Below are 461,373 nucleotides of genomic sequence, written 5' to 3'. Positions count from 1 at the left end.
TGCCGTTGACGCGACCGCACTGGTCCACGCTATGATCTTGCGAATTCAGGCGGTTATGTTGCCAGTACGCACTCTTGTTTTGTCTGGCCATTAACACGTTCGCGTGCAGCTAAGAATTTAGAAGAGCGCAACAGCTCACAGATAAAACGGCGAGCTGATGACAGTCAGGAAACGCACCTATCGATGGAGTGTATACCGTTCAACTTCAGAGGATATGAACCGGTGGCTATGCCGTCGGGAGTTGTGTTGATTGCCGGTATAAAATTCACGTCTTCATACCGATGATATATTCGGGAATAATGGGACAAGGCAGGGCCGCCCTTAAGAGAGTTCGAGCAGAATCGTCCTACGCCTCTTCCGCAGCATGCCTCCGCACACTTTTAACGCAACGCAATGATCCTGATAAAAATTTCATTGATGATCGGCTTATACTGCAACACCAGTATCGCGCGCACCTTTGGCTTCAGCTCGCCAATCTGTCCAACATCTTCGGATGCCTTTAGTTCGACCCGGTAGCCAACGAACGGCGGATAAACAATCCGTTATTGGAGACCGGAATCCTTCAAACTTGCGCGAATTCTATCCAACTGACTAATGATCACTGCTAGGCCGAAGCAAATAGATCCAAGCCCAAATGATAATGTACCAAGCATCAGTCGTTGTAATGACGACGCATCAACAATGAATAACAACCCAATTAGGATCTGAACCAAACCAATAATAAAAACCACGAACTTCATTATTTTTCATCCGCGTTTGCTGGCCCGATATTGAACAGCACAAGTATCGAGGCCATCCACCGCCAACATAGTCGTTTGCATCACTTAACAGCAGCGCAATCGAATTTGATGGCATCAATCTCCCCTGAAGCGATATTATATTCACTTACCTGGAGAAATGAACATATATAGATATTTTCTTCATTCTGGAGAAAAACGTAGTTACCTGTTGATGACTTGATTTCATATCCTTTCTCGACGAGATCCAAAATGGTTGGCTTTCGTTCAGCATTGGCTAAGGAAGTTAGCGCAAGGATGACGATAACGGTATTGAACAAGATTTTCATTTCATTCCCATATATAATACTCAAGGATCAAACGGACGTTAAATAGACCGATAGAGTACCTAAAACCTGTTTTGATCTCGCACAACAAAAAAAGACGTGAAAGTCGAGCTATGAACACGGTATCTAGGCGTGGTTTGTTGGGTCTCAGATCAGCATTCCTATAGCTATTTGTCGGACAAAGGCGTCAGATTCTAACGTCCAGAATGGGGCCGGAAGGAGAATGTCCGCTCATCTCGCAAGAGTCATGGAAGCGGATATCATGCTTTAGTGGAATTGAGCTACTGCTGCTGGCGAGACGGTCATTGCGAAACGGCAACAACAACCTTGCCCTTGGCCCGCCCGGTCTCGACATAACCCAAGGCTTCTGGCGTCTGCGCAAAGGGATACACCTTGTCCACGATCGGACGGATGGGGCCAGCGTCGCTCAGCTTGGAGATCTCCCTCAGTCTGCCCTTCGGCGCGCATCTCTGCGCCGGCGTGTGGATCCCGGCGTGTCCTGATAGCCCTGCCACTGCTAAGAAATTTGGGTCGCTTCGGTAATGATCAGGCCAGCCAAGGCGCGCTGGGCATAATAGTCGGCGGTCAGGGTACCGGGCACGAAGCCCGCGCCTGCACGGTTACGTGTGAGCGGCGCAATGACGACCCAGTTTGAAAGGGGATGTTGCCGAGGGCGGCGGGTTCGAAAAGATGGCTGCGGGTCATGATGTACCTGTGATGTTACTTCTGCAGTGGGGGCTTAATGGGAATGCTTAGGCGGGAGTGCGATAGCGTTCGGCCGGAACCGCGTTGACAAGGTTTCCGAGCATCGCTTTGCGGGCTCCATCGAAAGCGTCCCACTGTCCGCCGTCGTGCAGCGGCGGGATGGTGACCGGCTCGCGACTGTCGAAGCCGACGAGGGCGGCATCCACCAGATCGCTCACTTCCATGACATTGCTCATGGCATTCACGTCTGCGCCGACATGATCCCATATCTCGGTGCGGGTCGTGGCGGGAAGTACGGCCTGGATGTACACGCCCTTAGGCCCGAGTTCGTGTGCCAGCCCCTGCGACAGGAAGAGTACGAAAGCCTTCGTCGCACCGTAGACGGTCATGCCGAACTCTGGCGCTAGACCGACGACCGAACCGATATTGATGATCGCGCCCTCTCCTGCCTTGGCAAGACGGGGAGCAATAGCGCTGGAAAGTCGGACGAGTGCGGTCGCATTGAGCGCAACGAGCTTGGTCATGTCATCGACACTCTGGTCGACGAAGCTTCCTCCGATTGCCGTTCCGGCATTGTTGACTAGGACGCCGATGCGCGCATCGTCGCGCAGCATCGTCTCGACCTTGGCAAGATCAGTTGCCTGGGTGAGATTGGCCTGGAGGATATCTATCGTGACTCCCGTTTCCTGGCGCAGGCGGCCCGCAAGCGCTTCCATGCGCACCGCGTCGCGGGCGACCAGTGCGAGATCATGGCCGCGGCGCGCGAACCGTTCGGCATAGGTGGCGCCGATGCCCGTGGAGGCGCCGGTAATGAGGACTGCGGAAACTTGGCTCATCGGATTGCTCTTTTCTGTCATTGATCCTATATTCATGACAGTCATCATGAATATATCTAAATATGATGGTCATCATGTAAATGTCAACGGGTGTTGCGGAGAATTTTGAAAATGAAGGTCAGCCGAGAACAGATGGCAGAGAACCGTCGCCGGATCCTGGACGTCGCCAGCCGGTTGTTTAAGGACAAGGGGTTCGATGCGGTGAGCGTTGCAGAGGTCATGAAGACAGCGGGCCTGACCCATGGCGGCTTCTATGGACACTTCACATCGAAGGACGACCTGGTTGCGCAGAGTCTGGCGCACGCGCTTGCAGCAGACAGCGTCGGCAATGGCGAGTTCAGCGATTTCGTCCGGTCTTATCTAGCGCCTCGCCATCGGGATAATCCCGGCAATGGATGCCCGACGGCGGGCTTGGCCGCTGCCATTCGTCACCAGACGCCCGCAGCGAAAGGCGCCATGACCGAAGGTCTGCGGACACAGATTGCTCGTATCGAGCAAGCACTTCCGGACGACGGCGCGGTCGACAAGCGCCGGGCAGCGATCGGAAGCTGGGCGGCAATGATCGGAGCCGTCATCCTCGCGAGAGCGGTCGATGACCCCGAATTGTCTGATGAGGTTCTTGAGCAGACGCGCGATTGGATCGACACTCAGGTCGAATAAGAGCAGGAGAGGCGAATTTCGAGTGCCTAATCTACGTCTGCTTGGAGGATACGCTCGAACTTCACGTGACGGCAGAAATGAAGGCGCAAAGCCCTCCGACAGCTTCCGACCCACTGCGGTCGTTCGAAAACAGGGGGCGAAGACAACCAAAGCGGACCAAGTAGGTCTCTGTCATCTTGAATCATTTCTGCCACTTGTTTCAGGCAGACGGCCCCAAAACTCGAGATGATTTCGGCAAGGTAGAATCTGATTCCGAAAATCTGCATAGTCATGTCCGTCAGAATAATGAGAAGATCATCATGCCGGCGAACACTATAAGCAGCACGATGTAAAACGGACGAAATAGATAGAAACGCTGCCAATTCGTGAGGCCGAGAGCATTGATGTAAACGCGCTCATCAAGCTTCAGATTGTCCGCGCCGCTATCGACGGAAAAATCACCGCCGTTACTCTTATAAAATCGGTACTCCTTGATCTGCGCGACAATTTGGTGAGCCGCCAGAAGAATGACCGCCACAAACGCGGCTGAAAAAATCAAGAATTCCAATAATAGCATAACTCGAAAACGCCTCTTTAATTCGCAGGGCAGGGATAAATAGCAGCCAGCGCCTCAATCACCAATGTAGATGCTCTCCTTTTAAGACGCTCCGGCGTGACGCTTCGAAGATGCGTGTATACACGATCTGTCAGCTCATGGGGGAGAACCGATCCGGCCCCACACCAGTCCGTCCCGCTGGTAGCATCAGCCACCCCAGCTATATAAGCACTACCACGAGCGCCCGACGTTATACGACCAGCCTCACTCTGCAGAGCGCCATCATCGAACTTTCCTTCGAGCGCTTTGACCAACTCAGTCCCGTTGATGATCCAGTCGCGGGCCTGATCGTTGTCAGATTCTGCCGACGCAACATTGATGGCCAAACCTATCGACAGTATAGCCGCCGGAAAAGTTGTCCGCAATTGGTACGCTGCTGTCATCTTCCGCTCCGTTGATCTGGCGGCACCGGCGCTGCTCGAACGCAGGCGGTTATCGACGTGAATGACCCAATGCACGCTGGAACGGGCAACATCAGATCGTGTATCGCTCATAGGCTTCGAGCAGAAACTGCTTGCCTTTCTCGGTCAAGCGCGACGCGTCAACGAATGCGGAAAACGAGTCGGCCTGATCCCGCATATTGTCGAAATGGGCGATCATCTCCTTGCTCCCGAACACAACGTGGAAACGCTCGCCAGCGGGCAGCCAAACAAAAAGCGGGCTTGGTGAGAACTCCAGAATGACGTCCTCATGGAAAACTTGAAAAAGATTGTCCCATGCGCAAACCGGATCGCTGCTGGTGGTTTTCTCCGGCTGCTTGCCGAACTCGGCATGATAAATAAAGACGGATCCTCCAAGGTTTCCAGCAATCCTTGCCAGGGCAAGGAACGCGGCCCTATCGAGAACATCAGGGAATACCCGAGATTCGAGCCCGCGTGCCAGAAGGAATGCAGGGCGCAGAAGGCGCATTTCATCGAGCGCATCATCAAACAGCGTATCCACTATATTGCACCATACATCTTTGACAGCGTTTATCGCAATACTCCCGCAGACCCTCTCAAAACTCCGGGCGCCTGACAATCCCATTTCGATCTTCACGTGATCTATGGATCTGCTTCAATCATTCTCGAAGCATTCAGCGCGATTAGCGCAGCTGTTACTTGACCGCACCATTGAGATAGAGGTCTTCACCTCGCTGCAGCGGCGTGAAAATGAAGTCGTCTTTTCTGAGAAAGCGGTTGAACCAACTTAAAAGATCATCTTTGGTCGACGAGTTGCGATATCCGATCAGCTTGACGACCAGGGGAGCACTAAAGGCTATGTCAAAGGCAGTAGCGAACTGGGTGGTGCCTGAAAGCTGAACCGAAAACATGCCACCACCGTCGTGACGGATGGAAATTTCCGCACGAGCGAAAAACTCATCGCTGTAGGTGGTGATAAGACCTGGGGCTTCCCACCAATCTTCACTCGTCAAAGCGTTTCGAGTTCCTTCTCCCTGGAAGTCGGCCCGGATTTCCTGGAGGCTGCGATAGTCACGGTTCTCGAAACGCTTCAAAGGTATTTTGAGCCACTGTGTATCCAGACCCGGGTTCAACCACTGGGAGACGTCATCCTCGGGGTCATTGTTGGGATCGAAGAAGAATTTCGGAGATTTCATTTCTAAATCCAATACGACGTAGTCATCCAGCTGCTGACCAGGCCAAGATCCACTTGAGGCCCGCAAGGTAATGCGTGGCTCTTCGACTGGAAGGTCGAGCGGATAGCTCTGATAAACAAGCTTAAAATGTCCCATGCGGTTCCCCGGTCTGAAAACTCAATGTGGATTCCTTAAGATAGCGGCTGATGGTTATACTTTACTATGTCACATCTTTCTGCAACAGATCGCTCGCAATTACTGCTTCTGCCGGAAGCAGTCGATGATTATGTGGGACCTGACAACTTGGTCCGCTTCATCGAGGACATCGTTGACGACCTCGATCTCAAGGCTGCCGGATTCGTGCGGGTTGTCAGCTTGAAGTGCTTAGGCCCCTCTCCACCCCATAATTGTCGTTAGCAGCAAGAAAAAGCGGAACGACCGCTTTGGAAAGCTTGAGAATGCTAAGCTAATGTCCGGAATGAAGCGCTTAACGGTCCAACAGCTTCCGACCTCCATTTCGGTCATCCCGTCGCCAATGGTCGATACCTCATACTTGCCGTTCGCGGTGTGGTCAGTTTGCACCGATTTTGGCAAGCCCGGTTTGAAGTTGGCAGATAATCTCACCGAGTTGACCTGAAGTTAGGAGACCCGGGCCGAGCGGGCCAGACTTGTTCTCGCCAACAGGCGGAAGCTGCAAAAGTGCATCCTGCACTTCCGCCGTAACCTGTCCGAGTTGCCAAGCAATCTCTTTGTCGGCGGCTTCGGCCTGATCTGAGGCGGCTAGGCTGGCCGCTTTCACGGCGTATGCAGCGGCCCCCAAGGCGTATGCGCCCATGTGGCAGATTGCCGATGCTTGACCATCCAGAATGGGCCCCATCTGCGCGGCGGCTGCAGTCCGAGCATTTCAGCCTGAAACAGGGCAGAGCCGTGTGCGTCTTGCGTCGCCAGGATCGTGTGGTTGAATTCGATTCTCATCAGTGCTCTCCCATCCCGAAGCTTACCCGCTGTGCCCCGACCCGCCTGAGCGTCGAGGCCACCACTAGCACGGCAATCACTGCCGTGCCCGCCACGATGTAGGCGGCTGAATCCCAGCCGAACCGATCCAGTGCGCCGCCGATGGCTGTCGGACCAAGAATCTGTCCGAGATTGCTGCCTTGAATGATCAGACCCAGAACGACCGGAACCAACGTTGCCGCTGGCGCCACGAGTGGCGCGGAGGACAGCAGGATCGCCGGGATCACACCGCCGACAGTCGAGAACAACAGGCACAGGCCGAAGGCCGCACCGTCCGGCAGAACAGGGAGAAAGATCCCGAAGCTGGCCAGTCCCATGACGAGGCATGCCGCGATCAGGAGCGCCGGGCGGCTAAAGCCCCTGGAGAGGAGCAGGCCCGCCGTCAGATTGCCGATGACGTTCACGGCCGAGGCCAGTGCACTGAGCAGTCCGGCCGTCTGGTGCGTCACCTGTAACCGCTCCATCAGCAGCACCGGCAGGAAGCTGAAGACCGCGAAGAACATCATGCTGTAGAGCGCAATGGTGATCGCCAGCCCCACAGCGCTACGGTCGCGTGCCACGGTCATGCTGTCGCGGCGCAAGCCGTTCCAGGACATGATCTGGCCTTGCCCGCCAGCGGAAATGACAAGTGGAACAGCGATGCAGATGGCCAGCGCCAGCGCCCCGCTTGCCCACCACATCCTCTGCCAGCCCTCGAAGAACGGCCCCACCAGCATCGCCACCGCCATGCCGACTGGCATGAAGCAGCTCCAGAGGGCGAAGGCCAGATCACTATCAGCTGGTCGCGTAACCTCCTGGAGCAATGAGGGCGCCGCGACCGTCACCAACAGGAAACCCGCCCCTTCGATAATGCGGCCACAAAACAGGCTGGGCAGTCCCGGTATCGCCGCGCCAAGCGCCGCGCCGACTGTCGTGGCCAGGAGCCCGATGATGAGGATGCGTCTCGCACCGAAACGCGCAACAAACGCCCCGGTCGGAATGCCGCCGACAAGGCCGATGAGCGCAAATATTCCAGTCAGCCAGCCGATCGCCGTCAGCCCGATTCCGAAATCATTCTGCAACAGGGGCGCTGCAATCGCCGCCTTGCCAACCTGCAAGGCGGCTGCAATTCCGCTGCCAACGATGACGAACACGGCGGTCCAGTGCGTGGACACTGCTTTCGTTGTTGATGGCGTGTCCATCACGAGCCCCTTGCCGCGCGCCCGGCCACGAGGGTGGCCGCGATCCCGGCGACATGCCGTCCCTGGAAGCGCGCGCCCTCCAGCTCGTTTTCACTGACCTCGCGATGCCCTCCCAATCCATCATCGGCCAGCGTCGATGCACCATAGGGCGAGCAGCCGGTGATTTCGTCCATCCGCATCTGGCCCTTGAAGCTGTAAGGCAGGCCGACAATGATCATGCCGAGGTGGAACAGAACGGTCTGGGTGGACAAGATCGTTGTTTCCTGCCCGCCATGCTGGCTGCCGGTTGAGGTGAAGACGCTGCCGACTTTTCCGACCAGCTTGTCCTCGAACCAGAGGCCACCGGTCTGGTCGAGAAAGTTCTTCATCTGCGATGCCATATTGCCGAAACGGGTCGGCGTTCCGATGATGATGGCATCGTAATCCGCAAGCTCGGCCACCGTTGCGACGGGCGCGGACTGGTCGACCTTGTATCCGGACTTCGCAGCAACCGCTTCGGGAACAAGCTCAGGCACCCGCCTGATCGCCACCGTCACACCCGCCTCACGCGCGCCATCAGCCACGGCCGAAGCCATCGTCTCGACGTGACCATAAGAGGAATAGTAAAGCACCAGCACCTTCGTCATCTCGTCGACCTCGCGCGTTGATTTCATGAGCGGAAGGTTGCATCAAATGGATGAGCGAAATAAGTGATATAAAAATGATATAGTTGATCATGAGGAAAGATCATGCTGGATGCCCTTACGCTTGATCAGATCCGGACTTTCGTAACCATTGCCGACAGCGGCAGCTTCCGCGCTGCAGCCCAGAAGCTTTCGCGCGTCCAGTCGGGCGTCAGCGCCACCATCGCCAACCTTGAGGCCGCGCTTGGCGTGGAACTGTTCGACCGTTCCGGCTACAAGCCGGCCTTGACACCGCAGGGGCAGGTATTGCTCGGCAACGCACGCGACATCATTCTGCGCGTGGACGTATTGCGCGCCCAGGCGCGCGGTTTTGCGCATGGCGTCGAGACGGAACTCGCGATTTCTGTCGATACGCTCTTTCCCATGCACGAGGTCGCACGCGCGATCTCACGAATGCGACACGATTACCCTGCCGTTGCCGTCCGTGTATGGTCGGAGGCTATGGGCGGTCCGCTCGATGCGCTCAGGAAGAGCCGTTGTGCGCTTGCGGTAATGGTGGGTGAAGATTTCCGCGACCCCCGTATCAAATTCGAGCCGCTGATATCCATCAGCCAGGTCGCGGTCGTCGCTTCAAGCCATCCGCTGGCCCACCGCCATGCGGGCCGACCACTGGAGCTGATGGATGTTGCCGATCATCTCCAGATCGTTCTGACCGACCCGTCCGACATATCAGCAGGCCGGGATTTCGGGGTGGTTTCGTCACAGACCTGCCGCGTCAACACGCAGGATACCAAACATCACCTCATCCTGGAGGGCGCGGGCTGGGGGCGGCTCCCCCATTGGCTCGTTGAGAGGGACCTGGAACAGGGAACGCTCGTGCGACTCAATGTCAACGCCATCGGTCGCAATGGCGAGATCACGTCTGGTGCCTATCTTGCCCGCCGCCGGGACGAGGCATTGGGACCTGCAGCGCAGAAACTTGCCGATCTACTGATCAGCCATGAAACGGGTGTCGTCTTCTAGTCGAGCCAGGCGATCGCGACGTTACTTCCCCTTGAGTTATTACTGGTTCGCGGACGTTTACCGTCAGGCATCGCCCCGCCTCAAGGGCTGCCTGAGAGTTCCGAACGGTCAGCGAGTTCCAGTCCCAACCACTTTATTCCAGTTGAGCCGTTGGCCGAAGAACAGTGCGTCCAACAGAACAATCCAACGGCGGATACGTACCTCTGGATCACATAGCTGAACTCATCCGTCTGATGCGCTGCTTCGCTGATGCCGTGACTCAGGAAAACCGAGCCGTATCAGCCCTTCAAAGTGTCCATTTCATGCAACTGGCCGTGCCGCACGTTTACATGTTCGAAGAACCTGAACCGTTCCTGAGGATCAGGACATCTCCGCCGAACCGATGATCCTCGTTCCTGTGCGATGACCAAGCGCGGCTTCGAGCAGAGCCTCCGCGATCCTTGTAGCGGGATTGATCTGCCAAGCCTTGGGGAGGACGGGGCCGAAAAGTTTTAGCAAGCGTAGCCACATGCTCGCCGGCACGCCGTTCGGCCCGGTCGCCGCCAATCAGCCCCGGTCGCACGAGGGTCAGTGACGGAAAGTCCAGCATAGCCAGATCCGCTTCCAGTTCGCCCTTCACCCGCGAATAGAAGAAGGGCGAATTGCGGTTGGCGCCCATGGCGGAGACGACAGCCAAGCGCGGCGTACCATGCGCCTGGCAAGCCGGGCGACGGCAAGGGGGTAGTCGTGATCGACTTCGCGAAACGCTTCACGTGAACCTGCCTTCGCGATCGTCGTCCCGAGTGTGTACACGGCCGCGTCGGCCTGCCACCAGTCGGCATCCTTTGGTAGGTCGTCGTCAGCAATTGGCGCGCTTCTATCGAAGCGGCAAATGGCGCTTAGCGAAAGTCATAAGCGGACCGACTGTTCACAGGCGTCCGCCAAACTTGTCCCAAAGGCCGGATTAAAGCGCAAAGCGGACGCAACATCTTCTCCGCAATCAGGGCAGTGAGTAACAGGGATGACTTCTATTGCTCATAAACATATGATATTGAGAGCGATAGAAACGGATGTTATCGCTCATGCCCTGGAACTGGACACAGCCTGATTGGCCGCATTTTCGCTATGACGCGTCCGCGCTCGCGGCACTGGAACAGCGATTTCTGCTCTCCTCCGGCGAAGTCATTGGCGCTGTGCGTCACATCGAACCCGACGACCGCGACCGGTTGCGCATCGAACTCTTAAGTGACGAAGCGATCAAGACGAGCGCGATCGAAGGCGAAACATTGGACCGCTTGAGCGTTCAGTCATCACTGCGGCGGCAACTCGGCCTGGACACGGACCGGCGTTCGGTGCAACCACGTGAACACGGGATCGCAGAAATGACGGTCGACGTTTATGGCACCTATGCCCTGCCGCTTGATGACGCCACTTTGTTTCGGTGGCATACCATGTTGATGGCAGGCAGCCGACATTTGGAGAGTATTGGTGCTTATCGCAGCCATTCCGACGCTATGCAGATCGTCTCTGGCCAGTTGGACCGTCCGACGATTCATTTCGAGGCGCCGCCATCAGCGCAGGTACCAGACGAAATGCACCAGTTCATATCGTGGTTCAACGCAAGCGCTCTTAATGGCAGTACACCACTCCCCGCGCTTACTCGCGCCGGCCTTAGCCATTTGTGGTTCGAAAGCATCCATCCGTTCGAGGACGGCAATGGGCGGCTTGGTCGCGCACTGGCCGAGAAAGCGCTCGCCCAATCGCTTGGGCAGCCGAGCCTGATTATGCTCAGTTTTACCATCGAACAGCAACGGAAGGCCTATTACGATCAGCTGGAAATCCATCAGCGAACCCTCGACGTCACTAAATGGTTGGTGTGGTTTTCCCAAACTGTGCTGACGGCTCAACAAACGACGCTGGATCGCGTCGCCTTCTACATCGCCAAGGCGCATTTCTACGACCGGTTCAGGGGAACGTTCAATCCCCGTCAGGAGAAAGTCATTGCGCGTCTGTTCGAGGCAGGACCGGAGGGTTTTATCGGTGGCCTCAGTGCCGACAACTATCTGGCCATAACAAAGACCTCACGCGCAACCGCCACCCGCGATTTGCAGGATCTGGTCGACAAGGGCGCATTGACGCGCAGTGGTCAGCTTCGATTCACTCGATATGAGTTGAACTGGCGAGCACATTAATCAAGGCAAACTATTGGAAACGTATGACTATTATTGCTATATGAAACTGAATTATCCTTTTGCTTTCGTTACCATGACGTTAACCATACGGGTTTTTAACATCTGATAAGTATCGCTTATCGAAGGTTATTTGACCAATGCATTGACCAACCTGCGGAAAAGCGCTACAACAGCCCTGAAGAAACGATATTTGCTGCCACCTGATTAACAGCCGGAGGATCTGGCCATGACTGTAACCGTGAAAGTTGCCGAAGCCAAAACGCATCTTTCAGACTTGCTGGCGCGGGTTGAAGCGGGCGAAGAGGTGATCATTTCGCGTGGCAACACACCCATTGCGCGCCTCGTTGCGCTAGATGAACGGCGTCAGCGCCTGGCCGCAATTGAAGCCGTACGGGCTTTCCGGGCCCAGGCGCAACCTGTCACTCAGGATGAAATCCGCTCATGGATTGAAGAAGGGCGCCGCTACTGATGGCTTTTATTGTCGACGCCTCAGTAGCCGGTGCCTGGCTGCTGCCTGATGAAGATCATCCATTCGCCACCGAGATGATGAACCAGTTGGCCGATGAAGACGCGGTTGCGCCGGAACTTCTGCAGCATGAAATCCGCAGCATTCTGCTGAGCGCTGAAAAGCGCGGTCGTATCGCTGAGGACATGGTGTACACAGCCCTGACGCGTTTTCGCGCCCTGCCGCTGCGTCTTGTAACGCGCAGTGAGGATTCAGAAGTTATTCGGGTCGCGCGACGCCACCAGCTTAGTGCTTACGATGCCGCTTATCTGGCGCTCGCCCTGACAGAAAGCCTGCCGCTGGCTACGCTGGATCGCAAACTGGCTGCCGCCGCCCGAGCGGAAAAGGCCATTGTTCTAGGCCCACTCGCCCATGATCACTGAGAGTGATCAATCCAGAACACTATTGCGCGCTGAAGCACTCGACACGATTGCCGCCGTTTTGCCGATGAACCGGCGCGACATGCTGGCTGGCATTTTGACGGATGAGGATGTCGAGACGCTCCGCCATCTGGTCCATGAAGGCATGGGGGAAAACACGCTGCGCGCACTGACCTCGGATCTTGCCTATCTCGAAGCCTGGTCAATGGCTGCCACCGGCAATCCCCTTCCCTTCCCGGCGCCGGAAGCCCTGTTGCTGAAATTCGTCGCGCATCACTTATGGCGGCCGCAGCAACGTGAGATCGAACCTGATCACGGCATGCCAACCGACGTGGAAGGGGAATTGCGCCAACAAGGCTTTCTGCGCGTGTCGGGACCGCATGCGCCGGCAACGGTCCGCCGTCGTCTCGCCAACTGGTCGACGCTCACCCGCTGGCGGGGTCTGGAGGGATCGTTTTCATCACCGTCCGTCAAATCGGCCATCCGGCTTGCGGTGCGCGCCCTGAACCGGCCGCGCAGCCGCAAGAGTGCCCATGCGATTACCGGCGATATTCTGGGCAAGCTGCTGGCAACCTGTTCCGGCGACGATCTAACCGCATTGCGGGATCGGGCCATCCTGATGGTAGCCTTTGCTTCGGGCGGGCGCAGGCGCAGCGAAGTCGCCGGCTTGCGAGTAGAACAGCTTGTCAAACAGGTACCTGTCACCGATGAAGACGGCCTTCCCCTCCCCTCGCTCGGCATCCATCTTGGTCGCACCAAAACCAGTGGTGTCGATCACGATGAAATCGTCTATCTGACCGGCCGACCCGTCGAAGCCCTCACCCGCTGGCTGGAAGCAGCCAGGATCGACAAGGGCAGCGTGTTTCGAAAAGTCGATCGCTGGGGCAATGTGTCCACGCGAGCGCTCGAACCAAGCGCCGTCAACCGGATCGTCAAACAGCGGGTGCAAATGGCAGGGCTTGAACCGAGGGAGTTTTCAGCGCACGGGTTACGCTCCGGCTATCTCACCGAAGCCGCCAATCGTGGCATTCCGCTCCCGGAAGCGATGGAACAATCGCGTCATCGCTCCGTACAGCAGGCGTCCGACTATTATAACAACGCCAAGCGGCGCAGCGGGCGCGCGTCGCGGCTATTGAGTTGATCACCTCCTGCCTCGCTTCGTCTTTTCTGCTGACAGCTGATAAGAGACTGATCAACGGGTAACGAGATTTTCAACTATTGGCGGGCAGTCACTGGCTGAAGATCAAATCGCTCCCGCTCGCGCCCTTCCAACCCAGTCGAGGCGTGCCGCATTTTTCATTGAATGTCTGAGTGTACTTTGTAACGACACAGTCTGCCGCAGAAATTTGATTTCTTTGTCCCGAGCTTACACAACCAGCCCCAACTACCATTATTAAAACAAGTATCACAGTTTTGATAGACTTTATTACCATTTATATAACTCTTACTCTGTTTTTCCGAATTCGTACATTGAAGCGCCATCTCGGCATTTGAACGCCTTGAATAGGCTCACATTCTTTAGTGTTGACGATTTATACAACATATGTGAGCTTTTACTCACATTGTCTACTCGCATTAGGAAATCGAGAATATGGCCAAGCTCAACGCTACAAATCCCAGAAAAGCTGCCTCGCAAGAGAGGTCGAGAATGACCGTCGAGGCGATACTGGATGCCACTGCTCGCGTTTTGGTGCGCGATGGATATGCGCGGGCCAGCACAAATCGCGTCGCTGCAGTAGCGGGAGTGAGCATTGGATCGCTCTACCAGTATTTTCCCAATAAGGAGTCGCTTGTGGCTGCGCTCGTCGCAAGGCACAATCGTGAAATTCTGGCTCTGCTGGAAAATGCCATGCAGGAATGCGCGTCAGACGACCTGAATAGTGGCATGCGGGAGCTCATTCGCGCGATGATTGCTGCGCACCGGGTTAATCCTGAGCTCCACCGCATCTTGAAAGAAGAAGTTCCCCGTATTGGAAAACTTGCCGAGGTGGAAGCCATCCGAAAGGACACGCTCCATCTGGTTCGGCATTATCTGGAGAAATGCAAGGACGACGTTCAGCTCAATGACCTCGATACGGCTGCGTTTATATGCGTAACGACAGTGGAGACGTTGACCCATGCCATCGTTCTCAATGACTGCGGCCACTCCCTCTCGGACGAGGCCGATATTGTCGAGCACATCACCCGGATGATTGCTGGATATCTGGGCACTGCACCAATACCTATCCGTGCTATTTTGAAAGAAGCCGCCTGATCTCAAAGGTTCAAGATGTGCTCCAACCGCCGCAACGACTATTTCTGGAGCCGGTGCCCTCATAAAATGGGGCGTGGGCACGCTTTATCTTGATCGAACCAATACCTATTCCGGTGGCACAACTATCTCACAAGGAACAGTCGTGGCCAACCGCGCCACGGACGAGAGCATCGACACGTTTGGTAATGACGCAATCACTCTCAATGGCGGAACCTTGCACGCGGCGGTTGACGGCGCGACCATAAACAGTACCGCGCAACCCTGCCGCCTGGCTGATGCATGTGGCGAAGTACCTCGCGCTAGACCGGCAGCGTCGCACCACGCTGATCGACGGCGAGCATCGCGAACCGGCAATCGACCTCACGGAACTGGTACAGGCCGATCCCAATATCGAAGCCAGGCTTGATGAAGTCATTGACGATGACCTGTTGCCCCGTTGCCCGCCGAGCAGCGCCCGGCTCTTGGGCGGTTTATCGATACCGGAAGTGGCGCACGCCTTTTTCGTATCTGAAGCCACCGTCGTTCAACGCATCGACAGCTGTCTTCGAAACCCCTCAGGGCCGTGAACGACGGCAGCGGCATTCCACCGTGCTGGAAGTGGTTTGTCTAATTTTCAACGAGGGTTATATGGCAAGCGAATGCGCACACTGGCTGGTGCGGATCTTTGCCATGAAGCGCTGCGCCTCGGGCGCCCGCTTGCGGCATTGATGCCAAACAAGCCCGATGTCCACGGTCTTGCCGTCCCTATGGAATGGTAGGCATCGCGCTTTGCCCCCCGCTCCGACAAGGCAGGAAACCCGATCCTCCTGCTGGTCAGGATCGCAGCCGCCGCACTGGTCGCAGATCCGGAGCGGCCCAGACGGCCTGAACCGCGCCATGGCCGTCACCCCGGCGCCTATCAACTTCAGGCGATGATCGCATCTTGCCAGCGCGCGCGCCTCCCGCCGAGACCGAATGGATCGCCTTTGCCGCTTGTTATCAGGCGCTGGCGCTCGTTGCGCGATCCCCATTGTTGAACTGACCGGCGATGCGCGCGAACGGGCCCTGCTTCTGGCCCACGCTATCGCAACCAGTTCATAACGCTTGGGACGTCCTGGTTGTTCTTGCGTCAGGCATTTCCGGAGCTGTTGTCTCGATCGAACAGCGACAAACTACAACAGACCTTCGATACATTAAACGAGCGGATTGGTTTTAGTTTTAGTAGTACACCGTAACGTTGAGGTTCGAACGCTTTCACGGTACCCACAGTTTCGATTTCAAAACATGCCCCCTCTTCCAAGCTGATTAGATTTTCCCGCCAACCCGAGACGCCCCTTTCCACATCACCTGCAGAGGATAATTCGCAGGCACCAGGCGGGAATGGCCATGTCGGTTACGATGATGTCCCGGTTGCGGTGTGCAGAACGGAGTTCGTTAGCGTATTCGTCAACTCAAAGCATGTTGAGATCTGTTTGCTTTCATCAACGACAAGAGCATTTGCGCGATGGAGAACTCCCCTACTCGTGCTTTGTGGGTTAGAGAACGCAAATAACCGCCGGCTGATCCGATTTCTCTTATGCGCTGTAGAATGCCGGCAATTGTCGCTGACAGTCCTTCAACGCCCATGACCTGACAGGCTTCATGATAGGCTGATCGCGTGATGCCGAGGAAAGCTGAAACAGTTCTCGTTGCTTCAATTAAATCACGCCAAGACGTAATGCCGGTTGGTTTGTAATCCTTGATGTCAGGACATGCTCTGAGCACCGTATCGAGGGAGATCTGTTTCGTGGGGTCGGGTTTGCTGGTTTTAATCGTGGTCTCGGTGAATGATGAAGAAGACGCCTTCAAATCATTCATTTTTATATTTTGAGATTCAAAATGGGATTCAGGCAGGGATTCAATATGATGCCGCTCATTTTGGTTGTGATTGGTGCTCATTTCCTCAATATTGTTCATCTGAATCAACGCTTTATCAATTTCTGCCCGTAATGCGGTCAGCTTGTCTAGAATGTCTTGAAGTTCTGTCGTTGAAGCACGGCGGGGGATGGCGTCAACGATCACGCGAAAGCGCAAATGAACATTCTGCCAGAAGCTGGATGGAGAATCAGCCAGTGCTGCGTTGATCATTTGGGTGAGGTCTCGTCGTTGCAAGGTGATCTGTTCACGCTTACGTTTGAGGAGCGCTGCGTCGGCCTGTATTCGCTTGGCGGCTTGCGAGATTTCCTCTGCACGATAGAGAAGCGGCGCTAGTGAAAAGCCAAAAGCTTCTTCTACCTGTCCGGCCTCGTTTTTATACGCATAGCGCTTGCCATTGGGACTATCGCGTCGCGCAATCAGGCCGCTCTCGATGAGAGTAGCAATATGACGACGAACAGTCGATTCCGGCATCCCATGCGCTCGCAAGGAGAGCTGACGATTGGAAGGAAAAACAACAAGTCCGTTTTTGACGGTGATTTCATTCTCGGGAAGAAACGACAGCAACGAGCTTATCACCGCCAGACAGCGATCGTTGATCCCGAACACTGACTTGGCAATGCAAAGCTCTTTATAGATCGCCCAACGGTTGACCGTCTTGCCATCTAATTTGGTTGGTGACGAAGGCTTCAATTGGCCAAACGCCATCCTTCGCCCACGAAATGTGGACGTTATTGACTCCAGAATTTGCATTTCCTCTTACCTTTTTTTCAGGCAAAAGAAATTCAGCCGCCATAATGACGTTATGACTCTTGACACTGATTCATGGAAATGCGATTCTCTGAGTGCTTAAATCTGAGGAAGGCTTCCATGCGGCAACGTTTTGGGGGCCTTTTTCTTTTGCGTTTTAGTCTCCTGGGTTATGTATCGGTTAGATCGAGTGCTGAAGGCTTACGCTTCCCAGGCTATTTGGGTGCTTCGCTGGCCTTATATTCAGCATAGAGCTCTTCAAGTCGCGACTGGATAAAGTCGGCAAATTGCGGAGCCGCCTTGTCATTGAAGGTGAACTGTACATTTTTGCCAGCTCGTTTGATGGAGACAGGCTGAATACCGTCACCGAGAACAGGTGATAGAACAGCATTCTTTTGACGCTTATCCTTCGACGCTGACAATTTGAGCGCATCGAATACGAATTGAAATCGATCGTCTGAAGGCAACGTGGAAAAGCCAGCGCTACCTATGGCGTCCGTTGCGACAGCTTCGCCGACAGTTGTCAAAAGGCCAACGAACTCCTCCCAGCGCGTACGCCCGATGGATGGTGCACGGCCAATCTTGCGGATGATCTCTTCGGGAATCGACTTAATGATCGTTATCATCTTGGACAGGATGGCTTTATCAATGCCGGTGGACTGATAAAGCGTTTCTCGCGAATAGCCCTGCCCCTCCAAAATATAGGCAAAGAAAGCCTTTTCGATGAAGGAGAGGTTTGAACGCGTATTGTTTTCCTGGCCCTGATGAATAACCAGTTCTTCATCGGTGAGTTGTTTGACAACCGCTCTGACCTTGATGCCGAGCGCTTTAATCGCTGCGACGCGCCGATGGCCATAAGCGATCTGAAACCGATCCGCATTCTGTGGGTGAGGGCGCACCAGAATTGGCACCAGCTGCCCGCTGTCGCGGATCTGCTCAATGAGCTTTGTTTGGTCCTCATCGTCAAATCCCAGACGATCGGAGACGAACGAACTGTCAATCAGATCGGGATCAAGTTCGACGATGGTTTGACCAGTTGAAAGCTGACGTTCGATTTCATCGGCGCGGGCGGACCGTTCGTTGATCTTTTCAAGAGACTGCGAAATTGCGCCAAGCGCCGCTGGACGATTTGCACGGTCTCGATCCAAACCTGCAAGCGGCCTCGCCTGCTCGAAGGACGCATGTGTGGAGCGATCGTCAGTTTTCTGCGATGGCTCGGTCTGTTCAGAAAAGTCGAAAATATTCTTGCGGGCCATGGTTAGTTACGCCCCCAGGTCTGGCGAATTAGGTCTTCAATCTCAGCGTTGACAGATGTCAACGATTCCAGCGCGCGATCATAAGTACCGCGGGAGAATGCAGAACGATCAACTTCATAAAGGGTCTGTTTTGTCAGGCCCGCGTCGGAAATAGCGGTCGATTTCAGCATCGGGGTTTCAAGAACACGGTTGCCAAATATCGAGCGCATGAAGCCTGCCATCTGATTTTGTGGCGCGTCGTTAGGCTCATAGCGGGTGATCAGATAACGCATCCAGTCATATTGCGTATTCCCACCAGCGCGCTCAACAACAGCGAGGAGGTCGGACGTCATATGCAGAAACTGGTTCATCGACATAACATCAAGCATCTGTGGGTGGACGGTGATTAAAACCGATGTGGCCGCGCACAAGGCGGACAGGGTCAGGAAGCCCATCTGCGGCGGGCAATCAATCACAACGACATCGTAAAGATCTTCGACTACCGCAAGGCAACTGCCGATGCGTGAGAAGAACATGGCTTCATTCTTCTGCTCAGCCAGAACCTTGGGCGTTTCGTGCTCAAATTCCATGAGCTCGAGATTGCCCGGAATGACATGCAATCCCGGCGTATAGGTCGATCGGACAATATCCGTAATCTCACGTCGTTCCGCATCATAGCGAATGGCGCCATACAGCGTATCATTGACGCGCACGTCAAGCTCAGGCTGATGGCCGAACATCGCCGAAAGTGAGGCTTGCGGATCGAGATCAATGGCCAGAACCCGATATCCGCGCAAAGCCAGATACTGGGCGAGGTGGGCCGACGTAGTGGTTTTTGCAGAGCCACCCTTAAAGTTCATGACCGAAATGATCTGCAACTTCTCGCCGTTGCGACGATGACGGATATATTTGCCGTGCGTCTTGGGAGAGTTGTCATCCAGCAATTGCCGAATGGCGTGGATGTCCTGAATGGAATACATCCGCCGACCATTGCTCTGGGGCGCTGGTCCGTGGCCTTCCGATACGATCTGCCGGAGGTAGCCTTCCGCCACGCCTATAAAAGATGCAGCTTCCGCGGGCGTGAATGAGCGAATCGATTTCTGCGCTGTTGGCGGAAAAATGCGCATTTGATGCGCCTGAAGTCGCTTCGACAGCTCTTCAGCGTCGGCTTCAATCAAAGACTGAAGGCTGCTATGAGGTTGCGGAGATGCTGTCGGGTTTTGGTGCATGGCTCGTCCTTATCAGCGCATATTCAGTAAAACGTAACAAATATGCGCTGACAAAGATGCCCCGATTCTGTCTTCACCGCAATTTGTTTTTAGTTAATGAATAGTTAACATCAAGCAAAGCAATTATCGGGACTAAACGATTTTACTGACGAGCAATCTGGTGGTAATTTAATCTTCCGTCATGTGTTGTTTACGTTGACAGCTGTCAATGTTGCCGGAAATGCGCTGACAACTGGGTCTGACGCAGATTGGTGAAGAATAAATCTGTCTAGAGCCGAGCCGGCATTTCTGAAAAACTCACGAGATTGCCAGGATTTCAATTTCATTGTTGCCCAAAATGACGATATCGCCAAGTGATTTACCGCTGACGGATCGTGCCAGCGGCGAAACGAACGATATCGTGCCAGACTTCGGATTAGCTTCGTCCTCGCCGACTATCTGATAAGTTTGGCGCGCCCCGCCATCCCTGCTGATAGATATAACGCAGCCGAAACCAACATTCGATGGATATTGTGGTGTTGGTACGAGCTGCGCTGAATGAAGGTGGGCTGCATAGTATCGGAGATCACGCAATGGATGAGCGGTCTGCCGGCGGCGTTCTGAGATGTCTTCGATCGAATTTGCGACTTCATACGCATCTCGCGCCTTCTGAAGCTCCTCCTGCAGCAGTAGCAAGCCCTTCTCTGTCACAAGATTGGGGTGAGGCGAGATTTCACGATCTGGCAATATCGTTTCCGAAGCTGCTTCTGCGCTCTCTTCTTTGGCGAAGGCGACACTCATAGGAAAACTCCTGCCAGTTGTTGAAGGCGATGATAACCGATTCTTACTTAGCCCACAGCATGAAGACTTGGACCTACGATCAGGGTCGAATGCCCATGCCGGACGATTCCGGTGCGTTATTCATGTCGTAATAGGGCTCTCACATATGGATGGAATGCGGTGAAAGTGCTGTTATGGGTGGCAAAGAGTTGTTTGCGCTGACGCGTTGACAGCTGTCAATTTCAGTTTCGATTGAATATGGCGGGCGTGGGCAATAACGAAACGAGCGCAGTCGTACGCACGAGTAAAACGTTTGCAGTTTCAAACAATTTTTTAGTTATACTAACGTGTCTCCAAGCATGAATAATTTGTCTCGCCGTCATCTCAAGGCCGACCGTGAGGTTGCCGACTTTACTGTTGGGCCGTTTGCTGCGGTCATATAATTGAATTGACGGGGCGCATCGACTGATATTGCGGATCGTAGGAGTATTGCTGGACTGGGCGAGAATATCGAATAACTACACGGGTTGAGGTTGCCCTCAGTCTCACAGGTTGTACACGGCATTCCAACCCAGCGCGCAAAACGAGACGCGCATGAATGAGTGTTTATAAAGGTACTGGGGGCGATGGATTGCGATGAAATCAAGCTATTGAAATTATGGTGAAAAATTTCGCAAACAAAAGCTAAGTGGATCTTAAATTTAGCTCGAGCGATTGTCTGTTTTTAATTTTTTTTGGAGGAGTGTTCCAGTTCGAACTTTGCCGCGTGAGCCAGGGCGTAACGCAGCATTCGATACGCAACTCTATAACTGATTGACACCAAAAAATCTACAGCTGTGTTTGCGCAAAGACCCAAAGAATCTCTTTTCGACCGGCTAAAAGGCATCAGACGTGCTGGGCCCCTCATGTGCGAACGGCTCCAGCGAAAACCTTATAGCGATCATTTCCGGACTGTTTCAGTGCGGAATGTTGGGATGCTCGGGTGGAAGATGATCCCCGATAATGTGGGAAACCGCATTCGATAGGTGTCGTAGTGCGATACCAACAATGGCGTAATGTTCAGCCCATAATCGTCGATTAGCCTAGGCGACCTTGTATATTGGTGATGTTCCTCTGACGGCGCGCATAACCTACCCCTTTAACAAACAGAACGGAGTTTCCGATCCCAGCATTTCCGTTTCAGGAATGCTGGTCTCGAGTGCTCAAGCCCGGGTGATTGGCTTTGCTTTCGCCGGCTGGTTTGTGGGGGATGTGCGTTGATTGCGTATTTGGTCGGATTAATTGGAGAGCGAGTTGAACAGGCGCCTGTGGTTCGGACAGGACTGGCCTCTTGGAAGAATAGCCCGGCGTCGGTCATAAATCTCGACATAACCAAGGCGGTCTTGTTAGTCGCAGCCGGTCTCGCCCTCACAGCGCCGGCAGACGCCCAGACTGCTTGCACGTCGTCGCCATGCACGGGCGCTACGGTTGTTGACGCGAACTCAGCCGACTATTTCTCCAACATATCCGGTTCCACCTGGCTGTTTCGGGATACAAGCCTGCTCAACGCGACAGCAACCAGTGCTATTAGCGGTGGTACGCAAGCATTCTATAATTCGAGTGCGCTGAACGCCACCGCGATGAACTCCATTATTGGCGGATCGCAATATTTCAACGACCTCAGCAGTCTCGATGCGTCACAATCATTCGCCATTGCCGGCGGCGGGCAGAGCTTCTACGACACCAGCACGCTAAATGCATCGGCGACAAATGCGATTAGTGGCGGCTTTCAGTATTTCAACGCCAGCAGCAGGCTGGACGTAACAACGGCAGGCGGCCTCAGTGGCGGGCAGCAGGTTTTTTATGACACCAGCGCGTTGAACGCCGCGACAGCGAACGCCATCGTTGGCGGTTCGCAGTTTTTCAATGGCAGCAGTCATCTAAATGCGACCGCATCAAGCGCAGTCAACGGTGGAACGCAGAGTTTTTACATTAATAGCCTCATGGCGTTGACAGCTGCCAACGCGCTGAGCGGTGGTGAGCAATATTTCAATGACAACAGCGTGTTGGATGCTGGCGTGGGCGAAGCGGTCGGTGGCGGCGCGCAACATTTCTACAATCTCAGTGTCTTGAATGCGTCGGCGGCCAATGCTGTCAACGGTGGCGCTCGGGAGTTTCACGATAGCAGCGTTTTCAACGTTTCCGCCACCAGCGGTCTGAGCGGTGGCGCTCAGACCCTCTATGGCAATAGCACGCTTAATGTTCTGGCCACCAATGCTGTGACGTCAGGTGTTGGCGTCAATTTCGACAATCTGCCGGGTGGCGTTGGGGGAACCATCAAACTCAATGGGTTTAGTACAACCGTCGGCGCTATCAACAGTATTGGCGCAGGCGCTGGTCTCGTTGAAAATGGCGCGGCGACAAGCAGTGTCTTGACCATTGACGGTTCGTCTGTCGGCCCGTCACAATTTTCCGGCGTGATTCAAGATGGCGGCAGCGGTCGGCTGGCTCTGCAACTCAACAGCGGCGTGCTGACGCTTGGTGGTATCAACAGTTTTTCAGGCGGCACGACGATAGCGGGGGGCGTGTTGCAGGTGTTGCGCGATGATAATCTCGGCGATCCGACCGGTGGCCTGATTTTCAACGGCGGCGCATTGGCGACGACGGCGAGTTTCCAGACGAGCCGGTCGATCACGCTTACGCAGGCCGGAATTTTCGATGTGCTGGATAATACCGACCTCACCGTGAACGGTGTCATATCGGGACAGGATGATCTCGTGAAGGTGGGGGCAGGGACGCTTCAACTCACAAATAGCGGTAATAGCTATCGCAACACGGTCATTGAGGCGGGTCGTCTCGTCGGCAATTCGGAAACGATTGCGGGCAATATCGCAAATGCGGGTGTCGTCGTTTTCGCGCAGGCAGCTGATGGCAATTTTGCCGGAAATATAGCGGGCGCAAGCGGGGTTGCCGGAACGATGATCAAGGAAGGATCTGGCAGCCTTATCTTGAGTGGCGCGTCAGATCTCAACTGGATCGTACAGGAAGGCGACCTGACTTCCAGCGCGGAACGTTTCTCCGGCGATGTCTCTATTGCTGCCGCGGCCGCATTTACATTCGATCAGGTGACCAGCGCGCAGTTTACCGGTCTGTTGACGGGTGAGGGGACTTTCATCAAGGCTGGACCTGGAACGCTCGCCTATAACGGCGAAAGCCCCGGATTTGCGGGCATGACCAAAGTGTCCGCAGGCGGCTTGATTGTCGGATCGGATGATAGTCACAGCAATGCGGTTTTGGGTGGCTCCTTCATTATAGGAGACGGTGCCTTGGTTGGTGGGCATGGCTCCATCGGTTCGGGCAGTGGGTCGCTGGTCGACATTTTGACTGGCGCAACTTTGTCGTCTGGCAATTCGATTGGTACGTTGACAATCAACGGAGACCTGACGCTTCAAAGTGGATCGACTTTCGCCGTTGATATTGCAGGCGCTGGCATGAGCGATCTGACGCATGTGACCGGCGCAACCACGATTTTGGGCGGAAATGTCAGCGTGACCGCCCTTGATCCTGCCACCAGGTATCAAAGCGGACAGACCTATACGATCCTCACCTCGGATGGCGGAATAAACGGCGCTTTTGAGGATACAGTATCGAAGTCGGCCTTTATCAATGCAAACGAGACCTATGATCTCAACAACGTTAATCTGACAATTGCTGTCAAAAATGTCGGTCAGACGGATGGGGGAGGTGTCGACCCGACCTCGGGCACACCGCCACCGGCGCTCTTCGCAACTGTTTCGGAAACGAGGAACCAGATCGCGACGGCAAAGGCGCTGGATACGCTGCAGCAGTCGGGGCCATCTCTCGAACTTTACAACAGATTGTTGATGCTCAGCGCAGACGAGGCGCGATCTGCTTTTAACCTTCTGTCCGGCGAAGCCTATGCTTCAACGAAAGCAGCACTCATCGAAGGAAGCGCCGTTATTCGCGACGCCATGAACAGTCGTTTGCGATCAACCGAGAGCTTCGTGCTGTCGCCCTCCGCAACTCTACTTTCCTATGGTCCCGAGAGTGGCTCGACTGCCGCCAGGCCGGACGCGTTTGCGGCGATAACATCCACGGCTCGCGAGCAAAATTATAACTCCTGGATTCAGGGCTATGGTAACTGGGCTTCAATCGACGGCAACGGAAACACTGCGGGGCTTGACTACAATACCGGCGGCTTCGTTGCGGGAGTAGACGGTACAGTATTCGATAATTGGCGTCTTGGATTGCTGGCGGGCTATAGCCGGACAACATTCGATGTGGATGGGCGCGCATCCTCGGGGCAAAGCGATAATTATACATTGGGCGCCTATGCCGGTTCGTCCTGGAAACTGAACAATGGCAATGCAATCGCCTTCCGCACCGGGCTTGCCTATACTTGGCACGAAATCGAGCTCGACCGATCTGACATTTTTCCGGGCTTTTCCGATAGTCTGAACAGCGATTATCACGCCAGCACGTTTCAGGCTTTTGGCGAACTTGCCTATCAATGGGGCAGGGAAGACACGCCTTTGGAAGCGTTTGCCAATCTTGCTTATGTGCATCACCGCACGGATGGCTTCAATGAAGCGGGAAGAACGGCGGCGCGGCTCTCTGTCGATAGCGATACGATGGACACAGCTTTCACGACCATCGGCTTGCGGGCGTCACGACATTTCATGCTGGGCAATGTATCGGCCAATGCGCACGGGTCTATTGGCTGGCGTCACGCCTATGGCGATATCGACACAGGTTCGACGAACAGTTTCATCGGGTCATCCGCCTTCACGGTTTACGGAGCGCCCATCGCGAAGGACGCCGCGCTCATCGAGGCTGGCCTGAACTTCAATCTTTCCCGCAGCGCCAAGCTTGGGGTCAATTATACCGGCCAGATTGGTTCTCACGCCTATCAACAGGGTGTAAACGCCGTGCTTAGGGTGAGGTTTTGACCGGGGCGGAAATCGCGGCGGCAATTGCTTTGCGCAGCTCATCGACATCGATGGGCTTATGCAGCATGAGTGCCCCGCTGGCATTGACCTCCCTCAATCGCGCGGGAGAGGTATCTCCGGTGACGATAATCGCCGGCAAAGGTCGGCCGACCACCGAGCGCAGTGTTTGAATGGCGTCGAGCCCGGTAACGCCACCGCCCAGCCGATAGTCGGCAATGATCAAATCGACCGGCGCGTCCCCACTCTCCAGGGCTGCCGCATAGGATGCCTGGGCCTCGGTGACTGAGCGCCCCGGATAAATCCGGTGTCCATCAAGGTGAAGCAGTTGCTCCATGGCGTCGATAACATCTTTCTCGTCATCAATGACGATGACGCCGAGCGCGGTTTCCACTTCGAGCGGCAGATGCCCTGGCGGGTTTGCGTGGTCTTCGTCGCGGGTTTGGGGAACCGTGAGCGAGAACATTGAGCCTCGGCCCGGAATGGACACGAGTTTCAACGGATGTCCCAGCAGCATGGCTGTGCGCCGGACTATGGCGAGCCCTAGTCCCAGACCTTGCGACCGGTCGCGCGCCGGATTTTGCAGTTGGACAAACTCCTCGAAAATCTTCGCCTGTTGATCGGTTGGAATACCGGGGCCGGTATCGAAGACCTGAATTTCGATCGCATCGCCGCGTCTGCGACAGCCAAGGAGGATGCGACCTTGCTTGGTGTATCGAAAAGCATTCGATAGAAAGTTGTTCAGGATGCGTTTGAGCATCATCGGATCGCTGTCGACATAAAGATCGCTCTCGACAACATGCCACTGAAGTCCGCGTTGCTCAGCTTCCAGCGCAAATTCGTCATGCAGGTCGTGAAATAGTACCGACAGAGAAACCGGTTCGTTCACCACCGTTACAATGCCCGCGTCGAGACGCGAAATATCGAGCAGCTCGTTTAAAAGTCCGCTCAGATCGTGGACGACGGATTTTGCCTTTCCGGCGAGATCGCGTGCATCGCTGGATGCAACATTGCCGCGCTGCCCCAAGACTCCGAGCGTAGATATCAGCAGGCTCAATGCGTGGATCGGTTGGCGAAGATCGTGGCTTGCCGCCGCCAGAAAACGTGTCTTGGCCCTGTCGGCGCGCTGCGCCCGGTCCGTCTCCTCCTGCAAATGCTCGACCAGATTTTCGTTTTCCAGTCGCAGGCGAATGGTCTCGTGCAGCATGCGATAGGTGATCCGGCAATAATAGAAATTGATGGCGACAAGCGAAGCGAGCAGAAACAGGAAGGCGCCAGAAATTTCGCTTTCGCTGGTGATGCAACGCACCGCTATCGGTATGACCGTCGCGATGATTGACCCGACCAGCGCTGGTGGAAAGGCCGAGAGCGAAGGCACCGTGCCACAGACAAGTCCGGTCAGGACGATGACGGTGAAGGACAGAACGATTGGCGCTTCCGGCAGAAATCCCGCCCATCCCAGCCCGCCCCACAACAGACCAGATATCCAGGAAAAGCTCGCGGCAAGCCACGCCCAGCGCCGAATGGACTGCGCGTCTCTTTGGCGGCTAAAGAATTGGCGTGATGCGAAAACACGGATTGCGGTCAGCAAATAAAGCGCGCCAAGCCATCCGGCGATCCAACTCGTCGGCACAGCATTTTTCAGAACATAGATCGCACCGAGAGAAATAACAACGTTCGAGATAATGACGCCATAGGAATTTCGGTACAAAAGCTCCGTGAGAGCCTGACGTATCCTGTCTTCCTGCATCCGTCCTCCCAATATGTTGCATTGTCGTCTGTTGCGCAGTGATATACTTAAATTATTGATCGATCAGTAACTTGCCGCCAATAAGTTGTGATTTGAACGATTTGCGCCAATGGGCGCCAATGCAAGGTGAATGATAGTCGGATGACCCGTCCTCTTACCGCCATTCTTGCCGACGACCACGCTATCGTGCGTCAGGGGCTGAAGCTTCTGGTTTCCGTGATGGACGGCATCTCCGTCATCGCGGAAGCCAATGATGGAACGTCCGTTATGGAGCATGTGCGCAGTGCAGGGGCCGATCTGCTCATTCTAGACCTTGGCATGCCAGGGGTCGCCGGAATTCAATTCATCTCGGAAATAAAAGCTGTTGCGCCTAGACTGAAAATATTGATCTTGACCGCGAATGTTGAGCCCAGAACAATTCGCGCCGCGATGGAAGCCGGGGCCAGCGCCTATCTGACAAAGGACGGCGATCCGGAAGAAATCGGCGCCGCCATCGAAGCTGTCAGAAATGGCAAGACCTATCTGGCCCAGTCCATCCGTTTTGCGATCACGGGGGCGATGGGCAGCAGCAGCTCTGAGCCCGCGCCGGATATTCTGTCGCCGATCCCGCTGACGCGCCGCGAACGTCAAATTCTGGCGCTGGTCGCGCAGGGTCTGACAGCGCGGGATGTAGCGACGCGACTGGGGATCAGTCCGCTGACCGCACGCAAGCATCGCGAAAACCTGATGCGGAAGCTTAATCTCCATAGTTCTGCCGAGCTGACGGCCTATGCCGTTCGCCTCGGATTGCCGACCACGTAACGGGCACATCGCCGGAGATTTGCTGGGGTCAGCTAGCTTCCGAGCGCCACAGCAATCCCCACGATCATTGGTCCCATGAGGGGCAGGAGAACATTGGAAATCGCATAGGTGACCGTGTATCCGATGACCGGCGTCGAATTCCCGGTCTGGGACACAAGTGCGCTGATCGTTGGCGTACTGCAATGCTGACCGGCGATCGCGCCAAGAAGAATTGGCGTCTCGATTTTCATCAGTTTCGCGCCGACAAAAAGTGACACGAGAGCCGGAACGAAGGAAACGATCAGGCCAAGGATCGGCAGGATCAGTCCGTATTGGAGGACAAGATCGATCGCCTCAGGTCCGGCGCCTAACCCGATGGCGGCGATGAATGTCGCCAGTCCGAAATCTTTCGCAAATTCAGCGGCAGGAACCGGAAACCCGCCGCGCGCCGGATTTCGCATGTTGAGCCAACCGAAGACAAGCCCGGCGATCAAGGCGCCGCCGCCTGACCCTAACGTCAGCTCCCAGCCGCGAATATTGAGAGAGAAGTTGCCCAGCAGAAGACCGGCGACGATCCCCAGTCCGAGAAAGACAAAATCTGTGCTGGCGACTCTGGGCAATGGCTTGCCCAATGCATGCATCGCGCGCGTGACCACCTCTTCCTGTCCATAAAGCGTCAGAACATCTCCTTCATGGAGAACCGTACCGGGCAGAGCCGGGATATTCTGCCCTAACCGGCGGATATTCGATATGAACACGCCACGCCGCAGCTCTGGTGACGCCGAATGGCGCAACTGGCGAATTTGACGCCCAAATGCGTCAGCCCGGATGAGAACCACTTCACGGGTAACGAGCGCCAGACTGGTGCCGTCCGGCACGGGAACTTCGTCTCCAAATGAATCCTGAATGGCGATAACCGCGTTACGGCGTCCGTGTACAATGACAATGTCATCCGGCTTCAAAAGGAACGCAGGGTCTGTTTGAACAATTTTCTTATGTCGGCGCACACGTTCAATCGTGACAGTCCAGTTCCAGCCTTTCTCCAAATCGCCAACCGTCAGTCCGCCGAGGGAGCCAGCCCTGAAAGCACGGGCGACGAACATAGGTAACCCCTCGACCTGATCGTCGTCCTCATCCTCCGAACCCAGTTTTCTGGCGAGCGCCTGCGCTTCGGTTTTGAGATCGACCTTCAAAAGTATCGGCGCAAGCTGGGTCGTGAACACCACGATCGCCAAAAGCCCGAACAGATAGGTGAGGCTGTAAGCGGTGGCGACATTGGCCTGCAATTGTTCAATCTCTTCTGGCGAGATGGGCAGACGGGAAATCGTTTGTGACGCTGTGCCGATGACCGCGGATTCCGTCGCGGACCCTGCGAAAAGGCCGGTTGCCGTTCCGATATCGAGCTTGAACAGAATGATCGCAATCGAAACCAGCAAAGTGACGCATACAACTTCGATGATGGAAAAAATTCCATACCGCCACCCACCTCGAATATTGGCGAAAAACTGAGGTCCCGCCGTAAATCCGAGAGCGTAGATGAAAAGAGTGAAGGCGCTGTCCTTCAGGTCCGGCGAAATGCGGACGCCAAGTTGCCCGATTGCTAGCGCCGCCAGCAATGTCCCGCAAACCCCGCCCAATCGAACCGGGCCAATGCGCAAGCGGCCGATGAGGTAGCCTATTGCAAGGGAAGCAAATAGCGCCACCACAGGGTCAGTGAGAAAATACAACGCGGACCCCCAGGCTTGCAAACTTATATTTTATTGCTGACGCATAACTAATATAATAATTCAGTTTTTCTGTCTGTCCAGATTCTTGAAAGTGCTTTTATAGCAATTTTTTAGATGATTACTTGGAATTGGCCGCCTTGCGTTTCCTGATACCGCCGTCCGGCGTTGTCGGAAACAGGACGCATATCCGTAAAGGTTAATTCAGCGGTAGCTCGTTCTGAATTGGAACAACCAATTATTATTTATCTATTGAATTGATATTCGGTCGGATTTAGTTTCATATTCCGTTAATGAAAGAATGATTATTATTTAATTGAATAATATTACATTTAGTTAAATTAGCTACGCGTAAGATATCGGTAAAAATTATATTGTGGCGGTCTGTTCGAGCGGCTGATCAATAACAGGTTTCGGGATAGAATATGGAAAAGCGACCGCTGACACTGACGATTAATGGTGTCACAGTCGGACCCGTTGACGTTCCGCTCGGAATGCCGATGATCGACTTTCTGCACGAATATCTCGACCTGACGGGCACGCATTTTGGCTGCGGTCAGGGCATCTGCCATGCCTGTACAGTTATCGAGGTCAAGCCTGATGGCGCCAAGACCGAAAGCCGCACATGCATCTATGATGCACATTTTTTTGCCGGCAAATCGATCCTCACCATTGAGGGCCACGCGCAGCGCGACAGTGACGGTAGTATTCTCAGCCTGACACCGGTGCAGCAGGCTTTCATCGATCATTTTTCCTTTCAGTGCGGCTATTGCACGCCGGGGTTCGTTGCAGGCGCGACCGTTTTTATCGAACAGCTGAAACGACAGCCGGTAAAGCGTGCTGAGCCTGAACGGCGAAGGCATACCTAATGTCGCGCCCGCCATGAAAGGCAACGGCATAGTTGCGCTGGATAAACCGAACGCGCTGATCAGCGCCGTTTTGAACGGTATTGCCACTCAGGCATTCACCAACCAGCAGCGCATGTACGCCATGCCGGCCTTCGCCGACGCGATGGACGAGAGCGAGATTGCCGCGCTGGTTAGCTGGATGCGGGCGCAGTGGGGCGGGCGCGGGGGCCATCCTGTTACTGCCGGGCTGGTCAAAGCGTTCCAGCGCTCTGTCCGATAATTCGTAGAACTGATTTGACCGCATCTTGGACGACATCCCTGCACGGTCAATTAAGGAGATAGATACATGGCTGCCGGACTGTCACGCCGTGATTTCATCAAATTGGGTACGTTCGCGGGCATATCCGTTCTCTTCGCGCGTCTTCCGGCTGCTCAAGCGCTGGAGGTGCAATCGGGGCCGTCGACTGCGGACTGGCTGGACGCTGACGGCAAGGCGCGCCATCGCTGGGACGCCATACGAAAAGTGACCGGCGGGAAAACCTTTGCCCGCGATTATCGCGCCCGGGATATTCCCGGCTGGACGAGGGATCAGGGGCACGCTTTCTTCATAAAGGCGACAAAAGCAGACCGCACCTTTGAGGGCTAGACCTGTCGTTGCTGGGAAAAGAACTCCAGCATGACCGTCTGGTGATGCATGAGGATCTGGAGCGGGACGGCATCCGCATTCCGCAAGTGTCTGATCTTGCTGAAGAGTTTTTCGGCAAGAATTTCCTCGTTCCGAAGGGCGAAACACCGCTTTTGCTTGGCCATTCGGTGGCGCTGCTTGTTTACGACGATTTCGAGCGGTTTGAACTGGCGAAGCGTATGCTGCGCTTTGAAGCGAATGTCGTCCGCTATGGCGCTGAGACCGGCTTCAAGTCGCCGAAAAATTACGGCGCAGCGCGTTATGTGCGCATTGGCGGAGGAACCCCGACATCGCCTTCGGTCTATTCATCCTTTCAGGATGCGACGATCTACGGCAATTTTGATGGCAACGACGTGGTCTGGCCGGATGAAAGCAAAACGGGCCTGTTCGTTCCGCGCTCCGTGCAGACCAGGCACCGGGGCGGAGGCGCGCGCGATCCTGAACAGGTGGCGCGCGAGACTTACGAGCCCATGCGCCGGGGAATGAATGCGGCGCATCAACTTGGCGCAGAGATTGACGCGGCGCGGAAGAACCCAGACAAGATCGTGCTTGACCGCAAGGCGTTTTCCCAGTCGATCGATCCTTCGGCGCTGGAAGCGGACAATGGCAATGCATGGTACGATGCGCAAACGCGGACGCTGCATATCATCGCTGCCGTGCAATCGCCTTACGATGCGGCGCGCTTCGCAGCCATGATCGTCAAGGGCAACAAGACCTTTCCGGTCGATGAGATCAAGCTCCAGATCGGCACAACGGTCGGCTATGGCTCGAAAGACCATTCGATTTTCCCGCTTTACTGCGTGATGGCGGCGTTTTACGGCGGTGGCAAAGCCGTGCGTCTTGCCAATGATCGCTATGAGCAGTTCCAGATGGGCCTCAAGCGCCATTCGTTCCATATGGATGTCTCGCTTGTCGCCGACCGCAAGACGGGCCAGTTCGAAATCATGAAAGGGCACTATGTCGCCAATGGAGGCGGACGGGCCAACTATTCCTTCTCCGTCGCGCAAGTCGCCGCAACGGCGGCGCAATCGATCTATTATCTGCCGAAATCGGACTTCAGTTCGGTCGCGCTGGCGAGCCAGGCCGTGGAGGCAGGTTCCATGCGCGGCTATGGCGCGCTTCAGGTCATGTCGGTGACTGAACTTATGGTTGATGAACTGGCAAATGAACTTGCCATCGACGCCATTGAGCTTCGTCGCCGCAACGCCACCAAGGCGGGCTACCTGAACACGCAAGGCGCTCAGCCGCTTGGCGATCCGCGCAATATCGAAATGCTCGACAAGGCGGCCAGCAATCCGCTTTGGACCAATCGCAAACAGGCCAAGAAGGATTATGACGCGGCGCATCCGGGCCGCCTTTACGGCATCGGCTTTGCGCAGGTGCAGAAGGATTACGGCACGGGGGCTGACACCTCCGCGCTTGCGCTGGAATTCGACGCGCAGGGGCGGCTGACCATGCGGCATTGCGTGCTGGAAATTGGCACCGGAGCGACAACGGCGCAACAGGTTCTGGCGCGCGACATCATCGGCAAAGTGCCGGATGACGTGGAATTCGGCGTGACGGATTTTCCGCAGCTTCCGATAACCAGCACCGTTTCGCCCTATACCATGACGCAGGCGCAGCAGGACGAGGCCGAGAAGAACCCTTACTGGGTCCCTGCCACTTTGCCAGCGATGAGTGCCTCCAACAGCGCGTATTTTCTAAGCTTCGGCACCCGGCAGGCCGCGCAGTTCCTGCTGGAACACACCATTTGGCCTGCGGCGCGGACCATCTGGAGCGAAGGGCCAGCCGACGGACAAATATCGGCTGGTGACGTCACTTTCGCCGATATCCGTATAGTCCCGGGCGGTGTGGGCGGCGGCAGTATGGAAACGCTTTCCTTTGGGCGCATCGCCCGCAAGGCGCACGAACTGGGCTTGATCACAGGGGTGGCGCTTCATTGTTTCAGTCGCTGGGAATGGGCGACCGCTCAGTTCACCGTTCCCGGCGCAGGCATGCGCGAGCTTGCCATCGACGCTTTGGCGGTGGGCTATGGTGATGGCGCTCTCGCCGAGGCGAAACGGCGGATGACCACGGGTGGTTATGAATATATCAAACGCAGCAAGGTCAATTTCCCGCCGGTGCAGCGCGTCAATGCGGGCGTGACGACCCATGCGCCAGCGTCCTGCATTGTGGAACTCAACGTCAACACCTTTACGGGTGCGGTTGAGATCATGCAGCATCACAGCATTCTCGATCCCGGCAAGATCATCGTGCCCGAACTGGTATCGGGCCAGCAGCAGGGTGGCCTCGCCATGGGCATCGGCCACGCGCTTATGGAGGAACTGCCACTTTACGATGATGGTCCGGGCGACGGAACATGGAATTTCAATCGCTATACATTGCCGAGATCGAAAGACGTCGCCGTATGGAAACAGAGCGCGGACTATCTGACGCCGCTTTCTGATACTTCGCCGCCAAAGGGCATTGCCGAGGTCGTGACGATCCCGATCATTCCGGCCATTGGAAACGCCATAGCGCATGCCACGGGCAAGCGGTTCTATGAACTTCCGATCGCACCTGAAAAGATCAAGCGAGCACTTGGTTAGAGCAACTTAGACAAGTCGATAAAAAACGGCCGAGCGGTTCTCACAAACCTTCAGTGGAGCAAGTCGAGGAATTGTTGCACCGGGGAAGTGCAATCAACTTTGCGAAGCCTTCGGGCGAGTTTTGCGGTGGGTAGAAGTTGCTTGTTAAAGACAGATGGTGTGTCGGTTTAGACCCAAGAAACTGGGAAAATACTATCTGCCATTCAATTTTATCGAATGTATTCGCCCTAGCGGGTTACTTATAATCTCCCACTTTCTGTAGTCTTGACAGTTTTCCATTTCCGGCTCTACCTTGAATTCACGCTCAAGCTTAATGCTGAAGCGAGGGGAGGAATTCATGACTAAAGGTTCAATTATTAATGGGCTGGGTCTAGGTTCAATTTCGCGACGCCAGTTTCTAACGACCAGCGCGGCTGGAGCAGGCGCTCTGCTTTTGCCGTCCTTACCGTCTTTTGCAGCGGACAAACCCAAAATCGGGCTTGTCATGAAGTCGCTTGCAAACGAGTTTTTCAAGCAAATGCAGGCCGGTGCTGAAGATTATGCGGCCAAGAATACGGACAAGTTTACCTTTGCCGCTGTTGGCATGAAAGACGAACGAGATTTCGCCGCCCAGGTTGATGCGGTTGAAAACTTCATCACGCAGCAGTTCAATGTGATCGTTCTGGCGCCGGCCGATTCCAAGGCTATGGTCACACCGGTGAAGAAGGCGCTGGAAGCTGGCATCAAGGTCATCAATATCGACGTGGCGCTTGATGAAGAGGCGAAGAAGCAGGCCGGTGTCGATCTGGCATTTTTCGGACCCGACAATCGCGAAGGCGCAAAGCTGTCCGGCATGGCACTTGCCAAGGAACTCGGCAAGGGCGGTAAGGTGGTTATCCTCGAAGGTAATCCCGAGGCCGACAATGCCAAGGAGCGCAAGAAGGGTTTCGATGATGCTGTGGCCGAAGGCGGCTTGACACTGTTGGATTCCAAGACCGCACATTGGGAGACAGAAGAAGCCAACACACTCATGACGAATTTCCTTACACAATATCAGGATATTCAGGGCGTTATGGCAGCCAATGACTCAATGGCGCTGGGCGTTGTGAAGGCGCTTGATGCAGCAGGCAAGTCAGGCCAGATCAAAGTCGTTGGTTTCGACAATATTCCCGCCGTACAGCCACTGATCAAGGACGGCAAGATGCTGGCCACGATCGACCAGTTCGGCGCGCAGATGGCGGCAATGGGCATCGATTATGGCCTTAAGGAACTGGCGGGAGAAAAATTCTCAGGCTGGGTCAAGACGGATATCAAGCTGATTACCGCCAAGGACCTTTAGGAACTCGCAAGATAGCGAGGCCGCATCGGATGCACTCCGTTGCGGCCTTCCGTCACTCCAACAGGCAGGAATAGTATGCAGTCAGCCGACGCGATCTTGAAGCTTGAAAACGTCGGCAAAGTCTTTCCGGGCGTAACTGCTCTGGAGGGTATCAATCTACAACTGTTGCGCGGCGAAACGCATATTATTCTGGGTGAAAACGGAGCTGGCAAGTCAACGCTCATCAAACTGCTTGCCGGTATCTATCAGCCGGACGCTGGCGAGATTGTTCTGAATGATCAGCCCTATCGGCCCAAGACGCCGCATGATGCGCAAATTCAGGGCATTCGTATTGTTCATCAGGAACTCAATTTACTTCCACACCTTTCCATAGCGGAAAACCTGATGTTGGAAAGGCTCCCGCGACGTTGCGGCATCTTGGATCGGGCTTCGCTCAACAGGCGTGCCGCTGAATTGCTGGACGAGGTTGGGCTGGCGTTAGATCCTCGCACACTTGTCTCCGAATTGGGCGTCGCGCAAATGCAATTGGTCGAAATTGCAAAGGCGCTTGGCTATGATAGCAAGCTTCTGGTCCTGGATGAGCCGACGGCGACACTGACACCGCCTGAAATTGAACGGCTCTTTGCCATTATCGGGAGAATGAAGGTCAGGGGTGTAACTATCATTTATATCTCGCACCGCCTGCATGAAGTCTTTGAAATTGGTGACCGGGTCACCGTTTTGCGCAACGGTCGTCTGGTTGAAACGCGCGCCTTTGAGGGGCTGAGCGTGCCCCATCTGGTCCGCATGATGATTGGGCGGGATATTGCAGACGAATATAGCTTCGACTCCACCATCGTGCCAGGTTCGGTTGCCCTCGAGGTCGAAGGCGTTACACGATCGACAACAGACCCTGCGGTCTCCTTTTCGGTGCGCGAGGGCGAAATTCTGGGTGTGGCAGGTCTGGTAGGATCGGGCCGCACGGAGATCATGCGCGCGATCTTCGGTGCTGATCCGAAAGGCGGGGGACAAATCCGTGTGGACGGCAAACCGGTAAATATTCGCGATCCCAAAGATGCTGTCAGAAATGGACTGGGTTTCCTGACCGAAGATCGTAAGGGGCAGGGGCTGATGCTGGATATGCCCATAGACATAAATGCGACGATCACCGATTTGAAGAAAATCTCCCATGGCGGATTGCTGGACAAAGGCGAAGAAGAGAAATCCGTTATGGAACTGGTCGAGCAATTGCGGATCAAAACGGCTTCTATCGGCACATCGGTGCGCAATTTGTCTGGTGGTAACCAGCAAAAGGTGGTGCTTGCAAAATGGCTGTTTCGCGGTTCCTCAACATTGATCCTGGATGAACCGACGCGGGGCGTCGATGTCGGTGCCAGACGCGAAATCTATCAATTACTCTGGAGGCTGGCCGCAAATCAAAAAGCAATCATTATCGTCTCTTCGGATTTGCCTGAACTCATTGGCATGTGTCACCGCATTATCGTGTTCTCCAATGGCAAGCTGGTAGGAGAACTGCCTCGGTCGCAATTTGATCAGGAGCGTATTCTCTCGCTTGCCTATCAGGAGCATGTTCAATGACAGCTAAGCCGTCTGTGCCCCAGAGATCCGCAGCAGCGGACCGACAGAAGTTGAAACGCTTCTTGCTGCGTGATGCTGGCGTTTTTCTGGCTCTCTTACTGATCACGCTGGTGTTTTCTTTCACTGCGCCTTATTTCGCCACGCCCGGCAACGCTTTGAAGATTTTCGTCCAGATCGCCATCAATACGGTTCTCGCGGCGGGGATGACTTTCGTCATCCTGACCGGCGGCATTGATCTCTCTGTTGGCTCGGTGCTCGCGCTTTGCACGGTCATAGGTGCGCTCATCATGACATCAGGTCTGGAACCCGGATTATCGATACCGCTTGCCGTGCTGGCTTGCATCGCAGTTGGTGGGTTTTGTGGCTACATCAACGGTAAGGTGTCGACCTTCTGGAAGATTCCGTCCTTCATTGTGACGCTCGGTATGTTGAATATAGCCGCTGGTGCAGCGCGCGTGGTGTCCAACAACTCCACCATTACGGGACTGCCGCAAGGCTTCGTCGATTTCGGTAATCTGATCATCGGCGGCTTTCTGCCCTCAATCTTTCTGGTGGCAGTGGCGGTCATTTTTGCAGGCTGGTTCATACTGCGGTTTACTGTTTTCGGTCGCATGATCTACGCCGTTGGGGCCAATGATGAGGCGGTCCGTCTGTCGGGGCATAATCCCGACACGTATAAGATTGCTGCGTTTGTCATCTCGGGTGTCACCGCAGGTATCGCCGCGATCGTCTATTTGCTGCGCTTGAATATTGGCAGCCCGATCGCCGGTATCGGCTATGAACTGAACGCGATTGCGGCAGTCATTATCGGCGGGACCAGTCTCTTTGGGGGAAAAGGCTCGATCGTCGGCACACTGGCGGGCGCCTGTATTCTGCAAGTTCTGGCGACCGGCCTGCAATTGCTCGGCATCGGCGATAATTACAAGCCAATCATCATCGGCGCGGTGATCATACTTGCTGTGATTGTCGATACCTATCGCGAAAGATTGCTGCGGCGCATCCACTGATGCGCCGCCGTGAAAGAAAGACCTGGCGTCACCTTATTGGTGGACGCCGCCTTCATTTAAGGAAACTTCGCTCCTGGTCCGGCTTTCCCATAAGCCGATACCAAAAAGCACGGCGGTTGTAAGCCATCCCAGCGTGAGAAGATCGGCGCTCTGTGCGAACGGCGCAATGAGAGCCAACAAAACGACCCCTCCGATATGGGACAGGGGGAGGCGACCGTAAACGACATATTTGTAGATCGCGCTGCCAATCAGGTAGATAGCAGGACCGACTGCGATGACGACAATTTGCGCCACGCTGGCATGACCTGCGGGATGTTCCATGGCAAGATCGTTGCCCACAGCGCTCACGATGATGCCGAAAATCAATATGGCGTGGATGTAGTGGAAATAGGCACCGATCTTTCCCGGATCACGGGCCTGCGTAATGCGGGCGGTCGCATCCTTGCTCGACGTCCCGAAATAGAGCCACCACATGGCGATGGTGCCGAGAAAGGTCGCAAGCATGGCGGACAGTTCGGCAATGTTCCAGTTTTCCGCGCCTGCAAGGGTGGCGCCCGTTGCTAGAAGACTTTCGCCCAGCGCCACGATGACAAAGAGCTGGCAACGCTCGGCGAGGTGCCCACCTTCGATCGTCCAATCGCTGACGTGTGAGCGGCCCATTCCCAGCAAGGCAAAGCCGATCATTGGCGAAACATATTCGCAAAGCGCTGCCACGATCCAAAGCGCCAGCCGGGCTTCCCCTTCCGCAACGGCTCCACCGATCCAGAAGCAGGCTGAAAGGGTAAGCCAACCCAGCATGCGCCGGTAATTGGCTGCCAGCGGATGACCCCGCCCCAATTGCCAGACGATAAAGCTGGTTCGTCCAAGCTGCATCGCGACATAGCACCCGGCGAATATCAGGCCGCCTGCGCCAAAAGCGTCCGGGATTGAGGCGGCCATGACCAGCGCCAGCGCCATGCAGCCGAACAGAACAAGGCGAATTTTCAGCTGTTCGGGGTTAAACCAGTTGGTGACCCAGCACGTATATTGCCAGCCGAGCCAGACCGCGAACCAAAGCACCAGCGTTTCAAGCGCGCTCCACGCGGTCAGATGATGAAGCAGCGCGTGGCTGAGTTGAGTGACCGCGAAGACGTAAACGAGATCGAAGAAAAGCTCTTCATAGGTGACATGCGCATGATGACCGTCTCGCAGGCGCAAAAGAGGATGAACTGATTGGCTCATGGATTATTCCTTGGTGTGTCGAGCATCAGATAGTAGGCGCCAAAAACTTGGCTGGTCCGGGGGGACGATGAAAGGATTGTCTGCTGACCTCCGTAATGAAGTATTGGCCCCGCTTACACTGATCGGCATAAGCTGCGCCGTGAAAATCACCCTCTGGGCGCGTACGGGCTGCGGTGCGCCACATCAAATCTGGCTGAAAAGGAGAGATACGCGAGGCGAGCAGTCCCATTCCTGGTTACCATCAATATAGACGTGACCGTTTTCCTATCTTTCGAAACGGCACCGGGACTCTCGATCTTATCGTAAGCTTATGCAGGCTGGGAATACTTAAGACAGTGCTTATCTGGTAATGATACGGTTACATGGCCGCCAAACAGATGTTTTGGCAGGCCCACTTCATTGCAGTGTCTGTCAGAACGTACGAGCGAAACCCTTCAGCGGTTGGAAAAGCAGAGACAGTTGGGAAAAGGCGTCGCCGCTTAGTTAAGCGTGGGCTTTTGATTATGGCGGACCTTCAGTCCCGTCGCTTCTACGGCTTTGATAAATGACGCCCGGGCAGTATTTGGCAGCCCCTCCATATCCGCGAGGCAGCCTGCAATGCGTCCTGATATTCCTCGCCCTGGGCGCCTTCCGGCCAATAGTTTAAAAGGCATTCCGACGCCATCGGCGTATTCGTCACGACCTGAGACTTCCCGAAGCCGTAGAGCTGAATATCAACGGGTTCTCCCCAAGCCATCGCGGTCTCCCAGTAAAAGATGCCCTGCCTTGAGGTGGTAAGGTAGGGCTGACGTCAGCTTGGCAAGTGTCGTTCGAACGGCAGCTGGCGCCAATACAAGTTCGGGCTCCCTAACCTGGCGCGTACATTTTTGTTCCTTGTGTCGCTGCGCTTGCAAGCTTTGGGATCGAAACACCCTTTCGCAAGAACGGAATTGCGGCGCGAACGAGAAGGGGCGGACAACGCCTGCACCTGGAATCCGGTTGGTTTATTTCAGACAATTGATATCGCGTCATGATCGACTAATATCAATTAATCTTTTTGGAATGGGCGGATAAGATGGAAAGTCATCAAGATCAAACTGGCGATGAGCGGCTCGTTGGTTCGACCGGCGGTATACGTCGATTCACGTTGTCCGTCACAGCAGCAGCCCGGCCGCAATTTAGCGATACGGAACTCGACATCCGCGATTGGCTGGCTGCGATTGTCGACGGTTCTGATGACGCCATCATCAGCAAGAACTTGGAAGGAATCATCAAGAGCTGGAACAGGGGCGCACAGCGCCTTTTCGGCTATCAGGCGGAAGAAGTCATTGGCAAACCGGTGACAATTCTCATTCCAGACGACCGGTTGGGTGAAGAGCCGGCTATTCTGGCCGCGATACGCAATGGCAACCGGGTCGACCATTTTGAAACAATCCGGAAGCGAAAAGACGGAACGCTGATCGATATTTCGTTGACGATTTCACCCATTCGCAATGCGAATGGCGTGATTGTTGGGGCGTCGAAGATCGCGCGCGACATTACAGATCGTCGGCAGGCGCAAAAGCAGCAGCTGCTCCTGATGGGCGAGATGCAGCATCGTGTAAAAAACCTTTTCGCACTGGCGAACGGAATCGTTTCGCTAAGCGCAAGATCGACCACGCAGGTTGACGAACTCCGCGAGACCGTCCAGGCGCGCCTAGCCGCGCTTGCGCGGGCGCATGAACTGACAATGCCGGCATGGGAAGAGGCCGACATGACGGTTTCTTCGGTGCCGCTTCAGACTCTGTTACGCACCATTCTAGAACCCTATGATGAGCAGAGTATTCGCATTTCCGGGGCTGATCCTGCAATCTCGGGCAAGTCGCTGACAAATCTGTCGCTGCTTTTGCATGAACTGGCGACGAACGCCGCCAAGCATGGCGCACTGGCGGTAACAGGGGGCCAGCTTATGGTCAGCGTAGAAGAAACACAGGAAGCTGTCGTCGTTCATTGGCTGGAAACGGGCAATGAACATCATAACGATCAACCAAGCGAAGGATTCTGGAACGCGACTTGAAAAGGCGCTGGTCTCAGCCCTTGCGGCCCAACTTGATCGGGCGTGGACGGACAACACGCTCGAAATATCAATCGCCTTGCCTAACACACCTGTTGAATAGCCTGCCCTCCGGCTGACTGGAGAAGGCATGTACCATTCGCGGCTGGACGTGTTCAGCCGCTGATACTCGGCTGATTGTTCGATTTCATTGATAGCGACGGTCGGGTCTCAGAAAATTTGAACATGCAGGAACAAAGGCAATCGCTTGCGGTTGGGTTGGCTGTCATTTGCCAATGACCAAAGGAGCACGTGATATGCCAGGTCGATACCAAAACGAAGATCGCGACGACTATTATAACGAACCCTACCGGGACCGTGATTATGAAAGCCGTGGCGGAAACTACCGCGACTATGACGAACGCTATCCGGGTGATTATCGTTCGCGCGGCTATAGCGATGACGAGGAACGCTTCGCATATAATTCGCCGCAAAGAGAATCTTTTGCGCGCGATAGCCGCTATGGGCGTCACGGCGCACGCAATGAGCCGATGAAGTCCTCAAGCGGCACAGGAATGCATCGCGGAAAGGGACCGAAGGGTTACACCCGCACGGACGAGCGCATCAAGGAAGATGTCTCTGACGCCTTGATGGAAGATGCAGATCTTGATGCCTCCGACATTGAGGTCAGCGTCAAGAAGGGCGAAGTCATCTTGCAGGGACAAGTCGCAACCCGACAGGATAAACGCCGCGCTGAGGATTGCGCCGAAGCATGTGCGGGCGTGGCGGATGTTCAAAACAACATCAAGGTCCGCTCGGCCACGGCGCCATCCGCCAAGGGTACAGCATAATCGAAACCGGAAGACTCGCGGCTGCGGGAATGCAGCTGGAGAAGAGCTCTTGCAGCTCAATGCGCCACTGCGCGCAAAATTCATACAATCAGGAGGATAAAATGCCACGTAATATGCCAGAACGTGACGATCAGGGCCGCCTTGTCAGTGACGATGACCGCAGCAGAGGCGGCGGTCGTCGCCACTATGCCGAAAGCCGCCGTGATGACGATTATCGCAGGTCCAGTCATTACGACGATGACGACAGGGGACGCAGCCACGGCGGCTGGTTTGGCGATCCGCAAGGACACGCTGAAGCCGCCCGCCGTGGCTGGGACGAACGCCGCGACGACAGGGATTATGACGATCGTCGCCGCTATTCCAGCCGCAATGATGATTACGACGACCGTCGTTCCAGTCGCTATGACGACGATGATCGTGGTCGTGGCTGGTACGGTGACTCTCGCGGGCATGCAGAAACCGCCCGCCGGGGCTGGGACGAACGGCGCGATGACCGTGATGACGGCCGACGCAGCTATTCCAGTCGCGATGATGACCGCCGTTACGCAAGCCGTGACGATGACCAGCGTTCCACTGGTCGGGGCCATGGCGGGTGGTTCAGCGATCCAGAAGGTCATTCCGAAGCGTCGCGGCGCGGGATGATCGCCGCGATTACGAATATGATGATCGTCGCAGGCGTTAATGTTCAAAAGTTGGTAGGGGCGACCATCTGGTCGCCCTTATCCGTCCGTGCAGCTTGTAAAAGTCCGAATAGTTGACGTAATAGTAAGTTGAAGAATTTTTGAATTCTATCTACGGGTGCAAAGAAAGCGGCGCGGAAAAATAATGAATAACCGCATCCTTTTGTACGGATGAGCTTTTCTTGACTCACATATTAAGTGATCAGGGAATGATATCTTTATTAGAATGAATATGGTTTGCTGGTTATGTCGAAGCCGGGAGCCAGACATGCCATTTTTTAATGAAGCGAGCCGCATCTATAATCAAATTGAAGTCGACTTCCTGAGAAGTTGTTATACTCACGCGGCTATAATGCTAGAAGAAAGTGATCGGGGATATTCGGGGCGCGATTTGGCGTCGTTGACACTGTTGCTTTATGACAGCGGCCTTCGCGATCATAATTATATTACCGAACTGGCCGCCCGGCTCGCCAACAAGAAATTCATGGATCGCCGTCAGAAATCGATGGCGGCAAATTCAAATCTTCAGGGAACAAACTCAAGCGCAGGCGGTTAGGATCATCGATCTAGAATTGGTGTCAGTCCCGCTCGAACAATGCTTGCCAGGCTGTCACCAGCCCTGCCTTTCGCCCCCGCGCCGAGGCAGGGCATCTTTTTTGGGAGGTTGCCATGGCTTGGGGTGAACCTGTTGACGTTGAATTGTTCGGAACGGGCAAACACTGCACGGTCACGAACACGGCGATGGCTGCGGAATATCTTCTTGAAGAATGGCCGCATGAGGCCCGCGGTGCGGAATTCTGGCGGGCCATCGAGAACTGTCTTGCCGACCTTGAGAACAAGCCCAACACAGCCAGAGAGTGCTTCATTGCCGCTATCAAGGCTGCGGATGAGTCTGCACGTCCTCCAGCACTGCCAGCTTGAACATCCGAGGGTACGGCTCATCGGATGAATGGCGCGAAGCAACACTAGGAGTGTTCGAACGCTAAGCGCCTGCCCCGGCGATGTTGGGAGACGCCGCCGGGGCACATAACACTGACGGTTCACCGGGAACATCTGGGCCAACGTGGGGTTGGGTTGCCGAGGTAAATCAAAAATGGACAAGGACGGACACAAAACGAGCGAAGGCTCCCGCATACGCGGTGCTATCCAGAAGGGGCAAACCGGTGACAAGGCGCCTGGATTTGATCCGGCTGCAGCACCTTTCGAAACGGATTCCGAAGCGGGCGGCATTTCTTCTCCGGGGGGCGATCATGAACAATCACCAGACCTTAAGAAGCACGACAGCAATGCTTCCAGTCACGCTTCGGCCCTGCGTCAGTGGGAGAAGGATAGAAAGCGAACTGTGCAGCCAATCTTCGTAACGTTGGTGATCCTGCTGGTGATTATAGTGGCGCTTATACTGATTTGGGGCCGCTGATCGGCAAGGCTACACCTCCAACCTCAACGCCAGGCGTCTATCAGCTCCTCTGTGGAAACCAGTTCCAGTTGTTCACTGAAGCGCTGGTGGCAAAGCGACATGATCGCGTCATGCGTTTGGTCGGAAACGCTGCAGATCGCATCATGAACCATAATGACGCGATATCCACGATCCACGGCACCCAGCAGAGTAGCGAGTACGCAAAGGTCCGTTTCCGCACCCGTGATAACGAGTGTATGAATACGCTTGTTGACCAGATAGGTTTGGAGATGGCCTTCTGTCCATGGCGAATAGACTGTCTTGTCGAGTACGGCAGCGGGGGGCACAAAATCCTTCAACGGGTCCACAAGCTGAATTAGCGCAGGATCGATATGGGTCAGCGTGAGCGCTTCCCATTTTCGGTAGTAATCGACCCAGATACCTACCGCATTCTCGGGGCGCTTTGGCGGGATAAAGCGCGTGAATATGGTGTTGTCACGCTGGACGGTGCAGATATCGAAGATCCGTGGCAAAATCTGTTCAACCCACGGAACGAACCATGGCGAGTTTGGTCCAAACAGATTCTGTATGTCGATACAAAGATGCACGGAGCCGGGCTGGAGCTTACCCCGCAAAAGACCCGTTTCTACAGGCATGAGATGCGATGCAATGAGGGCGGCGGGACGACAAGATCGCTTTTCATCGAAATCCCCATCTGCGTTTCGAAAAGACAAACCTCAGGATTTTGGATCGGCTGAGGCCGGTGTCGACGGCGTTGTCACGGCAACCGGATCGCTGGCCGGAAAACTGTCCTTCAATCCTTTTTCAAGGAGCTGATTTTCATCGTCTCGTTGCCGTGGCATGGTTGCCCGTCCCAATTCTATCTCGACCGTCTTTATCGCCTGCGACAGACAGTTTGCCGCTTGCTCGAGTTGTTCATTTCGTTCCGACGAACTGCTGGACGTAAGTTGAACCGTAATTTTCTCTTCCGCTTCCCCTACAAATTCCACGACTACTGGCGTTTCGTCGCTGCGAACGTTGATCGTCAGAATATTCATGTCATGCTCCTCGAATTGGTTAGTCCTAACCATCCACGCTCCGGGTTGTTCCCCGCCTGCCGAAAAATGTACGGTAACGTACCAATTGCAGTTGCGTCGGAACCATTAGCTTCGAGAGGCCTTATCTCACCGGGTGGGCAGGAGGAGATACCATGTCATCCAATCCCGATTTCGAAGATGAGTTGCTGAAACTTTTACCCGCGCTCCATCAGTTTGCGCGAACAATGTGCCGCCAATCCACCGATGTGGATGATCTGGTTCAGGAGACAGTGGTGAAGGCGCTCAAGAACCAGGATAAATATGTGCCGTTTGGGCCGCTGAAGTCATGGCTCTTCACCATTATGAAGAACACTTTCTGCAGCAAAATCAAGCGCGCGCGGCGCGAGGATGTCATGCAGGAGTGGGACGGGCCCACGATCGGTCCGTCGCAGGACTGGGCCATGGAACTGCAGGATGTCGGACGCGCCTATGACAGGTTATCGCCACTTCACCGGAACGTCATCGAACTGGTGATTTTTAATGGATTGAGCTATGAGCACGCCGCCACAAAAGCGGGTTGCACCATCGGCACCATCAAAAGCAGGCTTAACAGGGCGCGCAATCAGCTCGAAGGCGATTTGAGCTCTGACGACAAACAGTGAGCAAGCCGCCGGTTTGCTCACTGTTTCTAATGCCGCCTTTCCAAAAGGAGAAGTGTTTCCGCCGAGTTGGAAGGGAGGTTATTCGGAACTAACCGTTCTTCTGGTGGTTGTACTTCATGACGAGCCAGAAGAGGTGCATGTATGTCATTTCCCAGCCAAGACGCCATGGCGAATAAACTTTTGGCTTTGCTCCCGCCTGACGATTATGCTGCGATCATCCGTGAAACCGTGCATGTCGATCTTCCGCGGGGTGTCATTATCGCGGAAAAAGGCCGGTCAATCACAAAAGTCTATTTTATGACATCCGGCATCGGCTCCATTGTGGTGACGACCGCTGAAGGTCACCGGGCCGAGGCGGGGCTGTTTGGATTTGACGGTTATGTGCCGACCTCGGCAATTGCCGGTGTTGAAACAAGCTCTTACGATGTCTTCATACAGGTCGCAGGCGAAGCGTACGAAATACCCTATGATCGATTTCGTCATTGGATGGCCAGTAGCTGCAATTTCTCCAATATCATGATCCGGTCAATAGAAGCCTTTTCGGTTCAACTGGCCCACACTGCGGCTTCCAACGCCATTCACGATGTTCCTCAACGTCTCGCGCGCTGGTTATTGATGTGTGACGATCGGATATCTGGCAGCGAAATCGCCCTGACCCATGAATTCATGTCTATCATGCTTGCGGTCCGGCGACCAAGCGTGACCACTTCGCTCCATATATTGGAGGGGCTAGGGCTGATCAAATCCGTGCGCGGAGCGGTACTCATTCGCAGCCGCCGAGGATTGGAGCAATATGCGTTGGATGCTTACGGCTGGCCGGAAAAAGAGTATTCACGTCTGATGGGCAGTTTTGACCGCGCCCGTTCCGATCCGGTCTAACCGCTCAGACCAAAAAGACGACGATATTCCTCTTCCGGTTTGCCATAGGCTTCACCGGCAAAATCCTCCAGACCCTTTCGATCACGAACCGTAATACGGCCTCTTTCGGATATGATCAGCTTTTTCCCTTCCAGCACGTGCAGGCCGGTCGTGATGCTGGGACGTCTGACGCCGAGCATCAACGCGATGAAATCGTGGGTGAGCACGATTTCATCCCCGTCGGTCCGGTCGTGAGACATCAAAAGCCAGCGAGCCAGACGTTCGTGAATATGCAGATTAACATTCGCCCAGACTGTGTAGGATAATTGCGAGGCGAAGGTCTGAATGTAACGAGCCAGCAAATTGGCGAACAAGCTGTTGCGGTTGATTTCCGCACGCGCCGAACCGATTTCGATCCGATGGCCAGAACCGCTGACCTGCATGACGACCTCATGGATACTGGTCGTTGCGCCAACGGCCGCCGATGTGGGCGAAAATCCCTCGCGACCGAACATGCCCGCTTCCACCATTGGACCTTTATCGGACACGGTGATGACCGATCCGATGCCTTCGCAGAGAAAGTAAATATAATCGATAGGTTGGTCAGCTTTAACGAGTACCTGTCCACGTTCCAGGGTAACAGGCTCCAATAAAGTTTGAATTTGATTGTAGATGTCTGGCGGAAGGCTTTTTAACAGGCGGTTTTTCACTGTATTGCTGTCGTACATCTTGTTTTTCTTCGGGCAGAGTACGAGCGCCTCGCCGTCACGCTCCCAATCCTCTTTGACGGTTTTAAGTCTATAACACTTTGATCCAGCAAATGATTTTTGGTACGCTAGCGGACAATTCTGGCAAAGCCAGCCAATCAGGAGCCACTTTCGGGCAAGCCGCTTTGTTGAGATGTACTTCAAAAACGAGCAGCTTTGCAGAAATGGGAATTAGAAGGGGAGACCGATAGTGGCAACGGGTGGACTGAAGAACGGAGGCCACGGGAAAGCTATATGGTCTGTACGTTAGCAGACCCTTTGATACGCGGCTGAGAAGTAGGCGCATAATGGTTTTTTAATGGAGGCAGACATGCCATTATTCCACGAAGCAAGCCGCATTTACAGCCAGGTCGAGGTCGACTTCATGCGCAGTTGTTATACATTGGCGGCGATCCTCCTCGAAGAGAGTGAACATGAATATTCGGGCCGGGATTTGGCGTCATCCATCCTGCTTTTCTATGATAGCGGGCTGCGGGACCAGAACTATATTGTAGAGCTTTCCGCCCGGCTCTCGCACAAGAAGTACGCAGATCGTCATCAGCTGAACACTGGGGTAGCAAATTTCAATGCACGCCAAGGGGTCATTGCGGATGACACCTAACTGTGCTTGTTTTCAAAGGAACCGCTTTCGGCTTGAAAACACCGGTGTTCTAAACCTTTATGAACAATGCTGATGCTTTGCGCATGTTTCTGAACCGCAGCGCTGTCGAGATCGCTCCAGAGTTGATTGGCTGGACGTTTCGTGTCGGCGAAATCGGCGGCGTGATTGTCGAAACAGAAGCTTATTGTAAAACTGACCCGGCCTCTCACAGTTTCTCTGGTCCGACGCGTCGAAACGCCTCCATGTTTGGAAGTCCGGGCAGCGCCTATGTTTATCGGATATATGGCCTGCATTGGTGCATGAACATTGTCTGCGCCGATGCATCTGCCGTGCTCCTGCGGGCAATCGAGCCGCGACAGGGCATACCGCTCATGCAGGAACGGCGAGGTATGACGGACGTTAAGCAGCTTTGTTCGGGGCCGGCGAAGCTTGCTCAGGCTTTGGCAATTTCCGGCGAGTTGGATGGGGCTGCACTCGATGCCGCCCCGTTTTTGCTTTCGGCGCCTGAACAGCCATGCACTGTGGATTGCGGTCCGCGCATCGGTATCAGTCGAGCAGTTGAGGAACCCTGGCGCTTCTGGTTGCGAGGGTCCGGTTTTGTCAGCGGGCCAAAATCGCGTTTGAATGCCCCGAAAGTCTCGCCGTAACGGTCCCGGAAACTTAGCAAAGTTGTCTTGGCGCGCCTGATTTAAAAGACAAGCGCAGGCGGCAGTTTGGAACAAACCCCAATTCGCAAGGTTAGGACGCAAGCTCCTGTCACTCCAAGTGGCTCACAACCGTTGAAAAAGGGGAAGCGAACCATGCCCACGAGCAAAAGGCCGAGCGCCGAAGACAAGCCGATTACAATCCACGACCAGAAGCTTTTTCCCGGCAACAGTGGCGATCTTCACCAGATTGCGACTGACGATGTTCCGGTCATGACGACATCTCAGGGCGGGCCGGTATCAGACGATCTGAACACGCTTAAAATCGGCGAATCCGGCCCAACGCTGATCGAGGATTTCCATTTTCGGGAAAAGATTTTTCATTTTGACCATGAACGCATACCGGAACGTGTCGTCCATGCGAGAGGTTATGGCGCGCACGGTTATTTTGAGACCACCCGGTCGATCTCCGAATATACGCGCGCAGATATATTCCAGCGCGTTGGCGAGAAAACACCGGTCTTCGTCCGCTTTTCAACGGTTGCGGGTTCAAAAGGCTCATTCGATCTCGCCCGTGACGTGCGCGGTTTTGCGGTCAAGTTTTACACCAAGGAAGGCAATTGGGATCTCGTCGGCAACAATATACCAGTCTTCTTCATTCAGGATGCGATACGCTTCCCCGACATCATTCATGCCGTGAAGGAAGAGCCGGATCGCGCCTTTCCGCAGGCGCAGTCCGCTCACGATAATTTCTGGGATTTCATCAGCCTGACGCCGGAATCCATGCACATGATTATGTGGATTATGTCGGACCGCGCAATCCCACGCTCGTTTCGCTTCATGGAAGGGTTCGGTGTCCATACGTTCCGCTTCGTGAACGAGGACAATCAATCGACATTCGTCAAATTTCTCTGGAAACCGAAGCTCGGACTGCAATCGGTCGTCTGGAACGAGGCTGTGAAGATCAACGGGGCCGATCCGGATTTTCACCGGCGCGATCTCTGGACTGCCATTCAAACCGGTAACTTCCCGGAATGGGAATTGTGCGTGCAACTCTTCGATCAGGAATTTGCGGACAGCTTCGATTTCGACGTGCTGGATCCGACCAAGCTGATACCCGAAGAAATTCTCCAGCCGATTTCGGTCGGTCGGCTGGTCCTCGACCGCATGCCGGAGAACTTTTTCGCGGAGACCGAGCAGGTTGCCTTCATGACGCAGAATGTGCCGCCCGGCATCGATTTCTCAAACGATCCCTTGCTTCAGGGGCGCAATTTTTCCTATCTGGACACGCAGTTGAAGCGCCTCGGTGGACCGAATTTCACCCAGCTTCCCATCAACGCGCCCAAATGTCCGTTTGCGCATTTTCAGCAGGACGGGCATATGGCGATGCGCAATCCGGACAGCCGGGCCAATTATCAGCCCAATTCCTGGGGGAAGGGGCCGCGCCCCGATCCAGTCAACGGCTTCCGGTCTTTTGAAGCGCAGGAAAGCGGTGAAAAAGTCCGTTTGCGCCCGGAGAGTTTTAACGATCATTATAGCCAGGCTCGCCAATTCTATCTGAGCCAGACATCGGTTGAGCAAAGACATATTGCGATGGCGTTGACCTTCGAACTGTCGAAAGTAGAAACGCCCATTATCCGCGAACGGATGGTCTCGCATTTGATGAATATCGAAGAGGGGCTGGCAAACGAAGTCGCGGAGAGGCTTGGCATCCGCACAATGCCAAAGCCTGCCGATGCTCTCGCACCCGTTCGCCGGGATCTGCCTCTGTCGCCAGCGCTCAGCATTATTGAAAATGGTCCCTCAAGCTTCAAGGGCCGCAAGATCGGCGTTCTCGTGGCGAATGGGACGGATATGGAACTGGTTGAAGCGATCCGTGAGGCGGCTGTGACAGAAGGAGCGGTGATAGAACTTGTCTCTCCAACAGTTGGCGGTTTTGAGACCTCCGCTGGCGAATGGATCGTGTCCCATCATATGATTGATGGTGGCCCCTCTGTTATGTTTGACGCCGTTGCCCTTGTCCTGGCAGAAGAGGCGGCCAATAGATTAACCGGAGAAGCTGCAGCGCGTGATTTCGTGGCTGATGCTTTTGCGCATTGCAAGTTCATCGGGTTCAATTCCGGAGCTCTCCCGCTCCTTGCAAAGGCGGGCATAGCGCCGGATGCCGATAAGGGCCTGCTTTCCATCGACAGTGCGACTTCGATCCCGGTTTTTGTAGAAGCTTGCCGCAAGCTCAGGTTCTGGCCGCGCGAGGAGGCCGTAAAACTGTAACCAAGTGGCCTCCCCCGTTTGTCCGCTAATGCAGTGAGAGAGACATGAACAATCAACCCAAATCAGTTCGCACCGCAGACGATGATCACTATAGCAAGCCTGGACCAGACGAGGAAACCGGAGGCGTCACCGGCGCCCTGGGAGAAGGGCTATCGGCATCCTATGCGCCTGAACCCGCTTTAAGCAAGCCTGTGGTCTATTTGAAGAAAGGCTGCCCTTTCTGTTTCAAACTGCGGCTCGCATTTCTGGAAGCCGGAATGCTTGATTGTATTGAGCTTATCGAGTTTGCCGAAGGAACAACTGAGCAGGCTCAGATCAGGGAAAAATTGTCCCCGGTGCTGGAGGATTTGAGCTTCCCCGCTGCAGAGGTCGAGCGGGGCAAGTACATGAAAGGCTCCGATGCACTGATCAAGTATTTTCTCGGTCAGAAGGGCATCAAGGCCGAGGCACTCCCGACGCTACAGGCTTATATTGACGGGCCATTCGCTCAGCTTGTTGAGCGCGTTAAAAACGATTAGCGAGATGGGGTCGAGGATGAGCCCGAATTCCTTGCACAAACTGAAGGGTGCTGGCTATCTCGTTTCCACGCTAAGCGTTTTGCTGTTGGCAGTCGTTAGTTGGGACGGCGCGCAGAAAAGTATTTTGCTGACGATATGTTTGATATCCGGCGCGGCAACATCCATTATCGGCATGTTCTGCCGCTGGCTTACCTATCAGATTGAGAAGAACCAACAGAATGGCGATTGAATAGTCGCGCGACGAATTATCACTCTGTCTTCGCGTTCTAATTGCTTTTAGCAAGACATCTCCAGCCGATTACCTTCGCCGAAGCCACTTTCCTTGCAGAACTCCATTTCAGTAGCGTCGCGATCAGCACTTAAGGGCAGCAGCCAACTCGCGTCAATTATCTCGTAAATAGATGTATATTATAAGTTACTAATTTTCTCTATGTTAACTTTAATTCAGATTACCCTAAACAAGTCATCACGAAATTGTATAAGTATATTGCGTGGGTTTGTTGCATTGGTCACGTGTTCTAGGCGCACTCTGACCAGCACGACGGAGTGTCAACGGATTCGGAGGGAAGAATGCTAAGATATCTGACCATGGTGGGGGCTATCGCGGTTGGTGCAACAATTGCGCCGCCACTCGCTTTCGAAGCAAAAGCTCAAACGACTGTCGAGTGCCGCTCAAGAGACTATAAATACGATGAATGCTACGCCGGGCCGCTGTCCAGGCCACAACTTATCCATCAAACGTCAAGTTCTGCTTGCATACTGAACCGCACGTGGGGATACAATCCAAAGAGCCGCTATATATGGGTAGCGCAAGGGTGTTCCGGCGTATTTGCAGATGTCGGTGGCTATCACCATGGCCGGGGCGATGGGTTCGATCCGGGTGCGCGCCAGTATGATCATCATGGTCATGATATTGGCGGTGTTGTCGCAGGTGCAGTTCTCGGTGCAATCGTCGAGGGAATGGTTGCCGATAACAAGCACAAACACAGCCATGCAACAAGCAACTACCGTGACTCCGGTGACTATAATGGCTGCCACGGCATTGGGTGCGCTGTCGACAGGCCGGATAGCTCTGAGCGTATCGATAACACACCGCAGTTCGATAGAAACGGCGAACCCAACTACGATACGCATGGCAATTATATCGGCTGTCACGGTGTCGGATGTTTGGTGGACAGCCCTGATTAGCAGATTGCATAGATGAGGGCGCGCGAACGCGCCGCCATTATCTTTAAAACGCAAAGCAAATGGCAATGTTGTTATGCGTCGTCAAAATAAGATTTCGTATTTACTTCGAATCTGCCATAGAAAAGAAGCTCTTAATGGGCAGGGGCGCGGCGGCTGTTAATATTGGCCGTCGGGTGGATTAATCTCTGGCCGGATGCGTCGCTGCCACGAAATGACGTGGTCGCCCTTTTCTAAAAGTCAGGATGATATTGCAGATCGCGAACTACAGGAAGTCAGCTAACAAAGACCTCTAAAAATGCAGTCGTCGTCGTGTTTCCAAGTTTAAATGTTGCTCTGGTGCCGTGTTCTTTCGAGACGGGCTTGATCCAGCATAGCCTCGCGCGCGGCCATCTGTTCCCCCATATGAGGAGTATCGAATGCCACGATTGAAGTTAAAGTACCTCATACTTGCAGCTGTGCCTTTGGTAATCACTGGCTGTGTCACCGCAGATGAAGTCTTCCAAGACAAATGTTCGTCCTTCGGCTTTCGCCCGGGCACCGATGCCTTCGCGAACTGCATGATGCAACAAAGTGCGCTTCATGAACAAGATGAGCAGCGCGCTCAGGATCGCATTCAGGCACAGGAAGAGCGTGATCGTGAACGCAAGCGGGAGCGCCGCCGCCGTGAAGAAAGCCAGATAGATACACGGCCTCAGTTCGATAGGGACGGCAATCCGAACTTCGATACACAAGGCAATTATACCGGTTGCCATGGCGTGGGATGCGAAGTCGATAATCCGGATACCGACAACTAAACGGACGGCTGGATCAACAATCGAAAGTTTTCGTGCCGTTCTCGCGAGGGGGATACTGAATTCTTTTTAGTGTCCCCCGTTATATGCGCGTTCACTGAAAATGTACGAAAAAAATGCTCATTTGAAATGCATAAGCGATTAAATTTATTGTAGGGACAAAGACTTGGTGTTAGTCGATTTTTAAAAGGAGCGGCTATCAACCCTCCAAATTGCATAGCGCGGGTTCCCCCCTTTATTGCCCTCGCTATCGCGGTTTAAAGAAAAGGCCCTGAACTATGTTAACTGCTGCCCTGGAGTGGTCCGTTCCGATATTGCTTTTCCTTTGCGGGATCGCACTTATCGTCGCGGCAAAGTTGAACGCGACGACCAGAAAATGGGGCGTCGGTTTGTGTCTTTTGGGCGTCGGTTATTCGTTGATGCTTATTCGTACTGAAAGCTTTTCCGCTATTAAACCGCTTGGTGAAGATCTCCTGATACTATCGGGGATTGCGATTTGCTGCCATGCGTTTGCGAGCAAGTTTAAGCTTCGAGTACTATCTGTTTTTGATGCGCTGATCGTTTTTCTCGCTTTAGCAGCGGCTGCTTTTTCATTGTTCTATTTTCAAAGCATTAGACTGGAAAGTCTATCTGTTCTAACCGGATGCGCTGTTCTTTTGATTTCATATTTATCGCGCGTAAAATTTGGAATGAGAACCGTTAGTGAATGGATATTAATATCCGTTTTTTCTTTTGCACTTGTTTGTTTGTTGATGCAAGCGGCTGCATATATATTTGTTCAAGACGTCGATCCCAAAGTTGGTCTATGGAGTAATTCCATATGGGGCGTCTTTCTGCAATATACAGGTCTTTTCGGCGGTCTTATACTCGCGCTGTCAGTGCTTCTGACAATAAATTTGGATATCATTGCGGCCTATCGAGATAGGATAAGCCGAGTTCCCGATGCGCTTACCGTATCGAAATCGCGTGCGTTGGACCAGTCGTCTGTTACGGTCGAAGCCTCTGTGCTGCACAGCGGAGCGGAAATGCTGCATTCTTCCAGCACGTCTGTCGATTTTTCGAAGACGTCCACTATTTCGATGAATGGCGTAAAACAGCGGGAAGTGGAACCGACTGAATTTCGGGATATGGATGAAGCTATACGCGCATGTCTTGCCAAATTGACAAGCGCAGCCGAATTCTCCAGATCGCCGCGTGCGCGGAAATTTCTTATCTATATTGTCGAAGAAACCCTTTCAGGACGGGCGGACAGAATAAAAGAATATACAATCGCCCTGGATGTATTTGACCGGAAAAGCGGGCACGATCTCGCAGGCGATTCACTCGTCAGAACAAGTGCCAAGAGGCTCCGACAATCACTGGACGTCTACAATAACGGGAAGGGAAAGCTGGAACCCATCCATATCGCGATCCCCAAGGGAAGCTATATACCAAAGTTTTTCCGTAACATTCCGTCCGATATCAACCCCGTCTGACGTTTCGCGGTGGATGTGACGGTTACGTAACCTCCCCAAAACCTGTTGCTCATATAAGAACTATTCAAAGTAGCGTATTCTGATCGAGTGTTGGTCAATACGAGCGTGTAATGCGTTTAAGGGGTGCGCATGGTTGATCGGATATACTGGCTGTCCGCGGCTGGTTTGAGAAGCGAATCTTTAATAATCGGCGAACTGCGGATGGATTTCAGACGTGCCGCCTGGCGACTAAAATTGCAGAGCGCCATTTTTGGTCGCGAATATCCCTCTGCTCGAACACAGCCCTTTCTCGATAGAAAAGAAGTTCTACCTTCGCGTGAGTGGGTAATCGAAGTCCACAGATCCTCGTTGGTTGTCCGCACTCTCCAACGCAGGCACTGTGACAGACCGCTGTCAGTTCGCCCCCAGTTAACTGGCAGCGGTCGCCCTTTTGTTGCGCAAAACGAACGGTTTAGTACGGTTTTGAGCTCGGCGGTCGGATGAAGTGGCTCGACAGTATTCCCGAAGAATGGGGTAAGTTGCACAAGACCGATAAGAGTGCGGTCACCCTTACCCGGACGGGGCCAAATCAAATCCAGATTGTGGCCCCAGATCCCTTCGCGCTTATTCTGCTCACGCCGCAGATAAAACGGGAGACGAGAATAGGCTCCGACCGAAGCACCACTGCGAATGTCCCGGTTGGATCGCTGGAGCTGATTCCGGATCAGGCTGATCTCTTCGCGCGCTGGCGCACGCCAAAGGAAAACATCCTGTCCTGTTTCGGAAGCGATCGGTTGCGCAATCTGGCCGGTGTAGAATTTGAGACGGATGAGTTTGAGTTAAGGCCGTTGAGCCCTGGGCGGATAGATAAGACCGCATTGGCGCTTGCGCGGCTCATGCGGGAGGAGATTTTACGCGGAAACGACAGCTCCAATTTGCTGTATCTGGATTCCCTGAATGTCGCGTTATGGCTGCATCTCCTGCGAAATCATTCTTCCATTAGGAAAACTACATATAACAGTCTCGCAGGTGGTTTCTCGGCAAGGGCCTGGCGCACGGTGGACGATTATATGCGCTCGCATCTCGCAGATACCATTCCTATCGAAACCCTTGCGAGTTTGGCGCGCTTATCCGTCAGCCATTTTTCCCGCGCCTTTCGTCAAACTACCGGCAAAAGCCCGCATCAGTATCTCATTGATCTGCGTGTCGAGCGCGCAGAACTTCTCATTCGCGCCGACGATCTGCCGCTTGCCGAAATCTGGCGGATTTGCGGGTTTGGAAGCCAAAGCCATATGACTTCCCTGATAAGGGAACGCTTGCATACGACGCCCACAAAGATACGGCGTGGCGAAATATAACTGCGCAGGCAGGTTGTCTCTTAACCTGCCGCGTTCCAAAGAGCCGCCATTGTTCGAAAACGACTGTCATATCTGAATTCAATCAGAAAGGAATAACAGCATCTGATTTAGTAGCGATAACTCAGATATGCATGCTCATATAGCGAGTATCAGCAGCACCCTTTCTGGAAGGATTGCTGATAAATTCGGTAATTTTCAAAGGAGGCCCTTTCCATGACCGATCATTCCATCAAAGGCAAGACCGTCATTATTGCTGGCGGTGCGAAAAATCTGGGTGGGCTTATCGCGCGTGATCTCGCCTCTCATGGCGCCAAGGCAATCGCGATCCACTATAACAGCGCAGCAAGCAAAGCGGATGCCGATGCCACCGTTGCCGCTGTCAAGGCGGCAGGTGCGGAAGCCGTTGCATTCCAGGCCAATCTGATCACGGCTGGCGCGACGGAGAAGCTTTTCGCTGACGCGATTGCAGCCCTTGGCAAGCCGGATATTGCCATCAATACCGTAGGCAAGGTGTTGAAGAAGCCAATGACCGAGATCTCCGAGGCGGAATATGACGAGATGTCCGCAGTCAATGCGAAAGCCGCGTTCTTCTTCATCAAGGAAGCAGGCAAGCAACTGAACGATAACGGCAAAATCTGCACGCTGGTTACTTCGCTGCTCGGCGCTTATACGCCGTTTTATTCGAGCTATGCCGGTACGAAGGCTCCCGTCGAACATTTCACGCGCGCCGCTTCCAAAGAGTTCGGTGAGCGCGGGATTTCAGTGACCGCTATCGGACCCGGTCCCATGGATACGCCGTTCTTCTACCCCGCTGAAGGTGCGGACGCGGTGGCCTATCACAAGACAGCCGCAGCACTTTCGAGCTTCTCGAAGACAGGCCTCACGGATATTGGCGATATTGTTCCGTGGATCCGCTTGCTGGTCTCGGAAGGCTGGTGGATGACGGGTCAGACAATTCTCGTCAATGGCGGTTATACAACCAAGTAGACCAGTAAAGGTGGATCGAGTACGCTCGGTCCGCCAGTGCCTGTTCAGATTTTAGGCGATAGAGGAGCGAGACGATGCAGCGATTGATGATGTTCGGTTTGGTTGTGTTTGCTGTGCTCCAGTCTTCTCTTGCTTATGCCGATTTGAAGGCGGCGGATCGCCGGCTGAATGACCTTTATGGTCAGGTCATCAATGCCTTGCCGGATGGAAGTCAAGCGCAGCTCAAGGAAAGCCAGCGCAACTGGATCAAGTACCGCGACAGTGAATGCCGCTATCAGCAAGTAAACTACGCGATCATGGTGTCTGAAGCGGATTGCAAGGAAGTTCTGACGCGTCAAAGAATAGGTCTCTTGAGCCAACAGCTGGGTTGGCTGAAAAAAATCGGACAGCAGGACGATTCCGATGCAGCCATGGATTGCAGACAGGAGATTGGTGCGAAAGCGGCCAATATTCTCGTCAACCAATGCAAGGAAATTTCGCCCGCCACCAACCCGCCATGCAATTCGGGAAATTCATGCGACTTGATCAGGGATGAAATCAAGCGCGGTTGCGGCATGGTAAGCGGCAAGAAGCCATCCTATTGTCAGTAGCTCGATCCTCTGCAGGTAGGCAGGAATTCACTCAGCCAGAATGGCAGCCCTAAGCCAACGAATGGGATATCAACCGTCGTTGGGAAAGGTGCGCCCTAATAGCAGGTCGTTATAGATAAGGTAGTCACTTGTTCTCACCAATCATGTATGATTAACACATTGTTTTGATTGATTTTAATTAAACCGTGGGTTGTTGAATGCGCCCTTAAGTGTTAGTCGATCAGCAGACAGGACGGCGTAAGCAATCCACGTTTTTGCGTGGCATACTCGGCCTTCTGACATCAGTTAAGTCTGTATTCAACTAAATGATTGTAAAGGCCGCCGTATGATCAATTCCGCTTTGGAATGGTCCGTTCCACTATTGATCCTTGTTTGCGGTTTTGGCCTGATTGTTGCTGCCCGGTTCGGTTTTCCAACAATTCTATGGGGTCGCGGATTATGCCTGCTTGGAGCTGGCTATGGCCTGATGCTCTTTCGCACGGCCACATTCTCGGCGGTTAAACCTTTGGGAGAGGACTTGCTTATTCTGGCAGGTGTGGCCGTATGCTGCCGCGCGCTGGTTTACCATTTCAAAATGCCAAAGAAGCCGGTTTTGGAAATCGCTCTTGTCATGGTCTTCCTTGGCGCAGCTGCACTATCGCTGGCGCTTTTTCAAAGCGTCAGGCTTGAGACGCTGTCGATACTCAGTGGCAGCGCATCGCTGATATTGGCGTCTCTCTGGCAGGTGAGAGCAAAGAAGAAATCCTCTTCCGACAATGTAATTTTTGTGACCTTTATTGTCATCTTCGCGTTTCTTCTGGTTCAGAGTGTCGTCTATCTGTTTTTGAGCGACGTCGCGCCTGAGGTCGGCTTTTGGAGCCGTTCGTTCTGGGGCGTCATGCTGCAATATACGGGACTTTTCGGCGGCGTTATCTTAACGTTTTCTATTGTCCTTGCGGTGAGTATCGATCTGATCAACGGCTATCGCGATATGGCTCACACGGACTCGCTCACACGTGTTCCAAACCGCAGAGGTCTGCAGGCGTTCCTGCGCTCGTTTCAGCTGGCCAATGGGTCGGTTGAGCCAACGACAATCATTCTTGCGGATATTGATCACTTCAAAACGGTGAATGATCGGTTTGGCCATCATGCCGGCGATATGGTTTTGACTGATTTTGCTCAATTGTTACAGGAACGGGCTGGCCCGGGAAGCTGCGTGGCGCGCTTGGGGGGTGAGGAATTTGTTGCACTTCTGCCCGGAACTTCTGCGGCGGTTGCAACCACTCTGGCCGAGGATTTGCGCCAGACATTTGCAGCCAGACGATGGCGCCATATATCTGCCGATCTGCAGCTGACCGTGAGCTTTGGCGTAACAGTGCTGGAACAGGGCGAGCCGTTTAAATCGGCAATCGCCCGCGCCGACAGCTATCTCTATCGTGCCAAGCAACACGGACGAAATCGCGTTGAAAGGGATCGAGCGGCGTAGTTCGGCGTTGCTTCCGCCTTGCCCGTCGAACAATGGCCAATTTGCCCGTTCCTGTTTCAAGAGATAAATTAGCGACGCGGGTTGCGCCGTGCCCCGTGACAGCGCGAGCAAGGCATGCCATAGGAAGGCCAAGTTATCACAAGGCCTCCCACACTCATGATCCGTATCGACAATATCAGCAAGTCGAATAGCCATCGCATTCTGTTTATCGAAACCTCCGCCGCATTGAACCGTGGTGAAAAGATCGGTCTTGTCGGACCAAATGGCGCTGGCAAGACAACGCTTTTCCGCATGATCACCGGTGAAGAACTGCCGGATGAAGGTCAGGTCACGGTCGAAAAAGGCGTGACGATTGGTTATTTTAACCAGAATGTCGGCGAAATGGGCGGACGTTCGGCTGTCGCTGAAGTCATGGACGGCGCCGGGCCGGTCAGCATCGTTGCGGGGGAACTGCGCGAACTGGAAGCGGCCATGTGCGATCCCGATCGGCTCGATGAGATGGATGCGATCATCGAGCGCTATGGCGAGGTTCAGGCCCGCTATGAGGAACTCGATGGCTACGGGTTGGATGGCCGTGCGCGTGAAGTTCTGGCTGGGTTGAGTTTCAGTCAGGAAATGATGGACGGCGATGTCGGCAAATTGTCCGGCGGCTGGAAAATGCGCGTGGCGCTTGCCCGTATTTTGCTGATGCGGCCCGATGTTATGCTGCTCGACGAACCAAGCAACCATCTTGATCTTGAAAGCCTGATCTGGCTCGAAGCTTTTCTCAAGAACTACGATGGCGCGCTGTTGATGACATCGCATGATCGCGAATTCATGAACCGCATCGTCACCAAGATTATTGAAATCGATGGCGGCTCGCTTAATTCCTATTCGGGTGATTATGCCTTTTATGAAGGCCAGCGTGCGCTGAACGAAAAGCAGCAACAGGCCCAGTTCGAGCGTCAGCAAGCAATGCTGGCCAAAGAAATCAAGTTCATTGAACGTTTCAAGGCGCGCGCCTCTCATGCATCGCAGGTGCAGAGCCGTGTGAAGAAGCTTGAAAAAATTGATCGCGTGGAGCCACCGCGTCGGCGCCAGACGGTTGCTTTCGAATTCGCGCCCGCTCCGCGTTCGGGAGAAGACGTGGTCAGTCTCAAGGGCGTTAACAAAACGTACGGCAGTCGCACGATCTATGATGGGCTGGATTTCATGGTTCGCCGCCGTGAGCGTTGGTGCATCATGGGCGTCAATGGCGCCGGTAAATCGACGCTGCTGAAGCTTGTCGCAGGTGCAGCGGAACCAGATCAGGGCATTGTGAATCTCGGCGCCAGCGTAAAACTTGGCTATTTTGCGCAGCACGCGATGGATATTCTGGACGGCGACAGCACTATTCTCGAATGGCTGGAGCAGCGTTTTCCAAAGGCAGGGCAGGCTCCGTTGCGCGCGCTAGCTGGCTGCTTCGGCTTCTCCGGGGATGATATTGAGAAGAAATGCCGGGTGCTGTCCGGTGGTGAAAAAGCGCGGCTGGTCATGGCCGCGATGCTGTTCGATCCGCCGAACTTCCTCGTACTCGATGAGCCGACGAACCATCTGGATCTCGACACCAAGGAAATGCTTATCAAAGCGCTTTCATCTTATGAAGGCACGATGCTTTTCGTATCGCATGATCGTCGTTTTCTGGCGGCGCTTTCCAATCGCGTGCTGGAACTCACACCGGATGGCATTCAGCAATATGGTGGCGGCTATACCGAATATGTCGAAAGCACAGGACAGGAAGCACCGGGCCTGCATGTGGGATAATGCGTAAAAACAAATAGATAGAGTGGTTCCCCGATTCCGTTTGAACCGGAACCGCTCTAGGTCGCGACTTTCCGAAGCGACTTCTCGATTTCTCCGCCGCAATAGGCATCGCCATAATCATTGAAGCTTTTGGTATCCAGCGCAGCCAGCGACGGTATCTCCTGCATCCGCTTGGAAAGACCCCATATCATCGGTGAGGAATCTTTGATTATGGACTCAATTATAGCGAACCTGTCGGCCATCGTAGACCAAACGATAGAAGTCACTATGTCGGCGATGCCGGGCTTTTCAGTTCCAAGCATAAATCCTGTATCGACTTTAAGCCCGTTTCGCTTGCCAGTATCTTGAAAAATGCGGAGCCATTGGCGTAGTCGGGGAACGAATTCGGTCCATTTTTCACGCGTCCACATTTCACGTCCGCCGTCGAGCGTCAGTTCATCGATGACGTCGTTCGCATCGTTTACAATCTTGGCTGTCAGTGCTCGTTTTTCGATTGTTGTTGGCAGGAGTTCCAGCCTTTCTCCGAGGTACATGGCGATCGCGGGCATTTGTGACACCGCAAAATTGCGCGGACGATCAATCAGCACCGGTGGGCCCATAAATGCGATCGGCTGCTCCTCGACATCAAGGCGCATGACTTCTTCAATCTCGCCGAAATCATGTTCATCCCAGGAACATTCAGCATAAGCCAGAATTCCTCGAATGAACTGGCCGCGGAATGGTACTGGCCAGTAGTAAAGATCGAAATCGCTCAATTGCCACTCTCCTCCTCGCACGCATCAAGGATAACCGGCCAGACCAGCTGAGGTTCCATGTGTTGGAGCTAAGCGGCGATTACTGTCCTCGGCGGGTCAAGGAGACAGAGTTTTTTGGTCTGGTCAGGAGACTCCAGCGGAGATTTGGTTCAGCAGCGCAAACAGGATGGCGGAGAGGATCGCGGCGGCGGGGACAGTCACTACCCAGGCGGCAGCAATGGTCAGTGCATGCGAACGGCGAACCAGCTTGCGACGGCGACGCTCTTCTACGGGAACAGAATTCAGTGGTAGAGCCTGGCGTGCTTTCTTCAACCGCCGTTCTGTGTCCCATTCGCGGAAAAAGCCGACCCCAAAGATCGCACCGATGGCAATGTGGGTCGAGCTGACGGGCAACCCCAGCCAGCTGGCGAGAATGACCGTGATTGCGGCTGAGAGTGAGACGCAATAGGCCCTCATCGGGTTCAGCTTTGTGATCTGATTGCCAACCATGCGAATGAGTTTGGGACCAAATAGACACAAGCCGAAGGAAATGCCGCAGGCTCCAATCAGCATGACCCAGAGTGGTATTACAACGCCGTCAGTTAGCGTACCGGTCAGCGATGTCTGGACAATTGCCGCGAGTGGCCCGACAGCATTGGCGACATCATTCGCGCCGTGGGCAAAGCTGAGCAAAGCAGCCGAAACGACCAACGGAATGCTGAACAGGACTTTAAGCGACTTGTTACGGTTTTCGAGGCCCCGGGACTGGCGGCGAATGACCGGGATCAAGGCAATCCAGCTTCCGATGCCAAATGCCAATCCGATAATCAAGGCTACCCCGATCGACACGTCGATCAGCTGCTTCAGTCCTTTCATGATCAGATAGGTTGCAAAGGTCCCCGCCATGAGCCCCACAAGGATGGGCACCCAGACGCGAGCCGCAGCAATTTTATCCGCGCGATAGACGATACGGGCCTTGATCAGCCAAAGAAAACCAGCCGCTATGATAGCGCCCAACACGGGCGAAATAACCCAGCTTGCCGCGATGGCCGCCATCTGGGACCAATTGACTGCGCCGAGGCCTGCCGCGACGACACCCGCTCCGACGACCCCGCCGACAACCGCATGAGTAGTCGAGACAGGCGCGCCGATCCATGTCGCGAGGTTAACCCAGAGGGCAGAGGCAAGCAAAGCCGCCATCATTGCCCAGATGAACATCATGGGCGTGGCGAGCGTATCTGGCGCGATGATGCCCGTCGCCACGGTGGACACGACGTCAGCCCCCGCGATGAGCGCACCCGCACTTTCAAACACGGCGGCAATCGCAATCGCGCCGCCCATGCTCAACGCATTGGCACCGACGGCAGGGCCCATATTGTTGGCCACATCATTAGCGCCGATGTTCAAGGCCATATAGGCGCCAAAAACGGCCGCGGCGACGACAATCAGCGTCTGGCTGGTCTGACCGAGCAGCATGGCCGCGCCAAGCCCTGCAAGGATGATAAATACCAGCGCCACGCCCGGCGCTACGAGCGGACGTGAAACGTAACTCGCTGCCGTTTCGAGGTTGGCGAAACGGCCCAAATCTCGATCCAAGGTCTCTAAGTGCCGAGCTTCGAGATCTTCGTTTGCCATGATTTACTCTTGATTACTAACGCGATGTAGCGGCCGAAATAGCCGCTTGTGAATGGTCCATTGAAGGAATTTTGAGCGTTTTTAACTGTCACAATTGAAAAAAGTCAATGACTCGACGCGGCGAAGATGCCTTCGGTCTGTCATTTCATAAGAACCGTCGACAACTTACAGGCCCTTGAAACGGCACCCAGTCGCCGTGGCGAATAAATTACGGCGCGCAGAACGCCGTGATTATCGATTTGCCGGCTAATCTCCCGACGGCAAAGGTGCACCTCATTCTGCGGAGGAGGCGCGGCAGTTCTGTCAGGCCCCAGCTGCGACATGGGATTTCATGCCGCCTGACCTTGCAGCGATCGCCATGCAGGGCAGGATTTCAAATCCGCAATAGCACGAAAATACCGTCTTGACTCTCAATCTGACATGTTACATGTCTAATTAGGAAATGGGAGGAAATCATGCGAAATTATCTTCTGGGCGCCAGCGCGCTCTGTCTTGTCGCCTTGTCCAGTCCGGCTTCTGCTGCCTGTTCCGACGCGGATCGCGTCGAGATCACCTGGTCTACGATTGCAGGCTTTTACACCGACGCCATGGCGCAGCTCGTCAATGACTTTCAGGAAAAGGAATGCGCCAAGGTCAATGTCATCAACATTGACAATTCCCAGCTCTATAACAAACAGGTTATCGAGATGGTGGGGCAGACCGGCGCTTATGATGTCGTGACGCTCAACAACGCGGAATATGCGGAGTTTGCAGAAAACGGCTTCATTCTGCCGATGACGGATTTTCTGAAAGACAAGCAAAGCATCATCGACGATATTCACCCCACTCTCGCCAATATGACGATCCGTTATAAGGACGATCTGTGGGGATTGCCTTATTATACCTATTCCTCGGGCTTCTTCTATCGCGCCGACCTTTGGGAAGATCCAGCGGAGCAGGCCGCCTTTAAAGCCAAATATGGCTACGAGCTGGCGAAGCCTGCCGACTGGAAGCAGCATCGCGACATGGCCGAGTTTTTCACGCGCAAAGCGGGCGAAAAACTGAAAGGTGAAGTTCTGAAAAAAGACTTCTACGGTGTCGGTCTGATGGCCGGTCGTTTTCCCGACATTCAGGACGAGTTATCGGCGCCTTTGTGGGACATGAAGTCCGACTGGCTGAACAGTGAGGGCAAGGTTCCTGTCGATGACGTCGAGAAGGTCCTGTCCGATTATATCGAACTTCTGAAATTCGCGCCTCCCGCGGCTTTGACCGTCACCTATGACGGTGTCATGAACCAGATGCGCGACGGCCAGATTGCGATGACGCATGACTTCTTCCTCGACCAATGGCCAAATGCGGTCAAAACCGAGGAAAGCGTGCCCGGAGCGAAAATGGCCGTCGCGGAGGCACCGGGTAAAATGTCTTATGTCGGCGGCTTCCTTCTGGCGGTTTCGTCGAGTTCGGCAAATCCAGATATGGCAATGAAGTTCATTGCCCATATCGGAGGACCGGAAGCGCAGGCGAAGTTTGCATCCTATGGCGGTGCGACCACCCTCATGTCGATCCTGACCGATCCGAAATTCCAGACGCCGGAAGCGCGCAAGACCAATGGCGAATATGCAACGCTGGCCAAGGTCTTCGAGAGCATGAACGGTTTCGCGTCCAATCTCGTCTCCTCGCCATTTGGCGCCAAGATCTACAACACGATGCAAATTCCGTTGCAGTCAGCGGCGGCCGGTCAGTTGACCGCGCGGCAGGCGGCTGAAAGCCTTGCGACTGAAGTCGAGAAGATTTGCGGTGGTCCTTGCCCCATCGGCAAGTAAATATGGTCGGGGTCGGGACATGTTCCGACCGACCGATCAGTTGGCATATTTCGCGGAAGCGTTGAGCGCCCCGTCGGAAATGTCTGATATACATCGGAGCGGCTTTTGCCTTGAGGGCACCCGCAGGCCGCTCCGGTACCCCTACTCAGAAACAGTCCGGGTCCTGTCATGAACAGTTATCATGCTCCACCTGCAAAGGTGGCGTCCGACCGCGCATTCTCGGTCCTGCTTATCGTTCCCGCGATGCTGGTCATCGTTATCTTCGCGCTGTTGCCGCTTTATTATGCGGTGGACGTATCTTTCCGTTTTGCCGACCTCTCACGCGGCAAGCTGGGAGACTATGTCGGACTCGACAATTTCCGCACGATATTTGCCGACCAGGCCTTCTGGGCTGCGGTTTGGATCACGCTGAAATTCACCATCGTATCGGTCGGCCTGCAAATGTCGCTCGGCATAGCGATTGCGTTTCTCATCCACGGGGCGAGCTATGGCAAGGGCCTCATCCGGTCGATCATGATCCTGCCTCTGGCGACTTCGGCTGCCGTGACGGGGCTGTTCTGGCGCTACCTTTATGATACGCAGTTCGGCGTCGTAAACTGGGTGCTGGGCGCGTTCGGTCTGCCGGAGCCCAATTGGCTCGGCGATTTCAATATCGCGCTCTGGTCCGTCATTATTTTTGACGTCTGGCAGTGGACGCCCTTTGTGGCCCTGATCGTGCTGGCCGGGCTTCAGGCGCTGCCCAAGGAACCTTTCGAGGCTGCCGAACTGGACGGCGCATCCACATGGCGCGTCCTGCGCACGCTGACCTTTCCATTGCTCAAGCCGGTTCTGTTCCTGATTCTCGTGCTGCGGACCATTGATTGCGTTCGTCTCTATGATGCGGTCGCGGTGCTGACGCAGGGTGGTCCTGGCACCTCGACGGAAACCATGACCTTCTATCTCTATCGCACAGGCCTCAAGCTTTTCCGCATGGACTATGCTTCGACCATGGCTGTCTTTTTTCTTTACGTGATGCTGGTGGCGTCAATCTTCGCGCTCAAGCCTTTGCTCAAGCAGTTCACCGATCGTGCAGGGGAGGCATGAGATGTTGCAACACAAGACATCACCACTGAAAGAAATTCTGCGCTATGCGGCGATCCTTGTCGTACTTCTGTTCTTTTTCTTTCCGATTTTCTGGATGCTGCTGACGAGCTTCAAGCCGGAATCGGCGATCATGGTGTCGCCACCCCAGTTTTTCTTCACGCCGACACTGGAAAACTACCAGCATGCGCTCTTTGACAAGGGGTTCCTTTTCTATGTGCGCAATACGCTCATCATTTCGGTGATCTCGACTGCAATCGTGATCGTTGTCGGCTCGCTCGCGGCTTATAGTTTCGCCCGTTATAATGTTGGCGATGGTCATGTGCTGTTCTTCATCCTGTCCACCAAGATGATGCCAGCCATTGCGGTGATCCTGCCTTATTTTCTGATCTTCCGCGATATCGGGCGCACCGGATTTGGCAAGTTCATGCATTTGGGGCTCGACCAGCATGGCGCATTGATCGTGTCCTATGTGATGTTCAATCTGCCGTTCGCCATCTGGCTTCTGGTCAGCTTCTTTCAGGACATTCCGCGTGAACTGGAACAGTCGGCGCGTATGGACGGTCTCAGTCGCATGAAAGTACTGCGCAAGGTGACCTTACCGCTGGCTGCACCTGGCATTGCCGTGACCACGGTTTTCACCTTGATCTTCTGCTGGAACGAGTTCCTCTTCGCCTACATTCTCACCCGCAAATTTGCCTCGACGGTGACGGTCGGCGTTGAAAGCTTCTTCACCCTGCAAGGCATTCTCTGGGGTCCCGTCGCCGCAGCGGCAACGATCTCGGTCGCGCCGATGCTTCTCTTCGTCCTTTTGATGCAGCGCTATATGGTCCGCGGACTGACCTTCGGCGCGGTGAGGGGGTAACGATGTCTTTCTCACAAATCTGGGATGCGGGCTTCAAATCTGTGATGATCTATATCGGCGTTGTCTTCTTCTGGCTCTGCTTTCTTGAAGCGCATTTTCCTGACCGGGGGTTTTCGGTCACGATCATGAATATCGTCGCCGCCATACTCGCCATTGGCTTCTTCATTTTCGCCCGTCAAAGCTGCCGCAAGGAGCGCGCGCAGGCCGAAGCTGAAATCGCCGCCCTCATGAAAGAGGTGGACTGACCATGTATAGTTTTGTCAACGTCCATAAACGTTACGGCTTGCGAACGGTTGCGCTGCGCAAGATCAATCTGGATATTCAAAAGCGTAGCTTCTTCGTTCTCTACGGTCCAGCAGGTGCCGGAAAGTCAACGATGCTCAACCTTTTGGGCGGCATCACCAGGCCGACATCGGGCGATATTCAGCGCGACGGCGTTTCCCTGTTGCCGCTGCCGCCCGAACGGCGCGATGCTGCGATGGCGTTTGAAAATTACGCGCTTTATTCGCATCTGAGCGTCGGCGAAAACCTCGCCTTTCCGCTCAAGGCGCGCAAGATGTCGCGTGCGGAAGTCGAAGACAGGGTCAAGCGGGTCTCGGGGATGCTCGGCATCGGCCATCTGCTCGATCGCCGTCCGGGCTTCCTGTCTGGCGGGCAGCGTCAGCGCGTGGCTTTGGGACGCGCTATCATCCGCCCGGCCGACATTTATCTTCTGGACGAACCCATCGGCCACCTTGACGCAAAGCTGCGTCACCAGATGCGGGCTGAACTCAAGGCGCTTGCGCAAGACCTCAATGCGACCGTGGTGTTCACCACCACCTCCAGTCGTGAGGCATTGGCGCTCGGCGACCGCATCGCGGTGCTCAATCTGGGCAAGCTGGAACAGGTTGGAACCCCTGCGGAGCTTTACCACAGGCCCGAAAACGCTTTTGTTGCCTCCTTCATTGGCGATCCCCCGATGAGTTTCGTTTCCGTGCGTGTGACAGGCGAAGGCAAGAGCGTCGGACTGACAAGCCTGGCCGGTGAAAAGATTGTCTCCGATGAACATTTCAGCTGCTTCAGCAAGCTGGATGATCTCAAGGCCGGCTTCCGGGCGGAAGCGGTTTCGCTTGGTGAAGCGGGTAAGCCCGGCACGATTGCAGGGCAGGTCAGCGTCGTCGAGCATCTTGGTTATGCGAATATTGCCGTCGTCAATGTGGGTGGGGATCAGGTGTCGATATCGCTGCCGACAACGACCTCTGTGCGCGCTGGTGACAGGGTCGGCGTTGCAATCGATCCCGGCAAGTTTCAGTTGTTCCAGGGCGAAAAGGCTCTGGATGGAAGGGCCTGACAGATGGCATCGATAAGAGCGGAAAACCTCGTCAAGCGATACGGCACCGTGGAAGCCGTGCACCCGCTGAATTTTGAGATTAATGACGGTGAATTCGTTGCTATTCTGGGGCCTTCCGGCTGCGGCAAGTCCTCGACCATGCGCATGATCGCTGGCCTTGAAACTGTCTCGGATGGCGCCATTTATTTCGACGGTAAAAAGGTCAACGATGTGCGCGCTCGCGATCGCAACGTCGCCATGAGCTTTGAGAATTACGCACTCTATGCGCCGATTACCGTTTTCGAAAACATCGCCTTTCCCCTGCGCGCATCCGGCATGAGCGATGCGGAGGTAAAAAAGCGTGTGCGCGACATCGCATCCAAGATGGAGCTGGAGTCTTTGCTCTCGTTGCGTCCGGGCGGTCTGTCGTCGGGGCAGGCGCAGCGTGTTTCACTGGCGCGCGCCTTGGTCAGAAAGCCGTCGGTCTTTTTGCTGGACGAGCCTATCAGCCATCTCGATACGCGTCAGCGTTATCGCATGCGGCGGTTCATCAAGGCGATCCATCAGGAATTCGCCCATACGATGATCTATGTGACCCATGATCAGGAAGAGGCTCTTGCGCTCGCCGACCGCATCATGGTGATGAGCAACGGCAATATCCAGCAATTCGACGTCCCATCGGAGATTTATCAACGCCCGAAAAATGCCTTTGTGGCGGGATTTGTCGGCGAGCCGCCGATCAATTTTCTCCCCTATAAGGCAGCCTCTAACCGTGCACTGGATGTGGAGGGCAATCATATCGATCTGCCGGACCATCTGCTGCCGCGTCTGCAAGAGGTCGGGCCGCAGGGACAGATCGCCGTGCGACCGCATTTCCTGAAACTCGGCGCGCATGGTCCGATCCAGTTGAAAGCCAAAGCCTTCATTACCGAGGAATTGCAGGATCACAGCATTGTCTTTGCCGATGTCGGCGCGACCCGCATATCCATCGTTACAGCGCCGGATATTCGTGTGGAACGCGGTGAGGCGATCACGATTTCCATCGATCCGTCGCAACTGCTTCTGTTTCATGCGGCAAAGGAAGACCAGTTCAAATGACGCGCAAGGCTTATGATTATATCGTCGTCGGTGGCGGCACGTCCGGTTCCTATATCGCGGCTAAAATGGCCGAGCAGGGCGCAAGTGTTCTGGTTCTCGAAGCAGGCGGATCGGATCGCAATCCGCTGATCCAGATGCCGGCAGGTTATGTGAAGCTGCTGAATGCTGCGCGCTATATGTGGTTTTTCCAGTCGGTACGACAGGAACAGCTCAATGGACGCACACCGGTCATTCCATCCGGCCGCGTCATTGGCGGCGGGTCTTCGGTCAACGCGATGGTTTATATCCGTGGCCAATCCACCGATTACGACCGCTGGGTGGAGGCGACCGGTGACGAGAGCTGGCGTTACGAGCGCCTCTTGCCCCTTTTCCGCGCCATTGAAGGCAATAACCGTTTCAACGACGATCTGCATGGCAGCGAAGGACCGATGAAAGTGTCGGATCCGCTGCATGTCAATGAGTTGTCGCGAGCATATGTACAGGCAGCGCAGGCCACGGGCCTGCCCTTCAAGGCTGACTTCAATCGCGGTCAGCAGACCGGAGCGGGCTTTTTTCAGCTCAACACGCATAATGGTCGACGCTGCTCGGCAGCCGATGCTTTCCTCTATCCGGCGACGAAAACGGGGCTTATCGATATATCAAGCGGCAGCCTCGTTCATCGCGTGCGCATCGAAAACGGACGTGCAAAGAGCGTAATATTCTCGCGTGGCAATGCCGTAACCGAGATCGAGGCGCAAAAGGAAGTGGTGCTTTGCGCCGGGGCCATCGCCACGCCGAAAATCCTGATGCTGTCGGGCATCGGTCCGCAGCAGCATCTGAAGGCGCACGGCATCGATGTTGTGCTGGATCGCGCAGGCGTCGGCGAAAACCTTCAGGATCACACCGAGGTGCCGGTGCTTGCCTTCTGCAACGGCAAATACGGCTATTTCGGGCAGGATAAAGGCTGGAACCAGATCCGCAATGGCCTGCAATATCTTCTGTTCAAAAGCGGTCCGGTCACATCGAACGGGGTGGAAGCCGGTTCGTTCTTCGACCCGGATGATTTCTCCAACGACGCGAAGATACAGCAGTTCTGTATTCCGTCGGTTTATCTCGACCGGGGCACAACCGATCTGAAGCCGAGCTATGGCGTCACCATCAATTCCTGTGTGTTGCGTCCGGCGTCCAGGGGAACGGTACGGCTGAATTCTGGAAGGGCTGACGAACAGCCCCTGGTGAACCCGAATTATCTGTCCGATTCGGAAGATCTGCGCCTGTCTATCGCGGGCTTGCGTCAGGCGCGCAGAGTGCTGAATTCGGCGCCGCTCAAGCATATGGTCGACCGCGAAATCTTTCCGGGCACCGGCAAGGATACGGATGAAGAGCTGGCCAAACATGTAAGGGCATTCGTCAAAACCGTTTATCATCCGGTCGGTACAGCGCGAATGGGGCGCGAGGACGATCCGAATGCGGTTGTCACCAGCGATCTCAAAGTGATGGGTGTCGAGGGCTTGCGAATCGGCGATACTTCCGCAATGCCGAACATCATCAGTGGCAATACCAACTCGACGACACTTGTGATTGCGGCAAAGGCAGTTGAAGCCATGGCCGGTACTGTGACCGGTGCCATGGGTAGCAAGCGGGCAGGATGATATGAGATCCAAGAAAACGATTGCAAAAATCGTCCGACCGAAACCGGTATCCGAGATCGTGCTGGAACGACTGCGCGCCGATATCGTCAACAACGAATTTGCGCTGGGCGAGAAGATTTCGGAAGGCCAGTTGTCGGAACTTTATCAGGTCACGAAGGCACCAATCCGTTCGGCCTATATCCGCCTTGAAGCAGAAGGGCTGATTGAAATCCGGGCGCAGTCTGGAACTTTTGTTTTCAAGCCGACGCCGCAGGAGCTTCAGGCTCTGTCCGAGCTGCGCACCGCGCTGGAACTTGAGGCAATTTCGCTTGCCATGCAGCGCAGCCTGCGCGTCTTGCAGCGCAGCGTCGGCGAGATTTACGACGAGATGGTCGATTGCGCCCGGCGCGGGGCAATTGATGAATATCAAAAGCTCGATACGCGGTTGCATCTTCTGTTCGTGGAAAGTGCATGTTCGCCTTTCCTGGAGGAAACATTCACCAGCAAGGTCAATAGTCGCTTTGCCGCGCTCCGTACACGTTTCAGCCAGCAACCGCAGCATGTCGAACATTCGCTCAGCGAGCATAAGGGATTGCGCGATGCAATCGCAGCCAATGATGTGGAAGCGGTGCGCAAACTCCTGCGCCAGCACATCGGCTATTCCGAAGTCTATTACGCCGGTCTGATGGACGAGTGACGGCATGACAAATCCCGACCACAGTGCAGAAATTTCTAACATGTTACATGTTTCAGGCGAGCCATTGATGTGGGCTGTTGTTTGCGATGCGCCGGACGAGAAGATGGAGGGTGTCAGCCTGCGCCGGATTCCGCGTCCACAACCTTCTAAAGGGCAGATCCGCGTCCGCGTTGAGGCGGCATCGCTCAATCCCGTGGACTGGAAACTTGCGACCGGCTTTGCGCCATGGTGGCAAGGAACCGGCGCGCATGTGGTTGGCCTTGATGGCGCAGGCGTGATCGACAGTCTGGGACCGGACGTGACGGGCTGGAACGTGGGGGATCGCGTCCTATGGCACAGCGACCTTAACCGGCAGGGCGTTTTGGCCGAATTTGCACTGGCTGACAGCCACGTCCTGTCCCGATTGCCAGACGACATAGCGGCGACGTCTGCGGCGGCGCTGCCCTGTGCCGGCCTGACGGCCTATCAGGCATTGGTGCGCAAGGCGCACGTGGAAGCAGGGCAGACCGTACTTGTTCAGGGCGCGAGCGGCGCCGTGGGCGGCTTTGCCATGCAGATCGCCAAATCCACAGGCGCGACCGTCATCGCACTGGCGCGCAAGGATCAGGAACCGCGCGTAAGATCGCTTGGTGCGGATCATGTTCTGGACCGCCATGCAAAAGATCTGAAGCAACACGTGCACGCGCTCACCAATGGTTACGGAGCCGATATCATGCTGGAGGTCGCCAATCCCGGCGATGCGCGGCAGTCACTAGATCTGATCCGTTATAACGGGCATCTGCTCTGCATCGATCCCATGCCGGTTTTGCGTGAGGTTCCGCCCTATACCTATGCCGCTTCCATCCATGAAGTGGCGCTGGGCGGCGCCTATGCCGCCGGGCATGTTCCCACCCAGCGAGACTTCGCCGTGATGGGCGACGCCATGCTGGCGCTTTTGCAGCAAAAGAAAATTGACCCGATGATCGAACAGGTCATTTCGCTGGACGAGGCGGTCGATGCGCTCAAGAGCATGCGCGAGCGTAACGTACTTGGGAAAATCGTGGTGCGGATCGGAGGGGCTTCATGAGCAACCTGTCTTCCGTCCGTGGCATTCGTTTTCCGGGCCGCTATATCCAGGGCCCCAATGTCTTCGCGCAACTGGGGCAGCACAGTCGCGAACTTGGCGTCAAACCTTTAGCGCTTCTGGACGGTTTTCTTTTCGCGGAGCTGGAACCGCGCCTGCGTTCCGCCTTCGGCGAGGCCATGCAGCCGGTGGCTGTCAGACATGGCGGCGAGTGTTCGGAAGCGGAAGTGGAGCATGTCCAGAAACTGGCCGCCACATCGTCCTCAGACCTGATCGTCGGGATCGGCGGTGGCAAGGTGCTCGATACGGCCAAGGCTGTCGCTCACCGGCTCGGCCTTCCGGTTGTCGTCGTGCCGACAATTGCCGCGTCCGACGCGCCGTGCAGTGCGCTTGCCGTGGTTTATCGCGATGATGGTACGGTTGCCTATGATCTGTTCCTGCCGCGCAATCCTGATCTCGTCCTTGTCGATACGCTGCTGATCGCGCGCGCTCCCTCCCGTTTTCTGGCGGCGGGGATCGGCGATGCACTTGCCACCTTCTATGAGGCCGAGGCCTGCCGCCGAAGTGGTGCGGCGAACTGTATGGGTCTGCCCGGCACCAATCTGGCTTTTGCCATTGCCTCCAGATGCCGGGATGAAATCTTTGCCTTCGGTGAAGAAGCACTTGCGCAATGCGACCGCAACGAGACGGGCCCGGCGCTGGAACGCATCGTTGAAGCCAACATTCTTTTGTCGGGCATTGGCTTTGAATCCGGCGGCGTTGCAGCCGCCCACGCCATTCACCATGGCCTTTGCGAACTGGATGACGTGCACCATCATCTGCATGGCGAAAAGGTCGCGATCGGCGTGCTGGCGGGACTGCTCATTGCTGGCGAAACAGAAGAATTCGAGCGCGTACGCAGCTTTTGTCAATCGGTGCGCCTTCCCACCCGCCTGTCCGATATCGGCATAACTGAGGTGACGGAACAAAAACTTAGCGTCGTCGCAAGGCGCGCCACCCGCGAAGGCGAGATTATTCACAACGAGCCGATGCCCGTTACAGCCAACATGGTGGTTTCGGCGCTCAGGGCACTGGCTTCGTGATTTCAAGGACAAATGAGGAGGTTAATCAAAATGGATGTAAGCACATTCGCAAAGCCGGTATTTGACGGCAAAGTTGTGATCGTTTCCGGCGGCACCAGCGGCATCGGTCTTGCCATGGCGCGCGGTTTTGCCGAAGCCGGTGCGACCGTCATCGCGACGGGCAGTTCAGAACAGCGTATCGCAGAGGCCGCACAGTTTGCGACTGACCGGCTGTCGTTCCAGCGTCTGGATGTGCGCGATGCGCCAGCCGCTGATGCATTTTTTGCCAAACTGGAATGTCTGGATGTTCTGGTGAATTGTCAGGGCATTTCCCGCCCGGACAAGGAATGGGATGAAGATACATTCCTGAATGTGATCGATATCAACCTGTCGAGCGCCATGCGCCTTGCCCGCAGCGCTTATCCTCTCTTGAAGGCGAGCGGCGGCAATATCATCAATGTGGCCTCGATGCTGAGCTATCTTGCCGATGAAACCGTGCCCGCCTACACCGCGAGCAAGGCGGGTATCGTCGGTCTGACCCGCGCCATGGCGCATAAATATGGTCGTGACGGCGTGCGCGTCAACGCAGTCGCGCCGGGCTATCACAAGACCGACATGACGAAAGACCTCTGGCAGGTCGAGGGCAGTGCGGACAAGATCGCCCAGCGCTCGGCGCTGAAGCGGTGGGGCACGGTGGATGATCTGGTCGGGCCGACGCTTTTCCTTGCGTCACCTGCGGCAGCTTTCGTTACCGGCGCCGTATTGCCGGTTGATGGTGGCTATCACAGCGGCTGACGCATTTTCCAGATTGTGGCTCCGCAGGCAGAAGGTGCGGAGCCATTAATACAATTAATGACATGTTACATTTCTGTTTGCATAGGCATATTCGGCAACGGACAGCGAGCATTTGATGAAAAGACGATATTACGCCGGTTGGGATTTCAGACGCGCCCGCAACATCGAGGAACTGCGTTTGATCGCGCGCCGCCGAACCCCGAATTTCTGCTTCGAATATGTCGAAGGCGGAGCGGATGACGAGGTGACGTTGCGCCGCAACCGGGAAGTCTTCGAACAGATCGGCTTTCTGCCGCGCACGCTGGTCGATGTGACCAGTCGAAACCAGTCGGTCGAGCTCTTCGGCCAGCGTGTCGCGAGCCCGTTTGCGATCGGGCCAACCGGCTTTAATGGAATGCTCACGCATCAGGGCGACCTGAAGCTTGCGCGCGCCGCTGCGAAGTCTGGCATTCCGTTCACGCTCAGCAATGTCTCAAATACCTCGATGGAAGATATCGCCGAGCATGCAGGCGGCACCTTGTGGATGCAGGTCTATATGTACCGGACACGCGAATTCGTCCGCAAAGTCGCTGAACGCGCCAAGGCCGCCGGGTTTCAAGGCCTTGTGGTCACGACGGATATTCCGGTCTATGGCAATCGCGAATGGGACCTTCGCAATTTTCGCCGCCCCATGAAGCTCAATCTGCGCAACCTTATCGACACGGCTCTGCATCCGCGCTGGTTGCTGGATGTGCCGATCCCGCATGGTTTGCCGCGTTTCAAGAACCTTGGCGATCTTCTGCCGCCGGGACAGGACTCTGCCAAGGGCGCATCGGCGGTTTTGGGTCGCGAGCTTGATCCATCTCTCAACTGGAGCGACATTCGTTGGCTGCGCGATCTGTGGCCGGGAAAACTCATCGTGAAAGGCGTCTCGACGGGAGCGGATGCAAGGCTGGCACTCGATTGCGGCGCCGATGGGATCGTGATTTCCAACCACGGCGGACGTCAGCTTGACGGTGCGGTATCGGCTCTGGAAGTGCTTCCGGAAATTGCCGCCGAGCTGAAAGGCAAGCTTGCTATCATGCTGGACGGCGGCTTCCGGCGCGGCACCGATATTCTCAAGGCCAAGGCTCTGGGAGCTGATCTTGTGCTAATCGGCCGCGCGGGGATTTATGGTCTGGCCGCAGGCGGTGAGGCTGGCGCGCAGCATGCCATCGGCATCCTGGCGTCGGAGGTGGACCGCGGGCTGGGACTTCTTGGATGCCCCGATATTGCGACCCTCAACAAGGATGCGCTGAGGTTTCGTCCGCTGCACGATTATTCTGTGCCGCAAGAGACGAGACACTGCGTTTAGCCTGTTTGAAGAATTCAAGCGCTGAAGGCGCAAAGATACGGAAAGGGAGTGAGACATATGGAGAAGGATGCCAAATTGAGCACGGCAAAAACGGTTATTGTGACGGGCGCTGGTGGAAATCTGGGCGCGAAGGCTGTCGCAGCACTGGCCGCAGCGCCCTGGTGCGAGAAAGTCATTGGTTTCTATTCGCCCAATCGCACGCCACCGAAACCGGAGAACGACAAGATCGAAATCGTGGTGGCCGATCTGACGGATGCGAACGGAAGTTGGCGTCAACACCTTGAGGGTGTGGATGCAGTTGTTCATTTTGCCGCAAAAAACCCCGTGCCGGACTCCACATGGTCCGAAGCGGCTGCGTCATTCGACATGACCGTCAATCTCGGACTCGCTTGTCTTGAGCATGGCGTCGCCCGTTATGTCTTCTGCTCGTCCAATCACGCGATGGGCGGATACAAGGATGGCGAATTGGCCGCCACCATGGCTCCGGGTGCCCTCCGCGAGGAACTGGCGCCAGCGCCGGGCACCCGCTGGAACGATGGCACGAAGGATATCGACTCGACGGCGTATGGTTCCTCCAAGATCATGGGTGAGCGTTTCGTCGCCGGTCTTGCCGCTGGTTCCAAGGGACGTCTGAGCGCTGTGTCGTTGCGCGTCGGTTGGGCGTTGCCCGGCGACAACGACCCTGCCGATATCAGCACCTCCGGCTCGCCCAGCGGGCAGAGCGCGACTAGCGCCGCCGACGCAGAGGAAGCGCGCACATTACGATGGTTCCGCAATATGTGGTTATCCAACGGCGATTTCGAACAGCTTGTCTTTACCAGCGTCACCGCATCGAGCGACACTTGGCCCGATCCAGGCATTGTGGTTAACGGTGTATCGGCGAATGCCGGTTCAGACTGGAGCCTCGACAATGGCAAACGCTTCCTCGGCTATCATCCGCAGGACGATCTTTACGCCCGCATCGCCCAATGAATGGAGGAGACCCCAATCATGACCGAACAGAATATCAATCCGGACGAAATCACCCTGATCATTGGCAGCTATACGGATTCGCTACCCCATGTGCAGGCGCGCGGGCAGGGGATCAGCGTTCTTCGGCTTTCGAGCGAAAGCGGTCGGATCACACCGGTTTCGCAATTCGCGGGGCTTCGCAACCCGACTTATCTGACGCTATCTGCCGATAAGAAGACGCTTTATGCCGTCGAGGAACTTTCTGCCAAGGATGGCGCGGCGGCGGCAGCGCTCAGCTTCGATAAAGCCTCGGGCGATATGCGCATGCTCGGTCGCGTCGATGCGATGGGCGACTGGCCTTGCCACGTTGCGCTGGACAAAGCCGAAAACAGGCTTTTCGTTTCCAACTATCTGAGCGGAAATTTCATAACCTGCGAACTCGACGCCGCTGGTGTTCCGACCGGGGTGGTTGTCAATGTTCAGCGCAGTGGGACGGGTCCCAACGAGAGCGGGCAGGAAGGACCGCATGTTCACTGCGCAGCGGTCACTCCCGATGGCAACCACGTTCTGATCTGTGATGCAGGAACGGATGAGATTGCGCGTTATTCACTTGCTGAAGGCTTGATTACAACAACTCCCGATCGCGTGGTGAAAACCAGAGGCGGATATCTGCCCCGGCATATGGCGCTTTCGACCGATGGGTCGAAGCTCTTCGTTGTGCATGAACTGGGATGCTCGGTTAGCGCATATGCCCTTGGCGACGATGAAATCCGGCTGATCCAGGAAATCTCCACCTTGCCCGCGGTCTTTACCGGTGAATCGGCTTGCGCGGCGATCCGCGTCCATCCGAACGGACGGTTCGTCTACGCATCCAATCGCGGCCACGATACTATCGTCGCTTTCAAAGTTCATGCTGAAAGTGGAGAAATGGAGGCTGTTGGCTGGTACACGACCCGGGGTGAAACCCCGCGCGATTTCGCTATCGACCCGAGTGGGCGCTATCTGGTTGCGGCCAATCAGGAAGGTCATTCGCTCGCGGTCTACGAGATTGATCAGACAAGCGGGGCGCTTTCGCCACTTGGCGAAACTTATGAGATCGGCAGCCCGGTCTCCGTTGTGTTTGCGTGAGAGTCAGCCGTTAAACTCATTAAAATGACGGGCGATGTCGCTGACACAATCCGCCATCGCTCTGAGGATTGCTTCCGCCGGGGTTTCCTCGAACCGATATCGCGGCATGCTGACACTGATGCAGCCCAGAACCTGCCCGTTGCGATCCACGATAACGCGACCGTAACAGCAGATATCGTCCTCGTTTTCTTGCAGATCGAGCGAATAACCGCGCTCACGGGTTGCCTCGATTTCACGGGTGAAATCGTCGCGACCGGTAATCGTTTGGCGCGTTCTTTGGGGAAGGGGCAGCGTATTGAGTGTTGCCTGAATTTCAGCCTGATCAAGCGCCGCAAGCCAGGCTTTCCCGACCGCGCTGGAGTGAAGCGGCACCCTTGTGCCCACCCGGGACATCATCCTGACGGTCCGGTTGCTTTCCAGCTTGTCGATATAGGTCATTTCATTGCCGTTGCGGATCGCCAGATGGATTGTCTCATCGATGGCGTCGCGCAGCCGCACCAGCGGCAATTCCGCCGCTTGTCTCAAATCCGAACGCTCCCAGCTGCGTGCGGCAAGGCTGATAAGCCGCGGGCCCAGCGACAACAAGCCCGATCCCCGAACTTCCGTCAGCATACCTTCGGCCTTGAGCGCCGCAACGATGCGATAAACCGTAGGGCGAGGCAAATCGACCGCCGTGGCAAGCCTGGCAGTCGTCAGCGGTTGTTCCTGATCGCTGACAGCCTGCAAGACCTGCATGAAACGGGAGAACGCGGCGGTGCCGGGTACTTTTTCCTGCATTGTCAGGATCTATTCTCCCTGTTTCAGCGGTCCTTCGGCCTTTGGTTAGGCTATTAGGTAGCCGCCATCGACGGGCATGACAATACCGGTGACAAAAGCTGCCGCAGGGCTGCAAAGAAACGCGACAGCGCCAGCAATATCCTCTGGCTTGCCCCAGCGCTTCATCGGGGTGCGGTCGAGGATGGGCCCGGAACGCGTGGGGTCGTCCTGTAAAGCCTGTGTCAACGGCGTGGCGATCCAGCCGGGTGCAACAGCATTCACCCGGATGCCGTCGGAAGCATAGGCGATAGCCAGCGATTTGGTGAGCTGAGCCACGCCGCCCTTGCTGGCGCTATAGGCGGGGACAAGCCCGCCGCCGAAGAAGGACAGCATGGAAGCGGTGTTGACGATGGCGCCTTTGCCTTCCGCGAGTTTGCTGCGCGCTGCCGTGCAGACGCGCATCGTGCCGGTAAGATTGATGGCGAGCACTTTTTCAAACACGTCGAGTTCATGTTCCTCATGCCGCCGGATGACGCCTGCGCAATTGACCACCATGTCGAGCCGGTCGAGACCGTCAATCAGCGCCTGAACGCCATTTGCATCGCAAACATCCAGTTCATGATAGCTGATATCGAGACCTGCTTCCGGCTTTGACTGGTCGCTACCGAGGCCAACGGCGACGACACGCGCGCCAAGCCTGGCAAGGCCGGTCGCAATTCCGGCTCCAATGCCGGTTGTGGCTCCGGTGACGAGCGCCAGTTTCCCTGAAAACAGATCGGGGGCATAGGTCATGGTGAAAACTCTTTGAGGGGTTGGGAGAATGGGAGCGTGCAACTGGTGCTGCAAAAAGGCAGGATTCAAACCTGCCTTTTTGACTTATTTTGTATCCGGCAACCGATTGCGATCAGCGGATAAACTGATCGACATAGTCGGCGCCGAGGCCGATTTCTTCATAATGTTTCCGGCACATGTCTATCTTCGTGAAGACATCTTCATAGCCGTTATTGTTGCCCCAGGGGTCGACGTAATACATGCAACCATTAACCTGGAAATAGGTGATCATTTCTTCCACACCTTCATCGACAACCAGCGTGTGGATTTCGCCTGGTGGTTCGAAAGCATAGGACCCCTCGGTGGCGATCCAGTCGTGCTCCAGATAGCGCCAGCTGCCTTTAAGCACCAGCGCGTGGACAGGGCCAGGATGACGATGGCGGCTGAGCACGCCAGACTTGCGAACCTTCAACAGGTTCATCCAGTAACCGGCTGACCGGTTGAGGCACAATGGCCGGAACCAGACATTTTCGGACTGTGGAACCCAGATACGTTCGTCGGTTGGAATGGCGTTGGGCACCACCAAATCAGGCAGCATTTCTACTGGCTGCGGCTTTTGATAGGGCATCCGACGCAATGTTTCGGGGTCGATATCCCCGGGCGGTTGCGCGACCACGGCTCCTCCTGTGTTCACATTATGGACAAAAAGTCTATAATATGAACGTAGCATTTGCGAAACTGACATGTCAATTTAAAACTGACATGTCACATTCTGTTTTTCAATCATTGTTTTGCGGAAGTGACGGCGTTCGGCCTTTCCAATTTCTTTGGAACAGCTCGTTTCCAGCGATCTTATAATGACCTGGAGCGGCGCTTTTCGCTCGACCGCTTGTTTCTGGCATGATATTCGAAAATTGAATTATATTCAATTATTGGAGGAAATATGGCCCCCGAGCTGAATGGCGCGCTGCGTCTCCACTTCGTCATCGGTGATCCCGTCGCACAGGTAAAATCGCCGCAAGGTGTAACCGAGATGCTTCAATCCCGGGGGCATAACGCCATCTGCATACCGGGCCACGTGAAGCCCGAAGATCTGGCCAGTTTCTGGCAATGCGCCCGCGCGCTTCAGAATCTGGATGGTATTATTGTCACCGTTCCCCACAAGATCGCAGCCACGCGCATGGCGGATCGTCTTTCCGAAACGGCGGCGTTTCTGGGCTCTGTCAACACGTTGCGACGGACCCCAACAGGCTGGGAAGGCGCGATGTTTGACGGAATCGGCCATGTTGCGGCGCTACGTAAGGCTGGCTGCCAGCTGGAAGGCAAAAAGGTTTTGCTGGCGGGCGCTGGCGGTGCAGGTGGGGCAATCGCCTATGCGCTCGTTCAGTCGGGTATCGCGGAACTGGCGGTCCATGAAATGGATGCGGCACGCCGCGATAGCCTGATCGAACAGCTTTCTTCTCTGGGTCTGGCGAAAATTGGCGTGGGCACATCAGACCCGTCCGGATTTGATGTTATTGTCAATGCGACGCCTGCGGGCATGAAGGAAGGCGATGCTCTTCCCTTTGACGGCGACAAGCTGGCATCCGACATGTTTGTGGGAGAAGTGATCACCAAACCGGCCATTTCCCCGCTTGTGGCGCGTGCGCGCGAAATCGGCTGCGGCACAATCACCGGCGCTGATATGTTCGTCGAAGTACGCGATCTGATGGTCGATTTTCTTTGCGCGGTGTGAACGACATGAACAGGCATTTCGTACTCGCATTCCTCACCGTTCCCGATCTCGCTCCTGCGGAAGCAATCCGCATCGCAGCGGAAACTGGCTATGACAGCGTTGGTCTGCGCTTGCTTCCAGCCGCCGCCAGCGGTGAGGGACCCTATCCCATTTTAACCGACCCGGCAGTTCTGAGAGAGGCCCGGTCAGCTTTGTCCGATACCGGCATTCGCATTGGGGATGTCGAGATCGTGCGTTTGAAAGCGCAGACAAAGGTCGAGGAATTTCTGCCGTTTCTGGAATGTGCGGCAGTGCTCGGCGCTGCAAATATTCTGGTTGCTGGTGATGATCCAGATCCAGCGCGGCTCACCCAGACTTTTGCGCGTTTCGCCGAGCTTGCGGGCCGCTATGGTTTGACCGCTGATCTCGAATTCATGCCGTGGACTGGCGTGCGGGACGCACAAGCGGCTTTGGCCATCGTGGAAAAGGCCGGCCAAGCCAATGGTGGTGTGCTTGCCGACGCTCTGCATTGGGACCGCACTGGCGGCAAGGTCGATGATCTCACATCTATTCCGACCGAGCGTATTCATTATTTTCAAATATGCGATGCGCCAAAAGAATTCATCGACACCGATAGCGAACTGATCCGGGTTGCCCGCGGCGGGCGGCTGTTTCCGGGACAGGGCGGTATTGATCTGCGCGCATTTCTGGCGGCTTTGCCTGCGAATGTGCCGATCAGTGTGGAAATCGCCTCCGAAGAATTTAACGCGCGGCTGGCGCCGCGTGAAAGAGCGGCTCAGGCGCTGGCCGCGACACTGGGCTTGATGAATTCCCTCCAAAATTAAAATCAAATTATTTTCTGGAATGATATTCAAATTTCTGTATAACGATCCTCACGCTGGGGAGTGAGGATCGTGAGTCCTCGGCGCACGAGGACAAAAATGTCGCATCATGACGGTGGAACCGCGCTGCAAATGCAACGTGGAACGTATGCGATCGAGTGGAGGAACAGATGAACAGCATAGATGCCGTCGGGTCCGATGGCGCAAAACTGACACTTGCAACCCGCAAGGGTGTGCACGGAAAAGCCATTGATCAAACGAAGCAGGACAATATTGCGTTAGAAGCCATTGGCGCTTCGCAAAACTGGTCTTCGTTGAGGGTCATCATTCTGGCGATCTGCTTTTTGTTGAACGCCATCGACGGCATGGATGTTGTTATCCTTTCCTATATCGCGCCTGCGCTTTCGGCAGACTGGGCGCTGTCACCGGAGCGGCTTGGTGTCGTGTTCTCCGCAAGTCTTGCGGGCATGGTGATCGGCTGCTTCTTCGTTGCGCCGCTTGCAGACAGATGGGGTCGCCGGCCACTGACGATTACGGCCCTCGCGGCAATCACAATCGCCATGATCCTGAGCGGCTTTGTAACCACAGTCATGGAACTGGTTGTCCTGCGCTTCTTCATCGGCGTTTGGATCGGCGCGATCCTTGCTTCGATGGCCGCGCTTGCTGCGGAATTTGCACCGGTAAGGGAGCGTTCCTTCGCCGTGGCCGTCATGACCGCTGGCTATCCGCTTGGAGCGGTTTTTACCGGCCTCGCCATGGCACCGCTGCTCCCTGTCTACGGCTGGCATATGATGCTGATCGGCGCGGGCATTACCTCGTTGGTGGTGCTGCCGTTCGTCTGGTTTTTCCTACCGGAATCGCTCGATTTTCTGGTCCGCAAACGGCCTGAAAATGCTCTGCAACGCGTCAATCATGTGCTGGCGAGGCTCGGTATGGAGTCGGTCGAGCAATTGCCGCAAAAGTCCGCTCAGCAGAAAGCTGCTGGTTTCGCTACCATTTTCGCCGAAAATCGTCTGGTGCCAACGATTTGGCTCTGGGTCGGAATTTTCATGGGCTTCCTGTCGCTTTATTTCGTTATCTCATGGGTGACGAAGCTTGCCTCGCAAGCCGGTTTGACATTGGAAAATGCCATCTATGTTGGCGCGATCCTGAACTTCGGCGCGTTTCTGGGAACGTTGCTGATGGGCAAGCTCTCGAACCGCTTTCCGCAAGGCATTGTCGGGGCGGTGTTCCTAGTTCTCGCCGCGGCACTTCTGGTGGTGTTCGGAACAGTCCACATGTCGCTCGGCATTGTACTCTTCACGGCGTTCCTCATGGGAATGGCGATCTATGGCGGCTTCAACTCCTTCTATGGTCTCGCAGCCAGCCTTTATCCGGCTTCCGTCCGGGGCACGGGCGTTGGCTGGGCCATGGGCGCAGGGCGCTTTGGCGCCGTCGTTGGCCCATCGATGGGCGGCGTTCTGATCGGTTCGGGAGCAAGCCTGTCGACGGTGATGATCGTTTTTGCGGTTCCACTGGTGATTGCGGCCATCGCCGCACTTTATTCCCACGCCCGATAGTTAAGCGTTCTGGCAGATAGGAAATACATATGTCTCCCGACCACTCCATCGATAACAACGACCCGATGGTTTCCTCTCATCGAGCGGCATGCGATGTCCTCGTTATCGGTTCTGGTGCCGGGGGACTTTCTGCAGCGGTAGCGGCAGCGCATTTCGGATTGAAGGTCATCGTGGCCGAAAAAGCCGATGTATTTGGTGGCACCACTGCCTTTTCCGGTGGCTGGTTGTGGATCCCCAATGCGCCTCATGCCGTATCCGCTGGCAAGGGTGAAAACCCCGATGAGCCGAAAGCCTATTTGAGGCATATTCTTGGTAATAGTTACGATGAGGCCATGATCGACGGTTATCTGAAAGCCGCGCCGCGCATGCTGTCTTTCTTTGAGCGCAACACGCAAGTCCGCTTCAATCCGGGCAGCGGCGTACCGGATTTTCACGGCAATGCACCGGCGGCGGCGACAGGCTGGCGTTCGGTTGTCGCCGCACCTTATGACGGTCGCGAACTTGGCTCCTTGATCGGAAAATTGCGCCCGCCGATCCCCGAAACAACGTTTTTGGGCATGGGCATCGCATCGGGCGTCGACATGCGCATGTTCCTGACGGCGATACGCTCACTCAAAGCATTTGCCTATGTTACACGACGCGTGTCGAAACATCTGCGCGATCTCGTTGTTCATCGGCGCGCGATGCAACTTGTCAATGGCAACGCGTTGGTCGCGCGGCTATTGCGGTCTGCATCCGATAAGGAGATTACCCTTTGGTCGGGAGCCGCAGCGCGCGAATTGACCGCTGATCAAGGACGTGTCACGGGCGCCGTTCTCATGACCGCTAAAGGCCCCCTTACTGTCACTGCCAAACATGGCGTTGTGCTGGCGACAGGTGGCTTTCCGCATGATAAAGGGCGTCTCTTTGAACACTTGCCGCATGTTCGGGCCGGTACGGATCACGCATCGGCAGCGCCCAAGACAAACAGTGGCGATGGTATGCGTCTTGCCGAAATGGTCGGCGGGCACGTATCCGACCGCATGGCGCATGGTGCGGCCTATGCGCCGGTATCGCTCGTTCCCCGCAATGATGGAACCGTGGGGCGTTTTCCGCATCTGGTCGAGCGCGGAAAGCCGGGTGTAATCGCGGTATTGGCTTCGGGAAGCCGTTTCGCCAATGAGGGCGGCCCCTATCACGACTATGTTTGTGATATGATAGCAGCGACCCCGGAGGGGCAACCAGTTGTCTCATGGCTCATCTGCGATCATCGGTTTTTGCGCCGTTACGGTCTTGGCGCTGTCAAACCAGCGCCCGTTCCTTATCGGCGTTGGTTGAACAACGGCTATCTTATCAAGGGCGCAACGATCACCGAATTGGCTGAACGCTGCGGCATCGACGCGGCGGGTCTCAACGCGACCGTCACAGCGTTCAACCGTGATGCGCAATGGGGAGAAGACCCGCAATTCAATCGCGGCCAGACGCTCTATCAGCGGGTTCAGGGGGACCCCGATCAGAAACCCAATCCCTGTATTGCTCCCATCCGCAATGGACCTTTCTATGCGGTGCGAATTGTACCAGGCAGTCTGGGTACATTTACCGGTATCGTGACCGATGCATTTGCGCGTGTCCTCGATGCTTCGGGCCAGCCAATTGCCGGTCTTTATGCAGCCGGCAACGACATGAACAGCATTATGGGTGGTCACTATCCAAGTGGTGGTATCACGCTTGGCCCTGCCATGACCTTTGGGTTCCTCGCAGCTGAAACCATTGCCAAGCGGGCCGCGATTGAGAGCGCACAATCCAACAGCAAGGAAACAGAATATGCGATCTGATCATGATCAGCACGGAACAGACGAAGTCGATCTGCTGGTTTGCGGTGCAGGCGCTGGTGGCATGACGGTGGCGCTGGTTGGTGCGCTGGAGGGACTAAATGTCCTCCTATGTGAAAAGACCAAACAGGTTGGTGGCACAACCTCAACCTCGGGAGGCACCACTTGGGTCCCGGGAACACATCTTTCTGAAGAAGCAGGCGTTCCTGATACCGTCGAGGATGCGCGCGCTTTTCTGGAAAGCGTTGTCGCCAGTCGCAGCGGCATTCGGCTGCGCGAGGCGTTTCTCGCCTCAGGGCGCGAGGCTATCGAGGAACTCGACCGTCGCACCGATGTGAAATTTGCCGCCGCTCTTGCACATCCCGACTATCTCGACGGGCCAGGTTCTGCCTATGGGGGCCGGGCTTTGGGCCCAGTCGCTTTTGACGGTCGCCTGCTGGAGCGTGATGATTTCGACCGGGTTCGTCCGCCGCGCCGCGAATTCATGGGACTTGGCGGTATGATGGTGGGACGCAATGAACTGGGCGCCTTGCTGCAACCCTTCGGCTCCATCGCCAATTTCCGCAGCACCGTCCAGATCGTCGGGCGCTATGTGCTCGACCGCCTCAGTTACAAGCGCGGAACACGCCTTTTGATGGGCAATGCACTGGTGGCACGGCTTCTCTTTAGTCTGCGCAAGGCAAAGGTGCCGGTGCTGTTCGAAACCGGCGTTCACGAACTGATTGTTGAGGATGGCCGCGTTGTTGGCGCGGTGCTGGAGGGGCCATCGGGGTCGCGCCGCATCAGGGCTCGCAAAGGGGTCGTGCTGGCGACGGGGGGCGTATGCTGGAACAAGAAAATCCGCGACCGGCTGTTTCCTGAAGCGGCGCGCGATTATTCGCTTGCGCCTGTCACCAACACCGGCGATGGAGCGGATGTGGCAATGGCGATAGGCGCGCGCTTCGAGGATGGCGGCGATAGCCCCGCCCTTTGGATGCCCTGCTCGTCCTATCGTCGGGCAGACGGATCGCTGGCCGTGTGGCCGCATATCATCCTCGACCGCGCCAAGCCGGGCCTTCTGGCGGTTGACGCTGCAGGCAAGCGCTTCGTCAATGAATCCAATTCCTATCATGATTTTTCGATGGGTCAGATTGGTAATGGCGCCAATCCAGCCCACCTGGTTTGCGACGCAGCATTTCTGCATCGCTATGGTATGGGGATGATCCTGCCGGGGGCGAAGAACCTGAAAGCTATGCTCAAGGCCGGATATGTGATCGAGGGCGCGACCTTGCCGGAACTGGCGGCCAAGATCGGCTGCGACGCGGGCGTGCTTGTCCAGACCGTCGAAGCCTATAATCGTTCTGCCGCAACCGGTATTGATGAAGACTTTGGGCGCGGCACATCGGTGATGAACCGATTCAATGGCGACGCGAGCTTCAGCCCTAATCCGTGCTTAGGGCCGGTTGGTGCCGGTCCCTATTACGCCATGGCTGTGCGCCCATCCGATCTCGCCTCCAGTGCGGGTCTTTCCGGCGATGAATTTGGCCGGGTTCTCAATGAGAACGGCGAGCCGATCCATGGACTTTATGCTTGCGGCAATGATCTCGCCTCCATCTTTCGCGGGACCTATCCGGGGCCGGGCACGACCATTGGTCCAGCCGTGGTGTTTGGATGGCGTGTGGCCAAACACGCCGCCGGAAAGCTTACCGATGTGTCACAAGATGCGCCCGACGTTATCACGAATGAAAGGAAGAAACATGCAACGCTATGAAATCGCAACTCTTTCCACGACCATGGGGGCAGCCGCCAAGGTTGCGCCGGCAGTGGAAGCATTCGCGGGGGAAGGCAAGGGGCGTCTTCTGGGCATTTTCTATGCCGATATTGGCGCGTTGAATAAGGTTCTGGTTCTGCGCGGCTTTGATACCACCGGCGATTTTGAAGTCGAGCGTGAGCGCACACTTCGCGCGGCCAGTCCGTTTGGTGCTGCCGAATGGCTGACCGAACTGGAACTTGAAGGCTATGCGCCATTTCCATTTCTGCCGCCGATTGAGACTGGCAGCTTTGGTCCTGCCTATGAATTCCGTACCTATGTTCTCAAGACCGGTGGTCTGGAGCCAACGATAAAGGCATGGGAAGCGGCTGTACCGGCGCGCACGGAACTCTCAAAGCTGACCATCTGCATGTATGGCGTCGACGGCAAGCCGCGCATGACGCATATCTGGCCTTTCGCTTCGGTGAACGAGCGCGGCCAGATCCGTGCAGATTCCGTTGCCAAAAACGTGTGGCCACCGAAAGGCGGGCCGGATTGGCTGACGACCGACATGCGTTCGACCATCGCTTTTCCGACTGCAAATTCGCCTCTGAAATAAGTCGCGACGATCAAAACGGGAGAAGAAGAAATGGCCTCGTTTCCTCTTGGAGTGAGTACGATCAGTGATGCCTGGACAGTGCCGCTGGAAGAGTCTTTGACTCGTCTGGCGAAGCTTGGCTTCACGCATTTCGATGTGATGGTCAGCCCGGCGCATCTCGACATCCAGAATATGACGGCGCGTGATTATGCGCGCATCCGTCGGTTTCTGGAAGCGGAAGGCTTGACCATTCATTCGCTGACGGCACAGAGCCTGGACCATAATCTTGCTTCGCCCCGCGAAGAAATCCGCGAAATGACGGTCGGCTTCAACAAGAAACTATTGGACGCGACCTACGAACTTGGGGCGCAAGGCTTTGTCTCCGTATCAGGGCGATATAATTCTCTAAATGCGCCACCAAAGGCGCAGTTGGAGGGCTGGTTCCGGGGTTCTCTCGAAAAGACGGTCGCTTATGCGGAGCGGGCTGGGGTAAAGGTGTTTCTGGAAAACATCCCGATGGGGGTTTTGCCGGATGCAAAGAGCATGGTCAAATGGGTGGAAGAATTTGCGAGCCCCGCTTTGACCATCTGCTACGATCTGGCCAACGCGCATTTCATCAGTGAGGACCTGAGTGAAGCGATCCCGCTAGTGGTCCCTTACCTCGATATACTGCACATGTCCGACACCGGGAAAAGCGCCTGGAAGCACGACCCCATCGGAACGGGCAGCGTTGATTTCGTGGCGGCGGCCAAAGCACTGGCCGCGTCGGATTATCGGGGACTGTCGGTCGTGGAAATTCTCAGTTCCGAACCGGACGCCGCAATTCAGGACGCTTTGCAAAAGCTGCAACCTCTGGGCTGGGCGCTGTCTGAACAACAAAACTTACGCAAGGCTGGCTAAGCTTTTTCAGCTCTGCGTTAATCCTCCGAAACAAAAGAAGCCCCGAAAGGATCATTCCCTTCGGGGCTTTTGCTTTAGTGCGGTTCGGTTAAGACGGAATCGTGGAACCGCTCTATCTATTTGTTTTTACGCATTATCCTACGTATCGAAGCGGGATCAGAAATCAGTCCGGTGGACTGATTTCCCCGCGTAGGCGCTACGCACTTTTGCTGGAAATGCTCTATGTCGGACGGGCCTCAGCTTCGTTTGTGCAAGCCGGGAAAGTAGCGCGATCCACTCGCCGCAAGACCGATCTCTTCTGCTGCTCTGGTGAGGTGCGGTGCAAGCTCCGCCATCCGCTCCGCTGTCATGCGGACAGTTGGTCCAGCGATGGAAAGGCAGCTAATAACCTCGCCGCCGCTGCGAACCGGCACAGCCATCGCAGCCATGCCGATAATGTAGCTATTGACCGAAATGGAATAGCCACGCTTGCGTGTCTGCGCCAACACTTTCAGAAGTTCAGTGATCGTGGTGGGAGCACCAGGACCGGAGGGCTTGTTGCTGTTGACGAGGCCCTGTTGCGCAACCCGGTGCAGAGCCTCTTCATCGCTCATCGAGGCAAGCCACGCCTGACCACCAGCGCTTGTGGCCAGATGAACATTGACGCCCTGTTCTTGTCCGGGATCATAACGCAAACCGCCAGTCGCGCCTTGTGCAACCGCGACCCAGATCAGATCGTCGCCATCAATCACCGAGAGACGAATCAACTCGCCGCTGGTTTGGGCCAACCGGTCCAATATGGGCTGAGCCACATCTCCAACGCCCGTGCGGCCGAGAAAACCTACACCGAGCGCTGCGAGCTTCATGGTGAGCGCATAGTCGCCCTGATCCTGAACCTGACGAACATAACCAAGTCGAATCAATTCGTTAAGCGTGCGGTGCACGCCACTTGGAGGCTGATTGACATGCTGGGCAATCGCTGAGACGGACAGACCGGCAGGACGAGCCGCGAGCAGCTCGATGATGGTCAGCGATTTTTCAAGAGCGCTCATAGTATCCCATTTCAGTTACCTATGCTCTTTGTGGCACATGAGCCAAGACAGTCAAGACGATTACAGTGCGCTGTCAGAAGAATTGACCCAAGCCGTGGCGAACAATCGGGCAGTGTGGCACTTTTGGTTCCCACGGATAGAAGCTGACGGGGAAGGGGCGCAAACCTTCGGGCAATCGCTTAGATAGTTAAGACGATCTTGGCGGCGGCGGTGTGCCCCCTATCAAGATCGCGGAAGGCTTGGCTCCCTTCGGATAAATGCCGGCTTTCAACCCAATTGAGCGGACCCAGTCGCCCGGATGCCAGCAACGCGACGGTTTCCCGAAAATCCGTCATTGAATAACAATAGGAGCCGATGAAAGCGATTTCCGCAAGCGTGATCCGTCTGACATCCACACCTTCCGATCCCGGCAGAAGGCCGAGATGCACAATCGTAGCCCCGCGGCGTGCCATCAAGAATGCTGCCTCTCTCGTTTGCTTCGCGCCGACCGCGTCAAAGATCAGATCGACCGAGTTCGCTGGAGGCGCCGATGACGCATCGTTGGGATCGTAGGCGATAATCGCGGAACTGGCGGCAGACGCGGTCCTGCGGCGAATAGGATTTGGTTCTGCAAGCATTACAGCACCCGCCCCTTGGGCAATTGTGACAAGCGCGGTCGCCAGTCCGATGGCTCCTCCGCCAAGCACCGCAACGCGCGCTGCCGAAAGCGGACGACGCAAATTGTTTGTCCCGAGAAGAACTGCATGATAGGCGACCGCAACCGGTTCGGCGAGCGCGGCCACACGAAAATCCATGTCGTCTGGAATTTTCACCAGATTGCGTTCTGGCACCACGATCCGTTCGGCAAAGCCGCCTGCATGCGGCGGGAGCCCTATGTTGCGCTGGTTTTCACACAGCTGTTGCGCCCCGGACAGGCACTCGGTGCATTCTCCGCAGGTCAAAAGTGGATTGACCGCCACACGCTGGCCGGCCAAAGATCCTGTTTCCACAACACCAGCTATTTCATGTCCCATAATCATCGGTGGAACCCGACGCGGGTCGTGTCCGTGATAACCATGCATGTCCGAGCCGCAGATGCCACACGCCTTGACCTTGAGAAGCGCTGTGCGGGGGCCAGCTTGCGGTTCATCGACTTCGCGATAAACCATGTTTTCTTTACCCAGATAAACCAGCGCTTTCATTGTGTTCCTTCTCCCAAATGTGGCATTGCGTGCTTTATCGCTCGCGCGTTCTCGAAGCCGCGTTGCTGTTATGCACGAGGGTTGACTACGGTTCACCTGGGGGCGCGGGGTTCGATGGGTTGAACCCGTGGACGCTTGGCTCGCTCCGCCCGGATTATGCGCTAATCTGTAAGCGGTCCGATATGATCAAGCCTGGCGCCGCGAGCGGCTCGCGTACCCAGCGCGCGCACCGGCTCATTATCTATGCCGTAACGTTCCGCCATCATCATGATATGTGCAGAAAGTTGCTGCAGCGCTTGGGCAATCTGGTTGTTTTCCAGAAGATCGACAATGACCAGATGCTCCGCGCTGGAAAATTTGCGGGTTGGCAAAGACGAGCGATGCGACCGCAACGCCGCAACTTTGCTGGCGACAAGATGGTAGGCGTTAACGAGGTAGGGATTGCCACAATTTTCCAGCGCCGCGTCGTGAAAATGATCGTCGGCCCGAGCACCGCGCAGAACATCGCCAGCCTCACATGCCTCAACCATGTCTTTCGCTGCGATGCGCATCGCGTTCAACGTTTCATCACGCCTGCGCACCATGGCGAGACGTACCGCTTCAACTTCGATAGTCTTTCGGAACTCGCACAGATTGACGGTATCTTCATGGGTCGGCAGGAAAACAAAAGTGCCCCGCTGTGGTTGCACATCAATCAGACCCTGTTGCTCAAGAATGGCGAAGGCTTCCTTGACGGGACTGCGGCTGACACCGAGCGCGGTTGCGAGCTTGTCTTCCGACAGCGCATCCCCCAGTTCAAGTTCACCGTCTATAATTGCCCGCCGTAACCTGTCGGTCACCCGTGCACCCAGCGAGGATCGCGGTTTTGAATGCATTTCTGCGGACCCTTTCCTTGTTGCAGCTAAAATAACTTCTCAATGCAGTATAAATGATTCCTGTACGCGTCCACCGGGGGCGAAGCAACACCCCCGGTGCCATGACACCACGGCAGTTACACACTGTCGAGGAAGCGTTTTGTTGCTGCCATTCCCTGTTCGGCGCGTTCAAGGAAACTAAGTTCGGTATCGCCTTTATGCGGAGTTTCGACGCTGATGACGACATCGTCGGGCAGTACGGACATCAGTTCGCGCAACCAAAGACCACCGTCGCCGGGGAACATCCGTCCAGTTCGGGCCTCAGCAATGCAACCGGCATTGTCCACCGGCTGTTCAGCCGGTGCATCGCAAAGTTGCAGATAGAGCGCCAGTCCTTCCGGCAGGGACGCAACATCACGGGGATTACCGCCCGACCGGGACAGATGCAGCGCATCGATCAGGAGCCCGACATTTTTCCGGCCTGATGCGGTGGCAAGGCGCGTTGCATCCTGGATCGTCGCCGTCGAACGCCAGCGCATGAACTCTACCGCCATTTTGATGTCGTATTGTGCTGCAGCATCGGCGATCTGCGCCAGATTGTCCGAAGACCGCGACAGGTCGGGGTCTTCGCAGGTGATCTGCATCAACGGCATGCGCAATTCGCCAGCCGTTTCGATGATTGGTAGCCATGCGGCAATATCGGTCTGTGGCAAAAGCGTAAATACTTCCCCGTCATAGAACGAGACACCGGTATCTGCGGCGGCGGCCTTGATCTCCCGGAGCAGCGGCTTCTGGCCGACAATGGGATGGGCGAGTTCCAGTCCGTGCGGGGCGATCAGCCGCAGACTGACCATATCGTAACCGCAGGACGCTGCGATCTTGACGTTATCAACGGGTGGGCAACCGAAGACGGTCAGATAGGCGAGGGAGAGAGGATGTTTTTTATACATGCTGCGGCCTCAATAGGTTGCGCGACCGCCGGACACATCGAAGACCGCGCCGGTTGAGAAAGAACATTCCTCTGAGGCGAGCCAGCTCACCAGTGCTGCAACTTCATCGGCTTCTCCGAGCCTGCCGACCGGTATTTTCGCGGTTACAAAGGCTTTGAATTCCGGCGTAAGCTGGTTCATCATCTCGGTTTCGATAGCTGCGGGAGTGACGCAGTTGACGCGAATCTGCGTGGTTGCAAGCTCCTTTCCGACGGATTTCGTCAGGCCAATAACGCCCGCTTTGGAGGCGGAATAAGCGACCGCGTTCGGATTGCCCTCCTTGCCGGCGATGGAGGCGATATTGACGACGCGGCCATATCCAGTCTTGCGCATTTCGCGCACCGCCGACTGGCAGCAATAGAAAACGGCATCCAGATTGAGCGACATGACGAACCGCCAGCCGTCATGGGGATATTTTTCGAATTGCTCCAGAGGGCCATTGTGACCGGCGCTGGTAACGAGGATGCCGAGTGGCCCCATCTCAGCCACAACCCGCGCGGTTGCAGCTTCAACCTCGGCGGCATCCATCACATTCACCACATAACCTTTGGCGCCCGGCAATTTTGCAGCGGCTTCTTCCACGCGCTCGCGGTTGATATCCCAAAGCGCGACCTTGTGCCCCTTGGCCGCAAGGCGTGCCGCAATGGGAAATCCGAGCCCTCCCGCACCGCCGGTTACAATCGCGACGCGTGATGTTTCCTGTTCTGCCATAATGGCTTTCCTCCCTGATAACCTGGCCCGCTTTCGCTCGGCCCTGTGAATGAGATGTTTGGTGCTCCCAAACGGACAGCGAATCTTGTGCTTGACATTCTGTAGAATACTAACATTCTAGTGGCCTAAATGGGTCGGAAACGACCGACTTGTCAAGCGGGAGGACGCGGGGCAAGCAGAATGGAGGAGAAGAATATGGGACTGAAGGGCTCTGCCTTTCTGGCGATCTGGCACGACATCGAAGATGGTGCCCATGACGAATATATCGAGTGGCACACACGTGAACATATGCCTGAACGCCTCTCGATACCCGGCTTCAGGACTGGCAAGCGGCTGCACGCGCCTGCTGCCGCCCGATATGTCTTCGGGACAATCTATGCTGGCGAAACGGTCGAAACATTTCGGTCACCGGCTTATCTCGAACGTCTGAACAATCCAACGCGGTGGACTGCTGCCGTCGCGCCGAGCTTTCGCAACTTTCTGCGCGTCGCCTGCGAACGGATAGCGACCGCCGGTACTGGCGACGGAGGCTCTGTGGCAACGATCCGCTTCGATCTTTCGGGGAGCGAAGGAAAGGAAGGGCTGAGGGCGAAGGCGCAGGGGCTTGCGGACAAGATGCTCGCCGTTCGTGGTGTGGCTTGCGTGCATATCGGTATTTCGCGCAACGAAGTTTCGAGCGTTCGCACCAGGGAAACCGAGTTGCGTGCCGAAATGAGCGAAAGCGGTTTCGATGTGGTGGTTCTCATTGAAGGGTCTTCAAATCCGGGACTTCATTCGGCGCTGCCACAGATTGAGCAACTGGCAATTGAAACCGGCGTTCTTTCTTCTCCCATCAGCAATATTTACGATGCCGCCTTTTCACTGACCTCCGAAGATATGCAGGGGGCAGCATGACGCGGGTCCTCGTTACCGGTGGGGCCGGTTTTCTGGGCGGATGGATTTTGAAGGCGTTGAAGGCGCAAGCTCACGAAGTGCGGATATTCGACCGTACCAGTGATCGACGTATTCTGCGGGAAATTGTCGGCGACGAGGCTGAGCAGGTTGAGTGGTATCAAGGCGATATCGCAGATGCAGAGGCTGTAAAGGCGGCTGCCAGCGATTGTACCTCTATCGTCCATCTTGCAGCACTTTTAACGCCCGCTTGCAAGAACGATCCGGTGCTGGGTGCAACGGTCAATCTGATTGGTACGCTGAATGTCTTCGAAGCCGCCAAGGCAAATGCGATTGGGCGGGTAGCCTATGCCAGCAGTGCCGCTGTCTTTGGCCCGGACGATGGGCTGACGCCTTATCCGGTCACGCAGTATGGTGCTTTCAAACTCGCATGCGAGGGAAGCGCCAGAGCCTATTGGCATGATTCTGGTATTGCCAGTATCGGCCTGCGTCCCACCGTTGTTTACGGGCCGGGCCGGGAAAGCGGGCTAACCGCCGGGCCGACAATTGCCTGTCGCGAAGCGGTTCGTGGCAATTCTTATACAATTGGCTATTCAGGGCCGCAGGACATGGTTTTCGTGGCTGATGTGGCGGCGGCGTTTGCGGCTGCGGCAACACGATCTTACGAAGGTGCGCACGCCTTTTCGCTGGGCGGCGCATGCGAGGATGTGCCCGACGTCATCCGGGCGATCCGGTCAGAAATACCCGGTGCCAAAATCGACTTTGCCGGTGAAGCCGTACCGATGGCGCCCAATATCGCGGCAACCGACAACAAGCGTCTGCTGGGAGCCATCCCCGTCACGTCGCTGCGTGACGGGATTGCCCAGACCGTTGCCCATTATCGTGCAGTGGCGGGAGCAGCCTGATGGCCATCTACAGCGATAAATCGCAGGATCATGTCGGTCATCGTCTGCAAGCGGGCATCGATAGCGTCTTCTGCAAGGAGTTCACGACCGAACAGGACCTTCAGCGTGTGCCGGTTGGAGACATAGGTAAAACCAAGCGCAGAGATGGAGATATAGAGATCGAGCGGATCGACATGACGGAAAAGTCCCTGGGCGACGCCGCTCTCGATAATCGTCGATACTCTGTTGACGATGGCACTGTTGAGCCCCTCCATGCCGGTCGCCGCCTGCAAATGGACCGCGCCATGCAGGTTCTCGGTATTGATCATCCGCACGAAGGCTGGATTGTCGATGTAATAACGGAAGGTAAAGGAGATCAGCGCTTTCATCGCGCCAATGGGGTCGGCGGGATCAAGCAGCAGCTGCTCTTCAGCGGAACGGATGCCGACATAAAGGTGTTCCATGGCCGCAAGGTAGAGTTCCTCCTTGCTGCCGAAATAGTGGTAGACCATCGCCTTATTGGAATTCGCCCGCTGCGCAATGCGATCCACCCGAGCGCCGCCAATTCCATGGGTCGAAAACTCCGCAATAGCGGATTCAAGCAGAAGGCGCCTGCGTTTTTCCGGCGATCTTTGCCCCGGGTCAAGCCCAGGATCGAGCGTGTTCTGTGTTGGCATCGTATCGGTATTCGTCATCTGGATTCCTCGGACTGGCTGTCCTCTTACCACATTGGAAGGAATTGGGCAGCAGCTTGAGCATAAGTCATCGATCTGCGGACAGGGATATCACGTGGATTGACATCAACCAACTGGTTGGTTAATAAAAAATGAACACAGGTCCGGTAGCGAAGAGGAGTCGCTGTCTGGACAAAACGGCACAAACCCTGAGGAGGACCATCAATGCCGGGCAAATTCTCAATTCGTAATGCTGCACTGACGCTTTTTGCAGGCGTGGCCATGGTATTCGGCGCTTCTGCAGCCCATGCACAGGCCCTGGAGAAAATCAAAAGCGCAGGCGTCGTTCGCATCGGCGTGATGGGCGAACAGGCCCCATGGGGTTCAATCGACTCCACAGGCAACAATGTCGGCTATGACGTCGATGTTGCGAAGCTGATCGGCGAGGAAATGGGTGTCAAGGTCGAGTTCGTGCCAAACGCCGTTGCTGCACGTATTCCCAACCTTTTGACCGGCAAGGTCGATCTGCAGATGGCGGTCATGGGCATGTATCCTGATCGCGCGAAAGCTGTCCAGTTCACCAAGCCCTATGCCGGGTTGAAGATCATTCTTCTGTCGAGCGCCAAGAACAACATTACCAAGATTGAAGACGCGAAAAGCCTTCGTATAGGCGTGCCGCGCGGCGCTGCGCAGGACAAGTCAATCACCAGTCTTCTGGGCGATGTCGCCAATATCCGCCGTTTCGATGATGACAGTTCGACAATGCAGGCGCTGGTATCCGGGCAGGTCGATGCCATTGGTGGCAACACCACATACAAGATCAATCTCGACAAGGCTGCACCGGGCAACGATTACGAGCAGAAACTGGTCTTCAATGAACAGTGGATGGGCGTTACGACCAAGCTTGGCGACAAGGAAATCAATGCCTGGCTGAACCAGTTCATCGACAAGATCAAGGCAGATGGCCGTCTTGAGGCGATCAACAAGAAGTGGCTTGGCGAAGACAAGCTTCCGAATTTCCCGGAGAAGCTCGAAGGCGTGCCCTACACCGTCGAATAAGATCAGCGACAATTCCAATACAGCATGATGAGGCGGGGTGCGCGGCCACGATTGCGAAGTCGCGCCCTCGTTTCCACGGAAAGTTTGAACATGCGTAAAATCTTCATACTGAACGGCCCCAACCTTAATCTGCTCGGTCAGCGTGAGCCGGAAATTTACGGTCGAACGACGCTCGATGAAATTCGTTCCTGGGTGGAGGCGGATGCCGCAGAGTTCGGTGTGGCGATTGATTTTCGCCAGTCGAACTTCGAAGGTGAAATCATCGAAGCGATCCATGCCGCACGTCACGAAGCGGTTGGGATCATCATCAATCCGGCCGCCTTTACCTTCACCTCGATTGCTATTCTTGATGCACTCAAGACCTTCAATGGTCCCAAGATCGAGCTGCACATTTCCAACGTACATCAGCGTGAGGAAATCTATCACAAGTCGCTCGTATCGAGAACGGCAACAGCCGTGATGGCAGGTTTTGGAGCTCAAGGGTATCGCCTTGCTCTCAGGGCAATGACGGAGATGACGGCATGACACGCATTGGTCTTATGGGGGCGGGCCTGATTGGCCGCGAACATGCGGAACTTCTGACTTCCAACCGGCGCGCGAAAATTGCCGCCATTTGCGACCCTACGCCAGCCGCTGCTGAAATGGCGGCACGGCTTTCCGTCCCGCATTTCTCCGACTATGGCACGATGCTCGATGAGGCAAAGCTGGACGGTGCCATCATCGCCCTGCCAAACCAGTTGCATGCACCGGCAGCTCTGGCTTGCATCGAGCGCGGTGTACCTTGCCTGATCGAAAAGCCGATTGCGGAAAGTCTGGCGTCAGCCAACCGGATTGTAGAAGCATCCGAACGTTCGGGTGTTGCTGTGCTCGTCGGGCATCAGCGGCGTCACAGCCCGGATATCCGGTCGGCAAAGCGTGCCATTGACGCGGGCGAACTCGGCCCTCTGGTTGCCGTCAATGGCATGACCTTGTTTGACAAGCCCGATGACTATTTCAATACGGAATGGCGACGCAAATTGGGTGGTGGGGTGCTGCTGATCAATCTGATCCACGACATTGATGTGCTGCGCTATCTGGTAGGCGAGATCGAAAGTATACGCGCCTTTACGTCATCTGCGCGCCGCGGCTTCGAAGTGGAAGATACTGCAAGTATCTCGATCCGCTTCGTCAATGGGGTACTGGGCACGTTCCTGATTTCCGATGGTGCCGTCAGCCCCTGGGCCTGGGAATATACGTCCGGTCAGGCGCTCTATCATCCGGCACAACCCGGACCATGCCTCTTCCTTGCCGGACGCAAGGCAGCATTGTCCGTTTCCGATATGTATCTATGGCGACACGCGGAGGAACGTGATCATTGGCAGCATCCGCTGATCCGCGAATACCGGCCCGGTGATGGCTCGCTGACCTATGTGAACCAGCTCGACCATTTCGTCGATGTGATCCATGGCAATGCCAAGCCGTTGATCACGGCACGCGATGGCATGTTGACGCTCGCCGCCACGCTTGCGGTCGATGTTGCGGGACGTGAGGACCGTACCGTGACCCTTGCGGAAATGCTGAACACAGCCGGAGCGGCGGCATGACGAGCAGAAAGACATCACTCTCGTTCCTGACCGGGCTTGGCGTCGCGCCGGAAGAAGCCGTGCTGGCCGCAGCGGAAGCAGGTTACGATTATCTCGGTTTTCGCCTGCTGCCCGCTGTTCCCGGAGGACTGGCTTATGCGCTGATGGACGAGCCAGCCCGTGTGAAATCACTTATCAGCCTCATGAATGACAAGGGCGTCGAGGTATTCGACATCGAGATGATCCGCATAGGACCGGATTTCGATCCCGAGCCATATCTGCCGTTTCTGGATTGTTCGGCCCAATTGGGTGCACGTGCCATTCTGGTTGCGGGTGATGACGCCGACGAGGTGCGTTTGACCCACTCCTTTGTGAAACTGTGTGAGGCTGCGCGTCCTTTCGGTTTGTCGATGGATCTGGAGTTCATGCCGCAGTCCGAACTCCGCGATCTTGCGGCGGCGACCCGCGTGCTGACTGCGGCTGACCAGCCAAATCAGGGCGTGATTATCGATACGCTCCATGTTTCGCGAGCGCGCACCACGATCGAAGAAATTGCCACTGTGCCGCGCCAATGGCTGCACTATGCGCAGATTTGCGATGCTCCGGCCAAAATCCCGGAAAGTCGTGAAGAGCTGAATTTTGCCGCACGCCACGAGCGGTTCCTGCCAGGAGAAGGCGAGCTCGATCTCATTGGTATGTTCGATGCTTTGCCGGCTGATATCCCGGTTGCGGTCGAAATCCCGAATGATCGTCAGTCGAAAGGCTTGTCCGTTGCTGAATGGGCGAAGCGAACGCTGCGGGCATCAAATGACATACTGGCCAAAGTGACCGGGGAGGTTGTAGCGTGAAAAACCTTGAAACCAAGACCATTCAGGGCGTGACGATCCCCAGCCTTGGACTGGGCACGTTCGAACTGAAAGGGCCGGAAGGCGAAGCTGCAATCCGCACGGCGATTGAGCTTGGCTATCGTCAGATCGATACGGCCATTCGCTATGGCAACGAGGTTGAAGTGGGGCGCGCTGTTCGCGAGAGCGGTGTCGCACGCGGAGACTTGTTCGTTACGTCCAAAATCTGGTTCACCGATCTTGATCCGGAAACAGTTTCCCGCCGGGTCGATGAAAGCTTGGAGCGGCTTGGCTTTGACTATGTCGATCTGCTTCTGGTGCACTGGCCGAGCAAGACTGTTCCTCTCGGCGAAACGCTTTCAGCTTTTGCAGAAGCAAAAGCGAGCGGTAAGACCCGCCTGATCGGCGTCAGCAATTTCACGGTCGCACTTCTGGACGAAGCGCTGGATGTTCATAACGCCGAGTTGTTCTGCAATCAGGTCGAGTATCACCCTTATCTGTCGCAGGAGAAGCTCCTTACGCGCATGCGTGAGGCAGGCATGCTTTTAAATGCCTATCAGCCGATCGCGAGGGGCAAGGTTTTCAGTTCGGATATCCTTGTCGAGCTTGGGCGCAAATACGGAAAGTCCGCTGGCCAGGTCACCTTGCGCTGGCTTCTACAGCAGGACAATGTTGGCGCCATTCCGCGCTCCGCCAAACCTGAGAATATGAAGTCCAACCGGGATATTTTTGATTTTGAATTGTCCCCGGAAGATATGGCGGCAATCCATGCACTTGCACGCGGCGAACGGTTCTCCCGTTTTGAATGGGAACCCGAATGGGACTGAACGCCCTGCTGGAGGAGGTTAGAACATGACACTTGATTTCAGCGTCGTCGCGGATGCCTGGCCCTCGCTGATCTATGGGACACTGGGAACGCTGTTCCTGGCCGTCGTCGGCATGACACTCGCCACCATCATCGGTGTCGTGGGGGTTGCAATCTTGCGGACTCATAGGGTGATCCCATCCTTTTTGGTCACGACCTTTGTTGAGGTGATCCGCAACACGCCGTTTCTGGTACAGATTTACTTCATCTTCTTTGCATTGCCTCTTGCGGGTGTGCGGCTTAATCCTACACTGACGGCCATTCTTGCCCTCGGGTTGAATGGTGGTGCCTATGCCATTGAGATTATCCGTGGCGGGGTCGAAAGCATTCCGAAAGGCCAGACGGAAGCGGGACTGGCGCTCGGTCTTCACCGGCACGAAGTGTTCCGTATGATCGTTCTGAAACCAGCGTTGCGCGCGATATATCCATCACTGTCGAGCCAGTTCATCCTGCTCACGCTCACGACCGCAATTTGCACCTCCATCTCCGCCTATGAGTTGACCTCAGCGGGACAGCGCATCGAGGCGGAAACATTCCGCAGCTTTGAAACCTATTTCACCCTGACCGGCATTTATTTGGTGATCTCGCTGGTGACGATGTGGTCGCTTGCCGCCATCGGGCGACGTGCATTCAGCTATCCCCAGCGTTGAGGAGGACGACTTATGGGACTGCAAGAATTCACCTATCTGCTGCAAGGTCTCGGCTGGACGCTCATCCTGACCGCTATGGCGTTTGCTGGCGGTATTGTCTCCGGCATCATCATCGCTCTGATGCGGGTATCGAAGCTCAAATGGGTTCGGGCTATCGCAATCGGCTGGATTGGCCTCTTTCAGGGCACGCCTTTGCTGATGCAGCTCTTTGTTGCCTATTTCGGCTTGCCCCTTCTTGGTTTCGATCTCCCGGCCTGGGCGGCGGTGGGCATAGCCCTTGCCGCGCACGCTTCGGCCTTTCTGGGTGAAATCTGGCGTGGCGCGATTGAAGCCGTTCCGAAAGGGCAGACTGAAGCGGCGGATGCGCTTGGACTGCATCGCTACAGCCTGATGGTCGACGTCATCATGCCGCAAGCGTTTAAACTATCGTTGCCGGCCACCGTTGGCTTTCTTGTTCAGCTTCTGAAGGGCACGTCGCTTGCCGCGATTGTTGGCTTCATTGAACTGACCCGCGCCGGTTCGATAATCTCCAATCAGATCTACCGACCGCTTCTCGTGTTCGGTGTGGTAGGGGCGATGTACTTCGCCATGTGCTGGCCGCTCTCCTTGTGGGGCAGGCGTATTGAACGACGCATGGCCGCCGGCCTCTCCAGATAAGAAAGGGAACTTCTCGTGACAACTGATAAAAAGTCAGATGCGCCACCGATGATCATGATGCGCGACGTGGAGAAGTGGTATGGCAACTTCTATGCGCTGAAAAAGGTCTCCCTGACGGTCGCAAAGGGAGAGAAGATCGTTCTGTGTGGTCCATCGGGGTCGGGCAAATCCACCCTGATCCGTTGCATCAACCGATTGGAAGCGAGCCAGGGCGGCGAGATCGTCGTTGCCGGTCACGCGGTCAAGGAAGACCAGAAAGCCATTGATGCGGTGCGCCGTGAAGTTGGTATGGTCTTTCAGCAGTTCAACCTGTTTCCACATAAGACCGTATTGGAGAACTGCATTCTGGCGCCGATGCGGGTGCGCAAAATTTCGCGGGACGAAGCGGAAGCGACGGCACGAAAATATCTCGACCGGGTGCGTATCGGTGATCAGGCCGAAAAATATCCCGCGCAGCTTTCCGGTGGACAGCAACAGCGCGTTGCTATTGCGCGCGCGCTATGCATGGAGCCCAAGGCCATGCTTTTCGATGAGCCGACTTCGGCGCTCGATCCCGAAATGGTCAAGGAAGTTCTTGATACGATGGTGTCGCTTGCCCGCGATGGCATGACGATGATCTGCGTGACGCATGAAATGGGCTTCGCTCGTCAGGTTGCGGACCGGGTCATCTTCATGGCGGACGGAGAGATTCTCGAAGAGAATGATCCCGAAACATTCTTTCGAGCGCCGGCACATCCCCGCACACGAACCTTCCTCGGTGAAATACTACAGCATCACTGATCAGCCAAATTCAGAAGCGCGTTAAATCTCCCGCTTTGACAAGCGAGAGATTGCTGCGAATGCAGGGTCGTTCTTGTGACCCTAACCTGCTTTGGCGAAACGCCGGGAGATGGCCTCCGCGGCATCGATAATTGAATCTGTATCGATACCAAAATGCGCATAAAGATCAGCGATGGTTCCCGTCTGGCCGAAATGTTCAACGCCCAGCGATGTGGTCGCGTTGCCATGAACGGAGCCCAGCCAGCCGAGCGTTGCAGGGTGTCCATCCGTGACGGTGATGAAATGCGCATGTGAAGGAACGGGGGGCAGAAGCCGTTCAATATGGCTCACGGCCTCGCCAAATCCGTGGCGTCGCGCCCGCTGAGCCGCTGTCCAGCCCGCGTTCAGGCGATCTGCCGAGGTAACGGCGAGCACGGCAACGTCCCTTTGCGTCTCTGCAAGGCGGCCTGCAGCCGTCAGAACTTCGGGCGCCACACAACCCTGATAGGCCAGAACGAGGCGCGTGTTGGGCCGGGGTTCACGCAGCCAGTAAGCGCCGTCGATGACGCCCTGACGGAACGCTGGATCTTCCCGACACGTGATCTGCTCGATTGGTCGTGTCTTCAGGCGCAGATAAATCGATCCGCCAGCTCCGTCGCGCAACGTGGTTCGGGGATCATGTTTCGCATGCCCCTCTCGTTGCATGTAGTCGAAAGATCAGTCCGTAACGACTGAAAGTTCGTCAAGGAAGGCCGGTTCGAAACTGGCAAGGCCATCCTGGCTCATGCCGATCAGTTGCTGACCGATGGACTGATGCGCTCCGCCCTCCGGTGCGAGGGTGACGCCGGTCCTTGTGTTCCCGGTCTGTTATCCGTCAAACGACGTAGAAATGGACGAAAGTTAGGGATGACTGTTTTTTGTCTCGATGGTAAAAATCGATCCATACAAAGAGGAGAGGGGCCATGGAGGGCAATCCCGATTTTCACAGATCCGGTGCGTTGAAGTCGCTTCTGACCGAAGGCGAGGAAGTGATACGTACTGCACGCGTATCCGATTATCCGAACTGGCTCGGTCCGATACCGGCTGTCCCGTTTGTCGTTATGGCACTTGCCTGTGGTCTCGGCACGCTCTTATTTATCAGCAGGATTATTTAATTTCCCGACCCCATGCGCATGTCAACTCACACGGAGTTGCCACAATACTGATGTTCAGGCATTTTCATAATGGTCAATGAATGAGGGCAACATGCATATCCTCAGCCTGTTTTTCCTGCTTGTTCCCATAATTGCCTTTGCCCAATCACCTGTCTTGCCGGAGCTTTTCACCGTCACCGGCATCGAGGTCAATGAGAAACTCGATATTCACGGTGAGGCGAAGCAGGACGCAACCGTTATCGGTAGTCTGGCGTCCGGCGCTAAAGGCGTCGAAGTGATCGAGCTCGCCTCCAATGGCGAATGGGCTCTGGTGAATGGTGCAGAAAGCAGCGGTTGGGTTGAAGCGCGTTTTCTGCAGGCGCAGCCTAGCGTATGGGATAACGGCAAACTACCTCAATCGCTACGCTGCCACGGCACTGAGCCATTCTGGGTTATCAGTTTTTCGGCCAAGGAAGTCAGGTTGAAAGTCTTGGATGCGCCAGAAAGGCTCTATTCGCTCCGATCGGTCAGTGATCGCGGCTTTGCCGGAGATCGTATCCGTGCCGTTGAGGCCGGTGACATGACCGCCGTGATCTTTCCCAAACAATGCTCTGATGGAATGAGTGACAGAACCTGCCCTGCAAGCCGTGATTTCGTTGCGCAACAGCGATCGCACGATGTTTGCTGGCTGCTCCAGTATCGCAGCAAACTGAGGACGTCCGCCGAGCGGTTAGCGATGGTCCCTTACGATCAAATCTTCGTTCACGCGGTGCGTGCCCGTACCGCTCCTGATTTTTAAGACGTAAATAAATCAGTTAAATTCTATTTGCTCAGCTTTCAAAGCTTTGCAGCTTGTCTAGAAGGCTTTTGGATATCTCGAATTGTCGCGCTGTTCCACGGCCCATGGAGTTCGTCACCATGGTTTCGGTCAACATGCCGCGTTTCACGAGGAGATCGACTGTCTCCTTCACGCCGCTACGCGTTAGTTCAGTGATTTCCATTATATTAGTTAGATTTAGCTTCTGGTGCGTCTGCGTCATCGTGTAAAGGATCGTCATCATGCCGATCTCTTTCACGCGCGCCTGCGGGGTCTCGCCTTCCATCGGATTGTCGAGGATCTCGTGAAGGATCAGTCCGGAAAAGGCGAGACTGTGCAATTGAGATTTAAGCGCTCTTGTCATATCATTTAACTGTGGTATATACGTTAGTAAAAATGCATTGCGTTACCGTATGGCGCCGCTTCCATAGCGTGGTGTCATCGTTTCGGAGGGGCAAGTCCATGAAAAACCTTCTACTTAATTGCCTGCTAACTCTCTCGTCTCTTGCATTACCTTACCTGATTTATTCCGGCAATGCGCGCGCTGATGAATGGGGATGCAAGGTCATCCTCTGCCTTTCCAATCCGGGAGGGCCAACTGAATTTGCTGAATGCAATCCTCCGATCCAGAAACTCTGGCGCGAACTTGCGAAAGGTCATAGTTTTCCAGCCTGTAGCGGTGCGGGATTTCAAAGTTCGCGTCCAGGTTACGAACCATATTATTGCGATGCAGGCTATCGGCTTTCGCGCAGCTACGGCCCTTTGGGCCAAGAGGTGACCTGCGTTTCCATCACTCTGCAGAACGTGAGGCGTTCCCTGTGCGCTTTGGATCGTGACAATCGCGAAAGTCAATCCAACTCGGTCCTGTCGGCCCGACTGCTGCGCCTGGACGGTCGACTTCAGTGCACGGGCTATCCCCTCACGCGTCCGAACATTCGGAAACAGCCACATTATATCGACGTGTCTATCGATGGCGCCGGCAAACAGCGCGTCTGGTATTGAGCGATGGGTGCTGCATTCGTCGACATCGCACAAAACTGCGCTCCAATGGTTCAGATCGAAACTTTGGCCGCTGTCGTTAGTCTCGAGAGCAAGTTTCAGTCCTTCAATATTCGCATCAATAGCGGCAAGCCGGTTGCCGCGCAGCCGGCGAGTAAAGCCGAGGCGATCGAGATAGCGACATCGCTCGTCGCGGGCCGTCAGGATATCCAGATTGGATTGGGTGGGATCGGCGTAGAACAGCTTCAAAGACTGAACCTTTCCGTTTCCGATGCCTTCGATCCTTGCCTGAATCTCAAGGCTACAGCCACGCTTCTTGATGGCTATTATCGTCTCGCCCAACGTTTCGGCCGTGATCCGGAAGGTGCCGAGATGGTTATGCTTCAGTCCTATTATGGGCGAGACGATCCATCCCTAGGCGAAATGGTTCGATATGACGAACAGGTGCGCGACGAAGCAAAGCGCCTTTCACCAAGACTAAAGTCGCTCGTCCTCGTCGAGCCGAACCGGGAGGATGCCCGGAAGGATCAGGCCAAGGAACAAGCGGCCGCCAAAATCGGCACAAAAGTTACCCAAAACGAAGAGCCAGTAACGTGGGACGTGTTTCGTTCGAGGCGGCTCTCGTCTGTTCTCGTTTTCCAGAATGATCGATCGGAGCAAAGTGAATGATTTCGAAGTCCAAAACACGTCCCCTTGTCGCTTCCATGCTCATGGGCATCGCCATCGTTACGGCGTTAGCAGAGCCGGCTTTTGCACAGTCAGCTGGCATCGAGACCATACTGCAAAATATCGTCGATCTCCTGACCGGTAACATCTTCAGGCTGCTCGCGACAATCGCGGTCATCATTATCGCGATTGCATGGATGTTTGGATACATGGATTTGAGGCGCGCGGGCTATTGGATCATCGGCATCGGGGTGATTGCGGGCGCTTCGGAGCTCGTCGGCACTATTGTTGGCAGCTGACGCTCATGACAAGCACACCCGTCCTCGAAGAAGACACGCTGTTTCTGGCTTGCACGCGCCCGGCAATGATTGCTGGCGTGACCATGGAAGCGATGGGCATCAATGTCATGCTGACAACCATCCTCTATATCGCTGCCGGATCGATCACTTACGCCCTGGTTGGCATCGCCTTTCATTTCGTGTTCCGGACCCTCGTCAAGCATGACCATAATATGTTTCGCATTCTGCTTGCGTGGGTCGAAACCCGTGGTCGGTCCCGCAACGCAGCCTATTGGGGAGGCGCGACGCTTTCGCCGTTGAAACTTGTGCGGCGTTACGACGAAAGGGATCTGAGCCTTGCCTAGTCTTGCAACGCTGCGGTCTCGCGAACTTGGACCTGAGACCTTCATTCCCTATGTCCGGCATGTTGACGATACGACCATTGCGCTTGATTCCCGGGCATTGATGAGCGTGCTCGTGCTGGAGGGCGTTTCTTTCGAGACCGCTGATGTTCTCGATCTCAATGGTCTGCATCGTAGTCTGAACACGCTCTATCGCAATATTGCCGATGAGCGACTGGCGCTTTGGACGCATGTCATTCGTCGCCGGGACAACGACTATCCCGAAGGGCATTTTGCCAATCCATTTTCCGATAGTCTCAATACCAGATACCGCGAACGGATGGTCAGCGAGGACCTGTTTCGCAATGATCTTTATCTCACACTTGTCAGCTATCCAAACCGCGGTCCAGTCGAAAAAGCAGCCAGTGTTCTCTCGCGTCTGCGCAAGGCGAAACGGTCCGGCGTTGAGATGGATGAAGAGGCACTGAAACACCTGAAAGACAATGTCGTAGATGTTACGGCAGGGCTAAAGCGCTTTGGGCCCCGTATTCTGTCTCTCTGTGAACAAGACGGTATCCTGTTTTCCGAACCGAGCGAGTTTCTTCACCAGCTTGTCGGTGGGCGGCGAGAACCTGTGCCTTTGACGGAAGGTCCGATCTCTTCGGCAATCTATTCGGACAGGGTGATTTTCGGTCGGGAGACGGTCGAAATCCGTCACGAAGCAGAAACCCGCTATGCGGGCATGTTCGGTTTCAAGGAATATCCAGCAACCACACGCGCAGGCATGCTCGACAGCATTTTGACTGCGCCATTTGAACTCATTCTCACGCAGTCCTTCGCCTTTACGTCCAAGGCAGATGCCCGCACGATCATGGGTCGAAAGCAAAACCAGATGGTGAGTGCAGCTGACAAGGCGGCGTCGCAGATTGAGGAACTCAGCGATGCCATGGATGACCTTGAATCCAACCGCTTCGTGCTGGGGGAACATCATCTGGGCCTCTCGGTCTTCGCTCCGAGCGTGAAGGAACTCACTGACTATATGGCCAATGCGCGCGCGCATCTTACCAGTGGCGGGGCGGTTGTTGCCCGCGAGGATATTGGCCTTGAGGCAGCCTGGTGGGCGCAGTTGCCGGGTAACCTGCGTTATCGCGCGCGCTCGGCCGCGATAACATCACGCAACTTTGCAGCATTGTCCCCCTTTCATTCTTATCCGACCGGCCAGAAGGACGGAAATGAATGGGGGGCAGCGGTTGCGATGCTAAAGACGGCTTCCGGCTCGCCATTTTATTTTAATTTCCATCACAGCGATCTCGGCAACACCTTCGTTTGCGGACCATCAGGCACTGGCAAGACGGTGCTCCTCAATTTTATGCTCTCGCAGCTCGTAAAACATGACCCGCATATGGTGTTATTCGATAAGGACAGGGGTGCCGATCTCTTCGTTCGTGCCACGGGTGGAACCTATTTGCCGCTCCAAAATGGCGTCTCAACCGGTTGCGCGCCGTTGAAAGCGCTCGAATTGACCGCAGAGAACAGGATCTTTCTTGCGAATTGGATCGGCAAGCTGGTCGGAGCGGGGATGCGAGAGCTGACTGTCACCGAATTGCGCGACATCGCGTCGGCTGTCGACGGCCTCGCAGACCTTCCGGCCGAGCGCAGATCCATCGGCGCGTTGCGCACATTCTTGAACAATACCGATCCAGAAGGCATCGCCTCACGGCTCAGGCGGTGGGAGAGGGGTGGGCCGCTTGGCTGGGTCTTCGATAATGAGTTTGACGATATAGGGATTGGTGCGAAGTTCATCGGCTACGACATGACCGATTTCCTCGATAACGAGGAAATCCGCACGCCGCTGATGGCCTACCTGTTCTATCGCATTGAGCAGTTGATTGATGGCCGTCGGATCATCATCGTCATTGATGAGTTCTGGAAGGCGCTGCAGGATGAGGGTTTCCGCGACCTTGCCCAGAACAAGCTGAAGACCATCCGCAAGCAGAACGGTCTGATGCTCTTCGCGACCCAGAGCCCGCGCGATGCCATCGTCTCGCCGATCGCCCACACGATCATCGAGCAATGTCCGACGCAGATTTTTCTGCCCAATCCGCGTGGCGACCATGCTGATTATGTCGATGGCTTCAAGCTGACCGAAGGTGAGTTTGAACTGATTTCGCGAGAACTCTCTGTTGAAGATCGCCGTTTCATCGTCAAGCAGGGCCACAACAGCGTGGTTGCTGAACTCAACCTCAACGGTTTCGATGACGAACTCGCGATCCTGTCGGGCCGCACCGCGAATGTGGAACTGGCAGACGCCATCCGCGCCGAGCTTGGCGACGGAGAGGACTGGTTGACCGTGTTCCAGCAAAGAAGGAGGACATCATGATCCCCAATGGCAAAAAGGCATTATTGCTCACGGCCGCTGCGCTGCTCGCGTCGGAAAGTTTTGCCGATGCCCAAGGTATTCCCGTTATTGATCAATCAGCGATCGCCAAGCAGATCGAGAGCATCGTCCAGCTCAAGTCGCAGCTTGATGCACTGAACCAGCAGATCGAACAGGCACAGCAGCTCTATGGTTCGTTGAACAAGATCACCAACATGGCCGATGTCGCCAGTTTGCTGAACGATTCTTCAATCCGTAAGGCGCTTCCGCAGGACTTTAATGCCATCGAAAGTCTGTTCAAAGGATCGGGCACCGGCAACTTCGGCAATGCCGCTTCCAAATTCCTGGAGAACAATTCCACCTATCGCACCAATGCCAATGATTTCTACGCGCAGGAACTTTCGCGCACCCAGAACAAGAATGCTGGGCAATTAAGTCTCGGGCAGCAGATTTATGACGCGGCTACCAAGCGTATCGACGGGATTGATGAACTGCGTCAGCAGATATCGGGCGCAGCCGACGCCAAAGAAATCGCCGATCTGCAGGCGCGCCTTCAAGCCGAAAGCGCGTTTCTTCAAAATGATGTTCTTCGCATGCAGGGTCTGAAGATGGTTCAGCAGGCTGAAGTCCAGGTCGATGAACAACGCAAGGCCGAAGATTGGCGCCAGCGCATGGATACGATGGGGGCTGCACTCAAATGAGGTGGTTCGGTTTCGTTATAACGACGCTACTGCTTGCGGCCTGCGCTCCTCAGGAAAAGATCTACACGGTTGATGAACTGGTCGCTGACGAAACCTTGCTCGCGAAAATGATAACCAAATGCCGTAACAATCCAGGCGAAATTTCCGACACGGCGAACTGTCGCAATGCAGAGGCCGCTGATGGCAAGCTTCGGCTCGAACGTATTCGCAAGTCGCTCGGGGGCTAGGCCATGTATGAGGTGTTCAGCTTCGTTGACGGGCAGTTCAAAACCCCGCTCGAAAACTTCGTTTCCACTGGAACGTCCAATATTGCCAGCTGGGTCAGCGGTCCTTTGGCGGCAGCTTTGACACTTTACATCGTGCTATATGGTTATCTCGTGTTGCGTGGCTCGGTGCAAGAGCCGATCCTCGAATTTGCCTTTCGGGCGATCAAGCTCGCTATCATCGTGATGCTGGTCAGAAACGCCAGCGACTATCAGACCTATGTCACCAACATCTTCTTCGAAACGCTGCCAAAAGAGATCGCCCAGGTCCTGAACACTGGAGCGACACCGAGTGCCTCCACCTTCGACAGCTTGCTCGATAAGGGCCAGAAATGCGCCTACGAGATCTGGTCTCGTGCTTCCTGGCCGGTTGATATCGTGACCGGCGTTGGTGGCATGATGGTGATTGGAGCGAGCTTCCTCGTTGCAGCAATCGGTTACATCGTCTCGCTCTATGCGCGTCTCGCGCTTGCCATCATTCTTGCAATCGGGCCGATTTTTATCGCGCTTGCCATGTTCCAATCGACACGACGGTTTACCGAATCCTGGATCGGCCAGCTCGCGAACTTTGTCATCTTGCAGGTGCTGGTCGTCGCCATCGGCTCCCTGCTGATCACCTGCATTGATACGACCTTCACGGCGATTGAGGGCTACAGCGATGTGCTGATGCGACCGATCGCTCTTTGCGCCATCTGCATCGCTGCCCTTTATGTCTTTTACCAGCTACCCGGCATTGCCTCGGCACTTGCGGCCGGCGGCGCATCATTGACCTACGGCTATGGTGCTGCGCGCGATGCGCATGAAGGCACACTCGCCTGGGCGACCTCGCACACAATCCGGTCGGTTCGTCGTCGGCTCCACCGAGTGAAGTGACCGTTCTACACGTATGAAACTGGACAGGTAATCGCAGATGATCCGCATTCTTTTGCCACTTTTACTGACCGCAAGTCTTTCCGGCTGCGCTTCACTCTCTCATCCGCTACCCAAATGCGACGGTCATGCCCGACGTCCATTGAACCGTTCTATGTGGCAATGGGAAGGCGATGCGAAACTGCAGAAATCGGCAAAAGAAAGCATCGCAAACCCGTCAAGTAGCGCAGTTCCCTTCGCAGAGGAACCTGTTCCGGTCAAGTCGGCTGCGTTTGCACACTTTGATATCGAGGGCTCCAAGCGCCCATGCGAGGGCAGTTGAGATGGTAAATTCTGATAGCCTCAAAGATTATTTTGAAAAGGCGCGCCGCTTCGATCAGGATCGGCTGATCCAGGTTGAACGCTCAAATCGCATCGCCTGGTTTGTCGCGATCTCGGCCAGTGTCGTTGCTGTTGTCTCCGTTGTCGCCATTGCTGGCCTCACGCCCTTGAAGACGGTGGAACCATTTGTTGTACGGGTCGACAATTCGACGGGGATCGTTGAGGTCGTTTCAGCCCTAACCTCGACCGCCGGCACCTATGATGAGGCCGTCACGAAATATTTTGCTGCAAGATATGTTCGCGGCCGTGAAGGCTATGTCTGGAGTGAAGGAGAGGAGAATTTCCGGACGGTTGCGCTTTTGTCGACCCAGTCTGAACAAACGCGCTTTGCTGCAAGCTCTCGCGGAAGCAATCCGGATTCGCCGCAAAATATCTATGGTCGGGGCGCCACCGCGCGGATCAATATTGTTTCGATCTCGCTGATCAACAAAAACGTGGCATCTGTCCGGTACATGCGAACCGTTACGCGCGGCGATGAAGTGCGCACTACGCATTGGGTCGCGACGCTTACCTTCGCTTACGCCAATGCACCGATGTCCTCCACGGACCGATTGGTCAATCCCCTGGGTTTCGCCGTCAGCGAATATCGTGCCGATCCGGAGGCTATCAATTGAGAAAGAAATTTCTGCCTGTTTTTCTCCTGGTCGCTGGCTTTTCCTCGCCAGCCGTGTCTTTGGAAATACCGCGGGGCGCGTCTCAGGATAGCCGTGTCCGATTTATCGACTATCAGCCTTACAACATCACGCGGGTCGTCGGTACGCTACGCTCATCCGTGCAGGTCGAGTTCGCGGTGGACGAGGAAATTGCCCATGTGGCGCTTGGTAACAGTGTGGCCTGGGAGGTGGCGCCGGCTGGCAATATTCTCTTTCTCAAGCCGCGTGAAAATCAGCCCGTTACCAACATCTCGGTCGTGACGACGAGGCGGGACGGCTCGACACGCAGCTATCAAATGGAGCTGACTATCCGTGACGGCAGCGTTGAGGCCGGGCAGAACACTTATTTCTATCTGAAATACCGTTATCCGGCAGACGAAGCTTCGCGGCGCAAGGAAGACGCGGCTCTACGTGCCCGGGCCGCCCAGGCAGGCGAAGCTGATCGGGTTTTGTCCCTTCACGAGGCGTATGGGCCGCGGAATTGGCATTATTCCGCCCAAGGCGCACAGTCGCTTGAACCGCAGGCCATCTATGACAACGGCAAGGTCACAACCTTTGCCTTTGTAGGCAATCAGGAAATGCCATCGATCTATATGGAAAATTCCGACGGAACAGAAAGACTGGTTCCAAAATCCGTCGACGGCAATCTCGTTCTTGTTCACGCGATCAGTCGCAAGTTCATTCTGCGCAGGGGCGTGGATGTGCTTTGCATCTTCAACGAAGCTTACGATCGTGTTGGCATCAATCCCGAGACAAACACGACATCGCCGTCCGTCGAACGCGTGGTGAAAACGCAGCCAGTTACGGCGCAATAGGAGGTATCATGGCCGACGAAGAAACCACGCAGATCCCCGGCGAACGTGCAGAAACATCGACCGATCGGCGCATCGACAACAACCCAATCCTGAAGCGCGGCGCGGTCGCACTTGCCATCGTCGCATTTGTCTCCTTTGCGCTCTGGTCGATGCGCGGGAACAACAAGCCCTCCGAGGCTGCACAGCCGGAGCGGGTTGTTATCCGACAGACGTCGGATTTCGAGCCGGCCAAAGAACCGGTCCAGCCCGTGGTGGCTCCGGATAAACTCCAGCTTCCGACACCGGTTCTGACAGAAGAGAAACCTGCTGACGACGACAAACTGCTCGATGCCGCGCGGCGCGCGCCCGTGATGGCCTATGGAGCCGAGAAAACGCAGTCCGCCAAGCTACAACAGGGTGATGCCGGTGCCGATCCCGATGCAAATTATGTCCCGCTCGGGAACACGCCGGGCAGCTTTGGCGGCGAGCGCGAGAACGAAGATCAGCGCTTCAATCGCATGCTGACGCCAACGCGGTTGCAGGGCTCGCGCGCCGGTACGCTTGGCAATCGGGATTTTATCGTTGCGATGGGAACGTCCATACCCTGCGTGCTGGAAACGGCACTTTCTTCCGACCAGCCGGGTTTTACGAGTTGCGTCATCAACCGCGATGTTCTGTCGGACAACGGTCGGGTTGTGCTGATGGAAAAGGGCACACAGGTCGTCGGTGAATATCGCGGGGGACTTCGTCGCGGACAAAAGCGCTTGTTTGTCCTCTGGAACCGGGCGAAAACTCCAAAAGGCGTGATCATTACACTCGCGTCACCGGCAACCGACGCCCTCGGGCGCGCAGGAATGGATGGATATGTCGACACGCATTGGTGGGAGCGTTTTGGCAGCGCCATTCTACTATCGATTGTTGGCGACGTGACATCCTATGCAAACAGCCGACTGCGGGACAGTGACGTCGATGCGCAGAACACCATCAGTGCCGGTCAGCAGGCTGCGGCAATTGCCGTCGAACAGTCGATCAATATTCCTCCAACCCTGATAAAACACCAGGGAGGGCTTGTCTCAATCTTCGTAGCACGAGATCTGGACTTTTCCAGCGTTTACGGGTTGCGCGTGACTGAGCCGCGCAACCGGATTTACGACCGTGCCGTTCTCGGTGACTTTACGCCGGACTCCACGATTGTGACGAAATAGGTAAGACGATGATCGAAGCCGTAGATTCCGGCGTCGTGCGCGAACTGTTGTTGCCGCTATCCCCGTTTCTGCGTGATCAGTCACTCTATGAAATTATCGTCAACAGGCCGGGCAAAGTCATGACAGAAGGATCGGTCGGATGGCAGACACATAGCATACCGGAACTCACCTATGACCGGCTGATGCGCCTTGCGCGGGCGGTCGCAAGTTTTTCCAATCAGTCGATCAATGAAACCAATCCAATCTTGTCGGCAACCTTGCCCGACGATGAACGCATCCAGATCGTGGTGCCGCCAGCGACGATAAAGGGAACGGTGAGCCTCACCATCCGCAAACCATCCTCGGTTTCGCTCAGCCTTGATGATCTTGACCAGGCAGGGCTTTTTGCCGAGGTTCGGCATGTCGAAGAACACCACGGGCAATCGGACCAATTATTGTCCAGTTTCTATCGGGCTGGCTTACATAAGGAGTTTCTGAGGCAAGCCGTCTTGGCGCGAAAGAACATCATTATCTCTGGTGCAACGGGATCGGGAAAAACAACGCTCTCCAAAGCGCTGATCAGGCACATTCCTGACAGTGAACGGATTATTTCTATCGAAGATACGCCCGAACTGGTAATCCCGCAGCCAAACCATGTTCGGCTCTTCTATTCAAAGGGCGGCCAGGGAATGGCGAGGATTGGCGCAAAGGATCTCCTGGAATCCTGTCTTCGTATGCGCCCCGACCGGATTTTGCTGCAGGAATTGCGCGACGGCACAGCCTTTTACTACATCCGTAATGTGAATTCCGGACATCCCGGTTCGATCACCACGGTCCACGCGGATTCAGCGCGTCTGGCCTTTGAGCAACTCACATTGCTGGTGAAGGAATCGGAGGGCGGAAGCGATCTTGAGCGACAAGACATTCGTGAAATGCTGACAATCGCGATCGACATCATCGTTCAGTGCAAACGGGTCGACGGGCGGTTCCAGGTGAGCGAGATTTACTTCCGCGATGTAGCTGTGTCTGACGCGAAATTCTAGATCACGACGTCTTGTATGATCACTTACCATCTTGCTCAACGCTGCAGAGTATCGCGAATAGCGTCGGCAAACGCGATGCCGGCAGGAGGCGTGAGGGTGGCGGCCAGCAAAGAGGGAAAGGGGGGGGAAGGGGAGTTCGTGGTGGATTGTGGTTGTCGGAGAAAGGCTCCGGCCAGTCCGTCACGGAGAAAAGATATGGCACAGGCCATCCAGAAAATCACGCTCAATGCCGGACGTGACATCCCGTTCGACAAGCTCGTTTTGAGCCAGCAGAACGTCCGCAAGACCAAGGCGGGCGTCTCGATCGAGGAGCTTGCCGAAGACATCGCCCATCGCGGGCTGCTGACCAGCCTCAACGTCCGCGCCGAGATCGATGCCGATGGTAACGAGACCGGAATTTACCGCATCCCCGCCGGCGGTCGTCGCTATCGCGCGCTCGCACTACTAGTCAGTCAGAAAAAGCTGTCGAAAACGGCCGCCGTTCCATGCATCGTCAGCAAGGGCGAAACCCCTGAAGTCGAGGATTCGCTTGCCGAAAACATCGCGCGCGTCGACCTTCATCCGCTGGACGAGTTCCGGGCGATCGTGACGCTGCGCGAACAGGGGCTCGATGAGGAGGAGATCGCCGCTCGCCTCCACATGTCGGTGGCGACGGTGAAGCAGCGCTTGCGCCTCGCATCGGTCTCGCCACGACTTCTGGAACTTTACGCGAATGACGAGATGAAGCTCGGGCAGGTCATGGCATTCTCGATCACCAATGATCACGCTCGCCAGGAACAGGTTTGGGATACGGTTTCGCGGACCTATGGTCAGGATGCCAATTATATTCGTCGCATGCTGACCGAAACCGCGATCAGGGCCACCGATCGCCGCGCCATCTATGTTGGCACCGATGTTTACGAGGCTGCTGGGGGCGTGGTCATGCGTGACCTGTTCGAACCGGACAATGGTGGATGGCTGCAGGATCCGGCGATGCTCGAACAGCTCGTGATCGAAAAGCTGACCGCCGACGCGGAAGTGCTCAAGGCTGAAGAAGGTTGGAAATGGGTCGAAGCGGCGTTGGACTTCTCTTATGGCCATACCTCCGCTCTTCGACGGTTCTACGGTAAACAGGCGCAATACTCTGAGGAAGAGCTGGCCCACCACGACGCCCTGAGGGCCGAATACGACAGGCTCGACGCCGAATATGCCGATGCGGAAGACTATTCCGAGGAAACCGAGGCCCGGCTTGAGGAACTCGGCAACGAACTCGATGTGTTGAACGACCGGCCCTATGTCTTCGATCCGGAAGAGGTCTCCCGCGGCGGCGTTTTCATCTCACTTGCGGTCAATGGGCAACTGAAGATCGAACGCGGTTTCGTTCGACCGGAAGATGAGCCCACCGCCGAGGTGGATGCCGATGATGCGGATGATGGTGATGGTCATGGCGGAAATGATACCGTTGCAGCCTCGGCGAATGGTGGAGTTTCGATTAACGGCAGGCCTGCGAGCGTCGAGGAGCCGGAGGACGATGACGGCAAGCTACGCCCGCTTTCCGATCGTGTTGTCGAAGATCTGACAGCCGCCCGCACTGTCGCCCTTCGCAATGCGCTGGCAAACGACCCGGTGGTGGCCTTCATCGCGGCTCTCCATGTTGCGGTCCTCAAGATCTTCTACAGATACGGGGCTGACTCGTGTCTTGAGATCACGCTGCAGCATACCACGTTCGGCCAGACGCAGGGACTGGGCGATACCGTATGGGTGAAGGAGATTGAACAGCGACAGGAATCGTGGGGTTATGATCTTCCTGCGAATGCTGACGAGGTATAGGATTATCTGATCAAGCTCGATGAACCGAGCCGCATGGCGTTGTTTGCCCATTGTGTCTCGTTGTCGGTCAATACCACGGTCCAGGCGTGGAACAGGCGGGTCACGGAAAATGTCCATGCCCGGCAGCTCGCCATCTCGCTCGGATTTGACATGGTGGAGGTGGGCTGGACACCGACCGTCGACAACTATCTCGGGCGCGTGACCAAGGCGCATATCCTGCAGGCGGTTCGCGAGGCGAAGGGTGAGCAGTCGGCGCAACTCATTGATCACCTGAAGAAGCCCGACATGGCGCGTGAGGCTGCCCGATTGCTGGAAGGCAGCGGATGGCTACCTGAAGTTTTGCGGCTTCCGGTCGCCGAAACCACTGTGGTTGGCGAGATCGGTGCTGAGGTGACGGAAGACGGTGTCGACGACAATACCTCCAAAATCGCTGATGCCGATTTGCCGGCTTACTTGACCAAAGGCGAGGATGAGGAGGAGGCTTCTATCAATCCCTCTGACGATGGTGAACATCTGGAAGCCGCTGAATAGCTTTGTCCAGATCATCACAACATAGAATCCCGGGCCCGGTCATTACACCGGGCTCTTTCAGTTTTTGGACATTGGACACAAGCATGTCCGTCATGAACATCTATGAACGCGCCAGATAGGCTTCAGCCCTCCTGCTCGATTGGGAAGCAGAGCAGGTCGGCGATCTGCCCGGTATGACTGGTGAAACAAGCGCATCGGCGGCTCTGCGCACTTAGCGCAGCAGCCGCCGTTCGAGAAATGACTGCATGTCGCGCCGACCATCTGCGACGCAATAGACGATCACATCCTCTCCAATGATGCGATAGATCATCCGCCAGGGCTTGTGATGCAACTCCCGATAGTCGGTGATGCCGAGGCCGGTGAGTTCCTTCGGTACGTTTCCCTTGCCTGGCAAATCCTCGAGCCCCAGACAGGCGAACTCGATTTCGCCGAGAATCCGTTCGGCAGTCTCGATGCCATCCCGGCTGGCGAGGAAGCGGTAGAGATCTTCAAGATCCCGTTCTGCATCCTCGGTAAACAGAACCTGATAAGGCATCAGGCGCCAGGCTTCGCCAGGCGTGCACGAAGGCGTGTGAAGGTTTCTTTCGCAGGGCGGACCTTCCCGTCCTCCACCTGCTTGTTCGTTAGCGCCAACACCTTCAAAAGCGCCAGCGTTTCCTGCGTTTCTTCATATTGCCTGACGTCCTGAAGCACGGCTTTCGCCTCGCCATGCAATGTGATTACCACCGGCTGCCGGTCGTCGGCGAGCTGGCGAATGACCTCCGGTGCATGCGCCTTGAGGTAGCTGATGGGTTTGACCTGTTCCGACAGTTTCATCGCTGTGAACTCCTTTTGACCAGAATATAGACCTTTAATGGTCTTTCTGGAAGCGATTATTGCGAAGTCGCAAGAGGAGAGAAGGGTCGTTTGCGCGTGGGCGGTTGCCGTAGGACCGGAGAGAAGGTTTCCGGGATTGCCTGCTTTGTCGAGCCAGGCTGACGGCGATGTCACCCACTCTTCCGGCACCAGCCCGGCTGACCGCTCCCTCGGTCAGCCGGGCTCTTTCATTCTTTTCAGGAGACTTCAGCATGAACACTATGATTTCCAGCCCGCTCCAGACCCAGCGCCCGGCATCGACCGGGTTCAAAGTCGATATTTCCCGCGGCGAACGCATAGGGCGGGTGTCGTCCGAATGGTTCTCGCGCCCGGACGATGACCGCTTTTTGTCGCTTCTTGATCTTCATCACGCCGTCAGCATCCGAACCGAGCGTGCCCGGGTTCGTACTATCGAGACCGCTGACATTCGTGTCGAGGCGACGCGCGACAATGCAGAGCGCATGTCCCTGATCGTGCCCGGGGGGCGTGAGCCGCTGGCACCAACGCACTGGAGCTACGGGCAGCTTTGCAGCCTGGTTGGCGCACCTGCGAGTTATATGCGCCAGCTTCCCGCGCCACTCGCCGCCATCAACCTTCAACATGGGCTCCTCAGCCACAAGGCCGAAATGGTCAAAACTCTGGAGATGGACGACGGTCGTCTCGAGCTGCGGGCGGTGACCGGTCCCGAATATGGCCGCATATGGGATCATGAGCTTGTCGCCGCCGTGATGAAGATCGCGGGCAATGGCACTGGCGATACCATGTGGAAGGTGCCTGGAACCTTGGATTGGGAAACCATGACGCACAATCCTTTTGTGGATGTGACCAGGGACACGACCACGCTTTACGCGTCCGATAGGGACGTCTTCCTGTTTTTGGTGGACGATACGCACCCCATCGAAGCCGGACGCCTGCCGAACGGCGAACCCGATCTTTATTTTCGTGGCTTTTATTGCTGGAATAGCGAAGTTGGCAGCAAAACCTTGGGAATTGCGAGCTTTTATCTGCGGGCAGTGTGTGCCAACAGGAATTTGTGGGGTGTCGAAAATTTCGAGGAAATTACCATCCGTCACTCGAAATTCGCTGCGCAGCGTTTCGCGCACGAGGCCGCTCCAGCGCTGACGACCTTCGCAAATTCCTCCCCCGCCCCCTTCATCGCCGGCATTCGCGCCGCCCGTGAACGCGTCGTCGCCCGCAATGATGAGGACCGGCAGACCTTCCTGCGCCGCAGGGGGTTCTCCAAGGCTGAAACCGGCAGGATCATCGAAACGGTTCTATCCGAAGAAGGCGGGCCGCCCGAGAGCATTTTTGACTTTGTGCAGGGCATTACCGCACTGGCGCGGGGAAAGTCGCATCAGGATGCCCGGCTCGAACTCGAAGGCAAGGCGAAGAAACTGCTCGAAAGTGCTGCCTGATCACGACAACCCAACACAAATCCGCATCCATCCTCTTCACCGCCCGGCCATCGTGTGCTGGGTTTTAGCTGCTCTGGAGGACCGAAATGTCGACTGAATTCTCTTTCGCCGAAAAACGTTCGATGTTCAGGACGGAAGCACTCTCTCCCATCAGTCGTGTCGCCTGAAGATTGCCCTGAATCGGTATTATCGCTTCGATGGTGTCCTCAAGACACTACGCTCTCATATCGAGCAACTGGCGGCGTTTGGCCCGTTCGAACTATCCGAGAGCGACGGCATGATCGGCTACTCACGCATCCGGTTCAACCGGATGGGCTCTTGGCAGGGAGCAAGGCGCTATATCGCCCGCCTCAAGGCGAAGCGCTGTTTCTATGTGGACGGCTGGGTGATACCGATTGTGCCGGCGTCGGATGGGGCTCGTCCGTGCTCGCATCAATCATGCTGGCCGTTTCATTGGCAGCGACCTGATTGCTTGCCGCTTTCAGGTCAATGGTGCCCCAGATTGAGTTTTGTTGGGTAGACTGACGACGCCGGTTCTTGAACGCGACGATAAATGGCTTTTTCTCAGGCTTCATAATGTTCCGGCTGACCGTGGCGGATGGATTTTCCGGTAGGAGGTGTTCTTATTCGCCGCATCCTGTCAATGGTTGAGGCTCGGATTACCGGATCAGGGGAGCCGGGGAATTTCGCCTTGCTCCACGCGCCAGATCCACGGAGTGATCTCAGGTCGTGTCTCGATCATGTCGGCAAGCGCCCCCTCATACGCGACATCGGCGCCCGGAGGGACGATGAACATCGCGACGGGTGCCGGCTTCTGTTCCGGCATCGTCACGGACACGATTGGCGTATCCCGCGGGAGGTTAAAACGCAGCCCTTAACGATCTTTCGCTTCAGGTGGCTGAGTTTCCAGCAGCCTGAGCTCGTGAAAATTCTCGAACGGGAGCCAATGATCGTTGACCAACTTCTCCCGGAAGATGCTCAGGCCTTTCTGTCAGCGTGATCGGGCCGTGATGGGGAGGCGAGGCGCGGTTGCAGCGGCGGGATTGGATTGGCAGGTGCTATGCCGGTCGCCGCCTGGATGGGCGCGCGCCTGCGGGCCTGCCGAGAGACGACCCGTACCATGCGGCGGGCAGGCCTTCAGCGGGTCGGACAGGTTTCTTCCCCTAACGCGCCGCGCCGCGGCTGGTCATTCCTCGCGGGGCAAAACCCTTCCTCCGCCGCCCGGCGCTTCGCTTGTGCTCGGGATGGCTTCATGCCGCCTGGCTGGACGGACGTTGACCGGGGCGACATTGCCGAAGACCACATATCGCACACCGGTATTTCCAGCTTCACCAGATATTGCAGCAAAACCGGCAATGGGCAGGACGGTCACCACGTCAATCATCCTGGACCGCGAAGGGATGGCCGGCGAGGGAATTCAGCGCATGCCATCCGCGCAATTGGAGCGGGCGCTGGAGATGGCGCATTGGCGCGGATGGCGGCGAAGGCACACGCGCAAACCTGTGCCCGGTTCCGCTCAATGGTGGACCGGGCAGGCATGATGGTTTCGCACTCTTCGATTGCCCCGAATCATTCCCGTTGTATGTCGCTCGTATAGACGACCGCCTGCTTTTGCGGTCAACCCCTGACGGGGTAAGACCCGCCTGAAAATTTTGCAAAATTCGATTTCGGTTCCCTTGCCTTGACGGGAAATAGAATTTTGCAAAATTTTCAGCCGAGCTGACCGCAGCAAGTCGGTCGTCTCTTCGTGCGCCATCGGGAATGGTCCCGAGCAACCGAAGGAGACACTACCATGGCCACCACGATCGCAACCTTGATGCAGAAGACCGACGGCAGCCTCGAAGGCGTTTTCGCCACCATCCGGGTCAACGCGCCGATCGCAATCGTCCCGAACGCGAGCAAGTCAAGCGACGAAGCCCCCGATTTCCGCGTCATCCATCGTCGGACCGGCTTCGAGATCGGCGCGGGATGGAACCGCGTCGCCCGCCAGACCGGAGAGGAATACCTCTCGGTGAAGCTTGAGGCGCCCGAAATCGGTGTGATCTTCGGCAATGTCGCTCCGGCTCCCGGCGGCGATCCGGCAAAGAAGGTGATCCTCTGGAACAACCCGAACTGAGCGGCAGGCAGCCGGCTCCGAGCGATCGGGGCCGGCTCCGGCATTTTGCCACTGATTGGCCCGTGTGAACATGGGAGTGAAAGCGGGCATCGAGCCCACTGCCACTCCTTCCGGGTGCCAAACGGAACCAAACTTTGTCTGCTCAGTCCGTTCCAGTGTGCCCTGCCAGTCTGAATGCCTCAAGGACGAGCGGTTCCCCCCCCCAATTTTGCCGCCGATCGCTTGCGCGTCCGCCAACAAAATCGGCTCCCCCACTCGCCGCCTCCGGCGGTCGCGTTCCGCGCTCCTTGACCCCTCCAGCCTGCCATGACTGCGGGCGGCGTCTTTCACAAACATCAAGGAGATACTCAATGTCGAACGATCAGCACATCGAGGAACTACGCGCCGAACTGCGGAACGCCGTTTATCGCAACGAGCGCCGCTGGACCGAGAAGGAACTGGCGAAGGCGCTGGCGGAGCGCGAGGCGCTCTGGGCCGAGCAGGCGGCTTTCCTCAAGAACGAACCGCCCTATTGAGGGCGGTTTCACGTCTCGGGCGCGCTGCGCGGCCTCAGCCGTTGAGCGCGTCCTTCACCGCTTTCGCTGGCGTGAAAGTCAGCTTTTTCGACGCCGCGATTTTGATTGTCTCTCCCGTCGCCGGATTACGGCCTTCGCGTGCCGGCGTCTCTTTCACCTTGAATTTGCCGAAGCCCGGCACATTCGTCTCGGTGCCGGTCTTCGCCGCTTCTGCGATCTGCCGGAACACGCTGTCCACAATGGCCTTCGCCTGAGCCTTGGTCAGGCTCTGCTCGGCGGCGATCTTGTCCGCGATCGCGGTTGCTGTCGTCATGGAAAATCTCCTCCCAGGTTAATGTCTGATCAGTATGACAATCGGTGTGCCGCGATGATAGGGACAGATACTGCTGCTGCGGGGTCAATCCACCGGAAATTGGGATTTTACCGGAAGTAGCTTTTAGGCGACCTCGACGCCGCGCTAAACTCTCGCTTCTGTTTCCCTTCATGCACACACGTGGGACGCAACGCCAATGCGTGCAATGTATTTATGTCGTAGCTAGAACTCGTGCAAATAAGCGAGTAAATCGTGCAGGCAAAGTCAGGTAAACGTTTGCCTGGCGGCACATAGCAGGAGATCAAGTTGGTAACTGCAAACCTCGCTCAACCAATCCGGTTTCAGATCAAGCGTCCAGGAACGCTTTTTGGCGCTTCCCTCTGTTTGTGGCGAGGCTGGCAATTGCCATTCTCGGTCTTTTTGCCCGCTCGATATTCTACAGCGCGTGGTATTTGGCCTTTTACCTCTTGTGTATGTTGCGACCGTTCACCGGTATGTTGGTATTGGCCGCACTGGTCATGCTGCCGATGTCGATCGTCGTCTTTGCCTATCCCAATGCTGCTCACGGCATGCCGTTCTGGGCGTTCGGACTGATGGGACTTGTCTTGGTCGCCATTGCGCGGGGCTACACGCTTTGTGTCGACTGGATCACGCCGCCGGGGGCCGAAGATCCGTTCGAACGTTATCGTCGCACCGATCGTTAGTGGGAATGACGGTAATCAAGACGCCTGTGTTCACAGCAAATCACAGATCAAAAATGTGGCTTCACGAACCGATTGGCGCTTGCTGCAGCATCCATATCCTTCCGTCGGAAGTAGATCGCCCTGCCGCAGCGGATCGGACTGTGTCCTTGCACGATAATAATCTGCTCGTCTTTCCGCATCGATTGCGTGATTTCGTGTGGCATGATCAAGGGGCGGCGTTGGAAATTGACGTTTTCTGATTTGCGCGATGCGCCGTTCTTCATATCCCAGCCGATGTTGCGGGAACTTCCCTTCACCTCGACTGTCATCTCGCCACATTGGGCCGAGACATTACGCGCTGTATCAAGCGCTTTGATTGCCGCATAGGATGTGAAGGCGCAGCCATCGATCCATGAGATCGCTCCGTCTTTTCCGAAGTGTCGTTCCAGTTGTCCGACAGATTGGTACATCAGCATCAAGGATATGCCGTATTTGCGACCGCGATCGCGCGCTTCTTCCAGAATGCGCATGTAACCGAGTAGGTCGACCTCATCGAGCATGAAAAGTGCCCGTCGTTTGAAGTGGCCGTCGGCCTGTATCATGGCGTTGATCAGCGCCCCGATGATCACTCGACCTATGCCCGGATAGGAGCGCAGGATTGACGCGGGGATGTTAAGAAACACATCCTTCTTACCCGTGACTATGTCGCTCGGTTTGAAGGTATTACCGCAGACAAGTGCCGCATAATTGTCAAGCGAGAGCCATTGCGTGTCCTTCGAAGCGGTCGAATAAACGCCGGAGAATGTCTGTTCGGTCATGTTGGTAAAGACGCCCAAGGTTTCGCGAATGAACGCCGAACCCGAATTCTCCTGAATGTCGCGCAGCATGGCGAGCACCGATGGCTCAGGTTCGGAAACGATCTGTCTCAGGCTGCGCAGATTTCGCCGACCTTCATATTCTGACGATAGCATCACATGTGCGAGCAAGCCCGTTAGAAGATTATGCGCCTGGCTTTGAAAGTAGGAGCCGGTCGAGCTTTCGAAGCGTGCAGTGTCCGACAGGAGCATGTGGGCAACGCCGACGATGTCTTCTTCTGGTTTGCTTGAAGTTTCGATCCCGTCAAGTACGTTGAAGCCGATGAACGGGTTTGACGGATCGAGCACCATGACCTCACGGCCCAGCTTGGCTGTGCGATGTTCTACGACCATTGGCGCGACCTCGGTTGAGGGGTCGAGGCAGATCAACGGTCCGGTATAGCGTAACGCCGTCGGCACGACATTGCTGGTGGTTTTGTAACCTCCCGATCCGGCAAAAAAGAGCATATGCGTGGAATCGAAATCCTGCCCATAGGTGAGGAGAGGCGCCTTGCCGCCTTGTCCCCATGTTGTTTGATCGTCGGGATCGAAGGGCAATTCGTGCACGATTTCCTTGTCAACGCGGTAACGCTCCCCGACAACGATGTCGCCATCCGGTGGGAAGAGTTTTCCCGCAGCCGACATAGAAAGCCAATCGGCGTCACCGAAGGCTGCATGTCGGGCACGCTTGACCTGTTCGGGAACGACAGTGGAGATACGGGCCGATGCAGCGACTGCCATGAAGCCACACAACGCACCGACCACGACAACCATATCGAGATAGGAAAGTGCGGTGTCCCAGCTGACAAGACCGCGCTCAACGGATGGAGCCAGACGCGCGTATTCTCGCAAGACATAGAAGCCAACGACGCCGAGAAAGCACAGGAGGCTCATCATGGCTATCGGTCGCCGATGATGCATGGGCAAAGACCAGACCGTCAACAGTCCGGCGACCGGGCCGAGCAGAAGTGCAGGTAACGGAGCGGTGCGCAGAAACCAATATGCTGTTTTGCCCGCCATGCCGGTCGCCAATTCCGCCCACCGCCAGCCGATAATATAGACGCTGATTGCCGTGACAATGACCGGCACGAAGACGAGCAACAGGCTCGGGCTCAGTTTTCCCTTCAATGCCATTCGCGCATCTCCTGGTCACGCACGGCCTCAACCTTTTGTACCTGGGACTTGAATGCCTCTTCGCCAATATCGCGTAGCCGCCGATATTCGGGAGAGTTCATTGTCACGCGCGCCAGTTCAAGCAGGCCGCCGAGCAGAAAAGCCCGGTCAGCCCTCGACAGTCCTGCCTTGACCACGATGCCACCAAGCAGGAATTTTTCGCGGGCTTCGAGTTTGCGGTCAGCCATCATTTGAAATCGCCTCCGACGTTCCAGTGTCACGATCCGTTGATCGACGTGCCGGAGCAGTTGAGCCAGAGGTCCCTTTCTTCTCTTTTTTGAAATCGTGCGGTGATCTCTTCGAAGATGCGATCGATGTCCTCGTCTGCAATTTCCAACTCCGCTAATCCCGACTTGGTGGCCGCCTTGGCGAAGCGCTCGGCTGATTTAACGATTGCGGCACGTCTGCGTTCACGCAGCTTCTCGATCTGGGCATCGATATCCAGAATTGACGATTTTGCGGCCATCTGTCGTTTCCTTTTCATGCAACAAAGTTTCGATTTCGCTTTTAACTATCTAGAATACGATAGTAAAATACGTTACCTTGCACAAGTCCCCAAAACGCCGATGCCGGAATTTTTAGTCTGATCGTCTTCTGGTGAATCGGAATCCGGCCCGCGGCCCGATCGGTTTGAGGGCGCAATATACGTCGCTGGAGCGACGTGCTTGAAAGAAGAGGAAACCAGACGTGGCGATTATGTTCGTCAGAGCGCAGGTGATTGGAAGGGGAGCGGGACGCAGTATCGTCTCGGCTGCGGCCTATCGTCATCGCGCTCGTATGATGGACGAACAGGCCGGTACTTCATTTAGCTATCGCGGTGGCGCGAACGAACTGGTGCATGAGGAACTGGCGCTTCCGAATGAGATTCCAGCGTGGCTGAAGTCAGCTGTCGAGGGGAAGTCCGTCGCGAAAGCCAGCGAGATATTTTGGAACGCGGTTGATGCGTCTGAGAAGCGGGCAGACGCACAGCTTGCGCGTGAATTGATCATCGCTTTGCCAGAGGAGCTGACGCGTGCCGAGAATATCGCCTTGGTCCAGGAATTCGTCCAGGACAATCTGACCGCAAAAGGCATGATCGCGGACTGGGTCTATCACGACAAGGATGGCAATCCGCATATCCATCTGATGACGGCGCTCAGACCCCTGGCGGAAGAAGGGTTCGGGCCGAAAAAGGTGCCGATTCTTGGAGAGGACGGTGAGCAGTTGCGCGTCGTTACACCGGATCGGCCAAACGGCAGGATCGTCTACACGCTTTGGGCCGGCGACAAGGAGACCATGAAGGCGTGGAAGACTGCCTGGGCAGATACGGCCAATCGGCATCTGGCGCTTGCTGGTCACGAGATACGCCTCGACGGTCGCTCTTATGCCGAGCAAGGCCTCGACGGCATCGCGCAAAAGCACCTCGGGCCAGAAAAGGCGGCGCTCGCGCGCAAGGGGATTGAGATGTTTTTTGCGCCCGGCGACCTGGCGCGTCGTCAGGAAATGGCAGACCGGTTGTTGGCGGAGCCGCAGCTTTTACTAAAGCAACTCGCCAACGAACGCTCCACCTTCGATGAGAAGGATATAGCCAGGGCACTGCATCGCTATGTCGATGATCCCGTCGATTTCACCAATATCCGGTCACAGTTAATGGCCTCGGATGATCTCGTATTATTGAAGGCGCAGCGGGTCGACACGGAAACGGGCAAGGTGGCAGAGCCCGCCGTTTTCACCACGCGTGAGATTCTTCGCATCGAATATGACATGGCGCAGTCGGCGAATGCTCTGTCCAAGCGATCGGGCTTCGCTATATCGGAGAAAGCCACCGCTGCTGCAATCAGTCAAATCGAGACACAGGATCCACAAAAGCCCTTCCAGCTTGATCCCGAACAGATTGATGCGGTCCGTCATGTCACCGGGGACAATGGCATTGCTGCCGTTATCGGTCTGGCTGGTGCGGGCAAGTCGACGCTGCTTGCTGCAGCACGCCTTGCCTGGGAAAGCCCAGGTAGTCGTGTAGTCGGGGCGGCACTTGCTGGTAAGGCAGCAGAGGGGCTGGAGGAAAGTTCAGGCATCAAGTCCCGAACCCTTGCATCACTGGAAATGGCATGGGTTGGCGGTCGGGACCTGCTTGAAAGCGGCGACGTGCTTGTCATCGATGAAGCTGGCATGATCTCCTCGCAACAGATGGCACGCGTGCTGAAGGTGGCTGAGGATGCCGGCGCGAAGGTCGTTCTGGTTGGTGACGCCATGCAGCTTCAGCCAATACAGGCAGGTGCCGCGTTTCGCGTGATCAGTGACCGTATTGGTTTTGCCGAACTTGCCGGTGTGCGGCGCCAGCGGGACGAATGGGCACGCGAGGCTTCTCGTCTGTTCGCGCACGGCGAGGTGGAAAAAGGTCTCGATATCTATGCGCGGCAGGGGCGCCTCGCCGAGGCAGAAACACGAACCGAAATCATCAATCGTATCGTCGAGGATTGGACCGATGCACGGCGCGACCTGTTGCACAAAGCCGAGAATGAGGAAACCGCGCGGCAGCTTCGCGGTGACGAGTTGCTCGTCTTGGCGCATACCAATGAGGACGTGAAGCGTCTCAATGCATCTCTGCGCCAGGTGATGGCGGAGGAAGGGGCACTGACCGGTGCGTGCGAATTCCAGACGGAGCGGGGGGCACGTGAATTTGCGGTCAGCGATCGGATTATTTTCCTGGAGAACGCCCGTTTTGTCGAACAACGTGCGCGCCATTTCGGTCCGCAATATGTGAAGAACGGAATGCTCGGTACGGTCATATCAACCGGCGATAAGCGGGGTGGAACGTTGTTAAGAGTTCGTCTCGATAATGGCCGAGAGGTCGTGATCAGCGAGGACAGCTATCGCAATATCGATCATGGTTACGCCGCCACAATTCATAAATCTCAAGGGGTCACCGTGGACAGGACCTTTGTGCTTGCCTCAGGCATGATGGATCAGCATTTGACCTATGTCTCGATGACCCGTCACCGCGATCGCGCCGATCTTTATGCAGCACGCGAGGATTTTGAACCTAGACCGGAGTGGGGACGAAAGCCACGTGTCGATCATGCCACTGGCGTTGCTGGCGAACTGGTGGAGATCGGCGAGGCTAAATTCCGGCCTGAGGACGAAGACGCCAAGGAAAGCCCTTATGCCGATGTAAAAACCGATGACGGTGCCGTTCATCGACTTTGGGGCGTCAGCCTTCCAAAGGCATTGGGCGAGAGTGGTGTCCGCAAAGGCGATACTGTCACACTGCGCAAAGATGGTGTTGAACAGGTTAAGGTGGAAGTGACCGTCGTCGACGAGCAGACTGGTGAAAAGCGGATCGAGGAGCGGCAGGTTGAGCGAAACGTCTGGGTGGCGGGATTGCAGGAAACGGCCCATGCGCGCGAGCAGCGCCTTGAGCGCGAGAGTCATCGGCCAGAGTTATTCACGCAACTGGTGGCGCGATTGTCTCGGTCAGGCGCCAAGACGACAACGCTCGATTTCGAGAGTGAAGAGGGTTACCGGGCCCATGTGCAGGATTTTGCGTGGCGGCGTGGCATCGATACACTCGCCGCGATCACTACCGGAATGCAGGAAAATGTTTCGGGACGACTGGCGTGGATTGGGAAAAAGCGGACGCATATTGCGAAGCTTTGGGAGCGAGCGAGTGTTGCACTCGGCTTTGCAATCGAACGCGAACGTGGCGTGACGTATAGTGAGACTGGCAATAAAACCTACGCAGTGGAAATTTCCACAGCCGGAAAATACCTGATCGCGCCCGCTTCGATTTTTGCCCGCAGTATCGACGAAGACGCCCGTCGTGCACAGCTTCGCTCGGATCGTTGGAAGGAGCGGAACGAAATTCTCCGACCGGTGCTGGAAAGGATCTATCGTGATGCAGACGGTGCGCTCGCCAGACTGAACGTTCTCGCTTCCGATGCACGAACCGAACCGCGCCAGCTCGCCGATAATCTCCTGACCAGGCCGCAGCGCCTCGGCTGTCTGCATGGTTCGGATCGCTTTGTCGACGGGCGGGCTGGGCGTGAGGATCAAAATGCGGCGCTGGGTGCGCTGTCGGAACTCGTGCCGCTGGCGCGCGCCCATGCCACCGAATTCCGACGTCAGGCCGCACGCTTCGGTATCCGTGAGCAGCAACGGCGTGCACATATGTCCCTGTCGATCCCAATGCTGTCGAAGCCGGCGATGGCGCGTCTCATCGAAATTGAGACTATCCGTGAACGGGGTGGGGGCGATGCTTACAAGACCGCTTTCCGCTACGTCGTGGAGGACCGCCAACTGGTTCAGGAGGTTAAGGCTGTCAACGACGCTCTGACGGCTCGCTTCGGTTGGAGTGCCTTTACCAAGAAGGCCGACGTGGTTGCCGAGCGTCACATGACTGAACGCATGCCGGAGAATATCTCACCCGAGCACCGCGAAAAACTCATGCGTCTGTTCAACGTCGTCAGGCGCTTTTCGGCAGAACAGCACCTAGCCGAGAAACAGGATCGTTCAAGGATCGTTGCCGGTGCGAGTATCCAAAATCATAAGGAGATTATGCCGATGCTACCGATGCTTGCTGCCGTGACGGAGTTCAAAACATCGGTGGAAGAGGAAGCGCGAAGGCGCGCGATCGATGTCACACTTTATCGGGATCATCGCGCGGCACTCACCGAGACAGCGACACTTATCTGGCGGGATCCTGCGGGAGCTGTCGCAAAGGTCGAAGAACTTGTCATGAAGGGGTTTGGGGGTGAGCGAGTTGCTGCAGCGCTTAGCAACGATCCCACGGCCTATGGTGCATTACGTGGTTCCGATCGCTTGATGGACAGGCTATTTGCTGCCGGACGTGAACGGAAAGAAGCAGTTCAAGCTGTGCCGGAAGTGGCGAGTCGGGTGCGTTCACTCGGTGCGTCGTGGGCAACTGCCCTGGACGTGGAGACACAAGCAGTCATCGAGGAGCGGCGGCGCATGGCGGTTGCCATTCCCGGCCTGTCGCGGGCGGCCGAAAATGCTCTTTCGCAATTGGTTAATAAGCGGAACGAGCGAAGGCAGAGGGGAAACAAGCGCCAGGTTAGTTTAAATTCGCTCGACCCACGCATAGCCAGGGAGTTTGTTGTTGTTAGTCGGGCTCTTGATGAGCGTTTCGGTTGGGGTGCAATTTTGCGTGGTGAAAAGGATGTAGCCAATCACATTGCACCGTCGCAACACCGGGCATTCCAGGTCATGCGGGAGCGTTTGCAGGTTCTGCAGCAAGCGGTTCGAACAGAAAGGAGTCTGGAGATTATCGCCGTACACCAGCAACATCGCGTCGATCGCGGACGAGGTGTCGTCCGATAGGTGCTTGAGAAAACAAAAGGAAGTCCAACATGGTCAGCCTTTGTGGCAAAGAAGCCCGTCGTGTTCTGCGGCTCCCGTCTGATGTTCGATGCCGGAGTACCGCAGTTCGTATCTTCTACACCAACCGCTGGCACCTCTCGCCAAGCGCGTTCGTTCAACGGTCCCATGTCGGCCATTGAAGAACCGTAGATTGACGGTTCATGACTGTCTAACGCGAAGAGGGATGTGCATTTATTGGGCCTCACTCTTTTTCGCCAGGTGAACGGCACATAGTTTCTCTATCTCGGCGATGAGGAGGTTCGTTTGTTTCAAAAGCCAGCGGAGTGCTTCTTCAGTAATGTCGAAATGCGGAGAATAGCGCGCCTTCACATAGGCTTCGTTGACAATATTGAACCATGCCTTGTAGCGCTGTTGATCTTGCGGCCATGCCTTGGCCAGTTCATTGCGTTGTCCTTCTGCAAGCCGGCGCAAGAATTTTAGGTTGTGTGAAGATGGAGAGTAGTTTGTCGTTACCAATAGGAAGGTGGAATAAGCCTGTTCTATCGCCTGATGAAGCAGGAAAGCAGCTTCTTTGAAAATTCCCTTCTCGATGCAAAAATTCGCAGTCAATACAAAATTGCGGGCATGCGGTAGTCGGTCGTCAAAATATTCCTTCGCGATACGATAGGCATCTTCCGGATTGAGAATCCCAGGCCGTGCAAGTGGCTCTGGATCGAGTTCGTAAAGGACGATGCCTTCTTTGCGAATGTCAGTGAAGAAATATCGTCCTTCCTTAATTCGCGTGTTCACCTCGCGAAGCGAATGGACGATGAAGTTTACCGGTGTCTGCACATCTCGCAGGCGCATAAGCCGGTCTTCGGTTTTGCGCCAGAACTCAAAGTCCGCCAGTTTCCGGTTGTTGACGATAATCAGCAGATCAAAATCAGAGCGGTAACCTTTGCCAGTATGCGGCTCATCCACCTGTGTGCCGCGCGCATAGGATCCAAACAGAATTACCTTGACGATACGACCCCGCTTCTTGAATTCCGCCGCGCCCTCCTTGAGCGCATCCTCGAATTCCTCGAATATTATTTCCAGCACGCGCTGCAACTCACGCTGCTTTACGTGGGGCAAGTGATCAACACGGTCTTTCATCAGCACGGGCGCACCTGTCGGTTTGAAGTGAAAGCCGAACTATCTGGTGTGTCGGCTAGGATGCAAAATCCAAGGACGTGGATCAACTAAGCTTCTGCAAAATTCATAAGATTTTTTTCCTATGTAGTTCTGTCGACGAGATAGCAATTTTATCCTTCGATCCAACAGCGCTTATTTTCCTTTGCTGTTGTACTCCTCGAAAGGTCTTGAATTTCATCTAAACCCTCTATCCGATTGTTGCCACAACTATTTGATTCTGTTACAAGACAGTACATATTTGAGCAACACATGCCAGGGACGACGATACAGCACCTGCTGTTAAAAAATCCGCTATGCGGTCTCCTAACGTCCGGCTCCATTCTATTTTCCCCTCCGCCGGACGCAGGAGGAATGGTTGTGTTGCAAATTTCGAATGTAAAAGCTGCCCGGGAACTTTTGCAGCAGGATGCTATCCATCATGGCACTGAGGACAGTCTGGTCGTTGATGCCACGAGGCGAATCTATGCGGATACAGCGCCGACAGCTGCCGCGCTTTTTGCACTCGACGCCTGGTTCGAAAATGATCAACGTAATTTTCAGTTCTGGACGCGGATTTTTCAGCGCCTCATGAATTGAAACTTACTGTAATGGGTCCGCCCACCGATCGAGAGCGTAGCCCCGACCCTGGGCTGTTCTGATCAAATTTGGACCGTGCCGCGCCAATGCACGCCGTATATGGCCGATATGAATGTCGACCGTGCGTGGCTCGACGATAGCTCCCTGACCCCATACTGCGTCGATGAGGTCCTGCCTGCTCCAGACAATTTCAGGCTTTTGCATGAGCGCTTCAAGCAAACGAAACTGCAACGGCGTGAGTTTGACGCGATGCCCGTTGCGAAACACCCGAACCTGCGAACGGTTCAGCAACAGGTCGCAATAGGTCAAAACAACTCTCGTGGCATCCGTAGTCGCGATATTGCCTCGGTATTTTTGGAGAAATCCCAGCAAAACAAGGGGATCGAACGGAGGGTTCAGGACCAGATCGAAACGTTCATTGATTTGATGTCCAGTATCGATGCCACTCCTGTTCAGTATAACCAACGCGAGACTTGGAATCCGTTCCCCAAGGTGAAGAAACTCGGAAAGCTCAGCCTCGCTGCCGTCCCATATCAAGACACCCGGATTCCGTTCGGCGCCGATCTTGGCAGTCGTCAAATCTTTGAGCTGTGATGCGAGTTCCGCATCGAACCCTTCAACCGAGAGTAGATGACGAAGCATCAGAAATAATTGCGCGTCAGATGTTTTTATCAGAACCTTCGACATAACATTCATCGTCCCGTTGAAGCACTATTAAAGCGAAACGTATTCTCCCCCGTTTACATCGATCGTGGCACCATTGACGAAGCCAGCGCTTTCCGACGCCAGGAAAGCGATCAAAGCTGTTACATCGTCAGGGCTTCCCAAGCGGCCCACCGGAATGCGCGAAAGGGCATCTCGATTTGAATCGGAATCCACTGGGCTAGTCATTCCGGTTACGATATGTCCCGGCGCAACCATATTGGCCGTAACTCCTGTCCCGCCAAGCGTGGACACGAGAGAACGAAGGCAACCCGATAGCGCAGCTTTTGATGCGGTATAAGCGCTGCCAGCGAGTCTGGGTACCGCCCTGCTAGCAATAGAACCAACCAAAACGATTCTACCGAAGCGCCGTTTAATCAGATCCGGCAAAATACATTGGCAACAAAGGACGTGTCCGATCAAATTGGTTGAAAGGACTGTGTTCCATTCCTCAATCGTTGTCTCGACAAACGCTGCAGCTTTGCCATCTTTTGCTTTGGGTGATACGCCAGCATTACAGATCAGAGTGTCTGGCGAACCCCAATGGCCTCGCACGGTATCGAAAAAGCCGATAATTGCTGTCGGTTCAGTTATGTCTACACACCGATATAAGATTGCATCTTTCCCGAATTGCGAAATGAGCAACTCTCCAGCCGCCGAAACTCGCTGTCGCGTCTGCCCGAAAAACGCTACTTTGTACCCTTCACTGGCCAATTGTCTGACCGTTGACAGCCCAATGCCTGAGCTGCCCCCGGTAACAACTGCTATACGCTCACGTGCTCCAGCCGTCATGCTGCCTGATCCATTGCCGCAAAAAGAGAAAGCGGAGGATGAGCGTCGGGATCGGTAATCACTTCAATGAGCGACGGTTTACCGCTTTCAATGCTCAGACGCAGCTGCTGCGAGAAGTCAGCAGCATTATCGACAGTGGCAGATCGACATCCGCATGCTGAAGCGATCGCTGCGTGATCGACCGGAGCAAAATGGCACGCCGTGGTATACCGCCCGAATTTTACGGTTTCAGCATCTTTCTGGAAGCCCAACACGCCATTGTTCAGAAGAACAACGGTGACAGGTAACTGCATACGTATCATCGTTTCCAGTTCGGCCCAGCTATGTGCAAATCCGCCGTCCCCTACGATGGCAACCACTGGGTTATCAGGATGGGCAACCTTTACCCCCATCGCAAGCGGTAAACCCCATCCAAGGCCAGCAAGCCCTCGCGGTGTAATGAATCTTCTGCCCACCTTGCGACAGCGAAGCTGACCTACGACCCACATGGACGAATAGCTCGCATCTGCCACGACCGTTACGTCATGCTCGAGCCAGGGCTGCAATTCCTGCATAACGCGCTCAGGCCTCATCGTGGCTGAGCGATCCTCAAGAACCGGTCCGCGAGCTTCGTCATATTCCGCCCAGAAACCCGCAATTCTCTTCTCGTAAGCGAGGCGGGACATGTCGCGCCGAAGGAAGTCTCGCTTCGACAACGCTTCGCATAGGGCCGTTAGCGTTTCGTGCGCATCGCCATGCAAACGCAGCGCCTCGTAGTTGCGCCCGATCTCACCGGGGTCGATGTCAATCTGGATGATTTTCGCTGAAGGAGGAATCTGCTGCCAATTGTCGGTTCCGTTCTGATTAGTGCGTGTTCCGGCAAGGATAACCAGATCTGCTTCCTTCATCAGTTGGCCACTGTAGAAACCCAACGATCTTGGGCCAGTCAGCGCTCCCAGAACGCCAGCAGACAGAGGATGGAATTCGTCAACTGCCCCTTTGCCCATATTGGTCGTGAACACGGGAAGGGAGGCTACTTCCTGAAGGCGAGCCAATGCTGCCGCTGCGCCACCGGCGTGAATACCGCCGCCAGCCAATACAACGGGGTTGCTCGCGTCAGCAATAGTATCCGCCGCAGTCTGAATGAGATCGTCCGATGGACGAAACCTGTCAAGCGGCCAGTAGCCAAGGCAAGCAGTTCTCGGCTTACCGCTCTTCGGAGCCGGGCTGCGCAGCAGGTCCGCCGGCAACAAAAGCGCAACCGGTCCCGCTCGCCCACTTGTCGCGGCGGTAAAAGCTGCATCCATGTAGTCATCGACGCGCTCGGCCACATTAAGTCGACGGACCCATTTCGTGCAGGACTGGAAGAGGGCAATTTGATCGATATCCTGAAAGGCGTTCTTGTCCGTTTGGTTCCGTTCGACATCCTGCACAAGTGCGACAACTGGGATGCTCGCTTTCAGAGCTTCGGCTAGTGGTGGAACCAGCAACGTAGCCGCAGGACCGTTCTGTGCCGCGACGACCCCCACCTTGCCAGAAACACGGGCATAACCGTCCGCCATCGCTCCGCCCATATTTTCCTGACGATAGGCGATCTGGCGAATTCCGCAGGCTTCGGCCGCAAGAATAACAGCGGAGGGCAGACTTTGTGCGAAGATCACCTCGACGCCATGGCGGACTAGTGCTTGAGCGATACGATCAGCAACGCTGTCTGTAATTGCGGCATGTTTCATGGATGGTCCTCCCGAACGGGGTTTTGTACAAGGAAATTATCAAAAAGCGAGGCAATGAGCTCGACTTCTGTGTTGCCCATCGGGGTCGATAGGCTGGCTGCCGCTCCAAAGGGCAACAGCACGCCATTCCGGGCGAAATACCGTGTGAGTTCTCGCATGCGTAAGGCCTGATCAGCCGACATGATCGAAGCGCGGTAATCAGTCGGCGCTTCACGTTTTGGATGAATGCGGAAGAGGGAGGCGGCTCCGGTGATCGAAAAGGGAGCCTGTCGCGACTGAGCGATCTGCGAAAGACGTGAGCGTAAAGCATCTCCCAATTCTTCGAGTCGTACGAAGGCATCGGGTGTCAATGCATTCATGGCAGCAAGACCAGCCGCCATGGAGACCGGGTTAGCGGAGAATGTCCCACCTTGCGAAACAGGCGGCTTGCCGTCCCGTTTTTCGAAGACCGACATGACTTCGGCGCGCCCGCCGATGGCTCCAATTGGAAAACCGCCCCCGATGATCTTGCCGGTTGCTATCAGATCGGGACCAAGACCGTAGCGGTCCGAAGCACCCGTATAACCTTGCCTGATATTCAACACCTCATCGGCGATCAGCAGAATGCCATGTTTTTGCGCGAAAGTTGTCAGTGCCCCAATAAACCCCTCGTCTGGCGCAAATAGCCCGGCCCGGCTTGGCATAGGATCAATCAAAATACCGGCGATCCGATGCACGTGGCTCTCGAGTTTCGAACTGATCTCCTCCTTGTCATTGAACTGGAGGACAATGACATCGTCGCCAAGGCTGGTCGGCGCACCACGATATCCAGGCCGCGCAACGCTTCGACCCGACTCGTTGGTGGGATAGGTGCCGGTTTGCCCCGTTTCAGCCCAATCGTACCCCCCGTGATAAGCTCCCTCAAAGCGAACAATCGCAGAGCGGCCTGTGAACGCTCGCGCGGCCTTGATTGCAAACATGACCGCTTCGGTCCCGCTGTTGACGAAGCGAACCTTTTCCATTGCCGGGATACGGGAGATCAGCAATTCAGCCAGTGCGACCTCGTGTTCCGTCGGATTGGAAAAACAGGTCCCGTTACGCAAAAGCCGCGCAACAACTTCCGCAACCGGTTCGAAACCGTGTCCGTGAATTAGCGTGGTGAAGTTGTTGTTCAGGTCCAGAAGACGGTTATCGTCCACATCAACCAGATAGGCGCCATCACCACGTTCAATGTAAATCGGTATTGGATCGATATCGATCGTGACGCGTGACACACCCTGCGGTAAAACCCGCAGGCTGCGGGCGTAAAGGCGTGACGATTCCGTACTGAGCACCGGAACGTCACGGTGTATTTTCGGATTGGGTATCATTGATTGGGCCTTTTAAACGCACATCAGCTAACGCTTTTGCGTTGCCTTCACAATTTTGTTGCAACAAAAATGCGAAAGGTCAAGTCCATACAACAAAAATCTATCTAATCGCGGAGCGCGCTCGCGCCGCCTGGCGCAAGCGCCGATAGCCATCCCGAATATCGTTCTCGAAGGCGGCGCGCAAGGAAGCGCCATCCTTGTCCTCCAGCGATTCAATGGCTATCTGGTGGTTTCGTACCCCATATTTTTCTTCGGCAAACTCCGGATAGAGATCGTAAAGAGATGGGCCAACCCTGAGCCAGGTCCCTTCGATCATGGATAAAAGCCGAGGCATTCCGGCCATTCCATAAACATGAAAATGGAAATCCTTGTTGTGCCGCAAAACCGTATCATAAGCGCGCCGGTCCAGCGCGTCGTTTATATAACTCTGAATATCCTTAAGTTTTTCAATGTCTTCATCGGTAACCGAGTTTACTGCAAGCTGTGCTGCCAGCCCTTCCAGGGCAAGCCGAATTAGCGTGATCTCGCGCAGGCTGTCTTCGTTTAAAACCGGCACGATTACGGTTTTTGGTCCCGAATAGACCAATGCGCCTTCACCGGTGAGACGGTTGATCGCGTCCCGCGCAGGAGTGGAGCTGAATCCGAGATCCTCGGCTACGGCTCGGACTGTAAGCTTCTTGCCAGGCTTGTATTCACCGCGTATCAGCCGCTCTTTCATTTCGCGGTACGCTACATCGCCAAGACTTGGTGCCTGACCCTCATTGGTGAGGTCCGACAATTTTGTTGTGCTCATTTTAAGCCGCAATCCCTGTTGACATATCAGAATTATGATGCAACAAAAAGACCATGTAAAGTTTTTGCAAAGATTTTGTCGCGTCATTCTAGGTTTTAGCAGCGCGTACTCATGGAGTCACGTGGTTGCTGGATAGGCACGCCTATGCGTCTGGAACGTCAATGATGCTTTTTGCGTCGAGACCGAATGCACGGGCACAGATTCCACGTGGTTTCCGGAGGAGAAAAGATTGATCGGTCAGAAATTAATGCTTGCCGGAGTTCAGAAAAGATTTGGTGAAACCTGGGCTATCCGTGAAACCACGCTCGATATCCGGGCAGGCGAGTTCGTTTCCATCATTGGACCGTCCGGTTCCGGTAAAACGACCTTGCTCACCATGATCGCCGGCTTCGAACAACCGACGAACGGCAGTATTCTGGTGGGCGGCACAGATATAACCACGCTCCCGCCCAATCGGCGTAATATCGGTATGGTGTTCCAGAAATATGCGCTGTTCCCCCATCTGACGGTTCGGCAGAACATTGCGTTTCCACTGAAAATGCGTCGACTAGGTTCGAAGAAAGAGATCCAGACACGCGTCGATGAGATGCTTGAACTGATCCGTCTCAATGACTTCGCGGACCGTTATCCGAACCAGTTGTCCGGTGGACAACAACAGCGTGTGGCCGTCGCCCGTGCGTTAGTTTTTTCTCCTCCCGTCATCTTGATGGATGAACCGCTCGGTGCCCTCGACAAGAAATTGCGAGAGGCAATGCAGTTTGAGATCAAGCGCATTCAGGAATATCTCGGTGCGACAGTAATCTACGTCACTCACGACCAGGAAGAGGCGTTGACCATGTCCGACCGCATCGTGGTAATGCATGATGGCTGCGTCCAGCAGGTTGGTACTCCGTCAGAACTCTATAATGAACCGAACGGCACCTTCGTTGCTGACTTTATTGGCTCTATCAATTTTATTCCGGCAACTTATCGCGGCAATGAAAACGGCAAGTGCATTCTTGATATCTCAGAGGGTGTTGCTGTGGAGGTGGATCCACGACTTCATCCCCAACTGGCACACAAATCTATCGGTTCCGATATCAGGATGGCAATGAGGCCGGAACATGTTCGTATCTCTTCCGATCAGAGTAGGGGACAACTGTCCGGTACGATCGAGGCGTCCGTCTTCATCGGTTCGAGCACTGTCGTCTTGGTCCGACTTGACGCCTTTCCAAATATCGACCTTCGTGTCCAATTACCTGCAACGGCATCTTCACCGGCGTTGCAAAGGAATAGCCGCGTCGGTGTAAGCTTTGATACCGTCTCACTCCTGATTTTCGACCTTGAGACGAGGTTGGCGGCATGAGTTCCTCGTTTTCCAGTCTCGGCACATTCCTTCGGGGAAAATCCGCACGCCAATACCCTCCTCTAACATCATGGCTTCTGGTGTTACCATTGTTATTTCTATTGGTCGTTGGCTTTATGTATCCGATCAGTAGACTCATCGCGCTCAGTTTTTCGGACGACGCGATAAGCTATGGACGCATCGTAGAGCGAAGTCTTTATCTCGATGTCCTGGCTTCCACAGTCGGCGTTGCAGTCGCTGTGACGGCCATTGGCTGCGTGCTCGGCTTTCCTGTTGCTCTGGTCATGACAAGAGCGGGACAGGTTGCCCGGATTATAGCGGCGATTTGTGTCTTCATTCCGCTTTGGACTTCGGTTTTAGTTCGCTCCTATGCTTGGATTGTCCTGTTGCAGCGAAACGGGATTGTGAATGGGGTTCTCAGTGCTCTCGGTTTGACCGAGCAGCCCCTCAAGCTTCTTTACACGCAAGGAGCGGTGACGCTGGCGATGGCACATGTTCTGATGCCTTTCGTTGTGTTGCCCATTTATGCGGCGCTCAAAGCTATACCCAAGGACCTCGATCGAGCTGCTCTTAACCTTGGCGCAAGTCCGTGGAAGGCTTTCTTCGTCGTCACGTTTCCTTTGTGTCTTCCCGGGATATTTGCCGGTGCCACATTGTGCTTTGTTTTGGCGCTCGGTTTTTACATAACGCCCGCTCTGGTTGGAGGGCCGGATTCGATGTTGATGGCAACGCTGATCGGTCAGGAGACAACTGTGACACTCGATTGGCCCTTCGCTGCTGCTCTTTCTACCGTGTTGCTCGGCATGACAATTATTTTTGTCGCATGCTTCCGGCGAGTACTGGCGCTCAATAAGGGGTTCGCAAGTGTTCATTAATCAGTTCTCTACAATCAGTTCGAGCCGGGAGATCGGGACTTCAAGAATGTCACTGAAGGGAGGGCGCATGGGTAATCTCGCCTGGAAACTGTTCGCGGCCTTCTTCGTGAGCATCGTATTGTTGTTTCTCATTCTACCCACATTGATCATAGTTCCAATGTCGTTCAGCCAGACGGATTATCTACAATTCCCGCCGCAAGGTTTGTCGTTCAGATGGTACGCGGCTTATTTCGGCGATCCTGACTGGATGGCGTCAACATGGTTCAGCCTGAAAATCGCCTTGGCGACAGCCGTGACTTCCACCGTTGTGGGAACCATGGCGGCTCTCGCCTTTGTCAGAGGCGAGCTACCCTTCAAAGGGGTGTTCCACGTACTGACGATCGGCCCGATGATCGTTCCGCATATTGTACTGGGTGTCGCCCTCTATCTGGTTTTTGCACCGCATCAATTGACTGGAACCTTTTCAGGATTTCTGGTCAGTCACACGGTCTTGTCGGTTCCATTCGTGATGATTACCGTAGTCGCGGCTCTGCAGCGTTTTGATCCAGCGTTGGAGCTTGCCGCCCTGAACTGCGGAGCAGGGCGTGGCAGAGCGTTTTTCCACATCACTTTGCCGATAATCGCACCAAGTATCGGAGCCGGATTCGTCTTCGCCTTTCTGGCCTCATTTGATGAGGCCACTGTCGCGTTCTTCATTTCGGACATCAGCGGCAAGCCGATCGGCAGAAAAATGTTTGAAGACATAGATTTTAATCTGACACCAACCATTGCAGCCGCCTCCACCATGGTTGTCCTGGTGTCAATGTGCCTTATTGCACTGTCGTTCGTACTGTCACGTTCCAAGCAAAACTGAAAAAAGGGGAGATAATTATGACACGTCATAAAGTGGCCGAATTCGCCCGCCGATCCATGGCCGTTGCGACGATAACGCTTGCGACAAGTGGGTACGCCGGCGCGACATCGGCCAGCGAGGTCGTGATTGCATCGACGGGAGGGGCGTACGATCGCGCACTAAAAGAAGCCTGGTTCGATCCATTTACAGCGCAGACGGGTATCCGCGTAAAAATTGTATCCGCAACCAATTCGGAGATGCGGGCGAAAGCCTCAGCAATGGTCAAAGCCGGAAACGTGTCATGGGATCTTTATCTCGATGGAGAAATCCAATCGGAATCGGAAGCTCACCGACTCGTAACCGAAGATCTCAGCGAGTTTTGTAAGGCATTCGCCAAACGACCCGATTTGGCGGCGAACGCGTGTGCGCCAGGCGGTGCTTTGCTCCAGTCGACCGCAACGTTGCTTGTCTACCGAAAAGAAAAGGAAAATCGGCGGGAACCGCGAACATGGGCTGATATGTGGAATACAGCCGAGTTTCCTGGAGGTCGAGCATTCCCGAATTTTGATGATCCCTGGCGCGTATTGGCTGCCGCCTTGCTTGCTGACGGTGTGACACGTGACGAACTTTTTCCACTCGATATCGACCGAGCATTCAAAAAGCTGGATGAGATCCGTCCCGCCGTCTCGTTATGGTGGAAGAGTGGCGATCAAAGTGTACAAGGATTTCGAAACAACGAATACGCGCTCGGTCAAATCTGGCTTACCCGTGCACGTGCACTGCAAACAGAAGGTCTTCCGATTGGTTGGTCCTATGAAGCATCGTTCTTGGTTGGCGATCGCATTGCGCTCGTGCGAGGAGCGCCAAATCGCGAAAATGCCCTCAAACTTATAGCTTTTTGGCTTGATAATCCGGCCGCACAGGCCAAAGCGTGCGATGTCTTGGCCTGTACACCGCCGAGCACGGAGGCGATTGCAATGATGTCCGAGGAAACCAAGCGCTTCATGCCAACAGCAACACAAGTTCGAGACACCGTCGTGGTACCAGATGCCAAATGGATCAACGAGAATGCCAGGAAGTTGCTGCAGAGTTGGAATATGTGGGTTCGAGGTTGAACATCGCGATAGTACGCAAGGATACGCCGGACCGTTTCAGCGCCGGCGCCTTGATATCTTCGGAGCGCGCTGAACTGTAACTATTACCCGCACAAGCGAAAGCAGTCAGCCTGCGGTGCGGGAACAACGCACGAATGAACGCCGCCCTGAAGGACAAGCTCGAAGGTTCAAGGATGTGAAATCCCGGTGTGGTCATTACCCACCGTACGTGATGTGAAATATTTATGCAGCAATTTGATATAACAAAAAATTGAACAAAATTTCTATCTGTGCATAAATATTTACATAAATATTGACCTTATCATAATTCTTATTAGAATTCTTCATATCTTTGATGAGTTATGTCGCAACATTTATATCGACGGAGAATGCTGGCCGTGAATCTTAGCGTAAAGATCTGCACACAAAACCCGCAGAACTACCTCATACTTAGTCACATTCTCAGTGTTGCCGGCTATAAGCCGAGCCTCATGAGCCTGCAGGCTCCATCGAACTTGGCAACGGAAGCAATTCCATATGCGATATTGTTTGATACAAGCGAGAACACAGAACCCATTCTTGAGTTTTGTGCTGCTATTAAACAAAATTCCGCCACTAGAGATATAATTCTCGTAGCGCTGGCTCAATCTTGCAATTCGCTGAATTTTCTTGATTTTTTTGCAGGCTGGATTCGATGATTTTTTCCCTCATCCTTTCGTGCCCGAGCGAGTGCTGTCATTTTTACACGACCGGCAAACCACATCTTTGGAGCGCAAAACGTTAGCGTCCGATCGCCATAGCAGTGTCCATGTTGGCGAACTGAATATCCTGTCGAGCGAAAGGACCCTGAGACTCGGGGAAATGGAAATACGGTTGACACCCACCGAGTTTCGAATATTGCGAGGGTTCATTGCCGCACCGGGCCAAGTCATGAATCGAGAGCAACTGATCAAAATCGGTTGGCCGCCGCATCACTATGTCCAACCACGAACCGTAGACGTCCACGTCGGTAATCTGAGGCGTCAGCTATGGAAATTGACCGGAAAAAACCTTATCCGAACAGTTCATACGACCGGATACGCGTTCGAATTTTCACAATAAACTCACAAAGGATAAGAATATAAATTTAGTGAATAATATATCTGATAATTCTTCTTAAATGCTTTGTTGCGAGAAAGCATTCAGAAAGTTTTCATACTGGCACCACAATGGAGGATGTGATGCCAAAGAATTCGTTTGAATCGTCTCAAGCTCTATCTGGAACGGGTGTCCGCAACACGGCCAAGTTAATCGATATTGCAGACTCCCATTTTGACGCTGCCCATCTTCAAGGTGTTATGGCACTTTATGCCGACCCGAGAGAAGGACGCCAGGTCCAGCTACTTGGTCGCAACGAGACTATCGTTGATTTCGTCCGGTGTTCCTATCTAGGGTTGGACAACCACCCACGTATTGTCGCGGGAGCCATTGAGGCAGTTCGACAAAACGGTAGTTTGCACTGGTCGTGCGCGCGGACAAGGCTGAACTTCGCGCAGCTTGTCGAACTCGAAGAGGTGCTTTCAAAGCTCTTCGAAGCCCGCTCTATAACTTATACGACCGTTCTGGCCGCCAACATGAGCGCACTCCCCCTGGTTGCTTCTGGTCATCTGACAGGCGGTATAAAGCCGACGATGGTTTTCGATCGCTTTGCTCACGCGACCCTTGCCTACCATAAGAAAACAGTGGCCGATGAAACCGCCGTTCAAACGGTTCCTCACAACGACTATGAAATGCTTGAGGACATCTGTAAGAAAAACCGAAGCGTAGCCTACATTTGCGATGGCGTTTACTCCATGGGGGGCAGCGCGCACATCGATGAACTGAAACGTTTGCAAGAAAAATACGGCTTGTTTCTCTACATTGACGATGCACATGGTGTATCCATTGTCGGAAGAAAAGGGCAGGGTTATGCGAGATCCCAGTTCGATAATCTTGGAGATCGAACCATAATCGTCACATCGTTAGGCAAGGGATTTGGAGCATCTGGCGGGCTGCTGATGCTCGGAACCGCCCACCAGGAAAGTTTGTTTCGCCGTTATGCTATTGCGCACGCATTCTCAGCGTCACTCAATACTGCCGCTATTGGTGCTGGCCTGGCCTCAGCTGAAATACACCAGTCTTCAGAGCTAAGGCAACGACAAGCCGCGTTGCAAGACAATATCGCACTTTTCGACAGACTGATCCCCACCGCCCAATCGGGCTCCACGCTGCCGATCCGCATTATCCGAGTCGGTGATGAAATGACATCCATTGGGTGTGCTCAGGAGCTTTTGAAAAACCATTTCTACGCCTCGGCTATCTTCTTTCCAACGGTAGCTAGGGGCAAAGCAGGACTACGGGTTTCTATTACCGCCAGCCATCAGGCGAATGAGATTGAGAGTTTTTGCAGCGCTGTCAAAGAGCTCCTGATCGATAATGGCTAGCCCCATCTAGCTCGATCATGGAAACAGATTTCTCTAGTCATCCTGTTATCGAGAACCGGTCTGCTCCGTGACACTTCACTTTGGTGATGATCAGCAGTAGTCAATCGATAATAGATTTCCTGTCTGAGCACAAAGACGACGGTGCAATCAGTTTCGCGACCGTAAGCGGAGAAATGCACGTTGCACGTCGCGACGTAAGGAACCTACGGCTTCCATGATAAAAAATATCACATACACGCACAGTACCGAAACGTTCGTAACTCATCCAAATCCGGATGAGGCAGGCAAATTTCTATGCATTGAGTTCAGCGCGTGTTTGGTGTCTTTCGAAATCATTGGCCGGAACAGTGTTATCAGTTTTGGCGATGGTTACGCGTTTCTGCGGCCCGTGGCGGACGGCCTTCACGTTCGGGTGGAGGCTACGTGCCTCGTTACATTCATAGGAATCCAGTCTCTCCTTACCGTTAGCTTCGCTTTACAAAGTCCTGTGAAGGCCCGTGCATCTGGCTGCGACTGAGATCAAGCGGCGCTTTGCCTGCATCTGGGCAAGATGGTTCTCTGATTTACTGAACGATCTTCAGCCGGTTGAGTTCTTTTTGCAATATCGTGATCAAACAAGACATGGCCGCCCCCATCTGCTGCTTGCATCCGAAAGTCCAGTCTTCCTCCCAGAATTCAGCTTCAATGCTTGCGGCATAATGGTAGCCGGTTTCGCCGCCAAATTTGCTGTTCGCTCCAGATAGTGCCCCCACGCCGAAGGGCCCTATATTGAAAACGCCACCAATGCCTGCATTGTAAAGTTCTCAGTACCCTCGACATGCCCCTCAATGGTTGTGTTACTTGTGAGTCCATCTCGCAATGTGCCGCCTCCTACGATCCGGCCATCATAATCATTCGATTCCGTGCCGTAGTATCGGCGGGCAAAGCCGGTTTCAGCGAAGAAATCCGCGAGCCCCTTCGCCAGCAGATCAGCCGAAGCATAGAACGGCGCTTCCGTCACCGTTTCAGGGCCCAGAACGTCGCGAACCACCATACGCGCTGTGCCTGCGCCAGTGACCACCGGGAGGATGGTGATCGAGAACGGCCCGGACGCAACATTGCTGATCGCACGACGGGCATTGTCGATATAGACATCGGCCGTTGACGGCACGGCCGGAGACCCCAACAGTTCAGGCAACGGCATGGTGACCAGATCGGGCCGCAGTCAAAAAGTGCGCCGGATTTACACGCCGCCCAGACGGGTCGGTCGCGTCCATGAAAGGCCACCCGTGATGAAGTCGCCAACGTTATAGGTCATCAGTGTTTGCTGATCCGGATAGGACCATCTCGTATCGAGCCGCGTCGAGCCGAACCTGTCGGCATCGGACAAACTGATCACCTGCGACGACGAGAAGACGCCATAGGGACCGAACAGGCGTCCTTCCATTAGGCCCGATACACCTTCGAACTGCGTCAGATCATACCAACCTGTCCACCGCTGGCGTCATAGATCGTATAATTCACCAGCCTGCCGAAATTGCTCTTGGCTTTGGGCTTGTCGTCCTCTTCCTCAGACGCGACTTCCTCGCCAGACTGCGCATCAATGACACGCGCGGCGCGCTTGTTTTCTTGCGCATTGAAACGAACGATCTGGTCCTCCTTATCATAGGTGACGTTAACCCCGGAGAGCCGGTTCACGTCGATCCATCCGTTGTCCCGCGCAGCTTCCCTAGCGGGCTTGATCCCGACATTTTTGAGCTGTTCCGGCTCAATAAGAAGTGATCCGTCCGGTGTTTGACGAAACGTAGCGATCAGTGCCGATGATGGGCCATTCACATAGACCTCAAGCTGAAGCTCCAGAGGGGTATCGTCGGAAACAAGCGTCCCCGACGACGTAGGTGGCAATTCCTGCACCGCAGCTTTCAGACATCCTGTGCAGACCGTTAGAAACGCAATCGTCAAAACCGCAAGATCGACCGCCCCGGGCGCTCGCTTGCACATTTATCGGGCCAGCTTCGCTTTGAGCTGAAATCGCCAGCGAGCCACCACCCCGACTTCCACCTGTTCCAGGAATAAACCAAGATGCACTTGATTGCCCCAGAACATATCCAACAAGGCCTTTCCGCTGTGCGACGGCACGACCGCCCGCACCCTGCAATGCAAGGTCGAAGACACGCAGACGCTTGTTTCCTGTGTTGTTAACGGTCACCCGATATCCGCCCGATTGACGCTGGACGCTCCATGACGGGTTCGCATCCGGCGTACCGGGTTGCGAAAAGAAAACCGGAATGGAATGACGGATCACCAGATTGAGTGTGCCGGATCGTCGCTGCGCAATATAAGGAAGTTCATCGACAATCAGCCGGTAGCTTTCTTCCGCCTTGACCGGACTTTTCGACGTGCGAATGATACGCACGATGTTTTCGCTGCCCGGTTTCAGCTGCGATATGGGCGGGCTGACGACGACATCGGTTGCTTCCGCGTAAGTGTCCGCTCCGTTGCTCTGGCTCCAGCGGTATATTCTGGCCTGAACATTGATAGGCCGTTTAGCATCGTTCCAGATGCGAATGTTTGAAGCCGCGGTCTGCGCGCTCAGATCGATGATGACCCCGAACGCGCCCTTTCCGGTCCTTTAGGAGAAATATCATCGGACGGTATTGGTTCCTTGCTCTCCGCTATTTTGAGGGCTTACTCCATAATAATAAGGCGTTGCAAATATAAATCCCAAGATGACACCAATAGCTAGAATTAGGAACAGTACGGACTTGCGCATTCATTTCTCCTTGGCTGAAGCAGAATAACGAACGGCTTTCCTTGATGTTCCCTTCCTGCAGCTGGCTTCTTCGAGAGAGCCGGGCAGAGGTTGGCGGTTGCCCTGGTTCGCTTCTGAATGGACGCGCTCGGCAACTAATCTTCGGTGGATTTATAATCGTCGGGAGGAGCATCAAACTGGAAGACATTGCAAGCTTCCCAGTTATCACATGTGAGGCGAATGCGTTCATAAGCTAACCACAACCGCATGTCGGCAAACTTTCCAAGGAAGAGTTCAGATACGTTGGTGCCTAACCGCGCGTGGCTTTTCCGCTGTGTATCTTCAGCTTGAGACGCACTTTCTTCATATTTCGGAAGACTGCGACCCCATCAAAATTCAAGTCGAGCCAAAAAGTCGTCCTTCCCCCTGCAACTGCCGTAAGGGCGCGGAAAACTCTGCATTGAAGCCTTCGGGTCTAAATTCAGACCTAACTTCCCCGGAGCCTAGCAGACCCATTCTTATGAGCTTGGAGCCAAATCCGGTTTTTGTCGGTTGAGTAACGAGCGGGCCACCGACTTCGGTCCAATTCATTGAAAAAACCGGATCAACTCGTTTCTTGGATACAGCAATATTCAATTGCACCTGTCCGGAATCATTGGAAAGCGCTCCATATTTGATCGCATTGGTCGTCAGTTCGTGAATCAAAAGCGAAAGGGTAGACGCGCCCTTCGGACCGATCATTACATCGGGCCCACTCATGTGAACGCGCTCGGCAACAGCCAGCGCTGTTGTTATTCCAGACACGATTTGACGCAATGAACCTTCTGAGCTTTTACCAAGCCGAAGAACATCATGAGCATTGCCCAACGCAAACAGCCGCTTAGTAAAAGTGTTGATGACCTCTTCGTCGGCATTATTGTTGAATGTCTGGCTCGCAATTGCAGATACCACACTGAATGTATTCTTGATGCGATGAGCGAGTTCGGCATTTAGAATCTTGTCGTGTTTTTCGGATTCCACCTTTTCGGTAGTTTCGATGACTGTATCGATCATCCCGCCAACACGCCCTTGCTCGTCAAAGATCGGGCTGTAGCAGAAAGTAAAGTAGCACTGTTCATCATAACCGTGTCGATCGATCACGAGAGGGTAGTCTTCGATAAACGTCGCTTCGCCAGCATAAGCTTTCTGGACCATCGGCAGCAGTTCATCCCAGACTTCAAACCAAATATCGCGAAAGGATGCTCCCATGCAGTTCTCTTTCTCACCGAGAATAGGCCTGAAAGCGTCGTTATAAATCGTCGTATATTCCGGACCCCAAATGATTGCTTTGGGAAATTGTGAAGCCAGCATCATCTGCACCGCAGTGACCAGAGGCGCTGGCCAATTCCCAGGCACTCCGATCGGTTTCCGACTCCAATCCAGCGACCGGATTTCATCAGCCGACTGACCACGTCCATGCAGAAAAAGCACAGCACTATCCATAGTTTATTCCAATTTTTATGAGGACGTTGCGTCGGCAGTACTCAACGCTTCTATTCGATTTGGCTAATAAAAGCGAGAGTTAATCGATGTTTCAACACTCCGGCTGGCTCGTTATCCGCCAGGATGATGCAGACCGAACGGGCGAGGGTGGTGACCACGACAAAATCGTCTACAATCCGTTGGACTGCTGACTTCGCGAGCTGCCGTATTGTTTGCCGACGCCGCGCGCAGCCTGCGCATCTGGTGAGGCTGGTCGACAGTAGGTGTGGCGCCTTCTTGCGCAACTCATCCAGAGTTCTTCGCCGCGTGGTGGGGGCAAATGGATCGGGGTATATTATTAAACGCCCCTGTTTTATCTGGCGCGTTTCTTATCTCAGATAGTGGATATGTGGGCGCCCGCTGAACGGAGAAGTTTCCACGCGCGCTTCGATCGAGAAGACTTGCTTCAGAATAGTCTCGTTGATGACCTCTTCCGGTGTCCCCGAAGTCACGATCTTTCCAGATAGCATAATGATCAATTCATCGCAAAACATGGCGGCATGATTAAGGTCGTGCAGTGCAATGATACTCGTGATTGGTAACCCTGAAACCAGCTTTAACAAGCTCATCTGGTGCTGAATATCCAGATGATTGGTTGGTTCATCAAAGATGAGCTCTTTCGGCGTCTGGGCCAAAGCCCTTGCAATATGCGTGCGCTGTTTTTCGCCACCTGACAGACTTTGCCACGTGTCGTTTTTCTTGGCCGTCATACCGGTGCGTTCAATTGCATCTTGAACGGCTCCTTCATCCGCGCCTGTCCAGCCCGAGAACATCGATCTGTGTGGAAAACGCCCAAGTCTTACAATGTCCAGGACTTTCAGACCAGCGTTTGTCGTGGCGTGTTGTTCAACAAAAGCCACACGCTGCGCGACGCTACGCCGGGCAACTGTATTGATATCTTTTTCGTCAAGCAGGACATGCCCGGAATGGGGGCGTTTTAAGCCCGCGATCAGACGCAGCAGGGATGTTTTTCCAGAACCGTTTGGTCCTAAAAGCCCCAGCATCTTTCCAGGCTTTGCCTCGAAAGACACGTCGTCGATTATCGTTTTCTTGCCAATTTTCCAGACAAGATTTTCGGCTCTGATCGTCATGATGGGCGCTGAAAACGGTATAGAATGATCGAGAAGAAAGGCACGCCGACAAGTGCTGTCACCACACCGATGGGGAGGACCTGTTGCGGTATCAACGCGCGTGAGGCGATATCGGCCAACACCATGAAGATTGCACCGACGATCGCGCAGGCGGGCAACAACCTTATGTGTAGCGGACCGACGATGAAGCGTGCGGCATGAGGGACAACGAGCCCGACGAAGCCTATCGAACCGACCATGCTGACGATAGTGGCTGTCATCATTGCTGTGAGCGCAAAGAGAACAATGCGCGCACGGGCCACATTAACGCCGAGCGATGAGGCGGCTTCATCGCCAAAAGCGAAAGCATCCAGAACATGGGCATAGAGAAGGCAGGCGATAAGACCGAAGGTGATGACCACCGACACCAGCGTGAATTCTGGCCAGCGAACGCCACCGAAGCTGCCAAGGAGCCAGAACATCACGTCACGAGCCTGCTGCGCATTGCCGGATGTGGTGACGATATACGAGGTCGCAGCGTTGAAAAGCTGTGAAGCCGCTACGCCCGCCAGAATGGTGCGATCCGCACCGCCCCTTGTTCCATTGGAGAGGAGCGCAACAAAGAAGAAGGCCGCAAACGCGCCAACGAATGCGCCTGCTGATAATGAAACTGCGCCAGCACCGATGCCAAGGATGACAACTGTTACAGCACCGGTCGATGCTCCCGCCGAAATACCCAGAACATAGGGTTCAGCCAGCGGATTGCGCAAAAGCGATTGCATGATCGCGCCTGAAAGCGCGAGACCCGCACCACAAAATGCCGCCACCAACGCGCGGCTGAGGCGGTAATCCCAGATGACCGTTTCATGAATGCGATTGAGCTCGACGGAACTCCATCCAAGACGATTGGTTATCGCTGCAAACGTTGTCGATAAAGGGATCGGCAGATCTCCGATCCCGACACTGATACCCACCACCAATCCGATTGCAACAAGCGACGCCAACAGCATCATGCTGAAGGCGCCCCAATGCCTTAAAGATGGTCCAGCAGCACTCACTTGAGAATACCAAGCGCTTTCAGCTGTTCCGCGACCTGTTCTGCGCCATAAATCGTGCGGATGGTCGGGTTCATCGCCTGACCATCCATGACGGCAATGGCCTTGTTCTTGACGGCTGGCATCTGGCTGACCGCAGGGTCTGTGTTGAGAAACTGGATCTTGGCTTCTGGCTTGTCGAGTTCCCAACGATTACGGTCGAGATTTGCAACAACAATGACGTCAGGGTTGGCGGCGATAATGCTTTCCCAACCAAGCGTCGGCCATTCGGCTTCTGCCTTGATGGCATTCCCGCCGCCCAGAACGTCAGCGATGAAGCTCGAGGCACCGTTTCCTCCACCCAGATAGGCGTCCGCCGATGGCGACGGGCTGGAGAACCAGAAGACATAAGAAAGTTTCTTACCGCTCGCGGGAACGCTTGCGCGCAAGGCCGCCTCGCGTGCCTTGAAATCAGCGATCAGCGCCTGACCGCGATCTGAAACATCGAAAATCTGCGAAAGCTCGTCGATCTCCTTATAAAGAAGATCCATGTTCCACAGCTTGTCGCGGCTGCCATATTCATCCCTGACCTTCTCTGTGCTCAGGCACGTGCTGGGCGAAAGATAGGTGGGGACGCCTACCTTGTCGAAATCCTCGCGCTTTGCAACCTTGCTGTTCAGGCCAATGAGGCTTGGAAGAGCTGCCGCTACGAAATCCGGATTTTCTGCAAGGATCGATTCAAATGTCGGGAACTCAACGGTGAGAAGCTTTACTTTAGAATTGGCGGCTTCAAGCCGCGGCAAAACCTTGCTTGGCCAGAACGCCGTTCCCGCCATTTTGTCCTCAAGGCCCAGAAGCAACATGATTTCAGCGCTGTTCTGTCCAAGGCTGATCGCGCGCTCCGGCGCCTTCTGAAACGTTACTTTCGTACCGCAGTTTTCGAGCGTCAGCGGATATTGTGTGGCGGCATCTGCTACATTGTTCTGAAGCGCGAACACAGCAACAAGGCCGGTAGCGGCCAGAAGAGTTTTCATTGCAGTCACTGATAAAATCCTGGATTGCGGGACGCTGGTTTCCGTCGGCCTTGTGGAACTGGCTTTCCTATAATCCAAATGTTGTTTTTAAAACAAGAGTGCATTTGTCTTATTTTAGGCGCGCCAGAGATTGACGCCATGCTTCAATGGGGGCCAACTCACTGTGCATGTTCAGAATTTCAACTTGAAACCCTTTCGTAAGTAGCAATCCCGTTTAAGCTTCGTCGCCTGTTCCGTCGCGGCTTCTTCGGGCAGGTTTACACTTTAGAAGCACCGTTCTGACAAGCAGGGTAGGTTACATCTGCCACTCGTCGGCGCAGTATTGCTTCCACGCGAGATCAAGAAAGTTTTGGATGTCGATCCACGAGTGCCTGTCTACGCAGGCGCAAATCCTCGATCTGTTGTTCGAGCGTGAGAATGTCCTCATCGATTGCCTGAACGCGCTGCTCTATATTGGAATAGGCTTCCTGCAATAACTGTTTGGCTTCGGTCTTGCTCGATGCGCTCGGTGTATCTCCTCTCAGTGGACGGTTAGCCGTTTCGGGTAGAAAGAACGCCGTGATCAGCCCGATAACTGCAGCGCACATAAGATAATAGGCGGGCAAATAGAGGTTCTCTGTGGCCTCGACGAGCCAAGCAGCAACGGTCGGCGTCAGTCCCGCGATGATAATCGAAATATTGAATGCCGCCGCGAGAGCACTGTATCGAATACGCGCGGGGAAAAGCGCCGGAAGTGTTGACGCCATAATGCCAGTGAGACAATTAAGCAGGACTGCCAGTATCAGCAGCCCGACAAATATCGTTGCGATGTTGCCACTGGCGATCAGGTGAAAGGCAACAACAGACAACAACAGCAGGCCAACGCTTCCGATAATCAGAAACGGTCTGCGGCCAAACCGATCACTGAGAAATCCCACAACTGGCTGAACAAACAGCATGCCGATCATCACCACGATGATGATGAGCACACCGCGGTCCTCGGAATAGCCAAGGCTTTGCGACAGGTAGGTCGGCATGTAGGTCAGCAGCATGTAATAGGTGATGTTCGTCACCAGCACCATTCCGGTGCACACACTTAACGCACGCCAATATTTGCTGACAATTTCATTGAATGACACCATCGGGCGGTCTTCGATTGCATCCCGATCTTCTTTTTCCAGTGCTTCAAGTTGCTGCATAAACGCTGGCGTTTCTTCAGCCGCATGACGCAGATACAGTCCGATCAGCCCGAGAGGCGCAGCAAAATAGAATGGAACCCGCCATCCCCACTCTAGAAAGGCTGTTTCGCCGAGCATTGTGCTGAGAAAAACAACGAAACCGGCTCCCAGAACAAAACCGGCAATCGAGCCAAAATCGAGCCAGCTGCCCAGAAAGCCGCGACGTTTATCGGGTGCATATTCTGCTACGAAAATAGCAGCTCCGGTATATTCACCACCGACGGAAAAGCCCTGCGCCAGCTTACAGATCAACAGAAGGATTGGGGCCCAGATGCCAATGGTGGCGTAAGAGGGGATGAGGCCGATGCAAAAAGTGCTGGCGGCCATGATTATAATGGTAAGGGAAAGGACTTTCTGGCGGCCAAAACGGTCACCCATGACGCCAAAAAACAACCCACCAAGGGGACGCACCAGAAATGGTACGGAAAAAGTAGCCAGGGCTGCAATGGTCTGCGTGCCGGGCGAGGCATTTGGAAAGAACACTTGGCCCAAAGCATAGGCGACGAAGCCATATACGCCAAAATCAAACCACTCCATGGCATTGCCCAAGGCTGCAGCGGTGATAGCCTTTTTGAGCTTTACGTTATCTATGACCTTGATATCATGAATTTGTAATGGTTCGATCTGGGATGAATTGCTCGAAAGATTGCTTTGGGTCATTCTTTCTGCCTTTGGCTTTTAACTCCCACTAAAATACATTTATAGTAGTCAACCGGCAACTTTCAACGTTGATGCGGGAACGACTCGCAAGGTGCTTTGAACACGATAGGTGGGAAACATCGAAACGAATAGAAAGCTTTCATACAAACTGGGACTGTCAGCCCCTTGTTCTCACCATGTAAGATCAGTGAGCTGGCCTACTCGCAAAAAAGTCAGGCCGTTATTCCAAATGCCAGTCGCGGTTCGTTAAATTCCTTAATAGCTACGCCTTGTTGGCGCCCGTCAGAGCACTCCAGCACATATCGATAATCAACTGCCTTTCCTCGGGCTCAAGGGGAAGCGGGTTGGGACGTCTTCGTTTCAGGGTATGACGGGTCGCACCGCGAGCAAAACTTGCAAGGAGCTTTGGCGATCCTGAACGAACCGAATCCGCTTCCTGCGCGGCGAGAATGATCGCATCGGTATATGCGAGGAAATCCCGGAACAAATCAGCGGTTTGTTCCAGCGTCCGGACCGGGTTGTTGTTCAAATAATCGAACAAAGCCGCCCGCTCAGCATCTTCCCAAATAAAATCGACATAGCGCTCCAGATATTGGCGGATGCGCTTTTCATGTGGAAGGTCCGCCGCCATTTCCGGCGCCAGCTTTGATCGCCACACCGGCAAGAGAATTGAAACGCAGTACGTCGCCACCCACGCGCTTGCTGAATGAAGATTCCGCCGAGCAGGCACTTTTTTTTTGGGTGAAAGGGCCTTTCCGTTCTCTTGCTCAGCCCTGCATACGGTATTGGTGATCTAAGCACCAGCCGACGCCCATCAGCGATTTCGGCTGTCCGCCAAGCGATCTTTGTAGCAAAGATTGCTTTTACAACTCCGTGGTGTCGACGATGTCTCGCCCGGTCGCGGCAACCATTTCCATCCGCTGTGCGAATTCCCGTCGGAGCGTCCGTCGGAGTTCGGCTGCTTCATGGCGCCTGCGATCCAAAGCGTCGACTGGGATCAAGGCAGGCACTGCAACAGGTCGCCCGGTATCATCGACCGCTACCATTGTAAAATAACAGGAATTGGTGTGGCGGCGCTTGCCCGAGCGGATATGCTCCGCTTCCACGCGAATGCCGATCTCCATGGACGTTCGGCCAGTATGGTTTACCGAAGCCCGAAACGTCACGAGTTCACCGACGTTGATCGGCTCCTTGAACGTGACCTGATCGACAGAAAGCGTAACTGCATATTGTTTCGAATAGCGCGATGCACAGGAAAAAGCGACACGGTCCAGCAGGTTCAACAAGGCGCCGCCGTGAACCTTGCCGCTGAAATTTGCCATGTCGGGCGTCATCAAAACCGTCATTTCCAGCCGGTGAGGATCGGGTTCGGTCGGCAGCATAAAGGTCCTTTCCGGGTCGTGTCAGCTCCGAATTCTTATATCGGCACCCGCATTACTAGCGCAATCGTCGGCTTTTTGCCGCCAACCCAGTGTCAGCATGTTTCGTGTGCATGCCATTCGATAATTTTCGGCGTGGCATTGGATTCGCCGCACGTCTCCGCGAACGGCTCGTCTACATCGATTCGCGTACGCGCTCCCATGCATTGGTCAAATGGCGGCCCAATACTTCGGACAACCGGGTCGCGTTACGGGCTTCCAGAGCCTCGATCATTTCTTCATGCTCCGATACAGCCGCCGCCCATTTCTCGGCGCCTTCATGGCCGACGAAACGAATCCGTTTCAATCGTGTCTGCAGCATTTGGTGAACGTCTGCCAGCGTAGGGTTCTTGGCAAGACGAACAATGGCGATATGAATCTGCTGGTTCAGTTTGTAATATTGCAGCCGGTCAGCGGTTCGGTAGCGCTTAATCATTTCATCGTGCAGCGAACGAACCTCAGCAATTTCCTTGTCTGTTGCGAGCTCGCAGGCGAGTTTGCCTGCTAGCTCTTCCAGGGTACGCAGGACGGTGAGCATGTCCTTGACATCAGCTGCGCTGAACCGTTTCACAACTGCGCCGCGGCTTGGAACAAGCTCGACCAGTCCTTCGCTGGCCAGATATTTGATAGCCTCACGCAGCGGTGTGCGGGACACGCCGAGCTGCTCTCCAAGCTGCCCTTCGTGCAGGCGCGTGCCGGGCTCCAGCTGTCCTTCAATGATCATGTCGCGCAGATGGTTGACAAGCATATCGTGCAAAGCCGTGCGGCGGAACGATTGTGAGCCGTGTTCGGCTTGCTCGGTTTTCTGATTTTCGTCCATCGGCCTTTTTCTCAAAGGGTGAGCCCGAATCCTTACCTCACCGTTCGAGGTGAAGATGGCTGGCCTGCTCTCAACCGTCAATATAAAATGCTGCATACAGAATACAAAATACTTGCGTCGTACTGAGACCTGCCATATGCATATTGCATACAGAATGCAGATGAGGAGGATACGAATGACCGCTAATGGCGCTGAACCGAGCGTGATTGCGCTTGCAATGGGGGATCCAGCCGGTGTCAGTCCCGAGCTGACAGCACGTCTCCTCGCTTTGCCCGATGTCAGAAAGGAAGCGCATCTCATCGTGTTTGGTGATCGTCGCATTCTGGACGAAGGTGCGCATATTGCGGGTGTTGAGCTTGATCTTCAGGAATCCACTCTCGAAAATGCACCGAACATGCCGGTCGGCAAGCACGTCTTCATTGACTTGAGGAATCTCGATCCGAAGGATGTCGTGCGCAGTGAAGCCACGCTGGTCGGCGGAACATTTGCAACCCAGAACTTTCGTACTGCATTGGAATTTGCCGATGCCGGGCATGCGCAGGCTGTTTGCTTTACGCCGTTCAACAAGCAGGCCATGCGGTTCGCCTATCCAGGTTATGACGACGAAATCCGCTTTGTTGCCGATGTGCTGGGCTTCAAAGGCAAGGTGCGTGAGTTCAATGTTCTGGAGAAAGTCTGGAACGCACGCGTGACGTCGCATATTCCACTCAAGGATGTAGCTGCGACCTTGACTGTTGAAGGAATTCTCGCCGAGCTGGAGCTGGCCTGGTTTTGCTTGAAGAAGGCGGGACATGACAATCCGAAGATCGCAGTGGCCGGACTCAATCCGCATGCCGGTGATGGCGGCAGCTTTGGCATGGAAGAAATTGACGTCATTGAGCCTGCAGTCAAGGCGGCGAAAGCCAAGGGGTTCGATGTCGATGGTCCGTTTCCGGCTGACACAGTGTTTCTGCGCGCGCTGAAGGATGGCTTTCAGGCGGTGCTGACCATGTATCACGATCAGGGGCAGATCGCGATGAAGCTGATGGGCTTCGACAAAGGTGTGACAATGATGGGCGGATTGCCGTTCCCCCTTTGCACTCCTGCTCACGGCACTGCCTACGATATTGCCGGGAAGGGCGTCGCCGACGTGGGGGCCACGCGCGAAGCGATCCTGCTCGCGGCACGAATGGCGAAAAGAGCAGCTGCACTTTCAGACGCGGCCTGATTTTCGACATTTTGACACTATCGGCATGGGGGGAGGCCTGTGCCGCTTAACTGGGAGGATGGACCATGAAGAAGTCTTTGCATATCGCGTGCCTGGCGGCAGGTGTGGCAATAATCGCATCATCTGCTTTGGCATTCGAGCCGATACGGCCTGTGGAGTTTGTCGTGACTGCCGGACCGGGCGGTGGCACGGATATTTTCGCGCGTACGATTCAGTCTATCATCGGTAAATATGATCTGATGAGCGCGCCAATCGTTGTCACAAACAAAGGCAGCGCAGGCGGGGCGGAAGGCTTTGTCTATACTGCTGGCTATAAGGGCGATCCTTACAAGCTCGCATTCGGAACCAACAACGCCTACCTTCTGCCAGTGCGCGCCAAAGTTCCTTATAAATCGACAGATTTGCTCCCCGTCTCGGCGCTTGCTTCGGATGAATTCATTCTTTGGGTCAATGGAAAGTCCGACTTCAAGACAGCCGCAGAGTTTATCGCCAAGGCGAAAGATGATGCGGGCATGAAGGTTGGCGGCAGCCAGTCCAAGGACGTTGACCAGATTCTGACATCCATGATCAACGATGCCACAGGCTCAAAGCTTGGCTATATCCCGTTCAAAAGCGGTGGCGAAGCCGCCGTTCAGCTTGCGGGCGAGCATATCGCGGCCAATGTCAACAATCCGAGTGAGAACCTCGGTCAATGGCAGGCGGGTATGGTGAAGCCACTTTGTGTTTTCAAGGGAGAAAAGCTCAAGGGTGATGGCAAGGTTGCTGGCGACATGGGCTGGAGCGACATCCCGACCTGCAAGGAAGCAGGAATTACAATCGAAAATTACTCCATGCCACGCACCGTATGGCTTCCAGCCGGCGTCGATCAGGACGTCGTCGATTACTATGCAGGCGTACTCAAGAAGGTTGCAGAAACACCTGAATGGGCGAAGTATCTTGCCGATAGTTCGCAATCTTCCGCCTATATGAGCGGTGGTGAACTCTCATCCTTTATCAAGAACGATGAAACAGCGGTAACAGCCGTGCTCAAGCGTGAAGGCTGGCTCGCCAACTGACGTTTTGTGCATTCATGCAGACGCCGATGGCGTCTGCATCATTCATCAAAGGGGTTCATCCCATGAGTGATAAAGGTGAAGGCGGCATTTCCCGCTTCGTCATCGAGACGGGCGTTGCTCTCCTGACAGGCGCGCTGGGAGCGGCGGTCTCTTTCGGCGCACAACAGGCTGGTACGGGCTGGACGGAAATGGGGCCGGATGCGGGTTATTTTCCGTTCTACATCGGGCTGCTGATCATGTTCGGAAGTGCGGTCAATCTCGGTGTGGCATTTGTAAAACATCGCGGTAGCGGGGAAGTCTTCGTTGAACTCTCCCGGCTGAAACCGGTTTTCGGTTTCGCCTTGCCGCTCGTTGCCTTCGCTGCCATATCCTCGGTTCTCGGGTTGTATGTCGGCACGGCACTCTACATCGCTGGAGCGATGATGTTTCAGGGACGCTACAAGTGGTGGGCTTCCATATCAGCCGGTATCGCCATTTCCCTGTTCTTTTTCGTCATTTTTGAAATCGGCTTCAAGGTTCCGCTCCTTAAAGGCCCGGTCGAGGCTTTCTTCGGCATTTATTGATACCGGAAAGTCCGATGTCTTTGGAGGAAAGACATGGAAAACTTCAGTCTCTTGATGGATGGCTTCGCCCATATACTCAGTTTCAATCATGTTCTGTTGATGATGCTGGGTGTGACGCTTGGAATTCTGGTTGGCGTCTTGCCGGGATTGGGCGCGCCCAATGGCGTTTCCCTGCTTTTGCCGCTGACATTCACGATGGACCCTATTTCCGCGATTATTCTGCTTTCCTGTATGTATTGGGGAGCATTGTTCGGCGGATCGACAACGTCCATTCTGTTCAATATTCCAGGCGAGCCTTCCTCTGTTGCCACCACGTTCGATGGTTATCCGATGGCGAAGGCCGGACATGCGAGCCGCGCTTTGACGCTGGCATTCGTTTCCGCTGGTATCGGAGCACTGGCGGGCGTGGTGATGATTACACTGCTCTCCAGTTGGGTTGCCAATTTCGCCCTGCGGTTTTCATCGCCGGAATATTTCGCTGTTTATTTTCTGGCTTTTGCCAGCTTCATATCCATGGGCGCTCAATCGCCCTTCAAGACGCTCGTTTCCATGATGATCGGTTTTGCTTTTGCTTCGGTGGGCATGGATACGATCTCGGGCAATTTGCGCCTGACATTCGAGATACCGGAACTCATCAAGGGTATTTCCTTTCTGATTGCAGTGATGGGCCTGTTCGGGATCGGCGAATTGTTGCTGACGACGGAAGAGGGGTTACGCTTTGATGGAATCAAGGCGCGGGTGCGTCTCGGTGAGATTGGGCGTACGCTGCTGGAAATGCCGCGCTACTGGTTTACGCTTGCACGATCGACGCTGATCGGTATCTGGATGGGCATAACACCCGCCGGGCCAACGGCCGCATCCTTTATGAGCTATGGCGTGGCCCGTCGTTCCGCCCGTGATAAATCGAAGTTCGGCAAGGGAGACCCTCGCGGTATCGTGGCACCGGAAACCGCTGACCATTCAGCCGGTACATCTGCGCTTCTCCCGATGCTTGCGCTTGGCGTGCCGGGTTCGGCTACCGCTGCTGTGATGATGGGCGGCCTGATGATCTGGGGCCTCACTCCCGGCCCGACATTGTTCACGGATCGTCCGGATTTCGTGTGGGGCCTGATTGCGTCCATGTATCTTGGCAATATCGTCGCCGTTATTCTGGTACTCGCGACCGTGCCGCTCTACGCATCTATTCTGCGCGTGCCGTTCTCGATCATCGGACCGATCATTGTTGCGGTCATTTTCTCCGGTGCCTATCAGGTCGCCAACTCGATAACCGACGTCTGGCTGGTTATCGCATTCGGGGCGCTGGGTTATATCTTCAAGAAACTAGATTATCCGCTGGCGCCGTTGGTTCTCGCCATGGTTCTCGGAGACAAGGCAGAAGATGCATTCCGTCAGTCGATGATGATGTCCGGCGGCGAACTTTCCATATTCTGGTCGAATGGCTTGGTTGCGTCGTTAATGACGCTCGGCGTCTTCCTGCTTGTTTCTCCCGCCATCTTCTGGGGTATTGCCAAACTGCGCAGCCGAAAAACCGAAATTTCCTCCGGTAACAGCAATATGGCGTGACTTTGATGGATCACACAAAAGAACAGGAACACAAGTTGAAACAGACGACATCCAAATGGACACGTGAAACCTGGCCGATTGCAGCGGCGATGATCCAGTATCCCAATATGCTGCCGGATGGCAGTTCGGTGCAGGATCAGTCGCCAGAAGATTGGGCGCGCACTTTGTCTGACGTTGCGGATGCAGGGTTTACCGAACTCGATCCAACTGACAGCTGGTTGCGGCTGGCGGATTTGTCCCCGGCCCGTCTTAACGAGTTTATGTCGGTCGCCAAATCGCTTGGCTTCACGATACCTGCGATTTCCACCTCGCGGCGCAGCGTGATCGATGCACGACACGGCGACGAATATCTGGCCTATGGGCACAAGGTCATCGACACGGCCAAGGAAGTCGGCGCCAGTTGCGTTTCCTTCGGGCTTTTTGAACCGCTGACGGACGCGCAGAAACAGGCATTGTGGTTCTGGACGGTCGATGGAGCGAAGAATCCTGACGATCCGGCTATCTGGAACAAGGCTGTTGAACGCATTCGCGAACTCGGTCGCCACGCAGAGGAGCTTGGTATAGAACTGTCGCTTGAAATGTACGAGGATACTTATCTCGGCACTGCGGACAGCGCAGTTCGTTTTGTTGAGGACGTGGGTCTCGAAAATGTTGGGATCAATGCCGATCTGGGTAATCTCATTCGTCTGCACCGCCCGGTCGAGCATTGGCAGAAGATGATGGAGAAGGTCGCGCCTTACGCAAAGTTCTGGCACGTCAAGAACTACACCCGTACAGAAGATCCAGCGTCCGGTGTCATCGTCACGCATCCTGCTCCCCTTGAAAGCGGGATCATCAATTATCGTGCAGCGATCAGAATGGCGCTGGATCACGGATTTGCCAGTCCGCTATTATGTGAACATTATGGAGGCGACGGGCTTTCCGTTGCGGCAACAAATCGTGACTACCTACGCCGCATCCTGCCTCGCGGCTAATGACCCAGATTAAGGACTGTTTTAATGACGACCATTTTCGACGCGCCGGAGGAGTTTGCCTCGACCGCTCTTGCCGGTTTTGCCAGTATCTTTAGCCGCTATGTTCGCCACGTGCGTGGCGGCGTTGTGCGCTCCACAAAGGTGCCTCACGGCAAGGTCGCTGTTGTCGTGGGCGGCGGCTCTGGCCATTACCCTGCATTTGCCGGATATGTGGGGCCGGGACTCGCGGATGCAGCCGTTGCCGGTGACGTATTTGCGTCACCTTCCACGGCGGCGGTGGCGCGTATCTGCCGGCAGGCGCATAAGGGCGGCGGTATTCTATTGGGCTTCGGCAATTACGCCGGGGACGTCCTCAATTTTGGCGTGGCCGCCGAACGTCTGCGTGCCGAGGGTATCGACGTCCGCATCGTGCCCGTGACCGATGATGTGGCTAGCGCGTCGATGGATATGCACGAGAAGCGGCGCGGCATTGCTGGTGATCTGGTCGTGTTCAAGATTGCCGGTGCCGCTGCTGAGGCTGGTCTGTCACTGGATGAGGTTGAACGCCTTGCACGTCTCGCGAATGCTAATACTGTGTCTTTCGGTGTTGCCTTCAAAGGCTGTACTTTGCCTGGCGCTCCGCACCCGCTCTTTACCGTACCGGAAGGCCAGATGGCGCTTGGTCTCGGCATTCATGGCGAACCGGGGATCAAGGAAGAGGCGATCCTGCCTGCCTCCGGTCTGGCAAACCTGCTGGTTGAGAAACTTCTGGCGGAACGCCCCGAAGGAACGCAAAAAGTTGGCGTTATCCTGAACGGTCTTGGTGCGACCAAATATGAAGAACTGTTCGTCTTGTGGACGGCGATTGCGTCGCTGCTGGAAAAAGCTGATCTTCACGTTGTCGCTCCGGAAGCTGGTGAGTTTGTTACCAGTCTCGACATGCAAGGCTGCTCGTTGACCCTTCTTTGGCTCGATGACGAACTCGAGCGCTATTGGACGGCAGCTTGCGATACGCCGGTTCTGCGTCGCGGCGAAGCAATCGCAGTCGAGCCTGCGGATGATGTCATTGCCAACGAGGATGCGGTTTCTGTTTTTGCTCCAGCCGATGAGGCGGGGCAGGCCGGTGGCATTTGCATTCAGGGTATTTTGCACGCTGTCGCCGACGTACTGGTCGAGGCCGAAGAAGAACTTGGTCGTATCGATGCTTTTGCAGGCGACGGCGATCATGGACAAGGTATGCGTCGAGGCTCTGCGGCTGCAAAAGATGCAGCGGATCAGGCTGTTAAGGCAGGTGCCGGTGCCGCAAGCGTATTGGCTGTGGCAGGCGACGCCTGGGCAGACCGGGCCGGAGGAACATCTGGGGCGCTATGGGGTCTTCTACTGCGCTCTTGGAGCACAGAGCTTTCCGATAATGGCAAGATGGAGGATGGTGCGGTCGTTCGCGGCGGCAGACGCGCGCTTGATTCAGTGACAACCCTTGGCGGGGCTAAACCAGGCGACAAGACATTGGTTGATGCGTTTGTTCCTTTCGTGGAAACGCTCGAAAGGGCGTTTGCATCTGGCAAGACGTTGGCCGATGCCTGGAACAATGCTGCAGAGACTGCAAAGGCGGCGGCAGACGCGACGGCGCCACTTGTGCCGAAACTCGGTCGAGCAAGACCCTTGGCTGAGAAGAGCATCGGACATGCGGATGCAGGGGCCATTTCGCTGGCGCTGGTCGCGAAAACCGTCGGCAGGAAGCTGAGTTAATTTTCTATGCCATGGGGTTCTATGTCGTTTCCAGCTCGGTGCCCGATTCAATGATGATTTGAACATCCAAGCCTTGGCTGATGTATTGTAAGCCTCCCGCTCTTTTACGAGTGGGCGGCAGCGTTGAGCGGGGCAACCCGCATCGATGCAAAAACTGAATATCGATCAATCACCTACTTCGGCCTTGGGGTGACTGAGCGCGGAAACGCCCGATGTTAACTCCTGGCCCGATTTGTGGAGGCGCGTGGCATACGAGAACGCGCCTGCGAAGCCGTTACGAACTGTCCGGCAACCGCATCAGATACTGGCACGACACCGGTTTCATCCTCGATGGCAATTTTATCAATGACATTTTTCATCACGCCGGGATGATCTTCTATCGTCGCCGATGATAGGTTGTGCGCAGCGCACAACGAGACGAAAGATTGGTGGTGACGCCAAAGCCGCGATGTATAAACCTAAGGTTTTATAAAATCTGTAACGTTTCAGAAAATGATTTGGAAAGTAATGGGCATTCTCTTTATCAAGGAGCTCTGGCACTATCGCGTGACCAAAAAATTGGGAAGAAATAGGATATTAATCTGCTAATTCAGTGAGTTATGATCATTTCCAAATTAAACTCTTGCAATGCAGATGGTTTTGAATACGATACCTGTAACGTTTCAGATTTGGGAGGAGATGAAATGTATCGATTGAAGTTCGCGACGTTGGTCGCATCGGTGTGCTGCGTAATGACCGGATCGGCATTCGCGGCCGATCTTGAAGTGACGCATTGGTGGACTTCGGGCGGCGAAGCGGCTGCGGTCAAGGTTCTGGCTGAAAAATTCAATACGCTCGGTGGGGATAAGTGGGTCGATGGTGCCATCGCCGGCAGTGGCTCTACGGCGCGTCCCATCATCATCAGCCGTATTTTGGGCGGTAATCCGATGGGCGCCACCCAGCTCAATCACGGACGGCAGGCGGAAGAACTGGTTCAGGGCGGTTTGATGACCGATCTCACTGAACTCGCTGAAAAGGAAGGATGGGCCGATTTTATACGCCCGAAGAGCCTGCTTGAATCCTGTACCTATGAGCGGCGTCTTTATTGTGTGCCATTGAACATTCATTCTTGGGAATGGATGTGGATCAACCCGCAAGCCTTTCGAGACGCTGGCGCAGAACCGCCGAAAAACTGGAGCGACCTCGTTGCTGCGGGGCCAAAGCTCAAGGAAAAGAACATCGTGCCGCTGGCTACCGGTGATGGATGGCAAGTGAACGGCATGTTGACGGTTTTGACGACAGCCATTGGTGGCAAGGACCTCTACCTCAAAGTCAATAAGGACAAGGATGCCGAAGCGGCGCGCGGTCCTGAAATGAAGAAGGTTTTCGAGGCGCTGGCTGAGGCACGCGGGCTGGCTGATCCCGGTTATGTCGGTCGCTCATGGAACGAAGCCACGAATATGGTGCTGACAGGCCGGGCCGGTACTCAGATCATGGGCGACTGGGCGCAGGGCGAATTCGGCACGGCGGGCAAGGTTGCCGGGAAAGACTATGACTGTTTGCCGGGGCTCGGCGTCCATCAATATCTCGATACGGGTGGCGATGCGATATACTTCCCCAAGAATAAGGATCCAGAAGTCACTAAGGCCCAGCTCAAATTGGCGAGCATGCTCGTTTCCAAGGAAACGCAGGTGGCTTTCAATCTCGCAAAAGGATCGCTGCCGATCCGTGGCGACATCGACCTCGATACGGCTTCGAGCTGCATGCGCGCAGGCATTGATATCCTGAAGAATCCCGACAATATCGTTCCGTCGGTTGAGCAGTTGCGTGCGCCCGACACGCAGGGGCAGATCGAAAGCCTTTCGGCGGAATTCTTTTCTAATCCCGATATGACGGTCGATGATATCCAGGAACGTTTTGCGGAGATCATCGAACAGGCGCATTAGCTCGGTTGCAAGGTCTGGCATTGCTTTGAGGAGGGCAGTGCCGGATTTTCCGGCAATGGGACAGGGAGGATAACATGGCCGTTATAGAAGAGGGCAGTCGCAGAAAGCCCTCCGGAATGTTTCGCAATCTGAATGCGAAAATTGCAGCACTTCCAATGATTGCGACTGTTCTCGTGGTCTTTATCGGTTGTACACTCTGGACCGTCGCCTATTCCTTCACGTCCTCCAAATCGTTGCCGGTATGGAATTTTGTCGGCTTCGATCAATATGTCAGGCTCTTCGGCGCTTCCCGCTGGCATGTGTCTGTCCGCAATCTGGCAATCTACGGTGTTCTCTGCATGGGGTTCTCACTGGTGGTTGGCTTTTTGCTGGCGGCACTGATGGACCAGAAGATCCGTTTCGAGAATACGTTTCGAACGATCTTTCTTTATCCTTATGCGTTGTCATTCATTGTGACCGGACTTGTCTGGCAATGGATATTCAACCCTCAACTGGGGTTGGAAAAAGTCATTCGCGATATAGGGTTCGACAGTTTTCAAATGGCGATCCTGTCAAGCCGAACCTATGTCATCTACGCAATCGTTATCGCCGGGCTTTGGCAGATGACCGGACTGGTGATGGTCCTGATGCTGGCCGGATTGCGCAATGTGGATGATGAAATCTGGAAGGCCGCCCGTGTCGACGGCATTCCCAAGTGGAAAGCCTATCTCTTCATCATTCTGCCTATGATGCGCCCGGTGCTGGTAACGACAGTGGTGCTGATCGCGACCGGCATTGTGAAACTCTATGATCTGGTTGTCGCCATGACCAATGGTGGTCCGGGGATAGCGTCGGAAGTGCCAGCCAAATATGTCTACGATTTCATGTTCGGCTGGGCCAATCTTGGACAGGGGCTTGCCGCTTCGACGGTCATGCTCACCACCGTCCTCATCATCCTCGTCCCATGGACCATGCTCGAATACAGCCGGAGGAAAGCGCGATGACGGAAGCAGTGCTGAACCGGAAAATGGAAACTGCGCTGGAGCGAACCGAAATTCCTACGGGTGTGGCGCAAGGTAGTGCTGCGCAGCCCTGGGGGCGCAAGCCGAAACGGCGCTTTGCCCCTGCGACCATCATGCTCTACTGCATATTGTTTGTAGCCGCTGTTTACTACCTTTTGCCACTCTATGTGATGGTTGTGACCTCATTGAAGGGCATGCCGGAAATACGCCTCGGCAATATCTTTGCACCACCCGTCGAAGTCACGTTCGAACCGTGGGTCAAGGCATGGAGCCAGGCCTGCACCGGCCTTTATTGCGAAGGCATACGCGCCGGGTTCTGGAACTCCGTCAAGATCACCGTGCCAAGTGTCATCGTGTCCATCGCCATTGCTTCGGTCAATGGATACGCCTTGGCGAACTGGAAGTTCAAAGGATCGGAAATCTTCTTTTCGATCCTGTTGTTCGGGGCGTTTATTCCTTATCAGGTCATGCTTTATCCGCTGGTCATCATAACGCGGGAGCTTGGCATATTTGGCACGCTGGCAGGCGTGGTGTTCGTCCACACGATTTTTGGCATGCCTATACTGACGCTACTGTTCCGCAACTATTTTGCCGCCCTGCCGCCCGAGCTCTTCAAAGCCGCGCGGGTAGACGGCGCCGGGTTCTGGCGCATCTTTTTTCAAATCATGCTGCCAATGTCGTTCCCCATATTCGTGGTTGCGATCATTCTGCAGGTGACCGGAATCTGGAACGATTTTCTGTTCGGCGTCGTGTTCGCAGGGACACAGAATTTTCCGATGACCGTTCAGCTCAACAATATCGTCAACTCCATGCAGGGTGTGAAGGAATATAACATCAATATGGCCGCCACCATTCTGACAGGCGCCGTACCTTTGTTCGTTTACTTCGTATCGGGCCGTTACTTCGTACGCGGTATCGCTGCGGGCGCAGTGAAAGGATGAACCTCATGAATTCCAGTGTCTCTATTCAGGATCTGTCGCTCGATTTCGGTTCCGTCAACGTTCTGCAAAATCTCAATCTGGAAATCGGCGAGGGCGAGTTCCTCGTGCTTCTGGGGCCATCCGGTTGCGGCAAGTCGACTTTGCTGAACTGTGTAGCAGGTCTGCTCGATATTTCCGAGGGCAGCATCTTTATCAAAGGGCGCAATGTCACATGGCAAGAGCCCAAGGATCGCGGCATCGGCATGGTGTTCCAGTCTTATGCGCTTTATCCGCAAATGACTGTTGAGAAGAACCTGTCTTTCGGTTTGCGCGTCGCGGGCCTGCCCAAGGCCGAGATCGACAAGCGCATTAAACGCGCCGCCGAAATTCTCCAGATTGAACCATTGCTGCAAAGGAAACCCTCGGCCTTGTCGGGGGGCCAACGGCAGCGCGTCGCTATCGGGCGGGCGCTTGTTCGCGATGTCGATGTGTTCCTGTTCGACGAGCCTCTTTCCAATCTCGATGCCAAACTGCGTTCCGAGTTGCGTGTCGAAATCAAACGCCTGCACCAGAAGCTTGGCAATACGATGATCTACGTTACCCATGACCAGATCGAAGCCTTGACACTCGCCGATCGTATCGCCGTGATGAAAGGCGGCGTCGTCCAGCAGCTTGACGACCCGCTGACAATCTACAATCGCCCGAAAAACCGTTTTGTTGCCGGTTTTCTGGGGTCGCCTTCCATGAATTTCTTTTCCGGCGAAATCGCTTCGCGAAGCGGCAAGCCGGTCTTCCACATAGGCGAAGCCGCGGTGCAACTCGACGGTTATGACGGTGCGCTGGAACAAGGGCGGAAGGTGACGCTGGGTGTCCGACCCGAACATATCAAGCTTGATGTCGCAGACGGGTTCGAGGCCACGGTCGATCTGGATGAGCCGATGGGCGCGGATAGTCTGGTTTGGCTCAAGCTAAACGGACATGCGCTGTCTGCGCGTGTCGAGGCCGGCAAGCGTTATCGGGCAGGCGATAGGGTCAGGATCGGCTTCAAAGCCGACGCCCTGTCGCTATTCGATTCTCAGTCTGAGGAAAGGCTCTAGATGAACAGCTACGCACACGCGCGATAGCGCTTCCATCATATGTGAAACGACTGACGTTCAAGAGACGGCACGAAGAATTCGCGCCGTGACGGGAGAGCTTGTCTCGTCGAAATCCGGTTAAAATTCAGGATCAGGTTCAAAGGATGAAAGACATGAATGGTTATTCCTATCAACTCTACAGCTCCCGCAATTTCCAACCTTTAGAGCGAACTTTGACCATGCTGCGCGATCTCGGCTACAGCAGGGTCGAAGGATATGGCGGCATCTATGCCGATCCGGCGCAACTGAAGAAAAATCTGGATACGTTCGGACTGTCCATGCCGACCGGTCATTTTGGCCTCGATATGCTGGAAAACGAAGTCGACCGTGTTCTGGAGATCGCAAAGGTTGCCGATATGAAAGCAATCTTTTGTCCCTATCTCGACGCGGATCGCCGTCCGGATACGGTTGCAGGCTGGCAGGCGTTCGGCAAACGGCTTGCCGCTGCCGGTGAACCCTATCGCAAGGCAGGCTACGCGTTCGGCTGGCACAATCACGATTTCGAGTTTCGGGTGCTGCCGGACGGCTCGGTTCCGCAAGAACATATTCTCGATGCGTCGCCGGAACTCGCATGGGAGGCCGATATAGCCTGGATCATCAAGGGCGGGGCCGACCCTCTTCGATGGATCGAACGCTATGGTGACCGCATCCTCGCTGTGCACGTCAAGGATATTGCGGTTAGCGGTGAAAAGACCAACGAGGACGGTTGGGAAGATGTGGGCCATGGAACGGTCGATTGGGCTGGATTGTTCGCAGCCCTGCGCAAAACGCCGGTGCGCTATTTCGTGATGGAACACGATAATCCATCGGACGATACGCGGTTTGCCAGCCGTTCCATCGAAACCGTAAAGACACTTTGATCTGGAGAAGAAAATGACGAACATACTTGGTGTCGGCATTATCGGTTGCGGAAATATATCGGCGGCCTATCTGCGGCTTTCGCCGATGTTTCGATCCATTGAAATTCGCGCATGTGCCGATATTAATCCAGCGGCGGCCAAGGCGCGCGCTGTAGAATTTGGCATAAAGACTCAGACCATCGATGAATTGCTGCAGAATGACGACATCGATATCGTCGTCAACCTGACTATTCCTGATGCGCATTACGCCGTCACAAAACAGATACTGGCCGCAGGCAAGCACGCCTATTCGGAAAAGCCGTTGGTTTTGTCCATGGAACAGGGGCTTGAACTGAAGGCGCTCGCCGATGGTGGCGGCCTCAAAGTGGGCTGCGCTCCCGACACATTTCTTGGTGGAGCGCATCAGCTTGCCCGGCGTGAAGTCGATCGTGGTCATGTCGGACGCATCACATCGGGCACTTGCCATGTCATGAGCCATGGCATGGAGCACTGGCACCCGAACCCGGATTTCTTCTTCAAGCGCGGCGGTGGTCCCATCCTCGATCTGGGGCCCTATTACATTGCCAATCTGATCAACCTGATCGGTCCGGTAAAACGGGTTGCGGCGCTGACCTCAGCCGCGACGCCGACGCGGACTATCCTGTCGGAGCCACGCAACGGTGAAACCATCCCGGTCGAAACCCCAACCACCATCCATGCGCTCCTTGAGTTTGAACAAGGCGCGACAATCACATTGTCTGCAAGCTGGGATGTCTGGTCGCATCGCCATGCAAATATGGAACTATATGGCACGGAAGGATCGCTCTATCTGCCCGATCCGAACTTCTTTGGCGGTGACGTGCAGGTGGTAAAACCGGGTCAGCCTGCGACGACTGTTGAAAATTGGAGCCATCCATTTGGCATTGCGAATGAAGAACATTCCAATGGCATGATGGCGAATTATCGTACAGCCGGATTGGCCGACATGGCGACTTCTATTCTGGAAGGCCGTGACATGCGCTGTTCGCTTGAACGCGCCTTGCATGGTGTCGATGTCATGCTCGCCATTCTCAAATCGGGCGAGGAGGGGCGTTTCGTTGAGGTGGCGACAACGTGCACCAGACCTGAAGCGCTTGATATTGCCGCCGCCGAGGCTTTACTGCTTCCGGCACAAGCCGAAGCAAAGCGGGCAATAAGCTAGCTTCTTCTTTTCTCGAATAGCGCAAGCCGTTCGATCGTCGGAACGGCTTGTAGCTCAACTTGTGCTTTCATTATCCTATCGTCTGGAGCGATTTTATATCCGCTCCATTGATGCGCCCCAAAATCGCCTTGCCGAGCTGTTGCCCGGCCAGTTTGAAACTTTCCTCCACCACAATCAGGCCGGGGCGGAACCAGCGTAGAATTTGAGTGGACTGCTTCGCCGCAACATCAACTTCCTGACCGATATGCAATCCGGCATCTTCAATGCCCGCAACAACAGCCAATGCTGCTGCGCTGCCTGAACATATGATGCCATCGGGGCGATCAAGGCTTTTCATCAGATCGGCGATATAAACACGAAGATATTCAAGTGGTGTATCGAGATCAACACCTTCTAATGGCGAACCGAAGCAACCAAATTCCCGCAACCCTTCATAAAACCCATTGACCATATGGCGGTAATAGGTCAGCTGCGCTGGAGGGGTCAACAACACAAGCTTTTTTGCGCCCGCGAGCGCATAGCTCCCCCACCATCCTTCGGGCAAATGCTTGATTATCGAAGTCGTGATATGGATGGTCAATGCCTGCATCCGTTCGCCCGTGGGTAGCGAATGGAAAATCATGCTCGATCAGATAGTGCACGCGCTGATCGTCGGGCTCGGTACGTGAAAAAATGATACCGTCAGCGGAGCCGGTCTCTACGATATAGCGTATGGGCTCAATGGGCGCTCTGGAGTCGAAATAGGGAGTCACGATCAGATGATATTGGGTCTCGGCCAAAACGTCGGCCACGCCATGAATGACCTGACTGGTAAAGCCCATGATTTCGTCCTGTGTATTGAGGACAAGTGCGATGACGTTCGTCTTGCCTGTGCGCAGTCGCACTCCCGCCCGGTTGGGGCGATAACCGATTTGGCGCGCAATAAGCTGAACGCGTTTTCGGGTTTCAGGACCGATTTCAGGAGCATCTTTCAAAGCGCGCGAAACGGTCGTGACACCGAGCCCAGTCATGAACGCGATCGTCTTCAAAGTGGGCCGGTCATTCTCGTGGAATGATGTTGCCGGATTAAGTGGCTTCGAAGCGCCAGAACCTCGTTTGTCATTCATGCGCATTCTGTCCAAAAACAAAGGTCAATACAGGAGTTAACACCCAAACCATATTGTGCTGAACAACGAACGACAAGAACTAGTTAGAGCGTTAATATCGCAAACTATTTTCAACGACCACAGATGGGATTTTTAGGTTTGCCATACGGTTTGTATCTGACGGTGTTGTGACCCGGAAGATCGCGCGATGGACGGCACATGTGCTGAGCATTCATGCACAGGGAGGCTATCAGCCTGCAATACCGTTATACCGCGCCGCTTGTCGAGCCGGCGCTTCTGGCGATCATGTTTCACCGTATGGCTTTCAGGAGGGTGGCATAGATCCGGTTTAAAGATGTTTCGATAATATTCGCCCAAGCAATCAAGGCGATTTATGTGATATTTTAGATACATTAAGATATTAGAATTTTGATGGTTGCCTTTCCCCGCCAACGACCGGCGCGTGTATTTTTCAACCGAAGTCGATGTTTTCTAACGATAAAAGCTGAGTAATTTATGCATGTTTATTTTGTCCGCCTAGAATTCTTCTAAATCATTGTGATTGCGCGATATTTTTCGGACCTCTATGGCGTGAGACAGCTGCTATTTCGCAAATGCGGCTGTAAACATGTTGTCTGGAGCGCGCGAAGGAATGACTTCCCGGTTTTGGGATCTGACTGAACTTTATGAGAGCGAGCAGATTAGTCTGCGGACTTTTGTGCGTCGTATTGTCGGAAACGCCGCCGCAGCCGAAGATGTCGTTCAGCAGGCCTTCCTGAACCTGCTTTCCCACTATGACGATGCGGCACAGGTGCCGGGTCCCGCTTATGTGAAGCGCACAGCGCGCAATCTTGCGCTTAATCACTTACGTGACGCCCGTCGCAGGGCGGATGTGGAGTTGGAAGACGACGCGCCGGAGCGTTACGCCGACGGCACGCCTTCGCCGGAAATGACGGCGCTATTTCGCAGCGAGCTGCGACGTCTTTTGCAGGCCATCGCGGATTTGCCGCCCCGCCGCCGTCAGGCTTTCGTCCTCAATAGGATCGAAGGCCTCACTTACGATGAAGTGGCCGCGCGTATGGGAATTTCGCGCAATACGGTTATAACCCAGATTGTGGCGGCTCTGGCCGAACTCGACAAACGGCTCTCCGCATAGGAAGAGCCAAGGCAGTTGTGGACAGGCATGAAGGATTTCGAGACTGACCCGGTTTTCATGAAAGCGCTGGAATGGTTCGTGCTTTTGCAGGACAAAGCCGTTAGCGCCGATGACCGGCGTGCGTTCTCGGTCTGGATGGCGTCCGATCCGGCCCACCAGCTTGCTTATGAGCGTGCGCAAGCTCTGTGGCAGCGCTTTGATGCCGTGAAACCGGAATATGATAGGTACAAAGGATCGAACCGTGTCAGCAGGCGCGGGGTCGTTCTGGGCGGCTTCGCGGCGCTGGTACTGGCGCCCGGTGGCTATATGCTGTCGCGCCCCGGCTTGTTTGCGACCTACAAGACGGATGTGGGCGAGCGCCGAAGCTTTACCCTTGCCGATGGCAGCACGGTGGAGCTTGGCAGTTATTCCGCCCTTTCGGTCGAATTTTCGGACAAGCGCCGCGATCTGGTGCTGCATCAGGGACAGGGCTTCTTTCAGGTTGCCGCCGATGCGACGCGCCCTTTCGTGGTTTCCGCCAAAGGTGGCACAATTACCGCGCTTGGCACAGCCTTCGATGTCAAGCTGGACGAAGATGCCGTGACCGTTTCCGTTGTTGAACATGCCGTGTCGGTGGCCTTTGGTGATGCTGCGCCAGTTCGACTTGATGAAGGCTGGCAGCTGACGTTCATTGGTGGCACTATCGCCGCGCCGCATCGCTCTGACAGTCAGATCGTCGAAGCATGGCGCAATGATCGCGTTATCTTTGAAGATGTACCGCTGCGCCGTGTGCTAACGGAACTCGAACGTTATCGCCGGGGCAGGATTTTCCTGACCGATGCCGAAATAGGCAATATGCCGGTGACGGCGATCTTCGATACCCGCGATGCGGAAGCGGCGCTTGCCACCATTGCGGAAACCCTTCCCGTCAAGGTTATGAACGCTTCCGGCTGGGTAACAGTCGTCACGCGGCGTTAATATGACAAAAATTATCAAAAATATTTTCCGGACCGATCATTAGTTCGCGCTTCCGAGGTGTCTAACCATCTGAGGGGCTGCTTGGCGGCCGCCATGAAACAGAGTTTCCCGCCCGTCGGCGGGGTGTAAGACATTGGGGATTGCAGCATGCGCGTGGATAAGACGAGCGGAATTCACACAGGGATTGGCCAGGGACGCGCAGTTCTTCTTCTCAAATCGAAGCTATTCTTGGATCTTCTGGCAGCAAGCGCACTGGTTGCCGTCGTTTCGTTTGCGACCAACCCGGTCTGGGCGCAGGCCGCAGGTGCCGGGCAACAGGTGCAGCGTATATCTTTCAATATTGCGGCGCAGCCTTTGTCCAAGGCTCTGGTGCAATATTCCAATAATACCGGCGTCCAGCTTTTCTACGATGCCAATATCGTGCGCGGCAAGAATTCCACTGGCGCAAAAGGCTCGCTTACCCGCTCGGAAGCACTGAAGAGCATTCTGTCCGGCTCGGGCCTGTCCTATCGCATTCGCAGTAACACCGTGACCATTTCAGCCCAACAGGCTGGCGTGGCGGGAGCCGTGGCTGCGGACGGTTCGCTGCTTCTCGACACGATTACTCTGCAAGGCGCAGTGGCAGGCGATACATCGGGCAGCGTTGTGGTCGAAAACTCCAGAGGCGCAACCAAGACCAATACGCCCTTAATTGAAGTGCCGCAGTCGGTTTCGGTGGTCAGCCGCAAGCAGATCGAAACCCAGAATGCGCAAAGCGTGACGGAAATCCTGCGCTATGTGCCGGGCGTGACCATTGAAACCTATGGCCCCGACCCGAAAGGTTATGACTGGATCCTGATGCGTGGCTTCAACGCCCAGTCCACAAGCTCCTATCAGGATGGGCTGCGCCAGCTTTCCAACAGCTACACCTTCTTCCGCACCGATCCCTATGAGCTGGATTCGATTGAAGTGCTGCGCGGCCCAGTGTCATCGCTCTATGGCCAGAGCGATGCTGGCGGTTTGGTCAACCGCGTCACCAAGAAGCCGCAGGCCGAAGCCTTCCATGAAGCCTCGTTGGAATATGGCAGCTATAACCGCAAGCAGCTCGGCGTCGATCTGACGGGGCCGGTCAATGAAGACAAGACGCTGCTTTATCGTATGATCGGCGTGGTGCGCAAAAGCGATACGCAGTTCGAATATTCCAATGGCGACGAGGTCAAGGACGACCGCTACATGTTTGCACCGTCGCTCACCTGGGCGCCGGACGCCGACACGTCGCTGACTGTCTCCGGCCAGCATTTGCGTGACGACAGCGGCGGCAGCGTTCTGCCCGCCACGATCAGCAATCTCTATCCGAACTCTCCGAATATTCTGGTTGGTGATCCCGACTTCAACAGAAGCGTGCAGAAGCAGGGCAGTATCGGCTATGAGTTCGAACATCATCTGAACGACACCTGGACGTTGAAGCAGAACCTGCGTTACGGTCAGGTGAGTTTCCTCCTCGACAACGTGCTGGCGCTCGGTCTCGGACCGACGGGGATTACCCGGCAGGCGCGCCGTTTCGACGAGAACATGAGCGGCTTTGTCGTAGACAATCAGGCAGTTGCCGAATTTGAAAACGGCAATATCGCGCATGAAGCGTTGCTCGGTCTTGACTATTCCTATTCCAACTCCGATGTCACGCAATATCGTGACCCGGCGCCGAGCCTCAATCCGTTCAACCCGTCTTACGGTATTCCGATCGCCGTGCCGACGACGCTGACGCAGAGCTATCGTCAGAAATACAATCAGACCGGTGTCTATGCGCAGGATCAGATTAAGTTCAACGACAGCTGGATCGTCACACTCGGCGGTCGCTATGACTGGCTGAACCTCGACAATCACAATCGTCTCGACGACAGCGATACCGACCAGAATATCGGCAAGTTCAGCGGTCGCGCCGGCATCACCTATGTCACGCCATGGGGGATCGCGCCTTATGTCAGCTATTCGGAATCCTTCGTTCCAAATCTTGGCACGGACAATAGCGGCAACACCTTCGATCCGTCGGAAGGGCGTCAGTGGGAAGCTGGCGTCAAATACCGGCCGAAGGAATTTGACGGCCTGTTCACGATGGCGTGGTTCGACATCGTGAAGTCGAATGTTGTTTCCTACAGCTACATCGATGGCCCGCAGGCAACCGGCGAGGTCCATTCACGCGGTCTGGAACTGGAAGGCAAAGTCAACCTTTCCTATGGCTGGGACTTCATTGGGTCCTATACCTACACCCATACCGAAATCACCGAAGACGCCGCTGCCTATATCGGCAAGCAGTCGACGATGGTGCCTGAACATCAGGCCTCGGCATGGCTGAATTACACATTCAACAGCGGCGCTTTGGAAGGCTTGAGCCTTGGTAGCGGCGTGCGTTATGTCGGTTCCAGCTATGGTGACAAGGCCAATACCGTCAAGGTTGACGGCCGCACTTTGGTCGACGCCGGTGTGAGCTACAAATACAAGGACATGACCTTCCAGCTCAACGCGACGAACCTTTTCGACAAGAAGTATTTCACCACCTGTGAAGATACCGTCAGCTGCTATGAAGGCGACCGCCGCTCGGTTATTGGCCGGGTGAAGGTCAGCTTCTAAGGCAACTGCTGTGCTGACACGTCGCCAGATAATATTGGGTTCGGGCCTCGCGCTTTGCGCGGGGCTTTCAGGCTTTGGTTCCGCAGTCGCCGCCGCATCTGCTCCGCGTGTCGTGGCGATCGATTGGGCCGCGGCGGAAGCCATGCTCTCGTTCGGAATTGTACCCGTGGGGCTTTCCGATACAAGTTTCTACCGTCAGCGTATGGCGGCGCCGGTTTTACCGGAAACGGTCGTTGATGTCGGGCCTTTCTGGGAGATCAATCTTGAAGCGCTTGCAGCGCTGAAGCCCGATTTTGTGATCGCGACGGATTATAATCTGGTGATGACCCCGCGCATCGCCGATGTTGCCCGTGTCGCGCTGGTGCCGAGCATCACGACGCCCGATGTCGAACGATACCAGCTGGCGATCGAGATATTGAAGCGCGTCGCGAATTTGTGTGGTGTTTCGCCTTCCGTGCCATCTTCCGTGGTGGAGGATGCGGAAACGCGCTTTGCAAAGGCGCGTGAAACGGTCTCAAAACATAAGTATGCGGTGGGTGTCATGCTGCCTGATATTGGCGGCCGTGAAATGACCATGTATGGCGAAGGCACGCTTCCCGATGCCGTGTTGCGAAAACTCGCACTTTCGAATGTCTGGTCTGGCCCGGTGAATGGAACCGGCATGGCTCGTGTCGGGCTTGATCAGCTGGTGGTGAGCGCTGACGCGGCATTTCTCGTCGTGGACATTCCCTCGCAACGGATTCAGACCGAACGCTCCTTACAGCAAAACACCATGTGGAAACTGCTCCGACCGGTGCGCGATGGACGCGTCGCATGGCTGAACCAGTTTCATCCCTTTGGCGGCGTGCCTTCCGCGGCCCATCTGGCGGACCTCATCGCCTCGGCATTGGAGAACATGGCGTGAGCGGCCTTGAAACAACCTGCGCCCGCCCGCGACAATCCTCCCTGCGCTGGATAATGCTGGCCTTCTCGGTGGCATGTGTAGCGCTGTTGATTGTCCAGGGCTTTCTTAGCATCGCTAAGCCCGCAGAATGGCTGCATATTATAACAGCTCCCAATCCCGACGATCCGCGCCATGTGATCGGTTATTACAGCTTTCTGCCGCGTCTTGCGGTCGGCCTGCTCGTGGGCGGTGCGCTCGGGCTTGGCGGCGCGGTGTTTCAAACCGTTCTGCGCAATCCGCTGGCTGAACCCGGACTTTTGGGCGTCGCCTCCGGCGCGCAGATCGCACTGGCTTTCACCCTGGTTTTCGCACCCGGCCTGTGGATCGCGAGGAATGAAGCTATAGCAATCATCGGTGCGGGAATGGCACTCAGCCTTTCGCTGTTCATCGCCTCTCGCGGACAGTTTTCTTCGACGACTGTCGTATTGGCCGGTTTGATGGTTGGACTTTATTGCAACGCAATCTTCGGCCTGCTTGTACTCTTCAATCATGATTACCTCATCAACCTGCTGACCTGGCGGGCAGGTTCCCTGGAGCAGGGTGGGTGGGAAGTCTGTCTCTATCTGCTTCCACGCCTCCTGCCGCTTGCAGTGCTCATCTTCATTCTGCAACGACCGCTCAATCTTCTATCGCTCGGTGATAACCAGGCGAAGGGGCTTGGGATTTCACCAGCAATGATGCGGCTGGTTCTGCTTGCCGCCGCTGCCGCGACTGCTGCTGTCATTACCAGCAGTCTTGGGCTGATTGGTATGATCGGACTTGCCGCGCCCAACCTTGCGCGCGCCTTTGCCCCCGGACAGGACGGGCGCAGGCTCGTGTGGTCGGCTTTGCTCGGCGCGTTGCTGCTTGTCGGTATCGATCAGCTGTTGCGGGCCATTGCGCCTTTCGTCGGCAATATTCCCGCAGGCGCCGCTACGGGCCTCTTCACAGGACCAATTCTCGTCATTCTGGCAAGCCGCGTTCGTCTGCCCGGTGTTTCGTCAGCACAAGAAGGTACCTCGACTGGAAAGAGACTCCAGAAGCCGTTGCGCCTCCTCTTTGCACTTTCATGCGCTCTTGCCTTTTGCATGATCCTTTCAGTGCTGGTGTCGAATACGCCTGACGGCTGGAGTTTTGCCGCGCCAGAGGCCGTAACAGGGTGGCGCGGGCCAAGAATTTTTGCTGCGGCGGGCGCCGGCATATGTCTGGCAGTTGCGGGCCTTGTTCTGCAGGGTACGCTGCGAAATGCGATGGCCAGTCCTGACTTGCTCGGCATTGGCTATGGTGCGGGTTTTGGGCTTGCAATCGCGGTGCTCTTCATGGGCGATGCGAGCGGCTTTTCCAAGCTTGCCGTCGCCACCTTCGGCGCATTGGTCGTGCTGAGTGTCATTGCCGGGATCGGCTGGCGTACTGCTTTTCAGCCCGAACGCGTTCTTCTCATCGGCGTTGGCTTGGGGAGCATGTTCCATGCTCTGATGATCCTGCTTCTCGCCAGTGGCAATCCGCGGGTGGCTGGCCTCCTGAACTGGTTTTCAGGTTCGATGGGTAACATCGGCTGGAATGACGCGGCTTTGGTTTGCATCTGCGCGACTATCGTTCTGCTTGCAGCCCTTCTGTTCAGGCGACCGCTGGATATCTTTCCATTGGGCGATGTAACGGTGCGCTCTGTTGGCCTTAAAGTTTCGTCAAGCCGGGCGATCCTTCTTGCCATTGCAGGACTTGGAACAACGGCGGCGACGATCACTGTCGGGCCCGTCAGCTTCATTGGTCTTATGGTGCCGCATTTTGCAGCAATGCTCGGGTTCCGAGGGATGACGATGCGACTTCTGGCCAGCGCTCTGCTCGGCGCCTTGCTGCTCGTATTTGCAGATTGGCTTGGGCGCAATCTCGCCTATCCGTGGCCCATGTCGGCGGGCCTGCTTGCCTCTCTTATTGGCGGGGGATTTTTCCTTCGCTTATTGTCAAAATCGGTCCGATGATTGGTGATATGATTACTGCTGAAAGGTAATAGGCCGGGCGGAAAGTGACGGCCTGATATCTTCCGCAATTTATCTGAATATCCCGCAACTATGCTTTTAGCATGATCGTGTGCTTGGCTGCGGCTTGTATCGCCTTTGGCGAATAGACGAGCGGACAATGAATTCCCTCGTGCCAATTCTCAAGAAGGTCCTGATAATGTGATGTTTCTGGAATGCCCGACTGTCCGGGATTATTGACAAACAGGCTGTTATCCCAAGCCCCAACATCGATCACCATGCGGACAGACGGCCCGGCCAGAACAGAAAAATCCTCAAGACGATAATTGGCATAGTTGAGTGTCGAACTGCTTCCGCCGAGACCGATGGGTGGCAGAGACCAGTTTTCTTCGGTAAGCGCTTGCAGCGGGTGCTGCAAATACAGCTTGTGGATTTGTCCCCATGACCAGCAATCAGGATCAGTACCCATCAGGGTTTCGCACTCTGCCCAGCCGTCATTGAGGCTTTGGATGATGCGCTCAACCACCTGCTCATCGGCCTGTGCGCCTTCCAGCCAGGTCACGATGCTCGGTGCATCAAATGGCCTGAGCAACGGGATAATCTGCGGCGTCGCGCCCTCCGATCGAGCGGCAAGCGGACCGAGATGCTTGCTGAACCAAACCTCAAAAAACGCAGCGCTCGCAGATCCGGCTGCGAGATCGCCATCCCAGTCTCGAAGCAGCGGCCAGACCCGTGATGCAGTCACCGCTGGCATGGCTGATAAACAGGCGCACACGCGCGCGGCAATCGGTGAAAAAGTTGAGCATTGCAGGCGCGCGCAATCGGCTATCGAAATTGGATCCATTCGGGATAGTTCGTTATGAAGCGTATTATGCCTGCTGCTGTCGAGCCACTCATAGCCGATGGCCGGATTCGAACGCGACCAATCGTCGGGCACATTCATCGCATTAGCCGTCGCCACGAAACCGCGAGCGGGGTTGATCTCTTGAGGACCGGCTTGCGGCGGTAAATATCCGTCCCATTCATAACGCCCATCGCCCGGCACAGGGAGAAGCCCGTCCCAATTTTTGCGAACGGGCGTCGCTCCGGATGGCTTCCACGCGATCGTGTTGCTGGTATCGGCATAGATATGATTAACGGATGGGCAGCCCCAGCCTGCCAGTGCATCCGCATAGTCCGCATAACTGGTTGCACGCATGACCGAAAGACTGGCCATATAGGGCGCCATACCCGGGTCCATCCAGACGGTGCGCAATGCAAAGGCACGATTACTTTCAGCATCCTGATAGAGAAGAGGGCCGTGGCGGGTGAATTTCAGCGCAACCGTTTGATCTGGATATCCCTTGACGGAAATCGGTTCTTCTATCGTCTTGACGGCTTCCCAGTCCTCGCCATAGGCATAAAGATCGGGGTCGCTTTCCTTTGTTCGATAGACATAAATATCTTCCTGGTCCGCACCGAAAATGGTCAATCCAAAAGCGGCAGTGCCGTTGTGGCCCATCGATATGCCGGGCACCATCGGCTCACCGGCACCGATCACGTCCAGCCCCGGCATGGACAGGTGCACGACATAACGGATCGACGGCAAGACATGTGTGCGATGCGGATCGAGCGCCAGAATTGGCCGACCCGTACTGGTTTTCGCCGCTGATATCGCCCAGTTGTTCGACCCTTCTTCGAAAGCAGCCCTGACGATTTCACCAGACGGGGTAATCGTGGTCCAGAGGCTGGCCTCCTCAAGCGTGGCTGCAAGCCGGTCCATGGAGAAGGTCGCCGGGCTGACGGCGAGATTGAAATCGCGCAGAACCCGATCCGTCATGATCACCGGATCGAACCCGTCAACCGGTTGCGGCACGACACCGTGCGACAATTCTTTCCGTAACTGATCGAGTTTTGCGCCAATTTCGATCCCGGCGGCTGCCATCACTTTCGACCGCAGAAGTTCGGACGATGCATTGCGCGTGAGCGAGTGAGTCCGCACACGCACGACATCTTCCGGCTTCCAGCGATCCGGTCGATTGCCCAGTAGCAGAAATTCAGGAGGAAGTGCTATCGACCCCGCATCGCAGGCATCGACATAGGCGTTGATGCCACCGGCGAATGCGGTGCAGATTTCTTCCGAATCTGGCCCATAGGCGTTCCATTCGGGAGCCATATCGCCGCGATAGAGCAGCAGCCGTGCAGCCTTGTCCTGTTCAAGATAACCGGGGCCGAAGTCGCGCGCCAGCAGGCCGAGGCCGCGCTTGCGCGCCACATCGATCTGCCAGAGGCGGTCTCGTGCGGCGTTCCAACCCTGTGCAAAGAAAAGATCATGAAGGTTGTTGGCTCGAATATGAGCAACACCCCACCGATCCACCGTGATGGCGACGTTCTCTTTCAGGCCCGTGATCTGATGGGCATCAAGTTTCATCTCATCCGACTTTGCATCGAGCATGCCGCACCCGTCACGCTTTATTCAAGACCGAGGAACAGGCCCGCATGGAGCCGTGCCCGTTCGACAAGACTGTCCTCGAAGATATGCTCGCCCAAAGTATGCAGGCCTTCGCCGCGCACGCCAATGGAATCGAGCGTCGGGATACCGAGCGCGCCGGTGAAATTACCGTCCGATCCACCGCCCGAATTTTGTGCGGTCATGGTAAAGCCAATCTCCTTGGCAATGTCATTGGCGAAGTTGAAGAGCTCCATATCCTGCGGCTGCGCATTTTCCCAAACCGGGCGGGTCACGCCGCGGGTCACGATGAATTCGACATCGTCTTTCACGCCCGCAAGCGCCATGATCCGCGCAACGCCTTCCTCGAGGTCTTTCTGGGTCTTGGCCATGCTAAGCGCTTCGGCCTTGCAGTTTGAGGAAACGCAATTGACCCATTGCCCCGCCTGAATAACCCCGACGGAGAAGGTGCAGTCATCCGTAGTGAGCGCTTCGATATCGATGATCTTTTCCGCCATGCGGCGGATGGCGGAACGGCCTTCCGCCAAAAGCCAGCCGGCATGGCTGGGGCGTCCGACCGTCTCGAGATTATAGCGGGCAATTGCATAGCGCCCCACCACAGCGCCGCCATCGCGCCGCGCCGGTTCGGGCACCAGCACATATTTGTTCTTGAGCGCCTCCTGTTCGATCAGGTCGCGCGTCGAAGGCGTGCCGACTTCTTCGTCGGGTGTCAGCAGGAAAGTAACAGGCAGTTTTGTCGTCAGCCCCGAGCGAACGATCTGGCGCATCGCTTCCAGAGCGACGAAATTGCCGCCCTTCATGTCCTGAATGCCGGGACCATAAATCTTGCCGCCTTCGCGGCGATAGGGGTTCACATCGATGACGCCTAGTGGATGCACAGTATCAAGATGGCCGGACACCAGTACGCCCGGCTTGCCCTGATCCGCATGCGGAAAGCGTGCGCGCAATGAGCCGCCATAGCCCATGCGTCCAGGAATGAATTCGATGCTTGCACCGGCGGCGGCAAAATCATAAGCCGCAGCATCCACCATGCGGTTTACGGCCGCCGCGTCGAAGGTCGGGCTTTCCGTCTCGATCCATGGGCGCAGGCGCGCAATCATATCGTCGAGATCAAACGGCAGTTCATGCGCACTCATGCGGCTAATTCCTTATTCACTGGCAGGCGAGTTTCCACGATCCGGGCATAGATAGACGACCCGATGGGCAGCGTCGCGGGATCGAGCGTAAAGGCGGGATTGTGAAGGGCGGATTTGCCGCCATGCATCACATTGATGTAAGCGCCAGGTACACGGGCGAGCATATCGGCAAAATCCTCACTGCCCATGAAAGCCGGGCAGTCGTCGGTCACATTTTCTTCGCCCAGCACATCGCGTGCAGCCGCGACATAGGCGTCGGCCAGTTCATGATCGTTACGCAGCACATCGAACACATTGCGAATATCGACATCAACCGTGATGCCGTAACCCGCAGCCACACCGGCGCAAATCTCGCGCAAGCGGCTTTCAGCAAGATCGCAGACGCGCTTTTCGAAATAGCGGATCGTCCCGGTGATCGTCGCGACTTCCGGCACGATGTTATAGGCGCTGCCGGTGTGGAACTGCGTGCAGGAAACGACACAGGCTTCGGTCGCTGGAATGTTGCGGGAAACAATGGTCTGCAACTGACCGACCAGATCGGCACCGATCACCAGTACATCGCGCGCATTATGCGGCTGGGCGGCATGGCTGCCTTTGCCGGTCAGCTTGATGTCGAAGAAGCTGGCACCGGCCATGGCCGCGCCCTTGCGGATGACGGCTTTGCCAAGCGTGCCCAGAGGCTGGTTGTGCATGCCATAGATTTCATCGCACGGGAAGCGCTCGAACAGGCCTTCCGCGATCATGCCGCGCGCACCGCCGAGCCCTTCTTCAGCGGGCTGGAAAACGAATACAACGCTGCCTTCAAAATTGCGGGTTGCGGCCAGATATTGCGCGGCGCCCAGCAGCATTGTTGTGTGTCCGTCATGGCCGCAGGCATGCATGCGTCCGGGATTTTGCGAGCTATAAGGAACGCCGGAAATTTCGTCGATGGGCAGCGCATCCATATCCGCGCGAAGGCCGACCCGACGATTGCCGGCGTTGCGCCCATTCAGGATGCCGACGACGCCGGTCTTGGCAATGCCGGTATGAACTTCATCGAAGCCCCACTTTTCCAAAAGACCGGCAACGACACCCGAAGCGTGTTTCTCCTCAAAGCCAATCTCGGGATGGCGATGCAGATCCTCGAAAACCGCGCGCATCTCGCCGGCTTTCTCCTCAATAAACGGTATGATGGGCATGATTTCATTCCTGTTCAAAATCACTCGGAAAATCGGGGCCGCTCCCTGCGGCCCCCAATTAGGCGACGGGCTGGCCCGCCGCAAAATCCCAGAAGCGACCGGGTGCCGCCTCAATCAGTGCGCGCGTGTAGTCATGTGACGGGCTGCCCAGAACGTTGGCGGCCTCACCCTGCTCGACCACCTCGCCACGCTTCATCACCAGCACTTCATCACAAATTTGCGCTGCGACCCGCAGATCGTGCGTGATGAAGATGATGGCGATACCGGTGTCCTTCTGTAGTTCCGCCAGAAGATCGAGAACCTGCGCCTGCACCGACACATCAAGCGCCGACACTGCCTCGTCTGCAACCAGAATATCCGGGCGCAGCGCAACCGCGCGGGCGATAGCGATGCGCTGGCGCTGCCCGCCCGAGAACTGGTGGGGATAACGCTTCAAAGCATCTTCCGGCAACGATACGATCTTCAGGAGCCGCTTGGCTTCCGCCACGGCCTCCTCATAAGGGACACCATAATTCACCGGGCCTTCGGTCAGGCTCTGCTCGATGGTCCAGCGCGGATTGAGCGAGCGGAACGGGTCCTGAAAAACGACCTGAAGTTTTTTACGAAACGGCTTCATATCGCGCTTGCCGAGATGGGCGATATCGCGACCGTCGACAACGATTTCACCTTCGGTCGGCTCGATCAGGCGCATGATAGATCTCGCTACCGTCGTCTTGCCAGAACCGGATTCACCGACGATACCGAGCGTGCGACCCGGTTGCAGATCGAAGGTCACCTCGCGCGATGCTTTGACACCGGGCTTTCTGCTGAAAATGCTGCCGCTCTGATAGGTCATGCCAAGATTGCGGACGCGGATAACAGGATCATGTCCCAGCGGTTCGCGCGCCGCTCGTGGAACGAGACTTGGCACCGAACCGAGCAGGTCTTTGGTATATTGCTGCTGCGGCCGCGTCAGCACCTGCCGGATGGTGCCGCGCTCCACGATCTCGCCGCTGCGCATCACGCAGACACGATCTGCGATTTCGGCAACCACACCCATATCATGCGTGATGAACAGCACGGCGGTTCCATGCTTTTCCTGCAATTCAGCAATCAGCGACAGAATCTGCTTTTGCGTCGTCACATCAAGCGCCGTGGTCGGTTCATCGGCAATCAACAGCATCGGCTCCAGAATGAGCGCCATGGCGATCATGATGCGCTGGCGCTGACCACCGGAAAGCTGATGCGGATAGCTCTGATAGATGCGCTCCACATCCGGCAGGTGCACTTGTTCCATGATGTTGATGACTTTGGCGCGTTTGGCTTCCGCCGACAGTGCTGTGTGAATGTCGAGGACCTCGGTGATCTGTTCGCCAACCCGCATGACAGGATTGAGCGCCGTCATCGGTTCCTGAAAGATCATGGAAATGCGCGTGGCGCGCATTTTCTTCATATCGGCAAGCGACAGTTTGAGAAGGTCGTTGCCATCCAGCCGGATTGCGCCGCCTTTCACCTTGAGGGCATCCTTGGGCAACAGTCCCATCGCCGTCAGGGAGGTCACGGATTTGCCTGATCCGGATTCACCGACAAGGCAAACCGTTTCACCTTTGCGGATATCAAAGCTGACATCACGCAGGACGGGCGTGCCACCCGGCAGGGCAACGATGAGGTTCTCCACCTCAAGCACAACAGGCTCTTGCGAGAAATCACGATTGCGCAGTTCCATATCAGCCCTCCCGCTTCTTGAGACGTGGATCGAGACTATCGCGCGCTGCATCGCCCAGAAGATTGATCGACAACACGCACAATGTCAGCAAAAGGCCGGGCCAAAGCACAATCGACGGCTTGATGCGGAAGAACTGGCGGCCTTCCGCCATGATGTTCCCCCAGGTCGGGATTTCAGTGCTGATACCCGCACCCAGGAATGAAAGGATCGCTTCGGTCAGAATTGCTGATGCGACGATATAGGTGCCCTGCACGATCAAGGGCGCCATCGTATTCGGCAGAAGGTGCCGGAAGAGAATTTTCGGTGTGCTGGACCCGAGGGCCATTGCCGCTTCAACATAGGGCTCCTCTCTGGCGCTCAGAATAACCGAACGGACCAGACGCACCACGCGTGGGATTTCGGGAATGGTGATCGCAGCGATCACCGAACCGATGGACGGCCCATTGAGCGCAACGAGTGCGATGGCAATCAGGATCGAAGGCATCGCCATCAGGGCATCCATCATGCGCATGATGATGGTATCGGCAGTACGGAAGAAACCGGCGATGAGACCGATAAACACACCGGCTGCAATCGATGCCGCCGCTGCGAGAAGCCCGATCAGGAGGGATATGCGCCCGCCGAGGATCATGCGCGAGAAGAGGTCGCGACCATAATTGTCCGTGCCAAGCAGATATTCATCCGAAGGCGGTTTCAGACGCATCAACGGGTTCATAGCCAGAGGATCGTGCGGTGCGATCCAGGGTGAGATGAGGGTAAGCAGAACGATTGCGGCGAGAAGAGCGCCCGCAACCAGTGGCCCGATACCGACGCGAGCGACGCGCGGCAACGAGAACAGGCGAAGCATCCAGTGCATGCCCGCCGATGTCGATTCAGAGCGCATCAATAACGAATCCTTGGGTCGAACAGGGTGTAGGAAAGGTCGATCAGCAAGTTGACGAACACATAAAGCGCGCTCGTCAAAAGGATCATGGCCTGAATGACGGGATAGTCGCGCGCGAGCACGGCATCCACGGTCAGGCGACCGATGCCCGGAATATTGAAGATGCTCTCGGTGACGACGACACCGGAGATCAGCAAGGCAAAGCCCGTACCCACAATCGTCACGACCGGCACGGCAGCGTTCTTGAGCGCGTGCACGAAAAGAAGGCGGCGGTCGCTCACACCCTTGGCACGCGCGGTACGAATATAGTCCTCACCCAACACATCAAGCATCGCCGCACGGGTCATGCGGGCGATAAGCGCGATATAGATCGAGGCCAATGTCAGGGCGGGCAGAATGGCCCGTTCCATAAAACCGCCGAAGCCCGATGAAATCGGCTTGAAACCTTGCACCGGCAGCCAGCCGAGATTGACGGAGAAGATCAACAACAGCACATAACCGACCAAAAACACGGGCACGGAAAAGCCGAGAACCGAAAAGCTCATGACCAGATAGTCGATCCAGGAACGATGCCGCCAGGCTGCGACAACGCCCATGGGGATAGCCACCAGAACCGCAATGATGATGGTCAGAACGGCAATCGAAATGGTCGGACCGATGCGTTGCGAAACCATGTCCAGCACCGGAACGCCAGAGATCAGCGACACGCCGAGATCGCCCTGCAATATCTTGCCCATCCAGGTGAAATATTGCGTCAGGATCGGCTCGTTGAGACCCATGGCCTCACGAATACGCTCCAGTTGCTCGGTCGTCGCGGCATCGCCTGCGAGGATTGCCGCCGGATCGCCGGGCGTGAGACGTAAAAGGAGGAAGACGAAGATCGATACCAGCAACAGAACCGGCACGAGCGCAAAAATGCGTTTTATCAGATAGACAGCCATATACACGTCCCGTGTGAGGCAGAACCGGAGGGAGGAGCCGGTTCCGCGTTGGACAGGGAGTTATCGCGCCAGAGAGATTTGCAGCGCGATAGCCGGGGCAGAATTATTCCTCTGTCTTTTTCACATTCCAGAAGACCGGCACTGGCGAGCCGAGCATTTCGACCACATTGGCGCGGCGGCCCTGTGGCGGGTTGTACTCACCGAGCGGGATATAGAGCACATTTTCAAGCGTATGCGCCTGTATCTTCTCGACCACGGCCTTGCGGTCTTCCGGCGATTGCGCGGCTATATAGTCCTTCTTCAGGGCTTCGATCTGGTCGTCCTTCGGCCAGCCGAACCAGCCCTGATCGCCACGACCATTGAGCATCACCGAATTGAGCGGCGTTGCAATTTCGGGAATCTGCCAGTTGGTGAAGAAAATGTTCCAGCCGCCCTTTGAAGGCTCATCCTTGGAGGCGCGGCGACCAACCAGCGTCTGCCAGTCCATCGGCTGCATATCGACCGTGAAACCGGCCGCACGCAATTGCTGCGCGGCAACAACCGGCTGGGGCGACAGGCTGGTCACATCGGTCGGCTGCATCATCACGACCGGCGTGCCGTCATAACCAGCCTTTTTCAGGAGCGCCTTGGCTTCCTCGATATTGCCCTTCGCCGTTAGGCTTTCGGCGCCGATATCCGTGGCATTCGGTGTGCCACAACCGAAAATCGCGCCACAAACCTTGTAATAGCTCGGGTCCGCCATCAGCGCTGCCAGCACCGGTTCCTGCGACATTGCCAGAAAGGCAGCGCGCCGGATATCCGGATTGTCGAAAGGCGGATGCTTGAAATTCAGACGCCCCATGGTCTGGTAGCCGAGCGGATCGCGCTTTTCCAGAACGACGGAATCGTCGCCGTCGAACAGCGGGACCAGATCGACCGGCACCTGCTCCATGTAATCGACTTCGCCGCTCATCAGCGCGTTGACCGCAGTCTGCGCGTCGGTCATCGTGACCCAGCGGACCTTGTCCACATTCACGATCTTGCCCCCGGCCATCCAGCTCGCAGGCTCTTTGCGCGGGACGTAATCCTCGTTCTTGACATAACTGACGCCGACGCCTGGCTGGAATTCCGCAGGCACGAATTTGAAAGGGCCCGAACCGATATGTTCGGTAATCGCCGTATCGGCGGGGGTCGCAGCGATGCGGGCTGGCATGATGAAAGGCGGCAGGGCCGCCTGCTTGGACAGCGTATCGAGGAACGGCGCGAAAGGTTCCTTCAGCGTCCATACCAGCGTCTTGTCGTCGGTGGCCTTGAGCGACTCCGTGATGTCCATGATGAGCTGGCCGCCCGCGTCGCGCTTGGCCCAGCGTTGCAGTGACGCCACGGCGTCGGCTGCGGTGACAGGTGCGCCATCGTGGAACTTGAGACCGTCACGCAGCGTAAAAGTGTAGACTCTCTGGTCGTCTGAAATCGTCCAGTCTGCCATTTGTGGCTGCGGTTTGAAATTCTCGTCCACGGCGATCAGCACATCATAGATCATATAGGCATGATCGCGTGTGATATGCGCCGTCGTGATAACTGGATCAAGGATACGCAGATCCGAATGCATGACGGCTGTCAGGGTTGTTTCAGCCCATGCGTTGCTTGATAAACTGCCAGCACCGAGTGCGATCAGAGAAGCGGCTATTCCGTATTTCAACCGGCGAAGAATGGGACCGGAGGTGGGGGATTTGAAAAACAGCATTTATGTGGTTCCTCTGAAGGTTTTTTCTTTATTTATGGATTGAATTCTTTCCCTAGCGGCTCGAGCCGGATGCCCGAGCGAAGATGTTTCCATGATAGTTGGGCCGGGCTCAGCGGCATGGCTCCGGGAGCCGTGCAGACTAAAAGTTTCTCGGCAATCGGCGCGAAATCTGCGCGAAAATGGACAGAGCTTTTATTGACAAGAATGGCTTCCTGTTCCGGCTCTATACCCACCATGCGATACAGGGCGCGGTCGGCCATCTGCGCCAGATTGGTCGTCACGACCACGCGCGTGCCGCCAAGCCGCAGACATGCTGATGGTCCCATGTTGAGCCACGTGCCGCCATAATAGGGCCCGGTTGCATGGGCTTTCCCGTCAGACAGTTTCTCGACCTGAAACCGGGCTGTGAACGGCTCGTCGCCGGCTATCCCGGATTTGCCGCCCAGCGAAATTTCAATTTCTGCTCCCTCGCCAGCGCGATGGGCGAGTGCCGCCGCCTCCGGATCGTGCATGCAGCCGATGGATGCCCTATTGGCACCGCAGGCCACAAGTGCCCGGAGCATTCCTGTCGTGTCGGAACTGCCTCCGGCGCCGGGATTGTCCTGCGTATCGGCAATTACTATGGGTCGCTTTGCATCGCGGGAGAGTTCAATCGCCTTTTCGACCCCTTCCTCGGGTTGATAGGCAATGCCTGCAAACGACCCTTCCGCCGCGGCCAGCGCATTGGCGATGGCGTCCGCGCAACGCTCAACCGCGGCGTGGTCCCAGCCATAGGCGAAGACAGAAGGGCCGCATTCAGCAAAATCAGCGGCGGGAAACCCCATGAAAAGCGAGGCTGTCAGCACATTTTCCGGCAGGTCAACCGTCATGCCATAGAGGGCCTTGGCGGGTTGCTCGTCCGTGCATTGCCAGGCAATCGGGATGAGATAGTCGCCCTGACGCATGGTCTTGTGCCAGCCATGCGGCCAGACATCCGATTTATCAATCAGGGCCTGCAACGCCTTGGCCGAACGATAACCGGTTTCAGCCATATCGACATGCGGATAAGTGCGGAAACCGACCATCACATCGGAAAGTTCGAACATGCGCTTTGTAATGTTGCCGTGCAGATCGAGCGCGACTGCAATCGGCTCTTCCGGGCGGACGACGCGAATCCGCTCAAGCAATTCACCTTCACCGTCATCGACATGCGCAGCAACCATTGCACCGTGCAGGTCGATGAAAATCCCGTCGAGCGGACCACAATCCTTCAGCCCGGCAACGATTTCCGAGACGATGGTTTCATAAGCATCTTCTGTGACCGGTGCAGACGGTATGGCCCCTGCCCACAGGATCGGCACAATTTCCCATCCCGCTTCATGTGCAAATTTCAGCGCACCGGCAATGCCCAGATTGACATCTTGCGCGTGATCGACAATCGCGTCACCGCGCGACAGCGGAATATAACCGCCACCTTGAACGAATGCCGCCATATCGGCTGGAGCCGCAGCAAACGTGTTTGTTTCATGCAAAAAGCCAGCGACAGCCACGCGTTTTGACACGAGCATACTCCCATTTCATCGATTTGCCCCCTCGGGCAGGAACGTGTATCTGTCAGCGATACATCTATATCTATTTTTATCTTAGGGACCAATTTTGGTACTTGTCAATCCTTGAACGGCGACTAAAGATTTTTCCCATGAACACATTTCGAGACTTGGGCGGCATCTCCACTTTTGACCCCGATGAGGGGGAAGCCTATAATGAAGATCCATTGTTCCTGCGCTCTGTTGCGCGGACCGTGGCTGTCATGATGGCGTTTCAGAAGGCACGGCATCCGCTGTCGCTGAGCCAGATAGCGACTGCAGCTGGGATCGATCGAAGCGCAGCCCAGCGCATCGTCCATTCACTGCAAAAACTTGATGTGATCGCCCGCGATCCCGCAGATCGCGGTTACCTGCCGGGCTTGCGCATCCTCGATATGACTCATGATCTGTTGCGGCTCAATCCGATGCTACAACGCGCCAACCCGATCATGTTGGAGCTCCGTCGCCGCGTGCGTGAACGCGTCGATCTTTCGCTTTTCGACGATGTCCGGGTTGTCTACGCCGTGCGCATGCCATCAAAGCACGAAATCTTCAGCGCGACGCTCGTCGGCCATGCCGTTCCGACCTATTGCACGGCGGGTGGCGTTGCCATTCTTTCACGACTGCCCGACGAAAAAATCGCGGATATCGTCAGCCGTTCCGACCTGACGCCTTTCACGCCCCATACGATTCGCTCCCTGGAAGAGGTGATGGAGCAGGTGAATGCCACGCGGGAACGCGGGCATTCTGTCTTGTGTCGCCAGCTTCTGCATAACGAAGTTGCTATTGGCGCGGCCATTCTTGATGCGGGCGGAAATCCGGTCGGCGCAATTCATGTGGCTGGCAGCCTGCAGGAATGGTCGGCGGAAGGCTTCAGCGACAGTTTCGGGCCACTCGTCGAAAATGCCGCACGCACCGTTTCAGAACGCCGGTGACCGTTTGGGTAAGCTAATGCCAATGGATCGGAAAGAGTGCTTTACGTTCTTAAAATAGAGCCTTCCTAAAAGAATGCCGGGCTATAAGGCCCGGCATTCTTTGCGCTTGGGAGGCAATATGATCAGTCTTCCTTGATCATGCTGTCCTTGCTCGTATCCCGCATACGGAGATAGACGATCAAGGAAATGCCGATCATGACGGTGACGTACCAGTAAAAGCCACGTTCCCAGCCGCCATTCTTGAAGCTCAGCGCGACATACTCCGCCGTGCCGCCAAACAGTGTATTGGCGAGAGCATAGGGCAGCGCCACGCCAAGCGCACGGATGTGAGCCGGAAAAAGTTCTGCTTTTACTACCGCGTTGATCGAAGTGTAACCGGTCACAATGATCAGTGCCGCCATAACGAGAATCCCGGCAGTCCATGCATCGCGGGTCTGTTCCAGCGTGGTGAAAATCGGGTAGGTGAACAGCACGCCGGCCGCACCGAAGGCGATCATCAGGGGCTTGCGACCGATCTTGTCCGAAAGCGCACCGGCTATCGGCTGCAGGCACATGAAGACAAACAGTGTCACGGCATTGATCTGGCTTGCCACTTCACGGCTGAAGCCCGACGTGTTGACCAGAAATTTCTGCATATAGATCGAGTAGGCATAGAAGGCGAGCGTACCACCAGCGGTCAGAAGCATGACCAGCGCAGTTTCCTTCGGATGGTACTTGATCAGGGTCCAGAAGCCCGATTTTGGCGCATCCTTCGCTTTCGCGTTCTTGAAGCTTTCGGTTTCCGCAAGGCCGCGACGCAGCCAGAAGACGACAACGGCAAGCAGAGCGCCAATGAAGAATGGAATACGCCAGCCCCAGGCTTCCAGCGCCGAGGTTTCCATGGTCGATTGCAGAACGATCAGGAGAAGAATGGCCAAGAGCTGGCCCGAGATCAGCGTCACATATTGGAACGATGAGAAAAAGCCGCGACGGTCTTTCCCCGCCATTTCAGAAAGATAGGTGGCGCTCGCACCATATTCGCCGCCGACCGACAGGCCCTGCATCAGTCGTGCGAGGACGAGAAGGGCTGGCGCGACAATGCCGATGGTCTCATAGCCTGGGGTGAGCGCGATGATCAGCGAACCAGCGCACATCAGTGTCACGGAGAGTGCCAGACCAGCCTTACGGCCCTTGCGGTCCGCATATATGCCCATGATCCACGCACCGATCGGACGCATCACGAAGCCGACGGCAAAGACGGCTGCGGCGCTTAAAAGTTGCGCGGTCTGGCTGTCGGAAGGGAAGAAATGCGGTGCGAAATAGAGCGTGAAAGCAGCATAGACATACCAGTCGAACCATTCGACCAAATTGCCGGTAGAACCACCGATGATCGATTTAAGCCGACTGTTGGTGCTCGGCGCATCACTCCGTTCGGATGTTATTGAGGCCATTATTGTTCCTTCACATGTCTCGATATCTGAGGATCAACCCGTTGCAGAAGCGCAGCTTCGTTGCGCTGCCAGTCGGGTTCTGTTGTGTTGAGGGTTTTAAAAGGCTGTGGTGCCGGACGGCTTGAAAACCGAAGCCGGATTGTCTGAATTGTGAAAGGAGGGTTCAGCTATGAACCGCGCTCCGCCACAAAAGCGCCATTGGCTTTGAGGAAATTGAAATCCCCGTTCGGCTAACTTGAGGCGGGCATTGATATCGCTGCATAGGTGAACCCCTCCTGACGAAACTCCCATTTTCGTGGTGGCGATAAGATGCGGGACGCGAATTTCAATCGCCATAGATCGACGTTAAAAAGTTTAATTCTTTGAAATTATTTGGAAAAGACGGTCCGCGGCTGCGTAAGTCCGCAAAATTTGTGCAAAAATCTGCGTGACTTTACGTTGGATATTGCATAATTCTGCACAAATGACGATGTCCCGAAACGCGGTGAAACTCCTGCTTCTTGCTTTTGCTATTATATTGGCGGCGGGTTTCTGGACGGCTGCAAAACTATGGACGGAGCAGGGCGCGACCGAACGGTTGCGTCAGAACGCAACGCTTGTTGCGCGTCAGCAAACACGTCTGATCGACAGTGAACTGGCCAAGTTTCGTCTCCTTCCTGTCGCGTTGAAGGAATATAGCGATCTGCGGGATGTGCTGGCAGGCGGGGCGCAGGACGCCGTCGCGCGCTTGAATGCCAATCTCGGTTTTCTGGCCCGCGAGATCGGCTCGCCGATCATCTATGTCATCGGCCGTGACGGTGTCGTTATTGCCTCATCGAATGCAGGCACGCCGGAAAGCTTTGTTGGACGCAACTATAGCTATCGCCCCTATTTTCAGGGCGCCATGGCTGCCGGTGACGCCGAATATTACGCCATCGGCGATCTGAGCGGACGTTTCGGTCTTTTCCTTTCCCGGCGCATCGGTGATCAGACCAATCCGGTCGGCGTGGTGGTGGTGAAATTTGAGTTTCACCGGTTGGTCACCACATGGACGAACGATCCGGGTCAGACCTTTGTGATTGATCCACGCGGAATCATTCTGGCCTCGACCGATATGCCGGAAGCGCTGCGGTCTTTCCAGCCGATTACCACCGCCGAACGGACGAAAATTATCCAAAGCGGGCAGTTCCATGCCGCCGATCTCCAGCCGAGCCGTTATGTTTTTGAGTCTGGAGGGGTGATGCGCGGACCTTCCGGCGATCTGTTCGTCGTCGTTGAAGAACCCATTGCCGGGACCGCGCTGAAACTGGTCCATATCGAGCCGACCGCACCGTCCATGCAGGCGGCACATGATCTGGCGCGACTGATCACCGTTGCGGCGATGCTGGTGGTGTTTTTGCTTGCCGCTGCCGTCTACTGGCGCATGACGCACGCTGCGCGTGCAACTGCTGATCGCGCTGCGCTGGAAAAAGCTGTCGCCGAACGCACGGCGGAACTAAGTGCCGAGATGATCGAGCGCGAGCGCGCCGACAAGCGCTTTCGTGATGCCCGTGAGGAGTTGGCGCAAGCAAACAGGCTGGCCTCGCTTGGCTCGATCACTGCGGGCCTTGTGCATGAAATCAATCAGCCGGTCGCGACCATCCGTACGCTGACCGAGAATGCGCAGCACTATCTGTCCAAGGGCAAGCTCGACAAGGTTGCCGCAAATCTGACGACCTCCGTCGATCTAACGGCGCGCATCGGCTCCATTACGCAGGAGATGCGCCGCTTTGCCCGTCGACGCGGCAGCGTTGCGCGTCCGATACCACTGAACGAACTGGTCGATGGCACGATGGTGTTGATGGGCGACCGTTTTCGCAATGCCAATGTACCGCTGGATATGCCGGAGCAATCAGAATTGATGGTGTTCGCCTGCCGTATCCGCTCGGAACAGGTGCTCGTCAATTTGCTGCAAAACGCGCTCGATGCCGTGACGGCGCAGCCCGATCCACATGTCGCAATCATCATCGAGCAAGACGATGAGCAAGTGTCGTTGATCGTTGCAGATAACGGTCCGGGTATTGATCCGGAACTGGATGACGAGATTTTCAGCCCCTTTGTCACCGGCAAACCGGACGGGCTTGGTCTTGGGCTCGGTATCGCGCGCGATCTGATGACGGAACTGGAGGGAACGTTGCTGGTCGTTCCTTCACCACTGGGTGGTGCGGCTTTTGCTGCGACGTGGAAGCGGGTGCATAAGGACGGTGAGCATGACGGAAAGTGAACCCTTGCGCGTGATGCTGGTCGATGACGATGCGCCGTTTCGCACGGCCCTTGCGGATTCCTTCGAGATTGCCGGGATCGATATTGAAACCCACGGCGATGGCCAGTCGGCGCTAGCCAATCTGACCGCCGATTTTCCCGGCGTTGTCGTCACCGATATTCGGATGCCGCGTATCGATGGCCATGCCGTTATGGAAGCGCTGCTGGCGCGTGACCCCGAATTGCCGGTCATTCTGATGACAGGCCATGGCGATATCGGCATGGCCGTCACGGCGCTCAAGAAGGGCGCCTTCGATTTTATTGCCAAACCCTTTGCAGCCGATCACCTGATTTCCAGTGTGCGCCGTGCGCTGGAAATGCGCCGTCTGGTGCTGGAAAACCGGCGTCTGCGCCGTGCTGCGGCGGAAGCCGAGCAGGATTATCCATTGCTGGGCGAAACGCCGGTCATGGTGCGGCTGCGCGACACGATCCGCCAATTGGCGAGCGTCGATGTTGATGTACTGATCGAAGGCGAGACTGGTACGGGCAAGGAACTTGTCGCCCGACTGTTGCATCGCTGGAGTGCGCGCCATGCTCGCGGCTTCGTTGCGATTGATTGCGCTGCGCTCCCCGATGCGGTTGCAGATGACGTCCTGTTTGGCAATCGTATTCAGCGCGGCAGGATTGCCGATGCTGATCGGGGTACGCTCTTTCTTGACGAGATCGACAGCATGTCAATCAACCTGCAAGGCAAGTTGCTGCGGGTTGTGGAGGAGCGCGAGTTGCCTTCGCTGACCGGAGAGCCTCGTGCTGTCAATCTGCGGGTGATTGCGGCCGCCAAAGGCGATCTGGACGGTGCCGTTGCAGCGGGGCGTTTTCGCTCTGATCTTTTCTATAGGCTAGAAACGGTGCGGTTGCGCATTCCGCCCTTGCGTGAACGCCGCAAGGATATAGGTCTCCTTTTTGCCTATTTTCTCGACGAGGCCGCCAGCCAGTTCGGGCAACCGCGCCCCGCAATCGATGCAGCCATCGAGTCACGGCTCCATTCCGACGACTGGCCGGGCAATGTGCGCGAGCTGCGCAATTATGCCAAACAGGTGGTGCTTGGCTTGCGGCATGACCCTGAACATGAACCGAGCACATTGCCGTTATCCGAACAGATGGATCGGTTCGAGGAAGGGGTCATCCGCGCCACGCTCGAACGATGCAATGGCGATGTGGGCGTTGCTGCTGAAGTGCTGCAACTGCCGCGCCGTAGTCTCTATGCAAGGCTGCAAAGGCACGACATCGATGCCTCGTCGTTTCGTCGTCGCGATTGACGTATTCGCCCACCGACGCGCGTTTTCCGCAACTATCTATTGACCGATTTTTAACTTAGAATACTATATATAGTGTTCTAGGTTCTTTCGATTCGATGGGTCGAAAGCTAAGAGGGAATTCGGTGAGTCGCCGCCATGAAGGTTGAGACGAAGCCGAAGCTGCCCCCGCAACTGTAAACGGTGAGTTCTTGTTGATCATGTCACTGGCGTAAGCTGGGAAGACCGACAAGGGCGCTAACCCGTGAGCCAGGAGACCTGCCTTGAGCAATGAACGTCCACGGGCGGGGTGTCCGGTTGGTGTGCAGTCATTGAGGCGAGTTGTGCTTCTTGCCGATTGTTACCCCGAATACCCGCTCACTAGCTTCGGGGTGAAGTCCATGTCTGACACATTGTCCAGTTTGTATTGTCCTTTCAGTTCAGGACCACCTTTCCAGAGGTGATTTTGCGCGGTCCAGTGGTGCTCATGCATCGCTGACTTTCCCCATTTTGTCCGTCTTCACGCGCATGTCCCGTGCGCGAACGATCTTTTATGCGCATCTGTCCCCCATACGGCGGACGGGTCCCAGTCAGCTTGCGCCCAATCCAGTGAGGAAGAAATGAACGTTACCGTCTATAGCAAACCCGCTTGCGTCCAGTGCACCGCAACAACCCGCGCCCTCGACCGCCAGGGGATCGATTATCAGGTCATCGACATTTCTGCAGATATGGAGGCTTTCGATCTCGTGACGGGGCTGGGTTACCGACAGGTGCCGGTCGTCGTGGCCGGTGAAACCCACTGGGCCGGTTTTCGCCCGGATATGATCAACGGCCTTTCGTGACCGTGGCTTTGCATGAGTTCTGCAATGGGTCTCCTTGTCTATTTTTCCAGTCGCTCCGAGAACACGCACCGTTTCGTAGAGCGGCTTGGAATGCGCGCGAGGCGCATTCCCATCCTGCAAAGGGGTGAGGATGACACGAGCCCGTTGCAGATAGACGAGCCATTCGTGCTCATGACGCCAAGCTATGGCGGCGGTGGAAACAAGAGGGCGGTGCCAAAGCCCGTCATCCGGTTTCTCAACAATGCGGGCAATCGCTCGCTGATCCGCGGCGTGATCGCCGCGGGCAACAGCAATTTCGGCGAAGCTTTTGGCATAGCCGGCAAAATAATCTCCGCCAAATGTCAGGTTCCCTATCTTTATCGCTTCGAGCTTTTGGGAACGGATGAAGACATTGGCAATGTCAGGAACGGGATGGAACGATTTTGGACACGGCAGACACAACCCTGATCCGCGAGCGCGGTGCAGAGCCGATTGCGGAGGACGCGCCACAAGCGGCAGCGTCGAACAGCCCCAAGCCCGTCAAATCTACGGATGGGCTGGACTATCATGCGCTGAACGCAATGCTCAATCTCTATGACGATGAAGGCAACATCCAGCTGGCCCGTGACCGGCAAGCTGCGCGGCAATATTTTCTTCAACACGTCAATCAGAATACGGTCTTCTTCCATAATCTGCGGGAGAAGCTGGATTATCTGGTAACCGAGAACTATTACGAGCAGGCCGTGCTCGACCAGTATTCCTTCAATTTCGTGCGTGATCTTTTCGATGAGGCCTATGCGAGAAAGTTCCGTTTCCCGACATTTCTGGGCGCCTTCAAATATTACACCAGCTACACGCTGAAAACCTTCGACGGGAAGCGCTATCTGGAGCGCTATGAAGACCGCGTCTGCATGGTGGCGCTGGCATTGGCGCGCGGCAGCGAGCAACTGGCGCGTGACCTTGTCGATGAAATCATTTCCGGTCGCTATCAGCCTGCAACGCCGACATTCCTCAATGCGGGCAAGAAGCAGCGCGGCGAACTCGTGTCCTGTTTCCTGTTGAGGGTGGAGGACAATATGGAGTCCATCGGACGTTCCATCAATTCCGCATTGCAGCTTTCCAAACGCGGTGGCGGCGTGGCCTTGAGCCTGACGAATATTCGCGAATCCGGCGCGCCGATCAAGCAGATCCAGAACCAGTCTTCGGGCATTATTCCCGTGATGAAGCTTCTGGAGGATTCATTCTCCTACGCCAACCAGCTTGGCGCACGACAGGGAGCCGGTGCGGTTTATCTGCATGCCCATCATCCCGATATCATGCGCTTCCTCGACACCAAGCGCGAGAATGCCGATGAGAAAATCCGTATCAAGACCTTGTCGCTCGGTGTGGTGATCCCGGATATCACCTTTGAACTCGCCCGCAACAATGAGGATATGTATCTCTTTTCGCCTTATGACGTGGAGCGGGTCTATGGTCAGCCGCTGACCGAGATTTCGGTCACGGAAAGATATCGTGAAATGGTCGATGATGCGCGCATCCACAAGCGGAAGATCAACGCGCGCGAATTCTTCCAGGTTCTGGCGGAAATCCAGTTTGAGTCCGGCTATCCCTATATCATGTTCGAGGACACGGTGAACCGCGCCAACCCGATCGACGGGCGCATCACCATGAGCAATCTTTGCTCGGAAATTCTGCAGGTGAGCGAAGCCAGCAGCTTTGATGAAGACCTTTCCTATGCACATCTCGGCAAGGATATTTCGTGTAATCTGGGGTCGCTCAACATTGCAGCCGCGATGGATTCCGCGGATTTTGGAAAGACCATCGAGACCTCCATTCGGGCGCTGACGGCGGTTTCTGATATGAGCCATATTGGCTCGGTGCCATCTGTCGCGCGCGGTAATGATGAGAGCCACGCCATTGGTCTTGGCCAGATGAACCTGCATGGCTATCTGGCCCGTGAGCGGATTTTCTACGGTTCGGAAGAAGGGGTGGATTTCACGAATATCTATTTCTACACAGTGACTTACCACGCTCTGCGTGCTTCCAACCGCATTGCCGTCGAAGCGGGCAAATCGTTCAGCGGTTTTAAAAAATCCAAATATGCGTCAGGTGAATATTTCGACAAATATACGGATCAGTGTTGGCAGCCCGCGACCGAAAAGGTACGTGAGATTTTCGAAAAGGCAGGCATCGCGATCCCCACGCAGGATGACTGGCGCGATTTGAAAAAGGCGGTGATGGAGGGTGGCCTCTACAACCAAAACCTACAGGCCGTGCCGCCGACCGGGTCTATCTCCTATATCAATCACTCCACCTCTTCGATCCATCCGATTGTATCCAAGATCGAGATCCGCAAGGAAGGCAAGATCGGTCGCGTCTATTATCCGGCTGCATTCATGACCAATGATAATCTCGATTACTATCAGGACGCCTATGAGATCGGGCCGGAAAAGATCATAGACACCTATGCGGCTGCGACCCAGCATGTCGATCAGGGTCTGTCGCTGACCTTGTTCTTCCGCGACACGGCCACGACCCGCGACATCAACCGGGCTCAAATCTATGCCTGGAAGAAAGGCATCAAGACGATCTACTACATCCGGCTGCGCCAGATGGCGCTTGAGGGGACACAGGTGCAAGGCTGCGTTTCCTGCGCTTTGTAAGTTCCAGATGTGACCAGAGGAAATCCAATGAACATGCAATTCAAAACCGGCAAAGGAAAGACCCCGGGTCTCGTGCGCGCCATCAACTGGAACCGCATCGAAGACGACAAGGATCTGGAAGTCTGGAACCGACTGACGGGTAATTTCTGGCTGCCGGAAAAGGTGCCGCTCTCCAATGATATCCAGTCCTGGGAAACGTTGAAGCCGCAGGAAAAGCAGCTGACGATCCGTGTCTTCACGGGTCTGACCCTGCTCGACACGATCCAGAACGCCGTCGGCGCAGTGGGGCTGATGGAGGACGTGGCAACGCCCCATGAGGAGGCGGTGCTTTCCAACATCGCCTTCATGGAAGCGGTCCACGCGCGCTCCTATTCTTCGATCTTCTCCACGCTTTGTCTGACACCAGACGTTGATGACGCCTATCGTTGGTCGGAAGAAAACGAGTTCCTGCAACGCAAGTCTGAACTGATCCTCGAACAGTACCGTGCGGATGATCCTTTCAGGAAGAAGATCGCCAGTGTGTTTCTGGAGAGCTTCCTGTTTTACTCGGGTTTCTATCTGCCGATGTTTTGGTCGAGCCGCGCCAAGCTCACCAATACGGCGGATCTTATCCGGCTCATTATCCGCGATGAAGCCGTACATGGCTATTATATCGGCTACAAGTTCCAGCGTACGCTTGAAGTGCTGGGCGAAGCGCAGAAGCAGGAAATCAAGGACTTTGCTTTCGAGCTGCTGCTTGAGCTGTACGATAATGAGGTTCGCTATACGGAAGCGCTTTATGACGGCGTCGGCCTGACCGAAGACGTCAAGAAGTTCCTGCATTATAACGCGAACAAGGCGCTGATGAATCTCGGTTATGAAGCGTTGTTTCCAGCTGAGGCCTGTAAGGTCAATCCGGCTATCCTGTCAGCACTTTCGCCGAATGCTGACGAAAACCACGACTTCTTCTCCGGTTCGGGCTCTTCCTATGTCATCGGCAAGGCCGTGGCGACAGAGGATGAAGACTGGGAGTTTTAAGTCCGCTACGCGAAGGCTGGCCAGCTTTCCAGATCGGCCTCAATTTTACGAAACTGACCATCGAGGATGGTCAGTTTCGTGCTCTAAGAAATAGCAAAGTGGATGCTAGGCTCGTGCTTTCCGATTGGCTCTCGCTCGGTCTCGCGAGCGTGTGTAAATCGAGTCAAGGACGAGCATTACGAGCAGGGACGCTCCCACGAGTGGGAACACAATTCCGCCAATCACGAGAATAAGCAACAGGCCTCTGAATACCCGCCTGTCACCCGGTATCGGCGGAACGCCAAGAGAGCCTTCGGGACGCCGCTTCCACCACATAACCCCGGCAGAAACTGCCAGGAGCACGATGCCAATACAGGCAAGCGCCAGGATAATCTGGTTGGTGAGACCGAACTGCTGGCCCATATGGGTATTAATGCCCCATTCCAGCGCTTTTCCAAACGGCCCATAGTCTGCATAGCTCATATCGATCAAAACATTTCCTGAATACTGATCGAGGTGGACAACCCGTTGTTGCGACAGATCGTCAGGATAGACTGATCCGGTAAATACACCCCTCGGAGTTGTTGGAATATTGACAGCGTAACCGTGATGAAGCCCAAGATCGTCAAATTTTGCCACGGCTTTATCAAGGCCGATAGAACTCATTTGGTCATGGTTGCCCGACGACATGGGAACCTGCGCCTGTTCAAGCGACCAGCTTGTTTTCGCAATATGATCCAGGTGTTCATCGGACATGGGAACGGCAACACGGACGCCAGCAGGATATCCGAAATTGTTGCCATTCGCCCATTCGTTTACCTTCCCACCCCATACGCCAGACCATGGCATTCCTGTAACGGCAAGGAAAACGATAAAGAACCCAACAACGATACCGGTTACTGCATGCGTATCTCTCCAGAACACACGTTTTGATGGGGTGCCCCGCACGCTCACGGCACCGCCGGACTGCTTTCGTGGCCACCAGAGATAAATTCCGGTTCCCACCAGAAGTATCGCCCATCCCGCGGCAATCTCAATCGCCATTCTGGCGTAGGACCCAAAATATTTCAGACTGTGCAGATATCGGACCGTCCACATCACTGTGCCACGATCAGGCAACGATCCAAGCACACTTCCCGAATAAGGGTTTACGTAAACAGCGACCTTCCCATTGTCCGGCGTGTTTACCGTTATCTCGGCAGAGCTGTTCGGGCTTGCCGGATCGGTAAATTTGATCGCGGTTCCCGGTACAGCTTTGAGAGATGCTTCCACCATTGCCGATGGAGCAACTTTTGAAGTTTCCTGAACTTGGACGCGCTTGAGGTCGGCGTGAATGATCCCGTCGAGTTCGTTCTGAAACAGGTACAGAGCACCTGTTATTGCCAATGTGATCATAAGGGGAAGGACAAGCAGACCGGCATAGAAATGCCAGCGCCAAACGGCACGATAGAGATCGGATGGGGCGGACGCGAAACGCGCCGCGCCTTGAGTGTCTTCAGACATTGCAATTCTCCTGAATTTCATGTGGCGGGTTGCGCCAGGTGAACTGTTCAGGAGATTGGCGGCGGAGCTCTCGCTTCAGAATAGAAACTTGATTGTGGACTGGAGGCTGCCGAAATTACTGAATATCGGACCAGACTGGTGCTGCGAATGGGCTCCTGAAAAGACGCGTGGGTGGGTGTCAGCGCAACTTGCAGGGCACTCGATGCCAGTCGGCAAAGAGAGACACACGGGCAATCACTAGATTTGGACGGCGTTTTGTGGTCATCTTCATTGGCTTGCAGATGAACTGCTCCGGCGGTCGAGCAGATTACTCCGAATACATTCTCGTATTCACTTCCAGCCATGGCGCTGCGTGTGAAGCCCGACAGCATTCCCTGAAGCATCAAAAACGCGCAGATAAACGCCACAAAGGTGGTCGCAATCTGATTATCACGTAATGATGCTCTGAGTGCTTTCATCCTCCTTCGTTGCCACAACTTCGGCACATAGTCACTGCGGCAGAGTCGTTGAAATTGAATTGACAAACTTTGCCAATGCACAATGTAAGCCAAAGAAGGGAGACTTAAATGGCAACCATGAACGTATCGCTCCCTCATCCGATGAAAGAATGGGTTGAGGCGCAGGCAAAGACAGGACGCTATTCAAACGCGAGCGACTATGTGCGCGGTTTGATCCGTAGAGATCAGATGCGCAGCGATAAAATTGCCGCTATGCAGCACTTCGTTGACGAGGGCTTGCAAAGTGGGGCCGGGACCCGATCCCGAGACGAACTCTTCGCCGCAGCAGTTGCGAACGCTGAAAATTTTTCTGATCGCAAATAATGCAACTCAACCTCTCTGTTCACGCAGAAGTAAAAATGGCGCTTCCAGGAGTGGCAAGCCTTTATCTATGAAGAACGATGGTAGCCTTCACAGCTGCTGCCGCACGGTTCTCGACCCCAAGTTTAATATAGATTTGCTCCAGATGCTTGTTCACAGTGCGAGCGCTCAGGTCGAGAATAGTGCCGATGTCACGATTTGTTTTTCCATGGGCCACCCAAAGCAAAACATCGCTTTCCCGCGCCGTCAGGCCAAAGTGACGGCGTAGCATGTCCTGTTCGCCGTTTTCGCTGATCGCAGTCAGCCGGAACAAAAACTCATTGGGACCGGTCGAACCGAGATGCGCCAGTTGCAGGGATATCTGCCCGTTGGTCGTGACGAATTCCGGGCTATCGTTGGAGATTCCTTGTCGGTCCCGTGCCCGTAGCAACTCGGCGCATTTTTGCTTCAAAAGCAGCTGGCCGTTCCCATTCTCACTGGCACTATCCATGAGGCGCATCGCCTGCGGCGTGGACCAGAGAATGGCGCCGTCACGGTCCACCGCAAACAGATGTCTGCCACTGGCGTCGAGCGCGACGCGGGCACTCTGCACGGAGCGGGCATTGGTGAGATGCACCCTTATGCGCGCCCGCAGCTCATCGATATTGATGGGCTTGGTCAAATAGTCGACACCGCCCGCTTCCAGCGCATGGACGATATGTTCAGTTTCTGTCAGGCCGGTCATGAAAACGATCGGCACCTGCGAAATGGCCGAATTTGCCTTGAGCCGACGGCAGGTCTCGAACCCGTCCATTCCGGGCATGATTGCATCCATCAGGATCATGTCCGGTGTGATACGTTCAGCAATGCCAAGCGCAGCGCTGCCGGATGTTGCGATCAGCACGGAGTAGCCAGCCTGTTCCAGCGCTTCGGTCAGGAAGCCGAGCGTCTGCGGAGAATCGTCAACGATAAGAACCGTGTCGCGGGGAAGAACGCTCATGGCCGGTTATCCATTTTCTGTTCCAGATTGCGCAAGAACATATCGTAGCCCGACATGTTGAAGGCGCGTATATATTCGCGCGCGTTGTCGACGAAGGGTTGAAGGTGTTCATCCTGCGCCAGAAGGGCGAGCTTGGCTTCGATGCCGCGAACATAGCCGATCTCCCCCAGACGGATCAGTTCCTGCAAATCGGCAATCGCGGGGCTGTTGATGCTTGTAGCGCGCGACTGCGGTTTTTTTTCCTGGTTCTCTTCGTAAACCCAGTCGATACCCAGATGCACCGCCAGTTTGGCGTGAATCTGCCGGATATCGAATGGTTTCGTCAGCGTGTCGTTATGCGCATTGTCCGGCAGGCTGTCGGGCCGGGTGCCGTCGCCGATATTGGCCGAGAGCATGATGATCGGCGCGATCTCTCCCTTTTCGCGCAAGCGGGTCACCAGTTCCCAGCCATTCATCTGCGGCATTCGGATGTCGATAAAATAGAGGTGGGGACGAATACCTTCGATCAGTGTCAGGCATTCCGTCCCGCTTTTGGCAGTCAGTACGATGAAATCAAGCGGCGTCAAGATTTCACGCATCAGCGCGCAATGATCGTCATTGTCATCGACCACAATGAGAGTGCGGCGCGGGCCGGTATAGTTTTGGATTTTCCGCGTTGGTGCGGCCAGATTGATCGGTCGGTCGATGGCGCCCAGCATCAATCGAACCTGAAATGTGGACCCCTTGCCAAAGGCGCTGGTGACGGAAAGCTCACCGCCAAGCGTATTGGTCAGGAGTTTGGTGATGGTCAGGCCGAGACCGAGACCCGGCAGATGGCGGGTATGTTCGGCTTCGCCGCGCTGGAAGGGTTCGAAAACGCGCTCAAGGTCCTTGTCCGCAATGCCGCGTCCGGTATCCATGATCCTGAAGGTGGCGACCTGATTGCGATAGGCAATCTCCAACGCGACTTCTCCTTTCTCGGTGAACTTGATCGCATTGGTGAGCAGATTGACCAGAATCTGGCGCAGACGCTTTTCGTCAGTGCGCACATATTGCGGCAGCGCTTCGGCCTTGCGGTAGTGGAAATTTATGCCCTTGGCTTCGGCCTGCGGCTTCAACATGTCGATGATCTGGTCGAGAAAATCATGCAGATTGATTTCGTTGGAATAGACCTGCAAATGGCCGGTTTCGATTTTGGATATATCGAGAAGCCCGTCGATAAGGCCCGAAAGGTGATCGGCGCTGCGGCGGATCAGCTTGATCGAAGGCTGCCGGGCTGGGGGAATCGTTTCATCGCGCTCCAATATCTGCGCGTAACCCAGCACCGCGTTGAGCGGTGTCCGCAATTCGTGGCTGAGGCCAACGACATAGCGGCTTTTGGCGCGATTGGCGGCTTCCGCATTGTCCTTGGCCTGTTGCAGCGCCGCGTCGGTTCTTTTGTGTGCGGAGATTTCCTTTAAAAGAAGTGCGGTCTGTCGCGAGGATTCCTCTTCCGCAACGATGCGGCTGTCATGCGCCAACACATAGAACCAGCAGACTATGACGGCGATCAGCGCCAGAACGAAAAACACGATCAGGATCGTGCGATTGACGACCTGCGCAGTTTCCGGCGATGCCGCGCCCGCATGATAGGCGACGAGCGCAAGGATGGTAGCGAGAAATGCCATGGAAACCGCAACCGTCACGGCATAGCGCCCGAGCCGCGTCGAAAGCTTTTCGATGACGGCGGCGGGCAGCAGCGCATTGGCTACTTTGGCGCTTTGGGCGCGCAGATGCGCTTTCGGTTTGCAAAGATCGTGGCAGCGGCTGTCGAGCGAACAGCACAGCGAGCAGATCGGGGCCGCATAGGCCGGACACCAGGCCATGTCCTCCGGCTCGAAATCATGCTCGCAGACCGAACAGGTGATAGCGAGCTTGCTTTGCCAGCTTTGGCGGGGCTTGCGGGCGAGGTAATATTTGCCGCCTGTTTTCCACGCGATCAGCGGTGAAACGATGAAGGCCACCAGAAGCGCGATGAAAGGCGCAAGTGCTGCGGCCATGGTGCCAAACGCCCCGAAATGGGCGGCCAATGACGCGAATGATGCAATGGCCATGGTGCCGGTGCCAACCGGGTTGATGTCATAGAGATGAGCGCGTTTGAATTCGATACCGGGCGGCGACAGGCCAAGACGTTTGTTGATGAAGAGATCGGCGGAAATCGTGGAAAGCCAGGCCATGGCAACGATGGAGAAGACGCCGAGCGTCTGTTCCAGCACCTTGTAAATGCCAAGCTGCATCAGAAGAAGGCCGATACACACATTGAACACTAGCCAGACGACGCGCCCTGGATGACTGTGCGTCAGGCGGGAAAAGAAGTTAGACCACGCAAGCGATCCGGCATAGGCGTTCATGACGTTGATCTTCAGTTGCGAGACCACCACGAAGGCAACGGTCAACAGCAAGGCCGCCGTATGGGACGGGATCATATATCCGAACGCGGTCAGATACATATGCGCCGGATCGGCGGCGACATTGGCGGGAACACCGGCGCTCAGCGTCAGTACGACCAGAAACGATCCGGCCAGCAGTTTGGGCGCGCCGAGCACGACCCAGCCGGGACCGGCGAGAAAGACCGCGATCTTGTGCCGCCATTTGCGCTGGCCTTCCGGGGCAGAAAGCGCAGGAAATCGACCTGCTCGCCGATCTGCGCCATCAGTGCCAGAATGACTGCCGAGGCGGCCCCGAACTGCGCCAGTACGAAGGGCGCGCTATCGCCGCCGGTAAATCCAGCCTGAACGCCGGAGAAGGTCAGCCAGAGGTCGAACTTTCCCCAGTCTGCCAGTGCGATGAAGATGAAGGGCAGAATATTGAGCGCGATCCAGAAGGGCTGGGTTGCAATCTGAAAGCGGCTGATCATACGCACGCCATAGGTGACGAGCGGTATGACCACGACGGCGCTGATGACATAGCCGATCCACATCGGGATGCCGAAGGCCAGTTCCAGAGCGCCCGACATGATGGAAGCTTCGATGGCGAAGAGCAGGAAGGTGAAGGTCGCGTAGATGAGCGAGGTGACGGTCGATCCGATATAGCCAAAACTCGCGCCGCGTGTCAGAAGGTCTATGTCGACGCCGTGGCGTATGGCATAGCGGCTTATCGGCAGGCCGACCGCCAGCATGACGAGGCTTGCGACGATAATGGCGGCTACGGCGTTGCTGGTGCCGTAGGATAGCGTGATCGCGCCACCGATGGCTTCGAGCGCGAGGAAGGAGATCGCGCCGATGGCGGTGTGGGCAATGCGATTGGACGAAAAGCGGCGCGCGCTTTTCGCGGTGAAGCGCAGCGCGTAATCTTCCAGCGTTTCATCCGCGACCCAGCGGTTATATTCCCGTCGGACCGGGATGATGCGTTGCCGCGCTGCCATGCTGCTCCATTTCCCCTCCGGCTCATGCTGTGCCGTTTCAAAGAGAGATAGCAGGTAAATTCTCTCATGCATCGTGCTAATGCATGTTTCACCCCGGTAACTACGTTATTTAACGTATAAGGAAACGGCGTCCTCTCCCCAATAGTTGGCGATAACCCGAAAAATCGGGACCAATCAACAGAGAGGGACACGCAATGACATTCCGGTCGCAGATGCTTGCCGCACTTTTTGCAAGCGCGCTCACCATCCCTAGCCTTTCTGGCGCACTCGCCGAAGAAGACACGATCAAGGTCGGTATTCTCCATTCGCTGTCGGGCACGATGGCGATCTCGGAAACGACGCTCAAGGACGCCATGCTGATGCTCATAGAAGAGCAGAACAAGAAGGGCGGCCTTCTGGGCAAGAAGCTTGAGGCTGTCGTTGTCGATCCGGCTTCGGACTGGCCGCTTTTTGCGGAAAAGGCCCGCCAGCTCATTTCGCAGGACAAGGTTGCGGCCGTGTTCGGCTGCTGGACCTCGGTGTCGCGCAAATCGGTCCTGCCGGTCTTCAAGGAACTGAACAATATCCTGTTCTATCCGGTGCAATATGAAGGCGAGGAATCCGAGCGCAATGTGTTCTATACCGGTGCGGCGCCCAACCAGCAGGCCATACCCGCTGTCGATTACCTGATGGAAAACGAAGGCGTCGAACGCTGGGTTCTGGAAGGCACCGACTATGTCTATCCCCGCACGACCAACAAGATTCTGGAAGCCTATCTGCTGTCCAAGGGCGTGAAGCCGGAAGATATCCGCGTCAACTACACGCCGTTCGGTTTCTCCGACTGGCAGACGGAAGTGGCGGCGATCAAGGGTTTTGGCGGTGCAGGCAAGAAGACCGCCGTGGTTTCGACCGTCAATGGCGATGCCAATGTGCCGTTCTATAAGGAACTCGCCAATCAGGGCGTGAAGGCGGAAGATATCCCGGTCGTGGCCTTCTCGGTCGGTGAGGAAGAACTGGCCGGTATCGACACCGCGCCACTGGTCGGCCATCTCGCAGCCTGGAACTATTTCCAATCCGTCGATAATCCGACCAACGCCAAGTTCATTGAAACCTGGCGCGCTTATACCAAGGACGACAAGCGCGTCACCAACGATCCGATGGAAGCATCGTTCATCGGTTTCAACATGTGGCTGAAGGCCGTCGAAAAGGCCGGAACCACGGATCAGGATGCGGTGATCGACGCGCTGGTCGGCGTTTCCGTACCTAATCTTTCGGGTGGCTATTCGACAATGATGCCGAACCATCACATCACCAAGCCGGTGCTGATCGGCGAAATCCAGTCCAACGGTCAGTTTGAAATCGTCAGCCAGACGCCGGGCCTGATCGTCGGTGACGAATGGTCCGATTATCTGCCGGATTCCAAGAACCTGATCTCCGATTGGCGCAAGCCGATGTCCTGCGGCAACTTTAACGTCGAAACGGGCAAGTGCGGCGGTCAGGGCGGGTCCTGATAACGGGGGATGCAGAGGGCGGGCAGAACGGGCCCGCCCCTTGCAATCACAATAGAGAATGCAGCTATTATTGAGGAAATCAGCCATGGAGCGCCGGATACGGGCCGTCCTGCTCGTCATGTCCGTTCTGTTTGCCGCACTTGCGACGACAGCCCGGGCGGATGAATTTCAGGGGCTTGTCGATGCGTTGGGCAAGGCGAATTTTGCCCAGATGCAGGAACGAATTTCCGAGCTTGCGGGCACCGGCGACACGCGCGTCGTGCCTGTGCTGAACGCGCTTGGCGATGGCGATCTTTATGCACGCAAGTCGGATGGTCGCGTCTTCATCACGAAAGCATCCGGCGCTAATTTCCAGCTTACCGATCCTGTCAGCGGAGAGGCGACGGGTGAAGCGCCCAAAGCCGCGATGGACAAGGTCAAGGTCAACAATTCCGTCCGCCGCGCGGTTCGCACGGCCTTGGGCGGTCTCACGCTGATGAGTCCCAACCGGGCCGAACGGCTGAAGGCTGCGGAGATCGTTGCCGCAAGCGCCGATGCGGATGCGCTTGAGCCGATCGAGGCGGCACTGGCCAAGGAACAGGACAGCGCGATCCGCCCCCTTCTGGAAAAAGCACAGGCTGCGGCGCTGCTGGCATCCGACCGTCCGGTTTCCGACAAGCTCAAGGCGACGCAGTTTCTTCAGAACAATGGCGATCGTTCCACTTTGTCGGTTTTGAATGCCGCCCGCGCCAATGCGCAGCCAGAGCTTGCCGCCGCGCTCGATACAGCCATCGGTCATATCGAACAAAGGCAGGCTTTCTGGGACGCCGGGCAGAATGTCTGGTACGGGCTGTCGCTCGGCTCCGTCCTGCTGCTTGCGGCCATCGGCCTTGCCATTACCTTCGGCGTCATGGGCATCATCAACATGGCGCATGGCGAAATGGTCATGCTGGGCGCCTATGTCACTTTCATGGTGCAGGAGGTCATCCGCACCAGCTATCCCGGCCTGTTCGACTGGTCGCTGGCCATCGCCCTGCCATTGGCGTTCCTGTTTACCGCGCTGGTCGGTCTGGTGATCGAGCGCGGCGTAATCCGCTTTCTCTATGGTCGTCCGCTGGAAACATTGCTGGCGACATGGGGCATTTCGCTCATCCTGCAACAGGCTGTGCGCTCGGTGTTCGGGCCGACCAACCGTGAAGTCGGCAATCCCTCCTGGATGTCGGGTGCTTTCGAACTCGGCGGCATGACCGTGACCTGGAACCGCCTGTGGATTATCGTGTTTTCGCTGGCCGTGTTTTTCACGCTGCTGGCCGTCTTGAAGCGGTCGAACTTCGGCCTGCAAATGCGCGCCGTCACGCAGAACCGCCGCATGGCGTCGTCAATGGGCATTCGCACGCCTTATGTCGATGCTTTCACCTTTGCGCTCGGTTCCGGTATTGCCGGCATGGCGGGCGTGGCCCTGTCGCAGATCGATAATGTGTCGCCCAATCTCGGGCAGGGTTATATCATCGACAGCTTCATGGTGGTGGTGTTCGGCGGTGTCGGCAATTTGTGGGGTACACTCGTCGGCGCCTTCTCGCTCGGTATATTGAACAAGTTCCTCGAACCTTATGCCGGCGCGGTGCTCGGCAAGATTCTGGTGCTGGTCCTCATCATTCTCTTTATCCAGAAGCGCCCGCGCGGTTTGTTCGCTCTCAAGGGCAGGGCGGTGGAAGCATGATCACGGCATTTCTGTTCAAAAAACTCGACCGCGGTGTCTTTATCGCCGCTGCAATCCTGATCGCGGCTGCGCTGGTCGTTCCGGCTCTCAATCTGCTGACGGCGCCGGATCATCCGCTGCATGTGCCGACCTATATGGTGTCGCTCATCGGCAAATATCTGACCTATGCCATGCTGGCGCTGGCGCTTGATCTGGTCTGGGGTTTTTGCGGCATTCTCTCGCTCGGCCATGCCGCCTTCTTCGCACTCGGCGGCTATGCCATGGGCATGTATCTGGTGCGGCAGATCGGCGCGCGCGGCGTTTATGGCAATCCCGACCTGCCGGATTTCATGGTGTTCCTCAACTGGAAGGAACTGCCGTGGTACTGGTTCGGCTTCGACCATTTCTTGTTTGCTTTGCTGATGGTGCTGCTGGTGCCGGGGCTCCTGGCTTTCGTCTTCGGCTGGTTCGCCTTCCGCTCCCGCGTCACCGGCGTCTATCTGTCGATCATCACGCAGGCCATGACCTATGCCCTGATGCTGGCCTTTTTCCGCAACGAGATGGGTTTTGGCGGCAATAACGGCCTGACCGATTTCAAGGATATTCTGGGTTTCAACATTCAGGCAGACGGTACGCGCGCCGCACTCTTCGCTGCTTCCGCACTCGTGCTGGCCGTCGCGCTGATCTTCAGTTCGGCAGTCGTCAAATCGAAATTCGGCAAGGTGCTGGTCAGCGTGCGCGACGCGGAAAGCCGCACGCGTTTTCTGGGTTATCGCCCGGAAAACTACAAGCTCTTCATCTTCACGGTTTCGGCGATGATGGCGGCAGTGGCGGGCGCGCTCTATGTGCCGCAGGTCGGCATCATCAATCCCGGCGAATTCACGCCGGCCAATTCCATCGAGGTCGTGATCTGGACTGCCGTGGGCGGTCGGGCAACGCTGGTCGGGCCGGTGATCGGGGCCGTGCTGGTCAATTTCGGCAAGAGCGTCTTTACAACGGCTTTCCCGGAAATGTGGCTGTTCGTGCTCGGCGCGCTCTTCGTTGCCGTTACCCTGTTCCTGCCGAAAGGGATTGTCGGCACGTTCCGCGCCTTCATGGCGTCGCGCAAACCGGCAACCACCCCATCCGGCGATGAGGCCAAACTGCAAGCATCGGCTGCGGAGTGAGAGACACCATGACCGAAAGCACCAACAGCCTGCTCTATCTCAACGGTGTGTCCGTCTCCTTCGATGGATTCAAGGCGCTGAACTCGCTGTCCTTCGTCATCGAACCGGGCGAATTGCGCGCCATTATCGGCCCCAACGGCGCGGGCAAGACGACGATGATGGATATCATTACCGGCAAGACCAAACCGGATGAGGGCGAGGTTTTCTTCGAGGGCAATATCGATCTGACCAGGAAGGATGAGGCCGATATCGCCCAGATCGGCATCGGGCGCAAATTCCAGAAGCCGACCGTGTTCGAGAGCCACAGTGTCTGGGACAATATCGAGCTTGCGCTGGACCGCAAGCGCGGTGTGTGGGCGACATTGCTCTACCGGCAGGACAAGGCGGATCGCGAGCGCATCGAAGACATATTGAAAACGGTGCGGCTGTGGGCGCGGCGTGATGAACTCGCCGCCAATCTTTCGCATGGGCAGAAACAATGGCTCGAAATCGGCATGCTACTGGCGCAGGAGCCCAAGCTTCTGCTGGTCGACGAGCCAGTGGCGGGCATGACGGATGCCGAAACCGCCGAGACGGCCATTCTCCTGAAGGAGATCGCCAAAACACGTTCGGTCGTGGTGGTGGAGCACGATATGGGCTTCATCCGCGAGCTGGGCGTCAAGGTGACCTGTCTCGCAGAAGGCAGCGTGCTTGCGGAAGGGTCCATCGATTTCGTCAGTTCCGATCCGAAGGTGATCGAAAATTACCTTGGGCGCTAGAAAGGCTACAGATGTTGAGCGTTGAAAATGTGAGCCTTCACTATGGCGCGGCGCAGGCCCTGCGCGGGGTGTCGCTGAAGTCAGAAGCGGGGCGCATTACCTGTGTTCTGGGGCGCAACGGTGTCGGCAAGTCCAGCCTGCTGCGCGCCATTACCGGGCAACAGGCGCTGAGCGGCGGGCATGTCGTGTTCGACAATGAAGACATGAAAGGCCTGCCGCCCTATGCGCGCGCCAGCCGCGGCATGGGCTATGTTCCACAAGGGCGCGAGATCTTTCCGCTGTTGACGGTGAAGGAAAATCTCGAAACCGGCTATGCCTTGCTGAAGCGTTCCGAACGCTTTATCCCCGACGAAATATTCAACCTTTTCCCGGTGCTGAAGGATATGCTGTCGCGTCGCGGCGGCGATCTGTCCGGCGGCCAGCAACAGCAACTGGCCATCGGACGCGCCATGGTGCTGAAACCGCGCATTCTGGTGCTCGACGAGCCGACGGAAGGCATTCAGCCTTCTATCATCAAGGATATCGGTCGCGCTATCCGCTATCTGCGCGACTCCACCGGCATGGCCATTCTTCTGGTTGAACAGTATCTCGATTTCTGTCGGGAACTCGCCGACCATGTCTACATCATGGACCGCGGCGAGATCGTGCTGGACGGTCCAGCGGAGGTTCTCGACACACAAAGGGCGCGGAACCATCTCACGGTTTAGAGAGCGATGATGAATTGTGTGGATCACACCATATATTTGTCCCAGAAGCCGCTTTGCGGCGCGATTTGCTCGACCACATCCACCCACAAGCCAGTTGGATCTGCGAAGCCAAAGCGGCGCTGGCCGAAAGGCTCTTCAGTGAGCGGATAAGTAATTGGCAGCCCCCTGCCTGCCAGTTCCTCATGGGCGGCCTTTGCGTCCGCAACTTCCATTTCGAAGCAAAGCCCGCTTCCGGCGTAAATTTCGGGGCCGGGGGGCGACGAAGGATGATCCGGTGTCATGAAGGCGATTGAGGCCGTTCCGCCCTCTGCGACGAGCAGGCAAAACCATGAACTATCGAAAGCCACCTCAAACTCAAGATATTTAGCCCAAAAGTCGCGCGCCGCGTCTTTGTTTGGGGTGACGATGATGGGGTAGCGGTCGGTAAATCGCATACTGGCCTCCTTGCCTATTAGAAACAAACAGACTATCTGTTTTCTTGGCAGACTTAAAAACAAACAGACTGTCTGTCAATGAAATTCCGAAGGAAGCGGAAATGACCAAGAATGAACTTCGCACGAGCCAGACCAAGGGGCGGTTGGTTGCTGCGGCGCGAACACTGTTTGCCCGGGAAGGCTATGCGCAAACCAGCACGGAGGCGATTATAGCTGCAGCCGGTGTGACACGAGGTGCGCTCTATCATCACTATCGGGACAAGTCGGAGTTATTCGAGGCGGTGTGTCGCGATCTCGCCGTTGATGCCGCTGAGGAGATCCGAATCGCAACCGAGGGTTTGACCAATCCTGTCGAGGCGCTGGAGCAGGGTTCTCTCGCGTGGATTGACTTTATGCTCCGACCGGAAAGCCGTCGCATACTTGTTATCGATGCGCCAGGCGTACTCGGGCGCGAAAGATGGGAAGCGCTTGATCGCGAACTTTCCTTTGATCTCCTCCGCATCGGCGTAGAAGAGGCGATTGATGCCGGCGCCATACGCTTCTCAGCTGGCCCGACTATGCTTGCCATACTGCTCAACGGCGCGATGAACGAGATTGCGTTGCGCGCCGAAGAGGATGACGTCGCTGCATTGAAAGCCGGGCTGCTAGAGTTGCTTGGCGCGCTGAAGTCTTGATTGCGGCCAAGCTCTTACGCATCCGACTATGTCGCAGCATACCCGGCGCTGGCCCGCCCGTGCGTCCTCCTTCAGAGCGGCATTATCCAGCGTCGCTTCTGCGATAAAAGTGGTGCATTGACTCCTCATAAAAAGTGGCTATAACCACAAATGCAGACTGAAGATTTAAGACCATCTGCAAGGGTGGTCTTGTTGCGTCTGGAATCCGGATAAGTCCTCTTGCAGATGTCATAGCGACGTTGGGAGGACGCCGTAATGCACGGAAGCAAAATAGCCCTTAGGGGCGTACCGGATATCATTTCCTACATAGATGCGAATGACGGCATTCGAGGCCGCGCCGGTGTCATCTGGTGGCTTGCCCTTGGTGGCCTGTTTCTTGACGCCTTCGCCAATTCGGCATTGAGCGCAGGCCTTGGGCCAATGACACGCGATCTGGGACTGGATGCGGCGCAGGTCGCATTGATGACCTCTTTCGCCGCATGGGTGTCGATCGCGTTCAATCCGATTGGTGGTTGGATTGCCGACCGTTGGGGGCGTATGCGCCCGCTGATTTTCGCAAAGCTCATCGCGCTCATCGGCGCAGTGCTGGTCATGACGGCGCATTCCTATGAAGTCATTCTTCTTGGACGCTTCTTCGTTGGCGCCGCCTACGGTATCGACTTTGCCATCGCCATGGCCGTACTTGCAGAGTTCACCCCTGCGCGCCTGCGCAGCCGTCTCAATACATGGCAGGGCATCTGGTACACAGCCGTTTGTACCAATGTGCTTCTGGCCATGCTGTTCTACAGCTGGGATGTGGGTGATGCGATCTGGCGCTATTCCGTCGCGGCCACTGGTATCTTTGCCTTTGCCATCATGGTGCTTCAGGCAGTGTTCATGGTTGAAAGCCCGATCTGGCTTGCCCGCAAGGAAAGGCTGGAAGAGGCCGCCCGTGCGATGACCCGCATCTATCATCGCGATTTCGTTGCCGCTCTTCCGGAAGACCGTCTACCGGTTCTCAATCAGGCCCGCCGCGGCATTGCCAATGTTGCCCTGATTTTCCGTGGCATCTATCTGCCCCGCACTATTCTAGCGGCCACTGTCCAGATCGGGCAATCCATCCAATATTTTGCTGTGGGCTGGTATCTACCCCTCATCAGTGCGGCGCTGTTCGGCAAGGATTTCATCTATGCCATGTTGGGCACGCTGGTGTTCAACGTATTCGGTATCATCGGCGGCTTTTCTTCACCTGTCATCGGGCGCGTGCTTGGCCTGCGCAAGGCTTCCGCCATCGGTTTTGGTGCAGTCTTCGTCATGCTGGTCATCATGGGCCTGTTCCATGACACCATGCCGACATGGCTCGCGGTGATCGTGCCTTCGCTGTTCATCCTGTTCCATTCCGGTGGTCCGGGCGCAAACGGCAAGAGCCTGTCGTCGCTCTCGTTCCGAAGCGAACTGCGTGCAGGCGCCAACGGCATCATCGGTGCACTCGGCGCCATGGGAGCGGCCCTTGGCCTGCTGGTCTTTCCGCTCTTTCGTGAGAGCTACGGCCTCGGCCCGACATTCCTGATCCTGTCGGTGGTTCCACTGATCGCTTGCATCATCTGCTCAATCATTCAGTGGGATCCGACCCGCACCAAGGTCAGCCCAGATGACGAGCCAAATGCGCCGCAGTTCGAAGGCGACCGGTAACAACGGAGGATAATGTGAACGGACGCAGACAGGCCATTCTGGCCATTGATGAAGGAACGTCCGGAACCAGGGCCGCGCTCGTCGCGGCCGACGGTTCGGTCTCCGCCGTCAATTACACGACGCTTGCCGTCTCTTCACCACGTCACAACGTGGTGGAGCAGGACGCCGATGTTCTTTTGCAAAAGACCATCGAAATGTGCGGCAAGACCATTGCAGCCGCACGTGATGCGGGCGTGGAGATTGCTGCAATGGCAATCGCCACGCAACGCGCCACCGGTGTTCTGTGGGATACGCAAACGGGCCGGGCGCTGGTTCCCGCCATGGTCTGGCAGGATTCGCGCTATGCCGAAGAACTGAAACCACTCGGAGCCATCTGGGACGCGAAACTCGTGTCGCTTGCCGGACGTCCTGTGGGCGGACGCGCGATCTATTTATGGGCGGCGCGCCACATGCAGGAGACGCCCGTCGTGCGCGAGGCATGGAAGGCGAAAAGGCTTGCTTTCGGCACGGTCGACACGTGGCTGCTGTGGAATCTGTCCGAAGAACGCAAGGCCGTCACCACGCCGACGAATGCGACTTCTGCCGGTGCCTATATTCTCGCTGAGAACCGCTACTTCACCGAATGGGTGGAGGCGCAGGATTTTCCGCCGGAGCTGTTGCCCGAGCTGAAACAGGACGCTGACGATTTCGGTTATACGCGCCAGGATATTCTCGGTATCCGCGTGCCGATCAAGGCTTCTTGCGGCGATCAGCTCGGTGGTCTTGTCGGTCTTGGCTGTCACGATGCAGGGCAGGCCATGTGCGTACACGGTACGGGCAGTTTCGTCGATCTTGTGATCGGAAAGCAGACGCCAAAGAATCCCGGCCTCTACGAGGCAACTTTCACCATGACGGCCTGGCGGAGCGAGAACCTCTCGCATTTTGCGGTCGAGACCTATGCCGCCACAACCGGATCGGCGCTCAACTGGCTCTGTAATGAAATGCGCTGGTTCGAGAATGCCAAGGAAATCAGCGAACTGGCTGCAACTGTACCGTCTTCCGATGGCCTGTTCTTCATGCCGACCCTGACGGGATTGCGCCAGCCGAACATCGTTCCCGATGGCCGGGCATCACTGACCGGGCTCTCGATGGCACATAGCCGGGCGCATCTTGCTCATGCCATTCTGGAAGGTATTGCGCATTCGGTCGTTTCCTGTGCGGAGGCGAGCTCTAAAGTGGCGGGCGTTCCGGTTCGGGAAGTGGTGGCAGGCGGAGGGCTTTCCTCCAGCGATACGCTGCTTCAGCTGCAGGCCGATCTCAGCGGTGTGCCGGTGCGGCGCATGGCGGATCAGGATCGCGCGAGCCTGCGGGGAACCGCATTCCTGGCAGCCAGCGATGGCTTGCTCTGGAGCGACCTTGCTGAAGCTCGCGGCACGCTGCCCGAAGGCAATCTCTTTATCCCCAAGACCAGCGAAGCGGAAAGACAGGACCGCAGAGCGCGGTGGCATTCCCTCACGGAAGAGGAAGTCGCACGCGTTCGATCCGGTCACTATCATTAAACAGGAGTTGAAATGCTGAATCTGCGCTCCCGGCGCGCGGACAAGGATCGCGCCCGGATGATCCGCACCGAACCGCTGCGGCTGAACCGTTCGGAACAGGAAGACCGTCTTGCCACCGAAACCTACGATATTCTGATCGTCGGCGGCGGCGTGACCGGGGCTTACTGCGCCTTCGACGCAAGTCTGCGCGGCTTTCGTGTTGCGCTGGTCGAGAAGGATGATTTCGCATCCGGTACATCATCGAAATCCTCCAAGATGGTGCATGGCGGCTTGCGCTATATCGAACAGGGCAATCTTGGGCTGGTTCGTCATTCCCTGCTGGAGCGCCAACGCCTGCGCCGCAATGCCAGTCATCTGGTGCAGCGCCTGCCTTTCCTGTTTCCGATTCTGGAGCGGGATGGTGTGTTCGACTCGCGCTTTGCCAAGGCGTTTGAAGGCTTGCTCTGGACCTATGATCTGGCTGGAGGCTGGCGCGAAGGCATCCTGCATCAGAAGCTGACTGCGGCGGAAGTGCTGGCGCATTGCCCGACCTTCAAGGACGAATATCTGCGCGGTGGCCTGATGTATTTCGATGCCCGCGTTGACGATGCGCGCCTGACGCTGGCGCTTGCCCGTTCTGCGAGCTTTTATGGGGCGACGGTCCTCAACCACTCGAAAGTTGCCGAGATCACCCGCAGTTCGGGCCGGGTTGATGGCGCAATCGTTCATACCGTCGAGGGCAAGGAAATCCGGGTGCGCGCCAAGACCGTCATTATGGCGACAGGCGTTTGGCTGCGCGACTGGATGGGCCTTGGCAAGGATGGCGAAAAGCCGTTGCATGTGCGCCCGGCCAAAGGCGTTCACGTCGCGATTCCCTGGCTGAAAATTCGCAACGACTGCACGGTGACGGTGCCGGTGCCGGGGCGTAGCCGCCGCGCGACGATTACGCGCTGGGGCAATGTCTCCTATCTCGGCACGACCGATGAGGATTATCAGGGCGATCTCGATGATGTGCATTGCACCCGCCGAGAACTCGATTTTCTGATCGAGGGCGCTTGCAGCGCGCTCAATATCGATCTGACGCCAGATGATGTTGTCGGCAGCATTGCCGGATGTCGTCCGCTGGTCGCCGCTTCATCGGGCGGCAGCACCATGGACGTCAAACGCGACCATTCCGTGCATGTTGCGCCTGATGGCCTTGTCACGATTGTGGGCGGTAAGCTGACGACGTCGCGCCATATGGCCGAACAGACGGTGGATGCCGCCGCGAAAGTTCTGGGTGATCGCCGCCGTTGCACCACCAAGAAAGCCTTTTTGCTCGGTGCCGCCGGTTATGACGCGCAGGCAATCGTCGCTTCGGGTGGCATGGAGGCGCATCTGGGCGAACGTTACGGTACGGAATCGCGCTTCGTCAGTGATCTGATGGCCGCTCGTCCTGAACTCGGCCAATCGATTGTGGAAGGGTTGCCCTATACCGGCGGCGAAGTCATCTACGCCGCCCGGCATGAACTTGCCCGGACCATCGATGACGTGCTGTCGCGTCGTATGCGTGCCCGCCTGATGGCGCGCGATGCTTCCGCCCGTGCCGCCGCCAAGGTGGGCGCTTTGCTGGGTGAGGAGCTTGGTCTCCCCCAAACCGAAATCGACCGTCAGGTCGCCGCTTATGTGGCTGCGACCGAAAAAGAAAAATCCATTCTCATAGGAGCGAACTGAATATGATCAGCAAGGAAGCCATCAAACGCGGTTATAATCGTGGAAATTATGTCGTTGGCGCACCGACCCAGCCGCATTATGCCGGCAGCATCAAGGAAATCGGCACCGAGGCCGATCTGGCTCAGAACGCCGTTGCCGTAGACGCTGCTCTCGTTGAAAAGCTGCGGGGCGTTGCAGACGAAGTTCTGACAGCGCGCGAAGATGTCGTCGTGAACACCCGCGACTGGTGGGCGCGCACCATGGTCGCGGAAACGGGTGGAAAGCCCGCAACGGTCGACGGCGTATTCGTTCGCGTTTCGACGGTCGAACAGGTTCAGTCCGTCATGCGCCTTGCGCATGAAGCAAAAGTTCCGGTTACGGTTTCTGCCGGACGCTCCAACGTTACGGGCGCGGCACTCCCGTTGCGCGGCGGTATTGTGCTTGATGTCTGCAATCTCAACCGTTTCGTCAGCTTCGATGCGGACAGCCAGATCGTTGAAGTTGAAGCTGGCATGTTCGGCGATATTTTCGAGGAGATGATCCAGCGCGACTTTGGCATGACCATGGGCCATTGGCCGTCCTCATTCGGTATCAGCACCGTGGGCGGCTGGATCGCTTGCCGCGGCGCAGGTCAGCTTTCGACACGCTATGGCAAGATCGAGGACATGGTGTACGGCATGGAAGTCGTGCTGGCGGACGGTTCGCTGGTGACGGTTGGAAACTATGCCCGTGCAGCCATCGGACCCGATCTCCAGCAGATATTCATCGGTTCGGAAGGCACGCTTGGCATTATCGTGAAGGCGCGCTTTAAACTGCATCGTCTGCCGGATTATGCCCGCGCGATCGCCTATGGCTTCAAGAGCTTCGGCATCGGTCTGGAAGCCTGCCGCCGCATCATGCAGGGCGGCGCCAATCCCGCAGCACTGCGTCTTTACGACGAGCTGGAAAGCGGTGTGCAGTTCGGCCTGCCGGAAAGCAACGTGCTGTTGATCGCCGATGAAGGCGCTCAGGAAATGGTCGACGCCGTGATGGCGATCAGCGAGAAGGTTTGCGCCGAACTCGGTGACAAGCTCGATGGTGAGACGATCTTCGAAAAGTGGCTCGACACGCGCTATCTGACCGGCAAGAGCGCCGAAGGCTTCAAGCGCAGCCCGGGCTTTGTTGCCGATACGCTGGAAATGACGGGATGCTGGCGCGATCTGCCTGCGATCTACGACGAGGTCGTCGCTGCAATCAATGCAGTGCCGGGGACGCTGGCCGGTTCGGCGCATCAGTCGCATGCCTATGTCGACGGCGCCTGCCTCTATTTCTCGCTGCGTGGCGACGTGGAAGTGGAAAAGCGCGCCGAATGGTATCGTGCTGCCTGGGATGCTGCCAATGCCGTTCTAATCAAGTATGGTGCAGCCTTGAGCCATCACCACGGCGTCGGACTGCTCCGCGCGCCTTACATGAAGGACGCTCTGGGTTCTGCGTTTCCTCTCCTCGAAACGGTGAAGAAGGCGCTCGACCCGGACAATCTACTTAACCCCGGCAAGCTCGGACTTTCGCTCGACATGCCAAGAGACGGAAAATGATGGAATGACATTGGACAGAACGATCGGTGAGCGGCTTTTGCGAACGCCGGTGATGGCGACGCTCTACGGCGTGGATAATCTTCAGGCATTTCTGGACAGCAAGGCGGAAGTGGGCATTGTCGCCAACATTGCCTTGCGCCATGTGGCCGAAGTGCTCAACGCGCTCAAAAAAAGCAACAAGCTGATCGTTCTGAACATCGACAGTTGCGAAGGCCTGTCGCAGGACAAGGGAGCTATCGAATTCCTTGCCGAGATTGGCATTTCGGTTCTGCTGTCGACCCGTGTTCCAACAATCCAGAAGGCCGCGCAATGCGGCCTTCTGACCATGCAGAAAGTCTTTGTGACCGACCGGTCCACCTGGCCGCGCAGCCTGAAGGCGGTTTCGCAAAGCGGGCCCAATCTGGTGCAGATCATGCCATCGCCCATGCTCGGCTATCTCTCTGCAGAGGACAAACGCCGTCTCCCGCCTATCGTAGCTTCCGGCTTTATCTGTGATGAGACCGATGTAGCAAAGGCAATGAAAGAGGGCGCAATTGCCGTTTCGTCAAGCAATAAATCCCTTTGGGACTATAGCAGGCGCAAGCCATAATCACACATTGCTGACAGCTGACGGTGGAAGCAGGTGTTCTAGAGCGGTTCCGGTTAAAACGGAATCGAGGAACCGCTCTATCTATTTGTTTTTACGCATTATCCTACGTATCGAAGCGGGATCAGAAATCAGTCCACTGGACTGATTTCCCCGCGTAGGCGCTACGAGCTTTTGCTGGAAATGCTCTAAAGCGTGTCGCATTTATTCGGCCTCATACCCAGCAGCCTTAAAGAAGTTCTGGCATTCATTGATGGAGAAGAGACTGATGATATCGCCAAGTGCTTTTGAGATGGCGTCGAAGCTGCGTGCTGCTCGCTTTCTCAGAAGTGCCTTGAGTTTTGAGAAAGCCATTTCGATTGGGTTCAGGTCCGGCGAATAGGGCGGCAGGAAGAGAAACCAAGCGCCCTTTGCCTTGACCAGTTGCTCAGCCTTCCGGCTTTTGTGGAAGCCGACATTGTCGAGGATGACTATATCACCGGCTGACAGTGTCGGCACAAGCTGTGTCTCGATCCAGGTTTCGAAGATGCGGCTGTTCATCGGTGCATCGACGATCCATGGCGCGGTCAGGCCATGGCAGCGCAGTCCGGCAATGAAGGTCTGTGTCTTCCATTTTCCGAAGGGCGCATAGGCGGCAAAGCGCCTGCCTTTGGCAGACCATCCGGTGCGTTTTGTCAGGCGCGTATTCGTGGAAGTCTCATCGATAAAGATGAGACGCGACAAGGCCTTGTTGAAGAACCGCTTTCGGCGATTGATCCAAAGATCACGCGCCTTGGCGATCTCTGGTCTACGCTGCTCGCTTGCCTTGAGGCTTTTTTTATTGCTCAGCCCAAGTCGGTGTAGAAATCGCCCGACCGTGGCGCGGTGGACTTCAATACCGCGCTCCGCGAGCGCAATGCACAGTTCGTCCAAAGTCGTTTCGCCACGGGCGGACATCTACTCGCGGACCCAATCACCATGAGCCAAAAGCTTCACACTACCAGGCGGGTGGCCCTGCCTGGCGGCGGCCAGACAGCCGGATGACCGATACAGGATCATCATGTTGTTGACGAACCGAGGCGAAACACGGAAATGCCGAGCGGCTTCCCGGTGACTATTGCCCTCATTCACAAACGCAACGACACGCTCACGCAACTCAATCGGATGCGGCTTGCCCATGGTGCATCTCCTTCCATGAGACAAGTGAATCACAGATCAAGCCAAACGGGAATCCCGAATCCGGTTAACAGCGACATGCTTTAGTGCCGCTTGCACCGCATCTATTCAATAGGCGTTTCACCATCATTCTACTTTGCTTGATGGTTCTGCCACATATCCGCGTCACGCATGCCTGCCTTCCTCATCAGCGCTTATAACAACATCAAAGATTTTTCCCGCGCAGGATTAGCAACTTGTACTCGACGCTTCTCGGAGTGGTGTGAAATATATTTCATTATGTGAATTATATTGACATAGCAAATTTCTTCCGATTATCTGGCTTTACCGGATTTCGAGGAGGAGGTTCGGTCTTCAGGGTTCATCGGCCGCTCGGTAGGGCGACAAAGGATATTGGGAGGGGCTTCGGCCTCAAGGAGGGAACTTGCGCAATTTTCTAAGCACATCCGCAGCGGCGATCCTAGCAACGACGCTATTCACCGGCGTGGCAAGGGCGGAAACGGAAAACCCGTTTCGCTGCAAGCCGGGCGAAAAATATGTCATGAACGTCATGGTTTCGGGCGTCGAATATTGGTTCCCGGTTTACGAAATGTTCAAACAAGCCGGTCAGCAGTTCGGTTGCGAGACAGCCTATACCGGCACGCCGGAATATGACGTCAACAAGCAGATCGCTACCTTCGATCAGGCGCTGGCCCAAAATCCGGCGGGCATTCTTGTCCACCCGATGAACTCGGACCCCTTCGTTGAGCCGATCAACCGGGCGATTGATCAGGGCACTGCCGTCGTCACTTTCGCTGCGGACTCACCACTCTCGAAACGTATTTCGTTCATCACTTCGGACAATACCCGCGAAGGCACCTATGCCGCTGACGCGATTGCAAAGAAGATGGGTGGCAAGGGCGAATATGCCGTTCTCGAAAATCCGGGTCAGGATAACCATGACAAGCGCATAGCGGCTTTCATCGCCCGGATGGATGAAAAATATCCAGACATGAAGCTCGTTGGTCGGGCGGCCTCCAACCAGGACCCTAACAAGGCCTATCAGGGGCTTATGAGTCTGGTTCAGGCACACCCAAACCTGGGCGCGGTTTTCATGCCGGAAGCCAACTCGGCGATCGGAGCCTCCCAGGCCAATCAGGAAAGCGGCGGCAAGATCCTCGTCATGTGTGCCGACGTCAATGCCAACATTCTCGATATGATCAAGGCTGGACAAGTGTTCGGCTCGATCAACCCTAATCAGGGCATGCAAGGCTATATGGGCTTCTTTATGCTGTGGCTCGCCAAACATCCCGAACTCATTGACCCGATGAACGACTCCAAGCGTTCCGGCTTCAATCCGATGAGCATTCCATTCGTCGACAATGGGCTGTCGATTGTTACGGCAGAGAATGCGGACGACTTTTATTGGGACAAGTACCTGAAGCGGCGGGGCACCAAAGGGATCGACGAGTAACCTTTTGTGTCGGCCATCCGGGATGGTTAAGTTCCGTATGGCCACCGCACGCTTGGGGAGGAGCATGTCATGGTGTCTGTGTCCGTTTTGGAAATCCGCAACGTGAGCAAGCATTTCGGTGCGGTGAAAGCGTTAACGGACGTGAACTTCAGCCTCGCGAAGGGCGAAGTTCATGCGATCTGCGGCGAAAATGGCGCGGGGAAGTCGACGCTCATGAACATCATTGCCGGTGTGGTGCAGCCGACAGAAGGCGAAATCCGCGTAGAGGGTTCGCCGGTCCGGGTAACGTCGCCCACCATTGCGCAGGCTCTTGGGCTTGGTCTTGTCCATCAGGAAATTGCGCTCTGCCCCGATGTGACCGTGGCCGAGAACATGTTCATGGCGACAACAGATCGTCGCCGTTCGCCCTTCATGAACTACGCCGAGTTACAGCGGACCGCGCAGGCAGTGATGGACCGGCTGGCACCGATTGATGTGCGCCGCAAGGTCTCGGAACTGTCGATCTCCAACCAGCAACTGGTCGAAATTGCAAAAGCATTGACGCTCGATTGCAAAGTTCTGATCTTCGATGAACCAACGGCGGCGCTGACGGAAGCCGAGACAAAGGTTCTGTTCGGTATTATCCGAAACCTGAAATCCCAGGGAATATCGATCATCTATATCAGCCACCGCATGGCCGAAATCTTCAGCCTGTGTGATCGGGTCACCGTGCTGCGCGATGGGCGCTATGTTTCGACAGAGAACGTCGCGGACCTGACGCCGGATGATATCGTGCGTCGTATGGTCGGTCGCGAGATTACGCAGCTCTATCCTGAAAAGCAGGCTTTGGAAGAGCGTACGGAAGAAACCGTTCTGAGTGTCCGTGGTCTTGGGGACAACAGCCGTTTCAAAGACGTCAGTTTCAACTTGCGACAAGGCGAAATTCTGGGTGTTGGTGGGCTGATTGGATCGGGACGTACCGAAATCGCCGAAGGCATCTGCGGATTGCGCCCTGTTCACGAGGGCGAGGTGTTTCTGTATGGGCAGAAGCTTCGGGCGAAGTCTTACGCCGACGCAGTGCAGGCGGGGGTTGTCTATCTCTCGGAAGACCGGAAGGGTTCCGGGGTCTTCCTCGATCTTTCTATTGCCCAAAACATTGCTGTCCTGGACCTGAAATCGCTGACCGGACCGCTAGGTCTATTGAACTCCAAGGCTGAAGCCGAACGCGCACAAGAACTCACCCGTCGGCTCGGCGTGCGAATGGGCGGGATCGGCATGCCTGTCTCGTCGCTTTCGGGCGGCAATCAGCAGAAGGTGGCCATAGCCAAGCAGCTGGCGGTCAATCCGAAGGTCATCCTGATGGACGAACCGACGCGAGGCATCGATGTTGGTGCGAAATCGGAAATCCACCGGCTGCTGCGTGATCTCGCGCGCTCCGGAATTGGCATCATTGTGATTTCATCGGAACTGCCGGAACTTCTCGGCCTTTGCGACAGGGTGCTGGTCATCCGGGAGGGTAGGGTTATGGGTGAAGTCGAGGGCGAAGCGATGACGGAACAAGCGATCATGCGGCTTGCGTCGGGCATTGATGACCCCAAGAATTCGAAGGCATCACAGCATGTCGCATGAACAGGAAACAGGGGCTGGGAAGACGGTCATGACGAGCGCAACAGTGACAACAACCTATGGAAAAGGCGCCTCAGGCTGGAAACGGCTGGGCACGATGCGCGAAGCGGGACTGATCGCGATCATTCTGGCGCTTTGCATCGCCATGAGCTTCGCGTCGCCGCACTTCCTGACATTTGGCAATTTTCGGGCCATGCTGATGTCGTTTTCGGTAGAAGGCATTGTCGTTGTTGGTATGACGATCTTGTTGATCGTCGGCGGCATCGACCTGTCGGTGGGTTCGGTCGTCTGCTTCTCGATGGTTCTTTCGGGGACATTGTTTCTGATGGGGCTCGACCCCTGGAGCGCATCGCTGATCGGCATTATCGCCAGCGGATTGATCGGCTGTGTCATGGGTTTCTTCGTTACGGTCGTGGGCTTGAACCACTTCATCACATCGCTGGCAGCGATGGTGATCGTACGCGGCGTCTGCCTGATCATAACCAAAGGCACCCCGCTGTCGCTCTTCACCTTGCCGCCATCGTTCAAGGCGATCGGGCAGGGCACGTTTCAGGGCGTCCCGATTGTCATTCTGATCTTCGTCGCCGTGGTCGTATTTTTCGATTTCCTGCTGCGTCGTGCAACGGCCTTCCGCAAGGTTTTCTACACCGGCAGCAACGAGAAGGCAGCGCTCTATTCCGGCATCAAGACCAATCAGGTGAAATTCTGGGTAACAGTACTTTGCGCCACGCTGTCGGGTGTGGCAGGCGTTATCTACATGTCCCGCTTCGGTGCAGCGACGCCCACCTTCGGTGTTGGCATGGAACTCAACATCATTGCCGCTGCCGTGATCGGGGGCGCCTCGTTGAGTGGGGGCTCAGGCACGATCCTGGGGGCAATTCTCGGTATTGCCCTGCTTTCGGTGGTCACAAGTTCGCTGATCTTGCTAAACGTCTCTGTCTATTGGCAAGACATGATCAAGGGTTGCATTCTGCTTGCCGCCGTATCGATTGACCATTTCCTTCATAAGCGGAAGGCTGCCTGACATGCCGATTGCCAAACGGAAACCCGCTAACGCGCCGCGCGAGGAAATTGTCGTCGCAAGGCAGATGCATCAGGCCCTGGTCCTGCATTTTCTCGAAGGATTGACACAGGCGCAAATTGCCGACCAGCTTGGCATCTCGCATGCGACGGTAAACCGCCTCATCAAGCGTGGTCGCCAGCTCGGCCTCGTCGAAATCAAGATCAAGTCGCCCGTCGAACCGCTGGTCGACATGGAGGAACAGCTTCTGGCGCTCGGCGGCATCGGTCGTGCCGTGATCGTACCGACCGTGTCTGACAATCCGCAAACGGCTCTTCAGGCGGTTGGTGAGGCGGCAGCCCGTTTGCTGCTTGAAGAGATTACCGACGGAGATACGATCTGCATCACCGGTGGCAAGGGCGTCAGTGCCGTAGTGGCCGGGCTTCAGGCGCAGCGGCCCTTCGCTGTGGAGGTGATCCCGGCGACCGGTTGTGTGCAGGGAAAGCATTATACCGACGTCAATCACGTCTCAACGTTGATGGCGGATCGGCTGGGCGGTCACTCCTACCAAATCCATGCGCCGCTGTTTGCCGATAGTGCGGCTGAGCGTGACATGCTGATGAATATGCGCTCTGTTGCCGACGTGTTCGAACGAGCGCGCGAAGCCAAGATCGCAGTGGTCGGCATCGGTTCGATCCTGACTGATGATTCAAGCTATTACGACCTGCACCCATCTTCCAGCACGGATCGCGCTGCAATCGAGCGTTCTGGCGCGGCATGCGAACTTCTTGCACATCTGCTCGATGATCGGGGGCAGGTCTGCGACTACAGCCTCAACCGTTCGCTGGTGTCATTGACGCTGCCCGAATTCGCTTCGATCCCGACCAAGATCGGTGTGGCGAGCGGGCCGAACAAGGCAGCGCCGATCCTCAGCGTTCTGCGCGGCAATCATCTGGATACGCTGGTGACTGACGAGGCAACGGGCGCTCGGGTATTGGAACTGGCGAATGGCGAGGGGAAATGGATATGAGCGGGCAACAGTTGATAAGAGAGATCGGCAAGTCCGGCGTCTTCGCTTCGGCAGTCGGGCTGGGAACCTGGGCGATCGGCGGCTGGATGTGGGGCGGCACCGACGAAAAAGAATCTATCGCTGCGATACAGGCTTCGCTCGATGCCGGTGTCACGCTGATTGACACTGCGCCAGCCTATGGGCTTGGCCGCTCCGAAGAGATCGTCGGAAAGGCATTGGCCGGACGCCGCGAGAAGGCGGTTATTGCCACCAAATGCGGCCTTGTCTGGCATACGCGAAAGGGGCGGCACTTTTTCGATCAGGACGGCAAGCCGGTCCACCGATACCTCGGTCGCGATGCGATCCAGCACGAGGTTGAAGAAAGCCTGAGAAGGCTTGGAACCGACTATATCGACCTTTACATCACCCATTGGCAGGACCCGACGACACCGGTTGAGGAGACGATGCGGGCGCTGGAGGATCTTCGAACCTCCGGCAAGATCCGGGCGATTGGAGCGAGCAATGTCAGTCGCCATGATCTTGATGCCTATATTGCGGTTGGCGGTCTGGATGCCATTCAAGAACGATACAGCATGATCGATCGTGAAATCGAAGCCGACCTTTTGCCGCTCACCCGGGACAAGGGCATCGCGACATTGAGCTATTCGTCGCTGGCGTTAGGGCTCTTGTCCGGCGCGATAGGTGCGGACCGGGTGTTTTCTGGCGACGATCAGCGCAAGGACAATCCGCGCTTCTCCGTCGGCAATCGGCAGAAGGCGACGGCATTTGCCGAAACGATCCGACCGGTTGCTGAAAAGCACAGTGCCAGTATCGCTCAAACGGTGATCGCCTGGACGCTTGCGCAGCCCGGCGTGACCTTTGCGCTCTGTGGAGCGCGTAACCCGGCACAGGCGATGGACAATGCACGGGCTGGAACAATCCGGCTGGACGCTGCCGATCTTGCCGCCATCGATACGGCCATAGCGGTGAAACTGACTGACATGGACAGGTAACGGATCGCCATCATGAAGCGTGAAGAGATATTGGACGGGATCCGCCAGATCCCGAAGGTGGACGTGTGCGTGATTGGCGGCGGCATCAATGGCGTCAGCGTCTTCCGGGAACTCGCGTTGCAAGGGCTAAATGTATTGCTGGTGGAGAAGCACGATTATTGCTCGGGCGCCAGTTCGGCCCTCTCACGCATGGTCCATGGAGGGCTTCGCTATCTGGAAAATGGCGAGTTCAAGCTTGTGAAGGAGTCGCTGGCCGAGCGTGACCGTCTGCTACGCAATGCGCCGCATTATGTTGCGCCGCTCCCGACGACAGTACCTGTGTTCGATATCTTCTCCGGTCTTGGCAACGGCATCGTCCGGTTCCTGGGGTTAAGCCGACGGCCCAGTCGCCGCGGTGCCCTCGCAATCAAAGCAGGCCTCTGCATCTATGATTTCCTGACGCGAAAGCGGGCACTGATGCCGCGTCACCAGTTTCGCGGTCGTCGCACGACGCTCAAAAAATGGCCCGCGCTCAACCGCAATATCAAAAGTTCCGCAACCTATTTTGACGCCTGGGTGAGCCATCCAGAGAGATTGGGGATCGAACTGCTGAGGGATGGTTTGGAGGCGGGCGGTGATGTTTGGGCGTTGAATTACGCAGAACTGCGCCGCACAGAGGATGGGCGCTATCGCGTTGAAGACCATCTCGGTGGCACCTCTGTTGCCATCGATCCGGCGTTGATCATCAACGCTACTGGCGGCTGGATCGACATTGCCAATGAAACACTTTTTCCCCGCGAGCGCGCCCGGCGCCCTTGATGGGCGGCACGAAGGGCTCGCATCTGATCATCGACAATGCGCAATTGCGTGACGCGCTTGCCGATCACATGATTTATTACGAGAACGAGGATGGGCGAATTTGCATCCTCTTTCCCTATCTCGGCAAGGTTCTGGTCGGCTCCACGGATATCCGGGTGAACAATCCCGAAGCGGTGCGTTGCGAGGCGGATGAGCGTGACTATATCCTGCAATCACTCGCCTTCGTCCTGCCAGACATCAGGATCAGGCCTGACGAGATCGTCTTCCAGTTTTCTGGCGTAAGGCCATTGCCCACCAGCACTGACAGCTTTACCGGTCGCATTCCACGGGACCATTTCTGTAAGGTCATCGAACAGAGCGACGACGGCCCGTCAGTGTTGTGCATGATCGGTGGGAAATGGACGACATTCCGCTCGTTTGGTGAAATGGCAGCAGATATCGTTCTGGAAAAGCTTGGTCGGCAACGACTTGTTTCGACAACTGATCGCGCAATCGGCGGCGGTCGCGCATTTCCCACAAACGCGCCGGTTTGGCTGGCTGGCCTGGCGACAGCGAGGCGTATGTCCGAGGTGCGCATGGCTCAATTGTTCGAGCGTTATGGTACGCATGCCGAGACAGTCACCGACTTCATCACTGCAGGACCGGAAAGGCCACTGCCACACCCCGGTTATTCCGAGCGTGAAATCCTGTTCCTGATCCGGGACGAGGCAGTCGAACATCTCGATGATCTGCTTTTGCGACGAACGACGCTGGCCGTTTCGGGTGAGCTTTCGCTCGACATGATGGATGCCGTTCTCGACCTGCTTTCTCAAGAAAAGCGCTGGACCACCACACAGCGTGCCATTGAGCGCGCCCGTTTTCTCAACCTTCTCAGCGAGCGCCACGGCGTCAGCGAAATCATGCTTTCCGCAAGGAACGAACAAAGGAGTACAGAATGCGACACAATAGCAAAGTCCGGATGAACAGGCTGTTTGGCGGCGGGCGCTGCCTTGACGTAGCTATCGATCACGGCGTCTGCAACGAGCCGTCCTTTCTGGATGGGCTGGAAGATATTCAGTCTGTCGTTAAGGCGTTGGTCGAGGCCGCACCGGATGCGATCCAGATGAATTACGGCCAGTCAGACCTTCTACAGGACATTCCGGGGAAGGACAAACCGGCTTTGGTCATGCGTATCGATATGGGCAACCCCTATAATCGCATCCGCCACCGTGACATGTGGGCGGTGTTGCAGAACGAAGCAGAGCCGTTGATCGGTGCAATCGAGATGGATGCGGCTTGCGTCGTCGTCAACCTCTTCATGCTGCCGGACGAGCCTGAGTTGTTCCGTCAATGTGTGCAGAACATTTCCCGCGTGCGAGCCGATTGCGACAAATACGGAATGCCGCTTATGATCGAGCCACTGGTCATGCAGCCGGTCACCGAAAAGGGCGGCTATATGGTCGACGGTGATGCCGAAAAAATTGTGACGTTGACGCGGCTTGCGCGCGAAATGGGCGCGGATATCATCAAGGCGGACCCGACGAATAATGTGGAAGATTTCCACCGCGTGGTCGAAGCCGCACGGTGCCCGGTTCTGGTGCGCGGTGGCGGCAAGGAAGATCTTCGTGCGGTGTTCGACAAATCTGCGAACTTGATGCGGCAAGGTGCGTTGGGCATGGTCTATGGGCGCAACATTTATCAGCATGCCAATCCCAATGCGGTCGTGCGAGGGTTGATGGCCCTTATCCATGGGAATGCGAGCGGAGAAGAGGCATTCGAACTTTATCTGAAGGGCTAAAGCAGAGATTTTGGACCTTGGGAGGGGTTCTGTATGGGAGAATATCTTTTAGGGCTCGACGCTGGAAACACCGTTATCAAGGCGGTGATCTTCGACCGAACAGGTAATGAAATTGCGGCTGCTTCCGAGGAGGGACGCAACCGCATGCCATGCCCGGGCCATGTAGAGCGTGGTCTGGATGAGCTATGGACGAACGCACGGCACGTGATCCGTAGCTGTATCGAGCGTGCAGGGATATCGCCGGCTGAAATTATCGCAATCGGTTGCGCAGGCCATGGCAACGGACTTTATGCGCTGGACCGGGATGGCGCGCCGCTCATCGGCATCCAGTCGATCGATACGCGTGCGACCGGGCTGGTCGAGCAATGGGCCGCTCGGGGTGTGGGCGAGCGCACCCAGCCGATCGCGCGCCAGCGCCCCTGGCCATCGCAGACGCCGACCTTGCTTGCATGGTTGAAACGAAACCGGCCGGAGTTGTTCAGCAACATCGGCACGGTGTTCTTCTCGAAGGATTTCGTCGTCAATCGCCTGACTGGCCAACGCGTCAGCGAGGTTTCGGACATGTCCGGCGCGGGTCTGCTCAATCTGGCGACGCGCCGCTATGACAAGACCTTGATGGCAGCCTATGGCCTTGAAGATTGTATCGACCTCCTTCCTCCGCTGATCGAAAGCGCTGATATCGCGGGTACTGTCACGCAAGAAGTTGCGGCGCAGACGGGGCTCGCTGCGGGAACGCCGGTGGTTGGGGGGCTATTCGACGTTGTCGCTTCGGCGCTCGGCTCAGGCGTCTCGCGCACCGGTAGCGCCTCAATCATTGCAGGCACCTGGAGCATCAATCAGGTCATTATCGACGGACCGGACCTCAATGAACCGGTATTCATGTCCTCGACATTTGATCGTACCCGCTACATGGCGATGGAGAACAGCGCGACCTCGGCCGCCAATCTGGAATGGCTGGTCAAGGAGTTCTTCGAAGGTGAGAATGCGGACGGTGGTTCACCCTTCGATGCGTGCTGTGCCTTGGCCGGAGCGATCACGCCAGCAGCGGACGATCCGCTTTATCATCCCTACCTCTATGGTGCCCAGCAAGACGGTCACGCTCGCGCTGGTTTCTACGGTATCGCGGGTTGGCACACCAAAGGACATCTTGTTCGGGCGCTTCTCGAAGGTGTGGCTTTCGGTCATCGCCATCATGTCGAGAGGATTCGTAGAGCGGGTGCCGTGTTCAACGAAGCCGTGCTTTCAGGCGGTGGGGCTCGCAGCCTGATATGGCCTCAGATATTCGCGGACATACTCGGCCTTCCTGTATCCGTCAGCCGTTCGCGTGAAACTGGTGCGCTCGGAGCGGCGATTGCCGCCGGAACCGGTGTCGGGCTTTTTGCCGATTTCAGCGAAGGTGCAGCCGCCATGGTCAAGGCCGAGCGGCATTACCTTCCGGACGCGTCGCTGGAAGGGCATTACGCCCGGCGCTATGCCCTTTTTAACGATATAGACGAGGCTATGAGACCGATCTGGCGGCGGTTGAATGCGACACAGTCTGCCGATTACGGAGTGCCGAGGGAAACCAGCTCGCCCTGTTGCCAGACGGCATGAATTTTTCGCGTATTGGTGATGTCATCCAGCGGGTTGGCATCAAGGACGATCAGATCGGCCCGCTGTCCTTCGGCAATCTTGCCCCTGTCGGTCAATTTCAGCAGCGCCGCGGCCTGCTCGGTTGCTACGCCGATTGCCTGAACGGGCGAGAGTCCTGCATTGACCAGATGTTCCAACTCGCGATGTTCGGCGAAGCCAGGTATACGTTCTGGAAATGCACCTGCATCCGCACCAAAGCCGAATTTTACACCGCCAGCCTCTATCAATTTTGACAAATTGCGGAGGTTCATTTCCACATCTCGTCGCGCTTTTTGTGCCCGTTCGCTGGTAGCTGTCTTTTCGCGCCATTCTGCGCTGGAAAACTGGTCTTTCAGTTCAGGGCTTAAAGCCGATTGCAGGAAGGGGTTTTCCAGTAGCGAAGGCTGGTCGGCGAAAATATAAGTTGCTTCGTCCATGTGCACCGTTGGAATATACCACGTACCCTTCTCGCGAAGAGCATCGATAAACTCCTGATCGATCTCAACGTCGCGAACACCGTGGGCTAGAATATCAGCACCCGCAGCGACCAGCTTTTTGGCGTGGTGGAGTGTGTAGACATGGGCGGCGACAGCGAAACCCAGTTGGTGTGCTTCATCGATTGCTGCGCGAAAACAATCCTCGCTCATCGGTTGGATAGGTCCGAATGTGTCGATCCATAGCTTGATGATATCTATCGGTTGCTGCGCCATTTGGCGAACGACCTGACGCGCTTCTTCCGGTATCTGCGGACGTGGTGACAGACCGTCAGGGGCAAATATTCCCGCACCTGCTGTCATGAAGGACGCACCGTATTGCGGGTTATTGCGCATGTTTTCGCGGGTTTTGGGCTCGGGCGTGGGGGTCATGCCCAGCGAAACCACCGTGCCGATACCGTAAGCCTGAAACTGGCGTAACGCTGCATAAGCGTTTTCCGGTGTGAAATTATGTCGTCCGCCCGTCGTGCCCTTGATAAGCCCGACATGGGCGTGGTTGCTGGTGAATGCGGGGATCAGATATCGTCCTTGATAATCGACAATCTGCGCATTCTGCAAAGCTGCTGCCGTATTGTCCGTTTCGTTAAGGACCGCTGAAATAGTTCCATTCTCAATCAGGATCGCGCCGGGGCCAGACATCTCCTGGCCTATCAGCATGCGTATATTGGTCATCGCCAGTCTTGTGCCGCCACTACCGTAATTCCGTGTGTAGGCGCTGTTCGGTGCTATGCCACCGGCTATAAGTGTACCGATAAGAGTATTCACATTGCGTCGGGTCAATTTGGTCATCGTGATACCACTCCTGGGTTAGATTGAGAGGTAGGACGCCTTTGGCGAACAATGTTGCTGGCTGTGATGTAGGGACCTCTTGAGATGCTGGCCGGAGCCATATCGGGTCTGATATGGCTCCGGTTTGATGGAGCTGATGCTAGAATGGATAATGCTGCTTGGGGTCTTCGATTGTGATCCATCGAAGATTGGTAAAACTGTCTATGCCTGCGGACCCGCCAAATCTACCAGAGCCGCTGTCTTTGACGCCGCCGAAAGGCATTTGTGGTTCATCTCCCACCGTCGGCCCATTGATATGGCAAATGCCGGCATCAATTTTACGCGCAACCTTGAGCGCGCGGTCGATATTCTGGCTGAATACGGCAGAGGACAGACCATACTCCGTGTCATTTGCAAGCTCGACGGCATGATTGTCATCGCGGGCGCGCACCACGCAGACGACCGGTCCGAATGACTCCTCGCGAAACAGACGCATTGCGGGTGTAACCCTGTCGACAATCGTGGCTGGCATGATTGTTCCGCTTGCCGTGCCCCCAGTTGTGATTGTGGCACCGGATTCTTTGGCATCGGCAACCAGTTCGAGCACCCGATCAACTGTGCCTTGCGCGACGACAGCGCCCAGAGCGACTTTCTCGCGTGGATTGCCGCTTGGCAATGCTGAAGCCCGTGCCGTAAACCTGGTCACGAATTCATCGGCGATTTTTTCATCGACAATGATGCGTTCGGTGGACATGCAGATTTGCCCCTGATTCATGAAGGCACCGAAAATCGCCGCGTTGACGGCGCCATCAAGATCGGCATCATCCAGTACGACCAATGGCGCCTTGCCTCCCAGTTCTAGAAGCACAGGCTTGAGGTGTTTGGCAGCTTCAAGAGCGATGATCTTCCCCACCCGCGTGGAACCCGTGAAGTTGATCCGCTTAACGAGAGGATGCGTTACAAGCGCGTTGACAACTTCCGGTGCGTCATCAGCGCTGTGGCTGACAATATTGAGAACACCTTTTGGCAGACCCGCTTCAATCATTACGTCGCCCAGCATGCGATGCAGTCGCGGGCACATCTCGGACGATTTGAGAACAACCGTATTGCCACAGGCAATGGGCATCGCAAAGGCGCGTACCGCCAAAATGACAGGGGCATTCCATGGCGCCATTCCAACCATGACGCCAACAGGTTCGCGTACGGCCATGGAAAGGGTTCCAGGCTTATCGGATGGAATGATCTCGCCCTTGATCTGGGTTGTTGCGGCGGCGACTTCGCGCAGGATTTTGGCAGCCAACCCGACGTTGAATCCGATCCACGGGGCAGTCGCCCCGGTTTCAGCGATGCCGCAGGCGGTGAATTCGCCGATCCTGGCTTCGAGAAGATCTGCTGCTTTGAGCAGGATGGTGCGGCGCTCGCTCGGGCCGACTTCGGACCATTCTGCGAAGGCTGTTGCCGATGACTTGACGGCCCTGTCGATATCAGGCTGCCGGGCGGCGGGCGCTACAGTGGCCTCTTCTCCGGTGACGGGGTCAATACGGGTAAAGGTCGCGCTGCCCAGTGCCGGAACATCCTGGCCATCTATCAGCAGTCCAATATTCATCTAATCCTCCCATTTTTGGAATTGAGGTGTGTTCAACTGGCGTGGGTTGCCGTTCCGTAGAAGGCGATCTGCACTTTCTTTGCGGCAGCCCGGAGTTTGGCTGCGAGATCATTGGCGATCAGCGGTTCCATCCGGCTTTTTGAACTGAAGACTGAAAGGCCGCAGATCATTTTGCCGGAGGGGTTAAGGACTGGCACAGCCAGCGCATAGACATCGGGCTCCCGTTCACCCCGATTAAACGCAAGGCCGGACTCTCGAATATCCTGCAGTTCGGCGATGAGCCCCGACCGGTTTGGCACAAAGCCCTCATTGATCGCCTTGAGCTCAACGCGCTCAAGATAGGCATCAAGCGCGGTTTCACTTAAATGGGCGAGCCACAATTTGCCATGCGCGCTGGCATAGGCTTCAAGATGACTGCCAAGCTGTATCGATACGAACATCGGCCGATCCGGCAAGGCACGGGCGATACAAATCGCGCTTTCACCGTCAAAACTGGACGCAAGTGTTGCTTCGCCAACGTCCTTCGTCAGTTGGTCGAGCACAGGCTGCAAGGCGCTGCGCAAATTGTCTGCTCCGGCGGCGCGTTTTCCCAGTTCGGCCAGTTTGTAGCCCAGTCGATAATGTCCACGCGAAACCGCCACGAGTGCGCCTGCAGCTTCGAGGGTTTTCAGAAAACGGTGCGCTGTTATCGTATTCAACCCCAGGCGCGATACGACATCGCTTGATCCAATCTGGAGCAGCTGATCGTCGAATAAGTCCAATATCTGGAAGGCCTTAATAACCGATCCATTGGCCTGGCTCATGACGCATTTTTCTCCCTACAGAACGCGATATCCGCAAAATTCCGAAGCGTGTTGACAAACGAAGCGTAACATACCTATCATTAATTGCAATATAAATTTCACATATAGAATTATCTGCGAGAAGCAGAACAAGACGCAAATTCTCGGGAGGAGGAAAACGCGTGGATGTTCGTCCCCAGACTAGCCATTCCATGACCGCGGGAGGTGCGCTCCTTGCGCGTTTGAAAGCTGTTGGCGTGGATTATATTTTTGCCAATTCCGGTACTGACTTTCCCCCGATCATTGAGGGGCTGGCTGAAGCCAAGGCGAATGGAATAGCTTTGCCGGAGGCGCTTGTTATTCCCCACGAGTCAGCCGCTGTCGCAATGGCGCATGGATACTATCTCGCATCAGGCCGCCCTCAAGCGGTGATGGCGCACACCAATGTTGGCCTTGCAAATTGCGCCATGGGCGCCATCAACGCCGCGGCGGAACAAATCCCCATGCTGCTGTTGTCGGGGCGAACGCCAACGCTTGAAAAGGGTCGGTTCGGTGCCCGAACAGTGCCCATCGGTTGGGGGCAGGAGATGCGCGATCAGCATGCGCTGGTCCGTGAAGCTTCCAAATGGGACTATGAACTCCGCTTTCCGGAGCAGATACCAGATGTCGTTGATCGGGCATTTGCCATTGCAAATTCCACACCGAGAGGTCCGGTTTACGTCAGTGTTCCGCGCGAAGTGTTGTGCGAGGTTGTTGACTATGAAGGCCTGACCGCGCCCAGTCGAGTGGCGTCGTCTGTTTCTGCGCTCGATTTTGATGGCGTGGCTGAGCTGGCGCAAGCCATCCGGGATGCGCGGCGGCCGCTATTCGTGGCGCAAAAAGGTGCTGGGACAGAACAGGGTTTTGCTGCCCTTGATCGCATAGCCCGAAACTGGGCTATCCCCGTCAGCCAGTATTGGGCAGTGCAGCTTGCACTTGCGACTGATCATCCTTTTTCGACCGGTGCGGAAATCGCGCCATGGATCAACGATGCTGATCTGATCGTCGTCTTGGATTGTCTGGCGCCGTGGTCTCCTGCAATCCATGAACCGAAAGCAGATTGCCGGATTTTTCAGGTCGGCGCGGATCCGCTCTACGAAAGGTTCCCATATCGGAATTTTCCTTCGGATCGGACCATTACCAGCGAGGTTGGTGCCTTTCTTGTTGCGTTGGAAAAGGCCTTGGAGGAGTTGGGCGTCGAAAGCGGCCATTATATCCAAACCCGCCGCGAAGACGCACAGGGCCGTTGTCGCACGCGACGCGAAAAGGTGATTTCCAAGGCTGAGACCGGGCAGGACTCCGGTATAACCAAGGATTATGTCAGTCTCTGCCTTTCGCGAGCTGTACAAAACCACGAAGCGTCGGTTCTGTCGGAGCTCGGTTGCCCGTTGGAGCCGCTGACATTGAACAGGCATGGAAGCTGGTTTCAGGAACCGCATTCTGGTGGTTTGGGCTGGTCGTTTCCAGCCGCTCTGGGCATGAAACTGGCAAAAGCTGACCGACTGGTCGTCGCGACCATGGGCGATGGCTCCTACATGTTCGCCAACCCTGTGGTCTGTCATCAGATTGCAGAAGCCCTGGGTCTTTCGATCGTGGTTGTGGTGGTAAACAATTCCGAATGGGGTGCGGTGCGGCAGTCGGTCGCCGACCTTTACCCGGAAGGCTATGCAGCGCAGGCCAATATCATGCCTCTGACCTCTCTGGGACCGACACCCGATTTTGCGATGGTCGCACAAGCCAGTCGCGCTTTTGCACAGCACGTTAAACGAGCGGAAGATTTGCCGGCGGCTTTGGAGGCTGCTGTCACCCATGCGTCAGCGAACAAGGGGCTGGCGCTGGTAGAGGTCAACGTCAAGCCGTGAATGGTTGTCGAGCATTATGACTGCTCGGCACTTGGGAGGAAGCCATGAATATGCTGGTTAGAAGCGATTTAGCAGGCGATACAATTGCGCGGGTAGAGGCTATCCCGGTCTTTCTGCCGTGCGAGTTGAAAATCGGTGCAATTCATCGCTCGACTGAATTGTCTGCCGTGGTGGTTGAGATTGAAACCGCCGACGGTGCCATTGGACACGGTTTTACGGCGATTACCGATGAAGAGGTGGTGAGCGCTGCCGTCAACAGCCTTGTTGCACCCAATCTTGTCGGCATGCCTGTAATGTCGCGTGAGGCCGTGGCAGAACGCCTTTATTGGTTGCTCAGCCCTCGTGGGCAAACCGGTTATGCAAGTCACGTCGCCTCCGCAATCGACATTGCACTGTGGGATATAGCGGGAAAGAAACTGCAGATGCCGGTTTGGCGTCTGTTGGGTGGTGCGCGCAGCAAGGTCGAAACCTATGTAACGTTTGGTTTCGCCGCGCTTGATCGGGAGGAACTCGCGGAAGCGGCAGCTCACCTCTCCCGGCAGGGGCAGAAACGGTTGAAAATGGTCGTTGGCCATCATGCGCTGGCGCGTCGTGATAGTGGTCGTTCGCTTGATGCGGTCATTCGCGAAGATGAGGCCAGAATTCGCGCAGTGCGCCTGGCGGTTGGTGACGATGTCGACCTCTTCATTGATGCCAATTGCAGTTTGGACAAATTTCACGCGCAACTTCTGGCAGAACGGATTGCCGATTGCGATATTCGGTTCTTCGAGGAGCCCCTGCGTGGAAACGATGTTGGAAGTCTGGCGGACTTTCGCCGCAAGATTAGAATTCCGGTAGCTGCGGGCCAGAACGAGGGACAGCTGTTCCGGTATCGTGATCTTCTCATGCATCAGGCCGTCGATGTTTTGCAACCGAATGTCTGTATCGGTGGCGGCTATACAATGGGCGCTAAGATCGCGGGTATGGCGCAAGCTTTTAACACCACAATCGACAATGGCGGGGCATTTCCTTTTCATAATATGCATTTGCACGCAGCCATGGCCAATGGCGGTCTGGTTGAATGGCACCTGATCTCGGTTGAACTGTGCAAAGGGGTCTTTGAAGGACTGACAGCTCTGGGAGAAGGTGAGATTGCTCTGCCGGAAACTCCGGGGCTGGGCTTTTCGATGTCGCCTGAACGCAAAGCGGAACTGTTGAAAATGCCGACGTCGATGGGACGTGGAAAAGGATGATTGTACCTCTGCTTCATCTGTTGGGATGAGCAGGAATACTGATGGAAAGCAAACCACTGGGAGGATGGAATGCGTTATTCGACTGCATTTTTGGCATTGATCGCGGCTATGTCGTTTTCGGACATCGCACAGGCGGAATGGAAACCGACACAGGATCTTGAATTCGTGGCAGGTGCGGGGCCGGGCGGTGGGACCGATCTGTTTGCGCGCACAATCCAGTCTATAATTCAGAAGTATGATTTGGCGGATGTGGATGTCGTCGTGACGAATAAGCCAGCCGGTGCTGGAAGCGAAGCCTTCATGTATGGTGTCACCGGTGGCAAGGATCCTTATAAGCTATTGTTCGGAAACAATAATGCGTGGCTGCTGCCAATGAAGGCAAGGGTCGGCTATTCGATGGACGATCTGACACCAGTCGCCAGCATGGCCAGAGATGTTTTCCTGCTCTGGGCCAACAAAGATAGCGCCTACAAGATCTATCAGGATGTGGCGAACGCCGCTAAAGATAAGTCCGCACCTTTGAAGTCTGGTGGCACGCAGTCCAAAGACGGTGATGAGATTCTCGTGCGCATGATTGCGGCAGAGGCAGGCGGCAATTTCATTTACATTCCTTTCAAGAGTGGAAGTGAAGCCGCTGTACAGCTGGCCGGCGGGCATATCGACATCAATACCAATAACCCGTCGGAAAATGTGGGACAGTGGGCTGGTGGGGCAGTGAGGCCAATCTGCGTTTTTGCAGACGCCAAGCTTGAGGACACGAACAAAGTATATGACGAGCAGGGCTTTGGAGATATTCCAACCTGTGCAAGTCAGGGCAGCAAAATACAATCCTACGAGATTCCGCGAACAATCTTTTCCGCAGCGAAATTAACCGAAGAGCAACAGGCCTATTTCCGCGATCTTCTGTCGAAAGTGCGCGAGAAGCCGGAATGGCAGGCCTATCTGCAGAAAACCATGCAGGGCGATCTGTTTTTGCAGGGGTCTGAACTTCAGACTTATATCGATCAAGATAGTGCGAGAGCCAGAGCGGTGTTTGAGCGTGAAGGTTGGCTTGTCAAATAGGGCAAGCTTTGTGCGGTCGCCTTCAGGCCGCGCTGTCTACTGGAAATGGGAGAGACCGATATGGACGATACCAGGAAGGTATTGCTAACGCGCTTTGCTGCCGAAATGTTTGTGGCAGCACTGCTCGTCGCTATAGGCGTACTCGTTGCTTACGGTGCCGCCGGTCTGGGTTATGGCTGGACATCCAGTGGCCCGGACTCAGGCTATGTACCATTCTATCTTGGATGGGGAATAGGGCTCGCCGGTATGGGGATCGCGATTTCGAGCTATCTCGAACGCGAGCGTTATAGAGCCAGAGTTTTTCTGACACTCGATGGCGCACGCGATGTCCTGTCGTTCTTCCTGCCCATCATAGGACTGGTCGTTGCCAGTTATCTTCTGGGCATCTACTGCGCGGGCCTGATCTATCTGTTTTTGACTATCCGGTTTCAAGCCAAGGCTTCGACTTTGAATGCGCTTTTGATCGCTCTTCTCGCGGTTGGTCTTTTCTATGTTATGTTTGAGTTCTGGTTCCGTATCCCGCTATTGAAGGGGCCGATCGAACCTCTTCTCGGATTGTGAGGTGGAAATGATGGAAAACTTCGAAAATCTTCTGCACGGCTTTTCGATCGCTATTAGCGGCTATCATATATTCCTCATGATTGCAGGCGTCATGATGGGGCTTCTCGTCGGCGTTTTGCCGGGATTGGGCGCGCCCAATGGCGTGACGCTTTTGTTGCCTTTGACATTCTCGATGGAGCCCGTCTCGGCCATCATCCTGCTAACCAGTATGTACTGGGGCGCACTCTTTGGTGGATCGACCACATCGATCTTGTTCAACATCCCCGGCGAACCATCTTCGGTGGCAACCACATTCGATGGTCATCCCATGGCCAAGCGCGGTGAGACTACCGAAGCATTGACCTATGCATTTTCCTCCGCAGGTATCGGTGCGTTGTGCGGGGTGGCGCTGATCACGGTTTTATCGAGCTGGATTGCTTCCTTCGCGCTCAGCTTTTCACCGGCGGAATATTTCGCCGTCTATTTTCTCGCTTTTTCCTGCTTTATCGGGTTCGGTTCCGGGTCGATGCTGAAGAGCGCTGCAGTAATTGCGCTTGGTTTTGCACTCACATCGGTCGGAATGGATACCGTTTCAGGTGAAGTGCGGTTGACCTATGGCTTTTCTGAACTGCTGCGCGGGATCAGCTTCCTCGTTGCCGTGATAGGCCTCTTCGGCATCGGAGAGCTGTTGCTGACGATGGAGGAAGACCTGAAATTCGATTCCGTGAAATCAAAGCTTGAAATCCGTCGCGTTTTCAAAACGATTGCAACGCTGCCGCGATATTGGGCAACATATCTGCGTTCCCTCGCCATTGGCTGTTGGATGGGAATAACACCGGGAGGGCCAACGGCGGCTTCCTTCATGAGCTATGGTGTCGCGCAACGCTCCGGCAAAAAGAAATTCGGAACCGGTATTCCAGAAGGTATCATCGCGCCGGAAACCGCCGATCATGCCGCCGGTTCCTCGGCAATATTGCCGATGCTGGCACTTGGAATTCCAGGTTCAGCGACGGCTGCCGTCATGATGGGGGGCTGTTGATCTGGGGGCTCAATCCCGGTCCGATGCTGTTTGTCCAGAATACGGACTTCGTCTGGGGTTTGATTGCCTCAATGTATCTCGGCAATGTCATTGGTGTCATCTTCGCCCTGGCAACGGTTCCCTTCTTTGCTGTCATTCTACGGGTCCGTTTTGCCATCGTGGCACCGCTGATCATGTTTGTGTGTTTGATTGGTGCCTATACGGTGGCGAGCGCATCATTCGATATGGTGTTGCTGGCGATATTCGGCGTAGTAGGTTATCTCTTCAAGAAGCTGGACTACCCCATCGCTCCGTTTGTGCTCGCCATGGTGCTCGGTCAGAAAGCAGAGGACGCCTTTCGTCAGTCCTTGATGATCTCCCAAGGGTCACTTTCAGTCTTCTTTTCAAATTGGCTCGTCGGGAGTGTTATGACCGCCGGGATTGCGATGATTGCCATTCCTGCACTCATCGCTTTGTGGCGCCGCCGCCGACCGTCACTCGTAGAAGAAGTTTGAGGACGCGCCATGGGTTTGATCGGCGTTTCACACACACGTCAGGCGGCTCAACGGCGCCTGCCTCGCATAGCGTTCGATTTTATCGATGGCGGTGCCGGGCGCGAGAATGCGTTGCGTCGGGCCGAAGCTGCATTCAATGCCGTGGAACTCGTGCCGAGTGTTCTGCGGGGTCATACTGAATTCGACACGAGCTGCCGCCTTTTTGGTACGGAACAGTCTTTGCCTTTTGGTATTCCACCGATAGGGCTTGCCGATCTTGTGTGGCCAAAAACGGATATAGCCTTGGCAGCGACTGCCTATCGGCTTGGCATTCCATACGTACTTTCGACGGCGGCATCGACAACCATTGAAGATATCACCAAGGTTAACCCGGATGCCTGGTTCCAGCTCTATGTGGGCGAAGATCAGTCTATCGTGGACAATCTGATTGATCGTGCGGAATCTGCCGGTATCAAAAAACTTGTCGTCACGGTTGATATACCGGCTCCCGGCAGAAGGCTGAGGGATTTGGCGAATGGTTTTACATTGCCCTTGCGTCCCAGTCTTGGAAGCATTTTCAGCTTTGCGACCCACCCAGCCTGGTGTCTTGCCACGTTGCGTGCGGGGTCACCGAAAGTTGCTAATTTTGCGAACTATGCATCGGGGTCGCAGTCCGGCACATCGCTGGCGCGATTGATGGCCCGCCAGACTTCGGGCAGGCTCGACTGGACAATTCTGGGCGACCTGCGGCGACGCTGGAAAGGAACATTCATCGTCAAAGGTGTGTTGAATCCGTCCGACGCCCGAAGAATTGTCGACACAGGGGCGGATGCACTGATTGTTTCCAGCCATGGAGGACGGCAGTTCGAAGCGGCACCGGCGCCATTAGCTGCGTTGCCGGAAATTCGCGCAGCCGTGGGACGACAGATCCCGGTGCTAATGGATGGCGGTATCCGCTCAGGGACCGATATCATTTCTGCACTCGATCGCGGAGCCGATTTCGTTTTTATTGGCCGTCCTTTTCTTTACGCCGTCGCTGCGGCCGGTGTTGCCAGGGGGCCGGAACAGATGGCTGAATTGCTGCGTGCCGAATTGATCAATGCTATGGGGCAGCTGGGATTGGGGTCAATTTCAGAGCTGATTGACCGCCTCAACTAAAAGCCAGTGCCCAAAGCAATGTCATGGGTGGGCGCTCCCAGCATCAGGCCACAGCTTCCCGCCAAACGAAGTGTTCGCCGCCTAGCTCCACGCAATCAAGATGTGGCGCTACATAATCGAGCGACTTGACGGGACTTGGAAGCTCTCCCTCATTGGCGACAAACAATCGACGCTCACGATCTGGATCAGCTACGGGAACCGCCGACATCAGCCGACGCGTATAGTCATGGGCGGGATGCTCAAACACCTGCGAGCGTGTCCCGGTTTCCACAAAGCGACCTGCATACATCACCGCCACACGGTGGCTGATCTGCTCGACAACCGCCATGTCGTGGCTGATGAAAAGATAGGACACGCCTGTCTCGTTCTGGATATCCTGCAGAAGGTCTAAAACCTGCGCTTGAATGGAGACGTCGAGAGCGGCCACGCTTTCGTCCGCTACGATCAGCTTCGGTGAAAGCGACAAAGCGCGCGCGATGCAGATGCGCTGCCGTTGGCCGCCGGAGAATTCGTGCGGATAGCGCTTCATCTGGTCGGCAGACATGCCGACGCGACGGAAGAGATATTCGACCCGGTCTTTCAGCTCACTGCCGGATGCCAGACCATGGATCGTCAGCGGCTCACCCACAAGGTCGCCAACCCGCATGCGCGGATCAAGAGAAGCATAGGGATCCTGAAAGATCATTTGAATGTCGCGAAGCACTGGCCGCATCGCCGTGCGGCTCAGGCCCTTTGTGCTCTTGCCGTCAATGCGGATATCACCGCTCCATGGCACCAGATTGAGCAGGGCCTTACCCGTCGTGGACTTGCCGCAGCCCGATTCACCGACCAGTGACAGCGTTTCACCGCGATTGACAGTAAAGGATACGCCCTCCACAGCATGAACGCGCCGAACAGGGCGCTGCAAGATACCGCCCTTTATGTCGAAGCGAACAACCAGATTCTCGACTTCGAGAATAGGGCTGGATGGAGCGGGCGCTGGCTCGGCCTTTGGTTCGGCTGGCGCGCGCTTCGGCTTATCGGTGCCAGTCATTTCGCCCAGCCGCGGTACGGCTGCGAGCAATCGCTGCGTATATTCGTCACGAGGGTGATGGAAGACATCGCGAAGCGGGCCTTGCTCCACTTGCCTGCCCTTGTTCATCACAAGAACATGGTCTGCCATTTCTGCGACGACGCCCATATCATGGGTGATAAGAATGACCGAGATGCCGTTCTCTGCCTGCAGCTTGCGAATGAGCGCAAGGATCTGCGACTGAACCGTCACGTCGAGTGCCGTTGTCGGCTCATCGGCGATGAGAATTTCGGGCTTCTGGGCAAGCGCCATCGCGATCATGACACGCTGGCGCATGCCGCCGGAGAGTTCATATGGATATTGCAGCAAACGACGACTGGAATCGGAAATCTGCACCTGATCGAGCAAGTCCTTGCAACGCTGTTTCAGCGCGGCACTGGACAGGCTGCCATTCGGGCCAGCTTCATTGGCGACTGCTTCCGCCAGTTGTCGCCCAACGGTCAGAACCGGGTTCAGCGAGGTCATGGGTTCCTGAAAAATCATCCCGATATGACGCCCGCGCACGCTACGCATCTGGTTTTCGTTGAGCTTGAGAATGTCGCGACCGTTCATCATGGCGGTGCCACCGGTCACGCGCGCCAAGGACTTTGGCAAAAGCTGCATCAGCGAGAGCACGGTCATGGATTTGCCGGAGCCACTTTCGCCGGCAATGCACAAGGTCTCCCCGGATTGCAGATCAAAGGAAAGCCGGTCGACGACAGTGCGTGCACCGTCAGGTGTCGCAACCTGCGTCACCAGATCTCTTACCTGCAGAAGCGGAGAAGGCGTGTTCATATTTGTGCTCGCTGAGTGATGGAAGAGGGCGACCGGAGCCGCCCCCTTATGCCTTATTCGAAAACGGAACGCGGGAAGTAGAACGACACGACCCAGTTCGGCTGATCGACGATTTCGCTGATGCGCAGATCACCGCAAGCCGAGCAGAGCATATAGGCATCCACGGGGTTGAGGTTCTGCGTCTGGCAAAGAAGGTCGATCATGTTGGAGAGGGCGGCTTTCGCGCCTTCCCACAGATCGGACCCGATACCGGTGGTGACTTCGTAACCCTTGGTATCGAGGTGCCGTGTCACTGGCCCCGGCGTGGTGAACCGGGGCATCTTCAGTGGCGTATCCTTGATGAGATCCAGCGTCAGAGCGACATTCATCGCGCTTTCGATGGCGGTGCCGCAAACTTCGCCGTCGCCCTGTGCCGCATGGGTGTCACCAATGGAGAACAAAGCGCCTTCGACTTCGATCGGCAGATAAAGCGTGGTTCCGGCTGCGAGATCGCGAATGTCGAGATTGCCGCCGACGCGACGCGGCGGCACAACCGAATGCAGGCCCTTTTCCGCCGGTGCAACGCCGATGGTTCCGGCGAACGGTTTCAGCGGAACGCGCGCATGCTCTCCGAAAAGTGCTGGTTCCAGCGTTGTGGGATTGTAGTTCCACAATGCTAGCGCCGGCTCCTTGAAGTCATCAGCAAGAAGACCGAAGCCTGGAATATTTGCCGTCCAGCCGAAGCCCGAAGGCTCAAACTGGTGAATGGTGATTTTCAGGATATCGCCCGGCTTGGCGCCATCGACGAAGATGGGGCCGGTAACGGGATTGACCTTGGAAAAGTCCATCGTCGACACATCGGCGACCGTGCTGCCGCGATGATAGTGGCCTGCACCGCTGTCCAGACATTCGAATTTCAGGGTCGAGCCGGGCGCAACCGTTTCAGCCGGCCGGAACGAGTTGTCCCAGCCGAAATGATGATGCCGACCATGAATGGTGTAATGGCAATTATTGCACATCTTTTGCATAAACCTCGTCGTAATTGACCGGGATGTGGACAGGATCGACGAAGATCGCGTCGGGGCCGCCCAGACGTTCGGAGCGAACCGAGAAGCGCTCCTCGTTGAAGATCGGCGCCCACGGCGCGTCGTCCATGATCTTCAAATAGATATCGCGCCACATGGCTTCGCGCTCTTGCTTGCGGGCCGGGTCAACGATGGCGTCAGCTTCCTGCGCCTTCTTGTCCAGCTCTGCATTGCAGTACCATGACCAGTTCCAGCCACCCTGTACCGCGCCGCTGCAACCCAGGATCGGGCCGTAGAAGTTGGACGGATCGGGGAAGTCGGCAATCCAGCCCATGCCGCCGGACCAGATCATCGGTGCGCCTTCGGGCTCGCCGCCAGCCGCGATGACATTGGCCTGCGCCAGAGACTTGATCGAGGCCTTGATGCCGATGGCGGCCAGATCCTGCTGGATGGCCTGCGCAATGCGCGGCTGCGGATCGGTATTGGCGACGAAGAGTTCGGTTTCGAAACCATCGGGCACACCGGCTTCGGCAAGCAACGCTTTTGCCTTTTCAGGATCGTAAGGATAGCCCTTATAGTCCTTGGCATAGCCCGGCATCGACGGCGGCAGCGGCTGATTGGCCGGAACGGCGCGACCGTTGATGATGCGGACGATACGGTCCTTGTTGATGGCCATGTTGACGGCCTGACGCACCTTCACATTGTCGAAAGGCTTGATCTTGACGTTCATGGTCACGTAGCCGGTGTGCAACTGGCCGCCCTGAATAATCAGGTCCTTGAACTTAGGATCTTTGGTGACTTCGATGAATTTCGCAGGCGGAATGCCGTCACCCGGAATGTCGACTTCGCCGTTCTGGAGACGCAGGAGCGCAACCACCGGCTCCTGGCCGACTTCAAACGTGATCTGGTCGAGCTTCGGCAGCGACGGATTGTAATAGTCCTTGAAACGCTCGAAGACGATGCGCTGGCCGAGTGTCCATTCGGTCATCTTGAAAGCACCGGAACCAACCGGATGCTTGCCGAAATCAGCGCCATATTTCTCGACTTCTTCCTTGGGCACGACATGGGCGAAATTCAGCGCCAGCACATGCAGGAAGGTGGCGTCGGGACGGCTCAGTTCAAACTTGATCGTGTAGGGATCAACCACGGTGATGCCGGAAAGTGCCTCGGACTTGCCCGTCGATACATCTTCAAAGCCGAGAATGGAGCCGAAGAAACCAGCGCCGGGGCTCTGGGTTTTCGGGTTGACCACGCGCTCGATGGAATATTTCACATCATCGGCGGTCAGCTCGCGGCCATTGTGGAACTTCACGCCCTTGCGCAGCTTGAAGGTGAAGGTCTTGCCGTCTTCAGAGATCGTGTAATCTTCGGCAATTTCCTTGCGCAGATTGGTGGTGCCCGGCTCGTAATCCATCAGGCCGTCGAACAGCGACTTGATCATCGACCAGTTCTGCCAGTCATAGCCGATGGCAGGGTCGAGCGTCGAAACGTCGTCCTTATAGGTGACGATCATCGAGCCGCCCTGCTTGATGTCGGCGGCCTGCGCGCCGAACGAGATGGCGAGGCCAAGCGCCAGCGCCGATATGCCGGATAGAAAAGTCTTTTTCATTGGTGTCCCTTTCTCTGGAGTCTTTTGGTTTCACCGCAGCTTGATGCGCGGATCGATCAGTGGAGTGATGAGGTCGGCGATGAGATTGCCGAGAACGATGGCGAAAGCGGAGACAATCGTGACGCCCATGATGATGGGAATATCGACACGCTGGATTGCCTGCCAGGCAAGCTGGCCGATGCCGGGCCAGCCGAACACGCTTTCAACGACGACAATGCCCGACATGAACAGGCCGATGTCGATGCCGATCATCGCGATGATCGGCAGGATGGCGTTGGGCATGGCGTGACGCAGCAGGATTTTCCAGCGTGCCAGCCCCTTGGCGCGGGCAGTGCGGATATAATCCTGACGAAGAACGTCGAGCAGCGAGGAACGCATCATGCGCGAATACCAGCCTGCGCCCAGAAGGCCGAGCGTCAGCGAAGGCAGTACGAGATGCATGAACGTTCCGTAGCCGCCAATCGGGAACCAGCCGAGCTTAACCGCAAACACGTAGAGCATCAGAATGCCGATGACGAATTGCGGTGCTGAAACGCCGACGAAGGAAAAGATCATCAAGGCATTGTCGGTGCGGCTGCCGCGCCGGGTGGCCGCGATGACGCCCATGGTGAGACCGATGGCGAGTTCCGAAAAGATTGCTCCGGCCATCAGCAGTAGGCTTGCGGGCAGGCGCGACCAGATCAGCGACGCCACTTCGGTTTTCTGCAGATAGGAGCGTCCGAGATCGCCCTGAACGAGCCCCTTCAGATAGCGCAGATATTGCTCATAGAAAGGCAGGTTGAGGCCAAGCTGCTCACGAATATTTTCGACCGTTTGTGCGGTGGCGCTGCGCCCGGCAATCTGGCGCGCTGGATCGGCGGGCACCAGATAAAGCAGGATGAAGGTCACGAAGCTGATGCCGATCAGGATCATCACAGTCTGGATGAGGCGGCGGGCAATATAGGCGAGCATCAGTGGTGTCCCTGCTGGGTTGGGTCGATCACATCGCGCAAGGCATCACCGACGAGGTTGAAGGCCAGCGCCAGCAACAGGATTGCCGCGCCCGGAATGAAGACGAGCCAGGGAGCGCTCGTGAAATAGGTCTGGTTTTCGAATATGATATTGCCCCAGGAGGCCGTCGGCGGCTGCACACCAATGCCGAGGAAGGACAGGGTCGCCTCCAGTAGAACGGTGGTGGCGATACCGAGCGTTGCCCAGACGATCATCGTGGAAAAGAGATGCGGCAGGATATGCTTGAGGATGATGCGGGGTGCACCCGCACCCATTGCGCGCTCGGCCTCGATGAAATCGCGTTCCGAGAGAGATCGGGTTTCCGTATAGAGCACGCGCGCAATCTGAACCCAGTTGACCATGGCGATCACCATTGCGACGATCCAGAGGCTCGGCTTGAAGATTGCCGCAAGCACAATCGCCAACAGCAAAGCGGGGAAGGCCATCATCAGATCGGTAAAGCGCATCAATACGGTTTCTACCCAGCCACGGAAATACCCGGCGCAAATACCGACAGTCGAACCGATGAGCACGGCAATGCCGTTGGCCACGACGCCGATGATCAGCGATGTCTGCGCACCATAGATCAGGCGGGAGAAAAGATCGCGCCCGACGAGGTCGGTGCCGAACCAGAATTTCAGATTGGGCGCGAGCGGCGCGCCTTCCAGCGTCAGCCCGTCGAAGAACTGTTCGTTCGGATCGAAGGGGACGATCCAGGGCGCAAAGAGCGCGGCTGCGACAGTGACGACGATGACGACAAGGCCGAATGCGGCCAGCGGTCGGCGGATGATGCGGCCGAGAACGCCGCGTTCGGCTTTTTTCTGGCCGACCGGAAGAGTGTCAAGCGCGCTCACGATCGTTCCCTGTCTGCTCTTCGTTCAGAAAGCGCCGGGCAAAGGTCTCGACACTGACGCGCTCCGCCATCGCGGCAAGGCGCAGTTTCTGATAGGCCTGTCTGGCGGAGATATTGTCTGCGAACATCAGGATTGCCGTGGCCTGTGCGATGGCTTCGCGCCCGGCAAGGCTTTCGCGCAGCTCACCGATTTCTGTTGCCAGCGCATGGCGACGCTGAAAGTTGTGCATGGCGATGACCAGAGCGCTATAGACGCCCGCATTGCCGATCGGCTTCAGAAGCTGCGCATCGGCACCCTGATTGAGCGCCCAGCCGATCCGGCCCGGCGCTTCCGAGCCGATCAGGGCGACGGTGGGCACAGGCGCCTGCTGCGGTGGCCACGGAAATTGCTCGTCATGTCCCATATCGACATCGAAAAAGACGACGTTGAATCGGGAGATGTCGGCGTGCTCAGGCAGGTCCGGCCAGCATTCCACAGCGTCCACGCCGATGCGGCGCAACTGCTGCACAATCGCATCGACATTGGTGTGGCGGCGATGAACGATCAGCGCGGTCCAGTTTTCGAATGCGCCCCAACTGGCGACGGTGAAGGCCGGGTCTGTCATAGTCATTTGACGAGCCTCAGAAAGCCGGGTTGGTGGCCGGGATTGGCGGATGTTTGCAGATGCGTTCGCGCCATGAACGGGTCCGGTTGAATGGCGACCTCGGCCTCATGCACGATTTCAAAGCTGCAATCTTGTCTGGCCCGTCCGATATGCGCGGGCAGGGCGATATGGTTTGTTCGCGGCTCGACCAGCACATCGCCAAGCGGCGTGCTGGTGGGGTGCGTCTGGACGGCGGCAAGCACTTTTTCGACATCGTCGGTGCCAGCCCGCTCAATACCGGCGGCGATCATCAGGACGCTGGAATAGGCCTGGGCGAAGATGGCCGATAGGCTACCGTCAAAGCCATTGCTTCTGACGGCCTCCAGAAAGGCGCGATTGGTTTCGCCCGGCAGCGTGCGGAAATAACAGCTTACGCTATAATTGCCCGCGGCGGCATCGCCGACATGCTCCAGCTCGCTTTCATAGAGATTGCAGCTCAGAACCGGCCTGACATCGGTGCGGAAATCGCGGTTTTTGCGGCCCAGTTCTGCATAGGCGCGCAGGAACGTGTAGGACGATTCACCGATCAGATTGTTGAGGATGAAGTCGGGCTTCTTGCTTTCGATTTCGCGGATGAGATGGCTGATATCCGTGTCACCGATTGCAATGGCTCGCTCTCCGAGAACCTCGCCGCCTGCGGCATTCAGCATTTCGCGGGCGAGGCGATTGGTTTCCCAACCCCAGATATAGTTTGAACCGAGCAATATGGCGCGATTGCCGAAGCGGGGAACGATGAAGTCGATCAGCGGCACAAGATGCTGATTGGCGCAGGCCGCCGCATAAACGACGCGGTCGCTGGCCTCAAATCCCTCATAGACGCACGGATACCAGAGCAGTGTATCGCGCTTTTCGACAACGGGAATGACTTCCTTGCGGCTCCAGGATGTGGTGCAGCCGATGATGTGTTTGACACCCTTTTGCGAGATCAGTTCTTCGCTCAGCGGCGCATAACGGTCAGGGTTACCACTTGGGTCGGCGATGCGCGGCACGAGATTGAACGGAAGCGCACGATCATTGACGGCCTTGATCGCCGCCATAGCTCCGCAATAGCCCTCGTAACCCAGCTTTTGATAAGGACCGGAGTGCGAAAACAAGACGCCGACAGGGATGTCAATTTTGTTGTTTTGAGACATGCAGAAAGCCAAACAAAAAAAACCCCTCCGGAATTTTCAGATTCCGAGAAGGGCCCAAATGCCAAGTAACAATTTGACTGAGAAATTACTGAATTTAGCGCAATTCCGTCAAGCTATTTCTTTTTGCCGGTATTTTGAGCAATATTGTTAATCGATAGGCAAAATTCAATCCATGTCAGACGGAAAGACGTTACATTCCATAACGGAGGATGAGCCTCCAATGCGTGAGGCGGTTGAGCCGACGCGTCTTGTCTTAACGAATAAACTTCGACATGGAGATCGACGTGGCGGCGACTTGAACATGATGCGCCAATTCGGCTTCGACGCGTTCGAGTGACCAGCGCGTGGTCGGTGCGGCGATGTTGACAGCAGCGACAGCGCGACCACGTTCGTCGGTGACGGCTGCGGCAACCGAAATATCGCCGAGAACTGTTTCGTTGGCGACGATCGCATAACCCTTCTCAGCCGCCTCCTGAATGCGGGCTTTCAAGCGGCCTTTGTCCGTCACCGTATAGGGCGTCAGCGACTTCAGTACAGAGCGTTCGAAGACGTCTTCCTGTTCTTCCGGCGAACGGTGGGACAGAATGACCGTGCCGGATGCCGTGAAAAGCGCCGGCAGGCGACTGCCGACCATGATATCGACATTGACGAGATGTTGGCCCGGAAAGCGTCCGACATAGACAATTTCGGTCCCGTCCAGTTCCTGGAGGTTGGCTGTTTCCCCAACCGTGCGGCTGATCTCCAACAGATAGGGGGCTGCCTTATGGAGGACTTCATGGGCGGAAAGATAGTTATAGGCGAACTGTAGAACCTTTGAGGTCAGGGCGTAGTTGCGGGTATTGTGGACGCGGCGCAGAAATCCAAGCGTCTCCAACGTATGGACCAGACGTTGCGCGGCGCTGCGATCCAGCCCCGCCAGCTTTGCGATTTCCGAAAGCGGCAACTGCCGCTGCGGCCCGTCGAAGACCTGCAGAATCTGAAATGTCTTTTCGGTCGATCCGACGAACAGGGACGAGCGCTTGGGATCGGCTTCCTCGCGGCCCGTTTCACCCGATTTTTTCCCTGTATCCGCCTGCATCGACATTTCGGCTCTTTCGTTTTCCATGTGCTGCAAAAGCGCAGGACCGCAAAGCCCTGCGCTCGAAAGGTCGGATCGCGAACCCGACCTCAACTTTGTATTTGCCTAACTAAAGGCTCAAGAAGCAAGATCGACAGGCGATCTTTCGTACTTGTCCAGAAGACGTGCATATTCCTTCTTCAGCGCTTCGCTCAATTCCGGCTTCGGCTGGCGCAGTGGTGCAAGCATGGTCGGGGCGTTGACATCGATCAGATCCATCACCGACTTCATCGGTCCCGGATTGGTTTCCGCAAAGGCCAGATTCATCAACGGGATCATGTCGCGATGCAGCGCCAGCGCATCAGCGGTCTTGCCCTCTGCGGCGAGATCAAACATCTTGCGCCAGACGCGCGGCAGAAGGTTTGCGGTCACGACGATGCCGCCCGTTGCACCAGCTGCAACATGCAGCGGGAACAGGTGGTCTTCACCGCTGAGTACGGCGAAAGATGCTGCATCGATGCCCGCTACCACGCGCAGATAGTGGTACATGTCGGTGTTGCATGCCTTCATGCCGATGATGCGCTCGTGACGCGACAGTTCATGAATAACTTCCGGATCGATAGCGATGCGCGTGCGATACGGGATTTCATAGAGCAGGATCGGCACGGGAGATTCGTCCGCATAACGAAGGAAATAGTCGCGGATGCCGGCCTGCGTCGGGTTGGTGTAGTAAGGCGTGATCACTAGCAGAGCGTCTGCGCCAGCCGCTGCAAAGTCCTTCGCCGAAGCGATGGCGTCGTGATAACCGGGATCGAGCACACCGGCGACGACAGGGCCCTTTCCTTCCATCGCCTTGGCCGAAAGCTCGACGAAGCGGTTGCGCTCGCGGCGAGCCAATGCGCCATATTCACCCGTTCCGCCAAGCGGAACGACACCGTCCACGCCCTGCTGCTTGAGCCAGGCGAACAGCGCATCGGTCGCCTTCAGGTCGATCGTGTCGTCGCTTTGAACCGGGGTGACGAGCGCAGGCAAAATGCCGCGAAGACTGGAAGAGTTGATCATGGGTAGTCCTTTCATGCGAATTCAATAATTGGTTCAGCGGGACATGCTGCGCTGGCGCAGGCGGTCGGCCACGAAGATCAGCACTGAGATAAAGACGAGGAGGCACGTCGATACCGCAGCGATGACCGGCGAGACCTGAAGGGTCACTTCGTCCCAGAACTGCTTGGGCAGGGTGGAATTCAGGCCGCCCGACGAGAACAGCGCGATGGTCAGTTCATCGAACGAGGTTGCGAAGGCGAAGAGGAAGGCCGAGAACATGCCTGCCGCCAGCATCGGGAAGGTGACATAGGCAAGGCTCTTCATCGGGCTGGCGCCGAGGCTCTGGGCAGCGAGATCAAGACGCGTATCGTAGTTGCGCAGCACCGCCACCATGGTCATGACCACGTAAGGTACACACACCACCGTATGACCGATGATGAGGCCGAGGGATGTGCCGACCAGCCCGAGTTCTGCGAAGACATAGAACAGGCCGACAGCGATGATGATACGCGGCGCGACGATGGGCGACAGCACGAAGGCGAGGATCGCCGCCTTGCCGCGAATATTGGCGCGGGCCAGCAGGAAGGCAGCGGGAATGCCGATCAGCATCGACAGGATGCCTGCGCCCAATGCCACGACCAGCGAACGCCACAGGGCCTGCGACCAGACGGGTGTGTTCCACATCTGCTCATACCATTGCATGGTGAAGCCGGACGGCGGCCAGTTCAGTCCAGCGGCGCTGAACGAGATCGGGATCATCATGATGGCTGGAAGGCTGATCATGATGAGCAGAGCCCAGACGAAGCCGCTCAGCAACTTGGGCGAGGTTTCGGCATCGGAGCTTTTGCGGCTGCCGGGGAAGAGCGCAATCAGCCTGTCGCTGATATCGCCGATGATGGCGAGGAATTTTGCACCGGCACGACGTGCGGCGGTGTCGCGGTTCACATTGGTTGCCGAGGTTTCGCCGGTCAGGCTTTCGAAGCCGAAAATCCGGTCATAGATGACGAAGACCGCCAGCACGACCACCAGAAGCAGCACGGAAATCGCACCTGCCAGGCCCCAGTTCAGTGTCTGCTGCATCTGATCGATGATGAGCTGGGTGATCATGGTTTCAAAGCGACCGCCCAGAAGCGCAGGCACGATGAAAAAGCCGATGGAGGTGACGAAGACCATGATGGCGGCAGCCGCCACACCGGGCATGGATAGCGGAAAATAGACCGTCCAGAAGGCTGAACCCGGACGCGCGCCCAGCGTGGAGGCGGCGCGCGGCAGGTTGCGGTCGATATTTTCCATGACCGACAGCATGGTCATCACGGCAAGCGGCAGCATGGCATGCACCATGCCGACCAGAACCGCGCCGAGGCTGTAGATCAGGTTGGCCGGACGGTCGATGACGCCAATGGCCAGCAGGAACTGATTGATGGCACCGTTACGTCCGAGAATCACCACCCAGGCGAAGGCGCGCACCAGAAAGCTGGTCCAGAAGGACAGGAGCACAAGGAAGATCAGCCAGCTCTTGGCTTTCGGGCCTGCGGTGGAGATGAGATAGGCCACGGGATAGCCCAGCACGACCGCAAGCGCGGTCGTCGCCAGCGAAATCTTCAGCGTGATCCACAGGACGTTGAGATAAAGACTGGAGGCGAAAAGCTGCTGATAGGCGGCGAGCGAGAATCCGTCGCGACCGATAAAGCTCAGCGACAGCAGCTTGCCGACGGGATAGACGAGGAAGGCCAGCAGAAGCACGATCAACGGCGCGATCATCAGCGAATGCTTGATCCACAGCGGCTTCGGCGGTTTGCTGGTACGGGTTGGAAGCGCGCTCATGGTCAGGCCTTCCCGTTGCCGGCAATGGTGACCGCGTCGGTGCCGTGCCACGAAAGTGCAAGCACGTCGCCGATCTGGAAAGCGCGACCGGAAATACGGGTGGGGAAAGCCGCAACCAGTTCGGGCAGGCTTTCGTCTTCTGCGCGCATATAGATTTTGGTGAGGCTGCCCGTCACCATCACATCGGTGACGGTGGCGCGGAGCGCCGAAGCATTGTTTTCGTCAGCAAGCGCCACAGAAAGGTTCTGCGGGCGGATCATCACATGGATGGAAGCCGAAGCTGCAATCGACCCGTTGCTGAGCGCGCGCGCTTCGACGGATTTTGCGCCGATGCGGACTACGGCTTCATCACCCTCGATCTTCTCCACTTTTGCAGGCAGCAGGTTCGATTCACCGAGGAAGTCGGCGACGAACAGTGTCCGGGGGCGGAAATAGAGGTCGGCAGGCGTGCCGAGCTGCTCGATATTGCCGGAATTCATCAGGCAGATGCGATCCGACATAGTCATCGCTTCTTCCTGATCATGCGTCACATAAACGATGGTAGCGCCGAGTTCCCGGTGAATGCGCTTGATCTCAAGCTGCATGTGTTCGCGCAGCTTCTTGTCGAGCGCGCCGAGCGGTTCGTCCATGAGAATGATCGACGGACGGTAGACCATGCAGCGGGCAAGCGCCACGCGCTGCTGCTGGCCGCCGGACAGTTCCTTCGGATAGCGCTGCGCAATATGCGGCAGGCGGATCATTTCCAGCGCTTCGGTGGCGCGCTTGCGGGCATCTTCTGCAGCCACTTTGCGCATCTTCAGCGGAAAGGCGATGTTCTCCAGAATAGTCATATGCGGAAACAGGGCGTAGTTCTGGAAAACCACGCCGATGTCGCGCAGATGCGGCGCGCTGTAGGTCACGTCCTCATTGCCGATCAGAACAGCGCCGTTATCCGGTCGTGCAAGACCCGCGATGAGGCTGAGAAGGGTTGTCTTGCCTGATCCCGATGGGCCGAGCAGGGTCAGGAACTCGCCTTCCGGGACGAGAAGGTCCGTTTCGGCAAGTGCGATGAAGTCGCCATAGCGCTTGGCGAGTTTCTGGATGGTTAGGCTGGATGAAGACATGGCAATTCCGCTGGGCCAGAGCGCGTTTCGATCGGCTTGAACCGGATCGGCGCTCTAAATTTTTGTTTGAACGAACATCGTATCTGCTCGAAGTGACAGGCCCGGCTGACGCCGGGCCTGCCGCTCCGGTTAGCTCAAGAGCCAGCTATTATAGCGTTCGATGGCCTTGTCCTGATTGTCATACCAATACTGGGCGTTGATCTTGACGCCGTTTTTGATGTGATCAGGGAAGGTCGGGCAATTCTGCGCGACTTTCGGATCGATGATGTCGAAGGCTTCTGGCTGGGTAACGCCAGCGGCGAAATATTCAACCAGCTGCGCCTGACGCTTCGGGTCGGAAGCGAATTTGATGAATTCGCGGCAGGCGTCGGCATTCGGCGTTCCGGCGAGGATAGCCCAGTTGTCGAGGCCCCAGATGTTCTGGTCCCAGACGATTTCAACCGGAGCGCCGCCCGACTGCGCCGACTGCGCGCGCGAAACCCAAGTCGGGATCATGTCCACTTCGCCGGAGATCAGCATCTGCTCGACCTGCGCACCGCTGGTCCAGAATACCGAAACGTCCTTCTTGATGCGGTCGAGCGACTTGAAGGCGCGGTCGAGATCGCAAGGATAGACATCCGCATTGGCCACGCCGTCAGCCATCAGGGCCTGTTCGATGGTGTCGAACGGGTGCTTGCGCAGCGCGCGACGGCCTTCAATCTTTTCCAGATTGAAGAAGTCGGCCCAGGATTTGGGCGCTTCGCGTCCTTCGAAAGCATCAGTACGATAGGCAAGAACGGTGGTGTAAACATTGTTGCCCACGCCGTATTCCGACAGATACTGCTTCGGCAGGCTGGCGATGACGGCTTCGCTTTCGAGACCATGCTTTTCGAGATACTTCTTGTCTCCCGCAGTGAGCATGAGGATGGCCGGTTCGCTGATCTTCGCCATGTCCCAGGTATAGGACCCGGCATCGACCATTGAACGGATCTGCGCGGTTGGCTCCGCATTGGCCTGAACACCCACGACTTCGATGCCGGTTGCTTCCTGGAACGGACGGTAGAAAACGGCACCGTAAGCCTTGGTGTAGATGCCACCGTCATCGCGCACGACGATGCGCTTGTTCTGGGCCTGCGACGGCGTCCAGATCGCAGGGGCGGCCAGAGCGACTGCACCTGCTGCGGTGGTTTTCAGAAACTGGCGGCGTGACCAGGTGGTATTCTTGATTATCATGTTCGTTCCCTTTCAAAAATGCTGAACCAACCAACGGTCGGCTCTAACTCATTGTTTTTTCGCATTATCCGACGCAAAGCCGCTTCACGCTTCTGCTGGAAATGCTTTCGATTTCAATGCTCCGCCCGTGCTACCGGTATGAGACGGCCAGGGTTGAACAATCCTTTTGGATCGATGGCGGACTTCACAGCCCGCATCAGCGCCAGATCGGTGGTTGTCTTGTAACGCTCCATTTCCTTGAGCGAGACCTGTCCGACGCCATGTTCGGCGCTGAATGTGCCGCCCAGCGCAAAGGATGCGTCGTTGACGGCATGGCGGATATTGGCTGCGAGCGCGTCGCGGTCTTCCAGCGCTTTCCAGTCGTCGAAGGTAAAGAACGGAATGAAATGGACATTGCCGTCGCCGAGATGCCCCACAATGACGAGTGACGCATCGGGTGCGAGATCAAGCACGGCGGCGCTGGCGCGGTCGATGAATTCGGCGGTCGCGGCCACCGGTACGGCGCAGTCGGTGGTCAGGCCGACGCCTGCCTTTTTATTGGCTTCGGAAACGCTGTGGCGCACTTCCCACATCGCGGCGCGCTGGGCCACGCTGCTGGCGATCACGGCATTTTCGATAAGGCCATCCTCGAAAGCCTGTCCCAGCAGGTTTTCCAGCGCAGCGTCGAGATCATCTTCGCCGCCGCTGTCGGACAGTTCGATCAGCAAATGCCAATCATGTTCCGTATCGACCGGCGAACGGCGCTGCGGAACGTTTGCCACCACCAGATCGAGTTGGAGGCGGTTCATCAGTTCATAGCCGGAAAGCTTGGCGCCGTAGCGCTCCTGCACGGTGGTCAGAAGCTTGACGGCGGAATGGGCGCTGGGCAGCCCGGCCCATGCCACGACATGGCGGATAGGCTGCGGGTGCAGTTTCAGGACAGCGGCGGTGATGATGCCGAGCGTGCCTTCGGAGCCGATGAAGAGATGCTTCAGATCATAGCCGGAATTGTTCTTGCGCAGGGCCTTGAGATCGGACCAGATCGAACCATCCGGCAAGACGGCCTCCAGGCCGAGAATGTTTTCGCGGGTATTGCCATAACGCAGAACCGACGTGCCGCCCGCATTGGTGGCGATGGTGCCGCCGATCTGGCAAGAGCCTTCCGCGCCAAGGCTGACCGGATAATAACGACCAGCATCGGTCGCCGCGGTGTGGATGTTGGCAAGGACGCAACCCGCATCGACTTCCATCGTGTTGTTGACAGGATCGATGTTGCGAATCCGGCGCATGCGTTCGAGGCTCACGATCACTGGAGCAGGACCATCCGTCGCCGGAACGGAGCCGCCGACCAGACCCGTATTGCCGCCCTGCGGCAAAACCGGGACGTCGTGGCGATTGCAGCAGGCGACGATAGCCGCCACCTGTTCCGTATTCGCCGGACGCGCAACGCAAAGCGCCTTGCCACTATATCGACCGCGCCAGTCTTCGGTGGCATGCACCATTTCGGCAGCGTCGACGATTACCGCCTCAGCACCAATTAGCTCGATCAGTTCCGCAATCACTGGCACTGTCATTTTCCCATTTAATTGTTATGCGATTACTTCGATTGAAATATGATAGCGGATAATTTTTGTAATGCAATAATGAGTCTTTAATGCCGATAGTTTCTCAAAATCTTTTCACAGGGAGCGGAATGAAAAGCGCAAAGCGATACTGCCACCCTTTCCGGAAGCAGCTGCAGATGCGCGGTGCAAAAAATTGGTTGCCCTAATCACGGGCTGCGGTTGGCAGACATAAAAATTCGCGCGATCATTGCCGCGAAACATCGTCAAGTGGGCAGGGCCGCTCAACACTTGACGATAAAATAAACAGTTCAGCTTTTGTTCAAAAATTTGGATCGTTAGCGTTTGGGAGCGCGGCGAGAACACGCTATCATCAATCAGTTGGCTTCATGATGTCAGTCGAGTGGATTAATTTCCAACATAGATTGAACTCGCCGCGGTTGGCGTTTTTCGCGTGCCTTTAGCCGGAGATTACCTTAACTTCCGTAAAGTCTTCCAGCCCCCATTTCCCACCTTCACGGCCGTTGCCGGATTGCTTGTATCCGCCGAACGGGCTGCCGGAACCAAGCGATGAGCCGTTGATCTGCACCATGCCGGCGCGGAGCTTCCGCCCAAGGCGTTTGGCGCGCTCAACAGATCCGGTTTGGACATAAGCGGATAAACCGTATGGTGTATCATTCGCGATAGCGATAGCCTCCTGTTCATCGGCAAACGGAATGATGACCAACACCGGACCAAATATCTCTTCGCGCGCAATCGTCATATCGTTCTGTACATCCGCAAATATGGTCGGGCGGACGTAGTTGCCGGCGTTAAATCCTTTCGGATGACCGAGGCCACCTGCAACCAGACGTGCACCCTCATCAATGCCTGCTTGGATCAGACCTTGAACTTTGTCGAAATGCACTTTCGATGATAGCGGGCCGATATGATCTCCTTCGAGAGCCGGATCACCGACCAGCATCTGATCAGCGGCACGAGCGGCGAGCTGCACGACCTGATCGTAAACCGAGTTCTCGACCAGCAATCGGGTGGGGGCATTGCAGGATTGACCGGTATTGTTGAAGCACTCCGCAATGGCGCGCTCTACCGCGCTTTCAATGTCGCTATCCGCGAAAATCAAATTGGGGGATTTGCCTCCGAGCTCAAGTGAGACACGTTTGACTGTATCTGCCGCGCCGCGCGCGGCGGCTGTGCCCGCACGGGTCGAGCCGGTGAATGACATCATGTCGATGTCCGCGTGACGTGACATGGCTTCGCCCACGACCAAACCTTCGCCGTTGACAAGGTTGAAAACGCCTTTTGGAAGCCCTGCCTCATGGAGAAATTCGGCAAAGAGCATTGCAGACATGGGCGCTATTTCGGAGGGTTTCAAAACTACCGTGCATCCGACCGCGATCGCTGGAATAACTTTCAAAGCAATCTGGTTCATTGGCCAATTCCATGGGGTAATCAGACCGCAGACGCCGATTGGTTCGCGCACGATGATCTCGCCGGAATTATCTGTTCGCTTTTCTTCAAAATCGAAGTTTTCCAGCGCCTGGATGAACGCGTTGAGGTGATACAAGCCTGCAGCGGCCTGTTGATCACGGGCCATGGTGATAGGCGCACCCATTTCAAGCGAAATGGCTTTGGCCATATCTTCGAGACGCGCCTCATATATTTCTGCGATCTTGCGCAAGAAGCGGGCGCGCTCCTCAACCGGGGTTTCACTCCAGGAAGAGAATGCCCTACGGGCGGCTGTGACCGCTCGATCAACATCCTGAGTTGAGCCTGCCGAAATGGTTGCATAAGGCTGCTCATTGGCGGGGTTGACGACGGCAATGGTGTCGGTTCCGAAAGGTTCGACCCAAGCGCCATCGATATAAATGTCAGTCTTTACGATGTAATTGGTGTTCTGGTCGGATTGGAGCACGATATTTCCCTCTCTGGTAATTGTTAGGTTTTGCAGGGTGACGTTGAATACAACGGTTCCCGTCGGACACGATCTCGTTTCAGTATCCGAGAAATTGAACCGGTTGCTTGTTCGGGAAGTTGTGGATGGCAGCCCGGAAATCATGCGTATAAGTGGCTTCCATGAAGGCTGCCTTTTCTGCCTCAAGTTGAGCCGCCAACGAAAGATCCGCGGCCAGCAATTGCTTGAACAGTCCAAAGGCTCGTGTTGGGCCAGAGGCAATTTTTTGTATAAGGGCAGAAAGCTGTTCCTGGTAACTGCTATCCTCAACCACGTCGTTGACGATCCCAACTGCTTTGGCCTGACTGGCATTGAGTTTGCCACCCTTGAGCATAAGGGCAAAAGCAGCACGCGGCCCCAGCTTTTGCCGAAGATACCAGCTGCCGCCGCAATCGGGCACCGTCGCCAGTCGATCATAAGCAAGAATGAACTCTGCTGATTGACTGCAGATGGCATAGTCTGCCGATAGAACCATGCTCAATCCGGCGCCAGCTGCCGGTCCGTGTATTGCCGCGATGACAGGCACTGGCAATTGCTGCAGGATTAACAAAGCTGGGTGCATGTGGCGCAATATGCGCTGCAAGACAAGATCAGCCCGATCAGGGTCGGCTGCAAAAGCCGCGACATCTCCACCTGCCATAAACGCTTTGCCCGCGCCTTTGAGAACGACGCAACGTATGCCCTTGTCCGATGCTATGGCTTGCACGGCCTCATGAAAGGCCGCTGCCATCGCCTCATCGATAGCGTTGTATTTTTCAGGGCGGTTGAATGTGACGGTGCTGATGCCGGTTGCTCTATTCATATCGACAAGGATTGGGGTCGTCATTTGTGGATCCCTTGATACAGTTCTGCGGATTGGGTTGTGGATCGATGCGGCTGGTTTTGATGGTCAATGTGACGCTGCCTAGAATAATGAACGTGCCGAGAATGGCATTGAGACTGGGATGAATGCCCCAGAACAGCCAGGTGACCGTAATCGACCAGATCAGCCCCGAATAACCGAAGGGGGCGAGGAGGGCAGGTGATGTCATGCGGTAGGCAATGGCGCTTAAACCTATGCCCATGCTGGAGAATGCCGCCGCAGCCCCAAACTGGGCAAGGTGTGGGACTTGCAGTCCACGCCAATGCTCTATGGCGAACGGGGCGACAAATAGCGCCGAAAAGAACGCGCCAAAAAACGAGATCGTCCACAGGTTATCTTCGGACGGAATCCAACGCGAACTGATCGCATTGATGGCGTAAAACACGCTCGCTGTCCCAGCCAGCCCCATAGCGTAATTGAAGTTGGATGCCCGTGGATTGATCGCCACAACCACGCCAAGGAAACAGAAACAGATCGACAGCCATGTGCGAAAACTGACATTCTCCTTGAGCAGAAAACGGGACATCGCAGTGATAATGACGGGTGTCATAAAGAGAATGACTGTCGCCTCAGCCACAGTCAGAGTTTTCAGGGAAGCGATGTATAAATAGGCGGCAATCAAGCCAAAGGCTCCCCGCAGCGCATGGAGCCCAATTCTGGCCGACCATATTTTGCTTCGCCCGGTTGTCCGCACATGAAACAGGTAAAGAATCGGCAATGCCATCAGGCTGCGGATCAAAATGATCGATGACACATCATAGTCGCTGATGAGAAACTTGGTCGTCGTATCATTCAGGGTAAAAGCAAGACTGCTTGTGCATAGAACGGCAGCGCCAAGGAAACGCAGTGGGATCATGCGGCCCCCTCAAGGTCAGTCGCGACCTGAAAATACTCGCAAGGACAGTGTTCAAGATGGGGAAGGGTTGTCGCGGTCGGTACATCATACATGTGGACGCGCCATGACCGCGACAGGTTGCTGCTCTGGAGACCACGCCCGAACTATCAGACCAGCCGTCGGCGACACGGGATTCGGGGCTCCTGCGTGCTGCTCCGGGGGTGGTGAATTCGAAGATACTGGGCGGTGATTTAGACTACGTCCTTGATATGGCGTGATCTTTTGCAGTTTCATGATGTTCCCCCTCCAATTGGCCCTCTTTATGGGGCTCCGACTAAAATCATCGTGTTATATCTGCATGTTAATAAAAAGTTGGACGTTCAGCAAATTTTTTGTTTGACTTCATCCGCGACGAATTTCAGTATCTCATCATCAGGTTTGATTGCAGCAGGGAGTGGGGCGTGAAGACCCGAGTAACCGAGCTATTGAAAACGAAATACCCGATCATTCAAGGCGGAATGCAATGGGTTGCTCGTGCCGAACTTGCATCAGCTGTATCGAATGCGGGCGGCCTTGGAATCTTGACAGCACTGACGCAACCTAGTCCCAAAGCGCTAAGCGAAGAGATCGCTCGCTGCCGGCAGATGACCGATAAACCATTTGGGGTCAATCTCACGATACTCCCCACGACAGCGCCTCCACCTTATGAAGAATATCTTGATGCGGCGCTACAGTCGGGTGTGAAGGTGATAGAGACGGCGGGACGCAGTCCAAAAGAGTTCATCGAGAAAATAAAGGCGGCTGGTGCGGTTGTCGTTCACAAATGTACGGCTGTACGTCATGCGCTGTCAGCGGAACGGGCTGGTGTGGATGCCATTTCCATCGATGGATTTGAAGCGGCGGGGCATCCGGGTGAGGATGATGTTGGCGGTTTGGTCCTTTTTGCCACTGCAGCGGCGCAGGTCAAAATTCCATTGATCGCCTCGGGCGGTATCGGCACTGGCGAAGGCATGGCGGCAGCTTTCATGCTCGGTGCCGAGGGCGTGAACATGGGGACGCGCTTTTGTGCCACCAAAGAAGCTCCCATTCATGAAAACATCAAACAGGCGCTGGTCAACGCCGGTGAACGCGACACCAATTTGATCTTTCGAACGTTCAGAAACACCGGTCGTGTTTTGAAGAATGCAATCTCCGATGAAGTCGTCGCTATCGAAGGTCGGCCGGGCGGTGCGGAGTTTACAGATGTTCGATCGCTGGTATCCGGAGAGCGAGGTCGCCACGCGCTGACAACTGGCGAACTGGATAGCGGTCTGGTCTGGGCAAGTCAGACGCTTGGGTTGATCAAGGATGTTCCGAGCTGTCAGGAGCTTATCGAGCGTATTGTCAGTGATTGCCGCCTTGCCATGACAAGGGGGTTACACGCATTTTCCAACTGACTTTTGTCAGCGGAATGCCGAATAAGGTGCTTTGGAGGAAGTACCTTTGCCGGTTGTTGCATGCAAAAAAACGCGGCTAGTGGGCCGCATAGGGAGGAGGAACAATGAAAAAGACATTCATACTGGGTGCAGTGCTTGCCATGGCAGCCGGTTCGGCTGGGGCTGAAGAAAAGGTCAGTTATGCGTCCTACGGCGGCGCCTATCAGGAAGGCGTGCGAAAGGCCATTCTTGACCACTTGCCCCAAGACCATGGCATGACCGTTGTCGATTATGTACTGGCTGGTGGTATCCGCGATATCCGTACCAAGGTGCGTGCAAATGCGGTCGATATCGATGTGGCCGAACTCTATGGTGGTCTGTGTGATCTGGCCGGTAAAGAAGAGCTTCTGGTTCCGCTCGATTATTCAAAAATTCCCAATGCGGCTGGAATCCCGGAACACCTGCGCTCAAAATATTGGGTAGGATTCACCGCCTATACGTCGGTCCTTGCCTATAACAAAAACGTTTATGGTGACAAGGGGCCACAAAACTGGGCCGACTTCTTCGATACGGAAAAATTCCCCGGCAGCCGCGCTATCTCGGGAAATTCGCCAGCGACAAATATGGAAATTGCCCTGATGGCCGATGGCGTGGCCAAGGACAAGATTTATCCCATTGATATGGAGAGGGCGATGGCCAAATGGTCTACGCTGAAACCGAATATCAGTGTTCAATGGGCCACGGGCGCGCAGGCGACCCAGCTCGCAACGTCCGAAGAGGTCGATATGTTATCGATCTGGGCAGCCCGCATAGATGCCGCCATCAAGGAAGGCGCACCTTATACCTATAAGCTTGACGACGCGGTGATGGATGTGGAATGCCTGGTCATTCCCAAAAATTCACCCAATCCGGAAGGTGCAATGCGCCTGGTCAACCATCTGCTCGATCCAAAATATCAGGCGAACCTGCCAAATTATATCGCCTATGGGCCGATGAACCAGGATGCCTTCAAACAAGGGCTTGTACCCGCCGACAAGGCGGCGAGCATTGTCACGAGCACTGAGAATCTCAAGAAGCAGCTCATCACCAACATGCCGTACTGGGCCGAAAATCACGAAAAGGCGCAGACCATGTGGGACAAGGCTATGATGCAATAGCTGGTTCTGGAAGGTTGGAGGCTTCGGCCTCCAACCCGGAATTTTCTTCATGGAGCCCAAGATTACAGTCTGTAGCTGACAATGCTGCGGTGTCCTGTTGTGCGCTGATGGAAAGCAGAGATGAAACACTCCTCGACGACGGCTTTGCCGGTTACGATCCAAGCACTGTCCAAACATTACGGTACGGTCCGGGCGGTTGACGACGTATCGCTGGCGATTAAAGCCGGTGAATTTCTCACATTGCTCGGCCCCTCCGGGTCAGGAAAAACAAGCCTTCTGATGATGATTGCGGGCTTTTCCCGTCCGACGGATGGTTCGATCAAGATTGGTACACAGGAAATCGTGCATCTTCCGCCCCATAAGCGCAATATCGGCATGGTTTTTCAGAACTATGCCCTGTTCCCGCATATGTCGGTATTCGAGAATGTCGCTTATCCGCTGCGTTTGCGTAAGATCGGTCGAGCCGAAATCGAGGAACGGGTCAAGAAAGTACTCGATCTGGTGCAACTGGGTGGCTATGGCGAGCGTAAGATCACCGAACTGTCTGGGGGACAACGCCAGCGTATAGCGCTGGCGCGCGCCATCGTGTTCGAACCGCGCATTCTGCTGATGGATGAACCCTTGTCCGCGCTCGACAAGCAACTGCGGGAAACGATGCAGATCGAAATCCGCAAACTGCATGACCGGCTGGACATGACGACCATTTCCGTCACGCATGATCAGCGTGAAGCGCTCACAATGTCGGACCGGATTGCCGTATTTTCGAAGGGCAAACTGGCCCAGATCGCGTCGCCGACCGATCTTTATGAACACCCGGAAAGCCGCTTTGTTGCGGAATTCATTGGTGAAACCAGTTTTCTGCCGCTCCGGCGCACTAACGCAGGTGTCAGCTATGGCGACCAGGGCGTTAATTTGTCGGATGATGTGGGCGAATTGCACGACGACATGTTGCTGAGCATGCGCCCCGAGCGTCTGCGTTTTGCCACAGACGAAGCGGCGGCGCGCGCTTCGGGAGCGAACCTGTTTTCCGGTCAGGTCGTCACGGCCATCTACCAGGGTGAATGCCTGCTTTTCGAGGTCATGCTGGATGGTGGCCATAGGGTATTCACACGCATTGCCAACCGCTCGGAAAATCTGCGGGCAGTGCCAAAGGTTGGTGAACGCGTGGCGCTGCGTCTAGAACGGGCGGACGCGCGGCTTGTACGCGCGGAGGCTTGATGATGACAAAAGCTGTTGTCTCGTTTCCTGTTGCAGCCCCCAAACCAGTGATGCAAGCCGAACTGGATGAAAACCGCCGTGCGCTGAACCGCGAAAAAAAATACGAAAGCTGGTCGATGGTGCGCCTCACCATCCCTGCACTCGCTATTGTTGGCATCTTGATGGTGGCGCCGCTTTTGTGGTTGCTGTCGATGTCTTTTGTCGACATCAATGGAGAATATGGTCTCGGAAATTTCCGATTGTTCTTTTCGGAACCTGTCTACATCGAGATGTTTCTCAATACGTTCAAGATCGCGCTCATCGTCACCGTTATCTGCCTGCTGCTCGGCTATCCGGTTGCCTATCTGATGTCGATCCTGTCCCCCAAATGGGCGGGGCTACTGATGTTGGCAGTGCTGGTGCCCTTCTGGACATCCGGGCTGGTGCGTACCTTTTCATGGCTTATCATTTTGCAGCGCAACGGCGTGGTCAATAAGACATTGCAAGGCCTTGGCTTGATCAACCAGCCGCTGGCATTGGTCAACAACACCACCGGCGTTGTCATCGGTATGGTGCATATCATGATCCCGTTTCTGGTGCTGCCGCTTTATGCATCGATGAAGGCCATCGACGCCAATCTGATGCGTGCTGCCGCCAATGTGGGGTCGTCGCCAACGCACGCGTTCCTGCGCATCTTCCTTCCGCTTTCGATGCCCGGATTGGTCGCTGGTGCCATAATGGTGTTCGTCATGTGCCTCGGCTTTTACATCACGCCCGCATTGCTCGGCGGTGGCAAGGTAAAGATGATTGCGCAGCGCATTGAGGAGATGATCTCGCTTTACCCGACATGGGGTCCTGCGGCTGCGCTTGCGGTGTTGCTGCTGGCAATGACGGCTCTTTGCTTGTGGATCAGTCTGGTGCTGGTGCGCCGGCTGTCGTCGGATCAATAGGTGGTATGATGGAAGCTCACGTTTCTCACCGTGCACGTCTCTGGCTCTACATTCTAGTCGGACTGGTGCTGTTTTTCCTGATCGTTCCCACCCTGGTCGTCATTCCGGTCTCGTTCAGCTCAACGACGTCACTGGTTTTCCCGCCAGCAGGCTGGTCTACACGCTGGTATGCTTCATTTTTCGGTCAGGAAAAGTGGATCAGTTCGCTCTGGGTGTCGCTGCGGGTCGCATTGGGAACCATGGTCGTCGCGACTGTTACCGGCGTGGCGGCCTCCTATGCTCTTAATCAGGGACGCATCGCCGTTCAGGGTCTTTTGAAGACGGTGCTGGTTGCGCCGCTGGCAGTGCCCTCGATCCTGATCGCTGTCGGCATTTTCTTTGTCTATGCAAAGATCGGAATGCTGTTGAACACCATTTGGGGCATGATCCTCGGCCATTCCGTGGTTGCGATGCCGTTTGTGATCCTGACCATGCTGGCCGGTTTCAGCACTTATGACTCATCGCAGGAAATGGTGGCACGCAGTCTCGGTGCCAATCGGCTCAAAGCCTTTCTGACTGTGACTTTGCCTCAGCTCAAGCTTTCGGTCGCAACCTCGATGCTGCTGTCTTTCCTGATCTCTTTCGACGAATTGATTATCTCGCTGATGGTGGCATCGGGGCCCATGTCGACATTGCCGCGCGTTACCTTCTCCACGCTGCGCGATGATCTCGATCCTACATTGGCGGCGGTTTCAACACTCATGCTGATGGTCACATCGCTACCACCGCTTCTGCTGCACATTTACAGCCAGCGGGCAGCAAAGAACGGTGGTTGATATGATTGCAGAACTTAACCGAGAAATGGATGGCTTTGTCCACCTTGAGAGACACGGATCCGTACTTGAGATCCGTATGGTCAAGCCAAAGGTCAATGCGATCTGCCGCAGTCTCAGCCGCAATCTGGAGAAGGCAGCGCTCTATTTGCAAGGTGATCCCGATCTGCGCGTCGGTATTCTGTCCAGCGGGTCAGAGCGTGCTTTTTCAGCTGGTTATGATTTCAAGGAAGGAACGGATCAGAACAGTGGTGCAAGCACCGAAGGCGCAAAAGAGGGTGGTTTCGGCGGTATAACGACGTTGTGGTCACTCAGAAAGCCGCTGATCGCTGCTATCAACGCCCCGGCCATTGGCGGTGGTCTCGAAATATCGTTGGCTTGCGATATTCTTTTGATGGCGGATGACGCCTTCATCCAGCTGCCCGAGCTCGAGCGGGGACTGCTGCCCGATGGCGGGGGACTGCAACGTCTGCCTCGCCGTATTCCCTATTATGTGGCAACCGGGATGATCTGGACCGGCGAACGCATGAGCGCGCAGGAAGCGCAGCGTTGGGGTTTGGTTTATCGCACCGCGTCACGAGAAAATCTTATGCCGATGGCATTGGAAATAGCCCGGAAAATTGCGGAATCTGCACCGCTGGCACAACAAGCGTTGAAAGAAGCGTTGCGTGCCGTGGATGGCATGTCAGACCGCGACGCCATGAAATTGCGAGCTGGCGATAATCCGGAACTGTCCACCTTTGCCGCTATGCTGTCCTCGGAGGATATGATCGAAGGCCAAAAAGCCTTCCTCGAAAAACGACCGCCGCGCTGGCGCGGACGCTGAACCAATAACTGAATGACAATTGAGACTGCCCAACCCTTGTGGCCGGGCAGAAAGGGAGAGCTATGTACAAATTTCTTGAAATTGAACGTCATGACGCGGTGGGCGTTATTGCGCTCAACCGGCCGGAGGCGCGCAATGCGCTCGGTATGGGGATCACCATAGAACTGCGCAAGGCATTAAAGGAAGCGGCGGCTGACCAAACGCTCCGCACCCTTATTCTGGCTGGACGCGGTGGCGCCTTTTCAGCCGGCGCAGACGTGAAGGAATGGGCGGCGGGCAGAACGGATTGGCCGGACATGAACTGGGTCGAGGAGTCGCTGCGACTGGTCCAGCAGGTCCATGAAATGCCCAAGCCCGTTATCGCCATGATCGACGGTGCAGCCGTTGGTGCCGGTCTTGATATGGCTTTGGCGTGCGATTTTCGCTACGCATCGGAAAAGGCCAAGTTCATCTGTTCCTATACCAATGTCGGCTACAACCCGGACTGCGGCGGAACCTGGTTGATGCCGCGCGTGATTGGTCTCGAGGCGGCAAAGCGTTTTGCTTATACGGGTGAATTATGGACCGCCCAGATTGCGCTTCAAAATCGGCTCGTCAGCCACGTCAGCAGCTCTGACAATCTGTGGCAGGACACGCTGGCCTTCGCCCGGCAACTGGCGAGCGGGCCGACTGTCGCCATCGCGCAGACCAAGAAATTGCTGAACAGCGCTCATACGCGCAGCCTATCCGATCAGCAGCTGGAAGAAGTAGCGGCGGGCAAGGTCTGCGCACAGACCCAAGATCATAAAGAAGGCCTGGCTGCTGCCAATGAGCGCCGCGCACCGAATTTCATCGGCGCGTAAAGGGGGAACACCATGGATTTTGCATTAAGTTTTGAACAACAGGCGCTCATCGATTCACTGGAAGAGTTCTGCAAGCGCGAACTTTATCCGCACGAGAATCTCGTTGAGGAACTTCGCTACGTTCCTGAAGAAATCAAACAGGAAATTCAGCAAAAATCGATCCAGGCGGGCTTTGCCGGGATGAACCTGCCGGAAGAGTGGGGCGGCCCCGGTCTCGACAAGCAGACCAAGATGCAGGCTGAACGCGTGCTTGGTAAATCGAGCGCCGCGCTCACCATGTGCATGAACCGCGGCGTTACTGGCATCCTGTTCAAATGCAAGGGCGACCAGATTGAAAAATATCTGAAGCCAGCTATCCGAGGCGAACGCAAGGATGCCTTCGCGCTCACGGAACCCGGTGCGGGGTCTGATGCTCGCGGCATCACGACCAAGGCCGTGCGCGATGGGGATCACTGGGTTATCAACGGGGTGAAACAGTTTATCTCTCACGCCGATATCGCAGATTTCATCGTTCTCATTGCCGTTACCGGCGTGGATGAAACGCCACGCGGACCACGCAAGCGTTTTACAGCGTTTCTGCTCGACAAAACCCTGCCGGGATTGCGTGTAGAGCCGATGAAGTCGATCGTCACCCGCGGCTATAATCCGACGATGGTCTATCTCGAAGATGTTCGTGTTCATAGCGATGATATTCTGGGCGAAGAGGGCAAGGGCTTCGATACTGCCAATGAGTGGCTCTACGATGGTCGGGTTGCTTTGGCCGCCCATTGTGTCGGTCGTTCTGAACGCATCTTCGAAATGACCAAGGAGTGGGCCGGAACACGCAAGGCGTTTGGCAAAACAATTGGTGAATTCCAGGGGGTCGGTTTCAAGGTTGCCAATATGGCGGTTGATATAAAGCTCGGTGATCTTATGGTGAAAGAAGCCGCGTGGAAAATTGAGAATCAGACGATGAACCGCACTGAAGCGTCAATGGTGAATTACTGGTGCTCGGAAATGGTGTTCCGGGTTGCGGACGATGCCGTGCAAATCTTTGGTGGCATGGGCGTTATGGAAGAATTCCCCATCCAGCGTTTCTGGCGAGATGCGCGTATCGAACGTATCTGGGAAGGTACGTCCGAGGTCCATCAGGATATTATCGCAAAGGATCTGTTGAGACCGTATCAATAATAAGTGTCGCCGTTAGTCATCGGCCTTCGAGAAGGTAAAGAATGCGGAAAGCTGTCAAAAAGAGGCAAACCAACGAAATCAGACGACAGGATCTGATCCTTGCGACGCTGAATTCAATAGTCAAACATGGCTATCTGAATTCGACGATCAACACGATCAGTGAAGAATCTGGTTTTTCACGTGGATTGATAAACCACTATTTTGACAGCAAGGAAGATCTGCTGACCGCAGCACATCGCTATTACCTTCAAAATGGGGACGATTATTACCGGCACCTTGTATCATCGGTGAAGACCGGGAATTTCGATACGCTATACTTTGTTGCCTGTGGGCCATTTTTCCACGGACGCGGATATCAACAGGTTCATATTCACTACAACAGTGCCGCCTGGATTGTTCCAGAGATCATGGCATTACATCGCGAACTATGGGGCAAATACCGCGCGTTTCTCGGACGTCGGCTTGCCAAGGTCGCGGCAGAAAAGAATATGGAAATTGATGTCCGCCTGGCGGCCATCGCTCTTACGCAACTGGCGGACGGGCTATGGCACGGCTGGGTCATGGAAGAAGCCTATTCGGCCGAGGATTGCTGTATCATCATCCGCAAATGGCTGTGCGATCTGTTTGGCGAAAATCCCGCCGATCATCCGCTGCTGCCCAATTTCGATGTGGAGAATTTCCCGACGTCTGCACCTCTTACCAGTCAAGCTGGAACGAGCGCTGCCGTGGAAGTTTGAGCCCGCTGGGCTGGCAGTGCCTTAAGTTAAGAGGCAGAGGAATATGCTACAGGTGAGTACGAGCGTGGAGGAGGGCCGTATCAGCCCTACGCTGCGAGAGAATTTTGCGCGTCTTCTTGCGCCCCGCGCCATGGCCTTCATTGGTGGTGGTCAGGTCGAGGCAACATTGAAAACCCTGCGTCAGCAGGATTATGCTGGCGATGTCTATGTGGTGAATCCCAAGCGCAGCGAAATCGCCGGATATAAATGCATTCCGTCGATTGCCGATCTGCCTGTTTCGCCTGATGCGGTATTTCTGGCCGTCAATGCCGATGCGACCATCACCGCATTGCGTGAACTGTCGGCCATGAAGGCGGGTGGTGTCGTTTGCTATGCTTCCGGCTTTTCCGAAATTGGCGCGGCGGGTTTTGAACGCAATCTGGCTTTTGTCGAAGCTGCAGGCGACATGGCGGTGGTCGGCCCGAACTGCTATGGCCTCGTCAATTACGTCAATCATGGCTCGATCTGGCCAGCACTTTACCCTAAGTTGCAGAACAGTCGCGGCGCGGCGGTCATTTCCCAGAGTGGCAACGTCACCGGGCATCTGGTTTCCAACGGTCGTTCGGTGCCTTATTCCTATCTGATCAGCGCGGGCAACCAGGCCGTTCTCGGCTTTGAAGACTATATTGATTACCTCATCGATGACCCGAACGTGACCTGTCTGGGTCTGTTTATGGAAGGCATACGTGATGTGGCCGCGTTCTCGCAGGCCGCCTTGCGGGCGCGTGCAAAGCGCATTCCGGTCATCGTCTGCCGTTCCGGGCGTTCAGAACTTGGTGCGGTGATGGCCGCCAGCCATACGAGTTCGCTGGCCGGGCAAAATGAATATTATGAAGCATTGTTTGCCCGTCTCGGCGTGATCGAGACCGATACGGTCCCGCAATTCCTCGAAATGATGAAGCTTGCTTCGATTGCCGCACCGCTTGAAGGCGAGCGCATCACCGTGTTTTCCAGTTCCGGCGGCGATAATGGCCTGGCTGCGGATTATTGTTCCTTTGCTGGCCTGCAATTGCCACAGCCAAGTCAGCAACAGAAAGCTATCATCAAGCCGACATTGCCTGATTTTGGTCATGTGTCCAACCCGCTCGATTTCACAGCAGGCTATTGGGGCAGCGAAGAACTGCTGACACCCATGTTCACCACCATGCTGAACGGTGATTACGATGCGGCCATGCTGGTGATCGATTATCCGCCGGTCGGATCGCCCTACAAGGATAAATCCGCGCATCAGGCTATGGACCGGGCTCTGGCTGCAGCTGGCAAGATTGCGGATAAGCCGGTATTTCATGCATCGGTGAATACGGAAAGCATACCGCCAGAAGATGCCGAAGCGCTGATCGCGCAAGGGATAGTCCCTCTGAATGGTCTGCATGATGCTGCGCAGGTTGTCGCGAAATGGGCGAATTATTGCAAAATGGTTGGGTGCGACCGGCGGCAGGGCGCTGCTGCCCTGGAACCCAAAGTCCCGTTTGCAGTCACCGCCTTGCCTTCAAACGGCGTGACAGTGAATGAAGCGGAATCCAAGCGGCGATTGAGCTCCTATGGGTTGAATGTGCCGAACGGCAACATTTTGACCATTGAGACGATCCGCGAACTGCCGGAAACCTTCGACACCCCGATGGTTCTGAAGGTTCTGCACGATCAGCTGGCGCATAAGACAGAAGTTGGCGGTGTTGCTCTCAACATTCGTAGCCGAAATGATGCCATCGCTGCAGCCGAGCGCATGGTCGCATCGGTCAAACAGCACGATGCTTCAATCGAGCTTACGACATTTCTGATGGAACCGATGCAAGCGGCCCCACTTGCTGAACTGATCGTCGGCGTCAAACGCGACCCGCTGTTTGGGCTGGTTCTCGTCATCGGTGCAGGCGGTATTCTGGTGGAGCTGTTGAAGGACGCCACACCATTGCTGTTACCGGTCAGTCGTGCAGACGTTGAAAATGCACTACGCGGACTGAAGAGCTTTGCGCTTCTCGACGGTTTTCGCGGCAAGCCAAAGGTGCAACTGGAGCCGGTTATTGATGCTGTCATGGCCATTGCGGCCTATGCTGGCGATCATCGGCATAATTTGCTCGAACTAGACGTCAATCCGTTGATGCTGGGAACCGACAGCGCCATCGCTGTGGACGCCCTCATCATAGAACATCGTTAGAATGAAGCCGTTGGCCGCCGTCGGCGTATGGCGGCCATGTTCACTCAAGTCCGACTGGAAACATTATGAACAGACCGCATCTCACTGGAGCGGAAGCGCTCGTCCATAGTCTTGTTGCTGCCAAGGTAGATACCTGCTTTGCCAATCCCGGCACGAGTGAAATGCATTTTGTCGCGGCGCTTGATCGGATACCCGGTATCCGCTGTGTGCTGGGTTTGCAGGAGAATGTGGTGACCGGGATGGCCGACGGCTATTTCCGCGTCACGCAGCGCCCGGCGGTAACACTGCTGCATTGCGGTCCAGGTTATGCCAATGGCATTGCCAATGTTCATAATGCGCGTCGTGCTGGCAGCGGCATGCTCAATATTGTCGGCGATCATGCAACAGATCATGTTGCGCATGACAGTCCGTTGACTGCCGATGTGGAAGCGCTCGTAGGGGGCAGTTCAGAATGGCACCGCTTCGGCACAAAACCGGCATCAATCGGTGCCGACGCCATGGCTGGTCTGAAAGAGGCCTCTTTTGGCTATGGCCAGATCGCGTCTCTGGTCTTGCCCGCAGACGTGTCATGGAGCGAAGGCGGCCAAACGGCGGAACTTGGGGGCATAGAAGGGCCATCTCCAATGGACCCGGCAATCGTGACACAAGTTGCCGAAGCTCTGAAATCAGGGCGCAAGGCGGTCATCATCCTCGGTAATCCGGCGGTGGTCGAAGAGTTGCATCCTTTACTCAAGGGCATTGCCGACCAAACCGGCGCTGAATTGATGGGAAGTTCAACCATTTCCAACATGCCGAAGGGTAAAGGGCGGCTGGTGCTGCCGGTCGTGCCTTATGTGGTAACGGAAGCGCTACGGTGTCTTGATCCTTATGATCTGGTTGTGCTGGTCAATTGTCCGCCGCCAGTGGGCTTCTTCCGCTATCCCGGTCTGCCGAGCCTGCTGCATCGCGCCGATGCCGAGGTTCTGACTCTGACGACCGCTCATCAGGACGCGAAGGGCGCGTTGACTGCTTTGGCCACAGCGCTTGGGGCTCGTGAAAGCGACATCGCCATCCAGAATGGAGAGATCGAAGTGCCGGTGGATGGTCCGGTAACGCCGGATACTCTGGCCCAGATTGTAGCGCGTCAGATTCCGGAAAACAGCATCATCGTCAATGAGGCGCTGACCTCAGGAGGCGGTTTTGCTGCGGTCATGCCATTGGCTGCTCCGTGTGATTGGTTGACTGTGACAGGCGGTGCAATCGGTGGAGGAATGCCGCTCGCAACGGGCGCTGCCATCGGGGCGGAAGCGGTCGGCGACAAGGGACGACGGGTCATCGCTTTGCAGGCTGACGGTTCCGCCGCCTATACGGTCCAGGCATTGTGGACCCAGGCCCGCGAAAACTTGCCCGTCACCACATTGCTGCTCGACAATCGCTCCTACGCCATTCTGCTCGGAGAATATGCCAAGGTTGGTGCCAAACCCGGCCCGACAGCGCTCGACATGATGAGCTTGGTCCGACCGGAAATTGACTGGGTATCGATTGCACGGGGCTTTGGCGTCGAGGCGGTGACGGTGACCACCAATAGCGAGCTGGATTTAGCCTTGACCAAAGCTCTGGCCAAGGATGGGCCGGTGCTCATCGATGTACGACTGGACTGAGATCACGTCATGCAAAATCTGATAGCAAAAGTCGCGGGTGCCGAGACAACCGGAATAAAGAAAGTCGGGCTCATCGGAGCCGGCGCCATGGGGGCGGGTATTGCAGCGCAGTTTGCCGATGCCGGTATTGCCGTTGAACTGCTGGATATTGCCCGTGGCGTCAACCGTATCGAACCGGCGGAAACCGGGATTTCCCGCCAGCTTAAATTGGGCGGGTTTACGACGCCGGAGGCTGCAGCCCGAATACGCCCCGGCAATATTGACGATCATCTCGCGCGGTTACAGGATGCAGACTGGGTCATTGAGGCAGTGGTGGAAAAACTCGACATTAAACGCGAGTTGTTCCGGAAAATTGCACCCCATCCGAAACCGTCGGCAATTCTCTCTTCGAACACATCAACCATCCCGCGTCATGATCTGGTTGCTGATATGGAAAGCAGTCTTGCACGCCGCTTTGCCATCACGCATTTCTTCAATCCGCCACGACTGATGCCGCTTCTGGAAGTTGTTGTCGACGATCAGGCTGATCCTGACCTGCGCGATCAGTTGCATCAAGCGGCCAGATTATTGCTGGGCAAAACACCGATTGATTGCCATGACACGCCAGGCTTCATAGCCAACCGTATCGGCTGTTTCTGGATAGCGGTATCGGTCACGGAAGCTTGTCGTTTTGGACTGGATATCGAAACCGCCGACGCTGTGCTGACGGTACTCGGAGTTCCAAAAACCGGTGTCTTCGGGTTGCTTGATCTCATTGGTATTGACCTCGTGCCAACCATATGGGGCGGTTTGATGCAGGCGCTGCCGAAAGATGATGCCTTGCAGGACTATAATCTGCCGGGCAATCCGCTCATCATTGAATTGCTGGCAAAAGGGTCGTTTGGGCGCAAGGCGGGCGGCGGGTTCTACCGCAAGACCGCCGATGGGCAGTTCGAAGTGCTCGATACTGACAAAATGCTTTATCGCGCCACTCGCCCGGCGCCGTTGCCTACGGAATTGCATGACCTGCTTAGCAAACAAGGTCCGGTTGGGAACTACGCGCGTTCGGTGTTGCGCAAGCTGGTTCGCTACTGCGAGACACATCTGTCCGAGATTGCATCGGACGCTGGTGCAATCGATACCGCCATGCAACTTGGCTATTCTTGGCGCGAGGGGCCCTTGGCACTCGCAGCCAAAGCCGCAGAAATCATCGATTTTTAATGTGATTTGCCCCAGTTCTTATCAACCAGACCATAACGCGATGTACGCATCGACGGGAGCCATCCAGTTGGCTGCGATTATGTCTGGCACCGATGCAATTGGGGCAGCAAAAATTCGAAGGAGTCAGGAATGAAAGTCCTTGTCGCAGTAAAACGGGTTGTCGATTACAACGTAAAGATCCGTGTGAAGGGAGACGGTTCGGGCGTTGAGCTTGCCAACGTCAAGATGTCGATGAACCCTTTTGACGAGATTGCGGTTGAAGAGGCGATCCGTCTGAAGGAAGCTGGCAAGGTAACGGAGATTGTGGCTGTTTCGGTTGGCCCGGCACAGGCGCAGGAAACGCTGCGCACGGCGCTCGCCATGGGTGCGGACCGCGCCATTCTGGTCAAGACCGACGAGACGGTCGAGCCACTCGGCGTCGCCAAGGTGTTGAAGGGCGTTGTCGAGGCTGAACAGCCGGACCTCGTCTTCCTCGGCAAGCAGGCAATCGACGACGATGCCAACCAGACCGGTCAGATGCTGTCTGCGCTCCTCAACTGGAGCCAGGCAACCTTTGCCTCCAAGGTGGAACTGGCTGACGGTTGGGCCAAGGTCACGCGCGAAGTGGATGGCGGTCTGCAGACCATCGATGTGAAGCTTCCGGCGATTGTCACGGTTGATCTTCGTTTGAACCAGCCACGCTATGCATCGCTGCCCAATATCATGAAGGCGAAGAAGAAGCCGCTGGACGAGAAGTCGCCTGCCGATTTCGGCGCCGATATTGCGTCACGCCTCAAGGTGCTGAAGACCGAAGAGCCGGGTGGCCGCAAGGCTGGCGTCAAGGTTGGCTCGGTTGCCGAGCTGGTTGAGAAGCTCAAGGCTGACGGCATCATCTAAGAAATCGGAAGGGACGAGATAAATGGCTATTCTTCTTATTGCCGAACACGACAATGCAACCCTTTCGGACCAGACGGCAAAGGCGCTGACGGCAGCTGCCCAGATCGGTGGCGATGTCGATATTCTGGTTGCAGGCAAGGGTGCAAAATCTGCAGCCGATGCAGCCGCCAAGCTCAAAGGCGTGCGCAAGGTTCTGCTGGCTGAAAGCGATGCGCTGGAAAACCGTCTGGCCGAGCCAACGGCAGCACTCATCGTGGAACTCGCCGCCAATTACGACACGGTCATCGCACCGGCGACGACCTCGGCCAAGAACATCCTGCCGCGCGTTGCAGCACTTCTCGATGTGATGCAGTTGTCCGAAATCATGGAAGTGGTGTCAGCGGATACGTTCAAGCGTCCGATCTATGCGGGCAATGCGATCCAGACAGTGCAGTCCACCGACGCCAAGAAGGTGATCACCGTTCGCACGGCCTCCTTCTCCGCAACGGGCGAGGGTGGTTCGGCTGCCGTCGAGAACGCAACCGTGCCTGCCGATCCGGCCCTGTCGAGCTTTGTTGGCAATGCGCTGTCGGCTTCGGATCGTCCGGAACTGACCTCCGCGAAGATCATCATCTCGGGCGGTCGCGCACTTGGTTCGGCTGAAAAGTTCCAGGAAGTGATCCTGCCGGTTGCCGACAAGCTCGGTGCGGCGGTTGGCGCCAGCCGTGCGGCAGTCGATGCGGGCTATGCGCCAAACGACTGGCAGGTTGGCCAGACGGGCAAGGTGGTTGCACCGGACCTTTACATCGCTGTCGGCATCTCCGGCGCGATCCAGCATCTGGCTGGCATGAAGGACAGCCGCGTCATCGTCGCCATCAACAAGGACGAAGAAGCGCCGATCTTCCAGGTCGCCGATTACGGGCTGGTGGCTGATTTGTTCCAGGCTTTGCCTGAAATGGCTGACAAGGTTTAAGGAAGACCAACATGAAACGTTCAGTGGTTATTGCTTCCGGGGTTCGCACGCCAATCGGAGATTTTGGTGGCTCTCTTGCAGGTATTCCTCCGTGTGAACTGGGAGCCGCAGTGGCGCGCGAAGTGATCGCGCGTGCTGGCATCGAGCCCGATCAGGTTGAGCAGACAGTCTTCGGCAATGTCATTCACACCAGACCGGAAGATATGTATATTTCGCGCGTCGTTGCGGTTCGTGCTGGGGTTCCTCACACGTCGCCTGCGTTGACTTTGAACCGCTTGTGCGGTTCGGGCCTTCAGGCGGTCGTTTCCGCTGCCGAACAGATTGAGCTTGGCAAAGCCGATATCGTGCTTGCTGGCGGTGCGGAGAGCATGAGCCGCTCTGGCCATTTACTGACGCAGGCACGCAACGGTCAGAAGATGGGCGATGTGACCGCGATAGATATGATGGTAGGGGCTCTGACCGATCCTTTCGGTCACGGTCACATGGGCATGACCGCTGAGAATATCGCCGAGCGGTCTGGCATCGATCGGGCAAAGCAGGATGCTTTCGCGGTTGAATCGCACCGTCGAGCGGCAGCAGCAATCGCAGATGGCCGCTTTAGCGGCCAGATACTGCCAATTACAGTCAAGCAAGGTCGGACAGAAAAACTGTTTGATACGGATGAACATGTGCGCAGCAATGTTTCTCTGGAGGATATGGCCAAGCTGCGCCCTGCTTTTAGCAAGGACGGCACCGTAACGGCGGGCAATGCATCGGGTCTCAACGACGGTGCGGCAGCTCTGGTTCTTATGGAGGAGGGCGTCGCTAAGGCCCATGGCGTCAAGGCATTAGGCCGCATTATCGCAACCGGACTTGGTGGCGTCGCGCCCGAGGTAATGGGTATGGGCCCCGTTCCCGCCAGCCGACAGGCTTTGCAGCGGGCGGGTCTGACCGTCGCCGATATGGACGTGATCGAATCCAATGAAGCGTTTGCGGCGCAGGCCTGTGCGGTCAGCGCGGAATTGGAGTTTCCGGAAGATAAGGTCAATCCGAATGGCGGCGCCGTTGCTCTCGGCCATCCGGTAGGAGCGTCGGGAGCGATCATCCTCATCAAGCTTTGCTATGAACTGGAACGTATAGGTGGCCGCTACGGGTTGGCAACGATGTGTATTGGTGGCGGGCAGGGTATTGCGATGGTGGTCGAGCGGGTCTAAGAAGCAAGCCGGGAGCGAGGAGGCTTCTCTCAACGACGACCAGTTCTGGTCTGAAAGCGATCCATGACAGAAAAACTCTCTCATCGCGGGCTTGTTGTCGCCGCGATCATGGCAAGCATGGCCATGATCGCTGTCGAGGCAACGATTGTGTCTACCGCAATGCCGCAGATTGCAGCACAGCTGGGACAACTCAATCTGTATTCCTGGGTTTTTTCGTCATTCCTGTTGACCCAGACCGCGACGACCGTCGTGTTTGGAAAGCTTGCAGACATTTATGGTCGCAAGCCCGTTCTTATTTTCGGTATCGCGCTGTTCCTCGCCGCTTCGGTCTTGGCAGGCTTCGCCTGGTCGATGCCTTCGATGATCGTCTTCCGGCTTTTGCAAGGCATCGGCGCAGGGGCGATCCAGCCTGCGGCCATGACTGTGGTGGCGGACCTTTTTCCCGGAGCGCAGCGTAGCAAGGTCCAAGGGTATCTTGCCAGTGTATGGGCTTTGTCAGCCGTCGTCGGCCCGTTGCTTGGCAGTCTCATCATTCACAATCTGAGCTGGGCCTGGGTTTTCTGGATCAATATTCCCGTCGGTATTCTGGCGGCATCTGGTTTTCTTCTCTTCCTGCATGAAGAGAAGCGGACAAAACCGGTCTCGGTCGACGTGCTCGGCGCGGCACTTTTCGCTGTCTCCATTTCGTCATTGATGATTGCGCTTACCCTGATGGAGAGCGCGGTTTCACTGGAAGGAATTCTGGCATTCATTCTCTTTGCCGTTTCGTTGATTGCCTTCATCTGGCAGGAACGCCGCACGAAGGAACCCATGGTCGCGCCCGACCTGTGGCTGACGCGTCCTATAGCTTTTTCCAATCTTGCAGTTTTCCTGGCCAGCATGTCGATTATGGGCCTCACGACATTTTTGCCGATGTATGTACAGACGGTTCTCGACCGTTCTCCCGTGGTCGCGGGCTTTGCCCTCACTATGCTGCTGCTGGGCTGGCCCTGCGGGGCAACAATTGCATCGCGACAGTTTACGCGTTTTGGGCTGCGTCCAATCATGATCGTCGGAAGCATCTGTATTCCAATCGGAACCTCTCTGCTTGTCATGCTCACCCCGTCAAGTTCGGCAACAATGGCTGGAGCCGGTTCTCTGATCATGGGTTTCGGCATGGGGCTGCTTAACATCGGGGCACTAATCTTGACGCAGGACAGCGTAAGCTGGTCAGAGCGCGGCAGCGCTACGGCATCCAACGTTTTCTCGCGTAATTTGGGAAGCACACTCGGCGCGGCAACTCTGGGCGCAGTGCTCACCTACGGTCTTGCGAATGCCAACCACGGTGAAGCGATTACGTCAGAACAACTTCGTGACCTGCTGAATGGGGCGGAGATGTTGATTGATCAGCACGAGCTACGGCTGGCGCTTCAGCACGCGCTGCACGCGACCTTTGTAGCGATGATGCTTATCGCGGTGATGATCGTGCCTGCCTGCCTCTGCGTGCCAAAGACCAAGAAGACATATGAGAGTGATTTACAAGAGGCGTGAGCCTCTCACCTTGAGAATAAGCGAACCGGTCTGGTTTCCAATTTGTGTTCAAGTCTCAACATCATCGGTGCTCCGCGGTGTGGAGCGCCTGGGCAACAGCAGAAGGGAACGGGCAAAGCAGGCCGTTTCAACATATAACTGCGCCGCAGAATAAATTTGTCGCAATGCAGAAGATTTAAGTTGCCTGATCTTTGAGATTTCGTCCCGAAGCCGAGAAACTATCTGAGGCTGATCCCTAGACGTGCGCTTTGCGCGAAGGGGTCACCCGATGTGATGCTCAGCGAAAGTGGATGTACCGATGCCCTATCAGTTAAGTCTTCTCGACAAGAGTCCGGTAGCACAAGCGGGCAATGCGGAAGCCGCGCTTTCGAACACCGTATCTTATGCTCAGGCGGCCGAACAAGCGGGCTACAAGCGGTTCTGGGTTGCGGAGCATCATCACGCGGAGGAACTGGCCGGGCCTTCGCCGGAGGTGCTTGTTTCCTATCTTCTGGCATCGACAAAGCGGATCAGAATTGGTTCTGGCGGCGTGATGCTTCAGCATTACAGCCCTTACAAAGTTGCCGAAAACTTCAACCTTCTGGCCGCCCTCGGACGCGGGCGCGTGGATCTCGGTGTCGGCAAGGCGCCGGGCGGACTTCCTTTATCAACCAAGGCGTTACAGCAGGAAACAGGCAGCGAAAAGCGCCTCGATTTCAACAGCAAGCTTGAGCAGCTCACTGCGTTTCTTGGCGGTGGCAAGATCGCTTCCGGTCCGTTTGAAGGACTGGCGGCAACGCCTAAACCACAGCTTTCTGCGGAAAAATTCGTGCTTGGCGCAAGCCCGGAAAGCGCGTTGCTTGCCGCACATTCCGGCTGGGATTTTGTCTATGCCGGTCATTTGAATGGCGATACTGCCAATCTACAGAAAACGTTCGACGCCTATCGCAAAGTGACCGGAAAGGTGCCGGTTCTGGCGCTTGGCGCAGTGGTTGCCGAGACCGAAGATACGGTTGATGCCGTGGTCTCGAAAATTAAAATCTTCAAGGTTCATCTCGCCTCCGGACAATCCGTTTCGGTTGGCACACAGGAGGCAGCCGCCGAGTTTGCGCGGCAGGCTGGAGAGGCTGATTACCGGGTTGAAGAAAAGCATCCAAATGTACTCGCAGGCTCGGCAAAGCAGGTGAAGCAGAAGCTGGATGAACTGCACGAGCAATATGGGGTGGCCGAGTTTGTGCTCGAGTTCCCCGCTGTTTCTCATGAGCAAAGATTAGCTGCCATCGAGGGCCTGGCAGGCGAACGTCTGGCAATTGCCGCCTGATCCAAAGCCACTGGCGATAAGGAGTATCTAAAATGGGTTCCAAGCAGATCAGATTCGGTGTGATGCTTCAGGGTGCGGGCGGACATATGAATGCCTGGAAACATCCATCCGGGCCGGCAGATGCAAGCGTGAATCTCCAGTTTTTCATCGATACGGCGCGCAAGTCCGAAGAGGCTGGTATCAGCTTCGCTTTCATCGCCGACGGGCTTTATATCAACGAGATTTCCATTCCGCATTTTCTCAATCGCTTTGAGCCTTTGACCGTCCTTTCGGCGCTCGCAGCGAATACGAAGCGCATTGGTCTCGCAGGCACGGTTTCGACGTCCTATAGCGATCCATTTACGATTGCGCGACAGTTTGCATCGCTTGATCTCATCTCCGGCGGGCGTGCGGGCTGGAATGTGGTGACATCGCCGCTTGAAGGTTCAGGCCGCAACTATGGCAAGCCACACCCAGAACACGCGTTACGCTATGAAATCGCCGATGAATATCTCGAAGTGACTAAAGGTCTTTGGGATTCCTGGGATGAAGATGCCTTCGTTCGCGATCGCGAGAGCGGACAGTTTTACAGGCCGGAGGGCTTCCATCGGCTCGACCATAAGGGCCGCTTCTTCTCGGTTGAAGGGCCACTCAATATCCAGCGCTCGCCTCAGGGCCAGCCCGTCATCTTTCAGGCCGGCGCTTCGGAAGCGGGTGTAGGACTTGCGGGTAAACATGCGGACGCCGTCTTCACCAATGCCGGCACCATCAAGGACAGCCAAACATTTTATGCGCAGATTAAAGCCAGCGCTGTTGCGCATGGGCGCTCGCAGGACGATGTCGGCATTTATCCCGGCATTGGTCCCATCGTTGGAAGAACCGATACCGAGGCCGAAGAGAAATATCATGCGATCCGTAATCTCGTAAGCATCAACGAAGCTCTGTCCTATCTCGGTCGCTTCTTCGATCATCATGATTTCACCGCCTATGATCTTGATGCGCCTTTCCCGGATCTTGGTGATGTCGGCAAAAACAGCTTCCGTTCGACAACGGATCGTATCAAGCGCGACGCGGCTGCAAACAGGCTCAGTTTACGTGAAGTGGCGCTGAATGTTGCCACACCACGCACGTCCTTCATTGGTACGGCGGAAAAAATCGCAGACGAAATCATTCTCTGGAAAGAGCAAAAGGCAGCTGATGGTTTCATCCTCGGCTTCCCGGTGATTGCTGAAGGGCTGGATGATTTCATTGCCCATGTTCTGCCAATTCTGGAAAAGCGCGGATATCATGAAGGCAGTCTGAAATACGACACGCTGCGCGGAAATCTTGGATTGGAGCATCCGCAGAGCCGTTATGCGAAGCCCGTTGAAAACAATGATGCCGAAAGCCACCGAAAGGGTGCGGCATGAATATTCAACGGTCGCCAGACGTAAACCGCAAACTGGAAATCGAGGCGGGTCTTGCCTCGTTTATCGACGAGTTTATCGCTTTGCGTCGCGACATTCATGCTCATCCGGAGTTGGCGTTCAAGGAAACACGAACCTCTGCTCTCGTGGCGGATTATCTCCGTCAGTGGGGCTATGACGTTACAACCGGCGTTGGTGGCTCTGGCGTGGTTGGCACATTGAAACGCGGCAACTCCGGTAAGGCCATTGGTATCAGGGCAGATATGGACGCGCTGCCAATCATCGAAGCAACTGGTCTTGATTACGCAAGCAGCAATTCCGGTGTGATGCACGCATGTGGCCACGACGGACACACGACCATTCTGCTGGCAGCAGCGCGCTATCTCGCTCAGTCCGGTCGTTTTTCCGGTACAGTGCACCTGATTTTCCAGCCAGCTGAGGAGATCGGGGCAGGCGCCCGAAGCATGATCGAAGACGGCCTCTTTGAGCGCTTTCCGTGCGATGCCGTCTATGGGCTGCATAACTGGCCCGGCGTGCCCGCAGGCAAGTTCGGCTTTGTGACTGGCCCGGCGATGGCATCGGTGGACCGGGCAAGAATTCGCGTGAACGGCCGTGGCGGTCATGGGGCCGAACCACACAAATCGGTTGATCCGGTTGTGGTGGCTTCATCCATTGTTCTGGCCTTGCAAACGGTGGTCGCGCGCAATCTCGATCCGCTCGATATGGGGGTTGTGACGGTGGCCTCCATTCATGGCGGTGATGCGTTGAATGTCATTCCCGCGCATGTTGATCTTGGCATTACCATCCGCTCGTTTTCGCAAACTGTGCGCGAGGAATTGCGGCGGCGGATTGAAGCTGTCGCGCGTTCACAGGCCGAAAGCTTTGGTGCTGTTGCTGATGTCAATTATCAGTGGGGCTTTCCTGCCCTGATCAACGCAAAAGCCGAGACGGAATTTGCGCGACAGGTCGCGCTAAGCACTTTCCCCACCGGCACAGTTATCGAAGATTTCCGTCCACGCACGGCAAGCGAGGACTTTGCCTTCATGCTTGAACAGAAGCCGGGAACGTATTTCTTCGTCGGCAATGGCGACAGCGCGGGCCTGCATAACCCCAATTATAATTTCAACGATGAAATCCTGCTTCCAGCCGCGTTGTTTTGGGTTCGGCTGACCGAAGCATCGCTGATCTGAGATTGCACGATTTCTTCAACATGGATGGCCCATCATGGCGGATGAATTTCTCTACACTTCAACGACCGATATTCGTGCAGTGCCATTGATCGAGGCGCTGACGATTGAGTACGACACGCGCTATGGCACCTATTTCAATGAAGAGGGTGCAGCCGCCGAAATGAACAGATATCCGCCGGAAGCTTTTGCGCCTCCGCACGGCAATTTCCTGTTGTTGCTTCGTGATGGCCAAACAATCGCTGGTGGCGCATTCATGCGCTATAACGATGTGACCGCCGAGTTCAAGCGCATCTGGACACATAGTGATTTCCGTCGGCAAGGGCTGGCCAAAAAAGTTCTGGATGAACTGGAAGCGCAGGCGCATCGGCAGGGTTATAGCCGCGTTTATCTGACCACTGGTTTCCGGCAGCCGGAAGCCAGGGAACTCTATTTGAGAAACGGATATACGGCGCTTTTTGATGTCGCGGCCGATCCCGAAATTTACGGGACGTTGCCATTCGAGAAAAACATCGAGAATATCGGACAAGTTGAATTTCATCCTTCCGACGCCGCTTTAAAACAGGTTGTGTTTGTCTAAGTAGATGCTTGGGCGTTTTGGTGGGTGTTATGAAAAAAACATCCGCCACGGCCTGTTTAAATAGACTTATTTGTTTTGAAACTCGACGCTTCATCTCCGAAACTGAAGTCCGGTGACTTCAAAAGCAGGAATACCTGCAGTGAGTCATAAGTTGAACGGCTATTCGGAGCAGTGTTGATCATGGCTATCGCTACAGAGTTTGCGGGTACGGACAGAGAGGCAGGCTCTCGCGTAAGTCCCGGCGATTTCAAACATTATCGCATCGTTCCGGCCCGTTATCCGGCACGCGTCGTTGGCACAGTCATCGCCGCAGGCTTGATTATCGCTGTGTTGCAATCGGTTCTGACCAATCCGAAATGGGGTTGGCCAGTCTTTGCAGAATGGTTCTTCTCTGAGCCTGTTCTCGTCGGTTTGATGCGGACACTGTGGTTGACAGCGCTTGCAACAGTGCTGGGTTTTGCCCTTGGAACCGCGCTCGCGCTAGCTCGCGTTTCACGCTCGCCGCTGTTGTCCGGTCTTTCCTGGGCCTATATCTGGCTGCTGCGATCCATTCCACTGATCGTCCTGCTTCTTGTTTTGAACAATCTCGGCTATCTCTATGAAACTGTCAGATTAGGTGTTCCATATACCGATATCACCTTTGCCGAATATCCCACCGTTCAGATACTCAGTCCGTTTGCTGCCGCCCTTTTAGGGTTGAGCCTCAATCAGGCTGCATTCTCTTCCGAGATCATCCGTGGCGGCATTCTGTCTGTCGATCAGGGGCAGCTCGAAGCTGCCGCCGCGCTCGGACTGCCACGGCGCAGACAAGCCTTCCGCATCGTGCTTCCGCAAGCCATGCGCACGATCCTTCCGACGGGCTTCAACGAGATCATCGGTCTCGCTAAAGGCACATCGATGGTCTATGTGCTTGCGCTGCCGGAACTCTTCTACACGGTGCAAGTCATCTACCGCCGCAATCTCGAAGTCATTCCCCTGCTGATGGTCGCAACCGTCTGGTATCTGATCATCATGACGGTCCTGTCGATCGCCCAATATTACATCGAGCGCCATTTTTCGCGCGGTGCATTGCGCAATCCACCGCCAGCTATTTTGACACGACTTTTCGCTCGTTTCATTCCAGCAGAAACCCCAGTATCGACCAGGGCCGAGACTGTTGCGCTGAGCGAGCCTGATGCACGGATTGCTGAAAAACTTGCTGTCAGCGGGTTTACCGGTGTGCGACGCGGTGCGGTGGACATTCACGGTGTATCGAAGAGCTTCGGCAACAATCTCGTTCTTGATAATGTAAGTCTGCACATCAAGCCCGGGAGCGTAACAGCGATCCTCGGCCCATCGGGTTCGGGCAAGTCGACATTGCTGCGATCCATCAATCATCTGGAGCGTGTGGATGACGGCTTTATCTCGATTGATGACGAACTGTTGGGCTATCGTCAGAGCGGCAAAACCCTCTATGAGTTGAAGGAAAAAGACATTCTGAAAAAGCGCGTCGATGTCGGCATGGTGTTTCAGAACTTCAATCTCTTCCCGCATCTGACCGTGCTGGAAAACATCATCGAAGCACCGATGATTGTCCGTGGCCTGAGCCAGGATGCCGCGACCGTGATTGCAAAACGTCTGCTGGCGCGTGTTGGCCTCAGCGAAAAAATCAATGCCTATCCGCGTCAGCTTTCCGGTGGTCAGCAACAGCGTGTCGCCATCGCCCGCACACTGGCACTTAATCCCAAAGTGATCCTGTTCGACGAGCCGACCTCTGCGCTCGACCCCGAACTGGTGGGTGAAGTGCTGGATGTAATCAAAGAGCTCGCACGCTCTGGCACCACGCTTGTCATCGTAACCCATGAGATCGGCTTTGCCCGTGAAGTGGCGGATACGGTGGTCTTCATGGAAGAGGGCCGCATTCTCGAAACCGGCAGGCCGGAGCAGCTTTTCAATGCGGCAACGCATCCACGAACCCGGGAGTTTCTCGCAAAAGTTCTCTGACGCCAGAGCGCCCGTTTAAAACCACAACTCCCGACAATCACGATTGCCCTGGCGGGGCGATCGACGGGGATTGTTTGTCCAAAATTCAGAACATTCTCAGGAGTCATTCAATGAAATTAGCCAACTACAAGAGTGCAATATTGGGCAGCCTTCTGGCAGCAGCAACGCTGTTCAACGCGCCAGCCTTTTCCGCAGAACTCGATTTGAGCCCGGAACAGCCAAACCGTCTGCGCACGGAGAAAAGCGATGCCGTTATCAATGCTGTCCCCAAGGATTTCAAGTTCGTGCAGGATGGCAAGTTCGTCGTCGGCATCAATCCTTGGGTGCCCCCGATCAGCACTTATGCTACGGATGCAAAGACCGTGGTGGCCTTCGATCCCGATCTGATTCAGCTGGTTTCTGATACATTGGGGCGCGAGCTTGTGTTGGTGCCAATCGCCTGGGCCGATTGGCCGCTTTCACTGGAATCTGGCAAGTTCGACGCCGTGATTTCCAATGTGACCGTGACCGAGGAACGCAAGGAAAAGTTCGATTTCTCCACCTATCGCAAGGACGAACTTGGATTTTACGTCAAGGCGGACAGTGCAATCACATCGCTGAAAGAGCCCAAGGACATTGCGGGCCTGAAGGTCATTACCGATCCCGGCACCAATCAGGAAAACATCCTTCTGCAGTGGGACAAGCAGAATGTCGCAGCCGGACTGAAACCCATCGAAGTACAGTATTATGACGATGATGCAGTCAAGGGTCTCGCGATTGAATCCGGTCGTGCGGATGCGGTCTTCAGCGTCAATGCAGTGCAAGCCTATGCCGCAGCGCAGCACGGCAAGACCAAGCTTGTCGGGACGGTGAGCGGTGGCTGGCCGCAGACGGCTGAAGTGGCAATCACTACGCGCAAGGGAAGCGGTCTGGCTGACGCACTGACGCTCTCGCTCAATGAGCTTATCAAGAACGGCAAATATGGACAGGTTCTGGAACGCTGGAGCCTGAGTTCAGAAGCCGTTGACGAAGCTAAAACCAACCCTGCCGGATTGCCTAAAAGCGGATCGTAAGTTCCGCTCGTAACAAAGCGAAATGTAGAGAAATCAGGTCATTACACAGTGTTTTACACTTAAGGAGATGGGCATATGACTTATATCAGAAAAGCGGGATATTTCACTGCGGGCCTGATTTCAACGGCTCTGCTGATGACGAATGCGGCACGGAGTGAAGGTAAATTTGATCTCAGCCCAGAACAGCCGAACCGCTTGCGGGTTGAAAAACTCGATAAACGTATCGAGGAAGTCAAGGGCTTCAAATTCGTCAAAGATGGTGTTCTGACTATCGGCATCAGCACCAGCGGGCATCTGCCGTTGCATGACTATTCTTCAGATTCCAAGACCGTCATCGGCTACGATGTCGATCTGGCACAGATCATTGCCGACAGTCTCGGACGCGATCTGGAACTGGTTTCTGTTGCGTGGGCCGATTGGCCACTTGGGCTTGCTTCGGGCAAATTCGATGCGGTGATTTCCAATGTCACCGTAACGGAAGAACGGAAGGAGAAGTTCGATTTCTCCACCTATCGCAAGGATGAGCTTGGCTTCTACGTTAAGGCAGACAGCGCGATCAAGGAATTGAAACAGCCAAAGGATATCGAGGGCCTCAAGATCATCACCGATGCCGGCACCAATCAGGAAAAGGTGCTGCTGGAATGGGATCGGCAGAATGTTGCAGCGGGTTTGAAACCGATCGAGGTGCAATATTACGACGATGACGCGGTCAAGGACCTCGCCATTCAAAGTGGTCGTTCCGATGCGGTGTTCAGCGTGAACGCGACCCAGGCCTATTCCGCTGGCATCAATGGCAAGACCAAGCTGGTTGGCACGGTCAGTGGTGGCTGGCCGATCACCGCCGAGATTGCGGTTACAACGCGTAAGGGCAGCGGGCTTGCAGGCCCGTTGACCAATGTTCTCAACGACCTGATCGCGAGCGGCGCCTATACCAAGGTTCTCGATACCTGGAATCTCGGACCGGAAGCCATCACCGAAGCCAAGACAAATCCACAAGGCCTGCCGAAAAGCGGTTCGTGAGGGGCGGGGCTGGCCCATGAGGGGACGCGTGTGCCAGCCCGCTTTATTCTACATAAATGGAGAATGGTTCATGAGAACAGGTGCTCTGTTAATAGCTGCATGGGCGTTGGTTAGCGCTTCAACCCTGCCAGCGCTATCAGAAGATGATTTTGATTTGTCGCCCGAACAGACGGGCCGCATTCATGTGCAGAAAGATGCCCAGGCAATTGCCGCCATTCCCGCCGATTTCAAATTCGTCACGCCGGGCAAGCTGACTGTGGCCGTCGCGCCGGGCGGACCGCCACTGGCGGCCTATGCCACAGATGCCAAGACCGTTGTGGGTGCGGATGCGGACTATGCGTCGGCGATTGCTGAAAGCCTTGGGCTTGAACTCGAAAGCGTTCCGGTTGCATGGATCGATTGGCCGCTGGGTCTCTCATCCGGCAAATATGATGCCGTGATATCCAATGTTGGTGTCACAGAAGAGCGCAAGGAAAAGTTCGACTTTTCGACCTATCGGCAGGGCCTGCACGGCTTTTTCGTAAAGGCCGACAGTGGCGTTACCTCCATCAAGGAGCCAAAGGATGCTGCAGGCCTCCGCATCATCGTGGGTGCCGGGACCAATCAGGAACGCATTCTCGTGAAGTGGAGCGAGGAGAATGAGAAGGCGGGATTGAAACCGCTGGAACTGCAATATTATGATGATGAGGCCGCCAGCCTTCTGGCTCTGCAATCGGGTCGGGCCGATGTGATTGTTCAACCCCATGCACAGCTCGTATTCATTGCTTCACGTGACAAGAATATCAAACGTGTCGGCACGCTCAGCGCGGGCTGGCCGGATCGTTCGGATGTGGCAATTACAACCCGTAAGGGCAGCGGACTTGCCGAGGCGCTGACGATCGCCACCAACAGCCTGATCGCGAGCGGAGACTATGCCCGCATTCTCGACCGCTGGCATCTGGACGAAGAAGCTTTGAAACAATCGGAGACCAATCCGCCCGGATTGCCGAAGTTCAAATAAACTTCCAGTACAGTCATTATCGAAGGACATAATGTGCCAAAAACGATCGATTATTTCTTTTCCATCGGTTCGCCCTGGTCATATCTTGGGCTGGATACGCTTGAGGAAATGGCAGAGCAGCATGTGGTCGAAATCAAGCCTTACCTCGCAACCGTTATTGAGGAAAATGGCGGCATCCTCTCGCGCAATCGACCGGAAGTACGTCGCGCCTATGGCACGCAGGATCTCAAGCGTTGGGCCAAATTTCGTGGCAAGCCGCTTTTCATCGATGGCCGTCCAGCTTTGAGTGATCCCACACCTGCTTCCTTCAGTGTGATCGCGGCCCATCTTGATGGTCAAAACTGGCTGCAGCTGACACGTGTGTTCCAGCATGCATTCTGGTCAGAGGCAAAGGACATTGGCAAGCCGGAAGTCCGCAGTGCGGTTGCAGATCGGGCCGGTTTCAACGGCAGTTATCTGGTCGTACGTGAGAAGGATTACGATGTGCAAGCCAAGTGGAAGTCGGATCGTGAACAGGCCGTGGCCAGGGGCGTCTTTGGTTTTCCAACCTATATCTATGATACCGAGACCTACTGGGGACAGGATAATCTGGGGTTTCTCGCGAGCCATTTGCGCGGAGAAACCTATTGAATTCAACTGTCTCAACGCAAGGCGGAACAGGAAGCGAAAATTCTTGTACGACTTCAAAGCTATCGCGAAGCCGCTGCGCGAGAAGGGAAATTGAACATGCCTCTTTCACACATAGAACATTTTGCCTTCCTCATTCCAGGTAGTCACCGGGAGAATGACCCCGCACAAGGTTTAGAGGATACGCTTCAGCTTTTCGAGCATGGAGAGCGACTGGGATATGATAGCGCATGGGTGCGCCAGCGCCATCTGGAGCGCGGCATCTCATCTGCCGCCACATTTCTGGCTGCCGCTTCGCAGCGGACGAAACGTATCGGGCTCGGCACGGCGGTCATTCAGCTCGGCTATGAAAATCCATTTCGGTTGGCCGAAGATCTGGCAACTGTGGACTTGTTGTCCCATGGCAGGCTCAATGTCGGTGTTTCGGTGGGCGCGCCACCTTTTGCGCATCTGATCGCTGATTTCGTCGATGCTGTTCCAATTGCCGATTACAGCCATACGCGGGCTGAAAAACTGGCGCAGGCGCTGCGCTCTGAACCGCTTTCCGGCGAAACCGAAGCGGGCAATGCCGCGGGGGCGCAAATCCCGCGTTTGAGACCTTTTGCCGAAGGGGCTGACCGACCGCCTGTGGTATGGCGGCGGCTCGCAAAATTCCGCACGATGGGCGGGCCAGACCGGTTTCAACCTTTTGACGGGAAACATTGTCAGCGGTGAGAATACGGACGATTTTCTGACAGCACAGAAAACACTCATTGAACGCTTCCGTCAGGAATGGAGGCATGAACGTGTGCCGCGTGTTGCACTTGGTCGCGTGATTCTGCCCACCGACAGTGCAAGTCCCGATGCGCGTCGTCGCTATGCGGAATTTGCCGCCGAGCGCGACAAGCGAACAGGTTTCGCCCATGGTCCGCGCCGCACTTTGTTTCTGCCCGATATTGTGGGCACGACTGACCAAATTCTGGAAGCGCTCGCAACCGATCCTGTACTGCCGCAAGTTTCCGAGTTTCGACTGGAACTGCCTTACGAATTTCACACGGACGATTACGCGCAAATTCTCACGGATTTTGCGCGGCTTCTGCCTGCGTCGAATAATCCATTCGTAAATGCCTTTCCACAAGTGAGTGTCCTGACTGGCGTCCTCGCCACCAACTTATAATAGTCAGATGGCGCGGGCGATATCTGATGCTTCACGAGTTCAAAACTTGACTGTCAGTCCCGCGCGATAGGTGCGGCCTGGTGCTGGCATGAAGCTTTGTGCCAGCGCATCCAGATAATAGCGGTCCGTGATGTTCTGCACCGATGCGTTTAAAATGGCATCGTCTCTCAGCTTGTAGCTCATAAAGGCATCGAAAATTGCGACCGGCTGATAGACAAGTTGCGGCGTTGTCGCTCCGGTTTGCCAAGGTTCGGTTATTTCCTCTGTCGGACCAGATGTATAAGTCATTCGCCCTCCTAGGATCAACTTTTCCTCGAAGAAGCGGCTGCCCAATGTCAGGTTTACAGCATATTTGGGTGGGTTCTGCGTATTGGTATAGGAGCCCATAAAGCTGCCCGGCGTGCAGTCGGGTGTATTCTCGGTATGCTGATAAATCCCTGCGGTTTCGCGCAAATAGGACGCGAATGTGGGGTCGCATGTCTCTGTCTTGAAATAATAGGTTGCCGACAGATCGGCAAATAGTTTGCCATTGTCGAATCTCGACTGAAACTCAAGGCCGCTGGTCTTGTAGCTTTCTGCATTGGAGAAGGTCATCACGCCGTTCGTATTCGGGTCATAGTAGCGGGTGATGTAATCTTTAACATTGGTGTTGAAGTAAGCGATCTTGAAAGATGCCGTATCGCCAGCTGTTAGCAGATTGTGGAGCGTGGTGCTGGCACCGATCTCCCAGTTGCGCGAGCGTTCCGGCTTGAGCCCGCGTGTGGGTTCCACCTGAAGCGTTCCCAAAGTGGTTTCGAAAAGCGAAGGCATGCGTATGCCTTCGGCATAACTGGCATAAAGGAAGGTGTCTGGCGCGATCTCGTAATTTATACCAAAAGCAGGCGTGAAACCGCTATCCTTGGTTGATAGGCTCGGGCCCCGGTCAAAGCCAACAACCGTCTCGGACCAACGGGGGTCAAAAGCATGGGTGTAGGTAGCACCAAATTCGTTGAATGGTACCCCATCGAATGGATTGTTGCTGTCACCAAAGAGCAGTCCATTGTTCAGGCGAGGGTCTGTCGCATCGCTAAACAGGCCGTTGGCATCCGGTCGCCAGAACATATAGCCAGATTCTTTTGAGTTGGACGCATATATCCAGCGCCCAAAAGCGTCTTCCCATCGCACTTTCGACATAGCGTTGCGGTCTTTCGAGCGAAATATACTGTAGCGACCGCCGCCCCAGAATTCGAGCGTATCCACCGGTCGATATTGTAGTTGACCTGAAAGGCTCATTTCTGTTCTGGAACCATTACGCAGAAACCGGTTGGTGTTAAGATCGTGCTCGGTAATAACAACGCCATCCTGTGGCTGAATCTCTTCATGTTGGAACGACCCACCAAGCGTGAGATTGAAATCGCCAAACCGTGATGCAAAATCCGTTTTGTTGGAAATATCCCCGCCAATGCGGCGATTGGACATTCTGACCCAGCTGCGGTCGCTTGCGAAATACTGTGACTTGGGACCTGTGACGCCATTTATCTGGCTGCTTTGGGCATCGGTCCACCACAGATTGGCCTCGAGATTTATCCAGTCATTGTCTTCAGGATCAAAGGCGTACCGTGCGGACGCCGAATTGATCAACATCTCACCTTGCGGGTACTGATAAATGCCAGCTGTTCCGGACCGGAAAATATCGGATGGCATGATTTCGCCGAAACGACCATCGAAGCGACGGTAGCTAAGTTCCAGTTCTTGTTCGTCTGTTGGCCGGATTGTCGCCTTCAAAAGAATGGATTCTGTCTTGGCGGATGTATTGAGAACTTCTTCGCCCGGCGCATAGGAGGTCGCCGCCGAATTCTGCTCGTAACCGGAATTGCTGAATATGCGGTATTTATCGTGGCCGTGACGTCCGGCGACGTAGTTACCCTGATTACGACGGGCATAGGCTGCAATGAAATCAAAATTGTCCTGCTGGAAGGCAAAAGCAGCGCTTCCTGACCTGGCATCCGAGTCAAACAGATTTTCTTTGCCTTCGTGGGGCTGCGCGAACAACTCCTTGCTGCTCTTTATCTGTGTGTTGCGATGCGGCGGCTTAATGCCGTTGTCCCACAATTCGCCCTTTAATCGGATGCCGATATTCTTGCCCGGGCTGAGAATGTCTTCGGGACGCAAGGTTGTGATCGCGACAGTGCCGCCAATTGCGCCAGCTGCTCCGGGCGCGAGTGCCGGTCCCTTGGTTATAACCATGTCACTGACGAGATCCGGGTCGAAATAGCTGCGCTGCTGCGTGCCTGCATAACCGCGGTAAACATTCAGAGCCTGCTGCGATCCATCCACTGTCACTGCCACGCGGCTTTGCCCCTGCATTCCGCGGATATTGACGTCCACGCCGCCGCCATTCCTGCTATCAGCGACCTGAATGCCTGGTAGCCCCTTGAGAGTGTCCGCCGCGGAAATAGCGCCATAGCGGTCAAGTTCCTCACCGGAGACATAAACACTGGAGCGCGGTGCTGAATAAACCGATGCCGCATCTGTCATTCTGGCATTGCCGACCACTATTGTTTCGAGCAAGGTCGTCCCATCCGTGGGCGCTATGGTGCCTAGACGATCAAAGATGCTCACCGTGCGCGCATCAATGAAACGATGGCGTAATTTCGAGTTCGACAGCATTTGCGTTAGGGCCGTTTCGGCAGACTGGCGACCGCTAACGGCATGGGATGATCCCTGGATCGGGTTGCTATCCTGTCTCACAATCTGGATGCCTGTCACTTCGGCAAAATCAGCCAGCGCGGCCAGAAGAGGTTTCGACGGAATATTGAAATCGAACGCAGACGAATGGCTTTTCAAATCCATCTCCTGCGCCATGACGCCCGGCGCTCTCGCAACCACGAACGCGATCAGTGAAATGCTTCCTATCGCAAGCGCTGTTCTGAGTGTCTTTTCCATGAACCGTCCCTATCCAATTGCATGAGCATGAAGCCCTTCATGCAAAGAACGGACGAGATCGGCAAAACCCGTAAAAATAATCTGCAATTTCTATTGGAAATATCTCAGCGGTAGATAATCGTCAGCAGACCTGGAATTCTTCTGACTTTCAGGTCAAGTACTGAGTGGAGTGCCGTGAATATTGCATCGGCATCATCCGTGCGGAAGACGCCAGAAAGCTGAAGATCATTGAGGGTTTCGTCCGAGACGACAATTCGGCCTGTTGTATAGCGTGAAACTTCTGACAAAACGGTTCGAAGAGGGGTCTGGTTCATAATGATAAGCCCGCGCCGCCAGGCATTCATTGTGTCTATGTCGGCATTTTCGAGCTTTTGAAAACCACGGGACGAAACCGCCGTACCATTGCCCGCTCCAAGCTTGATTTGTTCGCCAACTGCGGAGCGAACAAATACCGTGCCGCTCTCGACGCTGACCTTTGTTGAGTCATTATTTCCAATGTCGACGGTAAAGACTGTCCCAAGAACGCCAACTGTTGCGTTCTGTGTTTCGACATAGAACGGTCGATCTTCATCACGAGCGACATCAAACCACGCGCGACCGCGGATCAATCTAATGTGGCGCTCACCTGTCAAAAACGTCGTGTCGATGGCGCTGTCGCCGTCCATATAGACTCTGGTCCCATCCGAGAGCACAACTTCGTTCTGGGTTCCGGGCGATGCGGCATAGTCGGCAAATCCCCGGGCGATCAAACCTTCATCGCGCCAGATTGCGCCTGCGCCAACGACCAGTGCCACTACAGATGCAGAGAGCGCCCATTTCAAGGTCTGTTGAGAGAAAAAGCGTTCAACCCAACCCAAGCCGCGACGGCTTGATCGGGCTACAATTTGAGCCGGTGCTTTCAACTCGCCCCAAAGTTTGCAAATGCTGTCATAGGCGTCCCGGTTGGCAGGGCTTTCTTGAAGCCACAATTGAAACGAGCGCTTTGTATCGTCCGGTACTGGGTGGCTGCTCATACGGACAAACCACGTCGCGGCGTCATCAATCGCTACGTCTTTCGACTTTTCGTGGTTGCCAGATTCCAACATAGTCTTGCTATTTAAAGTTAGAAGAGATGAATCGCAATCAGCCATGTGACTGCTGCCACTTATGGCAAAAAGCTATGGCGGCAGCCATTTCTTTCTCGACGGTGCTGAGTGAAACGTGAAGTGTTTGGGCAATTTGTCCATAAGTCATGCCGTCTACACGTGCGAGCAGGAAGATTTTTGCACGGCGGCGCGGAAGATGATTGATCGCGTCGAGTAGAACGGCGAGATCATGTTTTGACGAAACGATGCGTTCAGGCTGAATGTGCTCCACGAAGACCTCGTCGCTCGCTGCCTTGCCGCCTGCGTCATGAACATTGCGAGTGCGAATGTGATCGATGGCCAATGTCGTCAGAGTGCGAACCACCAGGCCTCTGTCGCCGTCTGAAAGTTCGCGGGAAGAGAGCTTGATGTAGGTCTCTTGCAGAATGTCGTCGGCATCGTGGGCATTGCCGAGAAGTTTTATGGCAAACCGTTTCAGGCGCGAGCGTTCCCGTACAAAGAAACGTTCAAAAACGGCATTCAACGGAGACATATACCTGATCCAAAGACACATTCAGAAATATGAGTTCTTTAGTCATGTTTTATGGAAAGGGCAACTCCGAATGGAAAATTTGTGAAAGCATCCCACAAGGGCCGCTCTCAAATGATGGAGGGCTGCGCCTCCCCCATCATTACAGTCGTGTGCGGAAAATTTCCGCGCCCTGAAAACCTATGCCGAAAGATGTTCAACGAGGATGGACGTGCCTAAAGCACAAAGCACAACAGCCGCCGCCACTTCGGCAAACTTGCCGAACCTGGCTCCGATTGCCTTGCCGATAATCAGGCCCATCGTGGACATGATGAATGTCGCAAGACCGATGGCCACTGAAATCACGATGATGCCCTGCAAGTTGATACCGATAAAGGCCAGCGACAGACCGACAGCCATGGCATCGATGCTCGTACCAAGCGCCGTTGCGAGCAAAACGAGGAACGAACCTCCCTGAGGTGTCTCTCCGTCGTCATCCTTGGGCCAGATGACTGTATAAAGCATATGCAGACCAACTGCCGACAAAAGCCCGAATGCCAGCCAGTGATCGACATGGGAAACCCAGTCGCTAGCTAGTACACCGGCTACCCAGCCGAGAAACGGGGTGATGGCTTCAACAACGCCAAAGACGATGCCGGTGCGCAAGGCCTCGGAAAGTCGAGGACGGTTCAAGGCAGTACCGCGCCCAATAGAGACCGCAAAAGCATCGACCGACATACTGACGGAAAGAAAAAATACCGTGATGGGGGACATCATGTCTGCTCAGACGGAGGATTGGCCGGGCAACAAAGGCCATCCGTCCGTCGGCGGATGGCTGATACCACGGTCTTGCCGGGCCGTTAAACGGCTGGTCGCGCCACGCTTTTCAGCGATTGTGTTGACGTGACCCCACTTGATCTTGGCATTGCCTCAATGGGCTGCACTTCGGTGGTGGCTACTCCCCGATGCGGATTTCCTATTTGCAACTGAAAAAATTGTCAAGCAATATCAATATGTTAAATGAATATGATAAGCATTTGCAATTGGAGAGTTTATGAAAATGTCAGAGAACATCGAAGTGGTTTTAATGTTTTGACGGAGATGACGCTCTCGCATTATAGGTTTGATGCCGACATATAATCTTTGAGTACGAGACCTTTAAGGTCGAAATAAAAGGTAAAAAATTAGCGGGTATGCTCCCTTGGAGAAGATAGTGGGGATGCATGGCTTGTTTGGCACTCAACCACGTTCGCTTGGTCATTCACCTAATTCCTGCTCTGAGGAATGCTTGCACAAATTGGCGCTGAAAAATCAAAAAGGCTATAACCAATGGCGCAATGACCATAATGGTCGCGGCGCTGATGGTTGAAATATCCACGCCGCTTTCAGGCGATCCAAACAGCGACAGCCTTACCGTAAGCGGTCTTTTTCCGGGTGTGTCGGTGACGATCAGTGGCCAGAGAAAATTGTTCCAGTGGGTGGCAACCGAGACCAGAGCATAAGCCAGCTAGGTGGACTTAGCTGCCGTACGTAGACGCGCCAAAGGACGCTCAGCCACGCGCATCCATCGACCCGCGCTGCATCCTCCAATTCGGCGGGTACAGATTTGAATGTCTGACGTAACAGGAATATGCCAAAGACGCTGGCAATGTACGGAATTCCCATGCCAGTAATCGTATCGACTAGCCCTAATATGACGATCATCGCATAGTTTTCGACAATCAGAGCATCAGGGAGAATAAAGGGCAGAGGCGAAATATCAGGTTATTGCAAATAAAGGTAAATTACGGAAATTACTTATGATAATATATATACAAGATTTCTATTCGCTTCGAAAATTTATCTCGAAATGTGAATTATATAAATTTTATATTTAATATTTGTTGTTTTCGACAGGATTTAGTGAAATCATGTCTTAAAAATCGCATTGTTCGAATGCGAATATAGTGCGTTCGCTTGAACAGTTGACATAGCGAAAATTGGACGACCTGCGAGAACGTGGGACGGATCGGTAGGCTCGCAAGTGAATCGACCGCGGGCCTCTGTCCTGCCAATCACCTGTCGTCTGTCTGGTTATCAACTCAAAAAAACAGCGGCGACCGGATGACGTGGTCGCCGCTGCTTTGGTTGTCACTACATCGATGAATATATGACGTCTAAGCCTTCGTCATCATTGATCGCCTGTTATGACCTGTCGCTGTTTTCTCAGAAAGCAGCTTAGAACGAACGCTGGAAGCGGATCGTGCCGCCCCATGCATCATTTACGTTGTTGTCATTGACGACAGCTTCGTAACGCTTCCAATCGCCGCCGAACTTGGTGTAGGTGACTTCAGGCGTGATCGTGAAGCCAGGGACGAGTTCATAGGCTACGTTGGCAGCAACGGCAGTTTTACCCCAGTCGTCGGTTGCACCCTGGAGGTTGAACGTTGCCTTCTGCGTCAGTGCGTATTTCAGGCCACCCCAGACAGCCCATTCGCCGCCCCACTGACCGTACATCTGATCTGGGCTTGCTTCCGAAGAGTAGGCGCCCTGAAGCCAGAGGCCAAAACGGTCGGTGATGTTGACGTCGCCACGAACCTTCGTGGACCATTCTTCAATAACGGCGTCGTAAGCTACGACGCCGGCGATCGAGCCCCAGCCGCCTGCATATTTCAGGCCGCCGACCACATGCGGCATGTAGCCGTCGATTGCATAGTCGTGGACGCCGTTCGAGTAACCGCCATCGTCATCGCCGCCCTGTTCGAGAGCGACCACAGCCGAGAAGCCGTTGCCTGCCGCGAAGGTGTAGGCGATTTTGCCGGTACGATAGGCACCAGCCGAGACCACGTCATCGTTGATGATGTCGCCGAGATAGCCAGTGAAGGTGTGGAATTCCGATTCGTCGATACCAACCTTGAGACCACCAAGTTCAATATAGGCCATGCGAAGTTCGACGTCATCGCTCGCTTCACCGTAGCGGCCATCCCAGCCGGAATTGTCGGCCGAGTAATTGAAGCGGGTTTCGGTGAAGGTCTTCAGGGTGCCAAGTTCAGTTTCCGAAGCCGTCGAGGTGCGCAGCGTAAAGCGCAGGCTCTTGTCCCAGCCTTCACGGTCAACGCCGGAATAAGGATTGTCGCCGCCCTTTACTTCGTAGCGGACATAGCCGCTGATGCGCAGGCAGGTTTCGGTGCCCGGAATGTAGAAGTAGCCAGCGCCGTAAGCATCGCAGACGCGAACATATTCAACAGCTTCAGGTTCTGGAGCAACGATTGCATCGGCAGCAAATGCCGGAACTGATGTCACGACCGCAGCGGAAGCAATCAGGAACGACTTTATTTTCATGACTTTGACCTTTCATTGTATTCGAACAATGATGCCAAAGAGCATTAATATCCTTTCCGGACAATTACCAAATTCGATTTCAATTTTGTTCTGTCAATCGATGTTGCAATGAAACATCCAACATTATGTCAGCTAATAGTAATATTTGTGAATTTATGTGATGCTGCGATATGGAATCTAATTTTTAATATAAACAAAAAAAAACAGCGACAGAAGTAATCTGTCGCTGTTAGTTGGTGTGATGTAATCGTGATTGGAGGTCAGATTATCACAGCTTCAATATTCAATCTTATCTTGAATTTGTCAAATGTTACTTCCGAAATTATTGCGCTTCACGCCAAATAGTCAGAAAGAACGCTGGAAGCGGATTGTGCCCTGAAGGCCATCGGAGCCAACGAGGCCTGCTTCACGCAGCGGATGATCGCTATCCCACTTGGTGTAGGCAATTTCCGGGGTGATGGTGAAGCCAGGAACCAGCTGATAAGCCACGTTTGCAGCAATTGCGGTCTTGCCCCAATCTTCGTAAGCGCCCTGAATATTGATTGTGGCCTTCTCGGTTGCCTTGAACTTCGCGCCGCCCCAGACAACCCATTCGCCGCCCCACTGGCCGTAATTCTGATCTGGGGTTTCTTCCGACGAATAGCCGCCCTGTACCCAGACCGAGAACCTTTCGGTGATGTTCACATCACCACGAAGCTTCGCATTCCAGTCTTCGAGAACGGAATCGTAAGCCACGACAGCTGCGATCGAGCCCCAGCCAGCCTTGTACTTCAAGCCGCCGAGAAGGTGCGGAGTGTAGCCGTCAATCGTGTAGCTGCTGCCACCCTGTTCGGCTGCGATAAGGGCCGAGAAACCATTGCCAGCGTTGAAGGTGTAGGAGATCTGGCCCGTGGTGTAGCTGCCAGCTGCGATCACGTCATCGTTGATGATATCGCCGAGGTAACCGGTGAAGGTGTGGAAGGCCGATTCGTCGATACCGACGCGGAAGCCGCCAAGTTCGATATAGGCGCGACGATTGTCGACACCGCTCGACGCGGAGCCATACTCGCCATCCCAGCCGGAATTGTCGGCCGTGTAGTTGAAGCGGGTTTCGGTATAGGACTTGAGCGTGCCCAGTTCGGTTTCGGTCGCGGTGTGGGTGCGCAGCGTGAAGCGGGCGCCCTTGTCCCAGCCCTTGCGATCAAAGCCTGTATAGGCGTCGTCGCCACCCTTCACGTCATAACGGACATAGCCGCTGACGCGCAGGCAGGTTTCGGTACCTGGAATGTAAAAATAGCCCGCGCCGTAAGCATCGCAAACGCGAACATATTCAACGGCTTCCGGCTCTGGAGCAACAATTGCATCGGCGGCAAATGCTGGCAAAGATATGATCCCCGCTGCGGAAGAAATCAGAAGTGTAGTGATTTTCATGATTCGTCACCTGGAGTAGTTGTATTTGCGAAATCAAAAAAAACATCGAATACATTCATTTTCAATTATCAGTTTTATGACAGTATTAGTTCGCATATAACCTGTGACAATATCAACACATAATGATATGCAAGCTAATTTTGATATAGCTGCAAATGTAATCTTCAGGAAACTGTCGTCCGGGTCGATTTTTCTCGTGCAAAAATTTCACTATTTAGCTTTTCGTCGCTTTGGAGTTTGGCTATGCGCTCGCGGCGATTTCCGCGTCCTGTATCGCGATCATGAAGACAAAGGGAACAATCGCAGCCGATGCGGACGCTCGTGCGTATTACTGCAAGTTTTTCAGCGCTGGAATTTATTGAGAAGTGTAGATGCCAGCACGAAGGCTAATCTTCGGTCAAATGTCTCTCAAGATATTCTGCAAAGCGTAGGGCAGCCGGACCGGGCGGTGCGTCAATGGAATGAACTGTGTGGAAGGGATAGGGCCTTCTATGCCATTCCGCCAGTTTAACCTCGTGCAATCGGCCTGCTGCAAGATCATCCTTGATGAGGCACAAGGGGAGGTTACCCCATCCAAGGCCAGACAGCGCCAACCAGTATTTGGCCTGGATATCCGAAACCCGGATTGTGTCTGGTGACAATACGGCAAAGTCCTGGCCTTTGGACATTTCCGAGCGGTCTGTCAAAACCAATTGGGTAAAAGCTCGCGCCTGCCTGTTGCTAATTGGTCCCGGCATTTTTGCAAGTTCATGGTTCGGCGCGCACGCAGGGATAAGACTGGTCTGACCGATACGAACCTGATCCAGCCGGTCGATACGATAAAAAAGCGGTCCACTGATTCCGATATTGGCTGATCCGTCCAGAACGGCTGCCGGGACACCACCTAGAACCTCCGTCCTCAACTGCACAGCAAGTTTGGGAAACTCGGTACGCAGATCGCGAAGAGCGGCCACAAGAGCAGGTCCGGGAAGCATGGCATCGACTACAATGGAGAGCTTTGGCTCAACACCCGCCAGCAGCCCGTCCATCCGGGCATTCAAACCATCCACTTCTTGCGCGATGCGCCTCGCATCGATCAGAACCGCGCGTCCGATTTCCGTCAGTACGGGACGGCGGGCTGCCCGATCGAACAGCGCGACACCGCCCAATTGGGCCTCAAATGCAGCGATCGTATAGCTGACAGACGATTGCTGCCGATGCAGCCGCCGTGCCGCTGCGGAGAAGCCGCCCGCCTCGACAACGGCCAGGAACACATTGATCTGATCCAGGGTGGGTTGTTTCTTCGTTCTATCGAATGGACTGTTCATAATCATCAATATTATCCGAATTGTCAGATAGATCAAACGGGCGGTAGCTTCCGGCCGGTAATGTCGGGCCGATAACCGCTGTTCAAGTTGGGCAGCAATCGGGCTCAGGACAATTCAGTATCCGCAGATACCCTTCGCCGAACACCTCAAGGGGATAATTGATGAAACCTTCTTTGACTAAACTTGTGGCGCTGCTCTTGGCAGTGATGCCCGGCACGGCTGCGCTGGCGGCCAGTGATGATGCTGTGATTCTCGATCAAACGCCCTATGCCAATCGCGCGGTTCTTCCCGATTTCACCGGCGCAGCCTGCCCCGATACTCCTCGTAGCCTGGAACAGGTCAAGGGTAATCTCTACCGTCATACGACCGGTGCAGGACTGGCTGTCCATAGCGGTCTGGTTTTGGTTACCAAGGAAGGCGCACTTGTTATCGACCCCGCGATGAGCTGCACGTCTGGCTGGCTCAAAGATGAAATCAAAAAGCGATTCAATGTGCCGGTGAAGTATGTGGTCTACACCCACGCCCATGCCGATCACGTCAGTGGTGGACAGATTTTTCAGCAGGACGGAGCCACGGTTATCGCCAACCAACGGGCAGTCGAGCCCATCGTTGGCGAAAAGCTTCCGACGGCGGTGCCTGACAAAGTTTTCGATGAGAATATGACGATCACATTGGGCGGGGAGGAGGTGCGTTTGCACCGCGTCGCGCCAAGCCATTCCAACAGCATGGTGATGGTCTATTTCCCTGGCTACAAAGCTCTGCAATGCACGGATGTCTGCGAAAGCAAGTCCATGCCATACAATGACTTTCTCGACTTCTATTATGATGGATGGGTGGAAACTCTTGATTGGGTCATCAAGCAGGACGTCGATGTAATCGATGTCGGTCATTACAGCCCGGCGAAGAAAGAAGACATCGTTGCAGAACGCAATTACATCGTCGATCTTCATCAGCAGGTTCTCGACCTCGTGCGGGCTGGACAGTCCTGGGATGAACTTTATCGCAACGTCAAATTCAGTCCGGAGGTTCAGAGCTGGACAGCATTCAGCACGATGAAGACGTTGAATATTCTCGGCATGTATCGCTGGGTTAGCAATCACCGCCGTGGTGCCTGGTAGCAGTCTTTCAAGGCTGCGGTGGCAAGCCGTTGGTCCAAACACAGGATGCAGAACATATGAATCACTCAAGACGCAATCTTTTGCAGGGAGCCGGCGCGGGTTTTGCGCTGGCTGCCCTGTCCGGCGCTGCCCATGCGACCGGGAATACCAGCAAAGCTGCAGCCGCTGCGAGCGGAACAAAACGGTCGACGGACAAAAAAATTGATATCGTAAACTTCGACCTGCTTGAGCAACGCGCAAAAGCCATCATGAGTGAGCCTGCTTATGCATTCATCGCCCATGCATCGGGCGATGAATGGACACTGCGCGAAAACCGTCGTGCCTTTAACGACTACCCCATTCGAACGCACCGTCTCGCTGGTGTCGCGGCTGATAATGTTGATCTTGGTTTGGAGCTTCTGGGCCAGAAACTGCCGTTTCCGATCATGGTGGCCCCGATGGGCGCGCAAATTTTTGCTAATCCTGAAGCCGAGATTGCGGCTGTCGCTGGCACCGGAGCGGCTGGTACGCTTTACCAATCGTCGGGTGCATCCAACCGGCCACTCGAAGAAATAGCCAAGGCGACCACAGGACCCAAATGGTTCCAGCTTTACTTCAACGCAGACATTAATGTGACGCAAAGTCTGCTTGAGCGTGCACGAAACGTCGGCTATTCCGCGATTATCATCACAGCAGATGCTCTTGGGCCCGGCGCGAGCGATGCGTTCATTGAACTGGGCAAGCCTTTCCCACCCGGATTCAGCTTTGGCAATCATGATCCGCGTTACGGCGGAACTGGTAATTTCAGAAATCAGAAGATCGATCTTACTCCCGATGACATTCGTATGGTCAAATCAGTGTCCAAACTGCCGGTCATCGTCAAAGGGATTATGCGCGGAACAGATGCGGATACGGCGATCAAAGCGGGTGCGGACGCCATTCAGGTCTCCAATCACGGTGGACGCCAGCTCGACGGCGTTCCAGGTGCCATCAGTGTGCTGAAGGAAGTCAGCGATGCGGTAGGCAACCGCGTGCCGGTGCTTTTCGATAGCGGAATCCGCCGTGGTATTGATGTATTCCGCGCCCTTTGCCTTGGAGCTTCTGCTGTGGCCGTTGGGCGTCCTGTTCTCTACGGATCAGCAGTGGGTGGAGCTGCGGGCGTGCAGAGTGTGCTTGAGCACGTGCACCAAGAGTTGAATCTCGTCATGCTGTTGGCGGGGGCGAAATCCGTCAAGGATTTGTCGCCTGAATACTTGAAAATCTAGGCAGCAGGTCTATTTCCTCAATTGAAATGGCAAGTAAACGGCGAAATGCGTCCGGAAAAATTGTGGCATCGACAATAATAGGAGTATTCCATGATTAATAATACACGACGAGTGAAAGATGCTGCCGACATTCAGCTTGCCATTCACGAAAATGCGAAGAGCATCGAGGTTGAAGGTGTCATCGATAATCTTCCCAGCCTGAAATTGTCATCGGGAACGTTGCTTCGTGGTGTCGATGGCACGGCCGAGCTGCGTTTCAAGGAAGGGCAACCGGGCCTGATCTTGAGTGCGAACCATCGGATCGCTGATTTGCGGATAGTGACGGATGAAACTCAGATCGCCATCGGTCTGGCTGATGAAAACACCGATCTCGGTACGATTACGATTGACAATATAAGAACTGTCGGCCGTTTTCATCTGGAAGCAGCCGGCGCATTAGCAGCGCATATCAAGCTTGATGACATTCATGTTGAAAGGGCGGACGCCCGAATTGCCGCGCATCGCCCTTCAGGATTCGGAGTCGAAGTTCTGCTTGGCGGATTGACGGTCCTCAACAATTCGAAGAATAAAGCGAGCCGCTGGACACTGGAAGCCCATAATCTTTCGGGCGGCAGCAAAGAAAATCCTCTGCGGGGCAGTGGTATATTCATATTCGGTGGAGCGTATATTCCTTTTGATGCCGACATGGCTAAGGCTCCGGCTCCAACCGAAGCTGGCGGCGTGATCGAACTCACCGAACTCACCACGGGAGAAATCCATTCGGACGGTGGAATCCCAAAAGGCACCGGCAATCTGATTACGGGTGGCGTGTTTGTGGGTTCCGGCGTCAACGCGTTGAGCGTTATCAATCAGGATTCGGTGACGACTTATAGTCCTAATGATATGGTTCTCGACAATTGGGGAGCTGTCGATTCCTGGGCGGCAAAAGCCCCGATAACTTCCTACGGTTCAAGCGGCATTGGGTTCGTGAATTTCGGTGATATCAACGCGCTCAAGATTCAAGCTCCTATCGAGACGCATGGTCTGGGTGCGCGGGGATTCAACCTTTATGACGGTACGCTGAACCATGCCGAATTCCAGAGCATCACAACCTTTGGTGATGGCGCAATCGGGGTCCAGCTGTCAAAGCCGTTTGGTACCATCACGGTTGATGGGGATATAAGGACGAAAGGCGGGGAAGGGGAGAGCCTCGTACGCGGAAAAGTAGTTCATCTCAAAGCCCATGCGTTCAGCTTAAAGCCGGGAGCGAGCGGCAAGGAGTTCAAGGTGTTGGGGCAGGCAATTGCGGAGAACGAGACTGTTGCCGACTTTGATTTTGAAGCACCGGTGGACGTGATTCAACGCTGCGAGATAGCCGGGAAGAAGCTAGGGGCGTCTTGAGCGTTTGTTGCCAGACTTAAGCGCGGATACGGAAGTTCTGACTTGTGGGTGCTTTAAAACGTTGAGTCTATCAACGCATCTTGCTGCTTGCTTGTATGGGCGAGATTGTTTGCGGCAATCGGCGCGCCGAGATAAACTTATAAGTTCGCGTTTAAATTGAAGCCAGCTGTCAACTCGACTGACACATTAATCATCTTATAAATAAAATTTGTCTTCTCAACTTACGGTGCTCTCCGTTGGCCGGGTAGGTGCTCAGCCGCCGGTGCAAGCGATCGGCGCAGCCAGGCCTATGGTCCATGAGAGTCGACCATCTACTATCGCCAGTGTCTGCTGGCCGTCGGAATAGGTCGTTCCATCTGTCCCTTGGGAGGGCAGGTCGATGGCGGGTTTGCCGTTGATAGATACCGAAGCGCTCTCTCCGAGGAGACGAACAGCCAGATGAGTGCCGTCTTTGCACACGTAATCGCTGACAGGGTGGGGATTCCCTCCGCCTATCGACGCGCCTGACGCGGAATTCACCAAGCTGATAAGTAACACCACACTGGTTGCTGCGACTGAAATCTTTTTTTGCATGGCTATTCTCCCAAGAAATGCCCGTACCACTATGGTCGCAAACTTAATAGCATCGTAATCTTTATTGGCGATTAGTATTCTATACCGTAACAACAATATTGGAAGTCAAAAAGAAACGGGGCACCTTTAAGATGGTTACGATATTTGCGCTCTCCGTCCAAATGTCTCTCCTTGCGTTTGCTGCATTAGGGGGAGCGTTTTTTCTGTTTGGGCGTCTGATGCTGCATATATTTGCAAAATATGCCGAACGTGACCCTCTATCGATACCAGTCGGAGCATTTGTCGCTACAGTGGCGACGGCTTGGGCACTTGCACTCGGATTTGTCGCGGCTGACATATGGGCCATTACCGCAAAAGCAAATCAAGCCACACGCGATGAGCGCTCCGCGATCATTCGATTGATTGGAATTGCCGATTCTCCAGAAATCGATGCACCTCCTCTGCGAGAGGTATTGATCCGCTACAGGAACGCTGTCGTAGACGATGAATGGGTGAAGAACATAAACCTGCAGCCAGCTGGCTCGGTCGAAAAGTCCCTGCAGGACATCCGCGACGTGATATTGAAAATGAGCAAAGAAAACATTCCAGGTCCCGTAATTTCGTATTTATTAAGCGATCTTGATATTCTGCAAGATGCCAGAAGCATGAGGCTTTCTATTGGAACGACGTCTGTGGATTCCTACAGATGGTATTTGGTTATTTCTCTCACTATCATGACAGTAATTGCGATTTCTTCAACACATTCAGACAGAGTTCGAGCCGGAATTGTGGCTCTGCTTATATACACGGTCAGCGCAACTTTATGTCTGTGGATCCTGGCGATTCATGCAAATCCATATCAGGGAATTGCTAAAATCGAGCCCACGATTTTAATGTCATCCCATTGACCGGTTCGTAAGTGGTCGCGGTAACAAAGTTAGTGGTGTGATCGGGACATTTATGTGCATTGACACGCGTTAAAAAGCTTTAACCAAAAGTAGATTATCCGTGCATTCCTGCCGTCTAAATACGACACCTGCCGTATATCATTGCGTTTCAGCGAAGCCTAATACTCCTGCCATTGGACCATGGGGAGGAGCCATTATGTCGTCGCTGGACTTATGGATACCGTTTGCTGTTGCGACGTTGACATTTGCTTGCGTGCCAGGGCCAGCAATACTTTACATGACCGCGCAAACCCTTGCGCACGGTCGCAATGCTGGCCTGATGGCGGCTCTTGGTGTTCATCTGGGATGTTACGTGCATATCGTTGCTGCCACGATAGGCCTTGCATCGTTGATGGAACACGCACCGATCATCTACGCAATTATAAGGTTTGCCGGTGCCGGATATCTGATCTGGTCGGGGTTCGCCCTATTCTTTAATTGGAATAGAGAAGGCGATCAATCCGGAAGTCCGGTATCAAAAACGTTTCGCGACAGTATCGTGGTTGAAGTTCTCAACCCGAAGACAGCGCTGTTCTTCCTAACTTTTCTGCCGCAATTCGTGCAGCCGGCGACCGAAATTCCGCTCTGGCTTCAGTTCCTTGTGTTGGGCATCGTCGTAAACTTGATTTTCTCAACTGCCGACGTTGCAGCTGTCGCTATTGCATCTCTCGCCTTCGGACACTTCCACAGTAACAAGATGGGTTGGATGGTGCCAAAGGCGTGTGGCACGATACTGGTGGGGCTGGGTGCGGCTCTCGTCAGCCATCATTTTTAGTGCAGGCATGTCGTGGACGCGGCGGAAGTTAGAGGTTGTGGTTTATAGACTGATGATAAGAGAGAGGCATTGCGCTCAACCAAACTGGAGCACTTAGACTCAACGAATGTGCTTTGTTTGCGCTCAGTGGTCCGCGATGGGTTGCCGCGTTGTAATGCCACTTTATGGCTGGCCATCGCTTGATTTTGCTGCGATATATCCAAATGAAAGGCGATTTGGATGGTCCAGAAGCAAGTCATTAAAGCGAACCTGTCGGAACAGATTTATCGCAATCTGCGCCTCTCTCTCATGGAGGGTGAATATCGTCCGGGGGAGCGTCTCACGATTAGCGGTGTGGCCGAACTTTACGGTACATCGATTACGCCGGTGCGCGAAGCTATCATGCGTTTGGCCTCGGAGCAGGCCTTGAATTTTGTTGCCGCCACCTCGGTCGCGGTGCCTGTTTTGACGCCGCGCGATCTGCGCGAGATTGTGGCTATTCGCAACAATCTGGAAGGAATGGCGGCCTTCCGCGTCGGCCAAACTGCCACAGGTGAGATTGTAGAAGAATTCGAGAAGCTCAATGCGAGTTTCACCGCAGCGGCGGCACAAGACCCACGCGAGGCCGCTCAGACAAATCGTGAGTTTCACTTTCTGATTTTGCGCCGCGCCGAGCTGCCCTATGTCGAAACGATTTGCGAAAACATGTGGACACTGATGGGGCCGTTCCTGCGTACATTTCACGAGGAAATGCCGGTCAGGCAATTGTCCGGCGAAGATCATCAGCATTTCCGCTTCATTGAGGCTTTGCGCCGCAACGATCCTGACGCAGCACGCAATGCGATGCAGGCTGATATTCAATGGGCGAATGAACTCGTCGCCCGGATAGAAGAAAAGAACAGCGAGAACGCTCGTTGAGTGGTGTTGTGCCGTGCCCCGTAATGGACGAGGCACGGCCTTTATCATGCGATGGAATAGCCGCCGTCCACCGGGAGTAGCGCTCCATTGATATAACGCGCGGCAGGTGAGATCAGAAAACCGATCACCTCCGCGATTTCTTCAGGCTCCGCCCAGCGTCCAAGCGGAATACGTGCTGTGATAACTGGCTCGCGCGATGGATCGTTTTTAGCGCCTGCTCCCATCCGCGTGTTTACCCACCCCGGAGCAATGGCGTTGCAGCGTATTCCCTCACGTCCCCACGCGACGGCAAGGGAACGCGTCAGTGCAACTATGCCGCCCTTGGATGCGGCATAAGCGGGCGCGTTGGCCGAACCGAACCAGCTCCACATGGATGCGATGTTGACGATGCTGCCTTTTGCGGCCAGCAACTTTTCCCGCGCTGCGGTCGCTGCTGCCAGAGAGGCGGTGAGATTGACCTCAAGCACCCTATGGAATTCAGCTGCCTGCCATTCGCGCGCCTGCCGAATGATACCAGCGCAATTGATGAGCGCATCAATTCGTTCGGCACTGTTCATCAACCGGTCAAGATCATCGGTATTGGTCACATCCGTTTGGATGAACTCAAGCCCCTCGGGCAGGGGCTCTTCCTTGTCCATGCCGCCAGCGATCACCCGCCAGCCCTGCGACAGCAGAAATCTGCTTGTGGCCAGGCCGATACCAGTGCCGCCGCCTGTGATGACTGCCGTTTTCATGCCATTTGACCTTTGCGAATGAAGGATTCCGCGACTTCGTGAATACCGGCCCCATCAAGCTTATAATGTGCGTAAAGATGCGTCGGCGGAGCGATCAACGCGTATTCGTCATAAATGCCATGGCGCTTCAGGCGCACGCCCTTGCCCTCGTCGGCAATCACTTCTGCCACAGCCGAGCCGAGGCCCCCGAGCACATTGTGTTCTTCCACCGTCATGATGCAGCGGGATCGTTCTGCGGCTTCAAGAACGGCATCGCGGTCCAGCGGCTTGATCGAAGCCATGTCGATGACACCGACCGAATGACCAGCAGCGTTGAGTGCGACTGCTGCTTCCAGCGCAGCATGAACGGTGATGCCGCAGGCGATGATTGTCAGTTCGTCCCCGAGAGAGTGAACATGCGCCTTGCCGAACTGGAAATTCGCGCCGTCACTATAAACCACCGGATCGCGACCGCGCCCGATGCGGAAATAGATCGGCTGATCCCAATCGGCTGAAGCTCGGATTGCGGCTTCCAGCTGGGCCCCATCGGACGGCGAAACCACGGCCAGATCGGCGATGGAACGCATCGTTCCGATATCTTCCGTCGCATGATGCGAGGTGCCGTAGAAGCCCAGCGAAATACCCGTATGATGGCCGACCAGCCGCACCGGCTGCGCGGAATAGGCGACATCCATGCGGATTTGTTCGCAAGTCAGAAGTCCGAGAAAGGATGCGAAAGTCGCCACAAAGGGCGTAACGCCGCAGGTGGCGATCCCTGCTGCGACAGAAACCATGTTCTGCTCGGAGATGCCGAATGAAATATATCGGTCGGGATGGGCGGCGGCAAAACGGTTTAAACCATTGGAATATTGAAGGTCGGCGGAGCCGGCGACTACATTATGCCCCGCTTCGACGAGTTGCATCAGGCCATTTGAAAGGTGGTCGAGGCCGGGATTGACCATATTCAGGCCGCGATACTGCCAGGAATTAGGGGATTTCGGGCTGCTCATATCAGATTACCTTCGATTTGATTTCGGCGACGGCGGCGTCTGCGTCCTCGGTGTCCAGCCAGCCCAAATGCCAGCCCGGTTCGGTTTCCATGTAGGAAACGCCTTTGCCTTTCACTGTTTTGGAAATCACCACGACGGGGCGCTCGCGGGTGTCGTCTGCGCGCAAGCGGCGCAACAATTCCGTGACAGCGGTCACGTCATGACCGTCGACTTCATGGACTTCCCAGCCAAAAGCCGACCATTTCTGGTCAAGCGGCTCGATGTTCATCACGTCGTCCACTTTGCCGTCCAGCTGGTAGCCGTTGCGATCGACAATGGCGATAAGATTGCTCATCCGGTTCTGGGCTGCAAAGAGTGCCGCCTCCCAGACCTGACCTTCCTGCATTTCGCCATCGCCCATCATGCAGAAGACCTTGTAGGATTTGCCGGTCCAGCGCTGCGCGAGGGCGATGCCGATAGCATTCGATAGCGCGTGACCGATAGAGCCGGACGAAAAGTCCACGCCTGGAACCTTGCGCATGTCCGGGTGATCGCCGAGCGGACTGCCGAGCCGCGTGTAATCATCGAGCCATTCTTTAGGGAAAAAGCCGAGATCCGCATAAATCGGAAACAGGCCAACGGCTGCGTGGCCCTTGCCAATCGTGAACCGGTCGCGTTCGTCCCAATGCGGCTCGCCATGACGCAGGTTCATGACGTCGTAATAAAGCGCTGCGAAGGCTTCTGCCGCCGAGAAGACAGAGGTGTAGTGACCGGTCTTTGCAATATCGATCAGTCGGATGGTTTCCAGTCGAATGAATTGCGCGCGCTCGCGCAGAAATGAAACCGTTTTCTCATCGGGCATATAGCTGTTCGCGCCGGGCGATGCTCCAGCGGATGGCATTCCGACGGGCGATGGCAGGGTCATATTCTTCTCCATGGGTGGCATATGCGCCGCAAGGGCCAATCCTGAAAGCGGGCGTCATGTTTGCGTCAAGGCGGCTCCTCCCGACCAGACGAAAATATGTATATTGACTCTTGGAGGATACATCAAGCATCATATATGATATGCAATCGCAAAAAATTCGACGGGGTGGGCATTCGCTCGAAACGTCGGGGAGGAACGCAAATGATAATTTTTGGATCACCATCGCGCTATGTGCAGGGTGCAGGCGCTCTGAAAGAGCTTGGTCCCGAACTTGTTCGACTGGGCGGAGATGCAGTTCTGGTCGCCGACCCCGTGCTGTGGGAACAGTACGGAGACATGATCGAGCAATCGTTTCGAAACCAGCAGATCACAGTCGCGGTATTGATGTTCGGCGGTGATTGCACCGAGGCCGAAATCACCAGATTGCATGATGCGCTCGCGGGCGCGCCTTCTGTCGTTGCGGCAGCTGGCGGTGGCAAATGCATCGATGCGGGCAAAGCCTTGGCGCATCGCTTGCATGCCAAAGTCGTAACAGTGCCAAGCATCGCATCGACGGATGCGCCGACCTCGCACAATTATGTCATGTATGACGATGCCCATCGCATGGTGGGTGTCAGCAAACTCCGGCGGAATCCCGAGCTTGTTCTGGTGGATACGGCAGTTATCGCGAAAGCTCCGAAGCAATTTTTCCTGGCTGGAATAGGCGATGCGATCGGGAAAATTCACGAAGTAAGATGCTGCGCCAATGCGCAGGGCAAGAACATTTTCGGCGGCAGTTCCGCCTGGACAGCTGTGGTTCTGGCCGAAGCGTGTCATGCAATATTGCTGGAACATGCCGAGGCCGCACTCGCCGCATTAGACAGGAAAACACCGACGCCCGCGCTGGAGCGCGTCGTGGAAGCGACAATCCTGATGAGTGGCCTTGCTTTTGAAAGCGGGGGCTTGTCTGTCGCGCATTCGATGACGCGTGGGCTGACCGCAGTATCGCCTTTCGCGGAAAAAATGCATGGCCTTCAGGTTGCCTATGCAAATGTCGTTCAGATGCACGCCCAAGGGGCGCAGACGCCTGAAATCGATGCCTTTGTTGCCTTTTCCCGTCGTGTTGGCCTGCCAGCCACCTTGATCGAACTCGGTGGACGCGCTGCGGCTGACGACGAGATCGGAGAAATCGTCAGCAGAACGATGACTGCGCCGCATATCGGCCATCTGCCGCGTCCGCTGGATGCGGATGGGCTTGAGGCGTCAATACGGTGGGTCGAGTCCCGTTATACAACCTGAGAGAGCAATGGACATGCCTGCTCCCCATAAAGCCGCACAGGACGTGGCGAGAGTATCAGTCTTTCACATGTGCCAACAGTCCGGCGCCACCGCCTTCAATATCCATGTTCAGCGCTTCATAGGCGGCGTCGGGATCTCTGGCGCGGATGGCTTTCACAATGCGCACATGCGGATGCGGATCCCAGTTCAGCGGTACGCCGCCATCATAGAGATGAGAGAGCAGGGGCCCGCAGCGGACCCAAAGATTGGATACCATTTCATGCGTGACCGGCAGGCCCGCAATCTCACAAAGTTTCAGGTGAAATTTGGTGTTCAGCCCGATGGCGGTAGGAAAGTCATCGGCATCCTGGGCTGCACTCAGCTTATTATGAATAGCCTCAAGCGCATCGACTGCCTCTGGGCTGGCATTGAGCGCGGCTTCACGCGCAGCGTTTCCTTCGAGAAAACCGCGCACTTTACGAACTTCAATCAGCGTCGCACGGGTGAGGTGAGGCACGGAAATACGGCCACGTCCATCGATCTCAAGCGCATGCTCGGCGACAAGCCGAAACAGCGCTTCGCGCATCGGCGTGGCGCTGATTCCGAAGCTTCTGGAGATCGGACGCAACGGCAGGTCTTCGCCCGGCTTGAGTCGGCCCTCCATAAGCGCCTCACGCAGATTGGTATAGGCAAGCTCGCTAAGGTTTTGTCTTTGAATGGGTTTTATCCATTCGGTCGCTGTAGCTTCTACCATTCATCACCCCTTTGATCGGCAATCTTGCGGTTCTCAATTGACTCGGTGTTATAACATGTGGCTTATAACATATATAGACGTGGCGCGATACGGTTGAGGAGCCGGTGCGCCGGAGGAGGATTTAATGCTAGCCTTGCGCAAGCGTCTACCCGCTCCGGGTGCTGAGTTGGTAGAATGCGATCGAATTGAGGCCCTCTCCACTGGAGAGATTGCCGTTAAAGTTCATGCTGCGGGCATCTGCGGCAGCGATCTCCATGCGCATGCGTGGGAGCCTGCTTACGGCTTCATGGAATCTTTTCTGCCGCTTACCCTTGGACATGAATTTACGGGGATCGTGACTGGCCTCGGCGCTGGCGTGAGCCAGATTGCTATCGGCGATGCCGTTGTGTGCTGTCCAACCGTTGCTTGCGGAAAATGCAAATCCTGCCGCAATAGCCTTCCGGGCAGTTGTGAAACGCGCCGCGTGATTGGTCTCCATCGGGATGGTGGCTTCGCGGAGGAGGTGCGTATCCCCGCTAAAAATGCGCTGTTGCTGCCCAATGCAATGCCGCTGGACGTGGCCGCACTTACAGAACCACTGGCGGTATCGATCAATGCCGTCAATGTCGGCGAAGTCCTGTCTGGAGATCGAGTGCTGGTATTGGGACCCGGCCCGATCGGTATGGGCGTCGCGATTGTCGCCAAAGCGCGCGGCGCGAAGGTGATGGTTGCTGGTTATGATGATGATGCACGCCTCGAGCTGGCGCGCGCCATGGGCATCGAAGCTTGTGTGGACCTGAAGCATGTGAATTTGGCGGATGCTGTGACGAGCCACTTCGAGGGCGGGCTCGATATCGTTTTCGAAGCAACCGGGCGCGCTGAAAGCGTGGCTTCCGGATTGACCCAGCTTCGTTCTGGCGGCGTTCTGGTGGTTGTCGGTATCCATGCCGAACCACTTACTCTTGATCTCAATGTGCTGGTGCGCGGCAAAAAGCAATTGCGCGGCAGCCACGACGCCACACCGGAAGCCTTCGCTGAAGCCGTTGAGCGTCTCGCTGCGGAGCCTGAGCTTTATACCCGCATGATCACCCATCGTTTGCCTTTGGCTGACGCCGAAGAAGGATTTGCGCTCGCCCGAAAGCGGGCCGCGCTCAAAGTGATGCTGTTTCCCGAAGGAAATCCCAATGTCTGATATGACGACGCTTTCCGTTATAGCTGCCCGTCCGGGTGGCCCTGAAGTTCTCGAACTTGTTGCGCGTGAGTTGCCCGCCCTGAAGCCCGGCGAAATGCGCGTACAAGTGCATGCGGCAGGCGTCAATCGGCCCGATGCCATGCAGCGTGCCGGTAACTATCCACCACCGCCCGGTGTGACTGACGTTTTGGGGCTGGAACTGTCGGGCGTGGTCCTTGAGACGGCGAATGACGTCACGCGTTTCCGCGTGGGTGACCGCATCATGGCGCTGGTGGCCGGTGGCGCTTATGCTGAAGAAGCCGTGGTGCAGGCGGATGTCTGCCTACCGGTGCCAGCCGGTCTGTCGATGATTGAGGCGGCAGGTATTCCCGAAACCTACTTCACGGTTTGGAGCAACCTTTTCCAGCGTGCTCGCCTTCAGCCCGGCGAAACGGTGCTCCTGCATGGCGGCACGTCCGGTATCGGCGTGACCGCGACATTGCTGGCCAAGGCCATCGGCGCACGCATGATCACCACATGCGGTTCGGACGACAAGTGCCGTGCATCCGAAGCTCTGGGCGCGGTGGCCTCAATCAATTATCGCACAACCGATTTCGTTGAGGCCGGTCGGGCATTGACTGAGGGGCGTGGACCAGAAGTGATCGTCGATATGGTCGGGGGCAGCTACATGCAGCGCAATCTGCAATTGGTAGCCGAAGACGGACGCATTGCGCAAATCGCCTTCCAGCAAGGATCGCAGGCCCAGATGGACATGGGACCTTTGCTCTTCAAGCGCCTCACGCTGAGCGGTTCGACGCTCCGCGCGCGCCCGTTGGCGATGAAGGCGGCATTGACCCGCGCGGTGGAGACCGAGGTCTTGCCGTTGATCCTCGACAAGGGGGCTCGTCCCGTCATCGATTCCGTATTCAACCTTGCCGATGTGCGTGAAGCCCATGCCCATCTCGAAGCCTCAGCGCATAACGGCAAGATTGTTCTTAAAACGACCGCCTGCGGCGAGGAGTAAGCGCAGATGCTAGATGTTCAACGACGTTCCAATCGTACCGGCGCTCATATCTTGGCAGGCGCGTTGCAGCGCCACGGTGTTACCCGTGTCTTCGGACAGTCGATCCCTTCAGCGTTCTTTCTTGCCGCGCCTGATTTCGGCATTACGCAGGTCGGCTACCGTACGGAAAATGCGGGTGCGGCCATGGCCGATGCTTATGCCCGCGTCTCTGGGCAAGTTGCGGTCGTAACCGCACAGAACGGTCCGGCAGCAACCTTGCTGGTTCCGGGCCTCGCCGAAGCACTCAAGGCTTCTATTCCGGTTGTGGCAATTGTTCAGGATGTCCATCGCCAGTTTACCGACAAGAACGCTTTTCAGGAGCTGGATCATCTGGCGCTCTTTGACGGAGCAGCCAAATGGGTTCGTCGCGTCAGCGAGATTTCGCGTATCGAAGACTATGTCGATATGGCCTTTACGGCTGCGACGACCGGTCGTGCAGGCCCGGCTGTTCTTCTGGTTCCGCTCGATGTTCTCGATGAACTGGACGACGGTGCATTAAAGACTGCACGTCAGGCTTCTCTTGGCCATTACCCTCTTGATCCGGTTGCGCCAGATCCGGCACGTGTCAGCGAAGCTGCGGCGCTGCTTGCGTCCGCACGTCACCCTTTGGTTATTGCTGGCGGCGGCGTGCACAGTGCGCGCGGCTATGAAGCTCTGTCTGCGCTGCAGGCTCTCGGTTTCCCTGTCGCGACCACGGTGATGGGCAAGGGTGCAATCGACGAAACCAATCCGCTTTCGCTTGGCGTGGTGGGATATTTCATGGGGCCTGGCGCGCGTGCGGGTCAGCTCGCGCCGATGGTGCAGGACGCAGATGTCATATTGCTGGTCGGCAATCGCACCAATCAGAACGGCACCGACAGCTGGCAGCTTTATCCCAAAGACGCGCGCTATATCCAGATCGATATTGATGGCACAGAGGTTGGCCGCAACTACGAGGCGCTACGCCTTGTCGGCGATGCGCGTCTTGGGCTCGAAGCCCTTGTTGCAGCCCTGAAGCTGCAGGACCTGTCTGTTCGCGAGGCGCAGCGCTCGGCCACTGAGACACGCATTCGCGATGGCTTGAAGGACGGCGCAAAACTGCGCGAGACCAAGGCGGGTTCGGATGCGACACCACTGCGGCCCGAACGGATTGTCGCGGAAATCGACCGTCTGCTTACGCCCGATTCCATTGTCGTGGCGGACGCGTCCTATTCCTCGATCTGGGTCGCCGATGGTGTGACCATCCGCTCCGGCGGACAACGGGTCATCACCCCGCGGGGCCTGGCCGGTTTGGGCTGGGGACTACCGTTTGCGCTGGGCGCAAAGGCAGCTCGCCCGCAGTCGCCGGTTATTTGCCTGACGGGCGACGGTGGCTTCGCGCATGTCTGGGCCGAGATCGAAACCTCCAAGCGGATGAATTTGCCAGTTGTGGTTGTTGTGCTCAACAATCAGATTCTGGGTTACCAGAAACATGCGGAACTCAGCCTCTTTGGTGCATATACCGATGTCGTGCATTTCCAGCCGGTCGATCATGCGGCAATTGCGCAAGCCTGCGGTGTCAATGGCATCCGGGTAGAGCGCGCTGATCAACTTGCCGCTGCACTTGAGACGGCTCTTCGTTCCAATGTTCTGACTGTCATTGACGTCGTCACCGACGAACGCGCTTACCCGCCTGTCACCAGTTTCACCGGAAAACAAGCACTCGACTATTAATTCTTCAGGGAGAGAGAGAATGAAACTATCCAAACTGCTTATGAGTGCGTCGCTCGGCCTCGCACTTTCATCGACCGCGCTGTCTGCGGCTTTCGCCGATGTGAAGATCGGTTCACTCTATCCGATCAGCGGCCCTCTCGCTCTTCTCGGCGAAGAAAGCGCGCGTGGTCTTGAGCTTGCCGTTGAGGAAGTCAACGCAGCTGGTGGCATCAAGGGCGAAAAGATTGTGCTGGAGCGCGGCGATGCTGTTGATAACAACCAGGCCACTGGGGAAGCGCGCCGCCTGATTTCACTTTCGGGCGTCAAGGCTATTTTCGGTACCTATTCGTCGGCTCGCGTTATTGCCGCTTCGCAGGTCAGCGAACTTGCAGGCGTTCCTTATTTTGAACTCGGTGCCGTGGCCGATGAAGTAACGGGACGTGGCCTGCAATATCTGTTCCGCACCAATCCGACCGCTGAAAACATGGGTAAGGATTCGGTCGATATGCTGGTCAAGAGCATCGCGCCGGGTCTCGGCAAGGATGCGAAGGATCTGAAGATCGGCATCATTTACGAAGATTCGTCTTACGGCACCTCGGTTGCAGGCCATCAGGAAGCAAACTCCAAGGCTGCCGGTCTGAATGTCGTGCTGAAGTCGGGTTACCCGTCCAATACCGTCGACATGTCCTCTCTGGTTCTGGAACTGCGTGAAAAGGGCGTCGATGTTGTCATGCAGACCTCCTATCAGAACGACTCTGTTCTGTTTCTTCAGCAGGCCAATGAGACGGGCTACAAGCCGCTGGCCGTTATCGGTGGTGGTGGCGGTTATTCCATGCAGCCGACCGCCGATGCAGTCGGGCATGACGTGATCGAAGGCGTTTACGACGTCGACTTCACCCAATATGCGGTCAATACCGAGGCGACGCCGGGCCTGACCAAGTTTGTTGAGGCTTACAAGGCCAAGTATGGTTCGGAACCGCGTTCGGGCCATTCGCTCAACAACTATGTCGGTGCGAAGGCAGTCTTCCAGGCGCTCAATGCGGGCGAAGGTCTTGAACCGGACCAGATCGTCAGTGCGGCCAAGGCACTGGATATTCCCGATGGTCAGACAGCTGCTGGCTACGGCGTGAAGTTCGGCAAGAATAACCAGAACGAGCGTGCCAGCATGATGGGTATGCAGTGGCAGGACGGCAAGCTCGTCACTGTCTATCCGGAAAATGCCGCCGTCGCGAAGATGCGCTTTAACAAATGATCGTGCAAGGGCGACCACAGGTGCTGAACCTGTGATCGCCCCCGCTCGTGGAGCATGCTATGACGACCTTTCTACAAATCCTATTGAACGGCCTCATGCTTGGTGGACTGTTCGCAATTGTCGCCATCGGCCTGACGCTGATTTTCGGCATCGTCAAAGTCGTGAACTTTGCCCATGGGGAATTCCTCATGGCAGGCATGTTCGTGACATGGATGATCACAACGAGGCTGGGACTCCATCCCTATGCCGCAGTGATCATTGTTGTACCCATGATGTTTCTATTGGGTGCGCTGACCCAGAGGCTGCTGATACAGCCGCTGATGTCAGCCGAGGACGACCATGTCCAGATTTTCGCCACCGTCGGTCTCTCCACGGCAATGATCAATCTCGCGCTGCTGATTTTCGGCGCGGACATCGCCAACACACCCAATTTCGGCCTGCGTGCACCAATCGAGATCGGTTCCTTACGCATTTTGACCGGACAGGTTTACATTTTCCTGGCGGCCATAGCGCTGGTGATCGTCCTGCAACTGTTTCTCAAGAAAAGTCAGACCGGTCGCGCCATTCGCGCCGTCGCCCAGCATCGCGTCGCTGCTGAGTTGATGGGTGTCAATGTATCACGCATCTACATTCTCAGTTTCGGCCTGGGGGCAGCCTGTGTCGGCTTCGCTGCTGTGTTGATTGCGCCCCTTTATCCGACCTCATCCAACATCGGCACCTATTTCGTGCTGACGGCCTTTGTGGTTGTCGTGCTCGGCGGTCTTGGTTCAATTCCGGGTGCGTTTTTCGGCGCGCTGATTATCGGCGTTATCGATGCGATGTCGGGTTACTACATCGGTTCCGATCTGCGGGAGGCCGTCGTATTCGGCATATTCCTGCTGATCCTCATTCTCAAGCCATCCGGCCTGTTCGGCAAGCGGCTTACCCTTTCGCACCTGTCCTGAGGAAAATTCATGAGCATCAGTGAAACTCTAAGCGGGACTGGCACGAAAAAAACCAGATTGGGCTGGGGCCCAATCGCCTTCTTCGGCGTTCTGGCCCTGCTGCTGCTTCTGCCGCTGGCGATCAACAACGCCTTCGTCTCGCATATCTTCATCACGATCTGCCTGTTTGCTGCGCTGTCCACCGCGTGGAATCTCGTCGGCGGCTTCGCCGGTCAGATGTCGCTCGGCCATGCCGTCTTCTATGGTATCGGCGGCTATACGGGCGTAATCCTGTTCAATCTGGGGATCAGCCCCTGGTTCAGCATGTTTGTGGGCGCGCTGATTGCAGCGCTGGTCGGCATGCTGATTTCCTATCCGTGTTTCCGTCTCAAGGGTCCGTTCTATTCTCTGGCCTCTATCGCGTTTCTTGAAGTGTTCCGCGTGCTTTCCCTGCATTTCGGTTCGCTGACAGGCGGTGCAACAGGTCTGATGATCGAATTGCGTCTCGGCTGGACATGGATGGTGTTCCGCGAACGCTGGCCGTCACTGCTGATCGTCTTCGGCATGCTTCTGGTAACGCTGCTCGTTACCTGGGCCGTGCGCCGTTCGCGTCTGGGCTTTTACCTTGTCGCAACCCGTGAGCGTGAATCTGCCGCGCGTGCGGCAGGTGTCCGTACCGTTCGTGTGCGCCTGATTGCGGTTGCCATCTCGTCGGCCCTTTGCGCGATGCTCGGTACATTCCATGCAATGTATCTGACCTTCATCGAACCGGCGGCCATGTTCTCGCTCGCCTTCTCGATCCAGATTGCCATGTTCGCCCTTATCGGCGGTCTTGGCACTGTCGCAGGTCCGCTGCTTGGCGCAGCGCTTCTGGTGCCAATCACTGAATGGGCGCGTGCGTCGCTTGGTGCTTCTGCGCTCGGACTGCACGGCTTCGTCTATGGTCTGGTGTTGATCCTCGTCGTTCTCTTCATGCCGAATGGCATCATGGGCGCGCTCAAGCGGTTTACCCGCAAACCGACAGTGACTGACAGCAAGGATGCAGCGCCTGCGACCGAAACGGGACCCATCATTGCGCCAGCAACCGCAACTGCAGCGCCGTCTCCCGACCGGTCCGGCATCGGACAGGACATTCTGCGCGTCGAAAACCTCAACAAGCATTTCGGTGGCCTTCATGTTACCCGCAATGTCAGCTTCACATTGCGTGAAGGCGAGGTTCTTGGTCTGATCGGTCCGAATGGTGCAGGCAAAACCACGCTCTTCAATATGATTTCCGGCTTCATGAGCCCGGATGAGGGCAAGGTGAGTATGCGGGGTCCCGATGGCGAGTTCCATACGCCCAACAATCCCGCCGATTTTGCAGCGCTTGGTCTTGGCCGTACGTTCCAGATTGTCCAGCCCTTTGCGGCGATGACCGTTGAGGAAAACATCATGGTCGGCGCGTTCTATCGTCATCATGAAGAAAAAGACGCCCGCGAAGCGGCCCGCCAGACTGCTTGGCGTATGGGACTTGGCCCGTTGCTTAACGCAGAAGCGCGTGGCCTGACGATCGGTGGTTTGAAACGACTGGAAGTCGCCCGCGTCATGGCAATGGAACCGCGCGTTCTTCTGCTGGACGAAGTGATGGCTGGCATCAATCAGACCGACGTGCGTCGCGCCATTGATCTGATGTTGTCCATCCGCGACTCCGGCGTTTCGATCATCGCAATCGAACACGTGATGCAGGCTGTCATGTCGTTGTCGGATCGGGTGATCGTTCTTGCCTCGGGCGAGGTCATCGCACAGGGACGTCCGCAGGATGTCGTGCGCGATCCTCAAGTTGTGGAAGCCTATCTGGGCAAGGAGTTTGCACATGCTCACGCTTGAACATGTTGATGCCGGTTACGGCCCGACCACCATCCTGCAAGATGTCAGCCTCGATGTGAAGGAAGGTGAGATTGTAACGATTGTCGGCGCGAATGGCGCCGGCAAGACTACGACGCTGCGCACAATCGTCGGCCAGATCCAGCCCCGCGCTGGCAAGATCACTTTCATGGGCGAGGATATAACACGGCTACCGGCGCATGAGGTTGTGGATCGGGGCATCATTCTCGTGCCGGAAGGGCGTCAGCTTTTTCCTGATATGACGGTGCGCGAAAATCTCCAGATGGGAACCTATCGCAAGGCTGCCCGCGCCTCGCAGCAAAGCCGTCTGGAAGAAGTTCTGGAACTTTTTCCCCGTGTTAAGGAGCGTCTGGAGCAGACCGCGTCGTCGCTTTCCGGCGGCGAGCAGCAAATGGTGGCTATTGCGCGCGGCATGATGGCAAATCCGCGCATCTTGATGTTCGACGAACCATCGCTCGGACTGGCGCCGATTGTCGTGTCGCAGGTTTTCGATGTGGTGCGCCAGATCGCGGCGACAGGAACCACCGTGCTGATTGTCGAACAAAACGTCTTCACGACGCTGAAAGTCGCGAATCGCGGTTACGTGCTCGAAAACGGACAGGTGGTTCTGGCCGATAGCTCGGAAGCACTTCTGAATAACGATCACGTTCGTCGCGCTTATCTTGGAATCTAAAAATGCAATTCACTGAAATTACGCCCGAAACGATCCGCCGCCGTCCATCGCATGAAGGTCGCAACGTCTTGGTGACGGGAGCCGCGCGCGGCATTGGTCGCGCAATCGCCCAGGCCTTTGTCGAGCGTCATGCGACGGTCGGTATCTGCGATCTCAATCCGCAAGATGTTGCTCGCGCCTGCGATGAACTGAATGCACTCGGTTTGGGACGTGCGGTTGCGGTCGCCTGCGATGTATCGGACTATGATGCGCTCGTCGCAGCAATCGACGCGACGGGATTGGCTTTCGATACCGTGATCAACAATGCCGGTATTTCTCCCAAGCATGATGGCGTTGCGCACAAGGTCTGGCAGATGGCGCCCGACGAGTGGCGGCGGGTTGTCGATGTCAATCTGACGGGAACCTTCAACACTATTCGCGCCCTGACCCCGGCTATGGTGGAAGCCCGCCGTGGTTGGATCGTGAACACGTCGTCGGTGGCGGGGAAGACCTATTCGCCGATTGTAGCCTGCCATTATGCCGCGACGAAATCGGCTATTATTGGCTTTACCAAACATCTGGCCGCCGAACTCGGGCCATTTTCAATCCGCGTGAACGCACTTGCTCCCGGGCGCATCGCAACGCCGATGGTCGCGGGCGTGGCTCCGGAGGTCAATGCCGAACAGGTCAAGCTGACGCCGATGGCGCGTCTTGGTGAACCGGCAGAAGTGGCGGATGTCGCTCTTTGGCTCACTTCGACTGAATCCAGCTTCGTTACCGGCCAGACAATCGATGTGGCTGGTGGACTCTATATGACGTGAGGTGTCAGAAGTGATAACCGGACATACCAAACTTTACGGCATCGTCGCCAACCCCATCGCTCACGTCAAAACACCCGAAGAGATGAACAATCACTTCGAGGCGTTGGGCTATGACGGCGTTTTGGTGCCATTCCATGTCGTGCCGGAAAATCTCGGGCGTTTCATCGACAATCTGCGCGGGATCGAGAACTTTGGCGGTCTGATTGTTACAGTTCCGCATAAGACGTCCGTTCTGGCAATGTGCGATCGGGTTGTCGGCGATGCCGCGCTGATCGGCGCTGTCAATACCATCCGTCGCGAGGCCGATGGTAGTCTGGTTGGCGCGATGCTGGACGGAAAAGGGTTCGTAAACGGCCTCGAATTCAACGGTATCGATGTGGCGGGCATGGATGCCTGCCTTCTCGGTGCGGGCGGTGCTGGAGCAGCAATTGCTTTCGCACTTGCCGAAGCTGGTGTCGCGAAGCTGACCATTGTCAATCGTTCTGAAGAAAAGTCACGCGATCTGGCAGCGCGCGTGAGCCGCCGCTACCCTTCCGTCAAGGTTATGGCTGGGGCACCAGAAACTTCCAAACGCGATCTTGTCGTAAATGCTACATCCCTCGGCTTGCGTCCCGGTGACGGCTTGCCGCTCGACGATCTTTCCTTCCATGACGGTCAGATTGTGGCTGAAGTGATCATGGAACCCGAAATTACACCATTGCTGGCTGCCGCCCAAGAAAAGGGTGCACGTATCCATTTTGGTCGTCCGATGCTGCGACAGCAAATTCGCCTCATGGCGCAGCATATGGGCGTCAAGGCAGCGGCAGCTTAAAATGCCACGGAGTCAAATTTAGATGGCACAGGCTCTTCCGCAAAACGCGCTCTTCGATTTCATTATCGTAGGCGGTGGTACTGCTGGCTGCATTCTCGCCGAGGCGCTCACCCGCTCGGGCCGAAACAAGGTTCTGCTTTGCGAAGCCGGTGGCGAAGCAAGGTCACCCTGGATTCGCATCCCGGCTGGTTTCTACAAGCTTCTGGTCAATAAGCGTTACAACTGGGGTTTTTGGAGCACGGAAGAGGCAGCGACGGATTTTCGTCGCATCGCCATCCCACGCGGAAAGGGTCTCGGTGGTTCAACACTCATCAATGGCATGATTTATGTCCGCGGTCAGCCGCAGGATTATGAACACTGGCAAGAGCGGGGCGCCGCTGGTTGGGACTGGCAAGGTGTCCTACCATATTTCAAGGCCATTGAGCGCTGGCAGCTTCCAGATCCAGACGGTTTGCGCGGTCTTTCCGGACCGTTACCCGTAAATGAAGTGGTCGAAAAAAATGCCATTGGCGAGGCATTCATTGCTGCCGCGCAAGCGCAAGGCCAGAAATTCAATCCTGATTATAATGGTGCATCCCAGGAAGGTGTGGGCTGGTATCAGGTCAATCAATCGGGCGGTGAACGTTATTCGGCGGATCGTGCCTGGCTTGCGCAGGCGCGCAAACGCTCGAACCTGACCGTCCTGACCAACACCCGCGTAACGCGTATTCTCCTTGAGGGCAAGAAAGCTGTTGGCGTGGCTTTGACCGATGGTGGAGAAAGCTGCAACGTGTTGGCGAACGAAGTCATCATGACGGCAGGCGCAATCCAGACCCCCCAGCTTCTGGAGCTATCAGGCATTGGCGATCCGGATCGGCTGAAATCGATCGGCATAGAACCGGTTCACGCATTGCCGGGTGTGGGGGAAAACTACCTCGATCATTTCTGCACAAGAATGAACTGGCGTGTTTCGCAGCCCGTAACGTTGAACGAATATACACGCGGACCGCGCCTTGTGGGCGAGGTTTTGAAATATGCGCTGAAACGGCGTGGCGTGCTAACCTATGGCACGGGTTTGAACCATGCGTTTCTGCGGTCGCGCCCAGAGCTTGATCGGCCAGACGTACAGTTTTTCTTTATGCATGCAAGTTACGCCAATGCTGCCGAGCGCAAGCTCCACCATTTTCCCGGCATGACGCTGGGCGTAACGCAGTTGAGGCCCCGGTCGCGCGGTTCGATCCATGCCGTGTCGGCGGATATCAATGTGCAGCCCGCTATCGTGCCGAACTTCCTGGACCACGAAGAAGACCGCCGCGCGATGGTGGACGGTATGAAGCTCGCGCGTCGGATCATCGACCAGAAGCCAATGGACGCCTTTCGCGTGGCAGAACTCAGCCCGGGTGAAAATTGCGCACGCGACGAGGATTGGCTGGCCTTTGCACGGGCCAATGGTCAGACGATCTATCATGCGGCGGGAACCTGCAGGATGGGTGAAGATTCCGGTGCGGTGGTTGACCCTTCGCTGCGTGTCCACGGGATATCGGGACTAAGGGTAATCGACGCCTCGGTCATGCCGGAAATGGTGTCCGGCAATACGCAGGCGGCCGTTATGATGCTGGCGGCCAAAGGGGCCGATCTCGTTTTGGGCAATAAACATTAAGTCGCTGTCGGGCGCACCGCTTGCGGCGCAATTGAATTATGCAGGAGATATCGATGTATCCTAAACTGACCCTGATCGTAGGTGGCGAAGAGCGTAACGAAGGTTCCGCTGGAACGCTGCGTCTGACAGACCCTTCGGACGGACGCGAACTGACAGTTGCTCCGCGTGCGGGTCGTGCGGAGGCAGAAGAAGCTGCCAGTTCTGCCGAGCAGGGTGGTGTCCAGTGGGCTGCGCTTTCGGCACTGGAGCGGTCCAAGATCATGCGCCGGGCAGCCGACATCATGCGCGAGCGTGCAGATGAGGCCGCCCTTGTCATGTCGATGGAACAGGGTAAGCCTCTGGTCGAGGCGCGGGGCGAGTGGCTGGGTTCAGCTGATCTTCTTGACTGGTTTGCCGAAGAAGGTCGGCGTGTTTACGGTCGTATCGTGCCTTCGCGTGCGCCAAACATTCAGATTCAGGTGCTGAAGCATCCGGTCGGACCCGTGGCGGCCTTCACGCCCTGGAATTTTCCGGCATGGAATACGATGCAAAAGGTGGCCCCCGCATTGGGCGCAGGCTGTCCGGTCGTCATCAAGCCAGCGTCGGATACGCCTGGCACCGCATGGCTGATCGGCAAATGCCTGCTCGCGGCTGGATTGCCGCCCAAGGCTATTTCCGTCATCTGGGGGGCGACGTCCGAGCTTTCCGATACGCTTATTAAGGCACCTGAAATTCGGAAGGTCTCGCTGACCGGTTCAACGCGTGTGGGGCGTATCGTTGCCGCACAAGCGGGTGAACAGCTCAAGAAAGTTACAATGGAACTTGGTGGGCACGGTCCGGTCATTGTGGCGGCGGATGCTGATCTCGATCACCTGATTCCGCTCGCCGTGCAATGGAAGTTCCGCAATTGCGGACAGGTTTGCGTTTCGCCAACGCGCTTCATCGTCGATGCTTCCATCCACGATGAATTCGTACGCCGTTTCGCTGAAAAGGCGCAGGAACTGAAGGTGGGCAAGGGTGTTGAGGCAGACACGCAGATGGGGCCGCTGACGTCGGCGAGCCAGCTTGAAACGGTTGTCGATATGGTCGCTGATGCCGTTACCAAGGGAGCCAAGGTTGAGACCGGCGGTGAACGGATTGGCGAAAGCGGGAATTTCTATGCGCCAACAATCCTGTCAGGCATGAAATCCGATATGCTGGCAATGAACGAAGAGCCCTTCGGCCCGCTCGCCCTCGTCATGCGCGTGAGTTCGCTCGATGAGGCCATCGCCGAGGGCAATCGGCTCCCGGTTGGTCTGGGTGCCTATCTTTTCACCTCTAGCATGACGACGGCACACAAGGTGCAAAACAGGCTGAAGAGCGGCATGCTTGGCGTCAATCATTTCGCGCTCGCCTTGCCTGAAACACCTTTCGGTGGTGTCCGCGATTCCGGCTTCGGTTCTGAAGGTGGTCTGGAAGGTATTGAAGCCTATCTGACGACGATGACCGTCACGACGATGATGGTCTGAAATCGTAAGCCCCGAGCACGAAAAGCCCTGCCATGGGTGGGGCTTTTCAAGAGATGTTGTGCCAGATAGCAAATATGTCAGAGGTCGTTCTTACCCGACAGATACGTTGTCATGCGCTTCGCGGCATTTCTCAAATGTAGCTCTGCCGCAATTCCGGCGTCGTCTGCCAGACCTTTTTCGATTGCCTGATAGATGGCCTTGTGCTCGTCCTGCACTGCATCCAGCATGCCGGTCAGATTGGCACGCGTATTGGTGCGGGCCTGACGGATAACGTGGCGGGCCCCATATTCAAGATGCTTGCACAACGCAATAAAGTGCTGGTTATGGGTGGCCATCACGATGGCGTCATGGAAAGCATAGTCTTCTTCATCACCCAATTGATCGCTGATGATCGCATATTCCAGACCGATAAGCGCCCGCTTGATCCGTTTGAGGTCTTCGTCCGTGCGTTTGGCCGCCGCAATTCGGGTAGCCGCAACTTCGACGGTAACCAGAAGCTCCATCAGCTGCTCTAAAGACTGCGTTTCCTCAATGGCGAGTGGTTGGATCCGGAATGCTTTTTCGCTGCTTTTGTCGACGACAAAGACCCCGCTGCCTGCGCGGGCTTCGACCAGTCCATCCAGTTTCAATTGCGACAATGCTTCACGGACCACCGGCCGGCTAACAGCGTATTCCGCTGATAGCTCGCGTTCGCTTGGCAGTTTCGTGCCGACAGGAAATTCACCGTTGCCAATGCGCTTTTCGATCTGTCGAGCGAGCTCATGGGGTAAATGGCCGGATAAGCGTGGGGGCGGCGCATTGCCGGTCGTTTCTTTCATCGCACCCCTCGCACAATTCTGTTTCGTTTCTGAATCATCAGGCTTCAAGCACAGATATCAAAATGCCGTAACTGGTCTAACAAGTCAACGGCCCTCCCTGAAGCGCCCGACGGCAATGACGTGAAATAGCAAATTTCGAGGACGGTAAGTTAAAAAAATATAACGAAAACAGCATGATATTTTTTGCATCGACTGGCCTTACTTGTCTATTGACTGGTCTTACCAGTTTGAGTTACGAATCTGGAACTGAAAGATAGGGTGACAGTTCTTGTGACTGTCGGATGCCGATCGGGGAGAGATCGGGAGGATGACTATGATGACTATGACAGCGCCGCTTGAAGTCGGGCTTGCCGTCAGAGACATGACGCAGATGCGCGCTTTCTATGAAGGCGCTCTGGGGCTGAGTTTTGTTTCCGAAATATATGTCGGCAGTGCGAAGGCAGCGCGGGCTGCCTTGAGTCCGGACGGCTACACCGTGGTTCGTCTGCAGTCGCAAAAGGGTGAACGTATCAAGTTGCTTCAGCCCGACCGTCTGCCAGCGGCGGGTGACGCATCCGGTCAAGGCTCTATTCTGGAGCGTGCGGGTGCCAGCTATCTGACATTCATCGTTGACGATTTGAAGGCGCTTGTCGGTGATCTCATCAGACATGGTGCTGAACTGTTGACCGGCAGCGAGCCGGTTGAGGTGCGTCCCGGAGTATGGCTCGCTTTTCTGAGCGATCCCGAGGGGCATATCGTGGAAATCGTTCAGAATGACGATGTTTCCGTTTACCGCGCCGATCTGGCTTAAAGGACCCGACAATGATGTTTGATTTTAACAACCGGACCCTTGTACTGTCCGGCGCGAATGGCGGGATCGGTCGTTCTATTGCCGCGCTGTTTTATGCCTCGGGCGCTAATCTGGTTCTGACGGACATTGACAAGAGCGCATTGGACAGTTTTGCAGCTTCATTGGGTGGCGACGAGCGTATTGCGACCATTCAGGCGGATGCTGCAAGCGCGGAGGATGCCGAAAAGACGATAGCGCTGGCGGGCGAGCGATTTGGCGGGATCGATTTTCTTGTGCCATCTGCCGGTATCTATCAGGCCAAGCCGTTTGCTGAGATGAGCGATGTTGATTGGCACCGCACGATCTCGATCAATCTCGACGGCGTTTTCTACCTCTGCAAACGTGGGCTTCCCGCTCTGAACGAAGGCTCTTCCATTGTAACATTGGCGTCACTGGCTGCCTATCGCGGCGCATTTGTGAACGCTCATTATGGTGCCACCAAGGGCGCGATGGTTTCCATGACCCGCGCCCTGTCGCGCGAGCTTGCGCCTAAAACGCGGGTCAATGGTGTGGCGCCGGGCATCATAGAAACGCCGATGATCACCGATCTGCTCAAGACACGTATGGATGAGACCATGTCGCAGACACCGCTCAAACGTCTCGGCAAGCCATCCGAAATCGCGTCAGTTGTCGCTTTCCTCTGTTCACCGGCAGCCAGCTTCATCACTGGCGAAACCATTCAGGTGAATGGCGGAATTTATATGGCGTAAGCGCCTTGCGTAAGGGAATGGACGCAAAATGGAACTCTTGAAGGACAAGCTTGTACTCGTCACAGGGGCGGGGCGCGGTCTTGGCGCCGCAATTGCGGCGGGCATGGCGGCACAGGGTGCACGGCTTATTTTGGTGGATATCGATGGTGACGCAGCAAAGGCGCAGGCCGCACATCTGGTAGCGCAAGGTTATGCCGCCGAAGGTTACCCACTGGACGTCACCGACCGTATCGCCGTCAAAAACCTTGCGGCCGATATTCTGGAGCGACTGGGCGGCCTTGATGTGCTGGTCAACAATGCCGGTGTTGCTGGTCGTGCAGCCTTCGATGAGCCGGAAGCTACCGAAGTGTGGGATCGCGTCATCGGGGTCAATCTTGAAGGTGCGTTCAATGTTTCGCATGCCTTTGTGCCTGCGTTGAAAGTCGCGAAGGGCAATGTGGTTCACCTTTGTTCCGTGGCAGGATTCGTGGCCGGTGGGTCGACAGCCGGTTACGTCGTTTCCAAAGGCGCGATCCGCTCACTGACACAAGTCATGGCACGTGATCTCGCCCCTCCGGCATCCGCGTCAATGCGGTCGCGCCCGGTATCATGATGAGCGAGATGGCAGTCGCCCAGCTCAATCGCCCCGGCGGTGCGGATTGGTTCATGAATCGCGTTTTGTTGAAGCGCATCGGTGAAACCAACGAAGTCGTCGATCCCGTCGTTTTCCTGGCCTCCGCCATGGCGAGCTACATCACCGGCACGATCTTGCCGGTTGATGGTGGCTTTCTGGCTGCCTGATTGTCGTTACAGAGCATAGCTCCGGAGTTTTTTGATGCCCGAATATAAAGATCTTGTTCCGCACAGCTTCTGGCGGGAAGTCATCCCAACGGATGCTGATCGTGCCGTTTTCGATCTCACGCTTGGCGGGACAATGCTTTCCCAAATGCATTTGATCCGGGCCTTTGAAGAAAAAGTCCTGGAACTTGCCGGTCAGGGTCTCGTGCACGGTCCAGCGCATTCGGCGATTGGACAGGAAGGCGGTGCCGTAGGTTCTGCAGTATCGTTGAGAGCCAGCGATCAGATAAATGGCTCCCACCGCGCCCACCATCAGTTTCTTGCCAAGGCGCTTGGTTATGTCGCCCAAAGCGGCATCGATCCCAAGAGCGCGTTCAATCAGGATGTTCGCGAACTCGCACAACGCACACTCGCGGAAATTTTGGGCTTGTCGCAGGGCTTTTGTCGTGGTCGCGGCGGTTCGATGCATTTGCGTTGGGCCGAATCCGGCAATCTTGGCACCAATGCCATTGTCGGCGGTGGTGTGCCGATGGCAGCTGGCGCGGCATGGGCGCATAAGCGGGCCGGTTCCGGTGATGTCGTCTACACCTATTTCGGCGATGGAGCGACCAATATCGGTTCGGTTCTGGAAACCATGAACCTCGCCGCCGCCTGGAAACTGCCGATTTGCTTCTTTATCGAAAATAATCGCTATGCGGTCTCCACGCATGTGGACGAAGTGACCGCCGAAACGCGGCTTTCCTCGCGTGGTCTCGCATTCAATATTCCATCCTTCAAGGTTGACGGCATGGACCCTATCGCCGTCTGGCTGGCCTCGGAGCAAGCCAACGCAATCATGCGGGCAGGCGATGGTCCGACGATTATCGAAGCCGACGTCTATCGTTATTTCCACCAGAATGGTCCGCTGCCGGGAAGCGCCTTCGGCTATCGTTCCAAGGAAGAAGAAGCGGAATGGCGCGGTCGCGATCCGCTAGACGCATTGGCTGAAACGCTGCTCAAACGTCAGGCTTTGGGCGATGACGCAATCAAGGCATTGCGTGAGCGTTGCGTGTCTCTCATGAATGATGTCGCAGGCGAACTGATCGAAATGCATGAGGGCAAGCGTCGTATCATTCCTGCGCTTTGGCCTGAAGAAAGCTTCCGCGATTTCGGACTGCGTGGAGACCTGTCGGAATTCAGCGGCGTGCGCTTTGAAGAGCAGGAGCAATTCTCCGGCAAGCTGACCGACGATGCGCGTTTCATCGATGCTGTTGCCGATGTCATGACACGCCGCATGCAGACAGACGAGCGCATCGTTGTTCTGGGCGAAGACGTGCACCGTCTCAAAGGCGGAACCAACGGCGCAACGCGCGGGCTGTCGGCAGAGTTTCCAGATCGTGTGCTGGGAACGCCGATTTCCGAAAACGCCTTCACCGGCGTTGCAGGCGGTATGGCCGCCGATGGCCGGGTGCTTCCGGTGATCGAATTCATGTATCCCGACTTCATGTGGGTTGCCGCCGATCAGGTATTCAACCAGATCGGCAAGGCTCGCCATATGTTTGGTGGTGATAGCGATATGCCAGTGGTGTTGCGCACGAAAGTTGCGATGGGCACAGGATATGGCTCGCAGCACTCTATGGACCCGGCGGGCATTTTCGCGACCGCGCCCGGCTGGCGCATTGTTGCTCCCTCGACGCCATTCGACTATGTCGGCCTGATGAATTCGGCGTTGCTTTGTCGCGACCCGGTTCTGGTTCTCGAACATGTCGATCTTTACGCCTCGAAGGGCGCTGCACCGGCAGACGATCTCGATTACTTCATTCCGCTGGGTAAGGCGAAGGTGGTGCGTTCCGGTTCGAAGGTTACGGTCCTGACGTATCTGGCCATGGTAGCCAAGACGCAAGCGGTGGTCGATGCGTTGGGTATTGACGCTGAAATCATCGATCTGCGTTCACTCGACCGGGCAGGGCTTGACTGGGAGACTATCGAAGCCTCGATCCGCAAAACGGGGAATGTCCTGATTGTGGAGCAGGGCGCGTCGGGCACATCCTATGGCGGCTGGCTAGCGGATGAATTACAGCGCCGTTGCTTCGACTGGCTGGATCAACCGATAGCCCGTGTTCATGGTGCCGAGGCGTCCCCATCCATCTCGAAGGTTCTGGAAGCCGCCGCTGCGGCGCGACCGCAGGATATCGATGCAGGTCTGCGTGCGGTCATGGCAGCCCAGGGTCTGCCGATCGAAGGCTGAAGGAAGGAAACAGACAATGCCGATTGAAGTTGTATTGCCTGCCCTTTCGGCAGGAATGGAAGATGCTGTCATTGCGCGTTGGCTCAGGGCGGAAGGTGACACGGTCAGTAAGGGCGATCTGATTGCCGAAGTCGAAACTGACAAGGCGACGATGGAACTCGAAGCTGAAACTGATGGGCGTATCGGCAAGCTATTCGTCCAGAACGGCGAACGGGCAAACGTCAATCAGGTCATTGCCGTCCTGTTGACAACTGGAGAAGACCAATCCGCGATTGCTGACCCTCTTGTCACTGAACAGGTTGTCACAGTCCCGGTGGAAGTGGCAGCTCATAGTATTCGTTTGTCTTCCGACAATGCTGCAGTGGCGTCCCTCGCGCAGCTTTCGGATGGCACCCGCCATAAGGCCTCACCTCTTGCACGACGTCTGGCAATGGAGCACGGCATCTCACTCGATGGCGTTCTCGGCAGTGGCCCTAAAGGCCGCATTGTGCGCATCGACGTAGAGCGCCAGATCGCGTCCCTAACGGTTGCCCCCACACCTCAACCGGTCGCAACAGTTGCATCGTTATCACCGAAGGGTCTCCCGGCAGGTATCGGCGAATATGAAACCATTCCGCACACATCGATGCGTCGTACCATTGCACGTCGGCTGCTCGAGGCGAAAACAACAGTACCGCATTTCTATCTCAATGCTGATTGCGATATCGATACACTTCTGACGCTGCGCGGCCAGATTAACGAGAAGCGCGATAGTGCGTCACGAATTTCCGTCAATGACTTCGTTATTAAGGCTGCGGCCGTCGCCCTGCGCCGGGTGCCCGATGCCAATGTCATTTGGACGGACGACGCATTGCTGAAGCTCAAAAGTGTGGATATTGCCGTGGCTGTTGCGACGGACGGAGGCCTCATCACGCCCATCATCCGCAATGCTGACCAAATCAGCATTGGCGCGATCTCTGCGGAGATGAAATCTCTGGCAGCCCGGGCCAGAGACAACCGATTGAAACCGGAGGAGTTTCAGGGGGGCGGTTTCTCGATCTCCAATCTTGGCATGTACGGCGTCAAATCGTTCTCAGCCATCGTCAACCCACCACAAAGTGCCATTTTGGCTGTCGGCGCGGGTGAACGTCGCCCGGTTGAACGCGAGGGTCAACTTGCGTTCGCAACGATGATGAGCCTGACACTTTCCGTCGATCATCGTGCGGTGGACGGCGCCTTGGGTGCGCAATTGCTTGCAGCATTCAAGATGGCCATCGAAGATCCGATGTCGCTGCTGGTCTGATTGGGTGGCGTTTGGTTGAAGACTGCAACTACCGCGAACGGTGCTTGCAGTCTTCAACGGATATGCAATGGTTTACGCGCCTTGACTATCCGTGGCTGGAATCGTTTGGCACAACCGGTTCTGAATTGTTCCGGACTTTGCCTCGATGGAAAATGAACAATCCTGCCAAAACAATGACTGAAGCGCCAACCAGCATCATCGCATCGGGAAGATCGTTAAAGAATAACCATCCGAGCACAATTGCCCAGAGCAGCAGAGTGTATTGCAATGGCGCCAGCACGGATGCCGGAGCGAGTTTGAGCGCGCGCGTGATCAAGAGATGCGCTGTACACGAGACGACGCCCAATAGCAGCAGTGCAAGCAATTGATTGGTGTCCATAGGATTCCAGTTGCCGATGCTGAGAACCATGCCGATCACGAGACAGCCTATTGTCTGCCAGGTTACCAGTGTCGCGTCGGGCGTGGAACGAAGCACGCGACCCAGAACCAGCGTGAGTGCGAATGCTATACTACCCAACAGGCCGAAGATCGAAGGCCACGACAACATTGCTGAAGATGGGCGCAAGGCGATGACGACACCGGCGAACCCGATAAGAACCGCGAGCCAGCGACGCCAGCCGATCTTCTCACCGAGCAGGAAATGCGAAAGGGCCGCAATATAGATCGGGCCTGCCATATAAAAGGTCATAACATCGGCGAGCGGCAGATAAGCAACAGCGGCATAGAAAAGCCCGGTGTCGGCAGTTGCCAAAATGACGCGAGCCAGTTGCAGGCTTGGCTTTTCCACCTGAAAAAGCGATGTTTTTGGCCGCCGGGAAAGCATGGGGCCGAGAACGAGAAACGCGCCAACCGAGCGGATGAACAGAACCTGGCCGACGGAAAAGCTCTCTACCAGCCATTTTCCCATGGCGTCGTTCATGGCGAACATGAAGTCGCCGAGCAACATCAGAAGAATGCCGGCAAGGATTGCATTGCCGCTCACGGCAACGGCGATTTTGTTATTCATAATTTTGGACGTCCGCCCGATTTGGAAGTCTGCTTGACGGATACAGAAATTCCGTCAAAAGCACCCGCATTGCCTATAATGTCCGCAATTGCTTACGCTTCAGGCAGAATCCTTGCAAGCGCCTTTTGTTGGCTTCGATGGCGCTGATCATTCAAGTTCTCGGGGTGTTTTCGAGCCCTTTAAGATCAAAGCCCGTCTAATTTAATAGACGGGCTTATGCCAAAATACTTATTCGCCCAGCACTATGCTCGCTTGGGATGAGGGCCCTGCTGCTGGTCAGGCAAGCACGAGAATCTTGACTGGCAATAAGTACTTCGGCCATCAACCGGCAAAGGAACGACAAGCCGGAAGATCAGTTCACTCAGAGTCCGTTGAAGAATGTGCTGAGCCGGTCCATCGCCTGTTCGAGCCTTTCGTAGCTTTCAGAGCCGAAGCACACCCGCAGGTGGTTGTCACCCGATTTGCCGTAGAAGCCACCAGCTTCCACAACGACGCCGACTTGTTCAAGGATCATGTCCGCCGCCTTTTGGGAGGTAAGGCCAGTGCCACTGATGTCTGGAAAAGCGTAGATCGTGCCCTGCGGACTCTCGCAGGTCACGCCCGGCATTTGGTTGAGGCGGCTGACAACGAGGTCACGCTTGCGGCGGTCGTCGGCGACCATCTCATCAAGAATAGCAGCCGGGCCGGTCACAGCAGCCAGGGCGCCGTACTGAATGAAAGTGTTGACGTGGGTGATCTCGTTTGCCGTGAGCTTGAGGAAAGCAGGCATCATGGACGCATCGGCGACGACGTAGCCAAGCCGCCATCCATCCATCGCATAGGCTTTGGTGAAGGCGAACATCGAAATCGTGCGTTCCTTCATGCCCGGCAGTGCGGCGATAGAGATATGTTCCGCGCCATCGAACAAAATTTGCTCATAGACCTCATCGGAGACGATGACGAGATCGTGTTTGATGGCCAGGTCCGCCAGAATTTCAAGTTCGGCGCGGCTATAGACACGGCCAGTCGGGTTGGAGGGATTGACCAGCACGATCATGCGTGTCCGCGTGGTAATCAACGGTTCGATCAGCTCGCGGCTGATGCTGAAATTCGTCTTGGGATCGAGCGGCGCCAATATTACGCGAGCGCCGGTCATCTCGATCTTGTTGATATGCTGCGGATAATAGGGTTCCAGCAGGATCGCCTCGTCGCCCTCATCAAGGAGAGCCATGAAAGCGACAAATGATGCCTGGGTCAGGCCATTGACCATGAGAATTTCGTCGGCGCTCACGTCGATCTTGTTGTAGTCGGCGAGTTTTGTCTTCAGGGCTTGGCGCAGTTCCGCTTCGCCGCGCATGTCGCTGTAATGCACGTGACCGTCACGCAAGGCCTTGATCGCGGCGTCCTTAATATGCGCTGGCGTGTCGTGGAAGGGCCGACCGAGTTCGAGATGAATGAGGTCAACGCCGGAGGAAGCCAGTGCTGCGGCCTTCTGGAACATGCCGAAGCTCTTGGGAGAGGTTTGCGTAATCCGCCGCGCAAAACGTGCCATCTGATCATTCCTGTGCTGGTCTCTATAAGCCCGGATTATCGTTTCAGGGCCGTGATGCAGATTCATTACTCAACTTTGAGCGTTTGATCAAATGATATATCGGCTTGTTTTCGGTCCTGCGAAATGCAAAAATTGAGTGGAGTATTGTTCGCCAACCAAGCAAGGAGTCCGATTGTTGTCACTCGATGAAGGATTTGGTCCCGTTTCCGGCCGAGTGACCGTACAGGATGCAGTCTACCTGCAGTTGCGTGAGGCCCTGCTGATCGGACGTTTCGATCCCGGTCAGGTGCTGACCATCGCGTCTTTGTCGCAGACATTCGATACCAGCCATATGCCTGTGCGCGAGGCGTTGCGGCGGCTTGCTGCGGAGAACGCGCTGGAGGTGGCGCGCAACGGTTCGGCGCGAGTGCCGCCCGTCAGTGTCGCGCGGCTGGATGATTTGTGTCAGGCAAGGGCCACAGTGGAGGGCCTTGCAACCGAATTGGCGGCGCAGGCCATTACTGCGGATGAAATCGACGCACTTGAAGCCAATATCGTGCTGCATGAAGCTTGCGCTGGCGAGGAGCAGGTTTACGCCATGCTCGATCGCAATCGCGAATTTCACTATCTGATCTATAAAGCTTCCCATTCCGAAGTTCTTATGCAGCTGATAGACACGCTGTGGTTGCGGTATGGTCCATATATGCGAATGTTATCGGCCTATGTGCAGCCGCGCATGAAGGCGGAAGGCGACAAGGCTTATACGCGGAATCACCGCCGCATCGTCGCGGCGATGAAGTCGCGTGACGCTGGCCGCGCCCGCGAGGCCATGGTGTCCGATATACGCGATACGCAGGATCTTTTGCGTACGCTGATTGTGGAATAGTAACCACCCGCTGCTTCCGCATGTGCGTTATCTCCATTCTGCGTCTAAAAAAATTTAATTTAAATCAATGGCTTGATAGGTTTTCAGTGCTGAGCCGCATACAATTGTGCGGTCTGCCCGCTCACCGGATTGACGTCATACGAATACTGTGATCTTTTGATCAAAATATTCGAGGTCTGAAATGTCTGACTATTTCCTCTATCATTCGATCGGCACTTTCCCCGGTAAGGCGGAAAAGATGGCGGAAGCTTTGTCCGCTTTCTCAGCCGTCTGGTCGGCGGAGGATGATGGTCAATGGCCAGCCGCGCTGGCTGCACGTCAGACTTTCATTGATGCCTGGCGGAATGTGATCGATGCGCCAGCGGGTTCGCTGACGACAGCCGAGAATGTTACAACCGCGCTTTACAGCATCATCGGCGGCCTGCCAGCAGAGCGTCTGCGCGGTAAGCGGCTGCTTGTGGCCGCCGATTGTTTCCCGAGCCTGCATTTCATGCTGGCAGGCATCGCGCAGCGCTTTGGTTTTACGCTGGACACTGTGCCAATGCGTCCCGGCGAGGCATGGGTGCGTGATGAGGATTTCATCGCGCGCTGGCAGGACGATGTGGGCGTTGCACTGCTGACATTCGTTTCATCCACCACCTCGCATAAGGTGGATGTTGAAGCCCTTTGCGCCCATGGCCGAGCGATGGGAACACTCGTCGGTGTCGATATCACGCAGGGCGTCGGCGTTCTGCCGTTCTCGGTCAGGACGACCGGGGCTGATTTCGTCGTTTCCACCTCGCTGAAATGGCTGTGCGGCGCTTCAGGCGCCGGGATCATACAGGTCACACCATCGTTGTTGGCCGATTTGCGCCCAGAGCTTCGGGGTTGGTTCAGTCAGGAAAACCCCTTTTCCTGGGATCTCGACGGGTTTTCCTTTGCAGGTGATGCGCGGCGCATGGATCATGGTACGCCAGCGATTCTGGCTTCGGTCGCGTCTCTGCCAGGTATCCAATGGGCGATGGAACAGGGTGTCGACAATATCCGCGCGAACAATCTCGCTAGCGCCCATGCGATCATTGCGCGCGCACAGAATCTGGGTTGGAAACTTGTTTCCCCGGTCGACGATGCACGGCGCGGCGGCAGCGTGATGCTGACGCTGCCAGCTGATGTCGTTCCGGCAGCGGTTGTATCGGCGCTGCGCGAGCAGAAAATCTATTGCGATGCGCGCGGCAGCACGATGCGGCTATCGCCAGGTTACGTCACGTCCACCGATGCGGTCGACCACCTATTCACCGCGCTTGAACGCATTGTGCCGAAACGAAATGCCTGATGCAGATTACAGGCACGATAAATTATCGATCATAATCAGAGACACGAAGTCCAGAGAGGAACCATGTTTAAAAAAGTCGCTATTCTGACAGCTGCGGCGTTGTCGTTTATGGTTTCGTCCGCCTTTGCGGACGGCAAGATTGTTGTCGGCTCCTATGCGGCCAACCCGCCATGGGAATTCAAGAACGAGAAGGGTGTCTTCGAGGGCTTTGAAGTCGATGTCGCGACCGAAGCCGCAAAGCGGCTCGGCATGGACGTTGAATTCCAGCCTCTCGGTTTCCAGGCGCTGTTTGCCGCCACCAGTTCGGGCCGTATCGATTTCGCCATTTCGTCCATTTCGGTCACGAACGAACGCCTGAAGACGCAGTCTTTCACGCAGCCTTATTACGACAGCGACGGCACAATCGTCGGCAAGGCCGATGCACCAGTCAAGGCGCTGGAAGACCTCAAGGGCAAGGTGATCGGCGTCGTCGCTGGCACCACGGGCGAGAGCTGGGCAAAGGAAAACGCCGAGAAGCTTGGCGTTGCCGAGGTCAAGAGCTATGCGGCTCAACAGGATCTGCTGCTCGACGTGCAGACGGGTCGAATTGTCGGTGGCGCCGGTGAACTGGCCGGCTTCCAGTACGCGATCCAGAAAATGCCGGCCTTGAAGGTTCTCGTTCGTATCCCGACTGGTGAACGCTTTGCCATGATGGCCAAGAAGGATCTCGAAATCCTGCCGAAGGTCAATGATGCGATTTCCAAGATGAAGGAAGATGGCACTCTCGCCGCTATCCACAAGAAGTGGTTCGGTGTTGAACCGGATGCCGGTACTTCGACCGTCAAACCGATGCCGGTTCCATCCGCGCAGTAAACGCGAGCGGCTGCGTCGGAGTGTCTGACGCAGCCGCCTCTCAAACCATCTCAGGATTTCCGGATTGATGCCATGGGTCTGATCGAAACGTTTTTCAATTGGGACATTCTCGTCCGGTCCTTTCCAATTCTGCTGCTCGGGCTCGGGAATACCCTGCTTCTGGGCGTGACCGCCATTTTCTTCGGCAGTCTTTTCGGTCTGCTTCTTTGCTTTGTGCGCCTCTATGCGCCCAAACCGTTTCAGTATATCGCCATCGGCTATATCGATATCTTTCGGGCGTTGCCGGTTCTGGTGGTGTTGATCCTGATCTATTACGCACTGCCTTTCGTCGGCATTTCGTTTTCCTCTTTCACCTCGGCGACGCTGGCGCTTTCCATGGTGCTCGCCGCTTTTACGGCTGAAGTTTGCCGCGCGGGCATCGAGAATGTGCCTAAGGGGCAGTTCGAAGCAGCGGTCTCGCTGGGCCTGCCTTTCTGGCAAGCGATGCGCAAAATCATTCTGCCGCAGGCACTCAAGGTCATGGTGCCCCCACTGACCTCCAATTGTATCTCGACGTTCAAGGATACAGCGCTCGCCTCGGTAGTTGCCATGCCAGATCTGCTCAAGCAGGCCAACGACACGCAAGCGCTGATGGCCAATCCCACGCCTTTGATTGGCGCCGCAATCATCTATTTCGCGTTCCTCTGGCCGATGGTTCGTCTGGTAGGCTATCTCGAAAAGCGCAGCGCCACCGCAAAGACCGCCCGCTGACCTCGCCAGAACTGGTTTCCCCCGATGACCGATAGTATCTCCGTAAACACGTCCGACCGCCCGGCTATCATTATGCGTGGCATCAACAAGTGGTACGGTAATTATCACGCGCTACGCGATGTCACCCTCTCGGTTGCGAAAGGCGAGCGCATCGTGATCTGCGGGCCATCGGGCTCGGGAAAATCGACAACCATCCGCTGCATCAATCAACTGGAAAAGCATGAAAGCGGCTCGATCGTCGTCGACGGCATAGAGCTTAACGGCAAGGGTCCGCAGCTGGATGCCATCCGCCGCGAGGTCGGCATGGTGTTCCAGCATTTCAACCTATTTCCGCATCTGACGATCCTTGAGAACTGCACCATCGCCCCGATGACGGTGAAGAAGATTCAACAAAAGGAAGCCGAAGACCTCGCCCGCAAGTATCTTGAGCGCGTACGCATTGGCCATCTGGCGGATCGCTATCCTTCGCAGCTTTCGGGAGGACAACAGCAGCGCGCAGCAATTTCGCGGTCGCTTTGCATGCAGCCTAAGGTGATGCTGTTCGACGAGCCAACCTCGGCGCTCGACCCCGAAACTGTGGGCGAAGTGCTCGATACGATGATCTCGCTGGCCGAAGACGGCATGACAATGCTGGTCGTGACCCATGAAATGGGCTTTGCCCGTCGGGTTGCCGACCGGGTGATCTTCATGGATCACGGCGCGATTTGCGAGGAAGCCAAGCCGCAAGATTTCTTCACCGCGCCGAAGAGCGAGCGGGCCGCCGCCTTCCTTCGACAGATCATGCACTAGAGCGGTTTCAGTGAAAGTTGAGTCGTTGTAACCGCTCTAACCTTTTGTTTATATGCACATCTTATCCGAAAACCGCTTTGCACTTTTCGGGATGTGCTCTTGCCGCGAAAGCGGTACAGACATTCGTTTGGGAGTATCTCGATGCCCACAGCTTTTGAAAGCGCCGGAGCGTTTCCGGTGGACCGCGTGCGCGCCCATTTTCCGGCTTTATCCCTGCCGGGCAATCCGGTCTTCTTCGACAATGGTGCTGGTGCGCAGGTGCCTCAGGGCGTTATCGACGCTGTTAGCCACCACATGCTGCACCGCATGGTGCAGCGCGGAGGGCGCTATGCATCGAGCCGGGCGGTGGATCAGGCGATAGCCGAGGCGCGCCAAAGTGTTGCCATTCTCGTCAATGCCTATGATCCGGCTGAAATTTCCTTCGGCATGAATGCGACCTCCTTTATCCGGCTCGTCAGCCTCGGCATCGCCAGGATGATCGATGAACGCAACGAGATTGTCGTTACCGACATGGATCATGACGCCAATATCTCGACCTGGCTGGCGCTCGAAAGCCAGGGGGTGAAATGCGTCTGGTGGCGGATGCGCGAGGACGGTAACCTGCATGTCGATGATCTGAAGCCGCTGCTCAACAGGCGTACACGTTTGGTGGCCGTCACGGTCGCCTCACATTCCATCGGCTCGCTTGTCGATGTGCGTAGCGTCGCGGAACTGGCGCATGCTGCGGGAGCGGAAGTTTTTCTGGATGCCGTCCATTATGGGCCGCATGGTCTGATCGACGTTCAGGCTTGGGATTGCGACTATTTGGTCTGCTCGGGGTACAAGAATTTCTCACCGCATATGGGCTTTCTCTGGGGCCGGTTCGACCTTCTCAAGGCCTTGCCGACATTCAAGGAAGACTTCATCCCCGACGTGCCTCCACACAAGATCGAAGTCGGCACCTTCACCTATGAAAATGCTGTCGGCATGGGCGCTGCAGTTGATTATCTGGAATCGCTTGGCCGCAACTTCGAGGCGTCGTCTGAAAAATCGCGCCGCGCCAATCTGGTGGCTGGCATGGCGGCTATCAGGGCCTATGAAACGACGCTGTCGCTTTCTGTCCTGAAGGTTCTGAAATCACATGACGCCATCGTCTACGGCATTGCGGACGAAGCGCACATTGCCGAACGTGTACCCACTTTCTGCTTCAACCTTCCGGGCAAGCAGCCAGCCCATATTGCTCAGGCCATGGCGGATGCGGGTATCATGATCCGCGACGGTCACCTGTTTGCGCCGCGGCTGATGGCACGGCTGGGGCTCAGTATGGATAGCGGTGCGCTCCGGGCAACCCTGGTGCACTACAATACGGTGGAAGAGATCGCACATTTCGACAGGGTGCTGGCATCAATTCGGGATTGAAATCCGCCTCTGTATAAAGTGGTTGGGAATCTGGTGCGTCTGATCCCGCGACGGTGATAAGCACTGTAAGGCCGCCGCCTTCATTCAACGGCGGCCTTTTCGATTGATTATGCGTTATTTATCTAATCGCTTTCGCCGTGCGAGCATGTTGAGTGCCTCGACGAGCGCCGAGAAACCCATGGCGGCATAGATGTAGCCTTTCGGCACATGGAAGCCAAAACCGTCGGCGATCAGCGTCATGCCGATCATCAGCAGGAAGCTCAGCGCCAACATTACAATGGTCGGATTGGCGGCGATGAAGCGCGATAGCGGATCGGCAGCCAGCAGCATTACCGCCACAGCGGAGAGAACGGCGATGACCATGATGGCGATTTCGTCGGTCATGCCAACGGCGGTAATAATCGAGTCGACTGAGAAAACCAGATCGAGAATGAGTATCTGCACGACGGCAGCGCCCATCGTCAGTTCCGCGACTTTACCACCGATATTTTCCTTACCGTCATTCGGATCGACCGTGTGATGGATTTCCTTGGTCGCCTTCCAGACAAGGAAAAGACCACCCGCAATGAGGATGATGTCGCGCCACGAAAAGCCGTGGCCAAACGCTTCGAAGATCGGTTCTTTGAGCTGCACGATGATCGAGATCGTGAAAAGTAGCGCCAGACGCAATATAAGCGCGGCACCAATGCCGATCCGTCTTGCTTTTGATTGTAAATGAGCGGGGAGTTTGTTCGTAAGGATCGAAATGAATATCAGATTGTCGATGCCGAGGACGATTTCCATCGTCACCAGCGTTATCAGTGCAGCCCAGCCGCCCGGGCTGGATAGAAACGCCAGATGCTCAGTAAGCAATTCCATGTAGACGACCCTTTGCGAAAAACTCGGTCGCACAGAAATAAGCATCCCGCTTCGTTGTTCAACTACGCGTGATCAAAGATTTTCCACAACGTTGCCAATTGGCCATTCAAAAGCGCGGCGCGTCGGGCTGGAGGAGAGGTTTGCCTCAAGGTCGCTGAGCGGAAACGAGCGGACATTACGGAAGATTAATTTTACTTTACAGTAAAGTAAAATATGTTGGAAGCGTATATTTGGCTATCGTCCCCTATCAAGTCGGGGTCGGATCTTACGGCCTCGACGGATGAAAAGGCACCGACATATGAAATCTGGGAAACGCGGTTTACTGCTATTTATATTGGGGCTGTTCCTCGTCGGAGCTTATTTCGCATGGCAGGGCATGCAAAAGACCTCAGCTGAGGCGACGACGGCAGCGGCTGCAACAACTCCAGCAAGAGCGACAGCTGTCGAAGCTGCAACCGTGGAAACACGGGATCTGGACAGCATCATCTCGGCAGTCGGCAGCCTTCGCGCCAAAGAATCCGTTACGCTGGCATCGGAAATCGGCGGGCGCGTGGACAAGATTCTGTTCGAAGAAGGCCAGCGTGTTCAAGCGGGCAGCGTCCTCTTCCAGCTAGATACCTCGATCCTGAGCGCTTCCGTACAGTCAGCCCGGGCGGCAAATGTGCTTGCCAAATCCACCTTTGACAGGACGGAAGCCCTATCGAAGCGCGGTATCAGCGCGACGCAGGCTCTGGAGGAAGCGCAGGCAAATCTGCGCAACACCGAAGCTGCTCTGGCACTGGCCGAAGCGCAGCTAGCGCAGACTTCGATCAAGGCGCCCTTCGATGGCGTGGTCGGTCTGCGCTCCGTCAGCGTTGGCGCTTATGTTACGGCTGGATCCACCAACCTTGCCAAGCTTGATCAGATCGATCCGCTTGTGGCTGAGTTCACCTTACCGGAAGTGGCGCTGGCGGATATTACGCCCCAGCAGCAGGTTTCGGTGGTCGCTGATGCGCTGCCAGACCAGTTGTTTCAAGGACAGGTCTATGCCATCGAGCCGTCCATCGACGAAACCGGTCGTTCCATTCGTATGCGCGCGCTTATCGCCAATCCTGATCTGAAGTTGCGACCGGGCCTTTTCGTGCGCGTCAATGTCACGACTGGCACCAAGGCAGATGCCATGCTGGTGCCGGAAAGCGCTATTGTGCCAAGCGGCGAAACACAGACCGTCTATCGGATCAAGGATGACGATACGATCGAGATCGTTACGGTAACTTTGGGCCAGCGTCTGGATGGGAAAGTGGAGATCGTATCCGGGCTTGATAACACGGCGCGGGTGATCACGGCTGGGCAGCAAAAACTGCAGAATGGCAGCAAGGTCAGCGTTCAGGAAGCGCTGGCGGAGGGCTCGGTCTAATGTCCATATGGGAAATGTGTGTCCGCCGACCAGTCTTCGCGACTGTTCTGAGCCTTGTTCTCGTGCTGCTCGGCATCGTATCCTATGAGCGGTTGAGCACCCGCGAATACCCCGATGTTGAAGAACCGACGGTTTCGGTTTCCACGACCTATTCCGGCGCCAATGCCGAAATCGTGGAAAGTCAGGTGACGCAGGTTCTGGAAACGCAGCTTTCCGGCATTGCCGGTATCGACGTGGTGTCATCGACAAGTCGCGCCGAAACCAGCGCTATCACGGTGCGCTTTACCCTGGGGACCGACCCCGAAGTCGCTGCTGCAGAAGTCCGCGACCGCGTGTCCCGCGCAAGGCGCAATCTCCCGGATGAGATTGACGAGCCTATCGTGGCCAAGGTGGAGGCGGATGCCCAGCCCATCGTCTATGTAGCTTTTACAAGCGACCGCCATTCCGGTCTTGAAATCACCGATCTTCTCAACCGCTCGATTGTTGATCGCATCCAAAATTTGCCCGGCGTCTCGGAAGCCCGTGTTTTGGGCGCGCGCGAATATGCGATGCGCGTCTGGATCGATGCTCGCAAGCTGGCGGGTTATGGCTTGACGGTTCAGGATGTCGAAACGGCTCTTGAAAACCAGAATGTCGAAGTGCCCGCCGGGCGTATTGAAAGCAAGGACCGGGAGTTCACGCTTCTCGCCAATACGGCGCTGACGACGCCTGAAGAATTCGCGGATATCATCATCAATGTCGTGAATGGTTATCCGGTGCGTCTGCGTGATGTCGGAAGGACCGAATTGGGCGCCGCCGACGAACGGCGCGCCACCACCAAACAGGGGCAAACGGCGATATCCATCGGCGTTGTCAAGCAGGCGACAGCGAACCCGCTTGATGTCGCGAATAGCCTGCGCGCTGTTCTCCCCGGCATCCAGGAGAGTCTGCCGGATGGGATGCAAGCCGAAATTACCTATGATACGTCGATCTTTATCGACCGTTCCATTGCAGCAGTGTTCACTACGATTGGGGAGGCGATAGTCCTCGTCATCATGGTGATCTTCTTCTTCCTGCGTTCAGTGCGCGCGAGCCTTATTCCCATCGTGACAATACCGGTTTCGCTCATAACGACGCTGGCAATCATGTTTGCCTTCGGCTTCAGTATCAACACACTGACCTTGCTCGCCATGGTACTGGCTATTGGTCTGGTGGTGGATGACGCTATCGTCGTTCTGGAAAACGTGCACAGGCGTATCGAAGAAGGGGAAACCCCGGTACAGGCAGCCATTGCCGGTACGGGAGAAATCGCCTTCGCGGTCATCGCGATGACGCTTACACTGGCTGCTGTCTATGTGCCGATTGCGTTCACGGAGGGCCGGACCGGGCAATTGTTCATCGAGTTTGCCCTGACACTCGCGGGTGCAGTGCTGGTCTCCGGTTTCGTGGCTCTGACGCTGACACCCATGATGTGCGGCAAGCTGTTGCGTCACAATGAAAATCAGGGTCGGATTTCACGCGCCTTGGAGGGGTTTCTCGACCGTCTCAACGAGTATTATCGGCGCGCGCTCGGCCTTGCCATGCGACACAAGCTAATTGTGCTCACGAGCGCTGCGGCAACGGCTGCCTTGGCGGGTTTCCTTTATGTCAATCTGCCAAGCGAACTTGCTCCGGTGGAGGATAGAGGTGTCATCCGCATGGCGGGCACTGCTCCGGAAGGTTCAACGCTTCAGTTTACGCAGCGTTATGGTCAGGTCAGCGAGGAGATCCTTTCCAACATACCCGAGATCAGTACCTATTTTGCCATTTACGGTTTTCCGCAGGTGACCAATTTCAGCGCCTTTGGGCTGCTGAAGGACTGGGACGAGCGTGATCGCAGTCAGCAGGAAATCATTCAGTCCATCGGTCCGCAAATGACGGCGATCCCGGGCGTTCGTGGCTTTGCCTTTAATATGCCATCGCTTTCGACCGCACGTGGCAGCGGGGCAGGCGCCAATAATCCGGTCCAGTTTGTGATCCAGTCTTCCTCAAGCTACGAGGATCTCAATACGCTTGCGAACGCATTTGTCGATAGGATCAAGGAGAATCCAGGACTGGTGAACGTTGAATCGAACCTCGATCTCAACAAGCCTCGTATGGAAATCAACATGAACCGCGAGAAAATCCGCGAGGCGGGTCTACAGGTTTCCGATGTCGGGCGTACGCTGGAAACGATGTTCGGCAGCCGTCAGGTAACACGCATCGACCGGGATGGCGAGCAATCGGATGTTCTTGTCCAGCTTGACGCGAGTGACCGTGCTACGCCGGATTCCATCAATATCGTCAATGTGCGCGGCTCGTCCGGCCAGCTTATCCCGTTGTCCAATCTCGTGACCGTCAAGGAAAGTGTCGAACCAGCCAATCTCTATCGTTTCAACCGGCTGCGTTCGGCAACGATCAGTGCGGGTCTGGCTCCCGATTATTCACTGGGCGAGGCGCTGACTTATCTGCAAAATACCGCGAATGAGACCTTTCCAACCTATGCTCAGTACGATCTGGAAGGGGAGTCTCGTGAATTCACCAGCTCCAATTCAAGCATTCTGTTCGTGTTCGGCCTGGCTATCCTGTTTATCTATCTGGTTCTGGCAGCGCAGTTTGAAAGCTTTGTCAGCCCATTCATCATTCTGCTCACGGTTCCGCTTTCGATTGCGGGTGCTTTGCTGGCGCTGTGGCTCGCAGGCGCGAGTATGAACGTCTATAGCCAGATTGGTCTGGTCACACTCGTCGGACTGATTACCAAACACGGTATTCTGATTGTCGAGTTCGCCAATCATATGCGTGACCAGGGGCGGGACGCTGCCGAAGCTGTGGTGGAAGCGGCGGTGATGCGTCTGCGCCCGATCCTCATGACCACAGGGGCAATGGTGCTTGGCGCTATCCCGCTTGCCATCGCGACCGGGGCCGGTGCGCAAAGCCGTCAGGCCATCGGCTGGGTGATTGTTGGTGGTATGTCCTTCGGCACCTTGTTGACCCTCTTCGTGGTGCCTGTGGTCTACACTCTTGTGTTGGGCAGGGCCAAATATTCGCAGGAAATAACGAGCAGCGCGCTCAGGAAGGAATGAGCGCGCCTGGATGTAATGTCGGATTTGTCCCGTTCAATGGCTTTGTGCAGCGCGCGTCGGCTCGCGCCGATGAGGCGCTCGCTCTTGTCCCTAATGAGCGTCGGTGCCGGAAATCGGCTGTCAGGCGAGTTGCTCTGTAAGATATTTTGAAACGAAATCCAAAAAAGCCCGTACTCGCGCCAGTGGATAGCGGCTTGCAGGCCAAAGAAGATAAAATATCCCGGTATTGTTGGCCGCGCCCGGCAGAACATCGACCAATGAACCATCCCGTATTCTGCTTTTAGCGGAAAAGCTTGGCAGCATGGCGATGCCGTTTCCATCCAAAACCAATTGTATAATGGAATCGACGGTGGTTACAGTGAATGTTTCCGGCGCCCTCGAGTTCTCGTCGTCCTGACCGGCCAGTTCCCAGGGAGCAATCTTACCGGTTTCCGAATAACGGTGCCGGAGGCAGCGATGGTTCTGGAGATCGGCAATGGACTTAGGCGCGCCGCATCGTGCGATATAATCCGGTGAGGCGACGAGGCACCACGAAAACTCCCCGACCTTCCGGTAAAGCAGGCGACTATCCTTCGGTTTTCCGGTGCGGATCACCACATCGAACCCTTCGTCAATGACATCGGCAAAGCGGTCGCTGATATCCAACTCGAGATCAACTTCCGGATAGGCCTTCATAAAAGCGCTGACGGCTGACACCAGCAGCGTGGATGAAATGGGCAAGCCGATTTTCAGGCGTCCGCGGATGCCCTGAGATGACTGGGATAACTCTGCCTGCGCCACTTCCAGTTCGCCTAGAACGCGGCGGCACCGTTCAAGAAACAGTTTTCCTTCGGTGGTAAGTGCGATTGAGCGCGTCGAGCGATGAAACAGTCGCACACCGAGTTGCTCTTCAAGCTTTTGCACCGATTTACCAACAGCAGAAGCCGACAGGCCTACAATTTGGCCCGCCTCACGAAAACTTCTCTTTTCGGCAGCATGTACGAATGTCTGGAGTGCGCCGATATTATCCAATTTCAATTTCATTCCGGAAAATCCTTCCACAATGATCCGAATTCAAGCGCCATTAAGCTATCTCGTCAACGCCGATATAAAGGCTGTCAGAAAATTGATGAATGCCAGTTCAGGAGAACCAGAACATGAGCAGCCTTTTCAAGCCGTTTAACCTTTCGGGTCTTGCACTACCCAACCGCATTGTCATGGCGCCGATGACTCGTTCGCGGAGTTTTAGTGGCGCGGCTGACGAGTTGGTTGCGCTCTATTACAGCCAGCGCGCGACAGCGGGGCTGATCGTCACCGAAGGTACGCCGATTTCGCGCGAAGGGCAGGGCTATCTTTTCAATCCCGGTATTTTCAGCGAAGAACAAATCAAGGGCTGGCGTCTGGTTACCCAGTCTGTTCACAGCGCAGGCGGTCGTATTTTCGCGCAGCTCTGGCATGTTGGCCGCATTTCCAACCGGTCCATTCAGGAAGACGGCAAGGCACCCGTCAGTTCAACAGGCCGAGTGGCGTCAGGCGCTTTGTCTTTTGTTCGCAATGCGAATGGTGAGCCCGATTTCGTGCCGGTCTCGGAGCCGCGTGCCCTTACGACTGAAGAAGTGAAGCGGGTTATCGGTGACTTTGTGCAGGCAGCACGCAATGCCGTCGATGCGGGCTTCGACGGCGTCGAACTACATGGTGCCAATGGCTATCTGCTGGAACAGTTCATCAACCCACTGGTCAATGACCGCGACGATATCTATTCCGCCAAAAACATCGAAGGGCGCCTGCGCTTTGTGCTCGAAACCGTCGATGCGGTATCGGAAGCCATTGGCGCCAGCCGCGTTGCCATTCGTCTGTCGCCATATGGCACCATTCACGACAATCCACTGTTCCCGGACCTCGAAGAGACTTATGTCGCTCTGGCAGCGGAACTGGGCAAGCGCGGCGTGGCCTATGTTCACGTCATGGATCAATCTGGGCAGGTCAAGCTGCCTTATGGCGAACGCCCTGTCAGTGATGCCATTCACGGCTTGATGGAACAATGGCGTCCGTTGTTGCCGAATACGGCGCTCATCCTGGCTGGCGGTCTGGATCAGGCGCGTGCTCAGCGTCTGCTTGATGCCGGATTGATTGACCTTGCGGCATTCGGCCAGCCATTCATCGCCAATCCTGATCTGGTCGAGCGGCTGCGCAACAACTGGCCTCTGGCAGAGCCTGATCGCGCAACATATTACGGTGGCGGACGCGCGGGCTATGTCGATTATCCGCCCTATGCTGGACGTTCGCTGGTCGCCTGATCGTCAGGTTCCCTCCCTTTGGCTTCGGCGTCGCACTCATGAAGCAACTGTAGGCGCACCGGGTCATCCTGCCCGAGATCATTCGTGTCGGGCTTTTTCAAGAAAGGACGAAACCGTGTTTTCAAAAATCCTGTCTGCTGGTGCTTTGCTGAGCGCCACGATGCTATTTTCATCGCCAGTTCTGGCGCAAGAAAACGTATTGCCTTCCATCAACACGCCGCCGGAAGTTTCCAAGGCGAACCTGGCCAAAAGTCAAAGCCGAAAAGCGCGGTCAATATGCCGTTCCTGAGGGGTTCGAAAGCGGCATGGTGGAAACCGACGGTATCCGCCTCCACTATGTGCGCGGCGGCGAAGGCAAGGGCGATCCAATCATCTTCGTGCACGGCTTCGGCTCTACCTGGAAAATGTGGCAACCGGCTCTGGAGAAATTCTCTGCCAACCATCAGGTCATCGCAATCGACCTGCCGGGTTTAGGACAGTCGGAGCCATCGGCCAAGCGATATGACGCAGAGCAGATGAGCGCCTATCTTCTGGGCGCGATCAAAAGCCTGACCGACAATCAACCTTTCACCTATGTCTGCCACGACCTGTGCAACTCGGCATCCTATCCGATGGTCGCTAACAATCAGGATATCATCAAGAAGGTCGTGTTCATGGATTCGCCGATCCCCGACAAGGCGATGTGGACCTATCCAGGTTTGACGCCAAATGGTCCGGGCCTCGGCTGGCATTTCGGCTATTTCTCGTTCGGCGATATTGCCGAGAAAATGGTCTCCACAGATCCGGTGCTGTTCATGAGCTACTTCATCAAGGAATATGCGGGCAAGAGGGACGTCTTCACACCGGAACTGCTGGATGAGCTGATCGAACCCTATTCGACCCGCGCCAATCTGCGCGCCGCCTTTGGCTATTATCAGTCACATTCGGACAGCGCCCGCCAGAACGAAGCGCTGCTTGCCGCCGGCAAACAACTGACCATCCCGGTCTATTCGATCAGCGGTGCCAAGGGCGTAAACGACGTTCTGCCGAAGCAACTGGCAGCCCGCTTCGTAAAGGACCCCAGCAAGCTTGGTTCGACCATTCTCCCAGACACCGGCCATTGGCTGCTTGAAGAATCGGCAACTGAAGTCAACGCGCTGCTTGCCGACTTTATCGACCAGTAAGCCAAGGTAATCCTCACCAACGGTTTCGTGATTGCGGCAGCCCATGCAGCGGTCACGAAACCATGTTGGTATTGCAAATGGCGAATATCGTGACTTTGGCTATTGAAACGAGCAATTGGAGACCCAAATGACTGTATCACCCACAATCCCGATGATGATGGCAATCGCATTGGGAATTGCAACACCTGCCATGGCGGACCCTTTGCTTGGTGATTTCGATTATGGTTGGCCGGTCCAGCACCAAACCATTCTCAGTCAGAACGAGGCCATGACGATGGCCTATATCGACGCCCGCCCGGAAAATGCCAACGGCCAGACGGCCGTTCTTCTGCATGGCAAGAACTTCTGCGGCGGCACATGGGAAACAACCATCAAAGCCCTGACCGGTGAGGGGTACAGAGTGATTGCTCCCGACCAGATCGGGTTCTGTAAATCAACGAAGCCAGCGCGTTATCAATATGGTCTGCATGCGCTTGCTGACAACACGCACCAGCTTCTGACTGCACTTAACATCGAAAAGCCAGTTCTGGTCGGGCATTCGATGGGCGGTATGCTGGCCATACGCTACGCGCTGCAATATCCGGATGAACTCCAGAAGCTGGTGGTGGTTAATCCGTTGGGGATGGAAGATTGGCGTGCCAAGGGCGTTCCGAATGCGACCATCGATCAACTATACGCCACTGAACTGAAGGTGACGCGGGCAAGCATCAAGGCCTATCAGCAATCGACTTATTATGCTGGCACGTGGAAGCCGGAGTTCGACAGTCCGGTCGATATGCTGGCGTCCATGTATGAAGGGCCGGGCGGAAATATCGTAGCCTGGCATCAGGCTTTGACTGCTGACATGGTGTTCAACCAGCCTGTTGTCCATGAATTTGAAAAACTGCGCGTACCGACCGTTCTGATGATTGGCCTGAAGGATAATACGGCTATGGGCAAAAACCGTGCGGATCCTGAACTTGCGGCAACGCTTGGCAATTATCCGGTATTGGCAGAGGAGGCTCAGGCGCGCATACCCAATTCGCAACTGATCACCTATCCTGATTATGGGCATACCCCACAGATGCAGGATCCAGAACGCTTCAATGCTGATCTAATAAAGGCGATTGGCTCGCCACGATAGACCGCCGGAGCCTAGGCGGCTCCGTGGTCACCTATCATATGCTGGCGTTGATTTTTTACTTGCTCTGGTCTCAGCCGTTATAAAACGCGTGTGAAAGCTAATCCGGTTGCGAGGTCTGTTGCGGAAGACGTTCGTGCGCCACCGCGTATTTGCGGTGGCATTCAGAGCCGCAGAGCCCGAAACATTATGAACGCATCAGTATAGATGAGGTTGGCCGCGGGCCATTTCCGTTGTTCATCTTCTCACATATAGAGTGATTCCATTCCACGGAAGCCCGTGACTTTGGAATAGCTGCCTTTGATAATTTACTAAATCCATAGACAATAGGCTCTCCAAGGAGTGTTTGTATGAAGGTTTTAGGCATCTATGGCAGCGTCAAGCGACCGTCGCGGACGGCACGACTGGTTGACGATATTCTCGCGGGCATCGCCCGCGGCGCGAGTGTCGAGATAGACAGAATTGATCTGGTCGACGCCGCGCCGGTTCTGTTCCGTGCATTGCGCGCCGATCAGCTGGATGCTGCTGGCCGTGCTATCATCGACGCTGTCGAGGCTGCGGATGTGCTTGTGGTCGGCTCGCCCGTCTATCGCGCATCCTATACCGGTGCGCTGAAGCATCTCTTTGATGTTGTTGATTTTCGTGCCTTGCAGGGACGGCGCGTTGTTCTTGCCGCGACGGGCGGCTCACCGCTGCACGGGCTGATGTTGGAACATCAGTTTCGCCCGTTGTTTGGGTTTTTCGGTGCCGTCACCATTCCAACAACGGTCTATGCCGTCGAAGCGGATTTCACTGAATATATTCTTTCCAATCCAGCCGTTGAAGCGCGCATTGAGCGGGCTGTTTCGGAACTATTCGATCTTTCACCTGCCATACCCCGCACCGTTGCGTCGTCGGAAACGGGCGACCGGACGCTTCGCGTCGTGCCGGGCGAAGCCATTGCGAATTGATGATCACCTAAGGAGTTAAACCATGACAGAACGCAGCAGAAATCCCGTGAAATTTGCCTATTGGGTGCCGAATGTCTCTGGCGGCCTTGTCATTTCGAATATTGAACAGCGCACCAGCTGGACGATTGATTATAACCGCAAGCTGGCGCAGATCGCCGAAGCAAATGGCTTCGAATATGCGTTGAGCCAGATTCGCTTCACGGCGGGCTATGGTGCGGAATTCCAGCATGAATCCGTATCATTCAGCCACGCACTTCTTGAATCCACCAAAACGCTGAAGGTGATTGCAGCCATTCTGCCCGGACCATGGAATCCGGCGCTTGCTGCCAAGCAGATCGCGACGATCAACCACCTCACCAATGGTCGCGTTGCGGTGAATGTCGTCAGCGGTTGGTTCCGTGGCGAGTTCCACGCCATTGGCGAGCCATGGTATGACCACGATGAGCGTTACCGCCGCTCGGAGGAATTCATTCGAGCGCTGCGCGGCATCTGGACCGAAGACAGCTATTCATTCCATGGTGATTTCTATCGCTTCAACAACTATTCGCTGAAGCCAAAGCCCATTGATCCACAACCTGAGATCTTTCAGGGCGGCTCGTCGCGTGCTGCGCGCGATATGGCATCACGGGTTTCCGACTGGTATTTTACCAATGGCAATACGCCGGAGGAAATCGCCAAGCAGGTCGATGACATTCAAACCAAGGCGGCGGAAAACAACCATTCGGTTCGCGTCGGCGTCAATGCCTTTGCCATCGTTCGTGACACGGAAGAAGAGGCAAAGGCCGTTCTCGCCGAGATCATTGAAAAGGCCAATCCCGAAGCGGTCAATGCTTTCGGTCACGAGGTCAAGAATGCTGGCAAGTCTTCGCCCGAAGGCGAAGGCAATTGGGCAAAGTCCAGCTTTGATGATCTTGTCCAGTATAATGACGGTTTCCGCTCCAACCTGATCGGCACGCCGCAGCAGGTGGCTGAACGCGTGGTCAAGCTGAAACGCGCCGGTGCCGATCTTATCCTGCTCGGTTTCCTGCATTTCCAGGAAGAAGTCGAATATTTCGGCAAGCATGTCATTCCGCTGGTGCGCGCGCTGGAAGAAGCGGAAGACAACGCGGCCCTCGCCGCCGAATAGACCAAACCGAATGATGGAAGCGACGGTTATCGCCGTCGCTCCAGCTTAACGCGGACGCAATCGTGTTCGCGAACGGACGGTTACATCCGTTTGCACGCCGGAATGCCCTGATTGAATTCGAGTAAAACACGGAACGAACAATGTCGGCATTGTATTTCCAGATTGCAGATACTGATGCGGAAGCGAGCGCAGAAACGCGGGCGGCGGCTGAAGCTGCCCCCACATCGCTGCGACGCGATCTTGCACTGGAGCTGCGCGGCATCGGCCTGTCGTTCGGGGGCGTTGTTGCCTTGCAGGATGTTGACCTCAAGGTCCGACAGGGAGAAATTCGTGCGATCATCGGACCGAACGGTGCCGGAAAAAGTTCACTCATCAATGTCATTTCAGGCGTCTACCGGCCCAGTCGTGGGCAGATCGCCATTGGTGGTAAGAGCTATGATCCGGTGCCGATCCAGAAGCTGGCGCATCTCGGCGTTGCGCGTACCTTTCAAAACCTCGCTTTGTTCAAGGGCCTGAGTGTTCTCGACAATGTCGCGTCGGGACGCGCCTTTGCCAATCGTTCGAATTTTCTGAGCCAGATCGTGGGGTTGCCACAGGCTCGCCGCGCGCAGGCGGATGCCTACGAACGGGCAAGTCGCGTCATCGATTTTTTGCATCTGTCGTCCTATGCCGACCGGCTGGCAGGCACTTTGCCCTATGGTCTGCAAAAGCGGGCTGAACTTGCCCGTGCTTTGACCGCCGCGCCGCGTATCCTGCTTCTTGATGAGCCGATGGCCGGTATGACCGCCACCGAAAAGAACGAGCTTGCCGATTATATCCGCCTGGCGAGGGACGAATATGACATTACCGTCGTGCTGATCGAGCATGACATCGGCGTTGTGATGGGCCTCTCAGACCGCATTGCAGTACTCGATTACGGGCGCAAGATTGCAGATGGAACGCCGCAGGAGATCGCATCCGATCAGCATGTCATTGATGCATATCTTGGTGTGGCGCCGGAAAATGAAGATGGGGAGGGCATCTGATGGCTGATTTTGATTGGATGTTCTTCACGGAAGTGCTGATTGGCGGGCTGTTGTCCGGAGTCATGTATTCCCTTGTCGCCATCGGGTTTGTGCTGATTTATAAAACGTCCGGTGTGCTGAATTTCTCGCAAGGGGCGCTGCTGCTTTTCGCGGCGCTGACTTTCGTCAGCCTCACGGAGCGGGGCGTGCCGTTCTGGGGAGCCTTTGTCGTTACGTTTGCCGCCATGGTGATCATCGGTATCGCCATTGAACGCAGCGTACTGCGGCCTCTTACCAACAAGCCGCCTATCACGCTTTTCATGGCGACGCTCGGCCTGTCCTATATCATTGAGGGCGCAGCTCAGCTCCTATGGGGCACGCAGGTTCACGCTCTTGACCTCGGGATCGAAGATGTGCCCTTCAATGTTGGAGGCATTTTCATCAGCCAGTTTGATATTTTTGCCGCCGTGGTCGCGGCTGGCATGGTGGCGCTACTATCAGCATTCTTTCGCTATACGCGGATCGGCCTCGGCTTCCGTGCTGTTGCTGACGACCAGTTCGCAGCCTTGGCCATTGGGCTCAAACTGCCGTGGATATGGGCCAGCGTATGGGCCGCTGCCGGTCTAGTCGCGCTGGTCGCAGGCCTGTTGTGGGGCGCGCGCCTTGGCGTGCAATTCTCGCTGTCGCTGGTCGTGCTGAAGGCTTTACCGGTTCTGGTACTCGGTGGCTTCGATTCCATTCTTGGTGCGATTGTCGGCGGATTACTGGTGGGCGCATCGGAGAAGTTAGCGGAGGTTTATATCGGAGAATATCTCGGTGGAGGCATTGAGAGCTGGTTTGCCTATGTGGTGGCACTCGCTTTCCTGCTCATTCGCCCGTCAGGCATGTTCGGCCAGAAGCTTGTGGAAAGGGTCTGACCATGTCCGTCATAGCAGCCAGTTCCTCCAGTCCTGTTGCATCGCCGCGTTACGCCGCTCCGCTTGCGGTGCTGGTGGTTGCCTATCTCATCATACCGTTTATCGGCACGAGCTATCTTTTTGAGGCCATTCTCCTGCCGTTTCTGGCCTTGAGCCTCGTCGGTGTTGGGCTCAACCTTCTGACCGGCTATGCGGGCCAAGTTTCACTTGGCTCGGCAGCATTCATGGCAGTGGGCGCTTTCGCGGCCTATAATTTCAATCTGCGCATGGATGGATTGCCGCTGCTGGTCTCTATCGTTTTTGCCGGACTGGCGGCGGCGGCAGTTGGTGTTGTCTTCGGTTTGCCGAGCCTGCGCTTGCGCGGTTTCTACCTTGCCGTTTCTACACTCGCAGCCCAGTTCTTCGTACAATGGGCGCTGACCAAGTTCGGATGGTTTTCCAACAATTCCGCCTCCGGCGTCATCGATGCTCCGGCGTTGTCCATCGGCGGTATTGCCTTTGAGGGAGCAGTCGGACGCTATCTATTCGCACTGACAATTGTGGTGGCGGTCACGTTCCTCGCCTATCGCCTGGTGTCGTCGCAGACCGGACGGAATTTCATTGCCGTGCGCGACAATGAAACGGCAGCGCGGATCATCGGTGTGCCGGTGTTGCGGACCAAGCTGCTTGCCTTTGCGGCTTCCTCTTTCATCATCGGGGTGGCGGGTGTGCTATGGGCCTTTGCCTATCTGCGCACGGTGGAACCGGCGGGTTTCAATCTCGACCGCTCGTTCCAGATATTGTTCATCATCATCATTGGTGGCCTCGCATCGATACGTGGCGCCTTTTTTGGCGCAGCACTGATCGTTATTTTCCCGCTGATCTTGTCGAGGGTTGGGGGACTGTTGCTCGGCGACGTGTTCGATTCCGGCGTGCTGGATATGACGCAGCGCATTGTCGTCGGCGTCTTCATCATCCTGTTTCTGGTCCTTGAGCCCGACGGGCTTGTGTCGCTCTGGGACCGACTGAAAGCGAACTTTACGGCAGTTATCCGACGGTCGTGATATCCGGAAGCGCCTCAGAAGGCTTCCAACAAAGTCCATAAATCCTGAACGAAACCGGGTGGTGATTATCTCACCCGATAGATGGAGTGCGTCCAGAAATGACCCTATACACGAAAATCAAAATCGCGGCTCTCGCCGCTGGTATAGGCCTTGCTACTTTTGCGCTTCCGGCGCAGGCAGACGAGCAGTATTTCCCGCTTCAGAGCTATCGCGTCGGCCCTTACGCTGCCGGTGGTACTGGCTTCTTTGGTGGGTTCATCGATTACCTCAATCTGATCAACACCCGCGATGGTGGAGTCAATGGGGTCAAGCTGACGTGGTCGGAAGCCGAAACGCAATATGAGGTTGAACGTGGTGTGGAAGCCTATGAGCGTCTGAAAAGCAATCCCGGCATTGCCGCGTGGAACCCGCTTTCCGTGGGTATCGCCTATGCGATGATCGACCGTATCACGCAGGACAAGGTACCGTTGATCACCATTAATCACGGGCGCACGGATTCCACCGATGGACGTGTGTTCCCTTATGTCTTTCCACTATTGCTCAATCCCTATTCTGAAACGTCCGGTATCGTGAACTACATCGCCTCCAAGGAAGGTGGTCTTGATAGTCTCAAAGGTAAAAAGATTGTGGTACTCTACCACGGCTCGCCTTATGGCAAGGAAACCATCCCGATTTATGAACTGCTTGCGGAGAAATATGGTTTCGAGTTGCAGCAGATCGAGGTTCCTCATCCGGGTAACGAGCAGCAATCACAATGGCTTACGATCCGCCGCGCCAAGCCGGATTATGTCGTGCTGCGCGGCTGGGGTGTGATGAATCCCGTGGCTCTGAAAACAGCAGCGAAAACAGGTTTTCCGGTCGATCGCATCATCGGCAATGTGTGGTCAAACTCGGAAGAGGACGTCATTCCTGCAGGCGATGCGGCCAAGGGTTATACCGCCATCACCACACAGGCATCGGGCGCGGACTACCCAGTGGTCAAGGAAATCGTCAAGACCGTCTATGATGCGGGTAAGGGCAATCTGGAAGACAAAAACCGTATCGGTTCCGTCTACCACAATCTCGGCATTGTCAATGGCATCCTGAACGTCGAAGCTATACGCATTGCGCAGGAGAAATTCGGAAAGAGAACGTTGACCGGCGATGAAGTACGCTGGGGTTTCGAACATCTGCAACTCGATCCAGCGCGCGTCGAAGCTTTGGGTGCTAAAGACCTGTTCCACTCCATCAATGTCACTTGGGATAACCACGAGGGCAACGGCTACGTGACCTTCCAGCAGTGGGACGGCAAGAAGTGGAAAGTCGTTTCTGATTGGATCGCGCCTGACTGGGCCTTGCTACGCCCGATCATCGAAAAGTCTTCGGAAGCCTATGCGAAAGAAAAAGGTATCAAGCTTCGCACCGCTGCCGATGCGGATGTTGCGACCAACTGAAGCCATGGGTGGAGCGGGCGGCAACGATGTCGCCCGCCCAGTTACGGCTATGCGGGGTTGGCCCGCCAGAGGAGTTTGGCATGACATTGGAAACCCACAGGCTCAAAGCAAACTCGGGAGAAAACGGGCTTGTGTCCGTTGAGGGCCTCCACGCGACCTATAATCATTCTATCACGGCGCTGCATGGGGTCGATCTTTCGATAGGTCGGGGGGAAATCCTCGCCATTCTCGGCGCCAACGGCGCGGGCAAGACGACCACATTGAAAGCCATCTCTAACCTACTTCCGGCGGAACGAGGGCAGGTTAACGCGGGGCGCATTTTCTTCGAGGGGCGGGACGTCACCCGCGAAACGCCGGCAGGTCTCGTACGGCTCGGTCTGGTGCAGGTGCTCGAAGGGCGCCATTGCTTCAAAAGCTTGAGCGTCGAGGACAACCTCGTCACGGGCGGGCTCGGGCGCGGCGGTTCGCGGTCTGAAATCGCGACGGACCTTGAGAGAGTCTACACCTATTTTCCACGGCTGCGTGATAAGCGCCGGGCGCTTTCCGGTCTCACTTCCGGCGGGGAACAGCAGATGACCGCCATCGGACGCGCCTTGATGTCACGCCCCCGATTGCTGGTGCTCGACGAACCGTCGATGGGGCTGGCGCCGCTTGTCGTACAGGATATTTTCCGCACATTGCGCAAGCTCAACCGCGAAGACGGACTTTCCATTCTTGTCGCGGAACAGAATTCGGCGGTGGCGCTTACCTACGCCGACAGGGCCGTCATTCTTGAAAACGGTGTCAGCGTGCTCTCCGGCAGTGCCGCCGATCTCAAAGCGCGTGACGACGTGAAGGCTTTTTATCTCGGACAGAAACCGGTCTCGGGTTCTGTGGCGCTCGCCCATTGAAATTCAACGAAAACGAGGAGACATGCGATGACCATTTCCAATGTGAATACGAAGGACGTGAGCCAGGGCGTGCCCGCTGTGCCACGACCGGGCAAACCCGCCTATGTCATTAAAAGCGATGCGGAGGCAATTGAGGTTGCGAAGAAACTGGCGGCAGAAATCGCTCCGGGTGCAGCCATCCGCGACCGCGACCGCATATGGCCGGTCAAGGAACTGGATTCCTTTTCGCAAAGCGGTCTGTGGTCGATTAACGTGCCGAAGAAATTTGGCGGTCCGGAAGTCTCTTACGCGACGCTCGCCAAGGTGATCGAAATTGTCTCCGCTGCCGATTCCTCCATCGGGCAGATTGCGCAAAACCATCTTGGTGTTCTCGCAGCCGTGCGTACGGTTTCTGACGAGGCGCAGCAGAAATTGCTCTTCGGCGAAGCACTGCGCGGCACCCGCTTCGGCAACGCGTTTTCCGAGTTCGGGTCCAAGCGTGCCGCCGATTTTGAAACGAAATTCGTCGATGCCGGGGATCATGTTGTGGTCAACGGCCAGAAGTTCTATTCGTCTGGTGCTTTGCTGGCGCATCTGGTGCCGATCGTCGCGCTCGATGAACAAGGGCGAGCCTGGTATGCAATTGCCGAGCGGGACGCTCCAGGTCTTACAGTCATCGACGATTGGTCATCCTTCGGCCAGCGCACAACCCTGTCGGGAACCGTCATCCTCAATGATGTGAAGGTCCCGAAAACCCATCTGGTGCCGGGTTATAAGGGTTATGAAGTGCCGACTGCCGATGGGGCCATTTTCCAGATCATTCAGGTCGCCGTGGATACGGGTATCGCCAGTGCGGCTATCGCCGAAACGATCTCTTTCGTGCGAACCAAAAGCCGTGCATGGGTGGATAGCGGTCTCGAACGCGCTTCGGACGATCCTTATACGATCCACGCTATCGGCGATCTCACGCTTCGCCTTCATGCGGCTCAGGCGCTGCTCGAAAAGGCGGGTTATGCCATCGATCGCGCCATTGAGAACCCCAACGCAGAGACCGTCGCAGAAGCGCAGATTGTGACGGCTGAGGCGAAAATATTGTCGACGGAAATCGCGATCGCTGCGACCAACAAACTGTTCGAACTTGCGGGTACGCGCTCGACGCTCGCCGAACATCAGCTCGACCGCCATTGGCGCAATGCCCGGACGCATACGCTGCATGATCCGGTGCGATGGAAATATGCGATACTCGGCAATTATTTCCTGAACGACGAAAAGCCGCCGCTTCACGCCTGGAGTTGATAACTCACCCCGACGCATGGAACGCGGTTAGAGGCGCTCCATGCGTTTGGTGTCGAAATGCGACGGCTAAAACACGCCACAAACGCCTGCTCCGTTTCTTATCGTGGTCATTGTCAATTGAGTTCTGCGGAACTTACTGCCGGACTGCCAATAACCGGACTTCCCGGCATCTAATCAAAGAATTGCGGCGAACCCTCAACGGGGCTCAGAGATATTTTCACGTAGTCCTTGCAAGTGTATCGCAACTTGTATACTAGAATATATCAGGCCGGAGGGAGTGCTGGCCGTTGTATGGGAGGAGTGATTTCAATGAAAAAGTTGCTATGGGCAGTGGTGGCCGCCACAGCTATGAATATGGTGCCTCTGGCTGGCATGGCGCAGGCGCAGGAAGTTCCAGCACCCGGTAAGAGTGCGCGTATCGACGCCATCAAGAAGTCGGGTGAATTGCGTGCCGGTGTTCTGGCCAATCCGCCATGGCTTGTGGAAGATACCACCGGTTCCGGCCAGCCATGGCGCGGACCGGCCTGGACGCTTGCGCAGACCTATGCCGAGAAGCTTGGCGTTAAACTGGTTCCGGTTCTCGTTTCCCACGAAACCAAAGTGCCGGTTCTGGCCGCCAATCAGGTGGACATGACGATTTCGCCACTCTCCATGACCAAGCAGCGGCAGGAAGTTGTTGATTTTGTCACCTATTCGCGCACGGCTTTGTGCGTGTTCGGCAAGGCTAACAACCCAAAGGTTTCGGGTGCCAAGTCGGTTGACGATTTCGACAAACCGGAAGTGACCATTGCTTATTTCACGGGTGGCGGCGAGGAAAATTGGGTCAAGGAACGTTTCCCCAAGGCCACGCTTCGCGGTGTGACGAGCGCTGGAACAGCGGCGCCGATGGAAGAAATCATGGCGGGTCGCGCGGACGTGGCACCGATCAATCGCATTCCCTTCGTGGCCCTCAGCCGCAATGTCAAGGGCCTAGAAGCGTTGCCGCGTGAAAATAACTGTCAGGACAGCACTGAGGCCGTCAACGAGATCGGTCTGGCTATCGATAAGAACCAGCCTGAATATCTCGCATGGCTGAAAGCCGTGGCTGAGCCAATGCTTCCAGAACTTCTCAAGGAAGAAGAAGCCGAAGTCTCCAAAATGTAAGCCATATGGACTTTGCGCGCGCTGAATCCGGCGCGCGCAGATCATGTTCTGTTCAGGCAGAACTTTCAGGGTCCCGGATCTCTGGATATTGACACATGGAATTCAATTTCAGCGCTATTTTTGATAGCTGGCAGTTCCTGCTCAGCGGCTTGGTGGTGACGCTTCTGCTGGCCGCCAGTGTGAGCGCGTTGAGCTTTTTTCTGGGGCTGCTGCTCACCGTCGCCCGCCTTTATGGTCCCAACTGGCTGAGCCGCATCACGATCTTCTATATCGATACCATGCGCGCCATTCCGGTTCTGGTGGTTCTTGTCTGGGTTTATTTTGCGCTGCCAATCGCAACGGGGATCAATCTGCCGCCATTCTGGTCGGCGCTGTTCTCGCTGTCGCTGCATCTCGCCGCCTATGTTGCCGAAGTGATGCGCGCTGGCATTCAGTCCGTGCGCCCCGGTCAGGTTCGCGCCGGTCTGGCGCTTGGCATGTCGCAGGCGCAGGTTCTGCGCAAGATCGTGCTGCCGCAGGCTTTCGTGCGCATGCTGCCATCCTTCGGCTCGCTGCTGTCGCTCGCGGTCAAGGACACGGCTATTGCCACCGTGATCGCCGTACCAGAACTCATGCGCCGCGCCGAAGCTATCGCCGGGCAGAAATATGCGCCTGTCGAGGCCTACACCACCGTCATGATCCTCTACTTCATCATCATCTTCCCGCTCACCCGAGGCGTCGACATGCTCTATCGCCGCATTTCCTTCCTGGGGCGCTCATGAGTTTCGACTGGTCTATCATCTGGAAAAGCCTGCCCGCATTGGGGCATGGCGCCTTGATCACCATCGCGCTGACCGTGCTGACAATGCTGTTTGCCACGCCGCTGGGTATCCTGATCGCGGTCATGCGGGAATCGCGCTTCAAAATCGTCGCGCTAATTGCGACCTGTTATGTGGAACTGTTGCGCAATTTGCCGATCATACTGGTCGTCTATTGGGCGTTCTATGTGCTGCCGATGATGAGCGGTCTTGCACTTTCGCCATTTCTGACTGGGCTTCTCGCGCTGGTGGCCAACAATGCCGCCTATAATTCGGAAACGTTCCGCTCTGGCATCCGTTCAATCCGCAAGGGGCAGACCGAGGCAGGGCTGGCGCTCGGAATGAGCGAATGGACGGCTTTCCGCAAGATCGTGCTGCCGCAGGCTTCGCGCCGTGTTTTACCGGTGCTGGCAACCACATGGGTCACGCTGTTCAAGGACACCTCGCTGGTGTCGGTGATTGCGGTTGGTGATCTGGCGCATACGGCGCTGCAAATCCGCTCGCAGACTTTCCGCGTAATCGAACTTCTGACCGCAATGGCCGCGATTTACTGGCTGCTGGGCTATCCGCAGGCCAAAATTGTTGACTGGATTCACCGCAAATACGGGGTTACCGAATGACATCTTCCAACACAGCACCCGTAAAGACCGGCGATGTCGTCATTGAATATCGCAATGTCTGCAAATCCTATGGCACATTTGAAGCTCTCAAGAATGTCAGCCTGAAAGTGCATCGCGGACAGGTCGTGTGTCTCATCGGCCCGTCCGGCTCCGGTAAATCCACACTGCTTCGCTGCACCAATGGTCTGGAAGCAATCAATAGCGGCGAGATCAGGATCGATGGCACCGTGCTAACGCAGGACCCCAAACAGGTTCGTGCCATGCGCCAGCGCATGGGCATGGTGTTCCAGAATTTCGAGCTGTTTCCGCATAAGAATGCGCTCGGCAACATCATGATGGGGCCGACCACCGTTCTGGGCCTTTCGGAAAGGCAGGCAAAGGAACGCGCTCTGGCTTTGCTTGCCAAGGTGGGGCTTTCGGACAAGGCGGAAAATTTCCCGTCCAACCTGTCCGGTGGGCAGCAGCAGCGGGTCGCCATCGCCAGAGCCCTTGCAATGGAACCGGAAGTCATGCTCTTTGACGAACCGACATCGGCGCTCGATCCCGAAACCATCGGCGAGGTGCTCAATGTCATGAAACGGCTGGCGGATGACGGAATGACCATGATTGTCGTGACCCATGAAATGACCTTCGCCCGGCGCGTTGCCGATCAGGTCGTGGTCTTTGCCGATGGGCAGATCATCGAACAAGGGCCGCCGGAGCAGATTTTCGAAAATCCGAAAACTGCGCGCACGAAGGATTTCCTGAGCCATCTCGGCTGGGACGGCTGACGCATGGCAGTGCTTCCCGGATCGACCCATAATCCCGAAAAGCCGGTGCCTGGCGCGGGCGCTCCCCCCACAGTAGGGAGCATTCTCGACGCCATTCGTAACGATATCATCACCCTGCGTCTCATGCCGGGCAAACGGGTTTCGGAAAACGAACTCGCCCGACATTTCGGTACGAGCCGCACGCCGGTGCGTGAGGCCCTGTTGCGGCTGGTCGATCAGGGGCTTGTCGAGGTCTGGCCGCAGCGCGGCACCTTCATCATGCCGATTTCACTGGCCGCAGTACAGCGCGCGCGTTTCGTGCGCAATGCGGTGGAAGTTGCGGTTTTCAAACGTGCCGCCGAAGAAGGGCTTGCTGCATCTATAACGGCTGAACTCGACGCCATTATCGCGATGCAGGAAGGCTCAAAGGACTCTCCTGAGAATTTCACCATCGCCGACGATGCCTTTCATCGCACTGTCGCCAATGGAATCCGGATGGGCGACATATGGAGCCTGTTGGAACGGGAAAAAGCCCAGTTTGATCGGTTGCGCTTTCTGAGCCTGCCCAATGTTACCCCCGTCGAATTGCTCATCGAGCAGCACAAGGCCATGCTATCAGCGGTTAAGCGTCGCGATCCGATTGCGGCGGAAGCCGCCGTGCATGTTCACCTTTCGGAAGTTTTGAAAGTCACCGAACATCTGGCCCAGCGTTATTCCGATCTCATCGTCAATGATCTTTGAACGGCTCGATCAACAGGTCTCCGCTTCATGATGTATGGCTGCGACTATGCTATCGGCAAGCATTCGATTGAGACGTGAAACCACCTGTTCGGCAAATGGCCCTTCTTTCAGCTTGGGCGGCAGCAGACCCGGCAACGCGGCAAAAGCGGCAAATATATCCGATGCGGACTTTGTACTGGCCAGTGCTGCGGTGATTTCGTCACCACGAGGATCATTCAGCGGATATGGCTGGCCATTCTCATGCAGGCCCAGACCGTAACGCATCCACACCGCTGTGGCGAACGCGAAGGCTGTAGTGTCACCGCCTTGTTCCAGCAATTCGACGGCTGGCGCAAAGATGCGCTGCGGCATTTTTTCGGTGCCGTCCATGGCAATCTGGCGTGTTTCGTGCGCGATGGCCGGATTGGCAAACCGGTTAGCCAGAGCCTGCACATAAGCGTCCAGATCGGTATCCATCGCGGTCAAGGTCTGTGCTGCCGCATGCAAATGGCGCCGCACCAGCCTGTTGAGCGCCGCGTCCGCCATTACATCGCGTATATAGGTCTTGCTCGAGAGAAACCCGGCATAGGCCAGCATTGAATGACTTCCATTGAGCATGCGCAGTTTCATTTTTTCAAAGGGGCGGACGTCTTGCGTAAAGGTGGCACCCACCGCCTCCCATGCCGGACGCCCGGCAGGAAAGTGATCCTCGATCACCCATTGCGAAAACGGTTCTGTCTCGATTGCAGCTTCGTCTTCGCACCCAATGGCCCGCGCGGCGTCGGCGCGGGTCCGGTCAGTTGGTTGCGGTGTGATCCGGTCCACCATGGTTGCCGGGAAAGCGACCTCCTGCGCGATGCGTTTCGACAGTTCAGGGCCATGCGCGCGCGTCGCAAAATCGATGACCGCAGCGCGTAACAAAGCGCCATTATCCGGCAGGTTATCGCAGCTTAAGACGGTAAATGCCGGTAAGCCCAATTCGAAGCGTCGTTTGAGACCCAATGCGATGAGGCCGAGAACGCCCCGGGGCTGGTACGGCGTTTGCAAATCGGCCATGACCGCGGGATGTACGGGATCGCAACCACCGCTGCGCAAAAGGCCATAGCCTTTTTCCGTCACGGTGATGCTGACAATGCGGCAGTTGGGTTCTGTCATAAAAGACAGCGCTTCAGCGCCAGCCGTCGGCCCGGCAAGCACCTGTCTTACTGAGCCGATGACGTGGGCGCGGCTTTCCTCACCACGCACGATCAGTGTGTAATAGCCGTCCTGCGGATTAAGCGCTTCGGCCACGTCGGTTCCACGCAGCGAGACGCCGACGATCCGCCAGTCAGACGGTGTTTGCGTCAGGGCTGCGTCGGTATAGGCGGCCAGATGAGCACGGGCAAAAGCGCCCAGACCCAGATGCAGGATACCTGCATCAAGAGCCTGTGGATCATAAGCGGGCCATGTGGCTCCATCCGTTGGGCTGCTTTTGGCCGACAGTCTCATCACGCGTTTCCTGTCGTCAACGGATGCTCCAGCGCGGTCATGATTCCCCGCAGTTCCGCCAGACCTTTCAGGCGACCGATGGACGGATAACCCGGTTGTCCGCGTCGTCCAAGATCATCCAGAATATCCTGCCCATGGTCGGGGCGGAACGGAATTTGCCAGTCTTTACGACCTGTTGCCTTGCGGCGGCGTTCTTCGGCCAGAATGGCAGCGACCATCGCGACCATATCCGTGCCGCCTTCAAGATGCCCTGCCTCGTGGAAAGAGCCATACTGGCCCGCATCTTCAATCGTGACATTGCGCAGATGCAGGAAATGGACGCGGTCGCCCAGACGCTGCATCATTCCGGGCAGGTCGTTATCGCGCCGCGTGCCAAGCGAGCCGGTGCAAAGCGTGATGCCGTTGGCTGGAACATCGACTGCCTCGATGATCTGACGGTAGTCGTCCTCGGTGGACATGATGCGGGGCAGGCCCAACAGTGGGAAAGGGGGGTCATCCGGGTGGCAGCACAGACGCATACCGAGTTCCTCGGCAAGCGGAGACACTTCCGATAGAAAATCAATAAGATGACGACGCAGCCTGTCCGCGCTGATATTGTCATATTTTGCCAGTTGGTCGCGCACATCGGCAAGGGTAAAGTTTTCGGCTGCACCCGGCAGACCGTAAACGGTATTGGCGGCGAGTTCCTCGCGCCGCGCATCGCTCATCGTTGTAAAGCGCTCTTTTGCGGCAAGCGCCACATCGGCAGGGAAGCTTTCCGCTGCGCCTTTGCGTTGCAATATGTAAATGTCGAAAGCGGCAAAATCGATGAGATCGAAGCGCATGCATGTCGCGCCGCTGTCCAGACGGAAGGCGAGATCTGTGCGCGTCCAGTCCAGCACTGGCATGAAATTATAGCAGATGACCTCTATGCCAGCGCGGCTGAGATTGGTCATGCTGGTTTTCCAGTTGGCGATATGGGTCTTCCAGTCACCAGTCTGCCGTTTGATATCTTCAGATACGGGCAGGCTTTCCACCACTTCCCAAGCGAGGCGGGAGGGTGCGCCGTCATTCATGCGCCCGATCTGAGCCTGCCGCAGCGCAATTTCGTCCGCAGTCCATACCTCGCCGGTTGGCATGTGGTGCAGGGCTGAAACGACACCCTCCACGCCGGCCTGCCGCATATCGTCAATTGACGTCAGATCCTTTGGACCGAACCATCTCCAAGTCTGTCGCACGTTTTGCCTCCATAGATTATCCTCTCACTAGCAGATGGTAGACTAGTATGGAAGATGAAATGCATCAACGTGAAGCGTGAATTGAGGAAAGTTCACTGTTGCTGCATGGGAGGGGGCGGTGTTTGGTGCAGATCAGCCGTCGACCCTGATCCTGTGGGGGCCGCAGGATGGCTATATGCCTGCAGACTCTGCGCGCGCCTATCGAAGCGATCTGCCGGACACTGAGGTTAATTTTCTGGAACAAGCAGGCCACTGGTTGTTGGAAACCTATTTTGACGAAGCGCTGCCGATCATCCGCGGTTTTCTCGCTCGAATGATGACTGCTGAGAAGCTGTAACAAGACATATTGGTCCAGCATCACTAAATAAGGTGTTCAGGCGCGTTGATGCTACGAAACTCTTCTTCGGAGGGCCAGAAAGTCGAGAAGTGCCCTCACGCGGGAGGGCAGTGGGCCGCCCTGACCGATATGTATGGCGTGGAAGGATTCCCGATCCCCGGGATTAAATTCCTCCAAAACCGGTACGAGACGTCCACTTGCAATGTCCTCCCGTACGGTGAAGTTCGGCGCGCGGACAAGGCCCACGCCGCTCAGCGCCAGTCGCCGCAGAGCTTCGCCGTCGCTGGCTTGAATACGTCCAACGGTAGGTACGACGACGGTCTCCCCATTCCGCATGAGAGGCCAGCCATCCCCAGAGCGGACATAGCCAAAGCCGAGCCTGTTGTGGCCTTCAAGGTCTTCGATTGTTTTCGGTTCGCCCAATTGGTCGAGATAGGCTGGGGCGGCAACAATCAGCATGGCGGAGTCGCCCAGTTTTCGCGCAACAAGGCTCGAACTCTTCAGCGGTCCCGCACGCACCGCTACATCGGTTCTTTCGGCAAGCAAATCCACGACGGTGTCAGTTTGTATCAGATCAAGCGAGACACCGGGAAATTGCGCCAGAAACTCCGGAAGAATAGGAGCGAGGATATGGGTGGCATAGGATGCGCTGGTGTTGAGGCGGATGCGACCGACGGGCTCTTCCCCTGTGCTCGCGCTCCTCTCGGCGTCGGCGATATCTGCGAGAATTCGCATGGCGCGTTCGTAGAACACGCATCCCTCCGTGGTGAGTTGGAACGCTCGTGTGGAGCGGTTCACCAATCGTGCGCCAAGGCGGGTCTCTAACCGTGTTATCAACTTGCTGACTGCGGACGGTGTCATGCGACAGGCGCGTGCCGCCGCCGAAAATCCGCCCCGCTCGACCACGCAGACAAACACTTCCATTTCACCCGAGCGATTGATTTCAGCGCGCGCCATTTTCTTTCCTTAGATACGTCGACTAAAGCATGTCGCTGTTAACCGGATTCGGGATTCCCGTTTGGCTTGATCTGTGATTCACTTGTCTCATGGAAGGAGATGCACCATGGGCAAGCCGCATCCGATTGAGTTGCGTGAGCGTGTCGTTGCGTTTGTGAATGAGGGCAATAGTCACCGGGAAGCCGCTCGGCATTTCCGTGTTTCGCCTCGGTTCGTCAACAACATGATGATCCTGCATCGGTCATCCGGCTGTCTGGCCGCCGCCAGGCAGGGCCACCCGCCTGGAAGTGTGAAGCTTTTGGCTCATGGTGATTGGGTCCGCGAGCAGATGTCCGCCCGTGGCGAAACGACTTTGGACGAACTGTGCGTTGCGCTCGCGGAGCGCGGTATTGAAGTCCACCGCGCCACGGTCGGGCGATTTCTACATCGACTTGGGCTGAGCAATAAAAAAAAGCCTCAAGGCAAGCGAGCAGCGTAGACCAGAGATCGCCAAGGCGCGTGATCTTTGGATCAATCGCCGAAAGCGGTTCTTCAACAAGGCCTTGTCGCGTCTCATCTTTATCGATGAGACTTCCACGAATACGCGCCTGACAAAACGCACCGGATGGTCTGCCAAAGGCAGGCGCTTTGCCGCCTATGCGCCCTTCGGAAAATGGAAGACACAAACCTTCATTGCCGGACTGCGCTGCCATGGCCTGACCGCGCCATGGATCGTCGATGCACCGATGAACAGCCGCATCTTCGAAACCTGGATCGAGACACAGCTTGTGCCGACACTGTCAGCCGGTGATATAGTCATCCTCGACAATGTCGGCTTCCACAAAAGCCGGAAGGCTGAGCAACTGGTCAAGGCAAAGGGCGCTTGGTTTCTCTTCCTGCCGCCCTATTCGCCGGACCTGAACCCAATCGAAATGGCTTTCTCAAAACTCAAGGCACTTCTGAGAAAGCGAGCAGCACGCAGCTTCGACGCCATCTCAAAAGCACTTGGCGATATCATCAGTCTCTTCTCCATCAATGAATGCCAGAACTTCTTTAAGGCTGCTGGGTATGAGGCCGAATAAATGCGACACGCTTTAGCTGATGAGGGAAGCGCGACGACGGTGATGCTGGAATTGGTCTTTGAATTCACAAATGATATTACAGTAAGCAATCTATATCACTATCGTAACACGATCTATTCTCTCGCGAACGAAACATCGCGAGCAAAATGCATCGCCCAAGCGATGCGCTCGTAACGAGAGGATAAGAAGATAATGTCGCTTCGACTAAACAGCGCGCGCACTGGCCGTCGAGCTGGTCGGAAATTCCTATTTACTGGCTGGATTGCAAGCGCCCTGGCTATGGGGGCCATCCTTCTCGGCCCAGCGCCCGCGATCGCCGATGATGGGCAGTGGGTCGGCACGTGGACGGCCAGTCCACAACCGGTCTGGGGAGGGGATTTCGCATTCCCGACAAAAATCCCTGCAAGGGTGAAAGATCGTACTTTCCGCCAGATTGTTCGAATTAGTCTTGGAGGCATGAGACTGAGGTTCGTTTTCTCAAACATCTATGGAAAACAGCCTTTGAAAATTGGCGCAGCCAGCGTTGCCCCCGCTGGTCAGCAGGCGGCAGTAGCCCCGTCGACTATCCGAAAGCTCACTTTTGGCGGTAAATCGAGCGTCGTCATGCTGCCCGGCGCACCGGTGGTTAGTGATCCGGTGGATTTGCAAACCGATGCGCAATCGCGGCTCGCGGTTTCCATTTTTCTGCCGGATGAAACGGCTCTGGACACCTTTCATTGGGATGGCCGTCAGACAGCATGGTTCGGCAATGGTAACCTTACTGCGGCGGGCGACTTCCCGGCATTTGACACGACCGATGCACGCATTCTTTTAACAGACGTTCTGGTCGATACCCCTAACGAAGGTGCAGTCGCCATCATCGGCGATTCCATTACCGATGGTAACGGAGCGACAGTGGATGCAGACTCGCGCTGGCCCGATTTTCTTGCAAAGCGGCTTGCGCCCCGACGCATCGCCGTCCTTAACGCGGGTATTTCCGGCGCCCGCCTGCTCGAGGACAAAATGGGTGTTAACGCAGTTGCCCGTTTGGAGAGCGATGTACTGTCCAAGCCCAACGTGAAGGCGCTCATCGTATTCATCGGCATCAACGATATTTCGTGGCCAGGCACTGCCTTTGCTCCGAACTCCAAGCGACCGAGCGTTGAGGCTATGATCGAGAGCTACGGGCAGCTCATCGCGTTGGCACACGCGCACAACATCCGTGTCATTGGCGCAACACTGACACCATTCGAGGGTGCGCTTTCTGGGACCCCACTCGAGGGCTACTACAACGCCGACAAGGACGCGCTTCGCAACGAGATCAATCAGTGGATTCGCAAGAGCGGTGCGTTCGACGCGGTGGTCGATTTTGATGCGCTTCTTCGCGATCCAGACAATAACGCCCGCATCGCGCCAGCTTTCGATTCCGGCGATCATCTTCACCCCGGCGATAAGGGCAATCTGACAATGGCCGAGTCGATTAATCTCGAAACGCTGCTCGGGCGCTGATTGTCAGTGGGGTTCGGGCAGTGCTTCGCGCTCGAGCCATTCCGGGTCGATTTCCGGCAGTGGGATCGCGTCGAGCAGCGCGCGGGTATAGGCTGACTTCGGATCAGCGAAGACTTGTTCGCACGCCCCTGCTTCGACGACCTTGCCGAAACGAAGCACATAGACGCGGTCGCAGATGGCCCGAATGACGCTAAGATCGTGACTGATGAAGGCCATGGAAAGGCCCATATCGCGCGACAGGTCCTTCATCAGGTTGAGTACCTGCGCCTGCGTCGAAACGTCAAGGCCGGAGACGATTTCGTCAGCCAGAACGAAGTCCGGTTCGAGAAGGGCGGCGCGGGCGATGCCCACTCGCTGGCGCTGACCGCCCGAGAGTTCGTGGGCATTGCGGCCAAGCACGACCTGGGGCAGGGTGAAGCGGTCGAGAATTTTGAGAACCTTCGACTCTGCCTCAGCGGCGTTGGCCGCCAATCCGTGCAACAGCATTGGCTCCACCAGAATGCGGCGAATGGAATGGCGCGGATTGAGCGATGCCATCGGGTCCTGGAAGATCATCTGCATACGTCGGCGCAGTGGTCGCATCCTGTTATCGGGCAGACTGGTGATATCCTGACCGTCGAACCGGATTTCGCCCGCGGAGGTATCCACGAGGCGCAGCAACGCCCGGCCAAGCGTTGTCTTACCCGAGCCGGACTCGCCAACGATGCCGATCGTTTCGCCGCGCGCGATGTCGATGTCGATGCCATGCAGCACCTTGTGGCCAGCAGACTTGCTGAAAAGGCCACCCGCACCGTAAGCGACTTCTATGCCGCGAGCTGTGAGAAGCATGTTGGTCATCAGCTTTTTCCGATCTCGGCGCGCAGTTGCTCGAACACCGACTGTGGCACCGGCTCCAAGCCACTATTGGGGCGGTCGTAGCGCGGGCCAGCCGCCATCAGCGCCTTGGTGTAAATGTGTTTGGGTCGTTGCAGGACATCGGCGGTGCTGCCCTGCTCGATCACTTTACCGGAGTAGAGCAGCGTCACGCTGTCACAGATTTGGGCAACCACGCCCAGATCATGCGTCACGAATATGACGCCCGTGCCATGAGCGCGCTGCATGCCGCGAATAAGGCGCAAAATCTGCTTTTGCACGGTCACGTCGAGCGCGGTTGTCGGTTCGTCGGCAATCACAAGCTTGGGTTCGAGCGCAAATGCCGAGGCAATCAGCACGCGCTGGCGCATGCCGCCCGATAGCTCATGCGGATAAGCGCGCAAAACCCGCTCCGGATCGCGGATATGCACTTCCTCCAACAGGGTCAGCGCGCGTTCACGGGCCGCCTTGCTCGACAGGCCGCGCTTGAGGCGCAAGCCGTCGGTCAGTTGGGCCTCGATACGACGGCCTGGATTAAGCGCCGTCTGCGGGTCCTGCGGGATGAGCGAGATTTCACTGCCCATAATCTGGCGTAATTGGGGAGCCGGTATGGTCAGGAGGTCGCGGCCCTCGAAATTGATGGTGCCGCGGGTAATGCGGACCGTGCGCGGCAGGATACCAAGCAGCGCCTTGGCGATGGTCGATTTGCCGGCGCCGCTCTCACCGACGAGGCCGCGGACCTCGCCGCGCCCGAGTGTCAATGCGACATCACGAAGAATGGGCGAGCCGCCATCCCGATCCGAGACCGCCGACAGGCTGTTGATGGAGAGAAGGGGTTCGGTCATCGGCGCATCATCGGGTCAAGGGCGCGGCGCAGGCCGTCGCCGAGCTGGTTGAAGGCAAGAACGGTCAGGAAAAGCATCACGAGAGGCGCCACCAATACCCACCATCCCTGATAGATGATCTGTCGACCCTGCGCGATCATGCCGCCCCAGGTTGGCGTGTCGGACGAGACGGAAAGACCGACGAATGAGAGAATAGCCTCGACGATGACGGCGATACCCATTTCCAGGCTGATGAGCGCGATCAGGACCGGGGCGACATTTGGCAGGATCTGGCCGATCAGGATCTTGAAGCGGGAGAAGCCTAGAACTTGCGCTGCCGTTACATAGTCCATCCGCGCCTGCGCCATCGTTTCCGAACGGACGACACGACAGAAACGCGTCCAGTCGATGATGACGATGGCTGCGATGACCGAATGCACGCCCGCGCCGAAGACTGCCACCAGCAGGATCGATAGCAGTACCGGCGGGAACGCCATCCAGATGTCGACGAGACGTGAGATGACGGAGTCGACCCAGCCGCGATACCAGCCTGCGAGCAGCCCGAGTGCGGTGCCAACCAGCGCCGCAAGACCTGCGGCGATGAAGGCGACCAGCAAGGCGACGCGCGTGCCGTGGATCAGGCGCGAAAGCACGTCGCGACCAAGATCGTCGGTGCCGAACCAGTAACCGGGCTCAGTGCCAGCATAGCCTGCTGGTGGCAGCGTGGCGAGCATCAGGTCCTGTTCGAGCGGATCCTTGGGCGCGAGCCACGGCGCAAAGATCGCGACCAATATAAGGCAGAGGATAAAGCCGCCGCCGAGAATTACCTTGGGTTCAGAAAGCGCCGCGCGCAGTGACTTAACCATGGCGCAGCCTCGGATTGAATGCGGCGACGAGGACGTCAACCAGAATATTGATAACGATGAACAGGGCGCCGAAGACGAGGACAAGGCCCTGAATGAGTGGCAGGTCGCGGTTGATGACAGCGTCGATTGCCATATTGCCGATGCCGGGATAGGCGAAGATACGCTCAACGATGACTGTGCCGCCGATCAGGAAGGTGAACTGCACTCCGGTCAGCGCGATGGTGGGGCCAACGGCATTGCGCAATGCCTCTTGCAACACCAGCCGTAACGAGGACATGCCCTTGAGCTTGGCGAGCAGCACATAGTCCTGCACCATGGCTTCGAGCAGCGCCTCCTTCAGCACGCGGGCGATAATCGCCGCGAGCGGCAAACCGAGCGCCAGTACTGGCATGGTCATATGGGCGGCGATGTCGGCGAACTGCGCGAAGCGCAGGCATAGCAGGCTTTCGAACAGATAGAAGGGGGTTGCAAAATTGCTCTGCACGCTCGGATCGATCCGCCCGGACAGAGGTAATATGGGGAAGAACACACCCAACACCAACACAAGTGCCAGTGCCCAGACGAAGTCGGGCACAGCCAACACCACGCCGTTGACGGTATCGATGACGGGTTCGGCAGGGGTGCGGCGCACGAGCGTGCCAGCAATCGCCACGGCAGCGCCGAGCAGAATAGCGAAGATCAGTGCGATGAAGGCGAGCTCAAGGGTTGCTGGCAGGCGTTCGGACAACAGTTCCAGAACATTGCGGCGCAGCGAGATGGAGGTGCCGAAATCTCCTGAAAGCAGTGACGTCAGCCAGATACTGAACTGGCTGAAGATACTGCCATCGAGTCCATAGTTCGCGCGAAGCTGCGCGATCTGTTCCGGTGTAGCGCCCGGCGAGATCATCATGGCGATAGGGTCGCCGGGAACGACGCGCAACAGGACAAAAACCACAACTGCAACCCCAAACAGGGTCACCGTCGCGAGAACCAGACGGTTCAGGATAGAAAGAGCAAGCAATTGCATGGTTATGGAGTCTCGCGCAGGCAGACGTAGACACTATACTGGTGTGTCCGGCCAAACAGGCCGGACATCAATCAAGCAATGGAAGGCTGGCATAGCTCGTGCCCGGCCAACTCGCTATCAAGCCTTTGTTACCAAGGTTGGTTGCAGCGCGCCCGAAACATTCGGGGTAACCTTCAGCGTTGATTTATAGACAATCGGCTGTGCGTATTGCAGCAACGGCAGCACGTAACCTTGCTCCGCAATATACTTGCAGACGGCTTTCCAGCCAGCAATACGCTTGGCCTCGTCTTTCTCACCCCAAAGCGGAGCGATCATGCCATCCAGATCGTCGGTGTTCCATACCGAGTGGGGCGAAGGGCCGAACATGGCGAAGCCTGTTGAGGTGGTCGGGTCGCCGATCGCATTGCCCCAGTTGTAGAAGGCAGCTGGTGCAAGCTGGTCGGCGGCGCGCAGCTCATAGTGCTTGGCTATCTCGTAGACCTCGATTTCGGCTTCGATGCCGACCTTGCGCCACATGCCCACAATGGCCTGAACCATTTCGTAGTCCTTCGGCTTCAGGCCACGGGTGGTCTGAATCTTGAACTTCACGGGTTTGTCGGTCGAATAGCCGGAGTCGGCCAGCAGTTTTTTGGCGAGTTCGGGATCGTAAGGAACCTTGATTGATGGATCATAGGCCGAATATTCCGGCGCTTCGAGCGTGTCGATTGGTACGCCGTAGCCACGCAGCAGGCGCTTGACGATAGCTTGCTTGTCAACGGCGTGACAGGCGGCCAGGCGCACGTTCTTGTCGTTCATGACTTCGATATTGTTAAGGAAGATCATGCCGATATCCGAGATCGGAGTCGCGACGCCTGCCAGACCGTTCTTTTCCTTCAGGCGGTCGAATTCTTCATACGGGATTTCAAGCGTGACGTCGGACGAGCCGGATTCGATCTCGGCAACCCGGCTGGTGCCATCCGGCACGAACTTGAAGATCACAGTTTCGAAAGCTGGCTTGCCGCCCCAATAATTTGGGTTGGCCTTCAGGCGCAGGAAGGCATTGCCTTCATAGGCGTCAACCATATAGGGGCCTGTGCCGACAGGCTTCTTCTCGAAGCCCTCCGCGCCCACTTTCTCATAATAGGCTTTGGGCAGGATGTAGCCTGTGAGGAAGGCCATCCACATGAAATAGGTGGGTTCGAAGCGCAGCACATCGCCAGTGATCTTGTTGCCTTCGATCTTGTAGTTGCCGACAGTGGACCAGACAAACTGGATCGGGTTGCCGGTCTTTTCGTCGGCGGCGCGCTCCAGCGCCCAGACCACATCTTCCGGGGTGAACGGCGAGCCGTCATGCCAGGTCACACCCTCGCGAACATCCATCCAGACCGTGGTCTTGTCGTCGTTCCAGCCCCAGCCTGTCAGCAGGCCCGGAACGAATTTGAGGTCGGGGTCCTGGCCGATATACTGGTCGAAAATCGAGCGGTAGATTGCCTGAATCGTCGGATTGACCGCCGACGGACCGACGGTCGGATCGAAGGACGGAAGATTGACGTTGAAAGCGATGGTAAGCGTGTCGGTTTCTGCCGCCTGCACCGGCACACGCCCTGCCAGAATGCTCGTCAAAAAGGCAGCAGCGCCCATACCCAACGTCTGGCGACGGGTGAATTCAGTCATGTTTTGCTCCGCGTTCCCCTGATCCCGGCTTTTTTGAGCGTTCCCGCGCTCGCCAAGGTTATTTATTGGTCGGAATATTTTAATCTTAAAATAGCGGCGTTTGACTGGCAAGCGAATTGTACGGTCAGGAAACAATTTTAGGTCGCACTATATGCTTACGCATATTACTTCTTTATCAATTTCGCCCTTTGACCTAAGTAAGTACAAGCTCAAACAGCCCTAATTTGCAGTTTTGCGGACTTGAAGAGCCAGAAATATGATTCTGCATGGGTTCAAAGATGCAGTCGCAGATGCGAGCGCACCCGTTTAACGACAATCCTATTTCAGCGAGGCCGCGAGCAGCATTCCCGAGCCGCCTCCCAGTCCCGGGCCGGGATGGGTCGACGCGCCGATATGATAAAGACCGGGAACGTGGGTGCGGTGGTTGACCGATGACTTGAACGGACGCCAGATGAAAAACTGATCGACGCCGCAGAAGCCGCCATAGGGGTCGCCCCCCACGAGGTTCATATTCATGGATTCAAGATCGGCTGGTGAATACGCCTTGCGGGCGATGATCGTCTCGGCAAAGCCTTCGATGTGCTGGGCGAGGATGCGTTCGACGCGGTCGGCATAGTGTTCGCGCAGTTCGTCGGTCCAGCGGCCATCGGCAGGCGTGGCGAGTTCTCCGGCAGCATCGCCTTCGATGTGTCGCGGGGCTTCAGGCAATTGTAGCCAGAGGATCGCCTGGCCTTCCGGCGCGCGGGATGGGTCGAGCGCGGTCGGCTGGCCGACGCAGATGGTCGGCACCGCTGGTAGCATGCCCCGGTCACATTCATTGGCCGCACGAGACACACCGTTGAGGCCCGGTGTAAGATGCAAAAGCGCTACTTTCGACAGGTCCGCGCCACCCTTCCAGCGCGGCGGTGACTTGAGCGCGTAGTGTATCTGCATGTCGCCCTTGCCATAGCGATAAGTTCGCAGTCCATCGGCAATATCTGAGGGCAGTGGCCTGCTGGAGCCCTTCAGCAGGCGTCCATAAAGCTGGTTGGGCGTGACCGATGCAATGACACCCTTGCCTGCCTCCAGCACCTCGCCATCGGCAAGCTTAACACCCGTGGCCTGTCCTTTATGGTCCTCCAGTATTGCATCCACATCCGCGCCGGTGCGAATGGTGCCGCCCTGATCCGTAATGAGCTGCGTGAACGCCTTGACGAGATTTTCGGAGCCGCCTTTGACAATCGGACAACCCGCCAGTTCGATGGCAAAACCGATGACCCGGAGCATTGCCGCAGAATAAGTGCTTTCGGGATTGAGTCCGCAATGGAGCACCCAAGGCGCAAAGAGCCCGCGCATCACATCCGACCGATAGGTGGTTTCAAGATGATGGCGGCCATTGACGAGCGCCTCGCCGAACCACGCGGCGAGATTGCGGGGCCCGCGTTTCCAGGCTTCCTTCAGCACGGTCTTGAATATGCCGCCGGACCAGAGCGAGCCGCCTAGCAGCGAGAACATGAAGGGTGCGTCGGCACCCATCCGGTCCATCTCACGGGCAAAGGACTTGCCGTCGCCCTCGGCGAGCGCGTCGAAGGCAGCGATGTTGGCTTTACGGTCTTTGGACAGGATTGCATGTCGCCCATCCGCCAGTACGACGCCGGTGGGGAGGTCTGCGTGGGCGAATTCGAGGCCTCGCGCCTCCAGATCCTTGCCAAGCGCAGCATAGGCGGGCGAGGTCAGGAACAGCACCATGGTTGTTGCCATGACGTCGTGACGGAAGCCCGGTGCAGTGATCTCTTCCGTGCGCAGGCAGCCGCCGATCCAGTCATTGCGCTCGAGCAGCAGAACCTTTTTTGCCCTGTTTGCCAAGCATGGCGGCCGCTACCAGTGCGTTTATGCCGCTGCCCACCACGATATAGTCATGTGCCGTCATAGTGTCGTCGCTCCCCGAAAAATAGCCTCGCGCTGGCTCGATTCCGATTACTTTATTACCCGTGTGAGCGCGCGTATCGGCGAGCCTGTTCACTCGAGTCCAACTGAGAATTTTGCGACATGGTGCCCCTCATTCGCTTTTTAAAAAAAGCTTGATATGAATTTTCTTGAAGCTTAAAAGATATCATATGTGAATGCAACGAAATGCCTGCTCTCAAAGGTGAACTTTACAACATATCGGGCCTTCAAGATCCGCGATGACCTGATGATTTAAATCTGCGAGGTCAGAAGCCTGCCAAGATCGATCTACACTATTATATGCATTTGAAAATAATGGGGGCCTGAATGAGTGGACATGACGTTGAGTTCGATGCAGTGGTCGTAGGCGCGGGGCATAATGGCCTCGCTGCGGCGGTGCATCTGGCGGCAAAGGGTTGGCGTGTTGCTGTTGTCGAAGCGGGGGCTTCTCCCGGCGGGGCGGTGAAGACCCTGGAGTTGACAGAGCCGGGCTTCCGTCACGACTGGGCTGCCATGAACCTTTCGATGTTCGCTGGCTCAGCTTTTCACGCAACCTATGCCGCGGATCTTGCTGTACAGGGTCTCGAATTCGTACCGGCGCAAAATTGTTTTGCCAGTGTCTTTCGCGACGGTACTCATCTTGGCGTTTCCAGCGATGTGACGGTAACGAATGCAAGGATTGCGGAACTGTCGCCCGTAGACGCCGAGGCGTGGGCGACTATGCTTTCTGATTTCGAGCGCAATGCGCCGCATATTTTCGGCCTGCTCGGCTCGCCGATGCCTTCCCTGTCAGCGGTAAGGACAGTCTGGAAGGCCTACAGGTCGCTCGGCATGGATAATCTCTGGCGTATCGCGCAGCTTCTGCTGGCGACGCCACGTGATTTTCTTGACGCGAATTTCGAAAGTCCCAAACTTAAGGCCATGATGGCCGCTTGGGGTCTGCATCTTGATTTCGCGCCCGACGTTGCAGGCGGAGCACTATTTCCCTATCTCGAGTCAATGGCAAATCAGGCGTTCGGCATGGTTATTGGCAAGGGAGGCGCAGATACGATCATTCGCGCGATGGCGGGTCTCCTGCACGAGAAGGGGGGACAACTCATTCTGGGCCAGCGTGTCGAAAAGATCAGTCTCGACAAGGCCGGAAAAGCGACGGGCGTGGTGTTGTCCGACGGACGCACGTTGAGTGCGAAGCGGGCGGTGATCGCCAACCTCAATCCCAAGGTGCTGTTTGGCAGTGACATGTTGCCCCGGTCGGCGGTCCCCCAAAAAGTTAACAAGGCGACGAATGCTTTTCGGGCCGGTCCCGGCACGATGATGATCCACCTTGCCATGGACGAGTTGCCAAACTGGACTGCGGGCGCTGAACTCAAGCGCTTCGCTTATGTTCATATTGCCCCGGACCTTGCCATGATGGCGCGGGTTTACGCGGAAGCTATGGATGGATTGCTGCCTGGAGAACCGGCCCTTGTGGTTGGCCAGCCCACGGCCATTGATCCATCACGTGCACCGGAAGGCAAGCATGTTCTCTGGGTACAGGTGCGGGTCCTCCCGGCGGAGATCAAGGGCGATGCGATGGGAGAGCTCCCTATCGCGGATTGGAATAGTGTGAAGGATGCCTATGCTGATCGGGTCATCGGTATCCTTGAGCGCTATGCGCCTGGGATCAGCGGCATGATCCGGGCGCGCTCGGTCTTTTCACCCGCAGACCTTGAACGTGAGAACGCCAATCTTATCGGCGGTGACAATCTGAGTGGTTCACATCACCTTGACCAAAATTTCCTGTTCCGCCCCATTGCAGGATACTCGCGCTACAAAACGCCCGTCCGCTCACTTTATATGTGCGGCGCCTCCACCTGGCCCGGTGCTGGCACCGGCGCCGGCTCTGGCTTCATGCTTGCAAAGATGCTTGCCGGAAACTGATGGGTGGCGGGGTCAGGTTCTGACTCCCAATCCGACTATGTTGAATATCGCGCCAACGCGAACTGTTCTATTGACCAGGACGGTTGGCGCAATTCTACCAGATCCGCGATAATACGAGCCATGCCCGGACCTATGCCGAAACCGTGGCCGCTCATTCCTGTGGCAATCGTAAGCCCGCTTATGCTGGCTTGATCCACGACGGGCAACACGTCTGGCATGGTGTCGATCATACCAGCCCAACTTCGTATAATGCGCGGTGTCCCGATCTTCGGAAATGCCGCAGCGAATTGCTTGAGAACCCGGCTGAGCTCTTTCTGGTTGGGCTTCGGATCCAGTACACGGCACCGCTCAAACGGCGTTTCGTCTATTTTCGACCAGCGTCGGGGCGTTCGCCATGCATCTGGATAATTCTGCGGAGCGGAAAGCCGGAACCGCGTGCTTGTAAAGTCCTCGCGCAACTGCGGAATGTAAGCTGAAAAGTTTCTGAAGGCATCCGGACCGATGAAGAAATCATGTGTGGACCAAGGTGTTAATGTGTGGCTCCCGTCAGTGCGACGCCGGAACGCGATGCGGTCATCGGCGGCAGCGGCATCATGCGGCGATGTCGCCAGTTCTATCTGCAAGGCGGAAGATAGGACGGACAGTTGGGGGACATGAATATCGTGCCGTTTCAAAAACAGGGCGCTCCACGCGCCAGCCGCAACTACCACTCTCTCACATTTTACATAGCCGCTCTCAGTGGCGACACCTTGAATGTGATTGCCTGTAATGTCCAATGTGCGAATGGCGCAGTTTTCGCGAATGATGACACCGTCTTCAGCGGCTGCCTGAGCCAATGTCGGGACCGCAACGAACGGTTCAGCCATAGCATCGGACGGTGTGGTCATGCCGCCAATCCAGCCTCTACCTTCGGATATCATCGCGCCAACTTCGCGTTGGGATAACATGCGCGTATCGACGCCGTATTGGCGCGCACCGTCGAGCCATTGCTCGAATTTTGCGAGCTTGGCTTTGCTGCGTGCGAGATAAGTGATGCCTTTCTGGCGAAAGCCGATCTGCTCGAGGATCTTCTCGTTTAAGCTTTTCCAGAGAGGGATCGTGTCCATCATGATGGGCAGTTCTGCGTAATCACGACCCTGTTGACGGATCCAGCCCCAGTTTCGGCTGGATTGCTCGCCAGCGATGCGACCTTTCTCGCAGAGAAGGACCTTCAATCCACGTTTCCGCAGTTCCCAGGCCGCCATAACTCCGATGATGCCACCGCCGATGATTGTTACGTCAACAACATCAGGAAGGGGGCCATCGAATTGCGGAGTGTTATCAAGATTAATAGGAAATGCAGACATCGGATTTCAGAATCTCGTGGGGCTGTATGGTGTAATATCGATAGCAGGCGTACGTTCGCCGACCAGATCAGCAACAAGCTGGGCGGTTATAGCGGAGAGAGTCACTCCCAGATGCCCGTGTCCGAACGCATAGATCACGTCGCGGCATTTATGGGCTCGGCCGATCACCGGTAATGTGTCGGGCGTTGAGGGTCTATGGCCCATCCATTCAGATGTCGGGCGCCAGTCCTTGAGGGCTGGTACGGCCATCATAGCCTCCGGCAGTAGCGCGCGAATGCGCTTGTAGTTTGGTGGTGCTTTCAGTCCCGCCAGTTCATCGCCGCTTATCAGGCGCAACCCGTCATGCATTGGAGACAAAACAAAGCCTTTGCCGGGAATGACGACCGGACCACGTAACAATGACTGGGACCCTTCACCGAAGCTGATGTGGTATCCGCGTTCGCTCTCAAGCGAAACCTTGTCTCCAAGTTGCCTTGTTAAAATGGAGGACCATGCACCCGCTGCAATGACCACACGATCAAAGTGCTGCTCTCCGGAGAAAACCCGGAGCGCGACGCCGCCCCGTTCTGAAGGTCGAACTGAGCTGACGTGCTCGCGAACGAAGGCCGCACCAAAAGTATGTGCTGTTTCCAGATAGACGCTTGCGAGTTTCTTCGGAAAGCGGACATTTCCTGCTTTCGGCTGATAGAGGCCCTTAAAACACGAAGCGGGATTGAGCGCCGGTTCAAGATCCAGAAGCGAGGATTGGCTAAGGATTTTGTGGCAGACGTCGTGACGTTCCATAAGTTGGCGTTCAAGTGCAGAGCTTTGGAAATCCTTGGCGCTGTCATAGACTTTCAGCCAACCTTCTTGCGTGATCAGATCCTTGACTGCAGCAATCGCCGTCAGTTCCTGATGCGCGACCAGAGCTTGGGAAACGAGAGCATGCATCGCTGCAGCAATGCGATCAACCGCTGTTGTGGTGCCCGCCGCGATGAAGCGCTTTATCCAAGGCAGCGCTTTCGCGGTATGATGAAGGCGCAAGACTGCCGGAGAGTTGCAGTTAAACATATAGGTTGGCAGAGAGCGGACCACCGCGGGTGTTGCGGTGGGCGTAATCGAACCCGTGACAATAGCGCCCGCGTTTCCATAGGAAGTCCCGGCCCCCGGCTCCTCATCACCAAAAACCGTGACGCTGTGACCTTCTTTGGCAAGAGTGAGTGCGGCGCTACATCCGACAATTCCCGCGCCGATGATGGCAACAGAAAGTCGTTCACCGTTTTGCTGACGATGCTGCATGAGGATCGATCTATCTCAATTATGCGACGAAGGTCGCGTCAGTGGTGGAGGACTTTGCTCAGGAAATCGCGCGTGCGCTCATTTTGCGGGTTCTTGAAGAAGTTTTCCGGTTCGCCGCTTTCAATAATCGAACCACGATCCATGAATACGACACGATCAGCAACGCTTCGGGCGAAACCCATTTCGTGGGTGACAACCATCATTGTCATGCCTTCTTTGGCAAGGCTGACCATGACATCCAGCACCTCGTTGATCATTTCAGGATCAAGCGCTGACGTAGGTTCATCGAACAGCATTATCCGGGGCTGCATGCAAAGTGAGCGCGCAATGGCGACACGCTGCTGTTGACCACCCGACAGCTGGTTCGGATAATTATTCATGCGGTCGGCGAGGCCTACTTTGGCAAGCAGTTCCCTGCCGCGTTTCTCGGCTTCGGCTTTTGATAATCCACGCACATGAATGGGAGCGAGGGTTACATTCTCAAGTGCTGTCTTGTGCGGATACAGATTGAACTGCTGGAAGACAAACCCGACTTCCATGCGCAACTCACGCAAGGCAGCTGCCTTGGAACTCAAATCAATGCTGTCTACGATAAGCTTTCCAGACTGAAAGGCTTCCAGTCCATTGACACATCGAATCAGCGTGCTCTTGCCGGAGCCGGAAGGTCCGCAAACCACGACGACTTCGCCCTTGCTGACTTTCAGATCGATATTGTTGAGCACATGAAGCGCGCTGCCGAACCATTTGTTCAGACCCTGAAACTCAATCATTAGACCTGTCCAATTACAAAATAGGAGATTGCGTGCCGCGTTCGATGCGACGTGAAAGATAGATCATCGGATAGCAGACGATAAAGTAACCGATACCGACGACGCCAAAGACCAGCAGACCGTTAGGAATATTCTGTACGATCATCCAGCCGGAGCGGGTGAGGTCCATGATACCGATCGCGGAAACAACAGAGGAATCCTTGACGAGCAGGATGAATTGTCCAACCAGAGAAGGACGAACAATACGCAAAGCCTGCGGCATGACGATCAACCGAAGCTGTTGAGCATAGGTGAAGCCCGACGCAATTGCCGCCTCGGTCTGCCCGCGCGGAACCGCCTTGATGCCGGAAGCAACGATTTCACCGATAAAGCACGCTGACAGATTCGAAAGTGCTATCACGCCCGCATTGAATGCAGAGAGTTCAATCCCAATCGTTGGCAGAATGAAGAAGCAGATGAAAACCTGAACCAGAAAAGGCGTGCCGCGAAACAGATCGATATAGAACCCGGTTATCGCTGATAGCCATCGATTTCCGCTGCCGCGAAGCACTCCAAAGATCAGTCCAATCACCATCCCGATGACGAGGGACAGGAGTGACAGCGCAACGGTCATACCAAGGCCCTTCAGCAGAACGGGCCAGAAGTTCAACAAGCGTTCGACTTGAAACCAAAACATATGCGCCTCCTGTTAGCGTTCCGGCATGCGATTGAAACGCGACCAGGTGCCAGCCATTGCCTTAAGCAGATAATAGATCAGCAGGAAGCCCGCAGCTGTCGCTGCAAGCCCTTCAACGGGCATGAAGCGATCAAGCGCGATCTGTTGCCCGACGCGAGTAAGCTCAACGACGGAAATCAGAGAAAGAAGGGATGAATCCTTCACAAGTACGATTGCCTGTCCGATCATCGGCGAAATTGTCGGTCGCACCGCCTGCGGCAGAACGATAAGGCGCATGCGCTGTATATAGGTGAAGCCAGAACTTAAAGCCGCTTCGAACTGGCCACGCGGAATGGAAAGGATGCCCGAGCGAATAATCTCAGCAACATAGGCACCGGAATTGATTGACAGGGCTATGATGCCGATGACCATTTCCGGCAGGATGATGCCGAGACGCGGCAGCCCGAAATAGAGAAAATAGAGTTGTGCGAGCAGCGGAGTCGCCCGGATAAGATCGATATAGGCAATGCCGATCGTACGCAGCCAGCGGGTGGGCTGGATGCTGAGCGCACAAGCAACAATGCCTATGATCATTGCGCCGGTGAACCCGGCTGCCGACAACATCAATGTATTCAGAAAACCCTGCCAGAGATCTGGGAGATATTCCGAAATGACCCGTATGTTCAGATTGCCAAACATGTCTCACCGGTTGGATTCAATTTTTGATCAAAGGTGCGGAACGGAATGGTTCCGCACCTCTGTCGGTATCAGTGGTCAGCTTGCCACTTGTTTGAATTGACCCAATAATCCATGTTTTCTTTCAAACGGCCATCGAGCGTCACGTTGTCAAGAAACAGGTTCGTCCAGATCATCAGGTCCTGAGAGTCGTAGCGCACTGCATAGGCAAGCGGTTCTGCGCTAAGCATTTCCGGAAAGACTTCAAATGTGCCTTCAGGATAGTTCTGCACCTGGGCCGCGACCGCCGTGTTGTCGTTTACACCGCATTGGGCTTGGCCGGATGCAACCGCGTCAAGAACCACCGTACCGCCGCCTTTGAACGCCTTCACGGTCGCTTCTGGGAAGTATTTCGGCATGTTCTTTTCCGCAGTCGATCCGAGAATGACAGCGACCGTCGTTCCGGGCTTTTTGCAGTCTTCCACACTCTTGAAGTCGCCGCCTGCAGCGGTGAAAGCGACAGTGCCGACGTGAATCCATGGCTTGGTGAACGCAACCTTGGTCGCACGGCTCATCGTGGCGGTCATGTCTGCTGCCAATATGTCAGCCTTACCGGAAAGAAGCGCCGGGATGAGTCCATCCCAATCGAAATCGAGATATGTTACCTTAACGCCCATTTCCTTGGCCATCAGTTCGGTCAATTCAATAGCGCTTCCTGTCCGCTTACCGTTCCGGTCCATGAAGGAATAGGGTGGGCCTTGGGTTTGAACCGCAACGCGCAGTTCGCCGCGGGCGAGGATATCGTCAAGTGTTCCAGCATACGCCGTCGTGGTCTGCGCAGCCGTTCCCATGAGCGCAACAAACATTGCTGACGCCATGAGTGCATTGATTTTCTTCAACATTTTGTTTCAGTTCTCCCTCGTTAGGCAATAGTCGGCCGTGTCCGCGCAAGGCGGCCAAATAGAACGGTCATATTGGTGGCGGATTATTGAGCCTGCTTGTCGCTCTCTTCGTCTTCCCATACACCGCGTGGCAGGCTCAACCACTTATTATGGGATTTCATGACAACGAAGGTCTCGCTGCCTTGAATTGTTCCTGGCTCTGCCAGTCCGGGCAGCAACTCACTCGTCACCCGGTATAATTCTTCCATATCTCCCTCGAACATCACTTCGCAAAGAATGTCGTATCTGCCGGTGACGATACTGACGGAAGTGACGAAAGGCAGCTCGGACATCTTTCGCGCGATTTCGTCGAGACGGCCCTGTCCGTTAGCGTGAATGCCCATCATCGCGACGACAAGCTCGGGACGCTCCGAAACGTTCACAACGCCGGAAATCTTGAAAAGCTTATTCTCGATAAGGTTTTTCAGCCGTGCCCGAATTGTGGGTGGGCTGAGCTCAAGCCGCTCGGCGATCTGGTTGGCGCCATCGCGTGCGTCGTCTGACAGAAGCTTGACGAGCTTCCGGTCGATTTTGTCCAGCAATGCACGCATTTACTTAACGCCCCTCTTATTTTGTTGAGGCATAGATATTTCAAAATGACGTGCGGCGTCAACATAAATTTTCTAATAGAAAAATATTAAGGTCGATTATTTTGGTTTTGGAAAAGTGCAAGGCCCTTCAGTTTGGCGGCTTGCCCATCCCGTTTCATGCGTTGTCGCAGCCATCGAGATGGGGAAGTGCTGATTTTTGTCTGACAGAGCGCGTGTCAGATCATCGAACGACTGAGGCCCCCGTCGATTGGCAATGCCACACCGTTGACATAGCTTGCCGCCTCGCTGGCAAAGAACGCCACAACCTCGCCGAATTCCTCCGGTGTGCCATAGCGTCCGACGGGAATTTCTCGCTGGCTCTCGGCAGCAATGACCGCTGGATCTACACCTCGCTCGGCGGCATCCAACTCGTCCAGACGGGTTGTACGCTCGGTCGCAAAACGGCCCGGCATGACGACATTGACAGTTACGCCATCTCCAGCCACTTCAGTGGCAAGTGTCTTGGCCCATCCCGCGAGGGCTGATCTTAAGGCATTGGATGCAGCCAGATTGGGAATGGGTTCACGGATGCTTGTCGAGGATACAGCGATGATCCGACCGAAATGACGTTCCCGCATGGCTGGCAGATAGTGAGCGGCGATCTCGATCTGGCTGAGGAACATGCTTCTGATCTGCGTGTTCCAGTAGGCTTCATCATATCGAGAGGCTGCGATCGGGGCGGGGCCGCCGCCATTCAGAAGCAGGATATCGATGCTGCCAATGGCTTTGTCTACATTTTCCATCATTCTGGTGACACTGGCAGCATCGGTCAGATCGCAGGTGAACGACGTCACCGAACCAGCATGTGTGCCAAGGCGCTCTTCCGCTGCGCGCATTGCTATCTTGTCCCTGCCGACGAGTGCAACATTCACGCCGCGCCTTGAAAGGGCCTCTGCAACGCCCAAGCCAAGTCCTTTGTTTCCACCCAGAAGAAGTGCAGTCTGCTTTTTGTGATTCATTTTGATACTCGAACTCTGGAACTGGAGATTGATCTGACTGCATTGACGATCACGGCGATATCTTCATCGGTAGTGCTCAAATGTACGGAGGCTCGAAGTAGTTCCGAAATCCCGCGTATCGACATGTCGTAAGGCGTGTAGCCCGGTCCGTTCATGCCGATGTTGATGCCCATATCAGCGAGATGTTGTTTTACAGGCGCGCAAGGAAAGCCATCAATTACAAAGGTGACGGCAGCGCCTTTACTGTCTCCAAAATCAAGCAAATGGACGCCCGGTATTTCAACAAGTGCCCGACGAAGAACGCTCGCTTTGTGATCCAGATCCAGTCGGATACGGTCCACACCCAAAGCGAGGGTTTGTTCTATTGCTTTCCCGAGGCCCAGTTTGAGGGCCACCGATTCCTCACCAAACTCAAAAGCCCGAGCGCTGTTTGCCACCACAACGTTTCCGGTGCTCAAGGTTGAGGACAGGTTGTCGATGCTACGCGGCACGATTTCTGCTGCAAGGCGGGGAGAAATATAGGCCAATGCCGTTCCGCGCGGCCCGCGTAGAAATTTCCGCCCGCACGCGATCAGAGCATCACAGCCTAATTCGGCAACATTGATCGGCACCTGTCCAATTGCCTGACTGGCATCGATGATAAAAAACGCTGATGAACCGGCCTCACGAATGGCGGCGCCAATCGCGGCCGCAGGATTGATCAATGCACTTCCTGCTCCAATCCAGGTAAGAGCGACAATGCGCACCTCCGATGAGAGGTTTTCAAGGAGCGCAACGGGGTCCACAGCGCTCGTATCATCCGAAGTCATCAAGGAGAGCGAAGCGCCGCTCAAATCTGCGGAGCGTTGCAGGCATAAAACATTGCCAATCCATTCCTGACGGCTGACAAAAATCTTGTCGCCGGCAGATAGCGGTATCGAAACAATCAGGTTGCCATAAAGCTGGCCGTGGCTGGTTCCGAGGGCGACATCCTGTGGCGAGCAGCTCAGCAGCTGTGCTGCCGCCTGATAGGTGTTCTGGATGGCATCGGATGCAAGCGCACTAGCCTCCATCGGACCGCGTTCCGCTTCGAAGCGCAGATGGTCAACGACCGCTTGAACCGTTTCGGCGGATGGCAGCCCCGCGCCGCTATGATTGAAATGCACGACGGACATTTGCAGGTCCCTTGATCAACGAATGTGAAAAACGGCTTCAACCTCGACCGGCACGTTGGCTGGCAGTCCCGCCACGCCAATGGCAGAACGCGCATGTTCGCCGCGTTCGCCGAAAACCGCGTTCATGACCTGCGAGGCGCCATTGCCGATCTGCGAATAGGCGGTGAACCCAGGTACGGCATTGACGAAGACCGTAAGCTTGGCCAGCCGGACGACGCGATCAAGATCGCCATCGAGTGCTCCATTCGCCCAGAATATGACATTCGCGGCGCAAAGTTTCGCGCTCTCGAGTGCGGTTTCTATATCAATATCGCGACCGACCTGACCGACATAAGCAATGTCGCTGCCCTTTTCGGGTATCTGGCCTGAAACATAGAGAAAATTATCGACTTTCGTTGTTGGCGAGAAGGGCAAATCAGGCCGGGCTAGATTGGGCCAGTCGATACCGCAAGCAGCCAATTTATCTTTATAGTGGGACATGTGATGCTCCATTTCCTGGTTTCTGGTGTGATATTGCCAAAGGCCTCGCCCCTCGTGTACCCTTATAATTATTAGTGAGGTATAATGATTCATTATGGACGCGAGTTACGATCTCAGACTTCTCAGGATGTTCATCGCCGTTGCCGAAACGGGCGCCTTGAGTAAGGCAGCGGATCGTCTTGCGCGCACACAGGCCGCCGTCAGCATGCAATTGCAGCGGATAGAAAAGGAGCTGGACAGGGAACTGTTCACGCGATCCTCACGCGGGGTTGCACTGACCGAGGCAGGAGAGGCCTTTTTGGCTTATGCGCGGAGGGTCATTGCGCTCACCGAGGATATGCAGCGTGGATTGCTCGATAAGAAACTGGTGGGTCGTATTCGGCTGGGGCTCTTCGAAGATCTCGCCGTCACGCGCCTTCCGGGCGCGATTGCCCAGTTCCGGCAGAAACATCCTTCGGTTGACATTGAACTCAGTTCATCCAATTCGGCGCAGCTTGCGCGATCCTTTCATGAAGGGCAGACCGACATTGTTGTCGCCGATCCCGCTCGGTTCGCTCTGCCGCCGCTCAGTTTCATATCCTATCAACTGGTCTGGTGCGCAAGCCGATTGCTCGACGTGGACGAAAAGAACCCGCTTCCCGTCGTTCTTTTTGAAACATCCTGTTCGTGGCAGGACCGGATGATCGCGTCCCTCGCAGAAGCAGGCATTGCATGGACCGTTGGCTGTCGCGTGAAAAGTTTACCCGCTATGTTAACGGCTTTGCGGGGAGGGTTGGGCGTTGGGGTGCTGTTTTCCGAAGCAGTCCCATCAGATTGCCAGACGATCAATGGAAGATACAACCTGCCCATAGCGCCGGTCGCCGAATTTGGCATATACACAGTCGATGCCCCTTCACCGCTCATTAGCGAACTCGCGAAATCGCTCGAGACGCTATCATAACGCCTCGCAGCTGAAAGCCCGGCGGAAGGATAACGCAATATCACGCCTGACGGCTGTCGAACTCTGCCTGGAGATGCCGGATTGTATCCATATGCTCAACCGTCCAGTGATAGAGGCTCGCGAAGGGTGCCTATAGTGAACGCTCCAGTGGGGTCAGGCATATGCTTGCAATGAAGGAATGGGGGGAAGCTACATCGAAGAGAGGCACATCGTGTCCTAGACTAACCGCAATCATTTGATTTGGAGGACTACCAGAATACAAACATTGCGACGGCAGCTGCTGCCATCGCGACGGTCGCAATCCATCCGAACAATCTTGTTGCAAAACCTATCGTGAATTTGCCCATTTCATCACGCCTGCTCGCTACGATCATCATGGCCGCCATTATTGGAACCGCGACGATACCGTTGACAACCGCGCTCCAAAATAATGCGGCAATAGGGTCGATGGGCGAAATCGCAATCGCAACTCCCACCAGGAAAGCCAGTGCGATTACGCCGTAGAATCCAATCGCTTCCCAAGGCTTGTTCGCCAGACCGCATTTCCAACCTTGGGATTCGCCAAAGGCGTAGGCAACGGAGCCTGCAAGCACGGGTAATGACAAAAGCCCAGTTCCAATAATCCCCAAACTGAATATGAGGAAAGCAAAATCTCCTGCCAATGGCTTGAGGGCTTCGGCGACCTCGGCTGCGGAACTAACTTCATTCTTTCCGGACGCATGTAGGGTTGCCGCTGTGCTCATGATGATTGCGATTGCCACAATATTAGAAACAGCCATGCCCGCGAAAGTATCGATACGAATACGTTTCAGTTCCTTCGTTGCTTCTGTGGGATCTCTACGAAGCGGCTGCTCATCTTTTGAATTGTCGATTTCTTCTACTTCCTGAGAGCTTTGCCAAAACAGGAGATATGGGCTTATGGTCGTTCCGAGAATGGCAACGATCATCGTGAGGCTTTCGCCTTGGAGCGGAAGGTTTGGCCAGAAAAAGCCTTTTAAAGCTGCCCACCAGTCGACATTCGCCACGAACAATACTGCGACATATGCAAGTAGAACGAGTGTAAGCCACTTGAGATAGCGAGCATATGTTTCGTAGGTTATGAAGAGCTGCAATCCGAGCGATAAAACCCCAAAAGCCAACGTGAACACGACGGGAGAGCCGTTTGTCACCAGACTGGCGGCTGCGCCCATGGCAGATAGATTGGCACCCATATTGATGGTGTTGGCGATCAGTAGCAGCGCAACAAGCGAAAGCAGCGCCCAACGGGGAATGATTTCGCACAAATTTGCAGCGAGCCCCTTACCGGTAACTCTACCAATCCGGCCGCTGACCAGTTGGATCGCCGTCATAAGTGGAAACGTAAACAACATGCTCCACAGCATGTTGTATCCGAACTGGGCACCTGCTTGCGAGTAGGTTGCTATGCCGCTCGGGTCGTCATCCGCTGCGCCGGTAATGAGGCCAGGACCCAGCTGCTTGAGAAGCGCTGCGCGACGCCAGCGTGGGAGTGTTTGATTGATGTCCGAAGATGAATCATCACTTGCGTCTTTGGGCACGACCATATCCTAATCCATGGACACCATAGGAATCCTATGATTTTCGCTGGGTCGAACAATTGGCGGGCAAATTTGTTCCAATGCCGGATCGCTTGTGATGCCATGAACATGCAGGAACAAAGGCAATCGCTTGCGGTTGGGAAGAGCGGCTTTGAGCCGCTCTGACGTGACGTCTGCGGTACATGCGAGATTGAGGCATATAGGATTGAGCCACGAAGAACTGGATATAATTGCTGAGAAAGCGCGTGTTCGCTATCTAAAAGCTCGCAATCTTCTCATTCTGGAAGCAGCGATTGCGGCTCTGTTGGACACTGAAACGCCCCATGAAGCTGCCGCTATTTTGCGAGAGCAGGCTGATCTGCTGACCCGCTATCTATAACGTATCCCACAATTTGTCGTCGATTATCCGGCTGAGCGATAACTCCGATTGTCCATCTGTGTTAATTCAGCAAACCAGAATGGCTGTTCGTCCGGAATCTCTTGATAAATCCGAAGCCTATGGCAAATCCTTTCAGGCAGATAAGTCAATTTGTCGGGGCAATGTCGAATGGGCGATTTGAGACAGCTGAAGTTCGGTTTTCTCAGACGATGCGTTTTCGGTGCAGAGACGGCGTCAACCAAAATCGACTGTGGCAAACGTCGGTTGGCGAGTACAACCGCGCTCGGTCGGATTTTCTGCGCGCTCATGGTTTCTGCGACAGTTATCGGTTCGCCCTTGATGGTCAGAAATGCTGATGCACAACAGCAATCCGGGACTGGTGGGGCAGGTGGAGCTGAAGGTACGCCGCCGTCGCATTACGATGCGAAAGGCAACCCGGGTGGGCAGGGATTGGGCGCTTCCGCTACATCGGGCGGTGGCGGTGGAGGAGGAGGGGCCGGTGGCGCCGCGGGCGGTGTTCATAATGGCAATCATGCTTCCTCGACAAGTGGCGGCGCCGGTGGCGAGGGTGCAAGAAAAGCTTACGGCGGCGCTGCGGGCAGCAACGGTATTTTCGGATATTCAGGAATTTCAGCGCCCGATGTGCTCGTGGTGCACGGCTTCGATGGCGATAGCGGCAAGCCCGGCGACGGTGGGAAAAAGGGGCAAGGCGCTTTCGCCACCGGTAATGGCGCTTCGGGCGGCGGCGGTGGTGGCGGTGGGGGTGGTGGGAACGGCGCGATCTTCACCGATTCCGTGACGACGCTTTCCGGCCAGACCTTCATCGGCGGCGCGGGTGGGGCTGGTGGTGGTGGCGGGCAGGGTGGCGATGGCGTGACGGTATGGAACGTTTTCACCGTTACGCCCGGCGAGGGTGGCAGTGGCGGTGGCGGTGGCGGCGGTGGTGGTGGTGGTATCGGCATTTCCACATCGTCCGACCTCACAGTCAGCAACGGCAGCACCATTATGGGCGGCAATGGTGGGGCAGGTGGTGCAGGCGGAATTTCTGGTATGCACGCCGACGAAAACACTAGTGGCAGCGTGATGGTTTGCGAGGACGATGAGGGCGAAATTGAATGTTCAAGCCCCATATCGCTCCCATCTGCTCCCTACGATACCCTGACAACAGGTGGCGGACGTAGCGGTAATGGCGGCGGAGGCGGTGACGCTATCAGCTCCTTCGGCCAGTCTACGATCGCGATCGAAACAGGTGTTACCGTAAAAGGCGGCGATGGCGGAAACGGCGGAGCGAGCCTTCCGGGTGGCAATACAGCTTCTGATGGTGGCGATGGCGGTCGTGGTGGAAATGGTGTTACCGCGACGGCAACGGCTGCTGCGGTTTCGAATGCGGGCACGATTACAGGTGGAAACGGTGGTGATGGCGGTCGCGGCGGCGGCGGTGCAGACACTGGTGGCAATGGCGGCCGTGGAGGTGATGGTGGCATTGGCGTTTCCATGGCCGCGGGGGGCACACTGACCAACAGTGCCGGTGCAAATATTACGGGCGGCAATGCAGGGGCGGGCGGTAAAGCGCCTTCCACGCCGTCATCGCCACCTTCCTGGTGGTATAATGGAACCGACGGACAATCTGGTGCTGCCGGTGTTGGGGTCTATTTCTTTTCGGGCGACGCAACCCTTTTTAATGCCGGAACGATTTCCGGCGGTGTCAATCAGGACGGTTCGCGTGCCGTCGCCGTGCAATTCACCGGCAGCAACAATACGCTGGTTCTGGGGGCCGGTTACGCCTTCAACGGCAAGGTCGTCGCGGATAAGAACGGCCAGAACACTTTGGTTTTTGGTGGGGCTGGTGCGGCCCAGTTCGACCTGACCGGTTTTGAAAAAAGGTTTCAAGGATTCGATGCGCTCGAAAAGCGTGATACCAGTGCGTGGACTTTGACCGGGTCGCCCGAAACATTCAATGGAAACCTCGGCATTCATGGCGGTACGCTCGCCCTGACTTCGGGCGCGCAACTGAATGCCGAGAATGTTGTTGTAGGGTCTGCTCAGGGCGAAACGGCATCCGGGCAAGTAAGCGGCATCGGCACTGGTCTTAATGTCAGCGGAACATTGTCGGTGACGGGCTATGGCAACGACTCACTTGGCATAGCGAATGGCGGCAGGGTGAATGTTGGTGGAGACGTCGTTGTGGGCGACACGCCATCCGTTGTTGCCGGCCCAGAAAACTCGTTGACTGTCAGCGGAGCAGGATCAAGCCTTCATGTCGGTGGCGCCGTCAATATCGGTGATCTGCTTTCTATCACTGAGGGCGGCGTGGCGCATGGCAGTCAATTGATGCTTGGGACGGGCGATCCCGGCAGCAACACAGCGCGGGTCCTGGTGGACGGGGCCGGTTCGCTTCTGAATATCGCCGAAATCAATGTGGGCTATGTCGGTAGTGGAACACTGATCGTTTCCAATGGTGCACGCATTGGCTTGGCAGCAGGCGGCAGCATCGTGCATGTTGGACAGAACGGAGCGCAGGGCACAGTAAATATTGGCGCGGCTGCGGGCGAGACAGCGGTCGCAGCCGGAACGATCTACAGCACCATAGTGCTCGGTAGTCAGGGAACGCTCAACCTCAATCATGATACCGCTGGCTACCGCTTCGATACGACGGTGCAGGGCACTGGCACAATCAATTTTCTGGGCGGTGAAACCACAATCATTGGTCCGCGATTGGCCCAGTTCGCCGGTCAGTCGACCGTTTCCAACAGCAGTGTCGTGCTGACAAGTTCGGCTGTTGTCGGAGGCACGATCACAGTCAATGCGGGCGGGGCGATCAGCGGTTCCGGTACTTTGGGCAACACCACGATCAACAATGGTGGCAAGATCTCACCGAGCTTGCAATCGCAGTTGATGGTCAATGGCGACTTGACGCTTCAAAGCGGTGGCACATTTGTCTATGGGCTCGACGCCTCCAATGCGGAGAAGGCGGCGTCCATTCAGGTTAACGGCGATCTGGCGTTGAACGGCGCGACGCTGAAGGTCGATGGAAGTTCAACCAGTTCGCTGCTCGGCTATCATCGCATGATTTCCTATAGCGGCAGCCTGACGGAATCCAATGGCGGTTTGATAGTCGGCCAGACGCCGGCAACCGGTCCCATCGCGTATAATTATAGCATTGAAAACGCGCCAAACGCCGTGGACCTTCTGGTCTCAGCCAACGGCCTCAATATTCTTCAGACCTGGGGCGATACCGGCACATGGTCCGCAACAGAGCAGAACTGGTACGATCCTGTCGGCGGTAATCCTTCGCTTCTTTCCCAATGGGGAAGCGGCTACGCGGTTTTCCGCGGTGCTGGGGACACGGTCACGCTGGATGGAACGCAAACAGCCGTCGGGCTCCAGTTCGCAGGCGGTGACTATACGATCACGGGTGGCGCGGCCCTCAATCTCACCGGCTATTCGGACAATGTCATAACCATAGCCGTGCCGGAATTGCGTGTGCTGGCCGGTGAAACCGCAACTATCGCATCGACGATTACAGGCAGCGACGGGCTGGAGAAAACCGGCGACGGCCTGCTTGTTCTGTCGGGTTCCAACAGCTATTCCGGTGATACGATCATCAGTGCGGGAATATTACAAGTTTCTGCCGCGAATAATCTTGGACAGGCCACCAATGGACTGACGATCAACAATGGCACGCTGCAGACGACTGGCGCACTCTCGCTCGCCAGCTTCGTGTCATTGGGCGGTGAAGCGGCATTCGACGTGGCGTCAGGGACCCAGCTGCAACTGACCGGAAGTATTTCAGGTGCGGGCTCGCTGACCAAGCAGGGTGAGGGAACTTTGCTGGTCGGAAATGCGGCGAATAGCTGGTCCGGCGGCACGCTGATCGAGGCGGGCACGCTTCGTATGGCGGCCAATACGCCCGGCGCGCTGCCGAACATGACCGAGTATCTGATGACAGGCGGCACGCTCGACCTTAACGGCAATGTGCTCACCATGCGTTCCTTGTGGGGAAGCGGCGGCACAATCTCCATCGATAATGCGAGCCTCACCGTCAATCAGGATGAGGATACGGTTTTTGCGGGCGACATCACCGGCGCGGGCGTCAATAGCAGCCTGACCAAGGATGGAGACGGCATTCTGGTCCTGACAGGCAGTAACGGTTTTCAGGGCGAGACCAATATTCTCGGCGGCACGCTTGCGATTTATGAAGCGCAGAATATCGGCACCGGTTCGGCGAACATCCAGATCAGTGACGCGGCGCTGGCGACGCTCGGCAACATCACCCTCACGCGGAACGTCGAATTGTCGGGAACGGCGACCATCGACACCTTGCTCGCGACGGCGCTCAATCTGACCGCCTATGTGTCTGGCAATGGCGCATTGTACAAGGAGGGGGCGGGTTCGCTCATTCTCAGCGGCGATGCCACGCATAGCGGCGGCACCACGATTGCCAATGGTTTCCTCCAGATCGGCAATGGCGGCACAACCGGTTCGATTGCCGGCAATATCGTCAATAATAGCGGTCTCGTATTCAACCGGCAGAACAGCTACGCTTATTCCGGCGTGGTTTCGGGTGCAGGCGCGCTGATTCAGGCAGGCGTGGGCACGACGGTTCTGACCGGCGACAACAGCTATACCGGCAATACGTTCATTTCTGATGGCACATTGCAGATCGGTGACGGCGGAACGACAGGCTCCATCATCGGTGGGATTTTGAACGAAGGTGTTCTGGCAGTCGACCGCTCGGACAGTTACAGTATCGAAGGCCTTATCGTCGGAACTGGTTCGTTCGTGCAGGCCGGGTCCGGTACGACCATCCTTGCAGCCGACAACGCCTATTATGGCGGAACGACGATCGCCAATGGTGTGCTGCAACTCGGCACAGGTGGCAATTCCGGCTGGATCGAAGGCAATGTCGTGAATGATGGCGCACTTGTCTTTAACCGTTCGGATGCGGTGCTTTTCTCCGGCGATATCAGCGGTAGTGGTGGGGTAAACCAGATCGGGTCAGGCGCCACAATCCTGTCAGGTGACAACAGCTATACGGGCGGCACCTCTATCACCTTGGGTGCGCTGGTTATCGGCAATGGCGGCACAACCGGCTCCCTTATGGGCAATATCAGCAATAACGGCATTCTGGGCTTCAACCGCTCCGACACAATGACCTTTGCAGGTGCCATCAGCGGTACGGGTAGCGTGCAGCAGATCGGCACAGGCACAACCATTCTGACTGGCAGCAACACCTATACCGGTGCGACGACGATTACCGCCGGTCGTTTGCAGATCGGTGATGGGGGTACGTCCGGCTCGATCACAGGTCACGTCATCAATAACGGAACACTGGCGTTTGATCGGTCCGATACCGTGACATTCGACGGAATGGTGTGGGGTGACGGCAAACTGGAGCAGGCGGGTAGCGGCGCTCTCGTTTTAACTGGCCGCAACCAGTATGGCGGCGGCGTCACCGTATCCTCCGGCACGCTGCAACTGGGCGATGGCGGTGAAAACGGCACGCTTGCGGCAAATGTCGAGAATAACGGGCAGTTCGTCGTTAATCGTTCGGGAACTGTTGTGCTGAAAGGCGATATTTCCGGCTCGGGTTCGTTTGAGCAAATCGGCAGCGGCGTGACGGTGCTAGCCGGCAATAACAGCTATGGCGGCGGCACGACGGTAGTGGCCGGTACGCTGGTGGTCGGACTTGGCGAAACGGGAAGCATTGCCGGTAATATCGTCAACAATGGCACGCTCGCCTTCAATCGCTCCGACAATTATGCCTTTTCGGGAGCCATTTCCGGGTCTGGCGCGTTCTGGCAAATCGGTGAAGGCACAAGTGTTCTGAGCGGTAACAACAGCTATTCAGGCGCGACGGAGATTTATGCCGGTCGTCTTGCGGTCAACGGCTCGATTGCGTCTTCATCGCTGGTCACCGTCCATGAAGGCGGTGAACTTGGCGGAAACGGCATGGTTTCCACCACGCATATTGACGGTGGCACGCTTGCGCCCGGCAATTCCATCGGCACGCTGACGGTCAACGGCGACTTGAGCTTCACCGGCGCATCGACCTATGCCGTGGAGGTTTCTGCATCGGACGCCGACCGGGTCAATGTCAGCGGTCAAGCCGATCTGGGCGGGGCGATGGTGGCCGCGACTTTCGCGCCCGATAAATATGTCATGCGTCGCTATACGATTCTGAACGCGGAAGGCGGAATTGGCGACAGCCGGTTCAGCACGGAACTGACGACGGATCTGCCTCAAAGTTTTAGCTCTAACCTGAGCTACGATGCCGATAATGCCTATCTTGATCTGACCTTGAACCTGACGGGCCTCAACGTGAACCAGCGCAATGTCTCTGCGGCGCTGGTCGACTATTTCAATCGCGAAGGTCAAATTCCGCTGGCTTATGGTGGGTTGGATGCGGAAGGCCTGACAGTCACATCGGGCGAACTGGCGACCGCCGTACAACAGACAACCGTGGATGCGATGAGCCAGTTCATGACGACGCTGACCGATCCGTTGGTGGCGGGTCGAGCGACTTCAGCTACGCGCGATACGTCCGACCCGTTTATGGGACGATGGAATCTGTGGGGCGCGGGTTATGGCGCGTCGCGCTCGCTGGATGGCGACAACATCATCGGTTCGCATGATCTGCGCAGCAAGATCAACGGCGTGGCCGTGGGTGCGGACTACCGGCTGTCACCCAACACCTTGCTCGGCTTTGCCGTGGCTGGCGGACATGGCAGTTTCAGTCTCTCCGATGGCCTGGGCAGCGGTGATTCCGACCTGTTCCAGCTTGGCCTTTATGGTCGTCAGACTGTCGGAAACGCTTATTTCAGCGCGGCGCTTGCCTATGGCTGGCAGGATATAGAGACAGAGCGCGCCGCCGCAATGAATGGCGTGGATACATTGCAGGCCGACTATAATGCCAATGCATGGTCGGGCCGTCTGGAAACTGGTTATCGTTTCGATACGCCATGGATCGGGATTACGCCCTATGCCGCCGGGCAATTTGTCAGCTTCAACCTGCCGTCCTATGCCGAAAAGATCGGCGGTGGTCAGGATAGCTATGCGCTGGATTATGCAACGAAACACGAAACAGCCGGTCGCAGCGAACTGGGTTTAAGAGCGGATAAATCCTTTGTGCTCCCTGATGGGGTTCTCACCCTTGCAGGCAGGGCTGCGTGGCTGAGAAACTTCAATAATGACCGTGCCATGACGGCTGTATTTGCAGGATTGCCGGGAGCCGGTTTTGTCGTGAATGGCGCAACCATGCCCCGTGATACCGGGCTCGCCAGTTTTTCAGCGGAAATGCTCTGGAACAACGGGCTGTCATTGGGCGCTGCATTCGATGCCGAATTTTCCGGCAATAGCAGTAACTATGCCGGAAAAGGTACGCTGCGCTACCATTGGTAGCGCCGACGGTCAGGAAGGTTTATGAACGCGGAACCCTAGTCCAGTGGCCCGCGCCACCGCCATTGTAGAAATCAATGTCGAAGCCCTGCACCTGACCCTGATCGAGTTTGAAGACGATGGATGCGAGCGAACCAACCAGTTCGGCCTCACCGACCGGGACAAAGGCGAAAGTGTCGCCGTCCCAATGCTGTAGTGGGAACTGCATTTCCTTCGGACCCAGGACCAGTGTCAGCGTTCCGTTGATCTCCCTGATTTCCGTCTTGCCGAAATAGGCGTTGTCGAAGCTGCCGGTATAATCCTGTAAGGTTTTGGCGGGGACTGGTTGGGCCGGCTTTTCCTTGAAGGACAGGTCGCCTTGCGGTTGGAAAAAGCCTTTCATGACGCCATTATAGGCGGCAAACCAGTCGCGGGAAGATTTGCCGTAAAGTGCAGTGTCGGTGAACTGCGCCACGACAGATTCCGCAGCGCCCACCGGTGCGCCATTCGTCAGGACGATAATGCCGATATCGGCTGATGGCACGATCTTGAAGGCGGTGCCTGCGCCGAGCAGGAAAGCGCCGGAGTGTCCCATGGATGGCCGTCCGCCCAGTTCCGTATTGACGTTGAAGCCATAGCCGTAAAAGCCGGAACGCGCGCTGGTGTCATGTGCCCGCGCGCTGAACGACTGCGGCGAAAGTGCTGGTAGGAGCGCGTCTTCGGCGATCATTCGCTTGCCCTTGTATTCGCCATTGGCGAGTAGCAGTTTCAGCCACTCCGCCAGATCAAGGACATTGGATGAAACACCGCCAGCTGGCGCCTGTTCATCCGCATTGCGTTGCCCGAGCGGCAAAAAAGCGCCATTTTGATAAACATGCAATGCGGCGCGGTTGGCATGCGCCGTATAATCGGCATAGCGATAGCTGGTCGATTTCATGCCAAGCGGCTTCAGCAGCTGCTCATCGGCGAGTTTTTCCCACGGTTCACGCGCCGCTGCGGCAACGGCTTCCGCGCCGATGGTCGTACTGAAATTCGCATAGTGATAAGAGGTGCGGAACGGATCGAGCGGCAATTGCTGCAAGCGGGCAATGACATCGTTGCGCTTGAAGCCCAGGTCTTCCAGATCGTCACCCGCCGTACCCGGCAGGCCACTGCGGTGTGCAAAGAAATCCCCGATTGTTCCGTTTTCAGAAACATAGTCATTGGCGAGCTTGAAGCCGGACAGGTGTTTTGCCACCGGGTCGTCCCATGCAACCGTGCCCTTTGACACTTCAATGGCGGCGACCGTCGCAGAAAGCGACTTGGAAATAGAGGCAATCTGGAAAACAGTCTCGGCATCGACCGCGGCCTCTTTGCCGACCTCGCGTTTGCCATAACCCTTGGCGAAAACGGTCTTGCCGCCGCTCACGACAGCAACCGCAATGCCGGGAACGTGGCTGCGTTTCATGATGTCGGCAACAATCTGTGGCAGGGCCTTGAGGGCTTTCTCTGTGCTGCCCTTTGGAATCTGTATCGCGTCGGCAGCCGGATTTGGCTGGTTCTGTATGGAAACCGACTGCGAGAGAGCTGCTGTCGAGCAGCCAAGTGCAAGCAGGAAGGCGAGGATGATAGACGATGTTCTGGTTCTCATGACTGCCTTAAAACCCCGTTTGATAAGCGATGCGGAAAACGCCCTGATTGATATTCAGCGACTGGTCGCGCTGATGAATCAGTCCTGATTGCAGAATGATGCCGATGGGCGTGACATAAGTGACCGTGCCGGCTGCGCCCCAGTCCCAATCGGATTGAAGCCCGTATTGCGCCAGTTTTTCATCTTCGCCGGATAATTTGCGCAGCGCGGTTGTCGCCGTGAACTGCCACCGGTCATAAGACAGCGAGAGAGATGTCACGCCATTGCCGTTGGAAACCGGCGCGCCACGAAAGGCGCTTGAAAAGGTCGCCTCGTTAAACCAGCTCAGGTTCCACTTATCGGTGAGCGCCGTGTCATAGCGCAGCCGGGCTGAAATCGTATTGGCGCTTTCGCCATAGCCCGGTTCAGCCTCCAGGCGTCCGATATCGACACCGCCGGACGTTTTCTTCAGGCCGGGGAGATTGCGGAAGTCATAGGACAGGATGAACGAGTTCAGATCGTTACTGAACGCTGGCGGTTGTCCGCGCGTGGGCGAGATAAAACCGTCATCGAAGGTGAGACGGCGGCTGAGAGCCGAATCGTCACGTTTAAACACCAGGCCGGCGAAGGAATGCGCGCCCATATTCTCTGTGTTGAACGTGTAGCGCGCGCCAAGCCCGATCGAGCCGTTATATTGAAAGTCGTCGGTATAACCGTTGTAGAGTCCGTCAATCGCATGCCAGCCGTCACCAAAACCCATATCCATCTTGCCGCCATAGAGCGCAAAATTATCGGACGTATAGGACGCAAACAGGTTTTTCAGCGTGAAGCCGAGATCGGAGAAAGCGTTGTCCTCCGTCGCCTCGACGGAGGAATCAAAGGTGATTTTCGACAGAACGGAAAACCGCTGTGACAATTGCCAAACGAGTGCGGCTTCCGCTGTCGGCTGAACACTGTTCCAGTGCGAACGCGAAATCTGGCCGTTCTCGTCCTTGATGCCAAAATAGCCGGTATAGCCAGTCATGAACAATAACTGACCGTTAAGCTTGGGATAATCACCCGCAGCATCCGCATCGCCCAATTTGCTATAGGGCGTAAGAAATATCTCTGTCTTGAAGATATCCCGTTTCTCCTGAGCAAAAGCCCCCGGCGCTCCAATGCCGAGAGCAAATGCAGCGCCGAGCAGCGCGCAGCGCGCGTTCATCATCGCGCCAGTTCGGCTGCCAGTTCGCGTACTTGCGAATGGATATTCTCGAACATGGCGAAGTTCACGCGGCTGGCTACAACAAATATGCCGAGCTTGCGGTTCGGCGACAGAACTACATAGCTCATGAAGCCGCCGAGACCGCCACTTTTGCCAAGCAGGAACGGAGTTTGGTTGCTAGGCAGGGTGGCGACCCAGCCAAGCCCCATGCCATCGCCAGCGGTGACTTCGGTGCCCACCACATGCTTCAACCCGTCATAGGGAAGCCACAGTGTATGATCGAGCAGGGCGTCTTCTCGCAACTGACTGGCGCCATCGAGATGCCAGCGCATCCAGCGCACCATGTCTTCGGCAGACGTGTAGATACCGGCGCTTGCATACATGATGTCGGGAACAGGGCTGTTCGCGTCCGGCTTGTCGAGCGGATCAAGCCCCGTCATCAGGCGTTTCTTCTGCTCGTCGCTCAACACATTGGTTGTGTCGGTAAGACCAGCCGGTTTCAGCACTTCGTTGGCGAGAACCGTGGAATAATCCGCACCGCCAGCCTTGGCGAGTGCGTCACCCAGAAGGCCGTAACCGAGATTCGAATAAATCGTCGTGGTTCCCGGCGCATAGGCAGGCTGATTGCTGCTCATCCACTTCCAGTAATAATCGCGATCAAAAGCTTCGAACGGGTTGTTTGTGATTTTGGTGTCCGGGTTCGGCAGTTCGCGCGGCAAACCTGCCGAATGCGTGGCAAGGTCCAGCAGCGTGATCGGACGACCATTGACCTCGACCTTGGCGCCCTCGGGTGCATATTTTTGCAGCGGGTCGGTCAGCTTAAGTTTGCCCTTGGCGGCAAGCGCGGCCAGCAGATCGCCCGCGAAAACCTTGGAGACGGATGCAATGCGGAAGATCGAACGCGCGTCCGGTTCAGTATCGTTGCCCGGCGCAGTTTCACCATAGGCCTGAATGACGCTGTCGTCGCCCTGTACGACCGCAATGATCAGGCCGGGTGCACCAGAGTTCAGAAAAAGCTGCATGCCCGCCATGGAGACGGCATCTTTCAGGGCGAGGTCTTCTGCCTTCGCCTTGCTGCTGTCGGTGAAGATAAGACTGGTGGCGACCAGCGAGACAGTTGTGAAATAGGCTAGCATCCGTGACGACATGCGGGAACCCTCATAGAACCGTTGGGGAGGACGTTCTGATGCATGCACCATCCAAGAAATTGCGGGAATGACAATATTCCAAGGACGAAACAACGTGCCGGTTTGACGAATGACATGTCGTCAAAAGCGTAACGGACACAAAGCGCTAGGCGCTATATTCCCATGCGTTCACGCAGTTGTCTTCGGTGGGAGCGCGAGACGGGCCATGCCTGATCGACAGCGCGCATTCTGATCTGCCATTTGTCGATTTTTCTGCGATCCACATCGACAACATGCAGCGTGTTGACGAAGGCGGTTCTGTGTATGCGAAGAAAGATTTTCGACGGCAGCAGGCTGGACCACATGCCGAGCGAGCGTGAATCAAGCAGCATCGTCCCGTCTTCGAGCCATATTTCGCTGTAATTGCCCGCCGAGCGTACCCCGACGATGATTTCCGGCTGGACCCCGCGCACGACGCCGCGATTGCTGAGATAGACGAGGGGTGCTGTGCTTTCCGCAGCGATTGATTTTTCGGGCGCTCGATTGGTCGAATATTTGGCTTGCCCAATCAGATTGGCGCACTGAAAGAGGGCGTTGACTTCGCTTGCCGACCAAATCTTGTTTGCGACGGTCGTATCGAAGCCGATGATGCCCCGCAGTTTATCATCGTAAAAAACCGGCACGCTGAGCACACTTTTGTTGCTCTGGCGCAGGAATTCAACCTGAATCGCCCGGGCGGTCCGGGGCAGGTCAGTAACATCGTGGACAGCAACTGCATGTCCCATCATCAGATATTTGTGCAGCCAGGCAATGAGGGTGGTCGGTGTTTCCTGAAGCTCAGAAATATAGGCTTTTGTCTGGCCCCGGCACCATTCATGGGTGTTGCAGAAGCGGAGCAGGTCGGGCCGATATTCGATCATCCAGGCCCGGTCGGCGTTCGATGCATTGCCCATCAGGGCGAGTTGCTCGGATATGGCGTCGTTGACGGGATATTTGAGCAGGCTCATGCCGCAAAGGTAAGGCCAGTCCAGAGTTGCACTACGCGCAAGATCAGCCTTTACGTGTATCCTGTAGGAGCCCGTTACCTCTGACAATTCAGTATGAAGCATGGACTTCCCTCCGCGTAGCCGGGAATCAAGTGAAATACCAGTAGAGGATCTGGCTATCCGACCCAGTCGTCGAAACTGTTAGCGGGCAAACAGCGCTTTTCCATCCGAGACGACTAAATCAGCTAACCTTATCATTACTGAAAAGCCATTGCCAAGTTGCTAAGACTGTACAGTTGGGTGTGTCACGAGCGAAAAAACATTATCTCGTGAGACAGTGGATTTCAGCACGTCGAACGTCTATTGAGAGAGTTCCTCCGACCAGATAGATCACGCAATGAAGATCGCTTTCCATTCGCCGTTGAAATCGCCGTACCATCCTGTTCCTTCCGGAGACCGGCTGATGGCCAGGCTATTAATCGCGGCTCTGGAGCGTGCAGGACATGAGGTTGAAGTTATATCGGAACTCCGCAGCTTCATGACGACCCCGTCACTCGAAGTCCTTGCGGAGCTGGAAAAACAGGCCGAGCGGGAGATCGCAAGGATTTCAGCACTTTGGAGACGTGGTTCTTTGCCTGATCTATGGCTCACATATCATCCTTACTACAAGGCTCCCGATTTGCTCGGACCGACACTTTCAGCGTCCTTCGGTATACCTTATGTGACAGCAGAAGCATCGTATTCTGCAAGACGTAACACGGGGCTCTGGACGGAGATACAGCAAGGGCTGCTGAAAACTTTTGAACAGGCCGCAGTCAATATCTGCCTGACCAACCGCGACCGGAGGGGATTGCAAGAGGTGTTGCCCGGAGCCCGCTTCGCGATGCTGGCGCCATTCATCGATTGCGCGATGTTTACAGAAACGGTGCCCTGTCCAAAGCCGGATAGGCTGGTAACGGCGGCGATGATGCGCAGCGGCGACAAAATGGACAGCTATCGGATGCTGGCAAGGTCGCTGTCACTGCTTGATGATATTCCGTGGTCACTCTCCATTGTCGGCGATGGCGCCTGTCGGGCAGAGGTCGAGACGTTGTTTGCTCATTTCGCGCCGGAAAGAATCCAGTGGCACGGGAAACTGGAACCGTCTGACATTGCAACATTGTTCGCGCAGAGCGCTCTGTACGTGTGGCCGGGATGCGGCGAAGCTTATGGGCTTGCTTATCTGGAAGCACAGGCGGCTGGCTTGCCCGTTATCGCTCAGGCTATTGCCGGGGTGCCTGAAGTCGTGCGCGATGGGCGCACCGGCGTTCTCACGCCACCGGGCAACATTGACGCCTATGCTCACGCGATACGCTTAGTGCTGGCGAATGCCGCGATGCGCAATGATATGGCTTTTGCAGCGCGACAGTTCGTGCGGGACGAGCGGTCGCTGGAAGTGGCGTCCCGCCGTCTTGACGATATTCTCAAACAGCATGTGGGCATTTTATAATGGTGACTGACATCTGGGAGCCGCTGAACCGCGAGTTGGATCGATGGTATGAAGCTGGCAAAGTCGCAGACTTTTGGCTGCGTGATGACGATGCCGTCGCTCCCACACCGGCCTTGACGCAACTGCTTGATCTGGGCGCACGCCATTCGGTTCCGGTCGCGCTGGCCGTGATCCCCGAAACCACTGGACAGCCGCTTGCAGAGTATCTTGGCAACCGGCCGCTGGTGACGGTGGTTGTTCACGGCTGGTCGCACAGCAATTTTGCGGGCGACGGTGAGAAGAAGCAGGAACTTGGCCCACACAGGCCAATTGAAGTGGTCACAGCGGAATTGACGGCTGGTTTAACCCGTCTTGAGGCACTCCATGCTGGACGCTTTGTCCCCGTTCTGGTGCCGCCATGGAACCGCATTGCGCCGTCCTTGGTGGACATACTTTCCGGTCTTGGATATTGCGCCCTTTCGGTTTTCGGAGCGGAGAAAGAAGGTTCACTGCCGATGATCAACACCCATGTCGATCTGATGGACTGGCATGGAACACGGGTCGCCCGTGATCACGCGGCGCTGATTGACGATATCGTTCGTCGTCTGCAGGTGATGTTCGACGGTGGCGGGAGCATGGGCTTTCTAACCCATCATCTGGTCCACGATAAGTCCGCTTGGCAGTTTATCGAGGCGTTACTCGCACAAACAGCATCTCATCCTGCCAGCCGCTGGATTGCACTACGGGATATGCACATTCTGCTTCAGGCTTAGACGTCGAAAGCCTGGCCTTCCCGGGCCGAGAAGGCGCCAGCAAACTCACTCGCGGCCTGTCGATCAATCGCCTCGAGTTCCGCGTCTGTACGCAGCGGCGAATGGTGGATGAAAGCAACGTTTTTTGCGCCCGCTGCTTTGGCGAGCCGGATGGCATGCTGCCAGGAAGAGTGCCCATAGCCAACATGCCGCGGCATTTCCGCGTCGGTATAGGTGGTGTCGTAGAGGAAAAGGTCTGCGCTCTGGATCAGATCCAAAACGGCGGGATCAAGAATGCCGGGTTCATGCTCTGTATCGGTGATCAGCGCTACCGAACGACCTCCCCATTGCACCCGATAACCGATGGCACCGCCGGGATGATTGAGCCTTCCGGTCTTAATCTCAACACCGGGATGGGGCTGTAGAATGTCGCCGGGTTTAAAATCCCGGCAGATCATTTTCGCGGGACAGACATCTATTTCAACGGGAAACCAGGGGGGCGAATAAATTCCGAGACAATCTCGCTTGTGTTCATCTTGCCATACATATGCCCGGACCAGAGTTCCACCGCAGAGCCGGCATCAAAGAGTGGAGCGAAATAGGGCAGACCGATAATGTGGTCATAATGACAATGTGAAAAGAACAGATTGAAATTGGAAATGCCGTCCGCGAGCAATGATTTTCCTGCGGGTAGCAGGCCAGATCCGGCATCGAACAACAATCTGTGTTCACCGCATTGCATCTCTATGCAGACAGTATTGCCGCCATATCGCTGGAAATCCGGTCCGGAAACCGGAAGGCTGCCCCGCACTCCCCAAAAACGCACCCGAAACACTGTATCCCTCTTCTTTCCGCCGTCGTGCAATTCATGGCATGTTAGCCATGCGGCGAAGCATATGCGAGTACCGAATCTACGTTACTACGAAATATCTAGCACTCTTGTCAGTGATATGAAGCGTGAGACGATGGAAAGGAAATTTCTAGAGGATGGCATCCGAACTACCGCCTATCGCCGTGATTGCCGACGCGCATTTTCACGATATTTTTGGCGACTATGGCAATGCTGGGGTCACAGTGAGCGAACGGGCTATGGCGTTGCGCCCATTCGCCAACACGGTGCGTTCGACACGAGTGTTCAACGAGAGTTCCGCAGCATTGCCCTACGCGTTGGATGATATAGCTGCCCGAGGAATCCGCCACGTTGTCCTTCTGGGCGACTATTCGGATGACGGCCAGCTGGTGACGATGGCAACGCTGCAGAAACTTCTTGACGATTACGCAAGGCGCTTCGGTATGCAGTTCTACGCAGCGCCCGGCAATCACGATATTTTTGGCCCCGGCGGGAGGCATCGGTCAAAACGCTTTTTGAATGCTCGCGGCGGCCATGACTTGGTGACCAGCAATCCGGCGCGCAGGGCCGCTCCTGATGACGATGCGGTGATTATCAGCGAGAGCATGTATTGCGCTGGCTATCCAGTCGGTCTGCGTTCGTTGGGTGATGTCGGGTTCTTTCGAAGGCCCGACTATCTGCATTGGGAGACCCCTTTTGGCATTAACGATCATCCATCGGCGAGAGAGTTCGAAATCTGCTCGCCTGATGGCATGACGGTTCGCAGGCTGATGGACGCTTCCTATCTTGTCGAGCCATTCGACGGTGTCTGGATGCTGATGATCGACGCCAATGTGTTTGTGCCGGTGGATGGAGAAATCGGCGATGATGAGGGAGCGTTCGCGGACAGCACCGATGCCGGTTGGAATGCCATGCTGGTACACAAACGCTTTATTCTGGACTGGATACGATCGGTCACGGATCGGGGTCGGGCACTGGGAAAGACGGTCATCGCATTTTCCCATTATCCGGTACTTGATCCACTGGACGGCACGGGTGACGACGAACTGGCCGTGCTGGGGCAGACGAGCCTGCTGGGACGCATCCCGGAACCGGAGGTCGGCCATGCCCTGATTAATGCCGGTGTCCGCCTGCATTTCAGCGGGCATTTGCACGTCAACGACACTGCTCGACTTCGAAATGCCCATGGCTTTCTGTTCAATTTGTCCGTTCCCTCGCTGGTCGCTTTCCCCGGCGCCTACAAGATCGTCCACATTGAGCCCAATCGGCTGCACATAGAGACGATTAGCATTGACGATATGGCGCTGGACGCTGGCATCATCAGTCAATATGCAGCCGAAGCAGAAAGGGAGAAGATTAATCCCGGCGCGTTGCTTCGTGCCGTCAATTACGGGGATTTCCTGTCGAAGCATTTGGCGCATCTAGTCGGCAGGCGATTTTTGCGCCGGGAATGGCCGGAGGCGCTCGCGGAAGCCGTGAAGACCCTTGGACTATTGGATCTGGCAGCTCTGGCGCTGGTCGAACGCCCCATCTCCGCCGGTGCGCTTGCCGATATTAAGGCAGCCATTGCTGATTGTGATATCCAGCAACAGCTGGCGATTTCCACCACGGGACATGGACTTGATCCTGTCTCGTTGTCGCGGATTGACGCCATGACTTTCCTGGGCGACTGGTATCGCGTCCGGATGGGGAGTGAGCTTGGGCTTCACGCCATAACAGAGCCACGTCTTGCCGCTTATAAATGGGTGTCGGGCATTTATGCCCGCCGTATCGATACAATGGCAGCTGGAACGATACAGCAATCCCTCGGCAGGCTTTTTCGGATGTTTGATTGTTTCATCTCCGGTTTGCCGTCACGAAACTTTGCCATTGATCTCACAACGGGCGAGATACAGCCTATATGACCAGCGCATTTCTGTATGCAAACCGGCCATAGGAATTGACCAGCAATAAATGTCTGGCCTACAACATATTAATGATGGATACACTCGGCGATAACGCGACCACCGACTGGCATGAAAGCGCATTTGATATTCTGCGTGGCGTTGCTGCATACACTTCAAGCCCGTTGATCAAGGGTTTGTCGAAGGTCATTGCCCGCCACCCCGAGGCGGACCTCGGCAATGCCTTCAACCACAAGCAGGTGGGTTGCAAGATATGGGCGCGGCAGTCGCTGTTCGAGACCTTTGGCGGGAAATTCAATCGCATCGCTATACTTGGCGGCTGGTATGGCGTTCTGGCGGCGATGTTTTTCGATGATCCGCGTTTTGAGATCGACGCGATAGACAGTTTTGATATCGATCCTGATGTTGGTGCCGTCGCTGAGACTTTGAACAATGCATGGAAGGATCGGTTTCGGGCATTGACCGCTGATATGTATCAGCTTGCCTATTTGGAACTCGGGGCCGATTTGGTAATCAACACCAGTTGCGAACATATTGCGGATTTGCCCGCCTGGCTGTCGCTATTGCCCAAGGGAACCCGCGTTCTCTTGCAGTCGAACGACTATTTCAGCGAGCCCACCCATGTGAATTGCGTTGCGTCACTGGATGAATTCGTCGCTCAGGCGGCGTTGGAAACAACAGCGTTTGCTGGCGCGCTGCCGATGAAGAAATATACCAGATTCATGCTGATCGGTACTGTCTAACGCACATCCCGAAAAGTGTGAAACGGTTTTCGGACAAGATGTGCGTGAAAACAAAAAGCTAGCGCGCCGCCAGAAGTCCATGCAGGATTTCTGCCGTGCGATGCGCGCCATCGAGATCAAGTTTGTGAGCGGGCAAACGAGGTGCGGCAAGCGCCTTGGCGATGGCGTCGGTCATGCTATCGACGGATAGCTCGTCTTCTGTGAGAACCGATGCGAGGCCCAGCTTTTGCAGATGGCGTGCGCGTGCGGTCTGTTCGGTTTCGCCACCCGCCGTAAATGGAATGAGCAGCGCTTTGCAGTCCGCACGAAGGATGTCGCAAACCGTATTATATCCGGCCTGCGAGACGGACAGGCGCGCATCGAGCAACAGGCTCGGAAAATTCTGCAGGAAGCGGAAGATGCGGGCATTATTCGGTGCTTCTGCAGTGATTTCGTCAAAATCTGATTGCTGCAGATTGGGACCGGTCACAATGCACCACGAAAGGTCGGGTGACAGGCGCTTTGCAGCCCCAAGCGCTGCGCGGATGAGCAAGGCGCCGACTGCACCACCCCCGGCCGATACCACGATATCAAAGGTTCCCGATGGTGGCGAGGGCGCTGGCGCGGCAACGAGACCGGTATAGATCACCTTGTCGGCAATATCCGCATGCAGCGGAAAACTGTCCTCCAGACGCGCAAACTGCGGGTCGCCATGAACCAGCACGTGATCGAAATAGCGCTGTACGAGGGCGACGCTTTCCTCGTCGCGACCGGGCTTGGCGCGCTCCTGCAGGATGTCGCGCAATGAGGTCAGCACCAATGGCTTTTGCGTCATCGTGTTGATTTCATCGAGCAGGGGGATCAGTTCGAAACGAACTTGCCGACGCCCGAAGGGAAACGCCTCGATGATGACGATATCGGCTCTGACATCGCGAAATGTGGCAAGCAGTTTGTCCCGGCGTTCCGCCTTGAATTTATCGGTCACCGGATTGCCGAAGGCGTCGGCAAGGCCCGAAAAACCGGCGTCGCCGGAAGCAATCGCCGGTAGCGCCACATGGTTGACTTCCGGTCCCGGAAATCCGGAAACAGGCATGCCGCCGGTGACCACGGTGACGTCAAAGCCATCTTGAGTCAGCGCACGGGCAATGCGGCTGGCACGCGCAAGATGACCGATGCCGAGCAGATGCTGAACATAGAACAACACCCGTGGGCTTGTCGTCGACTGCCTCATTTGCTTCGCTGCCATTCCGTTTCGAACAAGGACCTCAATTGACGGATACTGTTGTGGAAGTTGAACTCTGTTCGCACCCGCTTTTCGGCAGCGCGTCCCAGACGATGGCGGAAATCCGCATCGCGGATCGCAGTTTCCATAGCAATCGCTAGCGCCTCCGGGTCCTCAGGTGCAACGAGCAGGCCATTTTCTCCATCCACCAAGAGTTCGGGTACGCCAGAGATGTTGGTGGAAACCGATATCAGGCCCTGGCTTGATGCTTCCACCAATACGTTGGGCAAGCCATCCCTGTCGCCATCCGTAGTGATCCTGCAGGCGAGTACGAAAATATCGGCGGCTTGATAGCCAGCAAGGACTTCCTTTTGGTCGAGCGCGCCCTTCCATACGATTTTGTCGGCAATGCCGAGCTTGTCTGCAAGCGCTTTCAAGCTGGCGATCCTGTCGCCATCACCGATGTGCTCAAACCGCCATTGGAGGTCTTTGGGCAGCAGGCTGAGTGCTCTCAGCACGATGTCATAGCCCTTTTTCTCAACGGCACGACCGACGCTCAGGATTCTGACCGGATCGTCCGCGTCGCTGCCGTTGCGCAGTGAACGGTTGCCCTCAAAAGGCCCGAACCGGTCAAGATCGAGGCCGTGATAGCTTAGATGTACGCTGGACGAGGGCCCTCCAAGCTGACGGAGATGATCGAAGCCCGAATGTGTGCAGGTCACCGTCCATCGCGTGCTGGTGAGCTTGCCCTGCAGTTCCCAGTCTGGCGAAGTCCAGATATCCTTGGCGTGAGCGGAGCACGTCCATCCAATGCCGGTGATCTGGCTGGCATAAGCGGCAACGGATGCGGGCGTGTGGATAAAATGCGCGTGAATCCATCCCGCGTCATCGGGCCATTCCGCTGCCAGAACTGCGGCCTGTCCGAAACGCCTGATACGATTGCGCGTCGGGTCTTTCCGAAAGTCCTTGAGCACAGTTACCAAGCCTCGCCAGAAACCGGGGCGCGGCATACAGGCGATCAAGGCCGATAGAACACGGCGCGGTTCTTCGCGCAGATATTCAGGCAGGTAATGGACTGGCGCACGAATTTCGTCGTGCACCGGATGCGTTTTCTTGTCCGTCGGTCGCCGCAATGCCACGAGAACCAGATCAAAACCCGATTGTTCCAGCCCAAGCAATTCCTGAGCAATGAATGTTTCGGACAGGCGCGGATATCCCTTCAGCACCACCACAATTTTCCGGCGATATGACAATTGATTATCCCTTGACGAGCGACAGGTGGTTCGGCTGACGTCGATCCATCAGATCCCCGACAATTTGCGAGATATGCGGTAAGCCTTCGAGCCTGAAACCTTTGGGCGCGCTCTTCGAGGGCGCTGGCCTGCTGGGCAAGGCCTTGAGTGCACTGGCCATGCGGACAGGATCTTCGGATTCGCTGGGAAGCAGCATGTCAATCAGCCCGAGTTCCGCAGCGCGCCGGGCGCGGATCAGCTGTTCCTCACGTGGAAGGATGCGGGGAACGATCAATGCCGGTTTGTCGAAGGAGAGAATCTCGCAATAGGTGTTGTAGCCGCCCATGGCAACGACAGCCTTCGCGCCCGCCACCAGTTCTTCCATCCTGTTATCGAACTCGATGACCTCGATATGAGGGATCGCCTGGCTCTTGCTTATCATCTTGCGGCGCTTCTTCGCGGGCATGTAAGGTCCGAGCACGACCAGCGCCTTGTGCTGGAGCGTGTGATCGTGCTGGTAGGCCCGCACGACATCGTTGACGAGATCGGCGCCATCGCCGCCTCCGCCGGTGGTGACAAGAATATAGTCGCCCTTGGGGCGATGGTCCGGGACTTCCTGATTGGAAACGCTGCGCTGCAGGAAGCCGACGAAATTCATCTTGTCGCGGACACCCTTCGGGACGTCGAGACCCACGAGCGGATCGTAGAAATCCGGCGGCCCATAGACCCAGATCGAGTCATAGAACCTGTCGATCTTATCCATCACGTTTTTGCGCTTCCACTCGGCATCGAGCAAATGCGGCGCATCCATGACTTCGCGCAGGCCCAGAATCAGTGTTGCTCCACGGGTCTTGAGATAGGTGAGCGTCTCCTCGACTTCGCCCTTCATGCCCATCGGTTCCTTATCGACGATAAAAATATCGGGTTGGAACGTTTCGGCGGTATGGCGGATAATCGATTGGCGCATCTTCAGCGTGTCATGGAGATCGGTGTGCCGTTCCATCGACTGGTATTCGCCATTGCGCAGCTTGATTACGCTTGGAATTTTGACGAAATCGACGCGCGCGCGGTAGTCAAAGGCGCCAGCGATCGTGGCGCCCGATATGATGATAATATTGAGACCGCGATAGTCCTCGACAAGCGAATGGGCGATCGTTCGGCAGCGGCGCAGATGGCCGAGCCCAAACGTGTCGTGGCTGTACATCAGGATGCGGACATGCTCCAGGCGGCGCGTCATGATGCGAACCCCGCCGCAACTACAGCATTTCCAGCAAAAGTGCGTAGCGTCTCCGCGGGGAAATCAATTCGCTGGACTGATTTCTTATCCCGCTTCGATGCGTAGGATAATGCGCAAAAACAAATAGATATAGCGGTTCCACGTTTCCGCTTTAACGGGAACCGCTCTAGGTGACGCAACCCGTGATATGGGAAATTTTTCAGCATGCGAACATCCATCTCAACTATACGGATCAGCGACATCGCGAAGACCGTCACCTAGAAAATTGAAGGCCAGAACCACCAGAATGACCGGAATGATCGGAAACAGCAGCCAGGGGTAGAAGACAATGACACTTACACTTCGGGCTTCCGTCAAAAGGATGCCCCAACTGGTTATTGGTGCCCGTAACCCCAGGCCGAGAAAGCTCAGCGCAGTTTCACCCAGGATCATACCGGGAATAGACATGGTTGCAGTTGCGATCAAGTGCGACATGAAGCCGGGAATGAGATGCCGTCCGATAATGCGGGGGCTCTTTGCGCCCATCAGCTGGGCCGCTAGCACGTAGTCTTCCTCGCGCAGTGAAAGCAACTTGGAACGCACGGCGCGCGCCAGCCCAGTCCAGTCAAGCAGTCCAAGGATGGCGGTAATACCGAGGTAAATCAGCATCGGGCTCCATGTAATCGGCATGATGGCGGCAAGGGCCATCCACAGGGGAATGCTTGGAATAGACTGCAGCACCTCTATGATTCGCTGGACGATGAGGTCGAAAACGCCACCATGGTAACCGGCAAGGCCACCGATAACAATTCCGAGAGTAAAGCTGATGACAATGCCGATCAGCCCAATTGTCAGCGAGATTCGAGCGCCATAGAGGATGCGGGATAGCACGTCTCGCCCGAGTCGGTCTGTCCCGAGAAGAAACAGCTCGCCGCCCTTTGCGGGGCAGACCAGATGTAAATCAGTCGAGAATATGCCCCAGAATTTATAGGGATCGCCCGAGCAGAAAAAACGCAGCGGTTCGATCTGGTCTTTCTGATCCACATAGACCCGTCGCAGCGTGTCCATATCGAGCGTCATCTTGCGGCCATAGACGAACGGCCCGATGAAATTGCCGTTGTCAAAAAGGCGGACCGCCTGCGGCGGTGCATAGATGAAATCGACATTGCGTGTATGAAGATTATAAGGCGCGAGGAATTCAACGAAGGCGATCATCACATAAAGCGCGCCGAGGAAGATGGCGGAGGCAAGCGCCAGCTTATGCTTTTTGAATTTCCACCACATCAGCTGGAGCTGAGACGCCCGATAAAAGCGGCTCTGCTCTTCGGTCATGACATCGACCGAATGCGGATCAAAAGGCTCTGTCGAAACAAAGTGAGGCAGGCGTGCGCCAGGTTCGGGGAGGGGTGATGATGTCACTTTGTGCTCCCACCCTGCAATCTGATACGCGGATCAAGAAAGGCGAGCGCAATATCGGAGATCAACACGCCTATGACCGTCAGCGTTGCGAGAAACATCAGGAACGAACCTGCAAGATACATATCCTGGCTCTGCAAGGCCTTTATGAGCATTGGCCCTGTCGTTTCCAGCGAAAGAACGATTGCGGTGATTTCAGCACCGGAAATGATCGCAGGCAGGATCGAACCGATGTCCGAGATGAAAAAATTGAGCGCCATGCGCAGGGGATATTTCACCAGCGTGCGAAAAGGATGCAGACCCTTGGCGCGCGCCGTTACCACATACTGCTTTTGGAGTTCGTCGAGAAGATTGGCGCGCAAACGCCGGATCATCCCGGCAGTGCCTGCGGTGCCAACGATCAGCACGGGTATCCAGAGATGGGACAGGATTGAGGACGCCTTGGCCCAGCTCATTGGTTCGGCCAGATATTTCTGGTCCATGAGATGTCCAATCGAAGTGCCGAACCAAATATTGGCAAAATACATCAGGATCAGCGCGAACATGAAGTTCGGGATCGCTATGCCAAGCAGACCGATAAGCGTCAGCCCATAATCCGCCCAGCTATATTGATGCGTCGCCGAATAGATGCCGATCGGGAAAGCAATCAGCCATGTGAAGATGATCGTGAAGAACGACACCATCACTGTCAGCCAAAGCCGGTCGCCCACAACGTCACTGACGGGCAGCTGATACTCGAACGAATAGCCGAAATCCCCCTGCAACATCCCGGCAACCCAGTGGAAGTAACGCAGCACCGGTGGTTTATCGAAGCCGTACTGGACGCGTAGCTCCTCGATTTCTTGCATGTCCACGGCTTCGCCCTGCGCGCGAAGCTCCGACACATAGCTTTCGAAATAGTCGCCCGGCGGTAGTTCAATAATGGTGAAAACCAGAGCGGAAATGATGATGAGCGTGGGGATCATTGCTGCGATGCGCCAGAGAATATATCGCAGCATGGTCAGGCGTCCTTTCCATACCAGAACGCATCCGGCATAAAAACGCCGAGAAAGCTGGTCGGGTCGAAGCCGTAGAGCCCTTTCTCCGGCACATTCTGGAGGCTGGCCGCGCGCAAGACGGGCTGGGGGGTGCTGTTGACGATACCGATGGAAAACACCTGCTGCGAATAGATATCCAGCATCTGCGTCCAGATAGTGGCCCGCTCGGCTATGTCGCTGGAGTCCCGCCATTGGCTGAGAAGCTCGATCAGCTGCTTTACTTCGGGAATTTCCGGAGGATGGCCCTTCATTCCGTTCGACATGTAATACATGCCCCAGACCGGCCATTGCAATTGGTCGTCCGAGGTTGGGGCGAGCTCGCCCGGGTTCATATCGGCGGTCGGTATGCCGTTATCGAGCCCCGACCACATGGACATCATGATTTCGCCACCCATGGCCCGGCTACGGAAAACGTCACGCTGGGATGTCCGGATGAACAGCGAGATGCCGACCTTCGCCCAGTGATCTGTGACAAGCTCAAGGATATCTGTTTCCAAGGTGCTTTCGCCCGCGGTTTCCACCACGATCTTTGCGGAGCGACCGTCTGGCAGCAGGCGAATCCCGTTCTCGTCCCGCCGTTGCAGGCCAGCCGCGTCCAGCAGGACGTTCGCTTGTTCAGGATCATGGGCGCTCCACGCCGTTTTATATCCTGGTTTGTAGAGCGGGCTTTCGGGCAGGATGGAGTTGGCGCTGTCAACGGCAAGACCGTAGAACACCGCCTTGTTGATTTCGGTCCGGTCGATTGCGAGCGATAGGGCGCGGCGCACGCGCACATCCCAGAAGAGCGCCCGCCAAATGGCGTCCCCAGCATTGAGGTTGGGCATAAGGCTCACCCTCGCACCTTCCGTCCGCTTCCACAAGCTGACCCTGACCGGAAAACGCTTTTCGGAATCCTTCAGAAAGGCGTAGTCGGAAAAGTCGATGCCGTGTGCCTGCAGATCGCTTTCACCAGCGCCGGTCTTGGCGGCAATGATTGTCGGGGAGCTGATATTCAGGATCACTTTGTCGACATAGGGCAATTGCACCCCGTTTTCATCGACGCGGTGGAAATACGGGTTGCGCTCGAAAACAAACTGCTCGGCAGGCGACGCGGTTGTGTTTCGCCATGGATCGAGGGTCGGCAGTTCCGGGTTTTCGGGCCGATAGCTGCGCGCCATATTGAAATGAAGGTCAGTCCATTTCTTGACGCGGTATTGCTTCATCAGGGCCGAGAGCCGGAAATTGTCCTGATAGGTCTTGTGAAATTGTTTCAAATACTGCGACGGCAGAACAATCGTTAGCGCCTGCGGCGCCGCCAGTTGTGGCAGGAAATCCGGATTAGGCGCGTCCCAGCTATATCTGACCGTCAACTCGTCAATGACTTCGAAACGCGGCGGCCTTCCATTGACCAACAAGACCCTCGGCGGACCCCCTCGCTTCAGCTCCGTGTTGAGCATCACGTCTTCCCAGCAATAGCGGAAATCCTCCGATGTCAGATAGGAACCATCCGACCAGCGGTGCCCCGGGCGGATTTTGAAGGTAAAAGCCCTGTCCTCGACTGTCTCGAAGCTTTCGAGAATATCCGCATGCATGTTGAGCTTTTCGTCATAGCCAACCAGACGGGAATAGCCGTAAAGCGTCATCAACCGGATGTCTTTCTGGTTGCCGATCAGGGTGCGGATGACACCTCCGTTGACACCGGGTTTGCGACCAAGCGCCGCCATATTGACGATCCTTGGTGTTTTGGGGAGGCGGTCAGCCCGATCGGGCAGCGCGCCCGGCTGCGGCAGTGAATAGTTCGGCAAAGGCGGATCCGCCCGCGAAACACCAGGTAGAAAGCAGGAAGCAAGCATGCCCAGTGTCGTTCGCCGATTGATCAAGGCTTCAACTCCCGCATGTCTGCGGTCTTGCGTGCAAGCACAAGGTGCCCGTCGCCCAGATCTATTGGTGTCAGCATGTCGTCCGGTCCGTCGTTGCGGAACTGGATACCCCAGTTGCGTTTGTCGGATGCACCGCTGGCACTGAGCTTGCCGAAGTCAAGTGGACGGTCGAGATCGGGAAATGGAACGGCGGCAAGCAGCGATTTCGTATAGGGATGGACAGGCGCCCGCATCAAGGTGCGGCGTGGAGCGATTTCGACAATCCGCCCGCCACACATCACGGCGATCCGGTCGGCCATATAATCCACTACCGCCAGATTGTGCGAAATGAAGATGTAAGTAAGCCCGAGTTCCTTCTGCAAATCTTTGAGAAGGTTGAGGATTTGCGCCTGTACGGATACATCGAGCGCCGATACGGGTTCATCGCACAAGATAAGTTCCGGACCGAGCGCCAGAGACCGCGCGATGCCGACGCGCTGGCGCTGGCCGCCCGAGAGACCGTGCGGGTAGCGATTGAGATAGCGGCGGTTCAGGCCGACCACGTCCATCAGGTCTGCTACCTTGTCCAGTCGGGATTTGGCGTTTCCGCGCCCGTGAATTTCCAGCGGTTCGCTGAGAATATTCTGGATGGTCATGCGCGGCGACAGCGACGATACCGGGTCCTGAAACACCATCTGGATTTTGGTGCGTAACGCCTGCAGGTCGTTGCCGCTGGCGTCTAGGATGTCAATCGGGCCTGTGTCGCCGTTGAAAATTACGGAGCCTGCGTCCGACGTGACGGCGCGCATCAGGATTTTGCTCAGTGTGGTCTTGCCGCAGCCGCTCTCGCCGACGAGGCCGAAACATTCGCCGCGCAATACGTCGAAACTGACGTCATTGACCGCCCGCGTCGGCGGCCCGCCATCTTTTGCGAAAAGGGTTTTGCGGGCTGCGAAGGTCTTGGAGATATCGCGCACGGAGAGCAGCACATTGTTGCGATCCGTATGGACGGCTTTGCTCTTGCCCATCAACTTGGCGACATCGACTGGCACGTCGCGTAAGGATTTCAGTCGTTCGCCCGGCTTCATGTCGAAATGCGGCACGGCAGCCATCAGGCCCTTGAGATAGGGATGGGCTGGTTTGCGGAAGATGGTTTCGACCGGTCCCGATTCCATGATCTCGCCGTGATAGATGACGACCACCTCGTCGGCGACATTGGCGACAACGCCCAGATCGTGCGTGATGAGCAGCATTGCCATGTTAAGCTTGGCTCGAAGCTCGCCGAGCAGTTCGAGAATTTGCGCCTGAATGGTTACATCAAGCGCCGTGGTCGGTTCGTCGGCGATCAGCAGGGATGGCTTGCATATGAGCGCCATGGCAATCATGGCGCGTTGGCGCATACCACCGGACAGTTCGAACGGATATTTGTCATAGGCCTGGGTCGGGTTCTTGAAACCGACGAGGCCAAGCATCTCCTCTGTCTGCTCACGCCGCTCGGCTTTTGTATCCCTGGTATGGATCGACAGTACTTCCGAAATCTGGTTGCCGATCGTGTGGAGCGGCGACAGCGATGTGAGCGGCTCCTGAAAAATCTTGCCGATGCGATTGCCACGGAGCGCCCGTATCTCCGGACCGTCAGTAGGCAGGCTGAGAATGTCGATAGGCGGCTGGCCGGGCATGTCGGGGTCTTGGAAAAGGATTTTGCCACTCGCGGAAGCAGTGCGCGGCAGAATTCCCATAACCGATTGACTTATAACAGACTTTCCAGAACCAGATTCGCCGACGAGGGCGGTGACTTTGCCTGGCAGGACACGCAGATCGGCTTTTTTCACGGCCATGATCTTCCCACCAAGCAAGGTGAAGGAAATGCTCAGATTTTCGATCCTCAAGAGATCTGTCCCTGAGATCATGCTTGCAGGCCTTCACTGTTGCGTGTCCCCGGTGCGGGCACCCCCGACCTGAACGCTAGCGCACGAATGCCTATGAGTCCATGACTAGATTTCACGCATCCAGCAGTTGTCACGCCCCTGCGCGAAGATACGCGCGGGACAATGCTTTCAGCTCGGAAGGATTACTTGATGAGGTCACATGCGTTGCTGTCGCGAAGAACGTCCTTGCAGTTGGCTGACCTGCGAAAATCATCATAAAACAGCGACCATTCGCCGGTTCCAGCCGCACGATATGGCCCGAATTTGAAGTACTGGTTCTTGCCCAATCCGGGATCGTTGTGGCCGATATAGCCTTTGATTGTCGAGATCCAGAGACCGTTGGCGAAAATTTCGATATGGCCGGTTCCGTCCGGGCCGGGTTTCGTCATGATCGCAAAATCGATCCACCCGGAGTCGGGAGAGGGGAGGCTGTTGCCGCGGGGCGTGATAGTGATTTTGTCGGTGCATGCCGAGAAGAGGCCGCCATCTTCCGCGACCCAGTTGTCGTCGGTCGCGACAAGCGCCCGCATCTGGTTGGTTTCTGGCCGCAACCAAACCGGGGTTGACCCTTTATCGCATGTCGCGGCTGTGCCCTTGGTCCCGGCGGAGACTGGCGGGTGATAATTCGTTTCTACAGTGATGAAGAGCTTGCCCTTGTTGAGCCGCACCGCCAGAAACGGGCTGAAGTCGCCTTTTGTTCCGGGGCCGATCTCACGCTTCCACTGCGCAATCACATAGCGATGGTCGTCTTGTGGGATGGGTTCGGCGAACTTTACTGCAAAACCATACCAGACGGCTTGGTCGTATGGAATGCGAAGCTCGGTTTTTTCCCAGATTTCCGCCCTTTCGCTGCAGTTTTCCGTTGTTGCCTTGCAACCGGATCGCACGCTCAGTTTCAAGGCGCGCGGTCCGGTGCGGGTGACCGCACTCTGGAACTCGACCGTTCCCGCTTTCTGTTCATCATTATCGCGGTAATAAAGCCCGCCGGTGGGTGAAAAATCTTCACCATCGAAAGTATCGAAAAGGGGTGTGTTCAATGGATCGGCAATCGCTGAGACTTGGACAAACACGGTGGATAGAAGCAGTGCCACAGCACATGTCTTGATCATTGAAGAAGGTTCCCCTCAAGCTTCGGGGGCTTCCGGTCGCGGGAGTTGCGGAAAAGCAGCATCACTTGCTCGGCTTCGGAGCCTGCATCCGGCTTGTTCCTTCCGGTTGCCTCAATACTGCTCATCTTCAGGTTTTCCCCACCCGGCGCCAATATCGTCACCTTGTCCTGTACGCCGCGCAGTTTCTTCGCACCCAGCGTCACCCAGTCGCCACCGCAATAGTTGGTGAACGCCTCGCTGGCGATAATCGGATGGTCGGGATAGAGCCTCGTCAGCCCCTGCAACCGCGACACTTCATTGACGGCGCTGCCGAATGTGGAGAACGTCAGCCGGTCCTTGAGGCCGACATTGCCGAACATCACGTTGCCGACATGCAGGCCCATTCCATAGCGGACCTCGTCGAGGCCCTTCCTTTTTCGTTCGTTGTTCATGTCGACCATGGCTGCAGTTGCCTGCCGCACTGCCGCCATTGCCGCGCGCGCCGCGATCTGCGACGGCTCCCGGTGACGTCCGCAGGGATAGACTGCGAGGAACCCGTCTCCGACAAAACTCGTAATCTCGCCGCCATTCTTGTTGAAGGGCGCGGCGATTGCATCGAAAAACTCGTTGAGCGTGTCAATATAGACCTGCCTGCCCGCCTTTTCGGCAAGGTCCGTCGACTGTCGCATGTCGCCCATGACGAGCACAGCGCGAATGGTCTCTCCATCCCCGCGACGAATCTGGCCGGATAACACGCGCTTGCCAGCATTACCGCCAAGATAGGTGGTGACCATATTGTCTGCGAGCTTGCCGAGCACCGCCATCTTTGCGGCGATTGCCAGGCTGTTCTGGATATTCAGCAATGTCTCCACCACGTCGTCACCGAAGCCGCCGGGGATATCTGTGGTCCAAGAGCCGACCATACCCTGACTGTTGCCATCGCCGAAGGATTGCACGAAGGCGAGATAATCGGTGGCTCCGATTTCCTTCAATTCATCGAAAACCGGGAACTCCGATGGCGCAGATGGGTCGATTTGACGACGCAGATATTGCAGGTTGTTGCTAAGCAGATGGAAATAGGGGCTGGTCAGAAACCGCTCTGCATCCTTCTCGCTGGTGGAAGCACGAAAACCCTCGATTTCCATGCCCTTGCCGCGTATCCAGGTGAAGCCGAGCGCGTCGTAAAGCGGATGCAACATCGAAAAACTTAAATGGACGCGCATCAGCGGCACGCCAGCCGCCGCCAACCTTTCACAAAATCCTTCGGCCAGAGTTTCGAGGCTTGCGCCATTGAGCGCAGATTGTTGTAGCCAGTGTAAAACCGGGCTGAGCAATGTTTCGGAAATAGGAATCCGGGGGACATCCATCGCTTGTTATTCTTTCTAGCCCTCAGCCATGTCATGGCCGGTCGTCAGCAAATCATTGCGACCAATATAGCGTGTAATCGCGGCAAAGCCAGTTTCACTAAAGTAAAATCGCTCGGTTTCCGGTGAACATATAGTTACCCATCGGCGGCATCCTTGACAGCTGGCCCGTAAATCCGCCACTGAAGGATATCAATTGCTGGAGAGCTATGATCTTGACCGACTCTGCCCCGCTTCATGGGAACCTGTTTTCAGCTATCGCCAATCGCTCGGCGCGCGTGGGGGTTATCGGCCTCGGCTATGTCGGCTTGCCTCTGGCGATGACCATCGCCAATAGCGGTTTCAGCGTCATAGGGTTCGATATCGACCCCGGCAAGATCGTCATGATAGACGATGGCAAATCCTATATCGAAGCCGTGTCCGATACGGTGCTGGGGCGTCATGTTGGTGAAGGCCGTTTCAGTGCGACGACTGACTTTTCAAGTCTCGGCGATTGCGATGTCATCATCATTTGTGTTCCGACGCCGCTGACCAAGCAGCGGGACCCCGATCTGTCATTCGTCGTCAAAACTTGTGACGCGATTGCCCGAACCTTAAAAGCTGGTCAGCTGATCGTGCTGGAATCCACCACCTATCCCGGCACCACCAATGAGGTGGTACGGCCTGTTCTGGAAAACACGGGCCTGCGTTCCGGCGTGGATTTCTTCCTCGGCTTTTCGCCAGAACGCGAGGATCCCGGCAACCGCGATTTCGAGACCTCAAGTATCCCGAAGATTGTCGCCGGTGATGGCCCAGAGGCCTCGCAACTTATGACCGCCTTTTACGGAGCTGCGGTCAAGACTGTCGTTCCGGTCTCATCCAATGCCACCGCCGAGGCGGTAAAGCTGACGGAAAATATCTTCCGGGCAGTCAATATCGCTCTCGTCAACGAATTGAAGGTCGTCTACGAGGCCATGGGCATCGATATTTGGGAAGTGATCGAAGCCGCAAAGACTAAGCCGTTTGGCTACATGCCGTTTTATCCGGGGCCGGGACTTGGCGGTCATTGCATTCCCATCGACCCGTTCTACCTGACCTGGAAATCGCGCGAATATGAATTGCCGACGCGTTTCATCGAACTTGCCGGTGAGATCAATTCGGCTATGCCGCGTCATGTCGTCGACCGTCTTGCCGAAGCGCTTGATCGCCGCCACGGAAAAGCCGTCAGCCGCTCGCGCGTGCTGATAATCGGCCTCGCCTACAAGAAAAATGTTCCCGATATCCGCGAAAGCCCGTCGCTTAAACTGATCGAACTGATTGAGGCCCGTGGCGGAACGACCGATTATCACGATTCCTTCGTCTCAACGATCCCGCCGACGCGCGACTATATCGAACTTCGCGGTCGCGCCTCGGTCGAGCTGACCGAAGAGGTTGTCAGAAATTTTGACGCTGTGCTGATCGCCACCGATCACGATCAGATCGACTATCAGGCGCTGGCCAAATGGGCGCCGTTGATCGTTGATACCAGAAATGCGTTCGGACGCCGCGCCATCAGCGGCGATAATATCGTCAAGGCATAGTCACCCTCAGGTCGGGTCGCAGCCGTGCATCATCGGTCGCGGTCGACTTTATGTCTGCCGTTGTGTAAGCGGATGTCTCGGACATTTTTAGATTGAAGAACAGATCATGAGTCGTCTCGACAGTTTCATCCGCCGTCTTTGCGCCCAGCGCGATATCCTGAACAGCATTGCAGACGATGTCCGCGAAATTCCCGGTGCGATCATGGAGCTTGGTCTCGGTAACGGCCGCACATATGATCATATCAGGGAGCTATTTCCGGATCGCCGGATCATCGCTTTTGATCGGGTGGCGCGTTCTTTCGAACGTTCGACACCTCAGGGCGACAATCTGGTGGTCGGTGAGATCAAGGACACGATTGGCGATTATCTCGGCATCGAGGCAGCGCTCGTGCATGCGGATATCGGCACTGGCCATGAAGATCTGGATGCACTGACCCTAACATGGCTCCCCGACGCTGTGGCCTCGCTCCTGAAACGTGGCGGCATAGCCGCCTGCGGATTGCCGCTCGAACATCCTGAATTGACGCCCATGCCTCTACCGCAGAGCGTCGCCGCGAACCGCTATTTTCTTTATCGCCGTCGTTAGCAACATTAAAGCTGTGCAGTTTGCGGCACTAAGTTCTCTCAACCATTGTTATTACGCTTTTAAGTGACGCGAGATACTTCCATTTTGTTGCAAACGCACTACAAATATACTGGCAAAAGCGGAGGAGGTTTCGCGAATGCATAGATATAGACAGAGCGATTGACCGCGTTGGCGCGATAGCAGCACGGCCCGGCGGGCCATCGATCTCAAAACGGGACTTCATGGAAAAGAACCTCGCTCGCTATATCTGGTCCACGACACGCGCCCAGCAAGCCTGGATCCTCTTTGTCGTCGCCGTGTCGATGATCCCCTATTTTCTCTCGTTCGATCTGCCCAAGCAGATCATCAACGGCCCCATTCAGGGCATAGGGTTCGAGAAGCCGGGCGCCACACAGACTTTCATGCGCATCACCTATGATTTCCCGATCCTGGGCGAGGTGGTGTTCTTCAACGGGCTGCAGCTTACCCGCATCCAGATGCTGATCGGCCTCAGCATGGTTTTCCTGCTGCTGGTCGTGATCAACGGGCTCTTCAAGCTCTATATCAATACCTATAAGGGCAGGCTTGGCGAACGGATGCTACGCCGCATCCGTTTCGAGCTGGTGGACCGGGTGCTGCGTTTCCCGCCATTCCATTTCAAACGCGTCCGCTCGGCGGAAATCGCCACCATGATCAAGGACGAAGTGGAGCCGCTTGGAGGCTTTACCGGCGACGCCTTTGTGCAGCCGGCGCTTCTCGGCGGGCAGGCCCTGACGGCGCTCGTCTTCATTCTGATGCAGAATTTCTGGCTCGGCATGATCGCGGCGATCATTGTTGCCGCGCAGGGCATTATCATTCCCCGGATGCGAAAGCGGCTTCTGGAACTGGGGCGCCAGCGTCAATTGTCGGCGCGGGAACTTTCGGGCCGCGTCGGCGAGATCGTTGACGGCATCAGCGCCATTCACAGCAACGATACGTCGAATTTCGAGCGGGCCGATATCGCCAACCGGCTGGGGCACATCTTCTCTATCCGCTATGATCTTTATCAGTGGAAATTTCTGGTCAAGTTCATCAACAATTTTCTGGCTCAGGTCACACCATTCCTGTTCTACATGATCGGCGGTATTCTGGCGCTTCAGGGTCGGCTCGATATCGGCCAGCTTGTTGCCGTCATCAATGCCTATAAGGACCTTCCGGGTCCACTCAAGGAACTGATCGACTGGGACCAGAACCGCCAGGATGTCCAGGTCAAGTATGCACAAGTGGTCGAGCAGTTCAGCGTCGATAATCTCATCGCCCCGAAGGTGCAATCGGTCCACTATGACACTGTTCCGGCGCTCGACCAGCCGGTCGTCATCAGCAATGTCACGGTGCAAGACGACAGCGGCGCGCCGATTCTGGAACATGTCAGCCTGGAGCTGAAGCCGACCGAGACCGTGGCGCTGATCGGGCCTGCGGGCAGTGGCAGCGATGTATTTGCCGAACTGTTGGGCCGACTCGTCTGGCCTGCAACTGGGCGGGTCGCCATCGACGGTCATGATCTTCTCGAACTGCCTGAATCGGTCACCGGGCGACGCATCGCCTATGCGTCGGGTGATGGCTATTTCTTCAGCGGTTCTTTACGTGACAATCTGCTTTACGGGCTCAGACATGCGCCCCTGACCAAGGTTGCCTATGAAGGCGATGACGCGAAAAAACGGCAATGGCAAATTGCCGAGGCGCGCCGGGCGCGAAATCCCGATTTCGATCTTAATAGCGACTGGGTGGATTACGCGGCGATGGGCATTTCGGGACGGGACGGGCTCTACGCCGTCGTGCGCCCCATCCTCGACGCAGTGATGGTCACCCATGACATTTTCGATATAGCGCTTCTGTCGAAGGTCGATACGGTTGCGCATCCGGAATTCATCTCGCGCATCGTGGAACTCCGGCAGGCGTTGCGTAAGCGGCTTGACGGCGGTGATATGGCGGCGTTGGTCATTCCCTTTGAGCCGGATGTCTATAACGCGCAGGCGACGGTGGGTGAAAATCTGCTGTTCGGCGTGCTCGACCGCTCCTCCATGACCATCCGGCAACTGGCGGCGCATCCGTTTTTCCGCGAGGTAATCGGCGAGGACGATCTACTCGCCGATCTTTACGCCATGAGCCTCGAAATCGCTGAGAACGCTATCGAGCTTTTCCGCGATCTGCCGCCCGACCACCCGTTCTTCCAGCAGCTAACCTTCATGCGGCCGGAAGACATTCCCGAATATGAGACGCTTTTGCAGCGGGTGAAGGGGCTCAGTGTTGATGCGGTTTCGGACGAAGACCGCGTCAACATCGTGCGTCTCAGCTTCTCCTATATTGAGCCACGGCATCGTTTCGGCCTTCTGACCGACGCGTTGAAGGCCAAGATTCTCAAGGCAAGAACACGCTTTCTGCGCGATACGCCGGACGATCTGCGCGCTGTGATCGAGCCTTACGAACCGGACCGCTTCATCAAGCACGCCACGCTTCTCGACAATCTGCTGTTTGGCAAGATCAGCTATGGACAGATGAATGCGTCGGACAAAATCCGGTCGATCCTCATCGATCTCTTCGAGGAAACGGGCCAGCAGCGGACGATCCTGATCATCGGGCTTGATTTTGATGTCGGCTCGGGTGGCAAGCGACTGACAAGCGTGCAGCGTCAGAAAATCAATATGGCGCGAGCTCTGCTTAAACATGCCGATTATGTCGTGTTCAACCGGCCGCTGCCATCACTGGATCAGCGTATCCAGTTTCAGATCGCTGGAAATATTATGCATACGCTGCATAAAGAAGGTCATAAACCCGCAATAATATGGGCGTTGAGTAATTTTTCTCTCGCCAGAGATTTCGACCGCGTTATCGTGTTTGATCATGGGCGGGTGGTTCAGGATGGCACCTATGAGGCGCTGATGCAGGAGGATGGACCGCTTAAGGATTTGCTGTCGTAAGGCGGGATGAAAGGGAAGATCGATGTTGTTGAAGGATGAAGTCGAAATGCTGCGGCGCATGCCGTTCTTTGCTGGAATAGAACCGGCGAAGCTAAAGCTTCTCGCCTTCACCTCTGAGCGCGTGACTTTCAAGCCCGGTGAAACGCTGTTCCATCAGGGCGACATATCCGATGCCGCCTATGTGATCCTTCTGGGTGGCGCGGATATTCTTGTCGATTCACCAAGCGGGCCCATCAAGGTTGCCGATGCACAGCCCAATTCCATCGTTGGAGAAATTGGCATCTTGTGCGATATGGGGCGCACCGCGACGGTGAGAGCAGCGACGCCTCTGGAGACCTTGCGCATCAGCAAGGAGCATTTCACGAAAATCCTCGGTGACTATCCGGAAATGGCCATCACGATCATGCGGGAATTGGCGAAGCGGCTCGGCCAGACCACCGCAGAACTGACGCAGGAGCGTAGCCGCAACCAGAATATGCACTAATTGAAAGAAGGTTTTGGCGCGATGCTGGCGGTCCGAAACATCGCTCTGTTCATTTGGCTGTCGCGGAGTTGATAATAATTTAATCCGCTGGCGGACGATGATTGTATCGTGGAATAAGCTGGCTTTGTTAAATCCCTTTCGTAAGTTACTATCGAGTGAGCCAGCCGCGTTCTGAAAAACTTCTTTGTTAGATGAGTAGGAACGCCTAAGCCAAACGCTGAAAAGCATTTGTCAAATGTGCCAGCGGGCTAAGCTATTGAAAAGCTTTTACCTCGTCATTGAATGCGGCGTTGCGGGGGAGTTTTATGAGACCGTTTCTCGCAGTTGTACTGGTATTGTCGGTGGTTGTGGGATGTGCGGGGCCTCGCGCTGTCACTGGATTGGGTACGGCTGAGCAGTCTTATTCGCAGTCAGGCGATGTGGTTCCTCTCATGGTTGCTACGGTTCGGGATCGTTCAGACGACCCAGAAATCGCCTATACACGCGCGCGTTCGGATGCGCTGAAGTTCTCCACCATAGATGTTCGCATTCCACACAATCACCGGCCCGGATCGGTGGAAACGTCTGCGTCCAGGCCAGATCCCCGACGGCAGTTCAGCGCAACCAACTATTTGAGCCTTCCAAATGGAGAGGCCATGGTTCGTGAAATCAACCGGAGATTATCCGAGCGGCCTGCATCGCAGCGCGAAGTGTTTATCTTCGTTCACGGCTATAATAACAATTTCGCAGAGGGGCTTTTTCGCAACGCCCAGATCGTGCATGACTATGACGTGGGGTCTTTGCCCGTTCATTTTTCATGGGCTTCAGCCGGTGCACTGACACGTTATCTGTATGATCGTGACAGCGCGCTCATTGCCAGAGATGGACTGGCTGAGACGCTTCAACTTGTGGCGCGCTCAAAGGCGACCGGGATCATTGTCGTCGGTCATTCAATGGGGGCGGTTGTCGTGATGGAAGCGCTGAGAACCCTTTCCATCCGGGATCAGAGAAAGGTGCTTGAGCGGATCAAGGGGGTGCTTCTTGCTGCGCCAGACCTCGACCCTGATCTCTTCAGGAGCCAGGTGAATGATATTAGTCATTTACCGCGACCTTTTACTATCGTTGTTTCGCGTCGGGACCGCGCCCTCGATATTTCGCGCCGATTGACTGGAGGCCAGCCTCGTGTTGGGAGCGGCGCTGATATAGCGTTCCTGCAAAACAAGGACATTCAGGTTCTTGATGTCTCGCAGGTGGATCGTGGCGGGCACACCCTGTTCGCGAGTTCTGACACACTGATCAAGCTTCTGGGGTCGGGTAACTTTTTGCGTCAGTTCTTGACTGATGAATATGCAAGTATGGACGATGCATTTGCCGTGGCGGGGCAGGGTACACTCGAACAAGCTTCGCTGGTGCTTTATCTGCCAGCCAGGATGATCAAGCGCCTCGCCAATCGATAGAAGAATTTCGAGGGATGCCGCCAGAGCTTTTGTACGCTCTTGAAATTAACAAGAATTGCAGCTGCGAACTCAATTTTCACACACTGATATTTAAATTGGCGGTCGCCATGAGTGTCGATAACTTTAAACTTGTAGCAGTCATGGCACCTTGTTATTATCGACTTACTTTACTGCCTTGCCCAGTTTTTACCTCATGCGTCAACAGCGCAATTAAGTTCTCCAATAGCACAGAGGTGGCTTTTGTAGATGAACAAGGGTTGGCATGCAGAGCTTGAACTTCGGTTTGAGCATAATCGTGAAGTGACGCGGCTGATGCGGCGGCGCCATGTGGGTCCCCTTGCGGTTCAACAGCCTTTTTATCCTGAGAAAGACGGCAGCGCGCATGTCTATCTCCTTCATCCGCCGGGTGGCGTTGCAGGGGATGATATTCTTGATATTTCGTGCTTTTTGGGTCGCAAGGCCAGGGCTGTTCTGACAACACCGGGCGCCACGAAATTCTATCGCAGTGAGCGAGGCCAGAGCGCACAGACGACTAGGATCGATGTGAGTGAAGGTGGCATATGCGAGTATCTCCCGCAGGAAACAATCGTTTTTGACGGCGCCAGAGCATCCATAAGCACGCATGTCTCCCTGAGCGGTGATGCAGTCTATCTGGGGTGGGACATTTTCAGTCTGGGGCGTCCTGCCTGTCAGGAAAGCTTCGACAGGGGCGAAGTCCGGCAACGGGTCGAAATATTCAGGGACGGAAAGCCAATCTGGTTCGAACAATTTCGCCTTCGTGGTGCCGCACCAGCAGTGAATGCGGCTTATGCATTTTGCGCCAAACCAATTGTTGCCACGATGGTTTATGCCGGTCCGGCTGCGGAAAACGCACTTCAGGCCATTCGCGAAGCGGTGGGTGACACAGCCAGAAATCTGTTTTCGGCGTCGCGGCTCGAAAGGGTGATTGTCTGCCGCTATCTCGGCGGGCGGATGTCGGAAGCCAAGGCGCTATTTCGCAGGGCGTGGGAGGTTCTACGCGAAATGGGATTAGGAAAACCGGCCACTGCACCGCGCATCTGGGCCACATAACTGACTTTGGAGAGGGTCTACCGATGGAACTATTGCCACGTGAAAAGGACAAACTTCTGATTTTCACTGCAGCATTGGTTGCGGAGCGACGCCGAGCCAGAGGGTTGAAACTGAACTATCCAGAGGTTGTGGCTTACATCTCCGCTGAAATTCTGGAGGGTGCCCGCGACGGTAAAACGGTCGCGGAACTCATGTCCTACGGGGCCACGCTTCTCAGCCGGGATGAGGTGATGGAGGGCGTGCCTGAAATGATCCACGACATTCAGGTGGAAGCCACTTTTCCAGACGGCACCAAACTTGTGACCGTTCACAACCCGATTCCTTAGTGCGTTTCTGAATGACCGAAATTGCTCTTGCTTTTGGTTCTGCCCGCATCTTGTACCGAAAACGCTTGGCGCTTTTCGGTACGCGCTTCAGGAGACGATCATGATACCGGGTGAATATTTCATCGAAGACGGGTCGATCGACCTCAACAACGGTCGCGAAACCTGCACCATTGCTGTCGAGAACACCGGCGACAGGCCGATACAGGTTGGCTCGCATTATCATTTCTATGAGACCAATGAGGCGCTCGTCTTTGATAGGGAGCGAACGAGAGGTTTCAGGCTCAATATTCCCGCCGGGACTGCCGTGCGGTTTGAGCCGGGACAGGATCGTGAAGTCGAACTGGTTGCGCTTGATGGCGACCGTGAAGTCTATGGCTTCAACGCAAAAATCAACGGGAAACTCTAGGAGGGACAGATGGGGAGGATATCAAGGCAGGCCTATGCCGAACTCTATGGCCCGACAAAGGGCGACCGTGTGCGTCTGGCAGATACCGAACTCATCATCGAGGTTGAGGAAGACCGTTGTATCTATGGCGAGGAAGTAACCTTCGGCGGCGGCAAGGTCATTCGCGATGGCATGGGGCAGGGCCAACGGCCTTCAGCCGAAACCGCCGATTTGGTGATCACCAATGTCATTATTCTCGACTATTGGGGCATCATCAAAGCCGATGTAGGTATCAAGAATGGTCGTATCTCAGGGATCGGTAAGGCAGGTAATCCCGATATCCAACCCGGTGTCAACATCATCGTTGGACCTGCAACCGACGTAATTGCGGGCGAGGGCAAGATTCTCAACGCAGGCGGCATCGATACACATATTCACTTCATTGCGCCACAGCAGGCGGAAGAAGCGCTGGCCAGCGGCACCACCACTTTGGTTGGCGGTGGAACGGGACCAACGGTTGGTACGCTTGCAACGACGGTTACGCCTGGTCCATGGGCTATCCATCGTATGCTGGAGGCTGTGGAAGCGCTTCCGATCAACGTGGGTTTGTTGGGCAAAGGCAATGCAAGCAAGCCTGAACCTCTGCGTGAACAGATCAGGGCCGGTGCTGTTGGCCTGAAGCTGCACGAGGATTGGGGAACCACCCCTGCCGCCATCGATAATTGTCTTAATGTCGCCGACGAAGAAGATATTCAGGTGGCCATTCATACAGACACGCTGAACGAGAGCGGGTTTGTCAAGGATACTTTTGCTGCCATGAAGGGCAGGACCATTCACAGTTTCCATACGGAAGGTGCCGGCGGCGGGCATGCTCCAGACATCATTACGGCGGCGGGCGAAGAAAATATCCTGCCGTCCTCAACCAATCCGACCCGTCCCTACACCATCAATACGGTCGATGAGCACCTCGATATGCTGATGGTCTGCCACCATCTCAGCCCGAAAATTCCGGAGGATGTGGCATTTGCGGAATCCCGCATTCGGCGCGAAACGATTGCAGCAGAAGACATACTCCATGATCTGGGTGTGTTTTCGATGATGTCATCGGATTCTCAAGCCATGGGTCGCATTGGAGAGACAACGCTTCGCTGTTGGCAAACCGCCCATAAAATGAAGGTGCAGCGCGGCCCCCTGAGTCAGGATAGCGGCCGGAACGATAATTTTCGTGCCAAGCGGTACGTCGCGAAGTATACGATTAACCCGGCGATTACGCATGGATTCGCTCATGAGATTGGGTCTGTCGAAGTTGGAAAGCGGGCTGATCTTGTATTGTGGAAGCCGGAATTCTTCGGCGTGAAACCCAGCCTTGTGATGATCGGCGGTATGATTGCGATTGCGCCGATGGGCGATCCCAACGCATCGATCTCGACGCCCCAACCGGTCCATTACCGTCCAATGTATGGTGTGTTGGGGCGGGCGCTTGGCTCCACAGGCGTCACATTTGTTTCCAAATCAGCGCTTGATGATGGTATCGGCGAAAAGCTGAAACTCAGCAAGCAATTGGTTGCGGTCAAAGGGATTAGAACGGTCCGCAAGAAGGACATGATCCACAACGGTCTTACGCCCAAATTGGAGGTCGATCCGCAAACCTATCAGGTGCGGGTGGATGGCGAATTGATCACCTGTGAACCAGCCGATGTTCTGCCGATGGCGCAACGCTATTTCCTGTTTTAAGCGACTGACGGGGGTTAGCGAAACCAAAGCGATAGAGCATTTCCTCATTCTTTAGAAACGGGGATGTTTACCGGTACATGAAGGAACAAAATATGCAGTTCAATGCGATGCGGGATCATCCTTCTCTGGGGTTTATCGATTGGACGCTGCGCGGTATCGGACAAGTGGTGTTCCAGAACAACCCGCTTTCCGGGCTGGTCATTTTGTTCGCTATTCTGGTCAATTCCTGGATTTATGCCCTTATTTGTGTGGTGGGTGTGGTCGCCAGCACACTGACGGCAATCATCCTCAAGGCCGACAAGGGGCTCATTCGTGGTGGCCTGTTCGGATTCAATGGAGCTTTGGTCGCGCTTGCGCTGATTGCATTTACCAGTGCAGATTTTCGCAGCGGCGCGCTGCCGTCACCGGCCATGACGATCTATCTCATCTTTGGCGCAGCTTTTTCCACAATGGCTTTCGCGAGTATCGGAGCGCTTCTGGGCCCGCACAAGGTTGCGCCTCTAACAATGCCATTCGTGCTTGTCGGTTGGCTGTTTCTGTACGCAATTCTCAAATTTGATGCCATCGATGCGGGGCCAATGGCGAAACCGGTGTCACCGGAACAGTTTTCCTACGCTGTCCCTTATGTACTCCCAACCTGGTATATGGGGATCGGCACCGCCATCGGACAGATATTCTTTCAGGATAATTGGATCACAGGCTACATTATCCTTGCTGCTATCGCGATCCATTCCCGGATAAGCGCCCTGATGGGCCTTTTGGGAGCGATAACCGGAGCTTTGATAGCTGCCGCATTCGGCGGACCGGAAGGGGCCATTCGCGATGGGCTTTTCGGTTACAATGCCGCGTTAACGGCAATTGCGCTTGGCGGCTTCTTCCTTGTTTTCAGCTGGAGCAGTTTTCTTTACGCGATCTTCGGCGCTGTCGTGGCCACATGGCTTTGGGCTTCGGTAGCCATCTTCCTGAAACCGATTGGAATGCCGGTGCTGACTTCGACATTCGTCCTCGTCACTTGGGTCATGCTGATCGGTCAGTATGCTTTCAAGGCATTGGTGCCCGTCCCTCCGGCTGATGCAAGTTCGGCAGAGGAAAATCTCGAGCGATATCGCGAAACGCAACGCTTACGACCGGAATAGTCGGCTGTATTGCGTCTCATGCCAGGCACTGGCCATAGCCAGTGCGGGCGCTGTATTGCCGATTTTGTCGTCTTCGAGCGTGCATGCTTTCTCGACGGCCCGCTCGATCTTCTCTGCTCCAGCAATAAGCATCTTCTGGCCTGCCGTGTGGCCGAGCGGAACGAGCCGGATTGCCGCCATGACCTGGCTTTCCACCACGCTCCACATAAGGCCGCGCAGTGCATCGACCGGCTCTATATTCCAGTTAAGCGCCGCGATGGCGAAGGCTGCGGGGTAGGTTGCCCGTTGTTCCGAAGCGAAGTTGCGCGCCCGCTCGACACCAAGTTCCGACAGCAGCGTAAGCAAGCTTTCGCCCATGCGGCGATCCTCAAGCTCGAGTTCGCTGCTTTCTCGACTTGCCCCAAGCCAGTCGTTCAAGCGGCAGAATTCGGCATCGTCGCTTCGCGTCAGTGCCGAAAACATTCGCCAGAAAATCGCCCCGTCAAGCGCAGCGTAGCTGTGTTCCAGAAGGCCGAACACCCATCCGGCACAACTTTCCTCGTTCGTAACTGTTCCCGCATGCACGGCCCATTCAAGACCACGCGAATAGGAAAAAGCGCCAACAGGCTGGCTGGGACTGACAAGTCGCATGAGATGCAGCATAGGCAGAGCCGGAGAGTGCACGGGCAAGCCCGGTTCCGGCCCGGCATTATTACCATCAACTTCAGCGTGTCTCTTCGAATGATCCAGCAAGATGCGGCTCACATCATCCGGCCATCAGGTAAAGCCCGCTGAGCGCGGCAAAGCCGCCCGCCGCCCGCATTATCATCTGCCCCGTCCGACCTTGCAGGATGCGGCCTGCTGCAAGGCCCGCACCAATACCTGCTGCGTGGAGCAATGCCGTCGCTAGCGCAAACCCAACACCATAGGAAAGAAACGCCGCGCTGCCGATTTCCCCACCATGGGCATAGCCATGAAAGAATGCGAAGAAGCCGACGACGAGCGCTGCAGTCAGGGTCGATGCGTGGAACGCCATGGCGACAATGAGGCCAAGCACAATTACCGATGTAAGGATGACTGGTTCGACATAGGGAAGAGTTATCCCACTGAGTGCCGCCATAAATCCCAGCAGCATGACGCCGACAAAGCTTAGCGGAACGACGACAAGCGCGCGCCCACCGAGCATCGAAGCCCAAAGGCCAACGGCAACCATTGCAAGGATGTGGTCGGCGCCCGAAAGAGGGTGAGAAAACCCAGCGGCGAAAGAACCATGCTCGGCTAGGTTGAGATGTGCGAATGCGGGGCTCGCCATCAAGGAGAGCAGGACGGCAATCAGGAGAGATGTCCTTTTCATTTCAACTTCCTTTCAACAACAATGGCCATGCTCAGAAGGAGCCAAACATTGAACCCAGCACGAAAACCGCCGCGAGCGAGATAATCACGCCGACAATCACAGTCATGACCATGTCAAAATAGCTTGATGCATGGGTTTGTTTGCTGATCTGAAGGAGCAGAAGCACCGTACCATTGTGCGGCAGCGCATCCAGTGTACCAGCGCTGATGACCGTCAAACGGTGCATGAGATCAGGATTGATCCCGTACTGGATCGCCAATCGCATATATTCGTCGCCCAGCGCATTGAGTGCGATGGCCATGCCGCCGGATGCTGTTCCGGTGAGGGCTGCCAGCGCATTCATGGCGACAACCAGAGAGACAAGCGGACCGCCCGGCACCTCAAGCACCGCATCGCGAACCACGGAAAAAGCAGGCATCGCTGCCACAACTGCACCGAACCCGACGAGGCTCGCTATGGTGAGAATGGGCAGAACAGAGGAGTTTGCGCCTGCGTCGAGGCTTTCGCGGATCGCCCGAAGGCGGCGAAAATTGACCGCTATCAGGGTCAAAATGGCGGCCGCTAGTGCAATAAGCACCGCCCACAAACCTATTGATGATCCGACATCGATCCCCCAAGGCTCCTGCTCCAGAAATGAGAAATCAATACGGGGCAGGATGATGAGCGCCATCAGGAAATTGACGACGATGACGACAAGCAGGGGCAGGACCGCGAAGAAAAAAGGCGGCTGGTGGTCGGCTCGTGCGCCGTGTTCGAGTTCTGCGGGGTCGAAATCACCTGAAAGCGTCGATTGTTCTCTGACCTTTTCCGTAATCTCCAGTTCGCCGGTGTCATCGACATAATTTTCACCTGCAGCCCGCGCCTTGGCTTCCGCGCGTTGCAGCCACCACATGCCGAACACTAGTGTTATGATGGATGCAATGATCCCCAGTCCCGGCGCTGCAAAGGTCGTGGTTTCGAAATAGGGCATCGGAATGGCATTGTTTGTGGAAGGCGTGCCCGGCATTGCCGACATGGTGAAGGTAAAGGCACCAAGCCCAATGGCCGCAGGCATCAGACGGGCTGGTATATTGGCTGCCTTGAACATTTCCCGCGCCATGGGCACGAGAACGAAGAAGGCAACGAATACGCTGACGCCCCCATAGGTGACGACTGCCGATGCCAGCACGACGGATAGCATCGTGCGTTTTACGCCGAGTTTTTCCGTCAGATATCGTGCAATCGAGGTGATGGAGCCGCTATCATCCATCAGCTTTCCAAAAATACCACCCAGGAGAAAAAGTGGAAACCACCGTCCCACGAAACTGGCAGTCCCGCCCATGAAGGTTGATGTCCAGTTTGCCAGAAGAGGCTCCCCGGAAATGAGCGCGGCGAGAAGAGCAGCTACAGGAGAAAGCAGAAGCACACTCCAGCCGCGATAGGCAAACCACATGAGTAGCGCTAGTCCCAGCAGTATTCCAAGCAACCCCATGCTATCTGACCCCTCAGCCGATGTTGGAGAGAATGCATTCGGAATTATTGAATGAAACTACTTTAGACGGAATATATCAAGAAAATAATGCTTATATCGAATTCTTATAAATTCGACGGGTCTAGGTTCTCTAATTCTACTTGAGTATTTTAAAATAGTAGACGTCAATGAACCTTCCTCTCACATCGTTATCGACACGCCCTCGGATTTCGATCTGATCTTTTCGACCTATTTTTCTGCCCCGCCAAATTTCTCGTTCGATACGGACTCTCGTCGTTCCAGTGTGATCTTGAAAAATGTAATGAGCTCTTCTCATATTGCCCTTGATCGAACCGGTGAGCACAACGCGAGTTCCGATGGGAGTTCTGCTTACAGCACTGGCGGTTATTCCATTACCGGCTTTGACGGAATCCAGAAACTGAGCGTATGAAACGCTGCCAGAACCTAACAAGAAAAGGCTCAATAAGAGTGCCAACTGATGAAAGCGCTGTTTTACAGAGTTCATGGGTTCAACCTCCTCATGGCCATGATCGAGCTTTTCACCGTATGCTTGCCGGAATGAAAACAACTGCTGCGCCGTGACGCTTGCGATACAGTTCCGTCATTGATCACGGCGGTTTCCTAAACGCTCGGTTATTCGTTGCACAATGAAATACAAACCCGGTGTGAGTAACAGACCAATCGTCGTTGCTGCGACCATCCCTCCAAAGATTGTCACACCCACGGCCTGACGAGCGCCCGCACCCGCGCCGGAAGAAACGATCAAAGGGATGATGCCCAGAATGAAAGATACAGCTGTCATCATCACGGCACGGAAGCGTTGCTCAGCTCCCGTCCGTGCCGCTTCACTCGCCGACAGACCTGCTTCCCGCTTTTCTTTTGCAAACTCCACAATCAGAATTGCATTCTTGGCGGCAAGGCCGATCAACAACACCATCGCAATCTGCACATAGAGGCTATTTTGCAGCCCGAAGATTTTCAGGGCTGTGACTGCTCCAAGCAATGCTGCGCCCAATGAAACAATCACCACCGCAGGCAAGGCCCAACTTTCATACTGAGCGACCAGAAAGAGATAGGCGAAAAGAAAAGCAAGGGCAAAGACGATGCCTTCCTGACCGCTGCTTCTGCTTTCCTGAAAGGATAGGCCCGACCACTCATAACCATAGCCATCAGGTAGTTTTTGGGATGCCACGGTCTCCATTGCCGCCATCGCCTGGCCACTGCTCGCACCGGGAGCCGGAACCGCATTGACCTGTGCTGAGACCGAAAGGTTATAACGCGTAATGACGAAAGGGGCCAGAACGGTGGTCAAGGACACGACACTGCTCAACGGGACCATTGTTCCGTTTCGGTTTCTCACGTGGAGCTTCAAAATGTCTTCGCTATGCGCGCGAAAATCGGAATCCGCTTGCAGATTCACCTGAAAGACACGCCCATTAAGCGTAAAGTCATTGACATAGCGCGAGCCAAAATTGGCGCCGATCACCGCGTAAATATCAGACACACTGAGCCCCAGCGCTTCCGCACGGGAACGGTCAACGTCGACATAGATTTGCGGTACATTCGCATTGAAAGTCGTCGCCGCCCCGCCGATCTCGCCGTTCTGGTTAAAGTAGCCAAGCAATGCATTTGTAACCTGTGCAATTTCCTCCGTAGACTGTCCTTGCAATGCCTGGAGGCGGAAATCGAGCCCGCCAACGGACCCGATACCGGCTATCGCCGGTGGCGCAAAAACTGAGACAATGGCACCGGGAATCTGCGCGAATTGAGACCGGAGAGTGCCGATAATATTATTAAGCCGCAGCTCTTCTTTTTCCCGGTCTTCCCAGGGTAGCAATGCGGCAACCGCCATAGCGCCATTGGGCGTGCTCGTCGATTGCAGAATACTGAAGCCCGCAACCGTGATCACATCCTGAACCCCGGCGGTCTCGTTTAGCACCTTTCTGACATTCTCAACGATGCGATTGGTGCGGTCGAGCGAAGCCGCACTTGGCAGCTGGATATCAACGAACAAAGCTCCCTGATCCTCGTCAGGCAGGAAAGTGGCGGGTAGATTGACAAAAATGAGATAGGCACCGGCAAAGCAGGCCACAATGGCTGCAAGCGGCACATACCAATATTTGACGAGAATGCCCACGCCCCTGCCGTAAGCATCACGGCTTCGTTCCATGAAGTTAGTAAACCACGCCAGTGGTCCTCTCTTGAAACCGCTTTGCCCGCGCTTGAGCAGCAACGCCGCCAATGCCGGACTTAGCGTGAGGCCAACGAACGACGAAATGACCAGCGCCGATGAGATTGTCACTGCGAACTGGCGGTAGAGCTGTCCGCCAATACCCGCGAGAAACGCTGTGGGTGTGACCACGGCGAGAAGCACGAGCGTCGTTGAGATGATCGGTCCGGTGATCTGAGACATCGCCTTGCGCGTCGCATCGACAACGGTGATGTCGGGCGTGTCGTCCAGAACGTGTTTGACGTTTTCCACGACGAGAATAGCGTCATCGACGACAAGCCCGATAGCGAGAACCAAGGCCAGCAACGAAATCATATTCAACGAATAGCCTACCGCCAATAGAACCGCGACCGCACCAAGCATGGAAACCGGTATGGCAAGGGCCGAGATCAGTGTCGCGCGCCAGTCTTGCAGGAAGATAAATGTCACCGCGAGCACGATTGCAAAGGCTTCAAACAATGTGCGCGTCGTCAATTGCAAGCTAGCGTCCACAAACCGCGTTGCGTCATAAACCACGTGATATTGCAGTCCTGCCGGAAATCTGGCGGAGAGCCGCTTCAGTTCGGCCTGAACGGCTGTCGCAGTCTGTATCGCATTGGCGCCGGGCGACTGATTAATCTGCAGCATCGCCGATTCATGACCAGCAAAACTGGCTCTTGAAGCATAATTGCGTGCACCAAGTTCAAGACGGGCTATGTCGCGGAGAAATACCTTGGCTCCGTCGGCGCCGGTGCGAATGACGATAGCTCCAAATTCGTCGGCATCTCGCAACCTCCCCTGTGCGACCAGCGTATATTGCAGTTCCGTTCCAACCCGCATGGGCGGCGCACCAGACTGCCCGAGGGTAGCCTGGATATTCTGGCGTTGGATTGCCGCGGAAACCTCATCAATGGTTATCCCGAGCGCATCCATTCTTTGAGGATTGAGCCAGACTCGCATCGAATATTCAGACGCGCCGGTGACACTAGCCTCACCGACACCTGCCACGCGTGAAATCGCGTCGACAATGGTCGTCGTGGTGAAGTTGGTGATCTCAAGCGCGCTCAAACTGTCATCGGGAGAATAGAAAGCGATGCCCAGCACAAAATCGGGTGAGCGTGATCGAACAGAAACGCCCTGTTGTGCGACAGCGGCAGGCAATCGCGAGATTGCCAGCTGCGCACGGTTCTGCACATTGATCTGCGCAAGTTCCGGATCAGTTCCCACTTCAAAGGTGACTGATAATGAATATTGACCGGCATTCGAGCTCGTGGATGACATATACATCATATCATCCACGCCATTGATGGCTGTTTCCAGCGGACCGCCCACAACGTCGGCAATCACTTCCGCACTCGCGCCGGGATATATCGCCGAAACAGAAACTGTTGGAGGGGTGATCTGCGGGTATTGCTGGATGGGCAGTGAGAAAACGGCGATGGCGCCAGCAATGGAGATGAGAAGCGAGATAACGATTGCGAGGCGCGTTCGTCGGATGAAGGTTTCTGAAATCATTGAGCAGCCCCCGGTTCATCCGGTGACGATTCCTGAGGTGATACGGACTGCCCATCCGCAATTCTTTGCAAGCCTTCGATGACGATCGTTTCTCCCGCGCTGATCCCGTCTTTGACGGACCAATCGTTGCCGATGCGTATGCCGGTCACAATCTGCCGCCGAGTGACAGTGTTATTGTCGTTCAACACAAAAACAAACTTGCCCTCGCGGTCCTGCAGAACAGACGCCATTGGAACAATCGGTAATGTTTTTGCCGTTTCATCCAGCAGGCTGACAGCGACGGTCTGGCCCGGAACCAGAATATGGTCCGGGTTTGCAAACAGCGCGCGTACAGCAATTGTGCCCGTTTGCGGATTGACCTCGTTGTCGATGAACTGGATGTTACCTTTGGAGCCATACTGCTTGCCGTTGGCGAGGGTAAGCGTTAGTTGGAATCTGTTCAGATCAACGGTTCCACCGCGCGCCTCTTTCTGGCGAATGGCGATGAGCGTTCGATCGGTAATGGAAAAAACAACGCGGACAGGATCGAGCTGAACAATACGCGCCAGGGACCCGGCGCTGGGGCCGACCAGATTTCCAACCGTAAACAAAGACCGGCCGATTGTGCCGTTGATCGGTGAACGGATCTGCGTGTAAGAAAGGTTCAGTCGGGCTGTATTAAGCGCAGCCTCTGCGCTTTGAACGTCTGCGGAAGCGATATCGAACGCTGCCTGAGCATCATCCAGAGAGGCTTGTGAAGCGGTGTTCCGGTTCGCCAGTGTGCGTGTTCGCGTCAGGGTCTGTCGGGCAGCATTTTGGGCCGCCTGTGCGCGAGCGACCTGCGCTTCTGCTGAAGTCACCGCCGCCCGCATTTGGTCTGGTTCGATCTCAAAGAGGAGATCGCCTGTCTTGACTGCGCTTCCCTGTTCAAAGCTCTTCACTTTGAGAAAACCCGTAATCCGGGCCTGAATGTCAACGGCTTCTATTGCTTCGACTTGTCCATTGAATTGGAGCGGGGCCGTGGAAGGCGCCGAGCCCGCCTTTCTGACGACCACCGATGGCGCGGGCTGGGTTGTTGTGCTTTGTTGGGCGGCGGCAGGAGGCATGAAAGACAGCAAAAGCAACCCGGAAAGGGCGACATTCGCGGAGTAATAACCGAGGGTCTTAATCAATGTCGGGTCCTCCCTGCGGTCATGCAATGACCTGTCATTCATGCATTTCGAGTACTCAGAGCTATTGCGACATAGGCAAAACCGGCAATCAGCAGGGCAATTCCAGCGATTGATCCCGATGCGAGTTCACGCGTCAAAGGCCATTTCAGGAAGAGTGCGGCGCTGGCTATCCAGGCGATGAACCCGGAGACCGCGAACCAGTACCACCCTTTTGTGGGATGGATTTTGAACGACAAGGCAATCTGCAGAAATCCATGCACAAAAACCACGATCGCGATCAACAGCGTTATCGCAAGCGCGCCTTTGAGTGGATTGAGATAGATCATAATTCCGCCGACCAGTTCCACCACACCCGTCAATTCTTGCCAGACGAAGCCCGCCCAGCTTTTTACCCTAAGCGACTGGACGATCTTCACGAGACCAATTGCCATAAGGACCACACCGAAGACGGTGCTTGCCGCAAATTCCGAAAAGACCGGTAGAAACAGACAGAGCGCGCCTCCAGCTAACAGGAGGATGCCAATGCCAAGAAACCCCTTCCATTTCTTCTGTTCAATTGCTTTGCGCTCCAGATGACTTAATTCGTGAACTTCCATGCGTAAGCCCTTCTCTTCACGAAGTAATCCCAAGAGCATCCCCGGCTATGACCGTGTTATTAGCGACGCCATCTCACAGTGCGGACGTTGGTTATGCGTCCATCACGCGCGCGCACCGTTACATCGTAAGTTCGTCTGAAACGATCTCCACGATAGAGGAAATGACTTCCCCTGCAGTCTATTGCGCGAACATTTCGCAAGCCCCGTATTCTCAAGAGCCTGGCGCCCTCCGAACAGCGGATTCTGTGGCCGTTATTTATTCTGGTGCCGACCAGAGCGGTTTGGTTCTGGCTGAACGCCGGAACCGGCTCCGCAATAGAACCCACGATGGTCAAGGCTAGCAATGCAAGGATAGCGGCAATGGATCGAGACATGTCTTTTCCCTCCGAAGCCTTCATTGAGACGTTCTCAACTCGCTATTGATGCAAGCCTCATCGACAAGGCGCTTCAAAGACGCGACCGTGCTGATCGCGATAGCGACAATATTGAACGCCATTTCGGGTCTGGGCGACACCAACCAAGGTTCCGGCCGCAGCACCGATTGCAGCGCCGGTGAGCGCTCCGCGCGTATTGCCGCCAATCGCAGCACCGGCGAGCCCACCGATTGCAGCGCCGCCGACACCATATCCGGCAGTTCTCTGTTCAGACGACGTACAAGCGCTCGTGCCTAAGCTGACAGCGGTAACAACCAACAAGCTGAACATATATCGGTTCATGATATCCTCCCTCTGAAGCAGTAAGCGTCAGAAATAACTTCACGTTAAGAAAGACAAAGTCAGAAAACGAAAGCGATGAGCGACGGGCCAAAACCCACGGCTAATTAACCCACCATGCTTAATTTCAGAGATCCAAATTCTGCTTTTGAATCTGGAGCAGGCGACGAAAATACTATCTGCGGTGGGGTCTGTGCCACCGATCAACGCGCACAACGCGTCCATCACGCGCCCGAACCTCAACCCGCAAGGCCTGTTGATTACGCACGCCCCGGATAACGTAGTTTGGTCTCCGGCAATCGATTTCCCGGACATTGGTAAGGCCACGCATTGCAAGACGCCGGGTAGCTTCTCTGCAAGTCAAAGATCGCCCGTTGTTCAACTCCGTACCGACAACGACGCTTCTGGGAATAGGACGCGCGTTCGCGTCAATGGAGAAAAAAACGTAGATAACGCTGCCAGAAGGATTGCGGCTTTCGATACAGAAGCAAATGCATACATCTGTGACCCTCCATTCTGCTATGGATAATTACAGTATAACTACATTTAAAAAATAACAGCAATCGTTTTTATATAATAAGTAGCATGTCTTGGATTCAGACTAACTTTAACGCGTTGATCGGAGAAGCCAGCCGGAGTGCATCGCGCCTGCCCAGGTATCTCACTTTGCAGCTTCCTGTGAGGGGAGGCGAAGGCCGCTGCCGGGAGCATGCCCGAAGCTTTGGACGAATGCACCGCGCGCAAAATCCTTTCTGTTCTTGTCGGTCAATCAAACAAGAACAGATTTGCTATGTTGAAAACATTCGGTCTTAGAGCAGCGAGAAGGCATACTTTTATTCATAGAGCTGGTGGTAACGCTCCCGCAGGATATTCTTTTGCACCTTACCCATAGTGTTTCGAGGCAGCTCGTCTACAAACAGAATCCGCTTCGGCAGTTTGTAGCGCGCCAGTCGTTCGCTCAAAGCCGCCAGCACCTGTTTTTCCTCTAACGAAGAGCCAGGTTTTTTAACAACAACAGCTGTGGTGCCTTCGCCAAAATCCTTATGTGGCAGGCCAATAACTGCGCTCTCAAACACGCCATCCAACAGATCGATTTCGCTCTCGATTTCTTTTGGATAGATATTATAGCCACCCGATATCACGAGGTCCTTGCCTCGACCCACAATGTGAATATATCCCCTCTCATCGATAAGACCGAGATCGCCTGTGATGAAGAAGCCATCGTCTCGGAATTCCGCCCTGGTCTTTTCCGGCATATTCCAATAGCCTTTGAATACATTCGGCCCTTTGACCTCCAGCATCCCGGTCTCTCCGTCCGGGAGTGCCGTGCCACTTTCCATGTCTACCACGCGAATATTCACACCGGGCAGGGGAAGGCCCACGGTTCCTGCTAGTCGATCTCCGCGATAGGGATTGGAGGTGTTCATGTTGGTTTCCGTCATGCCATAGCGTTCCAGAATGGCATGCCCTGTATTTTCGAAAAAAGTCTGGTGGGTCTCGTTCAGAAGAGGAGCGGACCCCGAGATGAAGAGCCGCATACGTGCGGTGCTTTCACGGTTTATGCGCGCATCCTGCGACAAGCGCACATAGAACGTCGGAACCCCCATCAACACGGTTGTTTTGGGTAGGCGAGCGACGATTTGGTCCGCGTCGAATTTTGGCAACAGATACATCGATGCGCCGGAGATCAAGGTTACATTGCTTGCGACAAACAGGCCGTGCGTATGAAAAATCGGCAATGCGTGGATGAGCCGGTCTGCAGAGGAAAAGTGCCAGCTATCGCGCAGCGTCAATGCGTTGGAGAGCAGATTGTCATGACTGAGCATCGCGCCCTTTGAGCGTCCAGTCGTGCCTGACGTGTAAAGAATTGCGGCAAGATCGTCCGGTCCGCGATCGACATCGCTAAATTGTGGCTCGGCATCTTCTGCGCGGTCCATCAAAGAGCCGCCGCCCGTTTCGTCCAGCGTTTCAAGAACTGCGCCGCAGGCGCGGACCGTTTCGGCAAGCTTTTCCGCATTTTGCGGTGAAACGACCACAACGGCTGGCTTGGCGTCGTTAAAAAAGTAATCAAGTTCGGCGACCGTATAGCCCGTGTTTAGCGGCAGATAGACAGCGCCACACCGCAAGCAGGCCAGATAAAGCATTAAGGCTTCGGCACTTTTTTCAACCTGAACGGCGATACGGTCGCCGGGTTTAACGCCGCGCTCGACCAGCACATTGGCAAGACGTGCGGATAGGGCCAGCATATCCCCATATGTCCAGATCTTTCCCGCTTGTGTTTCTATGAAGGTCGCGTCGGTGGTGGAAATTGCGCTGCGAATGGCATCAAACAGGTGATTAGGCATATGTTGTTCCCGGGGAATTTTTGGATGCTTTTAGAGGAGGCTGTACCGATGGTGATTTGTGGATGTTCGCAGAGGTGCCGACCTCTCCTCTTTCGGCATGAGCTTCGTAATTGCGCTCGATGTCATCAAGCTTTTAAAGATATTGACCATCAATCCATGGGATTCTGGCATAGTTTTGGCGGAAACATCTCCATATAAATGAGGCGCTCCGGTCGGGCGCCATTGCCAAGGTGTAAGCGGGCGACCGGGTCGATAAGCCGTCCGTTAGCCGTGCGTGCGGGCAGCAAATAATGCACGACCGCGCGCAAAAACAGCGGTCGGATTTCTGCTAAGCGGTAGTCAACGGCTGAACGCGGCCTTGCTGGTGGCGGCTTCTGCATGAAATCTATCGGCGCGAGGGCAATCCTGTCGCTCGCGCGCTGCCTGGTCAGCAGAATTGTTCAATGTTGCGCGCCGTTAATCTTCGACCCACCGGCGTTCGGATGCCGCGAGATGGGCATGCATGGCGGCTTGCGCTGCAAACGGGTCTTTTGCCCTGAGGGCAGTCAAAATCGCGCGATGTTCTTCAACCGCCAGCCGCCAGGTATTCGGCGTCTCCGTATGCCTTTGCATGCGTTCGGAGATTGGGCTGTGTCTCTCATCGAAAAGCTTGATCACCAGATTGGTCAGAACGCTGTTTCCCACTGCCGATGCAAGGCTGATGTGAAACCTTCGATCATGTTCCAAAGGCTTTCGATTGATATCGATATCCCGCAACATCGCTTCAAGGATACTCTCCAGTTCTGACAATGACGGCTCGCTGATGCGTGCCGCACATTGCGCGATCAAGCCACATTCTATCAAAACGCGCGCCTGCATCAATTCAGCAGGGCTTTCACCCAACGATTGTTCATTCAGTTCCGAGCCGGTGGGGTTCAGGACATAGATACCTGATCCTGATCGAATGTCGATGACCCCCTCGATTTCGAGCGCAATAAGCGCTTCACGAAGCGACGGGCGTGAGATTCCCAATTGCTGCGCAAGTTCCCGTTCAGCCGGTAATCTTGATCCCGCCGCGAGTGAACCGGCGTCGATAAGCGCGCGGATTTGGTCGGCGATCTGTTGATAGACACGTCTCGTTTCAAGCATGCGGTAAGACCAAATTTGTTATGAACGGATTGTTTCACCACTATTTTCCTTATTTTAGCGCTATTCTCAAGAAATTTCGATAAAGTGGCTTGACCAGATTTCTCTTTTCCCCCTATCAAATGACAACTTTTTCAGAGCACCAGGAGGAGGAGCGCGATGAGAGGTCATTCTGCAAAGAAGCCATCTGAAACGGCTCGCGTGCTGCTCACGCTCGAAGATGTGTCGAAAGAATTTCCAGGCGTAAAGGCTCTTTCGGGCGTTAGCTTCGATCTGCGCGCCGGAGAGGTTCACGCTGTCTGCGGAGAAAATGGCGCTGGCAAATCGACGCTGATGAAAATCATCAGCGGCGTATACCAACCAAATTCAGGTTCGATCACCTATAAGGGATCGCCGGTTCAGTTCGCTTCGACGCTGGAGTCGGAAGCAGCTGGCATCGCTATCATCCATCAGGAACTCAACCTCGTACCGCATTTGAGCGTTGCGGAGAATATCTATCTCGCACGTGAACCCCGGCGAGGCTTTCTGGTTGATCGAAAGAAGTTGATCGCAGATGCCAAGCGCTGTCTGGATCGGCTTGGGGTTAATATCGATCCAAACGTGCAGGTGCGGACGCTGTCGGTCGCCCAATGTCAGATGGTGGAAATTGCGAAGGCGCTTTCGCTTGACGCGAATGTGCTGATTATGGACGAACCCACCTCGTCTTTGACGGAACAGGAAGCGCAGCTTCTCTTCAAGGTGATCCGTGACCTGAAAAGCCAGGGCACCGGCATTATTTATATTTCTCACCGGCTGGATGAGATGCAGGAGATCGTTGATCGCGTTACAGTTTTGCGCGATGGGCGATATGTTTCAACGGACGATTTTGCCGACCTCACCGTCGACGAAATCGTTGCGCGCATGGTTGGGCGCTCGCTGGAGGACAAGTTTCCGGAGCCGACCCGTCAGCCTGCTGATGAAGTCATATTCTCCGTAAAAGGCCTCACAAGACGCGATGTTTTTGAGGATATCAGCTTTGATATTCGTCGTGGCGAGATTCTCGGCTTTGCAGGGTTGATGGGTGCAGGGCGAACCGAAGTGGCGCGCGCAATTTTCGGCGCGGATCCGCTTGATGCGGGCACCATCATGCTCGACGGCAGTGAATTGAAAATCACAGACCCACGCAGCGGTATCGATGCCGGCATCGCTTACCTGTCTGAAGATCGCAAAGCTCAAGGTTTGGCCATCGCGATGCCTGTCGATGCCAATCTGGTCATGGCGCGCATGCAGGCGGTCAGTAACAGTCTCGGTGTCATCGACCGCAAGCAAGAGCGGGATGCGAGCCAGCATTACGTCGATCTCCTGAGCATCAAGACTCCGAGCCTCCATCAGCCGGTTCGTCTTTTGTCGGGTGGCAATCAGCAGAAAATCATCATCGGCAAATGGCTGTTTCGTGAGCCGCGAGTCATGTTTTTCGACGAGCCGACACGTGGCATCGACGTTGGAGCGAAATTTGCGATCTATCAGATCATGGATGAGCTTGCGGCGCGCGGTATCGCTGTCGTTTTGATCAGTTCCGAATTGCCGGAAGTGCTTGGGATGTCTGATCGCATCGCTGTCTTCCATGGCGGGCGTATCGCTGCGACTCTCAAAACACGCGACACCAATCAGGAAGAGATCATGCATTACGCGTCCGGCAGTGGTCGACGCGGCGAATAAGGATAATCAGCATGACGGAAGTAACCAACGGTAAACCGGTAGAACAGGGCCAAGTTTTGGCAGATAAGGGACGACGCCTTAGCGAGCGGCAGAAGGATATCATCCAGAAATTTGCAGCACTTGGCAGTCTTGTCGTGCTTGCTGCAATCTTCTCCGCGACGAGCAGCGCCTTTTTCTCCGTCGGCAATGGCATGACAATTGCGCTTCAGGTCACGTCGATTGCTTTGCTCGGTATTGGTGCGACCTACGTGATCATTACGGGTGGTATCGATCTTTCCGTTGGCTCGGTGCTCGCGCTCGCTGGCGTTGTGGCTGCACTTGCCGTCAAGGAACTGCAGCTTCCCATCTGGATTTCGATGCTGCTCGGCATTTTGACCGGGTCGCTTTGCGGCCTGATCAATGGTCTCGCTGTCACCAAGTTGCGGCTGCCTCCCTTTATTGCCACGCTTGGCATGATGTTGATTGCCCGTGGTGTTGCATTGCAGATCACTGGCGCCCGCGCCGTGTCGGGACTGGGAGAAAGCTTCGGTGTTCTGGGTAACGGTTCGCTGTTTCGGATGGAGTCGATCGATGAACAGGGGTTTCCGGTCGTCACTTTTCCGGGCATCCCGTATCCCGTTGTCCTGATGATTGTGATCGCCATCATCGCCGCGTTTGTTCTCAATCGGACCGTCTTTGGCCGTCATATCTATGCCATTGGGTCCAATGCCGTTGCAGCGCGTCTGTCGGGCGTCAACGTCTCCCGGATCACGATCTACACCTACCTGATTTCCGGCACGCTGGCCGGGCTGACCGGTTGTGTGCTGATGTCGAGACTTGTCACCGCGCAGCCGAATGAAGGCGTCATGTACGAACTTGATGCCATCGCCAGCGCGGTCATCGGCGGTACATCATTGATCGGCGGGGTCGGTACGATCTCCGGAACTTTCATCGGCGCATTCGTCATCGGCATTTTGCGTAACGGTTTGAACATGAATGGCGTCTCCGCCTTCACGCAGCAGATCATCATCGGCCTTGTCATTCTGGTCACCGTCTGGATCGACCAATTGCGCAATCGTCGCTGAAGAGGAGGACGGGAAGGGTAGGGCCTTCCCCCGTTTCGAACTCCGGTCGGGTTCGGTTAGTTGGAGGAAAACATGGGTAAATTTAAAACTGCGCTTCTCGCTTCGGTCATGGTCATCGGCGGTTTGTCCACTGCTTCAGCCGGTGAAATTGCGGTTATCGTCAAAACGGTCAATTCGACCTTCTGGCAGAACGTTCAGAAGGGCGCCGATGCCGCCATTGCCGAGGCAAAGGGCGAGCACACAATGACGTTCCAGGGACCTGCATCGGAATCGGCTATTGCCGACCAGGTCAACATGGTCGAAAATGCCGTCAACCGCAAAGTTGACGCCATTCTCCTTGCACCGTCCGATCCCGATGCGCTCGTGCCAGCCGTGAAAAAGGCTTGGGAAGCACGTATCCCGGTTGTCATCATCGACAGCCAGCTCGCCAGCGGTGCCGAGAAATACTATCAGTCCTTCTTGGCGACGGATAATAAGAAGGCTGGCGAACTCGCCGCGAAGGCTCTGATCGATAAGGTCGGAACCACGGGCAAGATCGCCGTCATGTCCTATGTTGCTGGCGCCGGATCGGAAATCGGCCGTGTGGGCGGCTTTACCGACTACATCAAGGCCAATTCGAAGCTGGAAATCGTCGGCCCATACTATTCGCAGTCGCAGATGGCTACCGCGCTTAACCAGACCACCGATGTTCTTGCTGCCAACAGCGACCTGAAGGGTATTTTTGGCGCAAACGAGCCGACCGCAATCGGCATGGGCCGGGCGATCAAGCAGGCCGGCAAGGCGGGCAAGGTTACTGCAATCGGTTTCGACGGAAATCAGGATTTGCAGGAATTCGTCAAGGACGGCACGCTGGCCGCAACCGTTGTCCAGGGTTCCTACCAGATGGGTGATATCGGCGTTGCAACGCTGCTGAAGCTGCTCAACAAGGAAAAGGTCGAAAAGACGATCGATACTGGCGTCGTTGTTGTCACAAAGGACAATGTCGACAAGCCGGAAGCGAAGAACGTTCTTTACTAAGTCAAAGCCAGCGCGCGGAGCATATCCGCGCGCTTTTTTTCGGTCAGATTGGGAATTCAGCACATCATGAAGGTTTCAGACAGACGCAAATTGCGCAATCGTGACGTCTCGTTCACGCTAATGGGTCTTGGCTGCGCCCAGATGGGCAATCTCTATCGGGTGACGAGTTATCAGGAATCTCTGAGTGCTTTCGAGGAAGCTTGGAATGCTGGTATCCGTTATTTCGATACGGCGCCTTTTTATGGCTATACGCGTTCAGAGCGCCGCCTTGGCACGATGGTGACGGAGCACAAGCGCGACGAGTATGTGCTTAGCACCAAAGTTGGGCGCATCATGGTGCCGGATGAGACGGTCGGGCCGGAAGAAGACGCTTACGTCGAGCCGCTGCCTTTCCGACCGAATTATGATTACAGCTACGATGCAATCATGCGTTCCTTCGAAGCAAGCCGCCAGCGCATTGGCGTGTTCGCTCCTGACGTGCTGTATATTCATGACATTGGCCGCGCCACCCATGGGGATCGCCAACAGCATTATTGGGACCAGCTGACCAAGGGCGGCGGATTCAAGGCGCTTGGAGAACTGCGTTCCGCGGGCTTGGTAAAGGCCGTTGGTCTGGGCGTCAATGAATGGCAAGTCGTTTCCGACGCGATGCAGGAATTCGACATCGACGTGTCGATGCTTGCTGGCCGCTATACCTTGCTGGAGCAGGACAGCCTTGCGCTTCTCGACCGTTGCCACCGCGACGGCGTTGGTATCGTCGTGGCCGGTGCTTTCAATTCCGGCCTTCTGGCGGGCAATCGGAAGTTCAACTACGCCGAGGCGCCGACCGATCTTCTGACGCGTGTCGATGCAATCCAGGCGGCATGCGAATCCGAGGGTGTTACCATGCAAGCCGCGGCGTTAGCCTTCCCGACACTGCATCCAGCTGTGGTCACGGTTGTTTCGGGTGCCCGCAATGGCGAGCAGATGAAGGCAAATGTCGATTGGTTCGAGCAGGAAATTCCCGCCACCTTCTGGGCTCGCCTGAAGGACAAAGGCGTCATTTCTGCCGATGCACCGATCGATAACAATTAAGCAGATCAGTACCTGATGCGCTCTGGTCGTTTTAAGATCAGAGTGCACAGGGTGGGCTCGAAAATTTGTCATCTGGCTTGTTTTTGATCAGGCTCGCTTTGCCTGAAAGAAAAGTTATGTGGCTTGGCTTGATTATTCGATTATTTTAAGGCCAAGATAGCGCTTCAATTTTGCTTAGCCGCGCCCCTACTAGTATTATATACTTCAAAACGATTATTCCCCCAAAAGTGGCATAAAAACTGCATGTGAAAGGTATCGCTCTATGGGGTGCCACGCATGTTTTATTCGATCTTGATGCCAGCCCTGCTCAGTATGTCAGTTGGCTTTAGCTGGAGTACATTTACTTCGTTCTTTTCGTCACACCGTGACGATGAAAATAGCGAACTGACATTGATTATGACGGCAAGCCCCGTTTGCATCACCGCAATGGCGCTTTCTGTCTCTGACTTTGGATGGCTTTGGAGCAGTGCCATTGTAACTTCAGGCTGGATGGTTTCATCGTCGGCGAAAGGTCTTATTCGTCCAATGATGATGCTCACTTTGTCAGCTTTTGCTTTAGTGGCTTATGTTCGTTTTGGTAGACCCATCGCCATCTGACACCAGATATACAACACGGCAGTTTTGGGGCCACGAGCCCTGCTGGGACCTATCCTCAACTTGAATGCGTATTGCTTCGCGCCGCCCAAATTGCAGTATTTCCGGCGCAATGCCTTTATCAAAAAAAACCACATCGGCGGTTTGCAATCCGCGTATTGCTTTCAGCGTCATTAGTTCCGGATCTATCGGGTTGACGGAAAAGACCTTTACGTCGCCCGCATTCAAGACCAGTTCTGAAGCAGTTGTGAGCAGTTCGCCTTCTGTCCGGGCGGTGCGCTTTTCGGAAAAAGCTTTCTCCACGAAGATTTCCCAAAAGCGCCTGCGCGCCGCTGCCGTTGGTAAAAGTGATCCGATGCGGCTACGGATTGCCTGCGCCAGTTCAGCCCAGTTTTGGAGTGAAGCTGGCAAAAGCACTTCAATTTTACTCCGGATCGTCTGCGCCAGAACAGGAGCTGCGCCATCCGTCGAAATGGCAACGATCACCGGCGACCGGTTGACGATGGAACCGAACTGGAACTGGCAATAAGGGGGCTTGTCGATGACATTCACTGGCACGCCCATCGCTCCGCAAGCCGTATAAAACCGCTCGGCTTCATAACTATCATCGCAGTCGGCGACAGCCATAGCAGCACCTTGCAAATCACTTTGCCGCCATGAACGGCCAATCAGCGATATGTCCGCTCTGATATGAGCCGCTGGACGGCTTGCGAGTGCGCGCATCATCTCATCAGGTTCTCTGGTAAAGACTTTGACATGCGCGCCACAGGCGGCCAGCAGCTCCGCTTTCCAGGCGGCGGCGTCCGAACCACCCGAAACAACACAAAGCTTGCCTTCAAGTGCCCAGAAGACCGGAAGCTTCGCCAATGCTTCGATGCGAACTGGTGTTTCATTCAGCTGCGGTTGCGAGACACCCATCGATGATACCCCTGATTTCTGCGCGGCAGGAGCCGCAGTTGGTTCCGGCATTGAGTTCCTTACCGATAGCTTCAACACTGTGGCAGCCGGAACGGATGGCGGCGCCGATCTGGTTGACGCCGACACCGAAGCATGAACAAACCGTGGCGCCGGGGTCCGGCTTGTCGACACCGGGGCGACCAGCAACGATAGCAAAGCGCTTGCGCAGATCGTCATGCGTGACAGTCAGTTGCTGGATGGCCCAATTGCGCGCGACAGCAACCGGTTGTGGCGCGATAAACAAAGCTGCGAGCAATCGGGAACCTGCAAAGAATGCGAGCCTTGTTTCGCCGGTCGCGGTGTCGGTATAGCCGATCGGATGAATATCTTCTGGGATGGCGAAGTGTACGTAACACCATTCCACCCAATCCCCGATATCGGTAAGTGACGCCAGTTCCAGCCGCCAGCCGCCGTCTGCGCGAGCAAGCGCCCAGTAATCGCAGCCGATAGCGGAAGGCTTTGCGAGCGAAACGGCAAAGCCGTAGCAGGTCGCCGCAAACGGTCTGACAGCGACGGCCACATTCTTGGAGGCGGGCTGGCCTGAAACCGGATCGACCAATGGCGCGACGACCGCATCAATACGGGCGCGGGCGGAAAACTGGTCGTTCCAATGCATTGGAACGAAGACACTGCCGCGCGCCTGCCGTTCCGTTGCAAGTGCACGCACGATGGCTTTCCCGTGCGAGCTTTCGATTTCCACCAAGCTGGCGTTCTCGATGCCAAGCTCTATCGCATCGCGTGGATGAAGTTCGGCAAAAGGCTCGGCGATATGGGATGATAGCCGCGCGCTTTTGCCGGTTCGCGTCATCGTATGCCACTGATCGCGGATGCGACCCGTGTTGAGCGTGAACGGAAGGTCGCTGCTTGTGCGAATTGTCTCCGGCACAGCGGTGGCGATGAAGCGCGCGCGCCGGTCCGGGTGGAAATAACCACCCTTCGCAAAAAAGCGGGATGCATTCTCTGCTCGGCCGGGTGACTTGGGCCATTGGAAAGGTGTCATGGCGTCGTAAGCGGCAGGGCTGATCTCTTCAAATGCGCCGATATCGAAATCGCGGCTGCCTTCGTTTTCAAAAGCGGACAGCGCCGCGTGCTCGGCGAAGATGGCCGCCGACCCGCTATAGTCGAACGGAGCGGCATGGTTCATACGGCGCGCGACCTCAGCCAGTTGCCACCAGTCCGCCCGTGCTTCGCCCGGAGCGGCCAGAAATGCTCGCTGCCGGGAGATGCGCCGCTCGGAATTGGTAACGGTGCCGTCCTTCTCGCCCCAACCTAGAGACGGCAGCAGTACATGCGCATGACGCGTCGTATCGGTGTTCTGCATAATGTCGGAAACGACAACGAAGGGACAGGCGGCTATGGCTGCCTCGACCGCATCAGCATCCGGCATGGACACGACCGGATTGGTGGCCATGACCCATAATGCCTTGATGCGCCCATCCGCCACCGCGCGGAACATATCGACGGCTTTCAGACCCGGTTTGGTTGCGATAGTGGGGGAGGACCAGAAACGCTGCACGCGGTCACGGTCGTCGGCATTCTCGATAGCCATATGCGCGGCAAGCATATTGGCAAGACCGCCCACTTCCCGGCCACCCATGGCATTCGGCTGGCCGGTCATTGAGAAAGGTCCCATTCCGGGGTGCCCGATCCGGCCCGTCGCCAGATGGCAATTGATGATAGCGTTGACCTTGTCGGTTCCAGATGACGACTGGTTAACACCCTGACTGTAGCAGGTGACGACCTTGTCGGTGGTTTCGAACAGCCGGAAGAATTCATTGAGTTCTGCCGACAAGAGCCCGGTGCGTTCGGTCAGCGTTTCGTGATCCAGTGTGGTAGCCGTTTCCACAGCCACCGCAAAGCCGGATGTATATGCATCGACATAGCCCATGTTGAGCGCAGGGCTTTTCACGAGATGCGCGAGCAGTCCCATGAAAAGCGCCACATCGCCATCGGGAAGGATCGCCAGATGCAGATCGGCAATATCGCAGGTCATCGTCCGGCGCGGATCGATGACGACGACTTTCATCTGTGGGCGCGCCGCTTTCGCTGCGGCAAGCCGCTGGTAAATGACGGGATGGCACCAGGCGAGATTGGAGCCGGTCAGGACCACCAGATCCGCCAGTTCGATATCCTCATAGGTGCCGGGCACGGTATCGGACCCGAAGGCGCGACGATGCCCCGCCACTGATGAAGACATGCAAAGCCGCGAGTTGGTGTCGATATTCGCCGAGCCGATGAAGCCCTTCATCAGCTTGTTCGCGACGTAATAGTCTTCGGTCAAAAGTTGACCTGAAACATAAAAGGCCACGGAATCCGGCCCATGTTCCGCCATTGCTTCCGAAAATTTTTGGGCGACGAGATCGAGCGCCTGATCCCAGTCCGCACGTTGCCCGTCAATCTCAGGAAAAAGCAGACGCCCATCAAGGTCGATCGTTTCCGCAAGCGCCGAACCTTTCGAACATAGTCGTCCGAAATTAGCGGGGTGATCCGGGTCGCCGCGAACTGAAACAGAGCCGACTTCATCGACCCTGGCGATGACGCCGCAACCGACGCCGCAATAGGGGCAGGTGGTCTTTGTTTCGGTGGTCGTTGCCATGATAGTCGCCTTACCGGGCTGCATATCGAGCCCGCACAATTGGAGCGCGCTTTACCAGCTGTTGTAGGAAAGGAATTTGCCGCTCATGCGGATTTCAATGCGCTCGCCCTTCGGGTTGGGCACCTTGTCCACGCTCATCTCGAAATCGATAGCGCTCATGATGCCGTTGCCGCTCTTTTCCTGAATGAGTTCCTTCAGCGTTGGACCGTAGACCCCAACGATCTCGTAAAGCCGATAGATGCAGGGATCGGTCGGAACCGCGCGGTCCCATTCCTTGGTCGGATATTCCGCCAAAACCACGGCGGCCTCCTGCGGCAGGCCAAGATTGACCACCAGCTTGTCCGCCTTGTCGCGCGGCAGCGCGTTCATGCCAAGACAGGCCGAAGTGACAAACACCTCGCTCATACCGATGCCTTCGGCAATCGATGCCCATGTCAGACCGGCCAGCCGTTTCTTTTCATAGATCATGTCGATCACATCGCTTTTGCTAAGCATGTCGTCTCCTCTTATGTTCGATTGTCAGCGCCGGTTTGTTCAGAAACCAAGCGCGAGATAAATGGTGTTGCCTTCCTGCTTGACGGGGAACGTCTGCGTCGCACCTTCATCCGCGCCTTCAGCCTTGCCGGTCGCCAGATTGATGACCCAGTTATGCAGCGGGCAGGTCACACAACCGTCATGGACAATGCCCTGACTGAGCGGCCCATCCTTGTGCGGGCAACGATCTTCGATGGCGAACAGACGGTCATCGAACGTGCGAAAGACGGCAATCGTCGTCGGTCCGTTTTTCACGCAACGCGATCCTTGACGGGGAATGTCGTCCAGTGTGCCGATGGCAATCCAGTTTCTGACTATCTCGTTCATTCCGCAGCCTCCGCATTCAAAACAGCAATGGGTTTGAATTCGTGTTTGTCCTTGCCGGAAACACGTTCGGACCACGGATCGACCTGTGCGAACTTCTGCGAAAAGACGAAGTGGTCATAATAGGTCTGGCGCTTGTCAGTATCCTCCATGATCTGGCGACGGATTTCATCGAGACCGATGCGCTTGGCCCATTTATAGATGCGCTCCAGATAACGGGCCTGCTCGCGATACATCTGCGTCAGCGCCACGATATGCTCCAGAGCTTCGTCTTCCGTCTTCACCAGCCCCAGAACCTCCGTGCCCTTGATGTCGAGACCGGCTGCTCCGGCGAAGTGAATCTCGAAACCGGAATCCACGCAAATAACGCCGATATCCTTGCAGGTCGCTTCCGCGCAGTTGCGCGGACAACCAGAAACAGCCAATTTCAGCTTGGCGGGGGTCCACGAACCCCACATGAATTTCTCGATGCGGATACCAAGACCGGTGGAATCCTGTGTGCCAAACCGGCACCAGTCAGTGCCAACACAGGTTTTCACCGTGCGCAACCCCTTGGCGTAGGCCTGACCGGAGATGAAACCCGCCTTGCCCAGATCGGACCACACCGCTGGCAACTGTTCCTTTTCAATCCCCAGCAAGTCGATGCGCTGGCCGCCCGTGACCTTGACCATTGGAATGGCGAACTTGTCCACCACATCGGCAATGGCGCGCAGTTCGCTGGAATTTGTCACGCCGCCCCACATGCGAGGAACAACGGAATAGGTGCCGTCCTTCTGGATATTGGCGTGGACGCGCTCATTGATGAAACGCGACTGGTAGTCGTCGGCATATTCATCCGGCCAGTCGCAGACGAGGTAATAATTGAGCGCCGGGCGGCATTTGGCGCAGCCGCAGGATGTCTTCCATTCCAGTTCCTGCATGACGGCGGGAATGGTCTTCAGCTTCTTGGCCTTGATGAGCCTGCGCACATCGTCATGCCCGAGATCAGTGCAGCCGCACATGGGCTGCACGGCCCTGGGATTGTAGCTGTCCCCGAGCGTCAACGCCATGAGCTGCTCGACCAGTCCCGTGCATGAGCCGCAGGACGCGGACGCCTTGGTATGTGCCCGCACGTCGTCGAGCGAGGTCAGCCCTTTGCCGGTTATCGTGGAGACAATTTTACTCTTGCAAACGCCGTTGCAGCCGCAGATTTCTGCATCATCCGGCAAGGCTGCAACGGCCGCCATAGGGTCCAGCGGGGTTCCTCCCTGATAGGCCTGACCAAAAATCAGCGTATCGCGCATCGCCGAAATATCGGTCGCCTTTTTCTTCAGATCATTGAACCAGGCGCCATCCCCCGTTTCGCCATAGAGAACCGTACCGATGATCCGGTTTTCCTTGATCACAAGCCGCTTGTAGATGCCCGCTGTTGCATCGCGCAGCACGATCTCCTCCCGGTCCGCGGCATCGGCAAAATCGCCGAGCGAGAACAGATCAATACCCGTCACCTTGAGTTTGGTCGGCGTGTCGGAATGGGTGAAGGCTGGCGTAGTGTCGCCCGCCAGATGCGAAGCCGCCACACGTGCCATTTCGTAAAGCGGGGCGACCAGCCCATAGACCATGCCGCCCACTTCCGCGCATTCCCCGAGCGCCAGAATATTGGCATCCGACGTTCGCATGCCCGCATCGACGACAATGCCGCGATTGACCTCCAGACCGGCATCTCTGGCGAGTCCGACATTGGGGCGGATGCCGACGGCCATCACGACCAGCGTGGCCGGAATAATGGTTCCATCATCCAGCTCAACGCCTTCGACCTTGCCGCTACCGACAATGGCTTTCGTGTTCGCCTTGCAGATAACCTTGATGCCGCGCTCCTCGACCGCCCGTTGCAGCAGATAGCCTGCGGTGGGATCGAGTTGGCGTTCCATCAATGTGGGCATGACATGCAGCACCGTCACGTCCATGCCGCGCTGGGCAAGGCCCGCCGCCGCTTCCAGCCCGAGAAGACCACCGCCGATGACGATGGCTTTTTCGCGCGATTGTGCGGCAATCAGCATCGCATCGACGTCATCCAGATCGCGGTAGCTGATGACACCGGGCAGGTCCTTGCCCGGAACCGGAATGATGAACGGAACCGAGCCAGTGGCAATGACCAGCTTGTCATAGCTTTCCGTAACACCATGATCCGATATCACAGTTTTGGCATCGCGGTCGATGGAGACGACCTTGTGGCCCTTATAGAGCGTGATGCCGTGCTTGATGTACCAGCCATCGCCATGGATGACGATTTGTTCATAGGTCTTCTCGCCGGAGAGAACCGGCGACAGCATGATGCGGTCGTAATTGACGCGCGGCTCGGCGTTGAAAATAGTGACTTCATACTGGCCCGGCGCGTGCTCAAACAAATGTTCCAGCATGCGGCCGGGCGCCATTCCGTTGCCGATGATAACGAGTTTCTGTCTGGTTTGGTCGGGCATTGAATTTACTCCGCAGCTTCCACGAAGCGGTGACGCTCGTAAAGGAACTTCAGAACAGCCTCGCGGCATTTCAGATAGGTGCGGTCGGAGGCCAGCTCGATGCGGTTGCGCGGGCGGGGGATGGCGACATCCAGAACCTCGCCAATTTTCGCCGCCGGGCCGTTGGTCATCATTACGATGCGGTCGGAGAGCAGCACCGCCTCATCCACATCATGAGTGATCATCACCATCGTGTTGCCGAGCCGTGCATGGATTTCCATCACCGCATCCTGAAGATGGGCACGGGTCAGCGCGTCGAGCGCGCCGAATGGTTCATCGAGCAGCAGGATTTTCGGTTCCATAGCCAAGGCGCGGGCGATGCCGACGCGCTGCTTCATGCCGCCGGAAATTTCCGACGGGCGCTTGTCCTTGGCGTGCGCCATCTGGACAAGATCGAGATTTGCCATCACCCAGTCATGCCGTTCGGCTTTGGTCTTTCTGGAGCGGAAAACCTTCGTCACGGCAAGGTTGACGTTTTCATAAACCGACAACCATGGCAGCAGTGAATGGTTCTGAAAAACCACCGCCCGTTCCGGTCCCGGCTCGTTGACTTCCTTGTTTTCAAGCAACACGGCGCCGGACGAAACCGGCGTCAGCCCGGCAATCAGGTTCAAAAGCGTGGATTTTCCGCAACCGGAGTGACCAATGATGGAAACGAACTCGCCCTTGTTGATCGAAAGATTGATGTCTTTCAGGACTTCCGAGCGTTCAAAATGCTTGTCGATATGGTCAAGCTTGAGATAGGCGCTCATATCTCTTCTCCTCAGCTTGCAGAAGTGCTGCGGGTGATGAGCCGCCCGAGGGCCGCAACCAGCTTGTCGAGCGCGAAACCGACAAGGCCGATATAGGCGAGAGCGACGATGATGTCGGACAGGCGTGACGAGTTCCACGCGTCCCAGATGAAGAAGCCGATGCCGACACCGCCGGTCAGCATTTCGGCAGCCACAATGGCGAGCCATGAGAGGCCAACACCGATCCGCAGACCCGTGAAGATGTAGGGCGCCGCCGATGGCAACATGATCTTGAAGAAGAACTCGAACTGGTTGAGCCGCAGCACCTTGGCGACGTTGCGATAATCCTGCGGAATATTGCGCACGCCAACTGCGGTGTTGATGATGATCGGCCAGATCGAGGTGATGAAGATCACGAAGATCGCGGACGGGTTGGCGTTCTGGAAGGCGGCGA

At 55.7% G+C, this 461,373-nt stretch carries 406 protein-coding genes, 16 pseudogenes and 1 riboswitch (2 of these 423 only partly in view); of the genes and pseudogenes, 250 read left to right on the top strand and 172 right to left on the bottom strand.

What is annotated here, in order from left to right; genetic code table 11:
- Positions 1-94: the 3' end of an HlyD family secretion protein gene (locus tag QLQ11_RS20640; protein WP_171319399.1), read on the top strand. It extends 1,133 nt beyond the left edge of the window; only the last 94 of its 1,227 coding nucleotides appear in the window; its start codon lies beyond the left edge, outside the window; it ends in the stop codon at positions 92-94.
- Positions 95-820: 726 nt separating this feature from the next.
- On the opposite strand, the gene QLQ11_RS20635 is transcribed toward QLQ11_RS20640, so the two are convergent.
- The 4 genes and pseudogenes from QLQ11_RS20635 to QLQ11_RS20620 form a co-directional block, all read right to left on the bottom strand.
- The gene (locus QLQ11_RS20635) at positions 821-1,066 is read right to left on the bottom strand and encodes a hypothetical protein (RefSeq protein WP_124915744.1); all 246 of its coding nucleotides are present in this window, start codon (positions 1,064-1,066) and stop codon (positions 821-823) included.
- Between the two features lie 299 nt (positions 1,067-1,365).
- Positions 1,366-1,531 (bottom strand): annotated as a pseudogene (locus QLQ11_RS20630) (zinc-binding dehydrogenase); the annotation flags it as partial.
- Between the two features lie 52 nt (positions 1,532-1,583).
- Positions 1,584-1,768, bottom strand: a pseudogene (locus tag QLQ11_RS20625) (alkene reductase); the annotation flags it as partial.
- A gap of 47 nt (positions 1,769-1,815) precedes the next feature.
- The gene (locus tag QLQ11_RS20620) at positions 1,816-2,604 is read right to left on the bottom strand and encodes an SDR family oxidoreductase (protein ID WP_283735587.1); all 789 of its coding nucleotides are present in this window, start codon (positions 2,602-2,604) and stop codon (positions 1,816-1,818) included.
- A gap of 111 nt (positions 2,605-2,715) precedes the next feature.
- Here QLQ11_RS20620 and QLQ11_RS20615 point away from each other — a divergent pair, with 111 nt between their 5' ends.
- On the top strand, positions 2,716-3,264 hold the full coding sequence (locus tag QLQ11_RS20615; protein ID WP_124915747.1) for a TetR/AcrR family transcriptional regulator: 549 nt from the start codon (positions 2,716-2,718) through the stop codon (positions 3,262-3,264).
- A gap of 277 nt (positions 3,265-3,541) precedes the next feature.
- Here QLQ11_RS20615 and QLQ11_RS20610 read toward each other — a convergent pair whose 3' ends face one another.
- From QLQ11_RS20610 to wrbA, 8 genes are all read right to left on the bottom strand, one after another.
- Positions 3,542-3,802, bottom strand: coding sequence for a hypothetical protein (locus tag QLQ11_RS20610; protein WP_235859024.1), 261 nt, complete (start codon positions 3,800-3,802; stop codon positions 3,542-3,544).
- A gap of 35 nt (positions 3,803-3,837) precedes the next feature.
- Positions 3,838-4,242 (bottom strand): Rap1a/Tai family immunity protein, encoded by a 405-nt coding sequence (locus QLQ11_RS20605; RefSeq protein WP_167836131.1) that lies wholly within the window; start codon positions 4,240-4,242, stop codon positions 3,838-3,840.
- A 91-nt stretch (positions 4,243-4,333) separates the two neighbouring features.
- Positions 4,334-4,801, bottom strand: coding sequence for a hypothetical protein (locus QLQ11_RS20600; protein WP_124915748.1), 468 nt, complete (start codon positions 4,799-4,801; stop codon positions 4,334-4,336).
- Positions 4,802-4,955: 154 nt separating this feature from the next.
- A complete protein-coding gene (locus QLQ11_RS20595) occupies positions 4,956-5,591 on the bottom strand; it encodes a hypothetical protein (RefSeq protein WP_171319401.1) in 636 nt (211 codons plus the stop codon).
- Between the two features lie 415 nt (positions 5,592-6,006).
- Positions 6,007-6,234 (bottom strand): hypothetical protein, encoded by a 228-nt coding sequence (locus tag QLQ11_RS20590; protein WP_283735589.1) that lies wholly within the window; start codon positions 6,232-6,234, stop codon positions 6,007-6,009.
- A complete protein-coding gene (locus tag QLQ11_RS20585) occupies positions 6,231-6,410 on the bottom strand; it encodes a hypothetical protein (protein ID WP_100556840.1) in 180 nt (59 codons plus the stop codon). Before QLQ11_RS20585 ends, QLQ11_RS20590 begins: the two co-directional genes overlap by 4 nt.
- Entirely contained in the window at positions 6,410-7,630 is a 1,221-nt protein-coding gene (locus QLQ11_RS20580) for a CynX/NimT family MFS transporter (protein WP_171319402.1), read from the bottom strand. Before QLQ11_RS20580 ends, QLQ11_RS20585 begins: the two co-directional genes overlap by 1 nt.
- Entirely contained in the window at positions 7,630-8,256 is a 627-nt protein-coding gene (gene wrbA / locus QLQ11_RS20575; protein ID WP_283735763.1) for an NAD(P)H:quinone oxidoreductase, read from the bottom strand. Before wrbA ends, QLQ11_RS20580 begins: the two co-directional genes overlap by 1 nt.
- A gap of 102 nt (positions 8,257-8,358) precedes the next feature.
- Here wrbA and QLQ11_RS20570 point away from each other — a divergent pair, with 102 nt between their 5' ends.
- Positions 8,359-9,276: a LysR family transcriptional regulator gene (locus tag QLQ11_RS20570; RefSeq protein WP_124915750.1), complete on the top strand. Its 918-nt coding sequence runs from the start codon at positions 8,359-8,361 to the stop codon at positions 9,274-9,276.
- A gap of 325 nt (positions 9,277-9,601) precedes the next feature.
- Here QLQ11_RS20570 and QLQ11_RS20565 read toward each other — a convergent pair whose 3' ends face one another.
- On the bottom strand, positions 9,602-9,952 hold the full coding sequence (locus tag QLQ11_RS20565; RefSeq protein WP_124915751.1) for a hypothetical protein: 351 nt from the start codon (positions 9,950-9,952) through the stop codon (positions 9,602-9,604).
- A gap of 385 nt (positions 9,953-10,337) precedes the next feature.
- Between QLQ11_RS20565 and QLQ11_RS20560 the strand changes: the two genes are divergently transcribed.
- The 7 genes and pseudogenes from QLQ11_RS20560 to QLQ11_RS20530 all read left to right on the top strand — a co-directional run bounded on the left by QLQ11_RS20560 (position 10,338) and on the right by QLQ11_RS20530 (position 15,152).
- Positions 10,338-11,447: a Fic family protein gene (locus QLQ11_RS20560; RefSeq protein WP_124915752.1), complete on the top strand. Its 1,110-nt coding sequence runs from the start codon at positions 10,338-10,340 to the stop codon at positions 11,445-11,447.
- Positions 11,448-11,673: 226 nt separating this feature from the next.
- On the top strand, positions 11,674-11,916 hold the full coding sequence (locus QLQ11_RS20555) for a type II toxin-antitoxin system Phd/YefM family antitoxin (protein WP_112807412.1): 243 nt from the start codon (positions 11,674-11,676) through the stop codon (positions 11,914-11,916).
- Positions 11,916-12,335: a type II toxin-antitoxin system VapC family toxin gene (locus tag QLQ11_RS20550; RefSeq protein ID WP_124915753.1), complete on the top strand. Its 420-nt coding sequence runs from the start codon at positions 11,916-11,918 to the stop codon at positions 12,333-12,335. Before QLQ11_RS20555 ends, QLQ11_RS20550 begins: the two co-directional genes overlap by 1 nt.
- Positions 12,325-13,473: a site-specific integrase gene (locus QLQ11_RS20545; protein WP_124915754.1), complete on the top strand. Its 1,149-nt coding sequence runs from the start codon at positions 12,325-12,327 to the stop codon at positions 13,471-13,473. The genes QLQ11_RS20550 and QLQ11_RS20545 overlap by 11 nt, the downstream gene beginning before the upstream one ends.
- Before the next feature lie 450 nt (positions 13,474-13,923).
- The gene (locus tag QLQ11_RS20540) at positions 13,924-14,586 is read left to right on the top strand and encodes a TetR/AcrR family transcriptional regulator (RefSeq protein WP_235942866.1); all 663 of its coding nucleotides are present in this window, start codon (positions 13,924-13,926) and stop codon (positions 14,584-14,586) included.
- A gap of 40 nt (positions 14,587-14,626) precedes the next feature.
- A pseudogene (locus QLQ11_RS20535) lies at positions 14,627-14,725 on the top strand (autotransporter-associated beta strand repeat-containing protein); the annotation flags it as partial.
- 142 nt (positions 14,726-14,867) lie between these two features.
- Positions 14,868-15,152, top strand: a complete 285-nt coding sequence (locus QLQ11_RS20530; protein WP_124915755.1) for a hypothetical protein — start codon at positions 14,868-14,870, stop codon at positions 15,150-15,152.
- A gap of 859 nt (positions 15,153-16,011) precedes the next feature.
- Here the strand turns inward: QLQ11_RS20530 and repC are convergent.
- The 4 genes from repC to greA all read right to left on the bottom strand — a co-directional run bounded on the left by repC (position 16,012) and on the right by greA (position 20,473).
- The gene (gene repC, locus QLQ11_RS20525; protein ID WP_283735590.1) at positions 16,012-17,232 is read right to left on the bottom strand and encodes a plasmid replication protein RepC; all 1,221 of its coding nucleotides are present in this window, start codon (positions 17,230-17,232) and stop codon (positions 16,012-16,014) included.
- A gap of 212 nt (positions 17,233-17,444) precedes the next feature.
- Positions 17,445-18,485, bottom strand: a complete 1,041-nt coding sequence (gene repB / locus QLQ11_RS20520) for a plasmid partitioning protein RepB (RefSeq protein ID WP_109365579.1) — start codon at positions 18,483-18,485, stop codon at positions 17,445-17,447.
- Between the two features lie 2 nt (positions 18,486-18,487).
- Positions 18,488-19,693 (bottom strand): plasmid partitioning protein RepA, encoded by a 1,206-nt coding sequence (gene repA / locus QLQ11_RS20515; RefSeq protein ID WP_109365580.1) that lies wholly within the window; start codon positions 19,691-19,693, stop codon positions 18,488-18,490.
- A gap of 297 nt (positions 19,694-19,990) precedes the next feature.
- On the bottom strand, positions 19,991-20,473 hold the full coding sequence (greA, locus tag QLQ11_RS20510; protein WP_283735591.1) for a transcription elongation factor GreA: 483 nt from the start codon (positions 20,471-20,473) through the stop codon (positions 19,991-19,993).
- A 1,361-nt stretch (positions 20,474-21,834) separates the two neighbouring features.
- On the opposite strand from greA, the gene QLQ11_RS20505 reads away from it, so the two are divergent.
- Positions 21,835-25,401 (top strand): autotransporter domain-containing protein, encoded by a 3,567-nt coding sequence (locus tag QLQ11_RS20505; protein WP_283735592.1) that lies wholly within the window; start codon positions 21,835-21,837, stop codon positions 25,399-25,401.
- Here the strand turns inward: QLQ11_RS20505 and QLQ11_RS20500 are convergent.
- On the bottom strand, positions 25,385-27,148 hold the full coding sequence (locus QLQ11_RS20500) for a hybrid sensor histidine kinase/response regulator (RefSeq protein WP_124915760.1): 1,764 nt from the start codon (positions 27,146-27,148) through the stop codon (positions 25,385-25,387). The two genes, QLQ11_RS20505 and QLQ11_RS20500, sit on opposite strands and share 17 nt — an antisense overlap.
- Positions 27,149-27,289: 141 nt before the next feature.
- On the opposite strand from QLQ11_RS20500, the gene QLQ11_RS20495 reads away from it, so the two are divergent.
- Positions 27,290-27,949: a response regulator transcription factor gene (locus QLQ11_RS20495; protein ID WP_124915761.1), complete on the top strand. Its 660-nt coding sequence runs from the start codon at positions 27,290-27,292 to the stop codon at positions 27,947-27,949.
- Between the two features lie 32 nt (positions 27,950-27,981).
- On the opposite strand, the gene aspT is transcribed toward QLQ11_RS20495, so the two are convergent.
- Positions 27,982-29,655, bottom strand: coding sequence for an aspartate-alanine antiporter (gene aspT / locus QLQ11_RS20490; protein ID WP_124915762.1), 1,674 nt, complete (start codon positions 29,653-29,655; stop codon positions 27,982-27,984).
- A 422-nt stretch (positions 29,656-30,077) separates the two neighbouring features.
- Between aspT and QLQ11_RS20485 the strand changes: the two genes are divergently transcribed.
- The 7 genes from QLQ11_RS20485 to QLQ11_RS20455 all read left to right on the top strand — a co-directional run bounded on the left by QLQ11_RS20485 (position 30,078) and on the right by QLQ11_RS20455 (position 37,676).
- Complete coding sequence (locus QLQ11_RS20485; RefSeq protein ID WP_109365585.1) at positions 30,078-30,521, top strand: (2Fe-2S)-binding protein; 444 nt, start codon at positions 30,078-30,080, stop codon at positions 30,519-30,521.
- 13 nt (positions 30,522-30,534) lie between these two features.
- On the top strand, positions 30,535-30,780 hold the full coding sequence (locus QLQ11_RS20480) for a cytochrome c (RefSeq protein ID WP_109365586.1): 246 nt from the start codon (positions 30,535-30,537) through the stop codon (positions 30,778-30,780).
- Between the two features lie 66 nt (positions 30,781-30,846).
- The gene (locus QLQ11_RS20475) at positions 30,847-31,146 is read left to right on the top strand and encodes a hypothetical protein (protein WP_235859065.1); all 300 of its coding nucleotides are present in this window, start codon (positions 30,847-30,849) and stop codon (positions 31,144-31,146) included.
- 8 nt (positions 31,147-31,154) lie between these two features.
- Positions 31,155-33,773, top strand: a complete 2,619-nt coding sequence (locus QLQ11_RS20470; protein WP_283735593.1) for a xanthine dehydrogenase family protein molybdopterin-binding subunit — start codon at positions 31,155-31,157, stop codon at positions 33,771-33,773.
- Positions 33,774-34,110: 337 nt separating this feature from the next.
- Positions 34,111-35,091 (top strand): sugar ABC transporter substrate-binding protein, encoded by a 981-nt coding sequence (locus QLQ11_RS20465; RefSeq protein ID WP_109365588.1) that lies wholly within the window; start codon positions 34,111-34,113, stop codon positions 35,089-35,091.
- 75 nt (positions 35,092-35,166) lie between these two features.
- Positions 35,167-36,669 carry a sugar ABC transporter ATP-binding protein gene (locus QLQ11_RS20460; protein WP_124915763.1) on the top strand — a complete coding sequence of 501 codons (1,503 nt, stop codon included), beginning with the start codon at positions 35,167-35,169 and terminating at the stop codon, positions 36,667-36,669.
- Positions 36,666-37,676, top strand: coding sequence for an ABC transporter permease (locus QLQ11_RS20455; protein ID WP_124915764.1), 1,011 nt, complete (start codon positions 36,666-36,668; stop codon positions 37,674-37,676). Before QLQ11_RS20460 ends, QLQ11_RS20455 begins: the two co-directional genes overlap by 4 nt.
- A gap of 33 nt (positions 37,677-37,709) precedes the next feature.
- On the opposite strand, the gene QLQ11_RS20450 is transcribed toward QLQ11_RS20455, so the two are convergent.
- The gene (locus tag QLQ11_RS20450) at positions 37,710-38,897 is read right to left on the bottom strand and encodes a low temperature requirement protein A (RefSeq protein ID WP_124915765.1); all 1,188 of its coding nucleotides are present in this window, start codon (positions 38,895-38,897) and stop codon (positions 37,710-37,712) included.
- Positions 38,898-39,426: 529 nt separating this feature from the next.
- Complete coding sequence (locus QLQ11_RS20445; protein ID WP_235942880.1) at positions 39,427-39,561, bottom strand: hypothetical protein; 135 nt, start codon at positions 39,559-39,561, stop codon at positions 39,427-39,429.
- Between the two features lie 390 nt (positions 39,562-39,951).
- Here QLQ11_RS20445 and QLQ11_RS20440 point away from each other — a divergent pair, with 390 nt between their 5' ends.
- The 6 genes from QLQ11_RS20440 to QLQ11_RS20415 all read left to right on the top strand — a co-directional run bounded on the left by QLQ11_RS20440 (position 39,952) and on the right by QLQ11_RS20415 (position 43,856).
- Entirely contained in the window at positions 39,952-40,932 is a 981-nt protein-coding gene (locus QLQ11_RS20440; RefSeq protein ID WP_371836070.1) for a PAS domain S-box protein, read from the top strand.
- Between the two features lie 293 nt (positions 40,933-41,225).
- Entirely contained in the window at positions 41,226-41,759 is a 534-nt protein-coding gene (locus QLQ11_RS20435; RefSeq protein ID WP_210261476.1) for a BON domain-containing protein, read from the top strand.
- 123 nt (positions 41,760-41,882) lie between these two features.
- Positions 41,883-42,401, top strand: a complete 519-nt coding sequence (locus tag QLQ11_RS20430) for a hypothetical protein (RefSeq protein WP_124915768.1) — start codon at positions 41,883-41,885, stop codon at positions 42,399-42,401.
- Positions 42,402-42,707: 306 nt separating this feature from the next.
- Entirely contained in the window at positions 42,708-42,995 is a 288-nt protein-coding gene (locus QLQ11_RS20425; protein ID WP_109365594.1) for a hypothetical protein, read from the top strand.
- 113 nt (positions 42,996-43,108) lie between these two features.
- Positions 43,109-43,360 carry a DUF982 domain-containing protein gene (locus QLQ11_RS20420; RefSeq protein ID WP_124915769.1) on the top strand — a complete coding sequence of 84 codons (252 nt, stop codon included), beginning with the start codon at positions 43,109-43,111 and terminating at the stop codon, positions 43,358-43,360.
- Positions 43,361-43,532: 172 nt separating this feature from the next.
- On the top strand, positions 43,533-43,856 hold the full coding sequence (locus QLQ11_RS20415) for a hypothetical protein (RefSeq protein ID WP_124915770.1): 324 nt from the start codon (positions 43,533-43,535) through the stop codon (positions 43,854-43,856).
- A 23-nt stretch (positions 43,857-43,879) separates the two neighbouring features.
- Here the strand turns inward: QLQ11_RS20415 and QLQ11_RS20410 are convergent, their stop codons facing one another.
- Entirely contained in the window at positions 43,880-44,491 is a 612-nt protein-coding gene (locus QLQ11_RS20410; protein WP_124915771.1) for a cysteine hydrolase family protein, read from the bottom strand.
- An 81-nt stretch (positions 44,492-44,572) separates the two neighbouring features.
- On the bottom strand, positions 44,573-44,893 hold the full coding sequence (locus QLQ11_RS20405; protein ID WP_283735595.1) for a hypothetical protein: 321 nt from the start codon (positions 44,891-44,893) through the stop codon (positions 44,573-44,575).
- 152 nt (positions 44,894-45,045) lie between these two features.
- Here QLQ11_RS20405 and QLQ11_RS20400 point away from each other — a divergent pair, with 152 nt between their 5' ends.
- Together QLQ11_RS20400 and QLQ11_RS20395 are read left to right on the top strand one after the other, a co-directional pair.
- The gene (locus QLQ11_RS20400; RefSeq protein ID WP_124915773.1) at positions 45,046-45,534 is read left to right on the top strand and encodes a sigma-70 family RNA polymerase sigma factor; all 489 of its coding nucleotides are present in this window, start codon (positions 45,046-45,048) and stop codon (positions 45,532-45,534) included.
- Between the two features lie 141 nt (positions 45,535-45,675).
- Entirely contained in the window at positions 45,676-46,413 is a 738-nt protein-coding gene (locus QLQ11_RS20395) for a Crp/Fnr family transcriptional regulator (RefSeq protein ID WP_124915774.1), read from the top strand.
- On the opposite strand, the gene QLQ11_RS20390 is transcribed toward QLQ11_RS20395, so the two are convergent.
- On the bottom strand, positions 46,410-47,120 hold the full coding sequence (locus QLQ11_RS20390) for a Crp/Fnr family transcriptional regulator (protein WP_121539071.1): 711 nt from the start codon (positions 47,118-47,120) through the stop codon (positions 46,410-46,412). The genes QLQ11_RS20395 and QLQ11_RS20390 overlap by 4 nt on opposite strands.
- Before the next feature lie 349 nt (positions 47,121-47,469).
- Here QLQ11_RS20390 and QLQ11_RS20385 point away from each other — a divergent pair, with 349 nt between their 5' ends.
- The 13 genes from QLQ11_RS20385 to QLQ11_RS20325 all read left to right on the top strand — a co-directional run bounded on the left by QLQ11_RS20385 (position 47,470) and on the right by QLQ11_RS20325 (position 60,808).
- Complete coding sequence (locus QLQ11_RS20385) at positions 47,470-47,760, top strand: hypothetical protein (protein ID WP_235859015.1); 291 nt, start codon at positions 47,470-47,472, stop codon at positions 47,758-47,760.
- Positions 47,761-47,819: 59 nt separating this feature from the next.
- A complete protein-coding gene (locus QLQ11_RS20380; protein ID WP_121539070.1) occupies positions 47,820-48,407 on the top strand; it encodes a DNA-3-methyladenine glycosylase in 588 nt (195 codons plus the stop codon).
- Positions 48,408-48,560: 153 nt separating this feature from the next.
- The gene (locus QLQ11_RS20375) at positions 48,561-50,675 is read left to right on the top strand and encodes a catalase (RefSeq protein WP_124915775.1); all 2,115 of its coding nucleotides are present in this window, start codon (positions 48,561-48,563) and stop codon (positions 50,673-50,675) included.
- 44 nt (positions 50,676-50,719) lie between these two features.
- Positions 50,720-51,193 (top strand): glutathione S-transferase domain-containing protein, encoded by a 474-nt coding sequence (locus tag QLQ11_RS20370; RefSeq protein ID WP_124915776.1) that lies wholly within the window; start codon positions 50,720-50,722, stop codon positions 51,191-51,193.
- 16 nt (positions 51,194-51,209) lie between these two features.
- Positions 51,210-51,422, top strand: coding sequence for a hypothetical protein (locus QLQ11_RS20365; protein WP_124915777.1), 213 nt, complete (start codon positions 51,210-51,212; stop codon positions 51,420-51,422).
- 341 nt (positions 51,423-51,763) lie between these two features.
- Complete coding sequence (locus QLQ11_RS20360; RefSeq protein ID WP_124915778.1) at positions 51,764-52,381, top strand: DUF3011 domain-containing protein; 618 nt, start codon at positions 51,764-51,766, stop codon at positions 52,379-52,381.
- A gap of 416 nt (positions 52,382-52,797) precedes the next feature.
- Positions 52,798-53,175 (top strand): hypothetical protein, encoded by a 378-nt coding sequence (locus tag QLQ11_RS20355; RefSeq protein WP_109365606.1) that lies wholly within the window; start codon positions 52,798-52,800, stop codon positions 53,173-53,175.
- 275 nt (positions 53,176-53,450) lie between these two features.
- Entirely contained in the window at positions 53,451-54,647 is a 1,197-nt protein-coding gene (locus QLQ11_RS20350; protein ID WP_283735597.1) for a hypothetical protein, read from the top strand.
- Between the two features lie 479 nt (positions 54,648-55,126).
- The gene (locus QLQ11_RS20345; protein ID WP_124915780.1) at positions 55,127-55,984 is read left to right on the top strand and encodes an AraC family transcriptional regulator; all 858 of its coding nucleotides are present in this window, start codon (positions 55,127-55,129) and stop codon (positions 55,982-55,984) included.
- Positions 55,985-56,197: 213 nt separating this feature from the next.
- Positions 56,198-56,971 (top strand): SDR family oxidoreductase, encoded by a 774-nt coding sequence (locus QLQ11_RS20340; protein WP_109365609.1) that lies wholly within the window; start codon positions 56,198-56,200, stop codon positions 56,969-56,971.
- Positions 56,972-57,045: 74 nt separating this feature from the next.
- The gene (locus tag QLQ11_RS20335) at positions 57,046-57,561 is read left to right on the top strand and encodes a lysozyme inhibitor LprI family protein (RefSeq protein ID WP_124915781.1); all 516 of its coding nucleotides are present in this window, start codon (positions 57,046-57,048) and stop codon (positions 57,559-57,561) included.
- Between the two features lie 325 nt (positions 57,562-57,886).
- Positions 57,887-59,026, top strand: coding sequence for a GGDEF domain-containing protein (locus QLQ11_RS20330; RefSeq protein ID WP_121539063.1), 1,140 nt, complete (start codon positions 57,887-57,889; stop codon positions 59,024-59,026).
- Positions 59,027-59,182: 156 nt separating this feature from the next.
- Positions 59,183-60,808 (top strand): ABC-F family ATP-binding cassette domain-containing protein, encoded by a 1,626-nt coding sequence (locus QLQ11_RS20325; RefSeq protein ID WP_121539062.1) that lies wholly within the window; start codon positions 59,183-59,185, stop codon positions 60,806-60,808.
- A 56-nt stretch (positions 60,809-60,864) separates the two neighbouring features.
- Here QLQ11_RS20325 and QLQ11_RS20320 read toward each other — a convergent pair whose 3' ends face one another.
- Together QLQ11_RS20320 and QLQ11_RS20315 are read right to left on the bottom strand one after the other, a co-directional pair.
- Positions 60,865-61,563 carry a glutathione S-transferase gene (locus tag QLQ11_RS20320; RefSeq protein ID WP_124915783.1) on the bottom strand — a complete coding sequence of 233 codons (699 nt, stop codon included), beginning with the start codon at positions 61,561-61,563 and terminating at the stop codon, positions 60,865-60,867.
- A gap of 123 nt (positions 61,564-61,686) precedes the next feature.
- Positions 61,687-63,177: an inorganic phosphate transporter gene (locus QLQ11_RS20315; protein WP_124915784.1), complete on the bottom strand. Its 1,491-nt coding sequence runs from the start codon at positions 63,175-63,177 to the stop codon at positions 61,687-61,689.
- 455 nt (positions 63,178-63,632) lie between these two features.
- On the opposite strand from QLQ11_RS20315, the gene QLQ11_RS20310 reads away from it, so the two are divergent.
- From QLQ11_RS20310 to QLQ11_RS20245, 14 genes are all read left to right on the top strand, one after another.
- Positions 63,633-64,979 (top strand): ABC transporter substrate-binding protein, encoded by a 1,347-nt coding sequence (locus tag QLQ11_RS20310; protein ID WP_124915785.1) that lies wholly within the window; start codon positions 63,633-63,635, stop codon positions 64,977-64,979.
- A 168-nt stretch (positions 64,980-65,147) separates the two neighbouring features.
- The gene (locus tag QLQ11_RS20305; protein ID WP_124915786.1) at positions 65,148-66,062 is read left to right on the top strand and encodes a carbohydrate ABC transporter permease; all 915 of its coding nucleotides are present in this window, start codon (positions 65,148-65,150) and stop codon (positions 66,060-66,062) included.
- A gap of 1 nt (position 66,063) precedes the next feature.
- Positions 66,064-66,924, top strand: a complete 861-nt coding sequence (locus QLQ11_RS20300; RefSeq protein WP_121539057.1) for a carbohydrate ABC transporter permease — start codon at positions 66,064-66,066, stop codon at positions 66,922-66,924.
- A gap of 2 nt (positions 66,925-66,926) precedes the next feature.
- Positions 66,927-67,169, top strand: coding sequence for a hypothetical protein (locus QLQ11_RS20295; RefSeq protein ID WP_171318087.1), 243 nt, complete (start codon positions 66,927-66,929; stop codon positions 67,167-67,169).
- Positions 67,170-67,171: 2 nt separating this feature from the next.
- The gene (locus QLQ11_RS20290) at positions 67,172-68,254 is read left to right on the top strand and encodes an ABC transporter ATP-binding protein (RefSeq protein ID WP_283735598.1); all 1,083 of its coding nucleotides are present in this window, start codon (positions 67,172-67,174) and stop codon (positions 68,252-68,254) included.
- A gap of 3 nt (positions 68,255-68,257) precedes the next feature.
- On the top strand, positions 68,258-69,331 hold the full coding sequence (locus QLQ11_RS20285; RefSeq protein WP_109365619.1) for an ABC transporter ATP-binding protein: 1,074 nt from the start codon (positions 68,258-68,260) through the stop codon (positions 69,329-69,331).
- Complete coding sequence (locus QLQ11_RS20280; RefSeq protein WP_121539055.1) at positions 69,328-70,962, top strand: GMC family oxidoreductase; 1,635 nt, start codon at positions 69,328-69,330, stop codon at positions 70,960-70,962. Before QLQ11_RS20285 ends, QLQ11_RS20280 begins: the two co-directional genes overlap by 4 nt.
- A 1-nt stretch (position 70,963) precedes the next feature.
- A complete protein-coding gene (locus QLQ11_RS20275; protein WP_171318090.1) occupies positions 70,964-71,638 on the top strand; it encodes a GntR family transcriptional regulator in 675 nt (224 codons plus the stop codon).
- Positions 71,639-71,705: 67 nt separating this feature from the next.
- Positions 71,706-72,704 carry a zinc-binding dehydrogenase gene (locus tag QLQ11_RS20270; protein ID WP_171318091.1) on the top strand — a complete coding sequence of 333 codons (999 nt, stop codon included), beginning with the start codon at positions 71,706-71,708 and terminating at the stop codon, positions 72,702-72,704.
- Entirely contained in the window at positions 72,701-73,783 is a 1,083-nt protein-coding gene (locus QLQ11_RS20265) for a glycerol dehydrogenase (protein ID WP_371836069.1), read from the top strand. Before QLQ11_RS20270 ends, QLQ11_RS20265 begins: the two co-directional genes overlap by 4 nt.
- A gap of 30 nt (positions 73,784-73,813) precedes the next feature.
- Positions 73,814-74,557, top strand: a complete 744-nt coding sequence (locus QLQ11_RS20260) for an SDR family NAD(P)-dependent oxidoreductase (RefSeq protein WP_124915792.1) — start codon at positions 73,814-73,816, stop codon at positions 74,555-74,557.
- Between the two features lie 115 nt (positions 74,558-74,672).
- Entirely contained in the window at positions 74,673-75,890 is a 1,218-nt protein-coding gene (locus QLQ11_RS20255) for an alpha-hydroxy acid oxidase (protein ID WP_124915793.1), read from the top strand.
- A 75-nt stretch (positions 75,891-75,965) separates the two neighbouring features.
- Entirely contained in the window at positions 75,966-76,862 is an 897-nt protein-coding gene (locus QLQ11_RS20250) for an NAD(P)-dependent oxidoreductase (RefSeq protein ID WP_283735599.1), read from the top strand.
- Positions 76,863-76,880: 18 nt separating this feature from the next.
- Positions 76,881-77,969: a lactonase family protein gene (locus QLQ11_RS20245; RefSeq protein WP_371836068.1), complete on the top strand. Its 1,089-nt coding sequence runs from the start codon at positions 76,881-76,883 to the stop codon at positions 77,967-77,969.
- A gap of 3 nt (positions 77,970-77,972) precedes the next feature.
- Here QLQ11_RS20245 and QLQ11_RS20240 read toward each other — a convergent pair whose 3' ends face one another.
- The 3 genes from QLQ11_RS20240 to QLQ11_RS20230 all read right to left on the bottom strand — a co-directional run bounded on the left by QLQ11_RS20240 (position 77,973) and on the right by QLQ11_RS20230 (position 80,124).
- A complete protein-coding gene (locus tag QLQ11_RS20240; protein ID WP_283735601.1) occupies positions 77,973-78,746 on the bottom strand; it encodes an IclR family transcriptional regulator in 774 nt (257 codons plus the stop codon).
- Between the two features lie 45 nt (positions 78,747-78,791).
- Positions 78,792-79,517: an SDR family NAD(P)-dependent oxidoreductase gene (locus QLQ11_RS20235; RefSeq protein WP_121539047.1), complete on the bottom strand. Its 726-nt coding sequence runs from the start codon at positions 79,515-79,517 to the stop codon at positions 78,792-78,794.
- Positions 79,518-79,629: 112 nt separating this feature from the next.
- Positions 79,630-80,124: a 2,4'-dihydroxyacetophenone dioxygenase family protein gene (locus QLQ11_RS20230; protein WP_121539079.1), complete on the bottom strand. Its 495-nt coding sequence runs from the start codon at positions 80,122-80,124 to the stop codon at positions 79,630-79,632.
- A 315-nt stretch (positions 80,125-80,439) separates the two neighbouring features.
- Here QLQ11_RS20230 and QLQ11_RS20225 point away from each other — a divergent pair, with 315 nt between their 5' ends.
- From QLQ11_RS20225 to QLQ11_RS20195, 7 genes are all read left to right on the top strand, one after another.
- Positions 80,440-81,231 carry a shikimate dehydrogenase gene (locus tag QLQ11_RS20225; protein WP_283735602.1) on the top strand — a complete coding sequence of 264 codons (792 nt, stop codon included), beginning with the start codon at positions 80,440-80,442 and terminating at the stop codon, positions 81,229-81,231.
- Positions 81,232-81,236: 5 nt separating this feature from the next.
- Positions 81,237-82,055 (top strand): sugar phosphate isomerase/epimerase, encoded by an 819-nt coding sequence (locus QLQ11_RS20220; RefSeq protein ID WP_283735603.1) that lies wholly within the window; start codon positions 81,237-81,239, stop codon positions 82,053-82,055.
- Positions 82,056-82,222: 167 nt separating this feature from the next.
- The gene (locus tag QLQ11_RS20215; protein ID WP_283735604.1) at positions 82,223-83,611 is read left to right on the top strand and encodes an MFS transporter; all 1,389 of its coding nucleotides are present in this window, start codon (positions 82,223-82,225) and stop codon (positions 83,609-83,611) included.
- Between the two features lie 29 nt (positions 83,612-83,640).
- On the top strand, positions 83,641-85,425 hold the full coding sequence (locus tag QLQ11_RS20210) for an FAD-dependent oxidoreductase (RefSeq protein WP_283735605.1): 1,785 nt from the start codon (positions 83,641-83,643) through the stop codon (positions 85,423-85,425).
- Entirely contained in the window at positions 85,415-87,172 is a 1,758-nt protein-coding gene (locus tag QLQ11_RS20205; RefSeq protein WP_283735606.1) for an FAD-binding protein, read from the top strand. The genes QLQ11_RS20210 and QLQ11_RS20205 overlap by 11 nt, the downstream gene beginning before the upstream one ends.
- Positions 87,159-87,770 carry an NIPSNAP family protein gene (locus tag QLQ11_RS20200; protein ID WP_283735607.1) on the top strand — a complete coding sequence of 204 codons (612 nt, stop codon included), beginning with the start codon at positions 87,159-87,161 and terminating at the stop codon, positions 87,768-87,770. Before QLQ11_RS20205 ends, QLQ11_RS20200 begins: the two co-directional genes overlap by 14 nt.
- A 30-nt stretch (positions 87,771-87,800) precedes the next feature.
- Positions 87,801-88,649 (top strand): sugar phosphate isomerase/epimerase, encoded by an 849-nt coding sequence (locus tag QLQ11_RS20195; protein ID WP_124915800.1) that lies wholly within the window; start codon positions 87,801-87,803, stop codon positions 88,647-88,649.
- 236 nt (positions 88,650-88,885) lie between these two features.
- On the opposite strand, the gene QLQ11_RS20190 is transcribed toward QLQ11_RS20195, so the two are convergent.
- The 5 genes from QLQ11_RS20190 to QLQ11_RS20170 form a co-directional block, all read right to left on the bottom strand.
- Positions 88,886-89,680 carry an IclR family transcriptional regulator gene (locus QLQ11_RS20190; protein ID WP_283735608.1) on the bottom strand — a complete coding sequence of 265 codons (795 nt, stop codon included), beginning with the start codon at positions 89,678-89,680 and terminating at the stop codon, positions 88,886-88,888.
- A 179-nt stretch (positions 89,681-89,859) separates the two neighbouring features.
- Complete coding sequence (locus tag QLQ11_RS20185; RefSeq protein ID WP_283735609.1) at positions 89,860-90,861, bottom strand: alcohol dehydrogenase catalytic domain-containing protein; 1,002 nt, start codon at positions 90,859-90,861, stop codon at positions 89,860-89,862.
- A gap of 161 nt (positions 90,862-91,022) precedes the next feature.
- Positions 91,023-91,736, bottom strand: a complete 714-nt coding sequence (locus QLQ11_RS20180; protein ID WP_283735610.1) for a GntR family transcriptional regulator — start codon at positions 91,734-91,736, stop codon at positions 91,023-91,025.
- Positions 91,737-91,852: 116 nt separating this feature from the next.
- Positions 91,853-92,665, bottom strand: coding sequence for a sugar phosphate isomerase/epimerase (locus QLQ11_RS20175; RefSeq protein WP_283735611.1), 813 nt, complete (start codon positions 92,663-92,665; stop codon positions 91,853-91,855).
- 9 nt (positions 92,666-92,674) lie between these two features.
- Positions 92,675-93,415 (bottom strand): SDR family NAD(P)-dependent oxidoreductase, encoded by a 741-nt coding sequence (locus QLQ11_RS20170; RefSeq protein ID WP_109365641.1) that lies wholly within the window; start codon positions 93,413-93,415, stop codon positions 92,675-92,677.
- 180 nt (positions 93,416-93,595) lie between these two features.
- On the opposite strand from QLQ11_RS20170, the gene QLQ11_RS20165 reads away from it, so the two are divergent.
- A complete protein-coding gene (locus QLQ11_RS20165; RefSeq protein ID WP_283735612.1) occupies positions 93,596-94,309 on the top strand; it encodes a hypothetical protein in 714 nt (237 codons plus the stop codon).
- Positions 94,306-95,211, top strand: coding sequence for an NAD(P)-dependent oxidoreductase (locus tag QLQ11_RS20160; protein WP_283735613.1), 906 nt, complete (start codon positions 94,306-94,308; stop codon positions 95,209-95,211). The genes QLQ11_RS20165 and QLQ11_RS20160 overlap by 4 nt, the downstream gene beginning before the upstream one ends.
- On the opposite strand, the gene QLQ11_RS20155 is transcribed toward QLQ11_RS20160, so the two are convergent.
- Positions 95,184-95,885, bottom strand: a complete 702-nt coding sequence (locus QLQ11_RS20155) for a TetR/AcrR family transcriptional regulator (protein ID WP_283735614.1) — start codon at positions 95,883-95,885, stop codon at positions 95,184-95,186. The two genes, QLQ11_RS20160 and QLQ11_RS20155, sit on opposite strands and share 28 nt — an antisense overlap.
- 204 nt (positions 95,886-96,089) lie before the next feature.
- Here QLQ11_RS20155 and QLQ11_RS20150 point away from each other — a divergent pair, with 204 nt between their 5' ends.
- The 8 genes from QLQ11_RS20150 (at position 96,090) to QLQ11_RS20115 (ending at position 102,282) form a co-directional block, all read left to right on the top strand.
- On the top strand, positions 96,090-96,923 hold the full coding sequence (locus tag QLQ11_RS20150; protein WP_121539037.1) for a transporter substrate-binding domain-containing protein: 834 nt from the start codon (positions 96,090-96,092) through the stop codon (positions 96,921-96,923).
- Between the two features lie 90 nt (positions 96,924-97,013).
- Positions 97,014-97,448 carry a type II 3-dehydroquinate dehydratase gene (gene aroQ, locus QLQ11_RS20145; RefSeq protein ID WP_124915807.1) on the top strand — a complete coding sequence of 145 codons (435 nt, stop codon included), beginning with the start codon at positions 97,014-97,016 and terminating at the stop codon, positions 97,446-97,448.
- Positions 97,445-98,506 carry a Gfo/Idh/MocA family protein gene (locus tag QLQ11_RS20140; protein ID WP_283735615.1) on the top strand — a complete coding sequence of 354 codons (1,062 nt, stop codon included), beginning with the start codon at positions 97,445-97,447 and terminating at the stop codon, positions 98,504-98,506. The genes aroQ and QLQ11_RS20140 overlap by 4 nt, the downstream gene beginning before the upstream one ends.
- Positions 98,503-99,333, top strand: coding sequence for a sugar phosphate isomerase/epimerase (locus tag QLQ11_RS20135; protein ID WP_121539034.1), 831 nt, complete (start codon positions 98,503-98,505; stop codon positions 99,331-99,333). Before QLQ11_RS20140 ends, QLQ11_RS20135 begins: the two co-directional genes overlap by 4 nt.
- Positions 99,330-100,157, top strand: coding sequence for an aldo/keto reductase (locus QLQ11_RS20130; protein ID WP_283735616.1), 828 nt, complete (start codon positions 99,330-99,332; stop codon positions 100,155-100,157). Before QLQ11_RS20135 ends, QLQ11_RS20130 begins: the two co-directional genes overlap by 4 nt.
- A gap of 25 nt (positions 100,158-100,182) precedes the next feature.
- The gene (locus tag QLQ11_RS20125; protein WP_171318106.1) at positions 100,183-100,845 is read left to right on the top strand and encodes an amino acid ABC transporter permease; all 663 of its coding nucleotides are present in this window, start codon (positions 100,183-100,185) and stop codon (positions 100,843-100,845) included.
- Between the two features lie 12 nt (positions 100,846-100,857).
- Complete coding sequence (locus QLQ11_RS20120) at positions 100,858-101,502, top strand: amino acid ABC transporter permease (RefSeq protein ID WP_283735617.1); 645 nt, start codon at positions 100,858-100,860, stop codon at positions 101,500-101,502.
- Between the two features lie 48 nt (positions 101,503-101,550).
- Entirely contained in the window at positions 101,551-102,282 is a 732-nt protein-coding gene (locus QLQ11_RS20115; protein ID WP_167836121.1) for an amino acid ABC transporter ATP-binding protein, read from the top strand.
- An 81-nt stretch (positions 102,283-102,363) separates the two neighbouring features.
- On the opposite strand, the pseudogene QLQ11_RS20110 reads toward QLQ11_RS20115, so the two are convergent.
- Positions 102,364-103,116: pseudogene (locus QLQ11_RS20110) on the bottom strand (transketolase); the annotation flags it as partial.
- A gap of 107 nt (positions 103,117-103,223) precedes the next feature.
- Here QLQ11_RS20110 and QLQ11_RS20105 point away from each other — a divergent pair.
- Both QLQ11_RS20105 and QLQ11_RS20100 read left to right on the top strand, forming a co-directional pair.
- The gene (locus QLQ11_RS20105; protein ID WP_283735618.1) at positions 103,224-103,415 is read left to right on the top strand and encodes a hypothetical protein; all 192 of its coding nucleotides are present in this window, start codon (positions 103,224-103,226) and stop codon (positions 103,413-103,415) included.
- A gap of 91 nt (positions 103,416-103,506) precedes the next feature.
- Complete coding sequence (locus tag QLQ11_RS20100; protein ID WP_283735619.1) at positions 103,507-104,193, top strand: hypothetical protein; 687 nt, start codon at positions 103,507-103,509, stop codon at positions 104,191-104,193.
- Positions 104,194-104,224: 31 nt separating this feature from the next.
- Here QLQ11_RS20100 and QLQ11_RS20095 read toward each other — a convergent pair whose 3' ends face one another.
- A complete protein-coding gene (locus QLQ11_RS20095) occupies positions 104,225-104,575 on the bottom strand; it encodes a MarR family transcriptional regulator (RefSeq protein ID WP_078341111.1) in 351 nt (116 codons plus the stop codon).
- Positions 104,576-104,673: 98 nt separating this feature from the next.
- On the opposite strand from QLQ11_RS20095, the gene QLQ11_RS20090 reads away from it, so the two are divergent.
- The 14 genes and pseudogenes from QLQ11_RS20090 (at position 104,674) to QLQ11_RS20025 (ending at position 117,101) form a co-directional block, all read left to right on the top strand.
- Positions 104,674-105,213 carry a hypothetical protein gene (locus QLQ11_RS20090; protein ID WP_283735621.1) on the top strand — a complete coding sequence of 180 codons (540 nt, stop codon included), beginning with the start codon at positions 104,674-104,676 and terminating at the stop codon, positions 105,211-105,213.
- Between the two features lie 3 nt (positions 105,214-105,216).
- A complete protein-coding gene (locus tag QLQ11_RS20085) occupies positions 105,217-105,879 on the top strand; it encodes a transglycosylase SLT domain-containing protein (protein ID WP_121539025.1) in 663 nt (220 codons plus the stop codon).
- Positions 105,876-106,175, top strand: coding sequence for a TrbC/VirB2 family protein (locus tag QLQ11_RS20080; protein WP_121539024.1), 300 nt, complete (start codon positions 105,876-105,878; stop codon positions 106,173-106,175). The genes QLQ11_RS20085 and QLQ11_RS20080 overlap by 4 nt, the downstream gene beginning before the upstream one ends.
- 5 nt (positions 106,176-106,180) lie before the next feature.
- Positions 106,181-106,519 (top strand): type IV secretion system protein VirB3, encoded by a 339-nt coding sequence (locus QLQ11_RS20075; protein ID WP_283735622.1) that lies wholly within the window; start codon positions 106,181-106,183, stop codon positions 106,517-106,519.
- Positions 106,512-108,875 (top strand): VirB4 family type IV secretion/conjugal transfer ATPase, encoded by a 2,364-nt coding sequence (locus QLQ11_RS20070; RefSeq protein WP_283735623.1) that lies wholly within the window; start codon positions 106,512-106,514, stop codon positions 108,873-108,875. Before QLQ11_RS20075 ends, QLQ11_RS20070 begins: the two co-directional genes overlap by 8 nt.
- Positions 108,872-109,573 (top strand): P-type DNA transfer protein VirB5, encoded by a 702-nt coding sequence (gene virB5 / locus QLQ11_RS20065; protein WP_283735624.1) that lies wholly within the window; start codon positions 108,872-108,874, stop codon positions 109,571-109,573. Before QLQ11_RS20070 ends, virB5 begins: the two co-directional genes overlap by 4 nt.
- Positions 109,570-109,800, top strand: a complete 231-nt coding sequence (locus tag QLQ11_RS20060) for an EexN family lipoprotein (RefSeq protein ID WP_283735625.1) — start codon at positions 109,570-109,572, stop codon at positions 109,798-109,800. The genes virB5 and QLQ11_RS20060 overlap by 4 nt, the downstream gene beginning before the upstream one ends.
- A gap of 3 nt (positions 109,801-109,803) precedes the next feature.
- Positions 109,804-110,709, top strand: a complete 906-nt coding sequence (locus tag QLQ11_RS20055; protein ID WP_283735626.1) for a type IV secretion system protein — start codon at positions 109,804-109,806, stop codon at positions 110,707-110,709.
- Between the two features lie 37 nt (positions 110,710-110,746).
- Entirely contained in the window at positions 110,747-111,028 is a 282-nt protein-coding gene (locus tag QLQ11_RS20050) for a hypothetical protein (protein ID WP_283735627.1), read from the top strand.
- Position 111,029: 1 nt separating this feature from the next.
- Positions 111,030-111,701 carry a virB8 family protein gene (locus tag QLQ11_RS20045; protein ID WP_283735628.1) on the top strand — a complete coding sequence of 224 codons (672 nt, stop codon included), beginning with the start codon at positions 111,030-111,032 and terminating at the stop codon, positions 111,699-111,701.
- Complete coding sequence (gene virB9 / locus QLQ11_RS20040) at positions 111,698-112,555, top strand: P-type conjugative transfer protein VirB9 (protein ID WP_283735629.1); 858 nt, start codon at positions 111,698-111,700, stop codon at positions 112,553-112,555. The genes QLQ11_RS20045 and virB9 overlap by 4 nt, the downstream gene beginning before the upstream one ends.
- An 8-nt stretch (positions 112,556-112,563) precedes the next feature.
- Positions 112,564-113,739, top strand: coding sequence for a type IV secretion system protein VirB10 (gene virB10, locus QLQ11_RS20035; RefSeq protein ID WP_283735630.1), 1,176 nt, complete (start codon positions 112,564-112,566; stop codon positions 113,737-113,739).
- A gap of 8 nt (positions 113,740-113,747) precedes the next feature.
- Complete coding sequence (gene virB11 / locus QLQ11_RS20030; RefSeq protein ID WP_283735631.1) at positions 113,748-114,761, top strand: P-type DNA transfer ATPase VirB11; 1,014 nt, start codon at positions 113,748-113,750, stop codon at positions 114,759-114,761.
- Between the two features lie 195 nt (positions 114,762-114,956).
- Positions 114,957-117,101: pseudogene (locus tag QLQ11_RS20025) on the top strand (ParB/RepB/Spo0J family partition protein).
- 211 nt (positions 117,102-117,312) lie between these two features.
- On the opposite strand, the gene QLQ11_RS20020 reads toward QLQ11_RS20025, so the two are convergent.
- Together QLQ11_RS20020 and QLQ11_RS20015 are read right to left on the bottom strand one after the other, a co-directional pair.
- Entirely contained in the window at positions 117,313-117,636 is a 324-nt protein-coding gene (locus tag QLQ11_RS20020; protein WP_283735632.1) for a type II toxin-antitoxin system RelE/ParE family toxin, read from the bottom strand.
- Positions 117,636-117,917 carry a type II toxin-antitoxin system Phd/YefM family antitoxin gene (locus QLQ11_RS20015; RefSeq protein WP_283735633.1) on the bottom strand — a complete coding sequence of 94 codons (282 nt, stop codon included), beginning with the start codon at positions 117,915-117,917 and terminating at the stop codon, positions 117,636-117,638. The genes QLQ11_RS20020 and QLQ11_RS20015 overlap by 1 nt, the downstream gene beginning before the upstream one ends.
- A gap of 251 nt (positions 117,918-118,168) precedes the next feature.
- On the opposite strand from QLQ11_RS20015, the gene QLQ11_RS20010 reads away from it, so the two are divergent.
- A complete protein-coding gene (locus tag QLQ11_RS20010; protein ID WP_283735764.1) occupies positions 118,169-119,371 on the top strand; it encodes a DUF932 domain-containing protein in 1,203 nt (400 codons plus the stop codon).
- 350 nt (positions 119,372-119,721) lie between these two features.
- Here the strand turns inward: QLQ11_RS20010 and QLQ11_RS20005 are convergent, their stop codons facing one another.
- From QLQ11_RS20005 to QLQ11_RS19995, 3 genes and pseudogenes are all read right to left on the bottom strand, one after another.
- On the bottom strand, positions 119,722-119,946 hold the full coding sequence (locus tag QLQ11_RS20005) for a hypothetical protein (RefSeq protein ID WP_283735634.1): 225 nt from the start codon (positions 119,944-119,946) through the stop codon (positions 119,722-119,724).
- Positions 119,947-120,038: 92 nt separating this feature from the next.
- Positions 120,039-120,332, bottom strand: a pseudogene (locus tag QLQ11_RS20000) (DUF1173 family protein); the annotation flags it as partial.
- A gap of 225 nt (positions 120,333-120,557) precedes the next feature.
- The gene (locus QLQ11_RS19995; protein ID WP_283735635.1) at positions 120,558-120,746 is read right to left on the bottom strand and encodes a hypothetical protein; all 189 of its coding nucleotides are present in this window, start codon (positions 120,744-120,746) and stop codon (positions 120,558-120,560) included.
- A gap of 417 nt (positions 120,747-121,163) precedes the next feature.
- Between QLQ11_RS19995 and QLQ11_RS19990 the strand changes: the two genes are divergently transcribed.
- Together QLQ11_RS19990 and QLQ11_RS19985 are read left to right on the top strand one after the other, a co-directional pair.
- Entirely contained in the window at positions 121,164-121,487 is a 324-nt protein-coding gene (locus tag QLQ11_RS19990) for a DUF736 family protein (protein ID WP_121539001.1), read from the top strand.
- Between the two features lie 350 nt (positions 121,488-121,837).
- Positions 121,838-122,002 (top strand): hypothetical protein, encoded by a 165-nt coding sequence (locus tag QLQ11_RS19985; protein WP_283735636.1) that lies wholly within the window; start codon positions 121,838-121,840, stop codon positions 122,000-122,002.
- 34 nt (positions 122,003-122,036) lie between these two features.
- On the opposite strand, the gene QLQ11_RS19980 is transcribed toward QLQ11_RS19985, so the two are convergent.
- On the bottom strand, positions 122,037-122,315 hold the full coding sequence (locus QLQ11_RS19980) for an HU family DNA-binding protein (RefSeq protein ID WP_283735637.1): 279 nt from the start codon (positions 122,313-122,315) through the stop codon (positions 122,037-122,039).
- 386 nt (positions 122,316-122,701) lie between these two features.
- Here QLQ11_RS19980 and QLQ11_RS19975 point away from each other — a divergent pair, with 386 nt between their 5' ends.
- Positions 122,702-123,019, top strand: a complete 318-nt coding sequence (locus QLQ11_RS19975; RefSeq protein WP_283735638.1) for a hypothetical protein — start codon at positions 122,702-122,704, stop codon at positions 123,017-123,019.
- 47 nt (positions 123,020-123,066) lie between these two features.
- Here QLQ11_RS19975 and traG read toward each other — a convergent pair whose 3' ends face one another.
- The 3 genes and pseudogenes from traG to QLQ11_RS19960 form a co-directional block, all read right to left on the bottom strand.
- A complete protein-coding gene (gene traG, locus QLQ11_RS19970) occupies positions 123,067-124,986 on the bottom strand; it encodes a Ti-type conjugative transfer system protein TraG (protein ID WP_283735639.1) in 1,920 nt (639 codons plus the stop codon).
- Positions 124,977-125,216 carry a conjugal transfer protein TraD gene (locus QLQ11_RS19965; RefSeq protein ID WP_171318119.1) on the bottom strand — a complete coding sequence of 80 codons (240 nt, stop codon included), beginning with the start codon at positions 125,214-125,216 and terminating at the stop codon, positions 124,977-124,979. Before QLQ11_RS19965 ends, traG begins: the two co-directional genes overlap by 10 nt.
- Positions 125,206-125,491, bottom strand: a pseudogene (locus tag QLQ11_RS19960) (TraC family protein). Before QLQ11_RS19960 ends, QLQ11_RS19965 begins: the two are co-directional and overlap by 11 nt.
- A 221-nt stretch (positions 125,492-125,712) precedes the next feature.
- Here QLQ11_RS19960 and traA point away from each other — a divergent pair.
- Positions 125,713-130,341, top strand: a complete 4,629-nt coding sequence (gene traA / locus QLQ11_RS19955) for a Ti-type conjugative transfer relaxase TraA (RefSeq protein WP_283735640.1) — start codon at positions 125,713-125,715, stop codon at positions 130,339-130,341.
- 231 nt (positions 130,342-130,572) lie between these two features.
- On the opposite strand, the gene QLQ11_RS19950 is transcribed toward traA, so the two are convergent.
- Positions 130,573-131,475, bottom strand: coding sequence for a nucleotidyltransferase and HEPN domain-containing protein (locus QLQ11_RS19950; RefSeq protein ID WP_171318152.1), 903 nt, complete (start codon positions 131,473-131,475; stop codon positions 130,573-130,575).
- A 288-nt stretch (positions 131,476-131,763) separates the two neighbouring features.
- Here QLQ11_RS19950 and QLQ11_RS19945 point away from each other — a divergent pair, with 288 nt between their 5' ends.
- The gene (locus tag QLQ11_RS19945; RefSeq protein ID WP_283735641.1) at positions 131,764-132,090 is read left to right on the top strand and encodes a hypothetical protein; all 327 of its coding nucleotides are present in this window, start codon (positions 131,764-131,766) and stop codon (positions 132,088-132,090) included.
- A 3-nt stretch (positions 132,091-132,093) separates the two neighbouring features.
- Here QLQ11_RS19945 and QLQ11_RS19940 read toward each other — a convergent pair whose 3' ends face one another.
- The 5 genes from QLQ11_RS19940 to QLQ11_RS19920 form a co-directional block, all read right to left on the bottom strand.
- Complete coding sequence (locus tag QLQ11_RS19940) at positions 132,094-132,777, bottom strand: winged helix family transcriptional regulator (protein WP_283735642.1); 684 nt, start codon at positions 132,775-132,777, stop codon at positions 132,094-132,096.
- A gap of 27 nt (positions 132,778-132,804) precedes the next feature.
- Positions 132,805-133,584, bottom strand: coding sequence for a 3-oxoacyl-ACP reductase FabG (gene fabG, locus QLQ11_RS19935; RefSeq protein ID WP_121539644.1), 780 nt, complete (start codon positions 133,582-133,584; stop codon positions 132,805-132,807).
- Positions 133,581-135,296, bottom strand: a complete 1,716-nt coding sequence (locus QLQ11_RS19930; protein WP_171318123.1) for an acetolactate synthase catalytic subunit — start codon at positions 135,294-135,296, stop codon at positions 133,581-133,583. The genes fabG (QLQ11_RS19935) and QLQ11_RS19930 overlap by 4 nt, the downstream gene beginning before the upstream one ends.
- On the bottom strand, positions 135,293-136,645 hold the full coding sequence (locus QLQ11_RS19925) for an aspartate aminotransferase family protein (RefSeq protein WP_167836182.1): 1,353 nt from the start codon (positions 136,643-136,645) through the stop codon (positions 135,293-135,295). The genes QLQ11_RS19930 and QLQ11_RS19925 overlap by 4 nt, the downstream gene beginning before the upstream one ends.
- A 100-nt stretch (positions 136,646-136,745) precedes the next feature.
- Positions 136,746-137,438, bottom strand: a complete 693-nt coding sequence (locus QLQ11_RS19920) for a GntR family transcriptional regulator (RefSeq protein WP_171318124.1) — start codon at positions 137,436-137,438, stop codon at positions 136,746-136,748.
- A 229-nt stretch (positions 137,439-137,667) separates the two neighbouring features.
- Between QLQ11_RS19920 and QLQ11_RS19915 the strand changes: the two genes are divergently transcribed.
- The 6 genes from QLQ11_RS19915 (at position 137,668) to QLQ11_RS19890 (ending at position 144,046) form a co-directional block, all read left to right on the top strand.
- Positions 137,668-138,783: an ABC transporter ATP-binding protein gene (locus QLQ11_RS19915; protein WP_283735643.1), complete on the top strand. Its 1,116-nt coding sequence runs from the start codon at positions 137,668-137,670 to the stop codon at positions 138,781-138,783.
- Positions 138,780-139,658 (top strand): ABC transporter permease, encoded by an 879-nt coding sequence (locus tag QLQ11_RS19910; protein WP_121539640.1) that lies wholly within the window; start codon positions 138,780-138,782, stop codon positions 139,656-139,658. Before QLQ11_RS19915 ends, QLQ11_RS19910 begins: the two co-directional genes overlap by 4 nt.
- 67 nt (positions 139,659-139,725) lie before the next feature.
- On the top strand, positions 139,726-140,511 hold the full coding sequence (locus QLQ11_RS19905) for an ABC transporter permease (RefSeq protein WP_121539648.1): 786 nt from the start codon (positions 139,726-139,728) through the stop codon (positions 140,509-140,511).
- Between the two features lie 56 nt (positions 140,512-140,567).
- On the top strand, positions 140,568-141,605 hold the full coding sequence (locus QLQ11_RS19900; protein WP_235942881.1) for an ABC transporter substrate-binding protein: 1,038 nt from the start codon (positions 140,568-140,570) through the stop codon (positions 141,603-141,605).
- Positions 141,606-142,445: 840 nt separating this feature from the next.
- The gene (locus tag QLQ11_RS19895; RefSeq protein ID WP_283735765.1) at positions 142,446-142,685 is read left to right on the top strand and encodes a winged helix-turn-helix domain-containing protein; all 240 of its coding nucleotides are present in this window, start codon (positions 142,446-142,448) and stop codon (positions 142,683-142,685) included.
- A gap of 119 nt (positions 142,686-142,804) precedes the next feature.
- The gene (locus QLQ11_RS19890) at positions 142,805-144,046 is read left to right on the top strand and encodes an aminotransferase class I/II-fold pyridoxal phosphate-dependent enzyme (RefSeq protein WP_283735644.1); all 1,242 of its coding nucleotides are present in this window, start codon (positions 142,805-142,807) and stop codon (positions 144,044-144,046) included.
- A 563-nt stretch (positions 144,047-144,609) separates the two neighbouring features.
- Here QLQ11_RS19890 and QLQ11_RS19885 read toward each other — a convergent pair.
- From QLQ11_RS19885 to QLQ11_RS19825, 13 genes are all read right to left on the bottom strand, one after another.
- Positions 144,610-144,798: a hypothetical protein gene (locus QLQ11_RS19885; RefSeq protein WP_124916179.1), complete on the bottom strand. Its 189-nt coding sequence runs from the start codon at positions 144,796-144,798 to the stop codon at positions 144,610-144,612.
- Positions 144,799-144,809: 11 nt separating this feature from the next.
- Entirely contained in the window at positions 144,810-145,196 is a 387-nt protein-coding gene (locus tag QLQ11_RS19880) for a hypothetical protein (protein ID WP_167836180.1), read from the bottom strand.
- A gap of 72 nt (positions 145,197-145,268) precedes the next feature.
- Entirely contained in the window at positions 145,269-145,472 is a 204-nt protein-coding gene (locus QLQ11_RS19875; RefSeq protein ID WP_124916180.1) for a hypothetical protein, read from the bottom strand.
- A 26-nt stretch (positions 145,473-145,498) separates the two neighbouring features.
- Positions 145,499-145,861 (bottom strand): hypothetical protein, encoded by a 363-nt coding sequence (locus QLQ11_RS19870; RefSeq protein WP_171318128.1) that lies wholly within the window; start codon positions 145,859-145,861, stop codon positions 145,499-145,501.
- 7 nt (positions 145,862-145,868) lie between these two features.
- On the bottom strand, positions 145,869-146,621 hold the full coding sequence (locus QLQ11_RS19865) for a molecular chaperone (protein ID WP_283735766.1): 753 nt from the start codon (positions 146,619-146,621) through the stop codon (positions 145,869-145,871).
- A 552-nt stretch (positions 146,622-147,173) separates the two neighbouring features.
- Positions 147,174-148,259 carry a sensor histidine kinase gene (locus QLQ11_RS19860; RefSeq protein ID WP_283735645.1) on the bottom strand — a complete coding sequence of 362 codons (1,086 nt, stop codon included), beginning with the start codon at positions 148,257-148,259 and terminating at the stop codon, positions 147,174-147,176.
- A gap of 368 nt (positions 148,260-148,627) precedes the next feature.
- On the bottom strand, positions 148,628-149,389 hold the full coding sequence (locus tag QLQ11_RS19855; RefSeq protein WP_121539225.1) for an ABC transporter ATP-binding protein: 762 nt from the start codon (positions 149,387-149,389) through the stop codon (positions 148,628-148,630).
- Positions 149,386-150,381, bottom strand: coding sequence for an iron ABC transporter permease (locus tag QLQ11_RS19850; protein ID WP_124916183.1), 996 nt, complete (start codon positions 150,379-150,381; stop codon positions 149,386-149,388). The genes QLQ11_RS19855 and QLQ11_RS19850 overlap by 4 nt, the downstream gene beginning before the upstream one ends.
- 41 nt (positions 150,382-150,422) lie before the next feature.
- The gene (locus tag QLQ11_RS19845) at positions 150,423-151,445 is read right to left on the bottom strand and encodes an ABC transporter substrate-binding protein (RefSeq protein WP_283735646.1); all 1,023 of its coding nucleotides are present in this window, start codon (positions 151,443-151,445) and stop codon (positions 150,423-150,425) included.
- A 329-nt stretch (positions 151,446-151,774) separates the two neighbouring features.
- Positions 151,775-153,313, bottom strand: a complete 1,539-nt coding sequence (gene proP / locus QLQ11_RS19840; protein WP_121539222.1) for a glycine betaine/L-proline transporter ProP — start codon at positions 153,311-153,313, stop codon at positions 151,775-151,777.
- Between the two features lie 262 nt (positions 153,314-153,575).
- Complete coding sequence (locus QLQ11_RS19835; RefSeq protein ID WP_171318131.1) at positions 153,576-153,944, bottom strand: hypothetical protein; 369 nt, start codon at positions 153,942-153,944, stop codon at positions 153,576-153,578.
- Between the two features lie 232 nt (positions 153,945-154,176).
- Positions 154,177-154,695, bottom strand: a complete 519-nt coding sequence (locus QLQ11_RS19830) for an acyl-CoA thioesterase (RefSeq protein WP_167836138.1) — start codon at positions 154,693-154,695, stop codon at positions 154,177-154,179.
- Positions 154,696-154,867: 172 nt separating this feature from the next.
- On the bottom strand, positions 154,868-155,551 hold the full coding sequence (locus QLQ11_RS19825) for a GntR family transcriptional regulator (RefSeq protein ID WP_109366317.1): 684 nt from the start codon (positions 155,549-155,551) through the stop codon (positions 154,868-154,870).
- A 175-nt stretch (positions 155,552-155,726) separates the two neighbouring features.
- On the opposite strand from QLQ11_RS19825, the gene QLQ11_RS19820 reads away from it, so the two are divergent.
- The 13 genes from QLQ11_RS19820 to QLQ11_RS19760 all read left to right on the top strand — a co-directional run bounded on the left by QLQ11_RS19820 (position 155,727) and on the right by QLQ11_RS19760 (position 169,663).
- Positions 155,727-156,758 carry a 4-hydroxythreonine-4-phosphate dehydrogenase PdxA gene (locus tag QLQ11_RS19820; protein ID WP_124916186.1) on the top strand — a complete coding sequence of 344 codons (1,032 nt, stop codon included), beginning with the start codon at positions 155,727-155,729 and terminating at the stop codon, positions 156,756-156,758.
- 65 nt (positions 156,759-156,823) lie between these two features.
- Positions 156,824-157,813: a tripartite tricarboxylate transporter substrate binding protein gene (locus tag QLQ11_RS19815; RefSeq protein ID WP_124916187.1), complete on the top strand. Its 990-nt coding sequence runs from the start codon at positions 156,824-156,826 to the stop codon at positions 157,811-157,813.
- A gap of 62 nt (positions 157,814-157,875) precedes the next feature.
- Positions 157,876-158,376 (top strand): tripartite tricarboxylate transporter TctB family protein, encoded by a 501-nt coding sequence (locus QLQ11_RS19810; RefSeq protein WP_124916188.1) that lies wholly within the window; start codon positions 157,876-157,878, stop codon positions 158,374-158,376.
- Between the two features lie 33 nt (positions 158,377-158,409).
- Positions 158,410-159,939 (top strand): tripartite tricarboxylate transporter permease, encoded by a 1,530-nt coding sequence (locus tag QLQ11_RS19805; RefSeq protein WP_109366314.1) that lies wholly within the window; start codon positions 158,410-158,412, stop codon positions 159,937-159,939.
- A gap of 5 nt (positions 159,940-159,944) precedes the next feature.
- Positions 159,945-160,913, top strand: coding sequence for a sugar phosphate isomerase/epimerase (locus QLQ11_RS19800; protein ID WP_319080494.1), 969 nt, complete (start codon positions 159,945-159,947; stop codon positions 160,911-160,913).
- Between the two features lie 24 nt (positions 160,914-160,937).
- A complete protein-coding gene (locus tag QLQ11_RS19795; protein ID WP_283735647.1) occupies positions 160,938-162,641 on the top strand; it encodes a dihydroxyacetone kinase family protein in 1,704 nt (567 codons plus the stop codon).
- A 212-nt stretch (positions 162,642-162,853) separates the two neighbouring features.
- Positions 162,854-163,033, top strand: coding sequence for an Atu4866 domain-containing protein (locus QLQ11_RS19790; protein WP_235859030.1), 180 nt, complete (start codon positions 162,854-162,856; stop codon positions 163,031-163,033).
- Between the two features lie 291 nt (positions 163,034-163,324).
- Positions 163,325-164,566: an ABC transporter substrate-binding protein gene (locus QLQ11_RS19785; protein ID WP_109366311.1), complete on the top strand. Its 1,242-nt coding sequence runs from the start codon at positions 163,325-163,327 to the stop codon at positions 164,564-164,566.
- Between the two features lie 74 nt (positions 164,567-164,640).
- A complete protein-coding gene (locus tag QLQ11_RS19780; protein WP_109366310.1) occupies positions 164,641-165,549 on the top strand; it encodes a carbohydrate ABC transporter permease in 909 nt (302 codons plus the stop codon).
- Positions 165,546-166,508, top strand: a complete 963-nt coding sequence (locus tag QLQ11_RS19775; RefSeq protein WP_371836067.1) for a carbohydrate ABC transporter permease — start codon at positions 165,546-165,548, stop codon at positions 166,506-166,508. Before QLQ11_RS19780 ends, QLQ11_RS19775 begins: the two co-directional genes overlap by 4 nt.
- A gap of 5 nt (positions 166,509-166,513) precedes the next feature.
- Positions 166,514-167,584 (top strand): ABC transporter ATP-binding protein, encoded by a 1,071-nt coding sequence (locus QLQ11_RS19770; RefSeq protein ID WP_121539228.1) that lies wholly within the window; start codon positions 166,514-166,516, stop codon positions 167,582-167,584.
- A gap of 152 nt (positions 167,585-167,736) precedes the next feature.
- Positions 167,737-168,483 carry a sugar phosphate isomerase/epimerase gene (locus tag QLQ11_RS19765; protein WP_109366308.1) on the top strand — a complete coding sequence of 249 codons (747 nt, stop codon included), beginning with the start codon at positions 167,737-167,739 and terminating at the stop codon, positions 168,481-168,483.
- A 13-nt stretch (positions 168,484-168,496) separates the two neighbouring features.
- Positions 168,497-169,663, top strand: coding sequence for a Gfo/Idh/MocA family protein (locus tag QLQ11_RS19760; protein WP_109366307.1), 1,167 nt, complete (start codon positions 168,497-168,499; stop codon positions 169,661-169,663).
- 70 nt (positions 169,664-169,733) lie between these two features.
- Here the strand turns inward: QLQ11_RS19760 and QLQ11_RS19755 are convergent.
- Positions 169,734-170,769, bottom strand: a pseudogene (locus QLQ11_RS19755) (LacI family transcriptional regulator).
- A gap of 631 nt (positions 170,770-171,400) precedes the next feature.
- Between QLQ11_RS19755 and QLQ11_RS19750 the strand changes: the two are divergent.
- The 5 genes from QLQ11_RS19750 (at position 171,401) to fhuB (ending at position 178,369) form a co-directional block, all read left to right on the top strand.
- Positions 171,401-171,904 (top strand): RNA polymerase sigma factor, encoded by a 504-nt coding sequence (locus QLQ11_RS19750; protein ID WP_121539214.1) that lies wholly within the window; start codon positions 171,401-171,403, stop codon positions 171,902-171,904.
- 27 nt (positions 171,905-171,931) lie between these two features.
- On the top strand, positions 171,932-172,861 hold the full coding sequence (locus QLQ11_RS19745) for a FecR family protein (protein WP_109366304.1): 930 nt from the start codon (positions 171,932-171,934) through the stop codon (positions 172,859-172,861).
- A gap of 228 nt (positions 172,862-173,089) precedes the next feature.
- Entirely contained in the window at positions 173,090-175,468 is a 2,379-nt protein-coding gene (locus QLQ11_RS19740) for a TonB-dependent siderophore receptor (protein WP_283735649.1), read from the top strand.
- A gap of 10 nt (positions 175,469-175,478) precedes the next feature.
- Complete coding sequence (locus QLQ11_RS19735; protein WP_371836066.1) at positions 175,479-176,372, top strand: ABC transporter substrate-binding protein; 894 nt, start codon at positions 175,479-175,481, stop codon at positions 176,370-176,372.
- Complete coding sequence (gene fhuB, locus QLQ11_RS19730; RefSeq protein WP_371836065.1) at positions 176,369-178,369, top strand: Fe(3+)-hydroxamate ABC transporter permease FhuB; 2,001 nt, start codon at positions 176,369-176,371, stop codon at positions 178,367-178,369. Before QLQ11_RS19735 ends, fhuB begins: the two co-directional genes overlap by 4 nt.
- Positions 178,370-178,457: 88 nt before the next feature.
- On the opposite strand, the gene QLQ11_RS19725 is transcribed toward fhuB, so the two are convergent.
- The 8 genes from QLQ11_RS19725 to QLQ11_RS19690 form a co-directional block, all read right to left on the bottom strand.
- Positions 178,458-180,800: a penicillin acylase family protein gene (locus QLQ11_RS19725; RefSeq protein ID WP_124916198.1), complete on the bottom strand. Its 2,343-nt coding sequence runs from the start codon at positions 180,798-180,800 to the stop codon at positions 178,458-178,460.
- Positions 180,801-180,817: 17 nt separating this feature from the next.
- Positions 180,818-181,951 (bottom strand): M20/M25/M40 family metallo-hydrolase, encoded by a 1,134-nt coding sequence (locus tag QLQ11_RS19720; protein WP_283735651.1) that lies wholly within the window; start codon positions 181,949-181,951, stop codon positions 180,818-180,820.
- Positions 181,948-183,129 carry a M20 aminoacylase family protein gene (locus QLQ11_RS19715; protein WP_109366300.1) on the bottom strand — a complete coding sequence of 394 codons (1,182 nt, stop codon included), beginning with the start codon at positions 183,127-183,129 and terminating at the stop codon, positions 181,948-181,950. The genes QLQ11_RS19720 and QLQ11_RS19715 overlap by 4 nt, the downstream gene beginning before the upstream one ends.
- A gap of 58 nt (positions 183,130-183,187) precedes the next feature.
- Positions 183,188-184,834 (bottom strand): ABC transporter ATP-binding protein, encoded by a 1,647-nt coding sequence (locus QLQ11_RS19710; protein ID WP_121539211.1) that lies wholly within the window; start codon positions 184,832-184,834, stop codon positions 183,188-183,190.
- A 1-nt stretch (position 184,835) separates the two neighbouring features.
- The gene (locus tag QLQ11_RS19705) at positions 184,836-185,717 is read right to left on the bottom strand and encodes an ABC transporter permease (RefSeq protein ID WP_078340590.1); all 882 of its coding nucleotides are present in this window, start codon (positions 185,715-185,717) and stop codon (positions 184,836-184,838) included.
- Positions 185,717-186,658, bottom strand: coding sequence for an ABC transporter permease (locus QLQ11_RS19700; protein ID WP_109366298.1), 942 nt, complete (start codon positions 186,656-186,658; stop codon positions 185,717-185,719). Before QLQ11_RS19700 ends, QLQ11_RS19705 begins: the two co-directional genes overlap by 1 nt.
- Before the next feature lie 103 nt (positions 186,659-186,761).
- Positions 186,762-188,381 (bottom strand): ABC transporter substrate-binding protein, encoded by a 1,620-nt coding sequence (locus QLQ11_RS19695; protein ID WP_109366297.1) that lies wholly within the window; start codon positions 188,379-188,381, stop codon positions 186,762-186,764.
- Between the two features lie 32 nt (positions 188,382-188,413).
- Positions 188,414-189,928, bottom strand: a complete 1,515-nt coding sequence (locus QLQ11_RS19690) for a M81 family metallopeptidase (protein ID WP_109366296.1) — start codon at positions 189,926-189,928, stop codon at positions 188,414-188,416.
- A gap of 131 nt (positions 189,929-190,059) precedes the next feature.
- Between QLQ11_RS19690 and QLQ11_RS19685 the strand changes: the two genes are divergently transcribed.
- On the top strand, positions 190,060-190,881 hold the full coding sequence (locus QLQ11_RS19685) for an IclR family transcriptional regulator (protein WP_109366295.1): 822 nt from the start codon (positions 190,060-190,062) through the stop codon (positions 190,879-190,881).
- Between the two features lie 122 nt (positions 190,882-191,003).
- On the opposite strand, the gene QLQ11_RS19680 is transcribed toward QLQ11_RS19685, so the two are convergent.
- Positions 191,004-192,311, bottom strand: coding sequence for an MFS transporter (locus tag QLQ11_RS19680; protein ID WP_109366294.1), 1,308 nt, complete (start codon positions 192,309-192,311; stop codon positions 191,004-191,006).
- Between the two features lie 463 nt (positions 192,312-192,774).
- Here QLQ11_RS19680 and QLQ11_RS19675 point away from each other — a divergent pair, with 463 nt between their 5' ends.
- From QLQ11_RS19675 to nrdF, 6 genes are all read left to right on the top strand, one after another.
- The gene (locus tag QLQ11_RS19675; RefSeq protein WP_121539209.1) at positions 192,775-194,553 is read left to right on the top strand and encodes an ATP-binding protein; all 1,779 of its coding nucleotides are present in this window, start codon (positions 192,775-192,777) and stop codon (positions 194,551-194,553) included.
- A complete protein-coding gene (locus QLQ11_RS19670) occupies positions 194,540-195,850 on the top strand; it encodes a sigma-54 dependent transcriptional regulator (protein WP_109366292.1) in 1,311 nt (436 codons plus the stop codon). Before QLQ11_RS19675 ends, QLQ11_RS19670 begins: the two co-directional genes overlap by 14 nt.
- 62 nt (positions 195,851-195,912) lie before the next feature.
- Positions 195,913-196,128: riboswitch (cobalamin riboswitch) on the top strand.
- A 318-nt stretch (positions 196,129-196,446) separates the two neighbouring features.
- Positions 196,447-196,668 carry a glutaredoxin-like protein NrdH gene (nrdH, locus tag QLQ11_RS19665; RefSeq protein WP_109366291.1) on the top strand — a complete coding sequence of 74 codons (222 nt, stop codon included), beginning with the start codon at positions 196,447-196,449 and terminating at the stop codon, positions 196,666-196,668.
- Between the two features lie 24 nt (positions 196,669-196,692).
- Positions 196,693-197,115, top strand: a complete 423-nt coding sequence (nrdI, locus tag QLQ11_RS19660; protein ID WP_121539208.1) for a class Ib ribonucleoside-diphosphate reductase assembly flavoprotein NrdI — start codon at positions 196,693-196,695, stop codon at positions 197,113-197,115.
- Positions 197,091-199,310, top strand: a complete 2,220-nt coding sequence (gene nrdE / locus QLQ11_RS19655; protein ID WP_283735652.1) for a class 1b ribonucleoside-diphosphate reductase subunit alpha — start codon at positions 197,091-197,093, stop codon at positions 199,308-199,310. Before nrdI ends, nrdE begins: the two co-directional genes overlap by 25 nt.
- A 27-nt stretch (positions 199,311-199,337) precedes the next feature.
- On the top strand, positions 199,338-200,327 hold the full coding sequence (gene nrdF / locus QLQ11_RS19650; protein ID WP_371830840.1) for a class 1b ribonucleoside-diphosphate reductase subunit beta: 990 nt from the start codon (positions 199,338-199,340) through the stop codon (positions 200,325-200,327).
- Positions 200,328-200,432: 105 nt separating this feature from the next.
- Here nrdF and QLQ11_RS19645 read toward each other — a convergent pair whose 3' ends face one another.
- Together QLQ11_RS19645 and QLQ11_RS19640 are read right to left on the bottom strand one after the other, a co-directional pair.
- Positions 200,433-201,809, bottom strand: coding sequence for a PepSY domain-containing protein (locus QLQ11_RS19645; RefSeq protein WP_283735653.1), 1,377 nt, complete (start codon positions 201,807-201,809; stop codon positions 200,433-200,435).
- Positions 201,810-201,856: 47 nt separating this feature from the next.
- On the bottom strand, positions 201,857-202,267 hold the full coding sequence (locus QLQ11_RS19640; protein ID WP_283735654.1) for a DUF2946 family protein: 411 nt from the start codon (positions 202,265-202,267) through the stop codon (positions 201,857-201,859).
- 108 nt (positions 202,268-202,375) lie between these two features.
- On the opposite strand from QLQ11_RS19640, the gene QLQ11_RS19635 reads away from it, so the two are divergent.
- Positions 202,376-202,630, top strand: coding sequence for a type II toxin-antitoxin system ParD family antitoxin (locus QLQ11_RS19635; RefSeq protein ID WP_283735655.1), 255 nt, complete (start codon positions 202,376-202,378; stop codon positions 202,628-202,630).
- A 61-nt stretch (positions 202,631-202,691) separates the two neighbouring features.
- Here QLQ11_RS19635 and QLQ11_RS19630 read toward each other — a convergent pair whose 3' ends face one another.
- Together QLQ11_RS19630 and QLQ11_RS19625 are read right to left on the bottom strand one after the other, a co-directional pair.
- Positions 202,692-203,606 (bottom strand): response regulator transcription factor, encoded by a 915-nt coding sequence (locus tag QLQ11_RS19630; RefSeq protein WP_283735656.1) that lies wholly within the window; start codon positions 203,604-203,606, stop codon positions 202,692-202,694.
- Positions 203,603-206,988: pseudogene (locus QLQ11_RS19625) on the bottom strand (ATP-binding protein). Before QLQ11_RS19625 ends, QLQ11_RS19630 begins: the two are co-directional and overlap by 4 nt.
- Before the next feature lie 212 nt (positions 206,989-207,200).
- Here QLQ11_RS19625 and urtA point away from each other — a divergent pair.
- From urtA to urtE, 5 genes are all read left to right on the top strand, one after another.
- The gene (gene urtA / locus QLQ11_RS19620; RefSeq protein WP_371830842.1) at positions 207,201-208,478 is read left to right on the top strand and encodes an urea ABC transporter substrate-binding protein; all 1,278 of its coding nucleotides are present in this window, start codon (positions 207,201-207,203) and stop codon (positions 208,476-208,478) included.
- An 85-nt stretch (positions 208,479-208,563) separates the two neighbouring features.
- The gene (urtB, locus tag QLQ11_RS19615; protein WP_121539203.1) at positions 208,564-210,177 is read left to right on the top strand and encodes an urea ABC transporter permease subunit UrtB; all 1,614 of its coding nucleotides are present in this window, start codon (positions 208,564-208,566) and stop codon (positions 210,175-210,177) included.
- Positions 210,174-211,322 carry an urea ABC transporter permease subunit UrtC gene (urtC, locus tag QLQ11_RS19610; RefSeq protein ID WP_109366281.1) on the top strand — a complete coding sequence of 383 codons (1,149 nt, stop codon included), beginning with the start codon at positions 210,174-210,176 and terminating at the stop codon, positions 211,320-211,322. The genes urtB and urtC overlap by 4 nt, the downstream gene beginning before the upstream one ends.
- 8 nt (positions 211,323-211,330) lie before the next feature.
- A complete protein-coding gene (urtD, locus tag QLQ11_RS19605) occupies positions 211,331-212,080 on the top strand; it encodes an urea ABC transporter ATP-binding protein UrtD (protein ID WP_109366280.1) in 750 nt (249 codons plus the stop codon).
- Positions 212,081-212,091: 11 nt separating this feature from the next.
- Positions 212,092-212,787 (top strand): urea ABC transporter ATP-binding subunit UrtE, encoded by a 696-nt coding sequence (gene urtE / locus QLQ11_RS19600; RefSeq protein WP_121539202.1) that lies wholly within the window; start codon positions 212,092-212,094, stop codon positions 212,785-212,787.
- 23 nt (positions 212,788-212,810) lie between these two features.
- Here the strand turns inward: urtE and QLQ11_RS19595 are convergent, their stop codons facing one another.
- Positions 212,811-213,221, bottom strand: a complete 411-nt coding sequence (locus tag QLQ11_RS19595) for a VOC family protein (RefSeq protein ID WP_121539201.1) — start codon at positions 213,219-213,221, stop codon at positions 212,811-212,813.
- Positions 213,222-213,322: 101 nt separating this feature from the next.
- On the opposite strand from QLQ11_RS19595, the gene QLQ11_RS19590 reads away from it, so the two are divergent.
- From QLQ11_RS19590 to QLQ11_RS19565, 6 genes are all read left to right on the top strand, one after another.
- Positions 213,323-213,895, top strand: coding sequence for a TetR/AcrR family transcriptional regulator (locus QLQ11_RS19590; protein ID WP_283735659.1), 573 nt, complete (start codon positions 213,323-213,325; stop codon positions 213,893-213,895).
- A gap of 255 nt (positions 213,896-214,150) precedes the next feature.
- Entirely contained in the window at positions 214,151-215,566 is a 1,416-nt protein-coding gene (locus tag QLQ11_RS19585; protein ID WP_109366276.1) for an MFS transporter, read from the top strand.
- 14 nt (positions 215,567-215,580) lie between these two features.
- On the top strand, positions 215,581-217,104 hold the full coding sequence (locus QLQ11_RS19580; protein ID WP_109366275.1) for an FGGY-family carbohydrate kinase: 1,524 nt from the start codon (positions 215,581-215,583) through the stop codon (positions 217,102-217,104).
- 12 nt (positions 217,105-217,116) lie between these two features.
- A complete protein-coding gene (locus tag QLQ11_RS19575; protein WP_109366274.1) occupies positions 217,117-218,796 on the top strand; it encodes a glycerol-3-phosphate dehydrogenase/oxidase in 1,680 nt (559 codons plus the stop codon).
- Positions 218,797-218,798: 2 nt separating this feature from the next.
- The gene (locus QLQ11_RS19570) at positions 218,799-220,349 is read left to right on the top strand and encodes an FAD-binding oxidoreductase (RefSeq protein WP_109366273.1); all 1,551 of its coding nucleotides are present in this window, start codon (positions 218,799-218,801) and stop codon (positions 220,347-220,349) included.
- 4 nt (positions 220,350-220,353) lie between these two features.
- Complete coding sequence (locus QLQ11_RS19565; RefSeq protein ID WP_121539199.1) at positions 220,354-220,938, top strand: glycerol-3-phosphate responsive antiterminator; 585 nt, start codon at positions 220,354-220,356, stop codon at positions 220,936-220,938.
- Positions 220,939-221,139: 201 nt separating this feature from the next.
- On the opposite strand, the gene QLQ11_RS19560 is transcribed toward QLQ11_RS19565, so the two are convergent.
- Positions 221,140-221,871 (bottom strand): IS630 family transposase, encoded by a 732-nt coding sequence (locus QLQ11_RS19560; protein WP_371836064.1) that lies wholly within the window; start codon positions 221,869-221,871, stop codon positions 221,140-221,142.
- Complete coding sequence (locus QLQ11_RS19555; RefSeq protein ID WP_235858917.1) at positions 221,872-222,093, bottom strand: helix-turn-helix domain-containing protein; 222 nt, start codon at positions 222,091-222,093, stop codon at positions 221,872-221,874. It abuts the gene before it with no gap.
- A 421-nt stretch (positions 222,094-222,514) separates the two neighbouring features.
- Between QLQ11_RS19555 and QLQ11_RS19550 the strand changes: the two genes are divergently transcribed.
- The 8 genes and pseudogenes from QLQ11_RS19550 (at position 222,515) to QLQ11_RS19515 (ending at position 232,338) form a co-directional block, all read left to right on the top strand.
- Positions 222,515-223,543, top strand: coding sequence for a substrate-binding domain-containing protein (locus tag QLQ11_RS19550; RefSeq protein WP_121537478.1), 1,029 nt, complete (start codon positions 222,515-222,517; stop codon positions 223,541-223,543).
- A 69-nt stretch (positions 223,544-223,612) separates the two neighbouring features.
- A complete protein-coding gene (locus tag QLQ11_RS19545; RefSeq protein WP_109366270.1) occupies positions 223,613-225,151 on the top strand; it encodes a sugar ABC transporter ATP-binding protein in 1,539 nt (512 codons plus the stop codon).
- 28 nt (positions 225,152-225,179) lie between these two features.
- Positions 225,180-226,172, top strand: coding sequence for an ABC transporter permease (locus tag QLQ11_RS19540; RefSeq protein WP_109366269.1), 993 nt, complete (start codon positions 225,180-225,182; stop codon positions 226,170-226,172).
- A gap of 1 nt (position 226,173) precedes the next feature.
- Positions 226,174-227,178 (top strand): sugar-binding transcriptional regulator, encoded by a 1,005-nt coding sequence (locus QLQ11_RS19535; protein ID WP_109366268.1) that lies wholly within the window; start codon positions 226,174-226,176, stop codon positions 227,176-227,178.
- The gene (locus QLQ11_RS19530; protein WP_109366267.1) at positions 227,175-228,170 is read left to right on the top strand and encodes an aldo/keto reductase; all 996 of its coding nucleotides are present in this window, start codon (positions 227,175-227,177) and stop codon (positions 228,168-228,170) included. Before QLQ11_RS19535 ends, QLQ11_RS19530 begins: the two co-directional genes overlap by 4 nt.
- A gap of 12 nt (positions 228,171-228,182) precedes the next feature.
- Positions 228,183-229,930: pseudogene (locus QLQ11_RS19525) on the top strand (FAD-dependent oxidoreductase).
- Entirely contained in the window at positions 229,927-230,745 is an 819-nt protein-coding gene (locus tag QLQ11_RS19520) for a class I fructose-bisphosphate aldolase (protein WP_171318158.1), read from the top strand. Before QLQ11_RS19525 ends, QLQ11_RS19520 begins: the two are co-directional and overlap by 4 nt.
- A 33-nt stretch (positions 230,746-230,778) precedes the next feature.
- On the top strand, positions 230,779-232,338 hold the full coding sequence (locus tag QLQ11_RS19515) for an FGGY-family carbohydrate kinase (RefSeq protein ID WP_283735660.1): 1,560 nt from the start codon (positions 230,779-230,781) through the stop codon (positions 232,336-232,338).
- Here QLQ11_RS19515 and QLQ11_RS19510 read toward each other — a convergent pair.
- The 3 genes from QLQ11_RS19510 to QLQ11_RS19500 all read right to left on the bottom strand — a co-directional run bounded on the left by QLQ11_RS19510 (position 232,290) and on the right by QLQ11_RS19500 (position 236,027).
- Complete coding sequence (locus QLQ11_RS19510) at positions 232,290-233,639, bottom strand: amidohydrolase family protein (RefSeq protein ID WP_109366263.1); 1,350 nt, start codon at positions 233,637-233,639, stop codon at positions 232,290-232,292. The two genes, QLQ11_RS19515 and QLQ11_RS19510, sit on opposite strands and share 49 nt — an antisense overlap.
- Before the next feature lie 139 nt (positions 233,640-233,778).
- Complete coding sequence (locus tag QLQ11_RS19505; protein ID WP_121537484.1) at positions 233,779-235,224, bottom strand: aldehyde dehydrogenase; 1,446 nt, start codon at positions 235,222-235,224, stop codon at positions 233,779-233,781.
- A gap of 32 nt (positions 235,225-235,256) precedes the next feature.
- Positions 235,257-236,027, bottom strand: a complete 771-nt coding sequence (locus tag QLQ11_RS19500) for an IclR family transcriptional regulator (protein ID WP_109366261.1) — start codon at positions 236,025-236,027, stop codon at positions 235,257-235,259.
- Between the two features lie 161 nt (positions 236,028-236,188).
- Between QLQ11_RS19500 and QLQ11_RS19495 the strand changes: the two genes are divergently transcribed.
- From QLQ11_RS19495 to QLQ11_RS19470, 6 genes and pseudogenes are all read left to right on the top strand, one after another.
- On the top strand, positions 236,189-237,907 hold the full coding sequence (locus QLQ11_RS19495) for a thiamine pyrophosphate-requiring protein (RefSeq protein ID WP_328589812.1): 1,719 nt from the start codon (positions 236,189-236,191) through the stop codon (positions 237,905-237,907).
- 44 nt (positions 237,908-237,951) lie between these two features.
- Positions 237,952-239,139: a mandelate racemase/muconate lactonizing enzyme family protein gene (locus tag QLQ11_RS19490; RefSeq protein ID WP_235858918.1), complete on the top strand. Its 1,188-nt coding sequence runs from the start codon at positions 237,952-237,954 to the stop codon at positions 239,137-239,139.
- A gap of 69 nt (positions 239,140-239,208) precedes the next feature.
- Entirely contained in the window at positions 239,209-240,201 is a 993-nt protein-coding gene (locus tag QLQ11_RS19485) for a tripartite tricarboxylate transporter substrate binding protein (RefSeq protein WP_121537488.1), read from the top strand.
- 60 nt (positions 240,202-240,261) lie between these two features.
- Entirely contained in the window at positions 240,262-240,762 is a 501-nt protein-coding gene (locus tag QLQ11_RS19480) for a tripartite tricarboxylate transporter TctB family protein (RefSeq protein ID WP_167836055.1), read from the top strand.
- A gap of 10 nt (positions 240,763-240,772) precedes the next feature.
- A pseudogene (locus tag QLQ11_RS19475) lies at positions 240,773-242,274 on the top strand (tripartite tricarboxylate transporter permease).
- Between the two features lie 9 nt (positions 242,275-242,283).
- Positions 242,284-243,411, top strand: coding sequence for an alpha-hydroxy acid oxidase (locus tag QLQ11_RS19470; RefSeq protein ID WP_283735661.1), 1,128 nt, complete (start codon positions 242,284-242,286; stop codon positions 243,409-243,411).
- A 43-nt stretch (positions 243,412-243,454) separates the two neighbouring features.
- On the opposite strand, the gene QLQ11_RS19465 is transcribed toward QLQ11_RS19470, so the two are convergent.
- From QLQ11_RS19465 to QLQ11_RS19390, 16 genes are all read right to left on the bottom strand, one after another.
- On the bottom strand, positions 243,455-245,257 hold the full coding sequence (locus QLQ11_RS19465; RefSeq protein WP_121537490.1) for an ABC transporter ATP-binding protein: 1,803 nt from the start codon (positions 245,255-245,257) through the stop codon (positions 243,455-243,457).
- A 53-nt stretch (positions 245,258-245,310) separates the two neighbouring features.
- Positions 245,311-246,255, bottom strand: coding sequence for an acetamidase/formamidase family protein (locus QLQ11_RS19460; RefSeq protein WP_109366255.1), 945 nt, complete (start codon positions 246,253-246,255; stop codon positions 245,311-245,313).
- Entirely contained in the window at positions 246,245-247,870 is a 1,626-nt protein-coding gene (locus QLQ11_RS19455) for an ABC transporter substrate-binding protein (RefSeq protein ID WP_121537492.1), read from the bottom strand. The genes QLQ11_RS19460 and QLQ11_RS19455 overlap by 11 nt, the downstream gene beginning before the upstream one ends.
- A gap of 30 nt (positions 247,871-247,900) precedes the next feature.
- Positions 247,901-248,821 carry an ABC transporter permease gene (locus QLQ11_RS19450; protein ID WP_040129398.1) on the bottom strand — a complete coding sequence of 307 codons (921 nt, stop codon included), beginning with the start codon at positions 248,819-248,821 and terminating at the stop codon, positions 247,901-247,903.
- Positions 248,821-249,651: an ABC transporter permease gene (locus QLQ11_RS19445; protein WP_371836086.1), complete on the bottom strand. Its 831-nt coding sequence runs from the start codon at positions 249,649-249,651 to the stop codon at positions 248,821-248,823. Before QLQ11_RS19445 ends, QLQ11_RS19450 begins: the two co-directional genes overlap by 1 nt.
- A gap of 49 nt (positions 249,652-249,700) precedes the next feature.
- The gene (locus QLQ11_RS19440; RefSeq protein ID WP_371836085.1) at positions 249,701-250,318 is read right to left on the bottom strand and encodes an ANTAR domain-containing response regulator; all 618 of its coding nucleotides are present in this window, start codon (positions 250,316-250,318) and stop codon (positions 249,701-249,703) included.
- A gap of 2 nt (positions 250,319-250,320) precedes the next feature.
- Positions 250,321-251,490, bottom strand: coding sequence for a transporter substrate-binding domain-containing protein (locus QLQ11_RS19435; RefSeq protein WP_121537494.1), 1,170 nt, complete (start codon positions 251,488-251,490; stop codon positions 250,321-250,323).
- 253 nt (positions 251,491-251,743) lie between these two features.
- Entirely contained in the window at positions 251,744-252,595 is an 852-nt protein-coding gene (locus QLQ11_RS19430; protein ID WP_235858921.1) for an IclR family transcriptional regulator, read from the bottom strand.
- A gap of 90 nt (positions 252,596-252,685) precedes the next feature.
- A complete protein-coding gene (gene dapA, locus QLQ11_RS19425) occupies positions 252,686-253,609 on the bottom strand; it encodes a 4-hydroxy-tetrahydrodipicolinate synthase (RefSeq protein WP_121537496.1) in 924 nt (307 codons plus the stop codon).
- A gap of 33 nt (positions 253,610-253,642) precedes the next feature.
- Positions 253,643-255,412: an ABC transporter permease subunit gene (locus QLQ11_RS19420; protein ID WP_283735664.1), complete on the bottom strand. Its 1,770-nt coding sequence runs from the start codon at positions 255,410-255,412 to the stop codon at positions 253,643-253,645.
- Between the two features lie 2 nt (positions 255,413-255,414).
- Positions 255,415-256,515: an ABC transporter ATP-binding protein gene (locus tag QLQ11_RS19415; protein ID WP_283735665.1), complete on the bottom strand. Its 1,101-nt coding sequence runs from the start codon at positions 256,513-256,515 to the stop codon at positions 255,415-255,417.
- Between the two features lie 129 nt (positions 256,516-256,644).
- Positions 256,645-257,727 carry an ABC transporter substrate-binding protein gene (locus QLQ11_RS19410; RefSeq protein ID WP_109366248.1) on the bottom strand — a complete coding sequence of 361 codons (1,083 nt, stop codon included), beginning with the start codon at positions 257,725-257,727 and terminating at the stop codon, positions 256,645-256,647.
- 113 nt (positions 257,728-257,840) lie between these two features.
- On the bottom strand, positions 257,841-259,274 hold the full coding sequence (locus QLQ11_RS19405) for an FAD-binding oxidoreductase (protein WP_283735666.1): 1,434 nt from the start codon (positions 259,272-259,274) through the stop codon (positions 257,841-257,843).
- Positions 259,275-259,728: 454 nt separating this feature from the next.
- A complete protein-coding gene (locus QLQ11_RS19400; protein WP_371836063.1) occupies positions 259,729-261,183 on the bottom strand; it encodes an aldehyde dehydrogenase family protein in 1,455 nt (484 codons plus the stop codon).
- Positions 261,184-261,262: 79 nt separating this feature from the next.
- Complete coding sequence (locus QLQ11_RS19395; protein ID WP_121537506.1) at positions 261,263-262,048, bottom strand: enoyl-CoA hydratase/isomerase family protein; 786 nt, start codon at positions 262,046-262,048, stop codon at positions 261,263-261,265.
- Positions 262,017-262,940, bottom strand: a complete 924-nt coding sequence (locus QLQ11_RS19390) for a DMT family transporter (protein WP_235858922.1) — start codon at positions 262,938-262,940, stop codon at positions 262,017-262,019. The genes QLQ11_RS19395 and QLQ11_RS19390 overlap by 32 nt, the downstream gene beginning before the upstream one ends.
- Before the next feature lie 440 nt (positions 262,941-263,380).
- Between QLQ11_RS19390 and QLQ11_RS19385 the strand changes: the two genes are divergently transcribed.
- The 26 genes and pseudogenes from QLQ11_RS19385 (at position 263,381) to QLQ11_RS19260 (ending at position 292,897) form a co-directional block, all read left to right on the top strand.
- Complete coding sequence (locus QLQ11_RS19385; protein WP_283735736.1) at positions 263,381-264,355, top strand: nitronate monooxygenase family protein; 975 nt, start codon at positions 263,381-263,383, stop codon at positions 264,353-264,355.
- 104 nt (positions 264,356-264,459) lie between these two features.
- The gene (locus QLQ11_RS19380; RefSeq protein WP_109366243.1) at positions 264,460-265,491 is read left to right on the top strand and encodes an ABC transporter substrate-binding protein; all 1,032 of its coding nucleotides are present in this window, start codon (positions 264,460-264,462) and stop codon (positions 265,489-265,491) included.
- Between the two features lie 120 nt (positions 265,492-265,611).
- A complete protein-coding gene (locus QLQ11_RS19375) occupies positions 265,612-266,709 on the top strand; it encodes an ABC transporter ATP-binding protein (protein ID WP_283735667.1) in 1,098 nt (365 codons plus the stop codon).
- Positions 266,709-267,638 carry an ABC transporter permease gene (locus QLQ11_RS19370; protein WP_124916344.1) on the top strand — a complete coding sequence of 310 codons (930 nt, stop codon included), beginning with the start codon at positions 266,709-266,711 and terminating at the stop codon, positions 267,636-267,638. Before QLQ11_RS19375 ends, QLQ11_RS19370 begins: the two co-directional genes overlap by 1 nt.
- Before the next feature lie 5 nt (positions 267,639-267,643).
- Positions 267,644-268,453 (top strand): ABC transporter permease, encoded by an 810-nt coding sequence (locus tag QLQ11_RS19365; RefSeq protein ID WP_283735668.1) that lies wholly within the window; start codon positions 267,644-267,646, stop codon positions 268,451-268,453.
- A 1-nt stretch (position 268,454) separates the two neighbouring features.
- The gene (locus QLQ11_RS19360) at positions 268,455-269,276 is read left to right on the top strand and encodes an enoyl-CoA hydratase-related protein (protein ID WP_124916345.1); all 822 of its coding nucleotides are present in this window, start codon (positions 268,455-268,457) and stop codon (positions 269,274-269,276) included.
- A 62-nt stretch (positions 269,277-269,338) separates the two neighbouring features.
- Positions 269,339-270,118: an enoyl-CoA hydratase/isomerase family protein gene (locus QLQ11_RS19355; RefSeq protein WP_094513508.1), complete on the top strand. Its 780-nt coding sequence runs from the start codon at positions 269,339-269,341 to the stop codon at positions 270,116-270,118.
- Positions 270,119-270,130: 12 nt separating this feature from the next.
- Positions 270,131-271,288 (top strand): acyl-CoA dehydrogenase family protein, encoded by a 1,158-nt coding sequence (locus QLQ11_RS19350; RefSeq protein ID WP_006188555.1) that lies wholly within the window; start codon positions 270,131-270,133, stop codon positions 271,286-271,288.
- Between the two features lie 41 nt (positions 271,289-271,329).
- A complete protein-coding gene (locus QLQ11_RS19345) occupies positions 271,330-272,025 on the top strand; it encodes a TetR/AcrR family transcriptional regulator (RefSeq protein ID WP_006188557.1) in 696 nt (231 codons plus the stop codon).
- 43 nt (positions 272,026-272,068) lie between these two features.
- On the top strand, positions 272,069-274,216 hold the full coding sequence (locus tag QLQ11_RS19340; protein ID WP_283735669.1) for an acetate--CoA ligase family protein: 2,148 nt from the start codon (positions 272,069-272,071) through the stop codon (positions 274,214-274,216).
- A 65-nt stretch (positions 274,217-274,281) separates the two neighbouring features.
- The gene (locus QLQ11_RS19335) at positions 274,282-275,856 is read left to right on the top strand and encodes an acetolactate synthase large subunit (protein ID WP_283735670.1); all 1,575 of its coding nucleotides are present in this window, start codon (positions 274,282-274,284) and stop codon (positions 275,854-275,856) included.
- Between the two features lie 9 nt (positions 275,857-275,865).
- The gene (locus QLQ11_RS19330; protein WP_371836062.1) at positions 275,866-277,056 is read left to right on the top strand and encodes a 3-hydroxyacyl-CoA dehydrogenase family protein; all 1,191 of its coding nucleotides are present in this window, start codon (positions 275,866-275,868) and stop codon (positions 277,054-277,056) included.
- Positions 277,057-277,185: 129 nt separating this feature from the next.
- Positions 277,186-277,932 (top strand): electron transfer flavoprotein subunit beta/FixA family protein, encoded by a 747-nt coding sequence (locus tag QLQ11_RS19325; protein WP_283735671.1) that lies wholly within the window; start codon positions 277,186-277,188, stop codon positions 277,930-277,932.
- Between the two features lie 22 nt (positions 277,933-277,954).
- The gene (locus tag QLQ11_RS19320) at positions 277,955-278,884 is read left to right on the top strand and encodes an electron transfer flavoprotein subunit alpha/FixB family protein (RefSeq protein ID WP_283735672.1); all 930 of its coding nucleotides are present in this window, start codon (positions 277,955-277,957) and stop codon (positions 278,882-278,884) included.
- Between the two features lie 11 nt (positions 278,885-278,895).
- Positions 278,896-280,077, top strand: a complete 1,182-nt coding sequence (gene bktB, locus QLQ11_RS19315) for a beta-ketothiolase BktB (RefSeq protein ID WP_124916546.1) — start codon at positions 278,896-278,898, stop codon at positions 280,075-280,077.
- A 63-nt stretch (positions 280,078-280,140) separates the two neighbouring features.
- Entirely contained in the window at positions 280,141-281,607 is a 1,467-nt protein-coding gene (locus QLQ11_RS19310; protein ID WP_283735673.1) for an MDR family MFS transporter, read from the top strand.
- Positions 281,608-281,905: 298 nt separating this feature from the next.
- A complete protein-coding gene (locus QLQ11_RS19305) occupies positions 281,906-282,907 on the top strand; it encodes an MsnO8 family LLM class oxidoreductase (RefSeq protein WP_109366230.1) in 1,002 nt (333 codons plus the stop codon).
- Positions 282,908-282,939: 32 nt separating this feature from the next.
- The gene (locus tag QLQ11_RS19300; RefSeq protein ID WP_124916544.1) at positions 282,940-284,295 is read left to right on the top strand and encodes an LLM class flavin-dependent oxidoreductase; all 1,356 of its coding nucleotides are present in this window, start codon (positions 282,940-282,942) and stop codon (positions 284,293-284,295) included.
- Entirely contained in the window at positions 284,292-285,482 is a 1,191-nt protein-coding gene (locus QLQ11_RS19295) for a M20 aminoacylase family protein (RefSeq protein WP_283735675.1), read from the top strand. The genes QLQ11_RS19300 and QLQ11_RS19295 overlap by 4 nt, the downstream gene beginning before the upstream one ends.
- Before the next feature lie 34 nt (positions 285,483-285,516).
- Entirely contained in the window at positions 285,517-286,059 is a 543-nt protein-coding gene (locus tag QLQ11_RS19290) for a GNAT family N-acetyltransferase (RefSeq protein WP_283735676.1), read from the top strand.
- A 180-nt stretch (positions 286,060-286,239) separates the two neighbouring features.
- A complete protein-coding gene (locus QLQ11_RS19285; protein WP_283735677.1) occupies positions 286,240-288,042 on the top strand; it encodes an amino acid ABC transporter permease/ATP-binding protein in 1,803 nt (600 codons plus the stop codon).
- Positions 288,043-288,152: 110 nt separating this feature from the next.
- A complete protein-coding gene (locus tag QLQ11_RS19280) occupies positions 288,153-289,094 on the top strand; it encodes an ABC transporter substrate-binding protein (protein WP_283735678.1) in 942 nt (313 codons plus the stop codon).
- A gap of 135 nt (positions 289,095-289,229) precedes the next feature.
- Positions 289,230-290,114, top strand: coding sequence for an ABC transporter substrate-binding protein (locus tag QLQ11_RS19275; RefSeq protein ID WP_371836084.1), 885 nt, complete (start codon positions 289,230-289,232; stop codon positions 290,112-290,114).
- 70 nt (positions 290,115-290,184) lie between these two features.
- Positions 290,185-291,114 carry an ABC transporter substrate-binding protein gene (locus QLQ11_RS19270; protein ID WP_283735680.1) on the top strand — a complete coding sequence of 310 codons (930 nt, stop codon included), beginning with the start codon at positions 290,185-290,187 and terminating at the stop codon, positions 291,112-291,114.
- Positions 291,115-291,147: 33 nt separating this feature from the next.
- Complete coding sequence (locus QLQ11_RS19265) at positions 291,148-291,744, top strand: 2-hydroxychromene-2-carboxylate isomerase (protein WP_283735681.1); 597 nt, start codon at positions 291,148-291,150, stop codon at positions 291,742-291,744.
- Positions 291,745-291,840: 96 nt separating this feature from the next.
- Positions 291,841-292,897, top strand: a pseudogene (locus QLQ11_RS19260) (LLM class flavin-dependent oxidoreductase).
- A 39-nt stretch (positions 292,898-292,936) separates the two neighbouring features.
- On the opposite strand, the gene QLQ11_RS19255 reads toward QLQ11_RS19260, so the two are convergent.
- The 8 genes and pseudogenes from QLQ11_RS19255 to QLQ11_RS19220 all read right to left on the bottom strand — a co-directional run bounded on the left by QLQ11_RS19255 (position 292,937) and on the right by QLQ11_RS19220 (position 303,459).
- Positions 292,937-295,822 (bottom strand): TonB-dependent receptor, encoded by a 2,886-nt coding sequence (locus tag QLQ11_RS19255; RefSeq protein ID WP_283735683.1) that lies wholly within the window; start codon positions 295,820-295,822, stop codon positions 292,937-292,939.
- Positions 295,823-295,926: 104 nt separating this feature from the next.
- Positions 295,927-296,952: a FecR domain-containing protein gene (locus QLQ11_RS19250; RefSeq protein ID WP_283735684.1), complete on the bottom strand. Its 1,026-nt coding sequence runs from the start codon at positions 296,950-296,952 to the stop codon at positions 295,927-295,929.
- Positions 296,945-297,439: an RNA polymerase sigma factor gene (locus QLQ11_RS19245; RefSeq protein ID WP_283735685.1), complete on the bottom strand. Its 495-nt coding sequence runs from the start codon at positions 297,437-297,439 to the stop codon at positions 296,945-296,947. Before QLQ11_RS19245 ends, QLQ11_RS19250 begins: the two co-directional genes overlap by 8 nt.
- A 177-nt stretch (positions 297,440-297,616) precedes the next feature.
- A complete protein-coding gene (locus tag QLQ11_RS19240; protein ID WP_283735738.1) occupies positions 297,617-298,189 on the bottom strand; it encodes a manganese efflux pump MntP family protein in 573 nt (190 codons plus the stop codon).
- A gap of 487 nt (positions 298,190-298,676) precedes the next feature.
- Positions 298,677-299,155: pseudogene (locus QLQ11_RS19235) on the bottom strand (carbohydrate ABC transporter permease); the annotation flags it as partial.
- 477 nt (positions 299,156-299,632) lie between these two features.
- Positions 299,633-300,736, bottom strand: coding sequence for a porin (locus tag QLQ11_RS19230; protein ID WP_283735686.1), 1,104 nt, complete (start codon positions 300,734-300,736; stop codon positions 299,633-299,635).
- Between the two features lie 345 nt (positions 300,737-301,081).
- Positions 301,082-302,146 carry a porin gene (locus QLQ11_RS19225; protein ID WP_140025644.1) on the bottom strand — a complete coding sequence of 355 codons (1,065 nt, stop codon included), beginning with the start codon at positions 302,144-302,146 and terminating at the stop codon, positions 301,082-301,084.
- A gap of 386 nt (positions 302,147-302,532) precedes the next feature.
- Positions 302,533-303,459: a LysR family transcriptional regulator gene (locus QLQ11_RS19220; RefSeq protein ID WP_283735688.1), complete on the bottom strand. Its 927-nt coding sequence runs from the start codon at positions 303,457-303,459 to the stop codon at positions 302,533-302,535.
- A gap of 155 nt (positions 303,460-303,614) precedes the next feature.
- Between QLQ11_RS19220 and QLQ11_RS19215 the strand changes: the two genes are divergently transcribed.
- The 3 genes from QLQ11_RS19215 to QLQ11_RS19205 all read left to right on the top strand — a co-directional run bounded on the left by QLQ11_RS19215 (position 303,615) and on the right by QLQ11_RS19205 (position 307,195).
- Positions 303,615-304,571 carry an MBL fold metallo-hydrolase gene (locus tag QLQ11_RS19215; protein ID WP_283735689.1) on the top strand — a complete coding sequence of 319 codons (957 nt, stop codon included), beginning with the start codon at positions 303,615-303,617 and terminating at the stop codon, positions 304,569-304,571.
- 56 nt (positions 304,572-304,627) lie between these two features.
- Complete coding sequence (locus tag QLQ11_RS19210) at positions 304,628-305,815, top strand: alpha-hydroxy-acid oxidizing protein (protein WP_371836061.1); 1,188 nt, start codon at positions 304,628-304,630, stop codon at positions 305,813-305,815.
- Positions 305,816-305,905: 90 nt separating this feature from the next.
- Positions 305,906-307,195 (top strand): hypothetical protein, encoded by a 1,290-nt coding sequence (locus QLQ11_RS19205; protein ID WP_283735691.1) that lies wholly within the window; start codon positions 305,906-305,908, stop codon positions 307,193-307,195.
- Positions 307,196-307,447: 252 nt separating this feature from the next.
- On the opposite strand, the gene QLQ11_RS19200 is transcribed toward QLQ11_RS19205, so the two are convergent.
- Positions 307,448-307,768 (bottom strand): hypothetical protein, encoded by a 321-nt coding sequence (locus QLQ11_RS19200; RefSeq protein WP_171317732.1) that lies wholly within the window; start codon positions 307,766-307,768, stop codon positions 307,448-307,450.
- 131 nt (positions 307,769-307,899) lie between these two features.
- Between QLQ11_RS19200 and QLQ11_RS19195 the strand changes: the two genes are divergently transcribed.
- The 3 genes from QLQ11_RS19195 (at position 307,900) to QLQ11_RS19185 (ending at position 310,366) form a co-directional block, all read left to right on the top strand.
- Entirely contained in the window at positions 307,900-308,655 is a 756-nt protein-coding gene (locus tag QLQ11_RS19195; protein ID WP_283735692.1) for a hypothetical protein, read from the top strand.
- A 196-nt stretch (positions 308,656-308,851) separates the two neighbouring features.
- On the top strand, positions 308,852-309,469 hold the full coding sequence (locus tag QLQ11_RS19190) for a LysE family translocator (protein WP_109366219.1): 618 nt from the start codon (positions 308,852-308,854) through the stop codon (positions 309,467-309,469).
- A gap of 219 nt (positions 309,470-309,688) precedes the next feature.
- A complete protein-coding gene (locus QLQ11_RS19185) occupies positions 309,689-310,366 on the top strand; it encodes a GntR family transcriptional regulator (RefSeq protein WP_283735693.1) in 678 nt (225 codons plus the stop codon).
- Positions 310,367-310,410: 44 nt separating this feature from the next.
- Here the strand turns inward: QLQ11_RS19185 and QLQ11_RS19180 are convergent, their stop codons facing one another.
- From QLQ11_RS19180 to QLQ11_RS19170, 3 genes are read right to left on the bottom strand one after another with little or no spacing between them, the layout of a single operon-like run.
- Positions 310,411-311,100: an SDR family NAD(P)-dependent oxidoreductase gene (locus QLQ11_RS19180; protein WP_283735694.1), complete on the bottom strand. Its 690-nt coding sequence runs from the start codon at positions 311,098-311,100 to the stop codon at positions 310,411-310,413.
- Positions 311,097-312,089 carry a transketolase family protein gene (locus tag QLQ11_RS19175; protein ID WP_283735695.1) on the bottom strand — a complete coding sequence of 331 codons (993 nt, stop codon included), beginning with the start codon at positions 312,087-312,089 and terminating at the stop codon, positions 311,097-311,099. The genes QLQ11_RS19180 and QLQ11_RS19175 overlap by 4 nt, the downstream gene beginning before the upstream one ends.
- A gap of 1 nt (position 312,090) precedes the next feature.
- The gene (locus QLQ11_RS19170) at positions 312,091-312,993 is read right to left on the bottom strand and encodes a transketolase (RefSeq protein WP_328589813.1); all 903 of its coding nucleotides are present in this window, start codon (positions 312,991-312,993) and stop codon (positions 312,091-312,093) included.
- Positions 312,994-313,194: 201 nt separating this feature from the next.
- On the opposite strand from QLQ11_RS19170, the gene QLQ11_RS19165 reads away from it, so the two are divergent.
- Positions 313,195-314,271, top strand: a complete 1,077-nt coding sequence (locus QLQ11_RS19165; protein WP_283735696.1) for a glycerol dehydrogenase — start codon at positions 313,195-313,197, stop codon at positions 314,269-314,271.
- A gap of 55 nt (positions 314,272-314,326) precedes the next feature.
- On the opposite strand, the gene QLQ11_RS19160 is transcribed toward QLQ11_RS19165, so the two are convergent.
- Positions 314,327-315,004, bottom strand: coding sequence for a GntR family transcriptional regulator (locus tag QLQ11_RS19160; protein WP_109366214.1), 678 nt, complete (start codon positions 315,002-315,004; stop codon positions 314,327-314,329).
- A 124-nt stretch (positions 315,005-315,128) separates the two neighbouring features.
- On the opposite strand from QLQ11_RS19160, the gene QLQ11_RS19155 reads away from it, so the two are divergent.
- Genes QLQ11_RS19155 through QLQ11_RS19105 form a run of 11 tightly spaced genes read left to right on the top strand, consistent with a single transcriptional unit; the run spans position 315,129 to position 328,357 of the window.
- Complete coding sequence (locus QLQ11_RS19155; RefSeq protein WP_371836060.1) at positions 315,129-316,175, top strand: zinc-binding dehydrogenase; 1,047 nt, start codon at positions 315,129-315,131, stop codon at positions 316,173-316,175.
- Positions 316,168-317,178 (top strand): NAD(P)H-quinone oxidoreductase, encoded by a 1,011-nt coding sequence (locus tag QLQ11_RS19150; RefSeq protein ID WP_283735698.1) that lies wholly within the window; start codon positions 316,168-316,170, stop codon positions 317,176-317,178. Before QLQ11_RS19155 ends, QLQ11_RS19150 begins: the two co-directional genes overlap by 8 nt.
- Positions 317,179-317,184: 6 nt before the next feature.
- Positions 317,185-318,909: an acetolactate synthase catalytic subunit gene (locus QLQ11_RS19145; RefSeq protein ID WP_283735699.1), complete on the top strand. Its 1,725-nt coding sequence runs from the start codon at positions 317,185-317,187 to the stop codon at positions 318,907-318,909.
- 19 nt (positions 318,910-318,928) lie between these two features.
- Positions 318,929-320,140: an ABC transporter substrate-binding protein gene (locus tag QLQ11_RS19140; RefSeq protein ID WP_371836059.1), complete on the top strand. Its 1,212-nt coding sequence runs from the start codon at positions 318,929-318,931 to the stop codon at positions 320,138-320,140.
- Between the two features lie 59 nt (positions 320,141-320,199).
- Positions 320,200-321,084: a branched-chain amino acid ABC transporter permease gene (locus tag QLQ11_RS19135; protein ID WP_124915353.1), complete on the top strand. Its 885-nt coding sequence runs from the start codon at positions 320,200-320,202 to the stop codon at positions 321,082-321,084.
- Between the two features lie 9 nt (positions 321,085-321,093).
- Complete coding sequence (locus tag QLQ11_RS19130; protein WP_235892040.1) at positions 321,094-322,929, top strand: ATP-binding cassette domain-containing protein; 1,836 nt, start codon at positions 321,094-321,096, stop codon at positions 322,927-322,929.
- Positions 322,916-323,620, top strand: coding sequence for an ABC transporter ATP-binding protein (locus QLQ11_RS19125; protein ID WP_109366209.1), 705 nt, complete (start codon positions 322,916-322,918; stop codon positions 323,618-323,620). The genes QLQ11_RS19130 and QLQ11_RS19125 overlap by 14 nt, the downstream gene beginning before the upstream one ends.
- Positions 323,621-323,622: 2 nt before the next feature.
- On the top strand, positions 323,623-324,420 hold the full coding sequence (fabG, locus tag QLQ11_RS19120) for a 3-oxoacyl-ACP reductase FabG (RefSeq protein WP_283735700.1): 798 nt from the start codon (positions 323,623-323,625) through the stop codon (positions 324,418-324,420).
- 10 nt (positions 324,421-324,430) lie between these two features.
- On the top strand, positions 324,431-325,231 hold the full coding sequence (locus tag QLQ11_RS19115; RefSeq protein ID WP_283735701.1) for a shikimate dehydrogenase: 801 nt from the start codon (positions 324,431-324,433) through the stop codon (positions 325,229-325,231).
- A gap of 22 nt (positions 325,232-325,253) precedes the next feature.
- Positions 325,254-326,870 (top strand): GMC family oxidoreductase, encoded by a 1,617-nt coding sequence (locus QLQ11_RS19110; protein ID WP_283735702.1) that lies wholly within the window; start codon positions 325,254-325,256, stop codon positions 326,868-326,870.
- A gap of 53 nt (positions 326,871-326,923) precedes the next feature.
- Positions 326,924-328,357, top strand: a complete 1,434-nt coding sequence (locus tag QLQ11_RS19105; RefSeq protein ID WP_283735703.1) for an NAD-dependent succinate-semialdehyde dehydrogenase — start codon at positions 326,924-326,926, stop codon at positions 328,355-328,357.
- A 77-nt stretch (positions 328,358-328,434) separates the two neighbouring features.
- Here QLQ11_RS19105 and QLQ11_RS19100 read toward each other — a convergent pair whose 3' ends face one another.
- Positions 328,435-329,175, bottom strand: a complete 741-nt coding sequence (locus QLQ11_RS19100) for a FadR/GntR family transcriptional regulator (protein ID WP_283735704.1) — start codon at positions 329,173-329,175, stop codon at positions 328,435-328,437.
- Between the two features lie 313 nt (positions 329,176-329,488).
- Between QLQ11_RS19100 and QLQ11_RS19095 the strand changes: the two genes are divergently transcribed.
- The 5 genes and pseudogenes from QLQ11_RS19095 to QLQ11_RS19075 all read left to right on the top strand — a co-directional run bounded on the left by QLQ11_RS19095 (position 329,489) and on the right by QLQ11_RS19075 (position 335,000).
- Complete coding sequence (locus tag QLQ11_RS19095; RefSeq protein WP_283735705.1) at positions 329,489-329,965, top strand: VOC family protein; 477 nt, start codon at positions 329,489-329,491, stop codon at positions 329,963-329,965.
- A gap of 11 nt (positions 329,966-329,976) precedes the next feature.
- Positions 329,977-330,714: an SDR family NAD(P)-dependent oxidoreductase gene (locus tag QLQ11_RS19090; RefSeq protein WP_283735706.1), complete on the top strand. Its 738-nt coding sequence runs from the start codon at positions 329,977-329,979 to the stop codon at positions 330,712-330,714.
- A gap of 28 nt (positions 330,715-330,742) precedes the next feature.
- Positions 330,743-331,494: pseudogene (locus QLQ11_RS19085) on the top strand (SDR family NAD(P)-dependent oxidoreductase).
- Between the two features lie 34 nt (positions 331,495-331,528).
- Positions 331,529-333,718, top strand: coding sequence for a thiamine pyrophosphate-dependent enzyme (locus QLQ11_RS19080; RefSeq protein ID WP_283735708.1), 2,190 nt, complete (start codon positions 331,529-331,531; stop codon positions 333,716-333,718).
- Between the two features lie 16 nt (positions 333,719-333,734).
- Positions 333,735-335,000 (top strand): pyruvate dehydrogenase complex dihydrolipoamide acetyltransferase, encoded by a 1,266-nt coding sequence (locus QLQ11_RS19075; RefSeq protein WP_283735709.1) that lies wholly within the window; start codon positions 333,735-333,737, stop codon positions 334,998-335,000.
- An 85-nt stretch (positions 335,001-335,085) separates the two neighbouring features.
- On the opposite strand, the gene QLQ11_RS19070 is transcribed toward QLQ11_RS19075, so the two are convergent.
- Both QLQ11_RS19070 and QLQ11_RS19065 read right to left on the bottom strand, forming a co-directional pair.
- Complete coding sequence (locus tag QLQ11_RS19070) at positions 335,086-336,006, bottom strand: DMT family transporter (protein WP_121537607.1); 921 nt, start codon at positions 336,004-336,006, stop codon at positions 335,086-335,088.
- 361 nt (positions 336,007-336,367) lie between these two features.
- Positions 336,368-337,537, bottom strand: a complete 1,170-nt coding sequence (locus QLQ11_RS19065) for a pyridoxal phosphate-dependent aminotransferase (RefSeq protein ID WP_283735710.1) — start codon at positions 337,535-337,537, stop codon at positions 336,368-336,370.
- Positions 337,538-337,712: 175 nt separating this feature from the next.
- Between QLQ11_RS19065 and QLQ11_RS19060 the strand changes: the two genes are divergently transcribed.
- From QLQ11_RS19060 to QLQ11_RS19035, 6 genes are all read left to right on the top strand, one after another.
- Positions 337,713-338,402 (top strand): GntR family transcriptional regulator, encoded by a 690-nt coding sequence (locus tag QLQ11_RS19060; RefSeq protein ID WP_121537611.1) that lies wholly within the window; start codon positions 337,713-337,715, stop codon positions 338,400-338,402.
- 181 nt (positions 338,403-338,583) lie between these two features.
- A complete protein-coding gene (locus QLQ11_RS19055) occupies positions 338,584-339,714 on the top strand; it encodes an aminotransferase class V-fold PLP-dependent enzyme (RefSeq protein ID WP_283735711.1) in 1,131 nt (376 codons plus the stop codon).
- Positions 339,715-339,777: 63 nt separating this feature from the next.
- A complete protein-coding gene (locus QLQ11_RS19050; protein WP_109366194.1) occupies positions 339,778-340,566 on the top strand; it encodes an ABC transporter substrate-binding protein in 789 nt (262 codons plus the stop codon).
- Positions 340,567-340,638: 72 nt separating this feature from the next.
- Complete coding sequence (locus QLQ11_RS19045; protein ID WP_109366193.1) at positions 340,639-341,316, top strand: amino acid ABC transporter permease; 678 nt, start codon at positions 340,639-340,641, stop codon at positions 341,314-341,316.
- Positions 341,317-341,340: 24 nt separating this feature from the next.
- A complete protein-coding gene (locus tag QLQ11_RS19040; protein ID WP_109366192.1) occupies positions 341,341-342,105 on the top strand; it encodes an amino acid ABC transporter ATP-binding protein in 765 nt (254 codons plus the stop codon).
- A gap of 141 nt (positions 342,106-342,246) precedes the next feature.
- Entirely contained in the window at positions 342,247-343,503 is a 1,257-nt protein-coding gene (locus QLQ11_RS19035; protein WP_283735712.1) for a cysteine desulfurase-like protein, read from the top strand.
- Positions 343,504-343,617: 114 nt separating this feature from the next.
- Here QLQ11_RS19035 and QLQ11_RS19030 read toward each other — a convergent pair whose 3' ends face one another.
- On the bottom strand, positions 343,618-344,361 hold the full coding sequence (locus QLQ11_RS19030; protein WP_109366446.1) for a TerC family protein: 744 nt from the start codon (positions 344,359-344,361) through the stop codon (positions 343,618-343,620).
- A 376-nt stretch (positions 344,362-344,737) separates the two neighbouring features.
- On the opposite strand from QLQ11_RS19030, the gene QLQ11_RS19025 reads away from it, so the two are divergent.
- On the top strand, positions 344,738-345,757 hold the full coding sequence (locus tag QLQ11_RS19025; RefSeq protein WP_283735713.1) for an efflux RND transporter periplasmic adaptor subunit: 1,020 nt from the start codon (positions 344,738-344,740) through the stop codon (positions 345,755-345,757).
- On the top strand, positions 345,757-348,837 hold the full coding sequence (locus QLQ11_RS19020; RefSeq protein ID WP_371836058.1) for an efflux RND transporter permease subunit: 3,081 nt from the start codon (positions 345,757-345,759) through the stop codon (positions 348,835-348,837). Before QLQ11_RS19025 ends, QLQ11_RS19020 begins: the two co-directional genes overlap by 1 nt.
- Before the next feature lie 120 nt (positions 348,838-348,957).
- On the opposite strand, the gene QLQ11_RS19015 is transcribed toward QLQ11_RS19020, so the two are convergent.
- Positions 348,958-349,860 (bottom strand): LysR family transcriptional regulator, encoded by a 903-nt coding sequence (locus tag QLQ11_RS19015; protein WP_371836057.1) that lies wholly within the window; start codon positions 349,858-349,860, stop codon positions 348,958-348,960.
- Between the two features lie 113 nt (positions 349,861-349,973).
- Here QLQ11_RS19015 and QLQ11_RS19010 point away from each other — a divergent pair, with 113 nt between their 5' ends.
- Positions 349,974-351,113 (top strand): alkene reductase, encoded by a 1,140-nt coding sequence (locus QLQ11_RS19010; protein ID WP_283735715.1) that lies wholly within the window; start codon positions 349,974-349,976, stop codon positions 351,111-351,113.
- A 78-nt stretch (positions 351,114-351,191) separates the two neighbouring features.
- Here QLQ11_RS19010 and QLQ11_RS19005 read toward each other — a convergent pair whose 3' ends face one another.
- Positions 351,192-351,323 carry a hypothetical protein gene (locus QLQ11_RS19005; RefSeq protein WP_371836056.1) on the bottom strand — a complete coding sequence of 44 codons (132 nt, stop codon included), beginning with the start codon at positions 351,321-351,323 and terminating at the stop codon, positions 351,192-351,194.
- Between the two features lie 95 nt (positions 351,324-351,418).
- On the opposite strand from QLQ11_RS19005, the gene QLQ11_RS19000 reads away from it, so the two are divergent.
- From QLQ11_RS19000 to QLQ11_RS18930, 15 genes are all read left to right on the top strand, one after another.
- The gene (locus QLQ11_RS19000; RefSeq protein WP_268967170.1) at positions 351,419-352,276 is read left to right on the top strand and encodes an alpha/beta fold hydrolase; all 858 of its coding nucleotides are present in this window, start codon (positions 351,419-351,421) and stop codon (positions 352,274-352,276) included.
- A gap of 127 nt (positions 352,277-352,403) precedes the next feature.
- Positions 352,404-353,399, top strand: a complete 996-nt coding sequence (locus QLQ11_RS18995; protein ID WP_283735718.1) for an alpha/beta fold hydrolase — start codon at positions 352,404-352,406, stop codon at positions 353,397-353,399.
- Between the two features lie 347 nt (positions 353,400-353,746).
- A complete protein-coding gene (gene msuE, locus QLQ11_RS18990) occupies positions 353,747-354,346 on the top strand; it encodes an FMN reductase (RefSeq protein ID WP_283735719.1) in 600 nt (199 codons plus the stop codon).
- Positions 354,347-354,368: 22 nt separating this feature from the next.
- Positions 354,369-355,472: a dimethylsulfone monooxygenase SfnG gene (sfnG, locus tag QLQ11_RS18985; RefSeq protein ID WP_121537629.1), complete on the top strand. Its 1,104-nt coding sequence runs from the start codon at positions 354,369-354,371 to the stop codon at positions 355,470-355,472.
- Between the two features lie 140 nt (positions 355,473-355,612).
- Positions 355,613-356,497 (top strand): ABC transporter ATP-binding protein, encoded by an 885-nt coding sequence (locus QLQ11_RS18980; RefSeq protein ID WP_283735720.1) that lies wholly within the window; start codon positions 355,613-355,615, stop codon positions 356,495-356,497.
- Positions 356,497-357,393 carry a branched-chain amino acid ABC transporter permease gene (locus tag QLQ11_RS18975; RefSeq protein WP_283735721.1) on the top strand — a complete coding sequence of 299 codons (897 nt, stop codon included), beginning with the start codon at positions 356,497-356,499 and terminating at the stop codon, positions 357,391-357,393. Before QLQ11_RS18980 ends, QLQ11_RS18975 begins: the two co-directional genes overlap by 1 nt.
- A 2-nt stretch (positions 357,394-357,395) precedes the next feature.
- Positions 357,396-358,436 (top strand): branched-chain amino acid ABC transporter permease, encoded by a 1,041-nt coding sequence (locus tag QLQ11_RS18970; protein WP_283735722.1) that lies wholly within the window; start codon positions 357,396-357,398, stop codon positions 358,434-358,436.
- A 98-nt stretch (positions 358,437-358,534) separates the two neighbouring features.
- Positions 358,535-359,869, top strand: a complete 1,335-nt coding sequence (locus tag QLQ11_RS18965) for an ABC transporter substrate-binding protein (protein WP_283735723.1) — start codon at positions 358,535-358,537, stop codon at positions 359,867-359,869.
- A gap of 80 nt (positions 359,870-359,949) precedes the next feature.
- Positions 359,950-360,759 carry an ABC transporter ATP-binding protein gene (locus QLQ11_RS18960; protein WP_283735724.1) on the top strand — a complete coding sequence of 270 codons (810 nt, stop codon included), beginning with the start codon at positions 359,950-359,952 and terminating at the stop codon, positions 360,757-360,759.
- A gap of 27 nt (positions 360,760-360,786) precedes the next feature.
- Entirely contained in the window at positions 360,787-362,034 is a 1,248-nt protein-coding gene (locus tag QLQ11_RS18955; protein WP_283735725.1) for an SfnB family sulfur acquisition oxidoreductase, read from the top strand.
- A gap of 309 nt (positions 362,035-362,343) precedes the next feature.
- Entirely contained in the window at positions 362,344-363,177 is an 834-nt protein-coding gene (locus QLQ11_RS18950) for an ABC transporter substrate-binding protein (RefSeq protein ID WP_283735726.1), read from the top strand.
- A gap of 95 nt (positions 363,178-363,272) precedes the next feature.
- A complete protein-coding gene (locus tag QLQ11_RS18945; protein WP_283735727.1) occupies positions 363,273-363,938 on the top strand; it encodes an amino acid ABC transporter permease in 666 nt (221 codons plus the stop codon).
- The gene (locus tag QLQ11_RS18940; protein WP_109366176.1) at positions 363,935-364,594 is read left to right on the top strand and encodes an amino acid ABC transporter permease; all 660 of its coding nucleotides are present in this window, start codon (positions 363,935-363,937) and stop codon (positions 364,592-364,594) included. Before QLQ11_RS18945 ends, QLQ11_RS18940 begins: the two co-directional genes overlap by 4 nt.
- On the top strand, positions 364,591-365,364 hold the full coding sequence (locus tag QLQ11_RS18935; RefSeq protein ID WP_171317722.1) for an amino acid ABC transporter ATP-binding protein: 774 nt from the start codon (positions 364,591-364,593) through the stop codon (positions 365,362-365,364). The genes QLQ11_RS18940 and QLQ11_RS18935 overlap by 4 nt, the downstream gene beginning before the upstream one ends.
- Positions 365,365-365,367: 3 nt before the next feature.
- The gene (locus QLQ11_RS18930; RefSeq protein ID WP_371836055.1) at positions 365,368-366,084 is read left to right on the top strand and encodes a GntR family transcriptional regulator; all 717 of its coding nucleotides are present in this window, start codon (positions 365,368-365,370) and stop codon (positions 366,082-366,084) included.
- A 9-nt stretch (positions 366,085-366,093) separates the two neighbouring features.
- Here the strand turns inward: QLQ11_RS18930 and QLQ11_RS18925 are convergent, their stop codons facing one another.
- Positions 366,094-367,551 carry a mannitol dehydrogenase family protein gene (locus QLQ11_RS18925; protein ID WP_283735728.1) on the bottom strand — a complete coding sequence of 486 codons (1,458 nt, stop codon included), beginning with the start codon at positions 367,549-367,551 and terminating at the stop codon, positions 366,094-366,096.
- Positions 367,551-368,768: a mannonate dehydratase gene (gene uxuA, locus QLQ11_RS18920; RefSeq protein ID WP_109366172.1), complete on the bottom strand. Its 1,218-nt coding sequence runs from the start codon at positions 368,766-368,768 to the stop codon at positions 367,551-367,553. The genes QLQ11_RS18925 and uxuA overlap by 1 nt, the downstream gene beginning before the upstream one ends.
- Positions 368,769-368,886: 118 nt before the next feature.
- Between uxuA and QLQ11_RS18915 the strand changes: the two genes are divergently transcribed.
- Entirely contained in the window at positions 368,887-369,105 is a 219-nt protein-coding gene (locus QLQ11_RS18915) for an alpha/beta fold hydrolase (RefSeq protein WP_209445974.1), read from the top strand.
- A gap of 51 nt (positions 369,106-369,156) precedes the next feature.
- On the opposite strand, the gene QLQ11_RS18910 is transcribed toward QLQ11_RS18915, so the two are convergent.
- Complete coding sequence (locus QLQ11_RS18910) at positions 369,157-370,062, bottom strand: LysR family transcriptional regulator (RefSeq protein WP_283735729.1); 906 nt, start codon at positions 370,060-370,062, stop codon at positions 369,157-369,159.
- Between the two features lie 106 nt (positions 370,063-370,168).
- On the opposite strand from QLQ11_RS18910, the gene QLQ11_RS18905 reads away from it, so the two are divergent.
- The 3 genes from QLQ11_RS18905 to QLQ11_RS18895 all read left to right on the top strand — a co-directional run bounded on the left by QLQ11_RS18905 (position 370,169) and on the right by QLQ11_RS18895 (position 372,611).
- Complete coding sequence (locus QLQ11_RS18905; RefSeq protein WP_011982874.1) at positions 370,169-370,540, top strand: winged helix-turn-helix domain-containing protein; 372 nt, start codon at positions 370,169-370,171, stop codon at positions 370,538-370,540.
- A 64-nt stretch (positions 370,541-370,604) separates the two neighbouring features.
- Complete coding sequence (locus tag QLQ11_RS18900; RefSeq protein WP_244597083.1) at positions 370,605-371,123, top strand: IS630 family transposase; 519 nt, start codon at positions 370,605-370,607, stop codon at positions 371,121-371,123.
- A 192-nt stretch (positions 371,124-371,315) separates the two neighbouring features.
- Positions 371,316-372,611, top strand: a complete 1,296-nt coding sequence (locus QLQ11_RS18895) for an SGNH/GDSL hydrolase family protein (protein ID WP_283735731.1) — start codon at positions 371,316-371,318, stop codon at positions 372,609-372,611.
- 3 nt (positions 372,612-372,614) lie between these two features.
- Here the strand turns inward: QLQ11_RS18895 and QLQ11_RS18890 are convergent, their stop codons facing one another.
- The 6 genes and pseudogenes from QLQ11_RS18890 to QLQ11_RS18865 all read right to left on the bottom strand — a co-directional run bounded on the left by QLQ11_RS18890 (position 372,615) and on the right by QLQ11_RS18865 (position 379,721).
- The gene (locus tag QLQ11_RS18890; RefSeq protein WP_283735732.1) at positions 372,615-373,448 is read right to left on the bottom strand and encodes an ATP-binding cassette domain-containing protein; all 834 of its coding nucleotides are present in this window, start codon (positions 373,446-373,448) and stop codon (positions 372,615-372,617) included.
- Positions 373,448-374,308, bottom strand: coding sequence for an ABC transporter ATP-binding protein (locus tag QLQ11_RS18885; protein WP_140025599.1), 861 nt, complete (start codon positions 374,306-374,308; stop codon positions 373,448-373,450). The genes QLQ11_RS18890 and QLQ11_RS18885 overlap by 1 nt, the downstream gene beginning before the upstream one ends.
- Positions 374,305-375,153 carry an ABC transporter permease gene (locus tag QLQ11_RS18880; protein ID WP_283735733.1) on the bottom strand — a complete coding sequence of 283 codons (849 nt, stop codon included), beginning with the start codon at positions 375,151-375,153 and terminating at the stop codon, positions 374,305-374,307. The genes QLQ11_RS18885 and QLQ11_RS18880 overlap by 4 nt, the downstream gene beginning before the upstream one ends.
- Positions 375,146-376,153: an ABC transporter permease gene (locus QLQ11_RS18875; RefSeq protein WP_371836083.1), complete on the bottom strand. Its 1,008-nt coding sequence runs from the start codon at positions 376,151-376,153 to the stop codon at positions 375,146-375,148. Before QLQ11_RS18875 ends, QLQ11_RS18880 begins: the two co-directional genes overlap by 8 nt.
- Before the next feature lie 123 nt (positions 376,154-376,276).
- Positions 376,277-377,812, bottom strand: coding sequence for an ABC transporter substrate-binding protein (locus QLQ11_RS18870; protein WP_283735734.1), 1,536 nt, complete (start codon positions 377,810-377,812; stop codon positions 376,277-376,279).
- 318 nt (positions 377,813-378,130) lie between these two features.
- Positions 378,131-379,721: pseudogene (locus QLQ11_RS18865) on the bottom strand (phytoene desaturase family protein).
- A 344-nt stretch (positions 379,722-380,065) separates the two neighbouring features.
- Between QLQ11_RS18865 and QLQ11_RS18860 the strand changes: the two are divergent.
- The gene (locus QLQ11_RS18860; RefSeq protein ID WP_283735194.1) at positions 380,066-381,658 is read left to right on the top strand and encodes an NAD(P)/FAD-dependent oxidoreductase; all 1,593 of its coding nucleotides are present in this window, start codon (positions 380,066-380,068) and stop codon (positions 381,656-381,658) included.
- A gap of 35 nt (positions 381,659-381,693) precedes the next feature.
- On the opposite strand, the gene QLQ11_RS18855 is transcribed toward QLQ11_RS18860, so the two are convergent.
- The 10 genes from QLQ11_RS18855 to QLQ11_RS18810 all read right to left on the bottom strand — a co-directional run bounded on the left by QLQ11_RS18855 (position 381,694) and on the right by QLQ11_RS18810 (position 390,506).
- Entirely contained in the window at positions 381,694-383,004 is a 1,311-nt protein-coding gene (locus tag QLQ11_RS18855; RefSeq protein WP_283735195.1) for an FAD-binding oxidoreductase, read from the bottom strand.
- Between the two features lie 6 nt (positions 383,005-383,010).
- Entirely contained in the window at positions 383,011-384,282 is a 1,272-nt protein-coding gene (locus tag QLQ11_RS18850) for an FAD-binding oxidoreductase (protein WP_283735196.1), read from the bottom strand.
- A gap of 38 nt (positions 384,283-384,320) precedes the next feature.
- Complete coding sequence (locus QLQ11_RS18845) at positions 384,321-385,052, bottom strand: amino acid ABC transporter ATP-binding protein (RefSeq protein ID WP_283735197.1); 732 nt, start codon at positions 385,050-385,052, stop codon at positions 384,321-384,323.
- A gap of 13 nt (positions 385,053-385,065) precedes the next feature.
- The gene (locus QLQ11_RS18840; RefSeq protein WP_283735198.1) at positions 385,066-385,728 is read right to left on the bottom strand and encodes an amino acid ABC transporter permease; all 663 of its coding nucleotides are present in this window, start codon (positions 385,726-385,728) and stop codon (positions 385,066-385,068) included.
- A gap of 12 nt (positions 385,729-385,740) precedes the next feature.
- On the bottom strand, positions 385,741-386,406 hold the full coding sequence (locus QLQ11_RS18835; protein WP_283735199.1) for an amino acid ABC transporter permease: 666 nt from the start codon (positions 386,404-386,406) through the stop codon (positions 385,741-385,743).
- Positions 386,407-386,474: 68 nt separating this feature from the next.
- Entirely contained in the window at positions 386,475-387,284 is an 810-nt protein-coding gene (locus QLQ11_RS18830) for an ABC transporter substrate-binding protein (RefSeq protein ID WP_283735200.1), read from the bottom strand.
- Positions 387,285-387,367: 83 nt separating this feature from the next.
- On the bottom strand, positions 387,368-387,874 hold the full coding sequence (locus QLQ11_RS18825; protein WP_109366156.1) for an Lrp/AsnC family transcriptional regulator: 507 nt from the start codon (positions 387,872-387,874) through the stop codon (positions 387,368-387,370).
- 215 nt (positions 387,875-388,089) lie between these two features.
- Positions 388,090-388,872: an SDR family oxidoreductase gene (locus QLQ11_RS18820; protein ID WP_283735201.1), complete on the bottom strand. Its 783-nt coding sequence runs from the start codon at positions 388,870-388,872 to the stop codon at positions 388,090-388,092.
- A complete protein-coding gene (locus QLQ11_RS18815) occupies positions 388,869-390,026 on the bottom strand; it encodes an aminotransferase class V-fold PLP-dependent enzyme (protein WP_283735202.1) in 1,158 nt (385 codons plus the stop codon). The genes QLQ11_RS18820 and QLQ11_RS18815 overlap by 4 nt, the downstream gene beginning before the upstream one ends.
- 15 nt (positions 390,027-390,041) lie before the next feature.
- A complete protein-coding gene (locus QLQ11_RS18810; RefSeq protein ID WP_283735203.1) occupies positions 390,042-390,506 on the bottom strand; it encodes a RidA family protein in 465 nt (154 codons plus the stop codon).
- A 94-nt stretch (positions 390,507-390,600) separates the two neighbouring features.
- On the opposite strand from QLQ11_RS18810, the gene QLQ11_RS18805 reads away from it, so the two are divergent.
- The gene (locus tag QLQ11_RS18805; RefSeq protein WP_283735204.1) at positions 390,601-391,446 is read left to right on the top strand and encodes a LysR family transcriptional regulator; all 846 of its coding nucleotides are present in this window, start codon (positions 390,601-390,603) and stop codon (positions 391,444-391,446) included.
- A 248-nt stretch (positions 391,447-391,694) separates the two neighbouring features.
- Here the strand turns inward: QLQ11_RS18805 and QLQ11_RS18800 are convergent, their stop codons facing one another.
- Positions 391,695-393,008: an Nramp family divalent metal transporter gene (locus tag QLQ11_RS18800; RefSeq protein WP_371836054.1), complete on the bottom strand. Its 1,314-nt coding sequence runs from the start codon at positions 393,006-393,008 to the stop codon at positions 391,695-391,697.
- A 199-nt stretch (positions 393,009-393,207) separates the two neighbouring features.
- Here QLQ11_RS18800 and QLQ11_RS18795 point away from each other — a divergent pair, with 199 nt between their 5' ends.
- Both QLQ11_RS18795 and QLQ11_RS18790 read left to right on the top strand, forming a co-directional pair.
- Positions 393,208-393,381, top strand: a complete 174-nt coding sequence (locus QLQ11_RS18795) for a hypothetical protein (RefSeq protein WP_167836062.1) — start codon at positions 393,208-393,210, stop codon at positions 393,379-393,381.
- Positions 393,382-393,645: 264 nt separating this feature from the next.
- Positions 393,646-400,782: an autotransporter-associated beta strand repeat-containing protein gene (locus QLQ11_RS18790; RefSeq protein WP_371836053.1), complete on the top strand. Its 7,137-nt coding sequence runs from the start codon at positions 393,646-393,648 to the stop codon at positions 400,780-400,782.
- A gap of 19 nt (positions 400,783-400,801) precedes the next feature.
- On the opposite strand, the gene QLQ11_RS18785 is transcribed toward QLQ11_RS18790, so the two are convergent.
- The 4 genes from QLQ11_RS18785 to QLQ11_RS18770 all read right to left on the bottom strand — a co-directional run bounded on the left by QLQ11_RS18785 (position 400,802) and on the right by QLQ11_RS18770 (position 405,807).
- Entirely contained in the window at positions 400,802-402,388 is a 1,587-nt protein-coding gene (locus QLQ11_RS18785; RefSeq protein WP_283735208.1) for a serine hydrolase, read from the bottom strand.
- Between the two features lie 7 nt (positions 402,389-402,395).
- The gene (locus QLQ11_RS18780; RefSeq protein WP_283735209.1) at positions 402,396-403,574 is read right to left on the bottom strand and encodes a hypothetical protein; all 1,179 of its coding nucleotides are present in this window, start codon (positions 403,572-403,574) and stop codon (positions 402,396-402,398) included.
- Positions 403,571-404,719, bottom strand: a complete 1,149-nt coding sequence (gene ampH, locus QLQ11_RS18775) for a D-alanyl-D-alanine-carboxypeptidase/endopeptidase AmpH (protein ID WP_283735210.1) — start codon at positions 404,717-404,719, stop codon at positions 403,571-403,573. Before ampH ends, QLQ11_RS18780 begins: the two co-directional genes overlap by 4 nt.
- Before the next feature lie 152 nt (positions 404,720-404,871).
- Positions 404,872-405,807, bottom strand: coding sequence for a LytTR family transcriptional regulator DNA-binding domain-containing protein (locus tag QLQ11_RS18770; protein WP_283735211.1), 936 nt, complete (start codon positions 405,805-405,807; stop codon positions 404,872-404,874).
- A gap of 274 nt (positions 405,808-406,081) precedes the next feature.
- Between QLQ11_RS18770 and QLQ11_RS18765 the strand changes: the two genes are divergently transcribed.
- On the top strand, positions 406,082-407,173 hold the full coding sequence (locus QLQ11_RS18765; RefSeq protein ID WP_283735212.1) for a glycosyltransferase family 4 protein: 1,092 nt from the start codon (positions 406,082-406,084) through the stop codon (positions 407,171-407,173).
- The gene (locus tag QLQ11_RS18760) at positions 407,173-407,925 is read left to right on the top strand and encodes a polysaccharide deacetylase family protein (protein WP_283735213.1); all 753 of its coding nucleotides are present in this window, start codon (positions 407,173-407,175) and stop codon (positions 407,923-407,925) included. Before QLQ11_RS18765 ends, QLQ11_RS18760 begins: the two co-directional genes overlap by 1 nt.
- Here the strand turns inward: QLQ11_RS18760 and QLQ11_RS18755 are convergent.
- Positions 407,922-408,622, bottom strand: a pseudogene (locus QLQ11_RS18755) (MBL fold metallo-hydrolase). The gene QLQ11_RS18760 and the pseudogene QLQ11_RS18755 sit on opposite strands and share 4 nt — an antisense overlap.
- A 296-nt stretch (positions 408,623-408,918) precedes the next feature.
- Between QLQ11_RS18755 and QLQ11_RS18750 the strand changes: the two are divergent.
- Both QLQ11_RS18750 and QLQ11_RS18745 read left to right on the top strand, forming a co-directional pair.
- Complete coding sequence (locus QLQ11_RS18750; RefSeq protein WP_371836052.1) at positions 408,919-410,658, top strand: metallophosphoesterase; 1,740 nt, start codon at positions 408,919-408,921, stop codon at positions 410,656-410,658.
- A gap of 71 nt (positions 410,659-410,729) precedes the next feature.
- On the top strand, positions 410,730-411,401 hold the full coding sequence (locus QLQ11_RS18745; protein ID WP_349496883.1) for a class I SAM-dependent methyltransferase: 672 nt from the start codon (positions 410,730-410,732) through the stop codon (positions 411,399-411,401).
- A 58-nt stretch (positions 411,402-411,459) separates the two neighbouring features.
- On the opposite strand, the gene QLQ11_RS18740 is transcribed toward QLQ11_RS18745, so the two are convergent.
- The 9 genes from QLQ11_RS18740 to QLQ11_RS18700 form a co-directional block, all read right to left on the bottom strand.
- Entirely contained in the window at positions 411,460-412,611 is a 1,152-nt protein-coding gene (locus tag QLQ11_RS18740; RefSeq protein WP_371836051.1) for a glycosyltransferase family protein, read from the bottom strand.
- Positions 412,608-413,855, bottom strand: coding sequence for a glycosyltransferase family 4 protein (locus tag QLQ11_RS18735; protein ID WP_121537686.1), 1,248 nt, complete (start codon positions 413,853-413,855; stop codon positions 412,608-412,610). The genes QLQ11_RS18740 and QLQ11_RS18735 overlap by 4 nt, the downstream gene beginning before the upstream one ends.
- Positions 413,856-413,859: 4 nt before the next feature.
- Positions 413,860-415,071 (bottom strand): glycosyltransferase family protein, encoded by a 1,212-nt coding sequence (locus QLQ11_RS18730; protein ID WP_121537688.1) that lies wholly within the window; start codon positions 415,069-415,071, stop codon positions 413,860-413,862.
- A 219-nt stretch (positions 415,072-415,290) separates the two neighbouring features.
- Complete coding sequence (locus QLQ11_RS18725; protein ID WP_109366140.1) at positions 415,291-416,469, bottom strand: ABC transporter permease; 1,179 nt, start codon at positions 416,467-416,469, stop codon at positions 415,291-415,293.
- Positions 416,466-417,464: an ABC transporter permease gene (locus QLQ11_RS18720; protein WP_109366139.1), complete on the bottom strand. Its 999-nt coding sequence runs from the start codon at positions 417,462-417,464 to the stop codon at positions 416,466-416,468. The genes QLQ11_RS18725 and QLQ11_RS18720 overlap by 4 nt, the downstream gene beginning before the upstream one ends.
- A 2-nt stretch (positions 417,465-417,466) precedes the next feature.
- Positions 417,467-419,362, bottom strand: coding sequence for an ABC transporter substrate-binding protein (locus QLQ11_RS18715; protein WP_235858930.1), 1,896 nt, complete (start codon positions 419,360-419,362; stop codon positions 417,467-417,469).
- Entirely contained in the window at positions 419,359-421,251 is a 1,893-nt protein-coding gene (locus tag QLQ11_RS18710) for an ABC transporter ATP-binding protein (RefSeq protein WP_283735218.1), read from the bottom strand. The genes QLQ11_RS18715 and QLQ11_RS18710 overlap by 4 nt, the downstream gene beginning before the upstream one ends.
- Positions 421,252-421,412: 161 nt before the next feature.
- Positions 421,413-422,378, bottom strand: a complete 966-nt coding sequence (locus QLQ11_RS18705; protein WP_283735219.1) for a polysaccharide lyase — start codon at positions 422,376-422,378, stop codon at positions 421,413-421,415.
- A complete protein-coding gene (locus QLQ11_RS18700) occupies positions 422,375-423,724 on the bottom strand; it encodes an adenylate/guanylate cyclase domain-containing protein (protein WP_124915377.1) in 1,350 nt (449 codons plus the stop codon). The genes QLQ11_RS18705 and QLQ11_RS18700 overlap by 4 nt, the downstream gene beginning before the upstream one ends.
- A gap of 206 nt (positions 423,725-423,930) precedes the next feature.
- Between QLQ11_RS18700 and QLQ11_RS18695 the strand changes: the two genes are divergently transcribed.
- The 10 genes from QLQ11_RS18695 to QLQ11_RS18650 all read left to right on the top strand — a co-directional run bounded on the left by QLQ11_RS18695 (position 423,931) and on the right by QLQ11_RS18650 (position 435,374).
- A complete protein-coding gene (locus QLQ11_RS18695; protein ID WP_283735220.1) occupies positions 423,931-425,280 on the top strand; it encodes a nucleotide sugar dehydrogenase in 1,350 nt (449 codons plus the stop codon).
- A 106-nt stretch (positions 425,281-425,386) separates the two neighbouring features.
- Positions 425,387-425,866 carry a class I SAM-dependent methyltransferase gene (locus QLQ11_RS18690; RefSeq protein WP_140025573.1) on the top strand — a complete coding sequence of 160 codons (480 nt, stop codon included), beginning with the start codon at positions 425,387-425,389 and terminating at the stop codon, positions 425,864-425,866.
- Positions 425,867-426,087: 221 nt separating this feature from the next.
- Positions 426,088-428,802 (top strand): ABC transporter transmembrane domain-containing protein, encoded by a 2,715-nt coding sequence (locus tag QLQ11_RS18685; RefSeq protein WP_283735221.1) that lies wholly within the window; start codon positions 426,088-426,090, stop codon positions 428,800-428,802.
- Between the two features lie 22 nt (positions 428,803-428,824).
- Complete coding sequence (locus tag QLQ11_RS18680) at positions 428,825-429,286, top strand: cyclic nucleotide-binding domain-containing protein (protein ID WP_140025571.1); 462 nt, start codon at positions 428,825-428,827, stop codon at positions 429,284-429,286.
- 635 nt (positions 429,287-429,921) lie between these two features.
- Positions 429,922-430,722 carry an alpha/beta hydrolase gene (locus tag QLQ11_RS18675; protein ID WP_283735222.1) on the top strand — a complete coding sequence of 267 codons (801 nt, stop codon included), beginning with the start codon at positions 429,922-429,924 and terminating at the stop codon, positions 430,720-430,722.
- Between the two features lie 246 nt (positions 430,723-430,968).
- Positions 430,969-431,793: an urease accessory protein UreD gene (locus QLQ11_RS18670; RefSeq protein ID WP_140025569.1), complete on the top strand. Its 825-nt coding sequence runs from the start codon at positions 430,969-430,971 to the stop codon at positions 431,791-431,793.
- A gap of 23 nt (positions 431,794-431,816) precedes the next feature.
- Complete coding sequence (gene ureA, locus QLQ11_RS18665) at positions 431,817-432,119, top strand: urease subunit gamma (RefSeq protein ID WP_109366128.1); 303 nt, start codon at positions 431,817-431,819, stop codon at positions 432,117-432,119.
- A 100-nt stretch (positions 432,120-432,219) separates the two neighbouring features.
- Positions 432,220-432,525, top strand: a complete 306-nt coding sequence (locus QLQ11_RS18660) for an urease subunit beta (protein WP_283735223.1) — start codon at positions 432,220-432,222, stop codon at positions 432,523-432,525.
- Positions 432,526-432,534: 9 nt separating this feature from the next.
- Positions 432,535-434,238 (top strand): urease subunit alpha, encoded by a 1,704-nt coding sequence (gene ureC, locus QLQ11_RS18655; protein ID WP_283735224.1) that lies wholly within the window; start codon positions 432,535-432,537, stop codon positions 434,236-434,238.
- Positions 434,239-434,330: 92 nt separating this feature from the next.
- The gene (locus tag QLQ11_RS18650) at positions 434,331-435,374 is read left to right on the top strand and encodes an urea transporter (RefSeq protein WP_283735225.1); all 1,044 of its coding nucleotides are present in this window, start codon (positions 434,331-434,333) and stop codon (positions 435,372-435,374) included.
- Here the strand turns inward: QLQ11_RS18650 and QLQ11_RS18645 are convergent.
- From QLQ11_RS18645 to QLQ11_RS18595, 11 genes are all read right to left on the bottom strand, one after another.
- The gene (locus QLQ11_RS18645; RefSeq protein WP_140025566.1) at positions 435,360-436,118 is read right to left on the bottom strand and encodes an urease accessory protein UreF; all 759 of its coding nucleotides are present in this window, start codon (positions 436,116-436,118) and stop codon (positions 435,360-435,362) included. The two genes, QLQ11_RS18650 and QLQ11_RS18645, sit on opposite strands and share 15 nt — an antisense overlap.
- 1 nt (position 436,119) lies before the next feature.
- Complete coding sequence (locus QLQ11_RS18640; RefSeq protein WP_140025565.1) at positions 436,120-436,707, bottom strand: HupE/UreJ family protein; 588 nt, start codon at positions 436,705-436,707, stop codon at positions 436,120-436,122.
- Between the two features lie 31 nt (positions 436,708-436,738).
- Positions 436,739-438,178, bottom strand: a complete 1,440-nt coding sequence (locus QLQ11_RS18635; protein WP_140025564.1) for a GntP family permease — start codon at positions 438,176-438,178, stop codon at positions 436,739-436,741.
- Between the two features lie 136 nt (positions 438,179-438,314).
- Positions 438,315-438,683 carry a YgiW/YdeI family stress tolerance OB fold protein gene (locus tag QLQ11_RS18630; protein WP_283735226.1) on the bottom strand — a complete coding sequence of 123 codons (369 nt, stop codon included), beginning with the start codon at positions 438,681-438,683 and terminating at the stop codon, positions 438,315-438,317.
- Between the two features lie 96 nt (positions 438,684-438,779).
- Complete coding sequence (locus QLQ11_RS18625; protein ID WP_283735227.1) at positions 438,780-441,902, bottom strand: efflux RND transporter permease subunit; 3,123 nt, start codon at positions 441,900-441,902, stop codon at positions 438,780-438,782.
- Positions 441,899-443,053 carry an efflux RND transporter periplasmic adaptor subunit gene (locus QLQ11_RS18620; RefSeq protein ID WP_283735228.1) on the bottom strand — a complete coding sequence of 385 codons (1,155 nt, stop codon included), beginning with the start codon at positions 443,051-443,053 and terminating at the stop codon, positions 441,899-441,901. Before QLQ11_RS18620 ends, QLQ11_RS18625 begins: the two co-directional genes overlap by 4 nt.
- Positions 443,054-443,091: 38 nt before the next feature.
- Positions 443,092-443,649, bottom strand: coding sequence for an HdeD family acid-resistance protein (locus QLQ11_RS18615; protein ID WP_283735229.1), 558 nt, complete (start codon positions 443,647-443,649; stop codon positions 443,092-443,094).
- A gap of 431 nt (positions 443,650-444,080) precedes the next feature.
- A complete protein-coding gene (locus QLQ11_RS18610; protein ID WP_109366116.1) occupies positions 444,081-444,365 on the bottom strand; it encodes a glycine zipper 2TM domain-containing protein in 285 nt (94 codons plus the stop codon).
- Positions 444,366-445,195: 830 nt separating this feature from the next.
- Positions 445,196-446,707, bottom strand: coding sequence for a malonyl-CoA synthase (locus QLQ11_RS18605; RefSeq protein ID WP_283735230.1), 1,512 nt, complete (start codon positions 446,705-446,707; stop codon positions 445,196-445,198).
- Positions 446,708-446,856: 149 nt separating this feature from the next.
- Positions 446,857-447,087, bottom strand: coding sequence for a malonyl-CoA decarboxylase domain-containing protein (locus QLQ11_RS18600; protein WP_283735231.1), 231 nt, complete (start codon positions 447,085-447,087; stop codon positions 446,857-446,859).
- Between the two features lie 76 nt (positions 447,088-447,163).
- Positions 447,164-447,835 carry a FadR/GntR family transcriptional regulator gene (locus tag QLQ11_RS18595; protein ID WP_283735232.1) on the bottom strand — a complete coding sequence of 224 codons (672 nt, stop codon included), beginning with the start codon at positions 447,833-447,835 and terminating at the stop codon, positions 447,164-447,166.
- 156 nt (positions 447,836-447,991) lie between these two features.
- Here QLQ11_RS18595 and QLQ11_RS18590 point away from each other — a divergent pair, with 156 nt between their 5' ends.
- The 5 genes from QLQ11_RS18590 (at position 447,992) to QLQ11_RS18570 (ending at position 453,282) form a co-directional block, all read left to right on the top strand.
- Positions 447,992-449,530, top strand: a complete 1,539-nt coding sequence (locus QLQ11_RS18590) for a sugar ABC transporter ATP-binding protein (RefSeq protein ID WP_109366113.1) — start codon at positions 447,992-447,994, stop codon at positions 449,528-449,530.
- A gap of 11 nt (positions 449,531-449,541) precedes the next feature.
- Entirely contained in the window at positions 449,542-450,594 is a 1,053-nt protein-coding gene (locus tag QLQ11_RS18585) for an ABC transporter permease (RefSeq protein ID WP_283735233.1), read from the top strand.
- A gap of 72 nt (positions 450,595-450,666) precedes the next feature.
- Positions 450,667-451,611 carry an ABC transporter substrate-binding protein gene (locus tag QLQ11_RS18580; protein WP_283735234.1) on the top strand — a complete coding sequence of 315 codons (945 nt, stop codon included), beginning with the start codon at positions 450,667-450,669 and terminating at the stop codon, positions 451,609-451,611.
- A 66-nt stretch (positions 451,612-451,677) separates the two neighbouring features.
- Complete coding sequence (locus QLQ11_RS18575) at positions 451,678-452,685, top strand: aldo/keto reductase (RefSeq protein WP_283735235.1); 1,008 nt, start codon at positions 451,678-451,680, stop codon at positions 452,683-452,685.
- 276 nt (positions 452,686-452,961) lie between these two features.
- Positions 452,962-453,282 carry a hypothetical protein gene (locus QLQ11_RS18570; protein ID WP_147437993.1) on the top strand — a complete coding sequence of 107 codons (321 nt, stop codon included), beginning with the start codon at positions 452,962-452,964 and terminating at the stop codon, positions 453,280-453,282.
- On the opposite strand, the gene QLQ11_RS18565 is transcribed toward QLQ11_RS18570, so the two are convergent.
- The 7 genes in view from QLQ11_RS18565 to ntrB are tightly spaced (at most 51 nt apart) and all read right to left on the bottom strand, a layout consistent with a single transcriptional unit that may run on beyond the window.
- Positions 453,241-454,146 carry an NAD(P)-dependent oxidoreductase gene (locus tag QLQ11_RS18565; protein ID WP_371836050.1) on the bottom strand — a complete coding sequence of 302 codons (906 nt, stop codon included), beginning with the start codon at positions 454,144-454,146 and terminating at the stop codon, positions 453,241-453,243. The two genes, QLQ11_RS18570 and QLQ11_RS18565, sit on opposite strands and share 42 nt — an antisense overlap.
- Positions 454,147-454,168: 22 nt before the next feature.
- Positions 454,169-456,832, bottom strand: a complete 2,664-nt coding sequence (locus tag QLQ11_RS18560) for a nitrate reductase (protein WP_283735236.1) — start codon at positions 456,830-456,832, stop codon at positions 454,169-454,171.
- Between the two features lie 51 nt (positions 456,833-456,883).
- Positions 456,884-457,327, bottom strand: a complete 444-nt coding sequence (cynS, locus tag QLQ11_RS18555) for a cyanase (RefSeq protein WP_283735237.1) — start codon at positions 457,325-457,327, stop codon at positions 456,884-456,886.
- A gap of 39 nt (positions 457,328-457,366) precedes the next feature.
- The gene (nirD, locus tag QLQ11_RS18550) at positions 457,367-457,693 is read right to left on the bottom strand and encodes a nitrite reductase small subunit NirD (protein WP_124915392.1); all 327 of its coding nucleotides are present in this window, start codon (positions 457,691-457,693) and stop codon (positions 457,367-457,369) included.
- A complete protein-coding gene (gene nirB, locus QLQ11_RS18545) occupies positions 457,690-460,149 on the bottom strand; it encodes a nitrite reductase large subunit NirB (RefSeq protein WP_283735238.1) in 2,460 nt (819 codons plus the stop codon). Before nirB ends, nirD begins: the two co-directional genes overlap by 4 nt.
- A 5-nt stretch (positions 460,150-460,154) precedes the next feature.
- Positions 460,155-460,940: an ABC transporter ATP-binding protein gene (locus tag QLQ11_RS18540; protein WP_283735239.1), complete on the bottom strand. Its 786-nt coding sequence runs from the start codon at positions 460,938-460,940 to the stop codon at positions 460,155-460,157.
- An 11-nt stretch (positions 460,941-460,951) separates the two neighbouring features.
- On the bottom strand, positions 460,952-461,373 hold the end of the coding sequence (gene ntrB, locus QLQ11_RS18535; RefSeq protein WP_283735240.1) for a nitrate ABC transporter permease. 481 nt of this gene lie beyond the right edge of the window; 422 of the gene's 903 nt are visible here — the last part of the coding sequence; the start codon falls outside the window, past its right edge; the stop codon is at positions 460,952-460,954.

The organism is Ochrobactrum sp. SSR (assembly GCF_030067775.1).
GTDB classification, from domain to species: domain Bacteria; phylum Pseudomonadota; class Alphaproteobacteria; order Rhizobiales; family Rhizobiaceae; genus Brucella; species Brucella teleogrylli.
Note: the sequence above shows the minus strand (reverse complement) of the source record. Positions and strands in the feature narration are given on the sequence as shown.

Bases quoted from the DNA above. Each gene is read 5' to 3' on its own strand.
- QLQ11_RS19155 (WP_371836060.1), top strand. From the start codon at position 315,129: ATGCTAGCCTTGCGCAAGCGTCTACCCGCTCCGGGTGCTGAGTTGGTA.
- QLQ11_RS19300 (WP_124916544.1), top strand. From the start codon at position 282,940: ATGGGTTCCAAGCAGATCAGATTCGGTGTGATGCTTCAGGGTGCGGGC.
- QLQ11_RS19585 (WP_109366276.1), top strand. From the start codon at position 214,151: ATGCACGGAAGCAAAATAGCCCTTAGGGGCGTACCGGATATCATTTCC.
- QLQ11_RS19075 (WP_283735709.1), top strand. From the start codon at position 333,735: ATGCCGATTGAAGTTGTATTGCCTGCCCTTTCGGCAGGAATGGAAGAT.
- QLQ11_RS20495 (WP_124915761.1), top strand. From the start codon at position 27,290: ATGACCCGTCCTCTTACCGCCATTCTTGCCGACGACCACGCTATCGTG.
- QLQ11_RS19795 (WP_283735647.1), top strand. From the start codon at position 160,938: ATGACGACCATTTTCGACGCGCCGGAGGAGTTTGCCTCGACCGCTCTT.
- QLQ11_RS19570 (WP_109366273.1), top strand. From the start codon at position 218,799: ATGATCAGCAAGGAAGCCATCAAACGCGGTTATAATCGTGGAAATTAT.
- QLQ11_RS19205 (WP_283735691.1), top strand. From the start codon at position 305,906: ATGATTAATAATACACGACGAGTGAAAGATGCTGCCGACATTCAGCTT.
- QLQ11_RS19335 (WP_283735670.1), top strand. From the start codon at position 274,282: ATGAACAGACCGCATCTCACTGGAGCGGAAGCGCTCGTCCATAGTCTT.
- QLQ11_RS19540 (WP_109366269.1), top strand. From the start codon at position 225,180: ATGACGAGCGCAACAGTGACAACAACCTATGGAAAAGGCGCCTCAGGC.
- nrdF (WP_371830840.1), top strand. From the start codon at position 199,338: ATGAACATGCAATTCAAAACCGGCAAAGGAAAGACCCCGGGTCTCGTG.
- QLQ11_RS19430 (WP_235858921.1), bottom strand. From the start codon at position 252,595: ATGGAAAACGAAAGAGCCGAAATGTCGATGCAGGCGGATACAGGGAAA.
- QLQ11_RS19680 (WP_109366294.1), bottom strand. From the start codon at position 192,311: ATGGCCTCAATAACATCCGAACGGAGTGATGCGCCGAGCACCAACAGT.
- QLQ11_RS19900 (WP_235942881.1), top strand. From the start codon at position 140,568: ATGGCCGTTGCGACGATAACGCTTGCGACAAGTGGGTACGCCGGCGCG.
- QLQ11_RS18980 (WP_283735720.1), top strand. From the start codon at position 355,613: ATGTCGGCATTGTATTTCCAGATTGCAGATACTGATGCGGAAGCGAGC.
- QLQ11_RS19690 (WP_109366296.1), bottom strand. From the start codon at position 189,928: ATGCTCGTGTCAAAACGCGTGGCTGTCGCTGGCTTTTTGCATGAAACA.
- QLQ11_RS19440 (WP_371836085.1), bottom strand. From the start codon at position 250,318: ATGACAGACCCGGCCTTCACCGTCGCCAGTTGGGGCGCATTCGAAAAC.
- QLQ11_RS20180 (WP_283735610.1), bottom strand. From the start codon at position 91,736: ATGCATTCAAAACCGCGATCCTCGCTGGGTGCACGGGTGACCGACAGG.
- QLQ11_RS19555 (WP_235858917.1), bottom strand. From the start codon at position 222,093: ATGGGCAAGCCGCATCCGATTGAGTTGCGTGAGCGTGTCGTTGCGTTT.
- QLQ11_RS18925 (WP_283735728.1), bottom strand. From the start codon at position 367,551: ATGAGACTGTCGGCCAAAAGCAGCCCAACGGATGGAGCCACATGGCCC.
- QLQ11_RS18615 (WP_283735229.1), bottom strand. From the start codon at position 443,649: ATGGAAGTTCACGAATTAAGTCATCTGGAGCGCAAAGCAATTGAACAG.
- QLQ11_RS19750 (WP_121539214.1), top strand. From the start codon at position 171,401: ATGACTTCCCGGTTTTGGGATCTGACTGAACTTTATGAGAGCGAGCAG.
- QLQ11_RS19705 (WP_078340590.1), bottom strand. From the start codon at position 185,717: ATGCGCTCTGAATCGACATCGGCGGGCATGCACTGGATGCTTCGCCTG.
- QLQ11_RS19010 (WP_283735715.1), top strand. From the start codon at position 349,974: ATGAGCAGCCTTTTCAAGCCGTTTAACCTTTCGGGTCTTGCACTACCC.
- QLQ11_RS18610 (WP_109366116.1), bottom strand. From the start codon at position 444,365: ATGAACCGATATATGTTCAGCTTGTTGGTTGTTACCGCTGTCAGCTTA.
- QLQ11_RS20620 (WP_283735587.1), bottom strand. From the start codon at position 2,604: ATGAGCCAAGTTTCCGCAGTCCTCATTACCGGCGCCTCCACGGGCATC.
- QLQ11_RS19330 (WP_371836062.1), top strand. From the start codon at position 275,866: ATGCAAAATCTGATAGCAAAAGTCGCGGGTGCCGAGACAACCGGAATA.
- QLQ11_RS19545 (WP_109366270.1), top strand. From the start codon at position 223,613: ATGGTGTCTGTGTCCGTTTTGGAAATCCGCAACGTGAGCAAGCATTTC.
- QLQ11_RS20255 (WP_124915793.1), top strand. From the start codon at position 74,673: ATGAAAAGACGATATTACGCCGGTTGGGATTTCAGACGCGCCCGCAAC.
- QLQ11_RS19100 (WP_283735704.1), bottom strand. From the start codon at position 329,175: ATGAAAGAAACGACCGGCAATGCGCCGCCCCCACGCTTATCCGGCCAT.
- QLQ11_RS19710 (WP_121539211.1), bottom strand. From the start codon at position 184,834: ATGGAACTGCGCAATCGTGATTTCTCGCAAGAGCCTGTTGTGCTTGAG.
- QLQ11_RS19365 (WP_283735668.1), top strand. From the start codon at position 267,644: ATGATGGAAGCTCACGTTTCTCACCGTGCACGTCTCTGGCTCTACATT.
- QLQ11_RS19165 (WP_283735696.1), top strand. From the start codon at position 313,195: ATGATAATTTTTGGATCACCATCGCGCTATGTGCAGGGTGCAGGCGCT.
- QLQ11_RS20350 (WP_283735597.1), top strand. From the start codon at position 53,451: ATGTTAACTGCTGCCCTGGAGTGGTCCGTTCCGATATTGCTTTTCCTT.
- nirB (WP_283735238.1), bottom strand. From the start codon at position 460,149: ATGCCCGACCAAACCAGACAGAAACTCGTTATCATCGGCAACGGAATG.
- QLQ11_RS19460 (WP_109366255.1), bottom strand. From the start codon at position 246,255: ATGTGCAATAATTGCCATTACACCATTCATGGTCGGCATCATCATTTC.
- QLQ11_RS20215 (WP_283735604.1), top strand. From the start codon at position 82,223: ATGAACAGCATAGATGCCGTCGGGTCCGATGGCGCAAAACTGACACTT.
- QLQ11_RS20635 (WP_124915744.1), bottom strand. From the start codon at position 1,066: ATGAAAATCTTGTTCAATACCGTTATCGTCATCCTTGCGCTAACTTCC.
- QLQ11_RS20275 (WP_171318090.1), top strand. From the start codon at position 70,964: ATGAGATCCAAGAAAACGATTGCAAAAATCGTCCGACCGAAACCGGTA.
- QLQ11_RS19295 (WP_283735675.1), top strand. From the start codon at position 284,292: ATGAATATTCAACGGTCGCCAGACGTAAACCGCAAACTGGAAATCGAG.
- QLQ11_RS19070 (WP_121537607.1), bottom strand. From the start codon at position 336,006: ATGAATAACAAAATCGCCGTTGCCGTGAGCGGCAATGCAATCCTTGCC.
- QLQ11_RS20355 (WP_109365606.1), top strand. From the start codon at position 52,798: ATGCCACGATTGAAGTTAAAGTACCTCATACTTGCAGCTGTGCCTTTG.
- QLQ11_RS19510 (WP_109366263.1), bottom strand. From the start codon at position 233,639: ATGACCAAATTGACCCGACGCAATGTGAATACTCTTATCGGTACACTT.
- QLQ11_RS19670 (WP_109366292.1), top strand. From the start codon at position 194,540: ATGACGGAAAGTGAACCCTTGCGCGTGATGCTGGTCGATGACGATGCG.
- QLQ11_RS19925 (WP_167836182.1), bottom strand. From the start codon at position 136,645: ATGATACCCAATCCGAAAATACACCGTGACGTTCCGGTGCTCAGTACG.
- QLQ11_RS18885 (WP_140025599.1), bottom strand. From the start codon at position 374,308: ATGACCGAACCCCTTCTCTCCATCAACAGCCTGTCGGCGGTCTCGGAT.
- QLQ11_RS18765 (WP_283735212.1), top strand. From the start codon at position 406,082: ATGAAGATCGCTTTCCATTCGCCGTTGAAATCGCCGTACCATCCTGTT.
- QLQ11_RS19800 (WP_319080494.1), top strand. From the start codon at position 159,945: ATGGATCACACAAAAGAACAGGAACACAAGTTGAAACAGACGACATCC.
- QLQ11_RS19125 (WP_109366209.1), top strand. From the start codon at position 322,916: ATGCTCACGCTTGAACATGTTGATGCCGGTTACGGCCCGACCACCATC.
- QLQ11_RS20465 (WP_109365588.1), top strand. From the start codon at position 34,111: ATGACTAAAGGTTCAATTATTAATGGGCTGGGTCTAGGTTCAATTTCG.
- QLQ11_RS20175 (WP_283735611.1), bottom strand. From the start codon at position 92,665: ATGTATAAAAAACATCCTCTCTCCCTCGCCTATCTGACCGTCTTCGGT.
- QLQ11_RS19250 (WP_283735684.1), bottom strand. From the start codon at position 296,952: ATGGCTGATTGCGATTCATCTCTTCTAACTTTAAATAGCAAGACTATG.
- greA (WP_283735591.1), bottom strand. From the start codon at position 20,473: ATGAGTGTCGCCTTCGCCAAAGAAGAGAGCGCAGAAGCAGCTTCGGAA.
- QLQ11_RS19465 (WP_121537490.1), bottom strand. From the start codon at position 245,257: ATGAACACGCCTTCTCCGCTTCTGCAGGTAAGAGATCTGGTGACGCAG.
- QLQ11_RS19350 (WP_006188555.1), top strand. From the start codon at position 270,131: ATGGATTTTGCATTAAGTTTTGAACAACAGGCGCTCATCGATTCACTG.
- QLQ11_RS18940 (WP_109366176.1), top strand. From the start codon at position 363,935: ATGAGTTTCGACTGGTCTATCATCTGGAAAAGCCTGCCCGCATTGGGG.
- repB (WP_109365579.1), bottom strand. From the start codon at position 18,485: ATGGCCCGCAAGAATATTTTCGACTTTTCTGAACAGACCGAGCCATCG.
- QLQ11_RS20410 (WP_124915771.1), bottom strand. From the start codon at position 44,491: ATGCCTGTAGAAACGGGTCTTTTGCGGGGTAAGCTCCAGCCCGGCTCC.
- QLQ11_RS18785 (WP_283735208.1), bottom strand. From the start codon at position 402,388: ATGAGAACCAGAACATCGTCTATCATCCTCGCCTTCCTGCTTGCACTT.
- QLQ11_RS19945 (WP_283735641.1), top strand. From the start codon at position 131,764: ATGCCAGGGACGACGATACAGCACCTGCTGTTAAAAAATCCGCTATGC.
- nirD (WP_124915392.1), bottom strand. From the start codon at position 457,693: ATGAACGAGATAGTCAGAAACTGGATTGCCATCGGCACACTGGACGAC.
- QLQ11_RS20060 (WP_283735625.1), top strand. From the start codon at position 109,570: ATGAGGTGGTTCGGTTTCGTTATAACGACGCTACTGCTTGCGGCCTGC.
- QLQ11_RS19035 (WP_283735712.1), top strand. From the start codon at position 342,247: ATGCCCACAGCTTTTGAAAGCGCCGGAGCGTTTCCGGTGGACCGCGTG.
- QLQ11_RS19320 (WP_283735672.1), top strand. From the start codon at position 277,955: ATGGCTATTCTTCTTATTGCCGAACACGACAATGCAACCCTTTCGGAC.
- QLQ11_RS18680 (WP_140025571.1), top strand. From the start codon at position 428,825: ATGTTGTTGAAGGATGAAGTCGAAATGCTGCGGCGCATGCCGTTCTTT.
- QLQ11_RS18770 (WP_283735211.1), bottom strand. From the start codon at position 405,807: ATGCTTCATACTGAATTGTCAGAGGTAACGGGCTCCTACAGGATACAC.
- QLQ11_RS19950 (WP_171318152.1), bottom strand. From the start codon at position 131,475: ATGAAAGACCGTGTTGATCACTTGCCCCACGTAAAGCAGCGTGAGTTG.
- QLQ11_RS18730 (WP_121537688.1), bottom strand. From the start codon at position 415,071: ATGACGCGCCGCCTGGAGCATGTCCGCATCCTGATGTACAGCCACGAC.
- QLQ11_RS20205 (WP_283735606.1), top strand. From the start codon at position 85,415: ATGCGATCTGATCATGATCAGCACGGAACAGACGAAGTCGATCTGCTG.
- QLQ11_RS19215 (WP_283735689.1), top strand. From the start codon at position 303,615: ATGAAACCTTCTTTGACTAAACTTGTGGCGCTGCTCTTGGCAGTGATG.
- QLQ11_RS18700 (WP_124915377.1), bottom strand. From the start codon at position 423,724: ATGGATGTCCCCCGGATTCCTATTTCCGAAACATTGCTCAGCCCGGTT.
- QLQ11_RS19270 (WP_283735680.1), top strand. From the start codon at position 290,185: ATGAGAACAGGTGCTCTGTTAATAGCTGCATGGGCGTTGGTTAGCGCT.
- QLQ11_RS18945 (WP_283735727.1), top strand. From the start codon at position 363,273: ATGGAATTCAATTTCAGCGCTATTTTTGATAGCTGGCAGTTCCTGCTC.
- QLQ11_RS20585 (WP_100556840.1), bottom strand. From the start codon at position 6,410: ATGAGAATCGAATTCAACCACACGATCCTGGCGACGCAAGACGCACAC.
- QLQ11_RS20100 (WP_283735619.1), top strand. From the start codon at position 103,507: ATGCATATCCTCAGCCTGTTTTTCCTGCTTGTTCCCATAATTGCCTTT.
- QLQ11_RS19195 (WP_283735692.1), top strand. From the start codon at position 307,900: ATGGTTACGATATTTGCGCTCTCCGTCCAAATGTCTCTCCTTGCGTTT.
- QLQ11_RS18850 (WP_283735196.1), bottom strand. From the start codon at position 384,282: ATGCAGCATCGTCAGCAAAACGGTGAACGACTTTCTGTTGCCATCATC.
- QLQ11_RS20460 (WP_124915763.1), top strand. From the start codon at position 35,167: ATGCAGTCAGCCGACGCGATCTTGAAGCTTGAAAACGTCGGCAAAGTC.
- QLQ11_RS19275 (WP_371836084.1), top strand. From the start codon at position 289,230: ATGACGAATGCGGCACGGAGTGAAGGTAAATTTGATCTCAGCCCAGAA.
- QLQ11_RS19180 (WP_283735694.1), bottom strand. From the start codon at position 311,100: ATGAAAACGGCAGTCATCACAGGCGGCGGCACTGGTATCGGCCTGGCC.
- QLQ11_RS18815 (WP_283735202.1), bottom strand. From the start codon at position 390,026: ATGTCCGTCGTGCATTTCAATCATAGCGGCGCGGGGCTGCCATCCGCC.
- QLQ11_RS19305 (WP_109366230.1), top strand. From the start codon at position 281,906: ATGCCCTATCAGTTAAGTCTTCTCGACAAGAGTCCGGTAGCACAAGCG.
- msuE (WP_283735719.1), top strand. From the start codon at position 353,747: ATGAAGGTTTTAGGCATCTATGGCAGCGTCAAGCGACCGTCGCGGACG.
- QLQ11_RS19485 (WP_121537488.1), top strand. From the start codon at position 239,209: ATGCGTTATTCGACTGCATTTTTGGCATTGATCGCGGCTATGTCGTTT.
- QLQ11_RS19645 (WP_283735653.1), bottom strand. From the start codon at position 201,809: ATGTCTGAAGACACTCAAGGCGCGGCGCGTTTCGCGTCCGCCCCATCC.
- nrdH (WP_109366291.1), top strand. From the start codon at position 196,447: ATGAACGTTACCGTCTATAGCAAACCCGCTTGCGTCCAGTGCACCGCA.
- QLQ11_RS19770 (WP_121539228.1), top strand. From the start codon at position 166,514: ATGAATTCCAGTGTCTCTATTCAGGATCTGTCGCTCGATTTCGGTTCC.
- QLQ11_RS20340 (WP_109365609.1), top strand. From the start codon at position 56,198: ATGACCGATCATTCCATCAAAGGCAAGACCGTCATTATTGCTGGCGGT.
- QLQ11_RS19590 (WP_283735659.1), top strand. From the start codon at position 213,323: ATGACCAAGAATGAACTTCGCACGAGCCAGACCAAGGGGCGGTTGGTT.
- QLQ11_RS19030 (WP_109366446.1), bottom strand. From the start codon at position 344,361: ATGGAATTGCTTACTGAGCATCTGGCGTTTCTATCCAGCCCGGGCGGC.
- QLQ11_RS19725 (WP_124916198.1), bottom strand. From the start codon at position 180,800: ATGCTCGATGCAAAGTCGGATGAGATGAAACTTGATGCCCATCAGATC.
- QLQ11_RS19290 (WP_283735676.1), top strand. From the start codon at position 285,517: ATGGCGGATGAATTTCTCTACACTTCAACGACCGATATTCGTGCAGTG.
- QLQ11_RS19930 (WP_171318123.1), bottom strand. From the start codon at position 135,296: ATGAAACATGCCGCAATTACAGACAGCGTTGCTGATCGTATCGCTCAA.
- QLQ11_RS19715 (WP_109366300.1), bottom strand. From the start codon at position 183,129: ATGCCCATCATACCGTTTATTGAGGAGAAAGCCGGCGAGATGCGCGCG.
- QLQ11_RS19020 (WP_371836058.1), top strand. From the start codon at position 345,757: ATGTCCATATGGGAAATGTGTGTCCGCCGACCAGTCTTCGCGACTGTT.
- QLQ11_RS20190 (WP_283735608.1), bottom strand. From the start codon at position 89,680: ATGAGCGCTCTTGAAAAATCGCTGACCATCATCGAGCTGCTCGCGGCT.
- QLQ11_RS19760 (WP_109366307.1), top strand. From the start codon at position 168,497: ATGACGAACATACTTGGTGTCGGCATTATCGGTTGCGGAAATATATCG.
- QLQ11_RS20080 (WP_121539024.1), top strand. From the start codon at position 105,876: ATGATTTCGAAGTCCAAAACACGTCCCCTTGTCGCTTCCATGCTCATG.
- QLQ11_RS20200 (WP_283735607.1), top strand. From the start codon at position 87,159: ATGCAACGCTATGAAATCGCAACTCTTTCCACGACCATGGGGGCAGCC.
- QLQ11_RS19450 (WP_040129398.1), bottom strand. From the start codon at position 248,821: ATGCTCGCCTATATTGCCCGCCGCCTCATCCAGACTGTGATGATCCTG.
- QLQ11_RS18675 (WP_283735222.1), top strand. From the start codon at position 429,922: ATGGTTCGTGAAATCAACCGGAGATTATCCGAGCGGCCTGCATCGCAG.
- QLQ11_RS18585 (WP_283735233.1), top strand. From the start codon at position 449,542: ATGACGGAAGTAACCAACGGTAAACCGGTAGAACAGGGCCAAGTTTTG.
- QLQ11_RS20165 (WP_283735612.1), top strand. From the start codon at position 93,596: ATGGAGGAGAAGAATATGGGACTGAAGGGCTCTGCCTTTCTGGCGATC.
- QLQ11_RS20185 (WP_283735609.1), bottom strand. From the start codon at position 90,861: ATGAAAGCGCTGGTTTATCTGGGTAAAGAAAACATGGTTTATCGCGAA.
- QLQ11_RS19395 (WP_121537506.1), bottom strand. From the start codon at position 262,048: ATGACGACCCCAATCCTTGTCGATATGAATAGAGCAACCGGCATCAGC.
- QLQ11_RS18780 (WP_283735209.1), bottom strand. From the start codon at position 403,574: ATGATGAACGCGCGCTGCGCGCTGCTCGGCGCTGCATTTGCTCTCGGC.
- QLQ11_RS19185 (WP_283735693.1), top strand. From the start codon at position 309,689: ATGGTCCAGAAGCAAGTCATTAAAGCGAACCTGTCGGAACAGATTTAT.
- QLQ11_RS20580 (WP_171319402.1), bottom strand. From the start codon at position 7,630: ATGGACACGCCATCAACAACGAAAGCAGTGTCCACGCACTGGACCGCC.
- QLQ11_RS20485 (WP_109365585.1), top strand. From the start codon at position 30,078: ATGGAAAAGCGACCGCTGACACTGACGATTAATGGTGTCACAGTCGGA.
- QLQ11_RS18605 (WP_283735230.1), bottom strand. From the start codon at position 446,707: ATGCCTAATCACCTGTTTGATGCCATTCGCAGCGCAATTTCCACCACC.
- QLQ11_RS20345 (WP_124915780.1), top strand. From the start codon at position 55,127: ATGAAGTGGCTCGACAGTATTCCCGAAGAATGGGGTAAGTTGCACAAG.
- repC (WP_283735590.1), bottom strand. From the start codon at position 17,232: ATGCAAATTCTGGAGTCAATAACGTCCACATTTCGTGGGCGAAGGATG.
- QLQ11_RS18690 (WP_140025573.1), top strand. From the start codon at position 425,387: ATGAGTCGTCTCGACAGTTTCATCCGCCGTCTTTGCGCCCAGCGCGAT.
- QLQ11_RS18995 (WP_283735718.1), top strand. From the start codon at position 352,404: ATGACTGTATCACCCACAATCCCGATGATGATGGCAATCGCATTGGGA.
- QLQ11_RS19470 (WP_283735661.1), top strand. From the start codon at position 242,284: ATGGGTTTGATCGGCGTTTCACACACACGTCAGGCGGCTCAACGGCGC.
- QLQ11_RS19110 (WP_283735702.1), top strand. From the start codon at position 325,254: ATGGCACAGGCTCTTCCGCAAAACGCGCTCTTCGATTTCATTATCGTA.
- QLQ11_RS18580 (WP_283735234.1), top strand. From the start codon at position 450,667: ATGGGTAAATTTAAAACTGCGCTTCTCGCTTCGGTCATGGTCATCGGC.
- QLQ11_RS18720 (WP_109366139.1), bottom strand. From the start codon at position 417,464: ATGCTGCGATATATTCTCTGGCGCATCGCAGCAATGATCCCCACGCTC.
- QLQ11_RS20360 (WP_124915778.1), top strand. From the start codon at position 51,764: ATGCTAAGATATCTGACCATGGTGGGGGCTATCGCGGTTGGTGCAACA.
- QLQ11_RS20150 (WP_121539037.1), top strand. From the start codon at position 96,090: ATGCCGGGCAAATTCTCAATTCGTAATGCTGCACTGACGCTTTTTGCA.
- QLQ11_RS19345 (WP_006188557.1), top strand. From the start codon at position 271,330: ATGCGGAAAGCTGTCAAAAAGAGGCAAACCAACGAAATCAGACGACAG.
- QLQ11_RS20310 (WP_124915785.1), top strand. From the start codon at position 63,633: ATGCGAAATTATCTTCTGGGCGCCAGCGCGCTCTGTCTTGTCGCCTTG.
- QLQ11_RS20325 (WP_121539062.1), top strand. From the start codon at position 59,183: ATGATCCGTATCGACAATATCAGCAAGTCGAATAGCCATCGCATTCTG.
- QLQ11_RS20550 (WP_124915753.1), top strand. From the start codon at position 11,916: ATGGCTTTTATTGTCGACGCCTCAGTAGCCGGTGCCTGGCTGCTGCCT.
- QLQ11_RS18670 (WP_140025569.1), top strand. From the start codon at position 430,969: ATGAACAAGGGTTGGCATGCAGAGCTTGAACTTCGGTTTGAGCATAAT.
- QLQ11_RS19595 (WP_121539201.1), bottom strand. From the start codon at position 213,221: ATGCGATTTACCGACCGCTACCCCATCATCGTCACCCCAAACAAAGAC.
- QLQ11_RS18870 (WP_283735734.1), bottom strand. From the start codon at position 377,812: ATGACTGAATTCACCCGTCGCCAGACGTTGGGTATGGGCGCTGCTGCC.
- QLQ11_RS19505 (WP_121537484.1), bottom strand. From the start codon at position 235,224: ATGAATATTGGACTGCTGATAGATGGCCAGGATGTTCCGGCACTGGGC.
- QLQ11_RS19835 (WP_171318131.1), bottom strand. From the start codon at position 153,944: ATGGCGGCGGACCTTCCACATGAAAAGCGCATCCGCCAATATCTGGAG.
- QLQ11_RS19160 (WP_109366214.1), bottom strand. From the start codon at position 315,004: ATGGTAGAAGCTACAGCGACCGAATGGATAAAACCCATTCAAAGACAA.
- QLQ11_RS19830 (WP_167836138.1), bottom strand. From the start codon at position 154,695: ATGCTGCCGACCGAACCCGATCCTCACCGGCTGGAAATGACGGTTTTG.
- QLQ11_RS20280 (WP_121539055.1), top strand. From the start codon at position 69,328: ATGACGCGCAAGGCTTATGATTATATCGTCGTCGGTGGCGGCACGTCC.
- QLQ11_RS19310 (WP_283735673.1), top strand. From the start codon at position 280,141: ATGACAGAAAAACTCTCTCATCGCGGGCTTGTTGTCGCCGCGATCATG.
- QLQ11_RS19040 (WP_109366192.1), top strand. From the start codon at position 341,341: ATGACCGATAGTATCTCCGTAAACACGTCCGACCGCCCGGCTATCATT.
- QLQ11_RS19190 (WP_109366219.1), top strand. From the start codon at position 308,852: ATGTCGTCGCTGGACTTATGGATACCGTTTGCTGTTGCGACGTTGACA.
- QLQ11_RS18740 (WP_371836051.1), bottom strand. From the start codon at position 412,611: ATGAGGCAGTCGACGACAAGCCCACGGGTGTTGTTCTATGTTCAGCAT.
- QLQ11_RS20400 (WP_124915773.1), top strand. From the start codon at position 45,046: ATGTCATCCAATCCCGATTTCGAAGATGAGTTGCTGAAACTTTTACCC.
- QLQ11_RS19775 (WP_371836067.1), top strand. From the start codon at position 165,546: ATGACGGAAGCAGTGCTGAACCGGAAAATGGAAACTGCGCTGGAGCGA.
- urtE (WP_121539202.1), top strand. From the start codon at position 212,092: ATGTTGAGCGTTGAAAATGTGAGCCTTCACTATGGCGCGGCGCAGGCC.
- QLQ11_RS20010 (WP_283735764.1), top strand. From the start codon at position 118,169: ATGAACACTATGATTTCCAGCCCGCTCCAGACCCAGCGCCCGGCATCG.
- QLQ11_RS19170 (WP_328589813.1), bottom strand. From the start codon at position 312,993: ATGACCCTGCCATCGCCCGTCGGAATGCCATCCGCTGGAGCATCGCCC.
- QLQ11_RS18835 (WP_283735199.1), bottom strand. From the start codon at position 386,406: ATGTTTGGCAATCTGAACATACGGGTCATTTCGGAATATCTCCCAGAT.
- QLQ11_RS19370 (WP_124916344.1), top strand. From the start codon at position 266,709: ATGATGACAAAAGCTGTTGTCTCGTTTCCTGTTGCAGCCCCCAAACCA.
- QLQ11_RS18975 (WP_283735721.1), top strand. From the start codon at position 356,497: ATGGCTGATTTTGATTGGATGTTCTTCACGGAAGTGCTGATTGGCGGG.
- QLQ11_RS18570 (WP_147437993.1), top strand. From the start codon at position 452,962: ATGTTTTATTCGATCTTGATGCCAGCCCTGCTCAGTATGTCAGTTGGC.
- QLQ11_RS19815 (WP_124916187.1), top strand. From the start codon at position 156,824: ATGAAGAAGTCTTTGCATATCGCGTGCCTGGCGGCAGGTGTGGCAATA.
- QLQ11_RS18930 (WP_371836055.1), top strand. From the start codon at position 365,368: ATGGCAGTGCTTCCCGGATCGACCCATAATCCCGAAAAGCCGGTGCCT.
- QLQ11_RS19145 (WP_283735699.1), top strand. From the start codon at position 317,185: ATGCTAGATGTTCAACGACGTTCCAATCGTACCGGCGCTCATATCTTG.
- QLQ11_RS20370 (WP_124915776.1), top strand. From the start codon at position 50,720: ATGAACAATCAACCCAAATCAGTTCGCACCGCAGACGATGATCACTAT.
- QLQ11_RS18590 (WP_109366113.1), top strand. From the start codon at position 447,992: ATGAGAGGTCATTCTGCAAAGAAGCCATCTGAAACGGCTCGCGTGCTG.
- QLQ11_RS20050 (WP_283735627.1), top strand. From the start codon at position 110,747: ATGATCCGCATTCTTTTGCCACTTTTACTGACCGCAAGTCTTTCCGGC.
- QLQ11_RS19745 (WP_109366304.1), top strand. From the start codon at position 171,932: ATGAAGGATTTCGAGACTGACCCGGTTTTCATGAAAGCGCTGGAATGG.
- virB10 (WP_283735630.1), top strand. From the start codon at position 112,564: ATGGCCGACGAAGAAACCACGCAGATCCCCGGCGAACGTGCAGAAACA.
- QLQ11_RS19565 (WP_121539199.1), top strand. From the start codon at position 220,354: ATGACATTGGACAGAACGATCGGTGAGCGGCTTTTGCGAACGCCGGTG.
- QLQ11_RS18965 (WP_283735723.1), top strand. From the start codon at position 358,535: ATGACCCTATACACGAAAATCAAAATCGCGGCTCTCGCCGCTGGTATA.
- QLQ11_RS20405 (WP_283735595.1), bottom strand. From the start codon at position 44,893: ATGAATATTCTGACGATCAACGTTCGCAGCGACGAAACGCCAGTAGTC.
- QLQ11_RS19390 (WP_235858922.1), bottom strand. From the start codon at position 262,940: ATGATCCCACTGCGTTTCCTTGGCGCTGCCGTTCTATGCACAAGCAGT.
- QLQ11_RS19080 (WP_283735708.1), top strand. From the start codon at position 331,529: ATGCCCGAATATAAAGATCTTGTTCCGCACAGCTTCTGGCGGGAAGTC.
- QLQ11_RS19535 (WP_109366268.1), top strand. From the start codon at position 226,174: ATGCCGATTGCCAAACGGAAACCCGCTAACGCGCCGCGCGAGGAAATT.
- QLQ11_RS19360 (WP_124916345.1), top strand. From the start codon at position 268,455: ATGATTGCAGAACTTAACCGAGAAATGGATGGCTTTGTCCACCTTGAG.
- QLQ11_RS20380 (WP_121539070.1), top strand. From the start codon at position 47,820: ATGAACAATGCTGATGCTTTGCGCATGTTTCTGAACCGCAGCGCTGTC.
- QLQ11_RS20540 (WP_235942866.1), top strand. From the start codon at position 13,924: ATGGCCAAGCTCAACGCTACAAATCCCAGAAAAGCTGCCTCGCAAGAG.
- sfnG (WP_121537629.1), top strand. From the start codon at position 354,369: ATGACAGAACGCAGCAGAAATCCCGTGAAATTTGCCTATTGGGTGCCG.
- QLQ11_RS20375 (WP_124915775.1), top strand. From the start codon at position 48,561: ATGCCCACGAGCAAAAGGCCGAGCGCCGAAGACAAGCCGATTACAATC.
- QLQ11_RS20125 (WP_171318106.1), top strand. From the start codon at position 100,183: ATGACACTTGATTTCAGCGTCGTCGCGGATGCCTGGCCCTCGCTGATC.
- urtA (WP_371830842.1), top strand. From the start codon at position 207,201: ATGCTTGCCGCACTTTTTGCAAGCGCGCTCACCATCCCTAGCCTTTCT.
- QLQ11_RS18695 (WP_283735220.1), top strand. From the start codon at position 423,931: ATGATCTTGACCGACTCTGCCCCGCTTCATGGGAACCTGTTTTCAGCT.
- QLQ11_RS20120 (WP_283735617.1), top strand. From the start codon at position 100,858: ATGGGACTGCAAGAATTCACCTATCTGCTGCAAGGTCTCGGCTGGACG.
- QLQ11_RS20015 (WP_283735633.1), bottom strand. From the start codon at position 117,917: ATGAAACTGTCGGAACAGGTCAAACCCATCAGCTACCTCAAGGCGCAT.
- QLQ11_RS20365 (WP_124915777.1), top strand. From the start codon at position 51,210: ATGAGCCCGAATTCCTTGCACAAACTGAAGGGTGCTGGCTATCTCGTT.
- QLQ11_RS20415 (WP_124915770.1), top strand. From the start codon at position 43,533: ATGGACAAGGACGGACACAAAACGAGCGAAGGCTCCCGCATACGCGGT.
- QLQ11_RS18685 (WP_283735221.1), top strand. From the start codon at position 426,088: ATGGAAAAGAACCTCGCTCGCTATATCTGGTCCACGACACGCGCCCAG.
- QLQ11_RS20005 (WP_283735634.1), bottom strand. From the start codon at position 119,946: ATGAAGCCTGAGAAAAAGCCATTTATCGTCGCGTTCAAGAACCGGCGT.
- QLQ11_RS19515 (WP_283735660.1), top strand. From the start codon at position 230,779: ATGGGAGAATATCTTTTAGGGCTCGACGCTGGAAACACCGTTATCAAG.
- QLQ11_RS19825 (WP_109366317.1), bottom strand. From the start codon at position 155,551: ATGGACGAAAATCAGAAAACCGAGCAAGCCGAACACGGCTCACAATCG.
- QLQ11_RS19780 (WP_109366310.1), top strand. From the start codon at position 164,641: ATGGCCGTTATAGAAGAGGGCAGTCGCAGAAAGCCCTCCGGAATGTTT.
- QLQ11_RS19810 (WP_124916188.1), top strand. From the start codon at position 157,876: ATGAGTGATAAAGGTGAAGGCGGCATTTCCCGCTTCGTCATCGAGACG.
- QLQ11_RS18575 (WP_283735235.1), top strand. From the start codon at position 451,678: ATGAAGGTTTCAGACAGACGCAAATTGCGCAATCGTGACGTCTCGTTC.
- QLQ11_RS19805 (WP_109366314.1), top strand. From the start codon at position 158,410: ATGGAAAACTTCAGTCTCTTGATGGATGGCTTCGCCCATATACTCAGT.
- QLQ11_RS20545 (WP_124915754.1), top strand. From the start codon at position 12,325: ATGATCACTGAGAGTGATCAATCCAGAACACTATTGCGCGCTGAAGCA.
- QLQ11_RS19025 (WP_283735713.1), top strand. From the start codon at position 344,738: ATGCAAAAGACCTCAGCTGAGGCGACGACGGCAGCGGCTGCAACAACT.
- QLQ11_RS19765 (WP_109366308.1), top strand. From the start codon at position 167,737: ATGAATGGTTATTCCTATCAACTCTACAGCTCCCGCAATTTCCAACCT.
- QLQ11_RS19240 (WP_283735738.1), bottom strand. From the start codon at position 298,189: ATGTCCCCCATCACGGTATTTTTTCTTTCCGTCAGTATGTCGGTCGAT.
- QLQ11_RS18890 (WP_283735732.1), bottom strand. From the start codon at position 373,448: ATGACCAACATGCTTCTCACAGCTCGCGGCATAGAAGTCGCTTACGGT.
- QLQ11_RS19635 (WP_283735655.1), top strand. From the start codon at position 202,376: ATGGCAACCATGAACGTATCGCTCCCTCATCCGATGAAAGAATGGGTT.
- QLQ11_RS20425 (WP_109365594.1), top strand. From the start codon at position 42,708: ATGCCATTTTTTAATGAAGCGAGCCGCATCTATAATCAAATTGAAGTC.
- QLQ11_RS19340 (WP_283735669.1), top strand. From the start codon at position 272,069: ATGCTACAGGTGAGTACGAGCGTGGAGGAGGGCCGTATCAGCCCTACG.
- QLQ11_RS19895 (WP_283735765.1), top strand. From the start codon at position 142,446: ATGGAAATACGGTTGACACCCACCGAGTTTCGAATATTGCGAGGGTTC.
- QLQ11_RS20605 (WP_167836131.1), bottom strand. From the start codon at position 4,242: ATGACAGCAGCGTACCAATTGCGGACAACTTTTCCGGCGGCTATACTG.
- QLQ11_RS19455 (WP_121537492.1), bottom strand. From the start codon at position 247,870: ATGAAAAAGACTTTTCTATCCGGCATATCGGCGCTGGCGCTTGGCCTC.
- QLQ11_RS20440 (WP_371836070.1), top strand. From the start codon at position 39,952: ATGGAAAGTCATCAAGATCAAACTGGCGATGAGCGGCTCGTTGGTTCG.
- QLQ11_RS20285 (WP_109365619.1), top strand. From the start codon at position 68,258: ATGGCATCGATAAGAGCGGAAAACCTCGTCAAGCGATACGGCACCGTG.
- QLQ11_RS20055 (WP_283735626.1), top strand. From the start codon at position 109,804: ATGTATGAGGTGTTCAGCTTCGTTGACGGGCAGTTCAAAACCCCGCTC.
- QLQ11_RS19055 (WP_283735711.1), top strand. From the start codon at position 338,584: ATGTCTGACTATTTCCTCTATCATTCGATCGGCACTTTCCCCGGTAAG.
- urtB (WP_121539203.1), top strand. From the start codon at position 208,564: ATGGAGCGCCGGATACGGGCCGTCCTGCTCGTCATGTCCGTTCTGTTT.
- QLQ11_RS20570 (WP_124915750.1), top strand. From the start codon at position 8,359: ATGCTGGATGCCCTTACGCTTGATCAGATCCGGACTTTCGTAACCATT.
- virB5 (WP_283735624.1), top strand. From the start codon at position 108,872: ATGATCCCCAATGGCAAAAAGGCATTATTGCTCACGGCCGCTGCGCTG.
- QLQ11_RS20560 (WP_124915752.1), top strand. From the start codon at position 10,338: ATGCCCTGGAACTGGACACAGCCTGATTGGCCGCATTTTCGCTATGAC.
- repA (WP_109365580.1), bottom strand. From the start codon at position 19,693: ATGCACCAAAACCCGACAGCATCTCCGCAACCTCATAGCAGCCTTCAG.
- QLQ11_RS18745 (WP_349496883.1), top strand. From the start codon at position 410,730: ATGATGGATACACTCGGCGATAACGCGACCACCGACTGGCATGAAAGC.
- QLQ11_RS19285 (WP_283735677.1), top strand. From the start codon at position 286,240: ATGGCTATCGCTACAGAGTTTGCGGGTACGGACAGAGAGGCAGGCTCT.
- QLQ11_RS19000 (WP_268967170.1), top strand. From the start codon at position 351,419: ATGGTGGAAACCGACGGTATCCGCCTCCACTATGTGCGCGGCGGCGAA.
- QLQ11_RS19105 (WP_283735703.1), top strand. From the start codon at position 326,924: ATGTATCCTAAACTGACCCTGATCGTAGGTGGCGAAGAGCGTAACGAA.
- QLQ11_RS18710 (WP_283735218.1), bottom strand. From the start codon at position 421,251: ATGATCTCAGGGACAGATCTCTTGAGGATCGAAAATCTGAGCATTTCC.
- QLQ11_RS20140 (WP_283735615.1), top strand. From the start codon at position 97,445: ATGACACGCATTGGTCTTATGGGGGCGGGCCTGATTGGCCGCGAACAT.
- QLQ11_RS19140 (WP_371836059.1), top strand. From the start codon at position 318,929: ATGAAACTATCCAAACTGCTTATGAGTGCGTCGCTCGGCCTCGCACTT.
- QLQ11_RS19675 (WP_121539209.1), top strand. From the start codon at position 192,775: ATGACGATGTCCCGAAACGCGGTGAAACTCCTGCTTCTTGCTTTTGCT.
- QLQ11_RS19420 (WP_283735664.1), bottom strand. From the start codon at position 255,412: ATGAGCGCGCTTCCAACCCGTACCAGCAAACCGCCGAAGCCGCTGTGG.
- QLQ11_RS19630 (WP_283735656.1), bottom strand. From the start codon at position 203,606: ATGAGCGTTCTTCCCCGCGACACGGTTCTTATCGTTGACGATTCTCCG.
- bktB (WP_124916546.1), top strand. From the start codon at position 278,896: ATGAAACGTTCAGTGGTTATTGCTTCCGGGGTTCGCACGCCAATCGGA.
- QLQ11_RS19200 (WP_171317732.1), bottom strand. From the start codon at position 307,768: ATGCAAAAAAAGATTTCAGTCGCAGCAACCAGTGTGGTGTTACTTATC.
- urtD (WP_109366280.1), top strand. From the start codon at position 211,331: ATGACCGAAAGCACCAACAGCCTGCTCTATCTCAACGGTGTGTCCGTC.
- QLQ11_RS18650 (WP_283735225.1), top strand. From the start codon at position 434,331: ATGCAGTTCAATGCGATGCGGGATCATCCTTCTCTGGGGTTTATCGAT.
- QLQ11_RS19435 (WP_121537494.1), bottom strand. From the start codon at position 251,490: ATGTCTCAAAACAACAAAATTGACATCCCTGTCGGCGTCTTGTTTTCG.
- QLQ11_RS18630 (WP_283735226.1), bottom strand. From the start codon at position 438,683: ATGAACTCTGTAAAACAGCGCTTTCATCAGTTGGCACTCTTATTGAGC.
- QLQ11_RS19990 (WP_121539001.1), top strand. From the start codon at position 121,164: ATGGCCACCACGATCGCAACCTTGATGCAGAAGACCGACGGCAGCCTC.
- QLQ11_RS19325 (WP_283735671.1), top strand. From the start codon at position 277,186: ATGAAAGTCCTTGTCGCAGTAAAACGGGTTGTCGATTACAACGTAAAG.
- QLQ11_RS19480 (WP_167836055.1), top strand. From the start codon at position 240,262: ATGGACGATACCAGGAAGGTATTGCTAACGCGCTTTGCTGCCGAAATG.
- QLQ11_RS19005 (WP_371836056.1), bottom strand. From the start codon at position 351,323: ATGGAAGGCAATACGTTTTCTTGCGCCAGAACTGGCGATGAAAATAGC.
- QLQ11_RS20210 (WP_283735605.1), top strand. From the start codon at position 83,641: ATGTCTCCCGACCACTCCATCGATAACAACGACCCGATGGTTTCCTCT.
- QLQ11_RS19700 (WP_109366298.1), bottom strand. From the start codon at position 186,658: ATGGCTGTCTATCTGATAAAACGCATTTTTGCGCTCGTGCCGGTTCTG.
- QLQ11_RS19905 (WP_121539648.1), top strand. From the start codon at position 139,726: ATGGGTAATCTCGCCTGGAAACTGTTCGCGGCCTTCTTCGTGAGCATC.
- QLQ11_RS19920 (WP_171318124.1), bottom strand. From the start codon at position 137,438: ATGAGCACAACAAAATTGTCGGACCTCACCAATGAGGGTCAGGCACCA.
- QLQ11_RS19790 (WP_235859030.1), top strand. From the start codon at position 162,854: ATGTTAACTCCTGGCCCGATTTGTGGAGGCGCGTGGCATACGAGAACG.
- wrbA (WP_283735763.1), bottom strand. From the start codon at position 8,256: ATGACGAAGGTGCTGGTGCTTTACTATTCCTCTTATGGTCACGTCGAG.
- QLQ11_RS19355 (WP_094513508.1), top strand. From the start codon at position 269,339: ATGTACAAATTTCTTGAAATTGAACGTCATGACGCGGTGGGCGTTATT.
- QLQ11_RS19910 (WP_121539640.1), top strand. From the start codon at position 138,780: ATGAGTTCCTCGTTTTCCAGTCTCGGCACATTCCTTCGGGGAAAATCC.
- QLQ11_RS18950 (WP_283735726.1), top strand. From the start codon at position 362,344: ATGAAAAAGTTGCTATGGGCAGTGGTGGCCGCCACAGCTATGAATATG.
- ampH (WP_283735210.1), bottom strand. From the start codon at position 404,719: ATGTCGTCACGGATGCTAGCCTATTTCACAACTGTCTCGCTGGTCGCC.
- QLQ11_RS19220 (WP_283735688.1), bottom strand. From the start codon at position 303,459: ATGATTATGAACAGTCCATTCGATAGAACGAAGAAACAACCCACCCTG.
- QLQ11_RS20295 (WP_171318087.1), top strand. From the start codon at position 66,927: ATGTCTTTCTCACAAATCTGGGATGCGGGCTTCAAATCTGTGATGATC.
- QLQ11_RS20260 (WP_124915792.1), top strand. From the start codon at position 73,814: ATGGATGTAAGCACATTCGCAAAGCCGGTATTTGACGGCAAAGTTGTG.
- QLQ11_RS20305 (WP_124915786.1), top strand. From the start codon at position 65,148: ATGAACAGTTATCATGCTCCACCTGCAAAGGTGGCGTCCGACCGCGCA.
- QLQ11_RS20085 (WP_121539025.1), top strand. From the start codon at position 105,217: ATGGGTGCTGCATTCGTCGACATCGCACAAAACTGCGCTCCAATGGTT.
- QLQ11_RS19875 (WP_124916180.1), bottom strand. From the start codon at position 145,472: ATGGAAGGACGCCTGTTCGGTCCCTATGGCGTCTTCTCGTCGTCGCAG.
- QLQ11_RS19225 (WP_140025644.1), bottom strand. From the start codon at position 302,146: ATGAAAATCACTACACTTCTGATTTCTTCCGCAGCGGGGATCATATCT.
- QLQ11_RS20245 (WP_371836068.1), top strand. From the start codon at position 76,881: ATGACCGAACAGAATATCAATCCGGACGAAATCACCCTGATCATTGGC.
- QLQ11_RS18600 (WP_283735231.1), bottom strand. From the start codon at position 447,087: ATGCAGAAGCCGCCACCAGCAAGGCCGCGTTCAGCCGTTGACTACCGC.
- QLQ11_RS19575 (WP_109366274.1), top strand. From the start codon at position 217,117: ATGCTGAATCTGCGCTCCCGGCGCGCGGACAAGGATCGCGCCCGGATG.
- QLQ11_RS18895 (WP_283735731.1), top strand. From the start codon at position 371,316: ATGTCGCTTCGACTAAACAGCGCGCGCACTGGCCGTCGAGCTGGTCGG.
- virB11 (WP_283735631.1), top strand. From the start codon at position 113,748: ATGATCGAAGCCGTAGATTCCGGCGTCGTGCGCGAACTGTTGTTGCCG.
- dapA (WP_121537496.1), bottom strand. From the start codon at position 253,609: ATGATCAACTCTTCCAGTCTTCGCGGCATTTTGCCTGCGCTCGTCACC.
- QLQ11_RS20045 (WP_283735628.1), top strand. From the start codon at position 111,030: ATGGTAAATTCTGATAGCCTCAAAGATTATTTTGAAAAGGCGCGCCGC.
- QLQ11_RS20290 (WP_283735598.1), top strand. From the start codon at position 67,172: ATGTATAGTTTTGTCAACGTCCATAAACGTTACGGCTTGCGAACGGTT.
- QLQ11_RS19860 (WP_283735645.1), bottom strand. From the start codon at position 148,259: ATGGATAGTGCTGTGCTTTTTCTGCATGGACGTGGTCAGTCGGCTGAT.
- QLQ11_RS18595 (WP_283735232.1), bottom strand. From the start codon at position 447,835: ATGCTTGAAACGAGACGTGTCTATCAACAGATCGCCGACCAAATCCGC.
- QLQ11_RS18845 (WP_283735197.1), bottom strand. From the start codon at position 385,052: ATGATTGAGTTTCAGGGTCTGAACAAATGGTTCGGCAGCGCGCTTCAT.
- QLQ11_RS19890 (WP_283735644.1), top strand. From the start codon at position 142,805: ATGCCAAAGAATTCGTTTGAATCGTCTCAAGCTCTATCTGGAACGGGT.
- QLQ11_RS20160 (WP_283735613.1), top strand. From the start codon at position 94,306: ATGACGCGGGTCCTCGTTACCGGTGGGGCCGGTTTTCTGGGCGGATGG.
- QLQ11_RS19130 (WP_235892040.1), top strand. From the start codon at position 321,094: ATGAGCATCAGTGAAACTCTAAGCGGGACTGGCACGAAAAAAACCAGA.
- QLQ11_RS19520 (WP_171318158.1), top strand. From the start codon at position 229,927: ATGAACAGGCTGTTTGGCGGCGGGCGCTGCCTTGACGTAGCTATCGAT.
- QLQ11_RS19490 (WP_235858918.1), top strand. From the start codon at position 237,952: ATGAATATGCTGGTTAGAAGCGATTTAGCAGGCGATACAATTGCGCGG.
- QLQ11_RS20300 (WP_121539057.1), top strand. From the start codon at position 66,064: ATGTTGCAACACAAGACATCACCACTGAAAGAAATTCTGCGCTATGCG.
- QLQ11_RS19685 (WP_109366295.1), top strand. From the start codon at position 190,060: ATGAACACATTTCGAGACTTGGGCGGCATCTCCACTTTTGACCCCGAT.
- QLQ11_RS18540 (WP_283735239.1), bottom strand. From the start codon at position 460,940: ATGAGCGCCTATCTCAAGCTTGACCATATCGACAAGCATTTTGAACGC.
- QLQ11_RS20500 (WP_124915760.1), bottom strand. From the start codon at position 27,148: ATGCAGGAAGACAGGATACGTCAGGCTCTCACGGAGCTTTTGTACCGA.
- QLQ11_RS18560 (WP_283735236.1), bottom strand. From the start codon at position 456,832: ATGGCAACGACCACCGAAACAAAGACCACCTGCCCCTATTGCGGCGTC.
- QLQ11_RS18810 (WP_283735203.1), bottom strand. From the start codon at position 390,506: ATGTCCCACTATAAAGATAAATTGGCTGCTTGCGGTATCGACTGGCCC.
- QLQ11_RS19255 (WP_283735683.1), bottom strand. From the start codon at position 295,822: ATGGAAAAGACACTCAGAACAGCGCTTGCGATAGGAAGCATTTCACTG.
- QLQ11_RS19820 (WP_124916186.1), top strand. From the start codon at position 155,727: ATGACCGCTAATGGCGCTGAACCGAGCGTGATTGCGCTTGCAATGGGG.
- QLQ11_RS20105 (WP_283735618.1), top strand. From the start codon at position 103,224: ATGGAGGGCAATCCCGATTTTCACAGATCCGGTGCGTTGAAGTCGCTT.
- QLQ11_RS18860 (WP_283735194.1), top strand. From the start codon at position 380,066: ATGAGTGGACATGACGTTGAGTTCGATGCAGTGGTCGTAGGCGCGGGG.
- QLQ11_RS20135 (WP_121539034.1), top strand. From the start codon at position 98,503: ATGACGAGCAGAAAGACATCACTCTCGTTCCTGACCGGGCTTGGCGTC.
- QLQ11_RS20615 (WP_124915747.1), top strand. From the start codon at position 2,716: ATGAAGGTCAGCCGAGAACAGATGGCAGAGAACCGTCGCCGGATCCTG.
- QLQ11_RS20220 (WP_283735603.1), top strand. From the start codon at position 81,237: ATGAACAGGCATTTCGTACTCGCATTCCTCACCGTTCCCGATCTCGCT.
- QLQ11_RS20225 (WP_283735602.1), top strand. From the start codon at position 80,440: ATGGCCCCCGAGCTGAATGGCGCGCTGCGTCTCCACTTCGTCATCGGT.
- QLQ11_RS19415 (WP_283735665.1), bottom strand. From the start codon at position 256,515: ATGTCTTCATCCAGCCTAACCATCCAGAAACTCGCCAAGCGCTATGGC.
- QLQ11_RS19210 (WP_371836061.1), top strand. From the start codon at position 304,628: ATGAATCACTCAAGACGCAATCTTTTGCAGGGAGCCGGCGCGGGTTTT.
- QLQ11_RS19940 (WP_283735642.1), bottom strand. From the start codon at position 132,777: ATGTCGAAGGTTCTGATAAAAACATCTGACGCGCAATTATTTCTGATG.
- QLQ11_RS18760 (WP_283735213.1), top strand. From the start codon at position 407,173: ATGGTGACTGACATCTGGGAGCCGCTGAACCGCGAGTTGGATCGATGG.
- QLQ11_RS19410 (WP_109366248.1), bottom strand. From the start codon at position 257,727: ATGATAATCAAGAATACCACCTGGTCACGCCGCCAGTTTCTGAAAACC.
- QLQ11_RS20265 (WP_371836069.1), top strand. From the start codon at position 72,701: ATGAGCAACCTGTCTTCCGTCCGTGGCATTCGTTTTCCGGGCCGCTAT.
- QLQ11_RS18910 (WP_283735729.1), bottom strand. From the start codon at position 370,062: ATGGCGCGCGCTGAAATCAATCGCTCGGGTGAAATGGAAGTGTTTGTC.
- QLQ11_RS19695 (WP_109366297.1), bottom strand. From the start codon at position 188,381: ATGCTGTTTTTCAAATCCCCCACCTCCGGTCCCATTCTTCGCCGGTTG.
- QLQ11_RS20390 (WP_121539071.1), bottom strand. From the start codon at position 47,120: ATGTACGACAGCAATACAGTGAAAAACCGCCTGTTAAAAAGCCTTCCG.
- ureA (WP_109366128.1), top strand. From the start codon at position 431,817: ATGGAACTATTGCCACGTGAAAAGGACAAACTTCTGATTTTCACTGCA.
- QLQ11_RS18825 (WP_109366156.1), bottom strand. From the start codon at position 387,874: ATGCGTGCATTGCTGGACAAAATCGACCGGAAGCTCGTCAAGCTTCTG.
- QLQ11_RS20195 (WP_124915800.1), top strand. From the start codon at position 87,801: ATGGCCTCGTTTCCTCTTGGAGTGAGTACGATCAGTGATGCCTGGACA.
- QLQ11_RS20095 (WP_078341111.1), bottom strand. From the start codon at position 104,575: ATGACAAGAGCGCTTAAATCTCAATTGCACAGTCTCGCCTTTTCCGGA.
- QLQ11_RS19785 (WP_109366311.1), top strand. From the start codon at position 163,325: ATGTATCGATTGAAGTTCGCGACGTTGGTCGCATCGGTGTGCTGCGTA.
- QLQ11_RS20315 (WP_124915784.1), bottom strand. From the start codon at position 63,177: ATGGCAAACGAAGATCTCGAAGCTCGGCACTTAGAGACCTTGGATCGA.
- QLQ11_RS19045 (WP_109366193.1), top strand. From the start codon at position 340,639: ATGGGTCTGATCGAAACGTTTTTCAATTGGGACATTCTCGTCCGGTCC.
- QLQ11_RS18800 (WP_371836054.1), bottom strand. From the start codon at position 393,008: ATGGTCGTGCCCAAAGACGCAAGTGATGATTCATCTTCGGACATCAAT.
- QLQ11_RS18660 (WP_283735223.1), top strand. From the start codon at position 432,220: ATGATACCGGGTGAATATTTCATCGAAGACGGGTCGATCGACCTCAAC.
- QLQ11_RS18955 (WP_283735725.1), top strand. From the start codon at position 360,787: ATGACCATTTCCAATGTGAATACGAAGGACGTGAGCCAGGGCGTGCCC.
- QLQ11_RS20240 (WP_283735601.1), bottom strand. From the start codon at position 78,746: ATGCAGGAAAAAGTACCCGGCACCGCCGCGTTCTCCCGTTTCATGCAG.
- QLQ11_RS18970 (WP_283735722.1), top strand. From the start codon at position 357,396: ATGTCCGTCATAGCAGCCAGTTCCTCCAGTCCTGTTGCATCGCCGCGT.
- QLQ11_RS18960 (WP_283735724.1), top strand. From the start codon at position 359,950: ATGACATTGGAAACCCACAGGCTCAAAGCAAACTCGGGAGAAAACGGG.
- QLQ11_RS19065 (WP_283735710.1), bottom strand. From the start codon at position 337,537: ATGGCACGTTTTGCGCGGCGGATTACGCAAACCTCTCCCAAGAGCTTC.
- fabG (WP_121539644.1), bottom strand. From the start codon at position 133,584: ATGACGGCTGGAGCACGTGAGCGTATAGCAGTTGTTACCGGGGGCAGC.
- QLQ11_RS20115 (WP_167836121.1), top strand. From the start codon at position 101,551: ATGATCATGATGCGCGACGTGGAGAAGTGGTATGGCAACTTCTATGCG.
- QLQ11_RS20270 (WP_171318091.1), top strand. From the start codon at position 71,706: ATGTGGGCTGTTGTTTGCGATGCGCCGGACGAGAAGATGGAGGGTGTC.
- ureC (WP_283735224.1), top strand. From the start codon at position 432,535: ATGGGGAGGATATCAAGGCAGGCCTATGCCGAACTCTATGGCCCGACA.
- fabG (WP_283735700.1), top strand. From the start codon at position 323,623: ATGCAATTCACTGAAATTACGCCCGAAACGATCCGCCGCCGTCCATCG.
- QLQ11_RS20450 (WP_124915765.1), bottom strand. From the start codon at position 38,897: ATGAGCCAATCAGTTCATCCTCTTTTGCGCCTGCGAGACGGTCATCAT.
- QLQ11_RS19245 (WP_283735685.1), bottom strand. From the start codon at position 297,439: ATGTCTCCGTTGAATGCCGTTTTTGAACGTTTCTTTGTACGGGAACGC.
- QLQ11_RS20595 (WP_171319401.1), bottom strand. From the start codon at position 5,591: ATGGGACATTTTAAGCTTGTTTATCAGAGCTATCCGCTCGACCTTCCA.
- QLQ11_RS20020 (WP_283735632.1), bottom strand. From the start codon at position 117,636: ATGCCTTATCAGGTTCTGTTTACCGAGGATGCAGAACGGGATCTTGAA.
- QLQ11_RS20385 (WP_235859015.1), top strand. From the start codon at position 47,470: ATGCCATTATTCCACGAAGCAAGCCGCATTTACAGCCAGGTCGAGGTC.
- QLQ11_RS20475 (WP_235859065.1), top strand. From the start codon at position 30,847: ATGGCTGCCGGACTGTCACGCCGTGATTTCATCAAATTGGGTACGTTC.
- QLQ11_RS20420 (WP_124915769.1), top strand. From the start codon at position 43,109: ATGGCTTGGGGTGAACCTGTTGACGTTGAATTGTTCGGAACGGGCAAA.
- QLQ11_RS20445 (WP_235942880.1), bottom strand. From the start codon at position 39,561: ATGGCGTCGGAATGCCTTTTAAACTATTGGCCGGAAGGCGCCCAGGGC.
- nrdI (WP_121539208.1), top strand. From the start codon at position 196,693: ATGGGTCTCCTTGTCTATTTTTCCAGTCGCTCCGAGAACACGCACCGT.
- proP (WP_121539222.1), bottom strand. From the start codon at position 153,313: ATGACCCAAAGCAATCTTTCGAGCAATTCATCCCAGATCGAACCATTA.
- QLQ11_RS19855 (WP_121539225.1), bottom strand. From the start codon at position 149,389: ATGACGATCAGAGCCGAAAATCTTGTCTGGAAAATTGGCAAGAAAACG.
- QLQ11_RS19015 (WP_371836057.1), bottom strand. From the start codon at position 349,860: ATGAAATTGAAATTGGATAATATCGGCGCACTCCAGACATTCGTACAT.
- QLQ11_RS20335 (WP_124915781.1), top strand. From the start codon at position 57,046: ATGCAGCGATTGATGATGTTCGGTTTGGTTGTGTTTGCTGTGCTCCAG.
- QLQ11_RS18820 (WP_283735201.1), bottom strand. From the start codon at position 388,872: ATGAATCACAAAAAGCAGACTGCACTTCTTCTGGGTGGAAACAAAGGA.
- aroQ (WP_124915807.1), top strand. From the start codon at position 97,014: ATGCGTAAAATCTTCATACTGAACGGCCCCAACCTTAATCTGCTCGGT.
- QLQ11_RS20235 (WP_121539047.1), bottom strand. From the start codon at position 79,517: ATGACCTATGCCCCCGATCTGTTTTCAGGGAAACTGGCGCTCGTCACC.
- QLQ11_RS19090 (WP_283735706.1), top strand. From the start codon at position 329,977: ATGATGTTTGATTTTAACAACCGGACCCTTGTACTGTCCGGCGCGAAT.
- QLQ11_RS20090 (WP_283735621.1), top strand. From the start codon at position 104,674: ATGAAAAACCTTCTACTTAATTGCCTGCTAACTCTCTCGTCTCTTGCA.
- QLQ11_RS18705 (WP_283735219.1), bottom strand. From the start codon at position 422,378: ATGATCAAGACATGTGCTGTGGCACTGCTTCTATCCACCGTGTTTGTC.
- QLQ11_RS19380 (WP_109366243.1), top strand. From the start codon at position 264,460: ATGAAAAAGACATTCATACTGGGTGCAGTGCTTGCCATGGCAGCCGGT.
- QLQ11_RS18635 (WP_140025564.1), bottom strand. From the start codon at position 438,178: ATGGGGTTGCTTGGAATACTGCTGGGACTAGCGCTACTCATGTGGTTT.
- urtC (WP_109366281.1), top strand. From the start codon at position 210,174: ATGATCACGGCATTTCTGTTCAAAAAACTCGACCGCGGTGTCTTTATC.
- QLQ11_RS19500 (WP_109366261.1), bottom strand. From the start codon at position 236,027: ATGAGCCAGGCCAATGGATCGGTTATTAAGGCCTTCCAGATATTGGAC.
- QLQ11_RS20330 (WP_121539063.1), top strand. From the start codon at position 57,887: ATGATCAATTCCGCTTTGGAATGGTCCGTTCCACTATTGATCCTTGTT.
- QLQ11_RS18830 (WP_283735200.1), bottom strand. From the start codon at position 387,284: ATGTTGAAGAAAATCAATGCACTCATGGCGTCAGCAATGTTTGTTGCG.
- QLQ11_RS19135 (WP_124915353.1), top strand. From the start codon at position 320,200: ATGACGACCTTTCTACAAATCCTATTGAACGGCCTCATGCTTGGTGGA.
- QLQ11_RS19280 (WP_283735678.1), top strand. From the start codon at position 288,153: ATGAAATTAGCCAACTACAAGAGTGCAATATTGGGCAGCCTTCTGGCA.
- QLQ11_RS19375 (WP_283735667.1), top strand. From the start codon at position 265,612: ATGAAACACTCCTCGACGACGGCTTTGCCGGTTACGATCCAAGCACTG.
- QLQ11_RS20480 (WP_109365586.1), top strand. From the start codon at position 30,535: ATGAAAGGCAACGGCATAGTTGCGCTGGATAAACCGAACGCGCTGATC.
- QLQ11_RS19720 (WP_283735651.1), bottom strand. From the start codon at position 181,951: ATGAGTGCGCATGAACTGCCGTTTGATCTCGACGATATGATTGCGCGC.
- QLQ11_RS19150 (WP_283735698.1), top strand. From the start codon at position 316,168: ATGTCTGATATGACGACGCTTTCCGTTATAGCTGCCCGTCCGGGTGGC.
- QLQ11_RS20435 (WP_210261476.1), top strand. From the start codon at position 41,226: ATGCCAGGTCGATACCAAAACGAAGATCGCGACGACTATTATAACGAA.
- QLQ11_RS20170 (WP_109365641.1), bottom strand. From the start codon at position 93,415: ATGGCAGAACAGGAAACATCACGCGTCGCGATTGTAACCGGCGGTGCG.
- QLQ11_RS20455 (WP_124915764.1), top strand. From the start codon at position 36,666: ATGACAGCTAAGCCGTCTGTGCCCCAGAGATCCGCAGCAGCGGACCGA.
- QLQ11_RS19640 (WP_283735654.1), bottom strand. From the start codon at position 202,267: ATGAAAGCACTCAGAGCATCATTACGTGATAATCAGATTGCGACCACC.
- QLQ11_RS18625 (WP_283735227.1), bottom strand. From the start codon at position 441,902: ATGATTTCAGAAACCTTCATCCGACGAACGCGCCTCGCAATCGTTATC.
- QLQ11_RS20075 (WP_283735622.1), top strand. From the start codon at position 106,181: ATGACAAGCACACCCGTCCTCGAAGAAGACACGCTGTTTCTGGCTTGC.
- QLQ11_RS20155 (WP_283735614.1), bottom strand. From the start codon at position 95,885: ATGACGAATACCGATACGATGCCAACACAGAACACGCTCGATCCTGGG.
- cynS (WP_283735237.1), bottom strand. From the start codon at position 457,327: ATGCTTAGCAAAAGCGATGTGATCGACATGATCTATGAAAAGAAACGG.
- QLQ11_RS19530 (WP_109366267.1), top strand. From the start codon at position 227,175: ATGAGCGGGCAACAGTTGATAAGAGAGATCGGCAAGTCCGGCGTCTTC.
- QLQ11_RS18905 (WP_011982874.1), top strand. From the start codon at position 370,169: ATGGGCAAGCCGCATCCGATTGAGTTGCGTGAGCGTGTCGTTGCGTTT.
- QLQ11_RS18640 (WP_140025565.1), bottom strand. From the start codon at position 436,707: ATGAAAAGGACATCTCTCCTGATTGCCGTCCTGCTCTCCTTGATGGCG.
- QLQ11_RS20230 (WP_121539079.1), bottom strand. From the start codon at position 80,124: ATGCCCTATCAAAAGCCGCAGCCAGTAGAAATGCTGCCTGATTTGGTG.
- QLQ11_RS19980 (WP_283735637.1), bottom strand. From the start codon at position 122,315: ATGACGACAGCAACCGCGATCGCGGACAAGATCGCCGCCGAGCAGAGC.
- QLQ11_RS18880 (WP_283735733.1), bottom strand. From the start codon at position 375,153: ATGGTTAAGTCACTGCGCGCGGCGCTTTCTGAACCCAAGGTAATTCTC.
- QLQ11_RS18840 (WP_283735198.1), bottom strand. From the start codon at position 385,728: ATGTTTTGGTTTCAAGTCGAACGCTTGTTGAACTTCTGGCCCGTTCTG.
- QLQ11_RS20555 (WP_112807412.1), top strand. From the start codon at position 11,674: ATGACTGTAACCGTGAAAGTTGCCGAAGCCAAAACGCATCTTTCAGAC.
- QLQ11_RS19560 (WP_371836064.1), bottom strand. From the start codon at position 221,871: ATGTCCGCCCGTGGCGAAACGACTTTGGACGAACTGTGCATTGCGCTC.
- QLQ11_RS19850 (WP_124916183.1), bottom strand. From the start codon at position 150,381: ATGATGCTGTTGGCGTCGCTTGTTGCAATCGGATTGGTGGTGGGTATC.
- QLQ11_RS19050 (WP_109366194.1), top strand. From the start codon at position 339,778: ATGTTTAAAAAAGTCGCTATTCTGACAGCTGCGGCGTTGTCGTTTATG.
- QLQ11_RS20395 (WP_124915774.1), top strand. From the start codon at position 45,676: ATGTCATTTCCCAGCCAAGACGCCATGGCGAATAAACTTTTGGCTTTG.
- QLQ11_RS19175 (WP_283735695.1), bottom strand. From the start codon at position 312,089: ATGAGCAGCCCGAAATCCCCTAATTCCTGGCAGTATCGCGGCCTGAAT.
- QLQ11_RS19965 (WP_171318119.1), bottom strand. From the start codon at position 125,216: ATGATGGCTGACCGCAAACTCGAAGCCCGCGAAAAATTCCTGCTTGGT.
- QLQ11_RS19095 (WP_283735705.1), top strand. From the start codon at position 329,489: ATGATGACTATGACAGCGCCGCTTGAAGTCGGGCTTGCCGTCAGAGAC.
- QLQ11_RS19985 (WP_283735636.1), top strand. From the start codon at position 121,838: ATGTCGAACGATCAGCACATCGAGGAACTACGCGCCGAACTGCGGAAC.
- QLQ11_RS19230 (WP_283735686.1), bottom strand. From the start codon at position 300,736: ATGAAAATAAAGTCGTTCCTGATTGCTTCCGCTGCGGTCGTGACATCA.
- traG (WP_283735639.1), bottom strand. From the start codon at position 124,986: ATGGCATTGAAGGGAAAACTGAGCCCGAGCCTGTTGCTCGTCTTCGTG.
- QLQ11_RS18935 (WP_171317722.1), top strand. From the start codon at position 364,591: ATGACATCTTCCAACACAGCACCCGTAAAGACCGGCGATGTCGTCATT.
- QLQ11_RS18855 (WP_283735195.1), bottom strand. From the start codon at position 383,004: ATGTCTGCATTTCCTATTAATCTTGATAACACTCCGCAATTCGATGGC.
- QLQ11_RS18805 (WP_283735204.1), top strand. From the start codon at position 390,601: ATGGACGCGAGTTACGATCTCAGACTTCTCAGGATGTTCATCGCCGTT.